The following is a 340,999-nucleotide window of genomic DNA, read 5'->3' as shown; positions in this document are numbered from 1 at the left end:
TAATCACAATTTAAACGCAATGAACTCTCATAGACAAATGGGAATAAACACTAGTGCAGCAGGAAAAGCTATGGAAAAATTAAGCTCAGGTTTAAGAATTAACAGAGCTGGGGATGACGCTGCAGGACTTGCAATTTCTGAAAAAATGAGAGCACAAGTAAGAGGACTAGATCAAGCTTCTAGAAATGCTCAAGATGGAATATCATTAATCCAAACAGCAGAAGGTGGATTAAATGAAACTCATGCTATACTTCAAAGAATGAGAGAGTTAGCAGTACAATCAGCAAATGATACAAATGATGATGCTACAGATAGAGATGCACTTCAAAAAGAAGTATCTCAACTTATAGTTGAGATAGACAGAATTGCAGGTAATACTAAATTTAACGGAAAAGATTTATTAAATGGAGCTACTGCAGTTGCGACTACTGGATATAAATTCCATATAGGTGCTGATAAAGGTCAAAGTATAACATTAACTATAGCAGATATGAAAGCTACTGGAGCAAAGCTAAATCTTTCTGCTCTTAGTGTAGATGCTATTAAAACACAAACAGGTGCAGATGGTGCGATAGATACAATAAATACTGCTATAAATACTGTATCAACAGAAAGGGCAAAACTAGGAGCATATCAAAACAGACTAGAGCATACAATTAAGAACCTAGATAATTCATCTGAAAATCTACAAGCAGCAGAAAGTAGAATAAGAGATGTAGATATGGCTAAAGAAATGATGAATTTCTCTAAAAACAATATTTTACAACAAGCTTCTCAAGCAATGCTTGCACAAGCTAATCAACAGCCACAAGGGGTGCTACAACTTCTTAGATAATTAGTAACATTAATATAATAATTAAAATATTAAAATAGTGTGCAAGGAAGCGCATGGTAAAAATCAAGGAGGAATTTATAATGATAATTAATCACAATTTAAACGCAATGAACTCTCATAGACAAATGGGAATAAACACTAGTGCAGCAGGAAAAGCTATGGAAAAATTAAGCTCAGGTTTAAGAATTAACAGAGCTGGAGATGACGCTGCTGGACTTGCAATTTCTGAAAAAATGAGAGCACAAGTAAGAGGACTAGATCAAGCTTCAAGAAATGCACAAGATGGAATATCATTAATCCAAACAGCAGAAGGTGGATTAAATGAAACTCATGCAATTCTTCAAAGAATGAGAGAATTAGCAGTACAATCAGCAAATGATACAAATGATGTAACTACAGATAGAGCTGCGCTTCAATCAGAAGTAGATCAATTATTAACAGAAGTTGATAGAATAGCTAAAGATACTAAATTTAATGGTAAAGCTCTTATAAGTGCAGATAACACTGCTTTTAAATTCCACATTGGAGCTGACAAGGGACAGGCAATAACTTTAACAATAAATGGTATGCAAGCTACTGATTTAGCTGTTAATGCTTTAAAGATCAATACACAAACAGATGCTAACAATGCAATAGACACTGTAAATACTGCTATAAATACCGTATCAACAGAAAGAGCAAAATTTGGAGCATATCAAAATAGATTAGAACATACAATTAAAAACTTAGATAACTCATCTGAAAACTTACAAGCAGCAGAAAGTAGAATAAGAGATGTAGATATGGCTAAGGAAATGATGAACTTCTCTAAAAATAATATTTTACAACAAGCTTCTCAAGCAATGCTTGCTCAAGCTAATCAACAACCACAGGGAGTACTACAACTTCTTAGATAATTAGTAATTCAAATCTAATAATTGTAATATTAAAATAATGTGCAAGGAAGCACATGGTAAAAATCAAGGAGGAATAAAAAATGATAATTAATCACAATTTAAATGCAATGAACTCTCATAGACAAATGGGAATAAACACTAGTGCAGCAGGAAAAGCTATGGAAAAGTTAAGCTCAGGTTTAAGAATAAACAGAGCTGGAGATGATGCTGCAGGACTTGCAATTTCTGAAAAAATGAGAGCACAAGTAAGAGGGCTAGACCAAGCTTCTAGAAATGCTCAAGATGGAATTTCATTAATTCAAACAGCAGAAGGTGGATTAAATGAAACCCATGCAATACTTCAAAGAATGAGAGAGCTAGCAGTACAATCAGCTAATGATACAAATGATGATGATACAGATAGAACTGCATTACAGGCTGAAGTTACTGAGTTACAAAGTGAAATTGATAGAATTGCTAAAAATACTAAGTTTAATGGTAAAGGGCTTTTAAGCGAAGCTACAACTTCATTTACTTTCCATATAGGAGCAGATAAAGGACAAGCTATAAAATTAGATATTTCTGGAATGCAAGCTACTAATTTAACAGTTGCAGTAGCAGATGTAACTATTGGAAGCCAAACAGCTGCCAATAATGCAATAGATACAATTAATACTGCTATAAATAGAGTATCAACAGAGAGAGCAAAACTGGGAGCATATCAAAATAGATTAGAGCATACAATTAAGAATCTAGATAACTCATCTGAAAACCTACAAGCAGCAGAAAGTAGAATAAGAGATGTAGATATGGCTAAGGAAATGATGAACTTCTCTAAAAATAATATTTTACAACAAGCTTCTCAAGCAATGCTTGCTCAAGCTAATCAACAGCCACAAGGAGTACTACAACTTCTTAGATAAGAAATTAAATTAAAAAGGAGCACCTAGGTGTTCCTTTTTTAAATAATAAAAGGTAGGTGTAAAATTTGAAAATAAGTCTATGTATGATTATTAAAGATGAAGAAAAATATATTAAGCAGTGTTTGGATAATGCATTACCTTTGGTAGACGAAGCAATTATTGTTGATACAGGATCAACTGATGATACTATTAGTATTATAGAAAAAAGTTATAAAGATAAGGTGAAATTAATAAAGCATCCTTGGAAAAATGATTTTTCCGAAGCAAGAAATAAGTCGTTAGAAAATGCTAATGGAGACTGGATATTGATATTAGATGCAGATGAAAAATTTATATTTGATAAAGTAAAATTAATTGAACAGTTAAATAAAGAAAACGTTGATGGATATAATATACCAATGTATAACTTCTTAGGAATTGACAATATATTATATTCTGCTGTTATGCCTAGATTATTGAAAAATGATAATCCAAAATATATAGGTGCAATACATGAGCAAATAACATTAAATGGAGAGCCTTTAAAATCTTTAAGTACTTTTGATACATCAGTTTGCAAAATAATACACTATGGATATTTGCATGAAAATGTAATAAAGAAGAAAAAGACAGAAAGAAATATAACTATAATAAAGGATGAACTTGAAAAAAATCCTGAAGATGGATTTCAGTGGTATAACTTAGGGATAACATATATGGGTGAAAACAAATATGGTAAAGCTATTGATGCTTTCATAGAATCTAATAAATATTCACAAAAGGGAAGAAAGACTTATCATGATAGCTTAGTATTAAATCTTGCAGAATGTCTGTATAGAGAAAAAAGTTATAAACAATTAAGAAATTATTTAGATGCATTAAAAGAGGATAATTCTATTAAAAGGTATCCTGATTATTACTACTATTATGGTAAAGTGTTTGAAAAAAATAAAAAATATATAAAGGCTATAGAAAGCTATAATAAAGCAATAGATATAGGAGAAATAAATAATAGTATTTCTAAAAGGGGAATAGGGAGTTATATATCTAATATTGAAATAGCTAGAATATTAGTTAAACAGAAAAAAGTTAATGATGCAGTAATGAAGTACATAGAAGCAATTTTTTATCCAGATAATTTTACTTATAAAGGACTAGAAGAGTTAAAAGAATTACTTATAAAAGAAAAAATGCAAGAAGTTTTAGTTGAGTTAGAAAAAATGGTAGAAGAAAAAAATAAAAAAAGTGAAGATAAAGAAAAAAATGAACTAGTTAATACAAAAGAAAGTATTAAGAGGATAGAAGATCAAGAAGAAAACAAAAATCAAGTAAAAGAAGAAATTCAGAATTTATTAGAACAAGGATTGATAGTAGACGCAAAGAAATTATTAAATCAATATGAAAATATTGTTAGTGAGGATATAGATATTTATTCTATTAAGGGTGTTATAGCTATAATGGAAAGGGATATAGATGAGGCAGAGAGGATATTAAAAGAAGGACTAGAAGTAAACCCTTTTAATTTTGATATACTATATAATTTAGCTTATTTATATGAAACTAATGAAAAATTTATAACAGCTTATAGATATTATACTAAGGCTTTAAAAGTAATAGATGGAGAAATAGAAGAAAGTATTAGAAATAAGTTAGCTGAATTGGAAAAAATTAAAGAGGTGAAAGAATATATAAGTAGAAAGAAAGTTTTATTTATAGCTCATATATTCCCACCAGTAGGAGGTTCTGGAGTTCAAAGGAGTCTAAAATTCGTTAAATATCTTAGAGATTTTGGATGGGAACCTATAGTTGTTACAGTAGGTAACACAATGTATCCTCTTAAAGATGAAACATTAGTTTCTGAAATACCAGAAGAGATAGAAGTAATAAGAATTGATGAAAGAGTGAATGTTGATACAGCTTATGCGAATAAATTAGTGCAGATATATTCTGGAATAGTTAATGATAATGGGTTAATGGAAGAATATATAAAGGAGTTAAATAAATCCCAAGAACATTTAAATCAATTATTATTCCAACCAGATACTTATATACTATGGGCAGCAGAAGTTTTAGATAAAATAGATGATAAAGTGGATTTTGAAAAAATTGACATGGTATACACAACATCTGGACCATATTCTGACCACATTATTGGATATTACTTAAAGCAAAAATATGATAAACCGTGGGTTGCTGATTTTAGAGATGAATGGACAAATAATTCTTATGTAAATTTTAATAAAAGTTCTATAGCATATAGGGTTAATTTTGCTATGGAAAATAGTATTGTTAATCAAGCTGATGATATAATTACAGTAACTTCAATTTCAAAACAAAATTATGAAGAAATATTTGGTCTTATAACTAAGAAAGTACATGAAATTACCAATGGATATGATGAAGAAGATTTTAATAATTTAAATAGTAAAAAAGAAAAAAATGAGAAATTTACGATTGTACATAATGGACTTTTATATATGATAAGAACTCCAGAGACGTTTCTTAAAGCAATTATAAATTTAATTAAAAGTGGAAAGATAATTAAAGATAGAATAAATGTATTATTTCCATGGATAGAAAATGAAAAACAATGGAGAAAATATATTATTGACAATGATTTAGATGATATAGTTAAAATTACAGGATATCTTAATCATGAAGAAAGTCTTAATTTAGCAATTAGCTCTGATTTATTACTTCTAGTTATAGGCAAAGGAGATGAAAATAGAACTGTTTATACAGGTAAGGTGTTTGAATATTTGAGATTATGTAAACCTATATTGTCTTTATCACCTAAAGAAAGTTTAGTAGAAAAGTTGATAGATAAAACAAATAGAGGAAAGAATTTTGAATTTGATGATATTGAAGGAATTGAAGACTATATAATAGAGATGTATAGTAAATGGGAAAATGGAACATTACCTACATTTCAAATGACAGAAGACGTAAGGGAATATGAAAGAAAAAGTTTAGCTGAAAAATTAATTAATGTTTTTGAAAAAACAATTAAAGAGGATTGTTTTTTATCTAGTGAATGTAAAGAGAAAAATAGTTGGTTAAAACAACATTATAAAGAAGAAAATAGTGACTTTTATAATATAGCATACCAAAGTGGAGGCTGGAACGAAACTTATTTTAAACATTATAGTGAAACTCATTATTATGAAATTTGGCTTAAAGCATTAGAGATAATAAAGACAATAGATAAACCGAATATAGTAGATATTGGATGTGGACCTGGCCAATTTGCTAAATTATTATTTGATAATGGGATAGAAGAATATAGAGGAATAGATTTTAGTCAAGAAGCAATTAAATATGCTAAAATAAGAAATGATAAGAATAGAAATTTATTTAATATAGATAATGCTTATACTACAACTTTGTTTAATGAAAAATATAATACTGTTATTATTTTTGAAGTTTTAGAGCATGTGGATGGAGATTTGAAAATATTAAGTAGAATTAGGGAAGGGTCTACAATTTTATTTTCAGTGCCTAATTTTTATTCTGATGGTCATGTTAGATGGTTTAATTCTAAACAAGAAATTATTGAAAGATATAAAGAATACGTAGAGTTTAAAGAGATATTAAGTTTTTCAGTTGGAGGAATGAATAAGATTTTTTTAATAAAAGGAAAAGTTGTTGCTAAGACGAATAGTATAAGTTAAGCGAAATGTTAAAAATGTAATAACACATTTTTATTAGATAATAAATGATTAAATTGAATAGAGGATTTTTCATTTTTACTAGAAAATATTATGTAGAGTAGGTCAAATAAAAAGTAGAAGTCTGAAATATATATGAATTTCAAAAAAAATTAGGATATGATTAAGAAAATCATATCCTGATTTTTATATTAGAAAAAGACAAGCATATTTATTAAATACAATAGAGAATTAAAAGATTAAGGTAGTTAGATGACATTAAATATAATTGAAATACTGCATTAATTAAAATAAGAGAGGTATAAAATAGTAAGTTGATTTAGTAGAAGTATACTAAATAGAATGAATCTATTAAAAAAGATAGGAGTATGATATATGAAAATTTTATCTATAATAGGTGCTAGACCTCAATTTGTTAAAGAAGCAATTGTACAAAATGAAATAAATAAATTCAGTGATATAGATGAAATTGTTGTACATACTGGTCAACATTATGACAGTAATATGTCAGGAATTTTTTTTGATGTTCTAAATATTAAAAAGCCAAAATATAATCTTGGAATTGAAGCATCAAGTCATGGTGAGATGACAGGAAAAATGCTGATTGAATTAGAAAAAATAATGTTAATAGAAAAACCAGATATTGTTTTATTGTATGGAGATACAAATTCTACATTAGCAGGAGCAATTGCAGCGTCTAAACTAAAGATTCATATAGCACATGTTGAAGCAGGGCTTAGACAAGAACCCAGAGATATGCCTGAAGAAACTAATAGAGTATTAACAGATAGGATATCTAGTTATTTGTTTTCGCCAAGCTATTTAGGGGTAGAAAATCTAAAAAATGAAGGAATAATAAATAATGTGTATTTTACTGGTGATGTTATGTATGATATATTTTTAAAAATGAAACCTAGATTTGATTATTCTATACTGGAAGAATTAAATCTTAAAAAAAATGAGTATATTATGATGACTTTACATAGAGATTTTAATGTAGATGTACACAAAAAACTGGAGAAAATATTAAAAGAAGTTAATAAAGTTTCTAAGGAAATACAGGTAGTCTTACCTATTCACCCAAGGACTAAAAAAAGAATAAAAGAATTTGGATTGGAAGACTTAATATCAAACCTAAAGATAATAGAACCAGTAGACTATTTGAAATTAATGGGATTAACAGAATATTGCTATAAAGTAGTAACAGATAGTGGTGGATATCAAAAAGAATCCTATTTTTTGGGTAAAGAGGCATGCGTAGTAATGCCAGATACAAGTTGGAGAGAATTAGTAAATTATAAACTTAATACATTATCAGAAGAAGATATGATTTATTATAATGTTATGAATTCTAAAAAAGTAGAATATGTTGAAAATATTTATGGAGATGGAAAAGCTTCTGAAAGAATAATTTCAATTTTAAGAGAGGAGAAAATAGGAATTAGGCAAATTCAGTATAATGAATAAAGTGTAAGTTCAACTAAGTTTTTCATGAGAATACAGGATGGAATAGAAGTTTAGGTAAAGATTTGCTAGGGGGGAGGCTATTTTGCATTATAAACTAAATACTTTATATTTTAGTGCTACAGATACAACTAAGAAGGTAGTATCTAGTATAACAAAAGGAATTTCAGAAGCTATGAACTTAAAGGAAAGCATAAATAATATTGATTTTACTTTACCAAAGATAAGGGAGAAATCTGTATCTTTTTCAAAAGATGATATTGTTATTGTGGGAGTTCCAGTTTATGCAGGGCGAGTACCTAATGTGCTTTTAAAGTATTTAAATTCTATTAAAGGTAATGGTGCGTTGGCTATTGCAGTAGTGGTTTATGGAAATAGAAATTATGATGATGCTTTAATAGAGTTAAGGGATATATTAGAACTAGATGGTTTTCAGGTTATTTCAGGGGCTGCATTTATAGGACAACATTCTTTTTCTAAAACCTTGGCTAAGAATAGACCTGATGAAAAGGATATGGATATAGGTAGAAGATTTGCTGATGAAATATATAGTAAAATTGTTGCTGAAGAAGGTGGACAGGTTCTATTAATAAAAGGACAAAAGCTTTATAGAAATTATTATATGCCTAGGGATGAAAAGGGAGAGCCTATTGATATAAGAAAGGTGAAGCCCAAAACTAAGGATAGTTGTATAGATTGTAAATTTTGTGCTAGTGTTTGTCCCATGGGCACTATTGACCTTTATGATGTGACTAAAGTTAATGGAATTTGTATTAAATGTTGTGCATGTATTAAAAAATGTCCTGTAGAAGCAAAGTATTTTGATGACAGGGGATATTTAAAGCATAAAGAAGAATTAGAAATCAATTTCATACATAGAAAAGAACCAGAATTATTTTTGTAAATAGATAATTGTAAAAAGCATTAATGGCTAAGAATAGCTGTTAATGCTTTTTAAACGTCATGAAGTTTATAAAAACCCATAAAGTTATTATAATAAATATCGATAATATTATTAATTTTAATTATATATTGCTAAAATTTTGTGACAGAGGAGATTAAATTTATGAAAAGTTTAAAATGGAAAATAACTACTATTATTCTTACTATTATTATAATAATTTCGTTGTCTATGATGTTTATGGGACTTTTTAAGTCATTTAGTGTTACTAAAAATATTATAAACAAACAATTCGAGGAAACAATAGATTCCGGGTATAGTATGCTAGATATTTATCTTAAGGAACAGTTTGGTACATTAAGTCTTAATGATTATGGGAAACTTATAGACTCTAATGGTAAGCCCATTGATGGTGACCATGAGTATATTGACGAATTGACAGAAGGTATGGATATACTTGCCACTGTCTTTGCTAAGTCTGGTGAGGATTATGTGAGAGTTTTGACTACAATTAGAGATGATAAAGGGGAACGAATTATTGGAACAAAATTGGATGCTGGTGGTAAAGCCTATGAAGAGATTTCAAAGGGTAATGAATACTTTGGAGAAGCTGATATTTTAGGCGAAAAGTATATGACAAAGTATGCACCTATTTTTGGTGATAATAATGAAGTCATAGGTATTTATTATGTTGGTAAATCTATAGAATCTATTTTGAATATATATAATAATGGGGTATTATCTACCATAAAATCAGTAGTTATAGTAATTGTTATTGGACTGCTTATATCTGTTGCTATAAGCTATGGCTTAGGAGTATCAATTACAAAACCTATAGTTGCTTTAACTAATACTATAAAAAAACAGTCAAACTTAGACTTTAAACTTGATGAAAATGGAAGCGCTATAAAATATATAAAGAGAAAAGATGAAATAGGTGTTATGTCAAATTCTCTTAAGGTTATGGAGGACAATGTAAGAGACTTTGTTATAAAAACTTCAGAAGGTGCAGAAAAGGTAGTGGCAACTTCCCAGGAACTAACAGCAACAGCGGAGCAATCAGCCATAGCTTCTGAAGAGATATCAAGAACTATAGAAAATATAGCTAGTGGAGCAAGTAGCCAAGCTCAAGATACAGGAGAAGCGGCTTTAAGTGTAGAAGAAATGGGTAGTTTACTAGAAGAGAATAAAGAATATACAGAGGAATTAAATAACGCTGCAAAGGATATAGAAAAGGAAAAAGAAGAAGGTTTTATTATATTAAAAGATTTGGTATTAAAAACGGGAGAAAGTAATAATGCTTCTAAACAGGTGTATGAAATTATAATAAGTAATAACGTAAGTGCAGAAAAGATTGAAAAGGCAAGTACAATGATTCAATCTATATCAGAACAAACAAATCTACTTGCTTTGAATGCAGCTATTGAAGCAGCAAGAGCAGGCGAGCATGGAAGAGGTTTTGCCGTAGTAGCAGAAGAGATAAGAAAACTTGCTGAAGAATCTAATAATTTTACAGGAGAAATTAAAACTGTAATAGAAGAGTTAAAATTAAAATCTGAAAATGCAGTAAATAGAATGAAAGTAGTAAAAGGGATAATTGATTCCCAATCTGAAAGTGTAGAAAAAACTGAAGAAAAATTTCATAGAATATCAAATTCTATAGAAATAACTAATAATGTTATAGATAAGCTTAATGAATCATCAGAAAAGATGAATGAAAATAAAGAAAAACTAGTAGAACTAATGCAAAATTTATCGGCAATAGCAGAAGAAAATGCAGCAGGAACTGAGGAAGCTTCAGCAGCTATAGAAGAACAATCAGCAAGTATCGAAGAAATAGCCAATGGTAGTGAAGGATTGGTAAATATTATAGATGAACTACAAGGTATTATCAATAAATTTACAGTATAAATATTCCTTGGGGTCAGACCCCAAGGAAAAAAATTCCACGGGGTCTGACCCCGTGGTAATTTTTTCAATTAAATCTGGTCACAGGCACTTGTGAAAGAACGGAAAAGCATTAATGGTTAAAAATAGATGTTAATGCTTTTGCTAATCATAAAGTAATTAATAAAAAGTGACGATAAGTAAAATGGATTTAGTTGTCAACATAGTTTGAATAAATGGAACTTTATTCCACGGGGTCAGACCCCAAGGGAAAAATTTCCTGGGGGTCTGACCCCATGGAAATTCGTGGGAATTCGTGGGAATTCGTGGGAATTTGTGATAATTTTTGTGAGGAGTGAGATAATGAGATTAAGTAGAAATATGTCCGCTATGAGGATATTTAATAGCTATACTAAAAATTTAGTAGCTCAGTCTAAGGCTTATGGTAGTATTAGTTCAGGTAATAAGATACAGACCTATAGAGATGATCCTAATGCTAAGGCTAAGAGTGATAAGTTGAAGTTAGAGATTAGAGGTCTTCAAATGGCCACTAGAAATATTCAAGATAGTGTAAGTCTTATGCAAACCATGGATGGTGGTATGCAAAGTATAAGTGAATCCTTGCAAAGGGCTAGAGAACTTATGGTTCAAGCTGGAGGAGCAACTACACCGGAAGATAGAGCAGTTATTCAAAAGGAAATAGATCAAAATTTAGAACATATAACTTATACTGCAAATAATACGGAGATGAATGGTGTAAAGCTGTTAGCTGATAAAAATAATCCAGGTGATACAGTGGATCTACTTATTGGAGCAACTAGTGATTATGTAACTAAACTGCCAACATATAATTTAACATCTACAGGACTAGGACTTGTGAATGCTGATGGTAGCAATAAAATAAGTGTAGAGAATATGAATGATGGATTAAAACGCTTAGATGATGCTATAGATAAGCTGAGTTCTGGAAGAGGAAAGTATGGAGCTCTAAGTAATAGAATGGAGTCTACTGCAGATTATACCAGTGAAATAGCAGGTAAGGTAGAAGGGGCAGAAGGTGAAATTACTGGTACTGATATAGCACTAGAAATGGTTGAATATGCTAAAAACTCAATTTTAGTGGAATCAGGTATGGCTATGATGGCTCAAAGCAATGAATTTCCACAGGATATTCTACAAATATTGAGCAATGTATATCCTAATAGGTAGAGAAAAGAAATTTCATGTAGCAAATAGGGAATTTTAAGTAAAAAGTAAAAATTTTCAGTTTAAAAGGTTGAATGGAAGAAAAATATAGTATATAATGCAGATATGTGAAAAAACTAAATAGGCAAAACTAACGAAAGTTAGTGACGCAAAGCTATAGGGGCTAAGCCTAAGGGGATGCCAGCCAGTTGCCAAAGAGTAAGTATACTTTTTGTTTTAGGTATTATAGAAGTAAATAATATTTTTATTTTAACCTTGTTGTAATTAAAAGCTACTCTTTTTGAGTAGCTTTTTATTATATAAATTTTACAATTTATTGTAAAAAATTACAAAGGATTTTGTAAAATATACTGAATTGTAAACAATTACTTAGTTTCATGTTTTTAAAGAGTATTTTACATAAAATAACATGTAACCATTATTATTCAATATTTACCATACTATATTTTACTTATAATTAAGTTTATAGACTTATTTCTATTTAACGTAAGATTAAAGCATAAAAAATAAAAAAAAATTCGTAGGTCTAACAAAAAAAAGAAGGGATTTAAGTATTTATGTCTAATTTATAAACATCAAGTATGTTTTTATGGAAAATGGAGGTATAAAATGTCACAAAATCAAGTATATGGATTGCTAAAAAAATCTATGAATGTAACTGTTGAGGCTAATAAAGTTATTGCTAATAATATTGCAAATGTAAATATAAAAAACTATAAGAGATATTATGTTCCCTTTGAACAAGTGATGGAAGAATCAAAAGCAAATGGTAATTTGAAAACTACAAATGAAAGACATATAGGCATTGGGAACAAAGATGTACAAGTTAAAAGAGATGACAGTGCATCTATGCGAGAAGATGGTAATAACGTGGATATTGAAACAGAAATGACAAGTCAAGCTGCTAATACTATGATGTATGAATCTTTAGTTAGATTTGCCAGTGGAAAGCTAAATAGTACAAGTAGAGTTATAAAAGGAGGGAACTAAAAGTGGAGGCATTTAGAGGAATGAGAATTTCAGCTAGTGGTCTTACTGCAGAAAGATTAAGAATGGATACTATCTCTTCTAATATTGTTAATGCAGGAACTACAAGAGGAAAAGATGGAAAGCCTTATGTAAGAAAGATTGCTATGTTTCAAGAGAACTTAAAGGAAGCCTACAATAAAAGCAATGGAAAAGTAGAGGACAAGTTAAATGGGGTTAAAGCAGTTGGCATTGTAGATGATGAATCAGAACTTATTAAGGTGTATAATCCAAGTCATCCAGATGCAGATGAAGAGGGATTTGTAACTATGCCAAATGTAAATATCTCCAATGAAATGGTGGAGCTAATAGCATCAAGTAGAGCTTATGAAGCCAATGTCAATGCAATGAATGCACAAAAAAGTATGTTTTTAAAAACTTTAGAAATAGGTAAATAAAAGATGGGAGTAGTACTTTATGATGAACAATTACATACCAAATGCAACAATTTTTCAAAATGAGCTAAGGGAAATTTATGGGGTAAAAGAAAAGGATACTGAAGAGAATAGCGCTTCAAGTGGCACAGGATTTGCAGCTGTTATAAAGGATGAATTGCAAAAGGTCAACGATCTACAAGTTGAAGCAGATAATAATGTAACAGGATATATTGCAGGAGAGAAAAGTATCCATGAAGTAGTATTAGCTACAGAAGAGGCATCTATGTCCCTAGAGCTTGCTATTCAAATAAGAAATAAGCTAGTTGATGCTTATAAGGAATTTAATAATATGCAAGTATAATGGGGGTAAGGATTAGATGAGTAAGCTATCGGAGCTAATGAAGAAGATAAAAGATAAGTGGAATTCCATGTCGAAAACTAGAAAGATAGCTTTAGTGATAATTGCGGTGGTGACTTTTATAGCAATAGGAACACTACTTTATGTATCACTTAAACCAAAGTATACAGTTTTATTTTCAAATATGGATTCCCAAGATTCAGGAAAGATTATAGCCAATTTAGAGGGCAAAGGAACTAAGTATAAAATAGAAGGAAATTCCATCTTAGTTGAAAAGTCTCAAGTAGATAAACTGAGAATGGAAATGCTATCAGAGGTTCAAATAACAGAAGGAAGCCAAGGCTTTGAACTTTTTGATGAAGGTAGCATTGGGGCTACAGATGAAGAATCAAGAATAATGTATCAAAGAGCACTTTCTGGAGAACTTGAAAGAACTATAAAGGGTTTTGAAGAAGTTGAGGCTGCAAAAGTAAATTTAGTTTTACCAAACAACTCAGCCTTTGTAACTAAACCAACTCCTGCTAGTGCTTCAGTAACGGTAAAGTTAGTGCCAGGAAATGAACTTTCACCAGAGCAAGTTAAAGCTATTGTACACTTAGTAACAGGTAGTGTGGAAAACTTAGATAAGGAAGACGTTACAATAGTATCAGACAATCTAAAGTTATTAACGGAGGGTTTGTTTGATAATGAAAAAGGAACCCAGGCTACTAGTACAGAAAATCAAATTGATTCAACTAAAAAAGTTGAGAAAGAATATGAGAAGAAAATCTTAAATGTATTAGAACCAATATATAAAGATAATGTAAAAGTATCTGTAAATGCACAGCTCAATTTTGACGCTGTAAAGCAGAATAATGTTACATATGATCCAAAGGGATCCGCAGTAGTAAGTGAGCATATTATTAAAGACAATAGTAAGGGTACTGAAAATACTTCAGGAAGTACTGTGGATAATAATATGACTAATGAGCAAGATGCAGAAAAAGATACTGAAAAAGCAGGCTATTCGGAAGAAACAAGAAATTTTAATAATACTAAGAGTGAAGAAACAGTTGTGAAGGCACCAGGTCAATTAGAGAGAATTACAACATCTGTAGTTGTGAATGGAGATATAGATAATGCAACTAAGAATACTATAAAAAGTTTAGTATCTGATGCCATTGGTTTTAATGAGGCACGAGGTGATGGAATTTCAGTTGAAAGTTTAGCCTTTAATGATGATTATAAAACACAAGCTGAAGAAGAAATTAAGGCTATGAAGGAAGCAGAAGCAAAATCTAGAAGGATTAAGCTTATTGCTTTAGGAGTAGGAGCAGTTATAGCACTTATACTTATTATTGTAGTTGTTTCTATTATTAGAAGTAAGAGAAAAGAAGATGATGAAGAAGATGAAGAGGCTATAGAAGGACTAGATGTAGTTATAGGAGATGAAACTTTAGAAACAGTGGCGGATTTATACAAAGATTTAGATTTAGAAGCGGAAACTGAAAGAGAAAAGATCATGAAAGAAGTTAAAAAATATGCAGAAAAGAAACCTGAACAGGTAGCGGATATTATAAAATCATGGATGACTGATGAAGAAGGGAGATAGTAATGGCTAAAACAGAAAAATTTACAGGTATTCAAAAGGCAGCAATATTATTTATCTCTTTGGGACCAGATGCATCTGCAGCAATAATAAAAAGATTAAATGAAAGAGATATACAAAAGATAACTTATGAGATTGCTAATATGTCATCGGTTAGAGCTGAAGACAGACAAGCTGTTTTAGATGAATTTATGGAATTAAATAAGGCTAAGGATTATATTCTTGAAGGCGGAGTAGAGTATGCTAGAAGCGTTTTATCTAAAGCTTTAGGAACTCAAAAGGCCAACGATATTTTAGAGAGAGTTACAGAGTTTTCACAGCAGTTTAGACCTTTTTCTATTGCTAGAAAAGCTGATGCAACTCAGCTTATGAATGTAATTTCAGGAGAACATCCTCAGACTATAGCATTAATACTTTGTCATCTACAGCCGGACAAAGCGGGACAGATAATGTCTGCACTTCCATCTGAATTACAGAGTGAAGTTGCTTTTAGAGTTGCTACTATGAGTAATATATATCCGGTGGTAGTGAAGGAAATTGAAGAGGTATTAAATAGTAAGTTATCTTCAGTGGTTACTAGTGAAAGTAGTGTTATAGGAGGAGTTCAATCTTTAGTTAATATACTTAACCAAGTTGATAGGACTACAGAGAAAAACATTACAGAAGGTCTTGAAAGGGAAGATATGGAACTTGCAGATAAAGTTAAGGAATCTATGTTTGTATTTGAGGATATTATTACTATCAATGATGTGGAAATTCAAAGAATTTTACGTGAGGTTGATAATAAGGAGCTATGTATGGCTCTAAAGGGTACTTCAGAACAAGTAATAGAAACTATATCAAGAAACCTTTCAAAACGTGCAGCAGCTACATTGAAAGAAGATATGGAATTCTTAGGACCTGTAAGACTTATGGATGTTGAAAAAGCTCAACAAAAAATTGTTGCTTTAATTAGAAGACTAGATGAAGCTGGAGAAATAACAATTGTAAGAGGTGGAGACGATGCACTCATCTTATAGGGTAATAAAAAGTGTTAATGTATGTGAAAGTGGAACCAAGGCAATAGATACAGACTTTTATATAGAGCCAGCTCCAATAGTAGAGGAGACTATAGATCTTGAGGATACTAATCCTAGGAGTATGGAGGAGTATCTAAAACTAAAGAAAAAGGGTGAAGAAATAGTTGAAAATGCCCATAAAGAAGGGGAAACCATTCTTGCAAATGCAAAGGAAAAAGTAGAAGAGATCCTATATGAAGCCAAGGAAGATGGATTTAATAAGGGTTATGAAGAAGGCCATAGTATTGGTTATAAAGAAGGCTATGACGAGGCTTATGATGAAGGAGTAAAAAAAGGTGAAGAAATAATTCAAAATGCAAATTTTATTCTTTATCAAGCTAAGGAAGAGTATGATAAATTTCTTAAGTCTAAGGAAATGGGCATTAGAAAAATTATTGTAAATGCCGTAGAAAATATGCTTAAAAAGGAGCTTGAAAGTAAGGAAGCACTAAATGGATTACTTTTCAACATCCTATCAGAAGAGAAAAATGCCAAGATGATAATTATAAGGGTAGCACCTAACTATTTAGAAGAAATAGAGACAAAGATAGAAGAATTCAAGCATAGTATGGGCATCAGAGGAGAAGTAGTGGTTTTACAGGATAATTATTTAGAGTATGGAACCTTAGTTGTGGAAAAGGATGATGGAAAAACCACCTTTACTATTAAGGGGAGCATAGAGAAACTAAAGGAAATTCTCATGGAAGCATAGAGGAAGATGGTATTATGATTAATTTGAATATAGGAGACATTGAAAAAAGTATTAGTAAAACAAATTTTAATCATATGGAAGGCGTAGTTAAAAACATAATAGGCCTTACCATTGAAGTAAAAGGAGTTAAGGGTTTTGTAGGGGAAATTTTCCACATATATAATGAGGAAAATAAATCTATAGTATGTGAAGTGGTAGGTTTTAAAGATGGAAATTTAATTCTTATGCCCCTTGGAAACTTAATAGGTATTTCTCCTGGATGCAGAGTCGAGAGGACAGGAAAGCAACTCAGTATAAAGTGTTCAGATGAACTTTTAGGAAGAGTTTTAGATGGAATTGGAAATCCTTTAGATGAAAAGGAATTGTCCCTTTATAAGAATTATCCCTTGGAAGCTATGCCACCAGACCCATTGAAGAGAAGAAGGATTAAAGAAGTTCTTCCTACAGGGGTAAGAGCCATTGATGGATTTCTTACTTGTGGTGAAGGACAAAGGATTGGTATTTTTGCTGGTTCAGGGGTAGGAAAAAGTACTACTTTGGGAATGATTGCTAGAGAAGCTAAGGCTGATGTAAATGTAATATCCTTAATAGGAGAAAGAGGTAGAGAGGTTTTAGATTTTATAGAAAAAGATCTAGGTCCAGAAGGGTTAAAGAAATCTGTAGTAGTATGTGCTACATCTGATCAACCGGCTCTTGTTAGGCTAAAGGGTGCATTTACTGCTACAGCCATAGCGGAATACTTTAGAGATAAAGGATTAAAGGTTATTCTTATGATGGATTCAGTAACACGTTTTGCTATGGCACAAAGGGAAATTGGTCTTGCTATAGGAGAGCCTCCAGCTACTAAAGGATATACTCCTTCGGTTTTTGCAATGTTACCTAAACTTCTTGAGCGTAGTGGTATGTCTGATAAAGGATCTATTACAGCTTTTTATACCGTCCTTGTTGATGGAGATGACTTTAATGAACCAATTGCAGATGCGGTAAGAGGTATTTTAGATGGACATATTGTCTTAAGCCGTGAGTTAGCTACTAAAAATCATTATCCAGCCATAGATGTACTTAAAAGCGTATCTAGACTTATGCCAGAAATTGCAGAGGAAATTCATATAAAGGCTGCCTCACTTGCTAGAGATTTAATGGCCTCTTATAAAGAAGCAGAAGATTTAATAAATCTAGGAGCTTATGTAAAGGGAAGTAATTCTAAAATAGATATGGCCATTGAGTATATAGATAGTATAAATGGATTTTTAACTCAAGAAATAAAAGAAGGTTGCGAAATTGAAGCTAGTAAAGACATGCTTATTAATATGTTTAAATAAAGGTGGTGTAAATTTTGGGACAAACTTATAAATTTAAATTACAAAGGTTATTGGACTTAAGAGAAAAAGAAGAAGATGGTAAGAAAATAGTTTTTATGGAGGCCCTAAGGGAAAAGAATAGGGTAGAAGAAGAACTTAAAAGTCTAGAGGATAGCTTCCAAAGATACTCTACTGTGAATAATAACATGAGTGTAACTGAAAGAAAAATTCAACATCATTATTTAAATCTATTAAATAGTACTATTGATATTACACAAGAAAAGCTTAAAACTGATGAAGAAAGAGTGAAGCTCACTAGGAAAGAATTAGTTACTGCTCAAGTAAATAAAAAGATTGTAGGCATATTAAAAGATAAGGATCAGGCAGCATTTATAAAAGAAGAAAATCGAATAGAACAAATTCAAAATGATGAATTTGCACTTTATGGATTTATACGTGAGTGTGGGAGGCGATAAATTTGATGGAAATGGCACAATTTAGTGTTGGAAATGACCTGTATAAAGGTAGTAGTACTAGTGATAAAGTTAAAAAGTCTGAAGGAAATAAAGGATATTCTAATAAGGAATTTTCCAAGGAACTTAAAAACTACAGTACAGATAATGAAAGCTCTAAAACTAAATCAGTAAATTCTATTAAGCAAGAAAAAGTTAAAGAGCCTTCGAAGGATTACATATTGAGCTCTGAGGAAGTTCATGAAGATGAAAAGCTAAGTACCTCAGAAGATATGCAGTCACTAATAAATCTAATAATAGCTCTTTTGAATAAGGAGGATACTTCTAAGGCTGAAATGGTTTCTTCTGATCTTATCAGTGGAAATGAAGGTAAAGTGGAACTACAACCTTTATTAGACCTTTTAGGAAGTGAAAAAAAGGCAAATGGCCTATTAGAATTATTAAGGGAAGCATCAATTAATAGTGACATGAAAAATAAACTTACAGAGTTATTAACTTTAATTAATGAAGATATTACTGAGCTAGACAATAGTAGTGAAAGTCTTATGAAACTATTAACAGCAGAAGAAGGTATAGATAATGATGATCTAATAAGTCAGTTACAAAAAATAATTTCAATGAAAGATGCTAAGAAAGAAGAGGAGCCTTTAAATATACCTAGAAGAATAGAACTGGAAGCTAATGTTATAGAAAAAAATAGTGTAGTAGCTAGAGTAGAAGATAATGAAGAAAGTAGTAGTAAAGATAGTAAGTTTTCAAAGGAAACAGCTATTTTGAATAAAGTAATTAATGGTGAAGAGAAGGATTCAAAGGTTACAAGAGCTGCTGATTTTATGTCATACTTTGAAAATAGTGTACAAAAATCAGGAGAAGTATCTAGTGAAAAGCCTATAGCTATTACAAAGAGTGATCTTAATAATGATGTGATAAAAGCTTTATCATACATGGATAAAAATGGGGTTAAGGATTTAACTGTAAAGATTTATCCTAAAGAGTTAGGTGAAATATCCATATCTGTAAGTATGGAACAAGGTGCTTTAAAGGCAATGATTAAGGCTACATCAAAGGAAACTGTAGAGATGTTAGCTTTAGGACTTAAGGACATAAATGAAAAGTTAAATGGAAACAACATAAAAATACAATCAGTAGATATAGGACTTTATGAAGAGGATACTACCTATTATGCTCATGGAAACAACCAAGGCAAAGCATATGAAAATGGTGGACAAAGAAGTGGTGAAAAGGGTAGACAAGGTTCAGAGGTTAATATAGTTGAAGAGGATGTTATACCTGAAGCTAATGTGAAAGCCTCTAATGAAATAGATTTACTAGTTTAGGAGATGATGAAATGGCAATATCAACTAATAATACAACAGCACCTTGGGTTGAAGGAAACAAAACTAAAAATGGTACACCTATTGTAAAACCAGGGGCAGAACTTGACAAAAATTCTTTCTTTAAAATATTAGCTGCTGAGCTTTCTAATCAGGATCCAACTCAATCACAAGATACTACTGCCTACGTCTCACAGTTAGCTCAGTTTACAACCCTTGAACAGATGAGTTCATTAAATTCTACAATGACTCTTTCTTCTGCACAAGGACTAACTGGAAAATTTGTAGCTTTAGATGCCTTAGATGCTAATGGAGTACCTCAGTGTGGCGTAGTTAGAGCTGTGTATAAACATAAGGGAGACGTTTATGTTACTGTGGAAGGTGTAGATGGAAAGTATACAGATTATGAATATAGTCAAGTTACAGATGTCATTGATTCAGGAGATCCAAATATGGATAACTTAACCTTCTCTAATGCAGTAACATTGATGGGTAAAATTGTTGAAATAGCACTACCAGCAGATACATCTGTAGAAAAGCCTAAGGAAGATGGCAAGGAAGAAGAAAAGCCAGTAAAGCCTAAGAGTATTACGGGGAAAGTTCTAGAAGTATATAGAGATGCAGAAGGCATCAAGCTTAAGGTTGAAGTTGAAGTTGATGGAAAAATAGAAATTAGAGATTACTTATTTGACTCTGTAATTGGAGTAAAAGGTTAATAAAATTATATTAAAAAATAGAGAATCGGAGGGATAGTATAATATGCTAAATTCAATGTACTCAGGGATATCAGGTTTAGGAGCAAATCAAAAAAAGTTAGATGTAATAGGAAATAACGTGGCTAACTCAGGAACTACTTCCTTTAAATCATCTTCAGTTACTTTTCAAGATAGTATGTATCAAAGTTATAAGGGAGCATCAGGTCCAGGATTAAACTTAGGAGGAGTTAACCCTTCTAGAGTTGGTATGGGAGTTTCTATACAAAGTATAGTAACAAATATGGCTCAAGGAAGTCTGCAACCAACAGGAAGACCTTATGATGTAGCTGTAGATGGAACAGGATATTTTATAGTAGCTAAAGGAAAAGAAAATGGAACAATAACAGTTAATCCAGATCAAAGTATGGAATCTACAACTTTAGAGAGTTTTTATACAAGAGATGGTTCATTTAAGGTAGATAGTAAGGGAAATCTTCTGAATTCTAATGGATATAGAATTATGGGTTATGCTATAAGTGATGGAACAGCAACATCTCCATTAGGTGGAATAGTTAATTATGTAGATGGAGAATCTGAAAACTTAAATGCTAACCAAAATGAATTAGTAGCACTTAAAATACCAGAGACTGTTTCTAAGCTGGTAACTGATAAAGATGGGAATCCAGAAGTTGGTGCTGATGGTAAGCCAACAGGAAGAAGAGAAGATGTTAGAATTCAAGGTTTCTCTATAGAAAATGATGGATTAATTAAGGCTGTCCTTGCTGATGGTAGTACTACTGTTCTTGGACAAGTTGCCATGGCGTCATTTACCAACAATGAAGGTCTTGAGCAAAAGGGAAATAATATGTATTCTCCTTCAGCAAACTCAGGAAATCCATTAGCTAGAGTTGGTAAATATACTGATAAAGCTGCTTTAGGTGGAAGAGAAGACAATGGTAAAGCTTATGGACAAGTTTTAAATGGATTCTTAGAGATGTCAAATGTTGATTTATCTGCACAGTTTACAGATATGATAGTTGCAACTCGTTCTTTCCAAGCTTGCGGTAAAATCATCACAACTGCAGATGAAATATTACAAGAACTTGTAAATTTAAAAAGATAATCTATTTAAATATGTAAATGTGATTTTCCTTAGGCTAAGACGGTGCTTATATTGATCTTAGCTTAAGTAAATTTACTATATCATAGGAGGTATAGGAGAATATGATAGAGGTTAATCCGTTAAATGGAAACAAATTTATTCTTAATAGTAATCACATTGAAAAAATTGAAGAAATCCCAGAGACAGTAATTACCTTAGTCAATGGAAAAAAGTATTTAGTTAAAGAAAGTTCTAAAGAAATAGTTGATAAGGTTATAGAGTTTAGACGAAAATACTGGGCAAATGTACGGTTGGAGGAAAGCAATGAAGAAGAATGATATGTTAACAGCTATAGGTTTTGTGATTGCAATTGTTCTTGTATTTTATGGAATGCTAAATGGAGGATCGTTAAAGCTATTCTTTGATGTACCATCCTTAGCTATAACAGTAGGAGGGTCCTTCGGTGCACTTTTAATGTCTTATCCAATGAATGAAATAAAAAGATTTATCAAGGTTGCAGCACAAGCTTTCAAAGAAGATGGAACATCTAAGGTAGATAATATTGCACTATTTGTTAATTTATCTAAAAAAGCTAGAAGAGATGGACTACTTTCTTTAGAAGAAGATATACAAGAGATTAATAACGAGTTTGTTAAAAAAGGCTTAAATATGATAGTTGACGGTATTGAGCCTGAATCTATTAGAGAAATTATGACTTTAGAAATTAAAGAATTAGAAAAAAGACATGAAGATGCAGCATCTATGTTCACAACTTGGGGAGCATATGCTCCAGCAATGGGTATGATTGGAACATTGATTGGACTTATACAAATGCTTGCTAACCTATCAGATGCAGACAACTTAGCATCAGGTATGGGTAAGGCTCTTATTACAACTTTTTATGGTTCAATGCTTGCTAACTTAGTTGTACTTCCTATAGCAGGAAAGCTAAATTATAAAACGTCTAAAGAAGTAAACCAAATGGAAATGATGATTGAAGGAGTACTTTCTATACAATCAGGAGTAAACCCAAGGGTAATTGAAGATAAAATGATAGTATATTTATCACCAGAGGATAGAGTAAAGTATTTAAGTAGTGTTAATCAAGGAGAGTAGGTGAATAATTATGGCCAAGAAAGAGATAAAAACTGATGGGTGGTTAGCTACTTATGCAGATACTGTTACTTTGCTATTAACCTTCTTTGTTTTACTTTATTCACTATCAACTATAGACTCACAAAAATTTCAGCAGATAGCTGTAGCCATGCAAAGTGCTTTTAGTGGTAAGGCTGATAGGTCCATACTTGAATTTAATTCAAGTAGTGGAGATGTACCTATAGTTGGGAAACCAGAGATTACAGTTGAAGATATTCAAGAAAATGAAGACTTGGAAATTTTAGAGGATGTACTAACTTACATTAAGGAAAATGATTTAGAGAATGATGTTCAAATATATGAAGATGAAAAAGGTCTTAATATCCAGATGAAGGATTCCGTGCTTTTTGATACTGGTAAGGCAGAACTAAGGTCGGAAAGTAAAAATGTACTAGATAAGGTTAGTGATTTAATTGGAAAGGTAGATAATAAAATTATAATTGAAGGTCATACAGATAATGTACCAATTAATACACCAGCTATGCCAAATAACTGGCACCTATCTTCCGAAAGAGCATTAAGCGTATTGGATTATTTTCTAGATAGTAAAAAGATTTTAAATCCTCAAAGGTTTTCAGCTCAGGGATGTGGTGAGTATAGACCTATAGCTAAAAATGATACGGATGAAGGCAGAGCTAAAAATAGAAGAGTTAATATTATAGTTGTAACTAATGTAAAGGAGCAGTAAAATGAACAAAAAAAATAGCAAAGGCAATGATTTAGAAAAAGAAAAGGGCGGAAGTTCTAAATTGGTTCTAGTTATAGTAACCGCTATAGTAATATTTGCACTTATAAGTGGAGCTGTATTTGTTGGATATACCGTTGCAACAAAGCAGGTAGGTAAAAATAGCAATGGCACTAGTGAAAGTAATGTAGTAGAAAAGGAAACTACATTAAATTTAGAAGAGTTCTTAGTGCATTTAAGTGATGAAGGAAAATCTAAATTTGTAAAGGTGAAAATTTCCTTAGGATCAAATTTAGAGAATGAGGAGCTGCAAGAAGAACTTACAGCAAAGATTCCACAAATAAGAGACTGTATAAATAAGGTATTAAGAGCTAAGAAATCTACGGATTTCAAAACAGAGGGAGACGATTTATTAAAAGAAGAGATAATCGTAAAGGCAAATGAACTTTTAAATAGTGGTAAGATAACCAATATTTACTTCACAGATATAATTGTTCAATAGGTGACCTATGGATAGTCAATTGATTTTAACCTTATTAAAACTTGTAATATTTTTTCCCTTAGTTATAGGATTGATTCTTTGGCTAGGGAAGACTGTTGAGAAATATAGTCACATAAACAGAAAATCTACAATGAGAGTAGTAGAGAGACTAACCATTAGTAAGGATAACTCTCTTCTCATTGTAAAGATAAGAGATAAATTTTATTTAGTAACTTCAGCTCAAGGAAAAATAGAAATTGTAGAAGAAGTTGCAGGGGAAGATTATAAAGAAATTGAAATGATTAAATTTAAGAATAGTAGTGAGTTAAAACAAATTTTTAAAGACAAGTATCTTAAATGGAGAAAGTAAAATATTATTTTAGGAATAAAGGGATAATACATATGAAAAAATTTGATCTAAAAAAGTTTATAAAACCCATAACGCTAATACTACTGGTGTTTTGTGTTATTTCAATTAGTAGTAAAGTAGCTTATGCTACTGGAGATACCATGCCAATTCCAGATATAAATATATCCTTTGGTGATGGGGATGCAAAAACTCCTACTGAATATGTGGACAATATAAAATTATTATTAGTACTAACAGTACTTACAATACTTCCATCAATCCTTATAATGACCACAGGATTTATAAGAATTGTAACAGTGCTTTCTTTCTTTAAGAGTGCTATAGGAGCTACATCACTGCCAAAACAAATAATTGTTGGGTTGTCCTTATTTTTAACTTTCTTTGTAATGGCACCTACCTTTTCAGAAATTAATGAAAAGGCAGTTCAGCCTTATATGAAGGAAGAAATAACAATGGATGTTGCTATAGATAAAGGGATAAAGCCCGTGAGGGAATTTATGTTAAAGCAAACTAGAGTAAAAGATTTAAAGTTGTTTCTTGAAGCTGGAAAGGTAGAGGACGCTGTTAAAGTAGAAAAGGATGCAGATGGTAAGGAAACTTATAATTATGATGATGTTCCACTTTATACAATTGTACCAGCCTTTGTTATAAGTGAGTTAAGAACAGCCTTTGAAATAGGATTTTTGTTATTTATACCATTTATATTGGTGGACATTGTAACAGCTAGTGTTCTTATGTCTATGGGTATGTTTATGTTACCGCCAGCTATGATTTCTCTGCCATTTAAATTACTTTTATTTGTATTAGTAGATGGATGGAATTTGTTAAGTCAATCCTTAATACTAGGATTTTAGAGAGGTGATGTAATATGACACAAACTATGGTGGTTGCAATATTACAGGATATGGTGAAGACAGCTTTAATGGCAGCAGGACCAATACTACTTACAGCTACGGCAGTAGGTCTTTTGATAAGTATATTTCAAGCCACAACTCAGATACAAGAACAAACTTTAACCTTTGTACCTAAAATAATAGCTGTGGCAATAGTGGGAATAATTACTGCCACATTTATAGGAAACACAGTGATAGGTTTTACTCAAAGAATTTTTTCAATAATTTCTAATATAGGAGCTTAGGTGGGATAACGTTGGTAGATATTTTAATGTTTATAGCTTTTTTAATGGTGTTTATGAGGATAACATCCTTGATTTTTACAGTGCCAACCTTTTTCCCAACAGGAACACCAAATATAGCAAAGATTGGTGTAGGACTTATTATATCCATGATTTTATCTCCCATAATCAGTACTGAAGCATTACCAGAAATAAGTAATATATTTGTTTTAATAGTGCTTATAGGTAAAGAAGTAATTATAGGAATATGTCTAGGATATATAGTAAATTTACTGTTTAGTGTTGTACAAATGGCAGGACAAATTATGGATTTTTCCATGGGCTTTTCTATGATGAGCCTATTTGACCCAGTTGCAGGTGAAAACATATCAGTAATGGGAAGGTTGATGTACTGGATTTGTCTTGCTGTATTTATGTTAGTTGATGGACATCTTATTTTAGTGCAGTGTCTTATAGATAGTTTTACTTCAGTTCCTGTAGGGACTGTAACCTTTAATAAAGAAATTTTAGGATATATTATTCAAGTTGTATTTGAATTTTTTACTATTGGGATTAAGATTGCAGTGCCAATAATGCTTATAATACTTATGACGGAAATTGTATTGGGCTTGGTATCAAGAGTTATGCCTCAGCTTAATGCTATGATACTAGGAATGCCAATCAAGATTTTTGTTGGACTTGCAACCTTTGTAATTTCTATTCCTTTAATTATGAAAATTATAGCTTCAAATTTTGGTGCTATTAAACATATATTCTCGGAAATATTCACTATGATGCCCTTTATATTAATTTCCGCATCTAATGATAGTGGAGATAAAACGGAAAAACCTACTCCTAAAAAGCTTCAAGATGCTAAGAAAAAAGGTCAAGTAGCTAAAAGTAAGGAATTATCTTCTGCCTTAACTCTTTTAGCAGCTACTTTAGTTATAGCTATCTTAAGTAGCTTTGTGCTAAAGGTATTAAGCTCCAGTATGACAAAGTATCTAGGGAGCTACTTAAATTTTCAATTAAGCCAAGAGAGTTTAGTAGGACTTTTAATAAAGGTATTCATAGATATATTTAAAATATTTATACCAGTGGCAGTTCCTATTATGGTTATAGGCGTAATTGGATCAATAATTCAAACGGGTTTTATATATACTGGAGATCCATTAAAACCTAAGTTTAGCAAACTAAATCCTATAAGTGGATTTAAAAGAATGTTTTCTATAAGATCCTTAGTGGATTTAGTAAAAAATTTAGGTATTGTTTCTATTGTAGGATATATAGGATATAAGTTTGTTATAGATAATTACTATAGTCTTTTAAACTTTGGAAATCTTAAAACAGGAACAATACTTACAGAATTGGCTAGTTTAATAATTAATGTTTTTGTTAAAGTTGGGATAGCCTTATTAATAATAGGGTGCATAGATTTTTTATATCAGAAATTCCAACATAATAAGGATTTAAAAATGACTAAACAAGAGATAAAGGAAGAATATAAACAACAAGAAGGAGACCCTATAGTTAAGGGAAAAAGAAAACAAAAGCAAAGAGAAATGGCTATGAGAAGAATGATGCAATCAGTACCAGATGCTACTGTTGTAATTACAAACCCAACTCACATTGCGGTGGCTTTGAAATATGAAGAAAATAGTGGAAAAGCACCAATAGTTGTGGCAAAGGGCAGTGAGTATGTGGCGTTAAAGATTAAGGAAAAGGCTATTGAAAATAATGTACCAATTATAGAAAATAAACCATTAGCTAGACTCATGTTCAAAGAAGTGGATTTAGATAAGGAAATCCCCTTTGATATGTATAAAGCAGTGGCAGAAATATTAGTATTAGTTTATAAAATGAAGAAATAACGTAAAAAAGGATGATAATTATGCTTAAAGATAAGGGATTTAGTATTAAGAATAACTTAGATATAATAGTAGCATTTGGGGTAATTCTTATTGTACTAATGATAATTATACCATTGCCCCCAGAAATACTTGATTTTTTCTTTGCCATTAATATTTCAATATCTATAATTATAATGTTACTTACAATGTTTACTACAAATGTATTGCAATTATCAGTATTTCCAACATTATTACTTGTAACTACTCTATTTAGGTTAGCACTAAATGTATCATCTACTAGACTAATTCTAGGACAAGCAGATGCAGGAAAGATAGTGCAGGCTTTTGGAGAGTTCGTAATTGGTGGTAACTATTTTGTTGGAATAATAATATTTTTAATTATTGTTATTATACAGTTTTTAGTTATAACTAGTGGTGCTGGAAGAGTATCTGAGGTTTCAGCAAGATTCACCTTAGATGCTATGCCAGGAAAACAGATGAGTATAGATGCAGATTTAAATGCAGGAATGATTACAGAAGAAGATGCTAGGAAAAAGAGACTTGACCTTCAAAGGGAAGCAGATTTTTATGGAGCTATGGATGGTGCATCTAAATTTGTTAAAGGTGATGCCATAGCAGGTATTATAATTACTATAATAAATATTTTAGGTGGTATTGTTATAGGGGCAGTAATGATGGATATGAGTATAGGTGAGGCTGCTGCTAAGTTTACACAACTCACCATAGGAGATGGACTTGTAAGTCAATTACCTGCACTGTTAATTTCTACAGCTTCAGGTATATTAGTTACTCGTTCAGGAAGTGATGATAACTTTGGAAAACAGGTTTCATCACAATTGACAGCATTCCCAGTAGTTATAGCAATTGCATCTCTAGTACTATTTATTCTTGGATTAATTCCAGGGATGCCTATGCTAGTATTCTTTGCTCTATCTGCAGCAGCTGGAACAAGTGCTTACCTAATGTATAAGGACGAAAAGCAACAAGCTAAGCAAAAGATAGAAATAGAAGAAAAGGAAATTGTAGAGAGTGAGAGTAGAGAGCCAGAAAATGTGATGAATTTAATTTCTGTTGAGCCATTAGAGGTAGAAATAGGCTATGGGCTTATTCCTATGGCTGATGAATCCTCAGGAGGAGATTTGTTACAGAGAATCTCATCAGTGAGAAGACAATGTGCTATAGAGATGGGAATTGTGGTTCAACCTATTAGAATTAGAGACAATCTGCAAATTAGAAATAATGAATATGTAATAAAGATAAGAGGAACAGTGATAGCTAGAGCGGACATAATGCCAAGCATGTTTCTATGTATGAATCCTTCTGGAGAAGATATAAATATCCAAGGAATAAAGACCATAGAGCCTACCTTTGGAATAGAAGCTCTATGGATAAATAAGGATCAAAGAGAAGATGCAGAGATAAAGGGACTTACTGTGGTAGATCCAACTACAGTTATGGTTACTCATCTTACAGAAACTATTAAAGCTCATTCTTATGAACTTCTTGGGCGTCAAGAAACTAAAGTTATTTTAGATTCTGTAAAGGAAAAGTATCCTACTGTGGTAGAGGAACTTGTACCAGACCTTATGACCATAGGAGAAATTCAAAAGGTTTTACAAGGACTTTTAAAAGAGAAGGTATCTATAAAAGACATGGTAACTATATTAGAATGTCTTGCTGATAATTCGCGAAATACTAAGGATATTGAAATGTTAACGGAATATGTGAGATTTTCACTAAGTAGAACTATTTGCAATGATCTAGTGGATGATGAACATAGAATTACAGCAGTAACCATATCTCCAGATATAGAAAAACTAATAGGAAGTAATATTCAAAAATCTATGCAGGGTTCTTTCCCAGCAATAAATCCAGATATTACAACAGAAATATTTAATAGTATTAAGGTAATGTTAGAAAGTACCCACTTTCCAACTAATATACCTATAATTCTAGTTTCTCCAAGAATTAGACCAGCTTTTAGAAAGCTTATAGAAATGGTATTTCCAAGCATTGTAGTGTTATCTTTAAATGAAATACCTAATGATGTAGAGATAAGGACCGAAGGAGTTGTATCTATCTAATGATTATAAAGAAATATGTAGCTTCTACCATGAAGGAAGCATTAAGTAAGATAGGTAAGGAGTTAGGAAAAGATGCTGTAATTATAAGTCAGAGAGCTATAAGAAAGCCTGGTATTAAAGGGTTGTTTTCTCCTAAAGTAGTGGAGATAACCGCAGCTGTTGAATCTAAATCTAATGATTTAAGTTGGGATGATAAAGAAATAAACAGTAAGAGTATTTTACCAGTAGATATAGTGAAAAATGATGAATTGGAGCTAAGACAAGAAGTTGAAACAATGAAGAGTCTTATAAATTCCTATTTTTCTACTCAAAGCAATAATTCTATAAATGAGGAAATTAAATTAGAAGAATTAGATAACAAAAACAAAGAAGAAAGTGAGTTGCAACAAGAAAAGGCTAATAATAGTGAAATTTATTTTAAAGAGGCCAAGGAAAGACTTAGAGAATTAGATATATCTAAAGATATAGTTGAAGAATTAATAGAAACTATAAAAATAAATAAACAAGTGTATTCCATTGATGAAATCATGAATGGAATTAAAGAGGAACTTGGCGCTACTATAAAAATAGATTCTAGTGAAATAAATGGAACTATAGCTTTAGTGGGTCCTACAGGAGTAGGAAAAACTACAACTATAGCAAAGCTAGCAGGGGAGCTAGCTCTTGTCAAAAAGAAAAAGGTAGGTTTAATTACTGTAGACACCTATAGAATAGGAGCAGTAGAACAGTTAAAAACCTATGCAGATATTATGAATATTGATTTTAAAGTGGTATTTTCATTAGCTGAGATGGAAGAAGCAATAAACTCAATGAAAGACTGTGATGTGATTTTATTAGATACTACTGGTAGGAGTAGTAAAAATACTATGCAAGTATTAGAACTTAAGGCTTTTCTAGATAGGGCTAAGGTTGATAATGCTTATTTAGTAGTCAGTGCTACTACTAAGAGTGGTGACATGGACATCATAGCTAATGGATTTTCTAATATAAAATACAAGGGACTAATACTAACTAAGTTAGATGAGACTTCAACTTATGGTTCCATACTAAATATATGTAGAAGGACTCAGGTTCCTATTAAATTTATCACTGTAGGCCAGAATGTACCAGATGATATAAAGGTACCATTGGAGGATGAGATAATAAAATTGGTGTTAGGGGAAAATAGTATATGTTAGACCAGGCTTCAAGATTAAGACAAATGGTATTTGAAAAGCAAGATACTATGGAAGAAAGCAATAATAATACTAAAATCTTTACCATAACTTCCGGTAAGGGAGGGGTAGGTAAGAGTAACATGGTAATTAATTTAGCAATTTCTCTTAAAAAACTAGGGAAAAAGGTCTTAGTACTAGATGCAGATTTAGGTATGGGCAATGTAGATGTTTTAATAGGGACTATACCTAGATATACCATTTTTGATATAATATTAAATAATAAATCTGTTAATGAGGTAGTAATAAATGGACCTTTAGGTATAAAAATTTTATGTGGAGGCACAGGACTTTCTAGATTAGATGACTTAAATAGGTCGCAAAGAGAAGTTTTGATTAATAAGTTAGGAGAAATAAAAGATTTTGACTATATATTAATTGATACAGGAGCGGGTATAAATAGAACAGTTATGGCTTTTATAGAGTGTAGTCATGAAGTTTTTATTGTGACTACTCCGGAACCAACAGCATTAACGGATGCATATAGCTTATTAAAAACCATATGTAATCATAATGTGAAAAATAGAGCAAAAATTATTGTTAATAAGGTTTTAAGTAAGGAAGAAGGAAATGATACTTTTAATAGACTTAATAGTTCAGCAAATAGATTTCTAGGAGCTAATCTAGTGCATTTAGGAAACATCGCTGAAGATAAAAAATTAGTGCAAGCTGTCAGGATGCAAAGACCTGTGGTATTGTCTTTCCCTAAAAGTGAAGTAAGTGAAAACATTGAGTCTATTGCAAAGGAGTTAGAAGGTATATCTTATAATAAGGGCAATAGCATCCAGGGTATATTTAAAAAAATGCTTAATATTTTTTCATAGGAGGAGAGTATGAAAGCTAATAATATGATGGAAATCAATAATAAAATAGAGATTTACACAAAAAATCGAGAATTAGCAAAATCAAAAATTCAAGATATTGATGAAGATGGTATATATATAGCTATAGCTACACCTATACTAAATGGCATAAGTTATCCCTTAAGTACTGGAGACACAGTTAAGTGTAATTATAATGATGGAAAAGGTAATATATATAATTTTCAGGCTAAGGTGAAAGGGAGAAAATTTGATAAAATAGCCTTGATTACATTGGAAAGAGAAAGTGAATTGCAGAAGGTACAAAGAAGAGACTATGTAAGATTGCCCTTTATAAATGCGATGAAATATTCACCAATAGATAAGTATAATGAAAGTGTCCTTAGGGATATTGAAAACTGCGATTATAGGGAAGGACAAACTTTAGATTTAAGTGGTGGTGGTATTAGAATAAAGGTAAAGGAAAGTCTTAATATAGGACAACTAGTCATGTTGAATACTAAGATTAGTAATGAGGATGTATTAGCATTAGGTAAAATAGTTAGAGATGAAACACAAAATAAAAATGAATATGTATATGGAGTAAAATTTCAATATATTGATGCTAAAGTAAGAGAAAACATAATACAATTTATTTTTAAGAATATGAGAAAGTTAATGAAAACAAAGTAGGAGGGAAATGATGTGTCTGTAGCTTGTGATGTAGATGTTAGAGAAGAAATAATTAAAAAAAATATACCTCTTGTAAAGTATATTGCTTCCAAGATTATCGTAGGAAAAAATAAATATGTTGAATATGAAGACTTAATAAGTTATGGAATGATTGGGCTTATGGATGCTATAAATAAGTATGATGACACTAAGGGTATGAAATTTTCCACCTATGCTGCCATAAGAATAAATGGAAGTATTATAGATGAAATACGAAAAAATAGTCCTATATCAAAAAGAGCCATCGATAAGCTTAATAGATACAATAAGGTAGTGGAAGAATTACAAAATAAACTTTACAGAGAACCAAAAGATATTGAAGTAGCTGAAAGAATGGAAATAAGTTTAAAGGAGCTTACAGATATACAAGGTTATGTAAACTATATTTCAATGATGTCCTTAGAAACTATTTTATTTGGTGATGATGAGGAAATGTCTTTAATCAATTCTATAGAGGATACTAAAAGTCCTTCTCCACAAAAGTCTTTGGAAGAAAAAGAAATGCTAGAATACTTGAGGAGAGGCCTGGATAATCTAAAGGAAAGAGATAGACTTATACTAAATCTATACTACTTTGAAAAACTTACTTTAAAACAAGTAGGAGCAGTGTTAGAAGTATCAGAATCAAGAGTTTGTCAACTTCATAGTAGAGCTATTTTAAATTTAAGGAAAGAAATTGAGAAACTCCAATATGATATTAAATCATAGAAGATAGGTGAGAATATGTATATTTTATTAATTGTTATTGGAGTGGCTTTAATTGCTACAAATATAAGGGCTATAATGAGAGAAGAAAATAACTTTAGTAAAGCTATGATAGATGCAGAATCTAATATAGATGAAGTAGACATGAGACTTGTTGAAATAAGAAGTGAGTTTGCTAAAACAATTACAGAATTACAAAGAGAAATAAATGACTTAAAAAAAGTAAATCATACTGAATTTATTAAAAATGAATTATTAGAAAAAAGGGATGATTCAGATAAAAATATTAGTAATGATGAGTACATAAATACCTTGGTAGATAAGATTGATTCCTTAGATGATGATATTCTTCTTCAAGGAGAAAATATGGATGAATTAATGGATGATTTAAAAGAAGAAGAAAAAGACGGTAATCCTAAAAAAGAAAAAGAAGACAGTAATCCTAAAAAAGATATAAAGGGTAATAGCTTAAAAGTAGAAGAGGTAAAAGCCTTATTAGCTGAAGGCTTAAGTGAAGAAGGCATAGCACAACGGCTGAATATAGGAAAGGGTGAGGTCTTATTAATAAAGGAATTATATTTAAAATAAAAAAGTTTATTAAAGTTTTAAGTGATAGAAAAATTTTATTTGGTATAGGCATTGGCATAATACTAGGAATATTTTTTAGTATCCCTGCAAAAATAGATTATAAACTTAGCGATGGCGAAATTGAAATAAGAGCAAAAAAATTAGGAATGACCTATCCAGACCAGATCAAAATTGATATAAAGGCGGGTGCAAACAATGATTAGAGGATTGTATACAGTAGCTTCAGGAATAATTACCAGTGAAAAAAATCAAAGTGCTATTATGAATAATATAGCAAATATAAACACTACAGGATATAAATCACAGATTTTGTCCATGAAGAGTTTTGATGAGGTATATATTTCTAATAAAGATGGAAAAAACAATGAAAGAGTAACCATTGGAGCTATGAGTAATGGAGTAGAAATAAATGATCGAACCACTAATTTCTCACAAGGAACTATAAAGGATACAGGAGTAACAACTGATTTTGCCCTTCAGGGAGAAGGATTTTTTGTAGTTCAAAGACAAACCGCTAATGGAGCTACAAATTATTATACAAGAGATGGTCATTTTGCTGTAGACACTTCAGGATATTTAGTGACCTCTAATGGAGATAGGGTACTTAGTAGGAGTGGGAATGGACTAGCACCGATATATATAGGTGAAGGAAGTATTTCTGCAGACAATATTGGGAATATATCTGTGGATGGACGAGAAGCTGGCAGATTAGCTGTAGTTAATTTTCCAAAGGATAACCAAGGTAAATATGAAAATCTAAATGAATTTACATATAATCTTTATGAAGGAGTTAATCCTACCTTTGTTAATAATCCTTATGTAGTTAATAAATCCCTTGAAGGATCTAATGTTAGCGTAGTTCAAGAAACTAGTAACATGATGACTGTTATGAGAAACTTTGAAAGTAATGCAACTATTTTAAAGGTTTTAGATTCTACCTTGGACAAGGCTGTAAATGAAATAGGTAAAGCTAGATAGAATTAATAGAGAAAGAAAAATTTGAGGAGTGAGTTTATGTACGGTATGTTTTACACCAATAGAAGTGCAATGGAGGCACAACAGAATAAATTAGACTTAGTATCAAATAATATAGCAAATTCCGGTACTATTGGATATAAAAAAGTAACATCTACATTCCAAGACCTTTATACCAGTTCATTAGAGAGACTAGGAGTACCATGGTCTAAGAATGCAAATACTGAACTTTATGTTGGTACAGGGGTTAAATCTACTAATGAAGTTAGAATAAAGACTCAAGGAAGCTTAACTAATACAAAGATATCTACAGATTTAGCTATAGATGGAGAAGGATTCTTTAAAGTATATAAACAAGATGGAAGTGCAGCCTACACTAGAAATGGAAACTTCAAAGTGGATGCTTCAGGAATTTTAGTAGATAATAATGGATATAGATTATCTATAACTGATGCTAATGGTAATGAGATAAATGTGCCAGGGGGTCCAATTAACTTTGCTAAAGATAAGTTTTCTATAGATGCAAATGGGGCTTTATCCTTAGATAATGATGGAAACTCTATAAAAGTTGGAGATATTAAAACTTATAAGACCATAGGTGATACAGATTTTATTTCTGCAGGACAAAGCTTATTTGTTCCAATAGAAGGAGCTACTGTAATGGAGACTACAGAGAGAGAGATTTATCAAGGGTTTACGGAAAACTCTAATGTAGATATGTCTACTGAGATGACTGACATGATTGTAGCCCAAAGAGCTTTTCAATTAAGCTCCTCTGCATTAAAAACTGCAGATGATATGTGGGGAATGATAAATAACTTAAGATAGTAATGGAAATAGAAAAGAATGAAAGACATAGTTTTTCATTCTTTTTTTATATCTTTAAACATATAATATAACATTAACAAAGGATAAATTTTAAATAGAAGGGGTGATATTATGGGGTAGGATATTTATTTGGATGTTTGCTAAGTATATTATTTTGGAAGTTTGATAGACATAGATTAGCAATAAAAGTCAATGAGAAATTTAGTGCTAAAATAAGAAGCAAAGTAGTTTTACAATGGGTATACTTTATACTTATACCTACCATAGGGGTAATTATAAGTCTTATATCTAATAGGGAGATTATTAATGCTATTGTAGCTTTCTTCGTTATTGAGATAAGCAATAGTGAAAGAAAAACAGTAATTAAAAAATCCACTGAAAAAAAGGAGTTTTACAATACTTTATCCTTAATTAGCAAATCATTGATTTGTGGTTTTTTAGCACCCTTAATTTATATTCTAATCATAGGTAATGGAGGGGGAGTAATATATACATTAATATATTATATCAGTGACGATGAGAGTCTAAAGTTTATTAATGGTATATTAAATGTGTTAAATATTATTCCAACTCTAATAGGTGGAATGTTCTTATATATTGTCTATATTATTAGAAATAAAACCTTTAAAATTAATTTCAAGGGGGATTTTTTAAAAAATCTATTTACTAATCCACTTTTAAACATTTATATTTTTGCTGCATATATTGAATCAGTTAATTTTTACTACATAGAAGATAAGGGGGTACATTATCTAAAAAGTTATGGGGTGTATCAAGGAAAGATTGATGATTTATGTGTTAAGGATTTTTTAACTGTGATATATGGAGTGTGTTTTATTTTCTTTGTTATATTTTGGATTTATATTATTAATAAGGGATCAATTCTAAAATTAGTGGTACAGTAAACAAAAGGAGGCTGTCTTTAGGGACAGCCTCCTTTAGAGCTAAAGAATTACTTAATTTGGTTTATAACCTCTGTAAGAGGTGGAATAACTTGTTTCTTTCTAGAAACTACCTGGTCAATATATGCTGTTCCATTGTTTAACTTAATGTTAAAGGCTCTTGAGAATACTTCTTTGTGTTCGCCACACACAATGAATAAAGAAGAACTTTTAAATATGTCAGTAACCATAAGAATAATTAGGTCAAACTTTCCTTGACTTGCTTTTTCATTCATTACAGTTTTTAAATCATTAATTAGTGGAGTAAATCCATCCATATAAGTAGTTGTTATTTGTCCAACACCTACTTTAAAATTACCCATATTAAAGATTTTGAAATCTTGGTATAAAAGTTCCTTTGAGCTTTTTCCTTCTAATGAAGTTCCAGCTTTAAACATCTCTTGAGCAAATTTTTCTATATCTATACTTGCTATTTCAGCTAATCTCTTTAGTATGATTTCGTCTACAATAGTTGCTGTTGGAGATTTTAATAGTAGAGTATCGGAAATAATAGCGCCACATAATAATCCAGCTACTTTCTTAGATGGTCTAATTCCATTTTCAAAGAAAATATTAGCAACAATGGTAGAAGTACTTCCTACAGGCTCATTTCTAAAGTATATTGGTTGACCTGTTTGAATATCTCCTATTCTATGGTGGTCGATAATTTCTAAAATGTCTGCATCTTCAAGACCGTCTACAGACTGGGTCTTTTCGTTATGATCCACTAAAATTACTTTCTTTCTTTGTTGGGTTATTAAATGATATCTAGAAATGCTTCCAACCACGGAACCATCTTCATCTAAAACTGGATAACTTCTATATCTAGTTTCTAGCATAATATCTTTAATCTCCTCAATGAAGTCACTAGTAGAGAAGGTAATTAAATTATTTTTAGTCATTACGTATTCTATAGGAATACTTTGAGGTATTAGTCTAGCAGCAGTAAAAGAGTCATAAGGAGTAGTGATTATAGTGCATCCTTTTTCTTTAGCTAGGTCAATAATTTTTTCAGAGGGATTTGTATTATTAGTGATTATCATTAATCTAGCATTACAATCTAATACAAATTCTTGAACTAACTCACGGTCTCCACAGATGCAAATATCTTCCGCTTCTATTAAATTTCTATCATTTGGTTCCATCATAGAAACTACAACTTTCCCCTTAAGTTCTAAGTTTTCATCTGATAAGTAAACAATTTTAGCTGATAGAGTTTCTAAAATGTTACTTAGACTTGTTTTACTTTTAGCTAAAACATAATTATCCCAAATGTCTAGATAACTAGCTGCCAGATTTGATACAGATACAATTCCAGCTAATTTTTCATTAGGATATATAACTGGGAGAGTTTTAATGTTTTTTTGCTTCATTATAGACCAAGCCATTTTTAAGGATATGTCTGAAGCAATAGGAGCTACTGTATCTATTTTTAAATCTATAATTTGAGGTTTTACAGTTTGAACAAGCTGTGGTGGCTGAACTCCAAAGTAATCTAGGATAAATTGAGTTTCTCTACTAATTTCCCCTAGTCTAATTGGAATTGCATTGATTCGTTGGGTTTTATTTTTAAACTCTGAATAAGCAATGGCTGCACAAATAGAATCAGAGTCAGGATTTCTATGACCTGTTATGTATACTTTATTTACCATGAATAACCTTCCTTTATAATATCTATTCTTATTTATATTTAGTATTTTAAAGGTTTATTTACCTTATGTAAAGTTAAAGTTTTCATATACTGGTAGGATGGTACATATATTTTAATGATAGATTATTTCTAACTATAAATAAAAAAATTGTAAGGGGGAAAAAATGTGAGTGCTAAAGAATATAGAGGGCTATCTACCAATGAAATAGAAGATAGGCTGAAAGAATACGGACTAAATGAGTTACAGAGTAAGAAAAAAGTGTCACCTATAAAAATATTCTTATCACAATTTAATGATTTGATTATTTGGATACTAATGGTGGCAACTGTTATATCGGGTTTTATGGGGGATAAAGCAGATGCTATAACTATTCTAATAATTATAGTAATGAATGGAATTTTAGGTTTTGTACAAGAATATAAAACTGAAAAATCCTTAGAACAGTTAAAAAAATTATCCTCACCTACTGCTAAGGTAATAAGGGATGGAAAAATTGAAGTTATTAATTCCATATATTTAGTACCAGGAGATTTGGTTATATTAGAAAGTGGGGATAGGATACCTGCTGATAGTATTTTAGTTGAAGGAAATAATCTTATGATGGATGAATCTCTTCTAACTGGTGAATCCGTAGGAGTGCACAAGAATCCAGAGGATAGTGATAATAATATATATATGGGAACTATCGTATTGACAGGTAGGGGAAAAGCAAAGGTATATGGAACTGGAATGAATACAGAAATGGGTAGAATAGCTCATATGCTTCACTCTATAGAAGATGAACCATCTCCATTAAAGGAAAGATTAAATTCCCTTGGAAAGGTACTTGTAGTTCTTTGCTTAACTATATGTGCGGTGGTAACCTTTTTAGGTATTTATAGAGGTGAAAATGTCTATGACATGTTTTTATCTGGGGTTAGTTTAGCCGTTGCTGCTATTCCAGAAGGGTTATCAGCTATAGTAACTGTGGCCCTTGCTTTAGGAGTATCAAGAATGCTTAAGAGAAATGCCCTAGTAAGAAAGTTACCAGCGGTGGAAACTCTAGGATGTACCTCTGTAATATGTAGTGATAAAACAGGAACTTTAACAGAAAATAGAATGACGGTAACAGCACTTCTTCATAATGGAAAAATTCATGATATTGATGAAGATAAAAGTTTTGACCATGATATTTTAAAAAAGATATTTGTATATTGTAATGATTGTAACTATAATTATTCTTCTAATTCCATGGAAAAGGCTTTAATGGGAGACCCAACAGAGACTGCTCTAATAAAAGGCTTCTTTAAAAAGGTTTCTGAAATAGAAGGATTTAATAGTAAAGTAGAGAGGATTTTTGATATCCCCTTTGATTCTACAAGAAAAATGATGACAGTAATTGTGAAGGACGTAACTACTAAGAAGGATGTATGTTATGTTAAAGGAGCTCCAGAGCGAGTACTTGATAGATGTTCACATATATTAGTAAATGGAAGGGTAGAGCCATTAACTATACCTTATAGAAGAAGTGTAGAAAAGCTTATTGATGATATGTCCTTTAGAGCTCTTAGATGCATTGCAGGTGCATATAAAGAGAATAACTTAATTAAGGGAGACAAGGTGGAAAATGGTTTAATTTTTGTAGGGGTGGCTGGAATTATAGATCCACCAAGAAAAGAAGTAAAGGATGCAGTTTTAAAATGCAGGGTTGCAGGAATAAGACCGGTTATGATTACAGGTGACCACAAAAATACAGCCTTTGCCATAGGAAAAGATCTAAATATATGTAATGAAAGCAAGGAAGTAATTACAGGAGCTGAACTTGATAGAATAAATGATAAAGAACTTGAAAAATCCATAGACGATTATAGAATATTTGCAAGGGTTAGCCCTAAACATAAATTAAGAATAGTAAAAGCTTTTAAAAGTAGGGGTAATATTGTAGCTATGACTGGGGATGGAGTTAATGATGCCCCTGCTATTAAAGAAGCTGACATTGGAATAGCTATGGGAATTTCAGGAACAGATGTAACGAAGGAAGCTGCATCCATGATATTATTAGATGATAACTTTGCTACTATTGTAACTGCAGTAGAAGAAGGTAGAGTTATTTATGATAATATTAGAAAATTTATAAGATATCTATTATCTTGTAACTTAGGTGAAGTATTGACTATGTTCTTAGCTTCATTGTTTTACTTAGAAGTACCACTGCTTCCAATTCAAATTTTATTTGTAAATTTAGTTACTGATGGACTTCCAGCTATAGCTCTTGGAGTAGACCCACCAAATAAAAATATAATGTATGAAAAGCCAAGAAAAAAAGGCGAAAGTGTTTTTGCAAGGGGATTAAAAGAAAAGATATTAATTAGAGGTGCATTAATTGGTGTTTGTACAGTTCTTGCATTCTTAGCGGGTAAGTATTATGGATATGGATTAGGAGTATGTAGAACTTTAGCCCTTGGAACTTTAATTTGCTCACAGTTAATTCACGTATTTGAATGTAGAAGTGAAAAGTATTCTCTCTTTGAAATCAATCCATTTACCAATATGTATTTATTGGGTTCTGTTATTATTTCAGTGACAGCACTTTTATTAGTAATATATGTTCCTATGTTACAAGGTATATTCCATACCATGTCTATAGGTATTGGACAGTGGGCAATCATTGTATTTTTCTCTGGAATAATATCCTTTATTAATAGCATTGCTACTTTTGTAGGAAACAGAAATTAAGAATATTTTAAGTAAAAAAATAGCCAAGGTACTTTCTGATATGTTCATCCTTATAATAAACAGTTTTGTTATTTAAACTGTCTGCCATAAGGGAAGCATATCACTGTAGATACCTTGGCTATTTATATGCTTATAGCTTGTTAAAGTCATATATGTTTGAGAGAATTTAATAGCTTGTACAAATATATCACTGTAATTTTAAGCAGAGCCCAATTATAAAAGATTAGCAAAGATGGAGGCACCAATTACTGTGAATAAACCTGCCACTGCTATTGCAAGACCACTCATAGCACCCTCTATTTCTCCAATTTCCATTGCCTTTGCAGTTCCTATGGCATGGGAAGAGGTTCCGATGGCAATTCCCTTAGCAATTGGTTCATGGATATGAAATACCTTACAAATAACTTCAGCAAGGATATTACCAATAATACCAGTTACAATAATGACAGCTACTGTAATTGTAACAATTCCATTCAGCTCTTCTGAAATCCCCATTCCTATAGCTGTGGTAATGGATTTTGGAAGCAAGGTTACATACTGCTCATGGGTAAACTGAAAAAGCAAAGCGAATAAAAATACACTTATAAGACTAGCTGCTACTCCTGAAAAAATTCCTATTATAATAGCTTTAAAATTGTTTTTTAATAAATCCAGTTGTTCATATAGAGGGATTGCTAGACATACTGTTGCAGGAGTTAGTAAATAGCTTAAATATTTTGCTCCATTATTGTAACTTTCAAAATCTACTTTAAAAATAACTAAAGCTGCCATTACAAAAAGAATTGAAATAAGTAAGGGATTAAAGATCCCATTATTAAATTTCTTTTTTAAAAACAACCCTATTTCATAGCCTAGAATACTGACCACTACTCCGAAAAATGCTGAATTGCATAATAAATCCTTCAATTTTTATTCATCCTCTCTAGCTTAATCATAAACTGGGTAACTTTACCTGTCACTATCATTACAATAACTGTGGTTAAAATAGTTATTATAATAACAGGAATATAAATATCCTTTAGTACGTCCCAAGAAACTAATAAGCCAACTGCTGCTGGTATAAACATAAGAGGCATAATTTCTATTAAAAAAGTTCCAGTTTCCTTCACTTGTTCAAGGGAAATTATTTTTGTTTTTAAAATTATAAGCATGAGAATTAAACCATATATACTAGCAGGAATAGGTAATGGAATAATATATTTTAATATTTCTCCAATAAAAGTTACTGCCAAAATAATTCCAAATTGACGAAAATACTTCATATAAACATCCCTTTCTAAATTGGTACTACCAATTTAGAATTGTACATCTTTTTTATAGGTATGTCAAAAAACACAGGATACAAATAGTATCCTGTGCTAACTAAAAAGTTAAGTTTTCCAATTACGCCCCAACCAAGGGAGCTTCATTACTTATTTAAATCTTCTATCTTGTCTTACTCTCTGTATCTTCTTTTGACCACCTTCAACAGGAACTAAGTCTCTCTTATTAGTAAGGTTCATAACGTTCATTATGCTTATGTAGTCCTTAACTTTCTTTTTCTTCTTTTTCTTTTTAGAATAATCAGGTTTCAAACCTTGGATTAATAAAGAATGGCCTTGAGATACAGGAATGAATTCTGGTTTTTTAAACCATCTCTTTTTCTTATAAACACAAGTTGCTATAGTTCTAGCACTGTCTTGTTTTACTACAATAGTAACAATAATAGTATTTAAAATTCCAAGAAAAGATTTTTCCTCTGTTTTAACAGATAAAGCCCTTCCTTGAACTTGTGTTATTCTATCGCCATATCTATTTATAAAGGCATTAGAATAACTTTGTGATAATTTGTCTTTGAATCCCATATGAATAACTCCTTTACATGAAGAATAAATAACTACGTATAATATCTGACTGTATTCAAGTGTATAATATTACACAATATCATTATTATATAATAATTAAGTTGTTATAACAAGTTTATGTTTAATTTTTAAAAATATATCATGAATTTTTAAAAATTATAATATGAATTTTTATGTTTTTGTTCCAAAAGTCCTTTTACAAGAATATTAATATACTAAATGATTTTATTTGGGAGGACAGTATGAAAAGAGTTTTAAAACCCAGTGAAGTTTTGTACGATTTTGAAATTGTTGAAGATAGAGAAATAGAAGGCGAATTTATATTGCCACAATATAAGGATGCATATAATAAAATAAAAACCTCACTTCTTTTAAATGGGGAAGGATATAATATTTACTTAGTTGATGAATTTTGCAAGGATAGAGTAAAACATATTATTAGCTATGTAAAACATATATTGACGGATGGAAAGCCACCAAAGGATATATGTTATGTTATAAAAGGAAATGTAAAGGAACCTGTTCCTTTGTTTGTTAACAATGGATATGGAAATAAGCTTAAAAAGGTAGTAGACAAGATTCAAGAGTTTTATGCAGAAAGTATATTTAAATTTTATAATGGCGTAGATAATAAAGAAAAAGAACACCTTATTAGTACTATTAAAGATAGGCGTAGCAAAATAGTGGGAGATTTAATTAAACTTTCTAAAGAGTATGGTTTTGAAATAAAAACTAGTGGGGAGGGATTTACATTTATACCTATAGTTGACGGAAAAGAAATGACAGAGGATGAATTCGATAATCTTAAGGAAGAAGATAAATTTGAAATATTAAATAAAGTTGATGAGTTAAAGATAAATGCTAATGATATATTAGAAAAGTTAAGAAATATGAAAAATGATGAAATAAATAGAATTAGAGAGATAATGGATAGCTTTTTTAAAGAAGAAATGGAAGAGTTAAATTTAGTAATAGAAGAAGAATTTAATGATGATAGTGAGGCTAAGGATTATATTCATTACTTAATTACTGAGATTAAAGGCGAACTTGAGGAAAACTATTCTATAAGTTATGAGGATGATGAAGAAGCTATAAGAGACATTATATATAAATATGATGTAAATGTAATTGTTGATAATTCAGATATTGAGTATCCACCAGTAATCTTTGAAGAAGATCCTAGTGTATCTAACCTCTTTGGATCTATAGATTATGAAAATCATAATAATATATATGTGTCTACAGTGAAATCAATAAGAGCAGGTAGTTATGTAAGAGCTAATGGGGGATGTCTAATTCTTAGAGCCAGTAGTCTACTTAGTAATTCTCAGTCTTATTATTATTTGAAAAGAGCTATAATATCGGAAAAAGTAGACTTAGATTACAACAGAGGATATATAGAACTATTTACTTTAAGTAGTTTAAAACCGGTACCTATGCCAATTAATACTAAAGTAATAATAATTGGGGATTATGATATTTATGACGCATTGTATAACTATGATAAAGAATTCAGAACAATATTTAAGACAAGGGCTGACTATAGGGGAATATTGAAGGCTGAGAATAAGGTTAAAACTGTATTAATAAAAGAAATAAATAGATTGTCTAAGGAAAATAATATTAAACCTATAACATCTAGTGGCATAAGAGAAATTGCAAAATTTTTATCTAGAAAGGCAGAAAACAAAAATAAGATACATTTTGACCATGATGAATTATCAAACCTTATAATACAAGCTAATTATAAAGCAGCAGAAGAGGCAAGGGAGTTTATTGATGGAGATAATATAGAGAACATTGCTTATAGGAAAGAACCTATAGAAAGAGAATATCTAGAGTTATATGATGAAAAAAAATTGTTGATAGATGTTTCAGGAAGCAAGGTGGGGCAAATTAACGGGCTTTCTGTCATTGATACGGGATATACAAGTTTTGGTAAGCCTGTTAAAATAACCTGTACCTGTTTTAAGGGGGAAGGAAAAATCATTGATGCTCAAAGGGAATCCAACCTAAGTGGTAAAATTCATACTAAGGGAATTAATATTTTAAAAGGATATATTAATAATATCAATGGAGGATATAAAACTCTACCAGTAGATTTCAATCTTAGCTTTGAGCAGTTATATGGAGTTATAGATGGTGATAGTGCATCAGTAGCTGAAGCATTAGCTATAATATCTGCTCTTTGCAAGATTCCTATCAAGCAAAATATTTCAATTACTGGATCCATAAATCAATTTGGTCAAGTACAGCCTATAGGTGGTGTAAATGAAAAAATTGAAGGATTCTTCGAAGTGTGTAAAATCATGGATGATACGGAAGGAAAGGGAGTTGTTATTCCTCTATCTAATAAAGATGATTTAGTACTTTCAAGAGAAGTTGAGAGAGCAATCTTTGAAGGTAAATTTAAAATATATACTATGGAAACTGTAGAAGATGCCATGGAGTTAGTATTTGATGCTGAAGAAATTACTATGGATAATATAATGGAGTTAATAAGTAAGCAGTGTATAGAATATGAGAAGAAATGATGGTAAAGAAAGGGTGGAAATTCTTTGAAACCCCCATGAATAGAACAAATAGTTAACTATTTATATAGTTAACTATATCCATATATAACTATTTATATATGTAAAAATTAATATAGTAATATAGGTATATAGTGAAATAGGTATATAGTAATATAGTTATATTCATATATATTTATATAGTTATATATGTTCATAATTATAGGGTTAAAAATAGGTATGAGTGAAATTCACTCATACCTATTTATATAGCTGTAAAAATATAAATAATTAATTTTTTAATAATTATACATTAAATCTAAAGTTTACTACATCTCCATCTTGCATTATATATTCTTTTCCTTCAAGTCTGTAGAAGCCTTTTTCTTTAGCTGCAGCTTCAGAACCACATTCAACTAACTTATCAAAGGAAATTACCTCAGCACGGATAAATCCACGCTCAATGTCGGTATGAATTTTACCGGCAGCAGCAGGTGCCTTTGTACCTATTTTAATTGTCCAAGCTCTTACCTCTTGAACACCAGCAGTTAAATAGCTCATTAGTCCAAGAAGTTTATAACTTGCATGGATTAGTTTATCAAGACCTGATTCTTCAAGACCATACTCTGAAAGTAAGTCTTTCTTTTCTTCATCATCTAATGTAGATAATTCTTCTTCTAATTTAGCACATACTATGATAATTTCAGATTTCTCCTTAGCGGCATAGGCTTCTACTTCTTTTACCATTTCATTTTCTCCGCCACACTCCATTAAGTCTTCTTCACTTACATTGCATGCATATAATACAGGTTTAGAAGTTATTAAGAAAAGAGATTTAACAAATTCTTCTTCTTCATCTGTAAACTCTAAAGTTCTAACTGGCATATTGTCTTCTAAATGTTTTTTAATTTTTTCCATAATTGCATATTCAACTTTTGCAGTCTTATCCCCTGAGCGTACTAGTTTTATAGATTTTTCCATTCTTCTTTCTAGCACTTCTAAATCAGAAAAAATTAATTCTAAATTAATAGTTTCAATATCTCTTATAGGTGATACAGATCCTTCTACATGAACAACATTATCATCTTTAAAACATCTAACAGTATGAACAATTGAAGCTACTTCTCTTATATGAGATAAAAACTTGTTTCCAAGTCCCTCACCTTTACTTGCTCCTTTAACTAATCCTGCTATGTCATAGAATTCTATGGCAGTATGTACTTGTTTTTTAGAATTATATAATTTTTGTAATACATCAAGACGGTTGTCAGGTACACTAACAACTCCTACATTTGGTTCTATAGTACAAAAGGGATAGTTAGCAGACTCTGCTCCTGCTTTTGTAATGGCATTAAATAATGTACTCTTTCCTACGTTAGGTAAACCTACTATTCCTAATTTCATATAATATTCGTCCTTTCTATGTAAACCATGTGGCTTATTACTTAAAAATTTCATTCTTTTAAATTATACTCTACAGAAAAGGGAATTTCAATAATTCTACAAGTTATATAGAGTAATAGGGAAAAAACCGTAGAAAAATAAGGAACTATATTATATAAATGTAATATATTTGAAATTAGTTGGAGATTCTTTATATATATTTATAAATTTGTTTAAAAAAAGTTTTTCATTTAGGGAATATTTAAAAGGAATTTATGTAAACTTATAGAATTATTTATGGTACAATGAAAAGTGTATAAATGGATTCTATAGTTTATATTTTATAAACCATAGACAAAACAAAGGAGAATATATAATGGAATTTAAACACTTTTCAGTAATGTTAGAAGAATGCATAGAAATGTTAGATATTAAAGAAGATGGTATATATGTTGATTGCACTTTAGGGGGAGCAGGTCATTCAAAGGAAATTTTAAAGAAACTTTCACCAAAGGGAAGGTTAATAGGAATAGACCAAGATTTAGATGCTCTTAAGGCTGCAAAGGAAAAGCTAAAGGATTTTAATAACGTTACCTATGTACACAATAATTTTTATAATATTAAGGACATATTGGAGTCTTTAGGAATAGAAAAAGTTGATGGTATACTCATGGATTTAGGAGTTTCATCTTATCAATTGGATCAAGGTGAAAGAGGCTTTAGCTATATGAAGGAAGCAGCTTTAGATATGAGGATGAATAGGGAAGAAGCTTTTTCAGCCTATAATGTAGTGAATGAGTATAGTGAGGATGAACTCTTTAGAATTCTTAGAGATTTTGGGGAGGAGAAGTTTTCAAGAAGAATTGCCAGCAGGATAGTAGAAAAAAGAAAAGTAAAACCTGTTGAAACTACCCTTGAACTTGTAAAAATTATAGATGAGTGCATACCTGCCAAGTTTAAAAGGGAAGGTGGACACCCTGCTAAAAGAACATTTCAAGGTATTAGAATAGAAGTAAACAGTGAATTGAGTATTTTAGATAGGGCTATAGGTGATGGCATAGAAGCTTTAAATAAGGATGGAGTTATGGCAATAATTACATTCCATTCTTTAGAAGATAGAATTGTAAAAAATAAGTTTAGAGATTTAGTAGACCCATGTAAGTGTCCTAAGGATCTTCCTATGTGTGTGTGTGGGAAAAAGCCAATAATTAAATTAATTAACAAAAAGCCAATAGAAGCTACTAAGGAAGAACTTGATAATAATTCAAGAAGTAAAAGTGCCAAGTTAAGGGGATGTAAAAAGATTTAGTTCTAAAAACTAGATGGGGGTAGTAAAATGGTAGTAGAAAATAGAAAAAATAGGGTAAGTGGGAATACAGCTTTAGCTTCTCAGGTAAATCCGTTACCTAGAGAAAGGGTAAAAACTCCTACTAAACAAGGCCCAAGTAAAGAAGAATTAAGAAAAATTAGGAAGCAAAAGATAGCAAAATTTTTAAAGCTTAATGGAAGTATAGTAGCAGCAGGATTAGTTGGGGCTATTATTGTATCTAGATACAGTGCTATATATAATAATCAAAAGGAAATAATAGTTCTTCAAGAGCAGATACAAACGCTAACAGAAGAGAGTGAAGATTTGAGAATAAAACTACTTAAGTTTAACAATTTTTCCTACATAGAAGAAGTTGCCACTAAAGAATTAAAAATGATTGAACCAAAGAGTACTAATGCAATCTATTGTGATATTAATGCAATTAAAGAGATAGCTACAAGTAGCACTAATGAAGAAAAAGGGGTTAGTTTATTAAGTAAAATTAAAAACTTATTATTTAATTAGTTAGTGAGGTAATTGTAGGTGGCAAAGAAATATTTTGTTGATAAGGTGTTAATGAAAAAAAGAATGATATTAGCTATGCTATTAGCTTTCTTAGTTTTCCTAGGATTAAGTATAAGATTAGGTTATGTTATGTTTGTTGAAGAATCAACCTATAAGTCTTTGGCGAAACAGCAATGGACTAGTGATGTTAGGATAAATGCTAAAAGAGGTAAGATATTAGATAGAAATGGTAATGAGCTAGCAATAAGTGCTAATGTTTATAGAGCGGACTTAGATTTGAACACTTTAAGGAAAGATATAGAAAACAATGGAATGACCATGGAACAAGTTGCAACAACTCTAAGTGAAATAATTGGAGAAGAACAGGCTGATGTATTACATATATTAACTAATCCTCTTCCAAATGGAAGGCCTAGAGGCTCTGCAATATTAAAGAGAAGAATAGAAAAGGATGCAACAGATGCCATAAGAGAGTTTTGTAAAAATAATAACATAAATGGTATAGTAATATCACCTGATACCAAAAGGTATTATCCAAATGGTAATTTTGCTGCCCATATATTAGGTCATACTAATTCAGATGGAGAAGGACTTACAGGGTTAGAACTGTATTATAATAAGTATCTATCTGGAGTTCCAGGAATTAAAGTTGCTGAAATTGACCAAAAGAGTGAGGGATTACCATATACAATCTCAGAATTTACAGAACCTATTGATGGAAGAAACGTAGTTACTACCATTGATGAAAATATACAAAACTTTGCAGAAAAGTTAGCTGAAGAGGCCTTGGCAGATAATGAGGCTAAAGCAGTATCAATTATGGTTATGGATCCTAATACAGGAGAAATATTGGCTTTAGCAAATAAACCAGATTATGATCCTAATAATCCGTGGGTTGGGGGAACATCAGATGAAGAAATTCAGCAGATGTGGAGAAATAGATTAGTCAGTGATGCCTATGAACCTGGCTCTATTTTCAAGGTAATTACAGCTACGGCAGCTATAGAAAAGGGAATTCTTACAGAGGGAGAAGCTTTTAATTGTGGAGGTTCTCTTAATATTGGAGGAAGAAATATTCACTGTTGGAAGACTTCAGGTCATGGTCCTCAAACCTTTGAAGAAATATTAAAAAATTCTTGTAACGTTGGATTTATGGTTTTAGGAGAAAGATTAGGTGCTGCAAATCTTAACGAATATATTGAAAAGTTTGGGTTAGGACATAAAACCGGAATTGATTTACCTGGTGAATCAGCTGGTATAGTTAAAGCCACAAAAGATATATCTGTAACAGACTTAGCTACTATATCCTTTGGACAAAGCAATACAACTACAGGAGTTCAATTTATGAGAGCTTTCAATGCAATTGCCAATGGTGGATATTTGATAACACCTCATTTAATGAAGGAAATAAATCATTATGATGATAAAAAAGAGCTAGTAGTTGATGAAACCTATAAGATAGAAAAACAACAACGGTTTACTCCAGAGGCTATGACTGAAATGAGGTCTCATTTAGAACAAGTAGTTGGTGCAGGCGGAGGATCAAAGGCTAAAATTGATGGATATAGAATCGCTGGTAAAACTGGTACAGCACAAAAGGTAGACACTGTTAATGGTGGATATGCAAATGGTAAGTATCTATCATCCTTTGCAGGGATGGCTCCTGCTGATAATCCAAAGTATACAGTATTCGTATCTATTGATGAACCAAATCCATCTTGGTACTATGCTGGACAAATTGCTGCCCCAGTTGGACAAAAGTTATTTAATGATTTGTTTAATTATACAGAAATGAAGCCTAATGGAAGCTATATGGAAGTTGATGAAAGTTTAAAAGCAGATGTAATTGTTCCTGAGGCTAGAGGACTATCAGTTGCAGATGCTAAAAAAGTAATAACTGATGCAGGGTTAACTATTAGAGTAGAAGGTAGTGGAGGCACTATAACAGATATAAATCCAAAACCAGGGTTTACTCTTAAGGAAGGTAAAGAAATAATCCTATATGCAGGAGGAAGTAATGGAAGCGCAGATACAGTTATAATTCCTGATTTAAAGGGATTTACAAAGGAAAGTATCATAAAGCTTTTCGATGATTTAGGATTAAAGAGTGAATTTATAGGTGAAGGTCTAGTGGTAGAACAAAGTGTTGCAGGAAACCAAGAAATTAAAAAAGGAACCACGGTAACCTTCCATCTTGGCACCTTAGTAGATTAGATTATCCGGTAGTTACAGGTTGACTTGTGCTACCGGATTTTATATGCTATAAGGTATAAAAATTAAATTTTGGACAATGTTTTAATTAGAAAGAAAAGTATTTTAAGGATGTGAGCAAGATGAAAATAGAAGAGATATTAAAGGGATCAACCTATACAGTATTAAGTGGAGATGAGAGTATAGAAATTAATGATCCTCAATATGATAGTAGAAAGATAAAATGTGGAGATATGTTTTTTGCCATAGGAGGATTTAATGTAGATGGACACAATTTTATATCAAAGGCTATAGAAAATGGTGCTAAAGCTGTAGTGGTTGAAAAAGATGTGACTCTTGTTGAAGGCATAACATTTATAAAAGTTGAAAGTGGTAGAAGGGCATTAGCTATAGCAGCTTCAAACTTTTATAACAATCCAAGCAAAAAGATGAAAATAATAGGTATAACTGGCACCAATGGTAAGACTACTTCTGCCTTTATGTTAAAGGGAATATTAGAGGCAAAGGGGTATAAAGTTGGGCTAATAGGTACCATAGCTAACTATATAGGGAATAAGGAGATTCATACAGAAAAAACCACTCCAGAATCTTTGGAATTGCAAAAGCTTTTTAAGGATATGGTGGACAGTGATATAGATTATTGCGTTATGGAAGTTTCATCTCACTCTTTAGATTTAGATAGAGTTTATGGAATTGAATTTTCACAAGGGATATTTACAAATCTAACTCAAGACCATTTAGATTTCCATAAAACCTTTGAAAACTACTTCAATGCAAAAAGCAAGTTGTTTAAAATCTGTAAACATTCTGTGGTAAATGTAGATGATAGTTATGGAATTAAGCTTCTTGAAAAAATAAATTCAAGGGTAACAACTTATTCTATTGAAAAAGAAAGTGATTTAAAGGGAACAGACATTAATTTAGAATCTACAGGAATTATATTTAATTTAAAAGGAAATGAAAAAACATATAAAGTTCAGTTGCCTATACCAGGCAGATATAATGTTTATAATGCACTAGGTTGTATTGGAGCTGCCTTAGATGAAGGTATAGATATGGATACTATTGTTGAAGGACTTTCTAAGGTTACTGTGCCTGGAAGATGTGAGAACTTAACTTTAGGGATGAACTTAGGTTTTCAAGTAATTAGAGATTATTCTCATACTCCAGATAGCTTAAAAAATATCTTAGAAAATCTTAGAGAACTTACTAAAGGGAAGTTGATTTGTATCTTTGGGTGTGGTGGTGATAGAGATAGAACCAAAAGACCTATCATGGGTGAAATAGGAACAGAACTCAGTGATATAGCCATAATAACCTCTGATAATCCAAGAAGCGAAGATCCTTATATGATATTAGAAGATATTAAGGCTGGGGTTGAGAAATCTAACTATAAACTTATTGAAAATAGAAGAGAAGCCATAAAAACAGCCTTACTCCTCGGGGAAAAAGATGATATTATAGTAATTGCAGGAAAAGGACATGAAACTTACCAAATCCTTAAAAATGAAACTATTCATTTTGATGAAAAGGAAGTTGTATTAGAATTGATAGAGGAGTTGGAGCTTTAGATGGAAACTATAAGGTTAAAGGAAATAGCTGAGGCTATATCCGGAGAAATATTAATTAGTGGAGCTACAGAAGAGTTTTCTAATGTAACCATAGATAGTAGAAATGTCTCTAAGGGAGATATTTTTATAGCAATCAAGGGAGAAAACTTTGATGGTCATAAATTTGTAAAGGGAGCTATAGATAGTGGAGCAAAACTTTGTATAGTACATGAAAAAGAACAATATGAAGATTTAAATGAAAAAGATTTATCTATAATTTTAGTTAAGGACACTAAGAGGGCCCTTCTTGATTTAGCATCCTACTATATTAGCACTTTAGATATAAAGGTTGTAGGAATTACTGGTTCTACAGGTAAGACATCCACAAAGGATTTAATGGCAGCAGCTCTTAGCAAAAAATATAAGGTGTTTAAAACCCAAGGGAACTTTAATAATGATATTGGCCTTCCTTTGATGATATTTAAATTAGATAAAACTTACCAGGTTGCAATTTTAGAGATGGGTATGAGCGACTTGGGAGAAATTGATACCTTAGCAAAAGTAGCAAAACCATCTATAGGAGTCATAACTAATATAGGTACATCTCACCTAGAAAACTTAAAGACTAGAGAAAATATTTTAAAAGCTAAACTAGAAATAGTAAATAATTTTACAAAAGAAAATGTGTTAATTATAAATGGCGATAATGATATGCTTCACAATTATTACACAGATAAATATAAAATTGTAAAAATTGGTATAGATAGTGATTATAATTTTAAAGGTTGTAGAATAATTATAAATAAGGACAGTATAGAGTTTGGTGTTAAGGAAAATGGTGAGGATGTAAATGCTACTATAAAAGTACCAGTACCAGGAAAACATAATGTGCTTAATTCGTTATTGGCAATAGCTGTAGCTAGAGAGCTTAAGGTTACCTATGAAGAAATCCAAGGAGGAATAGAAAATTTACAGGCTACATCTATGAGATTGGATGTTTTAAATTTAGATAACTATACTATAATAAATGATGCTTATAATGCAAGTCCAGATTCTATGGAGGCTGCTCTAGAGGTTTTAAAACAATATAATGGAAGAAAAATTGCTGTCCTTGGAACTATGAAAGAACTAGGTGAGGATTCTGCTAGAGCTCATGAGCAGGTAGGAGCTTATGCAAAGTCAAGGGGCATAGATTTATTATTTACCCTAGGAGAGTTTAATGAGAACTTTAAAAAGGGCTATGGCAGTGAAAATTTTATGGCTTTTAATTCCATGGAGGAGCTAATAACAGAATTAAAGAAAACTATTAAAAGTGATGATATTTTATTAATAAAGGCATCTAGATCTATGAAATTTGAAAATATAATTAAAGAATTACAAAAGAAAAATATATAGGGAGGGATGGAATATGAATAAATTAATATATTCTATTTTAGTAGCATTTATAATATCTTTTGCAATAGCACCATTTATAATACCAGCATTACACAAGTTGAAATTTGGCCAAAACATTAGAGAAGATGGACCACAAAGTCATTTGAAAAAACAGGGAACTCCAACCATGGGAGGAATAATATTTATTATTTCTACTTGTATTACTATGATATTAATGGTTAGAAATCCTCATGATGAAGCAATGCTTGCTCTTTATGCCCTTATTGCCTTTGGAGCTATAGGATTTTTAGATGATGGTCTAAAGATAATCAAGAAGAAGAATGAAGGCTTAAAAAGTTATCAAAAAATGTTGCTTTTGGTAATAGTATCTATAGTCTTTGGATATTATGCTAAGGATAAAATAGGAACGGATATTATGATACCTTTCCTAGGTACAGTAACTTGGGATTTAAAAGTGCTATTTATACCTTTTATAGTAGTATACTTTGCAGCAGTAACTAATGCGGTTAATCTTACAGATGGATTAGATGGGCTTTGTAGTTCTATTACCCTTTTAATTATGACTTTTTTTGCTCTTGTAAGTTTTGGCATGGCATATTATACTTTAGCAATTTTCTGTGGAATTCTAGCTGGAGCTATTCTTGGATTTTTAAAGTACAACTCGTATCCAGCACAAATTTTCATGGGAGATGGTGGTTCATTAGCTCTTGGAGGAGCTGTTGCAGCTATTGCTATGATATTAAAGCTAGAGCTTATAGTAATAATTGTAGGTGGAGTTTATTTATTGGAAACTCTTTCAGTAATTATTCAGGTTGCTTCCTTTAAACTTACTGGAAAGAGAGTATTTAAGATGGCACCTCTACATCATCACTTTGAATTAAAGGGATGGCATGAAAGTAAGATAGTAGCAGTATTTTCCATCATAACAGTTATACTATGTTTAATAGGATTCCTTGCACTAACTTATTAAAATGGCGTAGGAGGAATTTAATATGAAAAAACCCAAAATGAAATTGGGAGATGTGGACTTTCTACTTTTTGCTGTAATTATTATGTTAGTTACAGTGGGAGTTGTCATGGTATATAGTGCTAGTTCATATTTTTCAGCCTTTAAATATGATGATGCAGAATACTTTCTATGGAAACAGCTTCAATGGGCTGGACTTGGACTTGTTGGAATGATGATCACATTAAATATCGATTACCATAAGTATAAAAAGTATACAAGAATTTTAATAATCTTTACATTTATAGCCCTTTGCTTAGTATTTTTATTTCCACCAGTAAAGGGAGCTCAGCGTTGGATTAGACTTGGACCATTATCATTTCAACCATCGGAGATTGCAAAGTACGTGGTAGTGCTTTTTGTAGCAAAATATATATCAAGCAATCCCCAAAATATAAAAAAGTTTTGGAAGGGCGTAGTGCCTAACCTTTTATTTGCAGGTTTTATAGCAGGAATGATTCTTCTTGAAAAGAATCTTAGTATTGCCACAGTTACCATGGTGGTTAGTCTTATAATGTTATTTGTAGCTGGAACTAAAGTTATTCATATGGGAGGACTAATAGGAACTGTAGGAGTTTTAGGGGCTGTTTTTATTTTAACAGAGGAATATAGACTTAGAAGACTTTTAAGTTTTACTAATCCCTGGAGTGATTCTCAAGGAGATGGATATCAATTGGTACAATCTCTCTTAGCATTAGGTTCTGGAGGACTTATTGGTGTTGGAATAGGTCAATCAAGACAAAAGTGTTTTTATATTCCTGAACCTCATAATGATTTTATATTGTCAGTTATAGGTGAAGAACTAGGTTTTATAGGCTGTGCCTTTATAATTATATTGTTTATACTGTTTCTATGGAGGGGAGTTATTGCAGCATCTAAGGCAAAGGATATGTACGGTTCCCTATTAGCTACAGGAATAACTTCTGTAGTAGTTATTCAAAGTTTAATCAATATTGCTGTTGTTACAGGCTCTATGCCAGTAACAGGGGTTCCTTTACCATTCATAAGCTATGGAGGGTCTTCCTTAGTAATTAATATGTTATTTATGGGAATACTTCTTAATATAACTCGGCAGAACAATAAAAAAACTTCATAGAAATAATAGGACTGAAGATGCTTTGTATTCTTCAGTCCTATTATTTTGGCTCTGTAGTCATAGGATATAATTTTGAACAAATACTCCAGTATACTATTAAATAATAAAAGATAATACATAGAGTCGTAATATTTAATATTTTTGTAATGAATTTATAATATAAAAATGGTATTATATAAGGTGTATTAATTTACTTTCATGTTCATATATTGTAATTTGGTGGTGAAAATGTGGCAAAAAAAACTAAACAGAGTTATGGTAATTATATAATAGATAATAAAGAAGAGATATTAAAGCGAAAGAAAAAAGTAATTAAATTAAAAAAGACCATGTTACTACTTGTAGTAATGATTTCTATTTTAATAACTTTGGCTTTAACTTTACCTACTTTTAATTTATCAGAGATTTTAGTTAGTGGGTTGGTAAATTTATCTGAAGATGGTGTTAAAACAACTACAAAGCTTCAAAAGGGTACCAATATATTCAAGATAAAAACAAAAAAAATAGAAAAAGAGCTAGAGAAAAACCCTTACATATTAGAAGCAACCATTATTAGAAAATACCCTAACAAACTCTCTATTGCTATCAATGAGAGAAAGATTGCTTTCTACACAGAAATATCAGGAGGTTTCTATGTGATTGATGATAAGGGTGTGGTTTTGGAAAAGAAGGAATCTATCGAAGGCATAGAAGCTTTAAGGATTGAAGGAATTGATGAAACATGTTTAAAAATAGGTGAACAGATTAAAAATATAGACGAAGATAAAATAAAGGCAATTTGCAATATTCATAAATTTATAAAAGAAAATAGTTTATTTGAAAAATATAACATAATAAAATTGGAAGTTAATGACTTTGTAGACTTAAAATTATACGTAAATAATTTACACATGAAACTTGGAACTGTTGATAAAGTTAATAGTAAAGTTGCTAGGGGGTTTAGCATAATAGAAAGTGGGACCCTTGGAGAGATGAAGGGATATGTGGATGTAAGTTTTGAAGGCAATCCAGTTATTTATAAGGAAAAATAGATCAAAAGATTAAAAAGTAAAAGCATCATAGTTCAAGAAAGATTTTATTGGGAGGTAGGGTAAGTGAAAAGTATTATTTCCAAGCTATGTACCGGACTTATATTTTTAATGTTTGGATTTGTTATAATTACTCAACTTAATACTATAGGAGAGCAAAGTACAGATAAAGTTGAGGGTTCACAAAGTCCAGAAATATTATTAGAAAATGAACAATTAAAAAAACAAAAGGAAGAATTGGAAAAGGCTGTTGAGGAACTAGAGGTGAAGGCGGCTGAATACGAAAAGGAAGCAACAGAAGATACAAAGAATCAAAGGCTCCTTGAAGAGTTAAATAATACTAGACTTAGAGCCGGATTAACTAATGTTGAGGGGCCAGGTATTACAATATATATTGATCCTAAAACTAGTTTATTCACTCCACAAGTAGAAGATGATCCTATACAAGATTATGAGTTACTGTATATCGTTAATGAATTATATGCTGCAGGTGCTGAAGCTGTATCTATAAATGATATAAGACTTATTGGAAACAGCAGTATAAGGATAGCAGGAAATAGTATTAGAATTAATGGTGAAAGAATTTCACAACAGGAGCGTATAGTTATAAAAGCTATAGGAAATAAGACTATATTAGAAGGGGCTATGGGATGGTTCATTCCTAATAGAGTAAAAAGAATCTGTGAGGTTACATCGGAAACAAAGGATAATATTAAAATTAAAAAGGCAAGTATACCAGTAAACTATGAACACATAAAAGAAGTACAAGAAAACTAAAAGTAGGAGTGATGAAATGATTGCATTAATAGGACTTATAATAGGAATTATATTAGGAATAGCTTTCAACATAAATTTTCCACTTAAATTATCACCATATATATCTGTTGCAATATTTGCTTGTATAGACTCCACTTTTGGGGCTATTAGAGCTACCTTAAATAAGGATTTTAGACCAGATATATTTATATCAGGATTCTTTGGAAATGCATTTTTAGCAGCAGGAATGGTTTATCTAGGGGATAAGCTGGGTATACCTGTATATATTGCAGCAATTATAATATTTGGACAGAGGATATTTACAAACTTTGCTGTTATAAGAAGGTTATTGATGGATAGAATAAAAACACATCATTAAGGAGATAATTAAATGCGAGTTAATGAAGCTAATATATTTTTACTTATAGCTACCATTATAATTGGTATTTTAATAGCTATGAATGTAAATTTAGGAGGTAAAACTAAATTTTTAGATGTAGAGCAGTATCAAAAGGCATATGATAGTAGGACAAAGTTACAAAATGAAATAAGTAATTTAGAAGACCAATATGTTGAAATTAATGATAAAATTAATAAATATGAAAGAAGTAGTATATCTGAGGATGAAGTTAGAAAAGAGATGATTGGAGAGATAAACAAAAATAAACTTGCATTAGGTTTGCTTCCAGTGGTGGGAAATGGTGTAAAGATTACTTTAAATGATGCACCGGAAGCTACAATTTTAGGGCAAGATGTACCACTTTATATGTTAATTCATGATTCGGATTTAACAATGGTTGTTAATGATTTAAGAGCTGCAGGAGCAGAGGCAATAGCTATTAATGGATATAGAATAATAGGTTCAACAGCTGGACTTTGTGCTGGAGCAACCATAGAGTTAGATGGGATAAAAGTAATAGCTCCTTTTTACATTACAGCTATTGGAAATCAGGATGTAATAAATAGTTTTCTTGAAAATCAACAAAATCAACTTAAGAGTTTGAAGGCAAGAGGCTGTTATGTAGATATTGAATCAGTTTATGATGAAAAGTTGCCAGCCTATAATGGAGAGTTAAAAAGTGAGTATCTAAAATTAAAATAAAAAAACTAGAAAAAATTAATAATATTAAAGGTTTTTTAGATTATATCGAGAATAAAATATATGGGCATATATTTTCCATTATAAGCTAGAGTTTGTATATGAGACGGGAGGAATAAAATTGTCTATTGAAGAAAATTTTATAAAATTGAAGAATGAGTTGCCAGAAGAAGTGACATTGATTTCAGTATCAAAAACTAGATCTATAGCTGAAATACAAAATGTATATGACTTAGGGGAAAGAAATTTTGGAGAGAATAAAGTTCAAGAGTTAATGGAAAAGCAAGAAATCTTACCTAAGGATATTAGGTGGCACTTAATAGGTCATCTTCAAAGAAATAAGGTTAAATATTTAGTTGGACGAGTTTATTTAATACATTCTTTAGATAGTGTTAGACTTTTACAGGAGATTGAAAAACAATTTTCAAGTAAGGAACTTATTGCAAATGTATTAATTCAAATTAATATAGGTAGAGAAGAGTCTAAAACTGGGATTATGATGGAAGATTTAGATGAACTTATAAATGCTTGTGAACAGTGTGAAAACGTCAAGGTGAAAGGTATTATGGCTACTATTCCAAAAGGAGATACTGAAAGTTGTAATTACTATTTTACTAAGACTAAAGAAGTATTTGATACCCTGAAAACTAAAAGCTATAAAAATATTACCATGGAGATTTTATCTATGGGAATGAGTGGAGATTATAAAGAAGCTTTAAAAGTAGGAACAAATATGATTCGAATTGGTGAAGGGGTTTTTGGGAAAAGAGATTATAACAAATTAAAGTAGGAGGAAGGTTTATTATGGAATTTTTCAAAGGAATAAGTAGAATGATGGGATTTGATGAAGAAGATGATGAAGAATTATTAGAGAATAGGGAAGAAAACTATGATGAAGGTGAAGAGGAGATTGAAATTGAACCTTTCGTAAGCAAGAAGCAAAATAAAATAGTTAATATTCATACTGCATCATCCTCAAAGGTTGTAATTAGTAAGCCTTCAAATTATGATGAGGGAAAAATTATTGTAGACAATTTAAAGTCTAGAAGAATTGTTATTGTTAACTTAAATGGAGTAGAGCCTAAGGAAGGTCAAAGAATACTTGATTTCCTAATAGGAGCTATTTACGCATTAGAGGGAGGACTTCAACCTGTAGAAAAGGGAGTATTTATATTAACTCCATCTAATATTGAAGTTAGTAATGAATTAAAAAATGAGCTTACAAACAAAGGAATTTTTAGTTCCTTCAAATAAGTCTAGTACTCGAACTTAGTAAAGTATTACGTGGTTAATTTTTTATATATTTGAGTGGTAGAATATAGCTTAAAAAACATGAACAGTATAAAGAGGAATTATAATTAATATAATAATATATAATGAATTAGAGGAAAGCTATGGAGAAGAAGGCATTTTTAGATATATTTAAAGACCACGATAAAAATTATATTTCAAGTATATATGAGGACATAGAACTATGTAAGAACATAGAAATTCCTATATATACAAAGGAGTTTGTGACTCCGGATATCTATATGAATATAAAAAACAACCAAAGTAAACTTGGGGTTTTTGTTCATGGTACTGGTGTGTTTGCGGATTGTGAGAGAAAGATGTTATGTTTTTCTACTAATACATATGAAACTCTGGACTATGATATTCATGTTGTTAAGATAAAAAATAAATCAAAGTTTAAAGATCTTAAGCATAAAGATTATTTAGGGTCTATAATGGCTTTAGGAGTTAAGAGAAGCTTATTTGGAGACTTAGTAGTAAAAGGAGATGCTTGCTTTGTTCCAATGACAAGGTCAGTTTCTCAATATGTTCAAGATAATTTAACTAACATTGGAAATTGTCCATGTACTATTGATAGAATAGATATAAAAAGTGAAGATATCCCAAAGATTGAGTTTGAAGAAAAGATTATAATGGTTACATCCCTTAGGCTAGATAATGTGGTACCTAGTATTTGCAATATGTCTAGGGCTAAGGGCACAGATCTCATAAGTAATGGTTCTGTATTATTAAATTATCTTAAATGTAATAGAAAGGATAAATTAATAGAAATGAAGGATACTATTACCATAAGGGGATTTGGAAAGTATAAAATTAATTCAATTGAAGGAGAAACTAGTAAGGGACGAATTAAATTATTAATAGGTAAATATATTTAATGCGGGGTGAAGGATATGAAGATGACAGCTATGGACATTATGAACAAAGATTTTAAAAAAGCCATGAGAGGATATAACATGGATGAGGTGGATGAATTTTTAGAACAAATTTCTGAGGATTATGAAACCGTATATAAGGAAAATGCTATTTTAAAGGAAAAATTAGATGTTTTTCAAGATAAATTAGATCATTATGCAAAGATGGAAACTACTATTCAAAGCACTTTGTTATTAGCACAAAATGCAGCAGAACAGGCAAAGCAAAGTTCTCAATCTGAAGCTGAACTTATAATTAAAAATGCAAATGAAAGTGCTAAAAGAATTTTAGATAAAGCTCACACTGATGTTTTAAATATCAATGATGAATTCGATAGAACAAAACAGGAATTTGCTAAGTTTAGGAGCAAGTTTAGAAACTTTATAGTTACACAAATGGAAATGTTTGAAGCGCTAGAAAAAGATTTTGATAAAAATTATAATATTTCAACTGTAATGGAAGAGAAGGTACATGAGCCAGCATTAGAAGTTGCTTCTGAAAAGGATGTAGAAAGCTTTGAATATAATACAGCTGAATTAGAGGATATAAAAAGCTTTTTTGTAGATAAGTAGTATTGAAATTTTATTTACATATATTGTGTAATTTTTGGTAAATATGATTAATGTATAAATAGAGTTCTTTGCGTTAGAGGGAGTTTTTACTCCCACTGAAGGCTATTAATAGAATTCTAAGTATTAATTTATTCATACTTAGAAGTAGTTGTCCTTTAGGGAAATCATTATCCAGGGACGTAGCAGCTCTTTAATCTCACTTTAGGGTGAGATTTTTTTATCTGCTGAAAGCTATTGACATATCCCGGAACATGTATATTATAATAGATGTAGTTGTACCCAATTAATGTGAAAAATTATACTTGGATATGTATTAACATAATTGGTGACCTAAATTTGTATTAAAGAAAAGTACCTAGAATTATTTGTACCTAGGAAGAAAAGAGGAGATTTTAGCATGAGAATAGGAATTATAGGAGCTATGGAAGAGGAAGTAAGTTCTCTAATAGCTGATATGGAAATAAAGAAAAAAGTTACAAGAGCAATGATGACATTTAATCATGGAACTATTTATGATAAGGATGTTGTAATAGTTAGAAGTGGAATAGGTAAGGTAAATGCAGCAGTTTGCACACAAATTTTAGTTGATGATTTCAATGTGGATGCTGTTATAAATGTTGGTATAGCTGGTGGTATTGGAGAAGATATATATCCAGGAGATGTGGTTATTGCAACAGACTTAGTGGAGCATGATATGGACACAACTAAATTTGGAGATAGACCAGGTCAAGTTCCTAATATGGAAGTCTTTGACTTTAAATGTGATAAGGTATTAGTAGAAAAAGCCCAAAGTGCTTGTGAAGGTATAAAAGATATAAATATTTTCACTGGTAGAATAGTATCTGGAGATCAATTTATAGCTGATATAGAGAAGATAAGATGGTTAAAAAGTGAGTTTAATGCGCTATCTTGCGAGATGGAAGGAGCAAGTATAGCTCATGCTGCTTATCTTAATAACAAACCTTTTGTTATAATAAGATCAATTTCTGACAATGCTAATAATGGAGCACATATGGACTATGAAAAATTCAAAGAAATATCAGTTAAAAATTCAAATACCATATTACGTTCTATGTTAAAAGCTTTATAAGGTGATATTATATGAAAAGAATACTTGCAGAAAAAAATAGTGGAGAAAAAATTACAGTACAGGTTAAGGATGTAATCATTGGTGGAGATGACTTAGTGTTTATATCTGGACCATGTGCAGTGGAAAACTATGATAAAATGATAAAGATAGGAAGAGCCTTGAAGGACCAGGGAGCACATATGATGAGAGCAGGTGCCTTCAAGCCTAGAACATCTCCCTATGATTTTCAAGGTCTCGGTATAGAGGGACTAAAAATACTTAAAGAAGTGGGAAATGAATTTGGTTTGCCAGTAGTATCTGAGGTAATGGATGCTAGAGATATAGAAATTTCTCTTCCTTATGTAGATATGATACAGGTTGGTTCTAGAAATATGTATAACTATACATTTTTGAAGGAATTAGGAAAGCTTAAAGTACCTGTACTTCTTAAAAGAGGGATAAGTGCTACTGTAGCTGAATGGATTTATGCAGCTGAATATGTTTTAAAGGAAGGTAATGATCAAGTAGTGCTTTGTGAAAGAGGGGTAAGAACCTTTGAGACTACTACTAGAAATACCTTAGATTTAAACTCTGTAGCAGTGATTAAGGAAAATTATAGACTTCCTGTTATTGTGGATCCCAGTCATGGAACTGGAAGACGCGAGTTAGTTGAAGCTATGAGTTTAGCTGCTGTGGCAGCTGGTGCAGATGGATTAATTATAGAAAGTCATGTAAATCCTGATAATTCTGTATCAGATGCAAGACAAACTATTAATGTAGAAAATTTAAAAAGAATTATAAATAAGTCTAATACCATTAAAAATATTTTATCCGAGTTAAGATAAGGGGGAGTGGTTTTGACTTTAGGAATAATAATAGTAGTATTAGGTCTAATAATAGATAGAGGAACAAAATGGTGGGCTATAGGTACCTTAAAGGGTTCAGAAGGATTAACTGTAATTAAGGATTTCTTTACTCTTGATTATTTAGAAAACCGTGGAGCTGCCTTTGGAATGCTTCAAAATAAGCAGTGGTTATTTATTGTTATTACTATAATTGTAGTTATAGGAATGATATTCTATTTATTAAAGTATAAGCCTAAGTTCAAATTAGTATATGTATCTATTGCTATGATAATTGCGGGAGCAATAGGTAATCTTATAGATAGAATAAGTTATAATTATGTAGTGGATTTTATTATGGTTCATTATAGGGACTTGTATTATTTTCCAACCTTTAATGTGGCTGATATGCTAGTTTGTATAGGAACATTTTTTCTATTAATATGTATACTGAAGGATGAGATTTAATGGATTTTATAAATTACACTATAGAAGAAGAAAATGTAGGGAAGAGACTTGACTTATTTGTAAGCGAAAATGAAGTAGATATGTCTAGATCTTTTGTTCAGGGAATTATTGAAAGACAACAAGTGAAAGTCAATGGACAGATAAAGAAAAGTAATTACAAATTAAGAAAAGGAGACCAGGTTCAAGTAGAACTAGCTGAGCCAGTGGAGCTTCAAGTAGAGGCTGAAAATATTCCTTTAGATATAATTTATGAGGACAGTGATGTTATAGTAATAAATAAGCCACAGGATATGGTAGTCCACCCTGCCCCAGGAAATTATACTGGAACCCTTGTTAATGGTCTTCTTTATCATTGTAAGGACTTATCAGGTATAAACGGAGTTATAAGACCTGGTATAGTGCACAGAATTGATAAAGATACTTCAGGGATATTAGTAGTTGCTAAAAATGATAAATCTCATAATTCATTAGCTATGCAGCTAAAGGACCACTCCATGAAGAGAACTTACTATGCCATAGTAGAAGGTATAGTAAAGGAGGAAGAGGGTACTGTTAGAACCAATATAGGAAGACATCCTGTAGAGAGAATAAAGATGGCTGTAGTTAAGGATGGAAAAGAAGCTATTACTAATTATAAAGTGCTGGAGCGATTTAAAAGTAATACCTTGGTGGAATGTAGACTAGAAACAGGTAGAACACATCAAATTAGAGTTCATATGGCTCATTTACATCATCCACTAATTGGAGATCAAGTATATGGATATAAGAAACAGAAGTTTAAATTGCAAGGTCAAGCACTTCATGCGAAAAATTTAGGCTTTATACATCCTACCACAGGAGAGTATATGGAGTTTGATTCACAACTTCCAGAATATTTTCAGGATATATTAGATAAATTAAGAAAAGAAGTTTAGGGAGGGATTGTTATGGAACTGAAATCAGTACTTATGGACGATAAAGCAATTAAGAGAACTCTCACGAGAATTTCTCATGAAATTATAGAAAAAAACAAGGGTACAGAAAACTTGGTTTTATTAGGAATTAAAAGTAGAGGAGTGCCACTAGCTAATAGAATTGCTGAACTGATCAACATGTTTGAAGGTGAAGAGGTAGAAGTAGGTAGTGTAGATATAACTAAATATAGAGATGACTTAAAAAAACCTGAAAACTTAAAGGAACATAATAGTATAGAATTAGGAGTAGACATAACTGGTAAGAGAATAATTCTAGTGGATGATGTTTTATTTACAGGAAGAAGTGTAAGAGCGGCAATAGATGCAATCATAGATAGAGGAAGACCTGAAATGATTCAGCTAGCTGTACTTGTAGATAGAGGGCATAGAGAGCTACCAATAAGAGCTGATTATGTGGGGAAAAACATACCAACTTCAAGAAAAGAGGATATATCTGTTGAACTAGTAGAAAAAGATGGAGTGGACTCTGTAAGTCTATACGAGAATAATTAGGAGAAAAAATTTATGTATAAAATAATTGTAACTACTACCTTTGGTATAGAGGCTATTACAGGCAAGGAGCTAAAGAATTTAGGATATGAAGACTTAAAAATAGAAAATGGAAAGATAACCTTTGAAGGAGATGAAATGGATGTTGCTATCTGTAATATCCATTTAAGAACTGCAGAGAGAGTTTTTCTGGAGATGGCAGAATTTGAAGCTACCTCCTTTGAAGAATTATTTCAAGGAACTAAAAAAGTTGACTGGGGTAGCTTAATACCTATTGATGGTAAAATGCATGTTATAGGAAAATCTGTTAAATCTACCTTACATAGTGTACCTGACTGTCAAGGTATAGTAAAAAAAGCTGTAGTAGAAAAAATGAAAGAAAAATATGATACTAATTGGTTTAGTGAAGATGGACCAGTATATAAGATAGAAGTTGGAATTCTAAAGGATAAGGTAACCCTTGCAGTAGATACCTCTGGAGTAGGACTTCATAAGAGGGGATATAGGGAAAATGCAGGAATGGCTCCTTTGAAGGAAACCTTAGCAGCAGCCTTAGTTTTGATAGCCAAATTCAATGGAGATGAGCTTTTAATAGACCCATTTTGTGGATCAGGAACTATACCTATAGAAGCTGCACTGATAGCTAAAAATATAGCACCAGGAGTTAATAGACACTTTGTAAGTGAAACTTGGCCTACCTTTGACAAAGAAATTTGGGAGCAGGTACGTGAAGGAGCAAAAAGAAGTGTTAATAAAAAAGACTTCGTTATTCAAGGCTCTGATATAGATGGAAGAGTCCTTAGAACTGCCATGGATAATGCTAAAAAAGCAGGTGTAGAGAAGTATGTTAACTTCCAAAGACTTGATATGAAGGATGTAAGAAACAGAAAAAAAGGTGGTATGATAATAACTAATCCACCTTATGGAGAGAGACTTTTAGATGAAGATGAGGTTAAGTATCTCTACAAAACTTTTTCTAATGTCTATGCAGGACTAGAGGATTGGTCTTGCTATGTACTAACATCCTATGATGACTTTCAAAAGGTATTTGGAAAAAAAGCTGATAAAAACAGGAAACTTTATAATGGAAGAATTCAATGCTATTACTATCAATATAATCCGAAGAAATAAAATAAAGACTATCTCAAAAAGTTTTGAGATAGTCTTTATTTTAAACTTGCTTTAAATCAAGTTTTATAGGATCTACATAGATGGTTTTGTTTGTGGAGTAGGTTACCATACCAGGCTTTCCTTTAGCCATTTTTTTAACATTTCTAATTTCTGTGTAGTCTATAGGTACCTTTGTAGAGTTTTTACCCTTGCTATAGAAGGCGGCTAAGGTTGCAGCTTCAAGAAGGGTGGAATCAGGTACTTCTCCAAGGTTTTTAATGATTACATGGGAACCTGGAATATTTTTTATGTGAAGCCAAATATCATTGTTATGAGCAAACTTCAGAGTTAAATAATCATTTTCTAGATTGTTTTTACCTACATATATATCAATGCCATCACTAGATATGAAGTGGAGTGGTTTTGAAGGCTTAGTCTTTTTACTTTTCATAGACTTTTTGAAAGCAATGTAGCCAGTTTCCACTAACTCATTTTTTATATCCTCTAAATCTTTATAGTTATCAGCATTTTCAATATTACTAAGTACTGATTGAAGATATTCATCCTCTTCTTCAGCTAATTCTATTTGGATATAAGCATTTTCTTCTGCAGCTTTTAATTTATTGTATTTTTTAAAATACTTTTGAGCATTTTCAGAAGGGGTTTTATTTATATCTAAAGGAATTTTAATATATTCTTCTTCCTCACTATAGTAATTTAATGCTTTAACCTCTTTATCACCCTTTTTGATATTATAAATATTTGCAGTTATAAGCTCTCCATATAGATTATATTTTTGCTTTTCTTCACATTCAATTAAAGTTTTCTTTAGAATGTTTAATTTTTTTTCAACTCTGTCTATGTTATTTATAACCAGCTTTTGCATATCATGACTTTTACTTTGAAGTCTATTTATTTTATCCTTTGCATGATAGAAGCTTTCTAGAAGACTACTAGGAGAAGAATATTCTTCACATTGTCCACCATCATCTAAAATATGTTCTAGCTTTATACAGTGGAAATCTTTTAGTTCATCATTTATGGAATAGCTATAAAGATCATAATTATTATCTTTGGATTTAACAAAAAACTCTATTAAGAATTCATAAATTTCCTTTAGGTTATTTTTAATTAAATTAATATTTCTTTTATTTAGCCTAAAAGAAATCTCTTTAGCTATAGGATTACTTACTCCATCTAAAACTCTAGTAAAGAATTTTTCATTTAGTTCTTCATCCTCATAGAGACTTAAAGTTTTTTCTTGAAATGATTCAAAGGTAGTGTTGAATATATCAAGTTTATTACTTTCGGGAGGATATACATATTCAATACCAGGATAGAGTACTCTATAGCTATTTATATCTGGTGTAATATGTTTTATGGAATCCAGGATGAGTCCATCTCTTTTTCTTATCAAAGTAATGTTACTGTGTCTACCCATGATTTCAATTATTAGGGTATATATACTGTTAAAGCCTAATTCATCACTACTTTCAAAATCTAAAAGTAGGATTCTGTCATTATTTAATTGAGTCACATTTTTTAAAACTGCAGTATTGAGATATTTTCTTAAAACCATACAAAATACAGGTGCCTTAAGTGGGCTTTCCTTAGAGTAATCAATAAAGTTTATTCTAGGATAAGAAGCGTTAGCATTTAGCAGTAGTCTAACGGGTTTCCTATTTATTTTAAAGCTCAGTACTATTTCATCCTTTTCAGGTTGGGTTATTTTATCTATTCTACTGCTTATTAGAGTGTTTTTTATTTCATTGGCTAGAGAGCGCAAATATAATCCATCTAGTGCCATATAAATCATCCTTTCATTTAAGCATATATTTTACAGTATATCACTATTATTTTATAAATAAAATACAAAATAAGTTAGGACAAGGATAATTTCCTTAATTGAAGATGGTATAATAAAAGTAATATGGCATTTAAGGAGTATTTAAGTTAAATGAACTGTAGTTGCTTAAGAAGTAATAAGAATGAATTTACATAAGAGTTGAATATATAGAAAAAATTATAAAGGCAGGGTGGATATAAATGGAATTAAGGGAAAGTATCATTAACTTAAGAAGGGAATTTCATAGATGTGCAGAAGCTGGGTGGTTAGAATTTGAAACCACCATAAAAATAATGGATTACTTGAAAAAACTTGGATATAATCTACAATATGGTAAGGAAATACATAGTAATCCAATGGGTATGGCTGATGAAGAAATACTTGCTAATCATAGGATAGAGTGTATTGAAGCAATTAAAAACAAGTCCTATAATGTAGATGAAATTCTACAAGGCTATACTGGGGTAGTAGCAACTATAGATACAGGAGCTCCGGGTCCTACCATGGCTTTTAGATTTGATATAGATGGTCTTAAGGTTGAGGAAGCTAAGGAAAATCATAGACCTTTTAAAGAAGGGTTTTCTTCTAAAAATCCAGGAATATGTCATTGTTGTGGTCACGATGCTCATATAGCTATGGGCCTTCAGCTTGCAAATACTATTGTAGAGATGAAAGAAAAATTAACAGGAAAAATAAAGCTCATATTTCAACCGGCAGAGGAAGAGGTTAGAGGGGCTAAGTCTATGGTAGAAGCTGGAGTTTTAGAAGATGTAGATTATTTATTTTCTGGTCACATCGGCTTTATTGATAAAAATAATGCCATAGCTGTTAAAGTTAAAAATTTGCTTGCTACTAATAAAGTGGAGGTAGAGTTCTTAGGTAAATCTGCCCATGCAGGTCTTTGTCCAGAAGAGGGAAGAAATGCTCTTTTAGCAGGAGCAAGCTGTATTTTAAATCTTCATAGCCAAGTGCAATTTGGAAAAGGAGTAGGAAGACTTAACGTAGGAACTCTTCATGGTGGAACTGGAAAAAATGTTATAGCAGATAAAGCAGTTTTAGAGCTTGAAACTAGAGGAGATACTAACGAAATTAATGATAGAATCATGGATATGGTTTGTCGAGTAGTTAAGGGTGCAGCAATTTCATACAATGTGGAATATAATATAAGAGTAGTTGGTTCTGCAAGGGCATATAATAGCCCCGATAATGAATTTTCTAAGGTAGTAGTAAAAAATCTTAGAAGTTTACCTATAGATATTATTGAAGAGTTTTCCTTTGGAGCCTCTGAGGATATAACTTATATGTTAGAAGAGGTGGAAAAGCAAGGTGGAAAGGGAATGTATTTTATAATTCCATCTTCTATTGTGGCACCGCATCATAATCCTCATTTTGATTTTAATGAAGAATCACTTATAATAGGTCATGATGCTTATGTATGTATGATAAAAACCTTTTTACAAAAGGATATGATTTAAACTAGAGATAAATTTAATTAATTAAACAAGCTAAGGGATGTGTAGTTTTGAAAGAAGCAATGAAAGAAATTTTGGAAAAATATTATGGATATAAAAGCTTTAGACCAGGTCAACAGCCAGTTATAGAATCTATTTTAAAGGGTGAGGATGCACTTACTATAATGTCTACAGGTAGTGGTAAGTCTATATGTTACCAAGTGCCTGCTTTAATCCTTCAGGGATTAACTATAGTAATTTCACCTTTAATTTCCCTTATGAAGGATCAAGTAGATGCACTTAAGGACATGGGTATACCTTGTAGCTATATCAATAGCTCCTTAAGCAGTAAAGATTTTAAGGAAGTATTAGATGGAATAAAGGAAGAAAAATATAAAATACTTTATATAGCCCCTGAGAGGTTAGATAATATAGAATTTTATAATGTAATTTCTAGGATATCTATTAGTCAGATAGCTATAGATGAGGCCCATTGTGTATCTCAATGGGGGCATGACTTTAGAGCTAGCTATAAAAGAATTGCAGGTTTTATAGAAAGGCTTACGGTGAGACCTATAGTTACAGCCTTTACTGCTACAGCTTCTAAAGAAGTAAGACAGGACATAGTAAAACTTTTAAAGCTTCAAAGTCCTAAAATATTTATTACTGGCTTTGATAGAGAAAATTTGTCTATAAATATAGTTAAATCTGAGAATAAGAAGAAATATCTTCTTAAGTTTATGGAAGACAATAAAGAGAACTCTGGTATTATATATGGAGCTACTAGAAAGGAAGTAGATAATATTTATAGAGAGCTTTCTAGTAAGGGATATAATATAGCTAGATATCATGCGGGTTTATCTGATGAGGAAAGAAAAGAGAATCAAGAAGATTTTATTTATGATAGAGTTAAGATTATGGTGGCAACTAATGCCTTTGGTATGGGAATAGATAAGTCTAATATAAGATATGTGGTTCACTATAATATGCCTAAAAATATAGAAGGTTATTACCAAGAGATTGGAAGAGCTGGTAGAGATGGTGAGAAGAGTCAGTGTATATTATTATTTTCTCCAGGAGATATCCATGTTCAAAAGTATTTAATAGAGATGAGTATAGAAAATCCAGAGAGAAAAAACAATCAGTATAAAGCACTTCAGCAGATGGTGGATTTTGTTTATAGTAATGATTGTTATAGAAAATATATTTTAAATTACTTTGGAGAAAGTTATGAAGATGACTGTAACAATTGTAGTAATTGTTTAAATCAGGGAGAAATAGTTGATAAAACTGTAGATGCTCAAAAGGTATTATCTTGTATATATAGGATGAAACGAAACTATGGTGCAACTATGCTTATAGATGTACTTAGAGGATCAAAAAATAAAAAAGTTACACAGTTTAATTTTCAAGAGTTATCTACCTATGGAATAATGAAGGATTATTCAAGTGAAAACCTAAAAACTTTTATAAACACATTAATTTCTCATGGGTATATAAATCAAGTTGAAGGAACTTATCCTGTCCTTGCATTAAATAATAAGTCTATGGAAGTACTTAGAGGTCAGGAAGTAGTTCACTTTAAAGAATTTAAAGTGAAAGTTAATGCAGAGGTAAGAAATGAACTCTTTGATATATTAAGAGAACTTAGATATAACATGGCAAAGGCTGCTGGAATTCCTCCATATATAATTTTTAGTGATGGAACCCTTAGGGAAATGAGTGTTAAGCACCCTACAAATAAGGGGGAGTTTTTAGAGATATCTGGAGTGGGAGAAACTAAGTATAGTAAGTATGGAAAGGAATTTCAAAGTGCTATTATAGAGTATGTTGAAGCTAACAATCTAACTGTTAAGGAAAAGGGTAACTCTGACAAAAGCTATGAAGAAGCTAGTGTAACTAAATCAGAAGAAGTTAGCAGTATTAATGAGGAATCAGGGGATTTTTATGTAAATACTGATAAAAAGCTATTTGAAAGGTTAGTTTTAGTGCGAAAGGAGTTAGGCAGGATAGAAGGTGCTATGGAACAGAATATCATAGCAAAAAATACTCTAAAAGAGATAAGTGGAAGGTATCCTAAAACCTTAGAAGAGTTAAAGGATATAGGGGGTATGGGGCCTAAGAAGATAGAAAAATATGGAGTGACTTTAATAGAAGCAGTAAATACATATATAGAAGAAGAAGGAATAACTCCTATATGGGAAGAAAAAAAGAAAAAAAGAATAGTTATAGATGGAGATGAAAGAAAGAATAAGGAAATAGCTTTAGATATGTTAAATGAAGACTTTGCAATTGAGGATATTGCTGAAGAGATTGAGGTATCAATTTCAACTATACTTGGATACGTTACAGAGTATATAGAGGAGTATGGAAGACCTAAGTTTACTATTCCTTTAAATAAGTTTTTTAACCAAGATGAAGAAAAAATTATCATGGAAGTTTGTGAAAGAGTTGGCTATGATAAGGTCAGTAAGGTAAAGGCAGAGTTACCTAAGACAATTAATTATGAATCTATAAGAGCTGTTATACTTAAGAATTATTTTTAAGAGGAGAATATTATGGAAATTTTAAAATTTATAAAGATGCAGGGAGCAGGAAATAATTTTGTGGTTTTTGAAGATATGGAAGTAAAACATAATGATTTAGGTACTTTAGCTAAAAAGTTATGTGATAGAAATTTTGGCATAGGAGGAGATGGAATATTAGTAGTAAGAAGAAGTAAAATTGCTGATATTCAAATGATAATAATAAATAGTGATGGTTCCTATGCTGGTATGTGTGGAAATGGAATAAGATGTTTTGTAAAATACGTATATGAAAATAACATAGTAAGAAAAAGTGAGTTTACCGTTGAAACAGGAGATGGTATAAAGGTTTGTCATCTATTCATAGAAGATAATAAGGTAAAAGCTGTTAAGATAAATATGGGAAGAGAGAGTTTTAATCCAAAGTTTATTCCTGCCTTAGGAGAGGAAGAAATTATTAAAAAAGATATCAGTGCCAATGGAAAAAGCTATAATATAACTTCATTATTACTTGGAGTTCCTCATACTGTTTTATTAACTGAAGAGGGAGGGTTTAAGGTTGAAGAAGGTGCAGCCATAGAAACCCATGAATTATTTCCACAGGGGACCAATGTTAACTTTTGTAGAGTTGTGAATAGAGGGGAAATAAAGGTTAATACCTGGGAAAGAGGAGCAGGGCCAACCCTTGCCTGTGGAACAGGATGTTGTTCATCGGTGGTGGTTTGTAATAAATTAAATTTAGTAGATAAATCTGTGAAGGTTATGGCTCCAGGAGGTATTTTAACTATAGAAATAACTGAGGATGGAATAATGATGACGGGGCCAGCGGAGAATGTATTTAAGGGTGAAATAGCAGTATAAGTGAACATTAAAGGTTTATATTAAAACAATTTATAAATTTGTTTTAATATAAACCCTTTTTTATTTATTTATAGAATTATATTAGAAATAAATGGTAACAATTATAGTTGTGACAAAAGAAGATTATATTTTTAATATGTTTAAGGAGATAAACTGGTGATCAACAAAATAGATTTAGATTCAATAGCAATAAATACGAAGGCTATGTCTATGCTTTCCAAGGAAGTGTGTGAAGAGTATAGCATTTTACCTTATGACATAAAAAATAATGAGATTTATTTAGCTACCTTTACGGAGCATTCCAATGAAGAAATTAATAGATTAAGATTTATTTTAAAGAAAAAAATTATATTTAACTTATGTACTATAGATCAATTTAAGATTTATTTAGATAAATATTATGAAGAAATTTATAGAAAGCAAATAGTTAAGGGACTTAAAGGTGAAGAGTATCCTAAAAAGGAGCTTGATAAAGAAGTAAAAGGACCCATTATTTCTTTAGTGGATTCGATTTTTAGAGAAGGTATTGAAAAAGGTGCAAGTGATATACATATAGAGTCATGGAAGGATACAATTACTGTAAGATATAGAATAGATGGAGTTTTAAATATTTTTAGTACTTTACCTAAAAATCTTTATGAGGTAATAGCCACAAGAATAAAGGTTATGGCAAATATGGATATTACTAATAAATATACTCCAGAAGATGGAGAGATAAATCTTAAAGTAAAGGAACATATTTATGATTTAAGAATATCTACAATGCCTACTGTTCATGGAGAAAAATTTGTAATAAGAATATTACAAAGAAATGCACCTTTGTTAGATATAAATAAGCTAGGTTTTACACCTAAAGATTATAGACTCTTAAAAAACATATTAAAGTTTAAACAAGGTTTAATTATAATTACGGGTCCTACAGGAAGTGGTAAAACTACTACTTTATATTCTATGATAAATGAGTTGAACGAAGAAACTAGGAATATAGTCACTGTAGAAAAGCCTGTGGAGTGTGAAGTTGAGGGAATAAATCAAGTTTCCATAGGAGAAGGTAGTGCTACCTATGGAAATATATTAAAGGCAGTATTAAGACAGGATCCTGATGTAATAATGGTGGGTGAAATTATAGATAGGGAAACTGCTGAAGTAGCTATAAGAGCATCTTTAACAGGGCACTTAGTTTTAACTACATTACATACTAACGATGCCAGCAGTGCTATAAATAGACTAACTAACATGGGAATAGATGGAGATATAATAAAAAGTTCTCTTGTTCTTGTAATTGCTCAAAGGTTAACAAGATTAATATGTGAAAAGTGTAAGGTGAAATATAAATTATCCAAGGAAGAAAAGAAACTTCTAGCCACGGATAGGGTTGAAGAAGGTTATAGAGGAACTGGATGTATTAAATGTAATAGCACTGGATACAGAGGAAGAACTGTAGCCTATGAGATTATGATTATGGGAAAGAGATTAAAGGAGTCTATGGATAGTGGGGATAGTGATATATTAAGAAACATAGCTATTGAAGAGGGAATGATTACTATGAATGAATATTTTAAGGAGTTAGTTGTAGAGGGAAGTACTTCTGTGGAAGAGTATTATGGAAATATGCAGGTTTATAACATTGAAAAAGCCTTAGGAGTGGATTATGGAGTATAAGTATAAGGGGATAAATGTAAAGGGAAAAATTGTATCAGGAAAAGTTATAGTAGAAGATCATTGTAGTTTAATGGAAAAATTGGAAGAGGAAGAAATATATTGTATTAATTACAAAGAGCTGCATAAAGAAAATACATATTTGTTTAAAAGAAGGATTTCAGAAAAGAATTTATCTACTTTTTGCAGAAATTTAAAGAATAATTTAAAGGCGGGAATTCCTTTAGTTAATGCTTTGAAACTATTAGAAGAGCATTTAGGGGATAAAAGGTTATGTGAAATTCTAAATAAAGTTATAAATAATATAAAAAGTGGTTTATCTTTTTCAGAAAGCTTAGAGAAGTTTAAAAGTGTATTCCCCGAATTTTTTATAACATTAATTCATTTTGGAGAAGAAAGTGGTAGATTGCAGCAGATTCTAACTTTCATGGAAAAGTACTATATGAAGGAATATAAAAGGCGAAAGAAAATTATTAGCGTAAGTACTTATCCTATAGGATTATTTATATTTGTATTAATTATGGGTATGATTGCCATTTACAAGTTAGTACCTGCATTTTTTAATTCTATGGATATAGAAAATATGAAACTTCCTTATATAACTAGATTTTATTTAGGATTATCTAGAGTTATAAATAGTCTAGGTATACTTATGCTACCAATGGGCATAGGGATTTTTATAGGCATAAGCTTTATACATATTTATCTAAAGGGGAAAGGGATAACCTATAATTTAAAATATAAAAATCCACTAACGAAAAATTTAGAGAAAAATAGATTTTGTTGTAAATTTACTATGGCTCTTTCAATGATGATAGGTAGTGGTATTGATATAAAATCTTCTTTAATTTTACTGAGAAATTGTGAAAATGCCATTTACATTAAGGAGAGGTTAAATAGATGTATAGAAGGATTAGAAAGAGGTGATAGCCTTTATGAGGGCCTTAAGAGGTGTGATATTTTTTCAAATTATTTTTTATCAACAATATATATAGGAGAAATTAATGGAAGTATTGAAGAGGTGTTGCAATGTTGTAATGAAGTTTTCGAAGAAGAACTTGAAGGAAAATTAGATAGGATCACATCTTTAATAGAGCCGCTACTGATAGTCTTTGTAGGTCTATTTATAGGATCTATCATAATTGCAATTATGATTCCATTGTTTAATATGTACAATACAAAGTTTTAAAAGGTATTAAGGTAGAAAGCTATGAAGAAAAATGGATTTACACTAATAGAATTAATAGTGGTATTAGGTATATTATCTATATGTTCATTTATAATATATCCTCATTTAAACTCCTATGATGAAAAGAAGTTAGCCATGGAAATGGAACAGGGGGTTAATGGCACAATTGAATTTATAAATAGCTGTAAGATGTATGCAAGAAATAATTATGATAATAGGAAACTCTTTAGATTAGTTATCCAAAGTAGAGAATTAAACCTATATCATGGAACTGTAAAAGTACACAGTTATCTATTACCAGATTCACTAAGGATACATATATCTAATGATGCTAGTATAACTATACCATTAGATATTGACGGAAATACATCTTTGGGAAGGTCTATAAATATATATGATCCAGAGGGACGTAGAGAAGTTATAACCATAAAGGTAGGAACAGATTATGTTAGTAAGCAAAAATAAAGGAATTACACTGTTAGAAACTATAATAAGCATGTTAATCATATCTACTATTCTCATAGGAGCACTTACTTTTTACGGTGTAATGGGAAGATGTGAAGAAGAAGAGCAAAAGGAAATGAAGGCCACTTTTCAGATAGATGCAGTTAAAAAGCTTATTTTATGCAATATGGATTATGGTGATATTAAAGAAGATATAGTTGGAAAAACTAGATTCATAAATACTAGTGATTTATCAGAAGAAGCTATAGGTAGTATAAATATAAAATATATTATAAATGATGAAGTAAAACAATACCCAATTATAATTTTAACGGGAACTGAAGAAACTGGTAAAGAAATTATAAAAATAGAGGTTTTATATAGGTTTCAAGATGGAAAGGAAATAAATTATGTATTTTACAAGGGTAATTATGAGAAAAGCTAAAGGTGTTACTATATTAGAATTAATAGCGGCTTTAAGCATTTCCTCCTTAATAATTACAGTTATTATTAGCAGTTATAGTATTTGGATGAAAAGCTATAAGGAACGAGTGTATTATTCTAGTGAAATTACAGGGATTTATGAAGCACTTATGTATATAGAGAATTATGTTAATTATAGAGGTGAAGGATGTTTTTTAAAAGAGGGGGATATAATTATACCTACATCTGTAGGAGAAAGTTATGTTTCTTTAGATGGGAATGAACTTAGGTTTTTTTTCAAGAATAAACATGGAGTAGGCCACACCAATCAGCCTCTTTTATATGATGTGAGAGAATTTAAAGTTAGGCAAAATGGTAAGGTTCTATTCATTAAAATAGTTACGAATAAAGGAATTAGTGGAGAGAGAGCAATTGGTAAAATATAAAACAGGGTTAAGCAAGTATAGAAAAATTCATAGGGGATGGATATTAACTTATGTGGTAATTGTAGGAATGATTATTTCCCTAACTATATGTTATTCTATGAAATCCTTTATAAATAGAAATTCTTATATTAAAAATTATGTGGAATATAACTTGAAAGAAAATAAGGACCATAGCTATAAGGAGCACTTAATAGCTAGTTTTAATAGTTATGTACTAGATAATATAGAAACTATAAATGCAGATACTCCAGATAAATACTTTGAAAGGAAGGCTGGTGAAAAACTAATCACCTATGATAATAGTTATATAACCTATGATTTAAGTAATAAGTATTTTCAAATCAATGGATTAAATAGAGTTTATAGGTTCGTTATAGATATTAATGGTAGCAAAATTAAATATATTTTTAAGGGGAATTTAGTACAGTAGAAGGGAGAGTTATGAAGAAAAGGTGTACGATTGAAATAAGTGAAGAAGAAATAAAGTTTGTAAAAGAAAAGATTAAAGATTTAAAAAAGGATAAGAATTTTTACTGCACATATTGCTGTAAGAAAAATTATAAAGACACTGATGTAGCAGTTGAGGAAAATTTAAGAAAGCTTAATTTGGACATAATTTTAGAGGGAGAAGAGATATTTGTACATAATATTTTTGTGCCTAAAGTAAATAAAAATAAACTAGATTTAATTGTTAAAAATCAAGTAATAAAAATTTTTTATGATATAGAAAATATAATATTTAACTATGAAATTATTAGGAATAAAAGAGGAAAATTAGAGGTAGCCATATACTGCATAAATGTAAAGGATTCACTTTTAATGAATCGAGAATTGTTTTTAGGAGCAAATATAAACTTTGTAATACCTATACAACAGTTATATACAAATAAATACAACAAAAAGATAAAAAATGGAGAATTCACTTTAATAATATATAAAAATAAGTATGTTTATATCATTGAAGTAGAAAATGGAACTATAAGAGCAAATAGAGTTATAAATGGAAGTAAAGAAAATGTAAATATAGAAATCTTAGCATTTTTGAGAGAGATTAGTGGAGAAGAACATAATAATAAGGGAATTTACATCATTACAAATGAGAAAAGGGAAAAGGTTAAGATTGCTAATTTATATGAGATGAAAAGGAGTTTTCCTGTAAATTCTTAATTTATGAAAGGGAGGGAGACAATGAAAGAAGGATATTATCCTCAATGGTATATAGAGAGTTTAAGGTATATCTATAAGAAAAATATAATAAGGACTTTGATATATTTCTCTATATTATTTATAATTATTTCCATGGGAATATTAGGGAATCATTATAAGAGATTAAATATTGTAGGTAAAGTGCAATATAACAAAAACATAGAATTAAATAATGACAGAAAAAGTATTACAACCTTTGCATATAACTATATTTATGAAATAATTTCAAAGGAAGAGCTTGAGATAAATTCTATGAATATAGATGATAATAATATAGGATTTAATATAAAGATTAAAGATAAGGAAGATTATTCAATGTGTATTAAAATTTTAGAAGAAAAGTTTTCAATAGTTGAAGTTTCATCTATTCTTCAAGAGAAGGAAGAGCTATATTTTACAGCTAAGGTAAAGATTAATGGATACTAGAAAATATAAGTTAATTAATATTACTATAGTTATAGCAACTATAATACTCTTAATAGCCTATGGTAAAACACAAATAAATTTAAATAATGCTAAAAATCATAGAAATTTAGTTGTAAGTAACCTTGTAGAAGAAAATAAAAAGGAAGAGTTTAAACTTGGAGAATTTTTAAATAGATTAAGAAGTTATAATGATATTTCTTTAAATAACATTGTTGTTTATGACTCTTGGGGTGAAGTAACTATCAAGTGTAAGGGGGATTTTACTACTTTTAAAAATTTACTTAGTGATTTAGGTAAGATGGATGAAATAAAAGAAATTAACTCTTTGGTGGTGGAAGAAGATATTTGCACCTTTATTCTTGTATTCAAAAAAATCTAAAAATTTTAGTATTTTTATGTTGACTATTTATTTATTGTTATGTATAATTAGTGCCAAGGTAAAAGTAAATATTGTCTTATCACGAGTGGTGGAGGGACTGGCCCTTTGAAACCCAGCAACCTGTGTATATATATTGAATCATATATCTTTATATGTGCGTCATGGTGCTAAATCCTGCAGCTTTTTTGAGCTGGAAGATAAGAGAATGAATTGGCATGCATGAAGTTTTATGCACTAGAGATTTATTCTCTAGTGCTTTTATTTTTACCCAAAATAATTAAATCTAGATTTAAAGTAAATAGGATATCTACAGTAAAGGACGGTGCTAGATGATGATAGAGGTATCACATATCAATAAGAGCTTTGAGAGTTTAAAAGTTCTAAAGAATGTATCATTTACCATAGAAGAGGGACAAGTATATGGAATCATAGGTCACAGTGGAGCTGGAAAATCTACCATGTTAAGATGTATAAATGGACTAGAAGGTTATGATGAAGGTAGTTTGAAAGTTATGGGAAAAGAAGTTTCCTCTATGACAGAAAGAGATATTAGAGAGTTTAGAAAAAATGTTGGAATGATATTTCAAAATTTTAACTTACTTAAAAGGTCTAATGTATATAATAATGTTGCATTACCATTACAACTATGGGGATATGATAAAGAGTATATAGAAAAAAAGGTAGAAGAATTGTTGAAAATTGTTGGATTATCCCACAAGATAAAGTCTATGCCTAAAGAGTTAAGTGGTGGAGAAAAGCAAAGAGTAGCAATTGCAAGAGCTTTAGCTTTAGAACCTAAAATATTACTCTGTGATGAAGCAACCTCAGCACTGGATCCTAAAACTACAAAGGATATATTAGAGCTGTTATCTAAAATTAATAAAGAAATGGGGATTACCATAGTAATGGTTACCCATCAGATGGAAGTAGTAAAGTCTATATGCCAGCGAATAGTGCTTGTAGAAGGTGGAGAAGTTAAAGCTGAAGGAAATGTAGATGAACTGTTCTTAAGACCAGGATATTCTCTAAGAAAATTCTTAGGAGAAGAAGAAGAAATTTTATTTCAAGATGGAGTCAATATTAAGATATATTTTCCGGCAAATAAAAGTGAAAATTCATTTATAACCAACATGGCTAGAGATTTGAATGTAAATTTTTCTATTGTGTGGGGCAAGTTAGAAAGATTTAGAGAAAATGTATTGGGATCATTAGTCATAAGAGTTGATGAACAGTGGAAGGAAGTTGTTACTAGTTACTTAGAAAAGAATAAATTCCAATGGGAGGTGTTATAGTTATGACAGCAGAAGCAATTATAGGGATCCTTAGTAGTGCACTAATAGAAACTTTAATAATGGTAGTGATATCTACGATCTTTGCAGTAATTATTGGTATGGTTTTAGCCATAGCTTTAATACTAACAACCAAAGAAGGTCCAATGGAAAATAAATATATATATAAAATATTAGATGGGGTTATAAATATTTTAAGAAGTTTACCTTTCGTAATATTGATGGTGGTAGTAGTTCCTGTTACTAGAGTTATTGTAGGTAAATCCATAGGAACTACAGCGGCCATAGTACCTTTGACTATAGCTGCAGCTCCTTTTGTTGCAAGAATTATTGAAACTTCTTTAAAAGAAGTAGATAAAGGAGTTATAGAAGCAGCTCAATCCTTAGGAGCTACTAAGACTCAAATAATATTTAAAATAATGATAAAAGAAGCATTACCATCTATTGCGTCAGGTCTTACTTTAACTATTATAAGCATTATAGGCTATTCTGCCATGGCTGGATCTATTGGTGGAGGCGGTCTTGGAGCAGCAGCTATAACCTATGGATATAATAGATTTAATACTCCAATTATGATATTTACAGTGGTAGTTTTAATTATATTTGTTCAACTTATTCAAAGCTTAGGAAACTACATATATAAGAAACTAAGCTAGTATTCAAAATTTAAGTTTAGAAATTTATAATCAAGGAGGAATATATACATGAAAAAATCAGTAAAGAAATTATTAAGTTTAACGTTAACATTAGCTTTAGGGGTGACTTTAGTAGGCTGTGGTTCTAAGGGAAAAGCAGGCTCAGAGGCTAAGGGTGAAGATAAGGTTATAGCTATAGGAGTATCTCCAGAGCCTCATAAAGCTATAGTGGAAAATGCTATAAAGCCACTATTGGAGAATGAAGGATATAAAGTAGAAGTAGTAGAGTTTTCAGATTATGTACTACCTAATACTGCCCTTGAAGAAGGTGAAATAGATGCAAATTATTTTCAGCATGTACCTTTTTTAGAAGCTACAGTAAAGGAAAAATCTTATGATCTTTCTTATACAACAAAGGTACACCTAGAACCAATGGGAGTATATTCAGAAAAATTAGATGATATAGGGGCTATTAAAGATGGTGCGGAAATAGCAATTCCTAATGATCCATCTAATGGAGCAAGAGCTTTAAAACTTTTAGCTAAAAATGGAGTAATTGAAATTTCAGAGGGGGATCTAGTAACTGCAAAAGATATTACATCAAATCCGAAAAATGTTAAGATTACAGAGCTAGATGCAGAACAGTTACCAAGGGTTCTAAAAGATGTAGAATTAGCAGTAATAAATACTAATTATGCTTTAGAGGGAGGACTTAACCCTTTGAAAGATGCCTTAGTAATTGAAGGCACAGATAGTCCATATGCTAATATCATTGCTGTTAGAACTGAAGATAAAGAAAAGGATAAAATAAAAGCTTTAACAAAGGCAGCCACTTCTGAAGAAGTAAAAAAATACATCGAAGATAATTATAAAGGAGCTATTATTCCTGGGTTTTAAATCTATTAAAATGTATATAATAGATATGAATATATGGATATAATATGTATTTTTAATAATATATTTAAACTTTTATTGCAAGTTTCTTAATATGAAGGTATAATTTGTTTGCAAAGAATACATAGTTTTGATAAAATATCATTGTTAATGTAAATGTAAGTAATTATAATTATTAAATTAGGTAATTAATTTATTACTAAAATTTAGTATGCATATTAATAACTACATAAGGTATTAAAGTGCTTTAAATAGGTTATAATAATTTTATTAACAAAGGCTATTATATATTGGGAGGTTACATTATGATATCAGCTGGAGATTTAAGAAAAGGAACAACTTTTGAAGATGGTGGACAAGTTTACACTGTTGTAGAATTTTTACATGTTAAACCAGGTAAGGGTGCTGCCTTCGTTAGAACTAAATTAAAAAATGCTATAACTGGAGCGGTTACAGAAACAACTTTCAACCCAACTGCTAAATTCCAAGAAGCAGTAATAGAGAGAAAAGAAATGCAGTATCTTTATTCTGATGGAGAGTTATACTACTTCATGGATCAAGAAACTTTCGAGCAAATTCCTTTAAACTACGATAAAGTAGAAGAAGCTATAAAGTTCTTAAAAGAAAACATGTTTGCAATAATTAAATTCTACAAGGGTGAAGCTTTCTCAGTAGAAGCTCCAAACTTCGTTGAATTATTAATTACAAACACTGAACCAGCAGTTAAAGGAAATACTGCAACTAACGTGTTAAAACCAGCTACAGTAGAAACAGGGGCAATAGTTCCAGTTCCTCTATTTGTAAATGAAGGAGACACAATTAGAGTTGATACTAGATCAGGAGAATATATGGAAAGAGTTTAGTCCATATTGAGCTAGCTTTCATAATTGAAGGCTAGTTTTTATTTGCTCTATGAATACATATTTAATAGGTTGCAGAGATATATGAAAACATACTGTTTTTAATAAGTGCTTCCTATAATGAAATATTATATTTCATTATAGGAAGCACTTATTTTTTTGCAAAAAATAAAAAAATAAAAATATTATAGTAATAATTATCTATGAAAGGTAATAACAATTAAGTAAGAAAGGGTGAGTTGCATGATTACTAAAGATGTTTTGGATATACTATCTCCTTCTATTAGAACTGAAGTTATAAACTATGACCATGGTGGAAAACTACAAGAAATTAGATTAAAAGTTAACAAACCGCTTATATTTATAAGCAATAATAAGGAGATAAGAACAAGTTATAATACAAAACTAGAGGACATAAAGATAATTATTCAAAAGATAAGTAGCTACTCCATATACGCCTTTGAGGAAGAAATCAAACAAGGATATATAACTATTCAAGGTGGTCACAGAGTTGGAATTTGTGGTACCTGTGTTTTAGAAGAAAACTCTCTTAAGACTATAAAACACATATCTTCAATTAATATACGTATTGCTAGAGAGGTAAAGGGATGTAGTGATGGAATCTTACCTTTTATTATTAAAGATAATTCTATATTAAACACTATAATAATATCTCCACCTAAATGTGGGAAAACAACTATATTAAGAGATTTATCAAGGGAGATATCTAATGGATTATCAAGATATGGGTTAAGTGGCAAAAATGTAGCTATTATTGATGAAAGAAGTGAAATTGGAGCATGTTATAGAGGGGTTCCTCAAATGGATGTAGGCATTAGGACAGATATATTGGATAACTGCCCGAAAAGTCAAGGAATAATCATGGCCATTAGAAGTATGGCTCCTCATCTTATAGTATGTGACGAAATAGGTACCTATAAAGATATGGAGAGTATTGTGGCAGCATTAAATTCAGGTGTAAATGTAATAACGACTATCCACGGATTTAGTGAAAAGGATCTCTATAATAGACCAGTATTCAAAGAAATTTTAGAAAATAAAGTTTTTCAAAGAGCTGTAATTTTAAGTAATAAGTGTGGCATTGCAACCATAGAATATATATATGATTTTACAAAAGGTGAGAAAGTAAGGGGGTGGTAATAAATGATAAAAGTAATAGGGTTTATTCTTATAGTAGTTTCATCTACTATTTTAGGATTTTCTTATGGAGAAAAATTTAAAAAAAGAGTTAGGGAGTTAAAGGAATTTCAGCGAGGAGTATATGTATTAAAGAATGAAATAAATTTTACCCATGCATTACTTCCAGATGCTCTTAATAAGGTCTATGAAAAATGTGAAGAACCCATAGCTGGAATTTTTAAGGAGGCGTCAGAATTAATTATTAGCAGCGAAGAATGTGATGTAAATAGTTGTTTTATTCATAGCCTAGATAAAAGAGTGGACAAATTATCCTTAACTAAAGATGACCTAGACATATTTTTAGATTTTACTAAAAGCCTAGGTGAGATGGATATAGAAGGACATAATGATATGTTTGCACTAACTCTAGAAAATTTGGGAAAAGCAATTAAGAATGCCGAATATAACATTGATAAAAACGTGAAGATGTATAGATACCTAGGGTTTTCCTTCGGTGCCATGATAGGAATTATTTTAATGTAAGGAGGCGTGTGGATTTTGTTAGATATAAGTATAATAGTGAAAATTGGTATAGTAGGAATTGTAATGATAGTTTTAGATAAGGTTTTAGATAGTGGAGGGAAAAAGGAATATGCAGTTATTAGTAATTTAGCAGGAATAGTAATAATACTAATATTAGTGATTAGTTTGGTTTCAAAGCTATTCAATGCAATACAAACTTTATTTTACTTTTAGGAGGAAACTATGGATATTATCAAAATAGTATCCTTTGCACTAATAACTCTTCTTATTGTGATAATGGTAAAAAGGGAAAGACCAGATATTGCACTTTTAATTAGCTTAATAGCAGGCATAATAGTATTTATGTTTTTAGTTAGCAAGCTAACTATAATAGTAAATTTCCTTCAAACCTTATCTAATAAAGCTAATATAGACATAGTGTACTTGGATACAGTATTTAAAATTTTAGGTATTGCATATTTATCATCCTTTTGTAGTGAAATTTGCAGGGATGCTGGTGAGAGTAGTATTGCATCAAAGGTTGAATTTGCTGGTAAAATATTAATTCTTACTCTTGCAATACCAATACTAATGGCTGTAATGCAAACAATATTAAAGATAATGTAGGTGTAAATATGAAGAAAAGTATATTTGTTTTAATAGTTATGATCATATTTTTAATTCCTATAAAAGCTTATGGTAATGATGAAGTAAATATAGATGATGAGCAAATGAGCAAAATAAATGGACTATATGATTATATAAGTAATCTGGATACTGGAACTGAATTACTAAAGGATATGTCGCCTAAGGAATTTGTACAAAGTTATATGAAAGATGGACAAGGCTCCTTAGAAAGAAAAGAAATATTAAAGATGGCTTTGGGATATTTATTTAAAGAAATAGTAGTATCTTTTAAAATAATAGGACAACTTATCATAATAGCTATAGTCTGTGCATTATTAAATAATCTTCAAAATGCCTTTAGCAATGAAAAGTTGTGTAATGTAGCATATTTTGCTTGCTTCTCAGTGATGATTATACTGATTGCTCGAGGATTTTATATAGGAGTGGAATTAACCCAACAGGTTATAAATAGTATAAGTGATTTTATGGTAGCGCTAATGCCGGTGCTTATAATGTTACTGGCAAGTGTAGGAAGTGTAAGTCAAGCTGTGGTAATGGACCCAATTATTATGGGTGTATGCACCTTAGGAACTAAGCTTTATTCTTCTATAATCATACCTATAATTTGTATGAGTTTTGTCCTAGACTTTGTAAATAACATATCTAATGAATATAACGTTAAGAATTTGACTAGTTTACTTAAAAAGTTTGCTCTATGGGTTCAAGGTATTTTTCTAACAATTTTCGTTGGTATTATAACAATTAGGGGAATTGTAGGAAATAGTTTTGATGTGGTGACCACAAAAACAGCTAAATTTGCCATGGACAGTTTTATACCTGTAGTAGGTAAAACTTTATCTGATGCCTTTGCAACAGTAGCCAGCTACACCTTACTTTTGAAAAACTCAGTTAGTCTATTAGGGGTAGTAATTCTTATATCTATAATTTTACTTCCTATAATAAAGATTTTTGTTATGGGATTCATGTATAAACTAACTTCTGCATTATTACAACCAGTAAGTGATAATAAAGTAACTAATATTATAGATGCTGCAGGAGGATCTTTGATGCTACTTGGTTCTTGCATTATATGTGTCAGTGTAATGTTTTTTATAATGATTACTATAATAGCTGCTACAGGTAAGGGATTTATTCTAATGTAGATATTAGATTAATTTATGTTAAAAGTAGGTGATGGAATGATAGAAGCTTTAGGAAAGTGGATAATAACCATATGTGTGGCAATATTTTTTTCTACAGCAGTACAAATGATATTACCAGATAATTCATTAAAAAAGTATTGTAATTTTGTTCTTGGATTAATTGTTTTTGTAGTTATATTAAGTCCTATTTTAAAAATATTTAATGAAGAGCTACAAGTGAACAAAATAATTGAAGAATCTGCAGACTTAGTATTCAATGATAAAGGTGAGAGAAATTATGAAGAATATAGACAGGCTAATATAAATAGTACATTAGAAAGGTTTAAAAACAATTTAGAAAAACAATGTGTAGCTGATTTAGAGAAAAATTTTAAGGGAGATCGGTATAGTGCCAAGGTAAATGCAGCTTATGACAATGAAAACAGCATTTTTCTTATTGAAAGAATTGAGATAGGAATTAATGATGGTTCAGTGGAAAGGGTAAAAAAGGTACAAATCGGTGATGAGTCAGTTCAAGTAGACAATCAAGATTCTTCAACAGATAAAAAATCAATGGAGGTTAGAAATTTTATTAGCTCTACTTACGATATAGATGAGGAAAATATATATGTATACAAACTTAATAATAATTAAACATAAATTTTATATAGAAGTTTGGGGGGATAAAAGTGTCAAATAATCTTAAAAAAATATTTGAAGATATTTTTAAGGGAAAAGGAGGTGAAAGCAAACAGCAAGATAAAGATTCTAAAACTACTATAGGAGAAAGTGGTAAAAAGACCAAGGTGATAAATTCTAATCTATTAACAAATTTAGCCATAGTATTTTTAGTTGGAGTTTTATTATTAATAGTAGGAAGTATGTTTACAAAGGACAATAGTCCAAAGGGAAGTGACAGTGGAACTGCTAATGTAGTGGCAATAGGTGGTGATGAAATACAAAAGAATACAGATACTACATCTTCAGCTGTAGATAAGGCTTATAAGGAGAAGATGCAACAAGAATTAATTAGTTTATTAGAGAAAATAGAAGGTGTAGGTAAAGTCCATTCTATGATTTACTTTGAAAGTGGACAAGAACAGGTACCAGTATTTAATGAAGAAACTTCAACTAGTGTTACTAGTGAAAAGGACAATGGTGGGGGACAAAGGGAGATAACACAAGAAAATGGTGGGAGTACAGTAGTTATGGAAAATAAGGAAAATCAACAACAACCCTTTATAACAAAAACTTATAATCCTACCATTACAGGTATTTGTGTAGTAGCTGAAGGAGCTGGGGATTCAGTGACAGAATTAAGGATACGTCAAGCTGTAATTAAATTATTTGGTCTTTCAGATGATAAAGTACAGGTATATCCTATGAAAAAGTAGCATATAAATGTGATATAAATAAAAAATTCGGGGGGAACTATAATGAATAAAAAACAAACTATAATTATTTCTTCACTAGTAGTATTAATTTTATTTGCAGGTTATTTAGCGACTCAAGTAAATGGACCACTTTATGTAAGTGATACAAAGGGAAATGATGGAACTACAATTAGTGCATCAACTAATGCAAATTATTTTACAGAAGCAAGATTACAACGTGATAACAATGCCACTAAAACTCTTCAAACTTTAAAGGTTTTATTAGATGATGAAAATACTCCACAAGATCAAAAGGCAAAGGCTGCTGATGAATATAAGAATTTAGCTCTTCAATCTGATAAAGAAGTTAAAATTGAATTAGCGCTTAAAGCTCAAGGATTTGAAGAAGCTCTTTGTACTTTAGATAAGGAAAAGGCTACAGTGGTAGTTAAACATGAAGGAGAGCTTTCAGACCAACAAGTTAGACAAATTAAAGATGTAGTTATGAGTAAAGCTGATATAAAAGATATAGAAATAAAAGTAGCTGAATAACTAAACATATTTTGTTTTAAAAACAGTAGAGTAAAAATCTGCTGTTTTTAATATATTTATAGGGTAATATTTATAAAAGTGGGTAATATAAAAATAATGAGTATTTCTATTATAAAATTTGTAAAAGAAATTGTTATCTGATATAATATGAATATTATTAATCACACTGGTAAGGGGGTAGTGAATTATGGAAGAAAATATATTAAATGAAGTTCCTACAGAGGAAGAAGTTGGTATAGTAAGAATATCTGACGAAGTTATTGGTGTAATAGCTAGTCTTGCAGCATCCGAAATAGAAGGTGTTGCAGGTATGAGTGCTGGATTAGTAGAAGATATAAGTAAAAAGCTCACTGGTAAAAAGAATATATCAAAGGGCGTTAAAGTAACTATGGATAACGATTCTGCAGTAATAGATTTACATATGTCCGTGGAGTATGGTATAAAGATACCGGATATGTGTTTAAAGGTGCAGAAAAATGTTAAGAACACTGTTGAAACTATGACAGGTTTAAATGTATCATTAGTTAATATTAACGTGCAGAATATTATATTTCCTAAGATGAACAAAGAAGAGGAAATAGAGTAATTTTAAACACCCTCTAGTGAAGAGGGTGTTTCCATGTGTAAAATTAACTTATCCATGTCATGATGTGGAGTTTAATTTCAATTTTAAAAACATAATATTAATAAGATGATATAAGGAGCTTATACATAAGAAACTCCCATTTAAGTGGTTTTATATAGATAATTCATTTATAAATAGTTACAAAAAATTTATTAGGAAAAATAACAAACAAGAGATATTTTATGGAGGTATATATATGAATAGAAGAAAAAGTAGAGAGATAGCAACTAGGTTAATATTTGAAATGTCAATTAACAAGGAGAGTTATGTAGACATTATTGAAAATTTTCGCGAAAATACAGAGGAAAAAATAGAGGATATAGACTTTGAATATGTAATAAGAGTATTAAAGGGAGTATCTGAAAATGAAGCTCAAATTAATGAAACTATTACTAAGTATCTAGTAAAATGGAAATTAGAAAGATTACCAAAGATGAACTTAGCTATACTGAAAATGGCAACTTATGAAATCTTATTTGATGAAGATATTCCAAACAAAGTTACTATTAATGAAGCTATAGAACTTGCAAAGAGGTATGGAGATGATAATGCACCATCATTTATAAATGGGGTGTTAAATAATTTAATTAAAAAGTAGGTGTATTTATGGGAACAAAATTAAGTGGAAAAGACTTGGCAGTTCAACATAAAAGCGAAATTAAAGAATTAATTGCAAGCAGAGTAGGAAAAGGAAAAAGACCTCCAAGGCTAGTATCAATAATTGTTGGTGAAGATGGAGGATCAATTTCATATACTCGAGGACAAAAAAAGGTAAGTGAGGAGCTAGGAATATTGTATGAAACAAAAATGTTTTCAGAAAATATTTCTGAAGATAAGCTTATTAATGAAATTAAAGAGTTAAATGAAGATAATTTTGTTGATGGAATAATAATTCAATTACCGCTTCCAAAAGCATTAAATGAAGAAAGAGTTTTAGATGCTGTTGATGTAGAAAAGGATGTAGATGGACTTACAGATTTTAATCTAGGAAAGATGTATAAAGATAAAAACTCTTTCATGCCATGTACAGCTAGGAGTGTTCTTGAACTTATTAAATCTCAAGTAGATATAAAGGGAAAAGAAGCAGTAATAATTGGACGAAGCAACATAGTTGGAAAGCCAGCAGCTTTTTTACTTCTTAAAGAAAATGCTACTATTACTATATGTCATTCAAAAACTATAGATATAGAAAGTGTTTGTAAAAAAGCAGATATTTTAGTTTCTGCCATAGGAAAACCTGGCTTTGTAACTAAAGATTTTGTTAAAGAGGGAGCCATAGTTATAGATGTAGGAACTACTATGGTGGAAGGTAAGGTCAAAGGCGATGTAAACTTTGAAGAAGTATTAGAAGTGGCTAGTTTAGTAACTCCAGTACCTGGTGGGGTAGGCGCTATGACAACAACTATGCTTATGAAGAATACCTGTGAGGCATGGTTAAAAAATGTACAGTAAAATTTTAACAGTGACAGCAGTAAATAGCTATATAAAGAAAGTAATAGATAATGATTTTATCCTTAAAAATTCTAATATCAAAGGAGAATTATCTAATGTAAAAATCCATAGTAGTGGTCATATATACTTTTCATTAAAGGATAATTTTACAAAGCTTAAATGTGTAATGTTCAAGACAAGAGCCATGAATTTAACATTTATACCTAAGGATGGAATGAATGTAGTAGTGTCTGGGAATATATCTATCTATGAGAAAGAAGGAACCTACCAACTTTACTGTAACACTATGGAGGTAGAAGGGGAAGGAGAACTCTTTATTGCATTTAATTTATTAAAAGAAAAGTTAGAGAAAGAAGGACTTTTTGATAATAATTTAAAAAAGGCAATTCCATCCATGCCAAGAAGAATAGGAGTAATTACTTCACCTACTGGTGCAGCAGTAAGGGATATAATTAAAGTAGCAACTAGACGAAACCCAAACATTGATATTTTAATATATCCATCCTTAGTTCAAGGGATCAATGCCAGTAGAGATATAGCTGCTGGTATAAAAGCTCTTAATAATATTGAGGATGTAGATGTGATACTTTTAGCTAGAGGTGGTGGCTCAATCGAAGAGTTATGGGCCTTTAACGAGGAAGAGGTAGCTAGGGCTATTAAAGCCTCTAAAATTCCTATTATTACAGGAGTAGGACACGAAACAGATTTTACAATAGCTGACTTTACAGCTGATTTAAGGGCAGCCACTCCTTCCCATGCTGCTGAAATTGCAGTATACAGCTTAGAGGGTTTTAAGGAAAAATTAAATGGATTAAGAGAAGAAATAAAATATGCTATAAGTAAAAATATTAATGATAAATTTAATATTCTTAATAATATGCTTAATAGATTATTGTTATATAGCCCTGAGAATTATGTGGTAAATCAATATGATAAGTTAGATAATCTAAAAAGTAAACTAGTGTTTACTATGGAGTTAAGGCTTCAAGAGGAAAGAAATAGATTAAAGGTTATAAGCCATAGATTAATTGGAAATAACCCATTAAACATATTAGATAAGGGGTATAGCATTATAAAAAGTCCAGAGAATCAGCCTATAGAATCTATAGAAAAATTGAAAAAGTATGAAGTTGTAGGGATTACTATGAAAGATGGTCATGGACTATTTAAAATAGAACAGGTGGAGGAATAACATGGCTAAGAAAAAAGAAACTTATGAGAGTAAGGTCCTCAAGTTAGAGGAAATATTGCTTGAAATGGAAAATAGAGAAGTTACTTTAGATGAGGCTATTTGTAAATATGAAGAGGGAATGAAGCTTTATAGTGATTTATATAAGACTCTTCAAGAAGCAGAAGGAAAAATAAAGATATTGACAGATAAAGGTGAAGAAGATTTTCATCAGGAAGATTAATTGTATTTTGTGAGGGATTAAATATGAATATTAATATCTATAAGGAAAAAATAGAAAGTTGGATGGAAAACTATTTTAAAACTAAAGATGTTGGTGATAGTTCCATGTTAGAACCTATAATATATAGCTTAAAGGTTGGGGGTAAAAGAATAAGACCTATTCTTATGATTTGTACTTATAATATGTATAATAATATTATAGATGAAATCCTTCCTTTTGCTGCATCTATGGAGATGATACACACCTATTCATTAATACACGATGATCTTCCATGTATGGATGATGATGATTTAAGAAGAGGTAAACCAACAAATCATAAGGTGTATGGAGAAGCTATGGCTACCTTAGCTGGAGATAGTTTACTAAATGAGGCTATGAATGTTATGTTTTCACAATGTCTAAGTGGGGAATTGAAAAAAATTAGAGCAGCAGCGATTATTTCAAAGTCATCAGGTATAGATGGAATGATAAAGGGTCAAATTATAGATATAAGAAGTGAAGGTCAAAAAATAAATGAAGAAATTCTTTTAGAGATGCACAAGAATAAAACAGGTCAGCTAATATCAGCTTCTATTATTGCAGGGGCTACAATGGGAGAGGCTCCAGAAAAAGATTTGGAAACTCTTAAATCTTTTGGAGAAAAACTAGGTCTTGCATTCCAAATTAAAGATGACATTTTAGATGTTGAAGGAGATTCGAAATTACTAGGTAAAACTCAAAGTGATGGAGAAAATGATAAAGCGAATTTTATTACAATGTATGGAATTAATAAGTGTAAAGAGTTTTGTAACAATTTAACTCAAGAATGTTATGAGCTTTTAAATAGCATAGAAAGAGATACAAAAGAACTAGAAGATATAACTAAGTTTTTGTTGGAGAGAGAATACTAATCTACTAAAACAAATGATTCTAAGCACATTTAACTTTATCCGATGACTACCAGCTCTAATACTCCCATCTTTTTCAAATCGGGAGTTAAGAGCTGGTACGTCCCTGGATAACGATTTCTGCTAAAGGACAACGAATTCTAAATATCAAATTAATTGACACTAAGAATTCTGTTAGTAAGTTTCAAGGAAGCTAAGAAATCTGTTAATAAAAAAAGTAATGTCAATTAATTATAGTTATGCTATAATTAATTTAATGAGGTGGTGCAGTATTCTAGTCAGGTAAGTACTTTTGAGGACGGGGCTAAAAATCCGTTGAAGGGCACATCGATGAAGTTCCTTGTGCTGGCCTGTAACGCCCAGTTGTGGGCTTGTGCTGGGAGTAAGGTTGTGGGGCGACCGCAAAGGCATGCGACATCGACCCTACAATCGTGGAGACCAATGTTTGTGCTTTGGGAGAGATACCCACGGTACGGCACTGGATTAAACCTGCATTGTGGTAAACGAGCTATGTGCAGAGTAGCCTGCCTTGAGTGAGGTGGGTAGAGGTGAGAACAAATCTTGTTACCCCGGCCAGGGTAATGGGGCTATTGCTTGCTAAAACCCATGTTGCAAAAGAGGATAAGAGAGTACCTAACTGTCGAGGAAATCTCCTAGACTGTTCCATGTGAAGCATATTAAGGATTGCAGTGTGGACTAAGTGGTAATCTAGCCCTGTAGTTGGAAACACTATAGATAGAGCATTAAAGGGAAACCGTCAAGATGGCGACATCTTGATTACTCTATGGGAAATCCTGCTAGACCTAAGCCGCAAATTTTACTTAGTATGCTACCACCTTTATCTATTTTTGGAGGGTAAAATTGGAAAGCGATAGTAGTAGGCGGAATAAAAAAGCCAAAAACAAAGAATGTAAGAAAAAAAATACAAAAGAAGCATTATGGATAACTAAAATTACAATTTATACTATAATTATTAGTGGAACTGCTTCACTTTTATCAGAATCTACACTTCCAAGGGTTAATGCTTCCTTAGCGTTTACCATATTAGTGTTGATTATTTTTTTAGGCGTAATTTTTGATGTGATAGGTACAGCGGTTACGGCAGCAAATGAAATTCCATTTCATGCCATGGCCGCAAAGAAGATAAAAGAAGCAAAAATAGCAGTGAAGATGATAAGAAATGCAAGTAAGGTTTCAAACTTTTGTAACGACGTGGTAGGAGATGTGTGTGGTATTATAAGTGGAGCTGTAGGTGTAGTAATAGTAGCAAAAATATTGCAACTTTACCCTTATGGTTCTGAAATATTAATAGCATCTGGTATTAGTGCAATGATAGCAGGAGCCACTGTTGGTGGAAAAGCAATAGGAAAAAAATTCGCAATTACAAATAGTAATAATATATTATATGCAGTTGCAAAAGTAATATATTTTATAAAACGAGGTTAAGGTAAATGTCAAAGTATTTAGATAGATATGAAGATTTTAATGAAATAAGAAACATGAAAATAAATGAATTGGAAGAATTTGCAGAAGAAATACGTCAATTTCTGATCACTCAAGTCTCCAAGACTGGAGGACACTTATCATCTAATTTAGGTGTAGTTGAATTGACTATGAGTTTATTTAACGTATTTGATTTTAACAAGGATAAGATAATTTGGGATGTAGGACATCAATCTTATGTTCATAAAATATTAACAGGACGTAAAGAAAAATTTGATACCCTTAGACAATATAAAGGTCTTAGTGGGTTTCCCAAAACAGAAGAAAGTAAGTATGATATGTTCAATACAGGACATAGTAGTACATCTATATCGGCAGCGGCAGGGATGGCAAGGGCTAGAGATATAAAAAATGAGAAACATGATGTTGTAGCTGTAATTGGAGATGGAGCCCTTACTGGCGGAATGGCTATGGAGGCTTTAAATGATATAGGATATAATAAAACTAAGATGATAGTAGTATTAAATGATAATCAAATGTCTATTTCACCAAATGTTGGAGGAATATCCACATATCTAAATGATTTAAGGATGGGAAATGCTTATAATAGAGTTAAAAGTGATGTAAATGCTACTTTGGAGAAGATACCAAAGGTAGGAAAAAGTATGATTAATTCTATAAATAAGATGAAGGATTCTGTAAAGCAACTTATGGTTCCTGGAATGCTTTTTGAAAATATGGGTTTAAAATATTATGGACCAATAGATGGCCATGATATTAAAGAAATGAGTAAGGTACTAAAAAAAGCTCAACAGGTAGAAGGCCCAGTAATTATTCATGTAATAACTAAAAAAGGTAAAGGCTATGAGTATGCAGAGGAGTTCCCAGATAAATTTCACGGAGTAGGACCTTTTAATTGTGAAAATGGACAGCAACCTTCAAAGGCTAGCAAATCCTATTCAGAAATTTTTGGTGAGACTATGGTAAAATTAGCAGAAAAAAACAGAAAATTAGTAGCTATAACTGCAGCTATGCCAGAGGGAACAGGACTTGAGGGATTTTCTAAGGAATTCCCAAAGAGATTTTTTGACGTAGGTATAGCAGAGCAACATGCGGTAACCATGGCAGCAGGTATGGCATCACAAGGATTAAAGCCTGTATTTGCAGTGTATTCTACTTTCCTTCAAAGAGCCTATGATCAAGTTATTCATGATGTAGCAATACAAAAATTGCCGGTGGTAATTGCTATAGATAGAGCGGGGATTGTAGGTCAAGATGGAGAAACTCACCAAGGGGTATTTGATCTATCTTACTTAACTCACATACCAGATATGACAATAATGAGTCCTAAATGTACTGAAGAGTTAAGGTATATGCTACAGTTTGCAGTTACACAAAACTATCCTATAGCTATAAGATATCCAAGGGGTGGAGACTTATCTAATATTAAACTTTCACCTATGACTTTCTTTAGAAAAGGTAAGTGGGAAGTTTTAGGTAATAAATCTGGAAAAGTGGCAATAATAGCAGTAGGTAAAATGGTTCAAAATGTAATTATTGCTAAAGAAATGTTAAAGGAGAAAAATATAGATTGTACAATAGTAAATAGCTGTTTTGTAAAACCTATAGACAGTGAATTAATAAAAGAACTAGTACAGTCAGGATATGATTTAGTAACTGTAGAAGATAATATGATATCTGGTGGCCTTGGAAGTGAGATATTAGAGTATTTAAATAGGGAAGGATTACTTAAGAATAATATTTTAACATTAGGATTTAAGGATAAATTTATACAGCATGGAGATGTTAATATATTATATAATCTTAACAAATTAGACCCAGAAGGAATTTGTAGTAGTGTAGAGGAATTTTTAACTAAGGAGTAAGCATGTTAAAGGAAAGAGTTAGATTAGATTTATTAGTAGTAAAAAAGCAATTAGCAATTTCTCGTGAAAAAGCTAGAGAATATATTTTATCTGGAAAAATATATGTCAATGGAAAAGAAGAAAGAAAATGCGGGCTAAAAGTTGAAGAAACTGCTGAAGTTGAAATGCGTGGGGAAGTAATTCCCTATGTAAGTAGAGGTGGACTTAAATTAGAAAAAGCCCTTAAAGATTTTAATATAAATCTTAAAGGGCTTAAATGCTTAGATATAGGAGCATCTACTGGAGGATTTACAGAATGTATGCTTACTAGTGGAGCCATTAAGGTATATGCAATAGATGTAGGTAAAGATCAATTGGCAGACAAACTTAAAGGGGATAAAAGAGTTGTTTCTATGGAAAGCACAAATGTAAGAAATCTTACAATGGAACAAATTGGTGAATCCTGTGATTTTGCATCTATAGATGTATCTTTCATTTCATTAGATAAAGTAATACCTAATGTTATTCCACTTTTGAAGGACGTGGGAGAAGTGGTAGCACTTATAAAACCTCAGTTTGAAGCTGGTAGAGGAAAAGTTTCTAAAAAAGGGGTAGTAAAGGATAGTAAAATCCATGAAGAGGTTATTTTAAATGTAGTAACTTTTTTGAAGGAGAGTCACATTAATATATTAAATTTAACTTATTCAGGCATTAAGGGTCCTAATGGAAATATAGAATATCTGATTAATTTTACTAAAGATTTTAATAGAATTGGAAATTTTAACAGCAATAGTATAGGGAACATTGTAAAAAATGCTCATGAAAAACTTACTGTGGAGGATATATGAAGAGTATAGGTATTAACATCAATTCATCTAAAGATAAGAAGAATACAATACTAAACTATGTTCATGATCTAATAAAGGAAGAATTTCCTGAAAGTGAATTACATATATTTAAAGATGCTGAGGGATTGGAGCTAGAAGAAAACAAAAAATTAGATTTACTTGTTACCTTAGGTGGGGATGGAACTATCTTAAGAGCAGCAAGAAAGATATATAAATATGGAGTACCAATTCTGGGAGTTAATATAGGCCATTTAGGGTTTTTAACTAGTGTAGAACTAACAGAAGTTAGTGAAGCTATTAAAAAACTTAAAAATAATGAATTTAAAATCATGGAAAGAATGATGATAAAGGTTACTATTCCTAAAAAAGATGGTGAAAATGTCCACGTAGCTTTAAATGATATAGTCATAACCAAGGGGATTTTAAGCAGAATGTTGACTTATAATATATTTGTAGATGGAAGTTTTTATAGTAGCTATAAAGCTGATGGGTTAATAGTATCTACCCCTACAGGCTCTACGGCCTATTCTCTATCAGCAGGGGGGCCAATAATCTATCCAACTATGGAGCTAATAAGTTTAACTCCTATTTGTCCTATATCTAATGGAGTAAAGACGATTATTTTAGATCCTCATAATAAGATAAAAATAATATTAAATACTAATGAAGATAACGTATTCTTAACCTGTGATGGGCATTTAGAATTAGAATCAGATAAATACAATGAGATGATAATTGAAACAATTGAAGATAAGTGTAAGATTGTTCAATTTAAAGATTATGATTATTTTAAAATATTAAGAACAAAAATAATTTCAAGATCTATGGATTGTGAGGAGAAAATATATGAAAGAAAATCGCCATAGTATAATATTGGATATAATAAAAAATGAAGATATTGAAACTCAAGAAGATTTAGCTGATAGATTAAGAGCTAAAAATATAAATGTAACTCAGGCAACTGTATCTAGAGATATAAAGGAATTAAACTTAATTAAAACCTTATCTCATACAGGAAGATACAAGTATGCACAAGTAAATACAAATAACAACTCAACTATTAGTGCATTGGCATACATATTTTCAAATACAGCAATATCTGTTGAAAAAGTAGATAAAATTTTGGTTGTTAGAACAATTACAGCATCAGCTCAAGTTGCAGCTGAAGCAATTGACTCTTTTAAATTAGAAGGAATTGCAGGAACAATAGCTGGAGATAATACTATTTTTATCTTGGTAAGGACTGACGAAAAAGCCGAGGAACTTAAATTAGAAATAGAAAAATTAATAAAGTAAATGAGGAATGGTATAAATGCTTTTACAACTTAATATTATGAACTTTGCTCTTATAGAAAAACTATCCATAGATTTTTCTAAGGGATTTAATGTTTTATCAGGAGAAACAGGAGCAGGTAAATCTATATTAATCGATGCTATTAGCTTTGTTCTTGGAGGTAAATTTAATAAGAATTTAATAAGGGTAGGAGAAGATAAAACTGTAGTAGAAGCAGTTTTTTCTATTGAAAATCAAAGAACTAAGGCTATTTTAGAAGAATTAGATATTATTGATGAGGGAATAGTAATACTTAGTAGGGAAAGCTTTCACTCAGGTAAAACCATAGCAAAAGTAAATAATAAAACCTTATTGCTATCTAAAATAAAGCAGGTTAGTGAAACTTTAATTGATATTCATGGTCAACATGAAAACCAAAATTTATTAGATAGTTCAAAGCACATAAATTATGTAGACTCATTTGGCCAAGATTTATTGGTGAATAAGCTTGAAGAATACGATAAATTTTATTTAAAATATGGTGAAGTTGAAGAAAAAATAAATAGACTTCAAGGAAACGATGGAGAAAGAGAGAAAAAAATAGATTTTCTAAAGTTTCAAATAGATGAAATTAATAGCATAAAACCTAAAATAGGTGAAGATGAAGAGTTATCAAAGAAATTTAATATGTTATCTAATGGAGAAAAAATCAAAAAGGCGTTAGAAAAAAGTTATATGCTACTTAAAGAAAATGATGAAAGTAGGATTTCTATTATAGATTCCTTAATGTATGTTATTAGAGAACTTAAGTCTATTGAAGCTCATCATGAAGAAGTTAAATCCATAGTAGATTCTCTGGAGGAATCATATTACTTGTTAGAGGATAATACTAGAACTCTTAGTGACTTAAAGGATAATACAGACTATGATATAGGTGAATTGGAATTTATAAATTCTAGAATGTATCAATTATCTGCTTGTAAAAAGAAATATGGACCTACTTTAGAAGATGTGCTAGTGTATAAAAATAATATAGAAGAACAATATTTCGAATTAATAAACAGTGGAGAGATTATAGAAGAATTATTAAAACAAAAGAAAAAGTTATATGAAAAATTAGAAGGAATAGCACAGGAATTACATAATTTAAGATTAGAAATAAGTGAAGTGCTAGAAAAAGAAATAAAAAAAGAATTAGATTATGTAGGTCTTGAAAAAAGTAGATTTAAAATAGAGGTAGCATATACAGATAATCTTAATTCTAAAGGTAGAGACAAGATACAGTTTAACATTTCCACTAACCCTGGACAGCCATTACAGCCTTTAGAAGAAGTGGTTTCGGGTGGAGAATTATCAAGGATTATGCTAGCACTTAAAACTGTGTTTGTAGATAAAGACCAAATTCCATCTGTAATATTTGACGAGGTAGATACTGGAATAAGTGGTAGGATAGCTCAAAGAGTAGGAGAAAAAATGGTGCTTATTTCTGAAGCTCATCAAGTATTTTGTATAACTCATTTACCACAAATTGCGGCACTAGCAGATGTGAATTATTTAATTGAAAAAAACAGCGATGAAGTAAATACGTTTACAAAAGTTAAGAAGCTGAAGGATGATGAAGTGGAACAAGAAGTAGCTAGAATAATTGGTGGTAGCGAAGTTACGGCTATAACTATTGAAAATGCACGAGAGATGATTTCAAAGGCAAAAGAAATAAAAGGTGATTTAAGACGATAAACAGAGTTCTTAGATTTTATTATAAATTTTAAAAAATAAAAATTAAAATGTGAATATATACTATAAAAATGTTTAACACTATAAACTAAGTATAACTTTAGTTTATAGTGTTTTATTTTCATGTTCTAAAAAATTCAATTAGGAAATCTTTTTGGGTTTAAAAGAAAAAGAACTCTAACATAAAAATTTCTCATAGGGGAAAATTAAAGTTAAACATTCTTTACAGGAGGTAAAGCATTATGAAAAAATTTAGTAATATTTTATTCTTGATATTTACTACAACCTTCATTCTAATATCTATAAATTGCTATACTGATATAATTAATAGATATTTTAATGAAGCAGTGCCTTCAATAAATAATTATTCAAGTGCTATGGACTATAAATTAAATTTTTCAGAAGCTACTAGTCTAAAAAAGGTTAATTATGCTAAAACCTCCGACATAATGGTTTATCCAGGAGGAAAACCTTTAGGAATTAAAATTAATACAAAAGGAGCCCTTGTTATTGCTTTGTCAGATATTGAGGTAGATGGTAATAAGGTTCAAAGCCCAGCTGCTATTTCTGGAATAGCTATAGGAGATAGTATTACAAAAATTAACAATGAAACAATAAAAAGTGCCGAAGATATAGCTACTTATGTAAATAGAGCCAAGGGAGAGCAGATTAAAATTACAGTAAATAGAAAAGGCGAAGAAATGAATTTTGTAGTTAATCCAGTGGTCAGTAAGAAGGATGAAAATTATAAAATTGGATTATGGGTTAGGGATTCTGTGGCAGGTGTGGGAACTTTAACATTTTATCATAAAGAAAGTGGGAAGTTTGGAGCACTAGGACATCCTATAACAGATATGGATACCAATACTATTATGAGTGTTGGGAAAGGTGAAATTGTAGATTCTAATATAGTGTCAGTTAGGAAAGGAGCTAAAGGTAGTCCAGGTGAACTTAGGGGGATTTTTACAGATAGTAATAAGACCTTAGGAATAATTAGATTAAATACCCCTGTTGGAGTATTTGGAGAAGGTAATGATAATTTAATATGCAATAATTATAATAAGCCTATGAAGGTAGGATTTAAAGATGAAGTTAAGGTAGGAAAAGCACAAATTCTTACAACTATAGATGGAGAAGAGCCTGAATTATTTGACATTGTAATAGAAAAATTATTAAATCAACAAGAACCAAATGGCAAAAGTATGATAATAAAAGTTACAGATCCATTATGCATAGAGAAAACAGGTGGTATTATTCAAGGGATGAGTGGAAGTCCAATAATTCAAAATAACAAAATAGTAGGTGCAGTAACTCATGTTCTTGTCAATAAGCCTGATACAGGATATGGAATATATATGGATTGGATGATAAATGAAGCAGACATTAGGAAATAAATAAATATTATCAATTACACTTAAAAAATACAAAAGGCTATATAATAATCATAAATAATTAAATAAAAACAATCTATTTATATAAAATTACAATAGGTTGTTTTTATTTGACTCAAAATGATGTTATAATATAAGAAAAGGTTGAATTTTAAAAAAATTTATTTTTTTTTAGGTAGTAGAAGGAGTTTTATTACTTTTGTCGAAATTATATATCTATGATATGGTAAAAATTACAAAAAGGGGAGTTGTGGAATGGAGCAAAGAAGCATTAATGTGCTAATTGCAGATGATAATAAGGAGTTTTGCAATATTTTAAGTGATTATTTTTTAAGTCAAAAGGACATCAACGTAGTTGGTGTAGCAAAAGATGGAGTAGAGGTTTTAGAACTTATTGAACAAACTAACCCTGATTTAGTAGTTCTAGACATTATAATGCCTCATTTAGATGGATTAGGAGTTCTTGAGAGATTAAATACAATGAATTTAAATCCAATGCCTAGAATAATTATATTATCAGCAGTAGGTCAAGACAAAATAACTCAAAGAGCTATATCTTTAGGAGCTGATTATTATGTAGTTAAGCCTTTTGATATGGATGTATTATCTAATAGAATTAGAGATATGTTTAATAATTCAATTTCAAGTGATATAGTTAGAAAAACACCAGTTACTAATACAACTAGTTCTTCATCATTAATGATGGATGTTAAACCCAAATCAAATAGTGGATCTATGGATTTAGAATCAGAAATTACTAATATCATTCATGAAATTGGTGTACCAGCTCATATTAAAGGGTATATGTATTTAAGAGAAGCTATAACTTTAGTGGTAAATGACATAGAATTATTGTCAGCAGTAACTAAAGAACTATATCCAGCAATAGCTAAGAAATACAATACTACTGCAAGTAGAGTAGAAAGAGCTATAAGACATGCTATAGAAGTTGCATGGGGTAGAGGACAGGTTGATACTATTAATAAGTTATTTGGATACACTATTCATAATGAAAAAGGTAAACCAACAAATTCAGAGTTCATTGCAATGGTAGCAGACAAGCTAAGACTTAAAAATAAAGTGGTATAAACCTAGTAATAGAGCCATTATTTAAAAGTTTCATAGCAACTAACTACTAAATGAGACTCATAATTTTACAATTTAATAGCAATTAATCAGATGGTTAAAACACCTTTAATATATTTGTTAGGAATCAATATATTAAAGGTGTTTTTAACTTGTATAGAAATAAGCAAAATGTGAAGTTATGCCTATATTTTTTAGAAGCACAAAGCTTTATTTCAGCACGAACTTTAAGGAACGTCCACCAATATTCTAATAGTTTGTGTATTCTATCACTGTAATTTTCAACAGAGCCTATTAATAAAATCTTAACAACTTAAGTAAAAAACTGTTAAATTTTATTAAGAATCCTTTACATATAAAAAATATATACAAAGATAATTATAACAATTTCCTACATAAGTAATAAAGTGTAATAAATTTAAATTTTATTATAACGTAATTTGTTTATTGAAATAAAAAAAGATAAAAATGAACATTGTTCATTGACAAAGCTTTTTTTATTAATTACAATGAACATATAACTGAATTTTGGAAAAATTGTAACGATATTATTGACAAACTATCATAATATAAGTCTAGAAAGTATGTTACAAATGATAAATAAAAAATACCATAGATAATTTCAAAAAAATTATTAATCATGATTTAAATTTGCATTATTTAATATTTTTAAATTTTAACTTGATCAATTAAAATTTAAATAATTTATAAAGGTATGCAAGTTTATATAAAATACAAAAAAATCATGGGTAAGTGTTGGGATTTTTTACGAAAAATTTCACACTAAAAAATTAAATAGGGGGTATAGGAATGAAAAATGGGCAAAAAAGATTTTTATCTTCGGTGCTTACTTTCACTGTTATCTTAAGTTCAGTAATAACAGTGAAGCCGATAGTCGCCAATGCTGAGGACTTAAGTGAAAAAGACAAAATAATTCAAGAAATTAAGGCAGATTTCCTAAAAGAAAGAAAAGAACAGATTAAGGAAAATCTAAACTCAAACGAAGAAAGTGCTGTGAAAGAGAAGAATCCAAATGAAATTGTAAGGGTAATAGTTCAAATGGATAATTCTTTTGAAAAAGCAAAGGGGTCGACTTCAGGAGAAAAACTAAAAAATGTTCAAGTAGATATTAAAGCAAAAGCAAAAAAGTTAAAAGGTGCTGAGATTAGAAATACTTATAGTGAGGCTTTTAATGGATTTAGCATGAATGTTAAAAGAAGTGAGCTGTCTAAATTAAAAGCAATACCGGGAGTAAAATCTGTAAAAGAAGCAGTTAAGTATTATCCAATTATGAATAATGCTACAAAACTTACAGAAGCAGTAGAAGTTTGGCAGAAATTAAATTATAAAGGGGAAGGATTGGTAGTATCTATTATTGATACAGGTATAGATGTTGGACATAAGGATATGAAGCTATCAGATCCTAAAAAAGCGAAAATTAAAGATATTAAAGAAGGTGAACATACAAAATTTACTGATAAGGTACCTTATGGTTACAACTTTGCAGATAATAATGATGATGTTAAACCTGGTCCAGGTACAAGCCAACATGGTATGCACGTTGCAGGTATAGTTGCAGCAAATGGAGATGGAGCTGATAGATTTAACTCTGTAAAAGGAGTTGCACCAGAAGCTCAATTGCTAGCAATGAAAGTATTCTCTAATAATCCTGAACTAGGTGGTTGCTTTGATGATGATATAATTGCAGCTATAGATGATTCTGTAAAGCATGGTGCAGACATAATAAATATGAGTTTAGGAAGTTCTGCAGGCTTTGAAGATGATGATAACCCAGTAGCAGTATCAATAAAAAATGCAACAGACAAAGGGGTTATGGTAGTAGTAGCAGCAGGTAATGATGCTACTTCAACAGATACATCTGGTGGAGGACATCCTAATAATGAGTTTGGAATTAAAGATACCGCTATGATATCATCACCAGCTACTGCAGTGGATTCTTTAGCTGTTGCATCTTCTGAAAATTCTGTAAGTGTAAATAAAAATATTACTGTAAAAATTAATGGAAAATCAGAAGACATCAGCTACTACCCATCAGAAAATGATCCATCAGTACTGTTAAAAGATAAAGAATACAATATAGTTGATTGTGGTACAGCTTCAGAAGCAGAAATGTGGAATGTATATGATAAAGTGTCAGGAAATATAGCATTAATAAAATATACTGGTAACTCAACTAGTTCTAGTTTAAGAAAAAGTGCTATGATGTATGGGGCAAAAGGAGTTATTATTTATAGTAATGATGGGGATGAGACACTTCACCCAATGTATGAAGATAAATCTTTAATTCCTACAGCCTGGATTAAAAATTCAGATGGTGTAAAGATAGCTTCAGCTGTAAATGGTGAAGCAAAAGTTACCTTTACTGGGAATAAGAGTGAGGTTATAAGTCCAACTAATGGGGAAATGTCAACTTTTACATCCTTTGGGCCAACACCAAACCTTGAACTTAAACCAGAAATATCAGCTCCTGGTGGTGGTATATATTCTACAGTAAATGATGATAAATATGATAATATGAGTGGAACTTCCATGGCAGCTCCTCATATAGCAGGAGCATCTGCTCTAGTAGTGCAAGGGTTAAAGAAGAATATGCCAAGTCTTTCAGGAAGAGAGCTTGTAGAATTTGCAAAGAAGACTTTAGTAAATACTGCAAAGGTTCAATTAGATAATACATTTGGTGGTGGAGCACCATATTCTCCGAGAAGACAAGGTGCAGGTATAGCAAATGTTAAGGATGCAATAAACAACACTGTTATAGTAACAGCAGAAAATAATAAACCTACTGTATCCGTGAAAGAAGTTGGTAGCAACTTTAATTTTAAATTAAAAGTAAAAAATTATGGAAATCAATCAGTTAATTATGACCTGTTTACTGAGGGGGTTTTAGCTGAAAAAACTGTTGACGAAGATAAGCACTTTGCTGATTATATAATTGAAGGTGCTGAAACTAAGTTTAGCAAAGAATCAATAACTTTAAGTGGACAAGCAGAAGAGACAATAGAAGTAAATATAACTTTGCCAAATAATTTGGAAAAAGATAGATTCGTTGAGGGCTTTATTCATCTAAAAGGTAAATCGGAGAATACACCAGATTTGGTTATACCTTACATGGGGTTTTATGGAGATTGGAGTAAGGGTGATATAATCGATAAACCAGGTTACCAAGAGGGATCTTTAACTAGTCATACATCTTTATCAGAGGGACTATTCTTTGGAATTCCAGTTATTCACGGCCAATTTGAAGAATTAGATAATGGTGGTATAAAGGTTGACCCAGAAACAGTTGCCATTTCTCCTAATGGGGATGATGCTTGTGAATTTGCAGAACCGTACTTAGTTGTACTTAGAAATGCTAAAAGTATTAAGTTTGATGTGGTAGATAAGAATGATGGTACAGAAAAAGTTTTAAGAGTACTAAGTGATGATGAGGATTTACGTAAGGGAATGTTGGCAGATTTAAACTATGGAGCTCAAATGTCCTTCTCAGGATTGTGGGATGGAACCATATATAATAACAAAACTGGCAAGTATGAAGTTGCTAAGGATGGTCAGTATTACATTAGAATAACATCAAAAGTTGATTTACCAACTGCTAAGCCACAAGTTATGTACTTAGCTTTAAAGGTTGACACAGAAGCTCCAAAGGTTAAAATTTTATCTACAGAAAATGATTTAGATGGAGATATCCTTACTGTTAAATGGACTCAAAATGATGAAGGTATAGGAGCTTCCAAATTAATTGAAAAAATTAATTTGTATGGTAATCCTGTTAATAGTTATGCTCATATATATTTAAATGGTGAACGTCAAAGCGATGCAGAACAAACTATAACAAAAGAAAATGATGTTTACAGTGTTAAAATTAAGGTTGATAGTACAAAGGCAAATAGCATTAGTATTGGAGCTCGTGATAGTGCTCTAAACGTTGGAGTAGACACTATAACTCTAGGCTCAATATTAAATGTTGAGAACGTAGAAGATGGAATGTTTATAGGTAAGTCTGAAATTATTGATGGTGTTTATCCTATTACAGGAACAGTATCAAAGGATGTTAAAGAAGTTGAAATAAATGGAGAAAAGGTTGATTTGACAGATAATTATGAATTTAATTATGGTTTAAAGGTTAAAGAAGGTGTAAATGAGGTTAAGGTTATAGCTAAGGATAGCAATGGTAAGGAAATGGAGACATTAACTAAAAGCTATAGCATCACTGTTGACACTGAAGCTCCAGTGGTTAAAATTATTTCTCCAATAGAAAATGGAGATGAAGGAATAATTTCTAATACTGATAGAGTTGTAGTAAAGGGAATTGTCACTGATAATCTAAGTAAATCTGATAAGCTCACTGTAAATATTGGATATAGTTCAGCAGATGTAAATCCCGATGGAACCTTTGAGATAGAGGCTAGGCTGTGGGATCCAAGCAATTTATTAGAAATAGTGGCAAGAGATGAAGCAAACAATTCTTCAGTAGTAAATTTAAGTGTAGGCTATGAAGATTCAAGTGCAGAGTTTCAAATTACCTTTACTAATCTTGATCCACTTACAATATTAGATCCAACTCAAGACTTAGTAAAGGATGGAGTATATAATGTACAAGGATTTGTTTCTAAAAGAATAAATACTTTTAAAATCGATGGCAAGGATGTAAAGATTAAAAAGGATTTATCTTTTGAAGTGCCAGTAGTGTTAGATTCAGTAAGAAAAAAAGTATCAATATTTGCTATGGATGCAAATGAAAAAGTATATTATAACTATGCATACAACATTTATAGTGATGCAAATGCTCCTAAGGTAAATATATTAGAACCAATAGAAAATGCAGATGGAAATGTATATACAAATAAAGATACTTTAAAAATTAAAGGAAATGTTGCAGATGATAGTTTTGGATATTCTTTATTTGTTAATGGAAGCAATATTTTAAAAGCAGATGTATTCCCAGTTACTGGTGAATCAAATAATATAAAAGACTTTGAATACGAAGTTAATGTGGCAAACAATGAAAAAGTTACAGTAGAGGCAACAGATTTATTTGGAAATCACTACTTAAAGGAATACAACGTAATTGTTGATAAGGAAGCACCTAAGGTAACTGTAGAAGGATTAGAAGAAGGTAAAGCATATAATTCTTCAGTAAAACCACAGGTTAAAATTAGTGAAGATGCTGTTACTACTATGACCCTTGATGGCGAAACATATTTAGGAACTGTCATAGATGAAGAGGGAAATCATACATTAGTTGTTACTGCAGTAGATAAAGCAGGTAATGTTTCTGAAGAATATAAAGTAAGCTTTACTATTGATAAAACAGCACCAGAGGTAACGGTAACTGGAGTTGAAGAGGGTAAGGTGTACACTGAAGCCGTAACTCCAGAGGTTAAGGTTAATGAAAAAGCTACTTTAACAATGACTCTTAATGGAAAAGCTTATGATGGAGCTGCTATAAAAGAGTTAGGAAAGCATACATTAGTTGTTACAGCTGTGGATGTAGCAGGTAATAAAACAGAAAAGACAATAAACTTCACTATAGAAGAGAAAAAGGCAAATGAAGACAATCCAAAGGATGAAGGCAATAAACCAGGTGAAGATAAGCCAAAGAATGAAGGCAATAAACCAGGTGAAGATAAGCCAAAAGACCAAGGCAATAAACCAGCTGGCAATAATAAGGAAGGTAATAAACAAGGAAATACAAAAACAAGTACTAGTAATGGAGAAAATATACCTCAATTAGGTTCACTAATAGGTATTAATGTACTAGTGGTATCTGGACTTATAATAATATCTATAGGTGCAGCTTGGATTTTCATTTCTAAAAGAAGAGAAAAAAAACTTAACTAGAAATAGCTTTTAAGGTAGCACCGAAAGGTGCTGCTTTTAGTTTTAAATGAATACACATTTATCATCTGCGACAACTATTTTACAATCCACAGTATGATAGGTTATTATATATTAAAAGGAGTGGTGATGATGAAACTTTTTGAGAAAACTATTAGTGAAGAATATAAGTTTAAAGGAACAGTAATAAATTTAAAAGTGCAGCAAGTGGAACTTCCTAATGGAAAAGTGGGAAAAAGAGAACTTGTAGAACATCCAGGAGCAGTTGGTATAGTAGCTTATTTGAATTCAGATACTATACTTATTGTGGAACAGTTTAGAAAAGCATTAGATAGAGCGATTTTAGAAATACCAGCTGGGAAAATAGAAAAGGGAGAAGATATTAAATTATGTGGTATTAGAGAATTGGAAGAAGAAACTGGATATAAGGCTAAAAAATTTCAGTTCTTAGGTAAAATAGCTACAGCACCTGGATTTTCAGATGAATATATATATTTATATAAGGCTACTGAGTTATATAAAGGTGAAGTTAATAGAGATGATGATGAATTTATAAATGTAAAATCATATAGTATAGATAAGATTAAAGAAATGGTTAAAAGTGGAGAAGTTATAGACGGAAAGACTATTGCAGCTTTAGCATACTTGTAAAAATTAAATAAAATGGAATATTACCCTTAGGTTAGGCATAAATATAAATTAATTCTTAAATAAACTAAGGGGGAATATGTATGACATTAAGAAGCGTAATAGATAGTTTTAATAAACATTTTTATGAAAATATTTGGATGTATTTATTAACAATATTATTTATTGCCACTGGGATGATTCTAGGTCTCTACTGTGTTAAATATATGGGGGATGTGGACAAGAGTACCTTAATTAACTATATAACTGCTTTTGGATCATCATCGACCTTAGATGGATTATCTAATAAAGAAATATTAATGGGTACTTTAAAAAATAATATACCCATTATAATTGGATTTTGGTTCTTGGGATTAACAGTGGTAGGACTTCCAATAATTATTTTGATTAATATTTACAAAGGATTTTCTTTAGGATTTACTTTTAGTTTTTTTATATATGGATTAAAAGAAAAAGGATTACTCTTATCACTTTTAGGTGTTTTACCACAAAATCTTATATATATACCATGTTTAATATTTTTATCAGTACTATCTATTGAATTTTCTATAGGTATAGTAAAAGAAAAATTTACAAAGAAATATTCACCTAATACTGGTTCAGTAAGAAATTATACTATGATGTTTTTAATTGTCACAGGAGTTATGTTTATTGGATTTTTATTTGAGTCTTTTATAACGCCTATACTTATAAATTTTGCACTAAAGGGTCTAGGGGCATAAAAGTATGAAAGATGACATTGAAAAGTTCTTAATTATATACGCAGAGTGCTTTATAATTATATTTGTTATGGGGGGAGTACTGCCTAATATATTAGATTATGTACTGAATTATTTTTATAAACCTGGAATTTATGAAAATAGTATTTTAGTTGGCAATGAACTAATAAAACCTTTAGAAATATTATATAATTATATTCATATATTTAATTCCATATTGAGATAAAGGAATAATATAGATAAATAAATTCAACTAATAAATTGACATATTTCAATAATAATGTACTATTATATTATGTGCCATTGCTAAAAAAGATGGAAGTTTAGCAGTGACACATAATTTATTTTATTTAGTTATATATTTTGAAACAACTGTGGTAAAATATAATATATCAGTGACTAAGAAGAAAGGAAGTATATCATGGATAGAAAAGTAGTTTTAGTTGTGCTTGATAGTGTTGGTATTGGAGAACTTCCAGATGCAGAGCTTTATGGAGATAAAGGTAGTAATACTTTAGGTAATATAGCAAAACATGTTAAAGGTTTTTCTATTCCAAACTTAGAAGCTTTAGGAATTGGTTCCATAGAAGGCGTGGAAAACCTTATTAAGTGCGAAAATCCAGAAGGAATTTATGGAAGATGTAGTGAACTTTCAAAAGGAAAGGATACAATTACAGGACATTGGGAAATGGCCGGAGTAATTTTAGAAACACCTCTTCAAACTTATCCTAATGGTTTTCCAAGAGAAGTTATGGATGAATTTGAAGCTAAGATAGGAAGAAAGACTTTAGGAAATGTAGTTGCTTCTGGTACAGCCATCATTGAGGAATTAGGGGAAGAACATATAAGAACTGGATACCCTATAATCTACACTTCTGCAGATAGTGTATTCCAAATTGCAGCTAACGAAGATGTAATACCTTTAGAAGAATTATATAATATGTGCAAAATTGCAAGAGAAATGTTAGTTGGAGATAAGATGGTAGGTAGAGTAATTGCCAGACCCTTTAAAGGTATGAAAAAAGGTGAGTTTGTAAGAACAGCTAATAGACATGATTATGCACTAGAGCCTTTTAATAAGACTGCTCTTGAGTATGTCAGTGAGGCTGGCTTACCTATGGCAGCTGTAGGTAAGATTAAAGATATATTTACAGGAAAAGGTGTTACAGAATCAGTATCTATAAAGGACAATATGGATGGGGTTGATAAAACTTTACAAATGATGAAGTCTCATTCTAATGGATTCATATTTACAAACTTAGTAGATTTTGATATGAAATTTGGACATAGAAATGATGTAGAAGGATATGCTAAGGCTTTAGAAGAATTTGATGATAGATTACCAGAAATTAAAGAAGCTTTAGGAGATAATGATGTATTAATCATTACTGCAGATCATGGATGTGATCCAACTACAGAAGGTACAGATCATTCAAGAGAATATGTGCCTGTACTTGTATATGGAAGAAATCTTAAGGAAGATATAAATCTTGGAACTAGAAATGGATTCTGCGATATAGGTAAAACTGTATTAGATTTACTTGATATTGAAAATGATTTAGTAGGAAAAAGCTTCAAAGATTTAATTGTATAGCTAGTAACCCAGGGTTAAAAGAGTTTTAAATAGTATAAAAATATAAAGATAATAAGAATAATAAAAATTTTAATACACAAATTACAATATATAAATTCCTTAAAGGTAATAATATATTGTAATTTGTTGTTAATATTATTTGTTTAACTAACTAGTCAAACAAATAATATTAAGATAAATTAATAAGCTGATAACATAGAGTATAACTAAATAAAATTATATAACTGTGAAGAAGAGGAGAAATTATAATGGATATTAAATTAATTAATGAGAGTGTAGAATACATAAAGGCTAAGTTAAGCTTCCAACCAGAAATAGGTATTATCTTAGGCTCTGGTCTTGGTGATATGGCTGATAAAGTTGAAGATAGGGTGGTAGTAAAGTATTCAGAAGTACCTAATCTTCCGGTATCTACAGTACAAGGTCATGCAGGACAATTTGTATGCGGAACTTTAGAAGGTAAAAAGGTTATCATGATGCAAGGTAGATTTCATTATTACGAAGGCCATCCTATGAGTGTATTAGCACTTCCAATCCATATCATGAAATATTTGGGTGTGAAGTCCTTGATAGTAACTAATGCTTGTGGTGGTGTTAATACTAGCTTTGTACCAGGTGATTTAATGATGATTACAGATCATATAAACTTTGCAGGTACAAATCCACTTATAGGTAAAAATGAAGAAGAAATAGGAGCAAGATTCCCAGATATGTCTACAGCTTATGATAGAGAATATTTAAAACTAGCAAAAGAAGTTGGAGCATCTCTTAATATAGAATTAAAAGAAGGGGTTTATATGATGTTTACAGGTCCAGTATATGAAACTCCAGCAGAGGTAAGAATGGCAAGAATACTAGGTGCTGATGCAGTTGGAATGTCAACAGTTCCTGAAGTTATTGCAGCTAATCATTGTGGTCTTAGAATACTAGGAATTTCATGCATAACAAACATGGCAGCTGGAATCTTAGACCAACCATTAAATCATGAAGAAGTAATAGAAACTTCTGCTAAAGTAAAATCAAAATTTGTTTCTTTAGTGAAAGGAATAGTTAGAGAATTATAATAGTGGGCCATTACAAACAAAATTAAATATAAAGGTATAGAGCGGGGTGTGTTTTATGAGAATGTATGATTTGATTCTAAAAAAGAGAAATGGTGGAGAGCTTTCTACAGAGGAAATAAATTATTTTGTAGAGAACTATACAAAGGGAGAAATTCCAGATTATCAAGTATCAGCTCTTTTAATGGCTATATATTTTCAAAAGATGAATAAGAGAGAAACTTCAGACTTAACAATGGCAATGGTACATTCTGGAGATATGTTGGATTTAAGTGAAATTCAAGGCGTTAAGGTAGATAAGCACAGCACAGGTGGAGTAGGAGATACTACGACTTTAGTGCTTACACCTATGGTAGCAGCATTGGGAATACCAGTAGCTAAGATGTCAGGTAGAGGCCTAGGTCATACTGGAGGAACCATAGATAAGTTGGAAGCTTTCAAAGGTTTTTCAGTGGAGATGCCAACAGAAAAATTCATTAATAATGTTAACACTATTAAAATTGCTGTGGGAGGACAGACTGGAGACTTAGCACCAGCTGATAAGAAGTTATATGCCTTAAGAGATGTTACAGCAACCGTTGATAATGTTTCTTTAATTGCATCTAGCATTATGAGCAAAAAAATAGCTTCAGGAGCTGATGCTATAGTTTTAGATGTTAAGGTTGGAGATGGAGCTTTCATGAAAAACACAGAATCTGCTAAGGAATTGGCTACAGAAATGGTTTCTATAGGAAAACATATTGGGCGTAATACTATGGCAGTAATTTCTGATATGGACCAACCATTAGGTTTAGCTATAGGTAATGCTTTAGAAGTAGAAGAAGCCATAAATACATTAAAGGGAAATGGTCCTAAGGACTTATTACAACTTTCTTTAGTTTTAGGAAGTCGTATGGTAATGTTAGCAGGAAAAGCAAGTACTGCTGAGGAAGCTGAAGCTATGTTAAAAGAGACTATAACTTCAGGAGCAGCTATAGAAAAACTTAAAGAATTTGTTAAAGCTCAAGGTGGAGATATAGACTGTATCGATAATACAAATTTATTACCTAAAGCTAAGTATGTAGTACCGGTAATTGCAGAAAATAGTGGAGTGGTTAAAAAAATCCATGCTGAAAACTTAGGAATAGTTGCAATGGAACTTGGAGCAGGAAGAGCCACTAAAGAAAGTAAAATAGATTTAGCAGTGGGAATAGTTTTAAATAAAAAACGTGGTGATAAAGTAGAAAAGGGTGACACCATAGCATATATTCATAGTAATAATGAAAGCCTTATTGAAAAAGCTAATGAGGGTATCTTAAAAAACTATGAAATAGTTGAAGGCTATAAAAACGATATACCACTAATCCATGAAGTAATTAGTTAGTATATATTAATATAAAATGAAGCTCTATAAAATAATTTTTATTTATTTTATAGAGCTTCATTTTATTTTTAAAGTAATATTTACACCTTGAGGATATAAATTCTATATTAGGGAACTCTAAATAGGAAGAAACTTTAGAAAATAAAATTTCTAAATTTCTAGGATAATTTTTAAGATTGAGGTAAAAATAACCTCATAATAATTGTTTTGGAGGTCGGTTATGAAAAAGAATAAATTTGTTTTAACTTTATTATTATCCGTACTACTTTCATTGCAGGCTATAATCCTTCCAACAGCCTTTGCTGATGATGAAATAAAAAATGAGCCTGCAGATAATGTAATAGGATTTGAGCCACAGGCAAAATCTGTAATACTATTAGAGCCTAATTCAGGTAAGATTATTTATGAAAAAAACGCAGATGAACAGTTTGCACCTGCTTCGGTTACTAAGATAATGACTATGCTACTTGCTATGGAAGCCTTAGATGATGGAAGAATAACTCTTCAAGATAAAATAGTTTGTAGTGAAAAGGTTAAATCCATGGGCGGCAGTAGTATGATATTGGACACAGGAGAAGTAAGAACTGTGGAAGAAATTCTAAAAGGTATAGCTATAGCATCAGGAAATGATGCAGCAGTGGCAATGGCAGAATTTTTAGAAGGCAGTGAAGAAGCTTTTGCAGTAAAAATGAATGAAAGAGCTAAAGAACTTGGAATGACTAATACTCACTTTGAAAATGCTACAGGTCTTAGTGCTTCAGGACATTTAAGTACTGCTAGAGATATTTCCATAATGTCTAGAGAGCTTTTAAAACACCCAATTATATTAAAATATTCATCTATATATATGGAAACTATATCAGAAGGTAGAAAAACACCAATTGAATTAGTTAATCATAATAAGTTGGTGAGATTTTACAAAGGGTGTGATGGACTAAAAACAGGATTTACACAAGAAGCTATGTATTGTATATCTGCTACATCAACTAGAGACAATGTAAGGATGCTTGCAGTAATAATGGGAGCACCTACATATAAACAAAGAAATGCAGATGCAAGTAAGCTTATGGATTTTGGATTTTCTAAATACCAAAGTAAAACTATAGTAGCTAAAGATGTAGATGTGCAACAAATCCCATTAAATAAAAAAGGTGATTCTTTCTTTATAGCAAAAGCAAAAGATGATTTAAAAGTAACCATAGAAAAAGGCACTGAGGAAGAATTAACAAAGAAAGTAAATATTAATCCTGAACTGAAAAAAATAAATGCTGGTGATGTTGTTGGATATTGTGAAGTTTATAATGGAGATGAATTACTAGGAAAAGTAGAATTATATAGTGATAGGGAAGTAAAACAATCTCAGTTCTTTAAAAATGTTAAAGATATATTTTCAAATATATTTGATCATTCAATATAAGTATATTTAATCTTTAAATATTAATAATATAGAATAAAAAATAAATATCTGTAAAAAATATATATAAAGGTTAATTTAAAATTCAGTTTAATGCTATGGTTATCAGTTACAATATACAACCCCAAATGTATAATGCTGATATAAAAAGTCACTCTAAAATTTTTAGGGTGATTTTTTATTTTTAAATGAACTACAGTAATTTTTGATTCCAAAATAATAATTGTCATAATTGAAAGATGTGGTTTTTACTATTGTAAATTTAACTAAATTTAGAGTATAATTTAAAATGAGTGTTTTCATGCTAAAATATATATTGAAGTTTTTAGTATGCAGATAAATTTGTTGTAAGGAAGGTGAAATCATGGCATTAACAATTAAAACTTCAAACTTTGAGGGGCCCTTTGACCTTTTATTACACTTAATAAAAAAGAACCAAATGGATATATATAATATAAGTATTTTAGATATAACAAATCAATATATAGGATATCTAAATGAAATGAAGGAATTGGATTTAGATATTGCCTCAGAATTTATTGTTATGGCTACTACATTAATTGAATTAAAATCTAAGGTATTACTTCCTAAAAATAAGGAACCAGAGATTGAAGAGGTTGATGATACACAAGAGCTTATAGATAAATTAGTTCAATATAAAAAATTTAAAAATATAGCTGAATTTTTGGGCAAGAGACAAATGAATACAGGCATTATATTTACTAAAAGGCCTGAAATAATTGAAGATACCAGAGAAAAAAAGCAAGATGCCAAAGAGCTACTTAAGGGCATAACAATGATGGATTTATATAATATGTATATTGAACTTATGGAAATATATAAAAATAAGATGAATGAAACCTTCAACATAGAAGACAGAGTACAGGTTGAGTTATTTAAAATAGAAGATAAGATGGATTACTTAAAAGACGTATTAGTGCATAGTAAAAATACTACCTTCACTAGTATAATAAAGGAGAGCAAAAGTAAAACGGAAATCATTGTAACCTTCTTAGCCTTGTTAGAGTTAATAAAGCTTAAGGATGTACGAGTAGTTCAACATGGTAACTTTGGTGAAATATATTTAGAAGGAGTGATGGGGGATGAATGAACATACTAATTTAAATCATGAAGATGTAGAAGTTAATGATAAAATTTTAAGTAGAGTAAATAAAGAAGATGGAAGTATAGATATTGATCCTAGAAATAAAATAGAAGAGGTTCTTCAAGAATCAGAACATCAGTTAAATTATCTTATAGATGAATCTAAATATGAAAGATATTTTTCTATAATAGAGTCTTTATTATATGTAACTGGAGACCCATTGGAAGTAGACACTATAGCAAGTATTTTAGAATGTTCAGTAGAATTTGCTACAGAACTTTTAAAGGTTTTAGAAAAGGTATATGAAAGAGATGAGTCTAGGGGAGTAAAACTAATATGTATCAATAAGGCCTATCAACTTGGTACAAAACCGATAAATAGTGATTATCTTCAAATGCTGTTAAAGACCAATATAAGACAATCCTTATCTAGGGCTGCTCTTGAAACCCTATCTATAATTGCTTATAAACAACCAATAACTAGAATAGAAATTGAAGACATAAGAGGAGTTAAAAGTGATAGAGCTATTAGTACTTTAGTAGAAAAAGGACTTATAAAGGAATCAGGAAAGAAAAGTGTTATAGGAAGACCAAATCTTTATGCTACTACTGACGAATTCTTAAAGCATTTTGATTTTACATCTTTAGGCGAATTACCATCTTTAGATAATTTTATTGAAGATGAAGAGCTAGTAGAATTAGAGGAAAAGGATATTGAAGAAAAGAAGTTCTAATAATATTATGGCTATATTTAAAATAAAAACTAAATCTTAAATAAATATTGAAGATGTACTTATAGTATTAAAGTACATCTTCAACATTAGAAAAAGATTAGTGAATTATTTTAAAATAGCCTTTTTTCTTAGAGTTAATCGCAAGGGTCGCATGGGTTATAGACTTCAGAATAATTATCACCATTGACTTTATCTTTGTTAAATAGCCCAGAAATCATATCAATGGCCTGAGGCATTGCATCGATTATCTTATCGTATGGATTATACTCAGTCACGGAAAGAAATCTTATGGTATTTTTGTGTACAACTAAGAACCCCACTGGTTTTAAGGAGATTCCAGCACCAGATCCACCAGCAAAGGGATGCCTGTTAGAGGAATCTAAGTTAGTATCTTTAAATTCACTTCCACCTGAGGCAAAACCAAAGGATACCTTTGAAATTGGAATGATTGTGGTACCATCAGGTGCACTTACCGGATTACCGATAACTGTATCCACATCAATCATATTTTTAATATTTTCCATAGTCGACTTCATTAAATTTTCTATTGGATGACCGTCCATCTAAAATTCCTCCTTTAAATTCACTTTATCAAAGGAAGAAGTTTTTCGTACTTTGATAAGGTGATAAAAAATTACAATAACCATGTATATAATTTTTGCTATATTTATAAAAATTATACTAGTACTTTCAAATTTAAAGAAATTTTCATTATATTTAATATTGATAGTAGGAGTAAAATTTTTAACTTTAAAAAATAGATTTAAAATTGTTGAAATAAATGCTGTAATTTGATATAAAAAGCCGTAAGTAATAGCGTTTATAGCAGCATCTTCTATAGAGTAATCCATTCTAAATTTAGTACGTATAGTAAATTTAAATTTAGAATTAATAAAGAGCTCTATTATTCCTTTTAAATCTTTAAGTTTCAATTTTGAAATTTTTTCTTCGTTATCAGTTTTTACATAATCACTCCGTTTGTTTTTATTTTTAGCCTTAGTTTTTTTAGTTTTTGATGGAATTATTACTTTATTATATATTTTTAAGGTAAAAATTTCATTAGCATATATAAGTGTTATTTTTATTGGAATAGGAAATAATAAGACCAGTGTAACTATGGCTAAAATCCATAAAAAATATTTCATTAGTATACTAAACCTCCATAGTTTTATATCTGCAATTCTATCCAACTATGATTTATATATTCATGGTATACAAAAAAATAAAACTATTTGAGAATAAGTCACAAATTTAAGTTGGGAGTGTAAAAGGATGAAAAGAAGAGTATGTTGTTTTCTATTAATATTTTTATTTACTACAGTGAGTATTCCTATGAAAAACGTAGATGCAGCTCCAATAAGAGTAGATGCAGTATCTGCCATAGCTATAGATTCAGCTACTGGAACAATTTTATTTGATCAAAATGCCCATAAAGTTATACCTATGGCAAGTACAACAAAGATAATAACTGCTCTGGTTACTTTACAGTATGGAGATATAGATAGAGTTGTGGAAATATCTAAAAATGCAGCATCTATAAGAGGCTCTAAAGTAGGATATAAGGCTGGAGATAAGGTAACCATAAGAGAACTTTTATATGGTCTTATGCTCAAGTCAGGTAACGACTGTGCCATTGCTATTGCTGAAGGAACTAGTGGAACTGTAGAAAAGTTCTGTGAAGTCATGAATGAATTTGCAGTATCAATAGGTTTGTTAGATAGTCATTTTGAATCACCTCATGGTCTAGATAGTAACTCCCACTACTCTTCAGCCTATGATTTAGCTATAGCAACTAAAAAAGCTAAGGAGATTGAAGAATTTAATAAAATTGTATCTACTAAATTAATCTCGGGAGAAGAAGGAATAGAATTTACAAAACAATTTAATAATATAAACAAACTTTTATATTCAGAGCCTAATTGTACTGGAGTTAAGACTGGATATACAGGACAGGCTGGAAAATGTCTTGTTAGTTCCTTTAAAATAGAAAAAAATGAAATAATTGTAGTAACATTAAATTGTGTTCCAAGATGGAAAGAAAGTCAGAGAATTTATGAATATGTAAAAGATAATTATGAATATAAAAAAATTATAGAAGCTGGTGAAGTTATAGGAGATATAAAAGTTAAAGGAAAAGACAAGGGAATACCATTAGTTGCTGAAGAAGATTTAATTTTCCCTGTTAGAAATGAAGAAAAAATAGTCAAAGATATTGTTCTACCTAATTATGAGTTAACTACACCAATTAGAACTACAGATGATATAGGAATGCTTACCATAACCAATGAATTAAACTCTAAATATGCAATAACCCTTCATCTCAAAGAAGATATTGAAAAAATTGGAATATGGGATTACATTAAATACATGATTAATAAAGATGAATAGAATAAATAATATAAACCAAGGTAAAAACCTTGGTTTTTTTCATGGAAATAGTAGCAAATAACTTATTGTGAAATATTCTGATAATATAGTAATTTTGGAGGCACAGGTAATGGGCTATGAACCATATAACTGTATAGATTGTGGAAGTGAATACTGTCCATGTCATTTAGCTGAGTCAGGAAATTGCATTCTTTGTTCTCACTTAGATGGCAAAGACTTTTGTGATTGCGTAAATTGGAATGGAGTGTGTATATATCAGGAATTTATGCAAAACAATTTTAAGGCAAAGGAAGGAAGGAAACATCAAAGATTTCAAATTATAGATAAAGAACTAATAAATGAAAAGCTTATGATATTAAAGATTAAAGTTACTCAAAAACTAGCTAGCGAATTAGTTGGTCCTGGTTCCTTTGTATTTATTAGAAAAGAGGATTGTGAACAAGCCTTTGATACTCCCATTTGTGTTATGGATAGTGATACGGGAAATGATGTTATTACCTTGGCTATTGAATTAAAGGGACTTAAAACAAAGATACTTAAAGATGTAAATATTAATGAATATGTTTTAATTAAAGGTCCTTTTTGGAATGGAATTTTAGGACTTAATTCAGTGAATACCATTAAAAGAAATCATTGTGTTTTAGTATGTAGAGGTATAGGTCAAGCACCGATGGTACCTGTTATGGAGAAATTATACAATAATGAAAATACAATTACAGTAATTCTTGATGAAGGAACTTTAGATACAATATTTATAGAAAAGGAATTGAAAAAATATGCTACAGAAATAATTAAAACCAATACACTGCTTATGGGTGGAATTCTTGATTGTAAGTGTAGAAAGATTTTAGAAGGAATTTTAACTAAGGGTAATGTTGCTTTAGTGCATTGTGACAGTGCAGATGTGCTTAGTCATCAAATCATGAAAATAGTAGAAGCTTATGATAAGAACATTGAATTTTCTTGTTCCAATAATGCAAAAATGTGTTGTGGTGAAGGAGTTTGTGGTTGCTGTACAATTATGAATGATGATGAAAAATTGAGAAGACTGTGTAAGATGCAAACCAGTCCTAAATATATATTTGAAGGGAGAAGATTGTATTGAAGATAGTTATAATAGGGGGAGGCTGGTCTGGTTGTGCAGCTGCAATTTCTGCACGTAAAGCCGGAGCTGAAGTTGAAATATTTGAAAAAACAGATTTATTACTAGGACTTGGAAATGTTGGCGGAATTATGAGGAATAATGGAAGGTATACTGCAGCAGAGGAGCTTATAGCTCTAGGAGCTGGAGATTTAATCAACATAACTGATGCTAATACACTCCACAAAAATATAGATTTTCCAGGACATGAACATGCATGGCTTTACAATGTAAATAGAATAGAGCCAGCGGTAAGAAGACACATTGAAAAAATGGGAATAAAAGTTAGATTTGTAAGCCGTGTAGTAGATGTAAATATGGAAGGGATTAATATAAAGGGAATTTATCTTAGTAATGGTGAATATATAGAAGCAGATGCCTTTGTAGAAACTACTGGTTCTACAGGACCTATGGGAAATTGCTTACGCTATGGAAATGGTTGTTCTATGTGTATTTTAAGATGCCCAGCCTTTGGACCAAGAGTAAGTATTAGTTATAGAGCAGGTATAGAAGATATAAAAGGTGAAAGACAGGAAGATGTATTTGGTGCTTTCAGTGGATCATGCAAGTTGGAGAAGGATAGCTTATCAGAGAAAATAGTAAAACAGTTAGATGAAACAGGAGTAGTAGTATTAAAGGTTCCACCAGAGGATATAAATACGGATAAGTTAAAGCAAAAGGTTTGTCAACAATATGCACTAAAGGAATTCGCGGAAAATATAGTACTTTTAGATACTGGTCATGCTAAGTTAATGACTTCTTATTATCCCTTAGATAAACTTAGAAAAATTGAAGGTCTTGAAGAGGCAAAATTTGTAGATCCATATGCAGGTGGTAAAGGAAACTCCATTAGATATTTATCAGTTGCGCCAAGAAGTAATCAAATGAAAGTTGTAGGACTTGATAATTTATTCTGCGCTGGAGAAAAAAGTGGACTTTTTGTAGGACATACGGAAGCTAGACACTCTAAATTGCGATAAATTATTTTTAGAAATTATGCTAGATAGAGTGTCGTTAGCATTATCTAGTTTTTTTTTATTGAAGGTCAGTTCAAATTTACCATTTGTATATACTATACTTTCGAGTATACTTTTTAGTTTGTTTTGTCTCTGTTCAATTGTTAGTAATTCAAATGATGTATTAAAAGAATATAAATTATTAACTATGGAATATATATCTGCTTGTGCACTAGATAATTCTGCTTGTGAATTTAATAATGTTTCTTTTTTAGATGTAAGTTCCTTGATATTATTTTTTTCTTTTGATATTTCCGATAGTACTATCTTTGATACCTCTTCATCATCAATTAATTTTAATTTATTTAAAAGTTTAGATATCGATTTACTACTTTTTTCAATTTCACCATCTATACTTTCAGAAGTGAATTGAAAGTTATTTTTAGATGTTTCATTCAATGAGACTTCAAGTTCTTTAATTAAAATATCTAAATTATAGTTTTTTAAATATTTGATTAGTTTTTCTTCAAGTAAAATACCGTTTATATTTTTACTGGTGCAACGTGTTCCCCCGGAGTTGTTTTTCATTGTACAAGTATAATAGAAAGGTCTAACACCATCTTTCTTCACATGACCATAGGTGACTCTCATTGTACTTCCACAACTACAACGTAAAATTCCTGTAAGTAAAGCAGTATTTGTTTTTCCCAAGCGAGGAGCTTTGGATTTGTTAGACTTGAGTATGTTTTGAACTTGTAACCAATCAGCTGGAGATATTACACCTTTGTGGCTACTAACAGCTACTATTACATCATCTTTACTACCATACCGTAGCAAACCATTCCCATTAGGATTACCACAAACTTCATAATTTTTATTTGTTAAATACTGCATGACATTATCATTACTTTTAACATAAACTGGATTTTGGAGTATAGCATTTATCGCCGACTTATCCAAATCACCACCATTTTTACCTTTAAAGTTATGAGTCAGAGACCATTTACCAACTTGTGATAAAGATTTTTTTTCTAGGTATTTATTATAAATATCTTTTACAAGTTTGAGTTCTTCTTTATTTTCTTTTAGTTTAGTAACAGAGCGTTCTTTACCATAGTCATCAATGTAGTATTCCCTAGTGCCATCAAACCCAAGAGGTGCTTGACCTCCAAGCCATCTACCCATTTTAGCTAGTGTATACATATTATCTTTTATCCGTTCACCGAGTTGTTCAGTTTCTAATTGTGCCAATGAAGCGAGTATTCCCATAACAGCTCTTCCAAAGCTTGTAGATGTATCAAAACCCTCTGTGGCACTATACATGACACAATTATGCTCTTCGCACATAGCCATTGAATTGTGAATATCTCGAGCATTTCTTCCAAATCTATTAAGTTGATATATTACAATGTGGTTTATATCACCAGATTCTATTTTTTTCTTCATTTCTTTAAATTTAGGTCTATTTTCATTTCTACCAGTATAATCTTCATCAATATATATTTCAGCATTTTCTGGATCTATGTTAAATTTAAATTCAATAAACTTTTTACATTTAATTATCTGATTTTCTATACTCTCTCCCTTACCTGTGAATTTACTTTTGCGGGAATAAATAGCTATATTAGATTTCATAAATATAATCTCCTATCTAAATACAATTGAATTGATACAAGAGTTCAAATGGGACTTCTATACAGCTAGCAATTTGTTCAATACTCATACCCTCTAATTGTATTTCATCAAATTCTGAATTGGCTATTTTAAGGGCAAAATAGTTTGCTTGCTTTTCATATTTATCTTTGTTTATAAAAATTTTATTAAATGCAGCTGAACAAATATCTTTATGTAAAATGGCATGTGCAAATTCATGTCTTAATATAAACTTTTCTAGATTAATATCGATATCATTTCTTATAAAAACAACTTCTAACCCCATGTAATTTCTAATATATAAACTGTCATTTCCTTTTAATAATATATTATTTGCTTCAACTACTATTACTTCAATTTCAAATATATCTAAAAGTTCATAAATGTCATTTGTACTGTATTTATTAGATAAATCATCAATAATACCATCTATCCATTTATACATACTATCACCCTACTTTACTTCTTATACTTATAGCTTATCAATCTCATCTGATTCAATAATTCATTTGCGAACTCAATTAGATCTTCATCACTCATCTTGTTTACATCAAATCCACCATAACCCATTATAGTGGGTTGTTTTAATATAAATTTCATGGCTGCTTCTGGAGTTTTAAATTCTCCAGTTTCATATAACTCAACTTCTTCTTTAACTTGGTTAGAATTATCATCCCATTTTTCTAAATCATCATGTGTAACTGGATCAGTTTTCATAATTTCATCAATGCTAACTTCAAGTGCATTAGCTAATTTCTCTAGTATTGCAACACTTGGGTTTTTCTTTTCATCTCTTTCTAGAGCACTTATGTAACTAGCGTTAACACCGCTAAGTCTAGATAACTCATTTACTCCTATATTTTTAGACTCTCTTATGTATTTTATGTTCTTACCGAACATGAAAATCACTTCCTTTCACATATAGAATACCCAATAACTTATAAATGTATTCTCTAAGAATATAATATATGCTAGGAGAATATAAAGTCAATAGTAAATTAAAGAAAAATTGAGATATATGCTGTGAGAATATGGTAATTTGATTTAATCGTATTCTACGGGCATACATTAGCTTGATATGTTCTGATAGAACATGATACTATATTCTCACAGGATACGAAAGGGGGTTGTGAAATGGGAAACAAACTAAAGACACGCAGAAAAGAATTAGATATGAGTGTTTATGAATTAGCAGAAATGACAGGTCTGTCAGTTACTTATATCTCAAATCTAGAAAATGAACAAAGGACAAATCCAAGCAAAGGAACGATGGAAAAAATAGCAGAACACTTAAAGTCAACTGTAATTGAATTGTTTTTTTAGAATTAGGAGTCAATGGGCTTACTAATGACCATTAGGTATATAAAGCAAATAAATAAAGATGTAACTAAATAATACCATTTGCATAAATTATATCATGGAGAATTTTATGGAGAATTTAAAATGGACTTTATATTTGTAGTAAAAAATGAACCTTCTGAAGAAATAGTTAAAGAATTTCATAAGGGAATAGCAAATGATTTGATAGAAAATTATGGTGTTGAAACTATGAAGGAAGTTTTAAGACAAATGAAATTGAAAACACTTAAAGAAAAGCAGGCTGAATAGCCTTTTACTTAAAACACTTTTCATAAATTGGACAAACAGTTGTCATTATACTATATGCAGATTACACCAAGGATGTGACAAAATTATTCAATAGGCTCTACGGAGGGTAAAAGTATTCAAGCAGCTCCAACATGAGGGTAAAGAATTTTAAGGAGGAAATATAAATGAAATCAACAGGTATGGTAAGAAGAATAGATGACTTAGGTCGTGTTGTAATACCAAAAGAATTAAGAAGGACATTTAATATTGCAGAAGGTGATCCAATTGAAATATTTACAGATGGAGATTCTGTAGTTTTAAGAAAATTTCAAGTTAAATGTGTTTTCTGTGGAGCAGAAGAAAATCTAAAAGATTATATAGGCTCTAAAGTATGCCAAAACTGTGTAACTGCTGTTAGAAAATTTAAATAGAAGGGAGATAAAACATGAAGCACAATAAAGCTTGCAAAGGATGTAGTAAGAAATTTAAGTGGGAATTGCTTTATACATTAAGATGTTTAGCAGCAGTATCCTTGGTGTGTATGACATTCATAATAGTTGCAAGTATTATCTACTAAAGAAGGAGGAAAGAGTAAGGTGGATTATACAAAGGAAATTAAAATTAAAGGTAAGATTCACAATATGACATTTAATGAATGTTATGGACAGTTTGAAGTTTTTAGAAATAGTTTAAGTTACAAATATAAGTCATTACCACTGGAAAGAGAAGATATAGAGCAAGAAATATCAATGAGTTTTTATAAAGCTTTTAAAAGTTATGATATAAATCGTGGATTTGAATTTATAACTGTAGCCCAAAAGACAATACAAAATGATTTAGCCAAGATATATAGGAGTAACAATACTAATAAGCGTAAGGTTAATAAAAATATAATATCTCTAAATAGTCATGTTAGGGAAGCTAAAGATAAACCGGTTGAAATTCTAGACACAATACAAATTGATAGCTTTGAAAATATAGCATGTGAAATGATAGATATAATCAGAGGAATTAGTAATTTGGATTATGATCATGGGTTAGCAATAAGGTTATTATATCAAGGATACAAACAAGAGGAAATTGCAGAAACATTAAATTGTAGTCAAGTTAAGATATCTAGATATAAGAGGAGTTTTAAGCAATTGATTGATAAAGAAAGAGTGGTGAGTTAATTGAATGAAGTAAAGTTATTACCACATCAAGAAGGTGTTCTAGTTGCCACTAGAAATTTCAATAGATGTGCTCATTATCTAGACATGGGATTAGGTAAGACATTTACAGGTTCAGAAAAATTAAAAGAGCTCAATGCCAATGTAAATTTGATAATCTGCCAAAAATCAAAATTACAAGATTGGTATGAGCACTTCAAAACTTATTATCCAGAGTATAACACATTTATTTACAGTAAAACAAGAGAAATTCCTACTAAATCAGTAATTATTATAAATTATGACTTGGTGTGGAGAAGAAAAGTATTACTAGAACTTAAAGATTTTACATTAATGTTAGACGAGTCAAGTTGTATCAAGAATGAAAAATCAAATAGAACTAAATTTATACTTAAGATGAAACCAGCTAATGTAATACTTCTTAGTGGTACACCTACTGGTGGAAAGTATGAGGAATTATATTCCCAATGTAAATTACTTGGATGGAAAATCAGTAAAAAAGCCTTTTGGGATACTTATATTGTTACTAGAAAGATGGACATTAATGGATTTAGTATACCAATAGTAGTTGGTTATAAGAATGTAGACAGGCTTAAAGCAAAACTTAGAGAGTACGGAGCAGTGTTCATGAAAACAGATGAAGTTATAGATCTTCCGGAACAACTAGATAATGTAGTGAAAGTTGAGTCTACTAAAGAATATAAGAAGTTTACTAGAGATAGAGTAATTACAATAGATACTAAAAATCTATGTGAATTTAAAGATGATAGTGATTTCTATGGTAAAGATGTTACTCCAAGAGTTGAACTCATAGGAGATACTACTCTTACTAAGATGCTATATCTAAGACAATTATCCAGTCAATATAACAATAATAAGCTAGCAGCACTTAAGGATTTACTAGAAAGTACTGAAGATAGACTAATTATATTCTATAACTTTACTCAGGAATTAGATGAAATTAAAAGCTTGTGTAAGCAGTTAGATAAACCAGTATCAGTTGTAAATGGTAAATCTAAGAGTTTGAAAAACTATGAATCAAAAGATAATTCAGTAACTCTTATTCAATACCAGGCTGGAGCCATGGGACTCAACTTACAGAAATCTAATAAGATAATATACTTCAGTTTACCTTTATCCAGTGAGTTATTTGAACAGAGTAAAAAAAGAACTCATAGAATTGGTCAAAAGAAGAGCTGTTTATATTATTACTTAATAACAAAAGACTCTATAGATGAAAAGATTTATGAGGTGTTAGGTCAAAGAAGAGATTTCACTAATGCATTGTTTGAAGAAAATGAATATTTATAGACCGATATTATACCTTAAAAAGATAATAAAAAGTTTTTTCTATTGAATTTAAAGGCTTAACATAGTATAAAAATTAGAAAAATATCGATGCAAATCAAATCTTAACTATAATAGATATTAACTTAAAAGAAGAATTAAAGGAGTGGAATTTATGAAATTAAAAGCAGTTGAGTATGTTCCTAAGGATTTTGAACCAGGTAAGACAAATTCAAACTTTAATTATAGATAGGAGGACTTATTTTGAAAATAAAAATAAATGTTGATGATATACATCAAGTGCTGAAAGCTAGTACTGGTGAAAATATATCAATAATCTCCGGTGAAAACACTGTTCATACTATATCTGATATTAAAAATGGCATTGATGATTTAAGTTCAGACCATGTGATGTGTAAATCAGATTATCCATGGATAGAGCAGCGAGGTAAAACTTTAATATCTAGACAAGTACTTCAATCATTACCAACTAGCGGAGAGTTAACTATAACTGAAGACACTCTTGAATGTGGAAATAGAAAGATAGGCTATAAATCTAATAGATGTGATGTTGAGTCAATTAGTAATTTCACAGAGATAGCTACTATTAATACAGAAATATTTAATGACTTAATTGAAGTTGAATATGCACTTGCTAAAGATGAAACAAGACCAACATTAACCGCAGTGTGTATATCTGGTAATGAATTTGTAGCTTTAGATGGTTTTAGAATTGCTATAAGAAAATCAAATGAAATTAATGTCGAGGAGACTTTACTACCAGGTAAACTCATTAAAGCTTATAAGAAAATAAAGAGCAAAGTTAATGAAGTCACAATATTAGAAACAGAGAATAGAGTTGCTTTAAAAGTTGGGAATATAGTCATTGTAGTTACTAAGCTTTTAGGTGATTACATCAAGTATAAAAGCGTAATACCAACTGAGTTTAGTAGACAAGCTGAGATTAATTCAAAAGAGCTGTTGAGCATACTTAAATCATATAAAAAAGTGGATTATGTAATTCTTAATTTTACAGAGGAAGAACTTAAAGTAACTGCTAAAAATGAAACTTTAACTATTGAAGATAAGCTTGATTGTAAGTTCAAAGGTGAAAACTTAGAAATTGCATTTAATCACAAATACTTAATGGAAACTATCAAGCATTATGAAAATTTAACAATGAAGTTTACCTATAGTGTAGGACCTATGATTATTACTGATGATGAAAGTAAGTTGGATGTACTTTTACCAGTAAGAATTAAATAAAAACTAAGGAGGAAAATTTAATGGAATTAAAAACAGTAGAAGAGTATTCAAGGGAAATGACTAGAGAGGAATTTGACAAATTTACAGAGGAGCAAGAGTTGTGTCCTAGTAATCTGGGTTTAAATGACGTTAATGAGTGCTTTAATCAATGCGAATCATGTTGGGACAATGTGCTAGTGGGCATTACGTTTAAAGCAGCAGTACCATCACTACCTAAGGAAACATTACCAGTGTTAAATCGTCTAGCTGAAATAGAAAAGGCTTATAAGAAAATGGATGAAGAGAGAGATAAATTAAAAGCAGATCTACTAGCAGCAATGGAAAAGCATAACATAAATAAATGGGAAAATAATGTAATGTCAGTAAGTTATGTAGCTCCAACAACTAGAACGTCAATAGATAGTAAGACTTTAAAGAAAGACATGCCAGAAGTGTTTAGGAAGTATAGTAAAACTTCCAATGTTAAATCTAGTGTGAGATTTAAGTTGAAGGAGGTTGAGTAAATGCCTACTTTAGTTGGAATCGTAGAAAAACCACAATTTGATACAGATGTATTCAAACAGGGTAGAGCAGTAAATATAAAACAATATGCTCTAAGTAATGGTTTTAAACTTAAGGATAACGATGGACTTATTGGAAGAGTCAACCCACTTGAAATAGTAATTTGGGTATATGACAAACATTTAAATGATTGTGAATCTATGGAAGTTACAATAGATTCAGTTATTAGTGGAGAGTGTGAAATTTCATTACTTAAGGAGGTTAAATAGTGAATATTGGGGACAAGTACAAGATAGAATCTGACGAGCTAAATGTAACTTTATATGAGAAGTATATCTCTGAAAAAGGTAAGAATAAAGGAAAACCTCAATGGAAGCCAGTTAGTTATCATGGAAATATTGAAATCGCATTGAAGAGCTTAGTTGATAAAGAAATCAATGGTACTGGATTAATAGATATTCAAACAGTAGTAACTAAAGTTGAGGAGCTTAAAAAGCTTATTAGTGAGGTGATTAAATAATGGATACAGGATATACATTTGACATAAATAATTGTGAAATTACTTATATATCACCATTGGAAGATGGGTTTATACCAGTAGAGGATGAAGAATAATGGCAGCTGAAAAAGAGTTTGAAAACCAAATTAAAAAATTCTTAACTCAACTACCTAACACTTGGCACTTTAAATATTGGGCAGGTCCTTATTCAAAATCCGGAATACCTGACATTATAGCATGTGTGAATGGGCACTTTGTGGCTATAGAAGTTAAAGGTCCTAGTGGACATGCTAGTGAGTTACAGAAACGTAATATAAGGCTTATAAAAGAGTCTAAAGGTTATGCATGTGTAGTTTATCCTAAAGACTTTGAAAAGCTTAAAAAGGAGCTTATGGAGCTATGCAAAAGCTAAGCAAATCTGAATTTATGAGTAAAGTTATCAATGATACTTATGCTAAGAAATTTGCAGATAAGGAAAAGTCAATAGCTGCAGATATTCATATAATACAGAATTTTCATAAAATACAAAGGAGGACAAGGTAATGGCAAAAGAAAAATGGCAAGAAGATGCTGCTGAAATGATTAGTAATATCATAGATTTTAAAGAAAGTATTAAAAATACTCAAATGGACTTGGATAGTGAAAAAGAAAGACTTGCAAATCTACTAAAGGAACACCATATTTCACAATTCACTTGTGAAGCTGGTAAAGCTAACTTTGTTAAGTTTGAGAGAGAAGGACTTATTAAAGACAATGTAGTTGATACTGTGGAAGGTGTAAATAAAGGTCATATTAAGAAGATTAACATGAGAGACCTCACCAAAGACATTAACGTGTGTTTCATAAATGTAAGGGGGTATATGTAAGTGGTTAAAGTTAAATTATTTTATGGAGCATCTAGTGATAGCATCGAAAAATTAAACGACTTTCTGTCAACAGTGAAAGTAATAGACGTTAAATATCAAATGACAGATGAAAATGATGCATTTGTGGTAATTTATGAGGACTCAACTAATTTATCAGAAGTACCAACTTGTAAATTAGTCGAAGAGCTTAAAAACAGAGAAGGTGTAATAACTCATGAAATTGCTCCATATACAGCTGAGTATAGTATTTCTGTTAAATCTACAGAAACGGAAGTAGTAAATTTATTAAGTGAAAATGATTCTGGAGCAATAATCTTGGAGGTAATTGACTAATGATTAATATAAAGAAAGTAAATGATAAGTTAAATGTTTGGTTTGAATACGATACCGACACAGTTAATAAGATTAAAACTATACCAGGAAGAAAGTATAATCCTAGCAATAAATCATGGAATATGCCATTACAAGCTATTCATAAACTTAAAGAGTTATTCAATGATTTAGATATATCAGAAGATGTAGATCAAGAATATGTTACTCCTAAGTATGACTTTAAAACTGAGGTAGATACCATAGGATATAAACCACTTAAATTATTTACAAAATGGTGTCTAGAGCAACTACCGGATTATTTCTATGAAGTTGCAGCAAGCTCTAGTGGTAAATATCATCCAGCATATACACAAGGTGAAGGTGGACTAGTAAGACATACTCAAGCAGCAGTAAGAATTGCAAATGAGCTATTTAAAAATGAAACAGTTCAAAAATTTGATGACTTAGAAAAAGACATAATAAGAGTTTCATTATTACTACATGATGGAGTTAAGCATGGTGTAGATGGTTCAGCTCATACAGTGGCTACACATCCATTAGTGGTAGTTGAGTATTTAGAGGATAGATACTTTGAAGTATCTGAGGAAAGTCTTCCGGATGAAGTAATAGAGATTATGGAAGTAGATATTTGGTATCAAATTACCGAATGTATTAAATCACACATGGGGCAATGGAATACAGACTATAAGAGTGATGAAGAAATACTTCCTAAGCCTGAAACTGATATGCAGAGATTTGTACACTTATGTGATTACCTAGCTTCACGTAAGATGTTAGAAGTTAATTTTGATGTGGAGGGGTAGGATATGGAAAAGTTATTAACTAAAGAAGAAAGAGAAATAGTTGTAATACAATTAACTGCTAGATGTGATTATTTCCAAAAAGAAATGACAGAAGAAGCTAAGAATTCTAATTATAGAAGAGTTGAAGAAATTGCTACTTTTCTACCAAAACTTAAATCAGCTACTTATAAAATTATGGATATGAAATGTGGTGACTAAATATGCAATATTCACATTCAAAAGTAGAATGTCACATTAGTTGCCCATATAAATACAAATTACGATATGTAGACAAGCTAAAAACTATTCCAGATTACTCAGCTGACAATGCTTTAATATGTGGAAATACAATTCATATGGGCGCTGAGAAGGATTTAAAATCAGCTTTAGACTTCTACTATTCTAACTATCCAATTATCACTGATAGGCATGTTGAAGAGGTTATAAAGTTTGAATATTTAATACCTAAAATTCATGAGCTATTAGCTGATATAAATGTGTATAAAAAGGAATTTAGAATTAACACTCCAAGATTCATTGGAATAGTAGATTTAATAACTAAAAATGATGATGGTTCTGTAGATGTGTTTGATTATAAGTACAGTAACAATTATGAGAAGTATTCAGAATCACCACAACTTCATCTATATAAGTACTTCTTAGAGCAAATAGGATTTAAGGTTAGAAAGTTAGGATTTATATTCATTCCTAAAGTTTCAATAAAGCAAAAGCAAGAAGAAACACTATATCAATTTAGGAAAAGATTAGACCTGGAACTAAAGGACTCAAAGATTAAAATCATGGAAATTAAATATGATGCATCTAAGGTAATTGAATATATGGACAGCATAATAAACATTACTGAGGATGATAAATATAAGAAAAATCCAACGGGATATTGTTCCTGGTGTGATTATGAAAAATATTGTTTAAAAGGAGAAGATTATATGATATTACCAAGTAACCAAAGAAGAGAGAAGAAAATCGACAAAAATCCAGACCTATGGATTTATGCACAAAGCTATGTTGGAAAGAGTACATTTGTTGACCAATATGAGGATTTATTATTCTTAAATACAGATGGAAATACAGATAATACTACAGCGCCGGTTATCAAAATAGCTAATGAAGTAACTGTAACAGGAAGGATAACTAATACTAAGATGGCTTGGGAGATTTTCAAAGAAGTAATAAGTGAATTAGAAAAGAAAGAGAATGATTTCAAGAGAGTTTGCATTGACCTGGTAGAGGATTTATATGAACACTGTAGACTATATGTTTATGATAAATACGGTTGGGAGCATGAATCAGACGGGGGATATGGAAAAGGATATGACATGGTTAAAACAGAGTTTTTAAGTAATATGAAAAGACTTAAAGCTCTAGGATATCAAATAATATATATTTCAAAAGAAGTTGCTACAGAAGTAACTCAAAAGAATGGTAATAAGTATACAACTTATAAACCTAATATAGGTGATAAAGTGGCCAATGTATTAGCTGGAACAGTTGATTTAACTATTAGAGCTTATATGAATGGTGAAGAAAGATTTATTCAGTTAGCTAAAGATGAAAATGTGTTTGGTGGAGGAAGATTTAATTTTAAAATTAAGAAATGCCCACTTAATATGGAAGAGTTCACAGAAGCTTTAATTGGAGCTCAAGAGTTAGTTGGAAATGTTTCTGATAAAGTAGATGTTCCAAAGGAAGATGAAAAATCATCTTCAAATAGAAGAAGATCTAAAAAAGAAGAGTCACCAGCAGCTGAAGAACCAAAAGATGAAGTAACTCAAGTTGAAGAAGCTACACCTAATGATGAAGTTAAAGCAGATGAAGAGGACGAGGTAAAAGAAGAAGTTCAAAATGAGGACAAACCTTCTGATGAAAAACCTCGTAGAAGAAGGTCAAGAAAAACAGAGTAATTCAACCCGGTCATTTTTGACCAAGTTATTAATTACTAAATAAGGTTATGAGGGAGCCATAAATCCCTCAATTAATCTAAAGATAAATGGAGGAATGTAAAAAATGGCAAAAGAAATATGGGATGAATTTGATGAGAAAATTGATACTGAAGGATTAAAAAAAGATGCAGAAGAAGCTGCTAAAAATGGTGGTGGAGATTTTAAAGAAGTTCCTCTTGGAACTTATGAAGTTGAAGTTAATAAGCTTGAACTTAAGAAGTCTAAAAAAGGAGATCCTATGCTTTCAGTTTGGTTCAAGATATTAACTGGTGAATATAAAGGTAGCTTAATATTCTATAACCAAGTAATGACTCAAGGTTTTGGAATTCACAATGCCAATGAAATGCTTAGAAGTTTAGATTCAGGAGTAGACATAGAGTTTACAAACTTCAAGAAGTATCATGAAATGTTACTCGATGTACTTGAAGTAGTAGAGGGAACATTGGAATATGCATTAGAGTATGGAGAAAATAACAAAGGTTATAATACTTACAAAATTATAGATGTGTTTGATAAAGAGTAAAGACAACTGAGGGAGAATTTCTCCCTCTTTAGATATTAAAAATTATATTTGTAAATATTGTTGAAGAACTGTAGGTGCCAATTGAATTAGTAAGCTTAGTGATACTGAAGATAATTTACTAGTTTTTTCTTTGAGTAATCTCCAGACTTTATTATCACGAATATTATCTAGATATTGATGACCTTGCCAGGATAATCTGGAAATTAATTTAGGTTCATTATCAGCAAATGAAACATTATCAACTAATCTAGCTTGACGTATCATGCAAATATGATAAAAGATAGTATTTTTATCATATTTCAGATCTTTAACTAACACATCAGAATTAATACAACTTTTTTCATAATCAGTATTAGCTTCAATATATAGTAGAATATCACGAATACAATCATTATTTAATCTCATTTTAACCACCCCTTTAGAATTATTTTACTACAATAAAAACAAGGAGTGTTAATGATTAAATATTATTTTAATAATAGAGAACAGATGTGGAAGAATCATTAATTAAGGAGAGTGATAACTAATGTTATTTTATGACTTTGAAGTTTTTCCATATGATTGGTTAGTAGTCATTAAAGATACTGACACCAGGACTACTCATACAGTAGTAAATGATCCTGAAGCTCTCAGAAATTTATATGAATCTAATAAAAATAATATATGGGTGGGATTTAACTCTAGGAGCTATGACCAATATATTTTAAAAGGAATCTTATTAGGATTAAGTCCACAAGAAATTAATAATCACATCATAGTTTCAGGTCAAGGTGGATGGTCGTTCAGTAGAGCTTTCAATAAGATTAAACTTTACAATTATGATGTTATGACTGATAAATTCAAAGGCCTAAAGCAGTTAGAAGGATTCATGGGAAATGATATAAGGGAAACTATAGTTAATTTTAATACTAATAGGAAACTTACACAGGATGAAATTGAAGAAGTTATATTCTATTGTAACCATGATGTAGAACAGACAATGCATGTATTTATGAACAGAAAAGAAGAATATGATAGTCACATGAGCCTTATAAAAACTTTTAGTTTACCTTTAAGTTATATAAATAAAACTAAGGCCCAGTTATCAGCTATTATTCTTGAAGCAGATAGGGTTCATGATAGAAATGATGAATTTGACATTACTATAGTTGATACCTTAAGGCTTAATAAATATAAACATATTATGGAGTGGTACAAGAATCCTATAAATAGAGATTATAAGAAGTCATTAGATATTGATGTAGCAGGAGTACCTCATACTTTTGGATGGGGAGGACTCCATGGAGCTAGAACCCAATATCAAGGTGAAGGAATATTTATTAACTCAGATGTAGGAAGTTTTTATCCAGCATTAATGATTGAATATAATTTCTTATCCAGGAATGTAAGGCATCCTGAAAAGTATAAAGAAATCAGAGATAAGAGATTGGAATTAAAAAAGGTAAAAGATCCTAGACAATTACCTTATAAAATTGTTCTTAACTCAACTTATGGAGCTAGTAAAGACCAATATAATAATCTCTATGACCCTCTACAAGCTAACAATGTATGTATCAATGGACAATTACTCCTATTGGACTTAATAGAGCACCTAGAGCCTTATTTTGAGCTTATACAGAGCAATACTGATGGTGTTATGTTTAAGCTTAAATCAGAAAAAGATATTGATAAGTACAAAGATATATGTAAAGAGTGGGAAGAGCGTTCAAGAATGAGTTTAGAGCATGACATTATTAATAAAGTAGTTCAAAAGGATGTTAATAATTACATCATTGTTATGGAAGATGGAGAGGTTAAATCTAAAGGAGCATATGTCAAGAAACTTGATAAGCTAGATAATGACTTACCAATAGTTAATCAAGCTCTTATGGATTATTTTATAAAAGGTATTCCAGTTGAGGAAACCATAAATAATTCTAATAGACTTATTGATTTTCAAAAGGTTGTGAAGGTATCTAGTAAATATCAATATGCATTACATGGTGATAAAAAGTTAAATGAGAGGATACTAAGAGTATTTGCTTCAAAGAACTATTTAGACCAAGGAGTTTATAAAGTAAATAGTAAAGGTAAGCCTGAGAAAATAGCTGGAACTCCTGAAAGATGCTTTATAGATAATGGGGATATAAATAATAAAAGAATATCTAGAAAGTTAGATAGAGATTGGTATATAGATGTAGCTAAGAAAAGAATAGTTGATTTTATAGGTGATGGCGTAGAACAGATGAGTTTATTTTAATAATTAAAATTGAAGTTTAAAAAAATTGTGAAGGAGTGAAATATATGGATAGCAAGCCATATTGTCAAGAGGATTATGATGATGCAAAACTAAAAGGCCTTGATTTAGATAACTAGAATGACTATTTAAGATATTATGGTTTAGGTTCAAATGATGAAGAATAGTTTACAATGCAAATAATTGAGGACTAAAAAGCCCTCAATTATTATTCTGAACCTAATACTATAATTTGTTTAGTAGATTCAATATCACAAGAATTATTATCCCAGTTACCTAAAATACATATATGTGCTGATTTGTAAGTTTCTTTATTTTTAAATATTTTCTTCTTAATTTTCTCATAATCAGCAGTATTTTTGAATTTAACTGATACATCAAATTTATTTTTCAGTTTTTGGTCAATTGGATAATGAAAAGAGATTGTATTTTTGTCATCCTTGTATTGGTAAAACAATGCTTCAACTAATCTTAACCCCCAAAACTTCTTATGTATAAAAAGAAAATTATTCCTGCTATCTGCTAGTAAATCAATAATCTTTTTATCATTAATAGGATAATTAATGTCATGGCTTTTACAGAAGTAATATAGTTTGCTAGTAGTAGTAATCTTTTCATCATTAGAAGTGCTTGGTGAACGTGGAGATTTTTGTTTGGAGCCAGATGAAGTGTTTTCCGAAGGCTTTTTTATAACAGAACCATATAAGTCTTCAATGGAAAAATTGTTAGTGTCGTATTTTGATTTAGATTTTTTAATTTTTCCAATAGTACAAAAATCACTGTGGCTATGTAATCTTAATGGGGAAAAATAGGGGTTAACATCACCACTAAGAGAACGCAATGTCATTTTAGCAGTACAGTGAGGGGTTGGACAATAGTATTCTTCTCCAAGATTAGTTGAATCACAATCTTCAGCGTAAAGTTCTTTTGTACGTTTTTCATCTAAGTAAACATAATTCGACATATAATACCTCCTGCAAATAAAACTATAGTATTATTTTACATCTTATGAATCAAAAATTAAATAGTCAATAGAATGCTTGAAGATTATAAAACAAAAATAGAGCTGTAGCCTTCAGCTCATGAAAAAAGACGACTTTGTTAAAATTAATAATTAAAAATAAAATCGGAGTAATACTAGTTAAAATGTGAGTACTCACCTCCTGACGAGGAGGAAAAATGAAAATATTAAGCTGTGGAGCGGGTATGCAAAGTACAGCATTAGCATTAATGAGTTGTGAAAAGAAGAAATATGGAGATGATATATATCCAGAAGTACCAATCTATGATGCAATATTATTTTGTGATCTAGGAGAAGAACCTAGATGGGTATACGACCAGGTTTATTTTATCCAGTGTGCTTGTGAAGATGTGGGAATACCTTTTTATGTATTAGAGAGTAATCTTCATTCTCACTATGTTGAGAATTTTGGAAAAGCTAGAGTAGTAAGCATTCCTTTTTGGACTATTGATGAAAGTGGTAAGAAAGGTAAAATGATGAGAAATTGCACTTTAGATTACAAAATAAATGTAATGCAAAAGTTTATTAGAGCAAATTTACTAGGTTATAAAAAGGGACAACGTACTAGGAGTGAGGACTTAAAAGCTCATGAGATGCATCTAGGTTTTTCGGTTGAAGAAAAACATAGGTGTAAAGATAATCCACACAAGATGTTCGTTAATAAGTTTCCTTTATGTGATATGAATTTAGAGAGAAAAGATAATTATGCATATATAAAAGATGTTTGGGGTTTGGAAACTAAAGCAAGTGCATGTACATTTTGCCCTTTTCATAGAAATTATTTTTTTAAACATTTAAAAGCTAATTATCAAGAAGAATATAGGAAGTTAATTGAGTTTGATGATTTATTAGAAATAGAACAACCTAATACAAAAATTAGAAGTAAATTATATATTTCTAGAAGTAGAAAAAGAATTAAAGACCTTAACGAAGATGATTTTAATGATAAAGAAACTTTTGACTATAAAGGTGAACAAATTTGGAATGGTTTTTAGTTCACAATTTGATAAAAATGCGAAGGAGGATATGTGAATGTTTGAATATATTAAAGCAAGTAATATAGGTAAAGATGGTATTGAATATATAGGTGCAACAGTTAATCCTTATTGGCTTGATGATTATGGTTTAGGGAATGGAAAGCTAATAGTATTGACTAATAATCATATTAAAAATACTTATGAAATTGAGGAATTTAGACATGTACATGGATGTCCACAATTCGTTAATTCAATTAAAAAAGGGAAAGATGAAATAAAAACAGTTGGCGAATTTAAAATGTGGCTTATTAATAATGGGTATTCAGATGAAGATTTTATAAAAGGAATAAAAGAAGTTTATCCAGATACTTATGAAAAGTATTATAAATTTTAATTCGCAATTCAATAAAAGTGTAAAGTTTTAATTGAAGGATCATTAAATCAAAGGAGAGATTTCATTGATTAAAAATATTTTATGGAAATATGACAGTGAACTGGGTTGGGCTTATTTTTGTCCAGGTTGTAAAAAGTTCTTATGTGATAATGAAAAAAAGTGTGAATGTGGACAAGAAATTAATTGGAATAAAAAAGATGAATACAAAGGCAAAGTTAAATGGAGTTAATGAATAATTCAATAAAGGGTGACAATTTTGTCACCCAACATTACATTATGGTAGTTCGATGAATGCATTAACAGCATCTTTAAAGTTTTCAAATTCGATGTTACTCCATTGATGAGAATGAAATGTTGAAAAATTATTTAAAAACTCATTACTTAAATTATCGAATTTATTAAAAATATGTTCAACCTCAGCATTTTCAAGTTCTTCAATTCTTGAGTAATAAAGAGCTTTACAACTTTCTATTATAGAAATAGCTTGATTAATATAAGCAGCAGCTTTAATTTCATTTGATGCATTAGAAAGTTCTTTATCATCAAATAATATTTCATTTGCTGAGTAACAAGCAAAGTAACTTCTTTTAATTGAAGACTTTATATACGATATTCTTGATTGAGAAAAATCCATAATTTACACCTACCATGACTTAATGGTAATACAACATTTAGAAATTAACAAGTTGATAAATTATAAAAAACAAAGGAGGAATAAACAATGGCAGCAATTCTCTTTATAATGCTAGTGTTAGTAATTTACATCATGTTTATATTTAAATCTAAGGATGAAAAAAGAGATATGATGTGTTTAGAGAAGTGCAACATGAAGGACTGTGATTATTGCATTGATAAAGAACAATGCACATATGGAAGGAGAAAAACAAAAGATGTTAAGTGAGAGAGAATTTAAAGAACAGGATCAAGCTAAGATTAAAGATATTAATTTATTAATAGAGGAGTTTCTCAAAGTTAAAGACTTTAAAATAGCTATTAAAATTATAAAAAAGTATAACTCATATATTAAATTCCTTAAGCTAAGATTAAAAGAAAAAGTTACTACGCAGCTAGTAAATATAAATTTAAACAATGTTACTAAAGAGCAACAACTCAGTAAGATCCATGAAGAAGATGAAGAGTTTTTACAAGCTGCAAAGTTAAATGATTATGACAACATGATAGAAGAATTTTGGGACTGTGTACAAGTGAGGTTAGGATATTTAAATATGCATGGAATAAGGGCCGCAGAAGTTATGAATGGTTACAATAAGCATCTAAGAAAACTTAAGAATAGACCTAGAGGTAAATAGAGGTGATAACATGAATACTAGTAAAACTTATAATTTAATATTTAACAAGTATTATCCTTTAATAGCTGGAACTAAAAAACCCAACGTTAAAGAAGTAAATGAGGAATCAGCTCAGAGTTATAGTGACATATCAAAACTAGATGATTATGGAGCTACACTTAATCCTCAGACTATTATGGTTGATATTGATGATATGGTCCAAGCTAAGAGGGTTCAAAAGATATTAGAAAAGTTAAATGTTAATTGTGTAATTATCCAGACTTCCAATGGTATGCATTTTCACTTTTTAAATACAAATATAAAGTCAAATAAGCAGCACTATTATACTGCTTTAGGAATTAAAACAGAAACTAAATATCCACATCCCAATGTAGTAACTCCTATAAAATTAAACGGAGTGGAACGTAAAATAGTAAGAAGTACTGAAAAGTTAGATAAACTTCCAATATGGTTAATACCATTAAGTAAAAAATTTAATATGGATTTTTCAAAGCTCCAGGAAGGTGATGGGAGAAACGATACCTTATTCTCTTATATACTTACTCTTCAGCAGCAAGCTATGACTAAAGATGAAATAAGAGAAGTAATAAGAGTTATTAATCAATTCATACTTAAAGAGCCAGTTTCAGATAAAGAGCTTGATGTAATTTTAAGAGATAAAGCTTTTCTTAAAGAGTCCTTTTACCTTAAAAGTAAATTACAATATGAAAAGTTAGCTATATATCTGATAAGAGAGCATCATGTAGTGAAGATGAATGATACACTTCATGTTTACAAAGAAGGTTATTATACTTCTGATAGTGATGAAATTGAACGTAACATGCTTCAATACATTATTAATTCAACTAGAAGTCCAAGAAGTGAGGTATTAAGATATTTGGAGCTTAGATCCCAGGAGGTAGAAATGGAATCTCCAAAACTAATAGCTTTAAAGAATGGCATATTAGATATTGAAAATAAAACTTTAGGAGATTTCAATCCAGAATTTAAGATTAAAAATAAAATTCCAGTTAATTATAATCCAGCTGCTTATTCAGAGATTATGGACAAGACTTTAAATAAAATATGCTGCAATGATAAGCAGTTACGACTACTTATAGAAGAAATGATAGGTTATATACTCTTTAGGAGAAATGAACTAGGTAAGTGTTTTATACTCACTGGTCATGGAGCCAATGGTAAATCAACTTTATTAGATGTAATAAAAAGACTCATTGGTAAAGAAAATCTATCAAGCGTGGCCCTTAATGAATTAAATGATAGATTCAGGACTTTTCAACTTGAAGGAAAACTTGCAAATATAGGTGATGATATCAGTAACGGTTATATTGACGATAACTCAACCTTTAAGAAATTAGTTACTGGGGAAACAGTAAATGTTGAAAGAAAGGGTAAGGATCCATTTGATTTTAATAACTATAGTAAATTAATTTTCTCATGCAATGAGATACCAAGAATTAATGATTTATCAGATGGACTTAAGAGAAGGATTATTTTTATTCCTTTCAATGCTAAATTCAGTAAACACGATCTAGATTATGATCCATTCATAATAGACAAGCTTATGGATAACAGCTCTTTGGAGTATTTATTAAAATTAGCTTTGGAGGGACTAGAAAGAATTTTATATAATAGAGCATTTACTACTCCAAAATCAGTTGAAGATACCTGGGACGATTATGAAAAAAGAAACAATCCCATTATTGGTTTCTTAGAAGAAGGTAAAATTGAGAATGAATCCACAAAGGATGTTTATCTTCAATATCAGACTTATTGCACAGAATCAGGATTAAAACATTTATCTAGAATTGCTTTCAGTAGAGAAATATGCAAGCATGGATTTAAAACCAAACAAGTTAAGATTAATGGTAAGAGAATATCAATATTCATTAAAGAAGACTAAGATATCAAAACACACTCAACCAAAGTGATAGCAACAGTAATAGTGGTTATATTACTAAGATATACTAGAATGATATTAAATATCTTAGCACCTTTAAAAGTTAATAATAGCAATGGGTTGAGATATGTATTACTAAGATAACTAAGATGTTTTTAACTTCTTATACTTTAAATTACTAATTCTCAAAAAGAGTATATTATATATATAAGAAATTATATATATATCTTAGTACCTTTTTTAAATTTTCAAGTTGACTTAAATGTAATAATATCAATGCTTTGAAGGGAACTAAGATATGATAAAAATTTATATATTCATCTTAGTTATATTAGTACCCCTAATTTAAAAAAAGAGGTGAATAACAAATGACAAATAGTAAGGTTAGAAGAGTTGAAGCTATGCTTTATAATTATAATAAAACTATAATTGATATAAAGAATATGAAGTTAGATTTAGAAGTATTAGAGAATGATTATAGAGGTGTAGGAAGTATGACTTATGAAGAACGTACTCAACCAACTAATGCCTTTAGCTCCAGTGTAGAAAATGAAATAGTAAAAAGAGATGAAAAGATAATACGTTTAAGAAATAAGATAAGACTTAAAGAAATAGAAATTCAAAAGATAGATAATATGCTAGAGTTTTTAAAGGAGAAAGAACGTGATTTTGTAAGGTTAAAATACTTTGAAAAGAATACTCATAATGAGATAAGTGAGAAAATAGACATATCTTTTGACTATATAAATGAGTATAGATTAAAGACAATTAATAAAATATCTAGTTTTATTCTAGAAGAAATATAGGTTAAACTCTATACTTACACTTATTGTAATTCCTTAAAGCTATGTAGTATAGTAGTACTATAGAAATAAATCAATTAAGACACCCTTTACAAGGTGTCTATTTTTTATGTAAGGAGGTACGTTATATGAATATATTATCAAAAGAACAAAGTGATATGATTGATATGATGCTTGAAGGTGTTCCAATGACTAGCATTGCAAAGGAGATAGGAGTTCATAGAAGTACTCTTTATGTTTGGAAGGACTTAGATTATGTTCGGGCTGAGCTCGAGGAGCGTAGGAGACAGCTTAGAAAAGCAGCAAAGGATAAGTTAACAGCTAATGTTACTAATTATGTGGCCAATCTAATAGAGTTAGCTAATAATAGTAGTGACCAAAGGGTGAAGCTCCAAGCTAATAAGTACCTATTAGACCAGGCTATTGGTTCACCATCCGTAACCAAAGAAGAAACAAATACTCCTGGTAATGGTGATAAGAGTAAAGATACTAATACTCTTAAGAAAGAGCTTGATGATATTAAGAACTTGAAGGTTGTTAAGTAGTTTGTTTGAAGTATGCTTATAATAAACAATTAAATAATATATAATTATGTTTGTTTAAAATTGTTTTATTAATAAATAAACAAATGTTTCATAAAGTTATTGACTCTAAATAAACACTAGGTATATAATGTAAATATAGAGATGACTGGAGAGGGGTACCTTCTAAAATGGAGGTCTATAAATACCCCGTTGACCAGTTACACAATTTCTATAATATTTTTGAAAAACCGGAGGTGTTTATAAATGAATATTGCTTATGCTAGAGTATCTTCATTAGAACAACATGAAGATAGACAACTTGAAGGACTTAAAAAATACAATATAGATAAATGGTTTACTGAAAAAGGTTCAGGAATAAATTATAACAGACCAGAGTTACAGAATATGCTTGAATTTGCTAGAGAAGGAGATACTATTTATATTTGGGATTTTTCAAGATTATCAAGGAGTCTTAAAGATCTTCTTAAGATAGTAGAACAATTAGAAAATAAGGGGATTACATTAATAAGTATTAAAGAGAATCTTGATAGCTCAACGCCAACAGGAAAACTAATGCTTAGCATGGTAGGAGCTATAAATGAATTTGAAAGAGCTAATACTCTTGAAAGACAAAGAGAAGGTATTGCAATTGCTAAGGCAAAGGGAAAATACAAGGGAAGAAAACAAATAGAATACCCTGATAACTGGAAAGAAGTATATGATGATTGGAAAGTAAGAGAAATTACTGCAGTAAAAGCAATGGAGCTTACTGGACTTAAAAAAAATACTTTTTATAAGTTAATAAAAGAGTATGAAGAAAATAAATAGAGGAAATTACCAAATCTTGTAGAATTTAATCTATGAGAGGAGGTGCTCATAATGAATTTTAAATATGGGGATGGGAATTATAATGAAGGTGATGTAATTGTTGTTAAGCTTGATAAACAAGCAAATGTAATTCTATTAGATCCTACTAATTTTAGTAATTTTAAAAATGGTAGAAAATATAGTTATTACGGTGGACTTGCTAAAGTTTCTCCATTTGAAATAATCGTTCCTAGAACTGGTCATTGGTATTTAGTCGTAAATTTAGGTGGTTATGCTGGAACAGTAAATTATTCAGTAAGTGTTATTAGTAATAGTTAGTTACAAAGAAGAGCTCTAGAAATAGGGTTCTTTTTATATATGGAAATATAGCTCAGTTTGGTAGAGCAGTAGGCTGTTAACCTATGTGTCGAGAGTTCAAATCTCTCTATTTCCGCCATGGCTTTCTTAGGCTGACATCCTTTCTTTGAATAAAAAGAACTTCAACTGTTATAATAGTATGACTGGGAAACCAGTAGATCTAAAAAGCACTTTATATGAGTGCTTTTTTTAATACATAAAAAATGAGGTGAGAGTATGAAAGGATATTATACTGCATATAAGTGCAAAGGTTGTGGTAAAGAAATTATTTTAATAACTTCAGAAGTTATTTCATCTAAAAATACTGGTAAATATATTTCATGCTCCCACTGTGGTTGTAAAAAGCTAACTAAGGAAAAAGAAACTGATGATCTTAGAGAAGTAATGAAAGCTAGAAGATATAAAAGAAATTCTAGAGGTGCTATTGAGCAGATTTAAAGGAATATTGGAACTTCTGTAGAATAATGTATTTTATGGGAGGGGATTTTAATGACTAATAAGATTGGAGAATTTTCTTTACCATCAAAAGAAGAATTAAATAATATGATGGAATTAAGTAGAGTTTCGCAAATGAATGAGTTATTGAGACCACAACGTGAATTAGAAAAACAAATAAACGAGGTTAGTAAGGAAATTGCATTAAAAAGAAAAGAAAAGGAAGACCGTGAAATAAGAAATCTTGAGATAAGTGAGGAAAGACTTGAATACGATAAATTAAAAGTTTTTCTTTTACAAAGTGTTAATAAAGAGCAAAAGGAAATGCTAGAAAAGGTTGATTCATTACTTGATACTATTGAATTTGGTAATAAAGTTGGAGAAAACAATTTAGAAATTATTCAACAAGAATTATTAAATATAAAGCAATCCACAAATAATTTAAATGAAAGTTTTATAAAACTTATAGAAAAGAAAATGATGGAAATGGGTGTAGAAGCTGCTGTAAAATATTTTTTCATAGGGATAAAAGAACTATTTTTAAAACCATAAAATAATTATAAGTAGAGGTGATAAAGCTTGAAAATACCATTTGATTTTCCTAGTGATGAAGCTCGTAACAAATGGCTGCTTTATCACTATCTTAAAAAATCCTATACTGATATAGGTATTCCAGAAAATGAAGCTGAGGAATTAACTGATGAAAGAATTATAGAAAACTCTAAGAATTTGTTTGGATTCCATGGATTAGCGTGGCAATTAGGACAAATTTCCCTAGAGTTTTTTTGTATGTATTTTTTACAAGATATATATTTACCTAAAGAAGATAATGCTGCAGCTCCAATAGCTCATGTTCATGAAGAATTGTGGCATGATATTCAAGATTCTATTATTGGAACCGGACCTGAACAATTAGGGAGAGTTCTTCCAAGGGGTACTGGTAAAAGTGCATTTGGTACCTTAGGTCCTACTTGTTGGAGTGTAGCTTATAAACATAAAACCTATGTGTTGATATGTTCTGATATAGGATCTACTGCTGAAAAATTTATAAAAGATATTAAGGATAACATGATAGAAAACCCTTATATTGAGATATCATTTGGAAAGTTACTTGATGATAGAAATAAAAAATATATTTGTAATGCAACTCAACTTGAATTTACAAATAATACTTTTGTTGAAGCTATTTCATCTACATCTCCAATGAGAGGTAGAAAATATAAAAACGTAAGGCCGGATTTAATTATCTTAGATGATTATCAATCTGAGGATGACTGTAGAACAGAAGAAGCCAGGGAAAAGAAATGGAAAAAATATTCTGATGATGTTAAATTTGCAAAGCAAAGACCAGTTAAAAGAAATGGTAAAATAATTAAAAAAGGTACTGTTCTTATGGCCTGGGGAACTCAACAGCATAAAGAATGTTTCTATTCAAGGTTGATTAAATCTCCTACTTGGATATTTAAAAAAGAAAAAGGAGTTCTAGTTGATGATGTAGATAAATATTTTAATTCTGGGTTATGGTTAAAGTTCAAAACTATTCTTAATGAGTTTAAAAATACCTCCAGGTTAGAAGATGCTAAAGAGTTTTATTATAAACATGAAAGTAAAATGCAATTTAATACTCTATGGAGTGAGTTTTGGGATTGCTTAGAACTTGCTCTTGATTATTTTGAAAATCCTAATTCTTTTAAACAAGAGGTTCAAGGTGATGTTGATTCTATAGGTGAAAAATGGTTTAAGCAAATGCATACTGAACCTAGAGAAATAATAGAAACTCATGAATTTATAAAAACAATGTTAATAGTTGACCCTGCATCATCCGGTGGGAAAAAGAATGATTACAGTGCATATTTAATTGGGTCTACTGCTATTAATGGTAATAAATATATTAGGCTTGGTGAATTAGCAAAAATAAACGCTAGGCAGGAATTTGATAAGTATGTAGGTCATATGGTAGAGCTTTTACTTGAATACCAAGATATAACACATGTGTGTATTGAGAAAAATACATTCAATTCAAGTGATGCTTTTATGTTGGAAAAGTTAATTAGAGAAAATGAAATCTTAAAGTATAGAAATATTACAATAATAAATGAAATGCAAAAAAGGAACAAAGATGATAAAATTTCAACTGCTATTCCTTATGTAAATAAAGGACAAATAGTATTTGCTGAAGAAGATGAAGAATTCAATAAGCAAGTTCTTGAGTTTACAGGTCAGAAATTTTCACAACATGATGATGCTCCAGATGTACTTTCAGAATTTCTTATTAGAGTTGAGCAAATTCAGACAGTAAATAGAATTCAATTATTTGATAGAAAGTTATTTGGATTATAAAAAAAGAGATTTTTAATCTCTTTTAATCTGAAATATTTTCCATAATATCACCAGGTTGACAGTTGAGAAAGTCACATATTTTTTGGATAACTTCAGTTGTAACAGTTTCACCTTTGGACAATTTCGCCAATGTTGGTGATGAAATTACTTTTAATAAATCAGTTTTTTTCATTTCTCTACGAGAAATTAAATCAAACAATTTATAGTATTTAATCGACATACACTCACCTCACATATAATATAACACTTATTTAATATTAGTGTCAAATAATGTTTTATTAGCAAACACTAATAAAAAGTATTGACAATTATATTAATGTACGCTAATATTATGTTAATGATAGCTAATATAAATTTGAGGAGTGGTGTATTATGAATAGAAACGTAAATGAAATTTTGAGAAAAAAGTATGAAACTAGTAATGAATTTGTTATTGAAGTGCTTGAGGATTCGGAAGATAAATATCATGAAGAGTTATTAGCAAAAATGCCAGAAGAGTTAAAACATACTTTTAATAAGTATACTGAATTATTAAATCATATGTTTGAGTTAAAAGTAGAATTAGCATATGAGAATGGAATATCTGATGGTGCAAAAAATACAAAAACTAGATTGTTGTTAAATTTAAAGGAGATGTATTAATGCCTAAGAAATTAACCATTGATGAAGTTATAGATAGATTATCGAAAATTAACCCTAGAGTAACTATATTAAGTAATATCTACGTGAATAGTAAAACTCACTTAGATTGTAAATGCAACAGCTGTGATTACAAATGGAAAGCTATTTGGAACAGTTTGCAAAAAGGAATTGGATGCCCTAGATGTTCAGGTAAATCAAAGCCTAACATAAGTAAAATAGAAAGTGATTTAAAAAATCGTAACATTAAATTATTAAGTAAAGAATATAGTAACATTTATAGTGAATTTGATTGTGAGTGTTTAAATTGTGGGTACAAGTGGAAGGCATCTTATACAAATTTAATTCATAATAAAACAGGATGTGCTAGGTGTAGTAAAAAGTTAAAACATGATATTGAAAAAATAAAAACAGAAATTAATGGGATTACTGTTTTAAGTAAAATATATAAAAATAATAGAACTCCATTATTATGTGAATGTAATAAATGTCATCATAAATGGTATAGTAATTATCATGAATTGAAAGCTGGGAAAGGGTGTCCATTATGCAATGCATCTTTGGGAGAAAAGAAGATTTATGAATGGTTAAGATCTAATGATATAGAATTTAAATATCAGCATAAGTTTAAAGATTGTAAATATAAATCTCAATTAGTTTTTGATTTTTATATTCCAAATTTAAATGTATGCGTTGAATTTGATGGAGAATTACATTTTAAGCAAACTTCTTTAAATTGTGACTTAGAAGTACAAAAGTTAAGGGATAATACGAAAAATGAATATTGTAAATATAAAAACATTAAATTAATTAGGATACCATATTGGAAAATAAATAAAATAGAAGACATATTAAAGAGTGCGTTATAGTGCTCTTTTTATATTAGATTATAGGAGGTGTGATATGAAGCTTAGTGATTTAGTTAAAAAATTATTTAAAAAGGAAGTTGGATTAAACCTAAATAATCCAGAACATTTAAAGTTAGTTAAAAAAGCTTATGGTAGTTTTTATGTTTTTAGAAATCTATATAATAAAATGTATGATTATTACAAGGGAGATACTGATGCAATTAAAAAGTATCTGTTTGTAACTGAAAGGTCTAATCTTAAAATAAATGTAAATTTTATAAAGAAATTTATTAAAGAAGAAGTTGCATATACACTAGGTAATGATATAACTTATGAGTCTAGAATAGATAATAAAAACGTTATAAAGGACATTGAATATTATACTGCACACTGGGATGAGTTACATGATACAAATGTTATGAAATACTTATTGGTGTTTTCCAAGGTGTATGAACTTTATTATATAAATGATAATGCTGATTTTTGTAGTAAAATTATAAAACCTACTGATGGATATGCTTATAAGGATAATTCTTCAGGGAAGGTTTTATTTTTTATTCATACTTTTAAAAATGATTTTGAAACTACTAATTCATACGTTGATGTTTATACTGATGATCTGATTTATCACTTTGATAATAAATTTAATCAGATATCTACTCCAACTGCAAATATTTTTGGAGAGGTGCCAGTTACAATAGGAGCACTTACTGAGGAATTAACTGATGATAGTTTATTTAAAGATTTAAAAGGACTTCAAGATGCATTTGAAACTAATTTATCAGATGTTGGTAATGAAATAAGTGATTTTAGAAATGCTTATTTATTATTTAAAAATGCACAAGTGGATGAAGGTGATATTCCTAATATGAAAAAGTTGGGAGTTATACAATTTCCACAAGCTGGTGGTGATGCAGCTTGGTTAATAAAAAATATTAATGATACATTTATTCAAAATACTCTAGATAGATATGAAGATACAATGTATCAAATTGCTTGTCATATAAATCATAATGAAAAGCTTCAGAGTAATGTATCTGGAGTAACTCTTCAATCAAGGTTGATAGTACTAGAGAATAAATGTAATTTACAAATTAAGGCTCACAAAAATATAGTGAAAAATAGAATTAGATTTCTATTTATCTATTTAGACCTAAAAAAGAACAAAAAGTATGATTATAAAGATGTTAAGGCTTTATATACTCCTAACATACCTAGTGATGATTTAGCTACCGCTCAAATGTTAAATCAAACACCTGATGGAACTATTTCAAAGGATACCGCTAGAGGATTATTCAGTTTTATTAATAATAAAGTTGCTGAAGCTGAAAAGGTTAAAAGAGAAAAGGAAGAAGAGTTACCTAAAATAGATTTAGATAAGCTAGGTGATGAATAATGACTAGAGAAGAAGAATTTATCGAAAGTCTTTATGATGAAGCGGAAGAACAAACGAAAGAAGTTTATAGAGAACAGAAGAAAAACAAGGATGAATTGCTTCAAGAAATAGCTTTGATAATGCTTACGTACACAGTCTTAGAAGGTGTGATGGCACTTAATATTAAGCAGAGAAATAAAGAGCTTATAAGGCTAAATGAGGTAATTAAAAAAGCAACTATAGGACAAGCGACACTACAGGAGAAAACTATATTTAATATCTTAACTAACATCACAGGAAAAACCTTTAATTTCTACTCTTACAACAAAGGGTTAGAAGATGTTAGAAAAATTATTGAAGCTAATTTTAAAGGAAAGCATTTTTCAACTAGGGTATGGGACAATGAGAGAGAGGTAGCAAAGCATCTTAAAAAGCAAGTTGAGAATTTTCTTAATGGTAAGGTTAATGTAAATCAAATCAAGAAGGATATTGAGGAAATATATAATACTAATGCTTATAATGCTAAAAGATTAGTTGAAACGGAAGTTAATAGATGTTCTAGCAATGCTTTCGATAGACTTTGCAAAGAAACTGGCGTTAAAAGGGTTAGGTACAATGCAACTTTAGATAGTAGAACATGTCCTAAATGTTCACAGCATCATGATAAACCATTCGATTTCGATGAAAAAATAGAATTACCTCAACATGCGTTATGTAGGTGTTTCTATACTATAGAAGATTAATAAGCATTTACTCATATAAAGAGTAGGTGCTTTTATTATGTTCAAAATTAAAAAAGGGGGAAATGCAATGTTAAAATTTTATTTAGTAACAATAGGATTATTTTATTTATCGTTTGCTTTATTGGTTATGAGGTATTTTATTAATAAAAGCAAGATAACATTAGGTAAAAACCAAGAAAGGTGGTTTACAATCATAAGACTTTTGGTTTTTGGTGCAATACCGATAATGAATATATTTGCTACTATGGTTTATATTTATTATTCAACTTTGGCTGATACTGAAAAATTTATAAAGATGATGAATGGCAAGCTTTAGAAATAAGGCTTTTTATTATACCTAAAATACGTCTTGTGGGCTTGAAGTGTACAAGGGGTATAAATACATTGCTTGATAAATAATTTGTGTCCTAAGGCTCATGTGAGGTTTAGGGGATAGGAGGATATATGTTAAAGAAAGAATTGTTAAAATTAATAGAAAAAGCTGGTGATGATGAAAATATAGATTCATTGCTAGAAAATAGTGATTTAGCTAAGTCACTACAAGCTAGTGGACTTACCTTAGATGCATTTAAGGAGAAAATGAAAACTGATAAGGATTTTAAAGCTTATATTGAGAGTGAAAATGATAAATATCACAATAAGGCTTTAAAAACATGGAAGGAAAACAACTTAGAAAAGGAACTTGAACCTTTCATTACGGAGAAATATCCGGATTTAGTTACTGATCCAACTCAAAAGAAACTTTTAGAATTAGAAAAAGAACTAGAAAAAGAAAGACAAGTTAATGCTAAAAAAGATTTATTAGCACAAGCAATGAAGTATGCGGCTGAAAAGAAACTACCAGCTAATTTTGTTGAGAAGTTTTTAGGTGAAGATTTAGACTCTACTAAAGCGAATTTAGATAGCTTTGCAGAGGATTGGTCTAAAGGATTAGAAACTTTAGTAGATGAAAAGATGAAAGCTAGTTCATATGTACCTGGTAATGGTGCGGATGGGAAACCAATAAGTATAGGTGCAGCAATAGCAAGCCAATTAAATAACACAAACAATGCTCCAAGTGACCCTTGGGCAAGTAAATAGGAGGAATTAATTATGAATTTTAAAAAGACAAGTTATACAAATGACATGGAGATTTTAGTAACTCCAGCAAACTTAGTAACTTTTAGTGGAACTGTTTTAGCAGCTAACGTTACTGATGGTGATGAGCATGGAAGGAAGTATGTGTTAGCTGGAAGTTTAATAGATGCTGATGGTAATGTGGTTAAGCAAACTGGGGAATTAGGTTCAGAAACTTTAACTACTACACCTGTAGGTATCCTTTATAAAACTGTGGATGTAACTAATGGTGATATGCCAGGTTCATTAATAGTTGAAGGATACTTAAGAGCAGATAGAGTTTTAGATGGCTTTGCTGCTAAAGCAATAACTGCAATTAAAACTGCATTGCCAAACATAACATTTAGATAATAAGAGGGGGAATGAAGAATGCCAAGAATAGAAGAATTTTTTAACACAAAGGAATTAATAAATTATTTTAAAGAAAGAAAGATAGCACCAATGTTAGGTGAAAGTCTATTCCCAGAAAGAAAAATTCAAGATATAGAATTTGATATGATCTTAGGTGCTGGAGGACTTCCAGTTAGTGCATCTGTACATGCATTTGATACAAAGACTCAGATGGCTAGTAGAGAAGCTATTGAAAAAGGAGTTGCAAGCTTAGCATTAATAAAGAGACAAATTAAAATAGCAGAGAAGGAAATAATTAAAGTTCAAAATCCAAGAACTGAGGCAGAGTTAACATTTGTATTATCTCAGCTATATAAGGATTCTGAAAAGATGGTTGAAGGGGTAAAAGTAAGAGTGGAAGCCATGAGAATGGAAGCTCTTTCAACTGGTAAAATTAAAATTGAAGAAAATGGAGTAAAAGTTACTCTTGATTATGGAGTTCCAACAGCCAATAAGAAATCATTCAATTGGAGTGTTGCATCTACATCAAAACCACTTGATGATTTAACAACTTTAGCAGATGCAGTAGAAGATACTTCTAGTAGACCAACGAGAGCTCTTACATCTAGAAAAATTGCTAGAGCTATATGTAATAGTAATTCTGTAAGAGCTGCTATCCATGGAGTAAATTCTGATAAGATTGTTACTTTAGCTCAATTAAATGAATTACTAGAACAATCAAACTTACCACAAATAGTTACTTATGAAGCTAAGTACAAAGTAGAAGGTGCAAAAGGATTTACTACTAAGAGATACTTCCCAGAGAATGTTATTTCAATGTTCGGAGATGGTCCTCTTGGAGAGACAATTTATGGTTTAACTGCTGAAGAAGTAAAATTAATTGGTGATGGTAAAATGGATGAAGCTTCAATGGTAGGACATATTTTTGTAGGAACTTATACTTCTATAGATCCAGTAGGAGAATTTACAAAGGCTGCAGCAACTGCATTACCTTCTTTACCACATGGAGAAGAGCTAGGAATTGGAACTATAACATTAGCTTAATTTAAGAGGGATTAATTTCCCTCTTTTATTTTATAGAGGAGGGATTATATGACTTTAGAAGAAAGAAATCAAGTTAAAGCAATATTGGTGATTAGAAATTATTTAAATAGGGATTTGAGTGATATTTATATTAAAAAGAATTATTCTTTAGCAATAGATCAACTTATAGAAAATGCAAGTAAAATAAATTCAGCTAAATCAGTTGGAGTTAAGTCCATGAGTGAAGGTAATCAAAGTATTAGTTTTGACTCTAATATAGAAGCCTGGACAATAACTCCAGATGTAAAAGCTTTATTACCTACACCATACGTAAGGATGTGGTAATATGGTATTTTTTAAAAATGATACTATTACAGTATACAACAGGTACTTTGATAACACCTTAGGTTATGACAGGTATCAAAGAACTGTAATTAAGGGTGTTAATTGGCAGAGTAAAAGAAATGCGACTATTAGCAATAATGGGTTACTACTTGCAGATAGCACCTTAATTTTTATAGATAAGCTAGATAATTACGTATCTCCTAAGAGATTTAAAAAGTTACCTGATACAGAAAGGCCTAACTATTTTACTTTTGCCAGTGATGGGGACAAGATAGTTAAGGGGGATGTATCTTTTGAAGTAACAGGAATATCACCCTATAGACTATCTGACTTAGAAGGTGCTTTTGACAATGTAATAGATGTTAAAAGCGTTAACGATACACTACCGAACCATATGGAAGTTGAGGGGGTATAATATGGCTACTAATGTTAGAGTTGATATTGATGACTCCCAAAAGATACTACTTAAGAGATATCTAAATAAGAACGGAAGGGCGCAAGTAGAATTTACTAAGCAAGTAGCGAAATATAGCAATAACTACACACCATTCAAGACTGGTCGGCTTAAGGACATGATGATTACTTTAAGCACAGATAAAATCACCTATAATGCACCATATGCGGCTAAACAATATTACACTAACAAAGGTATGGGTAAGCAAGGAAATTCTCAAGGTGGCTTAAGAGGTAAGATGTGGGATAGAAGAATGTGGATAGATAAAGGAGATAATATTGTAAAAACAATAGCTCAATTTGTGGGAGGTAAGAGTAAATGATAATTGATAATCTTAGAAATTATATAAGGACTTGCCCTTACCTAGATACTTTTAATAATGCAATTAGGGTTAATGTCAACTACCTCGAACCTTCCCCGGATACTTATTCTATAGAAGAAATTCCAATCGAACCTATAATGAAAAAGTACGTTAATGGTGATAGTATTAGGCAATATGCTTTTATATTTACATCTAGAGAGCCTTACGGGGCAGATGTGTTACAAAATATTGATAACTCTGGATTCTACGAAAAGTTTGCTGAATGGATAGAAAGTAATAATGATAATGAAATATTTCCATTACTTGATAATGGATTAGAGCCTTTAGAAATTAAGGTTACTAGCACTGGTTATGCTTTTGCAGTAACAGAAGATACGGCACAGTTCCAGGTGCAAATGAGATTAAAATATTTAAAGAAGAAATAGGAGTGAAGGGGAATGGAATTAAAAGAAACAATTGAAATGATGCAAAGTGATGATTACAAAGAAAGATTTAAGGCGGAATACTTGCAACTTAAAATAAGAATGAATGGATTAGGTAATATGCTTAAAAAATACAAAGAAGGAACTTTAACATTTAAACCTTCTTGTAGTTATGATTTGTTAAATGGTCAATTTAAGGCTATGGATACCTACGCATCATATTTAGAGGAAAGAGCAGAAATAGAAAATATAGAATTATAGGAGTGATATAAATGAGTATTCGTAAAAGAAAAATACAAGCTAGTTACTTAAAAGTAAGTGAAGCTTTTGAATTATTAGGAAGTGGATTTACAGAACTTAATGAGAGTCCTAGTGCACAAACTGCATCTAAGAGATATATAAATCAATCTAGTGCGACTCAATCTGTGATAGGTTATGAGTGGAGTACAAGCTTCAATGCAGACCAGATTGTTAGTGAAGTGGCTATAGAACATATTAGAAATATTGGAGAAATGCAATTAACGGGTGCAGACACCGAAACAGAATATATAATTGTGGATCTAGACAAAGCTGCAACCACTTCTGGATTTAGGGCAAGAAAGTTTAAAGTAGCTATTGCAGTAGATTCCTTCGAGGATAATGATGGAGAATTAGGCATAAGCGGAAGTTTCTTAGGTATTAGCGACCCGGTAGAAGGAACATTTGTAACAGATACTAAGACATTCACAGAAGGATTCACACCAGCAGTATAATAGGAAAGGGGTAAATAAGAATGAAGATTAATAATGTAGAATTACAAGATATAGATATATTAGATTATGAAGTGGCTGAGAAGTGGGAGAACGCCTTAGAACACGTTGAGGGGGTCGCAAAATCTATTGAAGGTACGAAAGTATCTGAAACTATTAAAATACAGTGTAACGCGATATTTGAGGTATTTAACACACTATTCGGCGAAGGTACTGACAAGAAGGTATTCGGTGATAGAGTTAATCTTATGATGTGCTTAAAGGCTTTTGAGGAATTAGTTTTGTATATAAAAGAACAAAAAACAGAAGTTGAGAAAATGGCAAGTAAATATTCCCCTAATAGAGTCCAAAGAAGAAATAAAAAGTAATGAATATCTTAATCGACCTATTACCTAAAGAAGTGAATATAGAGGGTGAAGATTACAAAATTAATAGTGATTTTCGCACCTCTATTTTATTTGAACTTCTAATGCAAGATAGCTCTATAAGCGAAGAGGATAAGATTATACAAGCCTTAGAACTTTACTATCCTATATTGCCTAAAGATTTAAATCAAGCCATAGAGAAGATATTGTGGTTCTATAGATGCGGAAAAGATGAAGTCGAAACTAAAAATAAGGGAACAGGCAAGAGTACAAATGTTTATTCCTATGATTATGATGATGACTATATCTATTCTGCATTTCTAGACCAGTACGGAGTTGATTTACAAGATGTGAATTACCTTCATTGGTGGAAGTTTAAAGCTATGTTTAAAAGCCTTAAGGAAGATAATGAGATAGTTAAAATAATGGGTTATCGTGCCATGGACTTAAGTAAAATCAAAGACAAGGAACAAAAGGCACATTATACGAAGATGCAAGAGTTATATAAAATTCCTATTGCAAAAGATGAAAGAAATAAATTAGATGAAATAAATAACATTCTACTTAATGGTGGGGATGTTAGTAAAGTATTGTAATATATTCTTAATATATGATATATTGTATATGTTATGAATAGGAGGGGTATTTATGAAAAAGATATTAACTGCTTTACTTTGCTTAATATTTTCACTAAGTTTAGTAGCATGTGGCAAAGAAGAAAAGAAAGATACAACTATAAAAGATGTTGCTAAAGCAGAAACTTCAAAAGAAAAGGAAAAAAAGCTAGAAGAAATTAGAGAACAACAAAAGGATGATAAATGTGATATAGTTTTAGCTGATACAGATAATGTTACTATTACTTGTAAAGGTAAGGGAAAGAGCGCATTTGGAGGAATATATATAACATTGGAAGTTGTAAATAAAACTGATAAAGATATTCTTGTTGGTGCTGATAAATGCAGTAATGATGGAACCATGGTGGATGATTTATTTAGTGAAACCATAACCGCGAAAATGAAAAGTGAAAGTGATTTATCGGTAATGGATAATAATATAACAGAAGTTAAAAATTTTAAAGGAACATTTTTAGTTATGGATGATTCTACTGGAGAAACAATTGAAAATATAGAGTTTAGTATAGAATAATATATAGGGCACTTACTTAATTGTAGGTGCTTTTGTTATGCCTAAAATTCCTCATAGGAGGTGAGAAAAATTAGTGATGGTAGAATTATTATAGATACACAAATTGACAGTAAAGGTGCAGAAAAAGGAGTAAAAGGATTAGGTGGTAAATTAGGTAGTTTAGCAAAAACAGGAGCGGTTGCAATAACAGGATTAGCTACTGCAGCTTCGGGAGTTGTTGCAGCTTTAACTACATTGTCTATAAAACAGTATGCTGAATATGAACAGTTGACTGGTGGAGTTGAAACATTATTCAAAAAAAATAGTGACCAAGTAATAAAATATGCAAATAATGCATATAAGACAGCTGGAATGAGTGCGAACGAGTATATGAGCACCATTACCGGATTTAGTGCAAGCTTATTACAAGGACTTGGTGGAGATACTAAAAAAGCCGCTGAAATCGGGAATATGGCTGTTATAGATATGTCTGACAATGCAAATAAAATGGGTACTGCAATCGAACGTATACAGGATGCCTATCAGGGATTTGCGAAACAAAATTACACAATGCTAGATAACTTAAAGCTAGGGTATGGTGGTACAAAAACCGAAATGGAAAGACTTTTAGCTGATGCTCAAAAAATTAGTGGCGTTAAATATAACATAAGTAATTTCAATGATGTAATAGAAGCTATTCATGTAATTCAAGAGCAAATGGGTATAACTGGAACAACTTCGCTAGAAGCTGCAAGCACTATTGAAGGTAGTTTAAACATGACTAAATCTGCATGGACTAATTTATTAACTGGTATGGCTGATGATAATGCTAATTTTGATGTATTAGTGCAAAATTTAGTTGAAAGTTTAGGTGCTCTCGGTGAAAATTTGTTACCCCGAATAAAAATAGCAATAGAAGGTATTGGAGAATTATTTAGAACATTACTTCCTAAGGTTTTAGACGAAGTCCCAGAGATGATTGCATCTTTATTTCCTGAGTCAATGCAAGAAGATGTGAGAACAATCTTTGAAGGTATAGTTGAAGCGATAAAAAATACAGTTAATGTTGCGTTGCAATGGCTCCCTAAAATAACAGAAGGATTTGCGTGGATTCTAGATAATGGTAATACAATAGCAACTGTAATAGTTGGTATAGGTACTGCGTTATTAGTTTTAAACGTAGCTAATATGATTATGGGTGTTGTTAAAGCTTTCAAAGGGGTTAAAACCGCTACAGAGGCATGGGCAGTTGCGCAAAAACTATTAAATATTGAAATGATGGCGAATCCTATAGGGTTAATTATTGCCGCTATAGCTGGTTTAGTAGCTGCATTTATTTACCTATGGAATACTAACGAAGGTTTCAGAAATTTCTTTATTAATGCTTGGAATATGATTAAAGATGGATTTATTGCTGGGTGGAATGGCATGATTGCTTTCTTTACAGAAACTATTCCTTCATGGATAGAAAGTATAAGGGCATGGTTTGGTTCTCTAGGTGAATGGTTCGGAACTCTATGGACTAATATTAAACAATTTTTCATAGATGGATGGAACGCTATAGCAAGTTTCTTTACTGAAACAATTCCATCTTGGATTCAACAAATGTTTGATTGGTTCAATGAGTTACCTTATAAAATAGGTTATGCCATGGGGTTTGTACTTCAAAAAATAATTCAATGGGGTAAAGATACATGGAATTATCTTGTAACTAACGTGCCTATATGGATCAATTCTATAGTTAATTGGTTTGCTAAATTACCAGGGCGTATATGGACGTGGCTATTAAATACAATAAATAAAATAATCCAATGGGGGCAACAAACTTATTCTAATATGGTTAGTGCAGTTACAAGTGCTATAAATGCAGTAATTCAATGGTTTACTACATTACCGGGTAAGATTTGGCAATGGTTGTTAAATACTATTTCTAAAGTTGTTCAATTCGGTAAAAATCTAGGTAATGAAGCACAAAAAGCTGGTTCGAATATGGTTAAAAACATTATAGGAGCAGTAAAAGACCTTCCTTCTAAATTCTTAGATATAGGAGTTAATATTGTAAAAGGGATTTGGAATGGAATTACTAGCATGGGAAGTTGGATACATGATAAAGTAACAGGATTTTTTAAAGGGATGTTGGATGGTGCTAAAGAAGCAAACGATATACATTCTCCATCAAGACTCTACAGAGATAAAATAGGTGCTATGATGGCCCAAGGTGTTGGGGTTGGATTTGAAAGTGAAACTTCTAGGGTTGAAAAAGATATTAGAAAAAACTTAGCTGATATAGTTTCTAATATAAATATTGATGAAGTTAGTGCTAAACTCAATGCTGCAGTATATCAAGAACAAGCTAGAACATCTAGAGCTATTACTGCTGGATTTAATAAAGTTGTAAATAACACTAATACAATAACCAACGATAATGGAGTAACTCAAAATGTTACAATAGTAAATCCAGAAAGAACTCCTGCTGAAAATGCTAGAGCTCTTAAGAAAGTAGGGAGGGACTTAGCTTTTGGATACTAGATTTTTAAATTTAAAGTTTCAAGGTGGTACTGACACTTTAAATATAGAAAAAGACAGTGATTATAAGTTAATAAAAGTTGAAGGACTTGAAAGCACTGACTATGAAATAGATATAGAGCAATATACACAATACGATGGTGGATACATTAAGAAAAAAAGATTGTTACCTAGAGATGTATTTATAGAAGTTGATTATAAGGGACTTAATAAGGAATTTGAAAGACAAAAATTAATAGGATTTTTTAATCCTAAGCGACAAGGAATTTTAACAGTTAATTATTGTGGAATAGAAAAATATATTGCATATGAGGTAGAGAGTTTTAAAGCGCCTATGGATAATTTATATGCACCTTTAAACTTTAAAGTTGATTTGGTTTGTCCGGACCCGTATCTTAAAGAATATGAAATGGGTGAAGAAATAAGTACATGGATTGGTGGATGGAAGCTTAAATTTAAACTTCCCTTTAAGTTCAAACAAAAGGGAGAGCCTAAGAAAAATATATTTAATAGTGGACACATAGAAACGCCTATAGAAGTGTTTTTTAAAGGTCCTGCGGTGAATCCTTGTGTACAAAACAACTCAACAGGTGACTTCATAAAAGTTAATAGAGTCTTAACATCTGATGACATTTTGTATATTTCAACAGAATTCGGTCATAGAAAGGTTGAAATTGTGCGTAATGGAGTAAAGGAAAATGCATTTCATTACATAGACCCAAAATCAACTTTTTTTCAGTTGCAAACAGGTGATAATATGATTGAGTATACAACGGAAAATGACTTAGATCCCCAGAGTGTAGAGGTTAGATATAGAAACAGATATTTAGGCGTTTAGGAGGTGATAACTTGGAGCATAGTGGTTTTTTTAATGGAGACCAGGAATATGGACAAGAAGAATTTAATAGATACTTTGATAATATTTATGAAAGTGGAGTAAGTATTGATGGTAATAATAACATGACATTAGGTGTAACACAAGAAATGGGTATACTTAAAATTGCTTCTGGGTTTGCTATCGTTAAGGGATTTTACCTTTACAATGATAGTGTTAAAGAAATATCTATAACTAGAGATGTTAATTATAATAGAATCGACAGGATTGTAATTAGATTAAATTTGAGCAACAGTAAAGTAAGCATTGAATTAAAGCAAGGAGTAGCATCTAGTAGTCCTCAAGTACCTTCTCTTCAAAGAGATAATTTTATTTATGAACTGTCATTGGCTCAAATACTTGTTCCTATAAGTGGGAGTTTTAAAATAACTGATGAACGATTTAGAAATGAAGTTTGTGGAGCTATAAGACCTAAAAACTTAAGTGAATTCAAAGATATGACTAAACAATTTCAGGAACAATTTGATAAGTGGTTTGAAAGTCAACAAGCAAAAGGATGGAGAAATATATTCATACAAAATTCAAGTCCTAGTTTGGCGGTGGATGGTTCAATATGGATACAAACAGTATAAAAATAATAAATGTAGATTTTGAGCTATTAGGAGATATAGAGGATTATATCTCTTTTTATTTTGTAAGAAATTTCAGTAAAGCTAAGGAATTTCAAATAGTTGTACCTATAAAATATATTGATATATTAAAAGATGGAAATATCATTTTTATAGATTATAAAAAGGCCGGAGTAATAGAAGAAGTTACTATTGATGAAGATAAAAAAATAATAACTGCCAAAGGTCGAGATCTAAAGTCAATTATAGATAGAAGACTTACAGTACCTCCAATTGGAAAAGCCTATGACGAAATAAAGGCTACTGCAGAGGAAGTTATAAAACATTATGTTATAAATAACTGTATTTCTCCAGTAGATTCTAAAAGAAAAATAGAACAATTAGAAGTAGCAATAGATAAAAAGAGGGGTTCAATTCTTGCATGGCAGAGTAGATTTAAGTATCTTGATTTTGAGTTAGAGCAAATATGCAGTACTGCTGGTTTTGGATGGGAAGTATATTTAGACATAGACAGAAAAAAATTTGTTTTTGATGTAGTTGAGGGAGTAAACAGAACAATCGAACAAGATGTAAATAGTAGAGTAATATTTTCAGATGAATTTGACAACATAACAAATTCTACTTATATAAATAATTCTTTAAGTTATAAAACAATGGGATATGTTGCAGGGCAAGGTGAAGGAGAAGATAGAACAGTTCAAGAGGTATATCGGAATAATAATACTGGACTAGATAGAAGAGAATTATTTATAGATGCTAGGGATATTTCGGAAGATGATAAGTTGGAAGATAGAGCTAGAGCCAAATTAAATGAGTATGACTTTATTACATCAAATGAAAGTACTGTTATAAACTCTAACTTCATATATGAAGTAGACTGGAATTTAGGAGATTTAATAACTCTTAAAAACTCCATGGGTACAACAAGTCAAAGAGTTTCAGAGGTTACAGAAGTTTATGAAGAAATTAGAAAAATAGAGATAATTTTAGGAAGTGTTATTCCTACTATAGCAGACAAAATGCAATCCCAGATTAATAGCATTCAAAGCTCCGGTGGAGGTAGTGCTGGAGATAAGTCATACACACATACTCAAATATCACCAGCAGCTACATGGAATATTATGCATAGCTTAAACAAGTATCCTTCTATAACTATAGTAGATAGTGGAGGCAATGAAGTTATTGGAGATACTAAGTATATAGACAGTAATAATATAATAGTAAGCTTTACTGGTGCATTTGCAGGTAAGGCTCATTTGAATTAGAAGGGAGGTTATTGATTGAAGTATTTAACTAATTTTGATTTGTGCAAAAATGAGCTACAAAATGCTAGAATACAAAACTTAGGAACTGCTCCAGATAACCCAGTAACAGGTCAAATATATTTTAATAGTGCAGATAATAAATTTTATGGATGGAATGGTGCCTGGATTGATTTAGGACAAGTTTTAAATGGAGCTAGTATAGTTAATTTGATTAATAGCAGTAGCTCAATATTGGATAATGATAACTTATCAGATACAGTAAATGATGCAATAGAAAAAAGGCATAGTCATAGTAATGCTACAATATTAAATGCCATAGAGCAGGCATTTACAACAGCATTAAAAAATAAGCTAGATGGAATAACTTCAGGAGCAACTAAAGTAGAAGCTAGTACAACTAATGGAAATATAAAAATTAATAGTGTAGAAAAAACAGTATATACACATCCTGGGACAGGTACTAATCCACATGGAACCACTAAAAGTGATGTTGGGTTAGGAAGTGTAGAAAATAAGTCATCCTCTACAATTAGGGATGAATTGACTACTGTAAATATCAATAAGGCCTTAGGTTTTACTCCGAAGAATATTTTAGAAGGGTTAGAGGGAGCTAGACCAGCAGCTATAGGAAGTTTAAGAGCTTATATAGCTACAGATACTAAAAAAATCTACTATGACCAAGGAACAAATAACTGGTTGCAAATAGGTGGACAGGACACAATAGACTGGTCGAATGTAAATAATAAGCCTATAACTTACCCACCTAGCACACATAACCACGATACAGCGTACCTGGGTAAAACTGCTAAGGCAGAGAGTGCAAAGGTTGCTGATAGTGTAGCATGGGGGAGTGTAACAGGAAAGCCTAGTACATTTACACCACCTACTGCAAGTCCAACAGTACTTGGAGGAGTAAAGATTGGTGCAAATCTTACTATAGATAGTAGTGGAGTATTAAATGCTAATGATAATCCTATTAGCTATCTTATCAAGCAAGAAAAGTTTATAGCTGCAGAAGGGCAAACAGTATTTAATTTAACTAAAGGAAGTTACAGGCAAGGCATAGGAGCTTTGTCTATTTTTATGTATGGAAGTAAGATTGGCAATGAAGCTTTTAATGAGACATCTACTACAAGCTTTACTATGAAAAATGGATTAAGTGAAGGAGATGTGGTTTTAGCAGAATATATCCAGCTTATTAATGTCCAGCCTTATCCAATACATGCAAATGAACATTTAAGTGGTGGAGCTGACCCTATACCTCTTGTTACTGTATCCAGTGATGGGTTAATGGCTGCTACTGATAAAAGCAAACTAGATAATTCTTATACTAAATCACAAGTAGAGAGTGCTATATCTACTGCTATAAATAATCTTATAAATGGAGCTCCAGGAGCATTAGACACATTAACAGAACTAGCTACTGCACTTGGCAATGATCCTAATTTTGCGACTAGCATGACTAACGCTTTAGCTAATAAGGTGGACAAAGTTACTGGAAAACAACTTAGTACAGAGGACTTTACTACTGCTCTATTGACTAAATTAAATGGTATAGCAGTAGGAGCTCAAACTAATCAAAATGCTTTTAGTAATGTTAAGGTAGGTACAACTATAGTAGCAGCAGATAATGCTACAGATACTTTAGAATTAGTTGCTGGTACTAATATTTCTATAATACCAGATGCAACAACTGATAAAGTAACTATAAATAATAACTATAGCTATACACATCCAACAACACATCCACCTTCCATAATTGCACAAGATGCAAATAATAAATTTGTTAGCGATACTGAAAAGTCAGCCTGGAATAGTAAAACTGACAAGTATGCAGTTAATATAGGTAATGGAGCTGCTACAACTATTACAGTTACGCATAACCTTGGCACCACAGATGTTACAGTATCTATAAGAGAAGTCGCAAGTCCATATAATGCAGTTCTAACAGATTGGCAGATAGTAGATGCTAATAACATTAAATTATTATTTGCAGTAGCTCCAACAAGTGGCCAATATAGGGTGGTGGTGATTGGATAATGAAATATCTAAATACACTGCAAGATAGAAATGGGAATGATGTATGGAATAAAGGAAATGATGGTGAAGGCAGTGGATTGGATGCAGATTTACTAGGTGGAAAACATGCATCAGATTTTTATCAAGATGGTACTGTGATAATGAATACTAACCCTTTTGGTGGGAAAAAGTTATACATTAATAGTATTAACAATGCTTTGTTTAGAGCTGAAAGTAGATTTACAGTAACAGTACAAATATTAAATTCTGATAATACTGTTTATTCAACCCCTAGTCCATCTGCATTATTTAATGGAAGTTATGATGATTCAATACAAATACCAGGTGGAAAGAAACTTGTAATTTTGATAGATTTTAATGGGAATTTTCCAGGATATCCATATGGATATGTATATATATCGCATTATCATATTTATCATTCAGCATCTGCTTCAATGCGAACTTATAGTAATTATGAGCCACATGGAATAGGATGGCATGAGTATTCTTTTTCTGATTTTATTAGAGAGGGTTCATCACTTATTCAAAAGGCACGTAATAGTGCTTATCTTATTTCTAAAATGGAAATCACAATAAATGCTCCTGAAACTACAAATGCGTGGGTTTCAGAAATAGATTTCCAACTAGATAGACCAGGTTCAAATGAAATGCCATTACTAGATAAATTTAAGCAAAATAAAATGTACAATCATATTGATATGAATTCGTACAAGCTGCTAAGAGTCGGAGTTCCGACAAGCAGTACAGATGCAGTTAATAAAGAATATGTAGATGAAAAGATTCCAACTAAGCTATCAGAGCTTAAAAATGATGTAGGATTTACTTCAAATGCATTAATACAAACAGTAAGTAATATTGCTCCAGCTGGACCTGTAGTTGGTCAAGTATGGATACAAACTTATTAAAGGAGGTTTTATAATGGGAGTACAAAAAAATGCAAGTTATAAAGTGCACAATGGAACAGATTTTGATGAAATAAATTTTAAGACAATAGCAGCACAGGTAAAGACAGCAGGAGGCTCAGATGTTGAGTCGCAATTGGCTGAAATGATTACTTTTATAAATAGTAAATTAAAAGATACCGGACTTGCTACAAGCGGCGTGGCTGTAAATATAACAAATGGAGAGGGTTCAAATCTGTTTAAATGGGATAATAGTATTTATTTCTTTATTGCACAAGATAATGGTATAACTGCAAATAGCATAACTGGAATATGTTTAAGAAGAACTAGCCATTTTAGTCAACATGCTATTAATGTTTTACACTCTAATGGGTTAAGTTTAGGTGTTAAAAATAGTATGGGAACACAAGTTATTAATGGTGCATCTGCAAATAATATCACTTGTATTGCAGTTAGATTTCCATTTGCAGTAGCGTAGGAGGGGTATTATGTTTGTAGAGTTAGATAATGAAAATAGATTTGTACAATATCATCAAGATAAAGATATGGTTGCACCAGAGCATAAAGATTTTACAATAGAAGTTACAGAAGAATTGTATAAGTTACTTCAAGGTAAAAAACCATGGCAACTAACTACAATAGAAAATAAAATTTATATTTATGATGTACAGGATGGTGAAAAATTTGTTGAAATAATTGTAGTGCAGCCTAAAACAGAACTAGAAATATTAAAAGAAACAGTAGAAGAATTAGTATTAGCTAACTTATTGGGGGTGTAGAGTATGTTTGAAACATTAGCAAGACTATGGAAAGAAGGAAGATTACCTGAGGTTGGGCTAGATAGAGCTATACAGAAAGGTTGGATTACAGAGGAGCAAAAGGTAATTATAATGGGGCAATAGAAAGATATTGTGACTTAGAGTAGTATGAGTATTGGATTGTTAACAGATTGTTAAAAAATGAAATATGAGTTTAAAACACCTGCTAAGATAGGTACTTATCATATAGATTTTAATAATGTATTAATATCTATAAAAATGAGTGTTATATTTTTATATGCATATGCATATGTTTAAAGCTATCTACCCTTAATTTGTTACAACCAGGATTGTTTGATAGAATAAAGGTAAATCACAATTTAGGAGGAATAAATATGAGAGAAATCGAAATTGAGGAAGACTTTATTGAAAAACTAAATGATCATATATCATATGAAAATATCCCATTTGGAGATGGAGTTAATGTAAAAAGATTTAATGATATTGAGATGATTATGAGTAAAGATGGTCACTACGAAGGCATATGCAGTGTGGATTTAGATGGAAATAATATTAAAAATTACTTGAGTGAATCTGGCGAAGGGAAAGTTACATTTAAGTATATAGATGATGAAATTAAGGATTTAGAAGTTGTTGAAATAATTGAATAGCATAAAAAGAGATTAGCATGGCTAGTCTCTTTTTTATTTTTAAAATTAATTTATGAAAGAAGGAAAGAAAATGGAAAGCTTAAATGGAGTTAAAGCAGGGTTTTATACTACCATAGTTTTAGTAGGTGGGTTTATGGGTAAACTTTTCGGAGGATTAGACATACTATTTTATGCCTTGTTTATATGTAGCATTGTAGATTTTGTTAGTGGATTTATTGTTGCTGCAGTATTTAAGAATAGCACTAAAACAGAAACAGGTGCAGCACAAAGTAGTGCCGGGTTTAAAGGCTTAGCAAAGAAAGTATTTATATATCTAATTATAGTTGTTGCTGTACAAATGGATATAGTAATGGGTAATAGTGGACTTATACGTAATGCTGTAATTCTAGGGTTCATGGCTAATGAAGTATTAAGTATTATAGAGAATGCTGGATTAATGGGTATAGAGCTACCAGATGCACTTGTAAATGCAGTAGATATATTAAAAAAGAAATCAGAAAGTAAACAGGAGTAAGGGAAACCTTGCTCTTTTATTTTTAGAAGTTTGAGGAGGAATAGATTATGAAAAATTATATTGTATGTTTAGATGCTGGACATGGTGGTTCAGATCCAGGTGCTTGTTATGGAAAACTTATAGAAAAACAAATAGTTTTAATAGCTACACTAAGTTGTAGAAATGTACTTACAGAGCATGGTGTACAAGTAGTATTAACTAGGTCAACAGATACTTATGTAGGACTTTCTCAAAGAGCTCAAATAGCAAACTTAGCTAAAGCTATTTACTTTGTATCTATTCATTGTAACGCTGGTAAAGGAGATAGAGGTGAAGTTATATCTTCTATTTATAGAGGAAAAGGATTATCTTTATCTAATAATATAGCTAGAGAAATGAAAGCTATAGGTCAAGATACAGTAAAAGAATATAGCAAAAAGGGTAGCGGTGGTACTGATTACTATGCAGTAATTAGAGAAACTAATATGGATGCTGCAATTGTAGAATGTGCTTTCCTAGATAACACTACAGATAATCAAATTATAGATACCATTGCAGAACAAGAAACATTTGGAGTTGCAATTGCAAAAGGTGTTTTAGCTCAACTAGGTATAAAATATAAAGGTAAAACTCCATCAAAACCTACACCAAGTAAAAAACCACAAAATTCTCAAGTATGGGATGATTCAGTTCGGGGTAAAACAGGAGTTGTTACTGGTACTGGTGTAAATGTAAGACTAGATGCTAATATGAATGGTAAAATTCTAGGAACAGTTAATAAGGGCCAGAAAATTACTCTTTATAGGCTAGAAGGAGATTGGTACCATTGTTATAGTATTTATAATGGATACAATAGATGTTACGTTCACAAGGACTATATAAAAGTACAAAGCACAGTAATTCAAGAAGGTACCGCTTATTGTACAGTAAAATCCTTAAATGCTAGGAATGGAGCTAGTACTGATTATGGAATCCAGGGTGAACTCAACTTAAATGAAAAAGTTGCTATAGTAGGAAGGGCTGGTAACTGGCGTCAAGTAAGATATTATAATGCTCCAGCTAAATGTAATAAAATTGGATGGGTAAGTTCTTCATATATAAGAATAACTAAAGATATATAAATAATTAAAGGGTAGTGAGGTAAAACTTGCTACCCTTATTTTTTATGCAATTAAAAGATATATAAATAGAAGGTTTAAAGCAACACCACAACCTAGTAAATAAATTTTAGCACTATATTTTATAAAATCCATAAATTCACCTCAATAAAATCTTTGACATTAAAAGGAAATGTTATACTTGTAGAGAATAGAATAATTAAGAGGTGGTGTTATGGTTAAGAATAGACTTAAGGAGATAAGAATGAGGGAATATATGATGGCTCCGGGTGAGTTTGCTAAATATTTAGATGTAAGTATAAAAACATATAGTGGATGGGAGAATGGACATAGTAAGCCTACTCTAGAAGGTGCTTTAGTAGTAGCTAATAAATTAAATAAAGATATTAAAGATATATGGTATTTAGAAGATTAATTCTAGATACCTTTTTTATTTTAATCTTTTTTCCTATAATTTAAGATTTTTCTTATATTTTAGGAAACATTTATAAATTTATGCATATAGATATATTAAGAAATAAGAAAAGAGAGGTTAAACAATGGTAAATAAGATTACAGTTAGTTTTAAAAACACCACCAAAGATATGAAGTTATTCGTAACAGTTAATAGCCAAGAGGAGAAATCAGATTTTGTTAAGAAAGCTTTGGAGTATTACATTAAGCACTTAGATAAGGAGAATGTTCAATGTTTGGATTAGATTTATTGATTTTGAATGGCATAAAAAGCCTAGCAATTTTCACAGGAACTTTAAAAGAAGGTTTAATAATACTTAGTGGGATTATTATTTATTCAATATCAGCAGTAAAAGTGGAAGGGAGGAATAGCAAGTGATAACAGAATTTGCAATAGCTGGTGCTGGTGTAGCACTATATAGAAATCTAGACAAAATTAAGCTAAGGAAGAAATGGAAACAGATTACCTACTCTAAAAGTCAATTTACTAACAACCTTGAAAAAACTCTTAAGATATGGAGAATAGATAGGACTCCATACGGCTATGACATAATTACAGAACTACCCTATGGATATACATTTGAAAATCTTAATAGAGATATAGATATATTCAAAGAAGGATTACAATTTCAAAGCATACAACTAAGCCAAGTTAATAACGTGGTTATTATGAATTGTGTGGCTAATTACAAGTTCAAAGATTATTCACCTATGCAATTACCAGGTAACAAGTTGTTAATTGCAGATGGTCTTATTAAGCCAATTATAGTAGATATGAACAAATTCCCTCACATGCTTATTGGTGGAGATACTGGAACAGGAAAGTCTAGAATATTATTATTAATACTAACTAACTTAATTAAGTATTGTAGCTATATAGATTTACACTTACTTCAGATTCGTAAAAACGACTTAGGGGTATTTCAAAATTGTGCACAAGTAAAAACATACTCTAAGACATTAAATGAAGTTCTACAAGCGTTAGATGGCATAGATAAAGAATGTAGAAGAAGAGAAAAGCTAATAGATAATACTAAAGGTTACTATAATATTGAGGATTATAATAAAGATAATGGGAATAAACTTAAATACACCTATGTTGTAGTGGAGGAGTTTAGTTTCCTTAATATAAGTCGAGGGGATAGTAAAGAAGAGAAAGCATTAAAAACTAAATGTCTAAAGCACCTTAAAATGATAGTTAATGTGGGTAGAAGTAGTGGTGTATTCCTAATTACTGCATTGCAAAAGCCAACCTCAGACAGTATACCAACGGATATAAAAGCTCAACTATGTACCAGAATAAGCTTAAAAATAGCAGATGGCCCAGCTTGTAAGGTTATCTTGGGTAATGAAAATGCAACTAAGCTCGGAGAAAGAGAAATTATATGTAGGACACTAGAAGAAGAGAAAGGATATAGTTTTACCATGGATCATAACATGGTTATGGAAAACATTAAAGATAGAATAGTAGAAAAGAAGATAGAGAAACCAAAGGAAGTTATCGAAAGTGACCTAAGCAATATTTTGGAGATTCTAAATGGAATTAACGGATAGAGATATTCAAATTATTAATTTTATTACAGATAATACAGGAGCAACCATAGGACAATTACAAGAGTTGTTTTTTCCTAGCTATTCAATGGCAGCTAAAAGATTAAAAATACTTGCAAATAATAAGTATATTAAAGAATCTATCCATCCAACGCTAGGCAAGAAGGTTTACTATATAAAGAAAATACCCTCTTTTCATACATTGGTTTTAACGGATATCTTAGTTGAACTTAAAGACCGAGTAACCTATATGAAAAGAGAGTATGAAATAAATAAAAAATTTATTGACTGTATATTTATATTAAAAAATGGGCAAATTATAACTGTAGAAGTAGATATTTTTAATAGGACAAAAGAAGAAAAATTACTCAGTATTTATGAGGAATTGAGCAAAACAAATGCTCCTGTGACAATGCTAGTTGTAAGCAAACATAAACGTCGTGTTGGGCCAGGCGAGAAGAAAAATAAAAATATTAAAAACATAAGAATAGAAGAAATTAAGGAAGTACTAAAGAAAATATAGTAAGTATCATGAAATAAACTAAAGATGAAACCTTAGTAATATACCCAACTAAATTCACTTTACCTATCCATATCGTTGGATAGGTTTTTTTATATACTTTTGGAGAGAACAGGAGGTTGTAAGAGTATGATGAAACGAACACACATAGCTATAGGTGTAGCTGCTACATTACAAATAATATTAAATAATCCAATATCAGCAATAGGAGTGTTAGGATCTGTTGTTCCGGATTGGGATTATCTTTTAGGAATAAAACATAGAACGTATACACACTCACTATTAGTATTAATTATAAGTAGTATTTCTATACTAATCTTAAATAAGTGGATAGCTCTAGTGTGGTTTATAAACTTTACATTGCATCTAGTAGCAGATAGTTTTACTAAGATGGGAACACCATATTTATATCCATGGAGAAAGAGTTATTATGGATGTAAGTTAATTAAGACTAGAGGCGCAGAGGATTATTTTATACAAGCACTAGCTATAGCTTTTATAATGTTTGTTTATGTAGTGTAAAAGACTAAGGAAATTAAACCTTAGTCTTTTGCATTTTTACTTTCTTAATAGACCTATGTAACATTTTAGATTTTTCTTTATTGCTTAAATTTCCATTCCAATAGATTATTAATACACCTTTATATTTAGTAATAAAGTATTTGAAACTAGACACTTCCTTAATTATTATTCTTAACCCCTTATAATTTATCATTGCCTAAACCTCCTAAGATGTAAATTAAACTTGCATTAATACTATATATGCTAGTTTTCTATGCAAAATGGAAAAATCCTTCTTTATATATCATATTTTTGCTAAAATTTATGTGAGGTGGGGAATGTGATAGGAGATAGATTAAAATTACTTAGGTTAGAAAGAGACTTAAGTCAAGAAGATATAGCTAATACATTTAATATAACTCGACAAGCATATAGCTCTTGGGAACGTAATGAGTATGAACCAAGTTTGGACACAGTCTCCAAGTTAGCTCAATTTTATAATGTCACTATAGATTATTTATTTGGTAAAACTAATATAAGAGAAGATGTTTATAAAGATCCAAAGCTTCAAGAATATATAAATGAATGTGTTAAAATATACAATAGATTCTTAAAACAGAAAGACCATGATTAAATTTCATGGTCTTTTGAATTTAATTTCTTAATTAAATTAAACTTTTCTTTGGGTAATTGATATTTACCACTATGCCACCTTTCCAATGTAGATCTATGAACCTTAAAAAGCGTACACAATTCTGTTTTACCATACGTTGATATAAGGTTTTTAATATTTTCTTCCTGGTTTAATATGTATGTCAAATAGTCATCACATAGTATGTCTTTGTCAAGTATTTTTAATAATTTAATTAAAGTGTCTCTAGTTATGTTATCTCTATATCCAGCTTCAAGTTCACAAATTGTAGATTTACTTAATCCAGTAAGTAAAGCAAGCCTTTCTTGTGTTAATCCTTTTAAAAGTTTAGCTTTTTTTATTCTCTCTGAAAATGTATTTTCACATAAATCACTATATATCAATTCATTCTCTTTTATCGCAATTTGGGACAAAGAGCAGAAGCCATAACAACTGGTTCATTAGCAGGACATAATGCTGTTAGAAATGAGCTTGGAATGCCACTTTTAACCCTTCCAAGAAATTTAGCTACTGGAGACATTATAGCTTATGCTAATGAAAAGGTTCAAACTACAGAAGGTAGAAGAAATAGATATACCTTTGCAGGAGCCGAGTACTTTAAGAGAATGAAGGATAATGGACTTTATATTTTAGAGTCAGAAGAAATTCAAAAAAAGGTGAGGAAGTTAGAGTTAGATAATATTTTCAATCAAAAATTAGTATAAAATACATGAAATATAGAATATAAATTTATATAACAGAAACCATCAAGATATATGATTTAGTATATCCTGATGGTTTTATTGATGAATTTTCAATAATTTATTTATATAAAAATTTATGTTTTAAAAATTTTATATCTATATTTTCGCATTTAGCAATAGTGTTTATAGATAAACCTTCGTAATTAAGTATTATTGACTTATCAATCAACAGCTCAGCTGCAAATTGATCAGCTTGCATTTCATATTTACCTTTAACTTGAGTAGTTTTACTTTCTAAAAAAAGTATATTTAAATTACTATGCAATATAGCGTGGCCAAGTTCATGAGCACAAGTAAATAACATATCGATTTCACTTAATCTAATATTTAAGTGAATTATTTTATTTTTTGGAGCATATTGATAAAATCCATGAATAGACCCTAAATCTTCGTACATAACATTTATTCCAAGAGCATCACATAATTCACGAGGATCATTAGTTTTATATTTTTTTACTAAGTTATTTACTAAAATTGAAATTTCCAAAATTATATTCCCCCCCAAAAACATCATCAAATTTTACGAAATAATGTTTGAAACTATTTTTTATATTTTTTAGGGGTATATTTTATCTTATTCATTTTCTTAGCATACTCAATTCCATTTTGAATAGCAGATTTTAATAATTCCCAGTCTTCATCATTAATAGGATTACCGGAAAGCATAAGTCCTTCTTGATTTTCTAAAGACTCCAAGGTACTGTTAAAAATTTTCTCAATATCTTTTTTATCTTTGGGATTTAATTCTAAATCATCAAAAGTTGATTTTTTAGGTGATGATATATCACTTCTACCAAGTAAGTAGTCTACAGATACGGAAAAAAAATCGGCAATTCTTTGAAGCAATTCATTTTCTGGTATTGCTTTATCATTCTCATATTTAGAAATTGAGCTATTATCTATTAAAAGAATATCTGCTAATGATTTTTGTGTTAATCCATGTTTTTTTCGAAGTTCTTTTAACCTAATACCCAGTGTATTCATATATTTACACCTCCTATAATTATATTATAACCATATTTGAAGTAAAATCAATATAAGTTGAAATAAAATCAAAAAAAATTCAATACGACTTGACAATTTGAATTTAATTCAATAAAATCAAAATATAAATATTGAATTAAATTCAAATGTGGGGGTTGCATGAAAAATGAAGTATATTTAGACAAATAACTCAATAATAGTGAATCACGTTATAATTAGAGTGCAGACTGAAATATGTCTTTAACAAATGAAATATTATATTGAATTTAAATCAATATAATATTTCAAGAATAAATAATAAAAATTGAATTAAATTCAAGGGGGATCAGTATGAATATGAATAAAAAAATTGAAACTATGCTTTATAACTTTAATCAAACGAAAGCAGAAATTAAAAATATAAAACTAGATATAGAGTTACTAGAAAATGAATATGATGACGGAATTGGTGTAAATTACGTGGAGAAGACAGGAAAAACTAATAAAATTACTTCAACAGTGGAAAACATGATAATAAGAAAAGAGGCTCAAATTAACAGATTAAATTATACTATAAAAGTTAAAGAGGCTGAAATAAAAAAGATTGAAAATGCTCTAGAAATTCTTACAGATAGAGAAAGAAGTATTATTGAAATGAGATATTTTCAGAAGGAAAGTAATAGAAATATTTCAGCAAAGCTTTATATTACAGAAGAATATGTATCAGCAATAAAGTCAAAAGCTATTAAATCTCTTGCAAATATATTCTTTTTAAATTCTTTATAAATTCCTTTTAAACTCTCTTTATATAATCGGGTTAAAGCGGTGCTAGAATAATATCATCGCAGTGGTGATAAGTTATTAAAAGTTGAGTCTTAAGATAATAAATTAGTTTTAAATTTTAAAATAAGAATAATAAAGTTTAGATTACTAATTTATCACTATGAGTTATGGTTAAAAAGTTTTATTAACAAATAAGAAATGAAGCTAAAGGAAAGGGGTGATAACAATGCGGTGACTTTCATATTAAGATTTATAAATTCTTTGAAATACATTAGGATAATTCAAAAAGAAAGAATAGCCTCTAATTTAAAGTAAATAAAAATATATATTTAAATTTTATTAGCTAAATAGGATCTAGATAAACCATTTCAATTTTAAAAACTAGTAACCAAAGTCTTAAACTGTGACAATGATTTTAATAAATAGCTAATAGATATTAAAAATATATAAATCAGTAGAGGAGGTAGAAATGAATATAGTAGAAAGTATCAAAGAATATATAGGAACCTGTCCTTATCTAGCAAATATTAATGATGGTATTAATATTAATTACTTAGGTGAAAATACAGTATCCTATATGATAGAAGAACTTCCTAGAGAACAAGTTTTGAAAAAGTATATTGATGGAACTAGTCTTAGACAATACTGTTTCATGTTTGTCAGTAGGGAAGTATGCGGACAAGATGTAGTACAAAATATAGCTAATAGTAAATTCTATGAAAACTTTGCTAAGTGGCTAGAACTTCAATCAGAGCTTAATAATCTACCAGTACTAGATAGTGGGAGAGTGGCACAAAAAATAGAAGCATTAACAAGTGGTTATGTTTTCGAAAAAAATCTAGATAAAGCACAATATAAAATAGAATGTAGATTGGTATATTACCAAGAAGGAGGAAAAAATAATGAGTAGAGAATCAATACAAAGACATCAAATAGCAGATTATATAAATATAGGTGGATCAACAGGTGTAGAAAAATATGAATTAATGGGAGCTGGATTTAATACATTAGATGAAAATCCAGCAGCTCAACTTGATACTAAAGTTTATATTAACGATAAATCATCTTCAACTACAATTAAGTCATACCAAACACAATTCCCATTCACATCAGATTTAATTAAAAGTGAAGGGGCAGTAATGGCATTATACAATGTTGGAAGAAATCATCTTACAGGGGCAGATGCACAATTTGACTATGTTAAAGTTGAACTATTTCAACCAATAGAAGGAAGTGAGAATACTTATAAGGCTAGAAAATTTATAGTAAGTTGTGAAGTTGCTGGATTAGCTGGAGCAGGCGGAGAAACTATTGTGGTATCAGGAAACTTAAATGCAGTAGGAGATTTTATAGAAGGTACATTCAATACTGCAACAAAAACATTTACTGCAATTTAGTAGGAGGAATATTTAATGAATATTAATGGAATTGAGCTAGAATTAGATATATTTGATGCCGATGTTGCAGAAAAATATGATAAAGCAATAAAAAAAGTAATGAATATAGAAGAAGAAACAAAGGGTATGTCAATTGGAGAAGGGATAAGGACTCAGTGCAAAGCCATCTTTAATGTATTCGATGAACTTTTTGGACAAGGTACTCATGAAAGAGTATTTGGAGATAAAGTTAACTTACTTGAATGTTTAAAGGCTTTTGAGGCTCTAATAACAGGCATAAATGAGAAAAATAAAGAAATTGAACTCATTGCTAATAAGTATTCTTCTAATAGAATTCAAAGACGTTCTAAAAAATAATGAATATTTTAATTGATGTTTTACCTCGAAAAGTTGAAATAAATAATAGAGAATATAAGATTAATTACGATTTTCGTACATCCATTTTGTTTGAGATAATGATGCAGGATGATGAGCTTGATGATAAAGAAAAGATATATAATGCTCTTCTTCTATATTATCCAGTAATACCAGATAATTTAGAAGAAGCGATTAAACAAATCCTTTGGTTTTATAGTGGTGGAAAAGATATTAATGAAGGAAGTAGTGGAGTATCTATGGGCAAGAGTACAAGAGCATATAGTTTTGAATATGACGATGACTATATTTACTCCGCTTTTCTAACCCAATATGACATAGACCTTCAGGATATAGAAGATTTACATTGGTGGAAATTTAAAGCCATGTTTAGAGCTTTAAAGGAAGACAATGAAATAGTTAAGATTATGGGATATAGATCTATGACTATAAATACCAATATGAGCAAAGAACAAAAGGATTTTTATAGTAATATGAAGAGAATTTATGCTATTCCAATGAGTAAATCAAAAAAACAAAAGGTAACAGAAATTGAAAATGCTCTTATGGAAAATGGAGACTTAAGGGGAATACTTTGATTTTAGTATTCTAACTATAAAAACTAATAAAAAGTGCTTATAAAACTAGGCACTTTTTATTAGTAAAGGTAGGTGATTTGCATAGTAAAAGTAAAATGTCCATTTTGTAATAAATTATTAATTAAAGCTGATTACATCAAAGGAGAAATAAAATGTAGTAGATGTAAGAGGTTAATAAATATAGAAATAAAAAAGCCAGAGCTTAGAGCCACACCATAGAGTAGTGAGCCATAGCCTGCTTTATAAAAGGCAGGTGATATTATGTCAAATATTATAATTGATAGAAAAGAACTATTAGTTGACTTAACAAAAATAAATATAGAAATAAATAATACCATAAACCAAACAATGAATAATACTATAAATAACTTTGAAGAAAAAGCTAATGAGGTAAAAGAAAAAAGTAGTAAAACTATGTCAGACTTAGCTATGGACATTGGTAAATCAAGTATAAAGGCATTTAGCAATATTACAAAAGCTATTGGAAAAGTTGGCTCTTATGGAATAAGTGCTGGAAAACAGTTTGCACAAGGCGTATCTAAAATAGCAGATTTTAGCCAAAATGCAGGAGCAGAAATAGAAAAGCTAAATGCAACAGCGGCAACTATGGAAGAGGGTTTAGGCCGTGAAGTTACTATATTTAAAAGCTCACTAATGAGTCTTGGAAAAGATATGAGTGATAGCGTAGATGCCCCATTAAAAGAAATAACAGCTTCAGCAACAGATATGATAGGACAGCTATCTTCAGCATTCAATGAAGGTGGATTCGAAGGACTTGCAGGTAGTGTTGGAGATGTATTTGCTAATATGTTATCAAATATATCAGAAAAATTACCGCTTATACTTCAGAGTGGTATAGATATTATTTTGGCGCTTATTAATGGAATATCTGAAACGTTACCAGAGTTAATTCCGATGGCTGTACAAGCTTTGTTGAGTATAGTAAATACCATCATAGAAAATCTGCCACAAGTTATAGGGGCAGCCATCCAAATAATAATGGCTCTAATACAAGGAATAATTGAAGCATTACCACTATTAATTGAACAAGTTCCAAATATAATAATTGGAATAGTATCAGCAGTTATTGAGAGTTTGCCATTAATTATAGAGGCAGCCATTCAAATAATAATGACTGTAATACAAGTAATAACTGAATTATTCCCACTATTAATTGAACAAATTCTAAATATAATAAATGGAATAGTATCAGCAGTTATTGAGAATTTACCATTAATTATAGAGGCAGCCATTCAAATAATAATGGCTCTGATACAAGGCATAACTGAAGCATTACCACTATTAATTGAACAAATTCCAATTATAATAAATGGAATAGTATCAGCAGTTATTGAGAATTTACCATTAATTATAGAGGCAGCCATTCAAATAATAATGGCTCTAATACAAGGAATAATTGAAGCATTACCACTATTAATTGCACAAATTCCAAATATAATAAATGGAATAGTATCAGCAGTTGCGGAAAATTTACCATTAATTATAGAGGCAGCCATTCAAATAATAATGGCTCTAATACAAGGAATAATTGAAGCATTGCCACTATTAATTGCACAAATTCCAAATATAATAAATGGAATAGTATCAGCAGTTATTAATAATTTACCATCAATTATTAGTGCAGCCATTCAAATAATAATGGCTTTAATACAAGGACTTATTAAAGCAATTCCTATGTTAGTAGGTAGTATACCTACTATAATATCTGCAATAATAAATGCTTTTGCTCAAGCTAATTGGAAACAAATAGGTACAAACTGTTTGGATGGTCTAACAAATGGTCTTTTAGCAGGGGTTAGTGCAGTAGTGAATACAGCAAAAAATATAGCCAGCAGTATAGCAGATGGATTTAAAAGCTTTTTTGGAATCCATTCACCATCAACTCTGTTTAGAGATATGATAGGTAAAAACCTTATTAAAGGTATTGGTGTAGGTATTGATGTAGAAACTCCAAATCTTGAAAAAGAAGTAGATGGTAATCTAGAGGATCTAACAAGAAAAATGAGAACTACAATTGATTTTGAAACTACTAATGTTTCTGCCAATATGGCAATGAACTCTAGCTATAGAGCTGCTATGGAAACTCCATATACTAATCTAAATAATAATGATATTCAAGAAGATAGTACATTTATAGTTCCAGTATATATGGATAGCGAAAAAATATCCGAGTATACTTATAAAAAAGTTGATGGTAAATTTGCTTTAGCTGGAAAGAGGGTGAGATAGTGTTTATAAATAATATTAATATAAGTAACTTTAAAGCAAAATTGTTAGATAGAAATATAGGAACAGCTGAAATTGATATTATAAACAATTGGAGTGCTAACTCACTTAATCCATATATATCTAATAAGTTTAGATATAAATATAAGGTACTTAAACTTACTTTAGATATAATATGCAGTAATGATGATGAGATAGAGATAATGAAGAGTATTCTTATTAAGCAATTAGCCATATCAACAATAAAATTTCATGATATAGACATTTATTATAGGGGTTTTATAAGTGATACTCCATCATCAAAGCATATAGTAGAAGGAAATGAAATTCTAGAAGTGACTATGCTTGTTGTAGCTGAGAAAGAAGAGAAAATTGAAATCATGAATAGAATTAATAATAAAACTATAAATGTAGATGGTGATATAGAAATACCGGCTATAGTTGAAATAATACCTTCTATATCTATTGCAGATATAGTAATCAATGGATTAAGTTATAACCCTATTATTATTAAAAACTTAATAGGGGGTAAAAGGGTAACAATAGGAGAAGATACTGTAACAGTTGATGGAATTAATAAGTTTAGTGATTGCGATATGTGGGAATTTCCTACACTTAAACCAGGAATTAATACAATTACTGTTAGCAGAAATAATGTAGATATAAATATTAAATATAAACCTAGATATATCTAGATGAAAAGATGATCAATGTGTTAAAAGCAACTAAGAAGTTAGCATTTACAAAAAATAATGAGATAGAAGATCTACAATTTGCTTACGTGATTGAATTTTATAAAAATTTATATATTGGTAAAAGAATTGGTTTTAGGAGGTACTTTATAATGATTATAAAATTAAACAATAACCGAATAGTAAATGATGCTCCAGTTTTAGGAGCAATATCACAAAAAAAATTACCTATAAAAGTTTCCTATGTTTTAGCTAAGAATATAGCAAAAATAGAAGATGAACTTAAGTTATACAACAAAGAAAAACAAAAACTTATTGATATGTATAGTATTAAAGACGAAGAGGGAAAACCTTTAATAGAAGATAATAATATAAGGATTGCAGAGGAATATATAATGGACTGGAATCGAGATATTAAAGATCTATTAGATATAGAGAATGAAATAGATATTCATAAATTTCAAATAGATGAACTTGTAAACTCTGATTGTGTTATGAGTCCAATGGAGTTAATGCTTATAGATTATATGATAGAGGAGTAATCCCTAAAACTCTTGATACAGAGAAAGGAGATTAATAATGCTACAATTATATGACTTAAACAAAGTTAAAATAAGTAATTTAACTTTATATAAAGACCTTAAAATACAAAGTGTTCTTAGCAATGGAGATAAGACACTTTCTTTTTCATATCCATCTAGATTCTCCGATGAGATTAAAGAAGAGGGGTATATAAGAACTAAAACTCATGAGTTTGTAATAAAAGAAATTTCAACTAATGGAGAGTGGAAATCTATTCAAGCAGTTCTTAATGTAGAAGACTTAGAGGGTAAGACTTGGGAACACTTTGATACTTCTGATCAAACTATAGCTGAATGTTTGACACTTGCACTAGCTGGAACAGGTTGGATAATAGGATATTGCAATGAGACTAAAAAGAGAACCATAAGAAAAATTAATTGTAGTACGTGGGATATAATCCAAGATATTAAGAAAACCTATTTTGTAGAAATGGAGTTTGATACACTTAATAAAAGGATAAATATAGCCAAAAAGCTTGGAAATGACAAGGGAGTCTATTTTATAGACTCTCTAAATTTAAGAGATTTAGATGTAAAAAGTAATTCTTATGATTTTTGTACAAGACTTATTGCCATAGGAGAAAACGACTTAAAAGTTACAGTAGAAAATTATCAATATTCTTCAAAAAAGAAAACTATTATATGGAAGGCTGAAAAATATACAGATGAAAATTCACTTAGAGAAGATGCGATTGCAAAGTTAGAAGAGTTAAGTAAACCTTATAAAAGTTATGGAGCTGATATAGTAGATCTCGCAAGCATTAATGATAAGTATAGTATTTTATCATATGGTCTTGGAGACATAATTACTCTTATATCTAAAGAAGAAGGTATTAAAGAAAAGCAAAGAATAGTTAAAATGGTAGAATATCCAGATGAACCTGATAAGAATACATGTGAGATAGCAAACACTATATTGACATTTGAGGATATGCAAAAGGAATATGAAGATACTTCGAAAACCGTAAATAATATTACTAGTAGTAACGGAACTATATCTGAAGGGGCTATAAAGGGTACAGTAGAAAAAATTACAATTAAAAAGGCAGATATAGAAAGCCTTAATGCAGTTGAAATTAGAGTTGGTGATCTTGAGGCTACAAGTGCTACAATAACACAACTAGATGCAGCTAATGCTAATATAGTAAAGTTACAGGCTGATAAAGCAGATATAACAGAACTTAATGCTGGTGTAGGAAGAATAGAGATATTAGAAAGTAGCGTAGGAGATATACAAACTCTTGTAAATGGAAACCTTACATCTAACAATATCCAGTCTTTAATCCTTACCTCCGATAAAGTCACTGTAGACAATGGCTTCATCAAAAACGCCATGATTGAGAATCTAGATGTTAGTAAAATTAATTCCGGAGATATATCTACTAATAAGTTCAAGATAAAATCTGATAATGGTGGAATTGAAATAACAGGTGCTACCCAACAATTTAAGGATAAGAATAATAGAGTTAGAATACAAATGGGACAGGATATCAAAGGTGATTTTAATTTTATTTTAAGAGGAGAAGATGGAACTACCACTCTTATAGACCACAGAGGAATTAAGGAAAATGCTATAGGTGATGACCTCATAAAAGGTAATATGATTTCTGAGAATTCTGTAGGTGGTAAGCAGATAGATTATAATAGTTTCATAGAAGAATTTAATAAAGATACTAACACACATACCCTAAAATCTTCTAAAGTAATGATAGATGAAAAAGGCCAAACTTTGAATGTAGCTTTTAATGAACTTAACAATACAGTAGATGGTGTAAAAACTATTACAGAAAGTAATACAACTGCTATAAATGTTCAGCAAGGCAAGATAAGTGCATTAATAAGTAACACTACAATAGTTAAGGATGGAGTAACTACACAGTTAAAGGATGCTTATAATTCTACAGTAGCTACAGTAGATTCTATTAGTAGTACTATAAGTAGTCATACGACTACTATAAATGAATTAACCGGTCAAATAACTGGTGTGGATACTAGGACAAATGAAATAAAAAGGACACTAGATGGTACAGTAGCAACAGTTAGTTCTCATAGTGCAAGTATTAATGGACTTAATAGTACAGTAAGTACACAAAGTTCCACAATTGCTCAAATGAAAGATTCTATAGCTTTAAAAGTTGAAGCAATTCAAGTTACAAATATCGTAAACGGGGCTATAGATAGAATTGAGGTTGGTGGTAGGAATTTATTTATTCTTAAAAATGTAGGTAAATACAAAGCATCTCATAATAACATAGGAGATACCGCTAATATTGTTATCGAGAACTATACTTTTAATATTATTGCAAATCCTTCTGATTTATTGGGATGCACAATTTATAATATTAAAGATAAGCTTATTATAAGTGGTGAAACAAACTTAACTACTTTAACACCTCATTATACTTTCTACAATGAAAATGGTACTGTTGCCCAAGTACAACGAAGTCTGACGATTACGGTAGAAGATGATAAGTTTAAATTTATTTTAGATGTACCACCAAATGCTTTTAAAATGGAAATAGGACTTGGATTATACCCATATGCATCTCCATATTGGCTTAAAAATGTGAAAATAGAAAAAGGCAACAAAGCTACAAATTGGACACCAGCACCAGAAGACACACAAGAGCAAATAACTACAGTATCTAAAAGAACTGCTACAATAGAAACTAACTTAACTGGTATTACTAACAGAGTATCTAGTGTAGAGCAGACTACAACAACTATAGATGGTAAAGTAAAGGATATGGACACTAGGCTTAAAACAGCTGAAGTAAAAATTACTGATAGTGCAATAATATCTGCAGTAAGTAGTACAATTAATACTGCAAAGAATGATGCCATTGAGTTAGCAAAAGCAATTAGTGAAGGTAAGATGATTTATGCAGATGCTACATTTACAAAAGGCAATAATGGACTAAATGTTTACAATAATTCCGGAGGGGCACATACTACAGTAACAAGGATAGCAAAACCTAGTGATTGCCCAACTACATCTACGCACTGTATTGAGGTAAAAACAATTGGAGGAACTACAAGCCCTGGATTAGGCGGGTTTTATTTTGGAAATACGGCTAGACCAAATGCTATTTTCATATTAAAAATGATAGCTAAAATTCCAGTAGGAAGTAAATTAATGTTTGCATCTAACGCCTATGGAAGTGGTGGGAGTGCTAAATGGTTGACGAGTAATGCGGGAACTGGACAATGGGAAGAGTATATTCATAAAGTTACTTGTGGTAGTGATGGTACTTTCTCTACGACCAACTTCTTCTATATAGACAAAGGGACTATACCTTTTATGTGGCGTATAGCATCAGCAACTATTTATGATATTACAGATACTGCTGATTTAACTATGAGAATTAATAGTGCAGAACAGAAGATTACTGATACCGCAATTGTATCTACGGTTAGAAGCTCAACTTCTTATAAATCTGATCTAGGAGCAAAGGTTTCTTCCAATGCTATTATTTCTTGTATTAATCAAACTGCCGAATCTATAAAAATAAGTGCTAGTAAAATAAATCTTACTGGATATGTCACCATGACGAACCTAAGCACCGCTGGACAAACAATTATTGATGGTGGAAACATTAAAGCTAATACAATATCTTTAGAGCGTTTAAAATCTGCGACAAACAACCCTATTATAAGATTATTTGGAAAATGTAGTTTAGATGCAACTGCTAAAGACGAGTTGGGAGTAGGAACTGCAATTCGTTTAAAATGGAATGAAAACACTTATATTCGTATCGCCGAAGATGCTACAGACATATACCAAAATGGTATTGCTAGGTTTAGATTTTATCCTAATTATCTGGATTGCAAAGCGCCAAGCATTTACTTTGCAGACCAGTGCAAAATAGATGCTAGTGCTGGTACGTTTAGATTTTATATTTCTAAAAGCGTAGATACGGGAATAAGAATATCTCCGGATGGTACTATTAGTTTTATGGTTGCCGGAACACCTAGACATGTATTTAACACAAACGGAACGAAAGCTGGAGGAACTATAGTTGTAGATGGAGCGACACTTGGAATGTCTCCAATAGATAGTCCAAAGGTATTATTAGAAGATGTGTTGTTCGATATAGATATAAAAGAGGAAGGAACTACAGTATCTTTAGACAGTACATTCCTTAAGACTATATCTACTTATGCAGTATTCTGTAGTAATCCAGGGGTAATTATAGTTTCTAAGGATAGAACTAGCTTTACAGTAAGAGGATATAATGGAAAAGTTGATTTTAGAGTGATAGGCTACAGAATAGGATACGAAGAACAATATTATCAAGTTGTTGGTTAAGAGATTAGAGAAATCTAGTCTCTTTTATTATGTAAAAAGGAAGGTGTAGGATGGAAAATGAAATAGTTAAAATGGTTGCTAGTCAAGGAGTGTTTGCAGTATTTTTTGCATATCTTCTTTTTTATGTCTTAAAAGAGAACTCAAAGAGAGAGGGGAAATACCAGGAGATAATTTCAGACCTAACACAAAGGTTTAATATTCTAGATCATGTTAAAAAAAGTGTAGATAAAATAGAGGAAAAGTTAGAAAGGTAGGTTTTAACTATGGAATTATTAAAAGGTTTATTACAGATTAAAAAGCTTATAGCATTACTATTAACTATAGTATTTGCGATATTAAGCCTAAGAGGTTTTATAAGTTCTTCAGAGTTTCTAACCATATTTAGTATGGTAATTGCTTTTTATTTTGGACAGTCTAGTGCAAGACAGGCCATTAAAGAAAATAAGATAGATTTAGAGTAAGGGAAACCTTGCTCTTTTGCTTTTTAAATTTAAGGAGGAATGGATTATGAAATTAAGAGGGATAGATGTATCACATCACCAAGGGACTATAGATTGGGATAAGGTTAAAAGTCAAATAGATTATGCAATTTTAAGTATAGGATATGGTGATAACATAACAAGCCAGGATGACAAGCAATTCCATAGAAATGCTAAAGAATGTACTAGACTTGGCATACCCTTTGGAGTTTATATTTATTCTTATGCAACCTCAATATCACAAGCCAAAAGTGAAGCAGATCATGTCCTAAGATTAATAAAAGGATATGAACTAAAATATCCAGTTTATTATGATTTAGAAGATGCAGGGACTACAGGTAAGTGCTCTAATAAATTTATAGCAGATATTGCAGAGGTATTTTGTAATACTATAGAAAAAGCTGGTTATTGGGCAGGTATTTATGCAAATACATCCTGGTTTAGTAATAAGCTAACAGATAACAGGTTTAATAAATGGGTTAAGTGGGTGGCTCAATATAATACAACTTGTACCTATAAAGGTAAACATGATATGTGGCAATATGCTAGTGATGGAAGAGTAAATGGTATTAGTGGTAATGTAGATATGAACTATTGCTATGTTGATTATCCTGAATTAATTAATCCTAAAGCTAACTTATCTAAACCAACAAAACCAAAACCTAGTACAGATACCAAAGAAGATAAGAAAATGGATTATATTATACAATATTCAAATGCAACAGACCAAGCTATAGCTGAGGTAATAGCTGATAGGATTAACTGTCCAACAATAAACTGTTTAAGACCATATGCTTACTATGGACAGTATAAAACAGTTATTGCAGTAGGAGAAGCTAAGAATAAGAGTGGACATACAAATGTACTTATCCAGGGTAAGAATAGAGAGGAAACATTAGATAAGGCTATAGATTATTGTAAGAAGTTAGGTAAATAATATTTAAGGCTAGTAGGGAGTAAAATCTTTATTAGTCTTTTTATAAACACATAATTGAAAAGAGAACAAATGTTTGATAAAATGTATTTATAGGGGGTTATAAAATGTTGACTAAAAAGCAAGGGATAGTTCTTAATGCCATAAATGAATATGTACAGAGGGAGAGTATTTCACCAACAGTTAGAGAGTTATGTGATATTGTAGGTATAACATCTACATCTACGGTTCATGCACATTTAAATAAGCTTGAAGAAAAGGGATATATAACAAGAAAAAGAGAATCTCCAAGGAGTATAAGAGTAGTAAAAGAATACAACATATAGAGTTTTAATAGGATTATATTTTATATGAGTAAAGATTAGGTTAATTATACTGAGACCTAGTCTTTTAAATATGTTAAGTTTATTAGAAATACTTTTATGCTCTCATTATTAGGATTGCTACTAATTTCATACTTATGAATATAAGAATAGCCTATGCCTATATATTGAAGGTCTTGAAGAGGCAAAATTTTGAAATTTATATGTAGTTGTTAAAAGAACTCCGTTAGATATTTGTAAGTAGTACAAAGAAGTGATCAAATGAATGTTAACGGACTTTATAATTTATATAGGAAACTATTTAACTATTTAAATAGTTGTTTTATTCATGCGGGTTTGAAGGAATTCAGATTATAGGTGATGTGAGTAAAGGGTGTATATAAAGATGCAATTTGAAAGATTTTAACAAATATGATATAATGGTAAAGAATGAAATATGTAAGAAAGGTTAAAGAGGTAAGAACAGCAAATAATTTTAATAGATACAAGGAATTAATAGGAAAATTAGACAATTTAGAAGTAAGAATATGGTATAATAAACGTGATAAAAACATTATTAATGAAATAGATAAATCATTATCAATAAAAGAACAAGCAAAGCAAGCTCACTTTTTAAGAAATAAGTATAGAGCACAAGCTAGAAAGCTAATGGCAGATAGAATGTTGGCAGAAAAATTAAGTATTAATAATACTAATCTACCTTTTGAGTATTATGAAAATAAATATTTAAATCAAGGATATAATGATAATGAACTCTATGAAAAGATAATAGCAGCATCTACAAGAACAAATAAAATGGTAAACGTAGCATTAGGAATTGCTTAGTGATTCTAAAAGTGCTACTATCATATTTTCAAGATGAATTTTTAAATTAGCTAAATTAAAAATGTTTTAATTATAAAATATATTTATATAATTTACCAAAAGTGAAATTAAGGGCAGTAGACTAATGAAAGTCTTACTAGCCTTATTTTTATTTCATTTAAATTTAGTATAAAATTGTTTATGGAAATAATAGAAAATTTAGAAAAATATGTTGACCAAGCGACGGGAGTTAGGTACCATAATATTGTAATAATAATTTTAAATGGAGGGTTACAAAATGGAGCAACAATATTTATATACTGATAGGCTTTTACTGCGTAAGTTTACAATAGATGACCATGAGGATTTATATGAATATTTATCTAATTCCAAAGTTGTAAAATATGAACCTTATGATACATATACATAATTTATCTTTGTAAATAATGTATTATTTTCACGTTGACATTGATATATATAGCTTATAAAGAGAATATAGGAGATGAAAAAATGAAAAAAGTATTGTTGATTATAATGTGTTTAAGTGTTGCCGTTACTTCCATGGTAGGATGCAATAAGTCTATTAAAAACTCTAACAAAGATGAAAGCAATGGAACTCAAATTGAGGAACCAGTAGAAGATAATAATGTAAACATAGATATAAGAGATACTGCGATACAAGTTCAAAGTTCACAAGTAGAAAGTGGAGAATTAGAAGGAGAAAAAGTATTTGCAGTAGGAGTTGTATCTTCAATAAATTCTTTAGGGGAGAATATAGACAAAGCTAATTTCATAATCACACAAAATGAAGGAGATGAGGTCAAGTCTTATGTAGTTACATGGGAATTAGGAAAACTTAATTTTAAAAGTTTAAAAATATCAGACGGAGATGTAGTTAGGATTTATGGGGTATTAGAAGGGAAAAATGAAAAAGGTATGCCAATAATTAAATCTTCTCTTATAGATTTGGCAATGTAGTGTATGCGAAATAGCAAGAAATTAATTCTTGCTATTTTTATTTTTATAAAGGAAATAGATTTTAATAGTAAGTATCAGTTGTTACAAATTATTAATAAGTAAATAATTTGTTAATATATTTTTTACTCTTAATGAAGATATTTACAGATATGAAACATAGGTTCAATTTTCAGAAAATTTCATTGGGATCAGAATGGCGATTCTCAATGGAGATAAAGAATAAAGTTAATTTTTATTGAAGGAAAATAGGATTAGAAATTCATTGTTGTAAAAATATTACTTTAAAAAGATGTGATGCTATGAAAAGTGAAGATAAATTAAGATAATGTGCCATGAAAACGTTTTAAGTAGTGAAAAAGTGAAGAAATCTAAGATAAGCGACAATTGATGAAACTGACTGGTCGGTATAGAATTGAGAGATATTAAGGAAAGGGAGATGGACATGAACTATGGCAAAGATATCTAAGAAGATAGCTGAGAGTAGAGTTATAATTTTAGTTTTAGCATTTTTATTACTTATTCCATCTGTATGGGGGTTTATTAAGACTAAAATTAATTACGATATACTAAGCTATTTACCAGATGATTTAGAAACTGTAAAAGCAGAAGAGATTCTAAAAAGAGATTTTGATTGTGGATCACTTAGTATGCTGATAGTAGAAGGTATGGAAGATAAGGATGTAGCAAAAATAAAGGAAAAGGTGGAAAAAATTCAAGGGGTACAAAAGGTATTATGGATAAATGATGTTTTGGATTCACCAATTCCTAAGGATATACTTCCTGGTAGCATACAAGATGTGTTTTATGCTAAGGATTCAACTATGATGGTAATAATGCTAGAGGAAGGTAGTGCTAATATTATTACACAAAATGCTGTAGAAGATATAAGAAAGGTTGCTGGAGAACAAAGCTTTCTAAGTGGGATGGCTGGAATAGTTAAAGATACTAAGGACTTATCAGATAAGGAAACTCCATTTTATGTATTAATAGCAGTAGTATTATCTTTAATAGTTCTAGCACTGACTATGGATTCAGTGGTAATACCAGTTATATTCTTAGGAAGTATAGGAATTGCAGTAATTTATAATATGGGAAGTAATATTATTTTTGGAGAGATATCCTATATAACTAAGGCTCTGTCAGCAATATTGCAACTTGGAGTAACTATGGATTATTCAATTTTCTTACTTCACAGATATGATGAAGAAAGAGAAGTTCAAAAGGACAAAGTAATAGCTATGGCAAATGCTATAGCAAATACAATGATTTCTGTAGCAGGAAGTTCATTAACTACAATAGCTGGATTTTTAGCTCTTTGTACAATGGACTTAGCTCTTGGTAAAGATATAGGGCTAGTTATGGCTAAAGGAGTATTACTTGGAGTTATATGTACAGTAACTGTTTTACCTGCTTTAATTCTTACATTTGATAGGGTTATTCATAAATACAGACATAAAACTTTACTACCAACCTTTGAGAAGACTTCTGAATTTGTGGTAAAACACCATAAAGCCTTTGTATTAATAGGAATTTTAGTATTTATCCCTGCATTTATAGGTAAGGTTAATGCTAAAGTATATTACAATTTAGATGAGTCCCTTCCAAAGGATTTACCATCTATCGTGGGAACCAATAAGTTGAAGAATGACTACGGAATGACATCTACAAACATGATTTTAATTAAAGATAGCCTTGATAACTATAAAGTTAAAGCCATGGCTGATGAACTAGAACAGGTAGATGGGGTATCCTCAGTAATTGCCCTAGAGAAAATATTAGGACCAAGGGTACCAGAGAGCTTTATACCAAAAGATTTATTAGAAAAGATAAGATCAGGAGGCTATGAGCTTTTTGTAGTAAACTCAGAATATAAGGCAGCAACTGATGAGGTAAAGGAACAACTTGTAAAAATAAACGACATAGTAAAAAAATATGATTCTGATGGATTAGTAAGTGGAGAAGCTCCATTGACTAATGACTTAATCAAAATTTCAGATATAGACTTTAAAAATGTTAGTATTGCATCTATAGTAGCTATATTTATAATTATAGCACTAGTATTTATGTCATTAAGTTTGCCGATAATTTTAGTTATTGCTATTGAGCTTGCTATATTTATAAATTTAGGTATTCCTTTCTATACAGGTAGTGTAATTCCTTTCATAGCGTCAATAGTGATAGGAACAATACAATTAGGTGCTACAGTGGATTATGCTATATTATTAACCTCTAGATTTAAAGAAGAACTTGAAATGTCATCAAACAAAATGGATGCTATGAGAATAGCTGTTCAAAGCTCATCTAGATCAATTATTACTAGCGCTTTGACATTCTTTGGGGCTACAGCTGGAGTTGGTATTATATCTAAACTGGAAATGGTAAGTTCTCTATGTACATTAATGGCTAGAGGAGCAATTATAAGTATGTTTGTAATTTTATTTGTATTACCAGGAATTCTGCTAATTAGTGAGAAAGTAATAATAAAAACAAGTAAAGGTTTTATAAAAAATGTTGAGGAGGCTGCATAAAAATGAAAAGAAAAGCATTATCTAAGAGAGTTATAGTGTTAGCTACAGTAGCAGCTATGATGACTTCTACAGTGGCAATGGCACAAGAAATAAATAAGGATGAAACAGTATATGTAATTTTAGATAGTAATGGAAAACCAGAACAAAAGATAGTATCCACTTGGATAAATGGTGAAGAAAATCTAGGAGAATTTAAGGACAAGTGTAATTTAGATAATATAAAAAATGTTAAGGGTGAAGAAACTCCAACTATAAGTGGAGAGGAACTAACTTGGAAGGTAGATGGAAAAGATCTTTATTATGAAGGAGAAAGTAAGAGAGAATTACCTTTATCAGTTAGTCTAAACTATGAGATTAATGGGAAAAAAGTAGAGCCTAAGGAAGCTTTAGGACAATCAGGTAATTTTAAAATAACTTTAACAGTAAAAAATAATGAATCACGAACAGTTAAAATCAATGGAGAAAATAGAACTTTGTATGTTCCTTTTGTCACAGTTTCAGAAATTATGTTATCTAATGATAAATTTAAGGACGTAAAGGTGGATAATGGTAAACTTATTCAAGATGGAAATAATTCATCAATTACCTTTGTTTCTGCACCAGGATTAAAAGAGTCTTTAAATTTAGGAAGTATATTAGATATTAAAGATACTTTAGTAATAGAAGGAACAACTACAAACTTTAGTGTACCAGCTATTATGATGGTTGCAACTACAGAAGCACTAGATTTAGAAAATATTAGTGATGATGATAGTTTAGATAGTTTAAAAGATTCCCTTGTTCAACTTCAAAATGGTGGGGATGAATTGTTAGAAGGTTCTAAAAAGCTAGTAGATGGTCAAGGGCAGTTAAGTTCCAACTATGCTAAATTTAATGATGGAGTAGGAACTTTAAAAAATGGAGTTGCTGATTTAAGTAATGGAATAGACAGCTTATCTAATAATACTCCTACTTTAAAAGCTGGAGCTGATAAGCTACAAAATGGACTTTCACAATTAAAGGATGCTCAAGGACAATTTTCTAAAGGAATAGAAACTTATGAAGACAACGCTTCTAAATTATTTACAGCCTATAATTCCATAGATAAAGGGATAAATTCATGTTTAACTGGTTCAACAAAGCTAAAAGAAGGATTAGCTGCAGGTAATGAAGGTTTAACTAATCTAAATAATTCTACAGCAAATTTAGATACAATAGCAGCTCAATTAGATGCAATGAGTGCTTCAGTTGCAAAGGTTAATCCTGAATTAGCAAATAATATTGCAAAGGCAAGTGGTGGAATTAAAGCTGTATCTCAGGGACAAAAGGATGGCATAGGAAAACTACAACAAGGAATGAAAGGTGCTTCTATTGGTGCAGGTGACCTTGAAGAAGGATTAAATGGATTATCTAAGGGGTCAAATGAGTTTAAAAATAAAGGGCAACTTTTATTACAAGGTACTAACACTTTAAAGGAAAGTTCAGCAAAACTTAATGAAGCTTCAACAGAGTTGTATAATGGAAGTACAGCATTATCTCAAGGAATTGGTTCTTTAGTAAATGGTACTAATAAGTTAAGAGCTGGAAGTTCATCATTATTAAATGGAAGTAATGAACTATATGATAATTCAGGGAAATTATTAAAAGGTATAAATCAATTAAAAGAAGGCAACACAGAACTTTATAAGGGTGTTGTTAAATTAAAAGAAGAAGGCTTAGATAAGTTAAATGAAAAAGGTAATACTGCTATAAAGGATATACAAGGGGTAGTTGAAGCTAAGGATGAACTTGTAAAACTTTCTAAGGAATATGGTGCTTTTTCAGGTATGAATAATTCTATGAATGGAAAAGTTAAATTTGTTATGAGAACAGAGGAAGTTAAAGAAGAGGCAGATAATAAGGGAGATAAAGACAAGGGAGTAGTAAAAGAAGAAGTTAAAGAGGAAAAAGGTTTCTTTAAAAGTCTATTAGATATATTTAAAAAATAGATTTATGTATAATAATATTAAAAACAAGGGAGGTTCTTAAGAACCTCCCTTATATTTATATTTAAAATATATTATCAGTGTTAACTAATAATATGTATTTTAAATGAAAGATTCTTAAGAAAAATTCTAATAATAATGTAGAAAAACTTAGAATAAATTCATAAATGTAGGTAAAAATACTACCGAAGGAGGAGTATTTATGGATATTGTAAGTTTTTTATTATATTTTACATTTAATTTCTTTTTCTATGGATTTGTAGGGTGGATAATTGAGAATTTGTTTTGCTATTGTATTAGAGGTCACTTTCAAAAGGATGGCTTTCTAAGTGGACCATTTAAACCTATGTATGCCATAGCTATGAGCATTTTAGTAGTAATAGAATCTACTTTTACAATTAATGTTTATTATTTAATACCATTATGTTTTATAATTCCAACTACTGTGGAATATGTAACGGGAATAATAATGAGAAATCATTTTAACAAAAATTACTGGGACTATACTGATCTTAAGTATAATTTTAAGGGAATTATATGTTTAGAGTTTTCTATAGCTTGGACTTTTTTAAGCTTTATTGGAGTAAAGTATTTAAAGGGAGTGATAAATCAAGCATATGAAATAATTTATCCAATATGGCCAATTTGTTCTACGATTTTACTAATAATTTTACTTATTGATGAGATTATTACTTTTAGAGAGTTTAGAGAAAAGGGAAAAATTATTCAAAATTAAATTAAGACATAGTAGTAGAATAAGGTCTATATTTATAAAGTATTATATAAACAGGTTGTTATTATAACTGCCTGTTTATTTTTCAATAAATCCTAATAATAGTTTGTTTAATTTATAAGACAAAAGTATAATTACAAACAAAATTATAATATATCTATAAATACATAGACAAAACCTTAAATATATCATATTATTATATTATAGAATAATATGATATATTTGATTAAGGGAGGTATTATAGTGGAAAAGATGGATAGATTTATTGATGATGAAGGTAGAATAAAAATATGGCCAAAGAAGAAAGAAGTAAAAATTGAGATTCTGAAATATTTAGCTACTAAGTTTAAGTATGACTGTTTATATAATGAGAAGGAAGTTAATGATATTATTAAAAAATGGCATACTTTTGAAGATTATTTTTTGCTGCGTAGGAGTTTAATAGATTATAAATTTTTATGTAGAAAAAAGGATGGATCAGAATATTGGAGAAATAGTGAGGAAACCCATGAATAATAAAATAGATATAAAAAAAAGTAATATAAAGAGTGTGGATACAGAAAATAAAGATATTAAAAACAGTGGAGTTTTAGAAGTAAAATCTAATGAAATATTCTGGAATTCAACCATGGAAGAGCTTAAAAAGGGATATATTCAAGAAGGGGATACTATTAAATGTTTAATTTGTGGTAAAACATTCCAAAATGGAAAAGTCTATAGAATAGATGAAGAATTTTATGAATCATGGAAAGCAGCAGAGCTTCACATTCAGAATGCCCATAATTCCATGTTGGAATATCTACTAAATATGAATGCTATTTTTACTGGGGTTACAGATGTACAGAGGGAAGTATTAAAGCTTTTTGCAGAAGGTATATCAGATAAAGAAATAGCCAGTAGATTAGGAGTTGCCACTTCTACTATAAGAAATCATCGATACAAGTTAAGAGAAAAAGAAAAGCAGGCAAAGCTATATTTAGCAATGATGGAATTATTAAATGAAAGTACTAATAAGAAGATAAACAAATTAGAAGAGGGCACTATTTGTGATGCTCATAAGACTGCTACTACTTTAGATGATAGATTTAATATAACTACTGAAGAAAAGCTTCAAGTTATACAAAATTATATTAATGAAGATGGTAGTTTGAAAAGATATCCATCTAAGGAAAAGAAAAAGATTATAGTTTTAGAGCAAATAACAAGAAATTTTACTATAGGAAAAACTTATCCAGAGAAAGAAATAAATAGAATATTGGCTAGGATATATGAAGACTATGCCACTGTAAGAAGAGCATTAATTGAATATGGATTTTTAAGCAGATCTAATGATTGTAAAAAATATTGGGTGAAAGAATAAAATACTATAAGTATTAATACTTTAAATTAAATTGAAGGAAAAATAGTATTTATATAGAATATACATTATTATTAGATTACAGTATAAACTTAAATAGAAGTAGATTTTAATTAGTAATTTATAGAAAGGAAATGGTATAGAAAATTTATATAAATTTATCTATACTGGGTGACAATATGAAAATAGAATTAGATGATAAAAATATACTTTATGTATTAGACAGTATTCATGGTAAATATATAAGCACAAAGTTATATTTTAAGGAGCATACCAATGAAATAGATAAAATAGGTATGACTACTCCTGAAGAATTAAAAGACTTATATAATAATTTACTTGAACAAGTACATGCTCAAGGAGAATACAAATTTTTAGAGAAAATAAAGTAATGGAAGGTAGAGTTTCTATTGCATGGAAATAAGGTCATATACAAAGGGGAAACTTTGTATATGACTTTATTTTACTTCAGGTAAGTGATTCCAATATCTGGTGGGCATGCTTCTGCGTGTTAATTTAAGATTTTCTCGTTCCTTTATATTTATAGCATTGTAGAATTCTCTCCAAAGGTTTTCAAAATTATCATTGAGAGAGGAAGCTTCTAGATATTCACCCTGAGCGTTAGAAAAAGATGAGATAATACCGTCTTTTTTATTATATATTAAAGCAAGCTCTCTCTTTATATCATGAATTATAAAATTTTGGTCAGAAAATCTTTCTATAAAATGAGTCTGAATAAGGGGAAGAATATTATGATCAGGCTCTATAACTGAATAAAAGGTAAAGGGAGCTATTTCTTTAAATCTAACAAATCCAGTAAATCTATGAGCTTCTAAAGAGACTCTTCTGCAATATTTATCTACAGTTAAGATAATATCATTATTTTTAGCTAAATTAATGCTATCTCCAAATTTGTAACATAGTTTAAGGTATTTAAATATTAAATCCTCAGAATAGGGGAGAGCACTTAAATACAAATAGTATACATTTTTAAGTGTTAAGTAACTAAGGTTATCTTTTATACTAGAATATACTCTATTAAATTTGTCTTCTTCAGTAGTTATTTCTTCTGTTGTTGTAATTAAGCTATGAACATATGAGGAAGACTTGGTAATTTTCACTTCCTCTTTATAACTATAGGCATAGAAAATTGTAGTTAAAAGTCCCTCAAAGGAACCATCGTATAAAAATTCTTTCATGTTGCAACACCACCTATAACTTTATTATATTTATAGTTCTCCAGTTATATAGGAACCTCTATCCTCTAGCAGTAAAGTTTTATCTAAGGAGTTTATATCATCTTGGGAGGATGAGGATAATATAAGTTTATTATATTCCTTATCTAAAATTGGTATAGAACTGTTATTATAGTTAAAGCCAAGAAAGCTTAATTGTTCATACCTTTCATTTTCAATATAGTTTAAGTCAATTTTAGGTTTTAGCACAGATCTTACTTTTTCTTCATCTAAATCCACAGAACCGTAATACTTACCCTTACATACTATAAAGTATTGAGCTCGTTTTAAAACAACTCCTAATTTTTTTAAATCCTGAAAGGTGAGAAAACCAATTCTTCGAGCACTAATTATCTTTTTAGCTCCTCGAATACCTATACCAGGTATTCGAATTAATAGTTCATAGGAAGCTGTATTAATTTCTAAAGGAAAGATATGAAGATTATTTAGAGCCCAATTAGTTTTAGGATCAAAATTTATATCAAAATTTGGATTTTGTTTATTAAGAAGTTCTTCAGCTTTAAAACCATATACCCGTAGTAACCAATCTCCTTGATAAAGTCTATGTTCTCTAAGGGTAGGTGGGGTTTTAAAATTGGGCAAATTTTTACCATTATTTACTGGAATGTAGGCTGAATAATAGACTCTTTTTAGTAAGAAGTTGCCATAGAGATTTTCTGTAAGATTCAAAATGTCTAAATCATCTTCTTTGGTTGCGCCTACAATTAATTGAGTGCTTTGCCCACCAGGTACAAATAAAGTAGCTTTTTTAGATAATTTTCTCTCTCCATTACTTATAATTATATTATTTTTTATGGATTTCATAGGAGTAAATATATCCTGCTTATTTTTTTCAGGGGCTAGAAGTTTTAGGGAATTATTAGAAGGAAGCTCAATATTAACGCTCATTCTATCTACATATTGGCCAGCTTCTTTTATTAGATCTTCATCAGCTCCTGGAATAGCTTTAAGATGAATATATCCACGAAAGTTAAAATTATTTCTTAGCTTTTTTACAACTGATGTTAACAGTTCCATAGTGTAATTAGGATTTTTAATTACTGCCGAGCTTAAAAATAATCCTTCAATATAGTTTCTTCTATAAAAGTTCATAGTTAAGTTTATCACTTCATCTACGGTAAAAGCAGCTCTTTCTACATCATTAGTCCGCCTATTAATACAATAGGCACAATCGTATATGCAGTAATTAGTTAATAAAATTTTTAAAAGAGATATACATCTTCCATCTGGAGTAAAGGAGTGACATATACCACTAGGAGCAGAAGAACCTAAAGCACCTTTGATTCCTCGACGATTAGAACCTGATGAGGAGCATGATACATCATATTTTGCTGCTCCACTTAATATCCTAAGCTTTTCACTAATCTCCATTTAAACTCACCTTCTACAATAAAATAAATAATCCATATAAAAATTATATCAGAACATTTGTTCGCGGTCAACAAAATAAAATTTATTTTTTGTAATATAGTGTGACTTATTTGAAGCATCATACATAACATAAAATATAGCAAGAATTATGGAGTTATTAAATGAACAATTGTAAAGATAACTATAATTGTAAGGATAAATGTGATTGCAATGATAATTGCAACTATGATTGTAAATATGATTGCAATTATGAGTGCGATTGTGATTGTGATTGTGATTCCACTGACGGTGGAGTAGGTGGAGTTGTTGATGCCAAGGAAGTTAGATGTCAAAGAAAGGAAGATAGACTACTAATATTAATATTAATACTTCTTTATTGTCAAAATGTATATACAAACTCTCAATACTATAGATGTATTAATAGTCAAATGCTAAATTACATGATGTGCTCAAATCGTCAGTTAATGTGTACAATTTTATGTATGTCTCAGAACTTAGTAGATAGCATAGTAGATTGTTGTGCTAATCAAAGAAATCGTAAATAAGAGCAGAGTAATCTGCTCTTTTACAATTGGTTAAAAATATATGAAGTGTGATAAAATATAGTATATATTAAAGAAATAAGGTGATGAGATGGATATGTACGAAGATATAATATATGGAGAGCTAATGGAGTGGAAAAGAGAAATGATGAGAAAACCTACTATTGGAAATAAGCTTTCTAAAAATATACAAGATAAAATGAACGGATTTATTCCAGAAAAATTTCATGTTATGGTTACAGAAGTTATAAAAAATATGGTTAAAGTAGTTATTTTAGGGTCTGAATATACTACATTGGAACCTATAACATATATGCCAATAATAGAAAGAGAAATGTTAGTAAAGGAAAAGATTCAATTATATAGAAAGATAGCAACAGTAAGTGGAGCTAGCACAGGATTTGGTGGTTTTTTTGTAGGGTTAGCTGATTTTCCTATTTTGTTAAGTATAAAAATTAAGCTGTTATATGAGATTGCTAGTATATACGGTTATGACACAAAAGATTATAGAGAGAGATTACACCTTCTTTACATATTTCAAATTGCTTTCTGTAGTGATAAAAGAAGAATAGAAGTATTTCACATATTAAATAATTGGAAATCATATTCAGATAAGTTGCCTTTGGATAAAGAAAACTTTGATTGGAGGATCTTTCAACAGGAGTATAGGGATTATATAGATTTAGCTAAGTTTTTTCAGCTTGTACCAGTTATAGGAGGAGCAGTAGGAGCTGTAGCTAATTATAAGTTAGTAGAAAAGCTAGGTGATACTGCTATGAATGGATATAGATTAAGGTATTTTCATTAGAGCAGTAAAGTTTATAATTCTAATTTCAATAAAATAGCTTAAGAGAATACCTATTAAATGTTATGTTGTTGTAGGATAGTTTAAATAAAATAAAAAAAGTCGGAATGTGAAATTTAATCTACATCCCAACTTATTTTAAAACTCCCGCTATGATCTCCTTCAACCTGTATTTTGTATTTTCCATCATGAGGTATGACTATAGTTTGAATTAAAGAACTATCTATGTTTTCGGTTTTATATAATGTGTGGTCATCCTCATCGATTAGTAATATAGCCAAGTTTCCACCTTCATTTTCAACCTTTATATTAAGAGTTAACTGGTCATCCGTGTCTAACTTAAGAATTTTGTATTTATAACCCTTAAAACTTTTATAGGTCATTTCTATAGAGCTCTTTGAAGAGTGTTCCTTAGATTTACTAGTTTTGTAGTTGCCATCAGTGGTTGAACATTTGTTGAGTAGCACTATAATAATTAATATACATAGGAGTAGTAGGAGTTTAGTTTTTTTAGCCATAAATAACCTCCACATACACATCTAATATATTTATATAAAAATAATAAATAATTATGCCTAAATTATCTATAAATTATATTTTTAAATTTTCAATAGAGCCATTTAATAAAAGTGCATAATATACTTTAAAAGAAACATATGTGCTATATGTTATCTATATAAATCATAGTATATATAGACAAGATAATATATAATTTAATATGAATACAAGTTTGTATTCATATTAAATGTTAATAAAACGGAGGTTTTTAATGATTAATGAAAAAAAAGAAATAACTAAAAAGGGAAATAAAAAGAAAAGCAACTTTTTATCTGGGCTTATATTTTTAGTGGTTTGTGGAGCTATTGGAGCTGGTATAGGGTTTTTATCTGCAAGTTATTTTAAAAGTTTTATGGATACCTATATCAAAAGTGATAATTTTCTTTTGGAATTACTTAAATACTATGGACTTATACTAATATTTTTCTTAGGGTATATAATTCATATTATTATTCATGAAGCAGGACATCTTTTATTTGGATTTATCACAGGATATTCTTTTGTATCCTTTAGGATAGGATCTTTAACTATAATTAAAGACAAAGATAAAATAAGCTATAAAAAGTTTGGTATACCAGGCACAGCAGGTCAGTGTCTTATGATGCCTCCAGAAATAAAGGATGGAAGATATCCATTCATAATGTATAACTATGGCGGAGGAATAATGAATCTAATAGTAGCAGGAGTAGGTATACTACTAGTTGTTTTAATAGAAGGAATTCCTGTTTTAATTTCAACAATACTAATATTGATTAGTGGAGCAGGTATATTTGCAGCTCTTACTAACATAATTCCTTTAAAGGTTGGAGGAATTTCTAATGATGGATATAATGTTATATCTATGTTGAAAGATGAAGATGCAAGAAGAGGGTTTTATTTACAACTTAGGGTTAATGGACTACAATCACAAGGAATGCGAATTAAAGATATGGAATTGGAAGAATTTAAGTTGAATAAAGGAAGTAACTTATTGAATCCACTTAATTCTTCACTTAAACTTATGGAGTACAATTGGTATTTGGATAATATGGATTTTACAAGGGCAAGAATGTGTATTGAAGATTTTACACCATGGATTAATAAGATAATCCCATTGTATAGAAATGAAATAAATTGCGAAAAAATGTTTTTAGAACTCATAGGTGATTGCAATAAGGAGTTTATTGATAGCATATATGATAAAAATCTTAAAAAATATATAAAAGCTTCTAAATTTATGATAGGAAAAAAGAGATTAATGATGGCTTATGAAACTTTCTATAATAATAATAATGAAAAAGCATTAGGTTATTATGAAGAGGCCATAAAGTTATCTGAGAAGTATCCAGTTAAAGGGGATGCAGAAATGGAGTTAATGTTAGTAAATTGGATTAAGGAGATGAGGAATATTTAATCCATGACTACCAGTTCAAGTGGAGTTGAAAGCTATGTCTATATAAGATGTAGCTTTTTCTGTTGTATTTATAGAAAAAGAATAAAATTGGAGATAAAAGTTTTAATATTTAGAAAATAATGCAGTTACATTTACAACGTAATGTGATAAAATATACAATATAGATATAAAACTTTTTCTAAGGCTATTAATAAAAAGAGGGGGATACTTATGGCTTTAAAGAGGAATGTGGAAGTAACCTGTCCAAATTGTTTGATAAAAAGCAACATTAAGTTATGGAATAGCATTAATGTAACTATAGATGAAAGAATAAAAGAGAAAGTATTAGATAATGACTTTTTTAAATTTACATGTCCTATATGTGGACATGTATCAACCTTTGAATATGATTGTTTGTATCATGATATGAATAAAAGAGAGATGATATATTTAATAACAAATTATAGTAGAGATAACGATGAATTAGCTAAAGAGCTAGAAGCATTATCAGATGAAATCTTGCCTCAATTTGGTAATGATTATAAACTTAGAATTGTAACTAGTAACTATGATTTAATAGAAAAAATTAAAATTTTAGACTGTAATTTAGATGATAGAGTTATGGAAATATATAAATTATATTATATTACTAATTTAGTAGACACTAATTTGGATTTTTGTACTAAAAAGATATATTTTGATTATGATATTATTAAAGATAGTATGTTTTTTATACTTATAGATGAAAAAGGGGAAACACCATTGTACAATATAGATATGAAAATATATAATTTTATAAGAGATAAATACTTAAATAATATAGAGAAAAAGGTATACAAGGGTTTTCAAGTTATTGATGAACAGTGGGCAATTGGGATTAATGAATATAATAATTAATGATTTAGTATAATTAAGGCGGTATAAATACCGCCTTTTTATTATTAATTCTTCAAAGATATTTAAAAAATGTGGAAAATTATAATGAAAAACATTCAGATATTCATAAATCTTATAAAATTATTTTTAGTAATTTTATCTATGGATATTTTTACAAAAATCCTGAAATCCAGTAATATTCTTATTTTTAGTTTGATTAATAAATCCATTATCGAGAATATTTACCTTTGGAGGATAATGTATCATTCATTAGAAATTATCAACCATTATAAATTTAAAATTTATATGTTATAAATATAGGACAAGGTGGTTAGACGTAAAAGTACATTAACTACTAGAAAAGTGGACAAGTTATTAAGTCCAAATATAGGAGGAATGGAAATGAAATCGAGAACATTATCAATATTAACATTATTATTAGTAGGAAGTACATTCGTAGGTGGAGTACAAGCTGAAGCTGCTGTAAAGACTAGAAGTCAAGTGAAAACTGTGAGTTATAGAACTATAAGTAACAATCAATATGGCAATGTAGATTATACTAAATTTATGAGTGGAAACTTTACAACTGACTTTGAAGCTATGAAAAAGATTATAATAAATCAAAATAATTGTACTACAGTACCAAGTACACCGTCAAAAGACCAAGTAAAGGAACCAGTAGTGGAACAACCAACAACAGAACCAACTACCAAGCCAACGACACAACCATCAACAGGACAGGATACGTCAACTAAAACTCCTGTTACTGAAGCACCAGTTGTGCCTGAAACACCAGTAGTACCAGAGGCACCAGTTGTTAATGAGAAGTTTATGGCTCAAGTTGAACAAGCTATATTTAATAAAGTAAACGAAGAGAGAGCTAAAGCTGGAGTAGCGCCTTTAACTTATAACAAAACTATGGAAAAATATGCTAGAATTAAATCTCAAGATATGGGAGATAAAAATTATTTTAGTCACCAAGACTTAAGTGGAAATCTTATAACAACTAAAATGAAGGCTGATGGAGTTTCATATAGAGCTTGGGGAGAAAATATAGCATATATAGGGGGAGTATCTGACCCAACTGCATTAGCTAATCAATTTATGACTAACTGGATGAATTCAGAAGGTCATAGAAAGAATATACTATCAACTAATTTTGAAAGTATAGGTGTAGGTGTATATAAAGCTGGTAATAGAGTTTATGCAACTCAAGAGTTCTATAAATAATAATAGATAAATTTTAAAGATTAAATATACATTTTCCCATAAAATTAATAAATATCCCTTATTGCAGATAATAAAGCTGCAATGAGGGATATTTTTATTAACTTTAATTTTACTAGTTTTTATTTCTGGTAATGATAATTTCAGTATATTTCTCTATGAAGATTAATATATTTTACTATATAAATTATTAATTTAGGAGGAAGATATGTCTAGAGGTAGGGGTAAGGAAGATAAAAAGGCAGCTAAGAATACTGGCAAAGATAAGAAGGGTGACAAGAAAGTTAAGAATAAGAATGAGTTAAAGAAGAAAAAATAAACATAGTATTTCAAATCTATAAAAAAGTATAAGGGCTATCTCAAAGTTGGGATAGTCTCTTTGTTTACTATAAAAAATATTTAAATTAGTGAAAGTATTTAAATTCATACTATAACACATAATAAATGTATATTAATTAATGTTAAAGGAAGGGATTTTATGGAAGAGAAAAAATGTGTTAAAGTAATACCTCTGGGTGGATTAGGTGAAATAGGTAAAAATATTACTGCTATTGAATATGACAAAGACATTGTAGTTATAGATTGTGGTATAGCTTTTCCAGATGAAGAAATGTATGGGGTTGACTTAATTATACCGGATATAACTTATTTAATTGATAATAAAGAAAGGGTAAAGGCTTTTGTTCTTACTCATGGACATGAAGATCATATTGGTTCATTACCTTATATTTTAAAGCAACTAAATGTACCGGTGTACGGAACTAGATTAACCTTAGGTATATTAGGTAATAAACTAAAGGAACATTTTTTAGAAAATGAATATACCCTTAAAACTGTGGAAGCTGGAGAAACTATAGAATTTGAAGATATTAAAGTTGAATTCATAAGAAATACCCATAGCATAGCTGATTCTTGTTCTTTAGCTATACACACTCCTATTGGGAACATAGTCCATACTGGAGATTTTAAAATTGATTATACACCTATAGATGGTTTAGTTATGGATTTAGAAAGAATATCTGAATTGGGAAAAGAAGGGGTATTACTTTTAATGGCAGATAGTACTAATGTAGAAAGACAAGGTCATAGTTTATCAGAAAAGTCTATAGGACAGACCTTAAATAGAATTTTTTCTACAGCTACTGGAAGAGTGATAGTTGCAACCTTTGCCTCCAATATACATAGAATGCAACAAATAGCTGATGCTTCAGTTAAGTACAAAAGAAAAATTGCCTTTAGTGGTAGAAGTATGGAAAATATATCTACTGTAGCTATGGAGTTAGGTTATTTACATATTCCAGAAGGAACTATGATAAATGTAGATGACATAAGAAATTACAGAAATGAAGAAGTAACTATAATAACTACAGGTAGCCAAGGAGAGCCTATGGCAGGCCTTGCGAGAATAGCATTTTCAAATCATAGAAAGATTCAATTAGAGCCTGATGATCTTTTTATTATCTCAGCATCTCCTATACCTGGGAATGATAAGCTTATATCTAAAGTTATCAATGAACTTTATAAAAAAGGCGCAGATGTTATCTATGAAGCTTTAGAAGATATCCATGTATCTGGGCATGCTTGTCAAGAAGAGTTAAAATTAATACATTCATTAGTTCATCCAAGGTATTTTATGCCTGTTCATGGAGAATATAGGCATTTAAAACATCACAAAGATCTGGCTAAAAGTTTAGGTATGGAAGATAAGAATATATTTATAATGAATACTGGAGATATACTTCAGCTTTCTGAGGATGAAGCAAGAATATCTGGTAGGGTTCATACTGGAAGGGTACTTGTAGATGGTATAGGAGTAGGTGATGTAGGCAACATAGTACTAAGAGACAGAAGGTATTTAGGTCAAGATGGTATGGTTGTTGTAGTTGTAACTATAGAGAAGGAAAGTTATAGTATATTAGCAGGACCAGATATTATAACTAGAGGTTTTGTTTATGCCAAGGAAGCAGAAGATATGATCAATAAAATTAGAGATATAGCAAGAGAAGAAATTGAAAATTCTTTAGCAAATAATCAGATAGAATGGTATGTATTAAAGACTAATGTAAAAAGATCCATAGAGAGATTCTTATATGATGAAACTAAAAGACGACCAACTATATTCCCAATAATTATGGAAGTATAATATATTAATGTTTAAATAACATGCTACAGATAATAGTTCTCTGTGGCATGTTATTTATTTTATAATAGCTATTAGTAATATTTAAATCCTAATTTAATAAATTTATACTATACAAATTTATTAAATTAGGAGGGGTATTATGGAAGAAAGAGTTATAAGTGTGAAAGGAAAGGGTAAAGCATCAATACCACCAGATACAATAGAAATTAATATGATATTAACTACGTTAAAACCTACCTATGAAGAAGCTATGAATGCTGCTAGTACAGACTTGGATGAATTGAGATTATGCTTAAGGAGTGCAGGTTTTGATAAAAAAGATATAAAGACTACTAATTTTAGAGTGGACACTAAGTATGAAAATATTTCTGATGCAAATGGAAATTATAGGAGAGTTTTTGTAGGATATGAAGTTACTAATAACTTAAGAATTGAATTTGAGCAAAATGCCATGATGTTAACTAGAGTCCTTAATGCTCTTGCAGGTTGCAAAGCAACACCTGAGTTTTCTATAAGGTATAAGGTTAAAGATGATACAGAAGTTAAGGATTTACTTTTGGAAAGAGCTGTAGAGGATGCAAGATCAAAGGCTAAAGTAATGGCAGAGGCTGCAGGGGTAAGATTAGGAAAGGTACTAAGTATAGATTATAGTGGGAGTGATATTCAATTATATAGGGATATTTATAGCATAAATAAGAATCTAATTTCTACAGGAGGAGCTCCAAACATTGATTTACAGCCTGATGATATAGATGTAGAAGATACAGTGACTGTAGTTTGGAGGATGGAAAGTTAATTTATTATGGTATTATAAGAGTAGTTAAGCCTTAGAAATAAGGCTTTTTTTATAAAATCATTGAAAAGTATATGGAGTTATTGATACAATTATTTACATATAAGATAAAAGGGGGTAAGTGCATGAAGGGTTTTTTTAGAAAAAAGTCAGTTATCATTTTTATTATAGTAATTCTTGTAATAATAGCTGCTGTATTTGGGGTAAATTATCTAATGGATAGAAAGTCAGGAAAGTTAACAGCTAAAGAAAATCAACAGGAAATAAAATCAATTAATGAAGAGATATCAAAAGAAGATTCTAAGGAATTGAAGCCAGCAGATTATTATCCAGAAGCAGATGTTTATGATATAATGCATAGAATGGCTAATACTAAGATAATTGCAGAGAATAATAAAATTTGGGGAGAATTACCCATGGAAAAAGAAGAAATTCAAAATTTAAAAAGTATTGTAGAAAAGATAGATTATGAGGATAGAGAAAAACTGTTAGACATTTTAAATAGATGGGAAAAAGGAGATTTCTCTCAGGCAGATAAGGATCATAATTATGTATGGGAAAAGTTAGGTGGAACTATAGGACGAGCTGTAGGAATAAAAGCTGATTAAAAGGTATAGAATTTTTATTCTATACCTTTTAATATTTTTTCACTAATATGGCTAGAATACAAAGGCAGATTAGAATTTTGATTATATATTTAGATTAAATTTTATGTTAATTTTATATAAAAATGTTTTAAAAGTTACTAGCTAGATGCAAGCTAATGAAAGTATAGATTAAATTTGGTATAATAATTAGTAATTAGGAATTATTATATTAACAATAGTTAAGAAAGAGTGAAGATAAATGAATAAAAAAAGTCATCAAACAAAGTGGAGACGATTAGATAATACAGCAAAAATATTTCCTGTCATTGCTAATGAAAACTTAAGTAATGTATTTAGAGTGTCTGTCACTTTGAAGGGAGATGTAGTACCAGAAATTTTACAGCAAGCATTAGAAGAGGTACTTCCATGGTTTGATGGATTTAACGTAAGGCTTAGAAGAGGTTTTTTTTGGTATTACTTTGAAACTAATAAAAAAATGCCCATAGTAGAAAAAGAAGCTACTTACCCATGTAAGTATATAGACCCACGTAGTAATCAGCAATTTTTATTTCGTGTATCTTACTATGAAAAAAGAATTAACTTAGAGGTTTTTCATGCTATTACAGATGGAATGGGTGCTATTAACTTTTTAAAGGAACTTACTTATCACTATGTAGAACTACTTAAAATCAAGGATTCCTCTAAAAAAGTTACAAGGAGACCCAGTAGTGAATGTATACTTGATACTGAGGATAGTTATTTAAAAAATTATAAGAGGTTAGCTAAGAAACCCTATAGTACTAAAAAGGCTTATCAGTTAAAGGGAGAAGTACTATATCTAGATACAGTAAGTGTTATTCATGGTTATGTTGATCTAGCAGGACTTAAATCAAAATGTAAAGAAAAAGGAGTAAGTATAACTAGATACTTATTGGCGTTATTGATATGGTGTATTTATGAGGAATACTTAAATAAGCAAAAAAATGAAGACCCTATATCAATTAATTTACCTATTAATCTTAGATCTTTCTTTGATTCTACAACTACTATGAACTTCTTTGCTGTAACAGCCATAGAATTTTTATCTAATGGAAAAGAGCATAGTTTTGAGGATATTCTTTTTATGGTAAATAAACAGATGGATGAAAATATAACTAAAGAGAAGCTGGAAGAAACTATTTCTTATAATGTATCCAACGAGAAAAAACCTTTAGTTAGATTTGCTCCACTAGTCCTTAAGTATATTGCATTACAGTTGGTTTACGGAAGAATAAGTAGGGGAAATACTATGACTCTATCTAACTTAGGATATATAAAGGTTCTCCCAGAATTTGAGGAGTACATAGAGAACTTTCATTTTATTATAGGTGTATCTAAAAAACAAAAAATGAAGTGTGGAGTATGCTCTTATAAAGATAAAGTGGTAGTGACTTTTTCCTCAGTGTTAGGAGATACATATTTGCAAAGAGCTTTCTTTAGAGCTTTAACTAAAGAAGGAATTGGTGTAACAATAGAAAGTAATGGTGTATTAAATGAAAAGGTGTAGAAGATGTCAAGTAAACATATTGGATGAAACACATACTTGCCCTCTATGCAGGAGAGTATTAGAGTATGATGAAATGAATGAAGAATCCACAAGAATGTATCCTAATGTTGAGTTTGATATAGGTAAATATAACAAAATAAAAAGAATTTTTTTGTTTATATTAACTGTAGTTTCTGTAGTTTTAGGTTTTATTAATTATATTACCTACTCAGGAGTTATATGGTCTTTAATTGCGGTGGTTGGAATTATATATTTTGGAGTTACAGTTACCTATTCCATTATGAATAATGCTAATTTGGCTTCTAAAATATTAGTTCAAACTATAGGAGCTGGAATACTAGTTGTAGTCATTGATAATGTTACAGGATACATTGGATGGTCTGTGAACTATGCAGTTCCTGCAATGATACTATTTGCTAACTTAGCAATTGTGCTTCTTATGATAGTTAATCCCATGAATTGGCAAAGTTATTTTATGTATCAAATTGCTATTACTATTTTTAGCTTTATCCCTTTGATACTATTTTGGGTAAAATTAATAGATAGACCGTTTTTAGCTATTTTAACTAGTGGAATTTCAATTCTTATTTTAATTGGTACCATAGTTTTTGGGGATAGAAGCGTAAAAAATGAATTAATTCGCAGATTTAATACCTAGGAGAGAGAAGATGAAAGAGAAAAAGATTAGTATTCGTGGAAATTTAGTTAGAGAATTAATCAATAATATTACAGATACTTCCTTGGGGGAACCAATTCAAACAGGGAAATTTAGAAAGCATCCTGTAGAACCACCTTGGAAGTGTCCTAATGGATATTTATATGAAAAAATAGAGTTAGATAATTTTGTTATGGAATACTTAAAGCCAGAAGAAAAATCTAACGGAAAAGTAATTCTGCAACTTCATGGTGGAGGCTACATTGGTCCCATGAAAAATGTGTATAGAAGATTTGCAGTAAATTATTCAGAACTAGGTAAAAGTACAGAAGTTTTAACTATTGATTATAGAGTAGCTCCAGAGAATCCATTTCCGGCAGCATTAGAAGATGCAATAGCTGCTTATCAATGGCTTATAGAAGAAAAAAATTATGAATCAAAGAAAATCATGGTAGTAGGAGATTCTGCTGGAGGAGGACTTGCATTAGCACTGTGCCTTTACCTAAGGGATAATGAAATTTCTCTTCCGGCAGGAATTGTAGTTATGTCACCTTGGAATGATTTGACTCATAGTGGTACAAGTTATATAGAAAATTATGAGATTGATCCTCTTTTTGGCAAGACTACAAACAATATGCTATATGATTCAGCATATGTAGGAGATAATAATCCTCATAACCCATATATATCACCAGTATATGGAGATTTTACAGGATTTCCACCAATGCTTATGCAAGTGGGAACCCATGAAGTTCTTTTAAGTGATACCCTCACTGTGGCAGAAAGAGCAAGAAATCAAAAGGTTAAAGTTAAATTGTCTGTTTATGAAGGTATGTTTCATGTGTTTCAAATGGCAGGAGATTTAATTCCGGAAAGTAAAGCGGCATGGAAGGAAGTTGGAACTTTTATAAATAAAATTTGGAAAACTAAATAGTGATAATAGATTTAACTATTTTAGGGAAGGGGAATAAATCATTGAATATTATTACTGTAAACAATGAAAATATTGAAAAGGAACATATTTGCTGTGCTATTGCTGATAAGAAAGGTGAATGCCAAGTGTCATCGAAGAAAGCATGGATGAAGGCTAGATTCGCTGATGAATTGGTATTCAAAAAAGGTGATGTAAGAGGTAAAGTTTTTATTGAGTATATACCTGCAGAGAAAGCTTGGAGTCCTATTATTGCAGAAGAGTACATGTTCATTAATTGTCTTTGGGTATCTGGTCAATATAAGGGTCAAGGGATTTCGAATAAATTATTAAATGAATGTATTATAGATAGTAAAAACAAAGGAAAAAAGGGATTAGTAATTCTATCTTCAGATAAAAAAAGACCTTATTTAGCAGATAAAAAATATCTGATTCATAATGGGTTCTTAATTGCAGATAGAGCAGAGCCTTATTATGAACTGTTATATTTACCTTTTAAAGATGGAGAAAGTAAACCTTCATTTAAGTCATGTGCAAAGGAAGGTAAAATAGATGAAATGGGATTTGTACTTTATTATAGTAATCAATGTCCTTTTACAGCTAAGTATGTGCCTCTTGTTGAGGAAATTGCTAAAAGTATGAATATTAATATGCAGGTTAAGAAATATGAAACTATAGAAGAAGCTCAAAATTCACCAACACCATTTACTACCTATAGTTTATTTTATAATGGAGAATTTATAACAAATGATATCTTAAATGAGAAAAAATTTATTAAAATATTAGAAGAAAATCAAGATTACAGTAAAGTAGAGGTATAGAATAAATGGCATTAAGAAAAATTAGACTTTCAAATGATGAGATATTAAGAAAAAAAAGCAAAGTGGTTGAAAAGGTAGATGATAGAATTAGATTAATCTTAAATGATATGGCAGATACTATGTACAATACAGAAAATGGTGGTGGCTTAGCTGCTCCACAAATAGGAATATTAAAAAGATTAGTAGTGTTAGATATGGGACAAGGATTGATAAAACTAGTAAATCCAAAGATAATATACAAAGAAGGAGAACAAGAGGTGGTAGAAGGTTGCTTAAGTATACCAGATACTTGGGGAAAACTAAAAAGACCAGCGAAGGTTATAGTGCAAGCCTTAAATGAAAAAGGTGAAGAAGTGACATTTACCGGTACAGGTGACTTAACAAAATGTTTCTGTCATGAGATTGATCATTTAGATGGGATACTCTTTACGGATCTTGTAACAGAATACATTAGGTAATTACCTTTTAAAATAAAAGTATCCTATACTATTTAAAGAATAATATAGGATATTTTTTATTATGTTATATAAAAATCATTATTGCCTTAAACGTCCAAATTAATTTATGTAAAATAAAGAATATTATAACAATAACCTTTATTATGATATATAATTAAAATAGATGTTTTATGGTAAAGAGAGGTACTTAAAGGTGAATGATCAAAATATACAGAATGAAATGATAAGTAAAGAAAAGTTAATAGAGTTTGTTACTCCTTATTATAAAAATAAGGATATAATGCATGACTTATCACATATTGAAAGAGTTCTAAAATATGTTGAAAAATTAGTGAAGAGTACTGATTATAAAGTTGATATGGATATTTTAATATATGGTGCATACTTTCATGGCTTTATATATAATAGTGAGAAAAATATAATTCAATGGTTACAGTCACAAAATATGTCTCAGAGTATGATAAAGAAAATTATTAATGCTTCAAGAGAATCACAAAAGGATGAGGAAGCTATCACTATAGAAGGAAAAATTCTTCATGATGCACACATGATTGAAGGTGGAAAAACATATTTAATTGTTAAATCACTTATAACAGGATCAGTTAGAGGACAAACATTAGAAGAAACTATTAAATATGTAGAAGATAATGTACTTGGCAAGGGTACTTGTTATTTGCCAAAAGCAAAAATGATCTATTGGGAGCAACAAGAGTTTGCTAAGGCTTTTATTTATGATTTAAAGGTGGGTTTAAAGTGATAATTACTTGGGGAGGTTTTTAATTTGAATTTTGAAGTAGTTTTAAGAGAAAAGTACTTAGAAAATCCCTGCTCATTTCAGCCAACGGCGTTATGGAAAACCATAAAGATGACTTCTGATTTTAAAAAGGAAATTAAAGTTAATATTAATGAAATTGTAAATCTTATTATAGAAAATGAATCTATGCTGTATACCTATTGGTTTAGTAGTGAATATAGTATGTATCCTAAAATTAAAGACAACTATGAAATGATGATTTTGCATGATAACTTTATGGATAAATTTAATACAGTAAATTTTATAGATGAAAAGTATTTTAAACTTATTCATAATCTCAAAAATGTTCATAAGGAAGAATTAGATAGAAGATTCTCATTTCAGACTGTGAATATACCAAGAGAAGCGGATATAGTATCAGATATAATTTGCAAATGTTATACAGATATTAGAGTAACTCCTGAGGAAGTTTTAGAGTGGACTAAAGAAAAAGTTTTTGATAATAGTCTATGGGTTTTGGTGGTGGATAATATAAAAGAAATGCCTATTGCTTTAGGTATAGCTGAGTGTGATGAAGATATTATGGAAGGTTCCTTGGAATGGATACAAGTACTGCCTCAATATAGGGGGTATGGAATAGGAGTTGCTCTTGTAAATTTTTTATTATTGATACTTAAAGAAAAATCTAAATTTGTTACTGTATCAGGAAAAATTAATAATAAGACAAACCCACAAAGGATGTATCGTAAATGTGGATTTCAAGGAAATGATATTTGGCATATTTTAAGAAGAAAATTATAGATAAGGCTTATTTTCAAAATTAATGAACCTTTAGTACAGGTGCTTTTATATAGCAAAATTCCTGAAACCCGCATGAATAGAACAACTATTTACCTATTTAACTATTTAACTAGTTTCATAGGTAAATAGTTAAATAGGAGAAATTTTAAATAGTTAGGAGAATATTTATATATAATATCCGCTATGCTACTATTGATGATGCAAAGATACTAGGAGAAATTAATATTGGTAAGGAGCTAAAAGAGTATCGTTATGTAAAAGAAATTGAACAATTAAAGGAGGTGACTTTTAGGCAATGAGCCTAAAAGTAAATTATGACAACTCAAAGAAAAAAAGTAAATTCTAGAGGTGAGACCTTGGAAAAATTTTTAGAAAGATATAATACTGAGAAATATAAGAAGCCTGCAGTGACAGTGGATACTTTAATATTTACTGAGAAAAAGGTGCATGAAGAAAAAAATCAACTACAAATCTTGTTAGTGAAGAGAAAAGATCATCCTTGTATAGGTAAGTGGGCAATTCCTGGCGGATTTGTGAACATGGATGAAGATATAGAGGCTGCAGCTCTTAGGGAATTGAAAGAAGAAACCAATGTGGATGATGTTTATCTAGAGCAACTATATACCTTTGGAGACGTAGGAAGAGATCCACGAGATAGGATTATAAGTGTTTCATATGTTGCATTAGTAGATTATGATAAATTAAAACCTAAGGCTGGAGATGATGCAGCAGAGGTGGCTTGGTTTAGAGTTGAAAAAAATTTTTTATACTCTAGTCAGGAAGAAGGTGCCTACAGACTTATTTTTTATAATGAGGAAAGAAAAATAAAAATAGAATATTTAGTATTAGAAAGGAGTGTTAAAAAAGGCATTGGTAGAAGCAGAGAAGCATATATAAAACCTTCAATGGAAAATACAGACTTATTAGCTTTTGACCATGAAAAGATGATTAATTTAGCTATTAACAAGCTAAATAATCTTAGGTAAACTAATAAACTTATATTTTAAAATTGTTAAGCATATGAGGAAAAAAATCTTTGTCTTGTAACACTTATTACAGCAATTTATAGTGCTATGTGATATTATATTACAAAATGAAGAAATAAAGGATTAGTAAGGAATGGTGAAGTCTTATGGATGAAAAATGGATTAATCAGTTATTGACCATTGAGTTATTTAAAGATATTGAAAAAGAAGAACTTAAGAGTGTATTAAGTTGTTTAAAGTCTAGCATAAAAACCTATAAAAAAAGAGATATAATAACTATTGAAAAAGATAAATTAACTGGGATAGGAGTAGTTTTAGAGGGTGAAGTAAGTGTTAGTAAGGAAACTTTAGATGGTGATAGAGTTATGATGTCAAGAGTAAAAAGAGGAGATTTATTTGGAGAAATAGATGCTTTTTCTAAGGATGGATGGCTTTCAACTGTAGAGGCATATACTGATTGTACTATCCTATTTTTGCACCCAGATAAGATTGTAGGCGTATGTAATAAAGCGTGTCAGGGACATAAAAATTTAATACAGAACATGTTACAAATAGTAGCTAAAAAGGCTCTTAGCTTAAATGAAAAGGTAGAAATTCTTTCATTAAAGAGTATAAGAAAGAAAATTAGCACATACTTAATTCAGCAATATAGTATTAATAACAGTCTTATCTTTGATATACCTTTAAAGAGAAATGAATTAGCTGAATATATACTAGTATCTAGACCTTCCCTTTCAAGAGAATTAATAAATATGAAGGAAGAAGGAATTATAGATTTTCACAGAAGCTCCTTTAGAATTATTGATCTAAAAAGTTTAAGAGAATGTCTAGGATAACGAGTTATTCAAGAGAGGTTTTCTCAAAATAGAAAAATCTATTTTGAGAAAGCCTCTTTTAATAAATCTATAAATAATCATAAAATTTACAAATATCTAACAATGGTATCCAGAGATACCGAAATTAAGTGTGAAATTACATATTATATTAATATAGATTAAAAAAACCAATTAAAACAAAATTTTAAAGGAGGTTTTTAAATGGGTATGTTTTGTTATCAATGTCAAGAAACTGCAAAAGGTACAGGCTGTACAATAAGAGGTGTATGTGGAAAGACAGAGAAGGTTGCTAACTTACAAGATTTAATGATTTATGCATTGAAGGGAATTGCTATTTTTCAACAAAAAGGATTAGAGAAAGGTATAAGATTTCCTAAGGCTAATCATTTTATAGTAAGTGGACTATTTATGACTATTACAAATGCTAATTTTGATGATTCTGCATTTGTTGAAAAAATAAAGGAAGCTATAGAACTTAGAGAAGAAGTTAAGAAAGAATTACTGGATAAAGGAATAAATTTAGGAGAATTACATGATGCTGCTACTTTTGTAGTAGAAGGTGATTTAGAGCTTTTAGAAAAATCAAAGGCTATTGAAGTTGGAATATTAGCTACTGAAAATGAAGATGTACGTTCTCTTAGAGAATTAATTATTTATGGTGTAAAAGGTATGGCAGCATATGCTGAACATGCATTAAATTTAGGAAAAGAAAATGAAGAAGTTTATGATTTTATGGTAAAGGCATTAGTAGCTACATTAGATAATACATTAAGTGCAGATGAACTAGTTGCCCTTACTTTAGAAACAGGTAAGTTTGGTGTGGATACTATGGCAATGCTAGATGCTGCCAATACAGGTGCTTATGGAAATCCAGAAATTACTGAAGTAAATATAGGAGTTAGAAATAATCCTGCTATATTGATATCAGGACATGATTTAAAGGACTTAGAAGAACTTTTAGAACAAACAAAAGATACAGGTGTAGATGTTTATACTCATGGTGAAATGTTACCAGCTCACTATTATCCATTCTTTAAGAAATATTCTAATTTTGTAGGTAACTATGGTAATGCTTGGTGGAAACAAAATGAAGAATTTGAACCTTTTAATGGGCCAATACTGTTTACAACAAATTGTATAGTACCACCAAAGGAAAGTTATGCAGATAGAGTTTATACTACAGGTGCTACTGGATATCCAGGATTTAAATATATTAAAGATAGAGAAGATGGAAAAGCTAAAGACTTTAGTGAAATTATAGAACATGCTAAAAAATTACCATCACCTAAAGAAATTGAAAAGGGTAAAATTGTAGGTGGTTTTGCTCATGCACAAGTATTTGCTTTAGCAGATAAGGTAGTAGAAGCTGTTAAATCTGGTGCTATTAAGAAGTTCTTTGTTATGGCTGGTTGTGATGGAAGAATGAAATCAAGAAATTATTATACAGAGTTTGCAGAAAAATTACCAAAAGATACAGTAATATTAACTGCAGGATGTGCTAAATATCGTTATAATAAATTAAATCTTGGCGATATAGGTGGAATTCCAAGGGTTTTAGATGCAGGACAGTGTAATGATTCTTACTCATTAGCTGTAATAGCTTTAAAATTAAAAGAAATATTTGAACTAAATGATGTGAATGAACTTCCTATAGCTTATAACATAGCGTGGTATGAGCAAAAAGCTGTAATAGTACTTCTAGCATTACTTTATTTAGGAGTAAAAAATATTCATCTAGGACCGACACTTCCAGGATTCTTATCACCAAATGTAGCAAAAGTATTAGTAGAGACTTTTGGGATTGCAGGCATAGGAACTGTGGATGAAGATTTAGAAATGTTTTTAGGATAATATATTTACCCCTGATTAACCCCTAATATATTTATCCTAAACTTATAAATATATCAGTAAAAATAAAGGTATTGACTTTATATATTAAGTTAATACCTTTATTTTTGTATATAAGTTAATCTATATAAGTGAAATAATAATATAGAAATATATTTTAGTGTAATATATAATTAAAGTTAAATAATCTTGCAGAAGAGGACAAGAACTGCAAGGTTTAATGCTTTATAACTTGATATACTTTTATTAAAGGAGGGATAGATATGGAACTTTTAGATAAAATGAATAGAGCCATTGAGTATATGGAAAGTAATATAACTAATAGAATTGATTATGAGAAAGTAGCTAATGAAATTGGGTATTCAGTGCATCACTTTCAAAGAATGTTTTCTTTTATTACTGATATTTCAATGGTAGAGTATGTTAGACGTAGAAGGATGACTATGGCAGCTTTTGAACTGCAAAACAGCTCTATGAAGGTTATCGATATTGCACTAAAGTATGGGTATGAATCACCAGAGGCTTTTGCCCGCGCATTTCAGAATTTGCATGGCATAACTCCTACAACAGCAAGAAATAAGGGAATAAGTCTAAAAGCATATCCACGTATATCCTTTCAAATTTCTATTAAAGGAGTAAGTGAAATGAAGTATAGAATTGAAACAAGAGAAGCTTTTCAAGTTTATGGCATTGAAAGAATATTTGACACGAATTATGATGAGAATTTAAGAGAGATACCCAATTTTTGGGATGAAGTATTAAGTAATGGAGAATGTGACAAATTAGCTGAATCTACAGGTAATTTAAATAATCAAGGGGAATTATGTCCAGTAAATGCAATATGCGAATATAGACAAACTGGTGGAACTACTTTCCCATATATGATATGTGCTTTAAAGAGTGATAAAAGTGATACCACAGGTTATAAAATAGTAGAGATTCCATCAGCTACTTGGGCGATTTTTACTTCGGAGGAATATGATATTGATGATGTTAGTACTGCTTTTCAAGATTTAAATAAGAGGGCACATACTGAATGGTTACCTACATCAACTTATAATAAATTAGAAGGTTATGATTTAGAAATGTATTATGAAAAAGAGAGTGGCAAAGGCTATTGTGAATCTTGGATTAGAGTAGAGTCTAAAACTGAATAAGGATATATAAATAAGGATCAGCTATAAATTTATAGCTGATCCTTATTTATTATACTAAAAGCTCTTCCATATTCCAAACCTGAGTTGCTAAATCTTTATAGAAATCAACTTCATGGCAAACTAAAAGGAGAGTACCCTTAAAATCAATAAGAGCTTTTTTTAGTTCAGCCTTAGAGATAGCATCTAAATGGTTAGTTGGCTCATCAAGTAAAAGCCAATTTGTTGGAGTTAAGGTAAGTTTACAAAGTCTAACCTTTGATTGTTCTCCGCCACTTAAAGTTTTTAGTTTTTGGTTCATATGATCATTTTTAATACCACAACGACCAAGGGCTGCTCTTATTTCGCTCTGAGATTTTTGGGGAAAAGAATCCCAAACTTCCTCAAGAGGAGTATGGTCTGAACCATGAACCTGTTGCTCAAAGTAAGCTGGGTACAGATAATCTCCAAGTTTTATATCACCATCTATTGGAGGTATTACTCCCATTATGGTCTTTAAAAATGTGGATTTACCTATGCCATTGCAACCTGTAATGGCAATTTTTTCACCTCTTTTTAAAGTAAGATCAAGATTTTTTATAAGTGGATAGCTGTAGCCAATGGTTAGACTAGAGCTTTTCATCACAAGGGAAGCAGAGGTTCTTTTAAAATTAAAGGAAAAACTAGGTTTAGGTGAAATTATTTTTGGTTTTTCTAATTTTTCAATTTTATCAAGAGCCTTTTGTCTACCCTTAGCCATTTTTGCAGTAGAAGCACGAACTTTATTTTTATCAATAAAGTTCTGAAGCTTTTGAATTTCCTTTTGTTGAGCAGTATATTCAGCTATATATCTTTTTCTTTCCTCATCTTGTAGTTTTAAGAAGTTATCATAATTTCCCATATACCTTTTTATAGAAGAAAACTCTAGATTGAAAATTACATTTGTAATATTGTTTAAAAAGCTAGTGTCGTGGGATATGACCACAAAAGAATTTTTATAGTCATGTAGATATTTAGATAACCACTCTATATGCTCTTTATCTAGATAGTTAGTAGGCTCATCTAAAAGTAATATATCAGGAGCTTCAAGAAGTAGTTTTGCTAGCATAACCTTAGTTTTCTGACCTCCACTTAAATTTTTAAAGGGAGTATCCATACCAAGGGCAGTTATACCAAGCCCTTTACACATAGTTTCAATATGCTTTTCAATATTATAAAATTCACTAGAATCCAGCCTATCTTGAAGATGACCTAATTTATTGATTAATTTATCATAGTCATCTACATCTCCGGTAGCTAACTTATTACTTATGAGTAAGATCTTTTCTTCTAATTCATAAAGATTTCTATAGGCTTCCCTTAAAACTTCTTTTATGGTTAAGTTTTCGTTTATATCAGAATTTTGTTTAAGATATCCAATCTTACAGGAAGAAGCTTTAGTAAAAGTACCTTCATCGCAGATTAATTTTTCAGTTAAGATGTTAAACAGGGTAGTCTTACCAGCACCATTAACTCCAACGAGACCAGCGTGTTCGCCCTTTAGTAATCTAAGGGACATATTTTTAAAAATAGTTTTATCTCCAAAACTAAAGCTTATATTTTCAATATTTAATATACTCATGTCTTTATACCTCCGTAAAATAAAAAAAGGAAAGAGGCTTTGCTCTTTCCTTAAATTTCATGTAAATTAATGCAGTGAAATTATATTCTAAATCATAGTAGAGTAAAAAATTAGATCTCATATTAGCTATAACAAAATAATAGTGTAGTGATACTAATTTAAATTTTATATGATTTAGAGTATGAAAAAAGAGTCTTATCCTGTAAAAGATAATTCTATTCAAATGTTTAGGTAAAAAAGGGCGCAGTTATCCCGTTATTAACCTAAAACACTTACAAGAACTACCATTTTACACAATTCGACTCAACCTCTTTCTTTGCATTAATTTATTTTAAATATAATAATATTCAATATATCTATTATTACATATATACATAAATATTATACCATAGTAGTTGAAAAAGTAAATACAGTAATAAAATAACTTTTACTTTTAAACATGCCCTCATACTAATACTAGTAAAGAGTTTGTAATTAAGAGAATGAAGTGAGAAGTAGATATTATAGAAAATACTTATTGTAGGCATTAATAAGTACTAATAGGACAATTGTATAAATTAGTAAGAATTCAATAATAGCATAAAAGTACTAAATACTGCGGATCTAAAGCCTTAATTAATGTTTCTAATAGTAATATAATAGAATTAAGAAATTTAAATAAAAATTTCATGAAAGAGGGATAATTATGAAAAACTTAACACTAAGAGATGCAACGGAGGTGGATGCCCCCATTATCGCTGGTCTTATATATGATACTGAGGAAACACCAGATCATATTTGGGGCCAGGGCACTAAAGAGGAGATTTTAAATAGGATTCAATGGCTAGTATTAAGTCAGAAATCTAGATATTCATATTTAAATATAAAGGTAGCAGAACTAAATGGAAAGACCTGTGGAGCTATAATTCTTTTAAACAGTGAAGAAATATCTGATTTAGATACAAAAACTAGTTTTGAATTACTTCATATGATAAAAGGAATTAAAGGAAAAGTAAAATTTATAAAGGACCTTATTTTAGGAATGTACTTAAAAGAGGGTGGAGATAGAGAGTTATATATAGCAAACTTAGCAACTACTAAAAAAGTTAGAGGTCTTGGAATAGGAAAAGAACTAATGAAGTTAGCAGAAAAGGTAGCTAAAGAAAAAGGATATAAAGGTTGTTCACTGCTAGCTAAGGATGAGAAGGTAAGAAAGTTCTATGAAAACTTAGATTATAAATTTGAAAAAGAAGAAAAGTACTTTTCTCAATATTTATATAGAATGGTAAAAATGGTTTAATGTTATATATGTAAATTATAAGGACTAAATGTCCATGATATATATTACCTATGAAAAAAAGTCTTGTCATTTAGAAATGACAAGACTTTTTTCATTATATGGTATTTCTAACTTTAAATACTTCTTTATTCTTAATATATACTCTAGGAATTCTGGATTTAATTCTGCAAAGAATTTCGTAGTTTATTGTGCCTAAGGCTTCTGCCATATCATCAGCGTTAAATTTTAGGTCTCCTTCTCCACCTAAAATAATAACTTCATCACCAGTTTTTATATTTTCTATGTCTGTTACATCAATCATACACTGATCCATACAAATTCTACCTAGAATACTAGCAAATTTACCATTTACAATTACCTTAGCATTTTCACTTAATGCTCTAGGATAACCATCTCCATAGCCTATTGGTAGTGTAGCTACAATAGTTTTTTTATTGGTTTTAAAGGTTTTACCATAACTTATATACATATCCTTATGCAATTCTTTTACATGGGCTACCTTTGCTTTCAAAGTTAGAGCTGGTTTTACTGAAAGGTTATCATTAGAAACTTCTTTAGAAGGGTAATAACCATAAAGTATAATGCCTGGTCTCACGCCATTTAAATAAGTTTCAGGCATATCTATAATTGCTCCACTATTAGAAATATGTTTTAACGGAATTTCAATTCCAAGAGCTTTTAAATCCGCCATAACCTTTTTAAATTTAAAAAGTTGTTCATTGGCATAGGTTTTGTCTTTTTCATCAGAAGTGGAGAAGTGAGAATATATTCCAATCACCTCTAAACCTTCTAAGTTATAAACTTCATTTATAGTTTTAACGGTATCATCACCAGGGAGAAATCCTATTCTACCCATACCAGTATCTATGGCAATATGGATTTTAGCTTTTTTATTAAGGCTTAAGGCTATTTTTGATAGTTCATTTGCATAATCTAAATCATATACTGTTTGCTCAATATCATAATTTATTAGCTCTTCGCCTAAGTATAAAGGAGTATATCCTAAAATTACTATAGGAGCATTAATATTATTTTCTCTAAGCTCTATGGCTTCTGTCAGCATTGCTACAGCGAGTCTAGAGGCTCCATTATCTAAAAGGGTAGGAACAACATCTACAGCTCCATGTCCATAGCAATCTGCTTTTACGATAGCAATGAGCTCTTTATCTCCAATTAATTTTTTTACATTTTTTGTGTTAGTGGCTATTGTATCTAAATTTATCTCAGCCCATACAGGTCTCATTACTTTTTCCATTGTTACACCTCGTAATTTCTTTCATTATTTCTAGTAAGCTATTTTAGTTATATTCATTAAGAATTTACTTCGTTATATCAAGTGAAACTTACCTTATACTATTATTTTAGTATAATTACATTAAATCACAAGAACCAGTTAGTACAGGATTTATTGATAAGGTGGTTTACTTAGCTTTTTTATATTATCACCAATTATTTTTATTCCTACTTTGATATCTTCATCACTTACTCTACCAAAGCCTATTCTAAAGCAGTCCTTGCCTTTGCCACTATTTATATAAAAGATATCACCAGGCATAAATAGCACATTATCCTTATAACATATATCTAGAAGTTGTCTTGCATCTATATTATTTTTAAGCTTAATAAATATATGAAGGCCACCTTCTCCAGTAACATATTCATAAGGAATGTATTCATTTATCATTTCCATAACCAGATTATACTTATCTCTATAATATTTTCTTACATTTTTTACATACCTACTAAAGGCTCCACTTTTTAAGTAATAGTAAAAGGAAGCTTGATCAAGGAAAGAACAGTGAATGGTTCTACCTCTTTTTACACTTTCTAAAACATCAATTAAATCTTTACTTGCTAAAATCCATCCAATTCTAAGGCCTGGAAAGAGTATTTTAGAAAGGCTGCCAATATAGATTATACTATTACCCATGCCACTTAATGATGCTATGGGATCGATGGGAGAGCTAGAGTATAGAAGCTCTTCATTAAATCCATCTTCAATTATAGGTACAGAGTACTGTCTAAAAAGATTATAAATTTCTTTTCTTCGTTTGGTTTTGGTTACAATACCTGTAGGATTATTATAAGAAGGGATTATATATCCAAATTTAGGATTATACTTTTCAAGCTTCATTTGTAAATCTTCTAAATCCATACCTTCTTCATTCATTTTTACCTGGATAACTTCAACTTCATGGGCTTTCATAATTTTTAATGCTGTATTATGGGTAGGTTCTTCACAAAGGATTATATCTCCTTTTTTAGTTAAAGAACCTATAATAATATCAAAGGCTTCAGTAAAACCGTTAGTGATTAATATATCTCTACCTTCAGTATTAACTCTTTTTTCCTCCATATACTGAAGAAAATATTGGATTAAAGGGGCATAGCCCTTAGCATATCCATAGTTTAATAGGTTTTCTTCCTCATAAGTCCAAGCATCTAAGAGAGATCTTTTAAAGTCATCCATATTAAAGAGACTAGGTTCAGGGGCAATAGATTTAAAGGAAATCATATTGTTTTTATAGGGAAGTTCACTTTTAATAATATCAAGATTTCTAAGGGTATCAGCATAATTGTTAATCATATTCATAAAATTAATATTATATTCTTCACAGGTGTTTTCAGTCTCCATTAAAATAAAGGTACCAACACCCCTCTTAGTAGTTATTATTCCTTTGCTTTCCAGTTCTTCATAGGCAGCAATGACAGAATTTCTACTTATGTTTAAAAGCTTACTTGCTTCTCTTGTGGAAGGTAGTTTACTATCTTTTTTTAATTCACCCTTTTTTATTCCATTAATGATATGTGTCTCTAGTTGCATATAAATAGGTTCATCCCTATTAATAATTAGAGTAGAAAATATCATATTTAACACCACCTATTTTTTTATTAATTGTATTCTTATAAAAGTTATCATAAGAATACAAAGTAAAAAAGATTCAAGTTTGCATTGGTTATCTTTACAAAACCAAACAAAAGAATCACTTAAAAATAGTTTATTAGAAAAATAAGTTAGTTTCAATAGAAAAACAAGAATAATTGTTGTAGAATATTAATAGAAATTTTGAAATACTTAGGAGGACATCATGAATAGTTTAGTTATTGTATTTTTATTAGCAGTAGTAGGAGGGGTTATTGGATGGGTAACAAACATATTAGCTATAAAGCTTATGTTTAGACCAATTAATCCAATTAAAATCCCATTAATAAATTTAGAGATAGTAGGATTAATTCCAAAGAGAAAAAATGAAATAGCACAAAATATTGGAGAAGTGGTGGCAAAGGAATTATTGTCAATTGATGATATAATAAAAAATGCAATCACAGAAGAGGATAAGGTTATATTTAGTCAGTTAGTTAAAAATAAAATAAGAAATTTAGTGGCAGGAAAGATGGATTTTGTGCCAGCACCCTTTAGGATCATGGTTCAAGGGCCAATTAATAACATTATAGAGGAAGAAGTTGATGAGGCTTTAAAGGAAATGGAAAGTGAAGCTGTTAATCATATCAAAGATAAAGTAGATATTAAAGAAATGGTTGAAGAAAAAATAAATGAGTTGGATTTACAAGAACTTGAAAGAATTATTATAAATGTAGCTAAAAAGGAATTAAAACATATTGAAGTTTTGGGCTTTATCTTAGGAGCTGCAATAGGTATAGTTCAAGGATTAGTGGTTATGCTCTTTAAATAAGAATATACATAATTATAGATAAGCGGTTGATATGAAGTATAAAATATGATATGTTAAATTAAGAATTTAATAAAAAATCCACAGAATTCTGTGGGAGAGGTTCGTAACCATCCCTCTATAAAAAACTAGGGAATAAGACTTATATGGTCGTGCTATACCCTTAGTGCGACCTTTTTTAGGTTGTATTTTTTATGCCTTGGGATGGAGCTCAAGGCATTTTTTTATGGTTTCATTAAGAAAGGAAGAGAAAAGATGGACAAGAGAAAAGTAATAATAGATTGTGATCCAGGAATTGATGATTCATTGGCTATAATCCTTGCACTAAAATCAGAGGAGATAGATGTTAAAGGAATAACTATAGTATCGGGGAACGTCCATGGAAAAAAAGGGGCAGAAAATGCATTAAAAATTCTTAAAGAACTGAATAGGTTAGATATACCAGTGTATCTTGGAGAATGCGACCCTATGGAAAGAAAATTAATTACTGCAGAGGATACCCATGGAAGTGATGGACTTGGAGAAAGTTTCTTACCAAGGGTAGAGGAGGTAACCTATAAAGAAGGTGCAGTAAATTTTATTCTAGATGAGTTAAAATCAGAGGATATCACAATTATCGCATTGGGTCCTTTAACTAATATAGCAAAAGCTTTAGAAAAAGATTGTGAAGTTACAAGAAAGATGAAGGAGTTAGTTCTTATGGGAGGAGCTTTTAAGAGCTTTGGGAATTGTTCTCAAGTAGCAGAGTTTAATTTCTGGGTTGACCCTCATGGTGTAGAAAAAGTCTTTAAGGAATTAAAAAGGAAGATTACCATGGTGGGATTAGATGTTACTAGACAATGTGTTTTAACTCCCAATTATATTGAGATGATAAGGCAGTTTAATGAACCTCTTGGAGAGCTAATTGTAAAGATAACTAAATTTTATGTGGACTTTCATTGGAACCAAGAAAGAACCTTAGGATGTGTAATTAATGATCCACTAGCAGTGGCATATTTTATTAATCCTGAATTGTGCTCTGGGAAAGAATATTTTGTGGATGTAGTTACAGGAGGAAAAGCCATAGGAATGACACTGGTTGATGAAGGAAACTTTTATAGGGAAAAACCAAATTGTTTAGTGTTAACGGAAGTAAATTCAAAGAGCTTTATGGAAATGTTTCTAACAAGAATTTTTCCAAATCACAAAGAGGATATTATCTCAGTTTTAAATAATTCTAAATACGGATTAAATTGAGAATAGAGAGGTTAAAAGTATGAACAGTAAAAAGAATAAGAGAATTATATTTATGGGTTTGGCAGTAGCTATAAATTTAGTAGGAGGATTTATTGCATTGTCATTAAAACTTCCAATTTACATTGATACCATAGGAACTATTTTAGTTTCAATACTATTTGGACCAGTAAGTGGAGCTATGGTTGGAGGATTATCATCAATTATTAATGGTATAACCTTTGATCCAATATCTTTTTATTTTTTACCAGTACAATTAGTGGTGGGAATAAGTACAGGAATGTTTTTTAAAGATATGAAAATTGGAGTTTTAAAGTTAATTTTAAGGATACTATTAATTACTGTTTTAGGTTCAGCAACGGCAGCAGTTATTGCTTCCTTTGTTTTTCAAGGGGTAACTTCTTCAGGTTCAAGTATTTTAGTTGCAATACTTAAAAATTCAGGAATTAGTATTATTACAGCAGTTTTTTCAACTCAGATTTTTACAGATTTATTAGATAAAGTTGTGAGTTTTGGATTAGTATTTACAATTATTAAAATGCTACCAGTAGATATAAAAAGTAAGATTGTTGGAAATGAATAGTATGGATAGATATAATATAATAACAGGAAAAAATAAAAGAGAAATAGTACTACTAAAGGCTTTTCCATGTGTTTGGGGGAAGTGTACATTTTGTGATTATATAGAGGATAATTCAACAGATTCTTCAGAAATCAATGATATTAATAAGTTGGTGCTAAAGGAAGTAAAGGGAACATATGGTACCTTAGAAGTAATTAATTCAGGAAGTTGCTTTGAATTGCCTAAAGAAACCTTAGAAAATATTAGACAAGTAATAAGAGAAAAGAATATAAAAAAGATGTTTTTAGAAAGCCATTGGTGCTATAGAAATATGTTGCAAGAAATAAGAGATTTCTTTGGTATTGAAATTGTTTTTAAAATTGGAGTTGAAAGTTTTGATAATAATTTTAGAAATTTAGTGTTAAATAAAAATGCTAGATTTAAAGATTATAAGGAAGTTAGAAAGTATTTTAGCTCAGTATGCTTAATGGTAGGTATAAAAGGACAAAACAAAGAAATGATTAAAGAAGATATTGATATAGTGTTAAATCACTTTGATTATGGGACAATAAATATTTTTACAGAAAATACAACGAATATTAAGAGAGATGAAGAATTAATAAGTTGGTTTGAAAGAGAATATAAATTTCTTAAGGATGTTAGTAAAATTGAAGTGTTATTTGAAAATACAGATTTTGGAGTAGGAGATTAATTTTAAGAATTGACTTATTAAGAGATAGAATATAAGAGGTGAGCCAATTGGCTCATCTCTTATATTATTATATTAATGAAAATTCAATAATCTTATCTAGTAAAGTTGAATATTCCATGTTGGCAGCTTTTGCGCTTTTAGGAAATAGAGAATTTTTAGTCATACCAGGTAAAGTGTTTAGCTCTATTACATAGGGTTTGTTATTACTCACCATTATATCCACTCTTGCATAGGCTTTACAGTCAAAGAGCCTATAACATTTTTTTGATATTTCATTGATTTCATTTTGAAGGGATTCAGGAAGAATGGCTACTTCCTCTAAGGTATCTGTATCATTGTACTTGGATTCATAATCAAAGAAAGTACTTTTATGGATTATAGAAAGAATAGGTAATGTCTCACCATTTAATAGGGGAACAGTATACTCACTACCATTTATATATTCTTCTATAATTATTTCATTTCCATACTTAAATCCTTCTAGAATAGCACTTCTAAGCTCATCTCGACTATAAACTAAGGAAATTCCAAGACTTGAACCACCACTGTTAGGTTTAACTACCATAGGATATTTTAATTTTTCTATTTCTTTTAAATTTACACCTTCATGTTTATATATACTAATACCATTTGCTATAGGAATACCTTCAGCTTTAAGAATTCTCTTAGATTGCTTTTTATTCATACAGAGAGCACTAGTTAAAGGATTGCTTCCAGAGTAAGGAACTCCTAAACTTTCTAAAACACTTTGAATAGTACCATCTTCACCAAATTCTCCATGAAAGGCTAAAAAGGCAAAATCTAAATTTTGAATCTTATCTATAACTTCACTTTTAGAATTTATAATCACAGGAATTACTTCATATTTATCTTTATTTAGGTTTTTAGTTATTTCTTCTCCAGATAAAAGGGATATTTCTCGCTCAAAGGAAATTCCACCCATTAATACTCCAACTCTCATATATACATCTCCTCAAATTTATATTCTTATACTATAATAATATTTCAATGAAAAAAAATAGAAAGTACCATTAAGTAATGGATTTTAGATAAGGGTGGTTTAAGGAGGTAGCTTAATTTTAAAAATTATAATTTTATTTGTATTACTAGTAAATAAATGAGTTTGTATTATATTATAAATTATATGGAATATAAGTACCGCATAGTGTATAATTATTCTCAATATAGGAATATAGTGGATAGTGTTGAGGTATGTATGAACAATTTATATAGCACATATGAATTACGTCTAAATTTATCTATGGAAAGGTAAATAAGTGTTTAAAACATATCAATATTTTATATAGGAGGAGAAATGAAAAGAAAGATATTTATAGGAATATTAATCATAGTAGCAATAGGGATAATATATATCATTTATCCTAAACAGGGAACTTTTGAAGAGTTTGTTATAAATAGGTATAACATGGATAATTGTACTAGTGTAACCTTTTTTTCTATAAAAGGAGGAATTGATTCATCTGAATCATGGAATATATATAAAGAAGAAAAGACAATGAAATTTATAGATTATATGAAGAATGTGAAAATGAAGGAAAATAGAAGTAGTGATTATGGAATGGAATATTTGATGACAATTATAGGATCATATAAGGAAGAGGGGTCAACAGGTCCAATAAGAATTGATATAGCTTGGATTAATGAAAAAGAGATTATGATAAGTTATAATGGCCAAAAAAGAAGGTATTATAAAATAGTAGATGAAGACTTTAGTATGGACAAGATTAAAGAATTACTAAAAGATGGGTAATGCTTTAGGGCAATATAAATAAGAATTTGTTAGAATAGTCCTTAGTATAATAATCCAAGAATTAAGAAATAACTAAGAATAATATATTTATTTTTAGTTATAAGTCTTTGATTTAATAAGGGTTAAGAGGAAAACTAAGGAAAGGAAGCTTGTTAACATATGAGTACTATAGTATGTGATTGCGTAAATATAAAGAGAAATTTAAGCATGTTAACGGATTTTTACCAATTGACTATGGGGAATGGATATCTAAAGAAGGGGATGAAGGATAGAATAGCATATTTTGATATGTTTTTTAGAAAAATCCCTGATGATGGGGGATATGTAATAATTGCTGGATTAGAACAATTTATAGAGTATATAAATACTTTAAGTTTTACTGAAGAAGACATAAGCTTTTTAAGGGAAAGAGGAATATTTTCTGAAGATTTTTTGGCGTATTTAAGAGAGTTTAAATTTCAATGTGATATATGGGCCATTCCAGAGGGCACGGTGGTATTTCCAAATGAGCCTATAATAACTGTTAGAGGGCCAATTCCTCAAGGTCAATTAATAGAAACTATGCTACTTTTAACTATAAATCATCAAAGTTTAATTGCTACTAAAGCAAGCAGAGTTGTTAGAGCATCTAAGGGGCGAAATGTTTTAGAATTTGGTTCTAGAAGAGCTCAAGGTTATGATGGAGCATTATTAGGAGCAAGAGCTGCTTATATAGGAGGTTGTTTTGGAACTGCATGTACAATGGTAGAAGAATTATATGGAATTCCATCTCTAGGAACCATGGCTCATAGTTGGATTCAAAGCTTTCATAGTGAATATGAAGCCTTCAAGGCTTATGCAGAAGTTTATCCAACTTCCAGTGTACTTCTTGTAGATACCTACAATACTCTTAAAAGTGGTATACCTAACGCAATAAGAGTTGCTAAGGAAATATTAGAGCCTGAAGGAAATAGATTAAAGGGAATTAGGTTAGATAGTGGTGATATTGCATATCTTTCAAAGGCTGCTAGGAAAATGTTAGATGAAGCTGGCATGGAAGATTGTAAAATAACTGCATCTAATTCCTTAGATGAATACCTTATTAGTGACTTGTTACTACAGGGTGCTGAGATAGATATCTTTGGAGTGGGAGAAAATCTAATAACTTCTAAATCTAATCCTGTATTTGGAGGAGTATATAAGTTAGTAGCTATAGAAAATGGAAATAAATTAGAGTCTAAAATAAAATTAAGTGAAAATCCAGAAAAGGTAACTAATCCTGGTTTTAAAAAATTGTATAGGTTTTATCATAAGAAAACTAATAAAGCAGTAGGTGATTTACTTACCTTAAGGGATGAAGTTGTAGATGAAAGTAAGCCATATATTCTTTTTCACCCTGTTCATACATGGAAGAAAACTGTTTTAACAGACTATTATGTAAAAGAATTACAAGTGAAAATCTTTGATAAAGGGCAATGTGTATATTCATGTCCTAGTATTCAAGAAATTAGAGAGTATTGCAAAGGACAGGTTGAAACCCTCTGGGAGGAGTCTTTGAGGCTTAAAAATCCTCACAAGTACTATGTTGATTTATCAGAAAAATTATGGACACTAAAATATGATTTAATTAATAAATATTCCAATGAAGAAAGTAATCCTTAGAAAAAGTTAATTATTAATATATAAATATAAAAATGACTATATGATATGAATGTCACATAGTCATTTTATGGCTTCATTTATTTATTCATTAAAGGTAAGCTATTTAGATTTACAGAGTTTTTTCTATTATTAAGATTACTTAGGGTTTCATGACCTTTTTCTGTTTTACCTAATGCATCTATTAGTATGTTTTTAGAGTTTTGGGTTTGAATTGTATGTTGGTCCTTAACCTGTTCTTCGTTGGAAAAATCATCGTTAATTTTTAAACAATCTAAATCTTTATTTAAAGTAGTTACATGGTCTAAATCACCATCCATAGAAGAAATAATATCTTTTGGCTTAAATAGAATTTCTTCAAAGTTATTGTTATATTTGCTATTCATTATAGGCCTCCTTATAATTAGTTTTTTAATATGTTTTTAGCTTTTACAACACATCCTTGAACACAAGGAGCTATGTATCTAAATTTAGGGTGAGGTTCTTCTGTAGCAGATACATATTTCATGACTATGCTATCCAAATTAGATGATTCAGTTAGTTTAAAGTATAGATATTGTTTCCTCTGTAATTTATTTATTCTATTTTTAAAGTATGAGCTTACCTTCATCCAATTAAACTGTTTACTTATATTTAATTGATTGAAACCTGTAGCATAGGAACCAGGTTCAATTAAGATTACAGGAATATTCACTCTTGGAAGTTGCTTAAGTTCTTTATTTAAACAATACCCAATGGATTCAAGGGCGAATTTAGTAGAACAGTAGGGAGATAAAAATGGTATAGCCATGCGACCAGTTAAGGAAGAAAGAAATATAATTCTTCCCTTTCTTCTTTTTATCATTCCTTTTAAAACAATCTGAGTCAATTCTATAGGACAAAACACATTGGTTTCAAAAGTAGCCCTAAATCTGTTTACATCTATCTCAGCTACGGAGCCAGAATCTCCTATGGCAGCATTATTTATTAGTACGTCTATAGGTAAGTTTCTTACTTTTTCTCTATCCTCTTTACATAATACATCTAACTTAAAGCTTTCAATGGGAAGTTTCCATTTTCTATTTAACATATTTAATTTGTATGCCTGTTCATCGGTATGAGTGGTTGCATAAACATAGTGACCTCTACTGGCCAAGGTTATAGCTGCTTTACGTCCAAGACCAGAACCACAACCAGTTATTAATATGTGTTTCAATATTATCACCTCTAGGTTAGTATGTGTTTTATTTCACTTATAATTCTTCTTATACAAATAATGACTTATGGAAATTTATCCATAAGCCATTAATCAATAATATATTGTCTTATTTTAAAAAGTTTTTAATAGCATTTATAACAACTTCTCTATCATCGAAATGAAATTTTCTTTTACCTATAATTTGATAGTCTTCATGACCTTTTCCAGCAATTATAAGCAAATCATCATCTTTTAGTATTTTTAATCCTTTTTCTATAGCATTTTTTCTATTAATAATTTTTTCATAAGGAGTCATTGTAGATAACATTCCTAATTCTATATCATCGATGATTAATCTTGGATTTTCAGTTCTAGGATTATCAGAAGTAATTATACAATAATCTGATAAAGAGCCAGCTATTTTACCCATAATCCCACGCTTGGTTGTATCTCTATCTCCACCACAACCAAAGACAGTAATAATTCGTCCACAGGTTATTTCTCTTGCCATAATGAGGAGTTTCTCCAAAGCATCTGGAGTATGAGCATAATCTACTATTATATTTTTATTTAAGTTGTTTTTTATCAATTCAATTCTACCAGGAACAGGGTTAATATTGGGGAGTAGTGTTATAATGTTCTCAATGCTCATTCCTAAGGAATAACATGCAGCTATTGTAGCTAATACATTGTATACGGTAAATTTACCGGGAATTTTTACATTAACTTCGTTACAAGTTTTTTTAAAATTCACTTTAAAACTAACAGAATTCCTTCTATACATTACATCAGTAGCTTGAATATCAGCTGAATTTTCTATTCCATAAGTTAGTATTTTACATGGCACTTCTTTTATTATTTCTTTTGAAACATTGTCATCAATATTAATAATTCCTAATTTACATTTATAAAATAACTTCATTTTTTCTCTTTTATATGCTTCCATGGTACCATGTTCATCTAAATGATCTTGAGATAAGTTAGTAAATATTCCTATATCAAAATCACAAAAATCTACTCTGTGTTTTGCTAGAGCAGAAGAAGTAACTTCCATAATGACACTCTTAGCATTATTATCTTTAAATTCTCTAAAGGCTTTTTGAAGTTCCAAAGCTTCAGGAGTAGTTGGAGTAGTTTTGCTAATATTTACTTTTTGATTGGTAAGTTTGAAGCCTAAGGTACCGATGACACCTACAGTTTTTCCAGTGGATTCTAATACATCTTTAATATAATGTGTAATTGTAGTTTTCCCATTTGTTCCTGTTACTCCTACAAGTTCTATTCCTTTTGAGGGCTCCTTATAAAATATATTACATATATTAGCCAAAGAAATTCTAGTATCTTTCACTTTTATCATAACTATATCATTATTTGAATAAGTAATATCTTTCTCTACTAATATGGCAATAGCACCATTTTTAACTGCTTCATCGACAAGATTATGACTATCAATATTATTACCATTTATACATATAAATAAAGAGTTTGGCTTTATCTCTCTAGAATCATAACTCACGTTTTCGATGTTTATATCCACATATCCATTTATTAAGGTGTAACTAATTTTATTAAGCAATTTATATAACTTCATAATTATTCCTCCGCAATTAAATAAACTCATAAATAAACTCGTATATTCTTATTATACGGAGTAGATTTCCTATAAATAGTGTTTATATTGCTTTAAATAATGCAAAAAGTGCTTATTAAAAAATGATTTAGGTTAAATAATTTATTTGTAGGGATCATAGCTACCTTTGAATTCCTCATGTTGAATATTAGATGGACGTTTGAAAAATATGGTTGCTGGTTCATAAAATTCAGTAAAAGAGTGAAGAAGTCCCATATGGACTTTTGCTATTACTTTTTTATTATTTTTTGTAATAGTATGTTCAGGACTATAAGTAAATGCAAATATAATAAAACTAAAAAAGCTAAATATTAGTATAAATAAAGTAGCTAAAGTAAAGGTAAGGGGTTTTAAAAATTTATGTTTATATAAATTGCATAAAGCTGTAGCGATCAAAATTATTAGACTAATTCCCATTAGATATAAACAAATACTTGCAATCATATCAATCCATCCTCTAAAACATAAGTTTAAAGGTTTAATAATAATGTTTATTGATGAATAAATAATTACTATTAAGAAATTGATAATTAATGAATATAATGGTCCTTTTAAGAAATTGATAATTAATGAATATAATGGTCCTTTGTAGTTTTTGGGGATTTTAACATTAAACCTTTTTAACATTTTATATTTCCTCCTATAAATAAAAATCTTAGATGAATAAAAGTTTATAATCTAAGATTATCATAGAAGTTAAAATAATACAATAAAGATTTATCGTATTACAATAAATATTTATTGTAATCATCACAACATAGTAGGTATCGGAAGGGTTGCATTTCGATTTACAACTGAGGTTGTATTTCAATTTACAACTGAGGAAATAGTACATTATCAATTTATTCATTTGATAAAGTTACAACTACTAATTCAGGGCGATTAAATATTCTTTGAGGAGCTAGGCTGTTACCAAGTCCTCTACTAATTACTAAAGATGTAGAATTTAATCTGTGGATTCCATTAGTATATTGAGGAAAAAAGCCTTGATCTGGAGCTATAATTCCCCCTAAAAATGGAAGGCGAATTTGTCCACCATGGGCATGACCAGAAAATACTAAATCTATATTTTCTTTGGCATAAAGTGTAATTAACTCGGGTCTATGAGAAAGGAGAATAGTAAAATTATTTTTACTTTTAGTTTTTAAGTTTCTCAATATTTCATCAAAGCTAAAAGGAGAGTTAGGGTACTCGTAATTATCTATAGGATTAAAGCATATGTCTGCTAGTCCTAAAAGAGAAATAGTAACACCATTTAACTGTATATTTTTATAAGTGTTATCCATATTTATGACACCATACTCTTCAAAGATGATTTTTAATTCTTCATATAAATCTGATCTTGATTCATGATTTCCAGATACATAGTATACGGGAGCTATATCTACAGCTGATTTAATGTAGGAAGTAGCTATATTCATATTATCTTTATTTGTTCTTCGGCTATCAATTAAATCACCAGTAATTACAATTATATCCGGGTTAATTTCTTTAGTTAAGGATATTAGATTTTTTTGATTAGCTCCAAATTCTTTATTATGTAAATCTGAAATTTGAAGAATTTTATAACCATTAAAACCACTAGGAATTTTTGAGTTTACGTAATCTATATTAGTTACAACTATATTATTATTTTGCCAATAACAGAAGGTTATAATAAATATTAGTAAAATCATTACAATTATTAATTTTTTTATATTCATATTACACATCCTTATATTAATTTTTAGCATGATCTATTATATTAAATAGCAATTTTAAAACTAATTTATTTATAGTATACACAAATAAAGTTCTTTACTAAAGACAAATGCACAATATTTAACATATATGTAATAAGTGCAAAATCATAATAAGAGCCCCTTTCATAAGTCTATTTAGCCTTTATTGATATTTCTATGGCAAAGTGATAGAATATGAAAAAATGGAGGTAGTATTATTATGTATAGCTTTAAAAATGACTATAGTGAAGGAGCGCATCCAAGAATATTAGAGGCATTAATCAAGTGTAATATGGAGCAGAGTGAAGGTTATGGAGAAGATATATTTACAGCAAGAGCTATTAAGTTAATTAAGGAAAAAATAAGAAGAGAAGATGTAGATGTTCATCTTTTAGTTGGAGGAACCCAAACTAATCTTACTGCTTTATCAGCCTTCTTAAGACCTCATGAAGCGGTAATTGCAGCAAATACTGGTCACGTGCTAGTTCATGAAACTGGAGCCATTGAGGCTACAGGGCATAAGGTTATTTCTGTAGACGTGGAAGATGGAAAATTAACCAGAAAAAATATAGAAGCTGTAATAGAAGAGCACACTGATGAACATATGGTAAAGCCAAAACTTGTATATATTTCTAACTCTACAGAAATAGGAACAATATATAAAAGGGAAGAGGTAGAAGAGTTAAGTGAAGTGTGTAAAAAATACAATTTATATCTCTATGTTGATGGTGCACGATTAGGCTCTGCACTATGTTCTAGTGAAAACAATATGAAAATCTATGAATTAGCTCAATTAGTAGATGCCTTTTATATAGGTGGAACCAAAGGAGGAGCTTTAATAGGAGAAGCTCTTGTAATATGTAGAGATACTTTAAAAAAGGATTTCAGATACCATATTAAACAAAAGGGAGCTCTACTTGCAAAGGGAAGAACACTAGGAATTCAATTTGAAGAATTATTTAAGGATAATCTATATTTTGATTTAGCAACTCACGCTAATAATATGGCGGAAATTCTTAAAAAGGGCATTGAAGATGCTGGTTACAGTTTTATGATAAATTCATCTAGTAATCAAGTCTTTCCTATACTCCCTAATAAATTAATTAATAGTCTTGAAAAAAAATACTTATTTATGACTTGGGAAAAAATTGATAAAGAGAATTCAGCTATTCGTCTTGTCACATCTTGGGCAACAAATGAGGAAAAAGTATTGGAGTTTATAGCTGATGTGAAATTATATAATTAATGTATAAAAAGATAGAAAACTAGATTTAACTAGTCAATTCTGTCTTTTTACTTTTATAACAATATAAGTATTAGATAGAAAATTTGAAGTTAACTAAAAAAGTAAGAATATTATGCAAAATTATGATACAATTATTACATACAACACTAAGTATGTTGTATAAATGTAATAAAATTCATAAAAAGGTATTGACAGTTACCTTACGTAACCTTCTATTATATTAATATAGGGTAAGGTATACGATTGCTTTGGAGGGATAAATATGAATAGTGATGAATTTTATACCACTGGGGAATTTGCAAAGAAAGCAGGAGTTACCATTAGAACTATTAGATATTATGATAGCAAAGGAATTCTTAAGCCATCATATACTAATAACCTAGGATATAGATATTACTCTGATGAAGATTTTATAAAATTAAAAAAAATCTTAGCTTTAAAGTACTTGGGATTATCCTTAGATGAAATTATAAGCACAGAAAATTGTGATTATAAGAAAGAAGATATGATGAATTCTCTGAAACTTCAGAAAAGTATTATTAAAAATAAGATGAATAATATGAAGGTAGTATTAAATGCTATAGAAACAGCTGAATTTAGTATGAATGAGAACTCTAATATGAAATGGGAAGAGGCTATTGATGTAATAAAATCTTTAGAGAGTGAGAAGGAATTACTGCAACGTAGTAGAGATGCATCTAATTTAAATGAAGGTGTGAAGTTAATGGATAGATTCTCAACAAATAGGTATGGTTGGTATCCATGGGTATTTGATAATATGAAAATTAAAAAGAAGGATAAGGTTTTAGAAATAGGTTGTGGTAATGGAGTTCTATGGGCTAAAAATATGGACAATCTACATGAGAGTATAGAGGTTACTCTAACAGAGATATGTGAAGATATGATAAATGAAGCAAAGTTAAATTTACGAGATAATTCTAAAAGGTTTAATTTTATAATAACTGATTTAACCTCATTACCCTTTGATGATAATAGTTTTGATGTAGTAATTGCTAATCATATATTATTTTTTATGAAAGATATAGATTTAGCTCTGGCTGAGATAAAAAGAGTTATTAAACCTAATGGAGTAGTATACTGTTCTACTATTGGAAGTAATCATTTAAAGGAGTTACAAGAATTAATGTTAAGCTTTAGTAGTAATATACGCATATATGAAGATAAGTTATCTTGTAAATTTGGATTAGAGAATGGGGAAAAAATACTTAGTAAGTATTTTAATACAGTAGAGAAAGTTTTGTATGATGATAAGCTTATAGTTAATGACACCAATAATATATTAGAATATATCTATTCTATACCTGGAAATATATTAGACATTATTGATTCTAAGAAAAAAGAATTTGAAGGTTATATAAAAAAAATAATTGATAAAAATGGAGAAATTTTTATAACCAATAGTTTAGGTTTGTTCAAGGCTAAAAATAAATAGAGTGTAAACTTTTACTTGTGTAAAACAATATTACATAATTTAATTTATTACTTAGGTTATGGGATATTGATATTATAAATAAAAAATTGTTAATTTAAATAAAGTATTTTTAATTAACAAAATGTTGTATAAGAAAGGAAAGAATTATGGGAATAAATGTTACAAGCGAAATTAAACCATTAAAAAAAGTCTTGTTGCATAGGCCTGGTGCAGAAATTGAGAATTTAACACCGGAATATCTGGAGAGATTATTATTTGATGATATTCCTTATTTAAAAGTAGCACAGGAAGAACATGATGCCTTTGCACAGGTTTTAAGAGACAATGGAGTAGAAGTTGTATATTTACATGAATTGGCAGCAAAAGTAATGGAAGACCCAGATGTTAAAGATGAATTTATTAAAATGTTTATAAAAGAAGCTAAAGTAGAGAGTGAACAAGTTAAAGAAGAATTATATAACTATTTAATTAGTTTTAATTGCAATGAAGAGTTAATTAGAAAGACTATGGCTGGAATTAGTAAGTCAGAATTGAAGAAAGCAAAAGCAAGGCATTTAGAGGATTTTTTAAATGAGGCATATCCATTTATTACAGATCCAATGCCAAATCTTTATTTTACGAGAGATCCCTTTGCATCCATTGGAAATTCAATAAGCTTAAATAGGATGTATTCTGAAACAAGAAATAGGGAAACTATATATGCACACTTTATATTTAAATATTATCCTGATTTTAAGGGAACTAATAGGCTTTATGACAGGAATTTTGATTATAATATAGAGGGGGGAGATATTCTTAATATATCTGAAAAGGTTCTTGCAATTGGAATATCTCAAAGGACAGCTCCACAGGCAATTGAAAAAATTTCAGAGAGAATATTCTTTGAAACACCAGATAGCAAAATTGAAACTGTATTAGCATTTAAAATACCAAAGACTAGAGCATATATGCACCTAGATACAGTATTTACTCAAGTTGATTATGATAAATTCACTATTCACCCACAAATAGAAGGACCTCTTGAAATATTTGAATTAACTAAAGGGGAAAATGGAAAAGTGAAAATTACTAAAGAAAGTATGACATTACAAGAGGTATTGTCGAAATATTTAGAATGTGATGTAAAGTTAATTCGATGTGGTGGAGGAGATTATGTAATTTCACAAAGAGAGCAATGGAATGATGGCTCTAATACTTTATGTATAAGACCAGGTGAAGTTATTGTATATTCAAGGAATTATGTAACTAACAAGATATTGGAAGAGTATGGGATAAAAACTCATGTTATACCATCATCCGAATTATCAAGGGGGCGTGGAGGCCCTAGATGTATGTCTATGCCTTTGATTCGTGAGGTTTAATGACACAAATATAAACAATATTTATTTTGCATTTTAAATTAACTAAAAATATAATATATTTGTAAAATAAAAAATCTTCTTTCAGTATTCAATAATTAAATACTGAAGAAGAATAAAATAAAATTATATAAAAAACAACATATTAGGGGGAGTATAACAATGGCAATTAATTTAAGAGGACGTTCATTTTTAAAATTATTAGATTTTACACCTGAGGAAATTAGATATTTATTAGACTTATCTAAGGACTTCAAAAATTTAAAGAGAGCTGGAGTACCTCATAAAAATTTAGAGGGAAAGAATGTTGCAATATTATTTGCTAAGGATTCTACTAGAACAAGATGTTCTTTTGAAGTAGGAGCTATGGATTTAGGTATGGGTGTTACTTATTTAGGACCTACAGGTTCTCAAATGGGTAAAAAGGAATCTATTGCAGATACAGCTAGAGTATTAGGTAGAATGTATGATGGTATAGAATATAGAGGTTTTGACCAAGAAATAGTTGAGGAATTAGCAGCTTATGCAGGAGTTCCAGTTTGGAATGGATTAACAACTGAATTCCATCCAACTCAAATGCTTGCAGACTTATTGACTATAGAAGAGAAGTTTGGAAGATTAAAAGGAATTAACTTTGTATATATGGGTGATGCCAGAAATAATATGGGTAACTCTTTAATGGTTGCTTGTGCAAAAATGGGTTTAAATTTTACAGCTTGTGCACCAAAAGAATTATTCCCAGCTGAGGAGCTAGTTGAAACTTGCAAGGAAATTGCAAAGGAAAATGGATGTACTATAACATTAACTGAAGATGTTATGGTTGGAACAAAAAATGCAGATGTTATCTATACAGATGTTTGGGTATCTATGGGAGAACCAGATGAAGTTTGGGAAGCAAGAATAAAAGAGCTAAGACCATATCAAGTAAATAGGGCTGCTATGGAAAATGCTAAACCAGAAGCTATATTCATGCACTGTCTACCAGCATTCCACGATTTAAAAACTGTAGTAGGAAAAGAAATGGGAGAAAAATTTGGAATGACAGAAATGGAAGTTACTGATGAGGTATTTGAGTCAAAACAATCCGTAGTATTTGATGAAGCTGAAAATAGAATGCATACAATTAAAGCAGTTATGGCTGCAACTATAGGGCTATAATAATTAAACTCCTTCTTAAAATTAAGAAAGGAAGGGGTTTACCCTATTATTTAATTAGCTAAACAATAAAATATTATATTTAAGGCATAGATAAAAATATAATAGTCTCAACATATTTTATATTTAAATTATATATGGGGTGAATTAAATGAAGGAACTAGTAATAGCTTTAGGGGGAAACGCCTTAGGAAAAACAGCTGAAGAACAATTAGATTTAGTTAAGCATACAGCAAAAACCATCGTTGATTTAGTAGAAGAAGGCTATAATGTAATTGTTGGCCATGGTAATGGTCCACAGGTTGGAATGATAAACTTAGCTATGGAATTTGCTGCAAATAATGGAGCAAATACTCCATTAATGCCTTTTGCAGAATGTGGTGCCATGAGTCAAGGATATATTGGATATCACTTACAACAATCCATTAGAACAGAGCTTATATCTAGAGGAATTAGAAAAAATGTTGCTACTGTAGTTACTCAAGTTGTAGTTGATGAAAATGATGAAGCTTTTAGAAACTTAAGTAAGCCAGTAGGAATGTTCTATAGTAAGGAAGAAGCTGAAAAGATAGCTGCAGAAAAAGGATTTACATTTGTAGAAGATGCAGGTAGAGGATATAGAAGAGTAGTTGCATCTCCACAGCCGCAAAAAATTGTAGAGCTTGAAACAGTTAAACAATTAGTTGAACAAGGAACTATAGTTATTACTGTTGGCGGTGGTGGTATTCCTGTAGTAGAGGAATCTGATGGATCTCTTAGAGGTGTTGCCGCAGTTATAGATAAAGATAAATCAAGCGCAAAACTTGCAAAAGATTTAGATGCAGAAATGCTAGTTATTTTAACAGCTGTTGATAGAGTTTGTATAAACTTTAATAAACCAAATCAAGAAGAACTATCAGAAATTAATCTAGAAAAAGCTGGTAAATATATACAAGAAGGTCATTTTGCTAAGGGTTCAATGTTACCTAAGGTAGAAGCATGTATGGACTATGTTAAATTTAGTAATAATGGTAAAGCTTTAATAACTTCACTAGAAAAAGCTAAAGAAGCTTTACATGGTATTACAGGAACTATAATAGAAAAATAATCGAATTTTATCTGGGTAAAACTAGAGTATGAGGATTTAAAGCATCTGTGAAAGCTGTTTTAAGTCCTCATTTTTATATGTAAATTTTAGTAAAGATGATATAATTCTTTTATAGGCTGTTTAACTATTTTTATATTTCTCTATTCTGCGAAGGTTAAAATCTATGAAGCTTGAAGTAGGTATGGGGAGATATTATGGTGAACATTAACTAAAATAATTTATATTGGAGGTATATGAATATGATTACTATTGTAGCAAAAAAGACTATAAAAAAAGATAAAAAAGAAGAATTTAAAAATTTAGCCAATAAACTTATAGAAGAAAGCAGGAAAGAAACTGGATGTATAGAGTATGATCTTTACGAAGATTTAAGAAATAGTGATAAAGTTGCATTTATTGAGGTTTGGAAGAGTGAAGAAGCAATAAAGTTACATAACAATTCAATACATTTTTCTAATCTTGTACCAGAACTCGCTAAACTTCAAGAGGGAGAAACAGAAATAACTCTTTATAAAAAAATATAGATAGAAAGTCTATTTCAAAGATAATATTGAAATAGGCTTTATTATATTTGAGAAAGTATTCCTAAATTATAACTTGATGTATGTATAAAAATACATATTTTAATAACAGGCAATGGAATATATGAAAAGTTTAATATATTGAAATTTTTATAAAATATTCTTTAAAATGAAATGAAGTTTATTACATATATTATAAAACCTTTAAGTTAACCACATAATTATCCATTAGAACAGTGAATATTATAACAGTTATTATATAAAAATATATATATTCGATAAAATAAATATTAGTTTTCTATTGTAATTTTATTAGTTTTGGAATAAAGTAATAATTGCTGATAAATTTCTAGGTTATATTAGATAGATACATAATAGAAATAGGGATTTGAAAGTGAAATTTGACTGAATGCTAATATAACATAAGTGGCATTTTAACGGAGGGGATTTATATGGATATTAACTTAATTGGAGTACCTCTTTATTATGGATGTGATAGAGCAGGGGTAGAAAATGGACCAGATGAATTAAGAGAAAATGGAATTAAAGAATTATTAGAAAATCATAAAAATAAGGTATATGATTTAGGAAATATTTATGTTAATAATACAAAGGATAAGCAACCTTTTGCGGCCGGAGTAAATGCAAAATACATTAATGAAATTATAGAAGTAACTGAGAATTTAGCTAATTCAGTTTATAGTTCCCTATGCGGTGGAGGTTTTCCTATAACTTTAGGTGGAGATCATGCTTTAGCTATGGGAAGCGTTGCTGGTTCAAGTAAATATTTCCAGGGAGATTTAGCTGTAATATGGATTGATGCTCATGGAGACATAAATACCTTTGAGACAAGTCCTACAGGAAATGTTCATGGTATGCCATTAGCTGCATCCATGGGTTTTGGTGATGAATCTTTAACAAATTTGTATTTTAATGGTATAAAAGTTAAAAAGGAAAATGTATTTATAATTGGAGCAAGAGATTTAGATGAAGGTGAACTTCAATTAATTAAAGATAAAAATTTAACTGTTTGGACTATGGATAAAGTAAGAGAAATAGGTGTAGATAAAGTGTGTAAGGATCTTTTGGAAGGTTTAAAAGCACGAGGAATAAATAATATTCATATTAGCTTTGATATAGATTCTGTAGATCCAGAATTAATAAAGGGCACGGGAACTCCAGTTCCAAATGGATTTAATATAAATGATGCAGAGAAGTTATTAACTAGTATATTTAATACTAGATTAGTTAAATCTATGGATTTTGTAGAATTTAATCCATGTTTAGATGATACTGATACTACGTTAAAAAGTTGTATGGCATTAATAAAAAAAATAGGTGAATTAATATAGATATAAAAATTAAATAATTAAATCTGTAGAAATGTAGTATACTATGTTTAATGATATATATTTATATCTAAGTTAATCAAAATAAAAATGGAGGTAATAGTTATGCAAGTAACAAAGGAAATGACTATTGGGGAAGTAATAAGACAAAACGAGAAAGCAGCAGAAGTTTTAATGAGTTTTGGGATGGGTTGTGTTGGATGTCCTTCAGCACAAGCGGAAACTCTTGAAGAAGCATGTATGGTTCACGGATTAAAAATAGATGACTTATTAAGTAAACTCCAAGCAATTTAGGAATAAAATATAAGATTTAAAGGCGCTACATAGGTAGTGTCTTTTTTTATAGATTAATTTACAAAAATGAAAGGTGTATAGTTTAGAATTAGTATTTCTATGCATAAAAATTGCTCTTTTAAAAGATAATATATTAGAAAACTAATAATTGGAGGTAAATTAAAATGAAATCAGTACATTATAATGTTTCAGGATTAGTAAATTCAGAAAGTAGAACTAAGTTAAATAATTCTTTAGATAAAATTAATGGTGTACAACAGGTCTGTGTTGATATAGCAAGGGGTACAGTTGAAGTAAATTATAACAGTCCAGCAACTCCAGAAGAAATTAAGGACTGTATTTGTCATACAGGGTATATAGTAAAGTAAAAAAGATAAAGCAAGAGTAATGGAGTTAAAATATTAATTTCTATATATAGATAAGGAGTGTTAAAATGGACTACGATTTTCCAATTGGGTTTAAGCCTCAACATCAAAGTATACAGCCAGGCATTGAAAGTGAAATGGAACCAAAACCTATCTATGAAATAGATGATTATCATAAAACTTCAGACAGATTAAAGGGCAAAATAGCTTTAATTACAGGTGGAGATAGTGGTATAGGAAGGGCTGTTTCTATACTATATGCAAAAGAAGGAGCAAAGGTATGTATAATTTATTTAAATGAACATGAAGATGCTAAGGAAACAAAAAGTCTTATTGAAGAAAGAGGAGGAGAGTGTTTGCTCATCTCTGGAGATATTGGTAATGAAGACTTCTGCAAGGAAGCTATAAAAAAAGTAGTACAAAAGTATGGAGTTATAAATATTTTTGTATCAAATTCTGCAGAACAACATGAGTGTCAACAAATTAATGAGATAACTAGTAAGCAATTACATAAAACCTTTGATACAAACTTCTTTGGAGCTTTCTATTTAACAAAAGAAGTACTATTTCATATGAAGAAGGGGGATTCAATAATATATACAACTTCTGTAACAGCCTATGAAGGAAATGAAACTTTAATAGATTATTCTTGTACTAAAGGAGCTTTAACAGCCCTAACTAGAAGTTTATCAAAGTCATTGGCTACAAGAGGAATAAGGGTAAATGCAGTGGCACCAGGTCCAGTATGGACGCCACTTATACCATCATCCTTTCATAGTGATAAGGTATCTACTTTCGGCAGTAATACCTTGTTTAAAAGAGCAGGTCAGCCTGTTGAAATTGCAGAAAGCTATGTATTCTTAGCTGGAGATGGGGCTTCATTTATAACTGGAGAAACTATTCATATAAATGGTGGTCAATTTATAACTAGTTAATAATTTATATAATTAAATTAAGTTACTTAGTTAGACCATGAGTAGATAATGTAATTATTGTCTACTCATTTTATTTTCATGAAATAAATTATAAAAAACATAAAATTAACCCTGTTTAATTTTACATATATGGTATAATAATGAGTTGAGGCAAACTATTGGAGTATGTCAAAGTGAAGCCATAATAATGTGAATAATTTTTGGGAGGTAAAATATGAGAAGTATAGCATTTATAGGAGGACTATTGATAGATGGATCAGGAACTGAACCTGTAGAAAATTCCTTAGTTCTTGTTGAAAATAAGAAAATTACTTATGCTGGAGTGATGAAAGAAATAGAAGAGAATTATGAAATAATAGATATATCAGGAAAAACTATTATGCCAGGGCTTATAGATTCTCATCTACATTTTAGCGGAAATAGAACAGATAGTGATACAGAGTGGGTATTAGAGCCTGTGATACAAAAGACAATAGTAGCTGTTGCTCAAGCTAGAGAAGCTTTAGAGCATGGACTAACATCCGTAGGTGAAATTTCTCGTTCTGGAATTCATCTTAGAAATATGATTGAAGAAGGAATAATACCAGGACCACGTATAGTTGCAACAGGTTTAGGATTTTGTAGAACTTCAGGACATGGAGATTCACATAATTTACCATTGAACTATAATGAAGATTCACATCCATGGGCAGAAAGAGTTGATGGACCTTGGGAATTGCGTAAGTCTATCAGAAAACGAATACGTGAAAATCCTGATGCTATAAAAATATGGTCTACTGGAGGTGGTATATGGAGACATGATGCCAAAGCAGCATCTCACTATTGTATGGAGGAAATACAAGCTGTGATAGATGAATGCAATATGGTTGGATTACCGGTTTGGTCTCATGCTGAAGGTTATGAAGGAGCTTTAAATTCATGTAAGGCAGGAGTTTCTGCTATAATCCATGGTCAGGAATTAAATGAAGAATGTTTAGAAATAATGAAGGAAAAGAATATAAGCTTTTGTCCAACCCTTCAATTCTTCTATCAGTGGTTTACAGTGTACGAGCCTCCCTATAGAAAAATTTTAGATGATTATGAGGGAGAGACAGTAGCTGAAAAGGAGCTAAATCGTATAATAAGTAATCTAAGAAATGCAAATAAGAAGGGAATAAGAATAACAGTAGGTTCAGATTCCTTCTGTAGTAGCTTAACTCCCTATGGAGAATATGCAATAACTGAAATGTATACTCTTTGTAAAGCTGGACTTACCAATATGGAGGTAATTTTAGCAGCTACAAAAAATGGAGCAGAAATGCTAAAAATTGATGATATAACAGGCACTTTGGAGTCAGGTAAGTTTGCTGATATTATTGTATTGAATGGAAATCCATTAAAGGATATTCATGATATAAGAAGTGGTAACATGCAGATAATTATGAAGGAAGGTACCTTTGTAAAGAAAAATATAAATTAATAGTTTAAAGAGTTGTCTTAAAATACACTAGGTCTTAAATTGATGTTTAAGCATCATTTCCTTAATGAAATGTGAATAAATATCTTAAAGAGTGCAAAATTTTAAGGCGCTTTTCTTTTTTTGAAAAATATAATTACTTAGCTTTATTGAGCAACAAAGCACATTAACCCATTAAGAAATAGTGAAATATAGATATATATGAAGATTGTTATTAATTTATCATTAAAAAGTAATGGATTAAACAAAAATTAATGGAATATTGAGAGAATAAATCAATATATATATATCATATAAAAAATGGGGGGTGAGAATTTGATTAAATACATTCTAAAAAGACTAGGTATAAGTGTAGTAACTATATTTATAGTTATCACTGCGACATTTTTTTTAATGAGATTAATGCCTGGTGGACCTTTTGATGGTGAAAAGCCACTACCGCCAGAAATAAAGGCTAGTTTAGAAGCAAAATATGGATTAGATAAATCTTTAGGGGAGCAATATTCTATGTATTTAAAGGACTTGCTTAAGGGGGATCTAGGTCCAAGTATGAGATACAAAGGAAGAGAAGTACAAGAAATAATAGGTTATTCTTTCCCGGCATCTGCTAAACTTGGTGGAGTAGCTGTGGCAATTTCCTTAATTTTTGGAATACTTTTAGGGATAATTGCTGCTCTTAAATATAATAAGTGGCCAGATTCAATATGTATGGTACTTGCTACACTGGGAGTTACATTGCCAAGCTTTGTTATAGCTACATTATTGATGTATGTATTTGGAGTTAAACTAAGCTTAGTTCCAATAACAGGGTTAGATAACTTAAAGAGTTATATTTTACCATCAGTAGCTCTAGCTGGATATTCCATAGCATTTATATCTAGACTTACAAGATCTAAACTTTTAGAAGTTTTGAAATCAGATTATATTAGAACTGCAAAGGCAAAAGGAGTTAATGGTAGAAGAATCATGTTTAAACATGCTCTTAGAAATACATTAATCCCTATAGTAACCTACGTAGGTCCATTGATTGCAGGGATATTAACTGGTAGCTTTGTAGTAGAAAAGATATTTGCTATACCTGGACTTGGAAGAGAGTTTGTAACTACAATAACAAATAGAGATTATACAACTATACTTGGAGTAACTATATTCTATAGTACACTTCTTATACTATGTAATTTAATTGTGGATATTATGTATGTAATTATAGATCCAAGAATTAAATTAGAAAATGTTGAAGCGTAGGAGGTGATGTTATGGAATTTAATGAAGAAATTAATGAAATTTTAGAAAAGGATTTTGTCTTTGTAGATGAGGGTAGTAAACAAAAGGATACAATAAATAGGCCAAGTGTATCTTATTGGAAAGATTCGTGGAGAAAACTTAAAAAAAATAAGTTAGCAATAGTAGGGCTTATCTTTGTTATCCTTATAACTCTAGGAGCTATATTTATTCCTTGGTTTTCTAAACATGATTATACGACAAATAACTTAATGCTTACTAACCAAGGACCGTCTGCAGAGCATTGGTTTGGAACAGATTCACTAGGAAGAGATTTGTTTGTAAGGGTTATGTATGGTGCTAGATATTCTTTAATAATTGGTTTTGTGGCATCTATACTTAATTTGGTTATAGGCATAGTATATGGTGGAATTGCTGGACTTATAGGTGGATGGGTAGATAATATTATGATGAGAATTGTAGATATAATATCTTCTATACCTATGACAATATATGTAATACTATTAATGGTCATTCTCGAAAAAGGTGGTTTATTCAATATTATTGTAGCCTTGGCTATTTCTTATTGGATAGGTATGGCTAGAATTGTTAGGGCAGAAATACTTCAGCTTAAACAACAAGAATTTATTTTAGCTGCTAAAACTTTAGGAGCTCAGGGTAAGAGAATACTATTTAAACATCTAATTCCAAATTGTTTAGGTCCAATTATAGTAACTCTTACACTGCAAATACCAACTGCAATATTTTCAGAAGCTTTTTTAAGTTTTATTGGATTAGGATTAGTACCACCACTTGCATCATGGGGAACTTTAGCTAGTGATGCTTTATCTACTTTAAGATTATATCCGTATCAGCTTTTATTTCCGACGTTGGCTATATGTATAACAATTTTTTCATTTAATATGCTTGGTGATGGGCTTAGAGATGCTCTAGATCCAAAGATTAAAAAGTAGGAGGTGGAAGGATGAGTAATTTGTTAGAAGTAAATAATTTAAAAACATCTTTCTATACTCAATTTGGAGAAGTGCAAGCTGTAGGGGGAGTTTCATTTAATCTAGAACATGGTGAGGTTATGGGTATAGTTGGAGAATCTGGTAGTGGAAAAAGTGTTACAATGATGTCTATTATGAGGCTTTTAGATGATAATGGTAAAGTAAAAGAGGGGAAAGTAAGATTTGAAGATAAGGATATAGTATCTATCAGTGAGGAAGATATGTCTACCATAAGAGGAAATGATATATCCATGATTTTCCAAGATCCTATGACTTCTTTGAATCCGCTTATGACTATAGGAAATCAAATTATGGAGCCGCTTAGAATCCATAAGAAGATGACTAAAGAAGAAGCACATAAAAAAGCTGTAGAATTATTACACTTAGTTGGTATACCTAGTCCTGAAAGCAGAATGAAGCAATATCCACATGAGTTTTCTGGGGGTATGAGACAAAGGGTTATGATAGCTATGGCATTAACTTGTAATCCAAAGCTATTGATAGCGGATGAACCAACTACTGCACTAGATGTTACGATACAAGCACAAATTTTAGAGATAATGAAGGATATAAAGGAAAAACTAAATACATCTATAATTCTTATTACACATGATTTGGGAGTTGTTGCAGATATTTGTGATAATGTGAATGTAATGTATGGAGGTCTTATTATAGAGCAAGGAACTGTAAAGGATATATTCTATAATTCTAAACATCCATATACTTGGGGTCTTATGGAAAGTGTTCCTAATCCTAATACCTTGGTAAGAGAAAGATTAAGACCTATAGATGGTCAACCACCAGATTTATTTAAACCTCCAAAGGGATGTCCATTTTATGTTAGATGTAAATATTCTATGGAAGTATGTAAAGAGCATAGACCTGAATATTATGAAATAACTCCAGGACATAAATCTGCTTGTTGGCTAAATGATAATAGGGCACCAAAGGTTGAAACTCCATTGAAGAGGAGGAAGGAAGATGAGTAGCATGGAGAAACTAATAGAAATAAAAAATCTATGTAAATATTTCAATACTAAGAAATCGATTTTTAGTAAGAATAAGGGAATATTAAAGGCTGTTGATGGGGTATCTCTTCAAATAAAAAAAGGAGAGACTTTAGGCCTAGTAGGAGAATCAGGATGTGGTAAAACAACTTTAGGTAGGACTCTATTAAAATTATATAATCCTACTGCTGGAGAGATATTTTATGATAATGAAGAGATTGGTAAGCTAACTAATAAGCAGATGCTATCTTATAGAAAAAAGATGCAGATGATATTTCAAGATCCTTATGCATCACTTAATCCACGGCTAACCGTTGGAGATATTATCGGTGAACCATTAGATATTTATAAAATATGTAAAGGCAAAGAAAGAGAAGAAAAAGTAAAGTATTTTTTAGATAAGGTAGGTCTTGATCAAAATCATTTAAATCGTTATCCACATGAGTTTTCAGGAGGTCAAAGACAAAGAATCGGAATAGCAAGAGCTCTTGCAGTTAATCCGGAGTTTATTGTTTGTGATGAACCTATTTCTGCTCTCGATGTATCCATACAAGCTCAGATAATTAATATGATTGAGGATTTGCAAAATGACTTTGGCCTAACTTACTTGTTTATAGCTCATGATTTATCCATGGTTAAGCATATATCCAATAGAGTTGGAATAATGTACTTAGGAAAACTAGTTGAAATAGCAGAGAGTAATGAGGTATATAGTAAACCAATCCATCCCTATACCAATGCATTACTATCTGCAATTCCAATTCCTGATCCAGATGAAGCTAAAAGAAGACAAAGAATAATTTTAGAGGGAGATATTCCATCTCCAATTGATCCTCCACCAGGATGTAGATTTAAATCTAGATGTAAATATGCAAAACAAATCTGTGGTGAAGAGGAGCCGATTTTAAAGGAAGTATCTCCTGGCCATTGCGTAGCTTGTCATTTATTTTAAAATAAATTAATTAATTTAATAAGGAGGTCAATGAATGAAGAAAACTAGAATAATGGCACTGATAATGACTGCAATAATGACAGGTACATTACTTTTAGGATGTACTAAGACTAAAGAAAATGAAGGAGAAAAACCTGGTGATGGCAATACACCTGTGGTAGAAGAAACAGTAGAGCAAAAAATAGTATATAATTTAGGTGCAGATCCTAAAACTATTGATCCACAACTAAATTCAGCAGTAGATGGTTCAACAATAATTCACAATGCTTTTGAAGGGTTAATGAGAGAGGATGAAAATTCTAAAATAGTACCAGGTACTGCTGAAAAGTATGAAGTATCTGACGATGGAACTGTATATACTTTCCATATAAGGAAGGATGCTAAATGGTCAGATGGAAAACCTGTAGTAGCTGGGGACTTTGAATATGCATGGAAGAGAGCATTAAATCCTAAAGTGGCAGCAGAATATGCATATCAACTATTCTATATAAAAAATGGAGCTGCATACTATAATCAGGAAAAAGTAGGAGATAAGGTTGCTACAGCAGAGGATGTAGGTGTAAAGGTTATAGATGATAACACCTTAGAAGTAACTCTTGAAGCTCCAGTTCCATATTTCTTATCATTGGCAGCTTTTCCAACTTATTTCCCAGTTAGAAAAGATATTATAGAAGGAAATGAAGAAAAGTGGACATTAAAGCCTGACACATATATATCTAATGGACCATTTAAGATGTCTGAATGGAAAGAAAAAGAAAGTATTACATTTGTAAAAAATGAAAATTATTGGGATGCTAAAAATGTAAAACTTGAAACATTAGAAGTAAAATTAATAGATGATCAAATAACTTATTTAAATGCCTTTAAGAGTGGAGAAATAGATGTAATAGAATCACCACCTCAGGCTGAAATTCCTACATTACTAGATGAGGGAACAGCAAAAATATATCCTTATTTAGGAACTTACTTCTATGTAATAAATGTATCAGACAAAGCTAAGGATGTAGATCCTAAAGCAGCTGAAGCATTAAGCAATCCTAAGTTTAGAAAAGCCTTATCACTAGCTATAGATAGGCAACTAATAGTTGATAAGGTAGCTCAAGGTGGTCAAGCACCAGCAACTAGCTATGTTCCAGCAGGTATTCTTGATTCAATAGGAAAAGAGTTTCAAAAGGATTATTCATCAAAGGGTGCAAATATTGAAGAAGCTAAGAAATTGCTAGAAGAAGCTGGATATCCAAATGGAGAAGGAGCACCAACAATAACATTTACTTTTAATACAGATCAAGGTCATCAAAATATAGCTCAAGCAGTACAAGATATGTGGAAAACAAATCTTGGAATTAATGTAGAGTTGAAAAATGAAGAGTGGGCAGTATTCCAAGATACAAGGAATAATTTCCAATATTCTATGGCTAGACATGGATGGATAGCAGATTATAATGATCCGATGACATTCTTAGATATGTGGACAACTGGTAATGGACAAAATAATGCAGGATATTCAAATAAAGAATATGATAAGTTAATAGCTCAAGCTAAAGTAGAGTTAGATGACACTAAGAGAACAGAATTATTACACAAAGCAGAAGATATTTTAATGGATGAATCACCAATTATACCACTATACTATTATACAAATGTATTATGTATAGACAAAAATGTTAAAGGAACTTATAAATCACCATTAGGACAAATGGAATTTAGAGATGCTTATGTAGAGTAATTAAATATACAAAAAGAACTTTAAAATCAAAATGCTATCTCAAAAGAAATTTTGAGATAGCATTTTATAAGTGCTTTACAAAATAAATTAATTGTGATATTATTTAAAAAATGAAATGTAGAAAGCGTTGAAGAGAAGAAGTAAAATTAATGTATCTTTACAGAGAATTCCCCATAAGCTGAGAGGTGGAAGAGTAAGTTGATTTGAATAACATCTCTGAGCAGTGCTCCGAAAGATAACAACCAGTAGGCAGTACCGGATCTGCACCCGATATAGTGCTAGAGTATAATCAATTTGCATTAATTGACGTACTTGAAGAGATTGTTATTGTAAAGTAGCAATGAATTAAGGTGGTAACGCGTGAGTAGTACTCTCGTCCTTTTATATTTTTATATAGGGATGAGAGTTTTTTTATTATATATAAATAAAAAAGATAAAGTATGGGCCCATAAAACTTTATCAACTCTTTAACTTTAAACTTAAAATCTAAGGAGGAATTATTATGAAGATAGAAGGGATTGTTATTCCGAAAGGATATAAATCCAATGCCACATTAATAGAAACAGAAGTACACATAAAGAAGATAAAAGATTTTTTTGAAAGGACTTTATCAGAAAGTCTTAGCTTGACTAGAGTTTCAGCTCCACTGTTTGTGGACTCTCAAAGTGGATTAAATGATAATTTAAACGGAGTTGAGAGACCAGTAGTATTTGACTTGCTAGCTACAGGAGAAAATGTTGAAATAGTACACTCCTTAGCAAAATGGAAAAGAATGAGTCTTCATAGATACAATTTCAAAGTTGGAGATGGATTATATACAGATATGAATGCTATAAGAAGAGATGAAGAGCTAGACAATTTACATTCAGTCTATGTAGACCAATGGGATTGGGAAAAGGTAATAAAAAAAGAAGATAGAAATGAAGAATATTTAAAAGATATTGTAAGAAAAATCTATAAGGTATTTAAGAAAACTCAAGAATTTGTTGATAAAAATTTAATGAAGGTAGAAAATCCTTTACCAAATGAAATACATTTTATAACTACCCAGAAGCTAGAAGACATTTATCCAAACTTTACTTCTAAGGAAAGAGAAGATGAAATATGTAGGGAGTTTGGAGCTGTATTTATAATGAAAATAGGTGGAGCGTTAAAATCGGGAGAAAAGCACGATGGTAGGAGTCCGGATTATGATGACTGGAATTTAAATGGAGATATATTATTTTGGTATCCTTTATTAGATAGGGCTGTAGAACTTTCATCAATGGGAATAAGAGTAGATGAAAAAGCCCTTGATTATCAATTAACAGTATCAGGTAATGATAACAGAAGATGTCTAGATTTTCATAAGAGATTATTAGCAGGAGAACTTCCATATACAATTGGAGGAGGAATAGGTCAATCAAGAATATGCATGTTTTTTTTAAACAAAGCTCATATTGGGGAAGTTCAAGCTACTACATGGGACGAAAAAAATATAAAAATTTGTAAGGAAAATAATATAAATTTACTTTAATTCATAAGTGGATTTGTATATTTAATTTTTATATGATGAAGAAATGAATCATAATAAATTTAATTATTAAAGTGTGTATTAATTTAAAAATAGTTAAAAGTGAGGCTATCTTAGAATATTTTTTTATTATTCTAAGATAGCCTCACATATTAATATGTAAATTAGTTAGATTTATACTAACAATAATCTATATATTTAATTATTAAATTAAATATATAAAATGACAAAAAACACTAGCCATATATATGGAAGTGTGGTAATATAAATTCTATGTTAAAAGTACAGACTACCCCATATTATTTATAGGGTAATTCTTATTATACAAATGTATAGATTAAAAGTCAATAGTAAATTAATAAAATATAAAAATAAATTGTATGGGAGAAGATAACATGAATAGTAAGTATATTTTTGTAACAGGTGGAGTAGTTTCATCCTTAGGAAAGGGTATTACAGCAGCATCTTTAGGTAGACTTTTAAAAAATAGGGGATTAAATGTTACAATACAGAAGTTTGATCCATACCTAAATGTAGATCCAGGAACAATGAGTCCATATCAACATGGAGAAGTATTTGTTACTGATGATGGTGCTGAAACTGATTTAGACTTAGGACATTATGAAAGATTTATTGACGAAAATTTAAGCAAAAGTAGCAATGTTACTACTGGTAAAATTTATTGGTCAGTCATATCTAAAGAAAGAAGAGGAGAGTATTTAGGTGGAACAGTTCAAGTAATACCTCATATAACTAATGAGATAAAAGAAAGAATATGTAGGGTAACAAAGGAAAAGGCAGTAGATGTGGTAATAACTGAAATTGGTGGTACTGTAGGAGATATTGAATCCTTACCATTTTTGGAAGCCATAAGACAAATTCAGTATGAAGTAGGTAAGGAAAATGTGTGTTTTATACATGTGACTTTAGTACCTTATCTAGGAAAAGCTGGTGAATTAAAAACAAAGCCAACTCAACATTCAGTTAAGGAATTAAGAAGTATAGGAATTCAACCAGACATAATAGTTTGTAGAGCAGAAAAGGAAATATCAGATGAATTGAAGGCAAAAATAGGTTTATTTTGTAATTTAGAAGGTAAAAATGTAATACAAAATCTAGATGCAGATCACTTATATGAAGTACCTTTAATGTTACATAAGGAAGGTTTAGATAGGTTAGTATGTGAAAGATTAAATCTAGAATGTACGGATATTGATAATTCTCAATGGATTAATATGGTTAATAAAATTAAAAATTTAAATAAGAAAATTAAGATTGCTTTAGTTGGTAAATATGTAGAACTACATGATGCGTATATCTCTGTAGTTGAGGCTTTAAGTCATGGTGGATATGCTAATGATTGCATAATAGAAATGAAATGGATAAATGCAGAAGAGGTAGCAAGAGATAATTCGGATGAAATTTTTTCTGATGTGAAAGGGATATTAGTACCAGGGGGATTTGGAGATAGAGGAATAGAAGGTAAGATTGAAGCTGTAAGATGGGCAAGAGAGAATAAAAAACCCTTATTTGGAATATGTTTAGGTATGCAATGTTCAGTTATAGAATTTGCTAGAAATGTACTTGGATATGAAGGAGCTAATAGTTCTGAGATTGACCCAAATACCAAATATCCAGTAATAGATTTAATGGCAGATCAACAAGAAATTGAAAACTTAGGTGGTACTATGAGACTTGGTTTATATCCATGTAAACTAGACAAAAATTCAATAGTGGCTAATGAATATGATGAAATATTGGTAAATGAAAGACATAGACATAGGTATGAATTTAATAATAAGTTTAGAGAAGAAATAGTTGAGAAAGGTATGAATATTACTGGGACAAGCCCCGATGATAGATTGGTAGAAATTGTTGAAATAAAAGATCATCCGTGGTATGTATCAGTGCAATTTCATCCAGAATTGAAATCAAGACCTAATAATCCTCATCCTTTATTCAAAGGATTTATAAGAGCTGCAATTAGAGATAAGGAAAATAAATAATATAAATAATATAAATAATATAAGAAGCATTTTTCTAGAATATTAACTGATATCTATCAATTTGATAGCAGTTCAATAGAAAGATGCCTTTTATTATTTATTTAAAGAGCTTTAATAAGTATAAAACCATACATATACAAGCATAATAGGATTATGATTTATTTGTTACAATTCAATTGAGAATAATTATCAAAAACTATTGACAATAATGTGAAGATCCGATATTATTTAATTGAGAATAATTTTCAATTAAGGAGGATGTGTTATGAAAATAGTTTATTGGTCAGGTACAGGTAATACAGAGAAAATGGCAGAATTAATTGCGAAAGGAATCAGAGAAGAAGGGAAAAATGCAGAAGTAATCAATGTTGCTAATGCTAACAGTGGCATCTTTGATGATGAAGATATAATAATACTAGGATGCCCATCTATGGGAGATGAAGTATTAGAAGAATCTGAGTTTGAACCTTTTATTGAAGAGGTATCTTCAAAAATATCTAAAAAGAAAGTAGTTTTATTTGGATCCTATGGTTGGGGTGATGGAAAGTGGATGAGAGATTGGGAAGATAGAATGCTTTCTTATGGATGTGAAATAAAAGAGGACTGTTTAATAATTTGTGGCGAACCAGAAGATGAAGATGAATGTATAGATTTTGGTAAAAAAATAACACTTTTATAGGTAGGTAATGAAAATGACATGTTTAGAATTTTATAATAAGTTAGAATCTATGAATGGTGAAGAATATATTAAAAACTTTTTAATTTATAGTACTTCATTGGTGATTGCAAAGGTTAAACCAGCTGCTACTATTACTTTTAAAAAATATAATAGAGATTTATATAGTAACTGGGGTTCAATGGGAAAAGCATTTATTCAAAGTATAGGTCTTGACTTTATAGAGCTAAGAGAATCTGATGATTCAATTGTAGTATTAATTTATAATCAGAGTTTACTTGAAAAATATATAGGTAAAGAAGAAAATAAAGAGTTTTTAATAGGTCTAGGCTATTCAGAAAATGGAACTATTGTAGAATATTTAAATGTGTTAAAAAATAGATATAAAGAATTTAACTGTCCACATGAATTAGGTATTTTTTTAGGAATACCAATTAATGACGTTAAAGATTTTATGAACTGTAATGATAAGAAGTGTTTATTGTGTGGATATTGGAAAGTGTATAATGACTGTATTTCAGCTCAAAGAATTTTTCAATCTTATGATCAGGTTAAGGAATATACAGTAAATTCTATATTTAAAGGAATTGAAGGAAGTACTTTAGTGCAAAGTATAGAAAATAATTTTAGTTTTTATGGGTAAGGCAAAAGTAGCAATGAATAAAAAACAGAGTGTGTAAACTCTGTTTTTTTATTTAAATGTTTAAGCAAGGCCTAGAATTCGAACTAGAGTTGTTATCGTAAAACAAATTACAATACCTGTTATGGTAGGAATTGCAAAGGAAATGGCGGTCCATTTAAAGCTTTGAGTTTCCTTTTTTATAGTTAAACAAGTTGTACTACATGGCCAGTGCATTAAAGAAAATAACATTACATTTAATGCTGTGAGCCATGTCCAGCCATTTGAAGTTAGAAGCTGTCTTAGTTGAATTAAACTATCAAATTCCAACAAACTTCCAGTGGCTGTATAACTCATAATAATAATAGGAATTACAATTTCATTAGCAGGAAAACCAAGTATAAATGCCATTAATATATAACCATCTAAGCCTATTAAATTGGCGAAGGGATTTAAAAAATTAGCACAAAGAGCCAGTAGACTTAAGTTTCCAATTGTAATATTGGCCATTATCCAAAGAACTAATCCAGCAGGTGCTGCTACAACAACTGCTCTACCTAAAACGAATAGAGTTCTATCCAATATAGAGCGGATTATTATTTTTCCCACTTGTGGTTTTCTATAAGGGGGAAGTTCTAGAGTAAAGGATGATGGTACTCCTTTAAGTATAGTTTTAGATAGAATTTTGGAAATCATTAAGGTCATAAATACTCCTAATAGGATTACACATGTTAGAATTAATGAAGATATAATAGATTGTGATGGCCCAACAAAAGTGCCAGCAAAGAACATGGTGATTATAGCAATTAAAGTTGGAAAACGTCCATTACAAGGAACAAAATTATTTGTAATAATTGCAATTAGCCTTTCTCGAGGGGAGTCTATAATTCTACATCCAATTATTCCTGCTGCATTACAGCCAAATCCCATGCACATAGTAAGAGCTTGTTTTCCGCATGCACAGCTTTTTTTAAAGAAGTTATCTAAATTAAAAGCTATTCTAGGTAAATATCCTAAATCTTCAAGAAGTGTGAATAATGGAAAAAAAATAGCCATTGGAGGAAGCATTACAGCAATAACCCAGGCCAAGGTTCTATAAATTCCTTTTATTAGAACACCTTCCAGCCACCAGGGTGCACCTAAACCTAGTAAAAATACACTAAGTTTATCTTCAATCCAGAAAAGTGCAGTAGATAAAAGTGATGAAGGGTAATTAGCACCTGTAATTGTTATCCAAAAAACAACACATAAAAGTAAAATCATTATAGGTATTCCATATATTTTAGATGTAAGAATTTTATCAATTTTTCTATCAGTAATATTATATTTATAATTCTCTTTTGTAACCACTTTCATGCTGATTTTTTCGGCTTTACTTACTAAAGTAGTTACTAATATATCCCTAAAATGTTCTCCCGTTATGTTATAAGTAGTTAAAAGATTAGTTGCTTCTATTAACTTTTTTTTAATTATTTCATTATTTAGCATGTTAATATTTAAATATTTATTCAAGGATTGAATTAGACTAGGGTCATTTTCTAATAATTTTAAAGAAATCCATCTAGGGTTAATTTTAGAAGCTATATTTTTTAGAGCTATTTTTACTTCTGGTTCTATTAGTGAGATAGAATCTTCTAAAACTTTATCATACTTAATTTTAATAGGATTTATAGGCACTTCATCATTTGTGAGATTATATACTATATCCATTAATTCTTTAAGACCATATCCTGTGGTAGCGCTAGTACCTACAGTAGGAACACCGAGAAGTAAGGAAAGTTTTGTTAAGTCTACATTAATTCCTTTTCTTTTAGCTTCATCTAGTAGGTTTACACATATTACTACATTGTTAGTTATTTCTATAGTTTGAAGTGCTAAGTTTAAGTTTCTTTCTAGACAAGTAGCATCAAGGATAACTATAGTGGCATCAGGATTACCAAAACAGATAAAGTCTCTAGCAACCTCTTCTTCTACAGAATTAGCCATAAGAGAGTAGGTCCCAGGTATATCAACTAGTATAAAGGATTTATCCTTGTGAGTATATCTACCTTGTGCATTGGATACTGTCTTTCCAGGCCAATTTCCAGTGTGTTGGTTAAGTCCAGTTAAGCTATTAAAAATTGTGCTCTTGCCTACATTGGGATTACCGGCTAGAGCAATTATTTTATCTGAGGGGGAAGCACGATCTATATTAAGTTCTTTTTCTAGAGCGCTAACTCCGGTAGATTGATTAGTTAATCCCATTAAAAAACCTCCTATAATAAATTATTGTATTATTTAATCTTATATAATTATGAAAAGTTTAGGGTAAGCATAGATTGTATTACGTAAATGTCTAGTAATAGGCTTCAGATGAAGTTACTATTCTATCTGAAGCCTATAATGTTTTACAAATAAGAATAAAACTAATATATTTTTATTCTTATAATGAAATGCTTTAGTAGGCTTACCACATTAAAGTGCTTCAACTAATATGTTAGAAGCATCTTCCTTACGAATTGCAATTACTGCTCCACGAATCAAATAAGCTACAGGATCACCAGAAGGACTTTGATTAAGAACTTCTATTTCTGTATTGGATATAAGTCCAAGATCAAGCATTCTGCGTCTTATAGATCCACTAGAGGTAAGGGTTTTTACTTTGCATTTTTTGCCCATAGATAAATCTGTTAAGGGTAATATTTTAGATGACTCTATATAAACATTTGAATTTTTATTCATACTGTTAATCTCCTTTTAAACTTTTTGTATTTATAATTAATTAAGTAAATTATAGTACTTCTAATTATTTTTAATTAATCATATATTTAACTAGTTAGAGTAGGGAAAAAATCTTTCCCTACTCTAACATATGATTATTTATATATTCATGATACTATTTTAAAAATACTATTAAAAAATAAAGTAGAAATATTTAATAGTTTTTAATTATTTATATTTTAGCGTTTATAATCTAAATAAATATGTAATAGAAATGGAAGGTTGAAAATTTGTTAAGGAACAAAATATAATTTATAGAATATGGAGGATAAAGTAAGTGGATAAAAAGTTTTATACAGTTAGAGCATATGAGCAGAAGCTATTTGATGATAGATTAATCACTGCATCCATGGAAGATTATGTAGAAATGCTTTATAGATGCACTATGGAGGGTGAGGATTATATAAGACTTAATAAGCTGTCTGCAATGTTAAATGTTAGGGATTCTTCAGCCTCTAAGATGATGCAGAAGCTTGGCAAGTTAGGTTTGATTGATTATGAAAAGTATGGAATTATAAGACTTACTGCTCTTGGTATAAAGGTAGGTAAATATCTTTTATGCAGACATAATACAATAGAAAAGTTTTTGAAATTTTTAGGCTCTGATAGTGATATACTCATAGAAACAGAGTTAATTGAGCATGTGGTAGGTAGTGATACTGTAGAGAATTTGAATATATTTAATTGCTTTATAGAAGATAATAAAAATATTTTAGATGAGTATAGAACATTTAGAGAAAAGTACTACAAAAATGAAGATATTGAGAAAATATAAAAAAGCTACCTACACGCTATAGCTTTAAGGTAGCTTTGTAAAGTTTATCTAATTTTATATTTTAAGATTTAGGAAGTTTAATTATTACCTTGAATAAGTCTCCGTCACATTTCACTTTAAGAGTTCCTTTATGGAGTTCTACTATAGTTTTAGAAATAGCAAGACCTAAACCAGAACCATCTATTGTAGAATTTCTAGATTTATCGCCTCTAACAAATCGTTCAAGAATATCATCTTCATTAAAATCTAAATCATATTTTGATATATTTTTTACTATTATCTCACATTCCTTTTCACATTCTATAACTTCAAGATAAATCCTAGAGTTTTCAAGTGAATATTTTATAGCATTGCATATTAAGTTATCCATAACTCTCGAAATTCTAGCACCATCTAGGTGTAGGTGACAATCTTTAATTCCAATTACTTTAAAGGCAAGATTCTTATTTTCGCCTAAAAAACTTAGTTCTCCTAGGCTCTGATGAATTAGTTCTACAATATCCACATCACTTTTATTTAAAATAATTTGTCCAGAGTTCATTTTTGACATTTCAAATAAGTCTTCAACAAGCTTTTTTAGTTTAGTTGATTTATTGTCTAGAATGGTAACATAATCCTTTATTTCGCTTTTATCAAGTGATTCATCTTTAAGTATATCTACATAATTTACTATGGAAGTTAATGGGGTTTTTAAATCGTGGGATACATTAGTTATAAGTTCAGTTTTTAACTTCTCACTTCGAATTCCTTCTTCAACTTTCTTGTTATAGCTTACCTTTAAATTGTTTATTTCCATTGCTAAGTTGGATAAATTACCAAGATTTTTAGCATTTATATCTACATCCATATCTCCATCTTCAATTTTTTTAAGATATTTGATTAAATTATTCTTATTATTTATGCTCTCTAAATATCTAACACATGTACTTACTATAATTATAAAAAAAGTTGATTTTATAAGGAAACTATTAAGATTCCTGTTGAAGTAAAAAAAGTAATCATTAGAATTAAACACATAGGATAGTGGAAAATACATTACCCAAAATATAAAAAGTCCTAATAGTGTAGTATCGAAAAATAAGTTTCTAAATACATCCTTAATACTTACAAAAAAAATATTAATAGATTTTATTAACCTAAAAATAAGTAAATTGTTAAAATTACGTATATATTTTTTTACTCCAAAAATTTTAATACAGAAAAATTGCTTAATTAACAAAATCAAAAATATAATTAATAGAGGAATAGAAAAATAAAATCTAAGTCTTATGAAGTTTGCCATACTACTATATTTAGCACCACGAATAAAGTAAAGTTCCTCTAATTCAGCATTAGGAGAGGTATATGCACCATTGTAGTAACCTCTTGGAGCTGAATAATGGGATAAATTATTAGAACTATAAACTACCACATCATCTTCTTTAGATAATTTTATTAATGCATCTTTAGGTGGAAGTTCATTGAAGGGATAATCTGAAAACCAATTTCTATTAGAAAACCACCTATTATTAGTTTTATCAATCAGTAAAACTCCAATATCACCAGTAAGAGAAGTTTCTAAGGAGTTTTGTATAACTTTTGCATCTTCATCAGTTTTACAATAGAGAATTTTTGAAAATCCTTCTGTAACACTTAGTAAATTTTCTCTGAAACTGATGACATCATTTTGTAGCATTTCATTCTTAAAAGTTTTTTCGTTAATAATAGCAGTTCCATAAAAACTATATCTATTGGTATAGTTATCATAATCAGATAGAGTTATTTGAAGAAATTTTGGAAGAACAGTTATACCTATAATAAAAACTATCAGTATTTCAATTAAATTTATATTTTCGTTAGAGGCATTAATCCATTTTTTAATTAATTTTTTAATAGTAGAAGTCAAGGTTTAACCCTCCTTTAACTAGGATTTTCAATTTTATATCCAACTCCCCAGACAACTTTTATATATTCTGGATCTTTAGAATTAATTTCAATTTTTTCACGCATTCTTCTAATGTGAACAGTTACTGTATTCTCACTATGGTAAAATGGAGCTTTCCATACATTTTCATATATTTCTTTTATAGAAAAAACTTTACCGGTATTAGAAGCTAGTAATAGTAATATTCCATATTCTGTAGCTGTCAGTTTTACAGGCTCATCCCTTAGGGTTACAGATTTTAGGGTTGTATCAATAATTAAGTCTTTAATTACAATTTTATCTTTTAAATTTACATTTTCTATATCAAGAGGTTTTTCATATCTTCTTAGTTGAGATTTAACTCTAGCTATAAGTTCAAGATGATTAAAAGGTTTAGTTATATAATCATCAGCACCACTATTTAATCCAATAATCTTATCAAGATTTTCAGATTTAGCAGACAGAATTATTATAGGTATATTTCTATTTTCTCTAATTCTTAAACATGTCTTTATACCATCAAGTTTAGGCATCATTACATCTAATAATATTAAATGAATCTTTTCTTCTTCTAAAATCTGAAGAGCTTCAATTCCATCATAGGCCTTTAACACGTTTAATCCTTCGCGTTTTAAATATATTTCTATAGCATTACATATTTCAACTTCATCATCTACTACTAAAATATTGAAATTTGACATACTATTGAGCACCACCTTTTATTTCTAAACATTTTTATGATTTACAATTAATATTTTACAACATAATTACACAAAAAGTATTAAAACTTTATTACTAATTATAATAACTATACTTTTAACTGAAAAAAAGAATAACTTATAGATAATTTTAACTTAATAAATTATCTATAAGTTATACACTTAAGTTGATTCTAAAAATATATATATGAATTAAATTTATATAGTGATATTTAACAATTATATAGCCCAATTACCATTTACAAATATAGGAGTTTTTGAACCATCAAAGCCAATTCCAGTAATATTTAAATCAGAAGTTCCTATCATAAAGTCAACATGAGTCAAAGAATCATTGCCACCTAGAGCTAACACTTCTTTAGTAGTTTTGTTTACTCCATCTTTTACACATAAGTTATATGCTTTACCTAAGGCTAAGTGACATGAAGCATTTTCATCATATAGAGTATTAAAGAAAACTATATTGGAATTTGAAATAGGAGAGTTAAATGGAACTAAAGCAACTTCTCCAAGAAAATGAGATCCTTCATCAGTTTCAATTAATGACTTTAAGGATTCATAGCCTTCTTTAGCTTCAAAATCAACAACTCTACCATCTTTAAAGGTAAGAGAGAAGTTATTAATAAGGTTGCCACCATAGTTAAGTGGTTTTGAGCTGAAGACCTTACCATTAACTCCGGTTTTCTTTGGCATTGAAAAGATTTCTTCTGTAGGCATATTTGCAATAAATTCTATTCCCTCTGGAGTGTATTCTGCACCACCTATCCATAGGTGATTATCCACAAGCTCTAAATTTAAGTCTGTACCTAGAGAGTTGGTGTAGTGAAGACATTTAAAGTTTTTCTCATTAAGGTAGTTTATTTTTTCAATTAAATTTTTCTTGTGATACTCCCAAGCTTTAAGTGGATTTTCTTGATCCACACGTACTATATTAAATATGTTTTCCCATAGTTTATTTATTGCTTCATCCTCAGAAAGGTTAGGGAATACTTTAGTTGCCCAACCTTTGGTTGGTAGAGCTATTATAGACCAAGAATTTTTATTACTCATAAGTCTTTCGCTAAAATCTCTTGTAGCTATGCTAGAAGATTTTTGTGCAGCTGCAATTTTTTTAGGATCTACATCTTTTAGTAGTTCAGGATTTGATGCACTTATACTTAAAAAGCAAGCTCCTTCTTTAGCATAGGTGAGCATGGATTCTTTCATCCAATCTGGATATGATTCAAAAACATCTATAGGGGAGTTGAGATATTTGAGTTTAGCACATTCTTCATCACTCCAATGAACAACAACTTCTTTTGCGCCAATTTTATAGGCCTCATCAACAATCATTCTCGTGAAATTAACGCATTCTACAGGTGATTTTATAACAAGAATTTGATTAGGTTGTACGTTTACACCAATTGATACACTGAGTTTTGCATATTTTTTTAATAACTCATCATTTATTTTCATATACTCAGATCCTCTCCTTAATAATTGCGTAATAATTTTAAATTATTCTAATAAAGTAAATTATTAATCATTTTTATTATATATGTAAAACTATTAAATTTCTATACAAAATTATTTTATAGTGTAGGTTTTTATGTTATCCAAAAAGGAAAAAGATATTATAAATATAATTTTGAAATATTTACATTTATTTTTCATAATTATTATAAATCACTAAAAATCAGCATAAAAATAAGTATAACATATTTTAGGAGGATATATGGATAAATTAATTTATTTAAATCATCTTGCAAAAGTATTTTCTAATAATTTTCATTTAGAAATAAATAAGAGCCTAATGAATAAAAGGATTGATATTTATGGAGTTTGGAATATGAAATTTGGAAGAAACTTTATTTCTGAAAATAAAATAATTGATGAATATGAGTGTAATGAACATTGTTTGGTAGTCAGTGAAGATAGAGTTGATGAGAAATTTTTAGATGATTTTATAAATTATCTAAAGAAATGCACGTTAAGTATAGTTAATCCACACAAGAATCATAAAACTACCTACATAACTGGAATACTTGTAACTAAAAACATAAATGATGAAGATATTATGAGAAAAATTAAAAGATTTAATTATACTAAGAATTATAGAATGAGTTTTTATGGATGGAGTATTTTAAGGCTTATTGTAGTAGATTTGAATAATGGTGAAATATATCATAATAAAATATCTAAAGATATAATTGACAGTTTATCCTTTGATAAGGTTAATATAATTTAATCTATAATCGGCATTTTCTTTGTTTAATATAACTTAGTTAAAAATAAGGTTTATAATTTTATGACCTTGTTTTAAATATAAAGGGGGTTTTGGTATGAATTCATTAGCTTTATTATTAATTTGCATTGCTATATTCATTGTAGCCTATGTGACTTATGGAGCCTTTCTTGCTAAAAAATTTGGGATTGATCCCAAAAGAAAAACTCCAGCACATACACTAAGGGATGATGTAGACTACTGTCCAACAAATTCAAAGGTATTACTTGGACACCATTTTTCATCTATAGCTGGAGCAGGTCCAATCACAGGACCTATCCAAGCAGCTATATTTGGATGGTTACCTGTATTATTGTGGATAATCATAGGAAGTATCTTTATTGGCGGAGTTCATGATTTTGGATCATTAGTTGCATCTGTCAGGCATGATGGGAAAACAATAGGTGAAGTTATTAAAGTAAACATTGGAGAGAAAGGAAAAAAATTATTTAATATATTTGGATGGGTCACAATTGTATTGGTAGTAGCAGCTTTTACAGATATTTGTGCATCTACCTTTGCTTATGATCCTGCTATTCCAGAAAATTTGATGGGAGCTCAAGCTGGAACAGCATCTATGCTATTTATTGTATTAGCAGTGGTTTTTGGATTTAGTGTTTATAAAAAAGGTGCTAAGTTATCAGTAGCTTCAGTAATAGGGATAGTGCTATTATTATTTTGTATTTATATAGGATATATATTTCCAATTATTAAGTTGTCAAAGCTTGGATGGCAAATATTATTACTAATATATATTTTCTTAGCATCTACATTACCTGTTTGGTTATTATTACAACCAAGAGATTATTTATGCTCATTCCTACTATACGGAATCATTATAGGTGCTCTGCTTGGAATAGTAATAAAAAGACCTGCTATGGAATTAGCTGCTTTTAATGGTTTTAATATGGGTGGAAAAACTCTATTCCCATTCTTGTTTGTAACTGTTGCTTGTGGTGCTATTTCAGGTTTCCATTCTCTTGTGAGCTCAAGTACCACATCTAAACAGATTGATAAAGAAGAGCCGGATGCTAAACTTATAGGATATGGTTCTATGTTAATTGAAGGTATAGTAGCTGTTATAGCTCTCATAGCTGTAGGCTATGTAACCAAAGCAGAAGGTACACCTGCTGTTATATTTGCAAATGGTGTTGCTAATTTTATGAGTGGATTCGGAATACCTCAACAAGTAGGTATAGTGTTTGTTACTTTGTGCTTTTCAGCTTTTGCTCTTACAAGCTTAGATACAGCTACTAGGATTGGAAGATATATTTTACAAGAGTTATGTGAGGGAAAGGGTGGTAAAAAGAATATTATAAGCAAAAACATGTATGTATCAACTGGAATAACTGTTTTAGCTTCCTTTGGTTTAATCCTTTATGGATATAATAAGATATGGCCAATATTCGGATCTGCTAATCAACTTTTAGCAGCTCTTGCACTTTTAGCAATAACAGCATGGCTTACTAAGAGTGGAAAGAAAGCTTTAGTTACAATTATACCCATGGTATTAATGTTTATTGTAACATTATCTGCTTTAGGTCTATTAATTAAAGATTATATTTTCTCATCAACTCCGAATTATATATTAGGGATAATTGCACTAATACTATTTATTCTTGCTATAGTTTTAATAATTGAAGCGTATAACACATTAGTACGAAATAAAAATTCAAAGAAAAATGTTAATAAGACTATATTAAAGTAGTTAGCGTATTTTATAGAAAATAAAAAGTAATATCTACAGTAAAAGAGCCTATTTATGAATTAATTAATAGACTCTTTTATTATGATATAATAGAATATTTATTATGTAACGATATACATATATAATAAAATTTTGTTGTGAAATTACGTAAGAGTTGCATAAGAGTATTTCATCTGGAGAATATTTATGTTATAAATAAATATGAATAATGAATTTAATAGGATATATATAACGACAAATTACTAACACAATTCATTAATGGAATGAATAAGTTTACAATGGATTTATCCGATGACTACCAGCTCTAATACTCCACTTTTTAGAGTGGAATTAAGAGCTGTTACGTCCCTGGATAACGATTTCTAAGCTTCGGAGAAGCAAAGAACTCTGTTAATCCGATGACTACCAGCTCTAATACTCCCACTTTTTAGAGTGGAGTTAAGAGCTGGTACGCCCCTGGATAACGATTTCTAAGCTTCGGAGAAGCAAAGAACTCAGTTAATCCGATGACTATCAGCTCTAATACTCCTTCTTTTTTAGAGTGGAGTTGAGAGCTGGTACGTCCCTGGATAACGATTTCTAAGCTTCGGAGAAGCTAAGAACTCTGTTAATCCGATGACTACCAGCTCTAATACTCCCTCTTTTTTAAAAGTGAGAGTTAAGAGCTGGTATGTCCCTGGATAACGATTTCTCCTAAAGGACAACGACTTCTAAGTATCGAATAAATTTATACTTAGAAGTGTGTTAGTAAGCTTCAATGGGGGTAAAAACTCTATCTGAAGCTAAGAACTCAGTTTATTTAAGGTATAAAAGTTTTCCAAATATAAGGAGGTGAACTTTAGTAAGTACAGTACTTATTAGTACAAACTTCTAAAGTTATTTATGTTTAAGGAACATATAGATGAAAATAAAGAGCAGATTATAAAAGATTTAATAGAATTAGTAAAAATAAGAAGTGTAGCTTCTCATAAAAAGCCTAATATGCCTTTCGGGGAAGAAGTTCACAAGAGTCTTAGGTTTGTGTTAGACAAAGCTAAAGATATGGGATTTAAAAGTCAAAGCTTTTGCGGATACTGTGGTCAAGTAGATGCTGGATGTGGTGATTATACAATTGGTGTTTTATGTCATGTAGATGTGAACGAAGAAGGAGCAGGGTGGACAAAACCCCCATTTTCAGGAGAAATTTATGATGGTAAGATATATGGTCGAGGTATTGTAAAGGCGAAGGCACCTTTAATAGCTTGTCTATACGCTATGAAATTCTTAAAAGATGAAGATTTAATTCCAGAAGGAAAAAAAATTAGAATGATTGTGGGGGCGGATAAGGAGACTGGAATAAAAAGCATAAACTATTATAAGGAATATGAAGTAGCTCCAGATATAGGGTTTACTCCAGACGGTGTATTTCCTGTAATATATGGAGAAAAGGGTATAATAAATTTTGATCTTCATATGGAATTTTCAGGTGGCTTTGATGCGCCTATCAATATAGTACAAATAGTTGGAGGACAAAGTATAGATACTGTACCGTCTAAAGTTAGTATTATACTTAGTTGTGAAGATATATTTAAAGATAAAATTGAAACGGAGCTAAAAAGGTTTTCAAAACTTCAAAACATAAAATATGAAACTATAAGTCAAAATAAACTTATGAATATAGAATTTATAGGTAAGGAAGCTGATAGTAACAACCCGGATAAAGGAGTAAATGCCATATCCTATGGACTTAAGTTCCTTGAGAATTTTGAAGAATTTATTGATAAAAGAGAATTTGTTCATGAATATAATAGATTAATTTCTACTTCATACAATGGAGAAAAAATAAATTGTAAATTACAAGATGAAGATTCTGGTAACTTTACTTTTAATGTGAGCACCATAAATTTAACTAGTGATAGAGTTGATATAAAGGTTAATATCAACTATCCTATATCATATGTATATAGTGATGTATTAGAATTAGTTAAAGATGGTTTTAAGTATTCTTCTCTTGAAATAAAAAATCTAAGTCACCTAAGGTCAGTTTCCTTTTCTAAGGATAGCTTTGTAGTAAAAAAACTTATGAAGGCTTATAGAGAAGTTACTGGTGATGAAGAATCACAGCCTTACGTAAGTTCAAAAGGAACCTATGCAAGAGTCTTGAGTAACCTGGTATCCTTTGGACCTATACTTCCTAAAAATAAGGGGTTAGATTATTCAGTTGATGAGTTTATTACTTTGGATGAATTTATGGATTTAGTAGAAATATATGCTATGGCTATATATGAATTATTGAAATAAATTTTGAAGTTGTTGAAAGGGGTGGAGGATATTAAGAAAAAAAACATACTATTGCTTATAACTATTTTCTGGATTAGTTTTATATTTTATATGTCATCTCAACCAGCGGTGGAATCTTCAAGTTCTAGCTCTAGAATAGTAAATGCTATATTAGGTACTTTTAAATTAGATGAATCTAAGGAGGAAGTATTGACTGTGATAGTTAGGAAGGGAGCTCATTTTACAGAATATTTCATTTTGGGTGGTTTAGTTACTGTTACTTGTGGAGCTTTCAATAAGAAGAAAAATAACTCTTTTATTCTATTATCTTGTGTATTAGTGGCTTTAAGCGATGAGTTTTTGCAGAGTTTTATTATAGGTAGGAGCTCTGAAGTAAGAGATGTACTAATTGATTTTAGTGGTGTAGTTACATTCTTTATAGTAAATTATATGGCTACCCATATAAAAATAGTGAAAAGAGGACAATTTTATGAATAAGTTTAAATTATACAACATGTTTGTGTACTTAGGTTGGTTTGCTATTATATATTATTGTATTTTAAAGATATTTAACTTCCGTATAGCCTTTGCAGGGTTCTGGTTAATAGTAGCTATATTAAGTTATATAACTCATTGGATTTTAAAAAATAATCTTTTAGAAAATTCCTGGGGAAAAATATTAACTGCACTTGTTTCTATAGGTCTTATAATTTTTTTTGTATTGGAAGGATTAATTATATATACTGGCACTATTGAGGATGACCGTATTACAGATTATGTTTTAGTATTAGGCGCTGGAATAAATAAGGAACAAATATCTAAATCTTTACGTTTTAGGCTAGATAAAGCTATAGAATATAATAAAATCCATGATAATATACCTATTATAGTTAGTGGGGGCATGGGTAAAGATGAGGATATCACTGAAGCTCTTGCTATGAAGAGATATTTAGTAAGTAATGGAGTAGATGAGAATAATATTATAATGGAAGAAAAGTCTACTAATACCTATGAGAATTTTAAGTTTTCAAAAATAATAATGGAGAATAAAAGTAAAGAAAAGGACAATATAAGTGTTACCTTAATAACCAATAGATTCCACATGTTTAGAGCTAAGTACATAGGAATTAATACGGGATTAAAAATATATTGTTATAGTGCTAAAAATGAAATAGTTACATCATTGAATTTTTATGTAAGAGAAAGTTTTGCTTATATAAAGGAGTTAATTTATCATTATATAAAATAAAGTTAAACAGTAACTGTATGTTGATTTTATTATTGATAAATATTAACGTAATTAATTTAAGAATATGTATATTGGGATCTATAGGAGGAGATTTATATGTATATAGGAATAGATTTAGGGGGAACTAACGTAGGGATTGGTATTGTGGATAGTGAAAATAAGTTAATATTCAAAGATTCAATTCCTACTAAAAGAGAAGGTGGATTCAATGACATTATTGAAGATATAATAGCTTTGATTTCTAAGACTATAAATGTTAATAATATACCTAAATCTCATATACAAGGTATAGGAATAGGCATACCTGGAATAGTGGATCCTAAAAGCCAAATCATAATTGATTGTGTAAATCTCAGGTGGAACAATGTAGATATCAAGAGTGCTATTGAAGAGAAATTAAGTATTCCAGTTTTCGTAGGTAATGATGCTACTGTAGCTGGAGTAGCTGAATTGGTAGTTGGAGCTATGAAAGGCTATCATACGGGAGTTTTACTAACCTTAGGAACCGGTATTGGTGGAGGCATAATAATTAATGGACATGTATATGATGGGTTCCACGGAATAGGCTCTGAAATTGGGCATATGATAGTGGGGGAAAATTACTATAATTGCAATTGTGGGAGAAATGGATGTTTAGAAACTTTTTCCTCATCTACAGCTATAATAAAGCATGCAAGAAAACTGATTGAAGAAGGAAATGATTCAGCTATTATCACTGAAGTTAAAGGTAATTTAAATAGTATTGATGGAAAAGTTATATTTGACCAAGCTAAGGCAGGAGACAAGGTAGCTTGTAAAGTAATTGGTAGAATGACAAATTATTTAGCTATAGGAATTATGAATATTATTTCTATAATAGATCCTGAAGTTTTTGTCATAGGAGGTGGGTTATCAGCTGCAGGAAAGTATCTTATTTCTATGTTAAGGGAAAAAGTATCTCAAATAACTTATTATAAAGGTATGGATGTAGGAAAAATTTTATTATCTGACATTGGAAATGATGGTGGTATTATAGGAGCAGCTTCTCTGTGTAAATATAGATAAAAAATATATATTTAATAAAAGCATTTATGGATATAAATAGTATTCCATAGGTGCTTTTAATTTCGTTCACAATTTATTCATAAAATATTTCGAAAAAATCTAAAATTGAATTATATGTATAGCACATATAAAAAAAATATGAAATTTTCAAATAAAGGTTTATTTTTTTTGAAGTTTGTATTATTATATAAATAAAGACGAATAATAAATGTATTATATTATGTAATGTTCGTATATATTAAAGGGGGATACGTTAAATGAATAAAATATTCACCATTTATGTTGAAAAAAAATCAGAATTTAATAAGGATGCACAAGAATTATTAAGAGAAGTTAAAAACTTATTATCAATAAAAAGCATAAATGATATAAGGTTAATAAATAAATATGATATTTGTGGTATTACAAATGAAGAGTTGGAAGCAATAAAATATACGGTATTAAGTGAAAAGAATACCGATAATATATATGAGGAAAATATAGATTTAGAAGGAAGTAATTACTTTGTAGTTGAATACCATGAAGGCCAGTATGATCAAAGGGCTGATTCAGCAGCTCAATGTATTCAACTAATTACACAAAAGGAAGCTCCACAAGTTAAGACAGCGAAAGTAATAGCTTTATATGGAGAGGTTACCAAAGAAGAAATTAAAAAAATAAAGAATTATTATATAAATTCTGTAGATTCTAAGGAAAGTTCACTAAAGAAAAAAGAAATTATAATGGAAGATCAACAATTGCCATCAGAGGTAGAGATAATAGATGGATTTATAAATATGAATGAAAGTGAATTGCAGAATTTTTTAAAGGAAAAAGGGTTATCTTTAAGTATTGGAGATATAGTTCTTATAAGAGATCATTTTAAAAGAGAAGATAGAAATCCTACAATTACAGAAATAAAAGTATTAGATACTTATTGGTCAGATCACTGTAGACATACTACTTTTCAAAGAGTATTAACAGATGTAGATTTTGAGGAAGGAAAGTATATAGAGCCTGTTAAAAAAGGGTTCGAAGTATATAAGAACTACAGAAGAGAAGTATATAAAGATAGAGAAAAGCCAATAACTTTGATGGATATGGCAGTTATAGCTATGAAGAAGCTAAGAAAAGATGGAAAACTTGAAAAATTAGATCAATCTGAAGAGATAAATGCATGTAGTATAGTTATCGATGTGGATGTTAATGGTAAGCTAGAAAAGTATCTTCTAATGTTTAAAAATGAAACGCATAATCATCCAACAGAAATTGAACCTTTTGGAGGTGCCTCAACTTGTCTTGGAGGAGCTATAAGAGATCCACTATCAGGTAGAAGTTATGTATTTGGAGCTATGAGAATTACTGGTTCTGGAGACCCAAGAAAAGCAATAGAGGAAACTTTAGTAGGGAAGCTTCCACAAAGAAAGATTACTAAGGAAGCAGCAAAGGGATATAGTAGCTATGGAAATCAAATTGGACTTGCTACAGGATATGTAAGAGAAATTTATGATGAAGGGTATGTAGCTAAGAGAATGGAAGTGGGAGCAGTGATTGGAGCAGCTCCTGCAAAAAATGTTATTAGAGAAGTGCCAACTCCAGGAGATGTAGTAATATTACTTGGAGGAAGAACAGGAAGAGATGGAATTGGTGGAGCCTCAGGATCATCTAAGGAGCACAATGAAAAATCCATTGACAACTGTAGTTCAGAAGTTCAAAAGGGGAATGCACCTACAGAGAGAAAAATCCAGAGATTATTTAGAAAAAATGAAGTTACAACATTGATAAAGAGATGTAATGATTTTGGCGCTGGTGGAGTTTCTGTAGCAATTGGAGAACTTGCTGATGGAATTAAAATTAACTTAGATAAAGTTAAGAAAAAATATGAAGGTTTAGATGGAACTGAATTAGCTATATCAGAGTCACAAGAAAGAATGGCTGTAGTGGTTTCACAAAAAGATGTAAAGAAATTTATAACTCTTTGTGAGGAAGAAAATTTAGAAGCTACAGTAGTGGCAATGGTAACTGAAGAAAAATCCATGATTATTACATGGCAAGGAACAGAAATAGTTAATCTAAAGAGAGATTTCTTAGATACAAATGGTGCTAGTACTTATGGTAAGGTTCAGGTTACTGCACCAAAAGAAGAAGATAACTACTTTAATAAGAAAAATACGAAGTTATCACTAAAGGAAGCCTTTGAAGAATTGTCTAAGGACTTAAATGTGATGTCACAAAAGGGTCTTATGAATATATTTGACTCCACCATAGGAGGAAATACAGTATTAATGCCATATGGAGGAGAAACTCAAAGAACTCAAGTGGATGGGATGGTATTTAAGATACCAGTGGAAAATGGAGAGACTACTACTACAGCTTTAATGGCACATGGTTTTAATCCTAAAATTTCGAAATGGAGTCCCTTCCATGGAGCATTATATGCAGTGGTAGAGAGTGTTACTAAACTAGTAGCTTTAGGTGGAGATATAAATGGAATTTACCTTTCTTTCCAAGAGTATTTTGAAAAGTTAGGAGATGACCCTAAAAAGTGGGGAAAACCATTTGCAGCATTACTTGGAGGGCTATATGCACAGCATAATTTAGAAATAGCAGCAATAGGTGGAAAGGATAGTATGTCTGGAACATTTAAAGACCTAAAGGTTCCGCCTACATTAATAAGTTTTGCTGTAACTACAGGAAACATAGACAATACAATAAGTAATGACTTTAAGAAAGTTGGAAGTAAAGTTATAGTTGTAAATGCTCCTATGAAGGAAGATTTTACTCCAGATTTTAAAGTGTTAAATAATAACTATAGATTGGTAAGTGAACTAATAAAATCAAGTAAAATTTTATCAAGTGGAAGTGTAAATTATGGTGGTGCCATAGAAGCTATTTCTAAGATGTGCTTTGGAAATAACATAGGTATTAAATTAAATGAGAAAGTATCCATGGAGCAGCTTCAAGGATTTGGGTATGGATCTATCATACTAGAAGTTAACCAGAATTTTAATATGGATAATGAAAACATAATTTATCTTGGAGATACAATAGAAGAACATGCATTAGTAAGAATAAATGAAAAAATTAACCTAAATAAGTTAGCTAGTTCATATGAAGATGGCATTGAAGGAATTTTCAATAAAAACTACGGAAAAGATAAAATAAATCATCTTGAAATGAAGGACGAAATCTTAATTGATAGAAGCAAAAGAAATGAAAATTTAAAAGTATCACCAATGATTAAGATTGCAAAACCTAAGGTACTTATTCCGATTTTCCCTGGAACAAACTGTGAATATGATTGTGAGAGGGCGTTCTTAAAAGCAGGAGCGTTGGTTGAAACTGTAATATTTAACAATTTATCTCCTGAACATATAGGGCAATCTATATTAAATATGGAGAAAAGTATAAAAGAATCTCAAATAATTATGTTACCTGGAGGATTTTCAGCTGGAGATGAGCCAGATGGTTCAGGTAAGTTTATAAATGCCATATTTAGAAATGAAAGAGTTAAAAATGCTGTTATGGAGTTATTAAACAATAGAGATGGCTTGATGCTAGGAATTTGCAATGGATTCCAAGCTCTTATAAAACTAGGACTTGTACCTTATGGAGAAATAAGAGATATTGCTGAAGATAGCCCAACTTTAACCCATAATTTAATTGGAAGTCACCAAAGTACAATGGTAAATACTAAAATAGTGAGTAATAAATCACCATGGCTTAGTGAGTGTAATGAAGGTGAAATTTATAAAGTTCCAATTTCTCATGGTGAAGGAAGATTTGTTGCTAATGAAAATGTGGTAAGAGAATTATTTAAAAATGGTCAGGTTGCAACTCAGTATGTAGATAATAGCGGTAATCCAACCTATGATATAAACTTTAATCCAAATGGATCTATATATGCAATTGAAGGAATCACAAGTATAGATGGAAGAGTATTTGGAAAGATGGCTCATAGCGAGAGAGTAGGAAATGGTGTTATTAAAAATGTATTAGGTGAACATGATATGAAAATCTTCCAGAGTGGAGTTAAGTATTTTAAATAAGATTTGTAGATGTGGAGGAGAATTAAATGAAGGTAGCAATTATATTTGGAAGTAAATCAGACACAGAGGTAATGAGAGGTGCAGCGAAATGCTTAAGAGAATTTAATATCCCTTTCGAAGCTCATGTGTTGTCAGCTCATAGGGTGCCAGAAAAATTAACAGAAGTTTTAAAAAAGCTAGAGGAAGAAGGCTGTGAAGCAATTATAGCTGGAGCAGGGCTAGCAGCTCATCTTCCAGGAGTTATAGCTTCAAAAACTATTATACCAGTAATAGGGGTTCCAATAAATGCAGCTATAAATGGCGTGGACTCTCTTTATTCAATAGTACAGATGCCAAAATCAATTCCAGTGGCTACTGTAGGAATAAATAATAGTTATAACGGTGGAATGATGGCAGTACAAATGCTTTCAGTAAAGTACCCAGAAATTAAAGATAAATTAAAGGAATATAGAAAAAATATGAAAGAAAATTTTATAAAGGAAAATGAAGCGGGGGTAGAATTATAATGGATATGAAAAATTTTATTTATGAAGGAAAAGCAAAGAGAATATTTAAAACTGAAAAGGAAGATGAAGTACTTGTTTACTACAAGGATGATGCAACAGCTTTTAATGGTGAGAAGAAGGCATCAATAGCTTCAAAGGGAATACTAAATAATACTATCAGTTCCATAATCTTTGAAATGTTAAAAGAAAAAGGAATAAAGACTCACTTTGTTGAAAAAATTAGTGATAGAGAACAAATATGTAAGAAGGTAGATATAATTCCACTAGAAGTTATAGTTAGAAATATAGCTGCTGGAAGTATGGCTAAGAGATATGGGGTTGAAGAGGGTACAGAGCTTAAGAATACAGTACTTGAAATTAGTTATAAAAATGATGATTTAGGAGACCCTTTAATGAATGACTATCATGCTATGGCCTTAGGAATAGTTACAAAAGAGGAACTAGATTATATATATGACCAAGCTTCTAAAGTAAATAAAATACTTACTGAATTTTTCTTGAATCAAGATATAAAATTAGTAGATTTTAAATTGGAATTTGGAAAACTTAATGGACAAATATTACTAGCAGATGAAGTTTCTCCAGATACATGTAGATTATGGGATCTTAAAACAGGAGAAAAGCTTGATAAAGATAGATTTAGAAGAGAACTAGGAGATTTAGTAGAAGGATATACAAAGGTGCTTGAAAGAATTAAGTAATTAATCATTGGCAAGAGTATTATTTAGGAGGAAACAGTAATGGATTTTAAGTTTAAGGCTTCTAGTTACGATGGATATGAGTGTTATGATGAAGATAAATTTCATGATGAGTGTGGGGTATATGGTATATATAGTAAAAAGGATAATTTAGATGTGGCAAAAAGGACATACTATGGTCTTTATGCCCTTCAACATAGAGGTCAAGAAAGCGCAGGAATAGCAACTTTTGATGGAAGCGATATGAATTGCCATAAGGATATGGGTCTTGTATCTGAAATATTTAGTAAGAAAACCCTAAAGGAATTAAAGGGATATGGTGCAATTGGGCATGTAAGATATTCTACAGCAGGCGGAAGTTCATTAAAAAATGCTCAACCACTTATGGGTAAATTTAAGCTAGGAAACATTGCAATAGCTCACAATGGAAATTTAACTAATGCTGATATCATTAAAGAACTGTTAGAAGAATCAGGGTGTATGTTTCAAACATCTACTGATACTGAGGTAATTATAAACCTTATTTCTAGAGGTGCTAAGAAAGGTATACTTCAAAGTGTAATTGATTCTATGCAAGCAATAAAAGGTTCCTTTGCTATTGTAATATTAACTGAAAATGAGTTAATAGGAGTCAGAGATCCTTATGGAATTAGACCACTATGCCTTGGTAAAATAAATGAAAGTTATGTATTAGCATCAGAAAGTTGTGCACTTAATGCTACAGGTGCTGAATTTATAAGAGATGTTGAGCCTGGTGAAGTAGTTGTAATTAATGAAGAAGGTGTAAAATCCATAAAGTTTGGTGAAAAATCTAAGCTTGCCACCTGTTCTTTTGAATATATATATTTTGCAAGACCGGATAGTGTTATAGATGGAATTAGTGTTAATAATTCTAGATATAAAGCAGGAATTAAGCTTTATGAAGTGGCACCTGTGGAAGCTGATATAGTAGTTGGGGTACCAGATTCAGGAATGTCAGCTGCAATGGGATATGCAAAGGCATCAGGTATACCTATAGATATGGCACTTATTAAGAATAAGTACATTGGAAGAACTTTTATAGCCCCAACGCAAGAAGAGAGAGAAGCTTCTGTAAATGTTAAGCTTAATGTGATAAAAGAAAATGTTTTTGGTAAAAGAGTGGTTTTAATAGATGATTCTATAGTACGTGGAACCACAAGTAAGAGATTGGTAACTATGCTTAAGGAAGCTGGGGCTTCAGAAGTTCATTTTAGAGTTTGCTCTCCTATGGTTAAATATCCTTGTTATTATGGTATAGATATACCTTACAGAAGTCAGCTTATAGGTGAGAAAATGAATGAAAAAGAAATAGGGGAAGTTATTGGAGCAGATAGCCTAGTCTATCTTTCAAAAGAAAACTTATTAGAATGTCTTGATAGTGACCATGGATTTTGTTGTGGATGTTTTGATGGAGAGTATCCAATATCAGCACCAGTTAAATTTTAGTAAGGAGTGATATAGAATGATAACATATAAAGATGCAGGGGTTAATATAGAAGAAGGTTATAAAGCGGTAAAACTTATGAAAGAATATACAGCAAGAACTTTAACTTCATCGGTTTTAAATGGGATTGGAAGTTTTGCTGGAATGGTAAAACTACCGGAAGGATATAAAAAACCTGTACTAGTTTCAGGTACTGATGGAGTAGGGACTAAGATTGAAATTGCAATCAAGCTTAAAAAATTTGATACAGTAGGGATAGACTGTGTAGCTATGTGTGTTAATGATATTCTATGTCATGGTGCTAAGCCTTTATTTTTCCTAGATTATATTGCTTGTGGAAAATTAGATTCTCTAATAGCTAGTGATATTGTAAAAGGTGTTAGTGAAGGATGTCTACAAAGTTATGCTTCACTTATTGGAGGAGAAACAGCAGAAATGCCAGGAATGTATAATTTAGGAGATTATGATCTTGCAGGATTTGCTGTTGGTATTGTAGATGAAGATGAAATTATAGATGGAAGTAAAATTAAAGAAGGGGATGCACTTATAGGCATAACTTCTTCTGGTGTACACAGTAATGGCTATTCCCTTGTAAGAAAAGTTGTTGAGAATTATGATGAAGTCCTTGAAGGAAGAACCATAGGAGAAATTCTATTAGAACCAACAAAGATATATGTTAAGCCCGTATTATTACTTATGAAGAAATTTGATATCCATGGAATGTCACATATAACTGGCGGTGGATTTTATGAAAATGTACCAAGAATGTTTAAAGATAACTTTACAGCAGAGATAAAAAAGGATTCTTTCCCAAGACAACCTATATTCCAATATTTAATTAATAAAGGCGTAGACGAGTATCATATGTTTAATACATTTAACATGGGAATAGGTATGGTTCTTGCGGTAGATAGCTCTGTTAAAAATGATGTGATTAATGAACTTAAAGCTCTTGGAGAAGAAGCTTATGAAATAGGTAAAGTACAAACTGGAGGTGGAGGAGTTTGCTTAATATAGCAGTATTAGTTTCGGGTGGAGGAACTAATCTCCAGTCTATCATTGATAACATTAAAAATGGATATTTAAAAGATGTAAATATTAAGTATGTCATAAGTGATAGAGAAGGAACCTATGGAATAGAAAGAGCTAGAGCACACAATATTGATACTTTAGTCTTAGATAGAAAGATATATAAGAAAGAGCTAAGCAATAAAATTTATGAAGTATTAAAGGATAAGGTGGATTTAATTGTTCTTGCGGGATATTTGTCAATTATATCATCTCCTTTAGTAGATGGTTTTAAGGAGAAAATAATTAATATTCATCCTTCACTTATTCCAAGCTTTTGTGGAAAAGGAATGTATGGAATTAAAGTTCATGAAGCTGCAATAGATTATGGTGTAAAAGTTAGTGGATGTACAGTACATTTTGTAGATGAAAATACAGATACAGGAGCTATAATTATCCAGAATGTAGTAAATGTAAAATCAGATGACACTCCAGAAAAGCTACAAAAAAGAATATTAGAAGAAGAACATAAAGCTTTGCCATTAGCTATAAAGCTTATGAGTGAGCATAAGATTTTTATAGAGGATAGAAAAGTTATTATAAAGGAGTAATGGAATTATGAAAAGAGCTTTAATAAGTGTTTATGATAAGAATGGAATTGTAGAGTTTACAAAATTCTTAGTAGAGCATGGGATAGAAGTTATATCTACTGGTGGTACCTATAGTCTTTTAAAGAAAAATAACATAGAAGTTAAAGAAGTAGCAGAAGTTACAAAGGCAGCAGAAATGTTAGATGGAAGAGTAAAAACACTACACCCTGTAGTTCATGGAGGTATCCTTGCTATTAGAGATAATGAGGAGCACATGAAGACTTTAAAAGAAAGAGAAATAAAAACTATAGATTTAGTATGTGTTAATCTATATCCTTTCTTTGAAAAAGCTAATGAGGGATTAACCTTTGAAGAAACAGTAGAATTTATAGATATAGGTGGTCCAACTATGCTTAGAAGTGCTGCTAAAAACTTTAAAGATGTGGTAGTAATAAGTGATGTAGAAGATTATAAAATAGTTATGGAGGAAATGAAGGAAAGTGGAGAAGTTTCCTTGGAAACTCGTAAATATCTTGCTATGAAGGTATTTAACTTAACCACAGCTTATGATAGTGCAATATGTGAATACTTATTAAACCACATGGAGAATAAGGATAAGCATTCAAATAAGTATTTATCCTTATCTTATGAAAAAATGGAAGATTTAAGATATGGAGAAAATCCTCATCAAGAAGCTTCTGTATTTACTAATACAAATAAAACTGGAATGCTTAATAATATTGTAATATTAAATGGTAAGGCACTTTCTTACAATAATATAAAGGATATGGATATAGCTTGGAAAGTGGTAAATGAATTTGAAGAAATTACCTGTTGTGCTTTAAAACATAATACACCATGCGGAGTTGCGGTGGGTGATTCTGCTTTAGACGCTTATAGTAAAGCATATAGTTGTGATAATGTTTCAATTTTTGGAGGTATAGTAGCCATTAATACTAAAGTAACTAAAGAGGCAGCAGAAGAAATGAAAAAAACTTTCTTAGAAATTGTTATTGCGCCTGAGTTCGAAGAAGAAGCTTTAGAAGTACTTAAAACAAAGAAAAATCTAAGAGTTATAAAATGTACGAGTAAACCAAGTGATAAAAAAGAAGTTATTTCTGTAGATGGAGGTATATTAGTACAGGATGTAGATAAAAAGCTTTATGAGGAATTAAAAGTAGTTACAAAAGCAAACCCTTCAAAGGAACATATGAGTGATATGATATTTGGAATGAAGGTTTGTAAATATGTAAAGTCCAATGCTATAGTAGTAGTTAAGGATGGTATGGCCAAGGGAATAGCTGGTGGACAAGTTAATAGAATTTGGGCTACAACTCAAGCTATAGATAGAGCTGGAGATGGAGTAATCCTTGCTTCTGATGGGTTCTTCCCATTTAGAGATTGTGTAGATGAAGCTAGTAAACATAATATAAAAGGAATAATTCAGCCAGGTGGATCTATGAGAGACAATGAGAGCATTGAGGCATGCAATGAGTATGGCATACCTATGATTTTATCAGGAATGAGACATTTTAAACATTAGTATCCTATAAGTTAAACTGGAGGTGATTTTATGAAAATTTTAGTCATAGGAAATGGTGGAAGAGAACATGCTATAGCATGGAAGCTCGGTGAGAGTGATAAGGTTTCAAAGATATATTGTGCTCCAGGAAATGGTGGTACTTCTATGGAACATAAATGTGAAAATATTAATTTAACAGATAATGATAAACTTCTAAAATTTGCTTTAGAAAATTCTATAGATTTAACTGTAGTTGGACCAGAAGTATACCTATGTAATGGTATAGTAGATTTATTTAAAAGTCACAATCTAAAAATATTTGGACCTAGTAAGAAAGCGGCAACTCTTGAAGGAAGCAAAACCTTTGCTAAGGAATTTATGAAAAAATATGGAGTGAAAACTGCAGCTTATGAAGCTTTTAAAGATTCAAAGAAGGCTTTAGAGTATTTGGAAAAGGCTGAATATCCAATAGTTATAAAAGCTGATGGACTTGCTGCAGGTAAGGGCGTTGTTATAGCTGAAACTAAGGAAGAAGGAATTTTAGCCATTAATGATTTCATGGTTAATGATACTTTTGGAGGAGCGGGTAAGGAAATTATAATTGAAGAATTCTTACCAGGTGTAGAAGCTTCAATATTGAGTATTACAGATGGAAATACTATAATTCCATTTATATCATCCAAGGATCATAAAACTATATTTGAGGATAATAAGGGGCCTAATACAGGTGGAATGGGAACTGTGGCTCCAAACCCATACTGTAGTGAAGGTGTTTTAAAAGACTTTCAAGAGGATATTTTAAAGCCAACTCTTAAGGGGATACAGGAAGAAAATCTAGATTATATAGGAATAATATTCTTTGGATTGATGATTTGCGAAAAAGGAGTATATCTTTTAGAGTATAATGTTAGAATGGGTGATCCAGAAACACAGGTGGTGTTACCTCTTATGGAGAGTTATTTTATTGATATAATTGAAGCTGCAATAGAAGGAAAACTTAGTGATGATATAGTTAAGTTTAAAAATAAGACAGCTTGTTGTGTTATAGGCTCTTCGAAAGGATATCCGGGGAGATATGAAAAAGGTGAGTTAATTACAGGTATTGATAGTTGCAGTGAAAAGGTATTTATTGCTGGAGCTGATTCCATATATAATAAATTAATTACTAATGGTGGTAGAGTTTTAGGAGTTACAGCTCTTGGAGATAATCTAGAAGAGGCAAGAGAAAAGGCTTATAAAGGGATATTACAAGTAAATTTTAATGGAATGTATTATAGAAAAGATATAGGTAAATAAATACTGAAATAAGAAAATGCTAAGGAGGTGGAATATAACTACTCCTTAGCATTTTTATTTATATACTCACTATATTATATATTTATAGTCTTTGTGAAAATTTCAGAAAATGGTTTTCATCAGTAAAACTACATTTATTTAAAATCTAGTTTTGGAGTAGTCTTGATTGTAAAATAGTTAAAGAAAAGAGAAAAGGGTATAATTTTATTAATTTAAGGTATATGAAGTAACTTTAAATCCTATAATATACAGTGAGGAAGTTCTTACGAATTTATTACAATATGTTTTTTATGTTGAAATAAATAAGTACATAATGTATTATAATCAATGTGTATAGTTATGTATTAAAAAATATATATACCAAAATATGTAAAAAGTATTAACAAAATTAGAAAAAATGTGTAAAATATATATAGAGGATTTTAAGAACACATTATTATGTAAAACTATAAAATAATTTCCATGAATATAATAACATATTATATATGGAAGAATAGAAAAATAAAGGTGAAGATTATGTTTAATTTAATATTATTAATTATTATGTCTCCATATACTGCATTATTTACCGGAGTATATACTACTTATAGAGTTATAAAGATGAGAGAGGAAATACAGAAAAATAGTTGGAATATGGGATTGGTTCTTTTGTTTCTTTGGTCTCTATTAGCTGGACTTCTTAATAAAAGTATTATGTCTGCCGCTGTTTCAATAGTTTTTTTCTTATATTTTACTATAAGTGTAGTATTACAAAATTATTGCAAGACAGAAGAAAAATTGGAAATAATATGTAATTATTTAATTAAGTTTTCAATTTTTTCGGGAATTGTTGGAATTATAGAAAAGGTTACTTTTGCATATTTTCCAATGGAACTGTGGAAAAAAATTTTAGGTGTACCGTTGGAGGTTTCAACTAATCATAGAATTTTTAGTACTTTTGGAAATCCGAACATAGCTGGAGATTGGTTTGCTATTATGATGATAATGGCCATATACTATGCTTCTAATAGTAAAAGTGTTAAGGTGAAGTTGTCATATTATAGTGCTACAGCTCTATTTTTAATAAATCTTTGTTTAACTGGCTCAAGAGGGGTTTTTATTGGATTTATGTTTGGATTAGTTTCCCTATTACTATTGAAAATAAAAAGAAATAAGAGTGATATAATAATAATTATATCTATTTTATTAGTTATAGGTGTAGTAGGGTTTACACCTCCAAAGGTATCTGATATATCTCAAGAGATTACTGGTCATCAGATTGAGAGGTCTTTTGACACTAGAGAAGAAATATGGTTAGGATCTTTAAGGATGATAGAAGAGAAACCATTGACTGGTTGGGGAATGTTAGGAACTATAGAGCATGGTAATGAATTCTCAAGGTATAGTCGTGTCATTAATCATTCTCATAATATATGGCTATCATTATTAACTTCTTTAGGAGTAATCGGACTTTTAATTTACTTATATATAAGAGCAAATATTTATAAAGATTTAATATATCTTTATAAATCTGGATATAGTAGTGTAGCGTTACTAATGGCAATACAGGTAGTTGTTTTAGTTCATGGAGTAATTGATTTTACAATAATAACTCCACAAATAGGAATACTATTTATTGGATCATCATCTATAGTCACAGCTCTAGCAAAAGAAAGTGTTAGTGTGTTTTCAAAAAGAAGAAGTATAGCTGTATAGTTATTAAGTTTTGTAAAAGCTTTTATGAAGAAGTTTATTCTCATAAAAGTTTTTTTTATATATTAGAGCTTAAGTAAAGGCTAAGTACAGGATTTTCATTTATTAAAGTTATATATGTAATTAGTATAATAGATTAATTTATATTGTTGTATTAATATTACCAATAAGTAATATTATACTTATCAATAATTAGTATTGGTAAATTGCTATATAAAGCAATAAAATGAAATTAAGAAATTTATAACAAGGTTTTAATAGGGGGCATTACATTATGAATCTAGAGTATTTAAAAGAGCTGGAACAGCCTATTAGAGAAAAATTGATGAGAGAAGAGTTGGGGGAAGAAAAGTGTAAAATAATTGACAAGTTCAATTTACATCCCAATGAAAACTTATATTGGGAAAGAGTAGAGCCCAAATACCCTAATCAAGAATATTTTAGTCATAAACTAGCAACGAAGAGTACGCCTATAGGGATAATATTTCATATAAATAGATTATGTTATGCAAAAACTAAATATTTTGAACAGAATTGGGATAAATTTGTTCCATGTATATATAGTTATATAAATAATTTTGTAGAAACGGAAATTTATAATATGGAGTATATCAAACATAAAAGTACAGGTTTAATTCTAGATTTGCGAGAACTTGCAAAAATTCATTGGATAGATGATTTCAGAGCCATATGTACTTACTTAGAAGAGAAAGAGATAGAAATGCAATCATAATAGGAAAATTAAATTTATAAGAGCTTAGTTATCATCAGATAATTAAGCTCTATTCTTATAAATGACTATAAAAGAAGAAATATTTAGGTTAATATATTAAATAGATAAGCAAATACATTTAATAGTATATTATTATCTTGAAAGGAGAGATAAATATAATAAATATAGATTGGAAGCCGGATAAAAACTTAAATAAGCCTCTATATATTCAAATTGTAGAGTACTTTAAGGAGAAAATAAATGGAGGAGAATGGCAAGTCGGATTCATGATTCCTACGCAACGAGAATTAGCTAAAATTTTTAATGTAAATAGAAGTACTATTGTTTCAGCTATAGATGAGTTAAAGGCAGAAGGAATCTTAGAGGGTAAGGGAAAGGGTGGAACTAAAATAGTAAATAATGTATCACCTTTATTATCTAATATACAACCAGATTGGAAGTCCTATATTGATGAAGGCATTCATATCCCTAATGTTAAGACTATTAAGAAAATCAATACCCTTGAGTTTAGAGAAGATTATATACGATTGAGCACTGGAGAACCATCATCAGAATTATTTCCAAAAGAAGATATGAAAATAATATTAAATGAAGTAGCAAAGGATATGGATAATTTAGGATATGAAAGTCCCAGTGGAACTATGTATCTTAGGCAGCAAGTAAGTAATTATTTAAAGACAATTGGCATATATGCATCACCAGGTTCTATACTTATTGTTTCTGGAGCTTTGCAAGCAATGCAGCTAATTTCTATGGGATTATTGCAAAAGGGTTCTACTGTATTGTTAGAAAATCCTTCTTATATGTACTCACTTCAAATATTTCAGTCATTAGATATGAGAAGAAGTGGTATACCTATGGATAATGAAGGAGTTATGGCTAATTTAATTCCAGATTACATAAAAAAACATGTTCCATCTATACTATATACTATACCAAATTTTCAAAATCCTACTTCTATAGTCATGTCAGAAAAAAGAAGAAAAGAGTTGATAAAGGTTTGTCAGAAAGAAAAGTTACCTATTATTGAAGATGATGTATATAGGGAGCTTTGGATTGACGCTCCACCACCGGACCCTATTAAGAGTATAGACACTAATGGATTGGTATTATATGTAGGGAGTGTATCAAAGACATTATGTCCAGGATTAAGAATTGGTTGGATTGTGGGACCAGAACCAGTAATTGAACGATTAGGTGATATAAAGATGCAAACTGATTATGGTTCTAGCTCTTTATCGCAACTTACTGTGGGTAAGTGGCTAGAAACGGGATTGTATGAAAATCATTTAAAAGAGATAAGAAGTCAATTAACTATAAGAAGAGATGTAACAATAAATGCCTTAAATAGATACTTTAAGGATATAGCTACTTGGGAAATACCCTCAGGGGGTTATTATGTTTGGATTACTTTAAAGTATAAAATAGGTATGTATAAGCTTTTTGATGAAGCATGTAAAATGGGAATTTTATTGTATCCTGGATATATATATGATGCTAATTTTAACAATTCTTTGAGAATATCTTTTTCCTATGCACCTATAGAAGAGCTAGAGGAAGGTTTATTAAAACTATCATTGCTTATTAAAGAATTAGTTAGAAGGTAAGAACTCTGTTTAGCGCGATTAAGCAATCAGCTAAATTTAGAATTATATTTGTTTAATTACTCATAACATAATTATATGGTTGTGTTATGAGTAGTTTTTGGTTGGGTTTATTTTAATTAATATGGATGGAGAAGTATTGAGTGAATTTTCTTATAATATAAACAAGATAGCAGCTGTTAAATAAAACTAATTTAAATTAGGTATCTTTATATTAGGGGACTGGAGAGGATACTATGTTAGAAAACACTTTGATTAATGATATCCATATAAAGGAAATAGAGGAGCTGGAAGAATTTCCGCTACTAGAGATAGATTTAAAAAAGGTATATGATAATACTAAATATGTAGTGGATTTATGTAAGAATCAAGGAATTTCTGTAGCAGGAGTAGTTAAAGTTGTACATGCTATGCCACAGATAGTTTCAGAGATGGATAAGGCAGGATGTGAGTATCTTGCTACATCTAGAATAAATCAAGTTATAGAGATGAAAAAACAAGGTGTAAAAAAACCTGTTATGCTTATAAGAATACCTATGCATAATGAAATAAAACAATTAGTGGAATATGTGGATATAAGTTTAAACTCTGAAATTGAAACTTTAAAGAAAATAAACGAAGAGTGTAAATACAAAAACAAGAATCACAAAGTTATTTTAATGATGGATTTAGGTGATTTAAGGGAAGGTATTGTAGATGAAAAAGAGTTCATAAACTTAGCCTTATATGTAGAGAAAGAATTAACTAATGTAAAACTTTATGGTATAGGGACAAATTTAGGATGCTATGGTTCTGTGAAACCTACAGAAGAGAATTTAGGTAAATTATGTGATGTAGCAGAAAAAATAGAAGCTTTGATTGGAAGAGAATTGGATGTGGTCTCAGGAGGAGCTACTTCTTCGTTAACTTTAATTTGGGATGGAAAAATACCAAGTAAAATTAATAATTTAAGAATTGGAGAAGGAATATTAGTTGCTAAGGATTTAGATGATTTTTGGGAGTATGATATGTCCATGTTACATCAAGATGCATTTGTGCTAAAAGCTCAGGTAGTGGAAGTTAAAAATAAGCCATCTCATCCAATTGGTGAAATATTTATAGATGCATTTGGGAATAAGCCAACCTATGAAGATAGAGGCGAAAGAAGACGTGCATTATTGGCAATAGGTAAGCAGGATTTTGTTTCTGTAGATACTTTAATACCTATAGATAAAAATATAGAGGTAATTGGTGCTAGTAGTGATCATTTAATTATAGATATAGAAGACTGTAAAACAAATTATAAAGTTGGTGATGTTATAGAATTCAATATATATTATCCTCACTTATTATATCTAAGTGGATCAAGGGATGTAAATAAGAAATTTATATAATGAAGATAAAAGATGTTTAAATACAATATAGGTATATGCAATAGATATTTTGAAATCTATTGCATATACCTATAATTATTTACAAAATTAAATAATATTAATATAATAATATTTGTGACAAGGACATGTGCCATTAGCTCAGTTGGCAGAGCACCTGACTCTTAATCAGGGGGTCCAGGGTTCGAACCCCTGATGGCGCACCAAGGGAAACAATACTGTAGAGTGTTGTTTCTTTTTTAATAAAAATTTTTTTGAAAAAAGTAGCTCGTAAAATAATTAATATGATTAAATTAATCTATAAAAGTATAAACTGAATTGGTTTATATTTTTTTACATTAAATGATAAATATTTATTTAATGTATTTTAATAAAATACTTTACAAAACTTACAGTGGGTTGTATAATAATATTTGTGACAAGGACATGTGCCATTAGCTCAGCTGGCAGAGCACTTGACTCTTAATCAAGGGGTCCAGGGTTCGAACCCCTGATGGCGCACCATACCTCGTAGTACTAATAAGTATTACGAGGTATTTTACATTTTAAACTAAAAAATAGTATAGACTTAATTAATAAAATATATTAAGGTTAATATAGATTTTATACAAAATGAAAGAAGGAAAAATAATGAATCATTTATCAACAGAAAAAACTAATGCTCCTATTTGGTTTATATTTAGACAAAATGAATTATTAGTAGAAGAAAAAGAGGATAAAATTTTTATACCAAGATTTAAAGATTTAGAATCAGTTAATATTAATCCAGTAAGAGTTCAAGATCTAGGAACTAGAAGTTGTGGTAAATGTTACTCTGTAGAGGTATCAAAAGAGTATACAGAGCCTTTGGGTATGAAATTTATAACCTTAAGAAACTTATATGGACAAGTTTCTGATGAAATATATATAGAAGCGGGACGTGCTATTCAAATCATGAATTGGGATAGAACCCATCAATATTGTGGTGTTTGTGGTAATAGTACTAATACTATACTAAATGAATATGGGAAAATATGTCCACAGTGTGGTTTTATAAGCTACCCTAGAATAAGTCCTGCTATAATAGTTGCTATAGTTAAAGATGGTAAATTACTTCTTGCTAAAAATGCTAAGTCAAAACATAATTTTTATAGTGTTTTAGCAGGATTTTTGGAACCTGGTGAAACATTAGAGGAATGTGTAGAGAGGGAAGTAATGGAGGAAGTGGGAATAGAAGTTAAAAATATAAAATATTTTGGTAATCAACCATGGCCATTTCCTAATTCTCTTATGGTAGGGTTCACAGCAGAATATGATAAGGGTGAAATAAAGGTTGATGGAGTTGAAATTGAAGAGGCAAACTGGTTTGAGGTAAATAATTTACCTAGTATTCCTGGAAGCATTAGTATTGCAAGAAAACTAATAGATTGGTTTAAGGATAATTATACTGAGATCTAGATTTTATAATTAAATTAACAATAGAATTTATAGGAAAAGTATATTGAGTTTTACAGTATACTAAAAAAACTTTAACACATAATAAACAATGAATATATGTGTTAAAGGAGGGATAAATATGGATCATGATTTATTAAGAGAACAACAATATGAGATTAAACAACGTGAAGAAGATAAAAGGAAATACAAAAAGGAGAACTATCTTCGTAATGGCAATAAATCTCAAGGTCAATACGCTCAAAGTAGTTTTAATACTACTATTGAAGAACCAGGTACCAATGAAAGTGGTATCGTAGCAAAAAAAAACGGTTATTAGAATTAAATATTTTATTTATAAAAGGGCTATTTCAAAGTAATCTAAATCTTAATTATGTTGAGTATTATCTGGTAATGGTATTAAAGTATAAACTCAACATTTCAGAGATTCTAGAAAATTATTTTGAGATAGCTCTTTAGGGTTTAATTATAAAATCTCAGAATTTGAAAAGAAAAATAATGTGCTAAGGAATTATATAAAAACTTCAATAAAAAATTCCTACTATGTTATAATAAAGCTATTGAAATTTTACATAGCATATAAGGAGCAATTAAGGATGAATAAGAATAAAGTTAAGGCTTTTGCCACTTGGGCAAGAAGCAATCTTATTGAAAAAATAAAAGATAGAGCATATAAAATAGGTATTGAAGATAATAGAATTAGAGATATAGAAGTGGTTAAAAGTGGATTTAAAGTAGTGGGTGGAGAAGAAATATTTAATATTTCACCTAAGCATAGAAAATCACTAATAAAGGAAATAGAATCAAAATCTTTAGATGAAGTTGTGGAAGAAGTGGCTTATACTTGGTTTAACAGGTTTATAGCTTTAAGATATATGGAAGTAAATGATTATTTGCCCATTGGAATAAGAATTATATCTTCAGAGATACCAGGTAAAAGGGAACCAGATATTTTATTTAGGGTTGGTGAAGTTATAAGAGAGTTGAGACTAGATTCAGATTTAGTCTATAAATTGTTAGACAGTAGTAAAAATTCTGATAGAGAAAATCTATATAAATATATTTTAATAAGACAATGTAATGAATTAGGGAATATTATTCCTGGTTTATTTGAAAAAACAGAAGATTATACAGAATTGTTATTTCCTGATAATTTGTTAGAAGAAGGTTCCATACTAAGGAAAATGTGCAATGACATAGATGAAGAAGACTGGAAAGAGGAAGTAGAAATTATAGGGTGGATGTATCAGTATTATATATCTGAAAAGAAGGATAAGGTTTTTGATGATCTAAAGAAAAATGTAAAAATAACTAAAGAAAACATTCCAGCAGCTACTCAGTTATTTACTCCTAAGTGGATAGTGAAATACTTAGTAGAAAATTCATTAGGAACCATATGGATTCAAGGACATGAGGATGAAAATTTAAAGAATGAATTAAAATATTATTTAGAGGAAGACATTCAGGATTTCGAAATAGATGACATTTTACATAATATTAAATTGGGGAGAAAAAATTTACATCCTGAGGATATAAAGGTTCTTGACCCATGTATGGGTTCGGGGCACATATTGTTATATGCCTTTGATGTGCTTTATAAAATTTACAAATCTGTAGCTTATCCAGAGCGAGAGATTCCAAGAAAAATTTTAGAAAATAATATATTTGGGTTAGATATAGATTTAAGAGCTAGTCAAATTGGTATGTTCTGTCTTATTATGAAGGCTAGAGCGTATAATAGAAGATTTTTTAGAGAAGTTGAAAAAAATCCTTTGAAGCTTAATATAGTAGCTATAGAAGAAAGTAATGGTATTACTTATGAAATTATAGAATATTTCGCAAAGGAAGATGAAGAGCTAAGAGGTGATTTATCTTATTTAGTAAATACCTTTAAGGATGGTAAAGAGTTTGGATCAATATTAAGAGTTGAGAAGGTTAATTTTCAGAGGTTAAAAGAACGATTAGAAGAGATAAATGAAGAAAATAATTTAGTATTTAGTGATTATAGACAGATACTTTTAAATAAATTACCAAAGCTCATTAATCAGGGAGAAATAATGAGTATCAAATATGAGGTTTGTATTACTAATCCACCCTATATGGGACTAAGGGGAGCTAATGATACACTAGCTAAATATTTGACCAATCATTATCCTTTATCAAAGCATGATTTATTTTCTGTATATATGGAAGTGTGTAAGAGCTATCTGAAAAAAGATGGGATATATGCCATGGTAAATCAGCATTCATGGATGTTTTTAAGTAGTTTTTTAGAACTTAGAGGTAAGCTTTTAGAAGACAGCACCTTTATTAGCATGATTCATTTAGGATCTAGAGTATTTGAAGATAATGTGGGGACCATAGTACAGAATGTTGCTTTTATAAATCAAAATAGTGAAATTCCTAAATATAAAACGAGAGTTGTAGACCTTACTAAAGAGGTAACAGCTTTAGAAAAGAAAGTAAAGATTAAGTCGGTTTGTAGTGGAATGGAGAGAGATGGGATTTATAATATATGGTTAAAAAAACTTATGACAATTCCAACAAAACCTTTTGCTTATTGGGTAAATGATAATGTATTAAATTTATTTTCTAATTTACACAAGTTTGAAAATATTGCAAAGCCTAGACAAGGAATGGCTACATCAGATAATAAACGGTTTTTAAGAGATTGGTATGAAGTTGATATAAATGAAATTAATTTTTCAGCTGTTGATAGAGATGAAGCTTTGTTAAGTAAGAAAAAATGGTTTCCATATAACAAAGGTGGAGAATACAGAAAGTGGTTTGGTAATAATAGATATGTGATTAATTGGGAAAATGATGGCAGTGAAGTAAAAGATTATGCAGCAATGTTATATAAATCATATAGTAGAACTATAAAAAATGAGGAGTTTTATTTTAAAAGTGGTCTTACATACACTTTTATTTCTGAAAATATGGGAGTAAGGTATTCTCCTCAGGGGTTCATATTTGACGTTGCTGGATCTTCTATATTCTTGGATGATAAAGACCTAGAAAAGGTAGTACTAGCATTGTTATGCAGCAAAGTTGCTAATATGTTTTTAGATATAATGAATCCAACCTATAATATACAAGTAGGTGATTTAAAGAATATTCCAATACATGAAGATGTATTTAAAGAAGAAATAAAATCTATCATTGATGAAATTGTAGAAGAAAACATAGCCATTAGTGAAGCGGAATGGAATGACTTTGAGACATCATGGAACTTTAGAACTCATCCATTGATGAGAGACTTAAGAGAAAGAAAAGTTAAGAATGTAACCATAGAATCTAGATTTAAACTTTGGGAAAAAGAAAATATGAAAATTATTGAGAAACTTAAAAATAATGAAGAGAAGTTAAATAAAATTTTCATAGATGTTTATGGTTTAAATGAAGAATTATCCCCGGATGTACCCTATAAAGATATAACATTAAGGAGAATTGAGTTAGAAAGAGAAGTGAAATCTTTAATATCTTATGCAGTGGGATGTATTATGGGTAGATATTCAATAGATGTTGATGGGTTAGTGTATGGAGGTGGAAACTTCCAAGATAAATGGGATTTTAAAAATCATAGAGTTAAGAAAGTAGAAATAGATTCCACTGGAAAAGTAAATGAGAATAGATGGGTTAATTCAAGTTTTATGCCTAAGTTTGATAATATAATGCCTATAACAGAAGAAAAATATTTTTCAGAAGACTTAATGACCAAGTTCATTGAATTTTTAAAAGCAGTTTATGGAAATGAAGTATTGGAAGAGAATCTTAACTTTATAGCCAATATTTTAGGCAAAAAAGATAGTGAAACTTCAAGGCAAAGTATTAGAAGATACTTCTTTAAGGAATTCTATAAGGATCATATAAAAGCTTATGGAAAGAAACCTATATATTGGTTATTTGATTCAGGTAAGAATGATGGATTTAAAGCATTGGTATATGCTCATAGATATGACAGCTTAACTGTAGCTTTATTGAGGACAGAATATGTTCATCTTATGCAACGAAAATATGAAGGTGAATTGAGTACATTGGAACTAATAAAAGACTCACAGGAATATAGTGCTAAGGAAAGAGCAATAGCTAGGAAAAAAAGTGAAAAGTTAAAAAGGAAAATAGAAGAACTCATTGAATATGATGAAATAGTTGCGTATATAGCTAATGAAAAAAAATCCATTAACTTAGATGAAGGAATTAAGGAAAATTATGATAAATTCCAAGGTATCAAAATAATGAAAACAAATGGAAAAGAAACTAAGATGAATCTTTTATATAAAATCTAAGGAATTTATATTAAAACATATAGGGGTACAATTATACTTTATTTTATGGTAATATTTAAAATGGATTAATATTTAATAGAGTTTTATATAAGGTAAACTTTAAATAAGATTACCACATATCTCATATTATATAAAATGCTAAATTATATTATTAAGTTGTATTATGTATAATAGATTAAGCTAAAGTGTGAGGTAATTAATAAATATATAAGGTAAGGTGAGTAAAATGAATTATGAAATATTAGCAAATACAATTTTCCCTAACATTGATAAGGAGCCTGAGTATTATATTTCAAAGTATCCGAAGAGAAACCTTAAAGAAGGTGCAAAGGTTACTAGATATGCTCCAAGTCCAACAGGGTTTCAACATATAGGAGGAGTATTTTCTGCATTAATAGATGAAAGAATAGCTACTCAAAGTGAAGGAGTTTTTTATTTAAGAATCGAAGATACAGATCAAAAAAGAGAAGTGGCTGGTGCTATAGAAGATACTATAAATACCATGCATAAGTTTGGGTTAGATTTTACAGAAGGTATGACAGGGGATAATACATCTAAAGGTGAGTATGGTCCTTATAGACAAAGCGAAAGAGAAGAGATATATAAAACTTTTGCTAGAGATTTAATTAAAAAGGGGCTTGCTTATCCATGTTTTTGTACATCAGAAGATCTAGAACAACTGAGAGAAAAACAAATTAGTGAAAAATTAACTCCAGGATATTATGGAGAATATGCAATCTGTAGAAATTTATCTCCAGAAGAAGCTTTAAAAAGAATAGGTGAAGGTGAAAAATATATTATAAGATTAAAATCCCCGGGTAATCCAGAAAACAGAGTTGAGTTTCACGATTTAGTTAAAGGTGATATCTCTTTCCCAGAAAGCAATCAGGATATAGTTATAATTAAATCTGATGGACTTCCAACCTATCATTTTGCTCATGCTATTGATGATGCACTAATGGGAACTACTACTGTAATTAGGGGAGAAGAGTGGTTGTCATCTCTTCCAATTCATATTCAACTTTTTGATGTTCTTGGATTTGATAGACCTGAATATGCACATACTCCTACAATAATGAAGTTAGATGGAGATTCTAAAAGAAAACTATCTAAGAGAAAAGATCCCGAAAGTGCAGTAAGTTATTATGATGAAGAAGGATATCCTATGATATCTGTTATAGAATATTTACTTAATATAATAAATTCTACTTTTGAACAGTGGAGAGAAGAAAATCCATCATCTGATTATCATGAATTTAGAGTATATCTAGATAAGATGAGTAAAAGTGGTGCTTTATTTGATATTGTAAAATTAAGTGACGTAAGTAAAAATGTAATTTGCAAGTTAAAGGCTGATGTGGTATATGACTACTATATAAATTGGGCTAAGAATTATGATAAGGAAATGTATGACATAGTAACTAACAATGAATTAATGTGTAAAGAAATATTCAATATTGATAAAGAAGGACCAAAACCTAGAAAGGATTTTGCTAAATGGAATGATGTTAAGGAAAAAATATTCTTCTTTTTTGATGAATTATTCAACAGTACTTCAGAAGAAATAGAATTTCCTAAGAATATAGATTTAGCAGAAGCTAAAAGGGTAATAGAAGCTTATGCTAAGGCATATAATTTTAATACTGATAAGGATGCTTGGTTTGAAGAGTTAAAAGTAGTAGCTGTAGAATTAGGGTACGCTACAGATAGAAAAGCCTTTAAGAAAAATCCTGAAAATTACAAAGGTATGGTTTCAGATATAGCTGGATGTGTAAGAACGGCATTAACTTATAGAAATAATACACCAGACCTTTATACTATTATGCAAATAATGGGAGAAGAAAGAGTTAGAAATAGATTTGCCAAATTTTTAAAACTATAATTAGAAATATAGATAAAAATCATCTCTGTAATTTTATAGAGATGATTTTTTATCTATAACTGAAACATACTTATTACCTTCAATATAGTACCTCCAAAGAAAATCTTTTGCCTCTTCAGCGTAATCAATGCCAATCCTTTTAGAATATACAATTTTGAAATCTTTAAAATCGTCAGCATATAAGGATAATTCCTCACTTAATATAGAATGGGTATTTAAAGATTTGTCTATATTAAGGGCTATACATAGTTTTCCAGGACCAGAAGTGAGATTTAATATTTCTCGAGGCTTAAGCTTAGTAAAAGGCTTATTAAATCGGTTTTCACTCATAACTTCAATACCTTCTATTGGTTCAATGGCACGAATTAAGACTCCTTGAGGATCGCCTTCACAACCGGTTACTATATTCATACAGTTATACATTCCATATATTTTATATACGTAGGCTATACCAGCACTTTTAAATAAAGGTTCCGTTCTAGTGGTTTTCTTATAGTTATAGGCATGAGAAGCTTTATCAATTTTTCCCACATAAGCCTCAGTTTCTACAATTCTACCAGTGAGCTTATATCCCATATAATTCCTTACTATTATTTTACCTAAGAGGTCCTCAGCAACTTTTCTTGCGTCCCTACGAAAAAAATCAAGGGAAAGGTTTTCAAATTTCATAAATATCCTCCATATTTATTTTACAAATGTAATATTTAATCTTTTATACTATATAGTTTAGGTTAAAATCGCTTAGATTATTTATAATATATCTATATAAAGATAAAATATCTAGTAATTTTCATTTAATTGAATTAAAATTTGAATTAATAATTTAAATCTGTATTATATATATGAAAAAATAAATATTAACTATTTTATGATAGTATAGTTTGAATTTTCAGGGAGGAATTATATATGAAAATTAAAATAGAAACAGTGCTAATTACTGGAGCTTCGTCTGGAATTGGATATGAGCTTAGTAAAATATTTGCTCGAAATGGCTATAACTTAATTTTAGTTGCCAGAAGAATTGAAGTTTTAAAAAGGATTAAAGAGGAGCTATCAAAGATTTATGGAATAGAAGTAATTATAATTGAGAAAGATTTATCTAAATCTCATAGTGGAAATGAGGTTTTTAATGAAATTATAAATTTAGATATAAGGATAGATGTACTAATAAATAATGCTGGTGTAGGTTATTGTGGTCTATTTCATGAAATTAATATGGAAAGTCATGGTTTAGTAATACAAACTAATATGGTTGCTTTAACGGAGCTTACATATTTAATTTCTAATGAAATGATTAAAAATGGGGGTGGGAAAATCCTAAATGTGGCATCTACTGGTGCTTATCAACCAGGACCTTATACTGCAGTATATTATGCATCAAAAGCTTATGTATTATCTTTAACTGAAGCTTTATCAATCGAACTTAAAAAGTATAATATTCAGGTAAGTGGACTTTGTCCGGGAACTACAAAAACAGATTTTCATCAAAGAGCTGGCAAAAGAGAATTAAGAGGAGCTATGTCGCCTAAGTTAGTTGCTGAAATAGGGTATAAAGAATTTATGAAAGGAAGAAGCATAATTATACCTGGGATTAAAAATAAAATTGCTATAGGAATATCTAAGGTTTTACCTAGAAAACTATTGGGAAAAACCGTTGGATTTATCCAAAATTCGGCTATTTTACTTAATAAGTAATATTTTTGTAGGAAATGTATTAATAATAATGTATAATTATATATTATATGGCTTTAATTTCATATAGGAGGGGGTAAAAATTTGAAAACACAAGATGTATTTTGGGGTATAATGGGAATTCTTATTGTGACTTTAATCATAGTTTCTATATTTAATATAAGAATTAGAAGTTCAATAAGAAGGCTAACTAATGAAATGGAGAAAATTGCTCAAGGTGATTTAACAAAGAAACTAAAGGCAAACAAAATTAAAATAATAAAAGAACTAATAGTTTATTCCAATGACTTTATGATAAAGGTTAGAAGGCTTATAGGAAAATCTACAGAAATTAGTGATAGGATACTTATAAACTGTGATGTCTTAAGTAAAGATATGAAAAATATGGAGTTACATGTGGTTGAAAATGTAGAATCTATAACCACCATATCAGATGATATGAATAATCAGGTTGATAAAGTTGTATCTGTTAGAAGTGATATAGAAAGTATTGTTTTAAATTATGGAACTATGGTTAGAAATTCTCATAGCGTGGAAAAAACAGCTATGTCAATGATGGAATCTGTAAGTGAAAGCAAGAGTGAGTTTGATAAACTTATTAATAAGATGGAAAAATCACTATGTTTGGAAAAGGAACTCTCTCTTAGGATAAAAGCCTTAGAAATTGGTGCACAAAAAATTCAAGATATATCTGATACTGTAAAAGAAATAAGTGGTACTACAAATTTATTATCTTTAAATGCATCCATAGAAGCTGCAAGAGCAGGAGAAGCTGGAAGAGGTTTTTCTGTAGTGGCTGAGGAAATAAGAAAGTTGGCAGAAATGTCATCTGTACAAGCAGATGAAATTCAAAAGATAACAGATAATGTTCAAAAAGATATATATGAATTTGGATCTATAATGGAAGAAGATTTATCAGTTATAAAAGAATCTATTTCATACGCTAAGAAAAATAGTGAAAATTTTCAATCTATATCTAGTTCTAGTATGAATACATTAAACTCTATACAAGAAATAAATAAAGCTATTGAGGAGCAAAATGTAAATTTAAGGAATATAGAGCTATCTATAAATAGTATTTCTAATTTTGTTTCTAAAACTACCATTCATGTACAAAATACAGCAGAAAGTTCTAAGGCTCAACTTAAGGTAGTAAAGCGTGTTTCTGATAATATCAAAGAAGTTGTAAATATGAATAAAGATATGAAGCTTATAATATCATCCTTTGCACAAAATTATATTTTAGATGAAGATACTGAAAAATATATAAATAATGCTAAAAATATTTTGAATAGTGTTGCAAAAGAAGGCACAATAATATCTTTAGAAGAAACTAAGTGTAATAAAACATTAAAAGAATTTGTGAAAAAATATCCGTTCTTTTATCTACTATCAGTTATGGATATAAATGGAGATACTAAAGGGATAACCCTTGAGGGAAGCAGGGAAGAGTTATATTGTAATTATTCTCATAGACCATACTTTAAAGAATCCATTAAAGGATTAGTATATAAGTCAGAGCCCTATATATCTTCTGATACTGATGGATATTGTATAGCTCTTTCAGTACCTATAAAGAATAATAGTGGACAAGTGGTAGGTATTGTAATGGGAGATTTAGTATTAGAAAAGAATTAAAATGAAGCTATCTTAGTAATCTAAGATAGCTTCATTTTAATGCTTAGTTTTATAGACTTCTAAAGCTCTTGCTAATTGATCTGGACAGGAGGTATCTTTTGAACCGCACTGGATTCCTTTTAGTCTTGATATAACTTCATTGATATCCATGCCTTCTACTAAACTAGAAATACCTAGTAGATTACCGTCGCAACCGCCTATAAAGCTTACATTTTTTATTTTATTTTCAACTACGTCAAAGTTAATTTCTTTTGAGCAAACTCCTAAAGTAACATATTTCATTTATTATTTCCTCCTATGCAAACTTACATACTATTTGATAATACTGTAATAAGGTTAATATTTCAATATTATCAAATGATTATTTTAAAATTAAATAGATGATTTTGAAATAATTAAGAATGTCTAACTAATTATGAAGTTTACTAGCTATTATTTCTTTAACCACAGTAGGAAGTTTTTCTTGTTCTTCTTTAGATAAATTTTTAGTTTCAATAGGAGGATGAATAAATAACTCTACATTAGCAGCCTTAATTCTATTGTTATTAGCTTCCATAAGTTTATAGGAACCATTTATAGTTATAGGTACAATAGGTGCATTAGATTTAGTTGCTAGTTTAAAGCTACCAGCTTTAAATTCACCTAGAGGACCACCCTTACTTCTAGTACCTTCTGGGAATATAACTAGTGAATGACCAGCTTTAATTATTTTTACCCCTTCAATTATAGCAGCAGCAGATTTTCTAAGATTACTTCTATCCATAAATACACAGTGAATATATTGCATCCAGGTTCTAACTATAGGTATTTTTAAAGTTTCAACTTTAGCAATAAAACCTTTTGGTTTATTAATATAACTCATTAATAGTGGAATATCAAAATTTCCTTGATGATTACTAATAAACACTACGGGAATATTAGATGGAATATTATCTTCACCATAAACAGATACTGTTGCTCCGCTATATTTAAGCTGCGACATAGCCCACTTTGAGGTTACTTTATGTATATAAGCTTCCATTTCTTCAGTTTTTCCTTGTTTCTCTAAAGAATTAACTTTGTACATTGGTCCAATTTTGGTCAAAAGACTAATGGCAAAATGACCAAACCAAATAATTGTTTTAAACATAATAAATCCTCCATTATAATAACGTATATTAGTAATTATAGTACAGAGTGTTAATTTAATAAAGAATAAAAACCTCATATTAAGGTAATTGTAAAGTTTTAGTTTATTATTTAGTAAAAGTTTAAACAATTTTTATGAAGAAAGTGGTATAATCCAATATAAGATAATATAGAAAGGGTGATATCTATGACTTTAAAAGATATAGACATAAAAAATAAATTTAAAAATCTTGAATTAGAACAATTAGAAAAACATAATGAAAAATTATCTTCAGCATTAGTTGCTGGTGTAGTTATTGCTGCTATTGGAATTGGATACAAGGTAACTAAAACTATTATGAAGGTAAAAGGTAAAAAATAGTGTAACTTAGTATTCATAAAATTTAAATTTAAGAATTTATAGCTTATAGGAAGTGAATTAAATGTATGAGATATTAAAGGAGATGGAAAAATCATTAATAGATTTAGAATCTATTAATTTAAAGGATTTGAAAGAGGAAAATACAGCAATAATAGTTGTTGATATGGTTAGGGGTTTTTATGATGTAGGACCTTTGGCGTCTTCTAGGGTGAAGAATATAATAAGCCCTTTAGTGAAGCTAAATGATAAAACTACAGGTTATAAAAAAATATTCTTTATAGATTGTCATGAAGAAGACTCTAGTGAGTTTAATGCATATCCACCTCACTGTATAGCTAATACAGTAGAATCAGAGTTAATAGAAGAACTAAAGGTCTATACAAAGAATAATAAAATTATAAAGAAGAATAGCACTAATGGATTTCATACTAAAGAATTTCAACAATGGCTTAAAGAAAATTCTAGCATTAATAACTTTATAGTTACAGGTGTTTGTACAGATATATGTGTAGAAACATTAGCTATATCCTTAATAACCTACTTCAATGAAATTAATGAAGAAAAAAATATAATAGTTCCTATGAACTTAGTAGAAACTTATGATTTAGGAATACATAATGGAGATTTGATGAATTTAATAAGTTTATACAAGATGAAAATAAATGGTATAAATATAGTTAAGTATATAGAATAATAAAAATGAGTGGACAATTCCACTCATTTTTACTTACAAATAAGTATCAAACCATTGAAGAGCTTCAGAAACTATAGCCTCTGTTATATAATGGTTTAGTCTGTCGTAGGTTTTCATATCTACTAAATCTTTATTTTGATAGTGATCTTTTATTGCATTAAAGAAAGCAATCTCACTTTTAATTGGAACTAAAGCATCCTTATCCCCGTGAAGTAAAAGAAGAGGAGTATTTTTAAAATTATTAATATTATTTATAGGGCTATAGGAAGATAGTTCATTTAAGCTTTTATCTATATAATCCTTATTATCTTTATACTGATCCCCAATTATTTCTAAAGTTGCTTCAACCCAAGCACCAGAGCTATTCATAATTACTCCAGCCTTAATGCATTTATTATGAGCAATGATACCAGAAGTAATCATTCCTCCCATGGAATGACCAGATACTCCAATTCTGTGTTCATCTATATTGTAGTTAGATTTAATATAATCAAGAATAAAACTGAATTCCTTTACAGAGGATAACACCGTTGGCCAAAACTTAGTTAATCCACTTTCACCTTGCCAATAATCTATGGTTCCACGCTCACCATGATTTATTGAATCAGGTATAACAACCATATATCCATTGCAAGCTAAGAAACTCCCTAGGTTTTTATGAACATCCTTATTAGAACTCCAGCCATGATAAAAGAATATTACAGGAAGTTTTTCAGTAAAATTTTTAGGATATATTATTAGAGTAGATATATTTTCAATATATACTTTTTTAAAATTGACTAAATTATTAATCCACATTGTCTTGCCTCCTTTAAGATTCCCCAATTATAATATAATTTATATCATTTAATAAAAAAATAATGTTTTTTTATTTTACTTATAAATTACATTATACATAAATTATTATAATTTTAAAAGATAATTACCATTACTATTGAATAGGCTAATATTAAAAATTAAAGAAAACAGACCATATTAAATTAATAAAATATGATCTGCTTTTCTTTAAAATAAATATAACTAAATATTAAAAATTATTTTAGAATATGAAGTGAGCAATAATTGAAATTATAGGAAGAGTTATTAAAGTTCTTTCTATAAATATTATGAACAATTCTTTTATATTAACGGGTATTTTAGAACCTAGCAATAAAGCTCCCACTTCGGAAAGATATATAAGCTGGGTTATAGATGTTGCAGCTATAATAAATCTTGTCATATCACTTTGAATTCCACCTGACATTATAGATGGTAATAGCATGTCTGCGAATCCAGCTACTAATGTGCTAGAAGCTGCTGCTGCTTCTGGAATTTGAAGAAGTTTTAAAATTGGTATAAAGGGTAAACCAAGAATTTGAAATAGTGGTGTATATTCTGCTAACATTAGTGCTATAGTTCCTACAGCCATAACTACAGGGATTACTCCAAACCACATATCTACAACATTTAATGTTCCTTTAGTAAATACATCTTTTTTTAAGGATGAAGATTTAGCTTTATCTATAGCTTTTTCTAACCCAAATTTAAAAGGCGTATACCCTTCAGGAAGAAGTTCTTCCATAGATTTATTTGTATTATTATAGTATATATCCTTTTTTGTTGATAGTGGGGGTAATTTAGGCACTAATATTGCAGCTACTAAACCAGCAAAGGTAACTGATAGATAGAAGGGTAAAAACATATGACTAAGCCCAACGGTATCAATTACAACTATGCTAAAGGTTATTGAAACTAAAGAGAAGGTTGTACCAATTACACAGGCCTCTCTTTCAGTATAATACCCATCAACATATTGTTTACTTGTTAAAAGAACACCAATAGTACCATCTCCAAGCCAAGAAGCAATACAATCTATTGCAGCTGAACCAGGAAGATTAAAAATTGGTCTCATTATTTTTACTAGGAGGGAGCCTACAAATTCTAAAAGTCCGAAATTAAGAAGAAGAGGTAGAAATAATCCAGCAAATAAAAATACTGAAAAGAGTATAGGAAGTAAATCAGATAAAATCATTCCTCCTGTATTTTCTGACCAAATTGCTTTAGGACCTATTTGAAACATTGTACATATTATGAATATTCCACCTAAGACTCTGATAATAAACCAAATATTATTTACATTGAAAAGAGAATTTAAAAAATTATTTTTAACAATAAATTTAGGCTTTAATGCTTTAGTTACTATTGTAAAAAATACGGTTACAACTATTATTGTTGTTATTATGTATGGAAGTGATTGGCCAAGAGCTTCTTGAACATAGTTTGATAAGGTTGCAACAGGTATAACTACTTCTTCTCCTTTGGTAATTGGAATCATAAATAAGAATATACCTAAAGAAGAGAATATGAGAAATTTAATTACAGCTAATATATATGAATAATCTTTATTATTTGCTGAAATAGACACTTTATTGCTTTTGCTTTCCATTTATATACATCCTTTCTGTAACGAATTTATGTATAATTATACATAAGCTTTCCCCATAATGCAACATAATTATACAAAAATATTATATTTAACTTTAAAAAAAAATAATATTTTTGAAGAAAATGTAAAAACGTATAGAGATTTGTACTATGGCATTTGATTGATAATATATTAATTTTAAACTGAACTTCCATAAGAGAGTTATATGAAAAGTTATTTACTAATTTATTTTTAGCTATAGGAATTAATAATTATTAATGAGTTAACTGCATAAAAATAATAAGTGTAAGTAATAATTATACTTATTATTACTTACACTTATCTAAAGGTAAATACTTAGTTAGAGTTATATTGAAAGGTAGCACATAAGGTTTCTTCACTAGTAGATGAGGTATAACCAGAAATATCAATAGAGTTTGCAGTGCATTTGAGTTTTTTATTATAAATACATTGTTCTGCCTTACAATTTACATTAGAATAAGGAGTATTTATACTTATAGAGTTTGTTAATGCACTTGATTTGTTTATAAAGTTTTCACAATTTGTACCATCAGGTTGATAGGTATTGGAACCCCCAATGGTTATCTGATTTAAATTACAGTAGTTGGAATTATTATATATACAGTTGTGAACTGAACATTGAAGTAAAACCATTTTATCTCCTCCGAAAATAATTTTACTTTAGTATACCTAATTATTCTATTTTTTATACAAAATCATAAACTTCTTAAAATCTTCCTCACTAAGAAACATATCTCCAATGTTACCGTGTTTAGTATCATCCTTAGAAATTCCATGAAAATCAGAACCACAAGTTATTATCATATCCCTTGATTTAGCTAAGGATATAAATTCATCGGTTTCTCTTTTAAAGTTTTGATAATACAGTGCCTCAATACCATGAAAATCATAATTTAATATATTTTTAATAGGTGTTTTTTTAATAAGTTTAGGATGTGCTAGAATTACAATGCAATTATACTTTTTAAGAAGTTCAATTCCTTCTGGTATGGATATATGTTTATTAGGAACATAGGCAGGGCTATCATTTCCTATAAATTTGTCAAAAATATGTTGAAAATCAAAGGGGTATCCAGCATTTACTATGGCTTGTGCTATGTGAGGTCTAGCTATAACACCATTACCAATTTTTAAAACATCATCTACATTTATTTTAATGTTAAAGTATTTATCTAGATTTTTAACTATAGATGAGGCTCTAGTTTCCCTGTTTCTCTTTAAATTATTAAGAAATTTAATTAAGGTTTCATCTTTATAATCATTTCCTTTAAAATATCCTAAGATATGTATGCTTTCTCCATTATGATTACAGCTTAACTCTATTCCAGGAATAAAATTAAGGGAAATTTCATTAGCTTTAGTTAAAGCTTCGCTAATACCTTCAGTGGTATCGTGATCTGTTATAGATAAAAGTTCAACATTTTTATTTTTAGCCATTTCAACTACTTGAGAAGGGGAGAACCTCCCATCAGATGCAGTTGTATGACAGTGAAACTCTGCTATAATATTCATAAATATCTCCTTCCTTTGTATAGTAAATAGATATAATAATATAGATTTATTATATCTTAAGTGTAGTATTATTTATACTATATAAGTTGATTCTATAAGTTGAAAGAAAATTTTATAGATATTATTCTATTACATCATAAAAATAATTGTCATAATTGAAATAAGGTTATATAATAAAGTCACAATGAAAAATACTTAATAAATTTAAAGGAGATAAAAATGAAAGGTGAAACAAGAAAAAGAATTGCAACATTAGATAATAGAATTAATACTACAAAGCTTGTAAAATTATATATTCTACATTATTTAATATATGAAAACAATGTAGAATATGGATTGGAAATAGTGAATTATATAAATAAAAACTTTACTAAAGTTTCTAATGGGTTGGTATATCCACTTCTTAGAGATTTGGAAGAAAATTTATATCTTACAGCTAAATGGGAAGATTTTGATAGAAAAAATAAACGTCTATATAAAATTACCGATGAAGGTATAGAACACTATAAAAAAATAAAGGTAGATTATTTTCATGCCATAGAATACAATATTTCTATTTATAATAATGTTTTAAGTCAAATTTATAAGAAACAATAGATAAGTGTTATAGTATTATTCAAAGATGGCTTATTCCTATTATTAATCACATATGTAATATTAAAGAATATTATATATGAAGAGATTAATTAATGGGAGGCTTTAAATTATGTATAAGATAACCTTAGACCCTGGGCATGGTGGAAGTGATCCAGGAGGCGTTTATGGTGATCTAATAGAAAAAGATATTACACTAACTATAGCTGTAGAATGTGAGAAAGAGCTACTTAGACATGGAATAAAAGTTCAAATGACAAGATATACTGATAAATATCTAGGGCTTTCTCAAAGAACTACCATGGCAAATAATAATATGTCAGATTATTTTATTTCTATCCATTGTAATGTAGGTGGAGGAGATAGAGGTGAAATAATTTATTCTATATATAATGGTAAAGGTTTAGAAATTACAAATAAAATTAGTAATGAAATTATGAATATTGGCCAGACTCAAGTTAAAACTTATAATAGAATGAATAAAAATGGAAGAGATTATTTTCCTTTAGTAAGAGACACTATTATGGATGCAATTATTATCAAATGTGCTTTTATAGATAATGAAGAAGATAATAAGATAATTAGTACTATTGAAAATCAAAAGATATTTGGAAAAGCTATAGCGAAAGGTATTCTTTCTCAACTAGATATTGATTGTACTGACGTGGATTAATTTAATAATATTTATTTTGGTAGTTTCAAAAATATAAATATTAAACGAACAATTATAAATGAAGAAAATATTAGACCCATTAGTATATTAATTCTAATGGGTCTAATATTATTTTATACTTTTTATATAAATACTAAGTATATCCTCATAGGTTAATGGATAGGGATGATTTTTAAGTTTTGCTTTATTAGAATTCATATAAGAAGTATAATTTTTTAGTTCATCAAGGGTTATTTTTAAATCCTTTGAAAATAATTCATCTATAAAGTTTCCAAACTCATCTACATTTGAAAAGTTCAATAAAGATATGATTTTATCCACTTTATCCTTAGCATTATTTTCGTATATTTTAAGGTATTCTTTTAAAAGAATTCCATTAGCCTTACCATGAGGTACATTATGATAATAAGTTAATGGATATCCCATTCCATGAGGAATAGATGTGCCGCTTTGTGAAATTACCATACCAGCAATAGAAGATGCTATTAATAAATTTTCACGTATTTTAAAGGGAATGCTTTCTGAAGATATATATGAAATACATTCACTAAATATCTTTAAACCACTTTCTGCAAGAGCATTGCTAAAGCAGTTAGAATTAGTAGATAAATAACCTTCTATTAAATGTGAAAGTGCATCTATAGAAGTATTTATTGTTACATTTTTAGGTGTATCCATCAAGTAAGTAGCATCTAAAAAAGATACTACAGGAAAAATTTTAGGGCAAATACCTCTTTTATTTTTAATGTTATGATCTGTTAATATAGAGTAAGGTGTAGTTTCGGTTCCAGTTCCAGCAGTGGTAGGAACTGCAACGATTGGAAGAGAATTAAGAGCGGAATTTGTAAATAAATCTTCAATAGTGGCTTGTGAATTAAAAAGAAGAACTCCGGCAGCTTTAGATGCATCGATAGGTGAACCTCCACCTATTCCAATAATAAAATCGATACCTTTATCTTGGGTGAAAAATTTTATTTTATTAATTGTTTCTGTAGATGGATTTTCTTCTACATCATCAAAGATATGATAATCTATATTGTTTTCTTTTAAGGAATTTACCACATGGTTTAAAGAACCATTAGTTTTAGAAGAATGTTTACCAGTTACTATTAAAGCATTACTTCCTAAAGAATTCATTATACTACCGTGATTTGCTATTGCGTTTTCTTCACATATAATCTTTGTTGGCATAAAAAATATTGGATTACTCAAAATTTTATTCCTCCTTAAAGTTAATTGTAATATTAAAATTTTATCTTATATTTTAATATAGCATCTATTACAAGTTTTCTCAATTCATTAGAAGGATGACTTTATTATAAGTTTTTATCTGTAAGATCTATTATTATTGAATATTTAAATTAATTTTGAAAATAATAGTTAATAGGGAGGTGAGCTTTATGGCTAAGAATAAGCAAAACAAACCTAAGAAGTCTTCCAATAAGATGAGCGGTGAACTAACTTCTATGAATGACAAATCAAATGACAGTAGAAATTCTAAAACGGGATATATGGAACAGCAACCTAATTCTCACTTAAATCAATTTAAATAAGTCTAGGTTATACTTAAACCGGTAACACTACAAAATATTAATATGTAGAGTTATCGGTTTATTGTTTAATTGGATTGATTTTTTTGTTAATAAAAATTATAATTCTTTTTATTAGAGTTATGAAGGGAAGTTTAAGATGGAAGAGAGATTACAAAAATATATGGCTAGATGTGGTGTTGCTTCTAGAAGAAAATGTGAAGAAATAATATTATCTAATAGAGTTAAAGTTGATGGGATTATAGTAAAGGAATTAGGAACAAAAATTGACTCTAGAGTTAATGAAGTTAGAGTAGATGATAAAGTAATAAAACCAGAAGAAAAAAAGATATATATAGCACTTAATAAGCCTACAGGATATATATCATCTGTAAAGGATGATAGAGGTAGAAAAACTTTATTGGATATTGTAAAAGTAGATGAAAGGATATATCCTATTGGAAGGTTGGATTATGATACTTCTGGATTAATTCTTCTAACTAATGATGGTGAAGTTTATAACAATGTAATGCACCCAAGAGTTTCTATTAATAAAACTTATATAGCTATAGTAAAAGGAATAATCAATGATGATGAAATACATAAATTTGAAAAAGGAATTGATATTGGGGATTATATTACTGCACCAGGAAGATGTGAAGTGTTAAAAAAATATAAAAATAGTTGTGAAGTTGCTATAACTATCCATGAGGGGAAAAATAGGCAAGTGAGAAGAATGGGTGAAGCAATTGGACATCCAGTTGTAAGTTTGAAGAGAGTTTCAATTGGTGAAATAAAATTAGATACAGGGTTAAAAGAAGGTCAATGGAGATTCCTAAGTGAAATAGAAATACAATACCTAAAGAATGGAGGAGATAAAAATGTTTAAATACTTAGGAAATATAACAGATTTATCTCACTATATAATTGAAAATTTTGTGGTGGATAAAAATATAGCGGTAGATGAGACTCTTGGGAATGGTGGAGATTGTGATTTTCTAAGTGAGAGCTTTAAAAAAGTTTATGCATTTGATATTCAATCAGTAGCAATAGAAGAATATAAGAAAAAGAACAAAGATAATGTAAAACTCATTTGTGATTCTCATGAAAATATAGAAAAACATATAACTGAAGAAATAGATGTAGCCATATATAATTTAGGTTTTCTACCCGGTGGTGACAAATCAATAACTACGGAGGCTGAATCTACACTAAAAAGTATTAAAGGAACTTTAAAAATATTAAAAAATGGAGGTTTTGCCATTATATCAGTATATATTGGTCATAATGAAGGTCTTCGTGAAAGTGAACAGATACTAAAATATGCAAGTTCTCTACCAAAAGATAAGTATGGAGTAATGATTCATAAAGTTATAAATAGGAGTGAAAGGGCTCCATATTTATTAGTCATTGAAAAGAAGTGATTGCTCTAAACCAGTGATTTTACAATACTTAATACAGAAACTTAAACTATGTTATAAGTTTATAATTATCTCTTATATAGGAAAAAATTCATAAAATTAATAATCATAGAAGTTTTATGTTGAAGGATAATCCATACTGTGTTAATATGAAGTATATAATTCATTTTTCAGTAAAATGAATTATATACTTTATAATCTTTTAAAAGGAGTTAAGTGATGGAGAATAATAATACTGATTTAATGAGAATGATACAAACTAAGTTTTCAAGGTTAAGTAAAGGGCAGAAGCTCATAGCTGAATATATTTTAAAGCATTATGATAAAGCAGCATTTATGACTGCTGCGAAGCTAGGAGCAAGCGTTGGTGTAAGTGAATCAACAGTAGTTAGATTTGCTAACCAATTAGGTTATGAAGGATATCCTGAACTCCAGAAGGCGCTACAAGAACTTATAAAAAACAAACTTACCACAGCTCAAAGAATAGAATTATCTAATGATTTTATTATTCCTAATAACGCTTTAAAAGGAGTATTAAAATCAGATATAGAAAATATTAGAGCAACAATGGAAAAAATAAATTATGAAGCTTTCGAAAGTACAGTTAATAGTATTTTAAACTCTAAGAAAATTTATATTGTAGGATTAAGAAGTTCCGCTGCATTGGCAGACTTTTTAGGATTTTATTTAAATTTAATATTAGACAATGTAAAAATCGTATCTTACGGGATGAGTGATATTTTTGAACAGATGCTAACATTAGGTGAAGGAGACTGTGTCATTGGTATAGGTTTCCCACGTTATGCTATGAGAACTGTTGAAACCCTTAATTATGCAAAGTCAAGGGGAGCTGATGTTGTTGCAATTACAGATAGTGTTTTATCTCCGTTAGCAACTAAAGCTGATTATGTACTAATAGCTGAAAGTAATATGGCTTCCTTTGTTGATTCTTTAGTGGCACCACTAAGTGTTATTAATGCTCTTATTATAGCTGTAGGATTAAAGGAAAAGGACAAAATATCTAAAACCTTCACAGAACTTGAGCAAGTATGGCAAGAATATCAAATTTATTCCTACAAAACAAATAAAGATATTAACAAGTTTTAATTTTTATGTCTAAATTTTTATAAAATTATGTTGATTTATATACAAAAGTATTCTATTATGTAAATAAAGGCATGTAATCGTTTTTAATATTTGCAATAAATCTGTTAAAATGTTTTTAAAAAAGAAGGAAAAAAAGCAAATACATAGAATATATATTACATGTAAAGATTTACTTCAGTGTGTTATCATACAAAAAGTAAATTATATAAATAATTTTGTTTAAATTTTAGGAGGTATTGATACTATGGATACTAAAGCTTATATTGAGCAAGTATTAGAAAACGTGAAAAAAAGAAACAGCGCTGAACCAGAATTTATACAAGCTGTTGAAGAGGTTTTAAACTCTATAGGGCCTGTACTTGATAAGCACCCAGAATATGTAGAGTCTAACTTATTAGAAAGATTCTGTGAGCCTGAAAGACAAATAATGTTTAAAGTATCTTGGAAAGATGACAATGGTAAAACTCAAGTAAATAGAGGATTTAGAGTACAATTTAATGGAGCTATAGGACCTTACAAAGGTGGATTAAGATTCCATCCATCTGTTTACTTAGGAATTATCAAGTTCCTAGGATTTGAACAAATTCTTAAAAATGCATTAACTGGACTTCCAATAGGTGGAGGTAAAGGTGGTTCAGACTTTGATCCAAGAGGTAAGTCTGATGCTGAAATCATGAGATTCTGTCAAGCGTTTATGACTGAATTACAAAGACACATCGGACCAGATGTGGACGTTCCAGCTGGAGATATCGGTGTAGGTGGAAGAGAAATCGGATACTTATATGGTCAATATAGAAGAATTAGAGGAGCTTTCGAAAATGGAGTTTTAACTGGAAAAGGTTTAACTTATGGTGGAAGCTTAGTAAGACCAGAAGCAACAGGATTTGGAGTTACTTATTTCTGTGAAGAAATGCTTAAACATGAAGGAACTGACTTCAAAGGAAAAACAGTTGCAGTTTCAGGTTTCGGTAACGTTGCTTGGGGAGCATGCCAAAAAGTTGCTGATTTAGGTGGTAAAGTTGTTACTTTATCTGGACCAGATGGTTACATCTATGATAAAGATGGAATAACTACTCCAGAGAAAATTAACTACTTAGTTGAAATGAGAAATTCAGGTAGAGATAAAGTTCAAGATTATGCTGATAAATTTGGATGTGAATTCTTCCCAGGACAAAAACCATGGGGTGTTAAAGTTGACATCATAATGCCTTGCGCAACTCAAAACGATATTCATATAGAACATGCAAAACAAATCGTTGCTAATGGCATTAAATTTGTATGTGAAGCTGCAAATATGCCATGTACAAACGAAGCGGTTGAATACTTCTTAGCTAATGGATTAATAGTTGGACCTGCTAAAGCTGCTAATGCTGGTGGAGTTGCTACTTCTGCATTAGAAATGGCACAAAACAGCATGAGAATATCTTGGACAGCTGAAGAGGTGGATCAAAAACTTCATCAAATAATGGTAACAATCCATAAAAATGCTATGGATGCAGCTGAACAATGTGGATTTGGATATAACTTAGTTGCTGGTGCTAACATTGCTGGATTTATGAAAGTTGCTGAAGCAATGCATGCTCAAGGAGATATTTAATATTAAATTAAAATAGTTTTAATATTAAAGGAGGGAATTTTAAAATTCTCTCCTTTTTCATGTGATATGACAAGGATTTTAGTTTTAAATGTAATTTATTATAATTCAACTCTACTAATATACGTAGCATAAAATTTTAGTTATCAAAATAAATTCATTGAATAATTAGGAATTTTATATTAAATTATAATATAGGAATATGTTTAAAATAAAACAGAAGAGATGGTGATTTTTTGGCACAAGTAGTAATTGTAGGTGGAGGTCCAGCTGGAATGATGGCTGCAATAGCAGCGAGTAAAAACAATAAGGTCATATTAATAGAAAAGAATAATAAACTTGGCAAAAAACTGTTTATTACTGGGAAAGGTAGATGTAATGTAACTAATAATAAGGATATTAGCGAGTTTTTTGATTATATTCCAACTAATCCTCATTTTCTATATAGTGCTCTTTATACCTTTACCAATGAGGATACTATTAAGTTTTTTAATGAAAGAGGAGTTGAACTTAAAGTAGAGAGAGGGGATAGAGTTTTTCCTAGTTCAGATAAATCTTCAGATATTATAAAAGCCTTTGAAAAAACTTTAATGGAGAAAAATATTGAAATTAAACTTGGAATTGCTGTAAAAGAATTAAAAGTTGAAAATAATAAGATTACTTCAGTAATCCTTGATAATGATGATTATATAGAATGTGATAATGTAATCTTAGCTACTGGTGGGGCTTCGTATCCTCAAACTGGATCTAATGGTGATGGGTTTAGATTTTGCAAAAGTTTGGGTCATAATGTAGTGTCTATAAAACCGTCCTTAGTACCAATTGAAATTAATGAAGCTTGGGTAAAAGACCTTCAAGGTTTATCACTAAGAAATGTACAGCTTACATTATTAGATAAGAACAATAAAATTATTTTTAAAGAGCAAGGTGAAATGTTATTTACTCACTTTGGAATTTCTGGTCCATTATGTCTTAGTGCAAGCAGTTTAATAAAACCAGGTGAAAAGTATAAGATTATATTAAATCTTAAGCCTGCACTTAGTGAAAAAGAGTTAGATTTAAGAATACAAAAGGATTTTTTAAAGTATAATAATAAGGACTTTAAGAATGCATTAAATGATTTATTTCCACAAAAATTAATTCCTATTATGATTAATTTAAGTAAAATACCAGAAAATCAAAAGGTAAATAGTATTACAAAAGAACAACGTAAGTTTTTTCTAAATCTTATTTCAAATCTTACAATGGATGTAAGAGGATTAAGGTCTATAGAAGAAGCAATAGTTACATCTGGAGGCGTTGATACAAAAGAAATTGATCCGTCTACAATGAAATCTAAGGTGGTTTCTAACCTAAGTTTTGCTGGAGAAGTAATAGATGTAGATGCTTATACGGGAGGTTATAATGTACAGATTGCTATTTCTACAGGTTTTATAGCAGGAAGTAAGATATAAATATACAAGTAAAGTTATTATTTAGGAATTTATAGTTTAAAAACATCTATTTAAATTATAGATTGATAGTAACTATATAACTGAGGAGTGATACTATGAAAATATCAATAGCTATTGATGGTCCTGCTGGAGCAGGAAAAAGTACTATAGCTAAATTAATAGGAGAAAAATATAATTTAATGTACATAAATACTGGATCTATGTACAGAGCAGTTACTTTATTTGCAATGAGAAAGGGTGTTGAACCTAATCAAGTAGATGATTTATGTGAACTTATAGATACTTTGAAGATGTATTTTGATAATGATAACCTATTTGTTAATGATATAGATGTGACTGATGAGTTAAGGAGTATTGAAGTTACTAATAATGTGTCGAGATATGCATCTATACTAGAGGTTAGACAAAAGCTAGTTGAAATGCAGCAAGAAATAGCTAAAAATTACAATGTAATCATGGATGGTAGGGATATAGGCACAGTAGTACTTAAAAATGCATCCTTAAAAATATTCTTGACAGCTAGGGCAGAAGAAAGAGCTAAACGTAGGTATGATGAGCTTATAGCCAAGAATGTAAAAGTAGATTATAATAATATATTAGAAGATATAAAAAAAAGAGATTACATTGATTCAAATAGAGAAGTAGATCCTTTAAGAAAAGCTGAAGATGCAATAGAGATTGATACCTCTACTATGGGTATAAGTGAAGTAGTAGATGCCATATCTAAGTACATATCATATATAAATGTAGATAAATAGTCATGTGTAATATAAATTAATTTGTTTTATAGTAAATGGTATTAGAGGTGAGGATAATATGTCTGAAGTAACTCTTGCAAATAAAGCAGGTTTTTGTTTTGGAGTAAAAAGAGCAGTTGAAGAGACTATAAGATTGAGAGAAAAATATAATAAGGATATATACACATTAGGACCATTAATCCATAATAATGATGTTGTGAAAAGCTTAGAGGAAAAAGGTATTCATTCTATAACTCTAGAAGAAGCATATAATCTTAAAAAAAATGATGTTGTAGTAATAAGATCTCATGGTGTTGGCAAAAATGTATTTGACCATTTAATAAAGAATAATGTTATAATAGAAAATGGGACTTGTCCATATGTGAGAAATATACAACAAAAAGTTGAGGAGTATTATAACAAAGGATATAATATAATTATTGTTGGTGATGATAAGCATCCAGAGGTCATAGGGATTAATGGGTGGTGTAATGATACAGCTATTATATCTAAAGATGGCGAAAACATAGATGCAATTAAGAGCAAGGTATGTGTAGTTTCCCAAACTACAGAAAAGCAAAGTAATTGGGAAAAGGTTTTGAACAGGATAATATCATTAGCTAAAGAAATAGTAGCTTTTAACACTATCTGTAATGCCACAGAAGAAAGACAGGAATCAGCAAATAAACTTTCTAAAGAGGTTGATTTAATGATAGTTTTAGGGGGATATAATAGTTCAAATACTACAAAGCTTTATGAAATTTGCAAAAAAAATTGTGAAAATACTTATCATGTAGAAAAAGTAGATTCTTCACTTTTAAATATGATAGGGAATGAAAATATAAATAAAATTGGAATTACTGCTGGGGCGTCAACTCCAGAGTACGTAATTGAGGAGGCTATTAGTAAAATGAAAAAACAAAACGATATAAGTCAAGAGGATATGGACCTTTATGATAAATATTTTAAGGATACTAGCAACATATCTGTAGGAAGTATTTTAGAAGGTGAAGTATTTAAAGTAAATGAAAAAGAAGCATATTTAACTATAGGTACAAAAACTGAGGCTATAGTAACAGCAGAGGAATACTCTAGAGACAATGAAACTCCTTTAAATCAACAAATTAAAGTAGGAGATGTTATTAAAGCAAAAGTGATAAACAGAAAAAATTCTGATGGATTAGTTGTATTATCAAGAACTGAGGTTTTAAGAGCTGAACAACAACAAGTGTTAAAGGCTGCTTTTGATAATGGAGAGATAATAAATGTTCAAGTTAAACAAGAAGTAAAAGGTGGACTTGTAGCTTTATTTGAAGGAGAAAGAGTATTTATACCAGCATCTCATATAGAATTAAGTAGAGTTAGTGATTTGTCTAAGTATATAGGACAAAATTTTGATATAAAACTTATAGAGTATTCTAGAGAAAGAAATAGAGTTAAAATAGTTGGTTCAAGAAGAGAACTTTTAGAGAAGGAGAATGAAGTTAAAAAGGCTACTACATGGGCTTCTTTAGAAAAGGGTATGGTAGTTGAAGGTGAAGTTAAAAGATTAACTGCTTTTGGAGCTTTTGTAGAAATTAATGGTATAGATGGTTTATTACACAGTTCAGAAATGTCTTGGAATAAAGTTAATAACCCATCAAAATTATTTAAAGTTGGTCAGATTATTAAAGTTGGTGTTTTAGAAGTTGATAGAGAAAATAACAAATTAGCTCTAAGTGTTAAAATGTTAAGTGAAAATCCATGGAATAATATTAATGAAAAATATCCAACAGGAAATGTTGTTGCTGGAAAAGTAGTAAGATTTGCACCATTTGGAGCATTTGTTGAATTAGAAGAAGGTATAGATGGGTTAGTCCACATATCTCAAATTTCTAATGAGAGAGTTGAAAAAATTGAAGATGTTTTAAAAATTGGAGAGATCGTAAAAGCTGTTATAACTCAAGTAGATGCTGAAGGAAAGAAAATTGGACTTAGCATTAAAGATTTAGAAGCATAAAAATTTTTAGAAGGGGGCGTCGCAAAATAACTGATTAAGTTATGGAGCGATGCTCCTTTTCCTATTTTAAATAAAAATAAATATACTAAAAATGGTTATATTATTTAAATTTGGATTATAATATATATATAGATTCAAAAGTATGAGGTAGATGGATTTATGTATAGATTAGAAACATTAAATAATTCAAATTTAAATTTTATAAATGAGTTTGATATTACTAATGAGTATAAAGAAGAACTCATAGAGATTTGCACAAATAAGAATATATTTAAAAAACTTCTTTTGGGAAAAAATATAAAGTATATAAAATCTCAACAAAAATATATAGGGTTTTTATGGTATAGTAAACTTCAATATCAAGTATATAAAATACACTGTATAAAATTTATTCCTGAATATAGTACTTTTGAGTATTATAAAGAAGTCTTTAAGTTTTTTAATAGTTGTAATTCAATTATAATCAGCGAAAATAATAACTTGAATACAACTTTATTGATTGAACTAGGATTTAGTGTAGAAAGAGCTATTATTGAAATGGAAAGAGATATAAATTCCTATGAAGAACAGAATAATGATGAAAATATTTCTTTTACAACCTTTAAAGAAGGTAAAGATGAAAAACATAGGTGTTTAATTCAGAATAAAGTTTTTGATTCCGCTAATAGACAGTCTATAAATAAAGAGGATATTATATATGAAAAATATCAAAATTATTATATTCCAGAAGGATGTATTTTTATTAAACATAAAGGGGTTAATGTAGGGTATGGACAATTAATAAAAAAAGATTCAAAAATTTATATAGCTAACTTTGGAATTTTACCGGAATATAGAGGCAAAGGGTATGGAAAGAAGCTACTAAAATATATAGTAAATATAGCTCATGATCTTGGAAATAGTAAAATATATCTTAAATGTGATAAAAAAAATATAGAAGCTGTAAATTTATATATAGGTGAAGGGTTTAAAACAATTGATACTTACCATGAGTATAAGAAAGATAATATAGATTCATTTTAATATAATAATTAATGTAGTAAATATAGAACTATACTTTATAATTATTAAGAACAAATATAATAAAAAAGAAATTAAGTCATGAAACTTAATTTCTTTTTTGATTACTATTTTTCAATTTTTATATATTCAGCTAAAGCTCTTTCTAATATGTCCATTGCATCAGCTAAAGCTTCAGTATTTAAACAGTAAGATAATCTTATTTCATCCATACCAAGACCCTCTGTTGCATAGAAACCTTCTGCAGGTGCAACCATAACAGTTTTATTATTATAGTTATAGTCTGTAAGTAACCATTTTGCAAAATCCTCACCACTTTTTATTGGAAGCTTTGCTACAATATAAAATGCTCCAGTAGGTTTTTTGCATATAACACCTGGCATTTTTGAAAGCTTTTCAAACAGAATGTTTCTTCTTGATTCATATTCTTTTTTAACGTTAATAAAGTATTCTTTAGGAGTATTGATTAAATTTGCTGCTGCTAATTGTTCTATAGTTGGAACACATAGTCTAACTTGACACATTTTCATAATTTGACTTATAAGTTCTTTATTCTTAGAAGCTACTAAACCAATTCTTGCACCACATGCACTATAGCGCTTAGATATACTATCTATTAAAATTACTCTATCTTTAATATCTTCCATATAAAGAGCAGAAGTGTATTTTAATCCATCATAAACAAATTCTCTATATACTTCATCTGCAATAAGGAATAGGTTATTCTCTTTACATATATCAGCAAGCATTCTTATTTCATTTTCAGTGTAAACAACTCCAGTTGGATTTCCAGGGTTAGAAACCATGATTGCTCTAGTTTTAGGAGTTATTTTAGATATTATAACATCCTTTGCTGGTAGATGAAAGCCTTCTTCAGCTTTAGTTATAAAAGGTACTACTTTTACGCCAGCACCTTGTGCAAATCCTGCATAATTGGTATAGAAAGGCTCTGGTATAATTACTTCATCGTCTACATCACAAATTGCTGTTAATGCTAAAGAAATAGCTTCAGAACCTCCATTAGTAATAAGAATTTCATTAGATTCAAAATCTATATCCCATTCTTTATAATATTTAATAAAACTATTAATTGCTTCATCTATTCCTTGAGATTGAGCATATTTAAGTACATCATCTTTATAGTTATTAATTCCTTCCATGAATTCCTTTGGAGTTTCAATATCAGGTTGACCAATATTTAGATGATATATTTTTACTCCTTTACGTGTAGCTTCAGCTCCATATGGTGCCAGTTTTCTAATAGGTGAATATCCCATAGCCAGTATTCTTTTTGAAAATTCCATTTTAACTCCTCCTAAAATAATATGAATAAATATTTAAGTTTATTTATTTTCATTATTGTACTAGTATACATTACATATTGTTTCTATTTTGTATAATATTTATGAAGAACTTTACCTAATCTTTTTATTCCTTCTACGATTTTATCTTCTGGCATATTAGAGTAATTTAATCTAAAGAAATTTTTCTTTCCACCATTAGGGAAGAAAGAAGCACCAGGTACATAGGCTACATTCTCTTTTAGAGCATCTTCCATAATAGAAGCAGAATCTAAATCTTTTCTTAATTCAACCCAAGTAAACAACCCTCCTGAAGGATAAGTGTATTTAACGTCTTCAGGGAAATATTTTTTCATGCTATCTATCATTAAGTCACGTCTAACTCTATAAACTTCAATTATGCTATTTATATGATCATCTAAACTGTAAATTTTCATGTATTCTCCTGCGATAACTTGAGCAAAAGTATTACATTGTAAGTCTGCGCCTTGCTTAATTAAAATATACTTTTTAATTATTTCTTCTTCTGCTAATATCCATCCAAGTCTTAGTCCAGGACAGAAAGTTTTAGAGAAAGTACCTAGATTAATTACATAACCAGATTTATCAAAGGATTTAATTGAAGGAAGACTTTCTCCCTCAAATCTTAATTCTCCATAGGGACTATCTTCAATTAAAGGTATTTCATACTTAGCAGCTAGTTCAGATAAGCGTTTTCTTCTTTCGATATTCATTGTAATTCCACTTGGATTTTGAAAATCTGGAATAGTATAAATCATTTTTATATTGTGGTTTTCGTTTTCTAATGCTTTTTCTAATTCCTCTACAATCATACCATTTTCATCCATTGGTATTTCTAAGAATTTAGGACCATAAGCCATAAATGCATTTAAAGCGCCAAGATAGCTTGGACTTTCACATGCAATAGTGTCTCCTTCATTTATGAAAAGCTTTGCAGAAAACTCTAAACCTTGCTGAGAACCATTAGTTAGCATAACATTTGAAGTATCGCATTTTACTCCTGTAGGCGCTATTCTTTCTTTTACAATTATTTCTCTCAAAGGCATGTAACCATCAGTAGAAGCATATTGTAGAGCTATTTGGCCTTTTTCTTTTATAACCTTTGATGCTACTTCGTTTAGTTTATCTAAAGGAAATAATTCAGGTGCTGGTAATCCACCTGCAAAAGAAATAATTTCTGGCTTTTCAGTCAATTTCAAAAGTTCTCTTATTTCAGACGCTTTTAAATTTGAAGTCCTATTCGCATAACGTATATTCATATATACACCCCCCATAATTATGTTTTAAAATTAATTATACTATTCATCTTATGTACCATGATTTTATTATAACTTATTTGCATGTTTTTTCAAGATATTTTAATATAGTGGAAAGAGTAATAAAATAAATCTTAAAAATACTTGTTATTTGAGTGAAGAAGTAGTATAATAACTTAAAGAATAAATTAAATAATTAAATATTTCTTTAAATCAGTCCAGAGAGGCTGGCAAGAAGGTAGATATAATTACAGGACACACTATATTTATGTATATAACTTCTTGCGAAAGTAAGAAGTTTTTTTATTTATATACCTTTTAATCAGTACTGAGATACTGAAAGGGGAGAAAGAAATTTCTCCTAATATTAAAAATATTAAGGAGGCTTTATATGTCAGAAATAACATTTAAAAAAGAAGCAGAAGAAACTTTGGCAAAGAGATCTATTAAGGAAGAGACTAAAAGAATGGTACTTGCTATGCAGCATTTAATTGCTATGTTTGGTGCAACGGTTCTAGTACCTGTACTTACAGGACTTGACCCTTCAGTTGCTCTTGTTGCAGCAGGATGTGGTACTTTGATATTTCACCTTTGTACAAAAGGAAAAGTTCCAGTATTCCTTGGTTCTTCCTTCGCATTTATACCAGTAATAATAGCTGCAGGAGAATTAAATGGTGGAAATTTAGCGTATGCACAAGGCGGATTGTTAGTTGCAGGATTTATTTATGTAATAATTTCATTTCTTGTTAAGAAAATTGGTGTAACCACTATAAAAAGACTCCTTCCAGCCCAAGTGGTAGGACCTATGATAATAGTTATAGGATTGAACCTTGTACCTACAGCTATAGGAATGGCTAGTGAAAATTTTATTATAGCAGGGATAACTTTAGCTATAGCACTATCCATTAACTTATTTGGGAAAGGTTTTTCAAAACAGTTAGCTATACTTATTGCAGTATCATCAGGGTATATACTTTCATTGATTTTTAATATAGTAGATACTAGCATAATATCTAAATCAGCATATATAGCGGTACCTAGCTTCACACTGCCTAAATTTGATATGGCATCTATACTTGTAATTGCACCAGTGGTGTTAGCAGTACTAATGGAGCACGTTGGTGATATTACTACAAATGGGCAAGTAGTTGGTAAAAACTTCATTGAAGATCCCGGTCTTAATAGAACTTTATTAGGAGATGGACTTGCAACTATGTTTTCTGCATTTATTGGAGGGCCAGCCAATACAACTTATGGAGAGAATACTGGAGTTTTAGCATTAACAAAGAACTATGATCCATCAATAATAAGAATTACAGCAATATTTGCTATAATCCTAGGTTTTGTAGCTAAATTAGGAGGATTACTATTATCTATACCTAGTGCTGTTATGGGTGGTATTAGTATCATGTTATTTGGAATGATTTCATTAATAGGATTTAAAACTATTAAAAATGGAGATGTAACTTTTGATTGGAAAAACATTGTAGTAATAGCTACTATAATAATAATTGGTCTTGGTACTACTAATTTAGAAAAATACACTGGTATATCAATTGGAATTCCAGTTGGTGCATCTGTTAAAATAACAGGCGTAAGCTTAGCAGCTCTTGTAGGGGTTATACTAAATATGATTTTAAATTTTAAAAGTGAAAAAGAAGAAAATAGAAATGAATATGTAGCTTAACTATGCATTCATTGGAATACCACTTAATACAAAGATTATGTATTAGGTGGTATTTTTTTACATCTGATGATATAATATAATAAAATATAACATGGGGGTGTGACAATGAAAAAAGTTAAAGTTGAAGATGCTATTGGGATGGTGGTGGCCCACGATTTAACTAAGATCGTACCGGGGGAATTCAAGGGTGCTGCTTTTAAAAAAGGACATATAATAGAAGTAAAAGATATAGAAGAGTTGAAGTTTATAGGGAAAAATCACATTTGTATTATTGAAATGAATTCAGAAATGCTTCATGAAGACCAAGCAGCTTTAGAGTTAGGACAAGCAATTGGAGGAGAAAATACCTACCTTAAATCACCTAGTGAGGGAAAAGTAAATATTTTAGCTGCTCGGGATGGGCTTTTGAAAATTAACACTAGTTTGTTATATGAAATTAATTATATTAAAGACATTGTAGTAAGTACATTACACAATAATACTGTTGTAGAAAAGGATACAATTGTTTCTGCTACAAAAGTAACACCGTTAGTTGTAGAAAAAAGATATATCAATCAAGTTAAGGATATATTAAGAAATGTATCAGGGATTATAGACATAATACCTTTTAAAGTTCAGAAGGTAGGAATCGTTATTACTGGTACGGAAGTTTATGAAGGCATCATTACTGATAAATTTGCTCCAATACTTAAGGAAAAGGTTAGTAATTACAAAGCTATTGTTGAAGATGTCATATTTGTTCCAGATGACTTAGAAAAAATAACTAATGCTATAGAGATATTTAAGTCTAGAGGATGCAGTTTAATAATATGCAGTGGGGGAATGTCAGTAGATGCAGATGATTTAACACCTGTAGCTATTGAAAAAGTAGCTTCAGAGATAATTACCTATGGATCTCCAGTAATACCAGGAGCTATGTTTATGTTAGCATATAGTAATGATATAACTTATGTGGGGATTCCAGCTTGTGGAATGTTCTCTAAAATAACTGTATTTGATGTTTTACTTCCTAGGATAATGGCAATGGATAAAATTGGTAAGAGGGAAATAAGTGAGTTATCTCACGGAGGGCTTTGCTTGAAATGTAATATATGTCATTATCCAATTTGTCCATTTGGGAAATAGGGAGGTATTTTATATGAGTATTACTTTACTCGAAGAAGTGAATGAGCAAGTGAAGAATGGGAATTTTGTAGCTCTTTCTATAATTACTAAAGCTTGTGGATCTTCACCTAGGGGAGAAGGTACCATGATGGGAGTTCTAAGAGATGGTACTGTAATTGGTACTATAGGCGGAGGTGCAGTTGAAGATGAAATTATAAAATCTAGTATAGAGGCTATAGAAACACAAAGAAGTGGGAGATATGAATATAGTTTGAATGAAGCTAATAAAGAGCTTAATATGGTTTGTGGAGGAAACATTGAAGTATATATAAAAGTATTAATGCCTAAGCGTAAACTTCTTATAGTTGGTGGGGGACATATTGCATTGCCACTACATTTTATAGCTAATGTATTAGGATATGATATTGTAGTTTTTGAGGATAGGGAAGAATATTGTAATTGTGAAAGATTTAAATTGGCTGATGAGCTTTTACTAGGAGATATTAAAGAAAATTTAAAAAAATATCCTATAAATAATCAATGCAGTATAGTAATTATAACTAGGGGGCATTTCCATGACTATGAAGCTTTAAAAACTGTTATAGATACTGAAGTAAATTATATTGGTATGATAGGAAGTAAAGTTAAGGTAAAAAAAACTATTTATAAATTATTAGATGAAGGATTTAACAAAGATTTGTTGAATAAAGTATATGCACCTATTGGTATAGAATTAGGTGGTGAAAGACCAGAAGATATAGCATTATCTATAATGGCAGAAATTTCACTAGTTGTAAATAATGGAAAGTTAGCCCATAAAAAATTACTATAATATATAGGGATATAAAAATTTTTCTTGAATTATTGTAATATAATCAATATGTTCATAATATTTTAATTATATAAGGGTTAATTTTATTTCTAGAAAAGTAAAGTATGATAGGTAATATTGTATTTTATTAATATATAAATAAAAGGGAGTTTTAAGGGGGAAAACAATGGTAAATCGAAAAGCTTTAAAAAGTAAATCTAAAGATCAATTAAGGGGGCAGTGGAAGATACCGGTCTTAATAACATTAATAATCTTTGTAATTCAAGGAAGTATAAGTCTTGGTTCTGAAACTTTTAAAGATACTATAGGACCATCACTTCTGATAACAGTTATAAGCATAATAGTAAGCTTAAGTATAGCAATTATGAGTAATTCATTTTATCTTAAAATTTCTAGGGATAAGAAAGTTAAATTTTCTGATATACTTATCTCAGGTAAGACTTGGGGAAAAGGTATGGGTATACAGCTTTTAATAGTATTAATGTACATACCAATAATAATTATTATTGGTATAGTTGTAGGGTTTATAGCAATTCATTATAGTAACCAGATATTTATGGGTTCTTTATCAGGTAATTCTATTCCATCCTTTGAAGGCATAACAACAATGATTGTTCTGGTTACCTTAGTTTTATGTATACCAATAATTATTTTGGGTTTATATTTATTCCCAGCAGTGATTTTAGTATGTGAAGATAATAGTAAGGGTGTAATTCAGTGTATAAAAGAAAGTTTTAAATTAATGAAAGGGAATGTATGGAGTTTATTTGTACTATACCTTAGCTTTTTAGGTTGGGTGATTTTATGTATTGTACCAGGTGTAGTTGTAGCTATAATTGCAGTTTTTTCATTTAATGAAATGCTCATTACTATATTACCGTTAATTATAGGAATTAGTTTTTTATGGTTAACCCCATATATGAATACAACATTTTTGAATTTCTTTAATGAAATATCTGGATACAATAATAAACCTATATATAATGAAATTAATCCATTAAATTAACAATATGTGTTATTTATCTATATAAGTTGTCTATGAATGAGATTACTTATATAATAACTTAGTATTTAGTGTAAATTAAATTTTAACTAGGTTTATATATAAATGTTTATATCATAATTAAAGAAGATGTATATCAACTTAAATCCAAAGGAATTCTTTGGATTTTTATTATTAAGTCTAATTGGAAGTTAATAAACTAAAGCCTAAATTAAAAAAATATTGCTTCAAGATTTAAGATTGTATATAAATGCTATTGTTTGTTATGAATAAAGATGATAGATTTATAATAGATTACATTAAAGATAAAATATATTAATTAGCTATGTATTGGATAAATATAAATATAAATAAATGATTAGGTGATGAAATGAAGATAGTATGTTCAATAGGTCCTAATGTTAAGACCTTAAATGATTTAGATAAGTTTGTAAATGCAGGAATGAATTCTATGAGATTGAATTTTTCTCATATAGAAAATGATACAGCTAAAAAACAAATTAAGTATATGAAGGAGAATTATCCTGATATTTCTATTATTCAAGATTTGCAAGGCAATAAAATTAGAGTATCTAATTTGTTTAATGGCCAATTAAGGGTTAACTTTGGAGAAACCGTATATTTTTGTAGTGAAGAATTTTTTAAAGAAAATCTTAGACATAGTGGAAAGAATACATTAATTCCAATTTCTTTTCAAGGACAATTTACATGGCTTTCTAAATGTAAAAAAATTCTTATGAAGGATGGAACAATGGAATTTAATGTTGTAGGAAAGCTTAAGGATAAAGAGGCAATAAAGGCAGAAGTTATTTTAGGTGGCATGGTTAGAGGTGAGAAGGGGTTAAATGCTCCGGGAATGGATAGGTCGGGTATGACGTTAACCATAAAGGATAAGAAGGATATTGAATTTGGCCTATTAAGTGGTGTGGATATAATATGTCTTTCCTATGTTACGAGAGAATCTGATATTCTAGAATTAAAGGAATATATTAAAAAAGTAAAGAAATATAATCCTCAAATTATTATGCCTAAAATTTGGGCAAAAATAGAGTGTAAAGAAGGAATTCTTAATTTTGATTCTATTTTAAAATCTGTTGATGGAATTATGCTAGGTAGGGGAGATTTATTCTCGGAATTGGACATAATGGAAATTCCTTTTGTACAGGATGAAATAATAGGAAAGATGAAATCTGAAAAAAAGGAGCTTATAATCGCAACCTATGTGTTAGATTCTATGAGAAGTGCCCGAAAACCTAAAATTCCTGAATTAGATGATTTATATAATTTTATAAAAAATAAGGTTGATGGAATTATGCTAGCTGGAGAAGTTGGGATAGGTAAAAATCCTCTCCATGTTATAAGATTTACTAAAGAATTTATAGATAAATATAGTTATCTTAGTTAAGAAAAAAATGAAGATGGATATAAAATTTATATCCATCTTCATTTCAGAATTAATTAACTATTTAGTCTAGTTTAGTTATATTTTAGGAATAAATTCTATATATTTACACGGAGTTCAATGATATAATTAAATATAGATAGTGTAAAAACTCTACACTAACCTAAGCATATAGGGGGGATTATTATGAATAAAGATTTACAGAAGGAAAAGATACAAGAAATATATAATGAAATTACTAGATTAACAGAAGAATTATCAAAAATTCAATGTACTCATAATGAATGTGAAGAATGTCCTTTTAGAGAATTGACAACAACTGATTCCAATCAAACACTTGATTGTGGTGGATTTATTGATTTATTCATGTATAACTAATAAATTCTTATAATTATTTAAAATGTAGAACAAAAGCAATAGACTTAATTTTGTCTATTGCTTTTAAGCATATATTAATGAAAAATTATATAAACTATTTTCCTAAGTTAAATATATCTAAATCTTTAACTTTCAATCCTCGTTTCATTACTGTTACCATTGCTCTTAAGGTATCGAGAGAAGTCATTAATGAAACTCCTGATTCTACAGCTGTTCTTCTAAGTTTAAAGCCGTCGCGCTGAGAATCATTTCCTCTAGTTGGTGTATTAACTATCATATTTATAGATTTGTTTCTGATAAAATCTACTATATCAGGTTTTCCTTCACCAATTTTATTAACTATTTTTGCATCTATACCTTCAATTTGAAGCATTTTTGCAGTTCCTTCTGTGGCTACTATCTGACAGCCAAGTAAGTTCATTTCTTTAGCTAGTATTAAGAATTCATCTTTGTCACTATTATTTATGGTTGCTAGTAATTTGTCTCCAGACTTTAAAATTGGTCTTTTGGCAGCCAAGAAACCCTTCATCATAGCTTCATCAAAGGTATGTCCTACACCAAGTACTTCTCCAGTAGATCTCATTTCAGGTCCAAGACTTACTTCAACCTTTGGAAGCTTTTCAGTAGAGAATATAGGTACTTTTACAGTTACAAAATCAGGTTCAGCACATATTTGTTCCTTATATCCCATATTTTCTAGAGATTCTCCAAGCATGGCGCGAGTAGCTAATTCAACTATAGGAACATTAGTAACCTTACTTATATATGGAACTGTACGAGAAGCTCTAGGATTAACTTCTATGATAAAAATTTCTCCTTCAAACTCAATGAACTGAATATTTATCATGCCAAGAACTTTAAGCTCTAAAGCAATCTTCTTTGTATATTCAAAGATAGTTTTCTTAGATTTGTCAGATATATTTTGAGAAGGATATATGCTTATAGAATCTCCAGAGTGGACTCCGGCTTTTTCAAGGTGTTCCATAATTCCTGGAATTAAAATACTTTTACCATCACAGATAGCATCCACTTCAATTTCTCTACCAACTAAGTATCTATCAATTAAAACAGGATTTTTATGATCTCTTTTAAAAGAATTCTCCAAATACTTTTTAAGTTCCTTTTCTCTATAGGTGATTTCCATACCTTGACCTCCTAACACATAAGAAGGTCTAACAAGTACAGGATATCCAAGGTTCTCAGCACTAACAATTCCTTCATCAAGGTTCCATACTGCAATTCCTTTAGGTCTATTAATATCAAGATCTTCAAGCATAGCATCAAATCTTTCTCTATCTTCGGCCCTATCTATACCATCAGCATCAGTACCTAAAATCTTAATTCCATTTTCTCTTAGAAACTTAGATAGTTTTATAGCAGTTTGACCACCAAATTGAAGAATTACACCTTCAGGTTTTTCTTTGTTGATTATGTTGAGTACATCTTCTTCAGTTAGAGGTTCAAAGTAAAGTTTATCTGATATATCAAAGTCCGTTGATACAGTTTCTGGGTTATTATTTACAATTATAGTTTCGATACCTTTTTTCTTAAGAGCTCTAACAGCATGAACAGAGCAGTAATCAAACTCAATTCCTTGTCCGATTCTAATAGGACCTGAACCTATAACCATTACTTTTCTTTTATCAGATACAACTACTTCGTCAAATTCTTCATAGGTTGAATAGTAATATGGTGATATGGCATCAAACTCTCCAGCGCAAGTATCTACCATCTTATAGGTTGGCATAATGTTATACAGCTTTCTAAGGGTATACAATTCTATAGGGCTAATATCCATTAAGTCTGCAATACCTTTGTCTGAAAACCCCTTTTTCTTTAATAGTTTTAGATAATCTTTATTTAAATCTTCTAATTTAGCAGTTTTTAAGAATTCTTCTTGTTCTACTATCCATTTTATTTTATTTATAAAGAAGGTATCTATTCCTGTAACTTCTGATAACTTCTCCACTAGATATTTTCTTCTAAGCATTTCAGCTAGATCGAAGATTCTTTCATCATCTGGCACCATTACGCTACTCTTTAGCTGCGACAAAGTTTTTTCCTGAGATGGTTTATGATCTAACACATATTTTCCTATTTCTAAGGAGCGAATTCCTTTTAGGAAGGCAGCCTCAAAATTTGATCCTATAGCCATAATTTCCCCCGTTGCCATCATTTTGGTTCCTAAGGATTTATTAGCGTTTTTAAATTTATCAAAAGGCCATTTTGGTATTTTTACAACTACATAATCAAGAGCTGGCTCAAAGGAAGCCATTGTTTTACCAGTAACGGAATTTACAATTTCATCTAGGGTATATCCAAGGCTGATTTTTGCAGCTACCTTAGCTATGGGATATCCTGTAGCCTTTGATGCAAGGGCAGATGAACGAGATACTCTAGGATTTATTTCAATTACAGCATACTCAAAACTATTAGGATTTAAAGCAAACTGTACATTACAGCCCCCAATAATTCCTACTTCGTCTATTATTTTTAATGCTGAAGTCCTAAGCATTTGATATTCTTTGTCAGATAGGGTTTGAGACGGAGCAACAACTATAGAATCTCCTGTATGAACACCAACGGGATCTATGTTTTCCATATTGCATACTGTTATGCAATTCCCATGAGAATCACGCATAACTTCATATTCAACTTCCTTCCATCCTTTAATACTTTTTTCTAGAAGAACTTGTTTTACAGGGCTAAGATAAAGACCGTTTTCTAATATGGTAGTTAATTCTTCTTCGGTATCTGCAATACCACCACCAGTACCACCAAGGGTGTAGGCAGGTCTTATAATTACAGGGTAACCAATCTTTTTTGCAAAGTTAACTCCAGAATCTACATCATTTACTATATCTGACTCAATAACAGGCTCGTTGATTTTTTCCATTAATGCCTTAAATAAATCTCTGTCTTCTCCTTTTTTTATAGATTTTACAGAAGTTCCTATGATTTTAACTCCATATTTATCTAATATACCTTTTTCAGCAAGTTCTATTGTTAGGTTTAAACCTGTTTGTCCACCCATACCTGATAAAATGCTGTCTGGTTTTTCTTTTACTATAATTTTCTCAATAAATTCAGTAGTTAATGGCTCTATATATATTTTATCTGCCACTTCCTTGTCAGTCATTATGGTTGCAGGGTTAGAGTTTATTAGTATGGTTTCTATCCCTTCTTCCATAAGTGCTCTACAAGCTTGAGTTCCAGAATAGTCGAATTCAGCTGATTGTCCTATTACTATTGGACCAGATCCTATTATTAATACTTTTTTTATGTTATTTCTCTTACTCATTGATTATTCCTCCTACATGAAAGCTCACTGTCTTTCTTAATGTAATTTATTTAATTAAGCTTAAAAAACTATCAAATATAACGTTATTTTCTTTAGGTCCTGGTGATGCTTCAGGATGATATTGTACACTTGCTATTGGCAATTTTTTATGCATCATACCTTCTAAGGTACCGTCATTTACACTGATATGAGTGATGTCCATATCAATAGGTAACTTAGAAACAAAATAGCCATGATTTTGACTTGTTATATATACCTTACTTGATATAATATCTTTCACTGGGTGATTAGATCCTCTATGACCAAACTTTAATTTACTAGTTTCTCCACCAAAGGCCCAAGCTAAAAGTTGATGTCCAAGGCAAATTCCGCAAGTAGGTTTTGAAGTTGCTAATTTTACTACTTCTTTAACTATATTATCTAATTTCATAGGATCTCCAGGACCATTAGATAGAAATATTAAATCTGGGTTTGTAGAAAGAATTTCTTCAGCCTTTGAGGTAGCTGGAAACACAGTTAGTCTACAATTTCTTTCTTTGAAACTTCTTAAGATATTTGATTTAACTCCAAAGTCCATAACGGCAACATGTGGTCCACTGCCTGGTATTTCATATATTTCATCAGTAGATACTTTATACACAGCATCATCATTTTGGAATTTTTCCAACTTATCCTTTATATCTTCTAAGGATAAGTTTTTAGTTGTTATATAACCCTTCATTGATCCATGGTATCTAAGAATTTTCGTAAGGGCCCTTGTATCAATACCTTCTAGTCCGAAAATTTTGTTTTCTATAAGATATCCATCTAACTCCATCTCACATCTGAAGTTTGAAGGATTATTAGATTTTTCTCTTACAATAAAACCCTTAACTTTTGGAGAAGAAGATTCTAAATCCTCTAAATTAATTCCATAATTTCCAACTAGGGGATAGGTCATAGTTACAATTTGACCATAATAAGATGGATCAGTAAGAGTTTCCTGATACCCAGTCATAGATGTATTAAATACTACTTCTCCAACGGTATCATCAATGTATCCAAAGGCTTTACCTTTGAATTCCATTCCGTTTTCTAATATAAGTTTTGCTTCAATATTTTTTGTTTTCAAGAAAAACCCTCCAATCAAAATAATTAATGTACAACAAAAAGGACAACAAACAAAGCAAATTATAAGCTGCTCTATTTATTATCCTATGGGTTTCTCTTTAAAATAATTATAATTCTAGCCATTATTCCTGTCTCCCTTCTTGGCCTCTCTGGACCAACTTAAAAGTAGATTTGTCCTTTTGATTTTATAAAAAACTTTTTAAAATGTCAATAATAAAATAAATATATTATTATAAAATATAATTTCTACTGAAATATTTAGCAAATATTTGCTGAATAAATCTAATAAAATTACTAACAATAAATTCAGGAGGTGATAACAAATGAGTAAAAACAATGGTTTAAAAAATAATAGTAATCTCCAAGGGTTAAATTCAAAGGCTATTGGTAATTATACTAAAGGCGCCGTAGAAAATTTTGAAAATAAAATTGTTAGTGAAACAAATTATTTAGAAAAAGTAAATAAAAATTTAGATAAATAAAAGTATTTATAAATAAGCTTAGGTAAATTTAATTTTATCTAAGCTTATTTTTGTTAATTTTTATTAAATTCCATTGCAAATATAAATTAATTATATATTATATTAATTATTAGAAGTTTTTAAGGAGTATATTATGAGTTGTTTAGGAAATATTATTTGGTTTATATTTGGAGGATTAGTTGCAGGGTTACAATGGTTTTTAACAGGTCTTTTATGGTGTATAACTATTGTGGGAATACCAGTTGGAATTCAGTGTTTTAAGTTAGCTAAACTACAATTTGCACCTTTCGGAAAAGAAGTTATTACAACAAATGATAGTAGTATGGGATTTTTTCTTAATATATTATGGGTAATATTTGGAGGTTTGCTCCTTGCAATAACCAATTTAATAAGTGCATTTTTACTGTCCATAACTATAATAGGTATACCTTTTGCTGCACAATCATTAAAAATGGCAAAATTATCTTTAGCACCATTTGGAAAAGATGTAATATAAAAATTGATTTAATAGGTTATATTTATGATTATTGTAGTATTAAAGTAATTATATAGGAGGAGTTATGAGAGATATATCAGAATTAAAGGGGAAGATTTTTAGACACTTCAAAGGGGATTTATATTTACTTGAGGATTTTGTAATAAATTCAGAAACACAAGAAAAGATGGTGCTATATAGAGCATTATATGGGGAGTGTGGATTGTTTGTAAGACCATATAAGATGTTTATAGAAGAAGTACCTAAAAATAAGGTTAATCCAACAGGACAAAGGTATAGATTTCAAGAGATAATAGTAGAAAGTAAAAATATTTGAAGTAAAGAATAGTATAAAATATAAATCTATGTTATAATAGTAATCGTATGTTTTAAAGAAAAGTTCAAGAGGTTTTACCCAATGGGTAAGACTTTTTTAATGATAATTGGAGGTAACGTTATGATTAGTACTACAGGAGTTAGTTTAAGATACGGAGGACGTAAACTTTTTGAGGATGTTAATATTAAGTTCACAGAAGGTAATTGTTATGGATTAATAGGAGCAAATGGTGCAGGGAAGTCTACATTTCTTAAAATATTATCCGGAGATATAGAACCTAATACAGGCGAAGTTAATATAACACCAGGACAAAGATTAGCAGTTTTAAAGCAAGATCACTTTGCTTATGATGAAGAAGAAGTACTAAGAACTGTAATTATGGGTCATCCTAGATTAATTGAAATTATGAATGAAAAGGATGCTCTTTATGCTAAAGAAGATTTTAGTGATGAAGATGGTATAAGAGCCTCTGAGCTTGAAGGTGAGTTTGCAGATCTTAATGGTTGGGAAGCTGAAAGTGAAGCAGCTACATTACTTCAAGGACTTGGGATAACAGAAGATTTACATTACAAGTTAATGAAGGATTTAAATGGTTCAGAGAAAGTTAAAGTCTTACTTGCACAAGCCTTATTTGGTCATCCAGATATTCTTTTACTTGACGAGCCTACCAACCACTTAGATATTAAATCTATAGCTTGGCTTGAAAATTTCTTAATGGATTTTGAGGGAACTGTTATTGTGGTATCCCACGATAGACACTTCCTAAATAAAGTATGTACTAATATGGCTGATGTAGACTTTGGAAAAATTCAAATGTATGTTGGTAACTATGATTTCTGGTATGAATCAAGTCAATTAGCATTACAAATGTCTAAGGATCAGAATAAAAAGAAAGAAGAAAAAATTAAAGAGCTTCAAAACTTTATAGCTCGTTTTAGTTCTAATGCATCAAAAGCTAAGCAAGCAACTAGTAGAAAGAAGCAATTAGATAAATTAACTCTTGATGATATTAAGCCATCTTCAAGAAGATATCCATTTGTAGGATTTAAAGCGGATAGAGAAGCTGGTAATGATTTGCTAGTTGTTGAGAATCTATGTAAGACTATTGATGGTGTTAAAGTTTTAGATAATGTAAGTTTTATGATATATAAGAATGATAAGGTAGCATTTTTAGGAGATGGTATTGCTAAAACCACTTTATTTAAAATATTGATGGGTGAAATGGAACCAGATAGTGGAAGCTATAAATGGGGGATAACTACATCTCAATCGTATTTCCCATCTGATAACTCTGAGTTCTTTGAGAGTTGCGATCTAAATCTTGTGGATTGGTTAAGACAATTTTCAGAAGAAAAGGCGGAAAGTTTTATAAGAGGATTCCTTGGAAGAATGTTATTCTCAGGAGAAGAAGCATTAAAGCAAGCATCTGTACTATCTGGAGGGGAAAAAGTTCGTTGTATGCTATCAAAGATGATGTTAAGTGGAGCTAACGTATTAATCTTAGATGAGCCTACAAACCACCTAGATCTTGAATCCATAACAGCAGTTAATAATGGATTAATTAACTTTGCTGGAACTATATTATTTACATCCCATGACCATCAGTTTATCAATACTGTTGCAAATAGAATAATAGAAATTATTCCTGGTGGTGTAATTGATAAGAATATGACTTATGATGAGTATTTAGAATTAAAATAGAGCTTAGGTTGATATAAAAATTACTTTTGTAGTAGATAGGCATTAAATGAATAAATTAACATTTAACTTGTATAAATATTAATTTATTTAGTTGACAATTTACCATTATTTATTTATAATACAAATAATATAAAATTTAATATGGAAATTCTATGAAAAGGACAGTACTTTCTTTATTAATTCTTAAAGCGAGTGAAGGTTGGTGTGAGCTTCACAAGAATAAAAGAATCTTAACAAGTAATTGTAGGGAAATTTATTTATAATAAATTAGGAAGAGAACCTTGGAGAAGCTGCCCAAAAGGATTACTTAGTAGGGTTAGTCGTGAAAAGCGTTAAAATTATGAGTGGACTTTTTAAAAAAGTCAATTAGAGTGGTACCACGGGTATATAACCGTCTCTTTCCAATGGAAAGAGACGGTTTTTTATATGCATTTTGAAATTTTAATAAATAAAAGAGTTAGAAATAAAAAGGAGGATTTATTATGGAGTATAAAAATATAATAGCAGAAAATTTATGTAAGCATATAGATATGGAAAAGGAAACAATAGAAAGGCTTGTTGAAAACCCACCAAAACCAGAAATGGGGGACTTTGCATTCCCGTGTTTTCAATTAGCAAAATCTATGAAGAAAGCACCAAATATGATAGCTCAAGATCTAAAAGGATTACTTGGTAATTTAGATGGATTTGAAAAAATAGAAGCTTTTGGTCCTTATATAAACTTTTTTGTGGCTAAAAATGATTTTATGAAAGAAATTATTGAAAAAGTGTTAAATGAGAAAGAGAATTATGGAAGTACAAAAGAAGGAGAAGGCAAAAATGTAATTGTTGAATATTGTTCAGCTAATATTGCAAAGCCATTTCACGTGGGACATTTATATACTACTATGATTGGTAATTCTCTTTATAAAATATTTAATTCTCAAGGATATAATGCTATAGGGATAAACCACTTAGGAGACTGGGGAACACAATTTGGTAAACTTATATATGCATATAATCATTGGGGTGATGAGAAAGCTTTAGAGGAAGAACCGATTAAAGAAATGTTAAGGGTTTATGTAAAATTTCATGATGAAGCAGAAAAAAATCCTGCTCTTGATGATGAAGGAAGAAAGCATTTTAAACTTCTAGAGGATGGTAATGAAGAAGAAGTTAAGCTGTGGACTAAATTTAAAGACTTAAGCTTAAAGGAATTTGATAAATTATTTAATATGTTAAATGTGAAATTTGATTCTTTTGCTGGTGAAAGCTTCTATCAAGATAAAATGGATGCTGTCATTGATGAAATAGAATCTAAAGGGTTATTAACGGAAAGTAATGGTGCTAAGGTTGTTATGTTAGAGGAGCTTAATATTCCACCTTGTATAATAAAAAAGGCAGATGGAGCTACAATATATGCCACTCGTGATTTAGCAGCTATGTTCTATAGAAAGAAAACCTATGATTTTTATAAGAATATATATGTAGTTGCAAAGGACCAATCTCTTCACTTTAAACAAGTATTTAGTACAGTTAAAAAGATGGGCTATGATTGGGCAGATGATTGTATACATGTACCATTTGGATTAGTTCGTTTCCCAGATAAGAAGCTTTCTACAAGAAAAGGTGATGTAGTATTCCTTGAGGATTTGTTAAACGAAGCTGTGGTTAAAACAGAAGAAATAATAAATGAGAAAAATCCTACATTAGAAAATAAAAATGAAGTAGCTAAGAAGGTAGGAATTGGAGCAGTTGTGTTTGCTTATCTTAAAAACTCAAGAGAGAGAGACATAATCTTTGATTGGGATGAAATGCTTAGCTTTGAAGGAGAAACTGGACCATATGTTCAATACACTTATGCTAGAGGAAAGAGTATTTTAAGAAAATTAGGAGAAGGTACTGGAGAAGTTGATTATGGTAAGCTTATTTCAGAGGAAGAGTTTGAACTAGTTAAAACTTTATCTGGGTTTAATAATTCTATTAAGCAGGCTTTGGATAAACTACAACCAAGTATAGTTACAAGATTTACTATAGATGTAGCTAAAGCTTTTAATAAATTCTATAATTCTATAAATATATCTAACTCAGAGGACGAAGTAACAAAAAATACCAGATTAGCTTTAGTTAAGGCTACTCTTCAAGTAATAGAAAGTGGATTACATCTTATAGGTCTTGAAACAGTAGATGAAATGTAATAAAAGATTAATATAAAGAAAATCCCTTGGACAATTTATCATCCAAGGGATTTTCTTTACTTATTATGTTGTTTATCATCCTCATATTTTTTTATTGTATTAACGTAATTAGGACACTTAGAGGTACAACTACCACAATTACATCCTTTAGATTTTTTCTTTAAATTTTTAAATAGAATAAAGATCGCTAATATAGCAATAATTATAGTTATAAGTATTTCCATAGTATTATCACCTCTTTAAAATATCAGTGAAGCTATATGATATATTCCAAATGAAAAAATCCATGCCACAATAAATTGATATACAACTGAGAATATAGCAAGTTTTCCGCTGAATTCTTTTTTAAAGGTAGCTACAACAGAAACACATGGTGTGTATAACAATGTAAATACTAAGAAAGAAAGACCACTAGCTATTGTAAATGTCGTAGCTATGCTATTAGCTAAATCACCAGTATAAAGTACCCCTAGAGTTCCTATAACTACTTCTTTAGCCATAAGTCCAGTTAAAAGTGCCACAGAGTTTTCCCATGTACCAAAGCCTAATGGAGCAAAAATTGGAGATATGAAGTTACCTATAGATGCAAGGAAACTTTCGTTAATTTCAGACATTCCACTCATATTAAAGTTTGATAAGAACCATACTAGAACAGATATAGAGAATATTAAAGTTCCAGCTTTTTTTAAAAATCCTTTACCTTTTTCCCAAGTATGAAGTATTAAACTTTTAAACTCAGGAAGTTTGTATTCAGGTAATTCTATGATAAAGGGTTCTTCGTCTTTTTTAAATAAAGTATTTTTAAATATAAACGCCATTATAAAGGCTACTATAAGTCCTAAGAAATATAATCCGAAAATGACTAATGATTCATAACCTGCAAAGAGTGCACCAGCAAATAGGGCATATACAGGTAATCTGGCATTACAAGACATAAAAGGAATAATCAGAGCTGTTAACTTTCTATCTTTTTCACTTTCTAAAGTTCTTGCAGACATTATTCCTGGTACTGAACATCCAAAGCCCATTATTAAAGGTATAAAAGCCTTTCCTGAAAGCCCTAATTTTCTCATTAACTTGTCCATGATAAATGCTGTTCTAGCCATATAACCACTATCTTCAAGGAAGCTAATCCCTACAAATAGAGTTAATATAATTGGAAGAAATACAATTACTGAACCAACACCACCAATGATACCATCAATTATTAATGATTTAAACCAAGGGGATGTATTAGCTAGAGGTATTTCTATTAAAGATACAAAGTCCTCATTGACTAGTTTATCAGCTAATTCTTGCAGTGGCCCACCAACCCAATCAAAGGTAAACTTAAATATAATAAACATAATTCCTAAAAATATAGGGTAAGCCAAAAACTTATTAAGCACAATAGAATCTAATTTTTCAGTAATAGTATTAATGTTTGTTTTTTTTCCTTCTACACATCTGTTCAGAATGTTTTCTATATATCCATAAGTTTCTTTTTCGTTCATTTTATTAAACTCATGTTTAGAATTAATAGTTTTGTCTATAGAGTTAAAGGAAGAGTTATTAATAAGAAAATCTTTAACCTCTTTTACACCTTCACCTTTAGAAGCAGATATAGCCATAATATTCACACCTAATTCTTTAGATAAATCGGAATAATTAATGTGAATTCCATTACTTTCTGCTACATCTATCATATTTACCACTAATAAAATAGGCTTATTAAATTCGGTTAATTGAGAGGTTAAGTAAAGGTTTCTCTCCAAATTAGAACCGTCTATTATATTTATAATTAAATCTACTTCATCAGTATACAAAAAGTTTTTAGACACTTTTTCTTCATTAGAAAAGGTATCCATTGCATATATGCCTGGTAGGTCAACAATTTTTATTTCCTTTGACAAATATCCTTCTTTTTTATCTACAGTTACACCTGCCCAGTTACCTACATATTGGTTAGAACCTGTTAGTGCATTAAATAAAGTTGTTTTTCCTACATTAGGATTACCAATAAGGGCAATGGTTTTCATATTACACTGCCTCCTTAATAAAAATTAATTCAGCATCTTTTTTTCTGATTGCAAGGTCTGTCCCTCTTAAGTTTATAATAATTGGATCTCCTAAAGGAGCGGTTTTCTTAACTAAAACCTCTGTTCCTTCAACAAATCCTAAAGCTAATAATCTTTTAGCTAATCTATCATCACATGCAAGTTCTTTAATTAAACCTTTATCACCAGGTTTTAAATTAAAAACATTCATGAATATCACTCCTTTATGAAAATAATTATCAATATCTATGGTATTATTATATTCTAAATGATAACCAATGTCAACTTAAAATATGTATTAATAAAATGTATAAAACGGATGTATTATATAGATAAAAAGGATTTATTTATGGTATAATATAATTATATATTTTTATAGTACATATAATTATATATAGGTTTATTTGAAGTACAATACCTATTAAAGAAATGAGTGGTAAGGTGATAGTTAAAGAAAGTACTATAGACATTGAAAAAGATAAATTTAAACAAAGTCTAAATATTAGCGGAGATAATGAACTTTATAAAAAATCAGTTTTCTTTGACTTAGAACATTATGTTTATAAGAAACCTATATGCATAGGGGTCTTTGGAGCAGGATATTATGACGAAGAAAATAATAAGTTGGTAATTACTCAGTATATGATTGAAAATAAGCATGAACTTGAGAAAATTCTTGCCTTAGCTAAAGAGTATTTTGAAAATATGAGAAATACTTTAAAAAAAGAATATGTTGTTACTTTTTCAGGGAATAATGATTATCTAGTAATTGATTATCTGTTTAAAAAATATAAGTTAAATTATACTGTAGAAGAATATTTTAAAAGTATAGATTTGCAAAAAAAATATGAACAAGTTAAACAGAAGTCAATAGGCCTTAAAGCACTAGAGAGTGAATGTGGCATTGTTAGGGAAAGTGAAGTCATAAGTGGCTCAACATTGGCAAAAACCTTTGGTAAGATAATGAAAGATGATATGTATTTTTCAAGAATGCCCATGGAAAAGAAAGAGAAAATTCTTTTGTATAATATGCAGGATGTAGTTAGTTTATTTCATATATATACTCAATGGAATAAGTATATTAGACCAGAGTAATTAAAAACTATCTCATAGAAGAATATAAATTTGTATTTTTCTATGAGATAGTTTTCTATATATTGTATTTAGTATTCATCAATTTAGAATGTGGGAAATAATAGTTAAATTGTATAGAATGAATTAATATATTAAACATGATACTACATAAATTCATAATAACATACAAAATACATATAATTCTAAAAATTTAGGGGGTATTATGGAAATATTAAGAAAAGGAAAAGGCGCTACTATAGGTAATGATAAGTGTGACTTAGTACTTAAAAATGGAAAATTTATTAATGTATTTACGGAAGAAATAGAAGAGGGAGATATAGGTATTATTGATGACACAATTATAGGAATAGGTTCATATGAAGGGATTAAAGAAATTGATTGTAGTTCTAAAGTTATATGTCCAGGGTTTATGGATGGACACATTCATGTGGAATCTTCCATGACAACTCCAGAATCTTATGGATATGTAGCTTTAGCCAATGGGGTTACTACAGTAGTAGCAGATCCGCACGAAATTGCCAATGTACTTGGAATTGATGGAATATCTTTCATGCTAGATAGTGCACAAAGAAGCCCTTTGGATATATATTTTATGATGCCTTCCTGTGTACCAGCAGTATCCTTCGAAGAGAACGGTGCTATTTTAAGTGCAGAAGATTTATCTAAGTTTATTGATAAACCAGAAGTAATAGGGCTTGGTGAGGTAATGGATATACCTTCTGTAATAGAGCAAGCACCGTCCATGATGAATAAGTTGAATGTATTTAGAGATAAAATTATAGATGGGCATGCACCTCAAATTTCTTATAAACATCTTAATCAATACATTTTATCAGGTGTAAGAACTGACCACGAATGTTCTTCAAAAGAAGAAGCTTTAGAAAAAGTAAAATTAGGTATGTATATTCTTATAAGGGAAGGTTCTGCTGCTAAAAATTTAAAGGATTTGATTTCTGCAGTTAATAATAAGAATTTTCGAAGGTTTTTATTTTGTACTGATGATAGACATCTAGAGGATTTAGTGGAAGAGGGATCTATAAATAATGCTATTAAACTCAGTATACAAAGTGGTATTGATCCTATAAAAGCATATATAATGGGGAGTTATAATGGGTACACATGTTATGGCATAAAAGATAAAGGAGCTATAACACCAGGATATAAGGCTGATCTGGTTATTTTAAATGATTTAAATGAGGTAGATATTTATAAAGTAATTAAGTCAGGTCGAGAAATAGATGACTATAATAAATTATCTTACATTGTTAAAAGTGAAAACACTATGAATATAGAAAAGCTGAAAGAGGAGGACTTTAGAATACTATCTAATGGAAACAAAGTAAATGTAATTGGTGTAACTCCAGGATCTCTTGAAACTAAGTTGTTAGTGAAATCTAGTAAAACTATAGATGGATATTTAGATATGAGTGAGTATGAAGATGTTTTAAAAATAGGAGTTTTCGAAAGACATAAAAATACAAATCATTATTCCTTAGGATATTTATCGGGATTAGGTATTAAAAACTGTGCTATAGCTCAAAGTATAGCACATGATTCTCATAATATTATAGTTATAGGAGATAATGATAAGGATATGTGTAAGGCGGTAAATAAGCTAATTGACATAGGTGGAGGAATTACTATAGTAAGTGAAGGTGTACTAATTGATAGTCTATCCTTAGAAATAGGAGGATTGATGACTAATTCACCTATAGATTATGTATATAATAAGTTAAAAAATTTAAATAGATTAGTAAAGAACTATGGATTAAAACCTGATATGGATGCGTTTATAACCTTGTCTTTTATGAGTCTACCTGTTATTCCAAAGGTGAAGCTTACAAGTAAAGGATTATTTTCCTATGATTTATTTAAATTTATTGAACTTTCTTTTAATTAATTACAACACAATATTACAAGTTATATAATATTAATAATACTTTTTTATATAATTAAAAAATGAACAACATTAATTAAGGAGATTGTAATCTTGAAGAACTTAAACTCTATATATAAATTTAAGAAATATATCGGTATGAGAAATATAAAAACTGCTCTAGCCGCAGTAATAAGTGTAATTGTAGCTGAATTGTTTCATCTTCAATCACCATTTTTTGTGGTTACAGGTGCCTTGATTTCTATGGAAACCACAGTGAAGAAGGGAATTAATGCTGGAATTGCAAGGGTGCTTGGTACTATAATGGGAGGAATAATAGGCATTATAACTGTTTTAATAGATCCAGGTAACATATTTCTGCTCTTTTTAGGAATGGTGCTTTTGATAACATTACTTAATATATTAAAATGGCAAGACTCTATATCTATGGCTTGTGTTGTATTTTGTGTAATTATGATTACTATGACCAGTGAAAATATAGTTCTATATGCTTTTCAAAGAACTGTTGATACTATAGTTGGAATTATCATATCAATAATAATTAACTACATTATTTCTCCACCTTCAGATTCTAAATTTGCGAGGAGTAAAGCAGAATATGAGGATGAGGAGGATATAGAAAGTTTTATTATGGGAGTACCTGAGAAAATAGATATAAAAGAGTAAAAATAGTAAAAACTACTGATTAATTTATCAATTAATCAGTAGTTTTTATTTTCGAAAATTTTATTAATTAAATGTTATAGATTAAATACATACCTATAAATGAAGTAATAATGAGTAAAACTTCCAAGTAGAACAAAAATATGAAATATTTCATGTGCACCAAAAGTTCTATGTTTTCCTTTTCTTTCTAAGCAATATATAATTCCACCTATGGTATATAATACTCCTCCTAATACTAATATCGAAAGTCCTATACTAGATACGACTTTTGAAAGAGGATTAAAAATGAATATAGCCATCCATCCCATAGCAATATAAATAGTAGAAGATAACCAAGAAGGACAATTAATCCAATATAATTTAAAAAGAATGCCAATTATAGCTACAGCCCATATTATAGCCAGCATATAATACCTAATTGGTGTCTCTAATAAAACTAGGCAGATAGGTGTATAGGTTCCTGCTATTAATACAAATATCATTGCATGGTCAATCTTTCTAAGGATATTTATTATTGAATCTTTAGCTACGGTAAGGTGATATACACTGCTAGCTGTATATAGTAGAATTAAACTTATTCCAAATATAACAGTTGATATTAAAGTATATATGTTGTAATTGTTACTATGAAATTGGGCAAATAATAGGAAACATAAACCAAGTAAAGAAATTATAGCTCCTACCATATGAGAAAATCCACTAAAGGGTTCTCTAAATTTTGAATTAGTCATAATATACCTCCTAAGATTTATTAGGTCATATAGTTTTTAATACTATGTAATATTATATGTATATTATATCATATTGATTATATAAATACATATAATAATTATTAAAAATGTGTTAACTATAATTATTAATTAAGTTTAAGTTACTATAGTAGAATTTTAATATGCATATTTATATATAATATTATTTACTACTATTTATAATATTATTATA

349 protein-coding genes, 3 tRNA genes, 2 pseudogenes, 3 riboswitches and 2 other annotated features are annotated in these 340,999 nt (G+C 30.0%); of the genes and pseudogenes, 302 read left to right on the top strand and 52 right to left on the bottom strand.

From position 1 onward, the window contains the following. The 36 genes from ACTNBA_RS07220 to ACTNBA_RS07045 all read left to right on the top strand — a co-directional run. The coding region (locus tag ACTNBA_RS07220) for a flagellin N-terminal helical domain-containing protein (protein ID WP_441073216.1) at positions 1-835 on the top strand (835 nt) is incomplete at its 5' end. An 80-nt stretch (positions 836-915) separates the two neighbouring features. Further along, positions 916-1,731, top strand: coding sequence for a flagellin N-terminal helical domain-containing protein (locus ACTNBA_RS07215; protein WP_441073215.1), 816 nt, complete (start codon positions 916-918; stop codon positions 1,729-1,731). A gap of 80 nt (positions 1,732-1,811) precedes the next feature. Then, the gene (locus tag ACTNBA_RS07210) at positions 1,812-2,633 is read left to right on the top strand and encodes a flagellin N-terminal helical domain-containing protein (protein WP_441073214.1); all 822 of its coding nucleotides are present in this window, start codon (positions 1,812-1,814) and stop codon (positions 2,631-2,633) included. An 83-nt stretch (positions 2,634-2,716) separates the two neighbouring features. Further along, complete coding sequence (locus ACTNBA_RS07205) at positions 2,717-6,283, top strand: glycosyltransferase (RefSeq protein ID WP_441073213.1); 3,567 nt, start codon at positions 2,717-2,719, stop codon at positions 6,281-6,283. 372 nt (positions 6,284-6,655) lie between these two features. Continuing rightward, entirely contained in the window at positions 6,656-7,747 is a 1,092-nt protein-coding gene (gene wecB / locus ACTNBA_RS07200; RefSeq protein WP_441073212.1) for a non-hydrolyzing UDP-N-acetylglucosamine 2-epimerase, read from the top strand. Between the two features lie 79 nt (positions 7,748-7,826). After that, positions 7,827-8,648, top strand: a complete 822-nt coding sequence (locus tag ACTNBA_RS07195) for a flavodoxin family protein (protein ID WP_441073228.1) — start codon at positions 7,827-7,829, stop codon at positions 8,646-8,648. 162 nt (positions 8,649-8,810) lie between these two features. Beyond that, a complete protein-coding gene (locus ACTNBA_RS07190; protein ID WP_441073211.1) occupies positions 8,811-10,556 on the top strand; it encodes a methyl-accepting chemotaxis protein in 1,746 nt (581 codons plus the stop codon). 339 nt (positions 10,557-10,895) lie between these two features. Then, positions 10,896-11,741 (top strand): flagellin N-terminal helical domain-containing protein, encoded by an 846-nt coding sequence (locus tag ACTNBA_RS07185; RefSeq protein ID WP_441073210.1) that lies wholly within the window; start codon positions 10,896-10,898, stop codon positions 11,739-11,741. A 110-nt stretch (positions 11,742-11,851) separates the two neighbouring features. Beyond that, positions 11,852-11,934, top strand: a riboswitch (cyclic di-GMP riboswitch). Between the two features lie 413 nt (positions 11,935-12,347). Beyond that, a complete protein-coding gene (gene flgB / locus ACTNBA_RS07180) occupies positions 12,348-12,728 on the top strand; it encodes a flagellar basal body rod protein FlgB (protein ID WP_441073209.1) in 381 nt (126 codons plus the stop codon). Positions 12,729-12,730: 2 nt separating this feature from the next. Beyond that, positions 12,731-13,162 carry a flagellar basal body rod protein FlgC gene (gene flgC, locus ACTNBA_RS07175; RefSeq protein WP_084178021.1) on the top strand — a complete coding sequence of 144 codons (432 nt, stop codon included), beginning with the start codon at positions 12,731-12,733 and terminating at the stop codon, positions 13,160-13,162. Positions 13,163-13,181: 19 nt separating this feature from the next. Next, positions 13,182-13,502 carry a flagellar hook-basal body complex protein FliE gene (fliE, locus tag ACTNBA_RS07170; protein WP_441073208.1) on the top strand — a complete coding sequence of 107 codons (321 nt, stop codon included), beginning with the start codon at positions 13,182-13,184 and terminating at the stop codon, positions 13,500-13,502. 16 nt (positions 13,503-13,518) lie between these two features. After that, positions 13,519-15,090 (top strand): flagellar basal-body MS-ring/collar protein FliF, encoded by a 1,572-nt coding sequence (gene fliF / locus ACTNBA_RS07165; protein ID WP_441073207.1) that lies wholly within the window; start codon positions 13,519-13,521, stop codon positions 15,088-15,090. 2 nt (positions 15,091-15,092) lie between these two features. Then, positions 15,093-16,106 carry a flagellar motor switch protein FliG gene (gene fliG / locus ACTNBA_RS07160; protein WP_441073206.1) on the top strand — a complete coding sequence of 338 codons (1,014 nt, stop codon included), beginning with the start codon at positions 15,093-15,095 and terminating at the stop codon, positions 16,104-16,106. Then, a complete protein-coding gene (locus tag ACTNBA_RS07155; protein WP_441073205.1) occupies positions 16,090-16,857 on the top strand; it encodes a FliH/SctL family protein in 768 nt (255 codons plus the stop codon). Before fliG ends, ACTNBA_RS07155 begins: the two co-directional genes overlap by 17 nt. A gap of 14 nt (positions 16,858-16,871) precedes the next feature. Further along, positions 16,872-18,179 carry a flagellar protein export ATPase FliI gene (fliI, locus tag ACTNBA_RS07150; protein ID WP_441073204.1) on the top strand — a complete coding sequence of 436 codons (1,308 nt, stop codon included), beginning with the start codon at positions 16,872-16,874 and terminating at the stop codon, positions 18,177-18,179. A 14-nt stretch (positions 18,180-18,193) separates the two neighbouring features. Then, positions 18,194-18,634: a flagellar export protein FliJ gene (fliJ, locus tag ACTNBA_RS07145; protein ID WP_035129240.1), complete on the top strand. Its 441-nt coding sequence runs from the start codon at positions 18,194-18,196 to the stop codon at positions 18,632-18,634. Positions 18,635-18,639: 5 nt separating this feature from the next. Beyond that, entirely contained in the window at positions 18,640-19,968 is a 1,329-nt protein-coding gene (locus ACTNBA_RS07140) for a flagellar hook-length control protein FliK (protein ID WP_441073227.1), read from the top strand. Between the two features lie 11 nt (positions 19,969-19,979). After that, complete coding sequence (locus ACTNBA_RS07135) at positions 19,980-20,681, top strand: flagellar hook assembly protein FlgD (RefSeq protein WP_441073203.1); 702 nt, start codon at positions 19,980-19,982, stop codon at positions 20,679-20,681. A gap of 43 nt (positions 20,682-20,724) precedes the next feature. Continuing rightward, complete coding sequence (locus tag ACTNBA_RS07130; RefSeq protein WP_441073202.1) at positions 20,725-21,783, top strand: flagellar hook-basal body complex protein; 1,059 nt, start codon at positions 20,725-20,727, stop codon at positions 21,781-21,783. A 101-nt stretch (positions 21,784-21,884) separates the two neighbouring features. Then, entirely contained in the window at positions 21,885-22,100 is a 216-nt protein-coding gene (locus ACTNBA_RS07125) for a flagellar FlbD family protein (protein ID WP_346847892.1), read from the top strand. Further along, positions 22,087-22,878, top strand: a complete 792-nt coding sequence (locus tag ACTNBA_RS07120) for a MotA/TolQ/ExbB proton channel family protein (protein WP_150845021.1) — start codon at positions 22,087-22,089, stop codon at positions 22,876-22,878. The genes ACTNBA_RS07125 and ACTNBA_RS07120 overlap by 14 nt, the downstream gene beginning before the upstream one ends. 10 nt (positions 22,879-22,888) lie before the next feature. Next, positions 22,889-23,605 carry an OmpA family protein gene (locus tag ACTNBA_RS07115; protein ID WP_441073201.1) on the top strand — a complete coding sequence of 239 codons (717 nt, stop codon included), beginning with the start codon at positions 22,889-22,891 and terminating at the stop codon, positions 23,603-23,605. A gap of 1 nt (position 23,606) precedes the next feature. Beyond that, on the top strand, positions 23,607-24,104 hold the full coding sequence (locus ACTNBA_RS07110; protein WP_441073200.1) for a flagellar basal body-associated FliL family protein: 498 nt from the start codon (positions 23,607-23,609) through the stop codon (positions 24,102-24,104). 7 nt (positions 24,105-24,111) lie between these two features. Then, on the top strand, positions 24,112-24,453 hold the full coding sequence (locus ACTNBA_RS07105) for a flagellar biosynthetic protein FliO (RefSeq protein ID WP_441073199.1): 342 nt from the start codon (positions 24,112-24,114) through the stop codon (positions 24,451-24,453). A 32-nt stretch (positions 24,454-24,485) separates the two neighbouring features. Then, positions 24,486-25,307 carry a flagellar type III secretion system pore protein FliP gene (gene fliP / locus ACTNBA_RS07100; RefSeq protein WP_441073198.1) on the top strand — a complete coding sequence of 274 codons (822 nt, stop codon included), beginning with the start codon at positions 24,486-24,488 and terminating at the stop codon, positions 25,305-25,307. Positions 25,308-25,321: 14 nt separating this feature from the next. After that, entirely contained in the window at positions 25,322-25,591 is a 270-nt protein-coding gene (locus tag ACTNBA_RS07095; RefSeq protein ID WP_035129252.1) for a flagellar biosynthetic protein FliQ, read from the top strand. Between the two features lie 11 nt (positions 25,592-25,602). Continuing rightward, entirely contained in the window at positions 25,603-27,438 is a 1,836-nt protein-coding gene (locus ACTNBA_RS07090; RefSeq protein WP_441073197.1) for a fused FliR family export protein/FlhB family type III secretion system protein, read from the top strand. A gap of 20 nt (positions 27,439-27,458) precedes the next feature. Then, a complete protein-coding gene (gene flhA / locus ACTNBA_RS07085) occupies positions 27,459-29,522 on the top strand; it encodes a flagellar biosynthesis protein FlhA (RefSeq protein WP_441073196.1) in 2,064 nt (687 codons plus the stop codon). Next, positions 29,522-30,700 (top strand): flagellar biosynthesis GTPase FlhF, encoded by a 1,179-nt coding sequence (flhF, locus tag ACTNBA_RS07080; protein WP_441073195.1) that lies wholly within the window; start codon positions 29,522-29,524, stop codon positions 30,698-30,700. The genes flhA and flhF overlap by 1 nt, the downstream gene beginning before the upstream one ends. Continuing rightward, on the top strand, positions 30,694-31,560 hold the full coding sequence (locus tag ACTNBA_RS07075; protein WP_441073194.1) for a MinD/ParA family protein: 867 nt from the start codon (positions 30,694-30,696) through the stop codon (positions 31,558-31,560). The genes flhF and ACTNBA_RS07075 overlap by 7 nt, the downstream gene beginning before the upstream one ends. Positions 31,561-31,569: 9 nt before the next feature. Next, positions 31,570-32,229 carry a flagellar brake protein gene (locus ACTNBA_RS07070; protein ID WP_441073193.1) on the top strand — a complete coding sequence of 220 codons (660 nt, stop codon included), beginning with the start codon at positions 31,570-31,572 and terminating at the stop codon, positions 32,227-32,229. Between the two features lie 12 nt (positions 32,230-32,241). Further along, positions 32,242-32,976 carry a sigma-70 family RNA polymerase sigma factor gene (locus tag ACTNBA_RS07065; RefSeq protein ID WP_441073192.1) on the top strand — a complete coding sequence of 245 codons (735 nt, stop codon included), beginning with the start codon at positions 32,242-32,244 and terminating at the stop codon, positions 32,974-32,976. A gap of 15 nt (positions 32,977-32,991) precedes the next feature. Beyond that, the gene (locus ACTNBA_RS07060) at positions 32,992-33,561 is read left to right on the top strand and encodes a hypothetical protein (RefSeq protein ID WP_441073191.1); all 570 of its coding nucleotides are present in this window, start codon (positions 32,992-32,994) and stop codon (positions 33,559-33,561) included. Between the two features lie 195 nt (positions 33,562-33,756). Next, positions 33,757-34,539: a flagellar hook-basal body complex protein gene (locus ACTNBA_RS07055; RefSeq protein ID WP_035129269.1), complete on the top strand. Its 783-nt coding sequence runs from the start codon at positions 33,757-33,759 to the stop codon at positions 34,537-34,539. 36 nt (positions 34,540-34,575) lie between these two features. Then, on the top strand, positions 34,576-35,364 hold the full coding sequence (locus ACTNBA_RS07050; RefSeq protein WP_441073190.1) for a flagellar hook-basal body complex protein: 789 nt from the start codon (positions 34,576-34,578) through the stop codon (positions 35,362-35,364). A 137-nt stretch (positions 35,365-35,501) separates the two neighbouring features. Beyond that, positions 35,502-36,269: a hypothetical protein gene (locus tag ACTNBA_RS07045; RefSeq protein WP_150845008.1), complete on the top strand. Its 768-nt coding sequence runs from the start codon at positions 35,502-35,504 to the stop codon at positions 36,267-36,269. Between the two features lie 47 nt (positions 36,270-36,316). Here the strand turns inward: ACTNBA_RS07045 and ACTNBA_RS07040 are convergent, their stop codons facing one another. Then, positions 36,317-37,957, bottom strand: coding sequence for a putative manganese-dependent inorganic diphosphatase (locus ACTNBA_RS07040; protein ID WP_346878723.1), 1,641 nt, complete (start codon positions 37,955-37,957; stop codon positions 36,317-36,319). Positions 37,958-38,122: 165 nt separating this feature from the next. On the opposite strand from ACTNBA_RS07040, the gene ACTNBA_RS07035 reads away from it, so the two are divergent. Then, entirely contained in the window at positions 38,123-40,672 is a 2,550-nt protein-coding gene (locus tag ACTNBA_RS07035; protein ID WP_441073189.1) for a calcium-translocating P-type ATPase, PMCA-type, read from the top strand. Between the two features lie 213 nt (positions 40,673-40,885). Here ACTNBA_RS07035 and ACTNBA_RS07030 read toward each other — a convergent pair whose 3' ends face one another. The 3 genes from ACTNBA_RS07030 to ACTNBA_RS07020 form a co-directional block, all read right to left on the bottom strand. Next, positions 40,886-41,578 carry an LrgB family protein gene (locus ACTNBA_RS07030; protein ID WP_441073188.1) on the bottom strand — a complete coding sequence of 231 codons (693 nt, stop codon included), beginning with the start codon at positions 41,576-41,578 and terminating at the stop codon, positions 40,886-40,888. After that, the gene (locus ACTNBA_RS07025) at positions 41,575-41,934 is read right to left on the bottom strand and encodes a CidA/LrgA family protein (RefSeq protein ID WP_441073187.1); all 360 of its coding nucleotides are present in this window, start codon (positions 41,932-41,934) and stop codon (positions 41,575-41,577) included. The genes ACTNBA_RS07030 and ACTNBA_RS07025 overlap by 4 nt, the downstream gene beginning before the upstream one ends. 150 nt (positions 41,935-42,084) lie before the next feature. Continuing rightward, the gene (locus tag ACTNBA_RS07020; protein ID WP_035129279.1) at positions 42,085-42,516 is read right to left on the bottom strand and encodes a hypothetical protein; all 432 of its coding nucleotides are present in this window, start codon (positions 42,514-42,516) and stop codon (positions 42,085-42,087) included. 242 nt (positions 42,517-42,758) lie between these two features. On the opposite strand from ACTNBA_RS07020, the gene ACTNBA_RS07015 reads away from it, so the two are divergent. Further along, entirely contained in the window at positions 42,759-45,050 is a 2,292-nt protein-coding gene (locus ACTNBA_RS07015; protein ID WP_441073186.1) for an AAA family ATPase, read from the top strand. A gap of 282 nt (positions 45,051-45,332) precedes the next feature. Here the strand turns inward: ACTNBA_RS07015 and ychF are convergent, their stop codons facing one another. Next, entirely contained in the window at positions 45,333-46,430 is a 1,098-nt protein-coding gene (gene ychF / locus ACTNBA_RS07010) for a redox-regulated ATPase YchF (protein WP_035129283.1), read from the bottom strand. 355 nt (positions 46,431-46,785) lie between these two features. Between ychF and rsmH the strand changes: the two genes are divergently transcribed. The 21 genes from rsmH to ACTNBA_RS06905 all read left to right on the top strand — a co-directional run bounded on the left by rsmH (position 46,786) and on the right by ACTNBA_RS06905 (position 66,137). Beyond that, positions 46,786-47,718 carry a 16S rRNA (cytosine(1402)-N(4))-methyltransferase RsmH gene (gene rsmH, locus ACTNBA_RS07005; protein ID WP_346885354.1) on the top strand — a complete coding sequence of 311 codons (933 nt, stop codon included), beginning with the start codon at positions 46,786-46,788 and terminating at the stop codon, positions 47,716-47,718. 27 nt (positions 47,719-47,745) lie between these two features. Then, positions 47,746-48,243 (top strand): septum formation initiator family protein, encoded by a 498-nt coding sequence (locus ACTNBA_RS07000; RefSeq protein WP_441073185.1) that lies wholly within the window; start codon positions 47,746-47,748, stop codon positions 48,241-48,243. 18 nt (positions 48,244-48,261) lie between these two features. Continuing rightward, a complete protein-coding gene (locus ACTNBA_RS06995; RefSeq protein ID WP_441073184.1) occupies positions 48,262-50,457 on the top strand; it encodes a stage V sporulation protein D in 2,196 nt (731 codons plus the stop codon). A gap of 119 nt (positions 50,458-50,576) precedes the next feature. Continuing rightward, positions 50,577-52,025 (top strand): UDP-N-acetylmuramoyl-L-alanyl-D-glutamate--2,6-diaminopimelate ligase, encoded by a 1,449-nt coding sequence (locus ACTNBA_RS06990; RefSeq protein WP_441073183.1) that lies wholly within the window; start codon positions 50,577-50,579, stop codon positions 52,023-52,025. Continuing rightward, complete coding sequence (locus tag ACTNBA_RS06985) at positions 52,026-53,399, top strand: UDP-N-acetylmuramoyl-tripeptide--D-alanyl-D-alanine ligase (protein ID WP_441073182.1); 1,374 nt, start codon at positions 52,026-52,028, stop codon at positions 53,397-53,399. It begins immediately after the preceding gene. Positions 53,400-53,412: 13 nt separating this feature from the next. Beyond that, entirely contained in the window at positions 53,413-54,369 is a 957-nt protein-coding gene (gene mraY / locus ACTNBA_RS06980; RefSeq protein ID WP_441073181.1) for a phospho-N-acetylmuramoyl-pentapeptide-transferase, read from the top strand. A 22-nt stretch (positions 54,370-54,391) separates the two neighbouring features. Next, complete coding sequence (spoVE, locus tag ACTNBA_RS06975) at positions 54,392-55,501, top strand: stage V sporulation protein E (RefSeq protein WP_150844857.1); 1,110 nt, start codon at positions 54,392-54,394, stop codon at positions 55,499-55,501. A gap of 230 nt (positions 55,502-55,731) precedes the next feature. Continuing rightward, positions 55,732-56,532: a cell division protein FtsQ/DivIB gene (locus ACTNBA_RS06970; protein ID WP_441073180.1), complete on the top strand. Its 801-nt coding sequence runs from the start codon at positions 55,732-55,734 to the stop codon at positions 56,530-56,532. A gap of 63 nt (positions 56,533-56,595) precedes the next feature. After that, positions 56,596-57,306: a DUF881 domain-containing protein gene (locus ACTNBA_RS06965; protein WP_441073179.1), complete on the top strand. Its 711-nt coding sequence runs from the start codon at positions 56,596-56,598 to the stop codon at positions 57,304-57,306. Between the two features lie 16 nt (positions 57,307-57,322). Beyond that, on the top strand, positions 57,323-57,664 hold the full coding sequence (locus ACTNBA_RS06960; RefSeq protein WP_035129303.1) for a small basic family protein: 342 nt from the start codon (positions 57,323-57,325) through the stop codon (positions 57,662-57,664). A gap of 12 nt (positions 57,665-57,676) precedes the next feature. Further along, positions 57,677-58,387: a DUF881 domain-containing protein gene (locus ACTNBA_RS06955; protein ID WP_441073178.1), complete on the top strand. Its 711-nt coding sequence runs from the start codon at positions 57,677-57,679 to the stop codon at positions 58,385-58,387. 118 nt (positions 58,388-58,505) lie between these two features. Continuing rightward, a complete protein-coding gene (locus tag ACTNBA_RS06950) occupies positions 58,506-59,174 on the top strand; it encodes a YggS family pyridoxal phosphate-dependent enzyme (protein WP_441073177.1) in 669 nt (222 codons plus the stop codon). 14 nt (positions 59,175-59,188) lie between these two features. After that, the gene (locus tag ACTNBA_RS06945) at positions 59,189-59,638 is read left to right on the top strand and encodes a cell division protein SepF (protein ID WP_035129307.1); all 450 of its coding nucleotides are present in this window, start codon (positions 59,189-59,191) and stop codon (positions 59,636-59,638) included. Between the two features lie 140 nt (positions 59,639-59,778). Then, positions 59,779-60,555: a YlmH family RNA-binding protein gene (locus ACTNBA_RS06940; protein WP_441073176.1), complete on the top strand. Its 777-nt coding sequence runs from the start codon at positions 59,779-59,781 to the stop codon at positions 60,553-60,555. Positions 60,556-60,570: 15 nt separating this feature from the next. Next, entirely contained in the window at positions 60,571-61,164 is a 594-nt protein-coding gene (locus ACTNBA_RS06935) for a DivIVA domain-containing protein (protein ID WP_035129309.1), read from the top strand. 397 nt (positions 61,165-61,561) lie between these two features. Beyond that, positions 61,562-62,254 (top strand): 5'-methylthioadenosine/adenosylhomocysteine nucleosidase, encoded by a 693-nt coding sequence (locus ACTNBA_RS06930; RefSeq protein ID WP_441073175.1) that lies wholly within the window; start codon positions 61,562-61,564, stop codon positions 62,252-62,254. Positions 62,255-62,265: 11 nt separating this feature from the next. Further along, complete coding sequence (gene aroF, locus ACTNBA_RS06925; RefSeq protein ID WP_441073174.1) at positions 62,266-63,078, top strand: 3-deoxy-7-phosphoheptulonate synthase; 813 nt, start codon at positions 62,266-62,268, stop codon at positions 63,076-63,078. Positions 63,079-63,090: 12 nt separating this feature from the next. Next, the gene (gene lspA / locus ACTNBA_RS06920; RefSeq protein ID WP_441073173.1) at positions 63,091-63,543 is read left to right on the top strand and encodes a signal peptidase II; all 453 of its coding nucleotides are present in this window, start codon (positions 63,091-63,093) and stop codon (positions 63,541-63,543) included. Beyond that, positions 63,543-64,457, top strand: coding sequence for an RluA family pseudouridine synthase (locus tag ACTNBA_RS06915; protein ID WP_441073172.1), 915 nt, complete (start codon positions 63,543-63,545; stop codon positions 64,455-64,457). Before lspA ends, ACTNBA_RS06915 begins: the two co-directional genes overlap by 1 nt. Before the next feature lie 12 nt (positions 64,458-64,469). Beyond that, entirely contained in the window at positions 64,470-65,009 is a 540-nt protein-coding gene (pyrR, locus tag ACTNBA_RS06910; protein ID WP_441073171.1) for a bifunctional pyr operon transcriptional regulator/uracil phosphoribosyltransferase PyrR, read from the top strand. A gap of 12 nt (positions 65,010-65,021) precedes the next feature. After that, the gene (locus ACTNBA_RS06905; RefSeq protein ID WP_150844846.1) at positions 65,022-66,137 is read left to right on the top strand and encodes a THUMP domain-containing protein; all 1,116 of its coding nucleotides are present in this window, start codon (positions 65,022-65,024) and stop codon (positions 66,135-66,137) included. Positions 66,138-66,177: 40 nt separating this feature from the next. Here the strand turns inward: ACTNBA_RS06905 and ACTNBA_RS06900 are convergent, their stop codons facing one another. After that, positions 66,178-67,923, bottom strand: a complete 1,746-nt coding sequence (locus tag ACTNBA_RS06900; protein WP_441073170.1) for an Rqc2 family fibronectin-binding protein — start codon at positions 67,921-67,923, stop codon at positions 66,178-66,180. Positions 67,924-68,162: 239 nt separating this feature from the next. On the opposite strand from ACTNBA_RS06900, the gene ACTNBA_RS06895 reads away from it, so the two are divergent. From ACTNBA_RS06895 to scpB, 48 genes are all read left to right on the top strand, one after another. Beyond that, positions 68,163-69,437, top strand: coding sequence for an amidohydrolase (locus tag ACTNBA_RS06895; RefSeq protein WP_441073169.1), 1,275 nt, complete (start codon positions 68,163-68,165; stop codon positions 69,435-69,437). Between the two features lie 47 nt (positions 69,438-69,484). Further along, positions 69,485-71,959 carry a DNA helicase RecQ gene (gene recQ / locus ACTNBA_RS06890; protein WP_441073168.1) on the top strand — a complete coding sequence of 825 codons (2,475 nt, stop codon included), beginning with the start codon at positions 69,485-69,487 and terminating at the stop codon, positions 71,957-71,959. Between the two features lie 12 nt (positions 71,960-71,971). Next, the gene (dapF, locus tag ACTNBA_RS06885) at positions 71,972-72,799 is read left to right on the top strand and encodes a diaminopimelate epimerase (protein ID WP_441073167.1); all 828 of its coding nucleotides are present in this window, start codon (positions 71,972-71,974) and stop codon (positions 72,797-72,799) included. Positions 72,800-72,955: 156 nt separating this feature from the next. Next, positions 72,956-74,461 carry a GspE/PulE family protein gene (locus ACTNBA_RS06880; protein ID WP_441073166.1) on the top strand — a complete coding sequence of 502 codons (1,506 nt, stop codon included), beginning with the start codon at positions 72,956-72,958 and terminating at the stop codon, positions 74,459-74,461. Then, on the top strand, positions 74,451-75,647 hold the full coding sequence (locus tag ACTNBA_RS06875) for a type II secretion system F family protein (RefSeq protein WP_441073165.1): 1,197 nt from the start codon (positions 74,451-74,453) through the stop codon (positions 75,645-75,647). Before ACTNBA_RS06880 ends, ACTNBA_RS06875 begins: the two co-directional genes overlap by 11 nt. A gap of 21 nt (positions 75,648-75,668) precedes the next feature. Continuing rightward, positions 75,669-76,112: a type II secretion system protein gene (locus ACTNBA_RS06870; RefSeq protein WP_441073164.1), complete on the top strand. Its 444-nt coding sequence runs from the start codon at positions 75,669-75,671 to the stop codon at positions 76,110-76,112. Next, positions 76,093-76,536 (top strand): type IV pilus modification PilV family protein, encoded by a 444-nt coding sequence (locus ACTNBA_RS06865; RefSeq protein WP_441073163.1) that lies wholly within the window; start codon positions 76,093-76,095, stop codon positions 76,534-76,536. The genes ACTNBA_RS06870 and ACTNBA_RS06865 overlap by 20 nt, the downstream gene beginning before the upstream one ends. After that, positions 76,523-76,960 (top strand): hypothetical protein, encoded by a 438-nt coding sequence (locus tag ACTNBA_RS06860; protein WP_441073162.1) that lies wholly within the window; start codon positions 76,523-76,525, stop codon positions 76,958-76,960. Before ACTNBA_RS06865 ends, ACTNBA_RS06860 begins: the two co-directional genes overlap by 14 nt. Then, positions 76,947-77,390, top strand: coding sequence for a hypothetical protein (locus ACTNBA_RS06855; RefSeq protein ID WP_441073161.1), 444 nt, complete (start codon positions 76,947-76,949; stop codon positions 77,388-77,390). Before ACTNBA_RS06860 ends, ACTNBA_RS06855 begins: the two co-directional genes overlap by 14 nt. 11 nt (positions 77,391-77,401) lie before the next feature. Next, the gene (locus ACTNBA_RS06850; protein ID WP_441073160.1) at positions 77,402-78,127 is read left to right on the top strand and encodes a hypothetical protein; all 726 of its coding nucleotides are present in this window, start codon (positions 77,402-77,404) and stop codon (positions 78,125-78,127) included. Between the two features lie 21 nt (positions 78,128-78,148). Beyond that, the gene (locus tag ACTNBA_RS06845) at positions 78,149-78,592 is read left to right on the top strand and encodes a hypothetical protein (RefSeq protein WP_441073159.1); all 444 of its coding nucleotides are present in this window, start codon (positions 78,149-78,151) and stop codon (positions 78,590-78,592) included. Then, positions 78,582-78,971: a hypothetical protein gene (locus ACTNBA_RS06840; protein ID WP_035129332.1), complete on the top strand. Its 390-nt coding sequence runs from the start codon at positions 78,582-78,584 to the stop codon at positions 78,969-78,971. The genes ACTNBA_RS06845 and ACTNBA_RS06840 overlap by 11 nt, the downstream gene beginning before the upstream one ends. Before the next feature lie 73 nt (positions 78,972-79,044). Next, positions 79,045-79,175: riboswitch (SAM riboswitch) on the top strand. Between the two features lie 128 nt (positions 79,176-79,303). After that, positions 79,304-80,263 carry a methionine ABC transporter ATP-binding protein gene (locus ACTNBA_RS06835; RefSeq protein WP_441073226.1) on the top strand — a complete coding sequence of 320 codons (960 nt, stop codon included), beginning with the start codon at positions 79,304-79,306 and terminating at the stop codon, positions 80,261-80,263. 2 nt (positions 80,264-80,265) lie between these two features. Beyond that, complete coding sequence (locus tag ACTNBA_RS06830; RefSeq protein ID WP_441073158.1) at positions 80,266-80,916, top strand: methionine ABC transporter permease; 651 nt, start codon at positions 80,266-80,268, stop codon at positions 80,914-80,916. Between the two features lie 48 nt (positions 80,917-80,964). Further along, a complete protein-coding gene (locus tag ACTNBA_RS06825) occupies positions 80,965-81,792 on the top strand; it encodes a MetQ/NlpA family ABC transporter substrate-binding protein (RefSeq protein WP_441073157.1) in 828 nt (275 codons plus the stop codon). Positions 81,793-82,094: 302 nt separating this feature from the next. Then, positions 82,095-82,652, top strand: coding sequence for an elongation factor P (gene efp, locus ACTNBA_RS06820; RefSeq protein WP_035129348.1), 558 nt, complete (start codon positions 82,095-82,097; stop codon positions 82,650-82,652). 240 nt (positions 82,653-82,892) lie between these two features. Beyond that, positions 82,893-83,810, top strand: coding sequence for a stage III sporulation protein AA (gene spoIIIAA / locus ACTNBA_RS06815; RefSeq protein WP_346847946.1), 918 nt, complete (start codon positions 82,893-82,895; stop codon positions 83,808-83,810). A gap of 3 nt (positions 83,811-83,813) precedes the next feature. Next, the gene (gene spoIIIAB / locus ACTNBA_RS06810; RefSeq protein ID WP_441073156.1) at positions 83,814-84,332 is read left to right on the top strand and encodes a stage III sporulation protein SpoIIIAB; all 519 of its coding nucleotides are present in this window, start codon (positions 83,814-83,816) and stop codon (positions 84,330-84,332) included. 15 nt (positions 84,333-84,347) lie between these two features. Then, on the top strand, positions 84,348-84,545 hold the full coding sequence (gene spoIIIAC, locus ACTNBA_RS06805) for a stage III sporulation protein AC (protein WP_035129354.1): 198 nt from the start codon (positions 84,348-84,350) through the stop codon (positions 84,543-84,545). A gap of 9 nt (positions 84,546-84,554) precedes the next feature. Next, on the top strand, positions 84,555-84,938 hold the full coding sequence (gene spoIIIAD / locus ACTNBA_RS06800) for a stage III sporulation protein AD (protein ID WP_035129356.1): 384 nt from the start codon (positions 84,555-84,557) through the stop codon (positions 84,936-84,938). An 8-nt stretch (positions 84,939-84,946) separates the two neighbouring features. Beyond that, positions 84,947-86,101, top strand: coding sequence for a stage III sporulation protein AE (gene spoIIIAE, locus ACTNBA_RS06795; RefSeq protein ID WP_150844940.1), 1,155 nt, complete (start codon positions 84,947-84,949; stop codon positions 86,099-86,101). A 15-nt stretch (positions 86,102-86,116) separates the two neighbouring features. After that, positions 86,117-86,734, top strand: coding sequence for a stage III sporulation protein AF (gene spoIIIAF / locus ACTNBA_RS06790; RefSeq protein ID WP_441073155.1), 618 nt, complete (start codon positions 86,117-86,119; stop codon positions 86,732-86,734). Between the two features lie 35 nt (positions 86,735-86,769). Next, entirely contained in the window at positions 86,770-87,474 is a 705-nt protein-coding gene (spoIIIAG, locus tag ACTNBA_RS06785; protein WP_441073154.1) for a stage III sporulation protein AG, read from the top strand. 42 nt (positions 87,475-87,516) lie between these two features. Beyond that, on the top strand, positions 87,517-88,005 hold the full coding sequence (locus ACTNBA_RS06780; RefSeq protein ID WP_441073153.1) for a SpoIIIAH-like family protein: 489 nt from the start codon (positions 87,517-87,519) through the stop codon (positions 88,003-88,005). Positions 88,006-88,192: 187 nt separating this feature from the next. Then, positions 88,193-88,591: an Asp23/Gls24 family envelope stress response protein gene (locus tag ACTNBA_RS06775; RefSeq protein ID WP_035129363.1), complete on the top strand. Its 399-nt coding sequence runs from the start codon at positions 88,193-88,195 to the stop codon at positions 88,589-88,591. A gap of 235 nt (positions 88,592-88,826) precedes the next feature. Then, entirely contained in the window at positions 88,827-89,228 is a 402-nt protein-coding gene (nusB, locus tag ACTNBA_RS06770; protein WP_346847950.1) for a transcription antitermination factor NusB, read from the top strand. 8 nt (positions 89,229-89,236) lie between these two features. Continuing rightward, on the top strand, positions 89,237-90,082 hold the full coding sequence (locus ACTNBA_RS06765; RefSeq protein WP_441073152.1) for a bifunctional 5,10-methylenetetrahydrofolate dehydrogenase/5,10-methenyltetrahydrofolate cyclohydrolase: 846 nt from the start codon (positions 89,237-89,239) through the stop codon (positions 90,080-90,082). Then, complete coding sequence (xseA, locus tag ACTNBA_RS06760) at positions 90,072-91,274, top strand: exodeoxyribonuclease VII large subunit (protein WP_441073151.1); 1,203 nt, start codon at positions 90,072-90,074, stop codon at positions 91,272-91,274. The genes ACTNBA_RS06765 and xseA overlap by 11 nt, the downstream gene beginning before the upstream one ends. A 1-nt stretch (position 91,275) precedes the next feature. Then, positions 91,276-91,494 carry an exodeoxyribonuclease VII small subunit gene (gene xseB, locus ACTNBA_RS06755; RefSeq protein WP_035129370.1) on the top strand — a complete coding sequence of 73 codons (219 nt, stop codon included), beginning with the start codon at positions 91,276-91,278 and terminating at the stop codon, positions 91,492-91,494. A gap of 23 nt (positions 91,495-91,517) precedes the next feature. After that, entirely contained in the window at positions 91,518-92,384 is an 867-nt protein-coding gene (locus ACTNBA_RS06750) for a polyprenyl synthetase family protein (protein ID WP_346878743.1), read from the top strand. Positions 92,385-93,242: 858 nt separating this feature from the next. Continuing rightward, positions 93,243-93,827: a hypothetical protein gene (locus ACTNBA_RS06745; protein WP_346847954.1), complete on the top strand. Its 585-nt coding sequence runs from the start codon at positions 93,243-93,245 to the stop codon at positions 93,825-93,827. 5 nt (positions 93,828-93,832) lie between these two features. Then, the gene (dxs, locus tag ACTNBA_RS06740; protein WP_441073150.1) at positions 93,833-95,710 is read left to right on the top strand and encodes a 1-deoxy-D-xylulose-5-phosphate synthase; all 1,878 of its coding nucleotides are present in this window, start codon (positions 93,833-93,835) and stop codon (positions 95,708-95,710) included. A gap of 2 nt (positions 95,711-95,712) precedes the next feature. After that, the gene (locus ACTNBA_RS06735; protein ID WP_441073149.1) at positions 95,713-96,537 is read left to right on the top strand and encodes a TlyA family RNA methyltransferase; all 825 of its coding nucleotides are present in this window, start codon (positions 95,713-95,715) and stop codon (positions 96,535-96,537) included. Then, positions 96,534-97,403 (top strand): NAD(+)/NADH kinase, encoded by an 870-nt coding sequence (locus ACTNBA_RS06730; protein ID WP_035129380.1) that lies wholly within the window; start codon positions 96,534-96,536, stop codon positions 97,401-97,403. The genes ACTNBA_RS06735 and ACTNBA_RS06730 overlap by 4 nt, the downstream gene beginning before the upstream one ends. Further along, entirely contained in the window at positions 97,384-97,833 is a 450-nt protein-coding gene (locus ACTNBA_RS06725) for an arginine repressor (RefSeq protein WP_035129382.1), read from the top strand. The genes ACTNBA_RS06730 and ACTNBA_RS06725 overlap by 20 nt, the downstream gene beginning before the upstream one ends. 16 nt (positions 97,834-97,849) lie before the next feature. Then, positions 97,850-99,547 (top strand): DNA repair protein RecN, encoded by a 1,698-nt coding sequence (recN, locus tag ACTNBA_RS06720; RefSeq protein ID WP_441073148.1) that lies wholly within the window; start codon positions 97,850-97,852, stop codon positions 99,545-99,547. 236 nt (positions 99,548-99,783) lie between these two features. Then, positions 99,784-100,938, top strand: coding sequence for a SpoIVB peptidase (spoIVB, locus tag ACTNBA_RS06715; protein WP_441073225.1), 1,155 nt, complete (start codon positions 99,784-99,786; stop codon positions 100,936-100,938). Positions 100,939-101,190: 252 nt separating this feature from the next. Next, positions 101,191-102,024: a sporulation transcription factor Spo0A gene (gene spo0A / locus ACTNBA_RS06710; RefSeq protein ID WP_441073147.1), complete on the top strand. Its 834-nt coding sequence runs from the start codon at positions 101,191-101,193 to the stop codon at positions 102,022-102,024. 807 nt (positions 102,025-102,831) lie between these two features. Further along, positions 102,832-107,883: a S8 family serine peptidase gene (locus ACTNBA_RS06705; RefSeq protein WP_441073146.1), complete on the top strand. Its 5,052-nt coding sequence runs from the start codon at positions 102,832-102,834 to the stop codon at positions 107,881-107,883. A 129-nt stretch (positions 107,884-108,012) separates the two neighbouring features. Beyond that, the gene (locus ACTNBA_RS06700) at positions 108,013-108,531 is read left to right on the top strand and encodes an NUDIX hydrolase (RefSeq protein WP_441073145.1); all 519 of its coding nucleotides are present in this window, start codon (positions 108,013-108,015) and stop codon (positions 108,529-108,531) included. 80 nt (positions 108,532-108,611) lie between these two features. After that, complete coding sequence (spoIIM, locus tag ACTNBA_RS06695) at positions 108,612-109,250, top strand: stage II sporulation protein M (RefSeq protein WP_441073144.1); 639 nt, start codon at positions 108,612-108,614, stop codon at positions 109,248-109,250. A gap of 4 nt (positions 109,251-109,254) precedes the next feature. After that, positions 109,255-109,473: a hypothetical protein gene (locus ACTNBA_RS06690; RefSeq protein ID WP_441073143.1), complete on the top strand. Its 219-nt coding sequence runs from the start codon at positions 109,255-109,257 to the stop codon at positions 109,471-109,473. A gap of 195 nt (positions 109,474-109,668) precedes the next feature. After that, positions 109,669-110,841, top strand: a complete 1,173-nt coding sequence (locus tag ACTNBA_RS06685; protein ID WP_441073142.1) for a phosphopentomutase — start codon at positions 109,669-109,671, stop codon at positions 110,839-110,841. Between the two features lie 248 nt (positions 110,842-111,089). Continuing rightward, positions 111,090-111,905 (top strand): purine-nucleoside phosphorylase, encoded by an 816-nt coding sequence (locus ACTNBA_RS06680; protein ID WP_035129396.1) that lies wholly within the window; start codon positions 111,090-111,092, stop codon positions 111,903-111,905. Positions 111,906-111,960: 55 nt separating this feature from the next. Beyond that, complete coding sequence (locus ACTNBA_RS06675; RefSeq protein WP_441073141.1) at positions 111,961-113,265, top strand: pyrimidine-nucleoside phosphorylase; 1,305 nt, start codon at positions 111,961-111,963, stop codon at positions 113,263-113,265. 220 nt (positions 113,266-113,485) lie between these two features. Continuing rightward, on the top strand, positions 113,486-114,682 hold the full coding sequence (locus ACTNBA_RS06670) for a D-alanyl-D-alanine carboxypeptidase family protein (RefSeq protein WP_441073140.1): 1,197 nt from the start codon (positions 113,486-113,488) through the stop codon (positions 114,680-114,682). Positions 114,683-115,043: 361 nt separating this feature from the next. Further along, positions 115,044-115,790, top strand: a complete 747-nt coding sequence (locus ACTNBA_RS06665) for a segregation/condensation protein A (RefSeq protein WP_035129401.1) — start codon at positions 115,044-115,046, stop codon at positions 115,788-115,790. Next, on the top strand, positions 115,783-116,517 hold the full coding sequence (scpB, locus tag ACTNBA_RS06660; RefSeq protein ID WP_441073139.1) for an SMC-Scp complex subunit ScpB: 735 nt from the start codon (positions 115,783-115,785) through the stop codon (positions 116,515-116,517). Before ACTNBA_RS06665 ends, scpB begins: the two co-directional genes overlap by 8 nt. 134 nt (positions 116,518-116,651) lie before the next feature. Here scpB and ytfJ read toward each other — a convergent pair whose 3' ends face one another. Next, positions 116,652-117,080 carry a GerW family sporulation protein gene (ytfJ, locus tag ACTNBA_RS06655; protein WP_346870788.1) on the bottom strand — a complete coding sequence of 143 codons (429 nt, stop codon included), beginning with the start codon at positions 117,078-117,080 and terminating at the stop codon, positions 116,652-116,654. Then, entirely contained in the window at positions 117,081-117,662 is a 582-nt protein-coding gene (locus tag ACTNBA_RS06650; RefSeq protein WP_441073138.1) for a hypothetical protein, read from the bottom strand. 127 nt (positions 117,663-117,789) lie between these two features. On the opposite strand from ACTNBA_RS06650, the gene ACTNBA_RS06645 reads away from it, so the two are divergent. The 3 genes and pseudogenes from ACTNBA_RS06645 to ACTNBA_RS06635 form a co-directional block, all read left to right on the top strand. Continuing rightward, the gene (locus tag ACTNBA_RS06645) at positions 117,790-118,905 is read left to right on the top strand and encodes a D-alanyl-D-alanine carboxypeptidase (protein ID WP_441073137.1); all 1,116 of its coding nucleotides are present in this window, start codon (positions 117,790-117,792) and stop codon (positions 118,903-118,905) included. Between the two features lie 67 nt (positions 118,906-118,972). Then, positions 118,973-120,010, top strand: coding sequence for a sulfide/dihydroorotate dehydrogenase-like FAD/NAD-binding protein (locus ACTNBA_RS06640; protein ID WP_346885097.1), 1,038 nt, complete (start codon positions 118,973-118,975; stop codon positions 120,008-120,010). Beyond that, positions 120,007-121,005, top strand: a pseudogene (locus ACTNBA_RS06635) (FAD-dependent oxidoreductase); the annotation flags it as partial. The gene ACTNBA_RS06640 and the pseudogene ACTNBA_RS06635, both read left to right, overlap by 4 nt. Here ACTNBA_RS06635 and ACTNBA_RS06630 read toward each other — a convergent pair. The 3 genes from ACTNBA_RS06630 to ACTNBA_RS06620 are packed head-to-tail and all read right to left on the bottom strand — an operon-like array spanning position 120,955 to position 123,555. Further along, the gene (locus ACTNBA_RS06630) at positions 120,955-122,637 is read right to left on the bottom strand and encodes a recombinase family protein (protein ID WP_441073136.1); all 1,683 of its coding nucleotides are present in this window, start codon (positions 122,635-122,637) and stop codon (positions 120,955-120,957) included. The pseudogene ACTNBA_RS06635 and the gene ACTNBA_RS06630 sit on opposite strands and share 51 nt — an antisense overlap. A gap of 16 nt (positions 122,638-122,653) precedes the next feature. Continuing rightward, positions 122,654-123,100, bottom strand: coding sequence for an ImmA/IrrE family metallo-endopeptidase (locus tag ACTNBA_RS06625; protein ID WP_441073135.1), 447 nt, complete (start codon positions 123,098-123,100; stop codon positions 122,654-122,656). Positions 123,101-123,114: 14 nt separating this feature from the next. After that, positions 123,115-123,555: a helix-turn-helix domain-containing protein gene (locus tag ACTNBA_RS06620; RefSeq protein WP_441073134.1), complete on the bottom strand. Its 441-nt coding sequence runs from the start codon at positions 123,553-123,555 to the stop codon at positions 123,115-123,117. Positions 123,556-123,789: 234 nt separating this feature from the next. On the opposite strand from ACTNBA_RS06620, the gene ACTNBA_RS06615 reads away from it, so the two are divergent. The 18 genes from ACTNBA_RS06615 to ACTNBA_RS06530 all read left to right on the top strand — a co-directional run bounded on the left by ACTNBA_RS06615 (position 123,790) and on the right by ACTNBA_RS06530 (position 133,429). Then, complete coding sequence (locus ACTNBA_RS06615; RefSeq protein ID WP_441073133.1) at positions 123,790-123,978, top strand: helix-turn-helix transcriptional regulator; 189 nt, start codon at positions 123,790-123,792, stop codon at positions 123,976-123,978. Positions 123,979-124,098: 120 nt separating this feature from the next. Further along, entirely contained in the window at positions 124,099-124,263 is a 165-nt protein-coding gene (locus tag ACTNBA_RS06610) for a hypothetical protein (protein WP_441073132.1), read from the top strand. A gap of 164 nt (positions 124,264-124,427) precedes the next feature. Beyond that, positions 124,428-124,673 (top strand): AbrB/MazE/SpoVT family DNA-binding domain-containing protein, encoded by a 246-nt coding sequence (locus ACTNBA_RS06605; protein ID WP_441073131.1) that lies wholly within the window; start codon positions 124,428-124,430, stop codon positions 124,671-124,673. A 14-nt stretch (positions 124,674-124,687) separates the two neighbouring features. Beyond that, entirely contained in the window at positions 124,688-124,819 is a 132-nt protein-coding gene (locus ACTNBA_RS06600) for a hypothetical protein (protein WP_441073130.1), read from the top strand. Positions 124,820-124,838: 19 nt separating this feature from the next. Then, positions 124,839-125,414, top strand: coding sequence for a sigma-70 family RNA polymerase sigma factor (locus tag ACTNBA_RS06595; RefSeq protein ID WP_441073129.1), 576 nt, complete (start codon positions 124,839-124,841; stop codon positions 125,412-125,414). After that, positions 125,415-126,722, top strand: coding sequence for an SNF2-related protein (locus tag ACTNBA_RS06590; RefSeq protein ID WP_441073128.1), 1,308 nt, complete (start codon positions 125,415-125,417; stop codon positions 126,720-126,722). A gap of 240 nt (positions 126,723-126,962) precedes the next feature. Further along, positions 126,963-127,964: a DNA polymerase III subunit beta family protein gene (locus ACTNBA_RS06585; protein ID WP_441073127.1), complete on the top strand. Its 1,002-nt coding sequence runs from the start codon at positions 126,963-126,965 to the stop codon at positions 127,962-127,964. A 20-nt stretch (positions 127,965-127,984) separates the two neighbouring features. After that, positions 127,985-128,467, top strand: coding sequence for a hypothetical protein (locus tag ACTNBA_RS06580; protein WP_441073126.1), 483 nt, complete (start codon positions 127,985-127,987; stop codon positions 128,465-128,467). After that, the gene (locus ACTNBA_RS06575) at positions 128,468-128,734 is read left to right on the top strand and encodes a hypothetical protein (protein ID WP_441073125.1); all 267 of its coding nucleotides are present in this window, start codon (positions 128,468-128,470) and stop codon (positions 128,732-128,734) included. Continuing rightward, a complete protein-coding gene (locus ACTNBA_RS06570) occupies positions 128,734-128,985 on the top strand; it encodes a hypothetical protein (RefSeq protein ID WP_441073124.1) in 252 nt (83 codons plus the stop codon). The genes ACTNBA_RS06575 and ACTNBA_RS06570 overlap by 1 nt, the downstream gene beginning before the upstream one ends. Before the next feature lie 94 nt (positions 128,986-129,079). Then, positions 129,080-129,376, top strand: coding sequence for a VRR-NUC domain-containing protein (locus ACTNBA_RS06565; protein WP_441073123.1), 297 nt, complete (start codon positions 129,080-129,082; stop codon positions 129,374-129,376). Continuing rightward, complete coding sequence (locus ACTNBA_RS06560; RefSeq protein WP_441073122.1) at positions 129,364-129,507, top strand: hypothetical protein; 144 nt, start codon at positions 129,364-129,366, stop codon at positions 129,505-129,507. Before ACTNBA_RS06565 ends, ACTNBA_RS06560 begins: the two co-directional genes overlap by 13 nt. Continuing rightward, a complete protein-coding gene (locus ACTNBA_RS06555; protein WP_441073121.1) occupies positions 129,507-129,830 on the top strand; it encodes a hypothetical protein in 324 nt (107 codons plus the stop codon). Before ACTNBA_RS06560 ends, ACTNBA_RS06555 begins: the two co-directional genes overlap by 1 nt. Continuing rightward, positions 129,831-130,163: a BC1881 family protein gene (locus ACTNBA_RS06550; RefSeq protein WP_441073120.1), complete on the top strand. Its 333-nt coding sequence runs from the start codon at positions 129,831-129,833 to the stop codon at positions 130,161-130,163. Next, positions 130,163-130,966, top strand: a complete 804-nt coding sequence (locus ACTNBA_RS06545; RefSeq protein WP_441073119.1) for an HD domain-containing protein — start codon at positions 130,163-130,165, stop codon at positions 130,964-130,966. Before ACTNBA_RS06550 ends, ACTNBA_RS06545 begins: the two co-directional genes overlap by 1 nt. Positions 130,967-130,969: 3 nt before the next feature. Beyond that, positions 130,970-131,164: a hypothetical protein gene (locus ACTNBA_RS06540; RefSeq protein ID WP_346890719.1), complete on the top strand. Its 195-nt coding sequence runs from the start codon at positions 130,970-130,972 to the stop codon at positions 131,162-131,164. 2 nt (positions 131,165-131,166) lie between these two features. Beyond that, a complete protein-coding gene (locus ACTNBA_RS06535; RefSeq protein WP_441073118.1) occupies positions 131,167-132,867 on the top strand; it encodes an AAA family ATPase in 1,701 nt (566 codons plus the stop codon). Positions 132,868-132,970: 103 nt separating this feature from the next. After that, a complete protein-coding gene (locus ACTNBA_RS06530; protein WP_441073117.1) occupies positions 132,971-133,429 on the top strand; it encodes a DUF669 domain-containing protein in 459 nt (152 codons plus the stop codon). Positions 133,430-133,471: 42 nt separating this feature from the next. On the opposite strand, the gene ACTNBA_RS06525 is transcribed toward ACTNBA_RS06530, so the two are convergent. Then, on the bottom strand, positions 133,472-133,834 hold the full coding sequence (locus ACTNBA_RS06525) for a DUF2513 domain-containing protein (RefSeq protein ID WP_441073223.1): 363 nt from the start codon (positions 133,832-133,834) through the stop codon (positions 133,472-133,474). Positions 133,835-133,955: 121 nt separating this feature from the next. Between ACTNBA_RS06525 and ACTNBA_RS06520 the strand changes: the two genes are divergently transcribed. Further along, the gene (locus tag ACTNBA_RS06520) at positions 133,956-135,668 is read left to right on the top strand and encodes a hypothetical protein (RefSeq protein WP_441073116.1); all 1,713 of its coding nucleotides are present in this window, start codon (positions 133,956-133,958) and stop codon (positions 135,666-135,668) included. 205 nt (positions 135,669-135,873) lie between these two features. On the opposite strand, the gene ACTNBA_RS06515 is transcribed toward ACTNBA_RS06520, so the two are convergent. Next, the gene (locus tag ACTNBA_RS06515; RefSeq protein ID WP_441073115.1) at positions 135,874-136,629 is read right to left on the bottom strand and encodes a hypothetical protein; all 756 of its coding nucleotides are present in this window, start codon (positions 136,627-136,629) and stop codon (positions 135,874-135,876) included. Positions 136,630-136,844: 215 nt separating this feature from the next. Here ACTNBA_RS06515 and ACTNBA_RS06510 point away from each other — a divergent pair, with 215 nt between their 5' ends. From ACTNBA_RS06510 to ACTNBA_RS06500, 3 genes are all read left to right on the top strand, one after another. Further along, complete coding sequence (locus ACTNBA_RS06510) at positions 136,845-137,681, top strand: hypothetical protein (protein WP_441073114.1); 837 nt, start codon at positions 136,845-136,847, stop codon at positions 137,679-137,681. Positions 137,682-137,718: 37 nt separating this feature from the next. Beyond that, positions 137,719-138,057 carry a hypothetical protein gene (locus ACTNBA_RS06505; RefSeq protein ID WP_441073113.1) on the top strand — a complete coding sequence of 113 codons (339 nt, stop codon included), beginning with the start codon at positions 137,719-137,721 and terminating at the stop codon, positions 138,055-138,057. Between the two features lie 89 nt (positions 138,058-138,146). Next, positions 138,147-138,293 carry a hypothetical protein gene (locus tag ACTNBA_RS06500; RefSeq protein ID WP_441073112.1) on the top strand — a complete coding sequence of 49 codons (147 nt, stop codon included), beginning with the start codon at positions 138,147-138,149 and terminating at the stop codon, positions 138,291-138,293. Positions 138,294-138,331: 38 nt separating this feature from the next. On the opposite strand, the gene ACTNBA_RS06495 is transcribed toward ACTNBA_RS06500, so the two are convergent. Continuing rightward, on the bottom strand, positions 138,332-138,691 hold the full coding sequence (locus ACTNBA_RS06495) for a hypothetical protein (protein WP_441073111.1): 360 nt from the start codon (positions 138,689-138,691) through the stop codon (positions 138,332-138,334). Positions 138,692-138,778: 87 nt separating this feature from the next. Here ACTNBA_RS06495 and ACTNBA_RS06490 point away from each other — a divergent pair, with 87 nt between their 5' ends. From ACTNBA_RS06490 to ACTNBA_RS06440, 11 genes are all read left to right on the top strand, one after another. Continuing rightward, positions 138,779-138,958: a hypothetical protein gene (locus ACTNBA_RS06490; protein WP_441073110.1), complete on the top strand. Its 180-nt coding sequence runs from the start codon at positions 138,779-138,781 to the stop codon at positions 138,956-138,958. Further along, on the top strand, positions 138,927-139,367 hold the full coding sequence (locus ACTNBA_RS06485; RefSeq protein WP_441073109.1) for a pyrophosphohydrolase domain-containing protein: 441 nt from the start codon (positions 138,927-138,929) through the stop codon (positions 139,365-139,367). The genes ACTNBA_RS06490 and ACTNBA_RS06485 overlap by 32 nt, the downstream gene beginning before the upstream one ends. A 10-nt stretch (positions 139,368-139,377) precedes the next feature. After that, complete coding sequence (locus ACTNBA_RS06480; protein ID WP_441073108.1) at positions 139,378-141,270, top strand: DNA primase family protein; 1,893 nt, start codon at positions 139,378-139,380, stop codon at positions 141,268-141,270. Positions 141,271-141,635: 365 nt separating this feature from the next. Then, positions 141,636-142,073: an RNA polymerase sigma factor gene (locus ACTNBA_RS06475; RefSeq protein WP_441073107.1), complete on the top strand. Its 438-nt coding sequence runs from the start codon at positions 141,636-141,638 to the stop codon at positions 142,071-142,073. A 125-nt stretch (positions 142,074-142,198) separates the two neighbouring features. Beyond that, entirely contained in the window at positions 142,199-142,615 is a 417-nt protein-coding gene (locus ACTNBA_RS06470) for a helix-turn-helix domain-containing protein (RefSeq protein WP_441073106.1), read from the top strand. 243 nt (positions 142,616-142,858) lie between these two features. Further along, the gene (locus ACTNBA_RS06465; protein WP_441073105.1) at positions 142,859-143,422 is read left to right on the top strand and encodes a recombinase family protein; all 564 of its coding nucleotides are present in this window, start codon (positions 142,859-142,861) and stop codon (positions 143,420-143,422) included. 51 nt (positions 143,423-143,473) lie between these two features. Beyond that, positions 143,474-143,740, top strand: coding sequence for a DUF1883 domain-containing protein (locus tag ACTNBA_RS06460; protein WP_441073104.1), 267 nt, complete (start codon positions 143,474-143,476; stop codon positions 143,738-143,740). Positions 143,741-143,781: 41 nt separating this feature from the next. Continuing rightward, a tRNA-Asn gene (locus ACTNBA_RS06455) sits at positions 143,782-143,858 on the top strand. Between the two features lie 137 nt (positions 143,859-143,995). After that, the gene (locus tag ACTNBA_RS06450; protein WP_441073103.1) at positions 143,996-144,217 is read left to right on the top strand and encodes a hypothetical protein; all 222 of its coding nucleotides are present in this window, start codon (positions 143,996-143,998) and stop codon (positions 144,215-144,217) included. Between the two features lie 51 nt (positions 144,218-144,268). Continuing rightward, on the top strand, positions 144,269-144,766 hold the full coding sequence (locus ACTNBA_RS06445; RefSeq protein WP_441073102.1) for a hypothetical protein: 498 nt from the start codon (positions 144,269-144,271) through the stop codon (positions 144,764-144,766). Between the two features lie 27 nt (positions 144,767-144,793). Further along, positions 144,794-146,554: a hypothetical protein gene (locus tag ACTNBA_RS06440; RefSeq protein WP_441073101.1), complete on the top strand. Its 1,761-nt coding sequence runs from the start codon at positions 144,794-144,796 to the stop codon at positions 146,552-146,554. 22 nt (positions 146,555-146,576) lie between these two features. Here ACTNBA_RS06440 and ACTNBA_RS06435 read toward each other — a convergent pair whose 3' ends face one another. Then, positions 146,577-146,774: a helix-turn-helix domain-containing protein gene (locus ACTNBA_RS06435; protein ID WP_346890737.1), complete on the bottom strand. Its 198-nt coding sequence runs from the start codon at positions 146,772-146,774 to the stop codon at positions 146,577-146,579. A gap of 152 nt (positions 146,775-146,926) precedes the next feature. On the opposite strand from ACTNBA_RS06435, the gene ACTNBA_RS06430 reads away from it, so the two are divergent. The 35 genes from ACTNBA_RS06430 (at position 146,927) to ACTNBA_RS06260 (ending at position 170,714) form a co-directional block, all read left to right on the top strand. Then, positions 146,927-147,196 carry a hypothetical protein gene (locus ACTNBA_RS06430; protein ID WP_441073100.1) on the top strand — a complete coding sequence of 90 codons (270 nt, stop codon included), beginning with the start codon at positions 146,927-146,929 and terminating at the stop codon, positions 147,194-147,196. Then, positions 147,196-148,062, top strand: a complete 867-nt coding sequence (locus ACTNBA_RS06425; protein ID WP_441073099.1) for a PDDEXK family nuclease — start codon at positions 147,196-147,198, stop codon at positions 148,060-148,062. The genes ACTNBA_RS06430 and ACTNBA_RS06425 overlap by 1 nt, the downstream gene beginning before the upstream one ends. A 34-nt stretch (positions 148,063-148,096) precedes the next feature. Continuing rightward, on the top strand, positions 148,097-149,437 hold the full coding sequence (locus ACTNBA_RS06420; RefSeq protein ID WP_441073098.1) for a phage portal protein: 1,341 nt from the start codon (positions 148,097-148,099) through the stop codon (positions 149,435-149,437). Then, on the top strand, positions 149,437-150,159 hold the full coding sequence (locus tag ACTNBA_RS06415) for a minor capsid protein (RefSeq protein WP_441073097.1): 723 nt from the start codon (positions 149,437-149,439) through the stop codon (positions 150,157-150,159). Before ACTNBA_RS06420 ends, ACTNBA_RS06415 begins: the two co-directional genes overlap by 1 nt. A gap of 37 nt (positions 150,160-150,196) precedes the next feature. Beyond that, positions 150,197-150,475 carry a hypothetical protein gene (locus ACTNBA_RS06410; RefSeq protein ID WP_441073096.1) on the top strand — a complete coding sequence of 93 codons (279 nt, stop codon included), beginning with the start codon at positions 150,197-150,199 and terminating at the stop codon, positions 150,473-150,475. A 128-nt stretch (positions 150,476-150,603) separates the two neighbouring features. Next, on the top strand, positions 150,604-151,239 hold the full coding sequence (locus ACTNBA_RS06405) for a DUF4355 domain-containing protein (protein WP_441073095.1): 636 nt from the start codon (positions 150,604-150,606) through the stop codon (positions 151,237-151,239). A gap of 12 nt (positions 151,240-151,251) precedes the next feature. Then, a complete protein-coding gene (locus ACTNBA_RS06400) occupies positions 151,252-151,626 on the top strand; it encodes a carbon-nitrogen hydrolase family protein (protein WP_441073094.1) in 375 nt (124 codons plus the stop codon). Between the two features lie 18 nt (positions 151,627-151,644). Continuing rightward, a complete protein-coding gene (locus ACTNBA_RS06395; RefSeq protein ID WP_441073093.1) occupies positions 151,645-152,670 on the top strand; it encodes a major capsid protein in 1,026 nt (341 codons plus the stop codon). A gap of 48 nt (positions 152,671-152,718) precedes the next feature. Next, the gene (locus ACTNBA_RS06390; protein ID WP_441073092.1) at positions 152,719-152,994 is read left to right on the top strand and encodes a hypothetical protein; all 276 of its coding nucleotides are present in this window, start codon (positions 152,719-152,721) and stop codon (positions 152,992-152,994) included. 1 nt (position 152,995) lies between these two features. Then, on the top strand, positions 152,996-153,409 hold the full coding sequence (locus tag ACTNBA_RS06385) for a DUF6751 family protein (protein ID WP_441073091.1): 414 nt from the start codon (positions 152,996-152,998) through the stop codon (positions 153,407-153,409). A 1-nt stretch (position 153,410) separates the two neighbouring features. After that, positions 153,411-153,770 carry a minor capsid protein gene (locus tag ACTNBA_RS06380; protein WP_441073090.1) on the top strand — a complete coding sequence of 120 codons (360 nt, stop codon included), beginning with the start codon at positions 153,411-153,413 and terminating at the stop codon, positions 153,768-153,770. Further along, positions 153,767-154,195: a chloramphenicol resistance protein gene (locus tag ACTNBA_RS06375; RefSeq protein WP_441073089.1), complete on the top strand. Its 429-nt coding sequence runs from the start codon at positions 153,767-153,769 to the stop codon at positions 154,193-154,195. Before ACTNBA_RS06380 ends, ACTNBA_RS06375 begins: the two co-directional genes overlap by 4 nt. A gap of 12 nt (positions 154,196-154,207) precedes the next feature. Beyond that, positions 154,208-154,453 carry a crAss001_48 related protein gene (locus tag ACTNBA_RS06370; protein ID WP_441073088.1) on the top strand — a complete coding sequence of 82 codons (246 nt, stop codon included), beginning with the start codon at positions 154,208-154,210 and terminating at the stop codon, positions 154,451-154,453. A gap of 11 nt (positions 154,454-154,464) precedes the next feature. Then, entirely contained in the window at positions 154,465-154,944 is a 480-nt protein-coding gene (locus ACTNBA_RS06365) for a hypothetical protein (RefSeq protein WP_441073087.1), read from the top strand. A 20-nt stretch (positions 154,945-154,964) separates the two neighbouring features. After that, positions 154,965-155,309 carry a DUF6673 family protein gene (locus ACTNBA_RS06360; RefSeq protein WP_441073086.1) on the top strand — a complete coding sequence of 115 codons (345 nt, stop codon included), beginning with the start codon at positions 154,965-154,967 and terminating at the stop codon, positions 155,307-155,309. Continuing rightward, positions 155,309-155,902, top strand: coding sequence for a bacteriophage Gp15 family protein (locus ACTNBA_RS06355; RefSeq protein ID WP_441073085.1), 594 nt, complete (start codon positions 155,309-155,311; stop codon positions 155,900-155,902). The genes ACTNBA_RS06360 and ACTNBA_RS06355 overlap by 1 nt, the downstream gene beginning before the upstream one ends. Before the next feature lie 52 nt (positions 155,903-155,954). Further along, complete coding sequence (locus tag ACTNBA_RS06350; RefSeq protein WP_441073084.1) at positions 155,955-156,452, top strand: hypothetical protein; 498 nt, start codon at positions 155,955-155,957, stop codon at positions 156,450-156,452. Between the two features lie 60 nt (positions 156,453-156,512). Continuing rightward, the gene (locus ACTNBA_RS06345; RefSeq protein ID WP_441073083.1) at positions 156,513-158,960 is read left to right on the top strand and encodes a phage tail protein; all 2,448 of its coding nucleotides are present in this window, start codon (positions 156,513-156,515) and stop codon (positions 158,958-158,960) included. Further along, on the top strand, positions 158,950-159,795 hold the full coding sequence (locus ACTNBA_RS06340; protein WP_441073082.1) for a phage distal tail protein: 846 nt from the start codon (positions 158,950-158,952) through the stop codon (positions 159,793-159,795). Before ACTNBA_RS06345 ends, ACTNBA_RS06340 begins: the two co-directional genes overlap by 11 nt. Positions 159,796-159,806: 11 nt before the next feature. Further along, positions 159,807-160,424, top strand: a complete 618-nt coding sequence (locus tag ACTNBA_RS06335) for a hypothetical protein (protein ID WP_441073081.1) — start codon at positions 159,807-159,809, stop codon at positions 160,422-160,424. Then, positions 160,406-161,686 (top strand): siphovirus ReqiPepy6 Gp37-like family protein, encoded by a 1,281-nt coding sequence (locus ACTNBA_RS06330; RefSeq protein ID WP_441073080.1) that lies wholly within the window; start codon positions 160,406-160,408, stop codon positions 161,684-161,686. Before ACTNBA_RS06335 ends, ACTNBA_RS06330 begins: the two co-directional genes overlap by 19 nt. A 15-nt stretch (positions 161,687-161,701) precedes the next feature. After that, complete coding sequence (locus tag ACTNBA_RS06325) at positions 161,702-163,726, top strand: hypothetical protein (protein ID WP_441073079.1); 2,025 nt, start codon at positions 161,702-161,704, stop codon at positions 163,724-163,726. Next, a complete protein-coding gene (locus ACTNBA_RS06320; protein WP_441073078.1) occupies positions 163,726-164,631 on the top strand; it encodes a hypothetical protein in 906 nt (301 codons plus the stop codon). Before ACTNBA_RS06325 ends, ACTNBA_RS06320 begins: the two co-directional genes overlap by 1 nt. 13 nt (positions 164,632-164,644) lie before the next feature. Further along, complete coding sequence (locus tag ACTNBA_RS06315; protein ID WP_441073077.1) at positions 164,645-165,106, top strand: hypothetical protein; 462 nt, start codon at positions 164,645-164,647, stop codon at positions 165,104-165,106. A gap of 10 nt (positions 165,107-165,116) precedes the next feature. Next, complete coding sequence (locus ACTNBA_RS06310; protein ID WP_441073076.1) at positions 165,117-165,407, top strand: class-II aminoacyl-tRNA synthetase family protein; 291 nt, start codon at positions 165,117-165,119, stop codon at positions 165,405-165,407. 3 nt (positions 165,408-165,410) lie between these two features. Next, positions 165,411-165,530 (top strand): XkdX family protein, encoded by a 120-nt coding sequence (locus ACTNBA_RS06305; protein WP_441073075.1) that lies wholly within the window; start codon positions 165,411-165,413, stop codon positions 165,528-165,530. Positions 165,531-165,781: 251 nt separating this feature from the next. After that, entirely contained in the window at positions 165,782-166,057 is a 276-nt protein-coding gene (locus ACTNBA_RS06300) for a hypothetical protein (protein ID WP_441073074.1), read from the top strand. 70 nt (positions 166,058-166,127) lie between these two features. Next, positions 166,128-166,571, top strand: coding sequence for a phage holin family protein (locus ACTNBA_RS06295; RefSeq protein WP_441073073.1), 444 nt, complete (start codon positions 166,128-166,130; stop codon positions 166,569-166,571). 47 nt (positions 166,572-166,618) lie between these two features. After that, complete coding sequence (locus tag ACTNBA_RS06290; RefSeq protein ID WP_441073072.1) at positions 166,619-167,671, top strand: N-acetylmuramoyl-L-alanine amidase; 1,053 nt, start codon at positions 166,619-166,621, stop codon at positions 167,669-167,671. 211 nt (positions 167,672-167,882) lie between these two features. Next, positions 167,883-168,083 carry a helix-turn-helix transcriptional regulator gene (locus ACTNBA_RS06285; protein WP_441073071.1) on the top strand — a complete coding sequence of 67 codons (201 nt, stop codon included), beginning with the start codon at positions 167,883-167,885 and terminating at the stop codon, positions 168,081-168,083. A gap of 124 nt (positions 168,084-168,207) precedes the next feature. Continuing rightward, the gene (locus ACTNBA_RS06280; RefSeq protein WP_441073070.1) at positions 168,208-168,366 is read left to right on the top strand and encodes a hypothetical protein; all 159 of its coding nucleotides are present in this window, start codon (positions 168,208-168,210) and stop codon (positions 168,364-168,366) included. Continuing rightward, a complete protein-coding gene (locus ACTNBA_RS06275; RefSeq protein WP_346920941.1) occupies positions 168,354-168,500 on the top strand; it encodes a hypothetical protein in 147 nt (48 codons plus the stop codon). The genes ACTNBA_RS06280 and ACTNBA_RS06275 overlap by 13 nt, the downstream gene beginning before the upstream one ends. Beyond that, positions 168,497-169,675 carry an FtsK/SpoIIIE domain-containing protein gene (locus ACTNBA_RS06270; protein WP_441073069.1) on the top strand — a complete coding sequence of 393 codons (1,179 nt, stop codon included), beginning with the start codon at positions 168,497-168,499 and terminating at the stop codon, positions 169,673-169,675. Before ACTNBA_RS06275 ends, ACTNBA_RS06270 begins: the two co-directional genes overlap by 4 nt. Beyond that, entirely contained in the window at positions 169,659-170,195 is a 537-nt protein-coding gene (locus tag ACTNBA_RS06265; protein ID WP_441073068.1) for a hypothetical protein, read from the top strand. Before ACTNBA_RS06270 ends, ACTNBA_RS06265 begins: the two co-directional genes overlap by 17 nt. Positions 170,196-170,321: 126 nt before the next feature. Then, positions 170,322-170,714: a metal-dependent hydrolase gene (locus ACTNBA_RS06260; protein ID WP_441073067.1), complete on the top strand. Its 393-nt coding sequence runs from the start codon at positions 170,322-170,324 to the stop codon at positions 170,712-170,714. A 13-nt stretch (positions 170,715-170,727) separates the two neighbouring features. Here ACTNBA_RS06260 and ACTNBA_RS06255 read toward each other — a convergent pair whose 3' ends face one another. After that, positions 170,728-170,907 (bottom strand): hypothetical protein, encoded by a 180-nt coding sequence (locus tag ACTNBA_RS06255; RefSeq protein ID WP_441073066.1) that lies wholly within the window; start codon positions 170,905-170,907, stop codon positions 170,728-170,730. Positions 170,908-171,033: 126 nt separating this feature from the next. Between ACTNBA_RS06255 and ACTNBA_RS06250 the strand changes: the two genes are divergently transcribed. Beyond that, positions 171,034-171,327, top strand: coding sequence for a helix-turn-helix transcriptional regulator (locus ACTNBA_RS06250; protein ID WP_346920946.1), 294 nt, complete (start codon positions 171,034-171,036; stop codon positions 171,325-171,327). Here the strand turns inward: ACTNBA_RS06250 and ACTNBA_RS06245 are convergent. After that, positions 171,324-171,758, bottom strand: coding sequence for a helix-turn-helix domain-containing protein (locus ACTNBA_RS06245; RefSeq protein ID WP_441073065.1), 435 nt, complete (start codon positions 171,756-171,758; stop codon positions 171,324-171,326). The two genes, ACTNBA_RS06250 and ACTNBA_RS06245, sit on opposite strands and share 4 nt — an antisense overlap. Positions 171,759-171,764: 6 nt before the next feature. Here ACTNBA_RS06245 and ACTNBA_RS06240 point away from each other — a divergent pair. Beyond that, positions 171,765-172,049 (top strand): annotated as a pseudogene (locus ACTNBA_RS06240) (FAD-dependent oxidoreductase); the annotation flags it as partial. A gap of 97 nt (positions 172,050-172,146) precedes the next feature. Here the strand turns inward: ACTNBA_RS06240 and ACTNBA_RS06235 are convergent. Both ACTNBA_RS06235 and ACTNBA_RS06230 read right to left on the bottom strand, forming a co-directional pair. Next, complete coding sequence (locus tag ACTNBA_RS06235; protein WP_441073064.1) at positions 172,147-172,575, bottom strand: ImmA/IrrE family metallo-endopeptidase; 429 nt, start codon at positions 172,573-172,575, stop codon at positions 172,147-172,149. Positions 172,576-172,628: 53 nt separating this feature from the next. Then, a complete protein-coding gene (locus tag ACTNBA_RS06230) occupies positions 172,629-173,072 on the bottom strand; it encodes a helix-turn-helix domain-containing protein (protein ID WP_346847974.1) in 444 nt (147 codons plus the stop codon). A 330-nt stretch (positions 173,073-173,402) separates the two neighbouring features. Between ACTNBA_RS06230 and ACTNBA_RS06225 the strand changes: the two genes are divergently transcribed. The 22 genes from ACTNBA_RS06225 (at position 173,403) to ACTNBA_RS06120 (ending at position 194,505) form a co-directional block, all read left to right on the top strand. After that, positions 173,403-173,837 (top strand): sigma factor-like helix-turn-helix DNA-binding protein, encoded by a 435-nt coding sequence (locus ACTNBA_RS06225; RefSeq protein ID WP_441073063.1) that lies wholly within the window; start codon positions 173,403-173,405, stop codon positions 173,835-173,837. Between the two features lie 466 nt (positions 173,838-174,303). Continuing rightward, the gene (locus tag ACTNBA_RS06220; RefSeq protein ID WP_441073062.1) at positions 174,304-174,744 is read left to right on the top strand and encodes a chloramphenicol resistance protein; all 441 of its coding nucleotides are present in this window, start codon (positions 174,304-174,306) and stop codon (positions 174,742-174,744) included. Next, positions 174,737-175,231, top strand: coding sequence for a hypothetical protein (locus tag ACTNBA_RS06215; RefSeq protein ID WP_346847977.1), 495 nt, complete (start codon positions 174,737-174,739; stop codon positions 175,229-175,231). Before ACTNBA_RS06220 ends, ACTNBA_RS06215 begins: the two co-directional genes overlap by 8 nt. Before the next feature lie 15 nt (positions 175,232-175,246). Further along, on the top strand, positions 175,247-175,588 hold the full coding sequence (locus ACTNBA_RS06210; RefSeq protein ID WP_441073061.1) for a DUF6673 family protein: 342 nt from the start codon (positions 175,247-175,249) through the stop codon (positions 175,586-175,588). Further along, positions 175,588-176,184, top strand: coding sequence for a bacteriophage Gp15 family protein (locus ACTNBA_RS06205; protein ID WP_441073060.1), 597 nt, complete (start codon positions 175,588-175,590; stop codon positions 176,182-176,184). Before ACTNBA_RS06210 ends, ACTNBA_RS06205 begins: the two co-directional genes overlap by 1 nt. Before the next feature lie 261 nt (positions 176,185-176,445). Then, positions 176,446-178,434: a phage tail protein gene (locus ACTNBA_RS06200; protein WP_441073059.1), complete on the top strand. Its 1,989-nt coding sequence runs from the start codon at positions 176,446-176,448 to the stop codon at positions 178,432-178,434. Continuing rightward, positions 178,434-179,126, top strand: a complete 693-nt coding sequence (locus ACTNBA_RS06195; RefSeq protein WP_441073058.1) for a phage distal tail protein — start codon at positions 178,434-178,436, stop codon at positions 179,124-179,126. Before ACTNBA_RS06200 ends, ACTNBA_RS06195 begins: the two co-directional genes overlap by 1 nt. 149 nt (positions 179,127-179,275) lie before the next feature. Then, positions 179,276-179,665 (top strand): DUF1617 family protein, encoded by a 390-nt coding sequence (locus ACTNBA_RS06190; protein ID WP_441073057.1) that lies wholly within the window; start codon positions 179,276-179,278, stop codon positions 179,663-179,665. A 37-nt stretch (positions 179,666-179,702) separates the two neighbouring features. Continuing rightward, the gene (locus ACTNBA_RS06185) at positions 179,703-184,013 is read left to right on the top strand and encodes a phage tail spike protein (protein WP_441073056.1); all 4,311 of its coding nucleotides are present in this window, start codon (positions 179,703-179,705) and stop codon (positions 184,011-184,013) included. Between the two features lie 50 nt (positions 184,014-184,063). Then, positions 184,064-184,267, top strand: coding sequence for a BhlA/UviB family holin-like peptide (locus ACTNBA_RS06180; protein WP_441073055.1), 204 nt, complete (start codon positions 184,064-184,066; stop codon positions 184,265-184,267). A 9-nt stretch (positions 184,268-184,276) separates the two neighbouring features. After that, positions 184,277-184,474 carry a hypothetical protein gene (locus ACTNBA_RS06175; RefSeq protein WP_441073054.1) on the top strand — a complete coding sequence of 66 codons (198 nt, stop codon included), beginning with the start codon at positions 184,277-184,279 and terminating at the stop codon, positions 184,472-184,474. A gap of 46 nt (positions 184,475-184,520) precedes the next feature. Further along, a complete protein-coding gene (locus ACTNBA_RS06170) occupies positions 184,521-185,429 on the top strand; it encodes a glycoside hydrolase family 25 protein (RefSeq protein WP_441073053.1) in 909 nt (302 codons plus the stop codon). Positions 185,430-185,533: 104 nt separating this feature from the next. Continuing rightward, positions 185,534-185,752 (top strand): LexA family protein, encoded by a 219-nt coding sequence (locus ACTNBA_RS06165; RefSeq protein WP_441073052.1) that lies wholly within the window; start codon positions 185,534-185,536, stop codon positions 185,750-185,752. Positions 185,753-186,178: 426 nt separating this feature from the next. Further along, positions 186,179-186,574, top strand: a complete 396-nt coding sequence (locus tag ACTNBA_RS06160; protein ID WP_035129410.1) for a hypothetical protein — start codon at positions 186,179-186,181, stop codon at positions 186,572-186,574. A 277-nt stretch (positions 186,575-186,851) separates the two neighbouring features. Next, on the top strand, positions 186,852-186,983 hold the full coding sequence (locus tag ACTNBA_RS06155) for a GNAT family N-acetyltransferase (RefSeq protein WP_198028539.1): 132 nt from the start codon (positions 186,852-186,854) through the stop codon (positions 186,981-186,983). Positions 186,984-187,063: 80 nt separating this feature from the next. Next, the gene (locus ACTNBA_RS06150; RefSeq protein ID WP_441073051.1) at positions 187,064-187,531 is read left to right on the top strand and encodes a hypothetical protein; all 468 of its coding nucleotides are present in this window, start codon (positions 187,064-187,066) and stop codon (positions 187,529-187,531) included. Between the two features lie 449 nt (positions 187,532-187,980). Next, positions 187,981-190,059, top strand: a complete 2,079-nt coding sequence (locus ACTNBA_RS06145; RefSeq protein ID WP_441073050.1) for an efflux RND transporter permease subunit — start codon at positions 187,981-187,983, stop codon at positions 190,057-190,059. Between the two features lie 2 nt (positions 190,060-190,061). Beyond that, positions 190,062-192,026, top strand: coding sequence for a hypothetical protein (locus ACTNBA_RS06140; RefSeq protein ID WP_441073049.1), 1,965 nt, complete (start codon positions 190,062-190,064; stop codon positions 192,024-192,026). Between the two features lie 199 nt (positions 192,027-192,225). Then, complete coding sequence (locus ACTNBA_RS06135) at positions 192,226-192,759, top strand: putative ABC transporter permease (RefSeq protein WP_441073048.1); 534 nt, start codon at positions 192,226-192,228, stop codon at positions 192,757-192,759. 249 nt (positions 192,760-193,008) lie between these two features. Further along, positions 193,009-193,272 (top strand): DUF2087 domain-containing protein, encoded by a 264-nt coding sequence (locus tag ACTNBA_RS06130; RefSeq protein ID WP_242844065.1) that lies wholly within the window; start codon positions 193,009-193,011, stop codon positions 193,270-193,272. A gap of 112 nt (positions 193,273-193,384) precedes the next feature. After that, entirely contained in the window at positions 193,385-194,116 is a 732-nt protein-coding gene (locus ACTNBA_RS06125) for a DUF2087 domain-containing protein (RefSeq protein WP_441073222.1), read from the top strand. 176 nt (positions 194,117-194,292) lie between these two features. Beyond that, on the top strand, positions 194,293-194,505 hold the full coding sequence (locus tag ACTNBA_RS06120) for a hypothetical protein (protein WP_150843745.1): 213 nt from the start codon (positions 194,293-194,295) through the stop codon (positions 194,503-194,505). A 66-nt stretch (positions 194,506-194,571) separates the two neighbouring features. On the opposite strand, the gene ACTNBA_RS06115 is transcribed toward ACTNBA_RS06120, so the two are convergent. Next, positions 194,572-195,312, bottom strand: a complete 741-nt coding sequence (locus ACTNBA_RS06115) for a TIGR03915 family putative DNA repair protein (protein WP_441073047.1) — start codon at positions 195,310-195,312, stop codon at positions 194,572-194,574. Between the two features lie 30 nt (positions 195,313-195,342). Beyond that, the gene (locus tag ACTNBA_RS06110; RefSeq protein ID WP_150843747.1) at positions 195,343-196,740 is read right to left on the bottom strand and encodes a putative DNA modification/repair radical SAM protein; all 1,398 of its coding nucleotides are present in this window, start codon (positions 196,738-196,740) and stop codon (positions 195,343-195,345) included. A 161-nt stretch (positions 196,741-196,901) separates the two neighbouring features. On the opposite strand from ACTNBA_RS06110, the gene ACTNBA_RS06105 reads away from it, so the two are divergent. Together ACTNBA_RS06105 and ACTNBA_RS06100 are read left to right on the top strand one after the other, a co-directional pair. Further along, entirely contained in the window at positions 196,902-197,285 is a 384-nt protein-coding gene (locus tag ACTNBA_RS06105) for a hypothetical protein (protein WP_150843748.1), read from the top strand. Between the two features lie 88 nt (positions 197,286-197,373). Beyond that, positions 197,374-198,090 (top strand): EcsC family protein, encoded by a 717-nt coding sequence (locus tag ACTNBA_RS06100; protein ID WP_150843749.1) that lies wholly within the window; start codon positions 197,374-197,376, stop codon positions 198,088-198,090. A 113-nt stretch (positions 198,091-198,203) separates the two neighbouring features. Here the strand turns inward: ACTNBA_RS06100 and ACTNBA_RS06095 are convergent, their stop codons facing one another. Next, positions 198,204-198,605: a hypothetical protein gene (locus tag ACTNBA_RS06095; protein WP_441073046.1), complete on the bottom strand. Its 402-nt coding sequence runs from the start codon at positions 198,603-198,605 to the stop codon at positions 198,204-198,206. A 251-nt stretch (positions 198,606-198,856) separates the two neighbouring features. Here ACTNBA_RS06095 and ACTNBA_RS06090 point away from each other — a divergent pair, with 251 nt between their 5' ends. From ACTNBA_RS06090 to ACTNBA_RS06010, 17 genes are all read left to right on the top strand, one after another. Then, positions 198,857-200,038: a zinc metalloprotease gene (locus tag ACTNBA_RS06090; protein WP_441073045.1), complete on the top strand. Its 1,182-nt coding sequence runs from the start codon at positions 198,857-198,859 to the stop codon at positions 200,036-200,038. A gap of 210 nt (positions 200,039-200,248) precedes the next feature. Next, a complete protein-coding gene (locus tag ACTNBA_RS06085) occupies positions 200,249-200,914 on the top strand; it encodes a CpXC domain-containing protein (RefSeq protein WP_441073044.1) in 666 nt (221 codons plus the stop codon). A gap of 381 nt (positions 200,915-201,295) precedes the next feature. Next, a complete protein-coding gene (locus ACTNBA_RS06080) occupies positions 201,296-202,123 on the top strand; it encodes a CAP domain-containing protein (RefSeq protein ID WP_441073043.1) in 828 nt (275 codons plus the stop codon). 475 nt (positions 202,124-202,598) lie between these two features. Continuing rightward, on the top strand, positions 202,599-204,263 hold the full coding sequence (locus ACTNBA_RS06075; protein WP_441073042.1) for a ribonuclease J: 1,665 nt from the start codon (positions 202,599-202,601) through the stop codon (positions 204,261-204,263). 139 nt (positions 204,264-204,402) lie between these two features. Beyond that, entirely contained in the window at positions 204,403-205,059 is a 657-nt protein-coding gene (locus tag ACTNBA_RS06070; protein WP_441073041.1) for an SIMPL domain-containing protein, read from the top strand. A 122-nt stretch (positions 205,060-205,181) separates the two neighbouring features. Next, positions 205,182-205,664 (top strand): DUF6241 domain-containing protein, encoded by a 483-nt coding sequence (locus ACTNBA_RS06065; protein WP_150843755.1) that lies wholly within the window; start codon positions 205,182-205,184, stop codon positions 205,662-205,664. A gap of 238 nt (positions 205,665-205,902) precedes the next feature. Then, positions 205,903-207,189 carry a transferase family protein gene (locus tag ACTNBA_RS06060; RefSeq protein ID WP_346868376.1) on the top strand — a complete coding sequence of 429 codons (1,287 nt, stop codon included), beginning with the start codon at positions 205,903-205,905 and terminating at the stop codon, positions 207,187-207,189. Between the two features lie 19 nt (positions 207,190-207,208). Beyond that, entirely contained in the window at positions 207,209-207,847 is a 639-nt protein-coding gene (locus tag ACTNBA_RS06055; RefSeq protein WP_441073040.1) for a DUF6320 domain-containing protein, read from the top strand. Between the two features lie 10 nt (positions 207,848-207,857). Further along, positions 207,858-208,778: an alpha/beta hydrolase gene (locus ACTNBA_RS06050; protein ID WP_346870907.1), complete on the top strand. Its 921-nt coding sequence runs from the start codon at positions 207,858-207,860 to the stop codon at positions 208,776-208,778. A 41-nt stretch (positions 208,779-208,819) separates the two neighbouring features. Further along, positions 208,820-209,596, top strand: coding sequence for an N-acetyltransferase (locus ACTNBA_RS06045; protein ID WP_441073039.1), 777 nt, complete (start codon positions 208,820-208,822; stop codon positions 209,594-209,596). A 5-nt stretch (positions 209,597-209,601) separates the two neighbouring features. After that, positions 209,602-210,054, top strand: coding sequence for a peptide deformylase (def, locus tag ACTNBA_RS06040; protein WP_441073038.1), 453 nt, complete (start codon positions 209,602-209,604; stop codon positions 210,052-210,054). 193 nt (positions 210,055-210,247) lie between these two features. After that, on the top strand, positions 210,248-210,811 hold the full coding sequence (locus ACTNBA_RS06035; protein WP_441073037.1) for an HD domain-containing protein: 564 nt from the start codon (positions 210,248-210,250) through the stop codon (positions 210,809-210,811). Positions 210,812-210,835: 24 nt separating this feature from the next. Next, complete coding sequence (locus ACTNBA_RS06030) at positions 210,836-211,609, top strand: GNAT family N-acetyltransferase (protein WP_441073036.1); 774 nt, start codon at positions 210,836-210,838, stop codon at positions 211,607-211,609. A gap of 314 nt (positions 211,610-211,923) precedes the next feature. Further along, positions 211,924-212,595 (top strand): NUDIX domain-containing protein, encoded by a 672-nt coding sequence (locus tag ACTNBA_RS06025; protein WP_441073035.1) that lies wholly within the window; start codon positions 211,924-211,926, stop codon positions 212,593-212,595. 146 nt (positions 212,596-212,741) lie between these two features. After that, positions 212,742-213,431: a Crp/Fnr family transcriptional regulator gene (locus ACTNBA_RS06020; protein ID WP_441073034.1), complete on the top strand. Its 690-nt coding sequence runs from the start codon at positions 212,742-212,744 to the stop codon at positions 213,429-213,431. Between the two features lie 201 nt (positions 213,432-213,632). Next, a complete protein-coding gene (gene hcp, locus ACTNBA_RS06015; RefSeq protein ID WP_441073033.1) occupies positions 213,633-215,282 on the top strand; it encodes a hydroxylamine reductase in 1,650 nt (549 codons plus the stop codon). A gap of 260 nt (positions 215,283-215,542) precedes the next feature. Continuing rightward, positions 215,543-216,436, top strand: coding sequence for an AraC family transcriptional regulator (locus ACTNBA_RS06010; protein WP_441073032.1), 894 nt, complete (start codon positions 215,543-215,545; stop codon positions 216,434-216,436). Positions 216,437-216,485: 49 nt separating this feature from the next. Here the strand turns inward: ACTNBA_RS06010 and ACTNBA_RS06005 are convergent, their stop codons facing one another. Then, entirely contained in the window at positions 216,486-218,033 is a 1,548-nt protein-coding gene (locus ACTNBA_RS06005) for an ABC-F family ATP-binding cassette domain-containing protein (RefSeq protein ID WP_441073031.1), read from the bottom strand. 685 nt (positions 218,034-218,718) lie between these two features. Here ACTNBA_RS06005 and ACTNBA_RS06000 point away from each other — a divergent pair. Continuing rightward, on the top strand, positions 218,719-219,312 hold the full coding sequence (locus ACTNBA_RS06000) for a GNAT family N-acetyltransferase (RefSeq protein WP_441073030.1): 594 nt from the start codon (positions 218,719-218,721) through the stop codon (positions 219,310-219,312). A gap of 94 nt (positions 219,313-219,406) precedes the next feature. Here the strand turns inward: ACTNBA_RS06000 and alr are convergent, their stop codons facing one another. Further along, positions 219,407-220,567 carry an alanine racemase gene (alr, locus tag ACTNBA_RS05995; RefSeq protein ID WP_441073029.1) on the bottom strand — a complete coding sequence of 387 codons (1,161 nt, stop codon included), beginning with the start codon at positions 220,565-220,567 and terminating at the stop codon, positions 219,407-219,409. Between the two features lie 150 nt (positions 220,568-220,717). After that, positions 220,718-222,181 (bottom strand): aminotransferase-like domain-containing protein, encoded by a 1,464-nt coding sequence (locus ACTNBA_RS05990; protein WP_441073028.1) that lies wholly within the window; start codon positions 222,179-222,181, stop codon positions 220,718-220,720. Between the two features lie 220 nt (positions 222,182-222,401). Here ACTNBA_RS05990 and ACTNBA_RS05985 point away from each other — a divergent pair, with 220 nt between their 5' ends. From ACTNBA_RS05985 to ACTNBA_RS05970, 4 genes are all read left to right on the top strand, one after another. Beyond that, complete coding sequence (locus ACTNBA_RS05985) at positions 222,402-223,007, top strand: DUF445 domain-containing protein (RefSeq protein ID WP_346848022.1); 606 nt, start codon at positions 222,402-222,404, stop codon at positions 223,005-223,007. A 90-nt stretch (positions 223,008-223,097) separates the two neighbouring features. Next, positions 223,098-223,142, top strand: a riboswitch (PreQ1 riboswitch). Positions 223,143-223,259: 117 nt separating this feature from the next. Next, complete coding sequence (locus ACTNBA_RS05980) at positions 223,260-224,240, top strand: nucleoside hydrolase (protein WP_441073027.1); 981 nt, start codon at positions 223,260-223,262, stop codon at positions 224,238-224,240. A gap of 19 nt (positions 224,241-224,259) precedes the next feature. Next, complete coding sequence (locus tag ACTNBA_RS05975) at positions 224,260-224,820, top strand: ECF transporter S component (RefSeq protein WP_441073026.1); 561 nt, start codon at positions 224,260-224,262, stop codon at positions 224,818-224,820. A gap of 1 nt (position 224,821) precedes the next feature. Then, on the top strand, positions 224,822-225,511 hold the full coding sequence (locus ACTNBA_RS05970) for a radical SAM protein (RefSeq protein ID WP_441073025.1): 690 nt from the start codon (positions 224,822-224,824) through the stop codon (positions 225,509-225,511). A gap of 67 nt (positions 225,512-225,578) precedes the next feature. Here ACTNBA_RS05970 and ACTNBA_RS05965 read toward each other — a convergent pair whose 3' ends face one another. Further along, entirely contained in the window at positions 225,579-226,472 is an 894-nt protein-coding gene (locus ACTNBA_RS05965; RefSeq protein WP_441073024.1) for a D-alanine--D-alanine ligase, read from the bottom strand. Positions 226,473-226,826: 354 nt separating this feature from the next. Here ACTNBA_RS05965 and ACTNBA_RS05960 point away from each other — a divergent pair, with 354 nt between their 5' ends. After that, complete coding sequence (locus tag ACTNBA_RS05960; protein ID WP_441073023.1) at positions 226,827-227,282, top strand: hypothetical protein; 456 nt, start codon at positions 226,827-226,829, stop codon at positions 227,280-227,282. Positions 227,283-227,441: 159 nt separating this feature from the next. Further along, positions 227,442-228,923, top strand: coding sequence for a nicotinate phosphoribosyltransferase (locus ACTNBA_RS05955; protein ID WP_441073022.1), 1,482 nt, complete (start codon positions 227,442-227,444; stop codon positions 228,921-228,923). A gap of 77 nt (positions 228,924-229,000) precedes the next feature. Here the strand turns inward: ACTNBA_RS05955 and ACTNBA_RS05950 are convergent, their stop codons facing one another. The 5 genes from ACTNBA_RS05950 to ACTNBA_RS05930 form a co-directional block, all read right to left on the bottom strand. Beyond that, positions 229,001-229,306 (bottom strand): hypothetical protein, encoded by a 306-nt coding sequence (locus ACTNBA_RS05950; protein WP_441073021.1) that lies wholly within the window; start codon positions 229,304-229,306, stop codon positions 229,001-229,003. 17 nt (positions 229,307-229,323) lie between these two features. Then, a complete protein-coding gene (locus ACTNBA_RS05945) occupies positions 229,324-230,115 on the bottom strand; it encodes an SDR family NAD(P)-dependent oxidoreductase (RefSeq protein WP_441073020.1) in 792 nt (263 codons plus the stop codon). A 109-nt stretch (positions 230,116-230,224) separates the two neighbouring features. Then, positions 230,225-231,688 (bottom strand): UDP-N-acetylmuramoyl-L-alanyl-D-glutamate--2,6-diaminopimelate ligase, encoded by a 1,464-nt coding sequence (locus ACTNBA_RS05940; RefSeq protein WP_441073019.1) that lies wholly within the window; start codon positions 231,686-231,688, stop codon positions 230,225-230,227. Between the two features lie 141 nt (positions 231,689-231,829). Then, positions 231,830-232,354: a hypothetical protein gene (locus ACTNBA_RS05935; protein ID WP_441073018.1), complete on the bottom strand. Its 525-nt coding sequence runs from the start codon at positions 232,352-232,354 to the stop codon at positions 231,830-231,832. 215 nt (positions 232,355-232,569) lie between these two features. Next, a complete protein-coding gene (locus ACTNBA_RS05930) occupies positions 232,570-233,430 on the bottom strand; it encodes a metallophosphoesterase (protein WP_156964328.1) in 861 nt (286 codons plus the stop codon). A gap of 238 nt (positions 233,431-233,668) precedes the next feature. Between ACTNBA_RS05930 and ACTNBA_RS05925 the strand changes: the two genes are divergently transcribed. From ACTNBA_RS05925 to ACTNBA_RS05830, 20 genes are all read left to right on the top strand, one after another. Next, positions 233,669-234,694, top strand: a complete 1,026-nt coding sequence (locus tag ACTNBA_RS05925) for a threonine aldolase family protein (RefSeq protein WP_441073017.1) — start codon at positions 233,669-233,671, stop codon at positions 234,692-234,694. A 262-nt stretch (positions 234,695-234,956) separates the two neighbouring features. Further along, a complete protein-coding gene (locus ACTNBA_RS05920) occupies positions 234,957-236,147 on the top strand; it encodes a MerR family transcriptional regulator (protein ID WP_441073016.1) in 1,191 nt (396 codons plus the stop codon). Positions 236,148-236,275: 128 nt separating this feature from the next. After that, positions 236,276-237,508, top strand: coding sequence for an arginine deiminase (gene arcA, locus ACTNBA_RS05915; protein ID WP_441073221.1), 1,233 nt, complete (start codon positions 236,276-236,278; stop codon positions 237,506-237,508). Positions 237,509-237,667: 159 nt separating this feature from the next. Further along, positions 237,668-238,663, top strand: coding sequence for an ornithine carbamoyltransferase (gene argF, locus ACTNBA_RS05910; RefSeq protein WP_441073015.1), 996 nt, complete (start codon positions 237,668-237,670; stop codon positions 238,661-238,663). Positions 238,664-238,811: 148 nt separating this feature from the next. Continuing rightward, positions 238,812-239,747, top strand: coding sequence for a carbamate kinase (gene arcC, locus ACTNBA_RS05905; RefSeq protein WP_441073014.1), 936 nt, complete (start codon positions 238,812-238,814; stop codon positions 239,745-239,747). A 239-nt stretch (positions 239,748-239,986) separates the two neighbouring features. Beyond that, on the top strand, positions 239,987-240,271 hold the full coding sequence (locus tag ACTNBA_RS05900; protein WP_441073013.1) for a putative quinol monooxygenase: 285 nt from the start codon (positions 239,987-239,989) through the stop codon (positions 240,269-240,271). A 449-nt stretch (positions 240,272-240,720) separates the two neighbouring features. Further along, positions 240,721-241,620, top strand: coding sequence for an arginase (gene rocF / locus ACTNBA_RS05895; protein WP_441073012.1), 900 nt, complete (start codon positions 240,721-240,723; stop codon positions 241,618-241,620). Positions 241,621-241,722: 102 nt separating this feature from the next. Beyond that, positions 241,723-241,911 carry a DUF1858 domain-containing protein gene (locus tag ACTNBA_RS05890; protein WP_035132884.1) on the top strand — a complete coding sequence of 63 codons (189 nt, stop codon included), beginning with the start codon at positions 241,723-241,725 and terminating at the stop codon, positions 241,909-241,911. A gap of 164 nt (positions 241,912-242,075) precedes the next feature. Beyond that, positions 242,076-242,279: a cation transporter gene (locus ACTNBA_RS05885; RefSeq protein WP_150843782.1), complete on the top strand. Its 204-nt coding sequence runs from the start codon at positions 242,076-242,078 to the stop codon at positions 242,277-242,279. Between the two features lie 65 nt (positions 242,280-242,344). After that, the gene (locus tag ACTNBA_RS05880; RefSeq protein WP_441073011.1) at positions 242,345-243,211 is read left to right on the top strand and encodes an SDR family oxidoreductase; all 867 of its coding nucleotides are present in this window, start codon (positions 242,345-242,347) and stop codon (positions 243,209-243,211) included. 214 nt (positions 243,212-243,425) lie between these two features. Then, positions 243,426-244,670 (top strand): metal-dependent hydrolase family protein, encoded by a 1,245-nt coding sequence (locus ACTNBA_RS05875; RefSeq protein WP_441073010.1) that lies wholly within the window; start codon positions 243,426-243,428, stop codon positions 244,668-244,670. A 312-nt stretch (positions 244,671-244,982) separates the two neighbouring features. Continuing rightward, positions 244,983-245,912: an ABC transporter permease gene (locus ACTNBA_RS05870; RefSeq protein ID WP_346848043.1), complete on the top strand. Its 930-nt coding sequence runs from the start codon at positions 244,983-244,985 to the stop codon at positions 245,910-245,912. Between the two features lie 11 nt (positions 245,913-245,923). Further along, positions 245,924-246,862, top strand: a complete 939-nt coding sequence (locus ACTNBA_RS05865; protein ID WP_346848044.1) for an ABC transporter permease — start codon at positions 245,924-245,926, stop codon at positions 246,860-246,862. 11 nt (positions 246,863-246,873) lie between these two features. Then, a complete protein-coding gene (locus tag ACTNBA_RS05860; RefSeq protein ID WP_035132891.1) occupies positions 246,874-247,890 on the top strand; it encodes an ABC transporter ATP-binding protein in 1,017 nt (338 codons plus the stop codon). Then, positions 247,883-248,860 carry an ABC transporter ATP-binding protein gene (locus tag ACTNBA_RS05855; protein WP_346848046.1) on the top strand — a complete coding sequence of 326 codons (978 nt, stop codon included), beginning with the start codon at positions 247,883-247,885 and terminating at the stop codon, positions 248,858-248,860. The genes ACTNBA_RS05860 and ACTNBA_RS05855 overlap by 8 nt, the downstream gene beginning before the upstream one ends. 34 nt (positions 248,861-248,894) lie before the next feature. After that, complete coding sequence (locus tag ACTNBA_RS05850) at positions 248,895-250,586, top strand: peptide ABC transporter substrate-binding protein (protein ID WP_441073009.1); 1,692 nt, start codon at positions 248,895-248,897, stop codon at positions 250,584-250,586. Between the two features lie 118 nt (positions 250,587-250,704). Next, positions 250,705-250,970, top strand: a binding site (T-box leader). Between the two features lie 124 nt (positions 250,971-251,094). Continuing rightward, on the top strand, positions 251,095-252,102 hold the full coding sequence (gene asnA / locus ACTNBA_RS05845) for an aspartate--ammonia ligase (RefSeq protein ID WP_441073220.1): 1,008 nt from the start codon (positions 251,095-251,097) through the stop codon (positions 252,100-252,102). A gap of 392 nt (positions 252,103-252,494) precedes the next feature. Next, a complete protein-coding gene (gene pyrG, locus ACTNBA_RS05840; RefSeq protein WP_441073008.1) occupies positions 252,495-254,105 on the top strand; it encodes a CTP synthase in 1,611 nt (536 codons plus the stop codon). Positions 254,106-254,370: 265 nt separating this feature from the next. Further along, positions 254,371-254,784 (top strand): flavodoxin, encoded by a 414-nt coding sequence (locus tag ACTNBA_RS05835; protein WP_346886670.1) that lies wholly within the window; start codon positions 254,371-254,373, stop codon positions 254,782-254,784. A 13-nt stretch (positions 254,785-254,797) separates the two neighbouring features. Further along, positions 254,798-255,424, top strand: coding sequence for a DUF3793 family protein (locus ACTNBA_RS05830; RefSeq protein ID WP_441073007.1), 627 nt, complete (start codon positions 254,798-254,800; stop codon positions 255,422-255,424). Between the two features lie 60 nt (positions 255,425-255,484). On the opposite strand, the gene feoB (ACTNBA_RS05825) is transcribed toward ACTNBA_RS05830, so the two are convergent. Both feoB (ACTNBA_RS05825) and ACTNBA_RS05820 read right to left on the bottom strand, forming a co-directional pair. Next, positions 255,485-257,644 carry a ferrous iron transport protein B gene (gene feoB / locus ACTNBA_RS05825; RefSeq protein WP_441073006.1) on the bottom strand — a complete coding sequence of 720 codons (2,160 nt, stop codon included), beginning with the start codon at positions 257,642-257,644 and terminating at the stop codon, positions 255,485-255,487. Positions 257,645-257,854: 210 nt separating this feature from the next. Next, positions 257,855-258,121 carry a FeoA family protein gene (locus ACTNBA_RS05820; RefSeq protein WP_035132901.1) on the bottom strand — a complete coding sequence of 89 codons (267 nt, stop codon included), beginning with the start codon at positions 258,119-258,121 and terminating at the stop codon, positions 257,855-257,857. 316 nt (positions 258,122-258,437) lie between these two features. Between ACTNBA_RS05820 and ACTNBA_RS05815 the strand changes: the two genes are divergently transcribed. Then, positions 258,438-258,935: a metal-dependent transcriptional regulator gene (locus ACTNBA_RS05815; protein ID WP_441073005.1), complete on the top strand. Its 498-nt coding sequence runs from the start codon at positions 258,438-258,440 to the stop codon at positions 258,933-258,935. A gap of 61 nt (positions 258,936-258,996) precedes the next feature. On the opposite strand, the gene ACTNBA_RS05810 is transcribed toward ACTNBA_RS05815, so the two are convergent. The 3 genes from ACTNBA_RS05810 to ACTNBA_RS05800 form a co-directional block, all read right to left on the bottom strand. Then, a complete protein-coding gene (locus tag ACTNBA_RS05810; RefSeq protein WP_441073004.1) occupies positions 258,997-260,820 on the bottom strand; it encodes a sensor histidine kinase in 1,824 nt (607 codons plus the stop codon). 14 nt (positions 260,821-260,834) lie between these two features. Beyond that, positions 260,835-261,539 (bottom strand): response regulator transcription factor, encoded by a 705-nt coding sequence (locus tag ACTNBA_RS05805; RefSeq protein WP_441073003.1) that lies wholly within the window; start codon positions 261,537-261,539, stop codon positions 260,835-260,837. 237 nt (positions 261,540-261,776) lie between these two features. Continuing rightward, positions 261,777-263,012, bottom strand: a complete 1,236-nt coding sequence (locus tag ACTNBA_RS05800) for an aminopeptidase (protein WP_441073002.1) — start codon at positions 263,010-263,012, stop codon at positions 261,777-261,779. A 259-nt stretch (positions 263,013-263,271) separates the two neighbouring features. On the opposite strand from ACTNBA_RS05800, the gene ACTNBA_RS05795 reads away from it, so the two are divergent. From ACTNBA_RS05795 to gltX, 24 genes are all read left to right on the top strand, one after another. Next, positions 263,272-263,784, top strand: a complete 513-nt coding sequence (locus tag ACTNBA_RS05795) for a DUF8052 family protein (protein ID WP_441073001.1) — start codon at positions 263,272-263,274, stop codon at positions 263,782-263,784. Positions 263,785-263,878: 94 nt separating this feature from the next. Further along, positions 263,879-265,528, top strand: a complete 1,650-nt coding sequence (locus ACTNBA_RS05790; RefSeq protein WP_441073000.1) for a carbon starvation CstA family protein — start codon at positions 263,879-263,881, stop codon at positions 265,526-265,528. 882 nt (positions 265,529-266,410) lie between these two features. Continuing rightward, positions 266,411-267,808, top strand: coding sequence for a Sapep family Mn(2+)-dependent dipeptidase (locus tag ACTNBA_RS05785; RefSeq protein WP_441072999.1), 1,398 nt, complete (start codon positions 266,411-266,413; stop codon positions 267,806-267,808). A 51-nt stretch (positions 267,809-267,859) separates the two neighbouring features. After that, positions 267,860-268,285 carry a VanZ family protein gene (locus ACTNBA_RS05780; RefSeq protein ID WP_441072998.1) on the top strand — a complete coding sequence of 142 codons (426 nt, stop codon included), beginning with the start codon at positions 267,860-267,862 and terminating at the stop codon, positions 268,283-268,285. Continuing rightward, positions 268,278-269,036 (top strand): YdcF family protein, encoded by a 759-nt coding sequence (locus ACTNBA_RS05775; RefSeq protein ID WP_441072997.1) that lies wholly within the window; start codon positions 268,278-268,280, stop codon positions 269,034-269,036. Before ACTNBA_RS05780 ends, ACTNBA_RS05775 begins: the two co-directional genes overlap by 8 nt. Positions 269,037-269,132: 96 nt before the next feature. Continuing rightward, entirely contained in the window at positions 269,133-270,080 is a 948-nt protein-coding gene (locus ACTNBA_RS05770; protein ID WP_441072996.1) for an ROK family protein, read from the top strand. A 257-nt stretch (positions 270,081-270,337) separates the two neighbouring features. Further along, a complete protein-coding gene (locus tag ACTNBA_RS05765; protein WP_441072995.1) occupies positions 270,338-274,108 on the top strand; it encodes a phosphoribosylformylglycinamidine synthase in 3,771 nt (1,256 codons plus the stop codon). 26 nt (positions 274,109-274,134) lie between these two features. Continuing rightward, positions 274,135-274,614: a 5-(carboxyamino)imidazole ribonucleotide mutase gene (purE, locus tag ACTNBA_RS05760; RefSeq protein WP_035132918.1), complete on the top strand. Its 480-nt coding sequence runs from the start codon at positions 274,135-274,137 to the stop codon at positions 274,612-274,614. Beyond that, positions 274,614-275,315 carry a phosphoribosylaminoimidazolesuccinocarboxamide synthase gene (gene purC / locus ACTNBA_RS05755; RefSeq protein ID WP_035132920.1) on the top strand — a complete coding sequence of 234 codons (702 nt, stop codon included), beginning with the start codon at positions 274,614-274,616 and terminating at the stop codon, positions 275,313-275,315. Before purE ends, purC begins: the two co-directional genes overlap by 1 nt. Before the next feature lie 39 nt (positions 275,316-275,354). Continuing rightward, on the top strand, positions 275,355-276,779 hold the full coding sequence (purF, locus tag ACTNBA_RS05750; RefSeq protein ID WP_035132922.1) for an amidophosphoribosyltransferase: 1,425 nt from the start codon (positions 275,355-275,357) through the stop codon (positions 276,777-276,779). A 16-nt stretch (positions 276,780-276,795) separates the two neighbouring features. Then, on the top strand, positions 276,796-277,794 hold the full coding sequence (gene purM / locus ACTNBA_RS05745; RefSeq protein WP_441072994.1) for a phosphoribosylformylglycinamidine cyclo-ligase: 999 nt from the start codon (positions 276,796-276,798) through the stop codon (positions 277,792-277,794). Then, the gene (purN, locus tag ACTNBA_RS05740) at positions 277,782-278,396 is read left to right on the top strand and encodes a phosphoribosylglycinamide formyltransferase (RefSeq protein ID WP_035132926.1); all 615 of its coding nucleotides are present in this window, start codon (positions 277,782-277,784) and stop codon (positions 278,394-278,396) included. The genes purM and purN overlap by 13 nt, the downstream gene beginning before the upstream one ends. Positions 278,397-278,400: 4 nt before the next feature. Further along, on the top strand, positions 278,401-279,918 hold the full coding sequence (gene purH / locus ACTNBA_RS05735) for a bifunctional phosphoribosylaminoimidazolecarboxamide formyltransferase/IMP cyclohydrolase (RefSeq protein WP_441073219.1): 1,518 nt from the start codon (positions 278,401-278,403) through the stop codon (positions 279,916-279,918). A 30-nt stretch (positions 279,919-279,948) separates the two neighbouring features. Next, complete coding sequence (purD, locus tag ACTNBA_RS05730; RefSeq protein ID WP_441072993.1) at positions 279,949-281,193, top strand: phosphoribosylamine--glycine ligase; 1,245 nt, start codon at positions 279,949-279,951, stop codon at positions 281,191-281,193. 516 nt (positions 281,194-281,709) lie between these two features. Beyond that, positions 281,710-282,888, top strand: coding sequence for an O-antigen ligase family protein (locus tag ACTNBA_RS05725; RefSeq protein WP_441072992.1), 1,179 nt, complete (start codon positions 281,710-281,712; stop codon positions 282,886-282,888). Between the two features lie 271 nt (positions 282,889-283,159). Continuing rightward, entirely contained in the window at positions 283,160-283,618 is a 459-nt protein-coding gene (locus ACTNBA_RS05720; RefSeq protein ID WP_441072991.1) for a hypothetical protein, read from the top strand. A 137-nt stretch (positions 283,619-283,755) separates the two neighbouring features. Then, complete coding sequence (locus ACTNBA_RS05715) at positions 283,756-285,225, top strand: aminotransferase-like domain-containing protein (RefSeq protein ID WP_341349085.1); 1,470 nt, start codon at positions 283,756-283,758, stop codon at positions 285,223-285,225. 233 nt (positions 285,226-285,458) lie between these two features. After that, positions 285,459-286,595 carry an alanine/ornithine racemase family PLP-dependent enzyme gene (locus tag ACTNBA_RS05710; RefSeq protein ID WP_441072990.1) on the top strand — a complete coding sequence of 379 codons (1,137 nt, stop codon included), beginning with the start codon at positions 285,459-285,461 and terminating at the stop codon, positions 286,593-286,595. 127 nt (positions 286,596-286,722) lie between these two features. Continuing rightward, a tRNA-Lys gene (locus ACTNBA_RS05705) sits at positions 286,723-286,798 on the top strand. A gap of 222 nt (positions 286,799-287,020) precedes the next feature. After that, positions 287,021-287,096 (top strand) — tRNA-Lys (locus ACTNBA_RS05700). A gap of 126 nt (positions 287,097-287,222) precedes the next feature. Further along, positions 287,223-288,029: an NAD(+) diphosphatase gene (gene nudC / locus ACTNBA_RS05695; RefSeq protein ID WP_346876171.1), complete on the top strand. Its 807-nt coding sequence runs from the start codon at positions 287,223-287,225 to the stop codon at positions 288,027-288,029. Positions 288,030-288,117: 88 nt separating this feature from the next. Then, positions 288,118-288,345, top strand: coding sequence for a hypothetical protein (locus tag ACTNBA_RS05690; RefSeq protein WP_441073229.1), 228 nt, complete (start codon positions 288,118-288,120; stop codon positions 288,343-288,345). Positions 288,346-288,622: 277 nt separating this feature from the next. Next, positions 288,623-292,315: a BREX-1 system adenine-specific DNA-methyltransferase PglX gene (gene pglX, locus ACTNBA_RS05685; RefSeq protein WP_441072989.1), complete on the top strand. Its 3,693-nt coding sequence runs from the start codon at positions 288,623-288,625 to the stop codon at positions 292,313-292,315. 226 nt (positions 292,316-292,541) lie between these two features. After that, the gene (gene gltX, locus ACTNBA_RS05680; RefSeq protein WP_441072988.1) at positions 292,542-294,197 is read left to right on the top strand and encodes a glutamate--tRNA ligase; all 1,656 of its coding nucleotides are present in this window, start codon (positions 292,542-292,544) and stop codon (positions 294,195-294,197) included. A 33-nt stretch (positions 294,198-294,230) separates the two neighbouring features. Here the strand turns inward: gltX and ACTNBA_RS05675 are convergent, their stop codons facing one another. After that, positions 294,231-294,866, bottom strand: a complete 636-nt coding sequence (locus ACTNBA_RS05675) for a DNA-3-methyladenine glycosylase (RefSeq protein WP_035132945.1) — start codon at positions 294,864-294,866, stop codon at positions 294,231-294,233. Positions 294,867-295,103: 237 nt separating this feature from the next. On the opposite strand from ACTNBA_RS05675, the gene ACTNBA_RS05670 reads away from it, so the two are divergent. Together ACTNBA_RS05670 and ACTNBA_RS05665 are read left to right on the top strand one after the other, a co-directional pair. Then, positions 295,104-295,892, top strand: a complete 789-nt coding sequence (locus ACTNBA_RS05670) for an SDR family NAD(P)-dependent oxidoreductase (protein WP_441072987.1) — start codon at positions 295,104-295,106, stop codon at positions 295,890-295,892. An 81-nt stretch (positions 295,893-295,973) separates the two neighbouring features. After that, positions 295,974-297,527: a methyl-accepting chemotaxis protein gene (locus ACTNBA_RS05665; RefSeq protein ID WP_441072986.1), complete on the top strand. Its 1,554-nt coding sequence runs from the start codon at positions 295,974-295,976 to the stop codon at positions 297,525-297,527. Positions 297,528-297,563: 36 nt separating this feature from the next. Here the strand turns inward: ACTNBA_RS05665 and ACTNBA_RS05660 are convergent, their stop codons facing one another. After that, positions 297,564-297,809, bottom strand: coding sequence for a TIGR03905 family TSCPD domain-containing protein (locus ACTNBA_RS05660; RefSeq protein WP_441072985.1), 246 nt, complete (start codon positions 297,807-297,809; stop codon positions 297,564-297,566). Between the two features lie 127 nt (positions 297,810-297,936). Continuing rightward, positions 297,937-298,656 (bottom strand): lysophospholipid acyltransferase family protein, encoded by a 720-nt coding sequence (locus tag ACTNBA_RS05655; RefSeq protein WP_035132953.1) that lies wholly within the window; start codon positions 298,654-298,656, stop codon positions 297,937-297,939. 186 nt (positions 298,657-298,842) lie between these two features. Between ACTNBA_RS05655 and ACTNBA_RS05650 the strand changes: the two genes are divergently transcribed. Both ACTNBA_RS05650 and ACTNBA_RS05645 read left to right on the top strand, forming a co-directional pair. Then, a complete protein-coding gene (locus ACTNBA_RS05650; protein WP_167403025.1) occupies positions 298,843-299,016 on the top strand; it encodes a hypothetical protein in 174 nt (57 codons plus the stop codon). Between the two features lie 61 nt (positions 299,017-299,077). Next, positions 299,078-299,710, top strand: coding sequence for a cysteine hydrolase family protein (locus tag ACTNBA_RS05645; protein ID WP_441072984.1), 633 nt, complete (start codon positions 299,078-299,080; stop codon positions 299,708-299,710). Positions 299,711-299,743: 33 nt separating this feature from the next. On the opposite strand, the gene ACTNBA_RS05640 is transcribed toward ACTNBA_RS05645, so the two are convergent. The 4 genes from ACTNBA_RS05640 to ACTNBA_RS05625 all read right to left on the bottom strand — a co-directional run bounded on the left by ACTNBA_RS05640 (position 299,744) and on the right by ACTNBA_RS05625 (position 303,668). Beyond that, positions 299,744-300,508 carry an alpha/beta hydrolase family protein gene (locus ACTNBA_RS05640; RefSeq protein WP_441072983.1) on the bottom strand — a complete coding sequence of 255 codons (765 nt, stop codon included), beginning with the start codon at positions 300,506-300,508 and terminating at the stop codon, positions 299,744-299,746. Positions 300,509-300,749: 241 nt separating this feature from the next. Next, positions 300,750-302,114 carry a YjiH family protein gene (locus ACTNBA_RS05635; protein WP_441073218.1) on the bottom strand — a complete coding sequence of 455 codons (1,365 nt, stop codon included), beginning with the start codon at positions 302,112-302,114 and terminating at the stop codon, positions 300,750-300,752. Positions 302,115-302,471: 357 nt separating this feature from the next. Then, complete coding sequence (locus ACTNBA_RS05630; RefSeq protein ID WP_441072982.1) at positions 302,472-302,789, bottom strand: DUF1540 domain-containing protein; 318 nt, start codon at positions 302,787-302,789, stop codon at positions 302,472-302,474. A 45-nt stretch (positions 302,790-302,834) separates the two neighbouring features. Next, positions 302,835-303,668 carry a PHP domain-containing protein gene (locus ACTNBA_RS05625; protein ID WP_441072981.1) on the bottom strand — a complete coding sequence of 278 codons (834 nt, stop codon included), beginning with the start codon at positions 303,666-303,668 and terminating at the stop codon, positions 302,835-302,837. A gap of 219 nt (positions 303,669-303,887) precedes the next feature. Here ACTNBA_RS05625 and ACTNBA_RS05620 point away from each other — a divergent pair, with 219 nt between their 5' ends. Together ACTNBA_RS05620 and ACTNBA_RS05615 are read left to right on the top strand one after the other, a co-directional pair. Further along, positions 303,888-304,265 (top strand): helix-turn-helix transcriptional regulator, encoded by a 378-nt coding sequence (locus ACTNBA_RS05620; protein WP_150844240.1) that lies wholly within the window; start codon positions 303,888-303,890, stop codon positions 304,263-304,265. A 109-nt stretch (positions 304,266-304,374) separates the two neighbouring features. Continuing rightward, positions 304,375-304,935, top strand: coding sequence for an N-acetylmuramoyl-L-alanine amidase (locus tag ACTNBA_RS05615; RefSeq protein ID WP_441072980.1), 561 nt, complete (start codon positions 304,375-304,377; stop codon positions 304,933-304,935). Positions 304,936-305,043: 108 nt separating this feature from the next. On the opposite strand, the gene ACTNBA_RS05610 is transcribed toward ACTNBA_RS05615, so the two are convergent. After that, positions 305,044-306,147 (bottom strand): iron-containing alcohol dehydrogenase family protein, encoded by a 1,104-nt coding sequence (locus tag ACTNBA_RS05610; RefSeq protein ID WP_441072979.1) that lies wholly within the window; start codon positions 306,145-306,147, stop codon positions 305,044-305,046. A gap of 188 nt (positions 306,148-306,335) precedes the next feature. On the opposite strand from ACTNBA_RS05610, the gene ACTNBA_RS05605 reads away from it, so the two are divergent. From ACTNBA_RS05605 to ACTNBA_RS05565, 9 genes are all read left to right on the top strand, one after another. Further along, positions 306,336-306,488 (top strand): hypothetical protein, encoded by a 153-nt coding sequence (locus tag ACTNBA_RS05605; protein WP_441072978.1) that lies wholly within the window; start codon positions 306,336-306,338, stop codon positions 306,486-306,488. Positions 306,489-306,624: 136 nt separating this feature from the next. After that, positions 306,625-307,353, top strand: a complete 729-nt coding sequence (locus ACTNBA_RS05600; protein WP_441072977.1) for a pseudouridine synthase — start codon at positions 306,625-306,627, stop codon at positions 307,351-307,353. Further along, positions 307,346-307,888 (top strand): tRNA 5-(aminomethyl)-2-thiouridylate-methyltransferase MnmM, encoded by a 543-nt coding sequence (gene mnmM / locus ACTNBA_RS05595; RefSeq protein ID WP_441072976.1) that lies wholly within the window; start codon positions 307,346-307,348, stop codon positions 307,886-307,888. The genes ACTNBA_RS05600 and mnmM overlap by 8 nt, the downstream gene beginning before the upstream one ends. Before the next feature lie 216 nt (positions 307,889-308,104). Beyond that, the gene (locus ACTNBA_RS05590) at positions 308,105-308,992 is read left to right on the top strand and encodes a MurR/RpiR family transcriptional regulator (protein ID WP_035132970.1); all 888 of its coding nucleotides are present in this window, start codon (positions 308,105-308,107) and stop codon (positions 308,990-308,992) included. Between the two features lie 244 nt (positions 308,993-309,236). Further along, entirely contained in the window at positions 309,237-310,589 is a 1,353-nt protein-coding gene (gene gdhA, locus ACTNBA_RS05585; RefSeq protein ID WP_207656739.1) for an NADP-specific glutamate dehydrogenase, read from the top strand. A 233-nt stretch (positions 310,590-310,822) separates the two neighbouring features. Further along, entirely contained in the window at positions 310,823-312,040 is a 1,218-nt protein-coding gene (locus ACTNBA_RS05580) for a BaiN/RdsA family NAD(P)/FAD-dependent oxidoreductase (protein WP_441072975.1), read from the top strand. A 95-nt stretch (positions 312,041-312,135) separates the two neighbouring features. After that, positions 312,136-312,798 (top strand): (d)CMP kinase, encoded by a 663-nt coding sequence (gene cmk / locus ACTNBA_RS05575; RefSeq protein WP_441072974.1) that lies wholly within the window; start codon positions 312,136-312,138, stop codon positions 312,796-312,798. A 58-nt stretch (positions 312,799-312,856) separates the two neighbouring features. Beyond that, positions 312,857-314,776 carry a bifunctional 4-hydroxy-3-methylbut-2-enyl diphosphate reductase/30S ribosomal protein S1 gene (locus ACTNBA_RS05570; RefSeq protein WP_441072973.1) on the top strand — a complete coding sequence of 640 codons (1,920 nt, stop codon included), beginning with the start codon at positions 312,857-312,859 and terminating at the stop codon, positions 314,774-314,776. 159 nt (positions 314,777-314,935) lie between these two features. After that, a complete protein-coding gene (locus tag ACTNBA_RS05565) occupies positions 314,936-315,799 on the top strand; it encodes a GNAT family N-acetyltransferase (RefSeq protein WP_441072972.1) in 864 nt (287 codons plus the stop codon). A gap of 104 nt (positions 315,800-315,903) precedes the next feature. On the opposite strand, the gene ACTNBA_RS05560 is transcribed toward ACTNBA_RS05565, so the two are convergent. Both ACTNBA_RS05560 and ACTNBA_RS05555 read right to left on the bottom strand, forming a co-directional pair. Further along, positions 315,904-317,100, bottom strand: a complete 1,197-nt coding sequence (locus ACTNBA_RS05560) for a pyridoxal phosphate-dependent aminotransferase (protein ID WP_441072971.1) — start codon at positions 317,098-317,100, stop codon at positions 315,904-315,906. Positions 317,101-317,183: 83 nt separating this feature from the next. Further along, on the bottom strand, positions 317,184-318,377 hold the full coding sequence (locus ACTNBA_RS05555; protein WP_441072970.1) for an aminotransferase-like domain-containing protein: 1,194 nt from the start codon (positions 318,375-318,377) through the stop codon (positions 317,184-317,186). A 388-nt stretch (positions 318,378-318,765) separates the two neighbouring features. On the opposite strand from ACTNBA_RS05555, the gene ACTNBA_RS05550 reads away from it, so the two are divergent. The 6 genes from ACTNBA_RS05550 to ACTNBA_RS05525 all read left to right on the top strand — a co-directional run bounded on the left by ACTNBA_RS05550 (position 318,766) and on the right by ACTNBA_RS05525 (position 324,780). Beyond that, a complete protein-coding gene (locus tag ACTNBA_RS05550; protein ID WP_441072969.1) occupies positions 318,766-320,061 on the top strand; it encodes a uracil-xanthine permease family protein in 1,296 nt (431 codons plus the stop codon). Positions 320,062-320,166: 105 nt separating this feature from the next. Further along, the gene (locus ACTNBA_RS05545; protein ID WP_441072968.1) at positions 320,167-321,186 is read left to right on the top strand and encodes a molybdopterin-binding protein; all 1,020 of its coding nucleotides are present in this window, start codon (positions 320,167-320,169) and stop codon (positions 321,184-321,186) included. A gap of 13 nt (positions 321,187-321,199) precedes the next feature. Continuing rightward, positions 321,200-321,997: an XdhC family protein gene (locus ACTNBA_RS05540; protein WP_441072967.1), complete on the top strand. Its 798-nt coding sequence runs from the start codon at positions 321,200-321,202 to the stop codon at positions 321,995-321,997. A gap of 166 nt (positions 321,998-322,163) precedes the next feature. After that, entirely contained in the window at positions 322,164-323,003 is an 840-nt protein-coding gene (locus tag ACTNBA_RS05535; RefSeq protein WP_441072966.1) for a DUF975 family protein, read from the top strand. Between the two features lie 367 nt (positions 323,004-323,370). Beyond that, complete coding sequence (locus ACTNBA_RS05530; RefSeq protein ID WP_441072965.1) at positions 323,371-324,405, top strand: pyruvate kinase; 1,035 nt, start codon at positions 323,371-323,373, stop codon at positions 324,403-324,405. A 183-nt stretch (positions 324,406-324,588) separates the two neighbouring features. Next, positions 324,589-324,780, top strand: coding sequence for a hypothetical protein (locus ACTNBA_RS05525; protein ID WP_150844223.1), 192 nt, complete (start codon positions 324,589-324,591; stop codon positions 324,778-324,780). A 94-nt stretch (positions 324,781-324,874) separates the two neighbouring features. Here ACTNBA_RS05525 and carB read toward each other — a convergent pair whose 3' ends face one another. After that, positions 324,875-328,081 (bottom strand): carbamoyl-phosphate synthase large subunit, encoded by a 3,207-nt coding sequence (gene carB, locus ACTNBA_RS05520; RefSeq protein ID WP_441072964.1) that lies wholly within the window; start codon positions 328,079-328,081, stop codon positions 324,875-324,877. Between the two features lie 46 nt (positions 328,082-328,127). After that, entirely contained in the window at positions 328,128-329,177 is a 1,050-nt protein-coding gene (locus ACTNBA_RS05515) for a carbamoyl phosphate synthase small subunit (protein ID WP_441073217.1), read from the bottom strand. A 337-nt stretch (positions 329,178-329,514) separates the two neighbouring features. Between ACTNBA_RS05515 and ACTNBA_RS05510 the strand changes: the two genes are divergently transcribed. The 5 genes from ACTNBA_RS05510 to argS all read left to right on the top strand — a co-directional run bounded on the left by ACTNBA_RS05510 (position 329,515) and on the right by argS (position 334,363). After that, complete coding sequence (locus tag ACTNBA_RS05510; protein WP_441072963.1) at positions 329,515-329,673, top strand: hypothetical protein; 159 nt, start codon at positions 329,515-329,517, stop codon at positions 329,671-329,673. 133 nt (positions 329,674-329,806) lie between these two features. Then, entirely contained in the window at positions 329,807-330,169 is a 363-nt protein-coding gene (locus tag ACTNBA_RS05505; RefSeq protein ID WP_346868488.1) for a YccF domain-containing protein, read from the top strand. A 64-nt stretch (positions 330,170-330,233) separates the two neighbouring features. Next, entirely contained in the window at positions 330,234-330,485 is a 252-nt protein-coding gene (locus ACTNBA_RS05500; RefSeq protein WP_035132998.1) for a DUF1653 domain-containing protein, read from the top strand. A gap of 120 nt (positions 330,486-330,605) precedes the next feature. Further along, on the top strand, positions 330,606-332,186 hold the full coding sequence (locus ACTNBA_RS05495; RefSeq protein WP_346876246.1) for an ABC-F family ATP-binding cassette domain-containing protein: 1,581 nt from the start codon (positions 330,606-330,608) through the stop codon (positions 332,184-332,186). 143 nt (positions 332,187-332,329) lie between these two features. Beyond that, positions 332,330-332,588 (top strand) — a binding site (T-box leader). A gap of 80 nt (positions 332,589-332,668) precedes the next feature. Beyond that, a complete protein-coding gene (gene argS, locus ACTNBA_RS05490; protein WP_441072962.1) occupies positions 332,669-334,363 on the top strand; it encodes an arginine--tRNA ligase in 1,695 nt (564 codons plus the stop codon). Positions 334,364-334,419: 56 nt separating this feature from the next. On the opposite strand, the gene ACTNBA_RS05485 is transcribed toward argS, so the two are convergent. Genes ACTNBA_RS05485 through ACTNBA_RS05475 form a run of 3 tightly spaced genes read right to left on the bottom strand, consistent with a single transcriptional unit; the run spans position 334,420 to position 336,610 of the window. Next, positions 334,420-334,587, bottom strand: coding sequence for a FeoB-associated Cys-rich membrane protein (locus tag ACTNBA_RS05485; protein ID WP_346880268.1), 168 nt, complete (start codon positions 334,585-334,587; stop codon positions 334,420-334,422). Between the two features lie 15 nt (positions 334,588-334,602). Further along, on the bottom strand, positions 334,603-336,381 hold the full coding sequence (gene feoB / locus ACTNBA_RS05480) for a ferrous iron transport protein B (RefSeq protein WP_441072961.1): 1,779 nt from the start codon (positions 336,379-336,381) through the stop codon (positions 334,603-334,605). Between the two features lies 1 nt (position 336,382). Next, on the bottom strand, positions 336,383-336,610 hold the full coding sequence (locus tag ACTNBA_RS05475) for a FeoA family protein (RefSeq protein ID WP_035133006.1): 228 nt from the start codon (positions 336,608-336,610) through the stop codon (positions 336,383-336,385). Between the two features lie 218 nt (positions 336,611-336,828). On the opposite strand from ACTNBA_RS05475, the gene ACTNBA_RS05470 reads away from it, so the two are divergent. The 3 genes from ACTNBA_RS05470 (at position 336,829) to ACTNBA_RS05460 (ending at position 340,057) form a co-directional block, all read left to right on the top strand. After that, a complete protein-coding gene (locus ACTNBA_RS05470; protein ID WP_084178148.1) occupies positions 336,829-337,494 on the top strand; it encodes a ribonuclease H-like domain-containing protein in 666 nt (221 codons plus the stop codon). A 202-nt stretch (positions 337,495-337,696) separates the two neighbouring features. Beyond that, positions 337,697-339,394, top strand: coding sequence for an adenine deaminase (ade, locus tag ACTNBA_RS05465; RefSeq protein WP_441072960.1), 1,698 nt, complete (start codon positions 337,697-337,699; stop codon positions 339,392-339,394). A gap of 90 nt (positions 339,395-339,484) precedes the next feature. Then, positions 339,485-340,057, top strand: a complete 573-nt coding sequence (locus ACTNBA_RS05460) for an FUSC family protein (RefSeq protein WP_441072959.1) — start codon at positions 339,485-339,487, stop codon at positions 340,055-340,057. 74 nt (positions 340,058-340,131) lie between these two features. On the opposite strand, the gene trhA is transcribed toward ACTNBA_RS05460, so the two are convergent. Then, positions 340,132-340,788, bottom strand: a complete 657-nt coding sequence (trhA, locus tag ACTNBA_RS05455) for a PAQR family membrane homeostasis protein TrhA (RefSeq protein WP_441072958.1) — start codon at positions 340,786-340,788, stop codon at positions 340,132-340,134. Positions 340,789-340,999 lie beyond the last annotated feature (211 nt).

Source organism: Clostridium sulfidigenes, from assembly GCF_052067195.1.
GTDB lineage: Bacteria > Bacillota > Clostridia > Clostridiales > Clostridiaceae > Clostridium_J > Clostridium_J sulfidigenes.
This window is presented reverse-complemented; position numbering and strand designations above follow the sequence as displayed.

Excerpts from the sequence above, each read along its gene's own strand:
- ACTNBA_RS06085 (WP_441073044.1), top strand. The coding sequence starts at position 200,249 with ATGGCTTTAAAGAGGAATGTGGAAGTAACCTGTCCAAATTGTTTGATA.
- fliF (WP_441073207.1), top strand. The coding sequence starts at position 13,519 with ATGAGTAAGCTATCGGAGCTAATGAAGAAGATAAAAGATAAGTGGAAT.
- ACTNBA_RS07020 (WP_035129279.1), bottom strand. The coding sequence starts at position 42,516 with ATGGGATTCAAAGACAAATTATCACAAAGTTATTCTAATGCCTTTATA.
- purF (WP_035132922.1), top strand. The coding sequence starts at position 275,355 with ATGGATTTTAAGTTTAAGGCTTCTAGTTACGATGGATATGAGTGTTAT.
- ACTNBA_RS07070 (WP_441073193.1), top strand. The coding sequence starts at position 31,570 with ATGAAAGCTAATAATATGATGGAAATCAATAATAAAATAGAGATTTAC.
- ACTNBA_RS06300 (WP_441073074.1), top strand. The coding sequence starts at position 165,782 with ATGAGAGAAATCGAAATTGAGGAAGACTTTATTGAAAAACTAAATGAT.
- ACTNBA_RS06170 (WP_441073053.1), top strand. The coding sequence starts at position 184,521 with ATGAAATTAAGAGGGATAGATGTATCACATCACCAAGGGACTATAGAT.
- ACTNBA_RS05565 (WP_441072972.1), top strand. The coding sequence starts at position 314,936 with ATGTATAGATTAGAAACATTAAATAATTCAAATTTAAATTTTATAAAT.
- ACTNBA_RS06510 (WP_441073114.1), top strand. The coding sequence starts at position 136,845 with ATGAAAATATTAAGCTGTGGAGCGGGTATGCAAAGTACAGCATTAGCA.
- ACTNBA_RS06680 (WP_035129396.1), top strand. The coding sequence starts at position 111,090 with ATGGATATTAAATTAATTAATGAGAGTGTAGAATACATAAAGGCTAAG.
- ACTNBA_RS06295 (WP_441073073.1), top strand. The coding sequence starts at position 166,128 with ATGGAAAGCTTAAATGGAGTTAAAGCAGGGTTTTATACTACCATAGTT.
- ACTNBA_RS06500 (WP_441073112.1), top strand. The coding sequence starts at position 138,147 with ATGACAGTGAACTGGGTTGGGCTTATTTTTGTCCAGGTTGTAAAAAGT.
- flhA (WP_441073196.1), top strand. The coding sequence starts at position 27,459 with ATGCTTAAAGATAAGGGATTTAGTATTAAGAATAACTTAGATATAATA.
- ACTNBA_RS05935 (WP_441073018.1), bottom strand. The coding sequence starts at position 232,354 with ATGTTAAAAAGGTTTAATGTTAAAATCCCCAAAAACTACAAAGGACCA.
- ACTNBA_RS06230 (WP_346847974.1), bottom strand. The coding sequence starts at position 173,072 with ATGAATACACTGGGTATTAGGTTAAAAGAACTTCGAAAAAAACATGGA.
- ACTNBA_RS06725 (WP_035129382.1), top strand. The coding sequence starts at position 97,384 with ATGAAAGAAAATCGCCATAGTATAATATTGGATATAATAAAAAATGAA.
- ACTNBA_RS05800 (WP_441073002.1), bottom strand. The coding sequence starts at position 263,012 with ATGAAAATAAATGATGAGTTATTAAAAAAATATGCAAAACTCAGTGTA.
- ACTNBA_RS06930 (WP_441073175.1), top strand. The coding sequence starts at position 61,562 with ATGAGAATAGGAATTATAGGAGCTATGGAAGAGGAAGTAAGTTCTCTA.
- ACTNBA_RS06545 (WP_441073119.1), top strand. The coding sequence starts at position 130,163 with ATGATTAATATAAAGAAAGTAAATGATAAGTTAAATGTTTGGTTTGAA.
- ACTNBA_RS07050 (WP_441073190.1), top strand. The coding sequence starts at position 34,576 with ATGTACGGTATGTTTTACACCAATAGAAGTGCAATGGAGGCACAACAG.
- ACTNBA_RS05920 (WP_441073016.1), top strand. The coding sequence starts at position 234,957 with ATGAATAGTGATGAATTTTATACCACTGGGGAATTTGCAAAGAAAGCA.
- ACTNBA_RS06990 (WP_441073183.1), top strand. The coding sequence starts at position 50,577 with ATGAAAATAGAAGAGATATTAAAGGGATCAACCTATACAGTATTAAGT.
- ACTNBA_RS07130 (WP_441073202.1), top strand. The coding sequence starts at position 20,725 with ATGCTAAATTCAATGTACTCAGGGATATCAGGTTTAGGAGCAAATCAA.
- ACTNBA_RS06450 (WP_441073103.1), top strand. The coding sequence starts at position 143,996 with ATGAAAGGATATTATACTGCATATAAGTGCAAAGGTTGTGGTAAAGAA.
- ACTNBA_RS07060 (WP_441073191.1), top strand. The coding sequence starts at position 32,992 with ATGTATATTTTATTAATTGTTATTGGAGTGGCTTTAATTGCTACAAAT.
- ACTNBA_RS06565 (WP_441073123.1), top strand. The coding sequence starts at position 129,080 with ATGGCAGCTGAAAAAGAGTTTGAAAACCAAATTAAAAAATTCTTAACT.
- ACTNBA_RS06315 (WP_441073077.1), top strand. The coding sequence starts at position 164,645 with ATGGGAGTACAAAAAAATGCAAGTTATAAAGTGCACAATGGAACAGAT.
- ACTNBA_RS05500 (WP_035132998.1), top strand. The coding sequence starts at position 330,234 with ATGAGAGATATATCAGAATTAAAGGGGAAGATTTTTAGACACTTCAAA.
- ACTNBA_RS06320 (WP_441073078.1), top strand. The coding sequence starts at position 163,726 with ATGAAATATCTAAATACACTGCAAGATAGAAATGGGAATGATGTATGG.
- ACTNBA_RS06105 (WP_150843748.1), top strand. The coding sequence starts at position 196,902 with ATGAACAATTGTAAAGATAACTATAATTGTAAGGATAAATGTGATTGC.
- ACTNBA_RS06445 (WP_441073102.1), top strand. The coding sequence starts at position 144,269 with ATGACTAATAAGATTGGAGAATTTTCTTTACCATCAAAAGAAGAATTA.
- ACTNBA_RS06010 (WP_441073032.1), top strand. The coding sequence starts at position 215,543 with ATGGAACTTTTAGATAAAATGAATAGAGCCATTGAGTATATGGAAAGT.
- flhF (WP_441073195.1), top strand. The coding sequence starts at position 29,522 with ATGATTATAAAGAAATATGTAGCTTCTACCATGAAGGAAGCATTAAGT.
- ACTNBA_RS06560 (WP_441073122.1), top strand. The coding sequence starts at position 129,364 with ATGCAAAAGCTAAGCAAATCTGAATTTATGAGTAAAGTTATCAATGAT.
- ACTNBA_RS07140 (WP_441073227.1), top strand. The coding sequence starts at position 18,640 with ATGGAAATGGCACAATTTAGTGTTGGAAATGACCTGTATAAAGGTAGT.
- ACTNBA_RS06780 (WP_441073153.1), top strand. The coding sequence starts at position 87,517 with ATGAATAAAAAACAAACTATAATTATTTCTTCACTAGTAGTATTAATT.
- efp (WP_035129348.1), top strand. The coding sequence starts at position 82,095 with ATGATATCAGCTGGAGATTTAAGAAAAGGAACAACTTTTGAAGATGGT.
- spoIIIAF (WP_441073155.1), top strand. The coding sequence starts at position 86,117 with ATGTTAAAAGTAGGTGATGGAATGATAGAAGCTTTAGGAAAGTGGATA.
- ACTNBA_RS05930 (WP_156964328.1), bottom strand. The coding sequence starts at position 233,430 with ATGAATATAAAAAAATTAATAATTGTAATGATTTTACTAATATTTATT.
- ACTNBA_RS05530 (WP_441072965.1), top strand. The coding sequence starts at position 323,371 with ATGAAGATAGTATGTTCAATAGGTCCTAATGTTAAGACCTTAAATGAT.
- ACTNBA_RS06485 (WP_441073109.1), top strand. The coding sequence starts at position 138,927 with ATGGAAGGAGAAAAACAAAAGATGTTAAGTGAGAGAGAATTTAAAGAA.
- ACTNBA_RS07000 (WP_441073185.1), top strand. The coding sequence starts at position 47,746 with ATGGTAGTAGAAAATAGAAAAAATAGGGTAAGTGGGAATACAGCTTTA.
- ACTNBA_RS06520 (WP_441073116.1), top strand. The coding sequence starts at position 133,956 with ATGTTATTTTATGACTTTGAAGTTTTTCCATATGATTGGTTAGTAGTC.
- ACTNBA_RS06395 (WP_441073093.1), top strand. The coding sequence starts at position 151,645 with ATGCCAAGAATAGAAGAATTTTTTAACACAAAGGAATTAATAAATTAT.
- ACTNBA_RS06905 (WP_150844846.1), top strand. The coding sequence starts at position 65,022 with ATGTATAAAATAATTGTAACTACTACCTTTGGTATAGAGGCTATTACA.
- ACTNBA_RS05965 (WP_441073024.1), bottom strand. The coding sequence starts at position 226,472 with ATGAGAGTTGGAGTATTAATGGGTGGAATTTCCTTTGAGCGAGAAATA.
- spoIIIAB (WP_441073156.1), top strand. The coding sequence starts at position 83,814 with ATGATAAAAGTAATAGGGTTTATTCTTATAGTAGTTTCATCTACTATT.
- flgB (WP_441073209.1), top strand. The coding sequence starts at position 12,348 with ATGTCACAAAATCAAGTATATGGATTGCTAAAAAAATCTATGAATGTA.
- xseA (WP_441073151.1), top strand. The coding sequence starts at position 90,072 with ATGTACAGTAAAATTTTAACAGTGACAGCAGTAAATAGCTATATAAAG.
- ACTNBA_RS06625 (WP_441073135.1), bottom strand. The coding sequence starts at position 123,100 with ATGTATAAATGGATAGATGGTATTATTGATGATTTATCTAATAAATAC.
- ACTNBA_RS06960 (WP_035129303.1), top strand. The coding sequence starts at position 57,323 with ATGATTGCATTAATAGGACTTATAATAGGAATTATATTAGGAATAGCT.
- ACTNBA_RS06190 (WP_441073057.1), top strand. The coding sequence starts at position 179,276 with ATGATTATAAAATTAAACAATAACCGAATAGTAAATGATGCTCCAGTT.
- ACTNBA_RS06390 (WP_441073092.1), top strand. The coding sequence starts at position 152,719 with ATGACTTTAGAAGAAAGAAATCAAGTTAAAGCAATATTGGTGATTAGA.
- ACTNBA_RS05655 (WP_035132953.1), bottom strand. The coding sequence starts at position 298,656 with ATGTTTAAAACAATTATTTGGTTTGGTCATTTTGCCATTAGTCTTTTG.
- ACTNBA_RS06935 (WP_035129309.1), top strand. The coding sequence starts at position 60,571 with ATGAAGATGACAGCTATGGACATTATGAACAAAGATTTTAAAAAAGCC.
- ytfJ (WP_346870788.1), bottom strand. The coding sequence starts at position 117,080 with ATGGACGGTCATCCAATAGAAAATTTAATGAAGTCGACTATGGAAAAT.
- nusB (WP_346847950.1), top strand. The coding sequence starts at position 88,827 with ATGAATAGAAGAAAAAGTAGAGAGATAGCAACTAGGTTAATATTTGAA.
- ACTNBA_RS05495 (WP_346876246.1), top strand. The coding sequence starts at position 330,606 with ATGATTAGTACTACAGGAGTTAGTTTAAGATACGGAGGACGTAAACTT.
- ACTNBA_RS05645 (WP_441072984.1), top strand. The coding sequence starts at position 299,078 with ATGTATGAGATATTAAAGGAGATGGAAAAATCATTAATAGATTTAGAA.
- spoIIIAD (WP_035129356.1), top strand. The coding sequence starts at position 84,555 with ATGGATATTATCAAAATAGTATCCTTTGCACTAATAACTCTTCTTATT.
- ACTNBA_RS06095 (WP_441073046.1), bottom strand. The coding sequence starts at position 198,605 with ATGGCTAAAAAAACTAAACTCCTACTACTCCTATGTATATTAATTATT.
- ACTNBA_RS05855 (WP_346848046.1), top strand. The coding sequence starts at position 247,883 with ATGAGTAGCATGGAGAAACTAATAGAAATAAAAAATCTATGTAAATAT.
- ACTNBA_RS06405 (WP_441073095.1), top strand. The coding sequence starts at position 150,604 with ATGTTAAAGAAAGAATTGTTAAAATTAATAGAAAAAGCTGGTGATGAT.
- ACTNBA_RS06360 (WP_441073086.1), top strand. The coding sequence starts at position 154,965 with ATGAAGATTAATAATGTAGAATTACAAGATATAGATATATTAGATTAT.
- ACTNBA_RS06090 (WP_441073045.1), top strand. The coding sequence starts at position 198,857 with ATGATTAATGAAAAAAAAGAAATAACTAAAAAGGGAAATAAAAAGAAA.
- ACTNBA_RS06065 (WP_150843755.1), top strand. The coding sequence starts at position 205,182 with ATGAAGGGTTTTTTTAGAAAAAAGTCAGTTATCATTTTTATTATAGTA.
- ACTNBA_RS06330 (WP_441073080.1), top strand. The coding sequence starts at position 160,406 with ATGGATACAAACAGTATAAAAATAATAAATGTAGATTTTGAGCTATTA.
- ACTNBA_RS06075 (WP_441073042.1), top strand. The coding sequence starts at position 202,599 with ATGGAAGAGAAAAAATGTGTTAAAGTAATACCTCTGGGTGGATTAGGT.
- ACTNBA_RS06735 (WP_441073149.1), top strand. The coding sequence starts at position 95,713 with ATGTTAAAGGAAAGAGTTAGATTAGATTTATTAGTAGTAAAAAAGCAA.
- argF (WP_441073015.1), top strand. The coding sequence starts at position 237,668 with ATGGCAATTAATTTAAGAGGACGTTCATTTTTAAAATTATTAGATTTT.
- rocF (WP_441073012.1), top strand. The coding sequence starts at position 240,721 with ATGGATATTAACTTAATTGGAGTACCTCTTTATTATGGATGTGATAGA.
- ACTNBA_RS06370 (WP_441073088.1), top strand. The coding sequence starts at position 154,208 with ATGGAATTAAAAGAAACAATTGAAATGATGCAAAGTGATGATTACAAA.
- ACTNBA_RS06350 (WP_441073084.1), top strand. The coding sequence starts at position 155,955 with ATGAAAAAGATATTAACTGCTTTACTTTGCTTAATATTTTCACTAAGT.
- ACTNBA_RS05970 (WP_441073025.1), top strand. The coding sequence starts at position 224,822 with ATGGATAGATATAATATAATAACAGGAAAAAATAAAAGAGAAATAGTA.
- ACTNBA_RS05560 (WP_441072971.1), bottom strand. The coding sequence starts at position 317,100 with ATGGAATTTTCAAAAAGAATACTGGCTATGGGATATTCACCTATTAGA.
- scpB (WP_441073139.1), top strand. The coding sequence starts at position 115,783 with ATGAATGAACATACTAATTTAAATCATGAAGATGTAGAAGTTAATGAT.
- ACTNBA_RS06225 (WP_441073063.1), top strand. The coding sequence starts at position 173,403 with ATGAATATGAATAAAAAAATTGAAACTATGCTTTATAACTTTAATCAA.
- ACTNBA_RS05770 (WP_441072996.1), top strand. The coding sequence starts at position 269,133 with ATGTATATAGGAATAGATTTAGGGGGAACTAACGTAGGGATTGGTATT.
- ACTNBA_RS05860 (WP_035132891.1), top strand. The coding sequence starts at position 246,874 with ATGAGTAATTTGTTAGAAGTAAATAATTTAAAAACATCTTTCTATACT.
- ACTNBA_RS05890 (WP_035132884.1), top strand. The coding sequence starts at position 241,723 with ATGCAAGTAACAAAGGAAATGACTATTGGGGAAGTAATAAGACAAAAC.
- ACTNBA_RS05505 (WP_346868488.1), top strand. The coding sequence starts at position 329,807 with ATGAGTTGTTTAGGAAATATTATTTGGTTTATATTTGGAGGATTAGTT.
- ACTNBA_RS06275 (WP_346920941.1), top strand. The coding sequence starts at position 168,354 with ATGTTTGGATTAGATTTATTGATTTTGAATGGCATAAAAAGCCTAGCA.
- ACTNBA_RS06355 (WP_441073085.1), top strand. The coding sequence starts at position 155,309 with ATGAATATCTTAATCGACCTATTACCTAAAGAAGTGAATATAGAGGGT.
- ACTNBA_RS06005 (WP_441073031.1), bottom strand. The coding sequence starts at position 218,033 with ATGAGTATATTAAATATTGAAAATATAAGCTTTAGTTTTGGAGATAAA.
- spoIIIAE (WP_150844940.1), top strand. The coding sequence starts at position 84,947 with ATGAAGAAAAGTATATTTGTTTTAATAGTTATGATCATATTTTTAATT.
- ACTNBA_RS06840 (WP_035129332.1), top strand. The coding sequence starts at position 78,582 with ATGGATACTAGAAAATATAAGTTAATTAATATTACTATAGTTATAGCA.
- feoB (WP_441072961.1), bottom strand. The coding sequence starts at position 336,381 with ATGAAAACCATTGCCCTTATTGGTAATCCTAATGTAGGAAAAACAACT.
- spo0A (WP_441073147.1), top strand. The coding sequence starts at position 101,191 with ATGGAGCAAAGAAGCATTAATGTGCTAATTGCAGATGATAATAAGGAG.
- ACTNBA_RS06220 (WP_441073062.1), top strand. The coding sequence starts at position 174,304 with ATGAATATAGTAGAAAGTATCAAAGAATATATAGGAACCTGTCCTTAT.
- ACTNBA_RS05830 (WP_441073007.1), top strand. The coding sequence starts at position 254,798 with ATGACATGTTTAGAATTTTATAATAAGTTAGAATCTATGAATGGTGAA.
- ACTNBA_RS06610 (WP_441073132.1), top strand. The coding sequence starts at position 124,099 with ATGGACTTTATATTTGTAGTAAAAAATGAACCTTCTGAAGAAATAGTT.
- purE (WP_035132918.1), top strand. The coding sequence starts at position 274,135 with ATGAAGGTAGCAATTATATTTGGAAGTAAATCAGACACAGAGGTAATG.
- ACTNBA_RS06765 (WP_441073152.1), top strand. The coding sequence starts at position 89,237 with ATGGGAACAAAATTAAGTGGAAAAGACTTGGCAGTTCAACATAAAAGC.
- ACTNBA_RS07155 (WP_441073205.1), top strand. The coding sequence starts at position 16,090 with ATGCACTCATCTTATAGGGTAATAAAAAGTGTTAATGTATGTGAAAGT.
- purM (WP_441072994.1), top strand. The coding sequence starts at position 276,796 with ATGATAACATATAAAGATGCAGGGGTTAATATAGAAGAAGGTTATAAA.
- ACTNBA_RS07040 (WP_346878723.1), bottom strand. The coding sequence starts at position 37,957 with ATGGTAAATAAAGTATACATAACAGGTCATAGAAATCCTGACTCTGAT.
- recN (WP_441073148.1), top strand. The coding sequence starts at position 97,850 with ATGCTTTTACAACTTAATATTATGAACTTTGCTCTTATAGAAAAACTA.
- ACTNBA_RS05620 (WP_150844240.1), top strand. The coding sequence starts at position 303,888 with ATGAAAGGTGAAACAAGAAAAAGAATTGCAACATTAGATAATAGAATT.
- ACTNBA_RS05485 (WP_346880268.1), bottom strand. The coding sequence starts at position 334,587 with ATGGAAATACTTATAACTATAATTATTGCTATATTAGCGATCTTTATT.
- ACTNBA_RS06280 (WP_441073070.1), top strand. The coding sequence starts at position 168,208 with ATGGTAAATAAGATTACAGTTAGTTTTAAAAACACCACCAAAGATATG.
- ACTNBA_RS07015 (WP_441073186.1), top strand. The coding sequence starts at position 42,759 with ATGAAAAGAGTTTTAAAACCCAGTGAAGTTTTGTACGATTTTGAAATT.
- ACTNBA_RS06825 (WP_441073157.1), top strand. The coding sequence starts at position 80,965 with ATGAAAAAATCAGTAAAGAAATTATTAAGTTTAACGTTAACATTAGCT.
- ACTNBA_RS06515 (WP_441073115.1), bottom strand. The coding sequence starts at position 136,629 with ATGTCGAATTATGTTTACTTAGATGAAAAACGTACAAAAGAACTTTAC.
- ACTNBA_RS05600 (WP_441072977.1), top strand. The coding sequence starts at position 306,625 with ATGGAAGAGAGATTACAAAAATATATGGCTAGATGTGGTGTTGCTTCT.
- gdhA (WP_207656739.1), top strand. The coding sequence starts at position 309,237 with ATGGATACTAAAGCTTATATTGAGCAAGTATTAGAAAACGTGAAAAAA.
- ACTNBA_RS06555 (WP_441073121.1), top strand. The coding sequence starts at position 129,507 with ATGGCAAAAGAAAAATGGCAAGAAGATGCTGCTGAAATGATTAGTAAT.
- ACTNBA_RS06985 (WP_441073182.1), top strand. The coding sequence starts at position 52,026 with ATGGAAACTATAAGGTTAAAGGAAATAGCTGAGGCTATATCCGGAGAA.
- ACTNBA_RS07215 (WP_441073215.1), top strand. The coding sequence starts at position 916 with ATGATAATTAATCACAATTTAAACGCAATGAACTCTCATAGACAAATG.
- ACTNBA_RS07075 (WP_441073194.1), top strand. The coding sequence starts at position 30,694 with ATGTTAGACCAGGCTTCAAGATTAAGACAAATGGTATTTGAAAAGCAA.
- ACTNBA_RS06830 (WP_441073158.1), top strand. The coding sequence starts at position 80,266 with ATGACAGCAGAAGCAATTATAGGGATCCTTAGTAGTGCACTAATAGAA.
- ACTNBA_RS07115 (WP_441073201.1), top strand. The coding sequence starts at position 22,889 with ATGGCCAAGAAAGAGATAAAAACTGATGGGTGGTTAGCTACTTATGCA.
- ACTNBA_RS05765 (WP_441072995.1), top strand. The coding sequence starts at position 270,338 with ATGAATAAAATATTCACCATTTATGTTGAAAAAAAATCAGAATTTAAT.
- ACTNBA_RS05875 (WP_441073010.1), top strand. The coding sequence starts at position 243,426 with ATGAGAAGTATAGCATTTATAGGAGGACTATTGATAGATGGATCAGGA.
- ACTNBA_RS06630 (WP_441073136.1), bottom strand. The coding sequence starts at position 122,637 with ATGAAATCTAATATAGCTATTTATTCCCGCAAAAGTAAATTCACAGGT.
- ACTNBA_RS06915 (WP_441073172.1), top strand. The coding sequence starts at position 63,543 with ATGGATTTTATAAATTACACTATAGAAGAAGAAAATGTAGGGAAGAGA.
- gltX (WP_441072988.1), top strand. The coding sequence starts at position 292,542 with ATGAATTATGAAATATTAGCAAATACAATTTTCCCTAACATTGATAAG.
- ACTNBA_RS06870 (WP_441073164.1), top strand. The coding sequence starts at position 75,669 with ATGAAGAAAAATGGATTTACACTAATAGAATTAATAGTGGTATTAGGT.
- pglX (WP_441072989.1), top strand. The coding sequence starts at position 288,623 with ATGAATAAGAATAAAGTTAAGGCTTTTGCCACTTGGGCAAGAAGCAAT.
- dapF (WP_441073167.1), top strand. The coding sequence starts at position 71,972 with ATGGAAATTTTAAAATTTATAAAGATGCAGGGAGCAGGAAATAATTTT.
- ACTNBA_RS05975 (WP_441073026.1), top strand. The coding sequence starts at position 224,260 with ATGAACAGTAAAAAGAATAAGAGAATTATATTTATGGGTTTGGCAGTA.
- ACTNBA_RS07190 (WP_441073211.1), top strand. The coding sequence starts at position 8,811 with ATGAAAAGTTTAAAATGGAAAATAACTACTATTATTCTTACTATTATT.
- ACTNBA_RS06470 (WP_441073106.1), top strand. The coding sequence starts at position 142,199 with ATGAATATATTATCAAAAGAACAAAGTGATATGATTGATATGATGCTT.
- feoB (WP_441073006.1), bottom strand. The coding sequence starts at position 257,644 with ATGGGATTAACTAATCAATCTACCGGAGTTAGCGCTCTAGAAAAAGAA.
- ACTNBA_RS05980 (WP_441073027.1), top strand. The coding sequence starts at position 223,260 with ATGGACAAGAGAAAAGTAATAATAGATTGTGATCCAGGAATTGATGAT.
- ACTNBA_RS06605 (WP_441073131.1), top strand. The coding sequence starts at position 124,428 with ATGAAATCAACAGGTATGGTAAGAAGAATAGATGACTTAGGTCGTGTT.
- ACTNBA_RS06385 (WP_441073091.1), top strand. The coding sequence starts at position 152,996 with ATGGTATTTTTTAAAAATGATACTATTACAGTATACAACAGGTACTTT.
- ACTNBA_RS06100 (WP_150843749.1), top strand. The coding sequence starts at position 197,374 with ATGGATATGTACGAAGATATAATATATGGAGAGCTAATGGAGTGGAAA.
- ACTNBA_RS07210 (WP_441073214.1), top strand. The coding sequence starts at position 1,812 with ATGATAATTAATCACAATTTAAATGCAATGAACTCTCATAGACAAATG.
- ACTNBA_RS07185 (WP_441073210.1), top strand. The coding sequence starts at position 10,896 with ATGAGATTAAGTAGAAATATGTCCGCTATGAGGATATTTAATAGCTAT.
- ACTNBA_RS06750 (WP_346878743.1), top strand. The coding sequence starts at position 91,518 with ATGAATATTAATATCTATAAGGAAAAAATAGAAAGTTGGATGGAAAAC.
- ACTNBA_RS06575 (WP_441073125.1), top strand. The coding sequence starts at position 128,468 with ATGCCTACTTTAGTTGGAATCGTAGAAAAACCACAATTTGATACAGAT.
- ACTNBA_RS06865 (WP_441073163.1), top strand. The coding sequence starts at position 76,093 with ATGTTAGTAAGCAAAAATAAAGGAATTACACTGTTAGAAACTATAATA.
- ACTNBA_RS06705 (WP_441073146.1), top strand. The coding sequence starts at position 102,832 with ATGAAAAATGGGCAAAAAAGATTTTTATCTTCGGTGCTTACTTTCACT.
- ACTNBA_RS05475 (WP_035133006.1), bottom strand. The coding sequence starts at position 336,610 with ATGAATGTTTTTAATTTAAAACCTGGTGATAAAGGTTTAATTAAAGAA.
- ACTNBA_RS06180 (WP_441073055.1), top strand. The coding sequence starts at position 184,064 with ATGGAAAATGAAATAGTTAAAATGGTTGCTAGTCAAGGAGTGTTTGCA.
- ACTNBA_RS06060 (WP_346868376.1), top strand. The coding sequence starts at position 205,903 with ATGAATAAAAAAAGTCATCAAACAAAGTGGAGACGATTAGATAATACA.
- ACTNBA_RS06215 (WP_346847977.1), top strand. The coding sequence starts at position 174,737 with ATGAGTAGAGAATCAATACAAAGACATCAAATAGCAGATTATATAAAT.
- ACTNBA_RS05510 (WP_441072963.1), top strand. The coding sequence starts at position 329,515 with ATGAGTAAAAACAATGGTTTAAAAAATAATAGTAATCTCCAAGGGTTA.
- ACTNBA_RS06285 (WP_441073071.1), top strand. The coding sequence starts at position 167,883 with ATGGTTAAGAATAGACTTAAGGAGATAAGAATGAGGGAATATATGATG.
- ACTNBA_RS06305 (WP_441073075.1), top strand. The coding sequence starts at position 165,411 with ATGTTTGAAACATTAGCAAGACTATGGAAAGAAGGAAGATTACCTGAG.
- ACTNBA_RS05820 (WP_035132901.1), bottom strand. The coding sequence starts at position 258,121 with ATGAATAAAAATTCAAATGTTTATATAGAGTCATCTAAAATATTACCC.
- ACTNBA_RS05710 (WP_441072990.1), top strand. The coding sequence starts at position 285,459 with ATGTTAGAAAACACTTTGATTAATGATATCCATATAAAGGAAATAGAG.
- xseB (WP_035129370.1), top strand. The coding sequence starts at position 91,276 with ATGGCTAAGAAAAAAGAAACTTATGAGAGTAAGGTCCTCAAGTTAGAG.
- mraY (WP_441073181.1), top strand. The coding sequence starts at position 53,413 with ATGAATAAATTAATATATTCTATTTTAGTAGCATTTATAATATCTTTT.
- spoIIIAA (WP_346847946.1), top strand. The coding sequence starts at position 82,893 with ATGATTACTAAAGATGTTTTGGATATACTATCTCCTTCTATTAGAACT.
- dxs (WP_441073150.1), top strand. The coding sequence starts at position 93,833 with ATGTCAAAGTATTTAGATAGATATGAAGATTTTAATGAAATAAGAAAC.
- ACTNBA_RS07025 (WP_441073187.1), bottom strand. The coding sequence starts at position 41,934 with ATGAAGTATTTTCGTCAATTTGGAATTATTTTGGCAGTAACTTTTATT.
- ACTNBA_RS06665 (WP_035129401.1), top strand. The coding sequence starts at position 115,044 with ATGGCATTAACAATTAAAACTTCAAACTTTGAGGGGCCCTTTGACCTT.
- ACTNBA_RS05785 (WP_441072999.1), top strand. The coding sequence starts at position 266,411 with ATGTTTAAGGAACATATAGATGAAAATAAAGAGCAGATTATAAAAGAT.
- alr (WP_441073029.1), bottom strand. The coding sequence starts at position 220,567 with ATGGAAAAAGTAATGAGACCTGTATGGGCTGAGATAAATTTAGATACA.
- ACTNBA_RS07055 (WP_035129269.1), top strand. The coding sequence starts at position 33,757 with ATGATTAGAGGATTGTATACAGTAGCTTCAGGAATAATTACCAGTGAA.
- ACTNBA_RS06775 (WP_035129363.1), top strand. The coding sequence starts at position 88,193 with ATGGAAGAAAATATATTAAATGAAGTTCCTACAGAGGAAGAAGTTGGT.
- ACTNBA_RS05805 (WP_441073003.1), bottom strand. The coding sequence starts at position 261,539 with ATGTCAAATTTCAATATTTTAGTAGTAGATGATGAAGTTGAAATATGT.
- ACTNBA_RS05570 (WP_441072973.1), top strand. The coding sequence starts at position 312,857 with ATGTCTGAAGTAACTCTTGCAAATAAAGCAGGTTTTTGTTTTGGAGTA.
- fliI (WP_441073204.1), top strand. The coding sequence starts at position 16,872 with ATGATTAATTTGAATATAGGAGACATTGAAAAAAGTATTAGTAAAACA.
- ACTNBA_RS06165 (WP_441073052.1), top strand. The coding sequence starts at position 185,534 with ATGTTGACTAAAAAGCAAGGGATAGTTCTTAATGCCATAAATGAATAT.
- ACTNBA_RS06185 (WP_441073056.1), top strand. The coding sequence starts at position 179,703 with ATGCTACAATTATATGACTTAAACAAAGTTAAAATAAGTAATTTAACT.
- ACTNBA_RS07135 (WP_441073203.1), top strand. The coding sequence starts at position 19,980 with ATGGCAATATCAACTAATAATACAACAGCACCTTGGGTTGAAGGAAAC.
- spoIIM (WP_441073144.1), top strand. The coding sequence starts at position 108,612 with ATGACATTAAGAAGCGTAATAGATAGTTTTAATAAACATTTTTATGAA.
- mnmM (WP_441072976.1), top strand. The coding sequence starts at position 307,346 with ATGTTTAAATACTTAGGAAATATAACAGATTTATCTCACTATATAATT.
- ACTNBA_RS06200 (WP_441073059.1), top strand. The coding sequence starts at position 176,446 with ATGTCAAATATTATAATTGATAGAAAAGAACTATTAGTTGACTTAACA.
- ACTNBA_RS06685 (WP_441073142.1), top strand. The coding sequence starts at position 109,669 with ATGGATAGAAAAGTAGTTTTAGTTGTGCTTGATAGTGTTGGTATTGGA.
- ACTNBA_RS07095 (WP_035129252.1), top strand. The coding sequence starts at position 25,322 with ATGACACAAACTATGGTGGTTGCAATATTACAGGATATGGTGAAGACA.
- ACTNBA_RS06290 (WP_441073072.1), top strand. The coding sequence starts at position 166,619 with ATGAAAAATTATATTGTATGTTTAGATGCTGGACATGGTGGTTCAGAT.
- ACTNBA_RS06525 (WP_441073223.1), bottom strand. The coding sequence starts at position 133,834 with ATGAGATTAAATAATGATTGTATTCGTGATATTCTACTATATATTGAA.
- pyrR (WP_441073171.1), top strand. The coding sequence starts at position 64,470 with ATGGAACTGAAATCAGTACTTATGGACGATAAAGCAATTAAGAGAACT.
- ACTNBA_RS06850 (WP_441073160.1), top strand. The coding sequence starts at position 77,402 with ATGAAGAAAAGGTGTACGATTGAAATAAGTGAAGAAGAAATAAAGTTT.
- ACTNBA_RS05470 (WP_084178148.1), top strand. The coding sequence starts at position 336,829 with ATGAGTGGTAAGGTGATAGTTAAAGAAAGTACTATAGACATTGAAAAA.
- ACTNBA_RS05990 (WP_441073028.1), bottom strand. The coding sequence starts at position 222,181 with ATGATATTTTCTACTCTAATTATTAATAGGGATGAACCTATTTATATG.
- ACTNBA_RS06155 (WP_198028539.1), top strand. The coding sequence starts at position 186,852 with ATGGAGCAACAATATTTATATACTGATAGGCTTTTACTGCGTAAGTTT.
- ACTNBA_RS05545 (WP_441072968.1), top strand. The coding sequence starts at position 320,167 with ATGAAAAAAGTTAAAGTTGAAGATGCTATTGGGATGGTGGTGGCCCAC.
- ACTNBA_RS05790 (WP_441073000.1), top strand. The coding sequence starts at position 263,879 with ATGAATTCATTAGCTTTATTATTAATTTGCATTGCTATATTCATTGTA.
- fliG (WP_441073206.1), top strand. The coding sequence starts at position 15,093 with ATGGCTAAAACAGAAAAATTTACAGGTATTCAAAAGGCAGCAATATTA.
- ACTNBA_RS06955 (WP_441073178.1), top strand. The coding sequence starts at position 57,677 with ATGCGAGTTAATGAAGCTAATATATTTTTACTTATAGCTACCATTATA.
- ACTNBA_RS05650 (WP_167403025.1), top strand. The coding sequence starts at position 298,843 with ATGACTTTAAAAGATATAGACATAAAAAATAAATTTAAAAATCTTGAA.
- ACTNBA_RS05605 (WP_441072978.1), top strand. The coding sequence starts at position 306,336 with ATGGCTAAGAATAAGCAAAACAAACCTAAGAAGTCTTCCAATAAGATG.
- ACTNBA_RS05535 (WP_441072966.1), top strand. The coding sequence starts at position 322,164 with ATGGTAAATCGAAAAGCTTTAAAAAGTAAATCTAAAGATCAATTAAGG.
- ACTNBA_RS07120 (WP_150845021.1), top strand. The coding sequence starts at position 22,087 with ATGAAGAAGAATGATATGTTAACAGCTATAGGTTTTGTGATTGCAATT.
- argS (WP_441072962.1), top strand. The coding sequence starts at position 332,669 with ATGGAGTATAAAAATATAATAGCAGAAAATTTATGTAAGCATATAGAT.
- ACTNBA_RS05955 (WP_441073022.1), top strand. The coding sequence starts at position 227,442 with ATGAGTACTATAGTATGTGATTGCGTAAATATAAAGAGAAATTTAAGC.
- ACTNBA_RS06465 (WP_441073105.1), top strand. The coding sequence starts at position 142,859 with ATGAATATTGCTTATGCTAGAGTATCTTCATTAGAACAACATGAAGAT.
- arcC (WP_441073014.1), top strand. The coding sequence starts at position 238,812 with ATGAAGGAACTAGTAATAGCTTTAGGGGGAAACGCCTTAGGAAAAACA.
- ACTNBA_RS06475 (WP_441073107.1), top strand. The coding sequence starts at position 141,636 with ATGACAAATAGTAAGGTTAGAAGAGTTGAAGCTATGCTTTATAATTAT.
- ACTNBA_RS05625 (WP_441072981.1), bottom strand. The coding sequence starts at position 303,668 with ATGAATATTATAGCAGAGTTTCACTGTCATACAACTGCATCTGATGGG.
- ACTNBA_RS06615 (WP_441073133.1), top strand. The coding sequence starts at position 123,790 with ATGGGAAACAAACTAAAGACACGCAGAAAAGAATTAGATATGAGTGTT.
- ACTNBA_RS06730 (WP_035129380.1), top strand. The coding sequence starts at position 96,534 with ATGAAGAGTATAGGTATTAACATCAATTCATCTAAAGATAAGAAGAAT.
- ACTNBA_RS06895 (WP_441073169.1), top strand. The coding sequence starts at position 68,163 with ATGGAATTAAGGGAAAGTATCATTAACTTAAGAAGGGAATTTCATAGA.
- ACTNBA_RS06650 (WP_441073138.1), bottom strand. The coding sequence starts at position 117,662 with ATGAAATATTTTTTATGGATTTTAGCCATAGTTACACTGGTCTTATTA.
- ACTNBA_RS05885 (WP_150843782.1), top strand. The coding sequence starts at position 242,076 with ATGAAATCAGTACATTATAATGTTTCAGGATTAGTAAATTCAGAAAGT.
- ACTNBA_RS06260 (WP_441073067.1), top strand. The coding sequence starts at position 170,322 with ATGATGAAACGAACACACATAGCTATAGGTGTAGCTGCTACATTACAA.
- ACTNBA_RS05590 (WP_035132970.1), top strand. The coding sequence starts at position 308,105 with ATGGAGAATAATAATACTGATTTAATGAGAATGATACAAACTAAGTTT.
- ACTNBA_RS06435 (WP_346890737.1), bottom strand. The coding sequence starts at position 146,774 with ATGTCGATTAAATACTATAAATTGTTTGATTTAATTTCTCGTAGAGAA.
- ACTNBA_RS06645 (WP_441073137.1), top strand. The coding sequence starts at position 117,790 with ATGAAAAGAAGAGTATGTTGTTTTCTATTAATATTTTTATTTACTACA.
- ACTNBA_RS06205 (WP_441073060.1), top strand. The coding sequence starts at position 175,588 with ATGAATATTTTAATTGATGTTTTACCTCGAAAAGTTGAAATAAATAAT.
- ACTNBA_RS06530 (WP_441073117.1), top strand. The coding sequence starts at position 132,971 with ATGGCAAAAGAAATATGGGATGAATTTGATGAGAAAATTGATACTGAA.
- ACTNBA_RS05720 (WP_441072991.1), top strand. The coding sequence starts at position 283,160 with ATGAATCTAGAGTATTTAAAAGAGCTGGAACAGCCTATTAGAGAAAAA.
- ACTNBA_RS05865 (WP_346848044.1), top strand. The coding sequence starts at position 245,924 with ATGGAATTTAATGAAGAAATTAATGAAATTTTAGAAAAGGATTTTGTC.
- ACTNBA_RS05540 (WP_441072967.1), top strand. The coding sequence starts at position 321,200 with ATGAGTATTACTTTACTCGAAGAAGTGAATGAGCAAGTGAAGAATGGG.
- ACTNBA_RS06425 (WP_441073099.1), top strand. The coding sequence starts at position 147,196 with ATGCCTAAGAAATTAACCATTGATGAAGTTATAGATAGATTATCGAAA.
- ACTNBA_RS06130 (WP_242844065.1), top strand. The coding sequence starts at position 193,009 with ATGGATAGATTTATTGATGATGAAGGTAGAATAAAAATATGGCCAAAG.
- def (WP_441073038.1), top strand. The coding sequence starts at position 209,602 with ATGGCATTAAGAAAAATTAGACTTTCAAATGATGAGATATTAAGAAAA.
- ACTNBA_RS06940 (WP_441073176.1), top strand. The coding sequence starts at position 59,779 with ATGGAGAAGAAGGCATTTTTAGATATATTTAAAGACCACGATAAAAAT.
- ACTNBA_RS06110 (WP_150843747.1), bottom strand. The coding sequence starts at position 196,740 with ATGGAGATTAGTGAAAAGCTTAGGATATTAAGTGGAGCAGCAAAATAT.
- ACTNBA_RS05550 (WP_441072969.1), top strand. The coding sequence starts at position 318,766 with ATGTCAGAAATAACATTTAAAAAAGAAGCAGAAGAAACTTTGGCAAAG.
- spoVE (WP_150844857.1), top strand. The coding sequence starts at position 54,392 with ATGAAAAAACCCAAAATGAAATTGGGAGATGTGGACTTTCTACTTTTT.
- ACTNBA_RS05670 (WP_441072987.1), top strand. The coding sequence starts at position 295,104 with ATGAAAATTAAAATAGAAACAGTGCTAATTACTGGAGCTTCGTCTGGA.
- ACTNBA_RS06310 (WP_441073076.1), top strand. The coding sequence starts at position 165,117 with ATGTTTGTAGAGTTAGATAATGAAAATAGATTTGTACAATATCATCAA.
- ACTNBA_RS06380 (WP_441073090.1), top strand. The coding sequence starts at position 153,411 with ATGGCTACTAATGTTAGAGTTGATATTGATGACTCCCAAAAGATACTA.
- ACTNBA_RS05725 (WP_441072992.1), top strand. The coding sequence starts at position 281,710 with ATGTTTAATTTAATATTATTAATTATTATGTCTCCATATACTGCATTA.
- ACTNBA_RS06050 (WP_346870907.1), top strand. The coding sequence starts at position 207,858 with ATGAAAGAGAAAAAGATTAGTATTCGTGGAAATTTAGTTAGAGAATTA.
- ACTNBA_RS06365 (WP_441073087.1), top strand. The coding sequence starts at position 154,465 with ATGAGTATTCGTAAAAGAAAAATACAAGCTAGTTACTTAAAAGTAAGT.
- ACTNBA_RS06875 (WP_441073165.1), top strand. The coding sequence starts at position 74,451 with ATGGAGTATAAGTATAAGGGGATAAATGTAAAGGGAAAAATTGTATCA.
- ACTNBA_RS05615 (WP_441072980.1), top strand. The coding sequence starts at position 304,375 with ATGTATAAGATAACCTTAGACCCTGGGCATGGTGGAAGTGATCCAGGA.
- carB (WP_441072964.1), bottom strand. The coding sequence starts at position 328,081 with ATGAGTAAGAGAAATAACATAAAAAAAGTATTAATAATAGGATCTGGT.
- ACTNBA_RS06535 (WP_441073118.1), top strand. The coding sequence starts at position 131,167 with ATGCAATATTCACATTCAAAAGTAGAATGTCACATTAGTTGCCCATAT.
- ade (WP_441072960.1), top strand. The coding sequence starts at position 337,697 with ATGGAAATATTAAGAAAAGGAAAAGGCGCTACTATAGGTAATGATAAG.
- ACTNBA_RS06375 (WP_441073089.1), top strand. The coding sequence starts at position 153,767 with ATGATAATTGATAATCTTAGAAATTATATAAGGACTTGCCCTTACCTA.
- ACTNBA_RS06120 (WP_150843745.1), top strand. The coding sequence starts at position 194,293 with ATGAAAATAGAATTAGATGATAAAAATATACTTTATGTATTAGACAGT.
- ACTNBA_RS06255 (WP_441073066.1), bottom strand. The coding sequence starts at position 170,907 with ATGATAAATTATAAGGGGTTAAGAATAATAATTAAGGAAGTGTCTAGT.
- ACTNBA_RS05850 (WP_441073009.1), top strand. The coding sequence starts at position 248,895 with ATGAAGAAAACTAGAATAATGGCACTGATAATGACTGCAATAATGACA.
- ACTNBA_RS06020 (WP_441073034.1), top strand. The coding sequence starts at position 212,742 with ATGGATGAAAAATGGATTAATCAGTTATTGACCATTGAGTTATTTAAA.
- ACTNBA_RS06460 (WP_441073104.1), top strand. The coding sequence starts at position 143,474 with ATGAATTTTAAATATGGGGATGGGAATTATAATGAAGGTGATGTAATT.
- ACTNBA_RS05795 (WP_441073001.1), top strand. The coding sequence starts at position 263,272 with ATGGATAAATTAATTTATTTAAATCATCTTGCAAAAGTATTTTCTAAT.
- hcp (WP_441073033.1), top strand. The coding sequence starts at position 213,633 with ATGGGTATGTTTTGTTATCAATGTCAAGAAACTGCAAAAGGTACAGGC.
- ACTNBA_RS06845 (WP_441073159.1), top strand. The coding sequence starts at position 78,149 with ATGAAAGAAGGATATTATCCTCAATGGTATATAGAGAGTTTAAGGTAT.
- ACTNBA_RS05900 (WP_441073013.1), top strand. The coding sequence starts at position 239,987 with ATGATTACTATTGTAGCAAAAAAGACTATAAAAAAAGATAAAAAAGAA.
- nudC (WP_346876171.1), top strand. The coding sequence starts at position 287,223 with ATGAATCATTTATCAACAGAAAAAACTAATGCTCCTATTTGGTTTATA.
- ACTNBA_RS06140 (WP_441073049.1), top strand. The coding sequence starts at position 190,062 with ATGAAAAGAAAAGCATTATCTAAGAGAGTTATAGTGTTAGCTACAGTA.
- ACTNBA_RS05950 (WP_441073021.1), bottom strand. The coding sequence starts at position 229,306 with ATGAATAGCAAATATAACAATAACTTTGAAGAAATTCTATTTAAGCCA.
- ACTNBA_RS06145 (WP_441073050.1), top strand. The coding sequence starts at position 187,981 with ATGGCAAAGATATCTAAGAAGATAGCTGAGAGTAGAGTTATAATTTTA.
- ACTNBA_RS06505 (WP_441073113.1), top strand. The coding sequence starts at position 137,719 with ATGTTTGAATATATTAAAGCAAGTAATATAGGTAAAGATGGTATTGAA.
- ACTNBA_RS06135 (WP_441073048.1), top strand. The coding sequence starts at position 192,226 with ATGGATATTGTAAGTTTTTTATTATATTTTACATTTAATTTCTTTTTC.
- ACTNBA_RS06210 (WP_441073061.1), top strand. The coding sequence starts at position 175,247 with ATGAATATTAATGGAATTGAGCTAGAATTAGATATATTTGATGCCGAT.
- ACTNBA_RS06070 (WP_441073041.1), top strand. The coding sequence starts at position 204,403 with ATGGAAGAAAGAGTTATAAGTGTGAAAGGAAAGGGTAAAGCATCAATA.
- ychF (WP_035129283.1), bottom strand. The coding sequence starts at position 46,430 with ATGAAATTAGGAATAGTAGGTTTACCTAACGTAGGAAAGAGTACATTA.
- ACTNBA_RS06160 (WP_035129410.1), top strand. The coding sequence starts at position 186,179 with ATGAAATATGTAAGAAAGGTTAAAGAGGTAAGAACAGCAAATAATTTT.
- trhA (WP_441072958.1), bottom strand. The coding sequence starts at position 340,788 with ATGACTAATTCAAAATTTAGAGAACCCTTTAGTGGATTTTCTCATATG.
- purC (WP_035132920.1), top strand. The coding sequence starts at position 274,614 with ATGGATATGAAAAATTTTATTTATGAAGGAAAAGCAAAGAGAATATTT.
- ACTNBA_RS05775 (WP_441072997.1), top strand. The coding sequence starts at position 268,278 with ATGAATAAGTTTAAATTATACAACATGTTTGTGTACTTAGGTTGGTTT.
- ACTNBA_RS05630 (WP_441072982.1), bottom strand. The coding sequence starts at position 302,789 with ATGGTTTTACTTCAATGTTCAGTTCACAACTGTATATATAATAATTCC.
- ACTNBA_RS05835 (WP_346886670.1), top strand. The coding sequence starts at position 254,371 with ATGAAAATAGTTTATTGGTCAGGTACAGGTAATACAGAGAAAATGGCA.
- ACTNBA_RS06025 (WP_441073035.1), top strand. The coding sequence starts at position 211,924 with ATGACAACTCAAAGAAAAAAAGTAAATTCTAGAGGTGAGACCTTGGAA.
- ACTNBA_RS06835 (WP_441073226.1), top strand. The coding sequence starts at position 79,304 with ATGATAGAGGTATCACATATCAATAAGAGCTTTGAGAGTTTAAAAGTT.
- ACTNBA_RS06860 (WP_441073162.1), top strand. The coding sequence starts at position 76,523 with ATGAGAAAAGCTAAAGGTGTTACTATATTAGAATTAATAGCGGCTTTA.
- ACTNBA_RS06115 (WP_441073047.1), bottom strand. The coding sequence starts at position 195,312 with ATGAAAGAATTTTTATACGATGGTTCCTTTGAGGGACTTTTAACTACA.
- ACTNBA_RS06490 (WP_441073110.1), top strand. The coding sequence starts at position 138,779 with ATGGCAGCAATTCTCTTTATAATGCTAGTGTTAGTAATTTACATCATG.
- ACTNBA_RS06620 (WP_441073134.1), bottom strand. The coding sequence starts at position 123,555 with ATGTTCGGTAAGAACATAAAATACATAAGAGAGTCTAAAAATATAGGA.
- ACTNBA_RS05985 (WP_346848022.1), top strand. The coding sequence starts at position 222,402 with ATGAATAGTTTAGTTATTGTATTTTTATTAGCAGTAGTAGGAGGGGTT.
- pyrG (WP_441073008.1), top strand. The coding sequence starts at position 252,495 with ATGAATAGTAAGTATATTTTTGTAACAGGTGGAGTAGTTTCATCCTTA.
- ACTNBA_RS07105 (WP_441073199.1), top strand. The coding sequence starts at position 24,112 with ATGGATAGTCAATTGATTTTAACCTTATTAAAACTTGTAATATTTTTT.
- fliE (WP_441073208.1), top strand. The coding sequence starts at position 13,182 with ATGATGAACAATTACATACCAAATGCAACAATTTTTCAAAATGAGCTA.
- ACTNBA_RS06175 (WP_441073054.1), top strand. The coding sequence starts at position 184,277 with ATGGAATTATTAAAAGGTTTATTACAGATTAAAAAGCTTATAGCATTA.
- ACTNBA_RS06400 (WP_441073094.1), top strand. The coding sequence starts at position 151,252 with ATGAATTTTAAAAAGACAAGTTATACAAATGACATGGAGATTTTAGTA.
- ACTNBA_RS06410 (WP_441073096.1), top strand. The coding sequence starts at position 150,197 with ATGTTCAAAATTAAAAAAGGGGGAAATGCAATGTTAAAATTTTATTTA.
- ACTNBA_RS06945 (WP_035129307.1), top strand. The coding sequence starts at position 59,189 with ATGGAATTTTTCAAAGGAATAAGTAGAATGATGGGATTTGATGAAGAA.
- ACTNBA_RS06150 (WP_441073051.1), top strand. The coding sequence starts at position 187,064 with ATGAAAAAAGTATTGTTGATTATAATGTGTTTAAGTGTTGCCGTTACT.
- ACTNBA_RS05660 (WP_441072985.1), bottom strand. The coding sequence starts at position 297,809 with ATGAAATATGTTACTTTAGGAGTTTGCTCAAAAGAAATTAACTTTGAC.
- ACTNBA_RS06690 (WP_441073143.1), top strand. The coding sequence starts at position 109,255 with ATGAAAGATGACATTGAAAAGTTCTTAATTATATACGCAGAGTGCTTT.
- rsmH (WP_346885354.1), top strand. The coding sequence starts at position 46,786 with ATGGAATTTAAACACTTTTCAGTAATGTTAGAAGAATGCATAGAAATG.
- ACTNBA_RS06265 (WP_441073068.1), top strand. The coding sequence starts at position 169,659 with ATGGAATTAACGGATAGAGATATTCAAATTATTAATTTTATTACAGAT.
- purD (WP_441072993.1), top strand. The coding sequence starts at position 279,949 with ATGAAAATTTTAGTCATAGGAAATGGTGGAAGAGAACATGCTATAGCA.
- ACTNBA_RS06430 (WP_441073100.1), top strand. The coding sequence starts at position 146,927 with ATGAATAGAAACGTAAATGAAATTTTGAGAAAAAAGTATGAAACTAGT.
- ACTNBA_RS05690 (WP_441073229.1), top strand. The coding sequence starts at position 288,118 with ATGAATATATGTGTTAAAGGAGGGATAAATATGGATCATGATTTATTA.
- wecB (WP_441073212.1), top strand. The coding sequence starts at position 6,656 with ATGAAAATTTTATCTATAATAGGTGCTAGACCTCAATTTGTTAAAGAA.
- ACTNBA_RS06580 (WP_441073126.1), top strand. The coding sequence starts at position 127,985 with ATGGAATTAAAAACAGTAGAAGAGTATTCAAGGGAAATGACTAGAGAG.
- ACTNBA_RS06480 (WP_441073108.1), top strand. The coding sequence starts at position 139,378 with ATGAATACTAGTAAAACTTATAATTTAATATTTAACAAGTATTATCCT.
- ACTNBA_RS06670 (WP_441073140.1), top strand. The coding sequence starts at position 113,486 with ATGAAAAAGAATAAATTTGTTTTAACTTTATTATTATCCGTACTACTT.
- ACTNBA_RS05525 (WP_150844223.1), top strand. The coding sequence starts at position 324,589 with ATGAATAAAGATTTACAGAAGGAAAAGATACAAGAAATATATAATGAA.
- ACTNBA_RS05880 (WP_441073011.1), top strand. The coding sequence starts at position 242,345 with ATGGACTACGATTTTCCAATTGGGTTTAAGCCTCAACATCAAAGTATA.
- ACTNBA_RS06675 (WP_441073141.1), top strand. The coding sequence starts at position 111,961 with ATGAGAATGTATGATTTGATTCTAAAAAAGAGAAATGGTGGAGAGCTT.
- ACTNBA_RS05940 (WP_441073019.1), bottom strand. The coding sequence starts at position 231,688 with ATGAAGTTATATAAATTGCTTAATAAAATTAGTTACACCTTAATAAAT.
- ACTNBA_RS07110 (WP_441073200.1), top strand. The coding sequence starts at position 23,607 with ATGAACAAAAAAAATAGCAAAGGCAATGATTTAGAAAAAGAAAAGGGC.
- ACTNBA_RS06125 (WP_441073222.1), top strand. The coding sequence starts at position 193,385 with ATGGAAGAGCTTAAAAAGGGATATATTCAAGAAGGGGATACTATTAAA.
- ACTNBA_RS06080 (WP_441073043.1), top strand. The coding sequence starts at position 201,296 with ATGAAATCGAGAACATTATCAATATTAACATTATTATTAGTAGGAAGT.
- ACTNBA_RS06000 (WP_441073030.1), top strand. The coding sequence starts at position 218,719 with ATGAAAAACTTAACACTAAGAGATGCAACGGAGGTGGATGCCCCCATT.
- ACTNBA_RS05555 (WP_441072970.1), bottom strand. The coding sequence starts at position 318,377 with ATGAATATACGTTATGCGAATAGGACTTCAAATTTAAAAGCGTCTGAA.
- fliP (WP_441073198.1), top strand. The coding sequence starts at position 24,486 with ATGAAAAAATTTGATCTAAAAAAGTTTATAAAACCCATAACGCTAATA.
- ACTNBA_RS07205 (WP_441073213.1), top strand. The coding sequence starts at position 2,717 with ATGATTATTAAAGATGAAGAAAAATATATTAAGCAGTGTTTGGATAAT.
- ACTNBA_RS06415 (WP_441073097.1), top strand. The coding sequence starts at position 149,437 with ATGACTAGAGAAGAAGAATTTATCGAAAGTCTTTATGATGAAGCGGAA.
- aroF (WP_441073174.1), top strand. The coding sequence starts at position 62,266 with ATGAAAAGAATACTTGCAGAAAAAAATAGTGGAGAAAAAATTACAGTA.
- ACTNBA_RS06600 (WP_441073130.1), top strand. The coding sequence starts at position 124,688 with ATGAAGCACAATAAAGCTTGCAAAGGATGTAGTAAGAAATTTAAGTGG.
- ACTNBA_RS05925 (WP_441073017.1), top strand. The coding sequence starts at position 233,669 with ATGTATAGCTTTAAAAATGACTATAGTGAAGGAGCGCATCCAAGAATA.
- ACTNBA_RS07125 (WP_346847892.1), top strand. The coding sequence starts at position 21,885 with ATGATAGAGGTTAATCCGTTAAATGGAAACAAATTTATTCTTAATAGT.
- cmk (WP_441072974.1), top strand. The coding sequence starts at position 312,136 with ATGAAAATATCAATAGCTATTGATGGTCCTGCTGGAGCAGGAAAAAGT.
- ACTNBA_RS06900 (WP_441073170.1), bottom strand. The coding sequence starts at position 67,923 with ATGGCACTAGATGGATTATATTTGCGCTCTCTAGCCAATGAAATAAAA.
- ACTNBA_RS05960 (WP_441073023.1), top strand. The coding sequence starts at position 226,827 with ATGAAAAGAAAGATATTTATAGGAATATTAATCATAGTAGCAATAGGG.
- ACTNBA_RS06700 (WP_441073145.1), top strand. The coding sequence starts at position 108,013 with ATGAAACTTTTTGAGAAAACTATTAGTGAAGAATATAAGTTTAAAGGA.
- ACTNBA_RS06540 (WP_346890719.1), top strand. The coding sequence starts at position 130,970 with ATGGAAAAGTTATTAACTAAAGAAGAAAGAGAAATAGTTGTAATACAA.
- ACTNBA_RS05640 (WP_441072983.1), bottom strand. The coding sequence starts at position 300,508 with ATGTGGATTAATAATTTAGTCAATTTTAAAAAAGTATATATTGAAAAT.
- ACTNBA_RS05675 (WP_035132945.1), bottom strand. The coding sequence starts at position 294,866 with ATGAAATTTGAAAACCTTTCCCTTGATTTTTTTCGTAGGGACGCAAGA.
- ACTNBA_RS06495 (WP_441073111.1), bottom strand. The coding sequence starts at position 138,691 with ATGGATTTTTCTCAATCAAGAATATCGTATATAAAGTCTTCAATTAAA.
- ACTNBA_RS06420 (WP_441073098.1), top strand. The coding sequence starts at position 148,097 with ATGAAGCTTAGTGATTTAGTTAAAAAATTATTTAAAAAGGAAGTTGGA.